This is a genomic window from Pseudomonas sp. TH41, assembly GCF_016650695.1.
Lineage (GTDB): Bacteria > Pseudomonadota > Gammaproteobacteria > Pseudomonadales > Pseudomonadaceae > Aquipseudomonas.
Window position 1 is genome coordinate 1 of sequence record NZ_JAEKFH010000003.1, and the last position, 327,500, is coordinate 327,500.

A 327,500-nucleotide genomic window follows, 5' to 3' on the forward strand; every position below is an offset into this window, starting at 1 on the left:
TCCAGTCATTATATTTGATATTGGCGGTTATTTTGCTCCCTATATCGATGAGATATCAGCCTCGCTGGGTGAACGGTTACTATTAGTACTCGAAGATACTGCCAATGGTCACAAAAAATATCAAGACACTCAATATTTTGCTAATAGAAGACGTTTTAAGTCGGTAGCATATGACTCCTATAAGATGGCAGAAAATGTAATGGTGGCAAACATTATGCTGGCGCATCTGCCTTCGTTCGTTACAGATTGGTCAAAATATAAACCTGCATTGGTTGTTGGTTACGGCAGAATTGGGCGCTCACTATGCTTTGGGCTAAGGGAGAGAGGAGTCACAAATATTGTAGTTATTGACTCAGACAAAGCACGTCTGTTTATGGCCGCCACTGAGGGCTTCGAGGCTTTAACTCATGCTGAGTTGGGCCTGTATGCTTGTTATTTTGAGTACTGTTTTTCTATGTCGGGGCAACATGGAGTTACCAAGAAAGTAGTCAGAGCGATGAATGATAATGGATATATTTCGGTCGTAACATCTTATGATGATGAGTTTGATCAGGAACTAATGGAATGTTTTGAGAGCGGTGATGGCTCATCTATTATGCTGGACGGAAAAAGAATTAATGTTGTAAATAAAGGAAGGCCAATTAATTTATCAAGCCATGCTGCGTTTGATGCGAGAAACTTATCTCTCCATTTTATTTTCGGAAAAATTCTCTCTGCTTTTTTAATCTCGTTAGGTTTGGATTTGTCCACTGATTGGGAGGACGAGGTATATCCAGACATTCTTGGTGAGATACGATAATACTTACATAGGGTAAGGAAATATGGAGATTGCTAGAATATCCGTTACGTTGATAGTCTCCAGGCTGGGCGAGATGATTGCGTCCCTCTTCTACTTTGCCTTTGTTGGGCATTTTATAGTTGATTCTCTGAGTCATGCTTCATTAGCCTGGGCTTTGGTTTCTTTTCTAACTGTTGTAGGGATTGGGTTTTTTTCAATATTGATGGTGAATGTGGCAGGTTCGACTGACTTAAATGCCAGCGGGGTTGCGCTTGATTTAAATGTCTCTTTCAGGTACGCATTTTTGTTTGGAGTATTTATTGCTGCTGGGGTGCTCCTATACGTTCTTAACACATGGAACTCCTCTGCTGCTAACGATAATTCTATAGGGCTTGAAGTACTACTGATATTTTCACTTTCCACCCCTGCTATTTACATACAAATAATTATATTCAATTTTTTTAATGCCATTAAACAAATAAAATATGAGCTCTTATACACGTGGACATTCAATGTGGCTGTTGTTGCAATGGGCGCTATTTTGGTCCTGACAGATATGGATTCGAATATTATTTATTTTGTGTCTGCATATGTTGTACTGAGGTGGCTTCTTGTTGTAGTAGCGTTCATTTTTTTTAGTCGAATAATCCACCGCTACATTTTCCGGTTTCGGTACTTACAGAGTATTCAGAGGGCAACGTACGCGGATTATTTTTATAAGGGACTTCCCTTGGCGCTATGCTTCGGCGGTGAAAGTCTTTTATTTTTTATTCTCTCGTTTGTTTCAAAAAGCTTGGGCGATGTAAGCCTCTCTGCTTATCAGGCATCCCTCCATTTTTTAAGCATCGTATACATGATTTCAATTGGAGTGGGGAATGCTGCCGGAATAATTGTAGCTCGCCACTATGTGCTAAAGGAATTTTCCTTGCTGAGAAAAACGTATTTTCAAGGATTGAAATTCGGATTTGTTATATTGACCCCTGTCTTGCTGGTTTGCTTTTTCTTCAATGAGAATGTATCGCTATTTTATACATCCGATGAAGCGATAAGGCGACTGATTGAAAGCAACATTCTGATCTCGATACCTTTTTTGGTTTTTGAATACGTTTATATTGTGACTCGGATGACATTAAGAAGCATGGAGGATGTTTGGGTACCAACACTCTTCACCATATCGTCTCTAAATATATTGGGAGTAGTTTTTTCTGTCTGCTTGCTTTCGTTTTATGAATATAGTGTTCGCTCTATATTTATTGCTCTTGTATTTTGTTCGTTTATTTTGATGCTGTTTTTGTTTTTTCGGCTGGGAACGATATTAGAAAAACATGGTACTCGCTAGCTTAGTACTGTGTCGTATGCCTATCGGTAGTCGGAGGCTAAACTTCTTATTATCGAATTTCTTGAACACTAGATGGAGAAATAAACATGGAAGGTTTAGCCATATCAATTAGCAATGCACATTATCTTGAACGGCAATCTCGCTTTGAATCGAATGCAAGAAGCTATCCACATAAATTTCCGATTGCGATCAAGTCAGCGCAAGGCGCGTGGGTAACCGATGTCGAAGGTAGGCAGTACCTCGATTGCCTGTCGGGTGCAGGAACATTAGCTCTCGGCCATAACCATTCGGCCGTCATCGGTGCTATACGAGATGCGCTCGACCACCAATTGCCGTTACACACACTCGACTTGACGACACCTATAAAGGACGCATTCTGCGAAACCGTGCTCAAGTTGCTTCCAGGTTCACCAGAGGACTGGCGACTGCAGTTCTGCGGTTCGACAGGCGCCGACGCCGTAGAGGCCGCGCTTAAGTTGGCGAAAATTGCTACGGGCCGTTCCGGCATCATAAGTTTCTGCGGCGCATACCACGGGATGACGCACGGAGCCTTGAGCGTGACCGGAAACCTCGGACCGAAAACATCCGTGGGCGGTCTGATGCCCGGGGTACAGTTCCTGCCCTACCCATATTCATATCGTTGTCCGCTTGGTATTGGCGGCGAAGCCGCTGTCATTGCCTTGGGCGTGTTAGTCGAGCGTTTCCTCGATGACGTCGAGAGCGGCGTCATCAAGCCGGCAGCAATCATCGTCGAGGCCATCCAAGGTGAAGGCGGCGTCATTCCTGCGCCAGTTCCATGGCTGGTAAAACTACGCGAGGTCACACGACGACACGGCATCATCCTGATACTTGACGAAGTGCAAGCGGGAATCGGACGTACCGGGCAATGGTTCGCTTTTGAACACGCGAAAATCGTTCCCGACATGATCGTGCTGTCGAAGGCGATAGGTGGTGGTCTTCCGTTATCGCTGGTGGCCTACCAGGCCGGGTACGACGTTTGGTCGCCGGGCGCACACGCCGGCACATTTCGAGGCAACCAACTTGCGATGGCTACCGGACAAGCAACGCTCGACATCATGGCTAAGACAGGCGTGCTCGACAACGTCCGTTCGGTCGGCGCTGCGCTGGAACACAGTCTCATGCACCTGCAGCGACGCTTCCCATGCATGGGTGACATTCGCGGCCGCGGTCTGATGCTTGGCATTGAAATCGTCGATACCGAACTATCCCCCGACTCACTTGGCAGTCATCCCGCCCATCCACGATTATCGCAAGCGCTACAACGAGCCTGCTTCGACAATCAATTGATTGCCGAGCGCGGCGGCCGGCACGGCGCGGTCCTGCGTCTTTTACCTCCGTTGACATTGACACATCAGGAAGGGGACATCGTGATCGAACGGCTGGAGGCGGCACTGGAAACGGCAACGCGTGCCGTGCAGGAGGCGACAGTCCATGCCTGAGTTGCCGACCAAAGGAATGACCACCGCCGATCAGCAGGGATCGGCAGCCTACAGTCTTCTGATGACAAAGGCTGTCGATACTGCGAGCAGATGGCTCGAAACAGGTACGTTGTTCGACGGAATGCGGCCCGATACGCTGCAAAGACAGTTGTCGAGTCTCGATATTTTTCCCGAACATGGCGTCGGCGACGAGCAAGCTCTAGCCGATGCTGCTGCGCATTTTCTTGACCATGCGCTACAGGTCCACCATCCACTCTGCGTCGCGCATTTGCACTGTCCGACAACGCTCGCTTCTCAAGTTGCCGAGGTGTTGATCAACGTAGCGAACCAGTCGATGGACTCCTGGGACCAGAGCCCATCTGCCACAGTCATCGAGCAGCATCTTGTCAGCGCACTTCGAGCACGTATTGGCTACTCGGCTAACGACGCTGGTGTGTTGACTAGCGGTGGTACGCAAAGCAATTTAATGGGCCTGATGCTTGCTCGTGATCGTCATGCCTTGGTTCACTTGGGTGTTAACGTCAAGGAGGATGGGCTTCCGGTCGACGCGCAGCGCATGGTCGTGATCTGTTCAAGCCAGGCGCATTTTTCGGTTCAGCAATCGATGTCCTTGCTCGGCCTGGGCAGGAGCGCTGCCATATCCGTGCCGTGCGACGATGAAGGCAGACTGGCCGCAGGCGACGTCGAGCGTACGCTGTCCAGACTAACAAGCGAATCGCAGGTGCCATTCGCAATCGTCGCTACCGCCGGTACGACGGATACAGGTGCAATCGACCCTATCGGTGCACTTGCCGATATCTCGCAGGCCCATGGACTGTGGCTCCACGTGGACGCCGCATGGGGTGGTGCGTTGCTCCTATCAAAAAAATATCGCGATCGTCTGCAAGGTCTTGAGCGTGCTGACTCGGTCACGCTCGACTTCCACAAACACTTTTTCCAAACCATCAGTTGCGGGGCATTCCTGCTTCGCGATGCGATGCATTTCGACCTGATGCGTACTCATGCGGAATATTTAAACCCAGTTGAGGATGATCGGGATGGCGTACCGAACTTGGTTGCAAAGTCCCTGCAAACAACTCGTCGATTTGACGCCCTGAAACTATGGATGAGTCTGCGCAGCCTCGGAACGACCCGATTTGCGGAGCTGATCGACCAAACAATTGATCTCGCTAGCGCAGTCGCCAAACGTATCGATACGTCACCATCATTCGAACTGGTCAGCCGCTCGCAACTGTCAAGCGTCTTGTTCCGGATCCACAGGCCCTTCTGCGCTGACGCAGATCGGGATGCGGTGCACAGTCATCTCGCGCAGACATTGCTTGATCGAGGCATTGCCAATCTTGGTGTCACCCGCCACGACGGTCTAATAGCATTGAAGATGACGTTATTGAACCCACGAACCACATTGGTAGATATCGATATGTTGCTCGCGACCATCGACTTGCTTACCGACGCCTATCTAGAAGAGCAGGCATGACAAATTCCGTGCGCGCAGACGCGGATGAAGGCCAATGACATTGTTGATGTCACGCCGGACGAAGTGCCACGGATCATGCAGGTCTATGGCGTGAAAACGTTGATTCATGGGCATACCCATCGCCCGGCCATTCACAAGTTGCAGATCGGCGAGCAAGCGGCCAGGCGCATTGTGTTGGGGGATTGGGATCGTCAAGGATGGGCGTTGCAGGTGGACGAGCAAGGGTTTGCGTTGGCGCCTTTTGATTTCGCCCCGCCACCGCAGTTGGCAGCACCCGCTAACTGACTACCCAACACCAAACCCTGTAGGAGCGAGCTTGCTCGCGATGGTGTGTCAGGCGACTCAATGTAGCTGACCCACCATCGCGAGCAAGCTCGCTCCTACAGGGGCTGTGTTTAGTGACCGGCCGCTTCCGGCCCGGCCTTCGCCGCAAACGGCGGTTTCGCCAGCCATACAATCAGTATCAGCCCCATAAACCCCCACCCCAGCAACGTGAAGTAATCCACGGTGGAGAGCATGTACGCCTGGCTGGTCAGCACATGATCCAGCTGGGCATACGCCGGATTCCCCGCTCCGCCCAGGGTGTTCAAGGCATCCCGGGTCGCCGGGTCAAAGGTGGTGATGCTTTCACTCAAATACGCATGATGTTGATCCGCCCGACGAATCCAGATCCACGTCGTCAGCGACGCCGCAAAACTACCGCCCAACGTCCGCAGGAACGTTGCCAGGCCTGCGCCGTCGGCGATCTGGCTCGGTGGTAAATCAGACATCAAAATACTCAGGGTCGGCATGAAGAACAGCGCCACGCCAATCCCCATAAACAGCTGCACCAGGGCGATGTGCTGGAAATCGACTTCGTTGGTAAACCCGGCACGCATGAAGCAACTCAAGCCGATGCAAAGGAACGCGCCGCCCGCCAGTAACCTCAGGTCGAACTTGTGGGCGTATTTGCCGACAAACGGCGACATCAACACCGGCAGAATCCCGATCGGCGCCACCGCCAGGCCGGCCCATGTCGCGGTGTAGCCCATCTGGGTTTGCAGCCATTGCGGCAGGATCAGGTTGATGCCGAAAAATCCGGCGTACCCCAACACCAACACCAGGGTGCCGATGCGGAAGTTGCGGTAAGCGAACAACCGCAGGTTCACCACCGGGTGTTTGTCGGTCATTTCCCAGATCACAAACACCGCCAGCGCAATCACTGAAATGGCCGCGCCAACGACGATGAAGCTCGACTCGAACCAGTCGAGGTCGTTGCCCTTGTCGAGGATCACCTGCAACGCGCCGACGCCAATGATCAGCGTAATCAACCCCACGTAATCCATCGGCTGGTAACTGGTCTCCACCGGCCGCGTCTTGAGCTGCGAACGCACCACCATCACCGCGAAAATCCCGATTGGGACGTTGATAAAGAAGATCCACGGCCAGCTATAGCTGTCGGTAATCCAGCCGCCAAGGATTGGGCCGGCAATCGGTGCCACCACCGTAACCATCGCCAGCAACGCCAGGGCCATGCCACGCCTGGCGGGCGGATAGACCGCGATCAACAGCGTCTGGGTCATCGGGTACAACGGGCCTGCCACCAGACCTTGCAAGACACGGAAGCCAATCAACTCCGGCATCGACGTGGAGATCCCGCAAAGAAACGAGGCCAGCACAAACAGAATCGTCGCCCAGAGGAACAGCTTGACCTCACCAAAGCGCCGGCTGAGCCAACCGGTCAGCGGCAGCGCGATGGCGTTGCTCACGGCGAACGAAGTAATCACCCAGGTGCCCTGCTCCGAACTCACGCCCAGGTTGCCGGAAATCGTCGGCAGCGCCACGTTGGCAATGGTGGTGTCGAGCACTTGCATGAAAGTCGCCAGCGACAGGCCAATGGTGCTGAGCACCAGGCTGGGCGGCGTGAAAGACGCGTTATTGCTCATCGCGAATCCTTTGGAACCTGATGGGTGCTGCGCCTGTTACAGACGCAGCGGACCTTGTGGGAGCGAGCCTTTGTGGTGAGGGGATTTATCCCCGTTCGGCTGCGAAGCAGACGTCAACTCATTAATGCGGTTGGACTTTGAAGTGCTAGGGCCGCTTCGCGACCCAACGGGGATAAATCCCCTCACCACAAAGGCTCGCTCCCACAGGGTCGGTGTGATGGCATCAGCGTTGAACGGTTTTACTGACCGCAGCGCTGTTGTCGTGGATCAACTGGGTGATCATGGCGTCAGCCTCGGCCAACTGACGGTCGTAGACGTTAGTGCTGAACGAGGCCTTTTGCGGCGGCTGTTGCGCCAGTACCGGGCCGCTCTGGTCGCGCAGGTTCACGTCGACCTGAGTCGACAGGCCGACCCGCAACGGGTGCTTGGCCAGTTCTTCGGCGTTGATGTGAATCCGCACGGGCACACGCTGGACGATCTTGATCCAGTTGCCGGTGGCGTTCTGCGCCGGCAACAGGGCAAACGCGCTGCCGGTACCGGCGCCGAGGCTGTCGATGGTGCCGCTGAATTTCACGTCGCTGCCATAGAGGTCGGCCTGGATGTCCACTGGCTGACCGATGCGCATGTCACGCAGCTGGGTTTCCTTGAAGTTGGCGTCGATCCACAGCTGATCCAGCGGAATCACCGCCATCAACGCGGTCCCCGGCTGAACACGCTGACCGAGCTGCACAGAGCGTTTGGCCACGTAACCGGTGACCGGCGCGATCAAGGTGCTGCGGGAATTGTTCAGGTACGCCTGACGCAGTTGCGCGGCGGCAGACATCACGTCCGGGTGCGACGAAACCACCGTGTCATCCACCAGGGCACTGGTGGTTTTCAGTTGCTGCTTGGCGTTGGCCAGGGCGTTTTGCGCCGAGGTCAGGTCGTCGCGGGCGTGGGACAGTTCTTCCTGGGAAATCGCCCCGCCAGCGGCAAGGTTTTTCCGACGATTGAAATTGTCCTGCGCCTTCTGCACTTCAGCCTGTTGAGCGTTGACCTGGGCTTTCATGCCGTCGACGTTGCTGTACAAACCGCGAACCTGACGAACGGTACGCGCCAGGTTGGCCTGGGCACTTTGCAGGCCGACTTCGGCGTCGTTCGGGTCGAAATTGATCAGCACCTGGCCTTCATGGACCAGGTCGCCATCGTCGGCGCCAATGCTGACCACGGTGCCGGTGACCAGCGGGGTGATTTCCACCACGTTGCCGTTCACGTAGGCGTCGTCGGTGCTTTCGTTCCAGCGACCATAGAATTCGTGATAGCCCCAGACGCCGACACCGGCGAGGATCACCACGATGGCCAGTACCACCAGCATGACTTTACGTTTACGCGGGTTGCTGGTGTCTTGAGCGTTGTCAGGCGCTTGATCAGTTGGAGCAGGAGTTGTTTCGGCAGTGGCCATGACAAATACCTTGAATTAGTGGGTCAGCGTGGCTGGGGTTGTTTTGGCGGTGGCCAGGGTCTCGCCCTGGAAGCCGCCACCCAACGCCTGCATCAGTTGGATCGACAGGTCGATCTGCTCGGCATTCAGGTTGGCCAACTGACGCTGGGCCTGGAGCAATTGCTGTTCGATGCTGAGCACGTCCAGGTAGTTACCGATGCCGGAACCGTACCGCTGGACCACGGTGTTGTAAGAATCCTGGGCGATGTCGGTGGCGTGCTGCTGAGCACCAATCTGCCGGCCGATATCGCGCAACTGGTTGATGGTGTCGCTGACATCACCCAGAGCTTTCACCAGGCTTTTGTTGTACTGCGCCACCGCGAGGTCGTAATCGGCGTCGCGGGAATCGAGGTTGGCGCGCAGGCGGCCACCGTCGAAAATCGGCACCGAGATCGTCGGCGCAATATTGAAGAAGCGACTGGCCGAACCGAACATCGCGTCCCCCAGTAAAGATTCGGCACCCGCCGCCGCACTAAGGTTCAGGTTGGGATAAAACTGTGTTTTGCCGGCGGCGATGTTTTTGCTCGCTGCCTCAACCCGCCAGCGTGCAGCCACCAGGTCTGGACGACGACCGAGCAATTCCGCCGGCAGCACCGATGGCAACGCCACGGCACTGGCCTGAAGGATTTTCGGGCGGGCGATTTCATTGCCACGATCCGGGCCTTTGCCGAGCAGCACGGCCAAGGTGATTTTGGCGCTTTGCAGGCGTTTCTCGGCGTCGATCAGATTGGCTTCGGACGTGGCTTCCAGGCTTTCGGTTTGCTGGAACTGGTACTGGCTGTCGATCCCGGAGCTCAGGCGACGCTGGCTCAGGTTGAGCATCTGCCGGGTCCGTTTGAGGTCGTCGCTCGCCAGGTCATAAACGATATGCGCCTGCCCCAAATCGTTGTAAGCACGAGCAACGTCGGCCGCCAGGGTCAACTGCGCGGCCTGTTGGTCGACTTCCGCTGCGCGGGCCTGGCCCAACGCGGCTTCCCAGACGTCACGCTGACCGCCCCAGAGATCAAAGTTGTAATTGAAACTGGCGCCGATGTTGCGCACGGTGGCGTAAGCATCACCTTGCCCGCGCGGGTCTTGATCCTTGGCCAGACGCGAACGGCTGACGCCGGCGCTGGCATCGAGCGTCGGCATCCGCGCGGCATCGGCGGCATAAGCGGCGGCGCTGGCCTGGTGAGCGCGGGCGTCAGCAATTTGCATGTCAGGGCTGTCGTGCAGGGCTTCGTGAATCAGACCGTCGAGCTGCGGGTCACCGAGGTTTTTCCACCAGTCGCTTTTCGGCCAGGCGGCGGGTGACAGGGTCACGCCGTTGAGGGATTGCCCGGCCTTGAGGTTTTTCGCATCGAGGCTGACGCCTTCGGTGGTCAGGCCGCTGTAGCTGGCGCAACCGGCCAGCGTCATGGCCGCCAGCACCAGGCTCAGGCCGGCACGCACGGTTTTACTGCTCATTTGTCACCTACCCGCAGCAGGGTGATCGAGTCACCGGCTGCCACCAAGATTTTTTTCAGGATCTGTTCCAGGGTGTCCAACTCTTGCGGCGTAATCGCCCCTGCCAGTTCATTCATGGCGTCGGCGCCGATGTGCGGCAAGCGGTCGGCGAGTTGCTGGCCTTCTTCAGTCAGCACCAACTGAACCTGACGGCGGTCCGCCTCGGAACGTTGCCGGGCGAGGAAACCTTTCTGTTCCAGACGATCGAGCATTCGGGTCATCGAGCCGCTGTCCAGCGACAGGTGCCGGCACAGCTCGGCCGGTGTATCGACGCCGAACTGGGCCATGATGATCAGCACTTTGAACTGCGCGGCGGTGATGCCGTGGGGTTCCATGTGCGTGTCGATGATCCGGTCCTTGAGCAATGCAGCGCGCCCGAGCAGGAGACCGAGATGGCAATTTTTGAATTCGTCTGGGGTGAAATGTTTCATCTGACCACCAATTAGCTGCCTAGGCAGAGAATGTATGACTAGATGTTACTGCCTAGGCAGCGAATGTCAACGGAATAGTTAGGTTGCTTTGTATTTAGGTGATTAGTGGCGGGAGGAAGTTGCTTCTGATCGACGAACGCAGCGCCCCGTTCGCGAGCAAGCCCGCTCCCACATTAGATTTGTGTACATCACAGATCCAATGTGGGAGCGGGCTTGCTCGCGAACGGGGCGACTCGGTGCTGGAAGGAGCGGGGACCTAAAAGTCCCGCTTATAGAAAATATCCAGCGAACTCGCCACGCCGCCCGCCGCTTCGAGGTAGACCTTCTTGCTCAGCTTGTAACGCAAGGCAATCGTGTTGGCCGGCTCAAACACCCCGACGCCATAACGCAAGCTCAGCCTCTCGGAGAGATTGCCGCTGGCCACCACACTGGTCGTGTTGCCACTGCCCTGGGTGTCGAGCTGGAAGTCCTGAATACCCAGGTTCTTGGCCAACCCGCTGGTCACCCCGGAGCTGCCCATCAAGCCCAACCCGAGCGCTGCCTGGGCGAGCATGTTGTTGTCTTCACCGCTACTGGCCAGCGGACGTCCCAGCACCAGATAGGACAACGCCTGTTCCTGGCTCATGGCCGGCTCGGAGAAGATCTGCGTGGTCGGCTGTTCGGCGCTGCCGCTCAGGCGAATGCCGGCGATGACGTCGTCGGTCTGGCGAATCGCTTCGATGTCCAGATAGGGCTGGTCGATGGGCCCGGCAAACAACAGCCGCGCCCGACGCACGGTCAGGCGCTGGCCGTAGGCCCGATAGCGCCCGTCGTTGAGCCAGAGTTCGCCGCGGGTGTCCATGTTGTCGCCGATGTGCACATGGCCTTGCAGGTTGGCAGTCAGGCCAAACCCGGCAAAGCTCAGTTTGTCGTCGCCGACCACCACGTCGATGTCCATCTTCATCGCCAGCGGCGGTTTACCCGCTTCGGTCTGTTGGCCGACGATCACCGTGTCACCGGAGACCTTGACTGTCGATGGCGGCAACTCGCGCACGGTAATTTCGCCCCTGGGCACCAGGACTTTGCCAGAAATGGCCAACTCGTCACCCTTCATCGAAATCTTCAGGTCCGGCGCCACTTCGAGCTTGGCGTAGGGCTCGACGGTGACGGGCAATTGCGAGCCTTTGAGCGTCAGATCCACCACCAACGCCTGCCCCCAGGCGATGTTACCGTTCAAACTGCCCTGCCCGGCCTTGCCGCTTTTCCAGCCGCCGTTCAATTGCACGGTTTCGCCAGCGATCACGGCTTGAAGCTGCAAGGCTTGAAGCTCGATTGGCAGTTCCGGCCCGGACACCTCACCGTCGCTGAGCAGCAGATTACCGTTGACCTGAGGTGCCATCAGCCCACCAGAGATCGTGCCGTTGCCATTCAAACGGCCCGTGAGTTTCTCGACCATCGGCACAAACGGCCGCGCCACCGACACGTCCAGTCCACTGAGACGGAACGAGCCGGTCAGCGGTTTGTTCTTCGGCAGCGGATTGATCTGCGCCTGCACCATCAACTCTCCGAGCTTGCCGCCGACGAAGTTGAGGTCCGTGTCGATACGTTTGGGCGTGAGTTTGCTGGTGAGCTTCAGCGTCTGGTACGGGAAGTCCAGCCACTGATCCTTTTCCTTCATGCGCAAGGTGCCGCCGCTGGCATCAATGCTGATCTGACCGTTCGGGCCGCTGGCGGGCAGGTCCAGCTGCACGTCGGCATTGAGATTGCCTTTCCAGGCAAAATCCTTCGGTAACCACTGCGCCAGGCTATCGATCGGGAATTGCTTGAGGTGGTATCGCAGCTTCGGCTCAGGTATCAAACGCTGGTCTTCACCGCACAGGCTGGCCGGGCCGGACATCCAGCAATGCGCGCCGAAGTTGATCTTGCCGTCTGCCAACCGCTCCAGTTTCGCCGGCCCTTGCAGCTTCCAGTCCTGACCACCGGCCTGGATATCGCCGCTGGCCAAGCGTCCACGCCAATTGCCTTTATCCAGACTGCCATCGAGACCGAGCGCCAGTTTCAGTTTCGGCCCTTGCAGGTCGAGGTTGAGTTTCTGGTTTTTGATATCGCCCTGACCGCTGGCCGTCAGTGTGCCCAGCGAGGTGTCGCCGGCCTCAATGCCACTGCCCTTAAGGTCGATTTTCGCCCGTTGCGTGCTGTCGAGAGTCGCGTCAAGGTTCAAGCTTTGCAGGCGATTGTCTGCGAACGCCAGTTGCGTGCCTTGCAAACCGAGCTTGCCTTGCGGCGCCTTGAGCGTGCCGGCGACATCCACGTGGCCATTGAGTTGACCGCGCAGTTGCGGCCAAAGCTGAGCCAGGCGCGGCAGCTTGATATCGATCTGGCCGGCGAGTTTCTGTTGCAGGCTGCCCTTGCCGGTGATGCTGTTGTCACCCAGACGAATCTGCAGCGCGTTGAGGTTCCATTGCTCGCCACCGCCATCGGCCTTCGCCTGAATCACCGCCGGCTGGCCACGCAGTTTGCCCTTCAAATCGAGATCAGCAGTCAGGCTGAATTTTTCATTTTTCATCTCGCCATGGCTGCGCAACGGGCCTGCGAGCGTCCCCGGCAACTCCGCGACCCAATACGCCGGGTTGATGGCGGACACGTCGAGCGCGGTGTCCCAGGCAATGCCATCAGCGAATTGCAGGTTCAGGTGCCCTTCGGCCTTACCGTGCCCGGCTTCGAGTTGAATTTGTTGCAGGTAGATTTTCGTCAGGTCGCCGCTGAACGGGCTGCTCAGGCTGAACGCCCCGGCCGGGCCATCCAGTGCGGCGTTGAAGCTACCGAGGTATTTTCCGTCGGTGTAGGAAATGTCGCCTTTAAAGCTGCGCAGCGCGACTTCCGGTTCGTCAATCAGCGGGTAGAGGCGGTGCCACGGGAAGTCCAGCCAGTCGATTTTTGCGTCGGCGCTCAGGCCTTTGCTCCAGTCCAGTTGGCCGGTGAGTTTGAGGCTTTGTTTGTCGCTGGCGGTCAGGTCGAGGGCGGCAATCTGTGCGCCCTTGGCGTCGACCTTGCCTTGCAGCCGCAGGGCGACCGGGCCAAGTTCTGCGGGCAATGTGGCGTTGCCGATGAGCTGGTAACCGTTTTTCAGGTCACCGTCGCCGGTGAGCTCAAGCTGATTGAGTTGCAGGGTGTCCGGTAAATCGGCGCTGGGCTTGAAGCCGTCGGCAGTGATCCGCGCCTTGGCCGGCAGATTGTCCACCAGCGGTTGCAGCTCGCCGGTCAGTTGGCCGTTCAAGTAACCGCTGCTGTCGGCTTTCAGGCGCAGGGTTTTCAGCAAGTCGCCATCAACCTTCAGGGCCAACGCCCACGGCTCAGCGCCCGGGGCCGGCAGGGTCAGTGTGCCTTCGACGTTGAGCGGCCAGTTGCCGCTGGGTTGCAGCAGGCCGGAGAGGTTCAGAGTCAGCGCGTCACGTTGCAGGTGCACGGCATCGATCCGCATACCTTGCTCGGTCCAGTGCGCCGCCAGTTGCAAGCCTTTGAGTTCTTCGCTGCCGTTGAACAGCAAGCTGCCGACCTTCACGTCCCCCAGCTCAACCGCCAAGGGCAATTTCAGGTCTGGCAGCGTCATCGGCCCAGAGCTTTTTCTTCCGTGCCGGGTGGAAATTGCAGGCTGACCAGATCAGCCTGCAATTGCTCAATGCACAGGGTCATGCGCGTCAGGCACAGCGGCGACCAGGCGAAAATCACTCGGGTCAGTTCAACCCGGCTGCTGTCTTGCTGCCACAACAGATGATCGGCGCTCCACTGCCCGCCCAATCGGCCCTGGAAATTCTCCACGGTCAAACCCGGCACGAAGCCCAGCACCCAACGACTGCCCACTGCCGTCCCCAAGACCGTGGACAGGGTCAGGACGACCAGCATCAGCAGCATCGGAATCGCCAGCAACGTTATTTTCAAACCACGATTCAAAGCTCAGGCCCCATGGAAAAGTGCAGTCGAATGCCGCCGTCATCGTCCAAGGCATGGGCCAGGTCGAGGCGAATCGGCCCCACCGGAGACACCCAGCGCACGCCAATGCCGACGCCGGTCTTGAGGTTCGGCAGTTCGAGTGTATTGAACGCGTTGCCCTGGTCGATGAAGGTCGCGACCCGCCATTTTTCGGCAATGGAATACTGATACTCGACGCTGCCGGCGATCATGTAGCGCCCCCCGATGCGATCGCCCTCGGAGTTTTCCGGGGACAGGCTCTGATAGTCGTAACCGCGCACGCTCTGATCGCCACCGGCGAAAAAGCGCAACGACGGCGGCACTGATTTGTAGCCGTTGGTGGCGCTGCCGCCGACCTGCACCCGACCGAGGAAACGGTGTTTGTCGAAGACCGTGGTCAAGCCTTTGACCAATGCCGTGCCGTAAACCAGGTTGTTGTCCGAGCCCAGCCCTTCCTTGGCCACTTTGGTCGCGAATTCGAGACGATAACCGTTATGCGGGTCGATGCGATTGTCGCTTTTGAGGTAGGAATAGCTGATGCCAGGCATCAGCAAATTGCTCAGGCCAGAATCATCGCCAAGGCGATATTCCTCGCGCTGCCATTTGAGCGACACCACGCGTTGCCAGCCGCTGGGCAACTGGCTGTGCCACTCGGGACCGAGGGTCAGCAGCTTGCTCAAGCTGTCCTTGTCGGCGATTTCTTCGTACTGATAGCCACCGGCGAAACGCAGCTTGTCGGTCAGGGGCGGATCCAGGGGGACGTCGTAGAAAACACCGACGTTTTGCCGTGGCGCCGAGACTTCCGTCTCCCAGCCATAACTATCACCTTGGGGATTGACCCAATGCCGGGTCCAGTTGGCCTTGATCCGGGGGCCGACGTCAGTGGAGTACCCCAGGCCGAGCCCCATGGTCCGCGGCTTGCGGGTTTCGAGCTTGACGTCCACCGGGATCACATCGTCCTTCGACGCCGTTGGCGCAGCGTCCACTCGCACCCCTTCGAAATAGCCGCTCGATTGCAGGGCCTGATTGAGTTCAGCGATCAATTCGGAGTCATAAGGCGCGCCCGCCTTGAACGGCACCATGCGCTGCAGCAGGTCTTCGTCGAATGGCGTATCGCCTTCAAACGTGACCTTGCCGAGGGAATAACGCGGACCGCTGTCGTAGATCAACTCGATATCGGCGACGCCGGCTCGCGGGTCGACCAATAATTTTTGACTGGTAAAGCGGCCGTTGAAAAAGCCATAGCGCGACGCCTGATTCTGGATCAGCCGCTTGGCGTCTTCGTACTGGCCATGGTTAAGCACCGCACCGGTTTTCAGCGCATCACTTTTGGGCACACGAAAGGATTTGAGGGAAGCGGCCGGCCCGTCAATGCGCACGGTGACGTTGCGCAAATGGATCGGTTCTCCTGGATCGATGGTGAGCACCAGGCGCGGCGTCTTGCCGCCCTTCACGTCCGTCTCGATCTGCGGCTGGTAATAGCCCAAGGCCTGGGCGGCCTTGCGTGCCTGTTCTTCGGCGCCACGACTGAAGCGCAACAAGGCTTTTTCGTCACGATCGCCGAGGCTGCCGATATAGCCCTCTATATTGGCTTTCAGTTCATCGTTGGACGGTTTGACCCGCACATCCAATTCACTTTGGGCCAGCGCTGCGCAGCTGAAAATCAGCATCAGCACGCCGCTGGTATTTCTTCCTGGAAACTTCATAGGCGCGGATGCTATCACGAGCTTGGGAGCGTGATAGAGCCTGGCGTGCGCGGAAAGTTCGACCTCTATGCCGTAGCGGTTTGCAGCACCTGAGGATTGGCATGGAAAAACACATGCTCGCGTATCGGTCCGATGGCGACCTCGCCGATTTCCTCATAGCCCTGACGCTTATAGAACTCCAGATAACGCGGATTCCCGGTGTCGAGGATGACGCCCTGAGAGTGTTCATCCACCGCACACCAGTTATGGACGGCTTGCAGCAGTTGCTCGCCGAAGTGCTTGCCCTGGAATTGCGGATGAATCCCCAGCAATGGCAGCACATGCACCGCATCGGACGGCACGCAGGCCGCCACGGCATCGTGATACTCGAGGTAGCGGCGGGTGCAGCGGAAACCGGTACTCAGCACCATGCGCAGGCGCCAGGCCCAACTTTCGGTGATGCCCAACCGACGTTGCGGCGGTGCGATCAGCGCGATACCGATCAACCGATCGTTGACCAGCAGGCCGATGGCCGGCAGGTCCTGAAGAAAGTGTTGTTTGACCAGTTCACGCACGGTGGCGCGGACCCGCTGTTCATAACCGGGGCGTTCGGCTTCGAACAAGTAGCCGAACGTCGGTTCGTGCCGGTAGGCCTGATAGAGCAGGGAGCGAGCTTCGCGGGAATAGCCGCTGTCGAGCATGTGAATATCGGCGATGGCGGTCGAGGTTTCAGGCATTACGGTTGATCTCCCCTGGGCGCAGCTCAAATGGCGGCGCTCTCATTGGTACGAGCCTATAAACATCCGCACAGTTCCTGGCTGATCCAAATCAGTGTGGATGCTTAAGCCGTCTTCGCGAGCAAGCCCGCTCCCACAAGGTATAGACCAGACTGAAGAAATTCGATGGGCTGTACAGCGAGCTAATGTGGGAGCGGGCTTGCTCGCGAAGAGGCCAGTACTGACGAAACAACACCTACAGACAAATGAGATTCACCTCACCCCAACACTGGCCCGATTCCTACAGGTCAGCTAGCATCGCCCTTTTGCCAGGACTGCCGACCATGAAGATCGTCTCCTTCAACATCAACGGGCTGCGCGCTCGCCCCCATCAGCTGGCGGCGCTGATCGAAAAGCACCAGCCAGACGTGATCGGCCTGCAGGAAACCAAGGTCCACGACGACCAATTCCCGTTGGCCGAGGTTCAGGCGCTGGGGTATCACGTGTATTTCCATGGGCAAAAAGGTCATTACGGCGTCGCCCTGCTCTCGCGCCAGGAGCCGATTGACCTGCACAAAGGTTTTGTTACGGATGAAGAAGACGCCCAGCGGCGCTTTATCTGGGGCACTTTCGCCGACGCCAATGGTGTGCCGGTGACCATCATGAACGGCTATTTCCCACAAGGCGAAAGCCGCGACCACCCCACCAAATTCCCGGCCAAGGAACGCTTCTACAACGATCTGCAGCACCTGCTGGAAAGCCAGTTCAGCAACGATCAGCCGTTGGTGGTGATGGGTGATGTGAATATTTCCCCGGAAGACTGCGACATCGGCATCGGCCCGGACAACATGAAGCGTTGGCTGAAAACCGGCAAGTGCAGTTTCCTTCCAGAGGAACGCGAGTGGATGGCTCGCTTGAAGAATTGGGGCCTGGTGGACAGCTTCCGTCACTTGAACCCGGAAGTGGCCGACCGTTTTAGCTGGTTCGACTACCGTAGCCGTGGCTTTGAGGACGAACCCAAGCGTGGGCTGCGAATCGACGTGATCATGGCATCCCATGGCCTGCTGCCGCGGGTGAAGGATGCGGGTGTGGATTACGAACTGCGCGGGATGGAAAAACCGTCGGATCACGCGCCGATCTGGCTTGAGTTGGCCTGATCCCTCGATTTCTGCACAAATCAACTGTGGGAGCGGGCTTGCTCGCGAAGGCGGACTGTCAGTCGACATTAATGTTGAATGACACACCGCTTTCGCGAGCAAGCTCGCTCCTACACTGTTGGTAACTGTCATCTTTCGGAAACCTTACTGACTTATTCTCCCGGCACTTCCTTTGGCTTATAAGGTGCCGGCATGACGCTGCGCGTGTTATTCCTGTTGATGCTGGGCGCCTGGCTGCCGATGACCGCTACGGCCGGCGGTCTACCGACGCCCGAACAGGGCCCGGCGCTGCGAATCCAGGGTTCCAACACCATCGGCGCGGCGTTGGGCCCGGCACTGGTCAAAGGCTTGTTGCGTGAACAGGGCCTGCTCAAGGTTCACAGCGAAACGCCGGAGACCGCCAACGAACTGCGCGTCGTCGGTGAAACGGTTGAGGGTCGCCGCGTCGTGGTGGACATCGCGGCTCATGGTTCCAGCACCGGATTCTCGGCGCTGAAAACCGGCACGGCCGATCTTGCTGCGTCGTCGCGTCCGATCAATGACAGCGAACTGGTAGGACTCAAGCCCTTGGGCGACTTGAAGAGTTCCGCTGCCGAGCAGGTCATCGCCATTGATGGGCTGGCGATCATCCTTCATCCACAAAACCCACTCAATCAACTCACCACTGAGCAATTGGCGCGCCTGTTCAGTGGCGAGACCAAGACCTGGGAAGAACTCGGCGGCACCGGTGGGCCGATTCATTTGTATGCGCGGGATGACCAATCCGGTACCTACGACACGTTTAAAGAGTTGGTCCTCAGCGGTCGTGGGAAAACCCTGAGCGGCGCCGCGAAACGCTTCGAATCCAGTGAACAATTGTCCGACGCGGTCAGTCTCGACCCCCAAGGTATCGGCTTCATCGGCCTGCCTTACGTGCGAGAGGCCAAAGCCGTCGCGATTGTCGATGGTCAATCCCAGGCCATGTTGCCGCTCAACAGCCTGATCGCCACGGAGGACTATCCGTTGTCGCGCCGACTGTTCTTTTACCTGCCGCCTAACGGGAAAAATCCCTGGGCCCAAGCGCTGGTGGCGTTTGCCCAGAGCAGCAAGGGCCAGGCCATCGTCGCGGCCAATGGTTTTATCGCACAGACCGTCCAGGCCATGACCGTCACGCCGAATGCGCTGATGCCCGAGGGCTATCAGGCGCTCAGTCGCCATGCCCAACGGCTGTCGGTGAATTTCCGGTTCGAGGAAGGCAGCGCGACCCTGGATAACAAGGCTCGGCAGGACCTGTCACGGGTACTCGACTATATAAAGCAGCGTGACAAAGCCAATCGGCAGGTGACACTGGTGGGGTTTGGCGATGCCAAGAGTGACCCGGCACGCGCTGATCTGTTGTCAAAACTGCGGGCGATGGCGGTGCGACGGGAACTGGTGAAAAGCGGTGTGGTGTTGCGCGAGATTCGCGGCTTTGGCGCCCAGATGCCGGTGGCAGCCAACAGCGCGGATGAGGGGCGGATCAAGAATCGGCGGGTTGAGGTGTGGGTTTACTGACGGCTTGACGGACTGTAGCAGCTGTCGAGCTTGCGAGGCTGCGTTCGGCGGCGCAGCCGTCGTGAAATCGGGCGGTGTGGTCTTTCAGGTAGACCGCGTGTGTCGGGTTTGCGACGGCTGCGCCGCCGAACGCAGCCTCGCAAGCTCGACAGCTGCTACACAGCGACTACACGGGGCGAATCAGCCGAGCAGTTTTTCCAGTTGCGCCGTGGTGTCCACCGCGCCCATTGTCTTGGCGGCATCCAGTGCCGAAACGCCATTGGCATCCTTGGCTTTCGGATCGGCGCCCTTGCTGATCAGGTAGTCGACGATTTCGACGCGGTTGAACATCGCCGCCATCATCAGCGCAGTGCGGCCGTCAAAGGACGAACCTTCCACTTGCGCACCGCCTTCGACCAACGCCTTGACGACCGCCAGGTCGCCCTTGAACGCCGCGCCGGCAATCGGGCTCTGACCGTTGTCGTTGCGGATTTCCGGGTCAGCCTTGTGCTCCAGCAGGACTTTCACGGTCTCGACATGACCGTGGTAGGCGGCCAGCATCAACAGCGTGTCGCCCTTGTGGTTGCGCAGGTTAGGCGGCAAGCCCTTGGTCAGCAGCGCAGCCATCATGGCCGCATCGCCCTCGCGCGCCTTGTTGAATACCTGTTCGGCAAATTCAGCGGCTTCTTCGGGGGTCATCTGGCGGCTTTGGTCTGACATTGAAGCACTCCACGTTCAGTTATTCGCAAAGCCGACAGTTTCCCGAGCAGCCCCGAGACTGTCACTTCTTTTTTCTCATGCACGACCATAGCCACATTCAATAACGGTACTTGCCGCCCTGAATCTGCGCCAGCAGCTGTTCGGTGACTCGCACGTAAGTGTCGGTGCCCGGCAGCCAGGCGTAGATCGGATCGTCACCGGTTTTGCCCGGATCGAAGGCTTCATCCTTGAGCCGGGTTTTCTGGTATTTGAACGTCCCGGTGGTCTCCATTTTCACTTTCACCCGCAGGAACAGTGGCACCGCATAGGCAGGCAATTGCTGGCGGGCAAACGCCAGCAGCTCGCTGAAATCCAGGGTCGCCAAGGATTCGGCCGGCGTGATCGCCGCCATCCCGGCACGTCCGTTGGTGTTCTGAATCTCGACACCGTAGGCCACGGCCTCGGAAATGGTCGGGTGTTTGAGCAGGGTGTTCTCGACTTCAGTGGTCGAGACGTTTTCGCCCTTCCAGCGGTAGGTGTCACCCAAACGATCGACGAACCGGGCATGACCAAAACCGATGTTGCGCAGCAAATCACCGGTATTGAAGTAACGGTCGCCCTTCTCGAAGACGTCGTGGAGCACCACGGTTTCAGTCTCCTGCGGATCGGTGTAACCGTCGAGTGGCGCCTTGTCGTCGATTTTCGCCAGCAACAGCCCCTCCTTGCCCTTGGCCACTTTGCGCATGAAACCTGTTGTGTCACGCGTCGGTGCGCCGCTGTCGTGGTCGTACGCCGCCAGCTCCCAGGACATCAGCGAAAAACCGACGGTGTTGTCGAAGTTGAGGATATTGGTGAAACCAATATTGCCGTCGCTGGCGGCGTACAGCTCACAGATGTGGTTCACGCCAAAACGTCTCTTGAACTCGCCCCACGCGCCCGGGCGCAGGCCGTTGCCGATCATTTTCGTCACGCCGTGTTGACGGTCGTTGGCGCTGGGGGGTTGATCCACCAGGTAGCGGCACAATTCGCCGACGTAGCCGAGGGTGGTCGCGCGGTAATGGCGCACGTCGCTCCAGAACTGACTGGCGCCGAACTTGCGGCGGATGGCAAACCCGGAGGCGCCGCTGATGGCCGAACCCCAGCACACGCAAAGCCCGGTGGCGTGATAGAGCGGCAACGTGCAATAGACGACATCCTCCGGGCGCATATCCAGCGCGATCATTCCGAAGCTCACGAAACTGCGCATCCAGCGACCGTGCTTGAACACACCTGCCTTGGGCAAACCGGTGGTGCCCGAGGTGTAGATATAGAAACAGGGGTCGTCGAAGAACACCTGCTGGCTGCTGGCGGGGTTATCGTCGCAACCGTCGGCGCAGGCGGTCATCAGGTTGATGAAACCGTTGGGCGCAATGCCCGGATGGTCATAGGTATTTTGATCGGCGACAAACCAGGTGCGCGTCGCCTCGATCGCCACTCGCTCGCGGATGGCTGAATACGCCGGGACCAGCTCTTCGCCCACAACAATCGCCGCCGGCACCACCAGGTTCAAGCTGTGAGCCAGGGCATCGCGCGTCTGCGCAGTGTTGAGCAAGGCGCTGATTGCGCCGACCTTGGCCACCGCCAGAATCGCTACCAACAGTTCCGGGCGGTTCTCGATGAAGACCGCCACCACATCGCCCTTGCCAATGCCTTGGGCAATCAGGTGATGGGCCATGCGATTGGCCCACTGGTTAACCTGTGAATACGTGAGCACCACCTCTCCCTGCAGCAAGGCCGGGCCATCGGGATTGCGCAAGGTTGCCTGCTCGAAGCTCCAGCCGAGACCACACGTTTGGGTCGGGTCCTTGACGTTCGCGACCTTCATGCCCTTCACCAATCGGGGAATGGCTTTGGCAATGGAAGGCAGCTTACGGAGCATCATGCCCCAGGTAATCGTGTCGCTCATTGATGCTCCCGTTGAATATTTTTATTGTCGGGCGGCGTTGAATGACCCCGAAAATACGTCAGCGGTTCTTGAGCTGTACACGCGGTTTTTGAAATGTTTTGTATCCGCGACCGATCCCCTGGACAGGGTGAGTATTGGCGAGGCAATTGGTTCCATCCAATTGTCGCCGACCACGCAAAATGCAGGATGCACGATGGCCATTCATGCAGATTGCACGAACGCGAAAAATGACAAAAAACTTAAAACATTGATTTACAACGACTTTATTAATTTCAAATGCTGGCACAAAGGCTGCAACTACCTCTCCATGCTTGCCAATCAAGTGCTAACGGAGCTGATAGACATGAGCCTGATCCAGGAAAAATTTTCGTCTTTGTTCTCCAACTTCGACGTGACCACCCAGGCGCGACCTGACGGTGGCATCTTGCTGACCTTGAGCAGCGCCGACGGTAAAGTGTTCAAACGCTCGATTTCCTACCAGCAATTGCATGCCGGTGACCAACTGTCGTGGGCGATTAGCGCCATTCGTCGCGACATTGCCGAACAGGCCAGTGAGCTGCCGAAAATCTCCATGCTGCAGAGCCAGCAACGGTTTGCCCTGCCGTCGTATCACTCGGCGTAAATCTGTGTAGGAGCGAACTTGCTCGCGAAGGACTTGAGAGCAACGCGTTTATTCAGAAAGAACGCGTTATCGTTAACGTCCCTCGCGAGCAAGCTCGCTCCTACAGATACAGGTCATGCACCGTAATTTGATGGATTGATCCGGGCAAAACTGTCCACGGTGACATGCCCCGCCAGTTCGCCACCCTCTCGGGCCAGCCCGCACGTCGCCATCCCGGCCACGCGCGCCGCGTCCAGCTCCTCGACGATGTCAGACAAAAACAGAATCTGCGACGCCTCAAGGCCAATGGCCTGGGTGATGCGCGCGTAAGACTGCGCTTCACGCTTGGGCCCGGACGTGGTGTCGAAATAGCCGCTGAACAGAGGTGATAAGTCACCCGCCTCCGAGCAACCGAAAATCAGCCGTTGGGCCTGAATCGAACCCGAGGAATAAACAAACAGCGTGTAGCCTTCCTGGTGCCAGCGTTTCAGCGCTTCAACGGCATCTGGATAAACATGACCCTTCAACTGGCCGGCGTGATAACCCTGTTCCCAGACCATGCCCTGCAACGCCTTGAGCGGCGTGGCTTTGCGATCTTCGGCGATCCAGCGCAAAAGAACCTCGATGACGCGCTCAACGTCGGCGTCCGGCTCATCACTGTCCCGGCGTACGGCGGCCAGTTGCTCGGCCACATCCGCGCGTGCGGCGTGCTGCCGAACGAACGCGGGAAGGTGTTTGGCGGCGTAGGGAAACAGCACGTCGAACACAAAACTCACCGCGCTGGTGGTGCCTTCAATGTCGGTGAGAATCGCTTTGATCGGCATCGGCTCAGTCCTCAAGACGCGGGAATTGGCTAGCGATGTCTTCGCCGGTGAAATTGGCCACCCAGCCGTCCGGGTTGTTGAACAGACGAATCGCGACGAAATGCGGATGCTCGCCCATGTCGAACCAGTGCTTGGTGCCGGCCGGCACCGAGATCAGGTCGTTCTTCTCACAGAGCACGGCGTAGACGTAATCGTCGATGTGCAGGGTGAACAAGCCACGACCCGCGACGAAAAATCGTACTTCGTCTTCGCCGTGGCGGTGTTCTTCGAGGAACTTGGCGCGCAGCTCGGCTTTTTGCGGGTGGTTGCTGTTCAGGCTGATCACATCGACCGTGATGTAACCGCGCTCGGTCATCAGTTTGTCGATCTGCTCCTGGTAGGCGCGAATCACTTCTTCCTGGCTGGCGCCCGGCTGAATCTTCGCAGCGGCTTGCCAGCGGTCGAAGCGCACGCCCTGCTCGGCCAGGGTCGACGCGATGTCTTCGAAATGGGTCAGCACCTTGTTCGGAATATCAGGGCTTGAGACGTGGTAAACGGACAGGCTGCTCATCAGGGCAACTCCTTAACGGTTCATGCTTTATGGTTAAAGAGCGAGCGCATCTTCAACTCGCACTCGAACAAAAATTCAAAGGCCTCGATCTGCCGCAAGGCATCGCTCATGCGCGCGCCCCAGGTGTAGAGGCCGTGGCCGCGAATCAGGTAGCCAACGCAATCGGGATGGGTTTCCAGCCAAGGCTGCACCTTGGCGGCGAGGCGCACAATGTCCTGATCGTTGTCGAAAATCGGCACGCGCACTCGGCACGCGTGGGTCGACACGCCGCTGAAGGCTTTTTGCAGTTCGTAGTCTTCGAACTCGATGAAGTCTTGCGGCGTCAGGCGCGACAGCACCGTGGCGTTCACCGAATGGGTGTGCAACACCGCGCCGATCTCCGGCTGCCAGCGGTAGAGCTGGGTGTGCAACAGGGTTTCGGCTGACGGCTTTTTGCCGGGCTCCAGGCTGTTGCCCGACAAGTCGGTGGCCAGCACATCATCCATGCGCAACTGGCCTTTATGCTTGCCGGAAACCGTCAGCAAGGCTTTGCTCGGAGACAGGCGCGTTGAGTAGTTGCTACTGGTGGCCGGCGACCAGCCGCGGCCGTACAGAAAACGCCCGGCATCGATGATTTCCTGGGCGAGGTGTTCACGGGTAAGGCTCATGGCCTGTCCTCTTGCAGTCGTGTTGCAATGATAACGGCAGCCGCCAGGGCTGCGAGGCTGGCAATACTAAAGGTCAATGTGGGCCCGAGGGCGTTCCAGCTGTAGCCGGAGTACAACGCGCCGAGTGCGCCGCCAGTGCCGGCGAGCGCGGCGTATAACGCCTGGCCTTGCCCTTGCTGGCGTGCGCCGAAGCTACGTTGCACGAACTGGATGGCAGCGGCGTGAAAACTGCCGAAGGTGGCGGCGTGCAGCACCTGGGCGAACAGCAGCACCCACAAAAATTCGGCGAACGAACCGAGCAACAGCCAACGCAGCGCCGCCAGCAGGAAACTCGCCAGCAGCACCCGACGCACGGAGAAGCGCGCGAGGATCCTGCTCATCGCCAAAAACATCAGGACTTCGGCAACCACGCCGACCGCCCAGAGCAAGCCGATCAACCCACGGCTGTAACCCAATCGTTCAAGGTGCAACGTCAGAAAGGTGTAATACGGTCCGTGACTCATCTGCATCAGCGCCACGCAACCATAGAACGCCAGGACGCCGGGGCTGCGCAATTGCTTGAGAAACCCCTCCCCCGCTACGCGATTGCCTTGGGCCGGCTGGGCATTGGGCACCCACAGGCTGCTGACCACAATACCGGCCATGATCAGTACCAGCGCCACCGGGTAGATATCGAGGCTGAGCCATTCGAATAACCGGCCCAGCACGACCACGGTAATGATGAAACCGATGGAGCCCCACAAGCGAATCTGACTGTAGCGCTGCGTCTGACCGTTCAAATGCGCCAACGTGATGACTTCGAACTGCGGCAACACGGCGTGCCAGAAAAAGGCGTGCAAGGCCATGACCATCGCCAGCCAGGCGTAGGTTTTGCTGACGAAAATCAGCGAGAACGTCAGCAATGTGCACACGGCACCGAACCGTACGATGGCCAGACGCCGGCCGGTGTAGTCGCCGAGCCAGCCCCAGATATTCGGCGCAACGCAGCGCATCAGCATCGGGATCGCCACCAGCTCGCCGATCCGCGCGCTGGAAAAGCCCAGGTGATCGAAGTACAGCGCCAGAAACGGTGCTGTCGAACCGAGCAAGGCGAAATAGAACAGATAGAAACTGGAGAGCCGCCAGTACGGGAGCGCCGCCACCGTCGTCAGACCGCAGCGGCTGTGCGGCGCTGTACGAAAACTGCCTGCGCGACGAGTTTTCGTACAGACCCTACGTCAGCCATTAAAGCTGACCCAGCACCGGGGTGCTCACCCGCACATCGGCGTTCTGCCCGCGATTGCGCAGCAAGTGATCCATCAACACGATGGCCATCATCGCTTCGGCAATCGGCGTGGCGCGGATGCCCACGCACGGGTCATGACGCCCCTTGGTAACGACTTCCACAGGGTTGCCATCAATGTCGATGGAACGGCCCGGCGTGGTGATGCTCGACGTCGGCTTCAGCGCCAGATGCGCAACAATCGGTTGGCCCGACGAGATACCGCCCAAAATGCCGCCAGCGTTGTTGCTGAGGAAACCTTCCGGGGTCATTTCATCGCGGTGTTCGGTGCCGCGCTGGGCAACGCTGGCGAAACCGGCGCCGATTTCTACGCCCTTGACCGCATTGATGCTCATCAGCGCATGGGCCAGCTCAGCGTCAAGACGGTCGAAAATCGGCTCGCCGAGGCCAGGCATCACGCCTTCAGCGACTACGGTAATTTTCGCACCGACCGAATCCTGGTCGCGGCGCAGCTGATCCATATAGGCTTCCAGCTCTGGCACCTTGTCTGGATCAGGGCTGAAGAAAGCGTTCTCTTCCACCGAATCCCAGGTTTTGAACGGGATTTCGATCGGGCCGAGCTGGCTCATGTAGCCACGGATGACAATGCCCTGGGTGGCCAGGTATTTCTTCGCAATCGCCCCGGCTGCCACGCGCATGGCGGTCTCCCGGGCCGAACTGCGACCGCCGCCGCGGTAATCGCGTTCGCCGTACTTGTGGTGATAGGTGTAATCGGCGTGGGCCGGGCGGAACAGATCCTTGATTGCCGAGTAGTCCTTGGACTTCTGGTCGGTGTTGCGGATCAACAGGCCGATGGGGCAACCCGTGGTGCGACCTTCAAACACGCCGGAGAGGATTTCGACTTCGTCGGCCTCCTGACGCTGGGTGGTGTGGCGACTGGTGCCGGGCTTGCGCCGATCCAGGTCGCGCTGCAGATCTTCCAGAGAGATCTCCAGCCCCGGCGGGCAGCCATCGACAATGGCGACCAACGCCGGACCATGGCTTTCGCCCGCGGTGGTGACAGTGAACAGCTTGCCGTAGGTATTGCCGGACATGCAGGACGCTCCGTGAAATGAACCTGAATACGTAATGCGCGCCAGTATACGCAGGCTACCCGACTAGTTCATCCTCGAACCTTATGGGTGCCCGCGAGTCCAAACCGGCATCTTGTTCATGATGGCGTGATGATGCTGCGAGTTCTAGCCTTGAGCCTTACCTTGTTTACCGGCTTTGTTCAGGCCACTGTCCTGCAACGGCCGATCACATTAGACACCGGCACCGGCGAGCTTTTCGGCTCGTTGTTGCTGCCCAAGTCCGACAAGCCTGTGCCGGTAGTCCTGATCATTTCCGGTTCCGGCCCTACGGACCGCGACGGAAACAACCCGGAGGGCGGACGCAACGACAGCCTCAAACGGCTGGCCTGGGTGCTGGCCAAACACAACATCGCCAGCGTGCGTTACGACAAACGCGGCGTGGCGGCGAGCCTTGCCGCCACCCCGGACGAACGCAATCTGTCAGTGGAGGCTTATGTCGCCGACGCCGAGGCGTGGGGTCAGAAACTCAAATCCGATCCGCGCTTTGGCCCGCTGATTCTGCTGGGTCACAGTGAAGGCGCCTTGATTGCCAGCCTCGCGGCGCCAAGCCTCGATGCCGCGGCAGTGATTTCGATGTCCGGCAGCGCCCGGCCGATCGATCAAGTGCTGCGCCAGCAACTGAGCAATCGCCTGCCGCCGCCGCTGATGCTGCGCAGCAATGAGTTGCTCGATAGCCTCAAGGCCGGTCGCACCGACGACAACGTACCGCCGCAATTGCAGGTAATTTTCCGCCCCAGCGTGCAACCGTACCTGATTTCGCTGTTCCGCCAGGACCCGGCAGCGGCGTTCGCCAAATTGAAAATGCCAGCGCTGATTATTCAGGGCAGCAATGACATTCAGGTCGGCGTCGGTGACGCGAGGATGCTCAAGGAAGCCAAACCGGACGCCGAATTGGCACTGATCGAAGGCATGAACCACGTCATGCGCATCGTGCCAAACGATATAAAACGACAGTTGGCGTCCTATAAAGATCCGCAATTGCCGCTGGCGGCGGAGCTGGGCACGCGAATTCTCGGGTTTATTGACGCTCTTCGCGCCAGTTAAGCGCTGCAGGGGGCGTTCTCAACTAGTTTTCACGCGTGAAAACTAGTTGAGAACGCCCCCTAGCCCTCCAGTCCTGAAAAAAACGGCCGATAAGTCTTTGTCGCCAGCGCTATGACTGGCGGCAACAGAGCTTGGACAGGATCTCGCCGTTATGACTGATACCCAGACTTCACCCGACACCACCGCTGAAAAAGACGCACCGCCAGCGGCCGAGCTGCCATGGGCGGACGTCCACGTCGAGCACCACAAGATGCTCCGTCTGGCACCGTTGCAGACCGACCGTAACACCGGTGGGCGCCCCTTGCGCTTTGTCGAGTTCGGTTACGCCGAACGCAACAGCAAGGAACACAGCCTGATGCGCATGAGCATTTCGCTGCCCGGCCAGCGCGTGCGTAAAGAACAGAATCATCTGGACGTGTGGGTCGATCACACCACCAAACGCGTGCATTTCGGGCCTGACAGCGGCTTGCAGATCGAACCGTTGAACCGTGGCATCGGCCGTTTCATGGCCGCTCGGGGCATTAGCTGGGCGAGAAAGCGATGGCCCGGCTATGCCGTCGACGGCACCGACCTCAATAATAAAGATGCGCTGAATGAAGACACCCGCCTGCGCCGCGACCACTTTCTAAAGGCGCATGGTTTTGAGGTGGTGTATGCCGATGTCCAGCATTTGAAGGGCAGCGTCAAAGAGGCGCAAGTCGGCGATCTGCTGGCTGAATGGAACACCGAAAAATTGCAGGTGGTGGAGATTCTCGAGGCGGCGCAGATGCTCCAGCAAGCCGAGCACAATCTGGCCGAGCAGGAAGTGAACCTGAAGAAACACGAAGAGAAAGTCAGCAAGTACAAGCGTGAAGACGCCGGCCTGCGCTTTACCATCACCTGCCTGGTGTCGTTTGCAGTGTTCCAGGCGGGGTTGTTGATCTGGATTGCTACGCACCGCTAACGGTTTTTGTAGGAGCGAGCTTGCTCCGGGCGGCGTTCCGACGATGGACCTGAAGGCGACGTGTTTATCCAGAAAACACGCGTTATCGTTAACATCCATCGCGAGCAAGCTCGCTCCTACAAGATAGGGTCAGACGCGAGAGGCGAACAGCGCCTGATGATCGCGGCACTGCTGCGCCGACAACATGAACACGCCGTGCCCGCCGCGCTCGAAATCGAGCCACGCAAAGTCGACCTCCGGGTACAACGACTTGACGTGCACCTGGCTGTTACCCACTTCAACGATCAGCAAGCCCTTCTCGGTCAAATGATCGGCCGCTTCGGCCAGCATGCGTCGTACCAGGTTCAAACCATCGTCACCACAGGCCAGGCCCAGCTCCGGCTCGTGCTGGTATTCGTCCGGCATGTCGGCAAAATCTTCGGCATCGACGTAAGGCGGGTTCGACACGATCAGGTCGAAACGCTGACCCGGCAAGCCGTCGAAACCATCGCCCTGCACGGTGTAAACCCGCTCATCGACGCCATGGCGCTCAATGTTCTGATTGGCCACTTCCAGCGCTTCGAATGACAGGTCGGCCAGCACCACTTCAGCGTTCTGGAACTCATAGGCGCAGGCGATACCAATGCAGCCCGATCCGGTGCACAGGTCGAGAATCCGCGCAGGCTCGGCGCCCAGCCACGGCTCGAAGCGCTTTTCGATCAGCTCGCCGATCGGCGAACGGGGGATCAATACACGCTCGTCGACGACGAACGACAGGCCACAGAACCACGCTTCACCCAACAAGTACGCGGTAGGAATGCGTTCTTCGATGCGACGCTTGAGCAGGCGTTGCAGTTTCACCAGCTCGTCTTCTTCCAGACTGCAGTCGAGATAACTGTCGGCAATTTCCCACGGCAAGTGCAAGGCACCCAACACCAGTTGACGGGCTTCGTCCCAGGCGTTGTCGGCCCCATGGCCGAAAAACAGATCCTCCCCATGGAAGCGGCTGACGGCCCAACGGATGTGGTCACGCAGGGTACGAAGTCGGGAAGTGATCACAGGGGTAAACTCCAAAAAAAACGACTGGCGATTCTACCAGCCAAACGGCGCCACGACGACGCGTGAAAAACACCGTCTCGGATGTAGGACTAATCTATTTATTTGGCTGCCTATTGAACAAAACGGGCATCTTGACAAGGCTGCAAGCCAGTAACGACGGCGCCTACGATGGTAGCGATTCACAGAAGCGCTCAGCCAGAGGACAATGTCGCAAAAGCCCCACCCGAAGGAGCCCCAGAATGTCCGTTCCAAAAACGATGTTTCAACTCAGCGGCCGCGGTTACGCTGCAGCCAATCTGAGCCATGCGACCCTTGTGATCATCGATGCCCAGAAAGAATACCTCAGTGGCCCTCTGGCCCTGAGCGGCATGGATGCTGCCGTCGCGAACATCAAGCAACTGTTGACCGCTGCCCGTGCCGCCGGTCGGCCGATCGTCCATGTGCGCCACCTCGGCACCGTCGGCGGGCTGTTCGATCCACAGGGCGAACGCGGTGAGTTCATCCCGGGCCTCGAACCACAAGACGACGAAACCATCATTGGCAAGCTGCTGCCGAGTGCTTTTCACGGCACCCAGCTTGAAAAACGCCTGCAGGACCTCGGCGCCCTTGACCTGATCGTCAGCGGCTTCATGAGCCATTCCAGCGTCAGCACCACGGTGCGCGCCGCGAAGAACCTGGGCTTTCGTTGCACCCTGGTGGAGGATGCCTGTGCCACCCGTGACCTGCCTTACAAGGGCGGAGTCCTGAGCGCCGAGCATGTTCAACACACCGAAATGGCGATCATGGCGGACAACTTCGCCACCCTCGCCCTGACCCGCGACCTGATCTGATCGACGGTTGATGAGCGGTTAATGCCGCCGCTCATCCGCAAAATCCTATCATTTGCTGTAATTGTCTTAGCCTCAGGAACATCCCGGTCAACTCCCGGTCGAAGGGCCGATACCCATTGAGGAAGGTCGGAATGAAGTTATCCGATGGTTTTGACGCTCGTCGCTTGCGGCCCAAAGGCCAACGCAACTGGCGTTTTCGTTTCGGCGCGGCGTTTGCTGCCCTGCTGGCGATGTGCGGCGTGTTGCTCGCAATGGCCGGTGCCGCCAGCCTGCTCGGTCACCCGCCCGCCTTGGGCGAGTTGAATGCCAGCCCGATCGGCTCGGCCGTGGTTCTGGCAATTGGACTGTTCGTGCTGTACATCGGCGTGTGGCTGTGGCGGCGTTGCCGTCGTCGTTCGCGCCAGTCGCGGGAGCTGAACATGTCCCCGCACCTGATGAAAAAACACGATTGAATTAAAGGCCCGCCAATTTGGCGGGCCTAATTGTTATGGATGACGCCTCGACTTGGGTAAACTGGCCGCCCTTCGCGGAGGCTGACATGCAAGACGACGATTTTTCCCTGTTCAAAAGTGCGATCCAAGGCGTCAAGCCGATCAAGCACGATCGCGCCGAGACCGGCAAACCCAAAGCTGACCGCGCCCAAATTGCCAAGCTGCGCCAAGCCGCCACCGTGCGTACCGATGCCACAACCGTTGACGGGCTGTCCGATCAGTTCGTGATCGACGTCGGTCCGGAAGACGAGCTGATGTGGGCGCGTGACGGCGTGCAGGAAAGTCAGATGCGCAAGCTCAAGATCGGACAGATTCCGTTCGAAGGCAGCCTCGACCTGCATGGCATGAGCGTGGAAAAGGCCCGGGAAACCCTTTGGGCATTCCTGGCCGAAGCGACCAAATTCGAAATCCGCTGCGTACGCGTCACCCACGGCAAAGCCGTGCGTCTGGACGGCAAGCGCCCGATGATCAAAAGCCACGTCAACACCTGGCTGCGCCAGCATTCACAGGTCCTTGGCTTCACCTCGTGCCAGGCGAAACACGGCGGCGCCGGCGCCGTTTATGTGATGCTCAAACGGACCATGATGGAAGGCCGCGACGAGTAATGCTGCCCGGCCGTGATTAAGCCTGGCAGTCCACTCCGGTTCTCCTGAACACTAAGACCGGTGGTATTCCTGACCTCCGCGATCACCACCATAGTAGCGACCATGATCATTTCCGTGACCACCATGGTCATGCCAATACGGCCAACAGCCACCGAGCAGCAAGGTGGCTGACATCAACAGAATTAACGCAGTCGTGCGTTTCATTTGATCTTCTCCGGACGGGCAAAGCCGACGCTGTATTCGTTTGATTACAGCTGAATTGAGAAGGTTCAAACCGTCCCGTTGCCTGGAACAGGCAATGGGACGCCGCACAGGGCTTGGCCGTGCTGACTGATTTAGGTATTCGCGCCCGTCGGCAATACAACTGCCGTCACACATACGCTACCATGTGCCCCATGTCGGGGATGAACCCTGCGTTTATTGCCACTCAGCTCGGTCATAGCGTTCAGATGTTGCTATCGACCTCCCCCGACGGATCAGCTCCAGCACTGATTGGAGCGAACCCGGGACGCTTGAAAAGAGCTTGATTGGTACAAAATTGGTACAGATAGAAACAGTACCCCTCTGAAACCCTTATGGAATCAGCCCCTGTGACACTGGAACAGAATTACACCGCGATTCTCGGCCAACTGGGCGAGGACGTCTCCCGCGAGGGCCTGCTCGACACGCCAAAGCGTGCCGCCAAAGCCATGCAGTACCTCTGCCGCGGTTATGAACAATCACTGGAAGAGGTCACCAACGGTGCCTTGTTCAGCTCCGACAACAGTGAAATGGTGCTGGTCAAGGACATCGAGTTGTATTCGTTGTGCGAACACCATTTGTTACCGTTCATTGGCAAGGCTCACGTTGCCTATATCCCGAGCGGCAAAGTGCTGGGGTTGTCGAAGGTCGCGAGAATCGTCGATATGTACGCCCGCCGTTTGCAGATCCAGGAAAACCTCAGCCGCCAGATCGCCGACGCGGTCCAGCAGGTCACCGGCGCCCTGGGCGTTGCGGTGGTGATCGAGGCCAAGCACATGTGCATGATGATGCGCGGCGTGGAGAAGCAGAATTCGACGATGATCACCTCAGTGATGCTCGGTGAGTTCCGCGAAAACGCGGCGACTCGCAGCGAGTTTCTTAGCCTGATCAAGTAATTCGCAACACGAAGAAAACCGGCACTCATCGCCGGTTTTTTTTCGTCCGCAAAAATCAGGTAAGCTGCGCGCCTTCTTTCGCCCCGTGAGGCTTATACCGTGTTCGTTAAAGCGCTTCGTGTCGGCCTTGGCCAACTGATCATCTTCATCGACTTCATCACCCGCCCGGGCAAGAAACAGCGCCCTGCCGCCGCTCAGGCTCAGGTCGAAACGGCCGCCAAGGACCTGACCCTGTATCAGTTTCACGCCTGCCCGTTCTGCGTGAAAACCCGCCGCACCCTGCGCCGCCTGAACGTTCCGGTGGCGTTGCGCGATGCGAAAAACAACCAACAGGATCGCCAGACCCTGCTGGAGCAAGGCGGCAAGATCAAAGTGCCGTGCCTGCGCATCGAAGAAAATGGCCAGACCACCTGGATGTATGAGTCCAAGGTGATCATTGATTATCTGGATAAGCGTTTCGCTGCAGCCTGATTTTCTTGTGGTGTTCTGACTGGCGCCTTCGCGAGCAGGCTCGCTCCCACAGTGGACAGTATTCCCCTGTGGGAGCGAGCTTGCTCGCGATGAGGCCGGCACAATCACCACAAATCTAATGAAATGGCTACCCCCGCCGCCCCCTGTGATCGCCCACTAAGCTTTCACCGGGGGCTCATCGGAGACTGATGCCATGACCAAAGTAGCTATTGCCGCCATCGACTTGGGAAAACACTCTTTTCATCTGCATGCACAAGATGATCGCGGTCATGAGCTTTGCCGCAAAAAATTCAATCGGGTGACGCTCATTCGGTACCTGGCCAACTTGGAATCCTGCACCGTCGTGATGGAGGCCTGCGGCGGCGCCCACTTCATGGCGCAGGAGGTCGCCAAGCTGGGGCATACGCCCAAGCTCATTGCACCTCATCTCGTGCGTCCGTATGTGAAAAGCAACAAAAACGACTTCGCTGATGCCGAGGCGATCTGCGAGGCGGCGACCCGGCCCACGATGCGTTTTGTGCCGCCAAAAACCCAAGCCCAACAGGCGCTGGCCATGTCCAACTCGCTCCGTGAGTCGTTCATTAAAGACCGCACTGCGACCGTCAATCGGATTCACGCAGCCCTTCTGGAGGTTGGTGTCAGCCTCGCAGCCGGCTTCAAAGCCATCAAAGAGCTTCCAGCGTTGCTTGAGGTGAGTTCATTTTCTGAACGCATCAAGAAAAATCTGATGGTGCTGCATGGGCACTTCAACTATCTGGATGGGCAGGTCAAGGCGCAGGACAAAGACATGGAATGCCAGGCCGCTGAAGATGATCTGGCAACGCGCTTGATGACCATGCCGTGCATCGGCCCGATCACCTCCACCGTCCTGGCTGCCGAGTTGGGCGATGGCAAACAGTTCAAATGTGGCCGAGGCTATGCGGCCTCGATCGGGTTGGTGCCCAAACAGCACTCCACGGGCGGCAAGACCGTTCTGCTGGGCATCAGCAAGCGTGGTGATCGAAACCAGAGACGCCTACTCATCCAGTGTGCCCGTGTTTATTTGATACAGCTGGAACGACAGAAAGGTGCTTTGGCGGACTGGGTCCGCCAGCTATTAGCGTCCCACCATCACTCCAATCTCGTGGTCTGTGCGTTGGCCAACAAGCTGGCAAGAATCGCCTGGGCGATTGCGGCACACCACACCGAATTCGATGCAGGGCCAAGCGTGATGAACGCCTGACCCTGCTGTCACCCAAGCACCACCCACCTGGTTTGCGATGCTGGATAACAGATGACGTGAACGGCCAACCGGCCTGACGACAACCCTGAGCTGCTACACGGCTGAAAGGCCGTCAATCTAATTAGGGTCGTTAGGCATCGATTCTCATCGAGGCGCGGGGCCACAACCCCACTCAGACGCCGGATAGATGAAAGCAAGCCAAACACGCATCAAAAACAGTATTGCAGAAAAGGGGGTAACCATAGATGTAGCAGCTGGCGAAGCCTGCGTTCGGCGGCGAAGCCGTCGTGAAACCTGTGCACGAGGTGTTTCTGATGCACCGCGTTGGCTGATTTCACGACGGCTTCGCCGCCGAACGCAGGCTTCGCCAGCTGCTATAGATCGCATTACGGCTTAACTGATCGGAGTTTATTTGTTTTTACCCTCCCCTCAAGCCGCTTCTGCCTGTTGCGCCTGACGCACGACAGCCGCCAATCGCATGAGCCCTTCGTCCAGCCGCGCCGGGTCGATGTGGCTGAAGTTCAGTCGCAGATGCCCCGGATGGTTGTCCGGCTCCGGGAAGAACGGTTCACCCGGCATGAACGCTACATCGGCTGCCAAGGCTGCGTTAAGCAACGTGCGGGTGTCCAGCGGCTGCTTGAGCGTCAGCCAGAAAAACAATCCGCCCTGAGGCACATTCCAATCCGCCAGATCGGAAAAATGCGTGTCCAGGGCTGACTGGAATGCATTGCGACGAACCCGATAGAAGTCGCGCAATTCGCTCAAATGATGTTGGTATTTCTCGGTGCCGATCCATTGCAGCGCCTGCCACTGGCCGACCCGATTGGTGTGCAGATCGGCCGATTGCTTGAGTTTCAGCAAGTGCGGGAACAAGTCCGGACTGGCAATCAGGTAACCGACTCGCAACCCCGGCAACAGCGTCTTCGACACGGTACCGGTGTAGATCCAGCTGGCTTTTTTCAAACGACTGACGATTGGCGTCGCGCTGCCGCCGTCGAATGACAGTTCGCGGTACGGCTCGTCTTCGACCAGGGTTACGCCGAACTCGTCGAGCAAGGCTGCCACGGCATCGCGCTTGGCGTCGCTATAGCGCACGGCCGAAGGGTTCTGAAACGTCGGGATGAGGTAGATGAACGCGGGTTTGTGTGTCTCCAGGCATTCACGCAATTGAGCCAGGCTCGGGCCGTCGGCTTCCAGCGGAACGCTGATGCAGGCCGCGCCGAACAGCTGGAATATCTGCAAGGCCGCCAGATAAGTCGGCGCTTCGAGCAGAATTTCGGTGCCTTTGTCGATGTAAAGCTTGGCTGTCAGATCGAGGGTTTGCTGGGAGCCACTGACCACCAGCACTTGGCTCGCCTCGCATGGCACACCCAGCGCCCGAGCCTCAGCGGCCAATACTTCCCGCAGCGCAGGCTCACCTTCGCTCATGCCGTATTGGCCGATGGACACCGGCATCTCATCCCATTCGACTTTCGCCAGCATGGCCTCGGCTGGCAAGCCGCCGGCGAACGACATCACTTCCGGACGCTGGGCCGCCGCGAGGATTTCACGGATCAAAGAACTTTTAAGACGCGAGACACGTTCCGAAAATGCCATGGGAGTCACCGGTAGCGAGGCCTGGGGAAAATAAGTCAAACTGGTTGACCGAAATTACGACAACTCGAACGGAAACGTCAACATGCTTGACCTTAAAAACCCTGGCACCCAGCAACACGCCATGGAAGCGTTTTTCTTCGGCTACCAGGCCTTCACCGCCAAGGCCGACGAAATGCTTGAGCGCCGAGGCTTGAGCCGGGTGCATCAACGTATCGTGTTTTTTATCGCCCGCTACCCAAGCCTGAGCGTCAAGGAATTGCTGGCGCTGCTCGGCGTGAGCAAGCAGGCGCTGAACATTCCGCTGCGTCAGTTGGTGGAAATGCATCTGGTGAACAGCGTCGCGTCGCAGACCGACAAGCGTAAGCGGTTGCTGGAACTGACCAACGACGGCGCGCGATTCGAACAGTCGCTGCGGCGTGAACAGGTGAAATTGCTGGAGCGGGTGTTTGCCGAGGCTGGGGAGGCGGCGGTGAATGGGTGGTTGACAGTGAATCTGGCGTTGGGGAAAAGCCAGGTGGCGGCTGACTGAGTATTTTGCCTGCCGGATTTGTATTGGCCTGTTCTGACCCCTTCGCGAGCAAGCCCGCTCCCACAGGTGGCCGAGTTCTCTTGGGAGAATACGGTCACCTGTGGGAGCGGGCTTGCTCGCGAAGGGGCCAGAACAGGCGATATATCCCTATTGCCAAACTTTTCGTCGACAAAACAAAAAACATTATTTGCATTATTTGTATACAAAAGCATAATCCACTTCGTGCGAGTTCCTGACCAACCGGTCAACAAATTCGCAAGTGCCTCAAAGGGCCGCTGCCACCCTCATGGGTCCGGCCCTGGAAATAACAATAAAACTCTTGAGGAGTACTCGCTGTGGAAAGCCGCAAATCCGAAGCCTCGACGCTGGAACTCTCGCCGCCATTACGCAATGGCTGGCTGGAGCGCATCTTCAAACTCAGCTTGCATGGCACCACGGTGAAGACCGAGCTGATTGCCGGTCTGACAACCTTCATCACCATGGCCTACATCATCTTCGTCAACCCGAACATCATGGCCGACGCCGGCATCGATCACGGTGCCGCGTTCGTCGCTACCTGCATCGCCGCGGCACTGGGTTGCCTGTTGATGGGCCTGTACGCCAACTGGCCAGTCGGCCTGGCGCCGGGCATGGGCTTGAACGCCTTCTTCACTTACACCGTGGTCGGCACCATGGGCTACAACTGGGAAACCGCCCTCGGCGCGGTGTTTGTCTCCGGCGTGTTGTTCATGATTCTGACCTTCTCCCGAATCCGCGAATGGCTGCTCAACAGCATTCCCGTCAGCTTGCGCCATGCCATGGGCGCCGGTGTCGGACTGTTTCTGGGGATCATCGGCCTGAAAACCGCCGGCATCATCGTCGCCAGCCCGGCGACGCTGATCAAGCTCGGCGCCCTGAGCGAACCTGCCCCGCTGCTGGCCGCCATCTGCTTCCTGATGATCGCCGTACTCAGCTACCACAAAGTCTTCGGCGCGATCCTCATCAGCATCATCACCGTGACACTGGCCGGTTGGGGCCTGGGCCTGGTGCATTACGGGGGCATCATGTCCGCCCCGCCAAGCCTGGCACCGACCTGGATGGCCATGAACATCGCCGGCGTGTTCAACGTCAGCATGATCAGCGTGGTGCTGGCCTTCCTCTTCGTGCACATGTTCGACACCGCCGGCACCTTGATGGGCGTCGCCCAGCGCGCCAACCTGGTGAACGCTGACGGCCGGATCGAGAACCTGTCCCGCGCCATGAAAGCCGACAGTGCTTCCAGCGTGTTCGGGGCGATGGTCGGTGTTCCGCCGGTCACCAGTTACGTAGAAAGTGCCGCGGGTGTAGCGGCGGGTGGTCGGACTGGTCTTACCGCCGTGACCGTTGGTGTGCTATTTATAGCCGCGATGTTCTTCGCCCCACTCGCTGGCATGATCCCCGCTTATGCCACCGCCGGTGCGCTGATTTATGTGGCGATGCTGATGATGAGCGGCATGGCTCACATCGAATGGGATGAAGCGACCGACAGCATTCCGGCGATCATCACCGCGATCATGATGCCGCTGACCTTCTCGGTTGCCGACGGCATCGCGCTGGGCTTTATCACTTACGTAGTGCTGAAGGCCGGTACCGGCAAGTACAAGGAAATTTCCGCCAGCCTGTGGGTGCTCTGCGCGATCTTCATCGCCAAGTTCGTTTTCTTGTAAGCGGCCATAGCTTCAACCAGCCTCACCCCATCGGGTGGGGCTTTTGCACATTTGGAGGAACGTGATGAGTCTGGAAACCTGGCTGCTGTTCAGCGGCGCTGCGCTAGTGGTGATCCTGATCCCTGGGCCATTGTCGTTGCTGATGATCAGCAACAGTCTCAATTACGGTTTACGCCGTTCTTACCCGGCGTTTCTGGGGGGCGTGACGGCCTCTATCTGTTTGTTGAGTGCTTCGGCGCTGGGTCTGGGCGCCCTGCTGCTCGCGTCGGAACAGCTGTTCAGCGCATTGAAAATTGTCGGCGCGCTGTACCTGTTCTACCTCGCCTGGCAGAGCTGGCAACAATCGCGTCAGCCATCCCGGGGCGCTGAAGTGCCTCAGGCTGCGCCGGTCCCCCGTTTTCGTGCACTGTTCGGTCGCGCATTCGTATTGGGCGCCAGCAACCCGAAAGACATCCTGTTCTTCGCTGCATTCCTGCCGCAGTTTTTGAGCGCCCAGCAACCCTTCTTGCCGCAATTGCTGGTGATGATTGCGACCTGGACCGTGCTGGACCTGTTGTGCAAGTTGGCCTATGGCCTCGGTGCCCATGGCGCGGCGCGGTATCTGCGCAGTGGCAAAGGCCAAAGCTGGTTTAACCGGATCAGTGCCGGGTTGTTCGGTGGCGCCGGAGCGGCCTCGTTATTGAGTGGTCATTAAGGCGTCGCCCACAAATCGGCACACAAGTTGCTCGGTTCCCGCATCCCCACGCTGGAACCGAGCATGCTCCACTCCCACCTCACTACCCTCAACGCCGTCTCGTTGGTGCTCAATGCCTTCAAGGCCGAAGGCTTGTCCAGCGAAGAGTTGTTAGCCGGCAGCGGTATCAGCGCGGCGGATTTAAGCCGGGCGGACACGCACATCACCACCAATCAAGAGATGCAGGTCTGCGCCAACGCGGTCGCCCTCAAGCGCGACATCGGCCTGGAACTGGGCCGTCGGATGCACGTTTCGTCATACGGCGTGCTCGGCTATGCGTTGCTCACGAGTGCCACCTTCGGTGACGCTTTACGGCTGGCAATGCGTTATCCGGCGCTGTTGGGAACACTTTTCGAGCTGAGCCTTGAAGACGACGGGGAGCGCGTCTGGTTCGTTGCCGCCGATTATCGGGAGAACCCGGCACTGGCGGCGTTCAACGCCGAGTTTTGTCTGGTGTCGCTGAAAGTCACCTGCGACGACCTGCTGGGGCATCCATTACCCCTGCTGGCCGCTCGCTTCGAACATGCCGCGCCCGACTACCAATCGACTTACGCCGAACACTTCAACTGCCCACTGCGCTTCGAGGCGCGGGACAACGCATTTGCCTTCGACCGATGCTGGCTCGATCAGCTGCTGCCGCTCGCCGACGTCATCACCCACCAGGCCATGGCCGAACGCTGCCGCAAACAGAACACTGAATTCACCGGGCGCCAGGCGTGGTTGGGGCGGATTCGCCAATTGCTCAGGGCTCAATTGAACGCAGCTCCCGGGCTCGAAGGTCTTGCGCAACAGATGAAGTGTTCGGCGCGGACCCTGCGCCGACACCTCAAGGACCTGGGTTGCAGCTATCAGGAGTTGCTCGACGAATTGCGCTTCGAGCAGGCCAAGCAAATGCTCTGCGAGGATCACCTGCCGATCTACCGGATCGCAGAGGCGCTGGGCTTCAGCGAGACTGCGAGTTTCCGCCATGCATTTGTAAGATGGAGCGGCGTGGCGCCGAGTCAGTTCCGCCCCTGAAGATCAAAAGATCGCAGCCTTCGGCAGCTCCTACACCGATCTCTGTAGGAGCTGCCGAAGGTTCGGGCCGCGTTCGGACGATCTTTTGATCTTCCGTACCATCAAGGGGCGATTTTCGGTCAAACCTTTTGGCCATATAAATCCCCTTTTGGCCTTTCCTGTCGTTCTCCGAAACGCCGCCCGCCGTAAGACTGTGTCCAACCGAAACAGCCTGCGGAGAACAAGAAATGCTGACGATCTACTCGGACGATCACCACCTGCACCACGGCCGTTGTGAATTGATGGACGGGCAACTGATGCCCTGCTTCGAAATGCCCTCGCGGGCCGACCACGTTCTACAACGCGTGCAACAGCGCAATCTCGGGCCGGTCGAAGCGCCACGGGATTTCGGCCTCGACCCGATTGCGCGCATCCACAGCCGCGACTACCTCGAATTCTTCAAAGGTGCCTGGGACCGCTGGACCGAGTTCGGTACCGACGGCGATTTGCTGCCCTACACCTGGCCGGCCCGCACCTTGCGTCGAATCATGCCCACCAGCCTGCATGGCCAGCTCGGCTATTACAGCTTCGACGGCGGTGCGCCGATCACGGCCGGAACCTGGCAAGCGGCGTACAGCGCAGCCCAAGTCGCACTGACCGCCCAAGCCGCTATCCAACGCGGCGCCCGCAGTGCCTTCGCCCTGTGCCGTCCACCGGGACATCACGCCGCCAGCGACTTGATGGGCGGCTATTGCTACCTCAACAACGCCGCCATCGCCGCTCAGGCATTCCTCGATCAGGGCCATAAAAAGGTCGCGATTCTCGACGTCGATTACCACCACGGCAACGGCACCCAATCGATTTTCTACGAGCGCAGCGACGTGCTCTTCGCCTCGATCCACGGCCATCCGGAAGCCGAGTTCCCGTTCTTCCTTGGCTATGAAGATGAGCCGGGTGAAGGCGCAGGCGAAGGCTTCAACTTCAACTACCCGTTGCCCGCCGGCAGCGGTTGGGACAGCTGGAGCGCGGCGCTGGAACTGGCGTGCAAAGAGATCGAGACATACGGCGCGGACATCGTCGTCGTGTCCCTGGGTGTCGATACGTTCAAAGACGATCCCATCTCCCAATTCAAACTCGACAGCCCGGATTACCTGGCGATGGGCGCGCGCATCGCCGGCCTCGGCAAACCGACGCTGTTCGTGATGGAAGGCGGTTACGCGGTGGAAGAAATCGGCATCAATGCCGTGAACGTTCTCGAAGGTTTTGAAAGCGCCCAATGAGGAATTAGAACAATGAACAGACTCAAGCGTTTTATCGCTCCTGCACTGTGCGCCGCGGTGCTCAGCGGTGTTGTCCACGCTGAAGAGCGAACGTTGCGTGTTTATAACTGGTTCGACTACATCACCCCCAAGGCGCTGGACGACTACAAGGCGCAGAACACCCAGACCAAACTGGTCTATGACATTTTCGACACCAACGAAGCGCTGGAGGCCAAGTTGCTGACCGGTAACTCCGGGTACGACGTCGTGGTGCCGTCCAACGTGTTCCTCGCCAAACAGATCGAGGCCGGCGTTTTCCAACCGCTGGATCGTAGCAAACTGCCGAACTGGAACCACCTCGATCCGAAGCTGATGAAGCTGATCGAAGCCAACGACCCAGGCAACAAATTTGCCGTGCCGTACATGTATGGCACCATCCTGATCGGCTTCAATCCGGACAAGGTCAAAGCGGCGCTGGGCGACAATGCACCGGTGGACAGCTGGGACCTGATCTTCAAGGAAGAGAACATCAGTAAGCTCAAGCAATGCGGCGTCGCCCTGCTCGACTCGCCGTCAGAGATCCTGCCGCTGGCCCTGCAACACCTCGGTCTGGACCCGAACAGCAAAAAGCCGGCGGACTACGACAAAGCTGAAGCGCTACTGATGAAGATCCGTCCCTACATCACCTACTTCCACTCGTCCAAGTACATGGCTGACATCGCCAATGGTGACATCTGCGTCGCCGTCGGTTACTCCGGCAGCTTCTCCCAGGCGGCCAACCGCGCCAAGGAAGCCAAGAACGGTGTGATCGTCGACATGCGCCTGCCGAAAGAAGGCGCGCCCATCTGGTTCGACATGCTCGCGATCCCTAAAGGCGCGAAAAACCCGGAAGACGGCTACACCTTCATCAACTACTTGCTGCAACCGCAGGTCATCGCGCCAGTCAGCGACTTCGTCGGCTACCCGAACCCTAACAAGGACGCCACCGAAATGGTCGACCCGGCGATTCGCAACAACCCTAACCTGTACCCGACCGAAACGGCCATGAGCACGCTCTATACCCTGCAACCGCTACCACGCGATGCCGAACGCGCGCGCACCCGAGCCTGGACCAAGATCAAGTCCGGCACCTGAAACATTGTTGATAGAGAAGACCCGCCAACGAGCGGGTCTTTTTTTGCCCGCGATAACTATCTACCACCGCTCGCCCTCAACGGCCCTTTACCTTGACTCGATACAACGCGGCCCAGCGGCCAGCTCCTCAGCAGCACAAAGGAAATGGTCATGCCCGATACCTCCTCTACCCGCTCCGAAGATGTATTGACCCAACTGGTCACTGGCCCCTCGCTCAGGGAGGTGGCGTCGAACGCACTGCGCACGGCGCTCGACGCCGCGTACCCAAGCCTTCATATCGATCCGACCCAGGCCATGGTCGTGACACCCACCTGGACCGTCACCGGGAGCCAGGTCACGCCCGGCATCCGCCGATCCGAGTCGCTGACCGACGTGTTGGTGCGGCTCACGCTGTCGGCGCAGACCGCGACCTACATTGATGGAGAACACTTCCTGACCCTGCAATCGGAGGTAGATCCGGCGATCCAGTTGCCCGTCAAGATCGATGCCATTTCCCGGTTGATCAATCAACTGATCCCTCTACTGTTTGTGTCTTATCAAGAGCAGCAACTGGATTACTGGAACCAGCAGGCAGAAGACCACACACCACGCTGGCATCAACTTTCGGGCTCACTGCGCAACCTCTGGGACATCGAGCAAGATTCAGGCTGGGACGAGGACCAAAAGGCAATGGCACAGGCCTTGTTCAACAGCCCGGATCAAACTGCCCGACACCGCGACGACGTCTACAAATCCAGAGCCTGCCTGATCGACATCGATAAGCCGGACCAGCATCTGTGGGTGCTCGACTTGGCGGTGCTGGTGGGTACGCTGGGCAAGCGCACCTTGGTGATCAGCCACTCGATCACAGAGGGCTTCAAGCATTACGACTCGCTGGAATCATTCGGTGAAACGCTGCCTACGCGCATGGCGTCAAAGTCGAGTCCGCGCATTTTGCAATGGCGTTTGTATGAACCCACTGGCAATTTTTTCGACCATCAAGCCTGTGCGCTGATCGCGCTCGAAATCGCTGCCATTGGCCAGCTTCAAGACACTATTACGACAGGTGGTCTCGCGCGTCGAGCCAGCACCGCCGCCAGAAACCGCAAGGAATTTGACGCAGAGCGCTTCAACCGGATCGAGCGCTTGCTGCCGGACTGGGTGCTCCGCGCTCAACCGGCGGACCTGACCCGCTACAGCCGACACTTGATGGACCTGGCCCTGCTTCGGGAGCAACACGCGGGTAAATCTTTTCTGGATGACATTCCATCGCTACCGGAATTTACGCTGCAAACATTGCAAGACCAGGTGTTAAAAGATCACCCGGAGGCGACGGACGCCAAGCTCGAAAATATTGAGCTCAGTATCACCAGTCCGGTGATCCTCGGTGCCATCGCTGTGCCGGGCAAAACCGAAACCGTCACGATGTCGCTGATCGATCTGGCCCTGCAGAATCTGATTGCCGTACCTTTGGGCAACAAGACCGTTCGCCGTACCGACGGCAGTACCGTTGAATCGTGGATGACCCCGAGCTATCTGGAAAAACTGGTCACCGAGGTCAACATCGGTGAAACCTATCCCACGCTGATCAAGCAAAAACTGCTCGGCGACACCAAAGAAACACAACGCCGGCAAGACCTGTTCGCCAGCCACCTGCGTATTCAGCTGCCGCTTCAGACGCTGCAGCACAAAATTCGTGGCGAGGCAGGCATCGACGATCAGGGGTACCGGTATGTGGTCGCGGCGATGCAGGAAAAGCCCGACGACCGTTTTGTGGACGGCCTGGAAATCATCATTCGTCCTCTCGCGTTTATTCCCGGGGGCCGCACAGACAACAAGGCCGACGAGGTGGCCAACATGTTCGTCATCAGCCCAAGTCTCGCCGACAAGGGGCCCTGCCTGCTCTTTCGCCCACTGCTTGATCCCCCGCTTTTGCAATATCCCCGCGAAACCAACCTGCTGTATGCGATCAAACATAACCAGACGCTTCGCCAGTCAGTGCTGGCCTGGTTGCCGGACGACATGCGCTTCAACTACTCACAGTACGTATTTCCCGGCCAGCTGCCTTCCGTCTGGACAATGTCGCAATGGTTGGTCGATCCAACGTCGGCACTCGGCATGATGGGGGCTGTCACGCTAGCGGCAGCGCCACTTGCGCAACCTTCACTGTCGACACTGTTCACCGCCAATGCCAACGCGATGATTACCCTGGCAGATCGGCAGTCGGTCTCCAACGCTCAAAGTCGTTGGGAGACCCTCAAGCACGGGGCCTGGATGCTATTCAACATTGCCCTGCCATTTCTGGGTAAAACGGCTGCCAGCGCAGCCTGGATATGGCAAATCATGAGCGACCTGGATGAAGCGAATGAAGCCAGTGAGAAAGGTGACAGTGACACGACGTGGACAGCATTGACCGACCTGTTCCTGTCTCTGGGCATGGTCCTGGCCCATTACGCGGCGACGCGTCACACAGCAAGCCGCGTCGTAGAAAAGGAGGCTTTTTTCACACCTGGGCAACAACCCACGCCAACGCCGACAATCACCGTGACCCGCTTACCCGATATCACCGCTCAACCGCTGCCAACGAATCACAGGACCCTCTTGTACACCCATGGCGCCCTTGCGCGAACGAGCCTGGGGACGTTGCTGGATGGGCTGGCCATTGCAAAACCTGACGGCCTGGCAAGCCCCTCGACCCAAGTCGGACCTCATCGTTTTTTGAGCCAGTTCAACAACAAATGGTATGCCCAGGTTGGCCAACGCTGGTTCGAAGTCATGGTTAACGACAATGAATTCGTGCAAATCATCGATAGCCGTCAGTCCCCAGCAAAGACCGGCCCCCTGCTGACCCATACCGCAACGGGAGAATGGATCGTCGATACACGCCTGAGGTTGCGCGGCGGAGGCCGCAGCCGAAAAGAGTTGGCGCAGGAAAATACGAGGCGCATAGACGAACTGCGAACGCAACTGGAGACCTTCGATACGAACAAAGAGGTGCTGAAGACAGCGCTCGAAACCGCAGAGAAAGAGGCGGTCCCCTCCGCACCGGGCGCTGATGATCCCAATGGTCGCCTATTGATCGAAACGCTGGAGAAACAGGTGGCCGTTTATAGCGTCTACATCGAACAGCTCAAAGCATTCAACGAGCGGGGTTCGATTACCAACTTCCGCGCCGTCCTGGTCAGTTGCCTGGACCAACAGCTCTTGCTGACGGAGAAGTGGTTCAACCGGCAAAATCCTGTGTTTGGCACCTACATGCGTCGCTCACTAGCCCTACTGGATGGAGAGCCGAATAAACTCACCCAAACACCACGCCAGACTCATCAACAGACCAGCGATCTGACCCAAGGGTTTATCGAAAGAATCGAGTTTGCCCAGGCCCGGATCGACGAGTTGAAACGCCTGGGCAGGGAGGCCGCCGAATCTGCCAGGGAATACACGGTAACGCTGCCGACTTTTGACCTGCAGGACCTGAAGCTGTTTCAGATCAGCCTCGCGCAGGAGCTCTGCCTGAGTGACTCTGGAACAGTCGCCACCGAGGCTGCCCGACAGGCGCTAGTAACCCTTGTCGAAGATGTGGGTCTGATCATCCAGTCATCACTGGACCTCGCCAAGGATGATTGCCTCCTGGCGCTACCCGAACGGATTGAAGGGTTCAGCGATCTGGTAGAGCAATTCGCAACCATCGACCAACGTATTCTCGACTTGCCCGACGAGTACCCCGGGGAGCTGGTGCAACCATCACTGGACCTGACGCGTCAGCGTATCGAAGCGTTCAATCAGCGCGCAGTGAATCAGCTGACGGGATTGCTGGAGGAACGCAAGATCCTCGAACCGGTTCCGGGGCCATCGCGACCAGCAATTGCCCCGCATCGCCTCATCAAAACGCGATTCAAGGGCGCGGTTGTCGGCAAGTCCCGAACGCGGGCGAACACCACCGACACCGATCTGGTCGACGTGACCTCCCCACTCACCGGGAAGATGATCGCTACGTTCCATGAGAAAACACCCGGTGTCTGGGTTGAACATGTGCCTGTCAAAACGGCTGTACCCGCTGTCAGTCCTCCAACACTGGCGGTCAGCCTGCAAAACGGTGAAACGTTACTGGCACAGTTGGAGCCATTCATCCGACGTACCGAGGCGCACTCAAAAGCCGATCGACGTATTCCGTTGGAAATCGAGGAGATGTTTCACCAGCAGGCCCGCCGAATGGAAGCGGCGGCGGAGGCTATCGAGCAAAACCTGACCGATAACAATGCCACCGAAGGCGGTCCGGGGTCGGCTGCCACCGTCACCAAAAAACTAAACGATGGGGCAACCGCGCTTTACAAAAAGGGCACTGATATTCGTATCAGCATGACCAAACGACAGCTGCCCACCGCGGGCCGGGTTGAGTGGCTGCACTCCAAGGGGCTGGTGACAATCCACCGGATGGGTAAACCACTACCGGAGCATCAGCGTTTGAAGGGACCGCGCAAGGACTATATGGATGAGTACGAGATTCGCGATCACGAAACTCGCAGAGTACTTTGGTATGCGCACTTTCATTACCCGGCGTCTGACAGCCCGAGAGCAGCCTTCTCTGCAGCGCACTTGAAGACCGTCGAACAACGCAGCTCAGGGGGAGCCTACGAAAAGCACGCCCGCTTGAACGCACTTCAGTCCATTGCCATTTATCGTGCTGAAATCAACCCCCGCCTGGCCAGTTCGTTGTTCTTTACGTAAAACCCAGGAGCCAAGGCGCCGCTTATGCACGCCAGATCTTTTCCAAACGCCCGAGTGCAGCACTGATCGCCGCCTCGGGCACCGCCGCAAAACCCAGGACCAGCCCTGCACGCTGGTCCACCGGTGTTTGCGAGTCCGCCAGCCAGTAAGTGCTTAAGGCGTTGATTTCGACATCGACGCTGGCCGCTTTTTCCACCAGCTCACGCTCGCGGGCCTGTGACTCGACTGCCACCGTCAGATGCAGCCCGGCCGCGACACTCGGCAGGCTACCAATACCGGGAATGTTCTGCGGCCAACCGGCTAACAACGTATTACGTCGGCTCAGTGCCGCACGGCGCATGCGGCGAATGTGGCGCTGGAAATGCCCGGCGGCCATGAACTCGGCCATTACCGCTTGAGTGCTCACCTCGGAATGCCGGACATCCACCGCCCGACGCTGAGAGAACGCCGCGACCAGCGCCGGCGGCAAAACCAGATACCCCAAACGCAGCGCCGGGAACGCGACTTTGCCAAAGGTCCCGACGTACAAAACCCGTCCCTGTCGATCCAGCGCGGCCAAGGGTGCCAGCGGCGCGCCGCTGTAACGGTATTCGCCATCGTAGTCGTCTTCGACGATCCAGCCTTGGGCGCGCTCGGCCCAGGCCAGCAATTCCAGGCGACGCGCCAGACTCATGACCACCCCCGTCGGGTACTGATGCGACGGTGTGACGTACGCCAGACGACAATCGCCCAACGCCGTCAACTCGGCACAGTCAATGCCCTCACTGTCCACCGCCACCCCCTGCAATCGCGCTCCTGCCACCGCAAACGCGTGACCGGCCGCCCGATACCCGGGATTTTCGATACCTACCACATCACCCGGTTCCACCAGCAACTGCGCACACAGGCTAATCCCCTGTTGCGCGCCACTGGTGATAACAATTTGCTCCGCCGTGCACTGCATGCCGCGAGAACTGCGCAAATACGCCGCGATCATTGCACGCAAGCGCGCATCCCCTTCCGGCGGGCCATAACACAGCTGCTGTAAATCGGGTTTGCGCCAGAACGCCGCGTTCAGCTTGGCCCACACCTCGAACGGGAAAAGATCGAATGCCGGAACGCCCACTCGAAAAGCCCGGGGCGGGCCACTCGGGGGCGTCGCCAAATGGTTCTTTTCAACCCGCTCCAAGGCACCGCTATAAACAACGGTGCTGGAGAGGACCACCGGTAACTCCGCCCCGGGCGTGGATGAGGCCGTGGCTACCCTTTTAGCGATTTTTTTCACCGGCAATGACGCCTGAGGTAATTGCGCCACATACGTCCCGTCGCCTACCCGCCCCTCGATAAACCCTTCGGCGTAGAGCTGATCGTAAGCTCGGACCACGCTGTTGCGTGAAATCGCCAACGCCGCTGCCAGATCCCGACTGGCCGGTAAACGCGTGCCACTGGCCAGCCGCCCGTCGAGCACGCGCACGCGCAAGGCCTGGTAGAGCTGACGACTCAGCCCCTGGCGACGGTCGAGCTCGATACCCGCCGGGTTGAATGATAAGGACAGAGGTTCGCTGGACATGGCATTGGACCTATGAAATTGGTCGGTAATGGCTCTTACAACAGACCAATAGCCTGCCTACGATGCAGGCATTCGCCAAGGAAAATTTCCATGTACACACCAAGCGCTTTTGCCATCGACGATTTGAATGAGCTGCACCAGCAGATACTCGGCACTCGCCTTGCGGTGTTGGTCACTCACGGGGAACAAGGCCTGCAAGCCAGTCATCTGCCCCTGCTGTTCAGCCCCGACCAAGGCCCGAATGGCACCCTCTACGGCCACTTCGCCCGGGCCAATCCACAGTGGAAGGAATTGCAAAATGGCGCTGAAGCGTTGGTGATATTTGCCGGCGCCGATGCATATGTCAGCCCGGGGTTTTACCCAAGCAAAGCCGAGCACGGCAAAGTCGTACCGACCTGGAACTACGTCGCCGTCCACGCCTACGGCACGGCAGAGGTGTTCACCGAGGCCGATCGCCTGCGCAATCTGGTCAGCGCGTTAACCGATCGTCATGAAGCCGGTCGTGTCCAACCGTGGAAAGTCGCCGATGCCCCCGCCGACTATATCGACGGCATGCTCAAAGCCATCGTCGGTTTTGCCTTGCCTGTCCAACGCCTGGAAGGCAAACGCAAGCTCAGCCAGAACCGCAGCACCGCAGACATCGCCGGTGTGCGCGAGGGGCTCGCCGCCAGCCCCGACGTGCACGACCAGGCCCTCGCCCACTTGATGCGTTAAGGAACGAACATGAGTCAGATCGACATCCGCCAGGTCACCGCCGACGATCACGCCGCATGGCTGCCGCTATGGCAAGCCTACCTGCGCTTCTACAACACCGAACTGCCCGAGGCAGTCACTCAAAGCACCTGGCAGCGCATGCTCGATCCGAACGAACTGACTCATTCGGCATTGGCGTGGGTCGATGGCAACGCGGTGGGCATGGTGAATTTCATCTACCATCGTTCGAACTGGAGCATCGAAAACTCCTGCTACCTGCAAGACTTGCTGGTAACGCCCGAAACCCGTGGCACCGGCGTTGGCCGGCAGCTGATCGAATTCGTTTACGCCACAGCCAAAGCCGACGGTTGCTGCAAGGTCCACTGGCTGACCCACGAAACCAACGCCACCGCGATCCAGCTCTACGAGCGCATTGCCGAACGTCCCGGTTTCATCCAGTTTCGCAAAGCCATTTAAGGTTCAAGGAGAACAGCATGTCGAATTCACTCGCGGACTGGAAAGGCGTCCCGGCGCCGACGGTTCAAACCATCGAAGGACGTTTCATCCGCCTGGAAAAACTCGACCCGGCGCGCCACGCCGACGGCTTGTGGAGCGCCCTGCAAGGCCCGGGGTCCGATCCAAAACTCTGGGACTATCTGCCTTACGGTCCCTTCCCGGAACGCAGCGCGTTCAACGATTGGCTGAACAATAATGCCGCCGCCAGTGATCCGTATTTCTTCAGCGTGATCGATCGTGCCAGCGGTGACGTGCAAGGCATCCTCAGTTTGATGTCGATCGTCCCGGCACAAGGCCGCATCGAAATCGGCCACGTGACGTTTGGCGCACCGATGCAGCGCTCGCCGAAAAGTACCGAGGCGATTTACCTGCTGGCGAAGGAGTCGTTTGCCCTGGGTTACCGGCGTCTCGAGTGGAAGTGCAACAACGGCAACGCCCGCTCCAAGTACGCGGCTGAACGCCTGGGGTTCAGTTTTGAAGGGGTGTTCCGCCAGCACATGGTGGTGAAAGGACAGAACCGCGACACGGCTTGGTATTCGATTCTGGATTCGGAATGGTCGGCGATTGGCGCGGGGTTTGAGCGGTGGTTGAGCGATGAGAACCAGACGGATTCGGGGCAGGTGAAAACGCTGGCTGAGTGCCGCGATTAACGACCCCGACAGTAAAAGATCGCAGCCTTCGGCAGCTCCTACAGGGGAATGCGCTCCCGTGTAGGAGCTGCCGAAGGCTGCGATCTTTTGATCTTTTGCACTGGAGATCAGCTGCAACAGAATGAATCTAAGGTTGATCGGACAATGACAGATGAATTTCTGAAATTGCGATAGCCGCCGTGTCTCGATTTCCTGTCAGAAAAAGCATCAGCCAGGATGGTTAAAAATAGTCATCCTAAAACGGTCGGCAATTTTCCACATAACGATCTGACACCCCTCTCAAGCTCGTCAGAAGCAGCTGACATCGGCACTCATAGCCTCCCTTTTAAAGTTTGGCCTCCTGTCAACAGAGGCCGAACTCGATGCCCGTTCAGCATAAATACCGACCACATCACCTGGCGTTAGCCATTGCGCTAACAGTGGGTAGCGTTGATTTTTCACTTGCCCAGCAGATCTCTGTCGAAGCGCCTTCGGCCGGAACGCCAGAGCAGCTCCTGGCTGTCCTTGACGCCTTCATCAACGATCCTGCCACCCTAAAGACCCCGATCAACAAAGCAGCGGACGGCATTAATCGAACATTCAGCGACTACGATGATCTGGTTACTGTCTCCGGCCGCGGAAGCCTTACTGGATTGGTTGACGGTGGCGGGGGCACCAATTTCCTGCAACTTGATACGGCCAGTGGTGGCACGTTAGGCGCGAGCCGCCGTTTTGAAGGCCTGGAGCTCAAACGAAGCACTTGGACTTTGAATGATTCCGGTGACTTCAACACCGGCGTCTTGGTGCGCTCCAAAGCAACGCTAATAAATGACGGAACCATTACAGGAGGAGCATTGGTTCAAGGTGCACTGGTCAACAACAACGTCATAGGCGGCGATGTGACCGTGCAATCAGGTGGCATCCTGACCAACCCAGGAAACATCAACGGCAACGTTTTTATCAACGAAAAAGGAGCATTTTCCGGCAAGGGCCGAGTCGCCAATCTGAATGTAAACGGGAGGTTCTCCGTCGACAAATTGCAAGGTGCCCCGCAGGTATCAGGTGACTTGAGAATGTCCAAAACTGCCGAACTGACCTACGAGGTCGATGCCGGCAGCAAAAGTGAAACGATATTGGTCAACGGAACCGCCAGCCTCGGCGGTGCCACCCTGAATATCCTCGCCGTACCGGGTGACTATCCGCTATTCAGCCAACACACCATCATTGCTGCCAATAAAATCGAAGGCGAATTTGGCAAGGTCATCAACAACCTCGCCTTTTTGACACCCAAACCCGAATACGAAGTAAAGACGGTCGATCTGATCTTCGTCCGTAACGACGTAACGCTCGAGAGTGTCGCAGTCAGTGATAACGGACGGGAAGTCGGCCAAAGCATTATTGAGGAGCCGAAGGACATACCGCACGAACGGGTCCCAGCTGACATTGCGCCTGCAATCGCTGAAGCCGTAAATCCACCTGCAAGCACCGACACTTCGGCTCCCGCCTTCACACCGACCGCCGAAACGTCTTCAACAGTTGCGACTCTACCCGCCACCGATACGCCCGTTACCGCCTCAACTCCACCCACAGCTACCAATCCCGTCGCCACCGTACAAAAGCCATCCAGCCCCACAAACGCTGCGGTCGCTGCCCTGCTCGGTAGCGACAAAATTACCGCGTCCCGTGCAATCGAACAGCTGGCCGGCAGCAACAACGCCAACCTTGCGAAGGCGACTCTGATCAGCGACAGGCCAATAAGCGCGACCATGCTCTCAGCCATGCGCCAGCTCGACAGCGCCAGCGGTTTCAACAACCCCGGTAATAGACGCAACGCACCACGCCTTGCCGCCGGCAGTGAAAACAACGGCAGAGTCTGGCTTCAAGCGCTGGGTCACGGCGGGACATTGGACCGCGATTACGACGCCCTGAAACACACGACCCAAGGTCTGGTGCTGGGTGCAGATTGGGGCATCGATGAGGAATGGCGTCTGGGTGTGATGGGCGGCAAGTCCGAGACTCGTCTGGATAGCCGTGGACTCGACGGTGATCTCGACAGCTGGCACTTGGGCGCCTACGTGCTGCGTCAGAATGGCCACATGTCGCTGCGCCTCGGTGCGACCTTCAGCAGTCACGACGGCAGTACCAAACGCCGGGTTGCCTTCAATGGTTTCAGCGACCGCCCCGAAGGTCATTACGATGCCAACACGCAGCAAGCATTCGCGGAAACGGGTTACAACCTCGGCCGCGCCAACGTCAGCATCGAGCCGTTTGCCAGCCTTGGTTACCAACGCTATCAGCGCGACGGCTACACGGAAAAAGGTGGCGCAGCCGCACTGAAAGTCCAAGGCCAAACCCAGACCAATCTCAACACCACATTCGGCCTGCGACTGGCGAAGCTCACCACTCTGGATAACGGCATGCAGTTGACGCCACGATTCAGTGCCGGCTGGAAACACACATTCGGCGAAGTCTTTACCGAAACCCGTCAACGTCTGGTCACTGGCGGCCGCAACTACACTGTTTCCGGTGCGCCGCTGGATCGCGACAGTCTGATGCTCGATGCAGGGCTGGATCTTGGGCTGTCGGCAAAACACACCGTGGGTGTCGGCCTCACTGGCGAAGCCGGTAGTGACGGTCGTAGTTACGGCGTGATGGGGCAGTGGCGGTTGGTGTTCTGATGATCCCAAACCGACCTTACTGACACGATGCAAAACCTGTGGGAGCGAGCCTGCTCGCGAATGCGGAGTGCCATCCAGCGTTCATATCGATTGACACACCGCATCGCGAGCAGGCTCGCTCCCACATTGATCCAGATTTATTCGGAAAACGATCACCAAACACTACAAAAAAAAAAAGGGGAGCACATGCCCCCCCGAGGTTTAAAGCGGTGTATCGAGGCTGTTCACTCAGCCTTCGATCTCGATCAGGATTTCGCCCGGGTTTACCCGGTCGCCCTTGGCCACGTGAATGGCGGTGACTTTGCCGGCGATGGCCGATTGAACTTCGGTTTCCATTTTCATCGCTTCGGTGATCAGCACGGCTTGGCCGGCCTTGACGGTGTCGCCTTCCTTGACCAGTACGTCGACGATGTTGCCCGGCATGGTGGTGCTGACGTGGCCCGGTGCAGTGGCTTGCTTGCGCTTGCTGCCGCCGCCGCTGACGAATTCGTTGAGTGGTTCGAACACCACTTCTTCCGGCATGCCGTCGATGGACAGGTAGAAGTGACGCTTGCCTTCGGCCTTGACGCCGACACCGGTGATGTCGACGCGGTAGGTTTCGCCGTGGACGTCGATGACGAACTCGGTCGGTACGCCTTCGCCACCGGCCGAGGTCACGCCGCCCGCTTCCGGAATCGGCAACAGCACTTCAGGCGTCAGGGTGCCGGCAGCGCGTTCCTCGAGGAACTTGCGGCCGATGTCCGGGAACATGGCGTAGGTCAGCACGTCTTCTTCGGACTTGGCCAGGTTGCCGATATCGGCACGCAACTTGGTCATTTCCGGCTTGAGCAAATCGGCTGGACGGACGTCGATCACTTCTTCGCTGCCGATGGCCTGACGACGCAACTGTTCGTTCACAGCGCCCGGTGCCTTGCCGTAGCCACCTTGCAGGTAGAGCTTCACTTCGTTGGTGATGGTCTTGTAGCGCTCGCCGGCCAGCACGTTGAAGAACGCCTGGGTACCGACGATCTGTGAGGTCGGCGTCACCAGCGGGGGGAAACCGAGGTCTTCACGAACGCGCGGGATTTCGGCCAGCACTTCGCTCATGCGGTTCAGCGCGCCCTGCTCTTTCAACTGGTTGGCCAGGTTGGAAATCATCCCGCCCGGTACCTGGTTGACTTGCACACGGGTGTCGACGGCGGTGAATTCGCTTTCGAACTGGTGATACTTTTTGCGCACGGCGTAGAAGTACAGGCCGATCTCTTGCAACAGTTCCAGGTTCAGGCCGGTGTCGAATTCGCTGCCTTTAAGGGCTGCAACCATCGACTCGGTGCCCGGGTGGCTGGTGCCCCAGGCGAAGCTGGAGATCGCAGTGTCGATATGGTCGGCACCGTTTTCGATGGCCTTGAGTTGGCACATGGCAGCCAGGCCAGCGGTGTCGTGCGAGTGAATGAACACTGGCAGCGACTGTTCGGATTTCAACGCCTTGACCAGTTCGCCGGTGGCGTACGGGGTCAGCAGGCCGGCCATGTCCTTGATCGCCACAGAATCGCAACCCATGGCTTCCATTTGCTTGGCTTGCGCCACGAAGGCCTCGATGGTGTGCACCGGGCTGGTGGTGTAAGCGATGGTGCCTTGAGCGTGTTTGCCCGCTGCTTTTACCGCCTCGATGGCCACCCGCAGGTTACGCACGTCGTTCATCGCATCGAAGATACGGAACACGTCGATGCCGTTGACCGCGGCCTTGGCGACGAAAGCTCTGACCACGTCGTCGCTGTAGTGGCGATAACCCAGCAGGTTCTGGCCACGCAGGAGCATTTGCAGGCGTGTGTTAGGCAGCGCCGCGCGCAGTTGGCGCAGACGCTCCCACGGGTCTTCTTTGAGGAAACGAACGCAGGCGTCGAATGTTGCGCCGCCCCAGACTTCCAGCGACCAGTAGCCGACTTTGTCGAGCTTGTCGCAGATCGGCAGCATGTCTTCGGTGCGCATGCGCGTGGCGAGCAGCGATTGGTGGGCGTCGCGCAGGATGGTGTCGGTTACATGAATCTTCTTGGACATTGTTTGATTCCTCACAGGCCTGCGTGGGCGGCGATGGCGGCAGCGATGGCCAGGGCCAGCTCTTCGGGTTTGCGCTTGATCGAGTAGTTGGTCAGTTCAGGGTGGCTTTCTACGAAGCTGGTGTTGAACTGGCCGCTACGGAATTCCGGGTTGCGCAGGATTTCCTGGTAGTACGCGGCGGTGGTCTTGACCCCTTGCAGACGCATGTCGTCGAGGGCACGCAAGCCACGGTCCATCGCCTCTTCCCAGGTCAACGCCCACACCACCAGTTTCAAGCACATCGAGTCGTAGAACGGCGGAATGGTGTAACCGGTATAGATCGCCGTGTCGGTACGCACACCGGGGCCGCCGGGCGCGTAGTAACGGGTGATCTTGCCGAAACTCGGCAGGAAATTGTTTTTCGGGTCTTCGGCGTTGATCCGGAATTGCAGCGCGAAACCGCGGTGCTGGATGTCTTCCTGCTTCACCGAGAGCGGCAGGCCCGAGGCAATGCGGATCTGCTCACGGACAATGTCGATGCCGGTAATTTCTTCGGTGATAGTGTGTTCCACCTGCACCCGGGTGTTCATCTCCATGAAGTACACCTCGCCCTCGGCGAGCAGGAACTCCACGGTGCCAGCATTCTCGTAACCCACGGCCTTGGCTGCACGCACCGACAGGTCGCCAATGTAGGCGCGCTGTTCCGGGGTCAGTTGCGGGCTCGGGGCGATTTCGATGAGCTTCTGGTTGCGGCGCTGGATTGAGCAGTCACGCTCGAACAGGTGCACCACGTTGCCAAAGCTGTCGCCAAGAATCTGCGCTTCGATATGCTTCGGATTGACGATGCATTTTTCCAGGAACACTTCCGCGGAACCGAAAGCCTTGGTGGCTTCGGAAATAACCCGAGGGAATGCTTGTTCAAGTTCTTCTCGGCTATCGCAGCGACGGATACCGCGGCCGCCACCACCGGAGGTGGCCTTGAGCATGACCGGATAACCGATGCGGTCGCCTTCAATCAAGGCTTCAGCGATGTCCGCGACGTTGCCTTCAGTGCCCGGCGTGACCGGTACGCCCGCCTTGATCATGCTACGGCGCGCTTCGGTCTTGTCGCCCATGCGGCGAATCACTTCAGCCGATGGACCGATGAACTTGATGCCGCGCTCTGCGCAGATATCCGCCAGTTCAGCGTTTTCCGAAAGGAAGCCGTAGCCGGGATGCAATGCATCGCAACCGGTTTCCACTGCCAGATTCACCAGCTTGCGCGCATTCAAGTAACCGGCCAGAGGCTCGGCACCGATGCTGTGGGCCTCATCCGCACGCTTCACATGCAGGGCATGACGGTCGGCGTCGGAATAGATCGCGACCGAGCGAATGCCCATCTCGGCGCAGGCTCGTACGATTCGTACGGCAATCTCACCACGGTTGGCGATCAGGATCTTTTTTATCACTTGGAGGTTCCCTTGAGCCGGTGGTACCCACGACCTGCTAGACCAGGTCGACGCGTGACCAAATGTTTCAATTCGGTCGCAACACCACACTAGCGCCCACAAGGGATTAACAAAAATGAATAATTATTGGGTTAGGCATAAGTAAAGACTTATAGTTGATTCATCAGCCTGCGGACAGAGTCTCTATAAAATGCGTAAGTCCTTGATGCGTATGACGTTGCGCCAATTGCAAATCTTTAACGAAGTCTGTGATTTACGGTCCTACAGCCGTGCGGCTGATGAAATGTCGCTCACACAACCTGCCGTGAGCCTACAGATTCGTCAACTTGAGGAGCTGATCGGTCAACCGTTATTCGACTACGTGGGCAAAAAGCTCTATATGACCGAGGCCGCCGAAGCCCTACAGCGGGCGAGCCGGGACATTTTCGGCCGCCTGGAAAACCTCGACATGCAACTCTCGGACATGCAGGGATCGCTGCAGGGCCAGCTGAAACTGGCGGTGGAATCCAGTGCCAAGTATTTCGTGCCGCACCTGTTTGCTGCGTTCAAGCGCCAGCATCCGGAAGTGAATCTGCATCTGACGGTAGTGAATCGCGGCCAAGTCATTCGGCGTCTGTCGGACAACCGCGATGACCTGGTAATCATGTCGATGGTGCCGCAGGACATGGGGTTGGAGTTTCTGCCCTTTCTCAATAATCCGATCGTTGCCGTGGCGCCACCCGACCATCCGCTGAGCCACATGGGGCCTTTGAGCTTGCAGGATCTCGAGCCTTACACGCTGCTGGTGCGCGAGCCCGGCTCTGGCACGCGACTGGCGTGCGAGGAGTATTTCAAAGAGAAACGCGTGCACTTCACGCAGACCCAGGAAGTCGCTTCGGCAGAAGCCCAGCGTGAATGCGTATTGGCGGGTCTGGGCCTGGCGCTGTTGACACGCCACGCCCTGAACCTTGAACTGGCGACCGGCGCCCTGATCGAGCTACCGGTCGAAGAATTGCCGCTGTATCGCAGCTGGTGTCTGGTGCAGGCCAAGGCTAAACGCCTGTCACCGGTGGCTCACGCATTCCTTGCGTTTATCCGCAGCGAACGCGTACAGATCAGCGTGCTGGTTGAGCGTTTCGACGGGAAGTTACCGGTGCTGCCTGCCAATAATTGAGTTCCAGTCCGTCAGGAAAATCGCCAATTTCGGCCAGAAGCTGGCGGCGTTCGCAGCGATCTTCAATGGCGCGGCGAAATTCCATGCGGCGCTGATCTTCCTGCTGACGACGGGTTTTGATAGCACTGTTGCGTTCTTCGTAGGGCTGGGCCATTTCTAGTCTCCCAAGGCGAGTGCGGGAGTTTCAAGATAGGCGCTGGGGATGACGGTTTGGCGGCTCGGACGTTACAGACTGATGAAGATTCAAAAGCAAAAATCGCAGGCTGCGCCAGCTCCTGTAGGAGCTGCCGAAGGCTGCGATCTTTTGATCTTTAATCGTCGAGCGCTTTCACCGACTTGGGCGACAACCGCAAGCTGCGCAGGCTGCGCTTGACGCTCTTGAGGTGATTGACCAGGCTCGGCCCGCGCGCCATGGCCACGCCCATAGCCAATACGTCGATTACCACCAGGTGAGCGATACGCGAGGTCAACGGCGTATAGATTTCGGTGTCTTCGTGCACATCGATCGCCAGATTGACGGTCGACAGCTCTGCCAGCGGTGTCTGGCTCGGGCACAACGTGATCAGCGATGCACCGCTCTCACGCACCAGGTTGGCCGTGATCAACAGGTCTTTGGAGCGCCCGGACTGGGAAATACAGATGGCCACGTCGGTCGGCTTCAGGGTTACCGCCGACATCGCCTGCATGTGCGGGTCGGAATACGCCGCCGCGGTCAGCAGCAAGCGGAAGAACTTGTGCTGGGCATCTGCCGCCACCGCACCCGATGCACCAAAGCCATAGAACTCGACGCGCTGGGCCTGGGACATGAGTGACACCGCTCGCTGCAGCTCCACCGGATCGAGCTTCTCGCGAACCTCCATCAGGGTGTGCAAGGTGGTGTCGAAAATTTTCAGGCTGTAGTCAGCGACCGAATCGTCTTCATGGATCGCAAACTGCCCGAAGCTCGCGCCAGCCGCCAGGCTTTGCGCCAGCTTCAGCTTTAAATCCTGAAACCCGGAACACCCGATGGCCCGGCAAAAACGCACGATGGTCGGCTCGCTGATGCCCACGCTGTGGGCCAGGTCGGCCATGGAACTGTGCATCACGGCTGCTGGGTCAAGCAATACATGGTCGGCAACCTTGAGTTCCGACTTGCGTAACAGGTGGCGCGACTGGGCGATGTGTTGCAGCAGATTCAAGGGGCTGGACTCTTTGTTATTGGCAAGCGCCGGGGATGTAGCACGCTTGTAGTTATACTACACGAATTGGCTTTTTGCCTGCTCATTACGTAACTGAATTGTCTTGTTGTCCCCTATTTTGGCGGGGCGAGTCCTATGTAGCAGCGGATTCAGCCTGTGGCCGTGAGGATTTTTTTGCAAAAAAAAGCCCGCAGCATGAGCGGGCGAAAGACCAAAGAAGCTTTATGCGCAGGATTTTTTGGGGGGAAAGTCCTAGCTTCCTCTGTAGGTCGAATAGCTATACGGCGAAATCAGTAATGGCACGTGGTAGTGATCCTGTTCGGCAGAGATACCAAAACGCAGCACCACCACATCCAGGAACGCAGGTTCCGGCAGCTGAACGCCACGGGCGCGGTAGTAATCGCCCGCATGAAACTGAACCTGATAAACCCCGGAGCGGTAGTCATCACCTTGCAGCAGCGGTGCATCGACACGGCCATCGCTGTTGGTTATCGCGCTGGCGACCAATTCCAGCTGCAAGCCTTCAACGCGGTACAACTCGACCTTGATCGAGCTGCCCGGGCAACCGTGTGCAGCGTCCAAAACATGAGTAGTCAAACGTCCCATTGATTCTGCGCGCCTGCCTGCATAAAGCAGTCAGACCTCGCGCCTCCCGAAGTCAGTTGAAAGGAGGCCGCACCGTTTCGAAGCACGAAACGCTACGGCGAGCGATTGATTAAGACATTTCTTTAAAAAATTGTACACAATAAAAACGACATTTTTACCGCAAACGCCGCCATTCGTAATTTAACCGCGAATCTGTAGCCCAATCATACGATCAGCGGCCCTCCTATCCATTAGCTGACCACACAGGCAGATTTCTTGCACGCCTCACTCCTGAAGCGGTAAAGATGACAGTTCATCAAAAATGCAAAAATTCAGGCTTACAAAGTGAATATAAAGTTGTATACAATCATCCCATCGCTGTGACGCCAGCCTGTCATCTCATCGCCAGGCCGCCACACAACCTGTCAACGAATAAGAAGGAAGACTGCAGTGAGCGCTGACTACCCACGCGACCTGATCGGTTACGGCAGTAACCCTCCTCACCCACACTGGCCGGGCAATGCCCGTATCGCCTTGTCCTTCGTACTCAATTACGAAGAAGGCGGCGAGCGCAACATCCTGCACGGCGATAAAGAGTCCGAAGCCTTCCTTTCGGAAATGGTCTCGGCACAGCCGCTGCAAGGCGCGCGCAACATGAGCATGGAATCGCTTTACGAGTATGGCAGCCGTGTCGGCGTCTGGCGGATTCTGAAACTGTTCAAGGAATTCGACATTCCGCTGACCGTCTTCGCCGTGGCCATGGCCGCCCAGCGCCACCCGGATGTGATCCGCGCGATGGTCGATGCCGGCCACGAGATTTGCAGCCACGGTTACCGTTGGATCGATTACCAGTACATGGACGAAGCGCAGGAGCGCGAGCACATGCTCGAAGCGATCCGCGTGCTCACTGAAATCACCGGCGAACGACCGCTGGGCTGGTACACCGGCCGCACCGGCCCGAACACCCGTCGACTGGTGATGGAGGAAGGCGGTTTCCTCTACGACTGCGACACCTACGACGACGACCTGCCCTACTGGGAACCGAACAACCCGACCGGCAAGCCGCATCTAGTGATCCCGTACACCCTGGACACCAACGACATGCGCTTCACCCAGGTCCAGGGTTTCAATAAGGGCGACGACTTCTTTGAATACCTCAAAGACGCATTTGACGTGCTCTATGCCGAAGGCGCTGAAGCACCGAAGATGTTGTCCATCGGCCTGCACTGCCGTTTGATCGGCCGTCCGGCGCGTCTGGCCTCGCTCAAGCGCTTTATCGAATACGCTAAAAGTCATGAACAGGTGTGGTTCAGCCGTCGCGTCGACATCGCTCGCCACTGGCACGAAACCCACTCGTACCCAGGGGCTGCGAAATGAGCCACTTCCAGACATTGAAGCCATCGACCCTCGGCCGCGAGCCGTTTGTCGCTACCTTCGCCGATATTTACGAACACTCGCCATGGGTGGCCGAAAAGGCCTTCGAGCTGGGCCAGGACGCGTCGATCGACCAGATCGAAACCCTGCACCAGCGCATGAGCGACATCCTGTTGAGCGCCGATCACGCCAGTCAGCTGGCCCTGATCAACGCTCACCCGGACCTGGCCGGCAAAGCCGCCGTCCAGGGCCAGCTGACCGAAGCCAGCACTAATGAACAGGCTGGCGCCGGTATTCACCAATGCACGGCCGAAGAGTTCCAGCGCTTCACCGAGCTGAACGACGCCTACAAAGCCAAGTTCAAGTTTCCCTTCATCATGGCGGTAAAAGGCAGCAACCGGCATCAGATCCTCGCGGCGTTCGAAATGCGCATTCACAACTCGGTCGACACCGAATTCAAATGCGCGCTGGCGGAGATCAACAAGATCGCCCTGTTCCGATTACTGACCCTATAGCGAGCTGCCCTTGTAAAAAGTACCCGGGTGTTAAAAACGCGACAGCACCCAGGGCAGCAAGCATCCCAAGCCAACTAATTAAAGGCAGACTAGAAGAATGAAAGCTTACGCCGTACCTTTCGAGAAGTTCGTCAACCTGGCCGACGCCCGCCTGGGCACCAAAATCATTTCGGTCACCGATGACTGGTTCGCAGACGCCAATCGTCTGTTCCAACCGACCCCGGCCGTATGGAAGGAGGGCGTGTTCGATGACAACGGCAAGTGGATGGACGGCTGGGAGTCGCGCCGCAAGCGCTTCGAAGGCTACGACAGCGCCGTGATCCGCCTGGGCGTACCGGGTTCGATCAAAGGCGTGGACATCGACACTTCATTCTTCACCGGCAACTTCCCGCCGTCGGCCTCCCTGGAAGCCTGCTTCCTGGCTTCCGGTGAGCCGGACGAAAACACCCAGTGGACTGAAGTGCTGTCAGCCGTCGAGCTGCAAGGCAACAGCCACCATTTCCACGAAATCAACAACGACCAGGCCTTTAGCCACCTGCGCTTCAACATCTACCCGGATGGTGGCGTGGCCCGTCTGCGCGTGTACGGCATTCCGTTCCGCGACTGGTCGGCTGTTGGCGACAACGAGCAAGTCGACCTGGCCGCAGCCCTGAATGGTGGCCGCGCCCTCGCCTGCTCCGACGAACACTTCGGTCGCATGAGCAACATCCTCAACCCGGGCCGTGGCATCAACATGGGCGACGGTTGGGAAACTGCTCGTCGTCGTACACCAGGCAATGACTGGGTCATCGTCGCGCTGGGTCATGCCGGCGAGATCGAGAAAGTCATCGTCGATACCCTGCACTTCAAGGGCAACTACCCGGACACTTGCTCGATCCAGGGCGCGTTCGTGAAGGGCGGTACCGACAGCCAGATCGAAACCCAATCGTTGTTCTGGCGCGAACTGCTGCCAGCGCAGAAACTGGAAATGCACGCCGAGCACACCTTCGCCGAGCAGATCAAGGCACTGGGCCCGATCACCCACATCCGCCTGAACGTGTTCCCGGATGGTGGTGTGAGCCGCCTGCGTGTATTGGGCAAGGTAGCGAAGTAATGCTGAGCCTGTAGGAGCGAGCTCGCTCGCGAAGGTCGTCAACGCTAACGCGTACTTTCAGGATAAACGCGTTGTCCCGGACACCATCGCGAGCAAGCTCGCTCCTACAAAGAACAACCAACACAGAACTCGGATAAGAAGACCAGCATGCGCACACTGACGATTGAACCGCTGACCAAAGAAGCCTTCGCCCCTTTCGGTGACGTTATCGAAACCGACGGCAGCGATCATTTCATGATCAACAACGGTTCGACCATGCGCTTCCACAAACTGGCGACGGTTGAAACCGCCACGCCAGAGGACAAGGCGATCATCAGCATCTTCCGCGCCGACGCGCAGGACATGCCGCTGACGGTCTGCATGCTGGAGCGTCACCCGCTGGGCAGCCAGGCTTTCATTCCGCTGCTCGGCAACCCCTTTCTGATCGTGGTCGCGCCACTTGGCGATGAACCTGTATCAGGCTTGGTCCGCGCCTTCGTCACCAACGGCAGGCAGGGCATTAATTACCATCGCGGCGTTTGGCACCATCCGGTGCTGACGATCGAAAAGCGGGATGACTTCCTGGTGGTTGATCGCAGTGGCACAGGCAATAACTGCGATGAGCATTTTTTCAAAGAGGATGAGCGTTTGATCCTCGCCCCCCACCAATAAGAGAAGGTCCGATCACTCGACAACAGAGTGACGGGCGAGAGGTAAAGACTGTGGAAGCACATCTGTTGGAATGGCTGAACCTGAGCGTGCGCTGGGTTCACATGATTACTGGCGTGGCCTGGATCGGTGCGTCGTTCTATTTCGTCTGGCTGGAAAACAACCTCAATCGGGTCAACCCGAAAAGTGGTCTGGCGGGCGATTTGTGGGCGATCCATGGCGGCGGTATCTACCACCTGGAAAAGTACAAACTGGCCCCACCGACCATGCCGGACAACCTGCACTGGTTCAAATGGGAAGCCTATTTCACCTGGATGTCAGGGATCGCGCTGCTGTGCGTGGTGTTTTACTCCAATCCGACGCTATACCTGCTGGCACCTGGCAGCAGCCTGACAGGCCCTGAAGGCGTCATGTTGGGCATCGGTTCGCTGTTCGTCGGCTGGTTCGTCTACTCCTTCCTCTGCGACTCGGCCCTGGGCAAACGCCCTGCCCTGCTAGGCGGAATCCTGTTCGTGCTGATCATCGGCGCGGCTTATGGCTTCAGCAAAGTGTTCAGCGGTCGGGGTGCGTACCTGCACGTCGGCGCGATCATCGGCACGATCATGGTCGGCAACGTGTTCCGCATCATCATGCCGGCCCAGCGTGCTCTGGTAGCGGCGATTGCCGAGAACCGCACGCCGGACCCAGCGCTGCCCGCCAAAGGCTTGCTGCGTTCGCGTCACAACAACTACTTCACCTTGCCGGTGCTGTTCATCATGATCAGCAACCACTTCCCGAGCACTTATGGCAGCCAGTACAACTGGCTGATCCTGGCCGGGATCGCGGTGTTGGCGGTGTTGGTACGTCACTACTTCAACACCCGTCACGACAGCCACAAGTTTGCCTGGACCCTGCCCGTGGCAGCCGTCGGCATGATCAGCCTGGCTTACGTGACTGGGCCGGCGCCGATGAACAGCGCGCCTGAAGTGGCCAAGGCGCCTGCCGCCATCGAGTACCAGCCGCTGCCGGAAACGGCCCTCGGTGGTGGTGCCAAGCCTGAAGTGGCTAAACCCGCGGCCCCTGCTGTCGCACCGACCCAAGCGTCGAATCAGGGCCCGGCGTTCGACAAGGTGCACAGCGTGATTCAGGAACGCTGCGCGGTGTGCCATTCGGCCAAACCGACCAGCCCGCTATTCAGTGCTGCACCGGCCGGCGTGATGTTTGACACCCCCGAGCAGATCCGCCAGAACGCCCCGCGCATTCAGGCTCAGGCTGTCACCAGCCAGATCATGCCACTGGGCAACATCACCCAGATGACCCAGCAGGAACGTGACCTGATCGGCGCGTGGATTGTTCAGGGTGCCCAGACCAACTAAGCAGTAAAGCATCGCGAGCAAGCTCGCTCCCACAGGGATTTACTCAATCCTGTGGGAGCTGGCTTGCCTGCGATTGGCCGCAACGCGGCCCACCTGATGCAAAAACAGCTGCCAGCAGCACTGCAGCTGTTCAATCACAAGAATAAAAAAGATCCGAGGTGTTGCATGTCCGAGCTATCCGAAGCGCGCATCCCCGACGCACCCGCCATTCAGCGTTTACCTCTTTTGCAATTGATCCTGGTCGGTCTGCAACATGTTTTGCTGATGTACGGCGGCGCCATCGCGGTGCCGCTGATCATCGGACAGGCCGCAGGCTTGAGTCGTGAAGAAATCGCCTTCTTGATCAACGCCGACCTGCTGGTGGCGGGGATCGCTACGGTCGTGCAATCGCTGGGCATCGGCCCGATGGGCATCCGCATGCCGGTGATGATGGGCGCCAGTTTCGCCGCCGTCGGCAGCATGGTCGCCATGGCCGGCATGCCGGGCATCGGTCTGCAAGGGATCTTCGGCGCCACCATCGCCGCTGGTTTTTTCGGCATGATCATCGCGCCGTTCATGTCCAAAGTCGTGCGCTTCTTCCCTCCGCTGGTCACCGGCACGGTCATCACCTCGATCGGTTTGTCGCTGTTCCCGGTGGCCGTTAACTGGGCGGGTGGCGGCGCGGGTGCTGCTCAATTCGGCTCCCCGATTTACCTGGCCATCGCCGCGTTGGTGCTGGCCACCATTCTGTTGGTCCATCGCTTCATGCGCGGTTTCTGGGTCAACATTTCCGTGTTGATCGGCATGTGCCTCGGCTATGTGATCTGTGGCTTGATTGGCATGGTCGACCTCAGTGGCATGGCTCAGGCGCCTTGGGTACAAATCGTCACCCCGCTGCATTTCGGCCTGCCGAAGTTTGAACTCGCACCGATTCTTTCGATGTGCCTGGTGGTGGTGATCATCTTCGTCGAGTCCACCGGGATGTTCCTCGCGCTGGGCAAAATCACCGGTCAGGAAGTCTGCCCGCGGATGCTGCGTCGCGGCTTGCTGTGTGATGCCGGCGCTTCGTTCTTCGCCGGTTTTTTCAACACCTTCACCCACTCCTCTTTCGCGCAGAACATCGGCCTAGTGCAGATGACCGGCGTGCGTTGCCGCTCGGTGACCATCGTCGCCGGCGGTTTGCTGGTGGTGCTGAGCCTGCTGCCGAAAGCGGCGTTCCTGGTCGCCTCGATACCGCCCGCCGTACTGGGCGGCGCGGCGATTGCGATGTTCGGCATGGTTGCAGCCACCGGCATCAAGATTCTTCAGGAAGCCGACATCGGTGACCGTCGCAACCAGTTGCTGGTGGCGGTGAGCATCGGCATGGGGCTGATTCCGGTGGTACGTCCGGAGTTTTTCGCATACTTGCCACTGTGGATGAGTCCGATCACTCACAGCGGAATTGCGATGGCGACGTTGAGTGCGTTGTCGCTGAACCTGCTGTTTAACATCCTCGGCGGCGCCGAACGCGCGGCCATTAACGACTGCCACGCCCACCCTCATTAACTGGTCCTTTGCAGGAGCGAGCTTGCTCGCGATGGACGCTAACGATAACGAGTGTTTCCTGGATAAACACGGCGCTCCATAGACCATCGCGAGCAAGCTCGCTCCTACAAAGGTCAGCGGCTGCCTGCACCTCAAACAATAAAACAACGGGGAGCAACAGATGATTCGGACACAGCCAAACATGCTTTTGGGCGGGGGTCTTTTGGCCGCCAGCCAGGCCATGGCCGGCGATTTATTGCTGTGGCAGACCAACAACCTGAGCACTGCCAGCCTGCCGGTGAAGGTGCACTTTTAAGATGGCCCGCAACCGTGCCACAAACCTGTCGTCGGTGCGCTGTTGCGGCGCACTTGAGACCTGGCCAAGTAGTCAGTATTCTCCGCGGCCGCCTGAATCCGCTTTAAAAAAAAGTCCGGATTTATTTTCTGACCAGTTAGCCAACTTATCCCGGCACTGGACAGTATCAAGGCATTCCACCCCCCCTCTCAATCGACTGTTTTTGAGCAGCCGAGCGGGAGTTTGTTTGCTTTTTGAAAGCCTTGGCTCAGCGTTTGCCAACCGCACCGACGCTGACCGAATGGATGATTTATTACCGCTACAGAAAAAGGCGCCACACCAGAGCGCCGACCTTAGAAAAATAACGTGGAACCACTTACTTTTTGGGAGCAACCGAATGAAACGTACGTGCACCAGCCTGATGCTCGCGGGATCGTTACTGGCCGGGGGCCAGGCGATGGCCGGCGACTTGCTGCAATGGCAGAACAACAGCCTGACCTACCTCTATGGCAAGGACTTTCAGGTCAATCCGACCATTCAGCAGACCGTCACCTTCGAACACGCCGACGCCTGGAAATATGGGGATAACTACCTGTTTGTCGACAAGATCTTCTACAACGGCAAGGCTGACAGCAGCGTCGGTTCGAACACCTACTATGGCGAGATCAGCCCGCGTTTGTCGTTCGGCAAGATCTTCGACCAGAAACTCGAGTTTGGCCCGGTCAAGGACGTGTTGCTGGCCATGACTTACGAGTTCGGTGAAGGCGATACCGAGTCCTACCTGATCGGTCCTGGTTTCGACCTGGCGATCCCGGGCTTCGACTACTTCCAGCTGAACTTCTACCAGCGTCACAGCGAAGGCGCCCGTCCGGGTGACAACATTTGGCAGATCACTCCGGTCTGGTCCTACACCATTCCTGTGGGCGATTCGAGCATCCTGATCGATGGCTTCATGGACTGGGTGGTCGACAATGACAAGAATTCCAAAGGCACTTACCACGCCAACCTGCACTTCAATCCTCAGATCAAATACGACTTGGGCAAAGCGCTGAACATCGGCGAGAAACAGCTGTATGTCGGTGTGGAGTACGACTACTGGAAAAACAAGTACGGCATCGAAGACAGCGAGTCCTTCAAGACCGATCAGAGCGCCACGAGCTTGCTGGTGAAGTTCCACTTCTGATTTAAAGTCAAAAGATCGCAGGCTTCGCCAGCTCCTACATTGGAATGCATATCCCTGTAGGAGCTGCCGAAGGCTGCGATCTTTGCTTCATGACAACCCCAGAAACCGACACAGTTCATCCTTCTTGGCCAACGCATCCCGCCGCCCAAGATCAATCAATTCGCCGCAATACCCCGCCTCGAACAGCAGATAACTCAGCACCCCCGCCCCGCTCGTCTTGGTCGCCCCCGGCCCGCGCAGAAACAGGCGCAGTGCCGCTGGCAATTCCTGCCGATGTCGCGCCGCAATCTCATCGATCGGCTGACTCGGTGAAATCACCAGCACGTCCACCGGCGCCACACCCAGCGCACGGGTCGGCGTGCCGTCGGGAAGAAGATGACTGAACTGATTCAGACGCTGCAGCAGTTCGATATCACTTTCCAGGCTGTCAATGAACGTACTGTTGAGCATGTGCGCGCCGATCTGCGCCAAGGTTGGCTGTTGACCGGTGTAGGCGCGTTGCAGCGGTTGTTGCGGGTCGACCCCGCGAGGGTTGCCGCTGACACCGACCACCAGCACTCGGCTGGCGCCCAGGTGCAGGGCCGGGCTGATGGGTGCCGACTGGCGCACCGCGCCGTCGCCGAAATATTCTTCGCCGATTTTTACCGGCGCGAATAACAGTGGAATGGCAGAACTGGCGAGCAAATGTTCGACGGACAATTGGGACGGGATGCCAATGCGCCGATGGCGCAACCAGGCATCAATGGTGCCACCGCCCTGATAAAACGTGACGGCCTGACCGGACTCGTAGCCGAATGCCGTGACCGCCACCGCCTGCAACTGCTTTTGCGCGATGGCGTCGGCGATGCCGGACATGTGCAGCTTGTTATTAAGCAACTCACGCAGCGGCGAGCTGTTGAGCAAGGCCACCGGAACCTGCGCGCCGATGCCGAGCAAGCTATGCCCGACAAAGCGGCTGGCCTGATGGATCACCCCCGGCCAGTCACTGCGCAACACCAGATGACTACGAAAGCCCTGCCAAAAGGCTGTCAGGCGCTCGATAGCGCTACGGAAGTCCATCGCCCCACTGGCGAGGCTGACGGCGTTGATCGCACCGGCAGACGTGCCGACGATCACCGGAAACGGATTGCTTGCACCGACCGGCAACAGCTCGGCAATCGCCGCCAGCACACCCACCTGATAGGCCGCCCGAGCCCCGCCACCGGAAAGAATCAACCCTGTAACCGGTTCAGCAGGACTCATCGCAACACTCCATGGTGCTTAAGGGGATCGACTATTTAACCGCGTTTTTTGTACAGCTTCGGCTCGCCCGGCGGACGGCTCTTGAAGCGGCGATGGGCCCAGAGGTATTGCTCCGGGCACTCACGCAAGACACCTTCGACCCACTGATTGATCCGCAGGCAATCGGCTTCTTCGGTCTCGCCGGGGAAATGATCGAGTGGTGCATGGATCACCAGACGATAACCGCTGCCATCTGCCAGGCGCTCCTGGGTGAACGGCACCACCAGCGCCTTGCCCAGTCGCGCAAATTTGCTGGTGGCGGTGACCGTTGCAGCCTGAATCCCGAAAAACGGCACGAAAATACTCTGCTTGGCGCCATAGTCCTGATCCGGTGCGTACCAGATCGCCCGACCGGCCCGCAGCAGTTTGAGCATCCCGCGCACGTCTTCGCGCTCCACGGCCAAGGAGTCGAGGTTATGCCGCTCGCGGCCACTTCGCTGAATGTAGTCGAACAGTGGATTCTTGTGCTCGCGGTACATGCCGTCGATGGTGTGCTGCTGGCCGAGCAACGCCGCGCCGATTTCCAGCGTGGTGAAATGCACCGCCATCAGAATCACGCCCTTGCCCGCTAGCTGGGCTTTTTTCAAATGCTCCAACCCTTCGACATGGGCCAGCTTCGCCAGACGCTGACGCGACCACCACCAGCTCATCGCCATTTCAAAGAAAGCGATGCCGGTGGAAGAAAAGTTTTCCTTGAGCAGACGTTTGCGCTCGGCCGCGGATTTTTCCGGGAAACACAGTTCGAGATTGCGCTTGGCAATGCGCCGTCGGTCGCCTGCCACTCGATACATCAATGCACCGAGGCCGCGACCGATAAACAGCAACGCCGGATACGGCAACTGAACAATCAGCCACAACAGCCCCAAGCCACACCATAGAGGCCAGAAACGTGGAGAAAGAAATGCTGTTCGAAAACGCGGGCGATCCATTAAAGCTTCCGTCAAGACAATGGCCGCGCATTCTACATCGTTCGACCCGGCTTGCGGCTCGCGGGCGTTCTCGTTATAAGTCTCGGCACTTTTAGTGACAAGTCGTTGTATGCCGACCATGAGCCAAACCGAACCGCTAGACCAAGATCCCGTGTTCCAGTTGAAGGGCAGCATGCTCGCCATTACGGTGCTGGAGCTGACCCGCAACGACCTCGAGAGCCTCGATCGGCAGCTGGCCGCCAAAGTCGCCCAGGCGCCTAATTTCTTCAGTAACGCACCGCTGGTGCTGGCCCTGGACAAACTCCCGGCCAGTGAAGGCGCCATCGACTTGCCGGGGCTGATGCGCGTCTGTCGCCAGCATGGCTTGCGCACCCTGGCGATCCGCGCCAGCCGCATTGAAGACATCGCCGCCGCCATTGCAGTCGACCTGCCCGTACTGCCGCCGTCCGGTGCCCGGGAACGCTCGCTTGACCCGCTCGAAGGTCAAGTGAAGAAAAAACCGGAAAAACCACCGGAGCCCACCGTCAAACCGACGAAAATCATCACGTCGCCAGTCCGTGGTGGCCAGCAGATTTATGCCCAGGGTTGCGATTTGGTGGTGATCTCGTCCGTCAGCCCGGGGGCGGAACTTCTCGCCGATGGCAACATCCATGTATACGGCCCCATGCGCGGTCGCGTATTGGCTGGGGTCAAAGGCGACACGAAAGCCAGGATTTTCTGTCAGCAAATGAGCGCTGAACTGGTCTCCATTGCAGGCCACTACAAGGTTTCTGAAGATTTGCGTCGCGACCCTTTATGGGGTGCCGGCGTGCAAGTCAGTCTGTCGGGCGATGTGTTGAACATCATTCGGCTTTAACGGATACTGCCGCATTTTCCAAGCATCTCTAAAACGTAGCGAAAACGGCTCAAACGAAGTAGGAAAAAGGCCAAAAGCAGTGTTTACCGGGGGTAAGCGCCGCCCAGGACCGGATTCCAGCCAAGGCTGTCCGACTGCAGTAGTTTTTCAAGAGATGTTTTTCAGGGGCTAAAAGTCCTTTTTCCTTAGGGGTGAAACACCTTGGCCAAGATTCTCGTGGTTACATCCGGCAAGGGTGGTGTGGGTAAGACCACCACCAGCGCCGCTATCGGTACCGGCCTCGCTCTGCGCGGTCACAAAACAGTTATCGTCGACTTCGACGTCGGTTTGCGTAACCTCGACCTGATCATGGGTTGCGAGCGCCGCGTGGTGTATGACTTCGTCAACGTGGTCAACGGCGAAGCCAACCTGCAGCAAGCCCTGATCAAAGACAAACGCCTGGAAAACCTCTACGTACTGGCCGCCAGTCAGACTCGCGATAAAGACGCGCTGACCGTGGAAGGCGTGGAAAAAGTGCTGATGGCACTGAAAGAAGATTTCGAATTCGTGGTGTGCGATTCGCCAGCGGGCATCGAGAAAGGCGCCCACCTAGCCATGTACTTCGCAGACGAAGCGATTGTCGTGACTAACCCGGAAGTGTCCTCGGTTCGTGACTCGGACCGCATGCTGGGCCTGCTGGCCAGCAAGTCGCGTCGCGCTGAAAAAGGCGAAGAACCGATCAAGGAACACCTGCTGCTGACCCGCTACAATCCGCAACGCGTCAGTGACGGTGAAATGCTCGGCGTCGAAGACGTCAAAGAAATTCTGGCCGTTACCCTGCTGGGTGTGATTCCGGAGTCCCAAGCGGTACTCAAGGCTTCCAACTCCGGCGTGCCAGTGATTCTCGACGATCAGAGCGACGCCGGTCAGGCGTACAGCGATGCGGTCGATCGTCTGCTGGGCAAAACCGTGGAGCATCGGTTTCTCGATGTAACGAAGAAAGGATTCTTTGAGCGTCTGTTTGGAGGCCGGTAATGAACATTTTTGACTTCTTTCGTGCTAACAAGAAGCCAAGTACCGCCTCGGTAGCGAAAGAGCGTCTACAGATCATCGTGGCGCATGAACGCGGCCAACGCAGTACCCCGGACTACCTGCCAGCCTTGCAGAAGGAACTGGTCGAGGTGATCCGCAAGTACGTCAATATCGGGTCCGATGACGTGCACGTCGCCCTGGAAAACCAGGGCAGCTGCTCGATTCTGGAACTCAATATCACCCTGCCAGATCGCTGAGTCGATCCGGCGGGAGCCACGGCGGTTCAGGCTTTCAGGCTTCATGTAGGAGCGAGCTTGCTCGCGATGGTGTATCAGACACATTGATGTCGACTGACACACCATCGCGAGCAAGCTCGCTCCTACAGGGGACAGCGAGGGCCTGAGCCGCCGTTGGCGTTTGTTACGAGGCTGTTTTAATGCCGCTGTCCAACATCCGCATCATCCATCAGGACGCCGCCGTACTGGTGGTCGACAAACCTACCCTGCTGCTCTCGGTCCCCGGTCGGGCCGATGACAACAAGGATTGCCTGATTACCCGTCTGCAAGAAAACGGCTATCCAGAAGCGCGAATCGTCCATCGACTGGATTGGGAAACCTCCGGCATCATTCTGTTGGCCCGCGACCCGGACACTCATCGCGAACTGTCGCGGCAATTTCACGACCGCGAAACCGAAAAAGCCTACACCGCGCTCTGCTGGGGCCAACCGGAACTGGACAGTGGCAGCATCGATCTGCCATTGCGCTACGACCCGCCGACCAAGCCGCGCCATGTGGTGGACCATGAATTTGGCAAACATGCCCTGACGTTCTGGCGTGTGCTGGAACGCTGCGGCGACTGGTGCCGTGTCGAACTGACGCCGATCACCGGCCGCTCCCATCAGTTGCGCGTGCACATGCTATCCATCGGCCACCCACTGCTGGGAGACGGGCTGTACGCCCACGAGCAGGCGCTGGCTGCCTGGCCAAGGCTGTGCCTGCATGCGAGCATGCTCAGTTTCACTCACCCCCAGAGCGGCGAACGCCTGCGCTTCGAGTGCCCTGCCCCGTTTTAAAGACCAATACAATCTAAAACTGTAGGAGCGAGCTTGCTCGCGATGGTGTGTCTGCTGCATTGATGTCAACTGACACACCATCGCGAGCAAGCTCGCTCCTACAGGGATCTTCCACAGCAGCCCGCCGCCAATTATGTGACCAATACGGTAAACTGGCGCCATTGCTGTCTGGAGCTACTTATGCGCGAAGAGTTGAACCAAGGCCTGATCGACTTCCTCAAGGCCTCCCCTACCCCGTTCCATGCCACTGCCAGCCTTGTCCAGCGCCTGGAAGCGGCTGGCTATCAGCGTCTCGACGAGCGCGAGCCATGGACGACCGAAGCCAACGGTCGTTACTACGTCACCCGTAACGATTCGTCGATTGTCGCGTTCAAGATGGGCCGTCATTCACCGTTGCACGGCGGCATTCGCCTGGTCGGCGCCCACACCGACAGCCCGTGCCTGCGAGTCAAACCCCAGCCGGAACTGCAACGCCAGGGCTTTTGGCAGCTGGGCGTCGAAGTCTATGGCGGCGCACTGCTCGCGCCGTGGTTCGACCGCGACCTGTCCCTGGCTGGCCGCGTAACCTTCCGCCGAGACGGCAAGGTCGAGAGCCAGCTGATCGATTTCAAGGCACCGATTGCCACCATCCCGAACCTGGCCATTCACCTCAATCGTGAAGCCAACATGGGGTGGGCGATCAACGCCCAGACCGAACTGCCGCCGATTCTTGCGCAATTTGCCGGTGACGAGCGCGTGGACTTCCGCGCCGTACTCACCGACCAACTCGCCCGGGAACACGGCCTGAACGCCGACGTCGTACTCGATTACGAGCTGAGCTTCTACGACACCCAAAGCGCAGCAATCATCGGCCTGCATGGCGATTTCATTGCAGGCGCACGCCTGGATAACCTGTTGTCGTGCTACGCCGGCCTGCAAGCCTTGCTGACCGCCGAAACCGACGAAACCTGCGTGCTGGTCGCCAACGACCACGAAGAAGTCGGCTCCTGCTCCGCTTGCGGTGCCGATGGTCCGATGCTTGAGCAGACACTGCGTCGCCTGCTGCCCGAAGGTGATGAATTCGTACGGACCATTCAGAAATCCCTGCTGGTCTCGGCCGACAACGCCCACGGCGTGCACCCGAACTACGCGGACAAACACGACGCCAACCACGGCCCGAAACTCAACGCCGGCCCGGTTATCAAGGTCAACAGTAACCAGCGCTACGCGACCAACAGCGAAACCGCCGGATTCTTCCGCCATCTGTGCATGGCCGAAGAAGTACCGGTTCAGAGCTTCGTCGTGCGCAGCGACATGGGCTGCGGCTCGACGATCGGCCCGATCACTGCCAGCCATCTGGGCGTGCGCACCGTGGACATCGGCCTGCCGACGTTCGCCATGCACTCGATCCGCGAGCTGTGCGGCAGCCATGACCTGGCGCACCTGGTCAAAGTGTTGAGCGCGTTTTACGCCTGCCGCGAATTGCCGTAACCCCGCATTACTCTGTAGGAGCGAGCTTGCTCGCGATGGACGTGAACGATGACGCGTGCTGCCTGAAAGAATGCGCCGCCTTCAATTCCATCGCGAGCAAGCTCGCTCCTACAGACAACACCCCAGGTGGCCCAAAAGCCACCTAGACTTTAACTACCCCTTTCGACAAGGCAGTCGCCATGATCTCGTTGTCCTCTTTTCACGCCATGCTGATCCCGATTCTTGCCGGGATGATCATGCTGGCAGTCGGCTTCAATTTTCGTGACAAAAACGCGGGGGTGTTCGCGATGTGGGTCGGCATGCTGACGATCCTCGCCACCGTGGTTTTCAAGATCCTCGCCAAACTCAACGAATAAATCCTCACCCCCGGCTCGCATTGATTTTGGCGGGCTCGTACACTCGGTCGATCTGCCCATCCCAAGGTTGACCGCCTAGTGTTCGCTCGTCTTTTCACCCTGCCGTGTTTTCTCCTTGCCTGCCTAATGACGCTGCTGCCGATGGCGCCTGCCCAGGCCGTCGGTTTGCCGAGCCTGCTCAACAGCTCGGCGAAAACCCAGCCAGAGGCGCAAGCGCCCTTGGGGCAATCGCTGGACGACGTGATCAAGTCGCTGGAGAACGATCAGCAACGAACCCAGTTGCTGACGGACCTGAAGAAGTTGCGCGACGCCACTAAAAAGGCCCAGCCGACCGTCGAAGAAGGCGTGCTTGGCTTGATCGGTGGCACCCTGGCCAATTTCGAAAAGCAGTTTTCCGGGGCCGACAGCCCACTCAATCGCTGGTCCGAAGAGCTCGGCCTGGCCGAGGATGAGCTGAAGGCGCTGGTGCTGCCGGCCAATGAATGGCTGCCAATCATTTTAGCCTTCGCCATGATTTTAATGGTCTGGAGTCTGCTGGCCGCCGCGCTGATCTGGCTCGGCCACCGGGTGCGCATGCGTTTCGGCCTGACCGAAGAACTACCGCAGCACCCCAAGGCCCTCGACATGTTGCGCTTCGCCCTGCGCAAACTCGGGCCATGGCTGATTGCCTTGGTGATAACGGTCTATATGAGCTACGCCCTGCCCTCTTCATTGGGTAAAAGCCTGGCCATGGTGCTGGCCTATGCATTGGTGGTCGGCACCTGTTTTTCAGCGATCTGCGTGATCGCCTTTTCCGTGCTCGACGGCCCGCACCGCCACCGCGCCTTGTATATCCTGCGGCACCAGGCTTTTCGGCCGCTGTGGCTGATCGGCAGTTTCGCCGCCTTCGGTGAAGCCCTGAGCGATCCGAAGCTGGTCGACAGCCTCGGCACCCACCTGGCGCACACCGCATCGACGCTCGCCAACGTGCTGGCGGCGCTCTCGACCGGGTTGTTCATCCTGCGGTTCCGGCGCCCGATTGCGCACCTGATCCGCAATCAGCCGCTGTCGCGCCGCCTCACTCGCCGGGCTTTGAGCGACACAATCGACATTCTCGGGACCTTCTGGTATTTGCCGGCGCTGGTACTGGTGGGCATTTCGCTGTTCGCTACCTTCGTCTCCGCCGGCGACACCAGCACCGCGCTGCGTCAGTCGCTGATCTGCACCGTGTTGCTGGTGTTGTGCATGGTCATCAACGGACTGGTCCGCCGCCATGCCCTCAAACCGCAACGCGGCGTGAAGCGTCATGCGTTGTATTCGGATCGCCTGAAGAGCTTCTTTTACACCCTTGCCCATCTACTCGTCTGGCTGGCGTTCATCGAACTCGGCCTGCGGGTCTGGGGCATGTCGCTGATTCGCTTTACCGAAGGCGAAGGCCATGAAGTCAGCGTCAAACTGTTCAGCCTCGGCGGCACGCTGATTTTTGCCTGGCTGATCTGGATTCTCAGTGACACCGCCGTGCACCACGCGCTCACCCGCTCGCGCAAAGGCCTGGCCAATGCTCGCGCGCAGACGATGATGCCGCTGATCCGCAACGTGTTGTTCGTGGCCATTTTCATCATTGCGCTGATCGTCGCTCTGGCGAACATGGGCATGAACGTTACGCCACTGCTGGCGGGTGCCGGCGTGATCGGCCTGGCCATCGGTTTCGGCGCGCAGTCGCTGGTTGCCGACCTGATCACCGGGCTGTTCATCATCATCGAAGACTCGCTGGCCATCGACGACTATGTGGATGTCGGCGGTCACCTGGGCACTGTCGAGGGCCTGACCATTCGTACCGTACGCCTGCGGGACATCGATGGCATCGTCCACACCATCCCGTTCAGCGAAATCAAAAGCATCAAGAACTACTCCCGCGAATTCGGCTACGCCATCTTCCGGGTAGCGGTGCCCTCCAACATGGACATCGACAACGCGATCAAACTGATGCGCGAAGTCGGGCAGAAGATGCGCACCGACCCGCTGCAACGTCGCAACATCTGGTCGCCGCTGGAGATTCAAGGTGTGGAAAGTTTCGAGTCTGGCAATGCGATTCTTCGCGCTCGCTTCAAGACCGCGCCGATCAAGCAATGGGAGGTTTCCCGGGCGTTTAACCTGTCGCTCAAACGGCATCTGGATGAAGCTGGACTGGACCTGGCGACACCGCGCATGAGCGTGCATGTGGTTACGGCGGGGGGCGGGCCGGTAACGGAATAACCCTCCCGACGAATACCTGACAGAGCCTCAGGACTCGATCCGATGTAGCAGCTGCCGAGCCTGCGAGGCTGCGTTCGGCTGCGCAGCAGTCGTAAAACCGGACACTTCAGTCTTCCAGACGAACTGCGGCAACAGGTTTGGCGACTGCTGCGCAGCCGAACGCAGCCTCGCAGGCTCGGCAGCTGCTACAACAGGCAAAAAAAATCCCCGAACCAGTCGGGGATTTTTTATGTTCGATCAATCAGCCCGGGGGCGGATTAATCTTCGCGGTAGCGACGCAGCTTCAACTGCTTACCGGCAACGCGAGTGTCTTTCAGCTTGGTCAGCAGACGCTCCAGACCATCTTCCGGCAGCTCGACGAGGCTGAAGCTGTCACGCACCTGGATGCGACCGATAGCTTCACGAGCCAAGCCACCTTCGTTGAGGATGGCGCCCAGCAGGTTTTTGGCAGCGATACCGTCACGCGCACCCAGCGCGGTACGGCAACGAGCACGTCCTTCAGCCAATGGAACCGGAGCACGACGCTCACGATCACCACGGTCCGGACGATCACCGGTACGCTCTGGACGATCGCTACGATCGCCACGCGGTGCGTTGTTCGGCACCAGTGGACGTTCTTTCTCGATCGCGGCCAGGGTCAGCGCCTGAGCGTTGGTCGCCTTGCGCAGCAGCGCAGCGGCCAGTGCACGCGGAGTGCAACCGATGTCGACGGTCAGGCGATCGAGCAGATCACCGTGAGTCGATTCGGCATCAGCCACCAGTGGCGACAGGCTGTTGGTCAGTTTCTTGATGCGGGCATCGAGAACAGCCTGAGCGTCCGGAAGGCGAACTTCGGCCACTTTCTGACCGGTTACACGCTCGATCACTTGCAGCATGCGGCGCTCACGTGGAGTCACCAGCAACAGCGCACGACCTTCGCGACCCGCACGGCCGGTACGGCCGATACGGTGAACGTAGGACTCTGGGTCGTACGGCATGTCAACGTTGAAAACGTGAGTGATGCGCGGAACGTCCAGACCACGAGCAGCAACGTCGGTCGCCACAACGATGTCCAGACGGCCATCCTTGAGGGATTCGATGACGCGTTCGCGTTGGTTCTGAGCAATGTCACCGTTCAGCGCAGCGGCTTTGTAGCCTTTGGCTTCCAGGGCACTGGCCAGGTCCAGGGTCGCTTGCTTGGTACGTACGAACATGATCAGGGCGTCGAAATCTTCGACTTCCAGCAGGCTCAATACAGCCGAGGTCTTCTGGTCAGCGTGAACCAACAGGTGAGCCTGTTCGATCGCGGTAACGGTCTGAGTCTTGGTCTGGATCTTCACGTGCTGTGGATCACGCAGGTGACGCTCAGCGATAGCACGGATCGACTGCGGCAAGGTGGCCGAGAACAATACGGTCTGACGGGTTGGAGGCAAGGCCTTGAAGATAACTTCGAGGTCGTCCATGAAACCCAGCTTGAGCATTTCATCAGCTTCGTCGAGAACCAGATGGTTCACGGTAGACAGCACTTTTTCGTCACGGCGCAAGTGGTCGCACAGACGGCCCGGCGTGGCGACAACGATCTGTGCGCCATTACGGATTGCTTTCAGTTGTGGACCCATAGGGGCGCCGCCGTAAACGGCCACAACGGTAACGCCTGGCATTTGCTTGGCGTAGGTTTCGAAAGCGGTTGCTACTTGCAGCGCCAACTCACGGGTTGGCGCCAGGATCAGGGCTTGCGGCTCGCGCTTGGCAGGATCGATGCGATGCAGGATCGGCAGGGCGAACGCGGCGGTTTTACCCGTACCGGTTTGCGCCTGACCAATCATGTCGTGGCCGGCCATGATGATCGGGATCGATTGCTGCTGAATAGCCGAAGGTTCTTCGTAGCCAGTCGCGATGACGGCTGCAAGAATATTCGGATTAAGATTAAAAGCGGCGAAGCCGCCGGTTTCCTGGGTCATGGGTCTGCCTCTAAGTGCATCCGCAAAGACCCATGCTCCAAAGCTGCGCATGCCGTGTAAGACTCAAGAGTCGCCCTGGCTGCTTTGTCGGCGGGGATTTGCGAAAACGAATGAATGAAAAAGATTCGTCAAGGGAGAGTCCGCTGTGCGGACGTGCAGCCGAAGCTGACTTCGGGGAATTGCGCTACCTAAACGCGGCCCGGTTAAAGGCCGGCGCGCACTATACCGGAATTAGCCCAAAAAGGGAGCATTATTTGTCGGAAAACTGACGGATACACCGTTATGTCACAGGCTTTGCGGATAATCGTGCAACGGTCTATTTTTCAAAGGCCCGGCCCTGCTGGCGATGGCGCTAAAACGGTTCACCCTTGTGACGCAGACCTGCCCCCTTCCCGCCCGAGGAATTGCTCCATGAATCAGCCCAGCTCCAGTCGAGTCAGCCGCGAACGGCACGGTCATGTCCTGTTGATCGGCCTGGATCGGGTGGCCAAGCGCAACGCCTTCGACCTCGACCTGCTCAACGAGCTCAGCCTGGCCTACGGCGAGTTCGAGGCGGACAGCGAGGCACGCGTCGCGGTGGTATTTGGCCATGGCGAGCATTTCACCGCCGGGCTCGATCTGATCAACGCCAGTGCGGCCCTGGCCGAAGGCTGGCAAGCACCGCCCGGTGGTTGTGATCCGTGGGGGGTGTTTGCCGGTCCCAGGGTCAGCAAACCGGTGATTGTGGCCGCGCAAGGCTACTGCCTGACCATCGGGATCGAATTGATGCTGGCGGCGGATATCAACCTGTGCGCCAGCAACACGCGATTCGCCCAGAAGGAGGTGCAGCGCGGCATCTTCCCGTTCGGCGGCGCCACGTTACGCCTTCATCAAGTGGCCGGTTGGGGTAATGCCATGCGCTGGCTGCTGACCGGAGACGAGTTTGACGCCCATGACGCGTTGCACCTGGGGTTGGTGCAGGAAGTCATGGCCAGTGAGGATTTGCTGCCCCGGGCGATTGAATTGGCTGAGCGGATTGCCCGTCAGGCGCCGCTGGGGGTTCAGGCGACGTTGATGTCGGCGCGACAGGCTCGGTATGAAGGGGAAACAGCGGCGGCGCAGGGGTTGCCACCGCTGGTGAAGAAGTTGTTGGCGAGTGAGGATGCCAAGGAAGGTGTGCGGTCGATGGTGGAGAAGCGACCGGGCGTCTTCAAAGGTTGTTGAAGCCATTTGGCATAACACTCACCCTGTAGGAGCTGCCGAAGGCTGCGATCTTTTGATTTTCGCCTTTAAAAGCAAAATCAAAAGATCGCAGCCTTCGGCAGCTCCTACAGGTGCCATCAAGTCGCCGGGCGAATGGCTTTGATCAACGACTGCAACGAATACCCCAATCGCGGTGCCAGCCCTTCGGCCCGGGCGATCAAGCCGTTCATGTCCAGCTCCTGATCCAGCTCCGACGGCACGATCAGAATCACGTTGCCCTCCTTCACCGGCAATTCCCAATAGTGCCGGTGATAAAGCCCGCGCAATAACGCCGCGCCCAAGGGTTTGCCATCATCTGTTGCCCACTGATTGATCACCAGCCAGCCACCCGGATTCAAGCGTTTCTGACAGTTTTCCAGAAAGTTCCAGGCCAAATGCCCGACGCCCGGTCCGACATCGGTATAGAGGTCGACGAAAATCAGGTCGGCCGGCTCGGCGGTATCAAGCAGCTCCAGCGCATCGCCGACACGGATATACAGCCGCGGATCGTCATCCAGCCCCAGGTATTCGATGGCCAGGCGCGGTACGTCAGGGCGCAATTCAATGGCCTCGACATCCTCCAACGGCAGGAACTTGAGGCACGCCTGGGTCAGCGTACCGGCACCGAGTCCAAGGAACAGCGCGCTCTCCGGCTGCTCGTGGCACAACGCGCCGATCAGCATCGCGCGGGTGTAATCGTATTCGAGCCAGCTGGGGTCAGCGGTGAACACGCAGCTCTGTTCGATGGCATCACCAAACTCGAGAAACCGGTAATCGGCCACTTCCAGCACGCGAATCACGCCGAACTCATCCTGCACCTCGGCGAGCAGATGCTCGACGCGCTCCTCAGTCATTTCATCTCCTGATTGATACCGGGCCAACAACGTAATTAACGGCAGCGCAATATAACCACTGATGCCGCTGCAAAGGCGCGATTGTCCGCGAAGCGACGGGAACAGGTCACGCACTAATTTGCTGATAACATGAGTGTCCGAGCGTAAAACAACCGAGACCGTGATGAGCCAACCCTGGAGCCCTGACAGCTGGCGCGCCCTGCCGATCCAGCAGCAACCCCTCTACCCCGATGCGGCGCATTTGCTGCAGGTCGAACAAACCTTGGCCAGCTATCCGCCGCTGGTGTTTGCCGGTGAAGCGCGGGAATTGCGTCGTCAGTTCGCCGAAGTGACCCAGGGCCGCGCGTTTCTGTTGCAGGGTGGCGACTGCGCCGAAAGCTTTGCCGAGTTCTCTGCCGCGAAAATCCGCGACACCTTTAAAGTCCTGCTGCAAATGGCGATTGTCATGACCTTCGCCGCCGGGTGCCCGGTGGTCAAGGTCGGGCGCATGGCCGGGCAGTTCGCCAAGCCGCGCTCGTCCAACGACGAAACCATCGATGGCGTGACCCTGCCGGCCTACCGTGGCGACATCGTCAATGGCATCGGTTTCGACGAAAAAAGCCGGGTGCCGGACCCGGAGCGCCTGCTCCAGTCCTATCACCAGTCCACCGCCACCCTGAACCTGTTGCGCGCTTTTGCCCAAGGCGGTTTTGCCGACCTGCATCAGGTGCATAAGTGGAACCTGGACTTCATCGCCAACTCGGCGCTGGCGGAAAAGTACAGCCACCTCGCCGACCGCATTGATGAAACCCTGGCTTTCATGCGCGCCTGCGGTATGGACAGCTCGCCGCAATTGCGCGAGACCAGTTTCTTCACCGCCCACGAAGCGTTGCTTTTGAATTATGAAGAAGCCTTTGTACGTCGCGACAGCCTGACCAACGATTACTATGACTGCTCAGCGCACATGCTGTGGATCGGCGACCGCACCCGTCAGCTCGACGGTGCTCACGTCGAATTCTTGCGCGGCGTGAACAACCCGATCGGCGTCAAGGTCGGACCGAGCATGAACCCTGAGGATCTGATTCGTCTGATCGACGTGCTCAACCCGGACAACGATCCGGGCCGTCTGAACCTGATTGCGCGGATGGGCGCGAACAAGGTCGGTGATCATTTGCCGGCGCTGATCCGCGCGGTGCAGCGTGAAGGCAAGCAGGTGCTCTGGAGTTCCGATCCGATGCACGGCAACACCATCAAGGCCAGCAGCGGCTACAAGACCCGCGACTTCGCGCAGATCCTTGGCGAGGTGAAACAGTTCTTCCAGGTTCATGAAGCGGAAGGCAGCTACGCCGGCGGGATCCATATCGAAATGACCGGGCAGAACGTCACCGAGTGCATTGGTGGGGCGCGACCGATTACTGAAGACGGGTTGTCGGACCGGTATCACACCCATTGTGATCCGCGGATGAATGCCGACCAGTCACTGGAATTGGCGTTTTTGATTGCCGAGACCTTGAAGCAGGTCCGGCGCTAATCGCATCGCTCCCTTCCCGGCCGTCATCACGTTTGCTTGGGCGAAGTGGAACGAGACAGCCAAGGCGCGAACACGCGCGTCGCCATCGGCATGAACAGGTACACCACCGAGACAACGATAGTCAGCGTGATCAGGAAAGTGGCGACCACGTAACTGGACAGGAAAGCGTTGAGCTGCAGCAACGGGCCCCAAATCAGCGGCACCAGCAAGGTGTGCGGCAGAATCACCAGGAGCGTCACCACGGCCTGCTTCCAGCGAGGTGGTGGCGTGGCAGCGTCGGCCTGTGGGGCGAACCAGAACTCGTTGACCGGGTTGACCTCGGTCTGATCGCCGTCCGCGAGCATCGGCACCGCTTCGTTGACCAGTTCCTGCCGCTGCGGTGAGTCGAGCCAGCGCTGCATCGCCTCGGTCGAGCAAAAACGCAACACGCAGGTGTACATGTCGAGCCCGGCGTTTTTACCGCGCATCACGTCCACACCCAAGTGCCCTTCTTGTTGTCCTGCGATCCTGACAATGTTGCGTAGCCAGGCCTCGTAGGGCACTTCAAAACCTGCCCTGACCCGATGCTTGATGACCAGGGTCACGACTTCCTCGAAACGATTGGATTCAGGCATAACGCAACGCTCCCGCGAATAAGACATAGAGCGCCAGCCGTCCCGGCCCGGCGATGATCAGCCCACGTTCCTGCGTGGGGTTTGCGTATTCGGCGCTATTCAACGCTAGCATCTCGCAGTGTTGTTCATCATGGCGGCCGGTGCCATTGTGGTTGTGCTGTTGCTGGAATTTTTGAAGATCAAAGGATCGCAGGCTGCGCCAGCTCCTACAGTTGTGCGCGTTCCCCTGTAGGAGCTGGCGCAGCCTGCGATCTTTTGATTTTCTCCACCAATACGCGGTCCCATTTACTGAACACTTTCACAACAGGTAGCCAATATGCCCCTACCCCAAACCATGACCCTGATTGAAATCACCGAGCCCGGCGGTCCCGAAGTTTTAAAGCCGCGTCAGGAGCCGGTGCCCACCGCAGGCGCTGGCGAAGTGCTGATCCGCGTGCATGCCGCCGGGGTCAATCGCCCCGATGTGATTCAACGCGCCGGCAAGTACCCGATGAAACCGGGCATGAGCCCTATCCCCGGGCTGGAAGTGGCCGGTGAAGTGGTGGCCATCGGCGCAGGCGTCAGTGAGTTCATCGTTGGCGATCACGTTTGCGCACTGACCAACGGCGGCGGTTACGCGCAATATTGCGTCGCCCCGGCCAGCCAGACGTTGCCGGTTCCTGAGGGGATGGGCTGGGTGCACGCGGCAGCGATCCCGGAAACCTTCTTCACGGTATGGGCCAATCTGTTCGACATGGGCGGCGCGAGCAAGGGCCAGCGTGCACTGATTCACGGCGGCACCAGCGGCATCGGCACCACCGCGTTGATGCTGTGCCGCGAATTCGGCGTCAAGGCCTTCGCCACGGCGGGCAGTGAGGAAAAGTGTGCGGCGATCCGCAAATTGGGCGCGGAGGCGATCAACTATCGCGATCAGGACTTCGTTCAGGTCATCCAGGAAAAAACCGCCGGCAAGGGTGTCAATGTCATCCTCGACATCATGGGCGGCTCGTACCTGAATCAGAATATCGCGGCGTTAGGCATGGAAGGTCGACTGGTGATGCTGGGCTTTCTCGGCGGCGCACGTGCCAACGATGTCGACCTGCTGGGGATCATGAGCAAACGCGCGATCATTACCGGTTCACTGTTACGCCCACGCACCCAAGGAGAAAAAGCCTCGATCGCCGAACAGCTGCGCGAGTATGTCTGGCCGGTGCTCGCTGCCGGGCGTTGCCAGCCGATGATCGACAAGGTCTATCCGTACACCGAGGCGGCGCAGGCTCATGCGCGGATGGAGGCAGGTGATCACATCGGCAAGATAGTGTTGCAGGTGATTTGAAGCAACGCTAAACCCTTGTAGGAGCGAGCTTGCTCGCGATGGTGTGTCAGCTACATCGTCGTCAACTGACACACTATCGCGAGCAGGCTCGCTCCCACAGGGGCAGGTGTACGACTGTCGAATTTGTTCCCGCCCCGGGCGCGCTTCTGTTAAAACCCGTTCTTTCTGTCTGTACCGGTGGACCATCCAATGCCCGCTTCCCTTCTCACTCGTCTGCGCCAACGCTGGCTGGCGCTACTGTGCATGACCGCGCTGATCGTCGGTCTGCCCGTGAGTTGTGGAGTACTCAAGCAAAAAGAGCGCGAGTTGCTGTTCCGCATCGAGCCGGGTACGGCTGGCTGGTATCGCGGCTTGCCACAGGACGTGCAGGAATTCGACATCACGCCCGCCGGCTTCAAGGCCGGGCAAAACCTGCATGCCTGGTGGTGGCCGGCTGCGCGCCGCGATGCACCGTCGATCCTGTACCTGCACGGCGTGCGCTGGAACCTGACCGGCCAGGCGTTTCGCATCGAGCAATTGCGCGCCATGGGTTATTCGGTGCTGGCCATTGACTACCGCGGGTTTGGCCAGAGCAAAGGCGATCTGCCCTCGGAAGCCAGTGTCTACGAAGACGCTCACGCCGCGTGGGAACGCTTCACAGCCATGCAACCGGACGCCAACAAGCGCCTGATCTATGGCCACTCCCTGGGTGGTGCGGTGGCCATCGACCTGGCGGCTGACCTGGCCGCACAGGCGAAAAAGGACCATGTCGCGGTGCCGGTGCGCGGCCTGGTGATCGAGTCCACCTTCACTTCGCTGGGCGATGCCGTGGCCCAAGTGGCCGACACCAACCTGCCCGTGAAATGGCTGCCGGTGCGCTGGCTGCTGTCGCAAAAATTCGACTCCATCGACAAGATCGTCGACATCGACATGCCGCTGCTGGTGGTGCATGGCCTGGATGACCCGTTCATGCCCTCGCGGTTCAGCCAGCAGTTGTTCAATGCCGCCAGCGAACCCAAACGCCTGTTACTGGTGCCTGGCGGTACGCACAACAACAGCATGAGCCTGGGTGGAACCCAGTATCGCCAGGCAATCGAAAGCTTGATGAAGGCAAAACCACCTCAGATAGCCGGGCCTAGCGGTAACCCCGGGCTTGCAGGTTGAACAACTGCGCATAGCGCCCTCCCGCTGCGACCAGACTGTCGTGGTCACCGCGTTCCAGAATCGCCCCCTGATCGAGCACGATGATGTGATCGGCATTACGCACGCTGGAAAACCGGTGGGAAATCAGTAACGTCATCCGGCCTTCAGTGTGCTGGCTGAAATGCTCGAACACCGCCGCTTCCGCCGCCGGGTCGAGCGCCGAGGTCGGCTCATCGAGAATCAGGATATTGGCGTTGCGGCGCATGTAGGCGCGGGACAAGGCGATTTTCTGCCATTGCCCGCCAGACAGCTCCTGCCCACCGGCGAACCAGCGTCCCAATTGCGTGGCATAACCTCGATCCAGGCGTTCGATGAACGGCGCAGCCATGCCCTCCACCGCGGCTTCCTGCCAGCGCAGTTCATCGTTGAATGCCAAGGTGTCGCCCACCCCAATGTTCTCGCCGACCGAGAATTGGTAGCGGATGTAATCCTGAAAAATCACGCCGATGCGCTGCCGTAAAGCCTCTTCCTCCCACGCCTGCAAATCGCTGCCATCCAGCAGGATGCGGCCCTGATCGGGGCGATACAGCCGAGTCAGCAATTTGATGAGTGTGGTCTTGCCCGAGCCGTTCTCCCCCACCAACGCAACACTGTGTCCCGGGACCAGGTGCAGATCGATGCCCGTAAGCGCAACGCGGCTCGCGCCCGGATAACTGAAACCAACGTTTTCGAAACGCAAACCGTCGCCAGGCACCGCGCCCACGGTCAGATGTCCACTGTCGGCAACCACCGGTTCAGCCAGGTATTCATAGAGGCTGGACAGATAGAGACCATCTTCATAAAGACCGCTGATGGCACTCAGGCTGCTGCTCACCGCCGTCTGCCCCTGTTTGAACAGCACCAGATACATGGTCATCTGGCCCAGGCTGATGTTGCCGTGAACGGTATCAACCACAACCCAGGCATAGGCCAGATAGAACGCCCCCGTACCTAACAGACCGAGAACAAATCCCCAGCCATCACGACGCAATGTCAGTCGGCGATCTTCGGCGTAGAGACGGGCGAACGTCTCGCGATAACGCTTCAACAGCAGCGGCGCGAAGCCGAACAGTTTGACCTCTTTGATGTAACCCTCATGGGACAGCAGCGTCTCGATGTAACTCTGCTGCCGACTCTCCGGTGCGCGCCGGGTGAACAACCGAAACGCATCCCCGGAAAAATGCGCTTCGGCAAAAAACACCGGCAACGCGCCGACCACCAACAGCACCAGCGCCCAAGGTGAAAAGTGCACCAGCAACACGCCGAAGCTGATCAAAACGATCAGATTCTGGATCAACCCCAGCGACTTCATCACCAGCGCCAACGGCCGGGTCGACGCCTCGCGCCGCACCCGGACCAGCTTGTCGTAGAACTCTGAATTCTCGAACTGCACCAGCGACAAGGTCTGGGCTTTCTCCAGAATCATCGTGTTGACCTTCTGCCCCAGCTGCACCCGCAACAGCGATTGCTGGACCGACAGCGCACGCTGGGTCCCGGACAGCATGGCAAGCACACCCGCCTCGAATAACACGTAACGCACAACCGGCCACAACGGCGCACTGCCCTGCTGCGCGTGCAACTGCATGGCGAAAACCACCGCATCGACGATGCGCTGACCCAGCCACGCCGCCAGCGCTGGGAGTACACCGGCGATCAGCGTCGCCAGGACCAGGCCTAGAAACAATCCGCGAGAGGTTCCCCAGACCAGCAGCAAGGCGCGCCGGGCCTGATCGAGCAATGACGAGAAGCGGGTAAGGACAGCGGGCATATTTATTTGTTGCGCCGACGCGGTCTCTCAGACTCTCTTCTTGGAGGAGGAGGAGGAGCGAATGGAAACTCCAACCCGAGGGGTGGCGGACCACCATTCTCCCAGTCCTCCATTAACCGCCTGAGCTCAGGCGGCATTTCGTTCGGCGCTTTGCATGTCATGGGATCACCCTATCGTTTTTGCGAATTCGACCAATTGAACTTTTGAAACATCAATGACAACAACTCCAACCCTGCTAGTTAACGATTTACCTTCGTTATCAATCCAATGAGGGAATTCAAGTACAAACTGCCCTTTTTCAGGCTCCGATGGCCATGCGGTCGGCCAACCAAACAGTCGCTTTCCATCAATTAAATTCAAGATGACAAATCCACGTCTCGATGAAAAAGCACCGTACCACTCACAGGGGAATGAGTTTTGCCTGGTGATTTTCAGCCTCCTGAGCAAGGAGTGAAGCTTGTCATTACTCGCGACGTGATAGGAGAGAAACCCCAGAACCACCGCAATCATTGCAGACCATAAGGTCTCCGATTTCTTGTCCCACAAGCCGACCGAAAAAAAATGCTCTCCCGTTAAAAGCAACAACGCCCCCAAACCGACTACAAGCGACTGAATCACAAAAGTAAAAATAAGCGCCTGAACGATCTGTCCAAATGTGTCTGGCCGTTTGAAGGCTGTGAGGGAGTAAAAAATCCAGGCCGCTAAAAACCCCGGAATCAAATATTGAAGCAACGGAATTACTTCCTTGACCAAATCATCCATGCCGTTTCCAATCCATTGAAAGCTTCAACCCGGAACAAACAAATACCTCACCTCCACGGCTTATGTCATCCGTTGATGCATCGCCGTCGTCACAAGAGATTTCAAGATTAAACGTAGGGAATTTTCGTGGGGATTTCAGCGAAAAATCCGACAGGAACTCAATCGCAATCCCACGTTTTACTCCTGAAACCGCGCCCGATACTTCCCCGGGCTCTCCCCCGTCCACTTCTTGAACGCCCGATGAAACGCACTCGGTTCCTGAAACCCCAGCTGCTCGGCAATGTCGCTGATGCTCGCCCGACTCTCGCGCAGTTGCTCAAACGCAACGCCCCGCCGTACTTCGTCCTTGATCTCCTGATACGAACAACCTTCACGTTCCAGTTTTCGGCGAAAGGTGCTGGGGCTCAGGTGCTGTTCCAGGGCGAAGGCCTGCAAGGTCGGCCATTCGCTGTAGTGGCTGCGACGCAGGCGCTGATGGACCTGCGATGCCAGACCATGCTGGTTGCGGAAGCGGATCACCAGCCATTGAGGGGCGGTGCGCAAAAACACTTTCAGCGACGCCAGGTCCTGAACCACCGGCAGGCGCAGGTAGTGACTGGCGAATTCGATTTCGGTGTGCTCGGCGCCAAACGTCAGGTTGGGTCCCCAGAGTAAACGGTCATCGCTGAGCGGCACGCGTTCATGCCGAAAATCCGCGCGATCGATGGGGATTCGCCGGCCGCCCAGCCAGCACAGCAAACTGATCATCAACACCAGAAACGTCTCTTCGCCGAACCGGCTGGCGTCGTTGTTCTGTGCGTGGGTTTCCAGGCTGATCACTGCACGTTTGCCGCGCACGGTCAGCGTGCCGCGAAAATCCCGCAGGAACAGGGCAAAGTTGGCCAGGCATTGGCGCATGGCTTTGTGCAGATCAGGCTCCTGAATCAGCGCCCGGCAGATCAGGGCAAAACTGCCGGGCGGCATGCCATGGGAGTCGAGCCCGAAGAACTCGTCATTCAGTTCGCGGATCTGAATCAACCACAGCGCGGCAAATGCGCTGGCCGGTACGCGCGCGGTGGGCTGCGCGATCAACGCCGGGTCGATGCCTGCCTGCTCAAGCGCAGCCCGCAGACGCTGAGGATTTTCCCCCTGCCCATGGATCATTGCCTGCACGAAGTAGGCGGCCACCGAATCCTTTTCCCGCATGTGAACGTTTCTCTCCTCATCACCTGAAATGGCAAAAAACACCAGAGCCGTTGAACAGTTTCGGCATAGGACAACCGCCCAGTCAGCTCTAGACTCGCGGCCAATAGTACGCCTTCGTCCGTTGCGGCGGCCAAGGTATCGCAGGGTTTGACCGGAAGGACGGGAACATGAATCTGCAAAACATTGGCGTGATCGGCGCGGGCACCATGGGTAATGGCATTGCGCAAGTGTGCGCCCTGGCCGGCTTCAACGTGACCCTGCTCGACATCTCCGAGAGTGCCTTGCAAAAAGCGGTCGCGACCGTCGGCAAAAACCTCGATCGGCAGGTCGCCAAGGAAACACTGACGCAAGAGCAAAAGCTCGCGGCCCTGGACAAGATTCGCACCAGCACCGACTACAGCGCCCTGCAGAGCGTGCAACTGGTGATCGAAGCCGCGACCGAAAACCTCGACTTGAAACTGCGGGTGCTGCAACAGATCGCCACGCAGGTCAGCGCTGAGTGCGTGATCGCCTCCAACACGTCATCGCTGTCGATCACCCAGCTGGCTGCCAGTGTCAGCCAGCCTGAGCGTTTCATCGGCCTGCACTTCTTCAACCCGGTGCCGGTGATGGGCCTGATCGAAGTGATTCGCGGCCTGCAAACCAGCGACGCCACCCACGCCCTGGCGCTGGACATGGCAACCACGCTCGGCAAAACCGCGATCACCGCCGGCAACCGCCCGGGTTTTGTGGTGAACAGGATTCTGGTGCCGATGATCAACGAAGCGATCTTTGTGTTTCAGGAAGGCCTGGCCAGCGCCGAAGACATCGACGCCGGCATGCGCCTGGGCTGCAATCAGCCTATCGGCCCGTTGGCCCTGGCGGACCTGATCGGCCTGGACACCTTGCTGTCGATTATGGAAGCCTTCCATGACGGCTTCAACGACAGCAAATACCGCCCGGCGCCACTGCTCAAGGAAATGGTCGCCGCCGGTTACCTGGGACGCAAAACGGGGCGCGGCTTCCATGCCTATGCCTGAGCGTTGCACACGTTTCGCCGAATACCGGGACAAAGTGCTGGAATTATTCGCCAGCAAGGGCTTCGGGCAGGTCGGCATGCGTGAGCTCGCGACGTGCCTGGGGCTCGCCCCAGGCTCGCTGTATCACCATTACCCCAGCAAGCAGCACTTGCTGCTCGACCTGATCGAGGAGTTCTACGAAGAGCTGCTGGCAACCCTCGGGCGCATCGAACAAAAGGCTCCGGCGAAACGCGACAGACTCAACAGCCTGATCCGCGCGCATTTGAATCTGCATCAGGAAATGCCCTGGCATTTTCGTCTGGTGGAACGTGACAGCGGCTGCCTGAATGAAGAGCAACAGGAACGGGTCCAGCAGTTGCGCGAGCAGTACGAACGCAAGGTGCTCCAAATGCTGGGCGTGCGCCCCCGCATCAGTGAGCAGCGTTTGTTGGCCACTGGCCACGCCATTGCCTCCCTGCTCAACAGCGCTCCCGGTTGGTTGGCGCAACATTCGCTGGATGAACACGAGCGCGATGAACTGCTGGAAAGTCTGGTGAGTGGCGCCATCGAGCGCTTGCTGGCGCCGCGACGCGCGCTGGAAGCAATAAGCCTTGCCCACCCTATAGAAAAATCATCTAAAAAAACGCCGACACCTGCCGCGATTTAGCGCTTTGCTACCCGGGTCAACACTCATCGGAATTCACTGACGAACCCGACGTCAAACCGGTGTGTACCCTCAATGACCGGGAGCGCAACCATGAAAATCAATCCCTACCTCATTTTCAACGGCGACTGCAAAGCCGCCTTCACGTTCTACGCCCAAAGCCTGCCAGGCAAGATCGAAGTCATGATGACCTTCGGCGAAAGCCCTGCTCGCGAGCACCTCCCCGCGGACCTCCACAACCTGATCATCCACACCCGCCTGCTGGTGGGCGACCAGGCGATCATGGGCTCGGACACCACACCCGATCGCCCCACTGACGACATGAGCGGCTGTTCGATTTCGCTGAATGTCGACAGCATTGCCGAGGCTGAACGAGTCTTCGCGGCATTGTCGGAGGACGGCAACGTGCAAATGCCCCTGGAAGCGACCTTTTGGGCCGCGCGCTTCGGAATGCTGGTCGATCGGTTTGGTGTGTCGTGGATGGTGAATTGCGAGAAAGATCAGTGAAACTGACTTTTTCAACGGGTTAAAAAGCCCAACCCCAACAGGTTGGGCTTTCTGGCAACTCCCGGACCGTCTGCTAATGTCAACAAGCCAGCCCGAAGAGCAGCGGATTTTCAGGAGGAAGCGCACCATGCCTGCCCATGACGTGCCTTGGTCCACCCGTTTCAAACTATCAATGTTGGCGGGGGGCCTCACTGCCGCCTTGCTCGCGCTCAGTGGTTGCGCGACTGTCGATGCGCAGACCACCGCCTATGTTGGCGTCGAGCATCCCGCACCAACGCTGGCCAGCGAGGTGACGGTGCTGCGCACCGAACCCCTTCGCCCCCATGTGCGCTTGGGTGAAGTGCTGATCGACGCCAGCGTTGACCCCGCGCCGCCCATCACCCAGGTCGAAGAAAAACTGCGGGAAGAGTCGGCCAAGCTTGGCGGCGATGCGGTGGTGGTGGTCTACGACCATATCCAACCGGTGGCCGCTTATGTCACCGGGCCGCTGTGGAGTCGCGACATCGAAACCATCCAGGGCCGGAAACTCAAAGGGATTGTGATCAAGTATCGGTGACGTCCAAACCACAGCGTGATTTTAATTCCGGGCTGCTGTCATCGGATGATTGAAAACACAGGGGTCTGATCGGAAGTAAGGGCAAGCCGATTCATGTCGATAACGCCAGCGTCTGCCAGGCAGCCCTCAGCCTTCGATAACCGACGCGAGCGGTAACCAGACGCACACTTCGAATCCCTCCCGTCGACCTGTTGCAGGGGATACCAATTTCATTCTCGCGTTGACCCCCTGCACAATGGTTTTGGCAATCGCCAACCCCAATCCCGAGCCGCTGACTTCACTGTGACCGCGCACAAAGCGCTCGGTCAGGTGCTGCAACACCGACTCCGGCACCGCCGGGCCGCCATTGACTACCCGCAGTTGTGCCTGTTCGGTGAGGCTGACTTCGATCGGTTGCTCCGTTGAGCCGTACTTCAACGCGTTCTCAATCAGGTTACGCAACAAGATGCCGAAGGCGTCCGGGTCAATGGTCGAGTACACGCTGACCGGCCTTGGCAGCTGCAACTCAATGCGCTGCCCGCTGCGTTGGTTCCACTCATTGACCCCATGGGCCAGCAACGGAATCAGGTCCTGAGGCGTTTCGGACAACAGTCCACCGCCCTCGGCCTTAGCCAGCTGCATGAGCTTTTCCGAAAGCCGTGCCAGCTCGCGCAACGCATTTTCGATCTTCGCCGCACGCACTCGCAACGGGCCTTCGGGCGCCTCGTGGTGCAACCGCTGGATCTGCGCCAAAGTCGCGGCTAGTGGCGTGCGCAGTTCATGGGCGCAGTTGGCGGTAAAGCTGCGTTCTGCCTCAAGGGCCTTGCGCAAGCGCTCCAGCAGGTGGTTGACCGCCTCGGCCAACGGATCGATTTCTGCCGGCAGACGCGCCACCTTGATCGGCGACAGATCACCCACACCACGCGTCTCAACAGCACGACGATAAGCCAAAATACTGCGCAGGCTGATACGCACAAATAACCAGGTGCCTAACAGGCTGATGGGAATCAGCGCCAACAACGGCAATAACAAGGCAAACAAGGCTTCCCGCGCTGCCTCACGTCGATGGTCAAGCGGCTCGGCGATCTCGATGAACAGCGTCTCACGCAACGCACTGGCACCATACAGACGGTATTTTTCGGAGGTGGAAAAACCTTCAGTCGGTTGTTGATTGAAGATCTTCGGGTTGGCGTCGTGGGACTGCATCAGGATCTTGCCCTTGGCATCGCGCACCAGGTACGACAGGTATTCCTTGTGCGTTTTCAGGGTAGCGACGTGTTGTGCCTCACGGGGTTCTTCCCGGTTGCTGATTTCCAGCACGGCCAGAGGCAGGATGCGTTGTGCAGTCTCCTCCAGCGCGCTGTCGAACGCCTCGTTCAATTCATGTTGCACCACCAGCCAGGCGCCAACGGTCGCACCCAGCCAGAGTAAGGTCATGCCCAGGGTTAACCCCAGGCCGAGACGTTTTTGCAGGCTGAAAGACAGCGTCATATGGACATCAATCGGTAGCCCATGCCGCGCACGGTTTCAATCAGGTCACGCCCCAGTTTTTTACGCAGGCGACTGATGTAGACCTCAATGGTGTTGCTCTCGATTTCGGCGCCGAAAGCGTACAGCCGCTCTTCGAGCTGTGACTTCGACAGTAGCGCGCTGGGGCGCTGGACAAACGCTTCGAACAGCGCCCACTCACGGGCTGTCAGGTCCACGGTGGCGCCGGCACGCTGCACCGTGCGAGCGTTCATGTCGATCTGCAATTCGCCAAGTTTGATCTGCGGGTTGGGGTTGCCGCTGTAGCGTCGGGCCACCGCCGCCACACGGGCCGAGAGCTCGAACAGGTCGAACGGTTTGACCAGGTAGTCGTCGGCTCCGGCATTGAGGCCGGCGATGCGATCGGAGATCTGATCCTGCGCGGTCAGGATGATCACCGGGGTCACCTCTCCGGCGGAACGCTGCTCACGCAAAAAATCCAGTCCGCGACCGTCCGGTAGCATCAGGTCAAGCAGAATCAGGTCGTAAGGCGTGGTGCGCACGCTATTACGCGCATGGTCCAGGCGCTGCACCCAATCCACGGCGTGGCCGTCATCGGCGATCTGTTCGCGCACCGCCTCGCCCAACGCTGGTGCGTCCTCGACCAATAAAACCCGCATCTGGCACCTCCTGTGATGGTTGTTGTGCAGCACCTTAATCGACTTACCTGACGTGAATCTGAAGATTCAGCTGGTTGTCAGGAATGCACCTTAGGGTATGCCACAGACGCCGCCCCGGCGGGAGACAGATCATGAAATCAGGTTTTATTGCCAGTACCGCGCTGTTGAGCCTTGTGCTCAGCGGCTATGCCTTGGCCGATAACCACTGCAACGAGCCGGTCAGCGACTGGCAACCGCGGGAAACCTTGCGTCAACAGGTGGAGCAGCAATACGGCTGAAGCGTGCAACGGATCAAGGTCGATGACGGCTGTTACGAGCTCAAGGGACTGGACCGTAAAGGCAATGCAATCGAAGCCAGTTACTCGCCGGCATCGCTGCGCCTGCACACCCTGCAGATCCGTTTCCGGGACGATGGCGATGCCAGGGATTACCTCGCCAGCCCGACCACCGAATGACACCGGCCAACGGCTGATGATTTTTACTGAGTTTCAGGTTGCTGTCAGCAAGCAGGTCCAGGCTCTCGACCTAACGATCAAAAGGACACCCCACATGAAAAAAATCATCGCAGCAACCTGCCTCGTCGGCGCCATTGCCCTGCCGGGGCTGGCCCAGGCCCGTGAAGTGACCTTGACCACCCAGCTCAAAGACTACAGCGGCAATGATGCCTACCTGGCGATCTACGTCACCGACGCCACCGGCCAATACCAGAAAACCCTCTGGGTGGCTGGCAAGAAGGCCAAGTACTACAAGCACCTGGCCGACTGGGCCCGTGGCAGCGGGATGAACCCGAGCGAGTTTGACGGGGTCAGCGGCGCCAGTGTCGGTAGCGGACGCACACTCAAAATCAGCGTCGAGCTGGCGGACACGCTGATCGATGCCGGGTATCAGATCCGCATCGACAGCGCCGTCGAGGATAAACGTGACGCCCGTGCTGATGTGAACGTACCCCTGACGTCCAAAGGCGCAGGCAAGCCGGCGGCCGGCAGCGCTTACGTCGAGTCCTTTACTTACGATCTGTAGCACCCGCTATTTTCTGGAGGCTGAACATGCTTCGTCAGTTCCATTCACTGCCCGGCCTGATCGCTGCCCTGTTGGTCATGCTCTTGTCCATCAGCGGTGCGGTATTGTCCGTCGATCCGGCTCTGGAACGCTTGCACAGCACCCCCACCACAGCCGGACAACTCAACGTCGGCCAGTTGGCCGGGCGCGTTGCCAATCACTTCCCGGGTGTGGAGCAGATCCAGCGCACAGCGTCCGGGACGGTCATCGTCTACTACAACCAGAACGGTCAGGCCGGCGCCGAAAAGGTCGACCCGCTGACCGGCCAGGGTCTCACACCTTACGAGCCGTCCGCCTTTTCACGCTGGATGAAAGACCTGCACCGCTCGCTGTTCCTTGGCACACCGGGCCATGGCGTGTCAGGCGTCGGCGCACTGTTCATGCTGTTGCTGTCGGTGTCCGGCGCGCTGTTGCTGGCCCGGCGCCTGGGCGGCTGGCGCAACCTGCAGCGGCCACTGCGCGGCAACTTCAGCCAGCGCTGGCATGCGGAAGTCGGGCGACTGGCTTTGCTCGGGCTGCTGCTGTCGGCACTGACCGGGCTCTACATGTCCGCCAGCACCTTCGGTTTTATCGCCGACGGCAGTCAGAGTGAACCGGCCTTCCCCACTCATGTCAGCGCCGGTCCGGCCTCGCCGGTGGCAAACCTGCAAGCCTTGCAGGCCACCGACCTCAATGACCTGCGCGAGCTGGTTTACCCAAGCCCCGGCAACCCGCAAGACGTGTTTTCCCTGCGCACCGCTCAAGGCGACGGCTACGTGGACCCGGTCAGCGGCGCCTTACTGTCCTATCAACCTCACGACTCGATGCGCAACCTCTACGAGTGGATCTACCAGCTGCACACCGGTGCAGGCCTCTGGTGGCTGGGTCTGCCGCTCGGACTCTGCGCCCTGTGCGTGCCTTTGATGAGCGTGACCGGCATCCTGCTGTGGTGGCGCCGCCGCAAGGCCGGCCCAAACATCCGCCACAATAGTCCTGCCCGATCCGCCGACAGCGTGATTCTGGTGGGCAGTGAAAACAACAGCACTTGGGGCTTTGCGAAAGCCTTGCATGACGCCTTGCATCAGGCCGGTCATCAGGTGCATAGCGCTTCAATGAATGAGTGGACAGGCGATTACCGCAACGCCGAGCGCGTGTTCATTCTGACCGCGACTCACGGTGACGGTGATGCACCGGCTTCGGCTTCGCAGTTCCTGGATCGGCTGACAAAAGTCGGCCTGAAACCTGGCCAGTCGTTCGCCGTGCTGGGCTTTGGTGACCGGCAGTTCCCGCAGTTCTGTCAGTTCGCCCATCAGGTACAGGAGGCCATATCGCAGGCCGGTGGCTCAGCGTTACTGGGGCTGGAAACCGTCAACCGCCAGTCCTCTCAGGAATTTGCTCGCTGGGGCCATGCATTGGGCGACGTGCTGGGGCAGGAACTGATGCTGGCCCATACCCCGCAGCGACCACAGACTCATCAAGTGGCGTTGACCGAATGCATCGTCTACGGCGAACAGGTCAATGCGCCAACCCGCGTCCTACGCTTTGAAGCGCCGAGCACGCTGCCAGGATTTGAGGCCGGTGACCTGCTTGGGATTCTGCCCCCGGGCAGCCCGGTCCCACGTTTCTACTCGCTGGCCAGCCGTTCGGAAGACGGCGTGTTGGAGATCTGTGTACGTAAACACGACGGTGGCGTGTGTTCGCAATTCCTGCATGACCTGCACATCGGCGCGTCGATCGAAGTCTTTATCCAGCCCAATCCGCAATTTCGTCCGGCGTCGGGCACACACCCGGTGATCCTGATCGGTGCCGGTACTGGCATTGGTCCGCTGGCCGGGTTTATCCGCAACAACAAGGCCCGGCACCCGATGCACCTGTATTGGGGCGGGCGCCATCCGGCCTCTGATTTTCTCTATGAACCGGACCTCAACCGTTACTTGGCGGACCGACGCCTCACCGCATTGCGCGCCGCGTTCTCCCAGGCTCAGGACCGCAGCTACGTCCAGGACCGGCTGATCCACGATGCCCTGGCCTTGCGTCGCTTGATTGAAAAAGGCGCTCAGGTTCTGGTGTGTGGCAGTCGGGAAATGGCCAAAGGCGTAATGCACGCCCTGGATGAAGTACTCGCCCCTCTCGACCTGAGTGTGCTGATGCTCAAGACACAAGGACGCTACCGTGAAGATGTCTACTGACCTGCAACGCTACAGCCTGAATGGCGAGACCATGGGAACCCGTTACACCGCCCTGTTCTATGCCGAGGCCGGGATCGATACCGACGAAATCAGCCACAGCCTGGCGTGCGCCGTGGGCCGGGTGGACCAGCAAATGTCGACATGGAAACCCGACTCTGACCTCAACCGCCTCAATGCCGCCCCGGAGCAGGAATGGCTGACAGTGCCCGAGGAATTGACCACGGTTTTGTCCGCCGCATTACGGGTCAGTCAGCAATCCAACGGCGCCTTCGACATCGCCATCGGCGACCTGGTGGATGCCTGGGGTTTCGGCCCCGGCGAACAGACGATCACCGCACAGGCACTCGGCACTCTGCCGCCGCGCGACCGATTGCCTGCCAGCGCGGCGTTGATGGTGGACCCGCAACGCCATCAGGTGCGCAAACGCGCGCCGCTGAACCTCAACCTGAACGGTATCGCCAAGGGTTTTGGCGTCGACGAGCTGGCCCGATGCCTGGACGGTTTTGGCATCACCCGCTATCTGGTCGGCATCGACGGCGAGATGCGTGCCCGTGGCGTCAAACCGGATGCACAACCCTGGGTCGTGGCCATTGAAAAACCCTGCCGGGGCGCACGTGAAGTCATGGGTGTAATGGAACTCAGCGATGCCGCCATCGCTACGTCCGGCGACTATCGGCACTGGGTCGATGTGATGGGTCAGTCCTATGCTCACACCATGAATCCGGCCACCGGTGCCCCGCTACGCAACCCGCTCGCGGCCGTCACTGTGGTCGCGGCCTCGTGCATGCTCGCCGATGCCTGGGCCACGGCGCTGATGGTATTGGGCGAAACCGAAGGCCCACGCCTGGCACAGGAACGCGGGATGGATGCGTTGTTCGTGCAGCGTGACGGTGAACAGTTCAAGGAAATATCCATTGTCGGCGGTCAGTTGCAGGCGCAGATTGAAACGCGCTAACGCCGATTGCCAGGCAATGTGAAACGTTGAACCGCCTAATGACAGTGAGTCCCGTTAAACAATGAAATTCATGCACAGGCACACCGAGTCCCACCGAAGCGATCGTATCGGCTGGCTCCGCGCCGCCGTCCTGGGGGCCAATGACGGGATCGTCTCCACCGCCAGCCTGATCATCGGCGTCGCCGCAGCCAACGCCAGCCACACGACCCTCCTGGTCACCGCAATGGCGGGGCTGATGGCCGGTGCCATGTCCATGGCCGCCGGCGAATACATCTCCGTACACTCCCAAGCCGATACCGAGCAGGCAGACCTGTCCCGCGAACGTGCAGAACTGGCAAGCCACCCGAAAGCCGAACGCCTCGAACTCGCCACCATCTACATGCATCGTGGCGTAACTCCCGAACTGGCCCATCAGGTGGCCGATCAATTGATGGCCCATGACGCGCTGGGCTCTCACGCCCGGGACGAACTGGGCATCAGCGAAACCCTCACCGCCAAACCCTTGCAGGCCGCCCTGGCCTCCGCCGCCAGTTTTGTGGGGGGCGCCGTATTGCCTCTGGCAGTGACGTTTGTCGCACCGGAGCACAGCGTCGTGCCCTGGATTTCAGGCATGTCATTGGTGTTTCTCGGGACACTGGGCGCCATCGCCGCCAGGGCCGGCGGGGCCAAGGTCATCACCGGCGCCTGGCGAGTGACATTCTGGGGCGCTCTGGCCATGGGGATTACCGCATTGGTCGGGCACTTGTTTGGTGCCGTGGTCTGATTCACGTATTGCGAAGCGAGAGCCAGAACAGGCCCTCGCTGTTTGCAGTCAATTTCAGCGCTTGAGTTTGCGCTTGTTGCGGTATTGGTCGATGACCACCGCGACCACGATGATCAAGACCTTGATGATGTCCTGGAGGTAGGCATCGACCCCGACGAACGTGAACCCGCTGGCCATCACCCCAAGGAGCAGTGCGCCGATGACCGTGCGGGTGATGCGCCCCACTCCGCTCGCCAGTCCCGCCAGCAACCCGGCGATGCTGTAGACGATTATCAGATGGCGCTTGACGTTAATACCGGACGTGCGCGCCGCCTGCATGTTGCCGCCTATGGCGTAGGTGTACGCCGAGTGTGGATCATGATCACGTAACTCCCTCGATTGACTGAAAGCTGATCCTCCAATCCATCTGAAATCAACTCTAGATGCTTCTGCAAAAGTACGCGCCAGCCCAGCCCGAACATTACCTCCTTCCCCCCGGCATGCTCTCCATACCGAACATGCGGCTGCAGCAAATCACCTGCGTCGGCGGATCTGTCTCATCCGGCTCCAGGTAAAGCTTTATCTGGCGTCCAACGCCCAAGACCTCAGAGACGTCGGTATTGCGTAGCACCCAATCGCGCTTGTGCGCGGGATTTACTGGCTGTCTATCCCGGTATGGGTTGGTGGAGAACCCGTCCGCTATAGCTTGATCATTTTGTGGCACCTAAATGAACAGCATTACACCCCCCAAGCGAGGGGTTTTTTATGAGGCCAATCACGAACCTAAAACTAAATAATGTTTACTTATATTTGGGAATGATTATTATTACTGAGTACTCAACCCAAAGGACTTGCGTTAGTGATACGAACCTCTCCGGTGTTTTCCCGGTTACAAGAAGGGAAAAACGTCTACGGCCTGCTCAACTCCCTACCTTCACCGATGCTCTGCGAAATGCTCGCGTTTGCGGGCTACGACTTCGTGATTCTCGATCTTGAGCACTTACTGCGCTCCGAGGAAGACATCATGCATTGTGTTCGCGCTTGTGAGGCCGCTGGCATTTCGCCTTGGCTGCGCATACCGCAAGTGGACGAAAAACTGATCGGTCGGGTACTGGATGCTGGCATCGAAGCCATTGTCCTTTCACGCACCGAAAGCGCTGCGCAAGTTCAGCGCGCCATTGAAGCGGCCTTCTTTCCACCCATGGGAAAACGCGGAATAACCGGCGGACGTATTACCGGATTCGGTCGCCTGCCATTACCCGAATACATCGATCTGGCCAATCGTCAGACCCCCATTGTTCCCATGATCGAAAGCGCCGCCGGGGTCGACGCTCTCAGCGAGATCCTGCAACTACCGGGGGTCGGCATGATCATGGAAGGCGCACTGGATCTGTCGCTCGATCTCGGTCTGGGACCCGACCCGCTCAATGCTCAAGTCTGGCAATCGCTGCAATACATGGCCGATGCCTGCCTCACTGCCGGAATACCTTTCTGCGCAAACCCCCGCACGGCTGAACAGAACGCGCTGTGGCGCGCTCGCGGTATCAGAAGCTTTCTGGCCGGTGAAGATCGGGGCTTGCTGCATAACGCATTGAAAGCCCACCTGCATTCTCTCCAACAGTAAAAAATGAGCCTACGTAGCCCAGATGAAAACAACAAAATCCCTGCACTTTTCACTCAGCCTTATCACACTGGGCATCTGCCACGGTGCCATGGCTGCCGATCAACCCGCCGATTTGTCCACCGGACCTGCCAGTGACATGGAACTGGCACCCATGGTGATTCAGGGTGACGTTCTCGGGACGGCCAGCGATCAGGAGGTGCGGACCTATGCCGGCAGTCGCAGCGTTGTGGACTCCAGCGAACTGAGCAAAGCCAGCGTCCGCGGTGTGGACGACGCGCTGCAACGGGTACCGGGCATCAAGATCTTTGACGAAACCGGCACCGGCGCCTTGCCACAGATTTCGGTGCGCGGGCTGTACGAGAGTCGTAGCGGCCGGGTTCAAGCGTTGTCGGATGGCATTCCACTAGCACTGGCGCCGTACGGCCAGACAGGTCTGTCGCTGTTTCCAGTGACCATGGCCACGGTCGACCGTATTGATGTCGTGCGGGGGGGCGCGGCGGTGCAATACGGTCCGAACAACGTGGGCGGGGTGATTAACTTCATCAGCAAGCCGATTCCGCGCGAGTGGGAAACCACGCTGCAGGAGAAGTTGACATTCAACGCTGGCGGGCGCCAGTTGTGGGACAACTATGTGGGCACCGGCGGCTACCTGACCGACAACTTCGGCCTGCAACTGGACCTCAATACCCTGGGTGGCGAATACGGTCGCGAGCACTCCGACACCGATGTGCAGAACTACCGTCTGCGCGGCCAGTGGAACATCGATGACGATCGCGACCTGAGCTTCGGTATCCAGCGCTACAAGGCCGACATGGACCTGGCCGGAGCGCTCAGCGTGCGGGATTACAAGGATGATCCGCGGCAATCGACGCGTCCGCTGGACCGCTTCGAGGGCGACACCAATCGCGTCTGGGGCACCTACACCCAGCGCCTGGGCGCCATGGGGCCGTTCGACTCAGTAGAGTTCAGCTGGACCAACTTCGCCCATGACAGCTACCGCAACTTCGTGGTCGGCCTGCCGTTCACCCCGGACGGTACGGCGGTGACCAAACAGGACGGCCCTCGCGACTTTAAAGTCTGGGGCACGGAGCCGCGCATCAGCGCCACCATCGATGGCGACACTGTCGGCCAGACCTGGTTGCTGGGCGCCCGTTATGTCAGCGAAGACATCGACTACAAGGTCAACCGCCAGAGCCTCGCTACCGGCAAGACGGCGCCGTTCCGGGACTGGAAGTTCGACGATGACGCCCGCGCGTTCTACCTCAGCAACGCCATCAGCCTGCTCGATCATCGCCTGACCATCACCCCCGGCGTGCGCTACGAAAACGCCCACATGGATTACAGTGACGGCATCACCGGGTTCTCGCGCGAGAACAAATCCGAAGAATGGCTGCCGGGCCTGACCGTAGGTTATCAAGCGACCGACACCTGGTTCGTCTACGCCGACGCCCAGAAGTCCCTGCGTCCACCGCAAGTCACGCAGATCGTCAAGGAAGGCGATGTAGGCGCCGAACTGGCGTGGAACTACGAGACCGGTGTGCGCTATACCCCGTGGGACGGCCTGCGCGTCGACTTCGATCTGTACCGCATCGATTTCGACGACCAGATCGTCTACAACGCTACGACCGACCGTTTCGACAACCTCGGCAGCACGCGTCATCAGGGTTTCGAGACCGAGATTTTCTGGACGCCTGAAGCCATGCGTGATCTGGACCTGCACGCCAGCTACGCCTACCTCGATGCCAAGCAACGCAACGGCACGTTCAAGGACAACGAGGTGCCTTTCGCTTCGCGCAATCAGTTCACGGTTGACGGTCGTTACCGTTTCGCCGAGCACTGGACCTACAACCTCGACGGCTTGTACGTCAGTAGCGCGTACACCGATGCCGCCAACTCCGGCGATGAAGACGCCACTGCCAGCGTGGGCAAACTGCCTGCTTACTGGCTCTGGAACACCGCCCTCGAGCGTGAGTTCAAGCTGGCAGACAAGAGCGTCCTGACCGCGTCTGCGGGCATCAGCAACCTGTTCAACCGCGAGTACTACTTCCGCGGTATCGACACCAGTCCATGGGGTCGTCAACCCGCGCCCCAGCGCTCGCTCACCCTAGGCCTCAACTACCGCTTCTAAACCGCGCACTTGCGCCCCTGTAAACCAGTTGCCCGATCCTCCGGGACGGGCAACTGCTGCCCCCAGGGGGCTGCCATGCAACGTCCATTCATCATCCTTGCTCATGTCGCCCACCCTGCCATTCTCGAGGGCTTCCTGCCTGCCGCGCACAAACGCGGATTGCCGATCATGGTCATCACCGACCACGCTCAGGAACACCGGCGTTTGCTCGCCACCTCGAACATTTCGCCGGAACAGTTGCAGGTCATCGAATGTGATGTGTTCAATCCGCTAGCGGTCATCGAGACACTCAACGGTCAGGGCTTGCGCCCCGTCGCCGTGTTCTCCAACAGCGATCACCTGCAGACCGCGACAGCGATGGTGGCCGAGGCCTTCGAATGCCCTGGCAAGGACTGGCGGCTGTGCTATGCGGCGAAGAACAAGGCGGCCATGCGCGAGCGCATGCAACGTCTAGGTCTGCCCGGGCCATGGTTCCAGGTGCTCACATCGAACGCCAAACTGCCGACCGATGCGCCGTGGCCAGTGGTCGCCAAGCCTCGTGAAGGCGTCGCCAGCCTGGACGTCAGACTGTGCCACAACGCCGCCGATTTGACCGCTTACTGCGAGCAGTTCTGGCAGCAGCAACCGGATCGGGCGCTGTTGCTGGAGGCGTACATGGAAGGTCCGTTGTTCACCCTCGAAACCCTGGGCGACGGACGCAACCTGCAAGCCATCGGAGGCTTCGACGTCACCCTTTCACCGCCGCCGCATTTCGTAGAAATCGCCGCGCGCTGGAATGGACAGCTCAGCCGCGCCCAGCGTGCCGCCGCGCTGGCTCAAGTAGCCGCCTTTGGGGTCAATTTCGGTGTCTGCCACAGCGAATTCATTCTGACCGCTGAAGGCCCGGTACTGGTTGAGATCAACTATCGCAGTATCGGCGATGGTCGCGAGTTCCTGCTTGATCGGCTGCTGCCGCAGGGTTGGTTTGACCGCATCGTCGCTTTGCATTTGGGAGACAACCTGATCGACGCGCAACCGGCGCATGCCGTAGCCACCGTTCATTACCTTGTGGCCGACCGCTCCGGGCGTCTGGATCAGGCCAGCGCCAGCTTCAGCGTCGAACGTGAGGGCCATTGGTGCGATTACCGTGCACTGCACAATACCGGTGACACCCTGACCATCAGCCATTCCAACAAGGATTACGTCGGCGTACTGCGGCTGATCGCGCCGGATGACGCGAGCCTCGAAGCGCAACTGAATTCGACCCTGAACGACCTGAAGTGGGTGGTGGCATGAGCCTGCACCCGGAGGACGCGGATCAGGCGTTCATTACCCGACGCATCATCGATTGCTGCCTGCGCGAGGACATCCGTGGGATCGTCAGCAAAGGGCTGTTGGGTCGGTTGCCGGAAGAACTTGGCCAACACTTGCACCATCAGCCCGACGCCAGCTGGCTGCGAATCGCCCATCTGGGCGCCGACGAACTATGGCTGCCGGTGGTCAGGGCGTATCCGTTGCAGGACTGGATCGGTACGGGCGACGCCTGGATCAAGGTGTCGCCGCACAGCCACGGCGAGGTTCAACGCGGCTACCGGCTCTGGCTGGACCATCTGAGCCACGGTCTGGACGAAGAAAGTCTGACGCTGTTCGCGTCGTATCTGAAAGAAGCGGATTGCGCGACCGAACATCGGACCCTGTGCAATCAGGCGTATCACCAACATGCGCCCGCGCTGAGCGACGTGACTGACCTGAAGGACTGGTCACGGAGGCTGCTGAAGATCGATCAACTGGCGAGCTACCTGGATCACCCGTTCTATCCAACGGCGCGGGCCAAAAGCGGCTTCGATGCCGCCGCGCTCAAAGGCTACGCGCCGGAGTTTGCGCCGCGCTTCGAACTTAACTGGCTGGCGATTCCCAACAACGCCCTGACCCTGACCAGTCCGCAGCCGCCGCACTGGCCGGACTTCGAGGAAGTCGGCTTGTCACCGACCTTGCAAAACAGCCATTCATTACTGCCAGTGCACCCACTGACCTGGGGCGAGCTGGAGCAATACGGCCTGCCTGAAGGCACGCTCAAGGCTCCATATACCGCCATGCAGGTCGAGCCTACGCTGTCCGTGCGCACGGTGGCCTGCATCAATCAACCTCTGTGGCACATCAAACTGCCGTTGTTGGTCAGCACGCTCGGTGCGCGTAATTTGCGCCTGATCAAACCCAGCACCCTATACGACGGTCACTGGTTCCAGACCACCCTGCTGGCCTTGACCGAACGCGATCCGGCACTGGCGTCACGTTATCTGCACGTCGACGAAAAACACGGTGGCCATGCCGCCGAGAGTCGTCATCTGGCCTATATCGTGCGCCGTTACCCGACGGGGCTGGAGAACATCACACTGGTACCTGTCGCCGCGTTGGCCAGCCCGCTTGCCGATGGGCGCCTGTTCCTCGAACAACTGGCCGAGCGTTTCTACGCAGGTTCGTTGCAACACTGGCTGGACGATTATCTCGATCTGCTGCTGCAGGTCCATCTGCGACTGTGGCTGCAGTACGGCATCGCGCTGGAGGCCAACCAGCAGAACGCCGTATTGATGTTCGAACAAGGTCAGCCATTGCGCCTGCTGATGAAGGACAACGACGCCGCCCGCCTCTGGCCTCAGCGCTTCGCCACTGCCTGCCCGGATCTGGCTGATCTGCCGGCAGCCTTGCAGGATGAGCGCATTCGCGTCGACAGCAGCCAACCGCTGGCCGAGATGTTCTGCACCATCACCTTGCAGCTGAACATCGTGGCGATCCTGGAAGCGATAGCAACCGCAGGCCTGGCCCCTCGGTCCAGCCTGTACGGCACACTGCGTCAGCGTCTGATGACCTGTTTGCAACAACTCGAAGCCGAAGGCATCGACTGTCACGACGCGCGCCGATGGCTACTCGACAACCCGAAACTGCCGGTGAAATACCTGCTCAGCGCCGGCAGCCTGTTCAGCAAGGCGCATTCCGGTGCCAGCGACATCAACAAGTTCTATGGCTACAGCGCAGCGAACTTCCTGCTGGAGGATGCTCCATGCAACGGCGTCTGATCACCAGTGTCTTGCTGGGGCACTATCTGTCGGCCTTCACGGCGCTGGGTATTCCGTTGTACCTGCCGCGCATCCTCGCCGACCTCGCACCTGACACACCAGGCTGGGCCATCGGTGTGCTGTTCGTACTGCCGACACTCTGCACCGCACTGGCGGCGCCGATCTGGGGACGCTGGGCCGATCGCAACGGCTGTCGCCTGTCATTGCTGCGCGCCCATGCCGGCCTGTTCGCGGGCTTTCTGCTGGCAGGCTTCAGCCCCAATCTGCCGGTGTTCGTTCTGGCGCTGATCATCCAGGGCACCTTCGGCGGCGCGATGGCGGCGTCCAATGCCTACCTGTCGACGCAGTTCAAGGAGGGCGATCTGTCCCGCGCCCTGAACTGGACGCAGTATTCGGCACGGCTAGCGATGATCAGCGGTCCGATTCTGTTGGGGTTGCTGACCTCCCAAGGCTTGGGGTTAAGCCTGTATCGCTATCTGGCCTGGTTACCGCTGCTGGCCTTCGTGCTCATCCTGCCGCTGCCCAAGGACGCCCCCAAACATGCCTTGGCCACCAAAAAAGCCGAGGCATTGGGCGAACTGCCTGAAGACATGCTGCGATTGATGACGGTGCAGTTTTTGTTCAGCTTTGCGATGGTCGTCACCTTTCCCTACTTCGTGCCCTTCGGCGAGCAACTGAACATTGGCAACGATGCCTTGATCGGCGTGCTCTACAGCCTGCCGCATCTGGTTTATCTGCTGGCCCTGCCCTGGGTGCAGAAGCATCAGGGCAACCTGCTATTGCCGGGACTGGCGCTGCTGGCAATCAGTAACGCGCTGCAGTTTTGGAGCGTACAGGCTGAGCCGCTGTTCGCTCTGCGTCTGCTCAGCGGAGCCGGCATGTTGCTCAGTTTTGTCGGGTTGCACCGCTGCCTGAGCCAGCGCAGCCGCAAAGGCAGCGCCGGTCGCCTGTTCGGCTGGTTTGACTCCAGTGGCAAATGGGCCGGCACCGCTGCCGGTGTGACTGCCGCTCTGGTCAGTCAGACCTGCGGCATCGCGTCCCCCTTTCTCGTTGCGTGCCTGGCAGCCATGGCGGCCATGGTGCTCGCGCGCCCTCTAATGATGACTTCCCGGGAGATTCCGGCATGACGCTCGCTCTGAATACCGCATCGCAGAACACCGTATCCCTGCATGACCATGCCCTTGATGGCGAAGCCCAGCGGCATGCCATCGAGTGCCTGCTCAACTGCTATTTGCGCGAATACGCATCGCCGCGCAACGAAGTGAACCTGAACTATCAAGCACAGGATCTGCCGATGAGCCTGCGTCAGGCCAATAGCCGTTGCATCAGCATTCGCCTGCCCAGTGGCAGGTTGGTGGTACGCATCGACCGCGCCAGCCTTCTGGGTCGCTGCCACTACATCAGCGCCCCCTATTTCAAAGGCAACAACCAGAGCTGGCGACCGTTGAACGCCCCCGAACTGGCACGCCTGCTCTGTACCCCACTGAGTGGTGCCGAGCGCGTCGGCGAGATGCTGCAACAGGTCGCCAACAGCCTGCAGATCACCCGCACCTTTCTGCGTCATTCACGCCCGGCCAACGAAGCAGCCGACAGCCTGCTGGCGTCCGAGCAATACCAGCTTTGGGGCCACGCCCTGCATCCGACGCCGAAAAGTCGCGAGGGTATTTCCCATGACGATTTGCTGGCCTGCTCGCCGGAAGTCGGGGCGCGCTTTCAGTTGCACTGGTTCAAGGTCGATCCGACGCTGATTCGTCATCAAGGCGAGGATCCGCGCAGTACGCTGCGCCAACTGTCGGGGCGCGACGACGCCTATCCGTGCCATCCCTGGGAAGTCGCCCGCGTGCTTGCCGACCCGCTGGTACAGCGTGCGCAACAACAGGGTTTGATCGAATACCTCGGCCCCCTGGGTCAAGCCATGTACCCGACGTCGTCGGTGCGCACGCTCTACCATCCGCAGATGGCCTATTTCATGAAGTTCTCGATGCACGTGCGCCTGACCAACTGCGTGCGCAAGAACGCCTGGTATGAACTGGACAGCGCCGTCGCCCTCACTCGTTTGCTCCGCCCCGTCATAAGCGAGTTGGCGACGCAACAACCGGGTTTCATGTTGATGCCCGAGCCCAGTGCCACCAGCCTGGACCTCAGCGCCCTGGGTACGCTGGAGGAGGCTCGCGAAGTCACCGAATGCTTCGGTATCGTTTACCGGGAAAACCTTCCTGTCGCCGACCGCGAGCGCTATCAGCCGCAAGTGGCAATGGCGCTGTTTACCTGGGATCAACAAGGTCGCAGTGTCTGCCGCCCACAGGTACAGCGCTACGCCGACAATACTGGCTTGACCATTGAGGAAGCCACGCTGAACTGGCTGGATGCCTATGCCGGTCAGATGCTCGGCGGCGTGCTGTATTGCCTTTTCCGTCAGGGCGTGGCGCTGGAGCCGCATTTGCAGAACACGGTCATCGGCTTCGCTGAAAACGGACTGCCCCGCCAGGTCTGGATTCGCGATCTGGAAGGCACCAAGCTGGTCCCTGAAATCTGGCCCGCCGAACGGCTGAGTGCGCTGGATGAACGCACCCGCAGCTCGGTGTACTACAGCGCGCAAAAGGCCTGGCAACGAGTGGGTTACTGCGCACTGGTGAACAATCTCGGCGAAGCGATCTTCCATCTGGCCAACGGCAGCGGCCCGCTGGAACAACAGTTGTGGGGGCGAATCGGCGACCTGCTGCTCGCGCAATCCACGCGTCTGGGCCATCCGACAGAACTGCGTGAGCTGTGCGCTGGCGCGCCCTTCCCAAGCAAGGAAAACTTCATGACGCGCCTGATGATGCGCGCCGACCGCGAGGCCGGTTACACCTTACTGCCCAGCCCACTGGCGATTATTGAACAGAGGAAACACGCATGAGTCTTCCTGTCGCCGTCACCCGACGCATCGAGCAGCTCAAGACTGAACACGACGCGCCTTTGTGCGCCTATGTTTACGACCTGCCTGCCCTTGAACGGCACGTAAAGGCGATGCGTGAGGTATTGCCCGAAAACTGCGAATTGTTCTACGCCGCCAAGGCCAATCCGGAAGCCCTGGTGCTGAAAACCCTGGCGCCGTGGGTGGACGGTTTCGAGGCTGCCTCGGGTGGCGAACTGACGTGGCTGCATGAGCAGTGCCCCGACCAGCCGCTGATCTTTGGTGGCCCCGGCAAGCTCGATCGTGAACTGGACATCGCCCTGCAGTATCGGATTTCGGCGTTTCACGTGGAGAGCGTGACCGAGCTGCGCAGTCTGGCACGCATCGCCCGCGAACGCGGTGAGCGGGCTCCGGTGATGCTGCGGCTGAATCTGAAGCTGGCCCGGACCCCACAGAGCCGATTGGTCATGGGCGGAAAACCCACGCCGTTCGGTCTGGATGAAGAAGGTCTCGCAAGCGCCCTGCAATTGCTGCGCGAAGAGCCGTCTCTGGAGCTCAAGGGACTGCACTTTCACCTGCTGTCGCACCAGCTGGATGTCGACGCGCACCTTGAACTGATTCGCAGCTACTTCCTGACCTTCCGCCAGCTGTGCGCCGACCACGACCTGCAACTGCCGCTATTGAATGTCGGCGGAGGAATGGGCATCAACTATCAGGACGCGGCGCAGTCGTTCGACTGGCCACGGTTTTGTCAGGGCCTGAAGGGGTTGATCGATGAGTACGACATGGACGCGACCCGCATACGTTTCGAGATCGGCCGCTTCATCAGCGCTGCATGTGGCTACTACGTCATGCAGGTGCTGGACATCAAAAGCAGCCACGGCGAGTTCTTTGCCATCGGACGCGGCGGTACTCATCACTTCCGCACGCCTGCTGCTCAAGGCCACGACCATCCGTTCACGGTACTGCGAGGTTCTCAGCCGGCACAGATCAGCGATCAGTCCGTCACGCTGGTGGGCCAGTTGTGTACGCCAAAGGACGTTCTTGCCAGACAACAACCGGTGGCGCAGCTAGCGATTGGTGACCTGCTAGTGTTCACCCTCGCGGGCGCCTATGCCTGGAACATCTCGCACCAGAACTTCCTGATGCACGAACCGCCGTTGAAGGTTTTTATCGAGGGCTGATTCCACGCTATTGGCAGCCTCTGTGCTGCCATTCCCGTATCTGACCACTACATTCTCAACGTTTTGCTCAGGCGTATTTGCTGTCGTGACTGTGGCAAACGAACGGAGGCGGTCAGCTGGCTGGACCGCTACACTCGCCTGACACGGCGCTTGGCCGAGGCTGTAACTCAAGCCTGTGAAAGCCTTCCCACGCTGCACTTGGCTCAAATGTTCGGGCTGCATTAGGACACCGTCCGGTTGCTGGAGCGCCAAGCTAGAGAAGTGCGAGCGCTGTCGCTAACCAGTACAAAAGCCGGAAAGGATGGGCAGTAAATTGCTGTCCAGTGGTGGTCTGGGTGATTACGCCGCAGAGTTTCTGAAGAACTATTTTCAGACATGAAAAAGCCCCACCTTTCCAAATCGGGCTCAGTCATTGAAATCAAATGAAAGTCAGAGCTTCTGAAACGATAAGACCTCTCAATCTCACCTCAGCCCCCAAAAATCCAGTCGCCGTTCAGTCCGAACTTTTTCGTGACATCCCTCCTTGTTGCATTTAGTATCAAAAAAGTGATGGTGTCATATAGCCATCAATCAGGATTCAATCCTGCACTCCGTGGAAAAGGACTTCGCTTGAACAAGATCACCCTCTTTGCGCCGGCCACTCTTCCCTCTGGCCCGCCAAATGCTGCACGCGGATTAAAAAATTTCGCCGAAACTTGTTCATTTATATCCTTCCCTGCGGCACTCACCCATTGATAAACGCTGGAGACCTTTAACCGAGGTTTCCACGTGACCTCGTCCCCAATACGGACTTCCCGAACGCATTTCGTTTTGCCTGGCTGCTGATTTTTTTATCAGCATTTCGGTGCAACAGCGTTGTGTACAACAGCATTGAAATGGACTTGAGATGACCAACGCATTTCGCTTCACGACGCTTGCCAGTGCATTGCTGCTGGCTGCCGGGTGCTCTACTGCCCAACTCGATCAACTGGGCAAAACCTACGGCACGGCGATCCTGTGTGGTGCCGGACTGGTTGCCGGAGGCGCAGCGGGTTACGCCGTCAATGGCAAGAAAGGCGCACTCATTGGTGCTGCCGCGGGCACAGCAGTAGGTTGCTACGCCGGGTCGGTCTGGCAAAGCCGGATGCAAGAGCTGGATCGCATCGCCAAAGAGGAAAACCTGAAGATCCATTCAGAACAACTTCAGACCGCGTCGGCCACCCCCAGTGCAGCGCCAGTGGATGCCGGTATCGTGACGCAAATCGAAGACTCCGGCATGTTTGACACCGGCTCCGACCAGCTCACCGTCAGTGGCCAGCGAAGCATCGCCAAAGTGGCGGCGGCCTATGCCAATGTCGATCCTAAAGCGGCGAACACTCGGCGTTTACTGGTGGTCGGCCATACCGATGCTACAGGCAGCAGCGCCACTAATCAGAAGCTGTCAGAACGCCGTGCGCGCACCGTTGGCAAAGTCTTGATGGCCGCAGGTATTCCTTCGACCTCGATTTTCTACCAGGGCGCAGGCGCTTCGCGGCCACTTGCCGACAACAGCACCTTCGAAGGTCGGACCGAGAACCGTCGGGTTGAAATCGCGGAGCTGACCTCCCAGGAGATGTTGGTGATGCGCGTCAAGGCCGAGCAATCGAACGCCAAATACCTGGCCCACGGCGCGTCCACAGCCAAGCCGGTGACCAAGCCCGCCGCACCCGCGGTGGCGACAAATTCGGCCTCACCTACCCCTGCACCCGCCACCCCAGTGGAGAACACCAGCACCAAAAACAGTAACGGCGCGAAACCAGCAGTGGACTTTGGTGGCGTGCCAACCGCCAGCATGCATTGGAACCTGGGCCAGAACATCACCCCGAAAACCGGGGGCTTCAGCTTTATCAACACGGCGAATGCCAGCGAAATTCCCGTTGGCAGTTGCCAGGACGACATGCCGCGAGAAAGCGGCGAAGTCATGAGCCTGGCCACTGACAAACCGCTCGATGGCGTGAAAACCCACGACTACCTACCGGGCTACAACAACCGGGTCTGGGCCAATACCGTCAACGGAAATCTAGTCACCATCTCCCCGGTTTCCATCCTTCGCGAGGGCGCCGAAGTCGGTAAACAACCCTTCATTCAAGTGGTGAAGGGTTATGGCGAAGGCAACCGCAAGCCGCTACCGAAAATGAACGCTGTCGCCAACACCTACGAAGGCGAGAAAGAAGTGCTGTACCGCGTATTCATCAGCGAGCCCAAGGCGCCCGTGGCCTGCATGGACGTTGTTTTCAGCAAGGGCAATGCAACCGCAGAGCGCGGCGCGCTGTTCTACCCCGTCGGCGAGCAGAGTTACACCGTCGCCTACGCCCCTGTCAGCACTCAGTAGTAGATAAACGGAGAAATCGAACGTGCAAGAATCCGCGATGGCTGCATTCAAAGCCTTTATGGCTGCAAACGAGATGGCAATAATCAGCGTCACCGCCCTCTTCGTCCTACTATGCCTGCTGAAGTTTTACTGGGATAAAATCGGCTACTTCACCATGCGTATCTGGCACGGTATGCCGCTGATCGGCACGGTATCGCGCTCGGCCAGCAAAGAACCCACCATTCGCCCAGATGGATGGACCAACTCCGAGTACGACCTGTGCAACGACTACTACGAAGCGTACGGCCAGGTCGACAAGAGCCCGGAGTTCTTTCGCCAGTGCCAGGATTATCTGAAAAAGATCGGCGAAGCCGGCCGCAAACCACGTCCGGCCTGGGTGTTTATCCTGGCCGCCGTCCTGTTGGTGGTCGAAGCGGTCGGCTTTGGTTACGTGCTGTCGGGGTGGTTGAGCCTCGACGCGTCAGCCAGTGACAAACGCTATCAGGCAATCGGCGTGGCCATTCTGCTGGCCGTCATTTCCTGCGGTTTTGCCGAGGCGGCCGGTCACGCTATCCATCACAACAGCCTGATCAAGAAGGCCCGTGCCTGGTGGCGTGGCGACGCGTCCGATTCGCGTTCGAACCACCTCAAGCAAATCGACTCTATCAACATCGAAGACAGCTTCAGTGACAGCAACGACAAGGACTACAATCGCATCCTGTCGCGCATCGCCACCTCAGTCGACGTCACGCCCAAGTACCTGTTGATCGGTGCCTTTGTCGGAATCATCATGATTATGTCGGTCGCCGCATTCGTGGTTCGCGCCAAGACCCTCGACAGCATTCAGGACGAGATGGTCAATTCGCTGCGCGCCGAAAGCGTACACAGCACTGGCTCAACCAAAGCCAGCCCGTTTGAACTGCCGGACGAATCCAAAGCGGTCAACAACTCCGCCGACAACAAGACCATTGACGACAAAATGCAGGCGATCCGAGAAGCATCGCTGACCACTTACCTGATCCTTTCTGTCATCTACATCGCCATCCAGTGCATCACCTGCTGGCTCGCGAGCATCTTTGGTTTCGCGGGTGTCCACTCGCGTCGCGCCTACGACTACACCCACAAATTCAACAGCGCGGACGAAATGGTTCGCTGGATGGAACGCGAGCGCACCAAAATCTCCGGCCATGCAGACCATAAGTTGAGCATGCTGCAGCAGAAACTAGCCACCCGTCTGACCAACAATGCCGAGCACCTCAATGCGATGAAAGGCTCGGCCATTCAAAAGCGCGACTTCAATGCGTATGTGATGGTGCGTCGTACCGCGGAGAAAGCGCTGAAACATGGTCAAGAGCGCATCAACGCGACGCCAGCGCCAGCGGTTGAAGCGGCACTGGTGGTCCCCAGTGCTCAACCCGTCCCGGCCTTGCAAGCAGCCATTGTTGCGGTGTCCGAACCTGTGGCATCGGCACCCGTGGCGGTATTGGCAGACATCGATGCCAACACTTTCCACGACCTCACGAGCGTTACCGATGAGCAATTGCCAACCCTGGCAAAGGCCCTGAAGCACGACGAAGCCACGCTCAAGAGTATTCGCGAACAACAGCAGTTGCTGAAGCAGTTGGGCATTTTCAAGGTCGGTGGAGTCAGCGCATGAAGGCCCTCAAGGCACTGATGCTCGCGACCCTGGTGATGCCTTGCATCGCCTTGGCCAACGAGCGTAATGACCTGCAAAGCTGCTACGAAACCGCCCAGTTGTCCGAACTCAAGCCTGCCTCGTCAGGCCGTGAACTCATTGTCGTGGTCGACGAAACCGTGCCCGTTCCGGAAGACATCCAGAAGCAGGCCTGGGGTCAGATCACCCGCTTCGTGCAACCCGGTGACAACGTCAAGCTTTACAGCTTCTCGGCGTTCCTGCCGGGCGAATACCTGCGTTTGATCTACGCCGGCAAACTCGACAAAAACGCCGGAGAAGACGCCCGCGACGACGCCAGCGCACGCAAACTACGCTCTCTGGACCAGTGCCTCGCCCGTCAGCCGCAAGACTTCGAAACCGGTTTCGGCAAACTGTTCGTGAAAAGCCTGCGTGACGCCCGTCAAGACATCCCGAGAAGCGAAATCATGAACGCTTTGCGCAAAATCGGCGACGACATCAAGACCGCCGAGAACACCCACGACCACGTAGTGTTCCTGATCAGCGACATGCTGGAAAACAGTGACTACACCAGTTTTTACGCCAAAAATCAGATCAAGAACCTGGTGGTTGCCGACGAGCTGAAAAAAGCCCAAGCCCACAACCTGTTCGCCGACCTGTCCGGCGCTCGCATCTACGTCACAGGCGCCGGCCTGATCACCGATGGCATCAAACAAAGCTATCGCTCAGGCAAGACCATGGACGCGCTGAATGAGTTCTGGGCTGGCTACTTCAGCCATTCCAATGCATCGTTGGCAGGCTTCGGCACGCCGAGCCTGGGTGGAGATTTGAAGTAAATCGGGGGCCGCATACAGGCGAGCAACCTGAAACACCGAAACCCACAAATGACAAAGCCCAACCTCAAGAGGTTGGGCTTTGTCATTGAATAATATGGTCGGGACGGAGTGATTCGAACACTCGACCCATAGCACCCCATCTCCTTTTTCATACTTCTTGAAAGCTTCCAAAATTTTACTCTGGATTTTTCTAAGTTAGTATTTACTTAAGCTCCAGCGGCGTTTTGCTCTACGAGAGTCCAGTAACGTCCATCAAGAGCCGACGTTTTTGTGGGGGTAAAAGTAGGGGGAGTCCGTTTTATGGCCAAAATTACCATCAAAGAACTCGAGTCGCTGACCGCCAATGATGCCGGCCGGATCCTCAGGGAGGAAACGCGCCTGGAATCTGTTGGGCGATCGACTCAGTACTGAGTTGTCCTCAACCTACGAGCCCCCACCGACCGAATGGATGATGTTTTTTCCAGACTACGCCGCGACTGGATCCCTGCTGCCTTCATAGATCAGATTCTTCAATATAGAATCGCCCATAGTTTCGCAGATATCGCCAAACGATTGCTTCGTATCGACTCAGGCCAGTCATGACCGGCAGAAATCGGCCAGAAGCGCTCATTGATGATTAACTATTCTCCCCCCAGAAGTAATCTGTGCCCATGTCTGTTTCTGGGCGGAGCCATCGTTTCAAATTGAAATTGCCAACATACGTTATTCATTTTTCACTTGGCGGTCGCTGATGTTAATTCCCCAAGCGTGGGAACTCTCCCTTCAGAATCAGGCAAACCAAGAGAGAACTTGACCGGAAAACGGACCGCGACCGCGCCCTCTTCTGCAAACTCACGAAGGGTGCCGCGTGATTGTACGTGGACGTCGCAAAATAGCTCACGGGCTTCGAGTACCGGTGAGAATGGCAAATCAAAGTCGGCGAGGTACTGGCGCCACTCAGCAAGGGGTCGGGTCCGGAAGATCTGTTTGAGCAGTTGATTGACCTCTTGCTTGCAAGCCAAACGTCCCATCCTCGTTGAAAATCGTACGTCCTTGAGCAGGGGAAATACCTCACCGAGGCAATCACACAAATTTATCCAGAACTTGTTTTCGAGAATGCCTAACGCGATGTAACGGCCATCCTGAGTTTCGAAAATATCGTTCTCCGGCATCACCATGGGCGACATCACGGGGTTCTTTTCAAAGTTCCTGGCCAACCACGCAGTTGGGGCCGTCCAGGAAAGAATGCTGTCGTGAATCGATACGTCCAGGTGCTGACCGACACCATTTTGCCGTGCACTCATGATCGCGACCACCAGCGACAGTGCTGCATAACTGGAAGCGGCATAGTCCGACACGCGCACGCCTGGTCGAGCCACCTTGCTCTCGACCTGTGTCGGCGCTGCCCAGTAGCCGGCCAGTGCGAGGTAATTCAGGTCGTGCCCCGCATTGTCCGCATAAGGACCGGTTTGACCGAAGCCGGAAATGGAACACATGACTATCGCCGGATTGACCTTGACCAGGTCATCAAAACCCAACCCAAAGCTTTTCATCACACCGGGACGGAACCCTTCGACCACGGCGTCGCAGTCACGAACCAGTTCAAGGAAAGCTTCCCGGTCTGCACTGTCACGCAGATCAAGCGCCACAGAACGTTTGTCACGATTGAATTGGGCAAATACTGCACTGCCCAACTCACGGGACGGGTCACCGCTACCACGCCGTTCCACCTTGATCACATCGGCGCCCAGTTGCAGCAGTAACGAAGTTGCATGCGGACCAGGCAACAACTGACTGGCATCAATGATTTTCACGTCTTTGAGGCAGGACCATTCTGGCTTCATATCTTTTCCTTATAGTGACGACAACAGCACTGCCATCAATGCGGTCAGTGCTATCAATGAAACGTGAATACTCAACAGTAAAATGCTTACAGGTCTTGCCACCAAGTCGGCCGACGTCAATGCGGCCAAATGGCTGGCGTAGCGACGCGGTTGGCCATGCGCAATGAACACGGCAAGTAAAATCGCCTGTAAAGAAATCAACAGTGTCAGCGCCGGGTGATGCAACAGGCCGCGCATCGACAGTGCAGCCACCAGAAAAAATGCGAGCTGCGTTCGACGCCAGGCAAGCGCAGTGCGTTCCGCCTGCAGGCCCGCATCCATCAAGCACGCCCGCAGAACAGCAAAAACACAACGACTGTCACTGCAGCGCAGCCTAGCGAAAGAATGGGAATCAACGATGGAATTGGCAGTTCAACTCCGTTGCGTAATGCGCGCTCGACACCGGCCCAGCGCCAGAATGCCCAAACACTGACCAGCAGACTCAGGCTCAACAGCAGGATCACCAACAGCACCTTGCCGCTCTCGGTCAGCACCGAAGAGGCAAACGCTTCGATGGCAACACCACCGGCCAGCAACGCCAATGCCGTCCGGATCCAGGCAAGAAAGGTACGCTCGTTAGCCAACGTGAACCGCGGATCGGGCGTTTGCCCCTCAGCGGTAAAGTAACGATTGAGGCTGAACCTGGAATTGAAAATCTTCACTCAGCGCGCCCTTATAGAAATGCGTTTTTTAAATGCAGCATCGTGGAGTTAAAGCTCATGTCGGCGCGCGCAGCAGCAAGTTGTCATTGTGATCATTGACTGAACTTACAAAATCCAAACGCAGGAATGAGTAGTATCACCTCCTCTGTTTGGTGATACTAAGGAGCCGCTTTTTTCTAGACAAATATCAACTTTCAATACATGCCATAACGCATTGGCATGGCCAGAGAATTGTCAATGACGCTGAAACAGCTCCGTTATCTGATCGCTATTGCCGAAGCAGGCAGTTTCTCGGGTGCTGCTCGACAGGCGTACATCGCCCAGCCCGCACTGAGCCGGCAGATCAGCTTGCTCGAAGAAGAGTTGGAGGTGCAGTTACTGGAGCGTTTGCACGATGGCATCAACCTCACCGACGCAGGTCGACGTCTATTCGAAATCGCACGCTCGGTGGTGCAGACCGTCGATTCGGTCAAGGATGAGTTGGAGTCGACTAAAGGCAATCCAAAGGGGCGTGTGGCTATTGCCATACCTGTCACTGCATCGGCGCTGCTACTGCCGCTGATTATCACCCGTGCCGGTGAAAAGTTTCCGGGCATCGAATTAACTGTACGCGATGGCCTGAGTCAGGAAGGCGGCGAAGCGATCGAACTGGGCAAGGTTGATTTCGGCGTGGTGCCCAACGCCGAGGAGCTGGAGCACGTGCACGCCGATCCGGTGTTCACCGAAGAGCTTTATTGGTTGGGTCAATTGGCTGTGCCCAATCACAGTGAAGTCATCACCTTGGTCGAGGCGGCCGCCAGCGCCCTGGTGATGGCCCCGCGCAGCAGCTCGCATTTGCGCCGCCGGGCGGAACAGGCCGCGATGCAGGCCGGAGTGGAACTCAATGTGGTCTACGAACAGCAGACCGCTCAAGGACTCAGCAGTCTGGTGCGCAGCGGTCTGGCGGCAACCATCTGCAACTGGCCTGCGGTCGAGGAAGGGACACTGCAATGCGCGCGAAGGATTGTCGAGCCATGCCTGCAACGCACCATTACCATCGCCCACTCGACCCACAAACCCCTGTCCTTCGCAGCCTCCTGCATGCGCGATCTGGTCCGATCGATCCTCGTCGAAACCGTGCAATCGGGTCGCTGGAAAGGCGAGTTGATCGAACGGCAATTACCTCACGAAGAAGCTTGATCCGCTCAAGCACGCACGGCGACAGCAGGCATCCCATGATGTAATTGAGCACGCGAGCGCTGCGGGTTCATCATGTACAGCCCGCTCAAACCGGCGATGACCAGAATGGCCCCGCAGACCAGAAAACCGTGGGCATAACCCTCGCCGTTGATGCCCGTCGCACCCTGTACGAGAAAGCCGGTGACGACAGGCGCTGCAAGCCCTGCGAGTGATCCACAGGCGTTACCAATGGCCAGCATGCTGCCGCGCTGCCCGCTGGGTACGACCTCGGCCAGCATCGCCGGGCCGATCGAATACATCACAAGCGCCAGGCCACCACTGAACGTCAGACAGGCCATTCGCTCAACCACCGACAGCCCGGGCAACACCAGTGCGGCAGCCAGCAGCCCGCTCAGGATCAGGCACAGTGACACGAACATGCCACGTGCAACACGCGACGGCAGACCACGACGCAACAGACGCTGGGACCACCACGCCATGATCAGACTCAGGGGCGTGGTCACCAGCACGAAAGCGCCGAACATCTTTCCCGCGCTCAACGAGGCCATGCCCAACCCTTTCTCCAAATAGGCCGGAACCCAGGTCAAGGTCAGCGCCAGCGACCAGTTGGCCGCGAAGTGGCCGACGTAGTTGCCCAACACTGTCGGATCCCTCAGCAACCGACGATACGGTATGTGACCTGTATCCGGCTGCGCAGCATTCACATGGACCCTGTCCATTTGTCCTTCGCGACCAAACCGAAACCAGACGATGCACCAGATCAGACCGACCAGGACCAGCACCGCAAAGTTAGTGCGCCAGCCGTAATGCAAACTGATCCAGGGAATCAGCAGACCGGCCACCAGCAAACCCATGGCGCTGCCTGAATGCAGCAATGCCACCGGCAGACTGCGTTTGTTATCAGGGAACCACTTGTACAACGCATGAGTGGCCACCGGTGATGCCGGGCCTTCCCCAATTCCGAGCAACACCCGGCAAGCAATGATCGCCCACAGTGAGGTGGCAAACAGCATAGGCAGTTGAATCAGTGCCCAAAACAACCCCATGCCCAGCAGCAAGATACGCGTTGGCTTGCGGTTGGCAACAAAGCCACCGACCACGGCTGAAATCGAAAACAGCCAGTGCAACGCGCCTGCGACAAAACCGAACTGCGTCGGGGACAGCTCCAGTTCCTGCATCATCGGCACCGCGACCAGGCCGATAACTACCTTGTCGAGAAAATTAACCAACATCATCACGGCGAGCAGAACTGCAATCGTCCAGGCAGCCCTTGGCCGGTAGGCTGATTCAACACTAAGCATGGAGTACCCCTGATTATTGTTATAAGTGAGTCGCCTGCCCGGAGGCAGGCGTTGCGGATTATGCTTAGTCGGGCATCAAAATACCCTTGGCGATGGTGTTGCGCTGGATCTCGCTGGTACCGGTGAGAATTCGCATCATCCGGGTGGCGCGGAACAACCATTCCACCGGGTTGCCCCGGATCAAACCGGCACCGCCATGAACCTGAACGGCACGGTCGACGATGCGAAACGCGGTTTCCGAGGCGAACACTTTACACATCGGCGCTTGAACCTTGATATCACCGCCCGCATCGTTCAACGCCGCAGTGGCGTACATCATGCTGCGTGCGGCCAGCAACTCGGTGGCCATGTCGGCGATCATATGGTTGACCGCCTGAAACATGGCTATCGGCTTGCCGAACTGAGTCCGCGTACGCGCATAGTCGATTGACAGATTCAACGCCAACCCCGCCATCCCCAACATGGTCGGGCAATGCAGCAGACGGTTGAGGGTAATGCGCCCCATCGCCAGCTTGAAACCGGCCCCTTCTTCACCGATGCGGTTTTCCACCGGCACCTTGACGTCGCAAAGCTCAATGTTGCCGTGGCTGCCTGCGCCAGACATGACCTGATAGTCCGAATCGATTTTCACGCCAGGCGCCTTGAGGTCAACGAAGAAGGCAGAAATACCTGCCGCGCCCTGCCCCGGCCCGGTGACCGCCAGCAACACGGCAATATCGGCGTAAGGAGCACCGGAGATGTAGCGTTTGGCGCCGTTGAGTACGTAGTGATCACCATTGAGCCGAGCGCTGGTTTTGATGGCGCTGGCGTCCGAACCGGCCTCGGCTTCAGTGAGGGCGAAGCACACGGCTTTTTCCGCACGACACACAGGCTGCAAGAACTTCTCAACCTGCACATCTCTGGCCACACGAAACAGATGGCCGATACGCGGCGGCCCGCTCAACTCGCCCAGCACATGAGGGGCGAGCATTGAACCGGTCAGAATGGCCGACTCCTTGACCGCGCACAGGTCGACCACACTCAACCCTGCACCGCCAAGAGGCTCGGGTAACATGACATTGTAAAAACCGAGTTCGCAGGAGCGTTTCCAGACATCGGCGAGGATGGCCTTGGGATAGGCTTCCCCCCATTGCAGTTGCTCTTTCTTTTCCAGCGGGATGATTTCGTCACGGATGAAGGTACCCATGTCACTGATGATGCGCTTGGCTTTTTCGCTTGGTTCGATCATGTCTAATTCTCTTCGGTGGTTTCAGATCTTGCGATCGCTGTTCTTCCAGTACTCGTCACGAACCAGGCGGCGTACTACCTTGCCGTTGGGGTTCTTCGGCAACTCGTCGATGAAATCGACACTGCGTGGTTTCTTGAATCCGGCAAGGTGTTGGGCGCAGTACTCAATGATCTGCTCCTGGTCCAGACTTGCTCCGGGCTTGAGCACCACAACGGCCTTTATCGCCTCGCCCCACTGTGGGTCTGGTACGCCGACGACAGCGGCTTCGAAAATCTGTGGAAGGCTGTACAACACTTGCTCGACTTCAGTGGGGTAAACGTTGAAACCGCCGGAAATGATCATTTCCTTTTTGCGGTCGACGATAAACACGTAACCCAGTTCATCGACCGTGGCCAAATCGCCAGTCAGGTAGAAGCCGTCGCGCATGACTTCTGCCGTCAACTCCGGCGCCTGCCAATAGCCCTTCATGATGTCGGCGCCCTTGACCACGATCTCGCCGATCTCACCGGGTTTGATGTCTTCGAATTGCGCGTCGACTACTCGTAGATCGGTTTCGAAATAACAGCGTCCGCAAGAAGCAAGCCGCCGAACATCGCCGGCCTTGACGAGATGGTCTTGCTCGGTCAGCACGGTCACCAACGAGCAGGTTTCCCCCGCGCCATAGCCTTGCGCCAGAATCGGCCCGAACACCTCGATGGCTCGCTGAACCAGCGCCGGAGCCATCGGCGCAGCGCCGTACATCACCAGGCGCAGGCTGCTGAGGTCGAAGCGCTCCACATTCGCGAAATTCACCAAGCGGTTGACCATCGCTGGCACCAGGAACAAGCGCGTCACCCGCTCTTGCTCAATGGTGCGCAGTAACAACTCGTCGTCGTAACGTTCGATCAACAAGTTGCAGGCACCGACCGCCAGCAACGGCATGATCTGCATTCCGCTGGCATGGGTAATCGGCCCGACGTGGGCCATGACGTCATCAGAACCCGCACCGCGAACCGGGCTGGCCAGGCTCTTGCGCACCAGCGCCTTGCGGTTGCCAAACGTCAGCATCGCGGCCTTCAGCACGCCCGAACTACCGGAGGTGTAATGCAGCACGGCCAGTTGATCGTCGTCCGGATCAGTGTGTACCGGGGTCTCTGCACCCATCTCCAGTACGGCATCATAGGAAACATCGCCACCGGTCTCGGCCAACGCGATCACCCATTTCAAATGCGGTAGCGCTTGCCGGTACGAAGCCAGCGCACTGGCGAAATGGCTTGTGGTAACGACCGCCTCACTGTGCGAGTCATTGAGAACGCTGATGACTTCCTCAGGGGACAACCGAGCGTTGATCGGCACTTTGACCATTGCGTTTTTATAGAAAGCAACTTCCGCTTCGACCAGTTCAGCACGGTTCATTGCCAATATCGCAACATGCGCGCCCTGCTTGAGGCCCAGCTTCAATAATCCCGATGCCAGGCGATTGGTGCGTGCCTCCAGTTGCGCATAAGTCAGCCGTTGCCGTGTATCGATAACGGCCAGATTATCGGGCCAATAACGCGCACTTCGGCTCAGTATCTTTGCGAGGTTCACTTTTAATTATTCTCCGAAGTAGATCGAGGGCGACCGATCTTACAAGCGGAGAAAAAATGCTCGCCAATACCACTGTTTGATGAGCACCCATAACAAAACGGGATAGGGCTGAGCGCAAAATTCCGTGCAGCCACGTGCAAAAGTCGCTACAGCCACTTCGCCATATTGCTTGGCGTCGCCTCCTCCCTGAACAGGTCGATCAACCGGCAGCAGACCGGGGACAGATAGCCTCCGGTGCGGGTAACCAGCCCTATCCGACGATTGAACTCAAGGCCATCGACCACCAGATTCAGCGGTTCCAACCCGGCCGAACGGGTCATCTGCCCGCACCGCGATATCGTCAGAATGTTGGTACCGTTGATCAACTGAAACAGGGCCTCACTGCTGAAGTCAGCCTCGATGCGCAGCAACGGAGGCGCCAGTCCATGTCGGTGAAAGGCATCTTCCAGCGATTGCCGGATAACGATATGGCTTTCCGGCAGCAGCCACTCCTCACCCTGTAAGTCGCTCAAATCCAGGCGAGGCCTTGCCAGCAATGGGTGGCCTGTATCAGCCACGACAGCGAGACGATCTTCGTACAAATATTCTGTGGCGAACTCAGGCGTGACGCCGGGTAACGGCATCACCACCACATCGATCTCGCCGCTGCGCAATGCGTCCAGCAACTCCTGGGCCAGGCGGCGACGCAGACGCAAGCGGGCGGCCGGGCGTTCGCGCAACAGACGGCGGCAACTGGCGACCAGCAGACCATCGGGAAGCGATGGCGAGTACCCCAATCGCACGGCGCCCTGTTCGCCCGTTCGAATGCTGCGCATCTCTGCCAGTGCATCGTCGTAGTCGCGGCGCAGACGCTTGGCTCGTGTCAGAAATTGCACACCCGCCTGGGTCACCCGCATGCCTGTGGAGGTTCGTTCGAAAAGCATGACCCCCAACAAGGTTTCAACCCGGCGCACGGCTTTGGTGAGCGAAGGTTGGGTGAGGCCCAGCATATCGGCGGCCTTACCGATGGTGCCGCATTGCTCGACAGCGATCACATACTCAAGGTCACGTACGTCCATGGCATTCCTGTTGGTTATGTATCTATAGCTAGTGATGCATTGCGCTTATGTATATCCCGCTCTCAGACTGGAATCAATGTCCAGCCCGTTTGATCCAGTCGACGCTGGCAACACCTTGGCGACCCAAGCCATCAGGAGATAACAAAAAAAATGTGCGTCACGAAAAATGAAAAAAACGTTGCAGCAAAACTGGCAGCAAAGTCCTTTAGATTACTTCCCGTCCTGTTGTTGGCTGCGATCAGCGGGCAGGCCGTTGCCGCTGTAACCACCACCGATCCAATTCAGTTGGGCGTGATGCAGGGTTTTCCACCGGCGATGGATAAGCGCGTGAACAAACTCAACGCTTTTGAAATGCCCAATTTGCGCTGGGCGCTGCGTAATGCGCGATCAATGTCGCCTACCACCGGCATCGACCGGGGTCCAACCGCCCTGCCGCTGATCCCTGGCAATCGGCTCGCCCTGGATGAGCTGAATTTCAAGGTGGGAGACGCATCGCTGACCTTGCCGGAATATCTACAGCAGACTTACACCGATGGTTTCATTGTCCTGCAACGCGGCAAGGTGGTGTACGAGCGCTACCTGGATTCATTCAGCCCTCGGCAGTCGCACATCTGGGCATCAATGACCAAGTCAGTGACGGGGTTGCTTGCCGCGAGCCTCATCGCAGAAGGCAAGATGGACCCGACGGCCCGACTGGCGAGCTATGTGCCCGAGCTGACCGGCACGCCGTTCGGCGAAGCCACCGTGCAACAGAATCTCGACATGCAGGTTCGCGCCATCTACCCGGTCAATCTGCCACCCGATCTGGGGCTGTTTGCGGCGGCCGGCATCCTGCCTCGCCGAGAGGGCATGCCCGACAATATCTATGATTTTCTGAAAGTGGCGACACGCCCACAGAAATCTGCCGACACGGACATCTGGTTCTATCAGAACGGTTCGCCTGAAGCGGTCGCCTGGGCCATGCGCAGAATCACCGGGAAAAGTTGGTCGACGCTGGTTTCGGAACGCATCTGGTCCCGTATTGCAGAGGACGATGCCTACGCTCAGGTGGATCAATTGGGTACCGAAATGGCCAGTGGAGGCATGAGCAGTACCCTGCATGACGTCGCTCGATTTGCCGAAGCCGTCCGTCAAGCCGCCGCTGCACGACAGGCCGACGACCCGTTTGCGCAGGCCGTTCAACTGGCGTTGAAGCCCAATGCCAACCAGGCCCTAATCGAAGGCAATCCGAACGCCAAGGAGCGAGCGGGCTATTCCTACAGGAATTACTGGTATCAGAAAAACGACGGTGACGGCTCCGTCGAGGCGGCCGGTCGCTTTGGCCAGCGGATCTATATCAACCCCAAACGAGAACTGGTGATCGTCAAGATGTCCTCCGCACCGGACATGGCGCCCAGGGCTACCAGTGCGAACGCCACCGCACATATCGCAGCGCCAAAAGTTGATAGCGTCACGGCCTTCAACAGCATGGTGAGCGCCCTGCTCCCAGCCCTCAAGTAACGATCCATGCCGGCCCTCTCGGGCTGGCCTGACCCCCGGTTTTACAACTCAACGGTACCCGGCGTCCCCGCGCCAGGTGTGCCGACGGGCTTCCTATAACAATAATTAAGAGGCAGACCTCATGGGCTCTCCATCAAGCGGCGGCATTGCGCGGCTCCATCGCCGGCAACTCACCGGCCTGTTCCTGACACCTCTGGCCTGTGCCCTGTGCAACTACGCCAGCGCTGCCGACTTCACCTGGGGTGAAGTCAGTGGCCGTTACAATGGCAGCCTCAGCCTGGGTGGTGTGTGGAGCGCCGAGAAACCCAATGCCGATAACATATTCCAGGGTAACGCCAACGCCATCGGTTACGGTAAATCCGGTGAGTTCAACCCCAGCGGCGGTCGTACGGGCGATGACGGGCGGCTGAACTTTCGCAAGCGCAACCTGGTGTCCTCACCCGTCACCCTGCTGGGTGAAATGGAACTTAACTGGCAAAACTACGGCGCCTTCATTCGCGGCAAGGCCTGGTACGACTACACCCTGAACAACCGTGAAGTCGACTTCGGGCACTCTTCCAACGGTTACCAACCCAACAGCAAGCTCGATGATAGTCACTTTGACGAACTCGCCAAGTTTCAGGGGGTGGCGTTGCTGGATGCTTACGTGTTCGGTGATTTCACCATTGCCGAGCATCCCTTGAATGCCCGGGTGGGCAACCAGGTGATCAACTGGGGCGAAGGCCTGTACTTCCAGAACGGCATCAACGCGATCAATCCCGTCGACGTCGCTGCCTTGCGTCGACCCGGATCGCAGGTCAAGGAAGCGTTGCTGCCGGTGCCGATGCTGTATGGCAACTTCGGCCTGACGGACAGCCTGAGTCTCGAAGCGTTCTATCAACTGCAATGGCGGCGCACGGTGCTGGAAGGTTGCGGCACCTACTTTTCAAGCAACGACTTTCTTCCAGATGGTTGTTTCGGTGTACCTCGTGGCGGAGCGAACGATCCAGCGAGTTTTGCCAACGACCAGATCATCCGCCGTACCGGTGACAACGAACCCTCCGACAACGGTCAGTTCGGTTTCGCGTTGCGTTACTTCGCTGATCAGCTCGACACCGAATTCGGCGCCTACGCGATGAACATCCATTCACGCACTCCCTACACCAGCATCACCACGGACCTGCGCCCTGGTCCAGGAGCTGGCTGGATCGCAGGCCGGCAAGACACCAACGGCACCTACTTCGCCGACTTCCCGGAAGACATCCGTATCTTCGGCTTGAGCTTCTCCAGCAACCTGTGGGGGACGTCAGTCTTTGGCGAATACAGCTTCCGACCCAACCAGCCGGTGCAACTGGCCAACGGCGATCTGATCCCAGCCTTTGCCGGCAACCCGGTGCAATTAGGCCAAGCGATCGGCCAGAACATCACCCTTGGTGAGGATGCCATCAACGCCGCACCTGGATCGGTCTACAACGGCTACGACCGGCGCAAGATCTCGCAGCTTTCGCTGGGGTTCCTCAAGTCGCTGCCCCAGGTGCTGGGCGCCGATAACCTCAACCTGATTGGCGAGGCGGGTATGAAGTACATGCACGACCTGCCCGACCTGAATGACCGCCGATATGCCAAGGGGGACCTGTATGGCTCCGACCTGGCCAATGGCAACACGATCGGCTGCGCCCTCGGGTCTCCAAGCAAATACCAGAATCGAGGCTGTTCCACAGACGGGTACACCAGCAAATTCTCCTGGGGCTATCGCCTGCGCGCTCAACTCAGCTATCCGGCGCTGCTGGCCGGGATCAACGTCTCGCCGTTCGTGGCCTTCGGTCAGGACGTCAAGGGTTGGTCCTACGACGGCGTCTTTTCCGAAGGCCGCCTGCTCGGGTCGGTCGGGACAAAATTCGACTACCTGCAGGACTACTCGGCCGAGCTCTCCTGGTCGGCCAGTGGCAACTCGCCCTTCGCCAGCACCGACAGGGATTTTGTTTCTCTCAGCCTGCGAATGGGCTTCTGATTGATGAGGTACTCCATGAACACCACTTTGTTTCACGCCACCGTACTGGGCACTCTCCTGAGTTTGGGCAATGGTTGTGTCCTGGCCAACGTAGACGCCAGCGAAGTCGCCCGCCTGGGCCAGGATCTGACGCCCACCGGCGGACAAAAAGCTGCAAACGCCAACGGTAGCATTCCGGCCTGGACCGGTGGGCTGACCCAGCCACCGCCGGGGTTCCAGGCCGGCCAGGGTTATGTCGACCCTTACACCAGTGAAAAACCGTTGTACAGCATCACCCAGACCAACAAGGCGCAGTACGCTCAAGTGCTCACTCCCGGCTACCAGGCCATGCTGGAGAAGTACCCTGACTTCAAAATGCTCGTTTACCCCACCCACCGCACCGCTGCCTTGCCGCAAACCGAGTACGCAGAGATAGTCCGAGAGGCCCCGAAGATCTCACTGGCTGACGGTGGTAATGGTCTGATCGGCTATGAGAAGAGCAGCGTGCCTTTCCCCATTCCTCACTCGGGTATCGAGGTATTGTTCAATCACTTCGTTCGGTACCGCACCGGTGGCTACGAATACTTCCCCACGGAAATGGTGGTGCAGAGCAATGGCAACTTCACCCCGATCCGTCGTGACGTAAAAGTGATGATGGCCTCGGCCATGGGCAATCCCGAGCCAAACCGTTTGTACTACTACCTGGGCAAGGTCATCTCGCCCGAGAGCGTTGCGGGCGGACAGACGCTGATCCACGAACCCATTGACCAGACCCAGGAACCACGCCTGGCATGGAGTTACAACCCGGGCCAGCGCCGCGTGTTGCGCGCGCCCGAAGCAGCCTATGACTCCCCGGTCGGCACCTCGGAAGGTTTGCGCACTTACGACGCCATCGACATGTACAACGGTGCACCAAATAAATACGAGTGGAAGCTGATCGGAAAGAAAGAAATGTTGGTGCCTTACAACACCTACAAGCTGGCCGATCGCTCACTCAAGTACAACCAGATCATCCAGCCCAATCACCTCAATCAGGACCTGCTGCGCTACGAGATGCATCGCGTCTGGGTGGTAGAAGCGACCCTCAAGCCTGGAGAGCGACACATCTACGCCAAGCGCGTGTTTTACGTCGACGAGGACAGCTGGAGCATTCTTGCTGCCGACCTGTACGACGGTCGCGGTGATCTGTGGCGCATGCAGGAAGCCCATACGTTGCAGCGTTATGACGTGCTCTCGAGCCTTCAACTGAGCGACGTTGCCTACGACCTGCAGGCTCGCCGCTATGTGGTGTACGGACTGGAGAACGAAGAGCGCAACACCCAGTTCGGCATCAGCGCCAAGATTGCCGATTTCAGCCCGGCGGCATTGCGACGGTCAGGTCACTGAGTTGCCTGCCCCATGACATCGGGGTGGTCATGTACCACCCCAGTTATTCCTCCCGAGACATCTGCCATGAAAATCCCCACCCGCTCGACGTTGGGTCTGCTCGTCGGGTTGACTACCGCCGCGCTATCGACCTCCCCCTTTGCCGCGCCAATGGCCGATCGCCTGGAGCGCGCCTCCCGGGTATTAGCGAGCGCCAGCCAGGCGCCACTCACCGCCATCCAGCGCCTGGGCGAACGTCTGGTGATGGTGGGAGCAGACGGCCACATTCTCCTGCGTGAGCCAGACGGCCAACTGCAACAGGCCAAGGTGCCGGTGGACGTATTGCTCACCGCTGTACATTTTGTCGACGATCTCCAGGGCTGGGCCGTGGGTCATGACGGTGTGGTGTTGCACAGCAGCGATGGCGGAAAGTCCTGGGTCAAACAACTCGATGGCAGGACCATCAATGCCCTGATGCTCAAGTGGGCCGAGGCCGAGGTGGCCCGCCTGGAAAACGCTGTCGGCACCGATAACACTGACAACGAGGCACAGCTACTGGCCCTGGATAACGCCCGTTTCGCCCTCGACGACATCAATGCCGGTGCCGCCGCCGGCCCTTCACGGCCGCTGCTGGATGTCTGGTTTCGCAACGCTCAGGAAGGCTGGGTCGTCGGCGCCTATGGCATGGTTTTGCATACCCTCGACGGCGGTCAGCGCTGGGATTATCTGCCAGACCTGGACAACCCGGAGCGCCTGCATCTCAACACCGTTCTGGGGCTGGTCAACGGTGATCTGTTGATTGCTGGCGAAGGTGGACGCCTGTACCGGCAAGTCAACAGTCAATGGTTGCCGGCCCAACAACTGACACCCGCTTCGCTCTACAAACTCATGCAACTGCGTGATGGGCAAATCCTGGCCATGGGCTTTGGCGCCAGCCTGTTCTCCAGCCGCGACCAGGGTCAGCACTGGCAGGCCATCCCGTTGCCCATCAAGGCCAGCCTCTATGGCGGCGAACAACTGGCCGACGGCAGCTTGTGGCTGACCGGGCAAGCAGGTCTGCTGCTGCACAGTACCGATCTGCGGCAGTTCAGCGTCCGTCAGAGTGCTGTCAAAGGCGCCTGGCTTGGCGCTGTCCCCTTGGGCAGCAAACAGTTGGCCCTGGTCGGCAACAATGGCCTGCGCGTGCTTGCCACAGACGAACTGAAGGAACTGCGTTGATGAATTCCCGCTTGAACCTCGACCCACCTCCTCATCAGCTGGAAAACGCCGAACCACGAATGCTGGATTTCATCGAACGAACGCTATTCCATAATCGTCTGGCAGTCCTGGTGTTCTTCCTCGTTGCTTCCTTGTTCCTGGGTTACAAAGCCCTGGCGCTGCGCCCGGACGCCAGCTTCTCCCGGATGATTCCTAGCAGTCATCCCTTTATCCAGAACTATCTGCAGTACGAGGACGTACTTCGGCCACAGAGCAACGTATTGCGCGTGCTGGTGGAAAATCCCAAGGGGGAGATCCTCGATCCGGCGTTCATGGAAACACTGCGCGAGGTCAACGACAGGATTTTCTATCTGCCTGGTGTCGACCGGGGAAAGCTCAAGTCGTTGTGGACCCCTAACGCGTTGTGGAGCGAGGTGAATACTGAGGGTGTACGCGCCGGCCGAGTGATCCCCGACACCTACAACGCGAGTACCGAGTCGTTGTCCCAGGTACGGCAGAACATCCTGCGTGCCAACATGCTGGGCAGCTTTGTGGCGAACGACTGGCGCTCGACGATCATCCGCGTGCCTCTGCTCGACAACGACCCGCAAACCGGAAAGCCCCTGGATTACGGGGCTTTCAGCGAGGCGTTGGACAAGCAGGTGCGTGAACACTTTAGCGCGCAAGGCGTGACCATTCGGGTGATCGGGTTTGCCCAGATTGTCGGTGACCTGCTGGCCGCAGCCAGCGATATTGCGCTGTTTTTCGCCATCACCGTCGGGTTGATCAGCGTACTGCTGTACTTCTATTGCCGCTGCTGGCGCAGTACCGTCGTCACGGTACTGACCTGCCTGTTGACCGTGATCTGCCAGCTCGGCCTGCTCAGGCTACTGGGTTACGGCCTGGACCCGTATTCAATCCTGGTGCCCTTCCTGATCTATGCCATTGGCATCAGCCATGCCGTGCAGAACATCAATCTGATGATGAGTGAAATGGGCAATGGTTGCGGTGCGCTACAAGCATCGAGACGTACTTTTCGCACCCTGTTCATTCCGGGCAGCACCGCGCTGCTGGCCGATGCAGTCGGTTTCATCACCCTGCTGGTGATCGACATCGGCGTAATTCAACAGTTGGCCGTGACCGCCAGCATTGGCGTATTCGTGGCAATCTTCACCAAGATGTTCCTGCTACCGGTGCTGATGTCCTATGTCGGCATAAGCCCTCGTGGCCTGCGTCAACAGCATGAACGCCGCGACTCCAGCTGGCCGATCTTCCGCAGACTCTCGGGCGTAACGCGTAAACCGGTTGCTATCGCTCTAATTCTTGCGAGCCTGGTGTTACTGGGCCTTGGTTACCATGCGCGCCAGGGCCTGCAAATCGGTGACCTGGATGCCGGCGCACCGGAATTCCGCCCGCAAGCTCGATACAATCAGGACAACGCCTACCTGCTCTCCCACTACAGCACCAGCACCGATGTCTACGTACTGATCTTCAAGACACCACCTGAGCAATGTTCGCGCTTCGCCGCGGCCGACCTGGCCAACCAGTTGGAACGGCGTTTGCTCGAAGTGAGAGGGGTCGAGTCTGTGCAGTCGTTGTACGGCACCATGCGCTTCAACATCGTTGCGCGTAATGAAGGCAATCCGAAATGGGCCGAGTTCTCCCGTGACCAGTACGTGATGAACAATGCCCGCTCCGGGGTAGCCGCAGAACTGGTGGACCCGAACTGCAACATCGCGCCCATCAGCCTGTACCTGGCCGACCACAAGGCGCAAACCCTGAGTCGTGTCAGTGAAGCCGTCGAACGGTTCAACAGCGAGTACGACACCGGCGACGTCAAGATCCTCCAGGCAGCCGGGAACGCCGGGATCGAGGCCGCCACCAACCAGGTGATCAAACACTCGGAAAAGCTGATGTTGCTCCTGGTGTTCGTGATTATTTCGCTGGTGGTGCTTTGCGAGTTCAAGTCGATCAAGGTCACTATCGCTCTCATGGCACCGCTGTATTTGTCGACCGTGCTGTGCGAGGCGGTGATGGCGCAAATGGGCCTGGGCGTGAAAATCGCCACCCTGCCAGTGATCGCACTCGGTGTCGGTATCGGTGTTGACTACGGCATCTACCTGTACAGCCGAATGGAAGGTTTTCTGCACCAGGGGCTGACCATGCGTGCTGCTTATTTCGAAACGCTGAAAACCACCGGAACTTCGGTTGCATTTACCGGCGTAACCCTGGCAATTGGGGTCTCCACCTGGGCCTTCTCTGAATTGAAGTTCCAGGCTGATATGGGGCTTCTGCTGGTGCTGCTGTTCATCTGGAACATGATCGGGGCGCTGATCCTGATGCCAGCGTTGATCGCGGTTCTGATGCCATCGAGGTCAGACACGTCCGGCAAAGTCGTATAGAGCGGCCCGGCAGCGAGAGATCAAGATTTGACGGCAAATCCTACGCCGCACGGGCGCGACCATGATGCAGGCGTTGGGTGTCAGTCTGGACGTTATCGATCGCTGCCAAAACCATGTGCTGGCTGGCTCTCGGGTGAGGCGCCACTACCTGCATCACGATTATGCCGAAGAGAAGAAATGCGCCTGGAACCTGTTGGGCGATCGACTCAGTGCTGTCTTGTCCTCGACCTACGAGCATCCACCGGCTGAGTCGACGATGACTTTTCCAGCCTACTCTGCCACTGGATCACTGCCGGCTCCATAGGTCAGGCTCATAGTTTCATAGATATCGCTGAGCGCTTGCTTCAGGTCGACTCCGGCTCGTCGTGATCGGCAGAAATCGGCAGAAATCGGCAGAAATCGGCAGAAATCGGCCAAGAGTACCCCGTGTAGCAGCTGTCAGGACTGCATAGTCGAACATCCAATGTTGGTCTATGGCAACCACGAACGAGGCCAAGTGCATACTCGTCCTCGCCTCATCCTGTGCGCACGCAAGCGCACGGCGGGTGCCCCATGCTCTCTCCCTCGCACTCTGATTACAGGGCAACTGGCGTATTCAAAGCATACACCCAAGCAAGGCAGCGTTCTGCTGGAGCACCGGCAGGCATTGATCGCGTAATTCCTGAAGGGTCAAACGTGCGGTAAATGTGCTGACACTCATGGCGGCGACCACTTTACCTTGGGCATTTCTCACCGGCACCGCCATTGAACGCATCCCCAACTCGAGCTCTTCATCGGTAAAAGCAAACCCTTCGATCCGTGCCTGCTCGATCCTGTCCATGATCACTTTCGGGTCGACGATCATGTGAGCCGTGGTCGGCGACGGAGGATGAGTCAGGTGGCTGCGGATTTCTTCGTCGCTCAACCCCGCCAACAAGACCTGCCCCGTTGCCGAGCCATAGGCCGGTAGACGTGCACCAAGGCGTACGCCGGTAGTCACGACTTTTGCTGTCTCGGCACGGGCGACGAATACCGACCAGCCATCTTCGAATACTGCCAAGGAAATCGATTCCCCGAGCGCTTCACGGGCCGATGCCAAATATGGCTGGGCCAGTTGCGGTAGCGGCGCTGCATCCAGATACGCCGCACCGAGTCGCAAGAACCTAGGCGTGGGCCTGAAGTGCTTGCCGTCATGGGTCAGATACCCCAGATCCACCAGCGTGAGCAGGCATCGGCGGGCAGCGGCACGGGTGGTATCGGTCAGTGCCGCCGCGTCCGATACCGTCAATTGCGAGTGCTCCAAACCAAACACTTCGATGATTGCCAGGCCCTTTGCCAGGCCCGACATACCTTCTGGCGCGCGCACAGCTATGCCATCAGCGGACGTATTTTTCTTGACAACCATAATTGTCCAACGCTCTAATTGTTCGAGAAATGAAACAATGTTCGCTATTCGAACAAAAATAAAACCTCATGTCAACCATGTGCTTGTCGGAAAGAACATTTTTCTGCAGCCATGAGGACCTGATCCGGGAGAAAAAATGAACATCATTACTGATCGAGTACCTGAAAACCCGCTGTGGCCTGATGGATTGACCCGTGTGCCCTACTGGGCTTTTCAGAGCGCTGCTGTGTACAAGGATGAACAGACGCGGCTGTTCCAGGGGCCTCACTGGAATTATCTTTGCCTCGAGGCTGAGATTCCCGAGCCCGGCGACTTTAAGACCAGTTTCATTGGCGAGACCTCGATTGTCGTGACCCGCGACAGCGACGGCGAACTCTACGCCTTCGAGAATCGCTGCGCGCATCGTGGCGCCCTCCTTGCCCTGGAGGACAGTGGTAAAGCCAAAGACTTCACCTGCGTGTATCACGCCTGGAGTTACAACCTGCAAGGCGATCTGACCGGCATCGCTTTCAAGGATGGCATCAAGGGCAATGGCGGCATGGCGCCTTCGTTCTGCATGGAACAACACGGCCCGCGCAAGCTGCGCGTAGCGACTGTCCACGGCCTGGTGTTCGGCAGCTTCAGCGATGACGTGCCCGATATAGAAGAGTACCTGGGGGAGGAAATCCTCAGCCGTATTGAGCGCGTTCTGGGCGGACGCAAGCCAGTGGTTCTGGGCCGCTTCACCCAGATGCTGCCCAACAACTGGAAGTTGTACATCGAGAACGTCAAAGACTCGTACCACGCCAGTATCCTGCATCTGTTTTTCACCACCTTCGAGATCAACCGCCTGTCTCAACGCGGCGCGATCATCGTCGATGAGAGCGGCGGACATCACGTCAGCTACTCGGCCATCGACCGTGAAGCCGAACGTCAGGCCGAGCGCGATGCCTCCTATGCAGAACAAAGCATCCGCTCCGACAGCGCCTATCAGTTGCAGGATCCCTCTTTGCTCGAAGGCTTCAGTGAAGTCGGTGATGACGTCACGCTGCAAATCCTGTCGATCTTCCCCTGCTTCGTACTGCAACAGATCCAGAATTCGGTCGCTGTCCGCCAAGTGCTGCCACGGGGCGTGGAAACGACTCAGCTCAACTGGACCTACCTGGGCTTTGAAGACGACACGCCCGAACAACGACTGACGCGTCTGAAGCAGGCCAACCTTGTCGGTCCCGCTGGCTATATCTCCATGGAAGATGGTTGCGTAGGCGGCTTTGTCCAGCGTGGCATCGCTGGCGCCTCCAATCACAGCGCGGTGCTGGAAATGGGCGGGACTGACGCCGAATCGAGTGATAGCCGGATTACGGAAGCGTCTATCCGCGGTTTCTGGAAGGCCTATCGCGCAGCCATGGATCTATGAAGAGGGAATCATTCGTGACACATAATATTTTTGCACTGATCAGCCAGACTCAAGCCCTATATGCCCGCTGCATCGATGAAGGCCCGCTAGAAGCATGGCCGGAGTTTTTCCTGGAGAAGTGCCTGTATACCGTTACTACCGCCGATAACTACCGACAAGGATTGCCCGCTGGCATGATTTGGGCCGACAACCGCGGAATGTTGATTGACCGGGTATCCGCCTTGCGCGATGCCAATATCTACGAGCGGCACAGCTACCGCCATATGCTCAATCAGCCAGTGATCATGGAATGCAACGGCAACCTGGTGCGCAGCGAGACTGCATTCCTGGTGCTGCGCATCATGCGCGACGGCACGACCGAGAACTTCGTCTCCGGCCGCTATATCGATTGCTACCGGGTCGAAGGCGAAACAGCCATGTTGGCTGAACGAACCGTGGTGTGCGACAGCTCACGCATCGACACGCTGCTGGCGCTGCCGCTATGAGGCTGCCGGCATCGCGAATCCTCTTGAGCATCGGCGACCCCAACGGCATCGGCCCGGAAGTCGCTGTCAAAGCCGTCGCGGCTCTGCAGAACGAACCCGAGTTGAATCCGGTCATTGTCGGCGATCGGTTTGTCGTCGAAGCCTATGCGCAGGACGTTGGCCTACGAGTCAAAGAGACTGACGGCACCGCACCGGCAGAAGCGGGAGTGATCCACATGCTGCCCGTACATAGTCTGGCATCCGAGGCTTTCGTGCCTGGGCAAGTGAATGCCTCGGCAGGTGCTGCCACGGTGGATTATTTGTCTGCCGCAGTGGTGGGTCTGAGCCTGGGCCGGGCACGCGGCATTGTCGCGTGCCCGCATTCCGAGACGGCGATCAATGCCGCCGGCATCGATTTTTCCGGTTACCCAAACCTGCTGGCCAAACTGGTAGGCGTCGAGTCCGACCGTGTGTTTCTGATGCTGATCGGTGCGGGGATGCGGATCGTCCACGTCACCTTGCACGAGCGCCTGGCCGATTCACTGGCCAGGCTGACGCCCGAGCTGGTGGTGGCCGCAGGTCATGCAGCAGTTTCTGCACTCCACGCGCTGGGCATCAATGCTCCGCGCATTGGCGTCTTCGGCATCAATCCCCATGCGGGTGAAAACGGCCTCTTCGGTCGGGATGATCAGCAGATAACTGTTCCGGCCGTCGAGCGCCTGCGGCAGGCAGGTATCGATGCCCATGGGCCGGTCGGCGCCGATCTGATGCTCGGCCAAAATGGCTATGACGCCTTTATTGCCATGTATCACGACCAGGGTCACATCCCGATCAAACTGCTGGCCGGGCGAACCGCTTCGGCGCTGTCCATCGGTGCCGGCCTGATCTTTTCCAGCGTGGGCCACGGCTCGGCATTCGATATCGCCGGTAAAAACCTCGCTGATCCCGAAGCGGTGATCCGCGCGTTGCGCCTGGTAGGTGGCGCGGCTCTTTCCAGCCAGGAGGTTTTGGCATGACGTTCGACGTAACAGTCTCTGGATCGGACATTGTCTTTCCCTGCGAGCCCGACGAGACAGTGCTGGATGCTGCCGAGCGGGCGGGGTTTTCGATCCCCTACTCCTGCCGCAAGGGCGTGTGCTCGACCTGCGAAGGCGGCTTGATCGCCGGGGAATTGCAAGTGCGCGGACAAGGGATCGCACGCGGGCCTGCCACGGGGGTGCTGCTGTGTCAGGCGCGTCCGTGCTCGTCGGTGGAAATCGCCCCCAAACGCATCGTTCAACGCGCGGCGCCGGTGCGTAAGGTCATTACCACCAAGGTCCATCGCCTCACCCGCCCCAACGCCGATGTCGTGGTTCTGCACCTACGCTTCCCTTCGGGTGTGCGTGCCAAATTCCAGGCCGGTCAATACCTGAAAGTGTTGATGGAGGATGGTGACAGCCGTAACTACTCCATGGCCAATGCGCCCCATGAGAGCGATGGCGTGCAACTGCATATTCGCCATGTTCCCGGAGGGCGCTTTTCCGAGGGCGTGCTGGCAGGATTGGAAAAAGGAGACACGCTCAACGTCGAGCTGCCCTATGGCGAATTCTCACTGGACGAAGAGGTCGACCATCCGGTCATCCTGCTGGGCACCGGTACGGGCATGGCGCCGCTCAAGTCCATCATCGAAGACCAGATCAAACGCGGTGGCTCAAGACCCATGCACCTGTTCTGGGGGGCACGCAACAGCGACGACCTGTACCTCGGCGACCTGCCGGCACTATGGTCCAGGCGCCTGCCCGGGTTCAGCTTCACCCCGGTGCTTTCCGAGCCCGAGCCAGGCTGGTCCGGCCGTACCGGTTGGGTGCACCGCGCAGTTCTCGAGGATTACCCCGACCTGGGTGCCTATCAAGTGTATGCGTGCGGTAATCCGATCATGACAACCGCGGCGCTCAATGACCTGACTGCCGAAGGCCAGTTGTCGCCTGACGCATTCTTCTGCGACGCCTTCGTACCCTCTGGAGAGATCCAGCCGCCTTCATAGGCGGCTTTTTCTCCGCCTGCGTGTGCACGCAATAAAAACAACAAGGCCAAAATGGCCATGAGGAAAAACCATGTTGCCCGAATCAAAGCCCTTGCAGCTTCCGCAGTTCGTGGATGAACGACCCGTGAGTCCGTTTCAGTACGTGGTCATCATTCTGTGCGGTCTTGTCATGTTCCTCGATGGGTTCGATACCCAGGCCATTAGTTACATGGCGCCTTATATAGCCAGTGAATGGAATCTGCCCAGGCAGATGCTGGGACCGATATTTTCTTCGTCGCTCGCTGGTTTGATGATTGGCTATCTGGTGCTTACCCCACTGTCCGAACGCTTTGGACATAAGAAAGCAATCATAGTCAGCACCATTGTCTTCAGCCTTTGCACCTTGGCATCGGTATGGGCCAACAACGTGACCGAGCTGATGATCCTGCGCTTTATCACGGGGGTCGGCCTGGGTGCCGCAGCCCCAAGCGCGATCGCCATGACCGGCGAATACAGCCCCAAACGCTTTCGTGCAACCTTTGTTCTGGCTATTTACTGCGGTTTTTCCCTCGGGTTCATCGCGGCTGGCCTGGCGGCGAACTGGTTCATCCCCCACTTCGGCTGGCGCTCGATGTTCTGGATCGGAGCCCTGGCGCCCTTGATGCTGATACCCGTACTGATTCGTTTCCTGCCGGAATCCATGGTGTTCATGATCCAGCGCAAGGTAGCAGCCGAGCGAATCCTGAAAATTTTCCGAAAAATAGACCCAACCATTGCACGACAGGAGAAGCCGACATTCATCGTCGACGCTCTCGAGCAAGGGCAAGGGCAACGTGGAGCACTCGCCAGTCTGTTCACCCGTGATCGGGTATTGGGCACCGTACTGTTATGGCTGGTGTTCGCGATTAACCTGGGGGAGTTCTACGCCTTGCAAAGCTGGTTGCCATCAATCATGACGGGGCTCAACTACCCAATGAGCACCGTGGTGATGGCTACCACACTGACCACCGTGGGCGGTATCGCGGCTGCGTTCATTACCGGCCCCTCCATGGACCGGTTGGGCGCCTACAAAACCCTGGGCATTCTTTATCTCGTCGGATTCGTGTGCGTGGCATTGACCGGTCTGGCGTTCAAAAGCCCGCTGTGGATGCTGTTGATCGCCAACTTCCTCGCAGGCTGCTGCATCAGCGGCGGGCAAAAAAGCCTCATCGCCCTGGCGGCGGTTTTCTACCCGGCGCCGATACGTTCGACCGGAGTCGGTTGGGCATCGGACGGATCGGCGGGATTACTGGCCCCATCGTGGTCGGCGCAGCCTTGGGTATGGGCTGGTCACCCTCGGCAGTTTTCTATGCCATGGCCGTGCCGATGTTGATCGCCGGGTTACTCGTCCTGTTTCTCGGTCGACGATACGGCGGCAGCACGCTTTAAAACACGAACGGTACTACTCGACAACTTCAATGAAAGCTCACCAAGGGATGAATAAGGATTTACGTCCCTTGAAAACAACCCACTCTTTATTCAACGCAAACGCAGAGCACTTCTTTCCAAAGCATCGAAACGTTTAATCCGGAACAACATCGACGCGAATTCAACTTCATGTTGAGGCATCCCCGCGCGTGTCTACCTGCCCCATGAACAATAAAAAACAGGAGTCATCTGATGTTCAGCACAACACTGAAGCGTTACTCGTTCCACTTGCCGATCATTATGGCCCTCGGCCAAACGGTTCTGTCGACCGCTCAGGCCCAAGAGATTCAGTCCACGCCTCCCTCGCCCCTTGAGATATCCCGCCCTTTGCGTCCGGGACCGGCGCGCTGGGTGGAGGATTATCGCTTTCTCGATAACCCGGCAAAACGCACGGACCCGTTCGATGCATTGCGTTTTCAGCGCCTGTCAGACTCTGCCTGGCTGCAGACCGGAGCGGAACTGCGTTATCGCGCCGATGCGGCGGACCAACCGGTGTTCGGCCTGCGCGGAGTAAAGGACGACTCTTATTTAATGCAACGTGCGCAAGTACATGTCGACCTGCACTTATTCGACGACAGCCTGCGCACCTTTATCCAATTACAAAATACTCGGACATGGGGTAAGGACTTGCCCAGCCCTTCCGATCAGAGCCGTAATGAAATACAACAGGCCTTTATCGACGGAAATCTTCATTACCAGAGCGGCACATTGACAACGCGGGTCGGTCGGCAGGAGATGGCTTACGGTAATCAGGTACTGGTGACCTATCGCGAAATCCCCAACATACGGCAGTCGTTTGATGGTGTGCGCCTGAGCTGGATTGCAAAGGATGGTTACAAGATGGACGCGTTCGCCACCAGACCCGTGGTTAGCAGAGACAATGGCTCGTTCAACGACCCAAGTAATCATCAGCAAAAGTTCTACGGGCTCTATGGCACCCTGCCCCTGTCCAGCGTGTTGAAAGCCGATCTGTACGCCTTTGGCCTGGAAACAGAGCAGCGCAAGCTCGACGGTTTTACCGGAGAGGACAATCGCTACACCTTCGGCACGCGGTTGTTCGGCACATGGAATAAATTCGACTGGAGCTGGGATCTGATGAAGCAGGTGGGCCATATGGCCAGCGCCGACATCGATGCCTGGGCGGTTTCCAGCGACAGCGGTTATACCTTTGCGGGTCCCTGGAAAGCGCGTCTGGGTTTGCGTGTCGATGCCGCGAGCGGTGATAAGGATGGCGATCACAAGGCCGGTACTTTCGACCCATTGTTTCCCAAGAACGCCTTCTACGGACAGGCCAGCCTGACAACGTTGTCGAACATCATTCTGGTAGGCCCGACACTCAGGTTCTCTCCCTTCAACAAGTTCCGTTTCGAACCGGGCATATTTGCTGCCTGGCGAGAAAGCAACGATGACGGCGTCTATTTGCCAGGCATGACCACAGTCCCCGGAACAACCACCAGCAGTGGAAAACGCTTGGGCACCCTGTATCAGGCCAACGCCAATTGGACGCCGACCGCTAACGTTTCCGTTGATCTCGACTATTTGTTCTACGACATCGGTTCGGCGATCGAAAGCGCCGGCGGCAACAACTCGCAAATACTGGTGCTGCGCTCCACGTTTCGCTTTTAGGCGTCAAGAACATCCGGCAGGAACGCTGCTCGGCAATTCATTAAATTTGACGTCGACAAAGACGTTGACTGCGCGCACCAGATTGATATCGGTGAATCGTCGAGGCTTTCCGACAGTAAGGTGCTTGGCCTCGATATTCACCTTGAATACAAGTGTTTTAATTCATCACCCTAAAATCCATCTGATACGGTTTTTTTTCGATCACCTGAGCCTTTTTCGTCAACCAACAGTCTATAAAGTGCATGCCCGATGTTCTTTCAAACAACAAAAAGCAGCCAACTAGCTTTGGCTCTTGGGCACACTGACGCGCCCAAGAATTTAGACCATCCCAGGATCAACAATAGAACCCTGTTTATCAGAAAGAAATGGGACAAATAACTATTCACTTGATTTGGAGATGGCCGCTGTGCGAAAGCTTGGCTTGGGCTTCCTGGTAACTGGCGTTTTGGGGCAACTATCAGCACTACTATGGACCTACATGTCTACAGGACCCATTTGTCAAAATAACGTCGACAATTCATACATCCAGCAAAAAGTGACAAAGTTCGAACAACTCATCGATGACACCGCTAATAAAGTTGTGACAGAGCTCAGTACAAAACATTCCGACGGGCTCACGCCCCTTGCGAAAAACGGATCCCACATACCCGATTCAACGGAGGCTGACGCCGTACAGTTTTTGGTCGAAAAGCCAGACGAAACTCCAGTACTTACGCTGCCTTCATTGCCCGCACAGGCACACAAATGGACGATTATTCTCAGCGGTCTGATCACTGTTACCGGCCTGCTCTTGGCCGTATTCGCCCGCAAAAAAACCATTGATCCGCAATGGCACGTCTTTCACACCGTGCCAGGCTCGCTAATCACGCTGGAACGCCCGTGTTTGACGTGCGGCGGCTTCATTTCCCACACTGTAAAACCCGCTTCAGCCACGCCTTCATCCGGCTTGTGGGTGATCGAAATAGCGTTGAACACACCCAACCGTCATCGCGCCACAAAAGCCATTAAGCAGCTGGAGTTGCCGGTAGCGCGTAAAGAAAACAACTTTGTCGTCATCGGCCCGTATAAACAGAAGCAGGACGCGGCTCGAGTCGTGAAAGAGTTGAGTGAAAGTCATGGCGTTAGAGGATGGATGATGGCGGGAAATTGACATAGCCCGATTTAGCACTGGGCCGACCTCGAACAAACGGCTACTTATTTATGACACAAGAGCGCATTCATGATCGCAAAAGAACTTAGGGCCGAACTCGCCCTGAAGAAATTCCTGGCCGCCAACTTATGGATCCAACTTGAACTCAGCGAGCTGAACTACAGCCTCGCTGAAAACTGCGGGCTTTCGCCAGAAGAATATCGCCTTAAATTTCTGCAAGAAGCATTTGAAGCAGAAGCGGACGCTCACGACTGCGATTGCTGGGACTTCACTCTGCAGTGGGTAGCCGACACTAAGGAAGAACTTGAGTTGATGCGCGAAGAACGCATGAAAGAGATTTATGACTTTCTGGACGATTAGCAGACTCTACAACTTTCGTAGCCTGCACAGGCCGCCAGCTTTCAAGATGAAAGACTAACTTTATCAGCAGGAGGGTTGCCCAATACCCCCCGCCCTCCTCTCGGTTCAAACCGCCGCATAACAATCCACTACACGCCGATATTGGCTGGGAGAAGCTCCGATGTGTTGACGGAAAAACCGTGTGAAATGACCTTGCTCGGAGAACCCGAGGTTCTCCGACAACAGGCCCAACGTCCCACTGCGCTCACGCTCAAGCCAGGCAAAAGCCCGGCGCATGCGCGCGTCGTTAAGCAACAAGGTCGGCGTCATGCCGGTATCTTTCTTGAATAGCGCAAAGAAGTGCGCCCGAGACAGACCACAAGCCCGCGCAGCATTGTCGATCGGGTTCGGATCATCGAGGTGCTCAAGCAACCAGGCGGTGCCACGGCGCACGCGCGCGTCCCGGAACTCAGCTGAGTTCGGCGCACCCAGTAGCGACAAATGCCGCCAGCTGGAAAAGTCCTCGATCAGTTCGATCAGGAAGTCGAACAGCATGAATTCCATGCGTTCTTTCGGCACGATCCCGCAGCCATGCGCTTCGGCGACCAGGATGTCGGCCAAGGTGCGATTACGACTCGACAGCTCGATGCACGACTGGGCAAAAAAGTCCGGCCGACCGCTGAGCGCCAGCGACTGCTGGGCAGTGGCCAGCCAGGCGGGCTCGATGTAGAGCGCCAGGATTACGGTGGCACCGGCACCCGGCTGCGGATCGTAGAAATGCGGCTCCCAAGCGTTGACCAATACCGCCGTGCGATCGCTGAGCGGAACCCGCCGACCGTTGACGCTGAAGTAAGTGTCTTCGCCGGACACTTTGACCAGCACATGGCATTCGGAATGGGTGTGGGTGACCAGTGAACGATCCATATTCAGCAAGGCGACCCGGCCAAACCTGCCGTGGAAAACCCGTTGGGCAATCGACATCAGATTCCTCCGCTCGCTTGAAGCGATATTGTTACCGACCACAATGAAGGATCATCGCGGCGTCTATCTGTTTCTGAACCCCGGCGATCACTCAATGTTTCAGCAGCACTTGGCTGGCCACTATCGCGCGCGAATGACCGAGCGTCTACCTCGACTTTCGCAGCCCCCACGCTCATCGGATAAACCGCCTTACAAGGCATGGCGTTCTTTCCCGTGATAAACGCGCAGGATATCGGCCACCACCGCCAGAGCGATTTCCGCCGGGGCCTTGCTGCCCAGATTGAGGCCGATGGGCATGTGCAAACGGGCAATCTGTTCATCTGTCAGACCACCGATGCGCTTGAGCCGCTCGGCGCGCTTGGCCGAGGTTGCCTGAGACCCCATGGCGCCGATGTAAAACGCCGGAGTGTGCACCGCTTCCATCAGCGCCAGATCATCGATTCGCGGATCGTGAGTCAGCGCCACCACCGCGGTCGCCGCATGGCAACCACCGGCGGCGATGAACATCGAGGGCAGCAAGCGTTGCATCTCCACGCCTTCGAGCTGGACATGCAGCATCTCTTCCCGGGGGTCGCAGGCGATGACTTCGCAGCCGATGGCGCGAGCGAAACTGGCGCAGACTTCCGCGACCGGCGACAGCCCGGCCAGAATCAGTCGCAACGCAGGGCCAACACTGATGCGCACCGTCTCGTCGACGACTTGCACCCGCTCGGTGCCGTGTCCGGTGTCTGCGTCCAGGCGCAAGGCACCACTGCTCAGCTCGACGTGACGCAGCAGACGGCGCTGACCCAGTAACGCCGCTTGCAGACTCTCCAGGTGCGCGATCCATTCGAGACTGGCAGCGCGGTGCTCGACCAGCACGGTCAGCACGCCGCCACAGGGCAATCGTAGACGGTGGCGTTGTTCGACGCTGTCGCCATAACTGACGATCTGTGCCGGTTCGCGTAATTCACCGCGCGCCAGACTTTCGAGAAACTCCTCTTCGACGCAGCCACCCGACAGCGAGCCGACGTGTTCGCCCGTGCCATTGGCCACCAGCATCGCACCCGGCGCACGCGGCGCCGAGCCATAGGTGGAGAGCACCGTGCACAGCCACTGGGCCTGCCCGGTGCGAGCCCATTGCAGTGCCTGGTCGATCACCTGAACATCGAGATGACGCATGTTTTCTGTACCTCAAGCAAAGCGTGGTGCTGCATGCAGGGTTACGTTTACGGTAACCTGCGAGCAATCTTGTTCAATCGTTGATTCAACATGTCGCCACAACAATTTTTGCAACTTGGGCCGCTGCGCCTGGAATATCGCCAACTGCCTCCGTCTGACTCATCGCGACCGACGCTTGTGCTGTTGCACGAAGGCCTCGGCAGCGCCGACCAATGGAAAGACTTCCCCCTGCGCCTGGCCCAGGCCAGCGGTTACGGTGTGGTCACTTACAGCCGTCAGGGTTACGGGCAATCGAGCCCGGTAACCCTGCCGCGTCCGCTGAACTACCTGAGCAGCGACGGCCCTCGTGAACTGCGGCAATTGCTCGATGCCTTGCAACTGCCGCAAGTGGTCTTGCTCGGTCACAGTGATGGCGCATCCATCGTCCTCGCCTATGCCGCTGCCAACGATCCACGCGTGTTGGGCAGCATTGCACTGGCGCCTCACGTGATTGTCGAGACCGAGAGCCTCGATGGCATTCGCCATACCACTGAAGTTTGGCATCAGGGCGAATTGCGCGAACGCCTGGCACGCCACCATGGGGCCAATGTCGACGGCGCTTTTCACGGTTGGAGCGACAGCTGGTTGCACCCGGACTTTTCCTTGGACGATCTCGAAGCGCAGTTGGCTTATATCGAAAGGCCGCTGCTGGTCATTCAGGGTCGCGAAGACCACTACGCCACGCCCGAGCAACTGGTGGTCATCCAGCGACAGGTGCCTGGGCCGTGCCGCTGTGTGTTGCTGGATAACTGCCGGCACTTTCCCCAGACCGAAGCGACCGAGCGGACCTTGCAGCTAATCTGCGAATTCCTGGAGCGCCTCCCCGCCTTTATTTGAAATTGCCTTGGGTTTCCGGAATCACCACGCTACCGATCAGGTAGATCACCGACAGAACGGCGGCGAAAATCGCCAGCACCATGGGGATCTGCGCCGGGCTGCTGCTGACCAGGGACACAAAGGTCGGCATGGTTCCGCCGAGGGCGAAACCGATGTTCCAGGACAACCCGGTGCCGCTGGCTCGCAGCTCGGTGGCAAAGCGTTCATTGAGGAAGATCAGAATCGGCGCGATGATCGCCCCGCCCATGAAGCCTATGCCCACGCAATACAGCGCAGTGCGGGTCAGCGAACCCGGTTCGGCGACACCAAGGAACATCATGGGCAGGCTCACCAGGTTGATCACACCCAGCAGCATGAAGGTCTTCTTGCGACCGATCAGGTCACTCAGGTAACCGAAGGCCAATGCTCCGACAATTGTTGCCACCGACCCGTACATGAGCATCTGCGAAGTCTGCGTATGGGGCACTTTAGCGACCACGTTGAGCAATGTCGGCAGATAACCGCAGGCCAGGTAATACGTGGCACCGCCTCCGAACGTAATCAGCAGATTGACCATCATCACGCCGCGGTACTCGCGACCAAACAGACGCTTGAGTGGCGACACGACCACTATTGCCGGCCCCTTGGTTTTGCGGGCTTGTTGCAGTTGCTGCCAGACCGGGGTTTCTTCCAGGTAACGGAACATCACCAGACCGAAAAACGTGCTGAGCAGGCCGCAGAAGAACATGAAGCGCCAGCCCCAGACGTCAAATTCTTCCCCGGGAAAGATCTCCGACAACACCAGATAAGTGACTGACGCCAACAGCGCGCCCATGCCGGCGCCAGCCCCACCGATCAACCCGGACATCAATCCGCGATAGCGCGGCGAGATGGATTCGGTGCCGATGGTGTGAGTGGAGGCGACGATGCCGCCAACGAAAACGCCCTGAATCACCCGCAATACCAAAAACAGTATCGGGGCCAACACCCCGACCTGGTGAATGGTCGGCAACGCGCCAAACAGTGCCGTAGAAATACCGACGCCGACCATCGACACCATCAACGCACGCTTGCGGCCGTGTTTATCGGCATACGCGCCGAAGATCGCCGAGCCCAGCGGACGCACCAGCAAGGCCACGGCGAACGAAGCATACACGGCGGCCAGCGAGAGTGTCGGGGTGTCCGAGGGGAAGAACATGCGGCCGATGATCGGCGCCACATAGAGCAGAATGAACAGGTCAAACAAATCCAGCGCCCAGCCGAATGTCGAGGCAAATGCCGCAAGCAAGGCCTTGCCCGGTGGAATCTGCGGTGTATCGATAGCGGCGCTGGTTGGTGATGCAGTTATTGTTGTTGTCGTGGTCATGGTTGCCTCACACAAACGGTGAATCGAAACGTTCTGCATCCCGGTGCGCGGGTTGCGGGTAATCAGCGGACAGCGGTGATATATGTGCCCTATCAGTTGCATTGAAGGGGCGGCAGGCCCTGCTCCGTAGGGGCGCACGCCGTTACCGACATGCTCCCGGGCCTGCTCGCCGGTACGCATTTACTCGCCGGTGAACACTGCCGCACGCTTGCTGTGAAACGCTTCGACACCTTCCTTGAAGTCCTTGGAGCTACGCAGACGGCTGTAGCAGTGACCTTCCATTTCGATCGCGACGGTCAGCGGCGCATCTTCGTTGTCGTTGATCAGTTTTTTCGCCGTGCGCTGAGCCAGCGGCGAGAAGCGCCGCAGTTCATCGACCAACGCATCGACGGTGCTTTCCAGTTCGGTATCCGGCACGACCTCGGTAGCGATACCCCAGGCATAGGCCTGGTCGCCCGTGATACGTTTAGCGCGCATCACCATGTGCTTGGTGCGGGTGATGCCGATAATTTTCTGCAGGCGTGCGGAGCCACCCGAGCCCGGGATCTGACCCAGGTTCTGCTCAGGCAAGGCGTAGCGAGTGGTTTGCGAAGCAATGCGGAAATCGCAGGCCAGGGACAGTTCGAAACCGACGCCGAAGGTGTAACCACGGTTGGCAACGATCACCGGTTTTTCGCAACGTGCCGGTGCCGCGACGTTCCAGGCCAGCTTCGAAACGTGTTCCGGCGACGCTTCGAGGAAGCCCTTGATGTCGCCGCCGCTGGAGAAGTGTTCACCCACCGAGCGCAGCACGATGACGCGCACATCTTTGTGTGCATCGAGGGCTTCGAAGACCAGGCGCAGTTGATCGCGCTGCCCCATGGAAATGACGTTCAACGGTGCTCGGTTGAGGATGATGTCAGCGCGCTCGCGGGACACATCGACTTCAACCTGGAAGCCATCGAACTGAGTGTCGAGAAATTGCTGGATCGCTTGTTGTTGCATGGGACTGTCCTCTGGATGATTAGCTGATGGCCTTCAAGGCCTGTTCCTGAAATTGGGCCAGCAGCACGCGCCGCAGCACCTTGCCAACTGGAGATTTGGGAATCTGATCGATGAACTGGTAGCGCCGTGGCCGCTTGAATTTGGCCAGGCCCGAAGCGATGCAATGGGCATCGAGGTCGCATTCCGAGACCTCGGCGCGCAGCTTGATAAACGCTGCAATGATCTTGCCCCACTGCTCGTCAGGCAGACCGACCACCACCACTTCTTCCACTGCCGGGTGCAGAGAGAGCATGTTTTCGATTTCCGCCGGGCTGACGTTTTCGCCGCCGGTGATGATCAAGTCATCGACACGACCCGTGACGAACAGATCGCCTTCCAGATCGAAGTAGCCGATGTCACCGGTGAAATACCATCCGTCACGCAACGCCTTGGCGGTTGCTTCGGGGCGGTTCAGGTAGCCTTCGAACGCCTCGTCACTCGCCAGGTCGGCGATGATCTGGCCCTCCTCCAATGGGTTGACCTGCACGTCCACCGTTTCAGCATCGATCGGCACCACGCGCACTCGCTGGTTCATTGCACTGCGCCCTGACGAACCGGGTTTGCGGTTGGCTTGCTGGTCGATGGTGAAGGTGTAAATCTCCGAGCTGCCGTAATGATTGACGAACAATTGCGGCTGGAACGCCTGCTCGACGCGACGCATCAAGCCGTCGCTCATCGGCGCGCCGGCAAAGCCGATTTTCTCCACACTGGCTACTCGCTCTCGGGCAAAGGCCGGGTGTTCGATGAGCATGTGGTAGAGCGTCGGCACCAGGTACAGGTTGCTGACCTTTTCCCGCTCGATGGCCTGAAGCGTGGCTTCCACATCGAACTTCGGCACACAGACGAAATGCCCGTCGATCAGCGCCATGGACAGCAACGAACGCACGCCCATGGTGTGGTAAAGCGGCATGACACCCAGCGTGCACTCGCTCTGGCGGTAGAGGTTTTGCGCTACGTGGGCAACCGCCGCGGCGCGTTCGCAACGGTGCCGACGGGGCACGCCCTTGGGCTTGCTGGTGGTTCCGGAGGTGTATAGCAGCAGTGAAAAGTCTTCGGCGTCTGCCTGAAAAATGATTTCGGAGGGGGTCTGTGAACACAGTTCCTCAAAACTCAGGTCGGTGTCGGCGGCACGGATACCGACGGCGATCCGTGGCAGCCTTGTGGCGGCGCTGCAACCGGCCACCGCGGCCACGGTCGCGTCGTCGTAAGCCAGTGCGCGGATTTGCGCATCTTCGATGCAGTAGCCCAGCTCATCGGCAGTCGAACGCCAGTTCAACGGGGTCATGACGACGCCCGCAAACTGACAGGCCCAATGCAGGGTCGCCATCTGCCAGCGGTTTTGCATCGCTACCAGCAGTCGATCGCCGCGTTGCAGCCCAAGGCATTGCAAGCCCCAAGCGGCGCTCTGGATATCGACGAACCAGTCTTCATAGGTTTTCTTCAACGCACCGTCACTGACCGCCACGGCGTGCGGTCTGCGTTCAACGGCAGCGAGGAAGCTGCGTCCGAGATCGAACATTATTGTTATACCCCTTTGTTCGTTTGGCGCTGGGCAGCTACTTCGAGCACGGCCTGGACGATGCCGGTGTAGCCCGTGCAGCGACATAGATGCCCCGAAAGCATGTCGCGTACCTGGGTCTCGTCCGGGTTGGGTACCCGTTCGAGGAAATCCACGCAGGACATGAGAATGCCCGCAGTGCAAAAGCCGCACTGCAAGGCGTGATGACGGCGAAAGGCTTGTTGCAGGTCGCTCAGTGTGTCGTCGTCGGCCAGGGACTCGACGGTCTCGATACACCGCTCGTGCCCCTGTACCGCGAGCATCAGGCAGGAACGCATGGCGACCCCGTCCACCAGCACCGTGCAGGCACCGCAGACACCGTGTTCGCAACCGACATGGACACCGGTGGCACCGAGGTCGTGGCGCAGGAAGTCGCAGAGTTGGGTCCGCGGTTCGGCCAGCGCTTCGCGGGAGCGGCCATTGAGTTCCAGGCGAATTGCAAAGGTTTGTTCGGCGTTTACACGCATGTTCAGGCTCCTTCGATCAGCTGATGACCCAGCTCGCGAATCAGTTGGCGGCGATAGGCAGCGCTGGCCTGCACGTCGTCTTGTGCATCGAGCGACCAGGCGGTTTGATTGAGCGCGTCTGGTAACGCCGCACCACGAGGCAGGCTGCGACGTTGCGGACGGTCGGCGACCCCGCCGATGCCAAGTTCGACCTGGTCCGTGCCGATGGCCGCGGCCAGGGAGACAATTGCAAAGTCGCCGTGGCGCATGGCGATTTCACGGAAGCGATAGGTGATGCCTTCGCGCTTGAGCGGAAAACGCACCTCGACGACCAGTTCATCTGCACGCTTGTCGGTGGTGAGAATGCCTTGGAAGAAGTCGGTAGCCTTAACGATGCGCTTGCCTTTTTTCGACTCGAGAACGATCTCGCCGCCCAGCGTCACCAGGCACAGCGGCAACTCGGCGCTGGGGTCGGCGTGAGCCACCGAACCGCAGACTGTGCCGCGATTACGCGTCTGGAAGTGACCGATCCAGGGCATCGCCAGTGCCAATAAAGGCACCTCGTCCATCAGGGTCGAACGCGCCAGCAACTGCGCCTGTCGTACCCCGGCACCTACCGCCAGGCAATCCTTGCGCAGTTCGATATAGGCCAGCTCAGCCACATGATTAATATCGATCAGCAACTTGGGTTGAGCCAGGCGCATGTTCAGCACCGCCATCAGCGATTGGCCACCGGCGATGATGCGAGCTTCCTGGCCGTACTCGGCGAGCAACTCAACCACCTGACGACGGGTGTCAGCCCGAACGTAATCGAAAGCAGCCGGTTTCATTGAGCACCTCCCTTACCAAACAGCGCGCCAAGCGAGGCACGCAATCGCGTCCACCAGCCGGTGGAGATGGCTTGGCCGCTGATCCGTTGCGACAGGCGAGTAAATATTTGTCCGATGATCACTTTCGAGGCCCCTTGCAACATTCGGCCGCCGACCGCCGCGACTTTGCCGCTGACCGCCACCTGGTATTGGTATTCCAGACGTGTGTGGCCATTTTCCAGTTCGACGAAACGCACCTTGGCCTGACCCTGGGCCGAACCCATCGAGCTGCTGCCGGAACCGGACAGACGCAATGAATGCGGCGGGTCCAGATCACTCAGGGCAACCTTGGCCTCGAAGCGCGCACGGATCATGCCGACGCCGACGGTGACGTCTGCGCGGTAACGGTTTTCGCCTTCAAGCACGAGGTCGTGGCAACCGGGAATGATCGCCGCCAGCGTCTGCGGGTCGAGCAAGGTATCGAAGACCTGTTGCGGCGAAGCAGGAATCACCACCGAGTCGTTGGCCCGCAGTGCCGGTCCACCGGCAGGTGCTGCGTCCAGGTTTTCATCGGGCTCCATACCGGCGGGCCGTGGCGGCTCGTCGATCCCGATCAGCGTGCGTACTTTCGATGGTGTCAGAGGCAGACGGATGTCCGAGCGACCGAGGGCGTCGGCCACCGCGTTGGCGATGCATACCGGCGTGCTCATATTGTTGCCCTCGCCCACACCCTTGGCGCCCAGTGGGGTGAATGGCGATGGCGTTTCCATGTGCAGGATCACCGGTTCGATCACTTCCGGTGCGGTCGGCACCAGATAATCGGCGAAGGTCCCGGAGAGGAAGCTGCCGTCCTCGCCATAGGCGAATTCTTCCATCAGCGCCGCGCCGAGGCCCTGGGTGAAGCCACCACGAATCTGTCCATCGACCAGCGCCGGGTTGAGCAGGCGGCCGGCGTCATGGCAGGTGACATAACGATCGATGTGGATCTCGCCGGTCATGCGGTCGATTTCCAGACCACAGATGTCGAAGACAAAGCCGTAGCACAGCGAGCTATTGACCTGATCCTGGTCGTCCGGTGCCACCAATTGCGGCGGGCTCCAGAAGGCGGTTTCGCGTAGACCGCCACTTTCACCTTCCGGCAGCAGGCCCGGCGACCAGTGGGTCGCACCAGCAATCCGATGGAATGGCGCCACCGCCCCGCCATTGACCACAAAAATCTTGCCACCAGCGAAACGAATATCTTCGGGGCTGGCCTGCAATTGCTCGGCGGCAATCGCGGCGAGGCGATCGCGGATCTTCAGCGCCGCCTTGTAGACGGCACCGGCCACAGCACCGGCAAAGCGGCTGGAATAGTTGCCAGAGGCAATCGACCAAGCGTCCTTCTGGGTATCCAGCTCGACGTTAACCACGATGGATTCCAGCGCAACCCCAAGCACTTCGGCGACGACCTGAGCGACAGTGGTTTGATGGCCCTGCCCTTGCGGTGCCGAGGACACGTGCACACTGACGTCACCCAACGGGCCGACGTTGATGGTTGCAGTTGCGACAGCGCCGTTTTTCGGACCGGCCTTGCGCCGCTCTTCGGGTGTCATCGCGGTTGTGATGTATCCCATGTTGGAAATCGATGGTTCGATGACTGCGGCATAACCAATGCCATAGATTCGGCCTTCGGCACGCGCCTGATCACGACGTTTGAGCAACTCGTCGAGTCCACCGTCAGCCGCCGCCAAGGCAATGCCTGCCTGGTAATTGCCGGAATCTAGCAACGCACCGGCGGCCGCGCGATAAGGGAAGGCATCGGCCGGCACCAGGTTGCGGCGGATCACGTCCAACGGATCAAGCTTCAACTGCACGGCGATGTGTTGCAGCAGCCGCTCAAGGGCGAAATACACCTGCGGGCCACCAAAACCACGGTTCAGACCGGAAGGGGTTTTGTTGGTCAGCACCACTCGGTTGCGCACTTGCAAATTGCGGATCGCGTAGGCACCCGTCAGGTTGCCGTGCATGCGGTAGAAAGTCGCCGGTTCGGGCGCTCTCAGGTAGGCACCACAATCGTCGATCTGGTCATAACGCAAAGCGGTGATGCGGCCATCTGCTTCTACCGCCGCTTCAATTTCGGTCACCCGATTGGTCGCCGAAGAGGCCCCCTGAAGATGTTCCAGACGGTCCTCGACCCACTTCACCGGTGCACCGACCTTGCGTGACGCCAGGCCCATCATCACCACGTAAGGGAAAACCCCTTGCTTGATGCCAAAGCTGCCGCCGGAATCTTTCGGTGTGCGCAAACGCAAGCGGTTGCCTGGCACATTCAGTGCCCGGGCCATGACCGTGTGCAACGCATAGGGACCCTGGAAATTGGCCAGCACGTCATAAATGCCGGTGGCGCGCTCGTACTGAGCCAGCACCACATAGCATTCAATGGGTGTGCAGGAACTGCGCGGAAACTTCACTTTGAGCGAGACCTTGTGCGGCGCCTGCTCGAAGGCCTGCTCCGGCTCGCCATAACGAAAGCGCCGTTCGTTGACCACGTTGCTGCCGACAGCTTCGTGCAGGATCGGCGCCTGTTCGGCGCTGGCCAGTTCGGGATCGATGATCGGGAGCAGCGGCTCGTATTCAACGCGCACACCCTCGATGGCGTCCTCGGCCAGATAGCGGCTTTCAGCGATCACCACGGCCACCGGCTCTCCGACGTAACGCACCTTGTCCACGGCGACGCACCAGTGCTCCATTGGCTGACGTACACCCACCGGGAACGGCAGCGCCCAGCGTTTGACGTCTTCGCCGACCAGCACGCCGTGCACGCCTTTCATCAGCAGCGCACTGGAAAAGTCCACCGAGGTGATCCGCGCATGAGCGTGGGGTGAACGGATGATCGCCGCATGTAGCGTACCCGGAGGGATCGCAGCGTCATCGGCATAGCAGCCGAGGCCGCGCAACAATGCAGCGTCCTCGACACGGGTCTGACGGGCGCCGATGTGGCCGGTCTGGCTTTCGGTAGCAGGTTGGAAACTAGTCATTTTTTTCGCGGCTCTTGTTGTTATGCAGCGCGATAGCGTTAGAGCCGAGTGTGTGAGAAAGGCGCAGGGAGCGCCTTGCCTGGGGAGAGGGAGTTCTGCGTTGGGGTCTGAAAATTTGCCTTAGCGTCTGATTTTCAGGACTGGGACCAGACAGAATTGCCGGTCAGGGATGGGACGCGGGATGGCTCAGGAAAGCTTCGATTTCTGCATAGGGCATCGGTTTGGCAAAGTAATACCCCTGAAAAATATCGCAACGACTGCCCTTCAGGAAATCCACCTGCGACGCAGTTTCCACGCCTTCGGCGACCACCGTCAGGCTGAGGTGATGGGCCATGGAAATAATGCCTTGGGTGATCGCTGCATCGTGATGGTCGGTGGTGATTTCCTGGATGAACGAGCGGTCAATCTTGATCTTGTCGATGGGCAACCGCTTGAGGTAGCTGAGGCTGGAAAAACCGGTGCCGAAATCATCAAGAGCAATGCGCACCCCCAACGCCTTGAGCCGGTGCAACGTGTCGATCGCCTGTTCAGCGTTATGCAACAGAAGCGACTCGGTGATCTCCAGCTCCAACTGCTCACCACTGAGACCATGTTTCTCCAGGGTGGCTTGGACACACTGGACGAAATTGCCACGCTGAAAATGCATCGGCGAAATATTCACGGCCACCGAAATGCCCGTGATGCCCTGCTCGCCTAGCTGGCGCAGCTGCGCGCAGGCCGTATCGAGTACCCAAAGGCTCAGCGGGATGATCTGACCACTGTCTTCTGCCACCGGCACAAACACCGCTGGTGAGATAAATCCTTTTTCCGGATGCTCCCAGCGCAGCAACGCTTCGATCCCGACTACCCGACACGTGTGCGCTTCTATCTGCGGTTGATAATGCAACTTGAACGACTGTGTTTCGATAGCCTTTTGCAGGTCATTGCGCAGGCTCGCGTGCTCGCAAACGCGCTGATTAAGATCGCTGGTGTACCATTGAAAGTTGTTGCGCCCTTGCTGCTTGGCTTTGTACATGGCCATGTCAGCCTGCTGGATTAGCTGCATCGGCTGCTCGATGTGACCATCGCTCAGGGTGATGCCGACACTTGCACTCACGTGCAGGTCAATGCCCTGGATGCAGTAGGGTCTGGCAATGCTGGCCATCAATCGCTCCGTCACCGGTACAACGTCCTCATCACGCAGCAGGTCCGGCAGCAGCACGATGAATTCGTCACCGCCCATGCGCACGATGGTGTCACCGGGACGAACCTGCTGGGTCATACGCTGCGCCACCTCAATCAGCACCTGATCGCCGAAGTAGTGCCCGATCGAATCGTTGATGGATTTGAATCCATCCAGATCAATGCACATCACCGCCAGACGACGCTTACGCCGACGACTGATGTGACAATCCAGAATAAGCCGGTCTTCAAGCGAAACACGGTTAAGCAAACCGGTCAGCCGGTCATGGCTGGCGTTGAAGCTCAATTGGCGCTCGAAATGCTTCTGCTCGCTGATGTCTCGGGCAATGCCAAATACCCCGACGATCTCTCCGTTGACCATGATCGGCAGGTTAGAGATGTCCATGGTCAACAGTTTTTCACTCTCGTCGCGAACCCGCGCCTCGAAGCGCTGAGGCGCTCCGGCGCGGGCTGCGGAAAAATGCTGACTGACCCGTTCCAGGTCTTCTTCGAGCACCAGATGGGAAAAGTGATGACCAATGAAATTGGTTGCAGTGTGCGGTTTCAGCTTCAGGCCTGCTGGATTCACACTCTGGATGTTGCCGACCAGATCGAGGGCGAACACCGGGTTGGGGTTGTAGGTGAACAATGAACGAAAACGTTGTTCGCTTTCCTCCAGACGTTGGCCGTCGCGCTCATGGCGGATCGCAATGACTGCCAGTTGGGCTGCAAAGGCCAGTCGTTGAATCTGCGCCTCGTCCGGCGCATGAGCGCGATTCTGGTACAGGGCAAATGTACCCAACACGTTTCCTTGATGGGAGAGCAAAGGCACCGACCAGCAGGAACGCAGGTTATGCCCCAACGCCAGGCTGCGGAAACGCTCCCAGTTTGGGTCCCGAGCGATGTCTTCGGTGACCACTAGCTCGCGCCGGAACGCTGCGGTGCCGCAGGTTCCTTCCTGTGGACCAATGGCCATTCCATGAATCGCCTCGCTGTACTCGGCCGGCAGGCCGGGCGCCGCGCCGCTCAGCAAGTGTCTGCCCTCGGCATCAGTGAGCAGGATAGAGCAGAAGGTTTCGGGGGCCTGTGCGTCGAGCATCTGGCAAATGGCGCAGAGTATGTCGCCGAGATGATGATCGGTCGCGATCATACCGAGAATGTCACGTTGCGACTCGGGGAGTGTCTTGCTGTGAAAGCTAGGACGAGTATTCATGGTGGTTCCTGAAGACTCTCGAGGTCGTCCGGTCTTCAGAGAGCCTGAAATAGTGGGCGGCCGATCACTGTCCACTAGTGCGTCGGGCGCGCACTTTATAAAGTACCGATCCAGCCAAAAAAAGGCTCAGATTCACAATAAAAAACAGCATCAGATTGACACCGTTTGGCAGATGTCGCTTTCCTCGAGTCGCGGCAAAATTTCTCGGCCAACTTCATCCGGCGCAAGCTCAAGTGAATCGGGCTCCGGTGAATGGTCGGGATGTTCGGCCATTTCGATGTGACTTCAGCTCACTCGGAAAGCAGTGAGAATTCCACTCAGAGCCAGTCGTTTTGTAGGGGTAAAAGCCCCTGAAAATAAAAAGGGGTCGCGAGATAAAATCTCGCAACCCCTTGAATTATATGGTCGGGACGGAGTGATTCGAACACTCGACCCCTAGCACCCCATGCTAGTGCGCTACCGGACTGCGCTACGCCCCGACTAGGCGTGAAACCTGTTCCTCTCCTCGAGGAACGCTCAAGAATATATCGCAAGCTTTTGAAAACTGGAAGTATTTAAAAGCAGGAATTTATTTCTTGAGCACAACCAGCACGTCTTCCAATTCAGCGATCATCTGCCGAATCATTTGCTTGTATTGGGTGGTGTCGTCTTTGGCTTCATCGCCGGACAAACGCAAGCGTGCGCCGCCGATGGTGAACCCCTGATCGTAAAGAAGCGCGCGGATCTGCCGGATCATCAGCACGTCTTGTCGCTGATAATACCGGCGGTTTCCGCGGCGTTTCACGGGGTTGAGTTGAGGAAACTCCTGCTCCCAGTAGCGCAGCACGTGCGGTTTTACCGCACACAGCTCGCTGACTTCACCGATGGTGAAGTAGCGTTTGCCTGGGATGACGGGTAGCTCGTCGTTATGACTTGGTTCCAGCATAAGCCTCAACTCGGGCCTTCAACTTCTGCCCTGGACGAAAGGTGACCACACGGCGAGCCGTGATCGGGATTTCTTCACCCGTTTTCGGATTGCGGCCAGGCCGCTGGCGTTTGTCCCGAAGGTCGAAATTGCCGAAACCGGACAATTTGACTTGTTCGTTGTCTTCAAGAGCGTGCCTGATTTCTTCAAAAAACAGTTCGACCAATTCCTTGGCCTCCCGTTTATTCAGGCCCAGCTCTTCATACAGACGTTCCGCCATCTCAGCTTTCGTCAGAGCCCCCATACGTCACTTCCTTAACGTGGCGTTCAACCTTTGTTCGAGCGAGGTGAGGATGTTTTGCGTCGTGGTATTCACCTCATCGTCATTAAGAGTGCGCGATGGATGCTGCCAGGTCAAGCCAACTGCAAGGCTTTTTCTATGCGGATCAATACCTTTACCCTGATACACGTCAAATAGCCTGAGGTCTGTCAGCCACTCGCCTGCATTTTCACGGATTACGTCCAGTACGGCACTGGCTGCAACGCCTGTATCGGCCAGCAGGGCCAGGTCACGACGCACTTCAGGAAAGCGCGATAACTCCTGGAATTTAGGCATTTTGCCCAACGCCACTTCGGACAGAACCAGCTCGAAAACGAAGACCGGACGGTCGAGACCGAGGGTTTTCGATAATTCAGGGTGGATTGCGCCGACGAAACCGACCAAGCGGCCTTCACGCTCGATGCGTGCGGTTTGACCCGGGTGCAACGCAGGGTGTTTGCCGGGCACAAACGTGAACGAATCCAGTGCACCGGCGAAGCCCAGCACCGCTTCCACGTCGGCTTTGACGTCGAAGAAATCCACGACATCGCGACCTTGCGCCCAACCTTCCGGCAGGCGGCTACCGCAAACAACGCCCGCCATCATCGGCTCTTGCTTCAGGCCTTCCAACTGACCGACGAAGCGCAGGCCGCTTTCGAACAGACGGACGCGATCCTGTTGACGGTTCAGGTTGTGCTGAAGTGCCTTCACCAGACCCGGCCACAAGGACGAGCGCATAGCCGCCATGTCGTTCGAAATCGGGTTGGCCAGTAGCAGCGGTTCAACACCAGGATTAAACAACTCGAATTGTTTCGGATCGATGAAGCTGTAGGTGATCGCTTCCTGGTAACCACGAGCCACCAGCAGACGACGCAGTTCAGGCAGATCGCTACGGGCTTCAGCCTTGGCTTGTGGCGCCAGACGGGCTTGTGGGTAGCGAACTGGCAGACGGTTGTAACCGTATAGACGGGCCAGTTCTTCGATCAGGTCGACTTCCAGACTGATATCAAAGCGGTGGCTTGGCACTTCGACGCGCCATTGCCCTGCCCCGTCGGCAGAAACGGACAGACCCAACGCGTTGAGCAGACGCTCGACTTCGGCCGAATCCATTTCCATACCCAACATCTGGGTAATGCGCTGCGCCCGCAGAGTGACCGGCGCGATCTTTGGCAGATGCTGTTCGCTGACGGTTTCGATGATCGGGCCGGCTTCGCCGCCAGTGATCTCCAGCAGCAGGCCAGTGGCGCGTTCCATGGCTTCGCGGGCCAGTTGCCAGTCAACGCCACGCTCGTAGCGATGCGAAGCGTCGGTGTGCAGGCCATAGGAACGCGCCTTGCCCGCAACGGCGATCTGATCGAAGAACGCGCTTTCAAGGAAAATATCGCGAGTGGTCGCGGTGTTGACGCCGCTGTGCTCGCCCCCCATGACGCCGGCAATTGCCAAGGCGCGGGTGTGGTCGGCAATCACTAGCGTATCGCTACGCAGGCTGACTTCCTGGCCGTCGAGCAGAACCAGCTTCTCGCCTTCTTCGGCCATGCGCACGCGGATGCCGCCATTAATTTCGGCGAGATCGAAAGCGTGCAGCGGTTGACCCAGCTCTAGCATCACGTAGTTGGTGATGTCGACAGCCGCGTCGATGCTGCGCACGTCAGCACGACGCAGGCGCTCGACCATCCACAGCGGCGTAGGTTTGGACAGGTCGACGTTACGGATCACACGACCCAGGTAACGCGGGCAAGCGGCTGGCGCCAGCACTTCAATCGAACGCACTTCGTCGTGCGCCGCTGGAACGGTAGCAACGACCGGACGGGTGACTTCGGCGGCGTACAGCGCGCCGACTTCGCGAGCCAGACCGGCTAGGGACAGGCAGTCGCCGCGGTTCGGGGTCAGGTCGACTTCGATGCTCGCGTCGTCCAGGTTCAGGTATTCGCGAATGTCCTGACCAACCGGCGCATCGGCCGGCAGCTCCATCAGGCCATCGTTGCCTTCACCGACTTGCAGCTCGACTTGCGAGCACAGCATGCCGTTGGACTCAACGCCACGCAGCTTGGCTTTCTTGATTTTGAAGTCGCCTGGAAGCTCGGCACCGATCATGGCGAACGGGATCTTCAGGCCCGGGCGCACGTTAGGCGCGCCGCATACCACCTGGAAGGTCTCCGAGCCATTGCTGACCTGGCACACACGCAGCTTGTCAGCGTCCGGGTGCTGCTCGGTGCTCAGCACCTCGCCCACGACCACACCACTGAATTCACCGGCGGCCGGCGTAACGCTATCGACCTCAAGACCGGCCATCGACAGACGAGCAACCAGCTCGTCGCGACTTACCTGCGGGCTTACCCAGCCACGCAGCCATTGTTCACTGAATTTCATCCTGCTCTCCTAAGAATTCGTTACGACTAGCGAAATTGCGCGAGGAACCGCAAGTCGTTGTCGAAGAACAGACGCAAGTCGTTCACGCCGTAACGCAGCATGGCCAGACGCTCAACGCCCATGCCGAAGGCAAAGCCCGAAAACTCTTCCGGGTCGATCCCGGACATACGCAGCACGTTAGGGTGAACCATGCCGCAGCCCATGACTTCCAGCCAGCCAGTCTGTTTGCAGACGCGGCAGCCTTTACCGCTGCACATCACGCATTCCATATCGACTTCGGCGGATGGCTCGGTGAACGGGAAGTACGAAGGACGAAAACGCACGGCCAGTTCTTTTTCGAAGAACACCCGCAGGAACTCTTCGATAGTCCCTTTCAGGTCGGCGAAATTGATGTCGCGATCAACCAGCAGGCCTTCGACCTGGTGGAACATCGGCGAGTGGGTAATATCGGAGTCGCTACGGTACACACGGCCTGGGCAGACGATGCGGATCGGCGGCTGTTTCGATTCCATGGTGCGGACCTGTACCGGCGAGGTATGGGTGCGCAGCAGCATGTTCGCATTGAAATAGAAGGTGTCATGCATCGACCGGGCCGGGTGGTGGCCTGGGATGTTGAGCGCTTCGAAGTTGTGGTAATCGTCTTCGACCTCAGGGCCTTCGGCAATGCCGTAGCCGATGTGGGTGAAGAACTGTTCGATACGTTCCAGAGTACGAGTAACCGGATGCAGACCACCCGAGGTCTGGCCACGGCCAGGCAGGGTCACGTCAATGGACTCGGCAGACAGTTTGGCGGCCAGGTCGGCCTCTTCAAACAGCGCCTTGCGGGCATTGAGAACCTCTGTGACACGCTCCTTGGCAACGTTGATCAGCGCACCGACTTGCGGTCGCTCTTCTGCCGGCAAATTCCCCAGGGTCTTCATCACCTGAGTCAATTCACCCTTTTTGCCAAGGTAGTGAACCCGGATTTGCTCCAGGGCATTGATATCTTCAGCGCTTTGCACAGCCTCTAGTGCTTGAGAGACGAGCGCATCCAGGTTTTCCATGTACAGACTCCAGATACAAAATAGGGGAAGAGCTTGAAGGCTCTTCCCCTATTTATGACGTTTAACACCTGGCCCCACAGAGATGAGGCCGGGTGACTGTCGGGGGTACTTAAGCCAAGGTGGCTTTAGCTTTCTCGACAATCGCAGCAAACGCCGCTTTTTCGTTCACTGCCAGATCAGCCAGAACCTTACGGTCGATCTCGATGGACGCTTTTTTCAGGCCGGCGATGAAACGGCTGTAGGACAGGCCGTTGATACGTGCACCAGCGTTGATACGAGCGATCCACAGAGCGCGGAACTGACGTTTTTTCTGACGACGGTCACGGTAGGCGTATTGGCCTGCCTTGATTACCGCTTGCTTGGCAACACGGAATACGCGCGAGCGAGCGCCGTAGTAGCCTTTAGCAAGTTTCAGAATTTTTTTGTGACGTTTACGGGCAATGACGCCACGCTTTACACGAGCCATGAGTTACTTCCTCTATTCTTGACTAAATTAACGAAGGCGCAGCATGCGCTCGACTTTTGCCACGTCACACGGTGCCAGCAAGCTGCTACCGCGCAGTTGACGCTTACGCTTGGTCGACATTTTAGTCAGGATGTGGCTCTTGAAAGCGTGCTTGTGCTTGATACCGTTAGCAGTTTTCAGAAACCGCTTAGCAGCACCACTTTTAGTTTTCATTTTTGGCATGTTCGGATACTCCGCATTCAGTTGATAAACATAATCAGAAGGCCTGCCGTGCCCTATTGATTACTTCTTCTTTTTCGGGGCGATGACCATGATCAGTTGGCGTCCTTCCATCTTAGGATGCTGTTCGACCGAACCGTACTCGAGCAAGTCACCTTCAACTCGCTTGAGGAGTTCCATCCCCAGCTCCTGGTGGGCCATCTCACGGCCGCGGAATCGCAAGGATACCTTGGCCCTGTCCCCATCACTCAGGAAACGTACCAGGTTGCGCAGTTTTACCTGGTAATCCCCTTCCTCCGTCCCTGGACGAAACTTGATTTCTTTAACCTGGATCTGCTTCTGGTTTTTCTTGGCCGCGGCAATCTGCTTCTTCTTTTCGAAGATCGATTTGCCGTAGTCCATCAGTTTGCAAACAGGGGGTACTGCATCGGCGGAAATCTCCACCAGATCCAGTTTGGCCTCTTCAGCCTTAAGAAGCGCGTCTTCAATTGACACAATCCCAAGCTGTTCACCTTCAGCCCCAATTAACCGAACCTCGCGTGCCGAGATATTCTCGTTGATCGGGGCCTTCGGTGCAGCTCGTTTATCTTGTCTCATTTCACGCTTAATAGTAATTACTCCGAATCTGGGCGACCACGCCGGGAAACCGCTTGAGCGAGGAACTCGGCGAACTGGGCGACGGGCATCGAGCCCAGGTCAGCACCTTCACGAGTACGCACAGCGACAGTCTGCATCTCGACTTCCCGATCTCCGATAACCAAGAGATAAGGAACCTTGAGCAAAGTATGCTCGCGGATTTTAAAGCCGATCTTTTCATTTCTCAAGTCAGACTTGGCACGAAATCCGCTTTCGTTGAGGGTTTTTTCAACCTCGGCGGCGAAATCAGCCTGTTTATCAGTGATATTCATGATCACTGCCTGGGTCGGAGCCAGCCACGCAGGGAATGCACCCTCGTAGTGCTCGATCAGGATTCCGACGAAACGCTCGAAGGATCCAAGGATCGCCCGGTGCAACATTACCGGGTGCTTGCGACTGTTGTCTTCGGAGACGTATTCGGCTCCCAGACGGACAGGCAGGTTAAAATCGAGCTGAAGGGTACCACACTGCCAGACGCGGCCAAGGCAATCTTTCAGCGAGAACTCGATCTTCGGACCGTAGAACGCACCCTCGCCCGGCTGCAAATCGTACGGCAGGCCAGCGCTATCAAGGGCTGCAGCCAAAGCAGCTTCGGCGCGATCCCACAGCTCGTCGGAACCGACGCGTTTTTCCGGACGAGTGGACAGCTTCATCTCGACGTCTTTAAAGCCGAAGTCGGCATAAACGTCCATGGTCAGCTTGATAAACGCAGCGGATTCGGCCTGCATCTGCTCTTCGGTGCAGAAGATGTGGGCGTCGTCTTGGGTAAATGCCCGCACGCGCATGATGCCGTGCAATGCGCCCGATGGCTCGTTACGGTGGCAAGCACCGAACTCGGCCAGACGCATCGGCAGTTCGCGGTAGCTCTTCAGGCCTTGATTGAATACCTGCACGTGGCAAGGGCAGTTCATCGGCTTGATGGCGTAGTCGCGGTTTTCCGACTGGGTGGTGAACATGTTGTCGGCGTAGTTGGCCCAGTGCCCGGATTTCTCCCACAGGCTGCGGTCAACGACCTGCGGAGTCTTGATCTCCAGATAGCCGTTGTCGCGCTGAACCTTGCGCATGTACTGCTCGAGCACCTGGTACAGGGTCCAGCCGTTCGGGTGCCAGAACACCATGCCCGGCGACTCTTCCTGGGTGTGGAACAGGCCCAGACGCTTGCCGATCTTGCGGTGATCGCGCTTTTCAGCTTCTTCGATGCGCTGGATGTATGCCGCCAGCTGCTTCTTGTCGGCCCATGCGGTGCCATAAACGCGCTGCAACTGCTCGTTTTTGGCATCGCCACGCCAATAGGCGCCGGACAACTTGGTCAGTTTGAAGGATTTCAGGAACCGAGTGTTCGGCACGTGCGGACCACGGCACATGTCGACGTATTCTTCGTGATAGTACAGGCCCATGGCCTGCTCGTTCGGCATGTCTTCGACCAGGCGCAACTTGTAGTCTTCGCCGCGAGCCTTGAACACTTCGATCACTTCGGCACGCGGAGTGACTTTCTTGATCACGTCGTAATCTTTTTCGATCAGCTGTTGCATGCGCTGTTCAATGGCCGCCAGGTCGTCCGGAGTAAAAGGACGTTCGAAGGCGATGTCGTAATAGAAGCCTTCATCGATGACCGGACCAATGACCATTTTGGCGGTCGGGTACAGCTGCTTGACCGCATGGCCAACCAGGTGGGCGCAAGAGTGGCGAATGATCTCCAGCCCCTCTTCATCCTTTGGCGTAATGATTTGCAGCGTGGAATCGCTGTCGATGATGTCGCTGGCGTCGACCAGCTTGCCATTGACCTTGCCGGCCACGGTGGCTTTGGCCAGACCGGCACCAATGGATGCGGCGACCTCGGCTACGGAAACCGGGTGATCGAATGAACGTTGACTGCCGTCGGGAAGAGTAATAGTTGGCATGGCGCCTCCTCTCCTAGTGGTGACCCCTACCAAAGGTCACGTGGGTTGGGATGAGCCAGTACAAGATCCGGTCCAGGCCATTCAATAACGAACGCCTGCCTTACAGCGGCAGGAGCCTTGCGGCCAACCGGAAAACCGAACCAGAGTGACTGGGATTCAAATCAGGGTTATTCGTGCGTCTGCCGCTACCGGGACTGAAGGTCATCCGGAGCCTGCAAACACCCGAGCGAGGCATGCTAGCACAGATGAACGGTCGTCGACGCACCTGCGCTTTATGCTGGGGTAAATCAGCTATTTTTATGCCAGAGTGCTGAACTTGAACCCTGCTTCATCGCTCAGATAACAATACATTGACCCACAAGGAGCATCCCAGCATGCGTCTGAATCGTTTGTTCGCAGTAGTCGCCCCTATCGTTCTGCTGCTGCCACTGGCCGCACACGCTGAATGGCCAAAGGGTGAGCGCGAGAAGTACATGGCTCAATGCGTTCCTGCAGCCGCGCAACAGATCGGCGAAGCAGCGGCCAAAGCCCACTGCGCTTGCGGTGCCGACGCGATCAAATCGTACCCGGCCAGCGACCTTCAGTCATTGATGAGCGGCACTGCCAGTGATGCGCTGAAACAAAAAGCGCTCAGCCAAATCTCATCGTGCAAAGCCGCTCCCAACACGAAAAAATAAGCCCTACCGGATGCTTTGAAGGCCCTCCAAGCCGATGAAAAGCCTCCGAAAACCGCTTTGTCGTACAATTTATGCAGGTTTTACAGCTTTTTTTATCGTCTTTACTTTCGGCTGAAAGCGTTATAAAACGGGGCTTTCAGCCACATCAAGCAACAAAGAAAGTGTGACTGCAGGGCAAACAGCACGTCCGGGGGGCTCCCAAAGCGAACATTTCGACTATGATACCCCGGTGTGCCCAGTTGGCCTGAGCAGCACAGTACTACTGAAAATATATGTTTCTTGGAGATACACCATGTCTAATCGCCAAACCGGCACCGTTAAATGGTTCAACGATGAAAAAGGCTTCGGCTTCATCACTCCTCAAGGTGGCGGTGACGACCTGTTCGTACACTTCAAAGCTATCGAAAGCGACGGTTTCAAAAGCCTGAAAGAAGGCCAAACCGTTTCCTTCGTGGCTGAGAAAGGCCAAAAGGGTATGCAAGCTGCTCAAGTTCGCCCAGAGTAATTTCCAGGCGCACTAAAAAAACCCCGTCCATGTGACGGGGTTTTTTATGGGTGAAACAAAAGCCTGGAGTCAGCCGCAGTTAACGCGGGTGACAACCCGATTGGCATCGGTGTTCAAATTCAGGCGATCGGAGCGGTACTCCAGGGTCACCATGTCGGTTGGCATCAGGAACCGCGCGTTCTGCGCACCTGCACGGGTACGCGCCTGCTCCAGCAGTTCTGGCGAAGCGGCTTTGCCAATGGTGAATTCAGCTGCCTTTGCCTCACAACGGCTGTGGCCAGTGTCAGTCGTCGTAACAGGGTCTGTTGCCGATTCAGAAGTCGTACTGCTGCAACCGGCCAGCAGAGTGACGGCGAACAAAGTACCCAATGACGCGAGCTTCCAAGGCATGAAGCCTCCTTTTTCCGATAGTTAAGCTGAGATCTTGCGACCACCCATCCGGTGTTTGGTTTCAAGGTGAATGCCATCACCCTGCCCTCGATCCGGACAAGCGGCGAGTTTGCCTGAGCATCGCCTGCCGTTCATCACTCAATCGTGACTGAATATGAACAACACTCAATAGACGTCGATGTAGTCGAACGGCGGATTCGGCCAGTTCTCTTTCAGTGCGTTGAAGATCTGCATGACCCAGACCTCATCGCTGGCCGCGACCAATCCTACATAACCGGAACCCTTGGCCCACGTCTCCAGACGAAACAGCAGCCCATTGATATCGGTCCCTCCGACGATGCCTGATGATATATAGGCAATGCCGCCCTTGGTCACCCGCAATTGGGTGTGCTCATCGTCGCTGGCGGAGGCCAGCAACTGACGCACCGCCTCAAGCGTTAAACCGTCAGGAGCGTTCAAATCGATCTGCACAGCGCGATCCTTGATAAATCGTTAAAGTCCAAGTGTCGCATAGCCCTCCCTTCATGCCTAAGTCGGAGTGCCAAACATCGCGCAAAATGGTTAACTCGACATTCAGACTTTCCCGACCGCACGAGCGCCATCATGACCACCGTAAGCATCGACGCCAACATCACAGTCAAGTGGTCACAGGGCCACAGTTCTTACAGCCCGGGCAGCCCGGAAGAGTTGGCAATCATCGGTATCGATCTATTGGTCAAGGAACTGGGAACCGAAGCTGCTCAGACATTCATCAAACAGATATTCGAGAAATATCCGCCCGAGCTCAAAGGTGCAGCGGATACCGAGAGAGAGTAAAACCCGCAGGCTGGCACCTGCGGGCTGGCAGATTACTTCAGACGAGCCAGACGCTGGGTCAACAAATCAAAGAAACCCTGGGCGTCGCCGCTTTCAACCCAGAAGGCATTTTTGGGTGCCTTCAGTCCGTCATACCAGTCGACAATGGTTTGACCAAAGGTCGGGCCTTCGCGGCTATCAACCACTACGTTGACCGAGCGACCGCTGAACAGCTCCGGTTTCAGCAGATAAGCGATGACCGTGGCGTCATGCACAGGCCCACCCGCAAGCCCGTAGTGCTCCATGTCGCCCTTGATGTATTCATTGAGAATATCGCCCACCAGCTTGCTGGCATTGTTGTTCAGTGCGGCAATTTGCTTCAGGCGCATCTCGCTGGTAAGGATCTTGTGGGTCACGTCCAACGGCAGGTAGGTCAGCTTCACACCACTTTTGAGCACCACTTCTGCTGCCTGCGGGTCAGCGAACATGTTGAACTCGGCCACGGGGGTGATGTTGCCACCGTTGAAGTGCGCGCCCCCCATGACGACCACTTCCTTGATGCCCTGAACGATTTCAGGCTCCTGGATGAGCGCGAGGGCCAGGTTGGTCTGTGGCCCCAGCATGGCGATAGTGATGCTGTGAGGCTTGGCCGCTTTCAAGGTATCGATCAGGTAATTGACCGCATTCCCCTTGGCCAGGCCCTTCTTGGGTTCGTGGACGGCGACGCCCGACAAACCTTCCTTGCCATGAATGTCCTCGGCATAGATGGGCGTGCGCATCAGCGGCTTCGGTGCGCCCGCATAAACCGGTACCTCTTCGCGCCCTGCCCACTCGCGAGCCAGTCGCGCATTACGCGAGGTTTTGTCCAGGCGAACATTGCCGGCGACGGTGGTCAGCGCGCGAATATTCAGTTCTTCGGGCGATGCCAGGGCGAATAGCAAGGCAACCACGTCGTCGGCACCTGGGTCAGTGTCGATGATCAAGTCGATTCTTTCCGCCGCTTGGGCGCTTGTTGCAGTAATCAGGGACAAAAGCAGCAGGCTCCGGAGCAGGTGGTGCAATTTCTGAGCATAGCGGTACATGGCGCACTCCTTGTGCGTGAAATAGCAGAGAGACAACAGAGCGTTAAAACGTTACCCCGGCCACTAGCACAATGTTGCAATACGGCTGGCATTCGCCGGTACGAATAATCGCCCGAGCCTGTCGGCTGAGGACTTTGAATTGCTCATGGCTCAGCAGCTCACGCTGCCCCAGCACGCCTTCGGCATCCAACTCATCCAGCGTCGTCAACGCCGGCGGTTTTTTGTCCAGGATCTCCCGGGCGAGCACATGGCTTTCAACCTGCATTTCGCTGAGTACGACTTTCAAGGTGCTGACGAAATCGGGAATGCCGTGAGTCAGGGCCAGGTCAATCAATTCAACGCCTGGCGGCACGGGCAGACCGGCATCGCCGATCACCACATTGTCGCCATGACCAAGGGATGCGATCAGCCGCGACAGGGCAATGTTAAGCAAAGGTGTCTTTTTCATGGTGCTTTAAAGGCCTGTACGTCGGACAAGGTGGGAATCGAGGGTTGCGCGCCAGCACGGGTGACCGACAGCGCGGCGGCGATCTGGCCGAAACGGATTGCCTCGGCCTCGCTTTCACCGGCCGCCAGGGCCGCGGCAAAACCACCGACAAAGGTGTCGCCTGCTGCCGTGGTATCGACAGCCTTCACCGTCGGCGCGGGGAAATGCTCGAAGTTTTTGCCGTTGGCAAACAGCAACCCTTGGGCGCCGAGGGTAATGATGACCTTGGAGGCACCCATACCGATCAACCGAGTCGCGGCAGTTTCGGCGGTTTCCAGAGAGTCCACTGGCAATCCGCTCAGGGCCGCGGCTTCGCTTTCGTTAGGAATCAGGTAATCGATGGACGCATACCAATCCGGCGGCAACGGACGACTGGCCGGTGCCGGATTGAGGATCACGATCTTGCCCAGTGCACGGCCACGCGCGAGCGCATAGCCAACGGTGGCATCCGGCACTTCCTGCTGACAGATCATCACGTCCGCGGCCTGCAATACCGAGTCAAAACGGTCGATGACCTCTGACGTCAGCGCACCGTTGGCACCGGCGACGATCACGATTGCGTTCTGGCTGTTGTCATCGACCACGATCAACGCCACGCCGCTTGAGCCTTCAACAATGCTGACCGCCTGACAATCGATCTGCTCGGCCAATAGCGCCCCCCGCAGTTCTTCTCCGTAGGCATCGCTGCCTACGCAACCGACCATCGACACCTGCGCTCCCAACCTTGCGGCGGCGACCGCCTGATTCGCGCCCTTGCCTCCGTGGACCGTCGCAAACGACTCGCCGATCAGCGTTTCACCACCACGCGGCAACCTTGGCGCGCGAGTCACCAGGTCCATGTTAATGCTGCCTACCACCACTACTTTTGCTGGCATACATCCCTACTCATCAATTTTGTTTCAACGGTGCTTTTGGTTTAGCGACTTTCTCTTTTCAACGGAACTGGGCGAACATGCCGGCCAGAGGCGCAGTCGACTCTCGCAGGACAATACTGGGCGTCACAATCCGTTGGTCGGTGGCCATATCCGGTGTGGCGATCCGTCGTAACAGGACTGCCGCCGCCATCTCCCCCAGTTGCAGGATCGATTGGCCAACAGTGGTCAGCGCCGGATAGACATAACGGCTCATCTGGATATCGTCGAAGCCGATCACCGACAGCTCTGTCGGCACACGAATATTGCGCTCGGCGGCGGCCCGCAGCACGCCGATACCGATCATGTCGTTGCCGGCAAAAATGGCACTGGGCGGGTTCTTTTCCAGCAGGATGGCAGCGGCGCTATAACCGCCGGTACTGGTAAAGTCGCTTTCCAGCATGCGCTCGCGTGGCACTTCGACACCCGCCTCCTTCAAGGCTCGGCAATAACCGGCCAGTCGCATCTGCGCCACGCTGGTACTTGCCGGACCGCCAATGGTGGCGATATCCCGATGCCCCAACTCCAGAAGGTGGCGGGTCGCCAGATAAGCGCCATATTCGTGATCGATTCGCACCAGGTCAGCATTCACGCCGTCCAGTCCACGGTCGACGATGACCATCGGCGTGCGCACGCCAGCCAGGCCTTCTGCCAACCCTGCGTCGCCACCGGCCGATGCGACGATCAGCCCGTCGATACGCTTCTCAAGCAACACGCGCAGATAGCTGCGTTGCTTGTCCGGGTTGTCGTCGGAGTTGCAGAGGATCACGCAATAGCCGTGACGCTCGCAGTAATCCTCGATGCCGCGAGCCAGCTCGGCGAAGTACGGGTTGAGGCTGTTTGGCACCAGCAAGCCAATGGTGGCGGTGGTTTTGGCTTTTAACGAGCGGGCTACGGCGCTGGGCACGTAGTCGAGGCTTTTGATGGCTGCTTCGACCTTGATCCGCACTTCTTCACTGACCGGCCGGGTCTTGTTCACCACGTGGGAAACCGTGGTATAGGAAATTCCCGCGAGGGCCGCTACATCCTTGATCGTTGCCATGACTCAGGTCCGCCGGCTTGCGCGCTGACTGCGATAAGTATCAAGCACCACCGCCACCACGATCACCGCACCGGTGATGATGCGTTTGGTCGGTTCGGTCGCGCCGATCTGCGCCAGACCGGCTGCCAATACGGAAATGATCAAGACGCCGAAGAAGGTGCTGATGACCGAACCACGCCCCCCCATCAGACTCGTGCCACCAATCACCACAGCGGCGATCACTTGCAGCTCCAGACCAGAACCGGCATTCGGATCCGCCGCTTCCAGGCGAGAAATTTGAAACAGCGCAGCAATACCGGCCAGCAAGCCCATCAGACTGAACACCAGGATCTTGTAGGGCTTTGGATTGATCCCCGCCAGGCGCACCGCCTCTTCGTTGGTGCCAATCCCGATCAGGTAGCGACCGAACACCGTCCGGGTCAATACGGCCTGGGCAATGAAGATGATCAGCAAGGCAATAATGAACGAGGGTGAAATGCCGAACGCTATCGGGTTGGACAGCCATGCGAAGGCATCACCGATATAGGCCGTGCGTGAACCGGTCATCTGATACGCCACGCCGCGAGCCATTTCCAGCACGCCGAGGGACACGATGAATGAGGGGATCCGCCACGCCACCGTGATCGAACCGGTAAGGGTGCCGGCCAATGCCGCGATGGCCATGCCTAGCAGCGCTGCGGGCAATACGCTCCAACCCCAGCCAAGAATCGCCACGCTGACCGTCGACGCCGCGAGCGCCAATACCGAACCCACCGACAGGTCGATACCGCCAATGATCAACACGAACGTCATACCGACCGCCAGGACCATCAAATCCGGAATCTGGTTGGCCAGGGTGCTGAAGGTGTCGTAAGACAGGAAATGGCTGCTCAGGACCGAGAACAGCGCGACCATCGCCAGCAAGGCACCGGCCAGGCCCAGATAGGTGCCGAGGCCGTAAAAATTGCCACTTCGTTTGCCAGCAAGCGTTGCGGTTTTCATGGGAGATCCCTAGGCGCTGCTTCGTTGAGCAACGCATCACGTTTTTGGTAGCCGGCGAAAGCGGCAGCAAGCAAATCATCCTGTGTCCAGCTGTCGCGCTCGAAGGTGTCGATCAAGCGCCCTGCCGACAGCACGCCGATCCGGTCGCAGATCAACATCAGTTCACGCAAGTCGCTGGACACCACCACCAGCGCTTTGCCCTGACGGGTTAGCTCACCGAGCAGTGCATAGATGTCGAACTTGGCGCCAACGTCGATGCCGCGGGTCGGCTCGTCGAACAGCAGCACCGAGCAATCGCGCTCCAGCCAGCGACCGATCACGACTTTCTGCTGGTTGCCACCGGACAGTTCCGACACACGTTGCGTCGGACTGGAACTGCGGATGTGCATGGCGTCGATCTGACGCTGAGCCAGGGCCATCTCGTCAGCGTTGTTGACGAAGCCACCACTGGATATCACCGGCATGTTGCCCAACGCAATGTTGGCGCTGATCGATTGGCTCAACAGCAAGCCTTCACCCTTGCGGTCTTCGGTGATCAGGGCGATGCCATGACTGACCGCGTCGGCTGGCGAGCGAATACTCACCACTTGGGCCGGCGAACCCAGCGCAACCGTGCCGCTGTCTGCTACATCGGCGCCGAAAATCAGGCGCAGCAACTCGGTGCGCCCTGCTCCGATCAAACCGGAAATCCCGAAAATCTCGCCGGCGCACACTTCGAAAGATACATCGCGGACCTTGTCGGAGCGGGTCAGTCCTTTGACAGTCAACGCCGGAGCGCCGATCTTGCGCGGGCCCATGTCGATGTGTTCGCCGAGCTCGCGACCGACCATCAATGTAACCAGTTGCTCACTGTTGTAATTGGCCATCGGCTCGACGCAGACCAGGCGGCCGTCGCGCAGCACTGCAATGCGTTGAGCGACCCGCGCGAGTTCTTCGAGACGATGGGAAATATAGATAATCGAGACGCCGCGAGCTTGCAGGCGAGTGATCTGCTCGAACAACATCTCGACTTCACGGGCCGTCAGCATCGCGGTGGGTTCGTCGAGGATCAGCACATGGCAATCGCCGATCAGGTTGCGGGCGATTTCAACCATTTGCTGGTGACCGATGCCCAGCTCGCCGACCAGGGTATCCGGGTCGATCGCGTCGAGCCCGACCTGAGCCATGGCCTCGATCGCGGCCTTGCGCAGTTGCTTGCGGCTGATCCAGCCACCCTTGCTCGGCAGATTGTCGAGAAACAGGTTTTCCGCCACCGACAGGGTCGGCAACAGGTTAAGTTCTTGCATGACCATGCGGATGCCCAGGTCTTCAGCCTGAGTCCGGCTGCCGGGGCGGTAATCCTGCCCCTGAAACTGCATGTGGCCGGTGGTCGGCGAGACCAGACCGCCAATGATTTTCGACAGCGTGCTTTTGCCGGCACCGTTCTCACCGGTCAGCGCGAGCACTTCACCGCGCATGAGCGTCAGGTCGATGCCGGTCAGGACCGGTTGGGCGTAGGTCTTACCGATACCGCTGACCGAGAGGACAGCGTTCGGGGCGGAAACTGACATAAAAAACTCTCCATGCGCTCGCCCGGACGGGCGAGCACCTTGTTTCGCCAGAAGGACTACTTGGTCACCAGCTCTACTGGAGTTTCGATTACGCCGTTGATGCCGCTGTCGACCTTCTCACCTTTGATGATTTTCAGCGCAGTTTCGATGCCGAACACGGCTTGCCTGGCTGCAAACTGGTCAGCGGTGGCCAGAACGCGGCCATCCTTGAGCATCGGCTTGATGGCGTTGATGTTGTCGTAACCGACCACTTGCACCTTGCCCGCCTTGCCCGCCGCACGCACGGCAGACACGACCCCGACGGCCATGCTGTCGTTGCCGGCCAACAGGGCCTTGATGTTCGGGTATTCGCTCAGCATCGAAGCGGCGACTTTATTACCCTTGTCGATTTCCCAGTCGCCAGACTGTACGGACACGACCTTGATCTGCGCAGCCTCCATCGCATCCTTGAAGCCAGCGGTGCGGGCCTGTGCGTTGGTGGTGGTGGAAACGCCTTCGATAATGCCGACTTCATCCCCGGCCTTCAGCTGCTTGGCCAAGTAGTCGCCCACCAGACGCGCGCCTTTGCGGTTATCCGGGCCTACGAACGGGACACTGATGTTTTTGCTTTTGACGACACCAGGGTCTAGTTGGTTATCAATGTTGATCACGGTGATGCCGGCATCGACGGCTTTCTTGATCACCGGCACCATGGCCTTGGAATCAGCCGGGGCGATGACCAGCGCATTGACCTTGGACACGATCATCTGCTCGACGATACGGATCTGGTTGGCGGTGTCTGTTTCGTCCTTGATGCCGTTGGAAATCAGTTCGAATTGGTCGGAGTGGTCTTTCTGGTAAGCCTTGGCGCCATCTTCCATGGTCAGGAAGAATTCGTTGGCCAGCGATTTCATGACCAGCGCGACTTTAGGCTTTTCAGGCGTATCGGCGAAGGCCGAAGAGACAGGCAACGCGGCGGATGCGGCAGCCAGCATAGCGACAGCGAGAAGACGTCCAGCGAATGGCAGCTTCATGGGTTCACTCCGTTCTTATGATTATTGTGAGCAACGCTTGCACTGGCATCGGCTTCAACGGGTCGTCGATGGATTTAGCCACCGGCAGAGCCTCGCAAACGTTTGCGTCGACCGAACTATGCGAACCCGGCCGATATTTGTCAACGACCGGAAAATTCCGTTTTGCACTTCAATGAGCAAAAAGAAGGCATTACGCGGTGGTACTGATAAGGCCGCCAGAATGGGAAGCCTTGGCTAATTCCTTGACCAGACTGCCTGTTACTTGTGCCAGCGCGGCGCTGGTATCGGCGATTTTCGCCTGGATTGACATCACAGCGGTGGTCTTGGCTTCCGGTGTCGGATAAGAGGTGGCCTGCGCCGCTGCGAGTTGCTGTTGTTGCTCGCGAAGTTGCTGTTGAAGCTCTTTCATACGCTTGAGCAGCATCTGCACCGCGATACTTTGATTACTACTTTTCTCGGATGCCGCGGCGTCTTGAGCGCCGCCACCCGCCTTGACCCGGTTATCGCCACTCCCTTCCTTGCCCGGCAAAGGCGTCCCTGTCTCCGATGTCCCGTCATTCAGGGTGCCGACAGTCGCTGCCGATTTACCACCGATCATGATTGCAGCCGCATTAGGAAAACCGACGGTGAACGACATGTGAACTCCCTTAAAAAAATATCCTTTAGGGAAGCATCGACCTGTGCGCGGATTTCTTTAGCACGGATTTACGATCTTGCAAGACGACTAGTTCAACAGGAGTTGTAGTCCTTTTCGGAGAGCCGAACACAAAAGCCATAGATATTCGGAAACCCGGACAACAACCTGTTTAAAGCGCCTCCGACGTAACGCAAATAGTTTATATAAATCATTAGGTTAGATTATTTTTTCAATACAAGACATGACTGGTACAGATCCTGCACTTTCTCACTCACCCCAAGCGTTCAGATCGTCCTGGGGCGTATCTAGATGAACCTGCATCAGCACCGTCTGACTACTAGAGAGAAAAATAATGACATCTGCTTTCAAGACCTTCGTTCCGGGCGCTTTAGCCCTGCTGCTCCTTCTGCCTACCGCCCTTCAAGCAAAAGAAGTCGAAACTAAACAAAAACTGGCGAACGTGGTGATCCTGGCCACCGGTGGCACCATCGCCGGCGCGGGCGCCAGCGCCGCCAACAGTGCGACCTACCAAGCGGCGAAAGTCGGCATCGACCAATTGATCGCCGGCGTTCCGGAACTGAGTCAATTGGCTAACGTTCGCGGCGAACAGGTTATGCAGATTGCGTCCGAAAGCATCACCAACGACAACCTGCTGCAGCTGGGTCGTCGTGTGGCTGAACTGGCCGACAGCGAAGACGTCGACGGTATCGTCATTACTCACGGCACCGACACTCTGGAAGAAACCGCCTACTTCCTGAACCTGGTGGAAAAAACCGACAAGCCGATCATCGTCGTGGGCTCGATGCGCCCAGGCACCGCAATGTCGGCTGACGGCATGCTGAACCTGTACAACGCCGTGGCCGTGGCCAGCAGCAAAGATGCACGCGGCAAAGGCGTGCTGGTGACCATGAACGATGAAATCCAGTCGGGTCGTGATGTCAGCAAAATGATCAACATCAAGACCGAAGCATTTAAAAGTGCCTGGGGCCCGCTCGGCATGGTGGTCGAAGGCAAATCCTACTGGTTCCGCCTGCCAGCCAAGCGTCACACCATGGATTCGGAATTCGACATCAAGAACATCAAGAGCTTGCCAGACGTCGAAATCGCCTACTCCTACGGCAATGTCAGCGACACCGCCTATAAAGCCCTGGCGCAGTCGGGCGCCAAAGCCATCATCCACGCCGGCACCGGCAATGGCTCGGTCTCTTCGCGGGTCGTTCCAGCCCTGCAAGCCCTGCGCAAAGATGGCGTGCAAATCATTCGTTCTTCCCACGTCAACGCCGGTGGTTTCGTCCTGCGTAACGCCGAACAGCCTGACGATAAATACGACTGGGTCGTCGCGCATGACCTGAACCCACAGAAGGCTCGCATCCTGGCGATGGTCGCTCTGACCAAGACCAACGACAGTAAAGAGCTGCAACGGATGTTCTGGGAATACTGATTCGCCCTCGCCCCGGTCGACTCCGGCCGGGCTCCGCTGTGACCACTCGCCAGCCTTGGTGAGTGGTTCGTGCCTTTCACCTGACAAACAAACTCCCTTCTTCCTACATCAAACGGAAAAAACCGCTGTCAGAGGATTTTCTTGGATTTTAAGCAGTTGCGAAAATGCCTACAGTTAAATACTGTATGCACGTACAGTTTAATAAGGAAAATCCCGTGGCCTCCACCTCTGTCTCTGCTGGCTCCTATGAGCGCATGGGCATGCGCGTTCAGAAAATCATCAATTCCCCCACCGCTCAGAAAGCCAAAGCCGCACTGATCTTCCGTCTGCCTGACGAGCCTGTGGATGAGTGGGAACAGTTGCTCGAAGAAATCGATGAGAACGACAACGTCACCCTCGCCTATCGCGACGATGGCGGTGTGCAGATTTTCTGGGTTGTGCCGAAGGAAGATTGAGTCAATGAGTGCCCGCAGTTTTGCTTTGCTCTTTCTGTTTTTCGCCATGGGCGCACAGGCCGATGCCCCACGCACCTTCAACGAAGCCAAGAAAGTCGCCTGGAAGCTGTATGCGCCGCAATCCACCGAGTTTTACTGCGGGTGCAAATACACCGGCAACAAGGTGAACCTGTCGGCCTGTGGCTATGTGCCGCGCAAAAATGCCAAGCGTGCATCCCGCATTGAGTGGGAACACATTGTCCCGGCCTGGCAGATCGGCCATCAGCGTCAATGCTGGCAAGCAGGCGGGCGCAAGAACTGCACGCGCTACGACCCGGTTTATCAAAAGGCCGAGGCCGATCTGCATAACCTGGTGCCGAGCATCGGTGAGGTGAATGGCGATCGCAATAACTTCAGTTTCGGTTGGCTGCCGGTGCAGTCGGGTCAATATGGCTCATGCCTGACCCAGGTCGACTTCAAGGCGAAGAAGGTCATGCCCCGCCCCTCCATTCGCGGCATGATCGCCCGGACTTACTTCTACATGAGCAAGCAGTACGGCTTGAGCTTGTCGAAACAGGACCGCCAACTGTACGAAGCGTGGAACAAGACCTATCCGGTACAAGCCTGGGAGCGTCAGCGTAACCAGAGCGTGGCGTGCGTCATGGGACGCGGCAACGATTTTGTCGGCCCGGTGGACATGAAAGCCTGCGGCTGAGCGCTCGCTGAGAACACAAAGGCCTCGGGCGTGATACCCGAGGCCTTTGTTCGTTTCGAATCGCCGATTGTGTGGTGGCGCCAGCGCCCAGCAGATTGAATAACTTCCGAACAATGCCGCGACGGTTACTGGGCAGCGGGATGCTCAAGGACCAGCAATTGAATGTTCTGTTTCTTCGCCCGAACGAGCGCCGCGTCGACCTCTGCCTGTTTGGCCTCGGCCTCGGCTTTCGAATTGAATGGCCCGATCAGGATACGAGCCTTGCCATTTTCCATCACAACGTTGGAAACAAAGCTGTGTTCGATCAACCAGCCGCTCAGGTCGCTGACAGCCTGTGTGGTTTCGCCTCGCACTTCCAGGTCCCATTGCGGCCCGGTTATTGCTGCCGCCGATATGGAAACGACCGCCGGTTTCGGCTTTTGAGCGTCTACACTTTTGCCCTCACCGCATCCCGCCAACGCCAGTACCGCGATTACCAAGACCATTTTGCGCACAACGCGTCCCTCTGAATGCTTAAAGCAGCGATTTTAACATTCATGAATACTTCCCGAGTGCCGCAAAATGGGCTCAAAACAACGAGAATGATGGTTGCGGCCTCTGTATAGTTACGCCTTGGGAATTAATGCAGCATCTGCGCGTCAGAAAGAGGCACCCAAACCGTGAGACTTCGCACTAATCTATACATACCACCGACCTCTGCACTGTTCGAATCAGGTGCCCTACAAAGCAATCAAGGAGAAGACCATGCTGATACTCACCCGCAAAGTCGGTGAAAGCATAAACATAGGTGACGATATTACGATCACCATTCTGGGCGTTAGCGGCCAACAAGTCAGGATTGGCATCAACGCTCCGAAAGACGTTGCGGTGCACCGCGAAGAAATTTATCAGCGTATTCAGGCCGGCCTGACCGCTCCGGACAAGCCACAAACGCCCTGAATCCTGATGCAGTCAGTAGCCAGCCCGTTCACTTTAGAACCACGGCTGGCTAAAGATTCAAGCCCCGTTTCGCCCTGCATTTCTGTATTTCTCTCTGCTTAGAGAGGTCACGACCTTCTCTGTGATGCCGTCGGTTTCCCGAAGCCGATACTACCGACAAGCCTCAGGTGATAACGGTCAGACGTTTGCGGTTAACGCCGAGGAAAAGACCGATCCGTTTCGGCTAACCAAACGCCACTCCCCGCGCCATGCCCGTGGCCGCCACCACCATTAGCAACACCAGCAACGCTTCGGCATGACTGATCCGCGCGAACTGCTTCGCACGGCTGGTATCTATAGCCGCGCCCCGCCCCAGTGCAATCCGCCATTTGATCAGCGTCACCATCGGTGCAACTTCAAGCAGCAGGATGCAGACGAACAGCGCCATCTTCAGATGGAACAGTGGCTGATGAAGATAGTAATCAGCGCCCTTTTCGTACCCACCAAAAGCGCGCATCCCACCTGTGATCAGCAGAATGACTGCAGAGATCCCCCACAGGTTATCCGCGATCAATACGCTGCGAGCCTCCCCCGTTCCGGCTGCCAGGCGCCGAAACGCCGTACCGCGAGTGACCACGGCCCAAAAACCCAGGGCAAATGCCAACAGGTGAACCGCCGCAAGAAACCAGTGAACCAGCATCGAGATACTCCTGTCAGGACGAAGTTGAGTCAGCCTGTCAGTAGTAGTCCATGAAATGAAGGCTTGCATCGCGAAGGGACAACGTTACGCACCGTCTAGACTCCACACCAGTGCTGAAGGCTCCTCAAAGCACTAGCCCCCAACTGCAGTCACTCCACGCAACCAACCTGAGTACACAAGATCATGTGTGAATCATGTGATTCAAACCCTCTTCAACACGCGAGTGGTCGTCGTAGATTCCTCCGGCTTGCCGGACTGGGCGCCGGCGCGCTGCTACTGACCAGTGCGCTGCCCGACAACATTATCCAGGCGGCAGAAGAAACGGCCGCGCCCCCGAAACCCCAAAACTCAATCAGCCCTGAAATGGCCCTTAAAAGGCTTATGGAGGGGAATGAACGGTATGTTACCGGCGCCTCCAAGACACACGACTTCAAGGCTGAGCGAGAAGCCCTGGTCTCCGGGCAGAACCCGTTCGTGGCGGTACTGAGCTGTTCGGACTCTCGCATCGCCCCCGAGTACGCTTTTGACACGGCTCGTGGCGATCTTTTCGCCATACGCGTCGCTGGCAACTTCGTCACCGATGAGGGGCTGGCCAGCCTCGAATACGGTGTCGCAGTGCTCGGGGCCCCCCTGATCCTCGTACTCGGTCATGAGAGTTGCGGCGCCATCAGCGCAGGAATAAAGGCTGTCAAAGATCACACCGTTTTCCCTGGCCACATCCCAAAACTGACTGACGCACTGAAGCCAGCGATCGAAAAAGTGCTTCATGAGCCAGGGAGCCTCATGGACAACGCGACCGCGCAAAATGTCAAAGACTCGGTCAAGCGCCTTAAAAATGCCTCACCGCTGCTGACGGATGCGCTCGGCAAAGGCACATTGAACATAGTGGGCGGCGTGTATCGCCTGGCTACCGGCAAAGTAGAACTGATTGCCTGACTCAGGAGATCGCTTCATCAGGAAGTGCGGCATCGCTGCCGAGCCACTAATGCAAAGAGCCCAGCGCGATGGCTGGGCTCTGGTTATTTTCTGTTTGCCATCATCTTGTCGGCGAGGGTTTTGGCCCGCTCAATCAACAGGTTCTGCCTGTCTTCATGAGTTGAGCCTCCCACAACGGGCGCCGTCAGGTTGCTTTCCGCAATCAACGCAGCGCAGAAGTACTGATCCCAAACAGCTATGTCCTCAGTTGACGGCTTGTTCATTTGATTGGCGATCATATGCGGCTCCTTTTTGATGAGGTAGCGCTGCCAGTTTACGCCCGAATTGCAGTAATCGTTTGCTTGAGCGAACGACCGGATATGAATCACTCACTGCCCCGCCGAAAAGGATCGCTCCATCACTGAAGCCTGGGAAATAGCCGCATAAAAAGTCAGTCGCTCAGACACTCGTGACGCAAGTCGGCCAGGCGGTCAATTGCGTCCAACCATCGCTTATACTGGAGCACCCACTCGGGGCCACACGCCGTACCGCGACGCAGCATATCGCTCACGACACTGTACGCTTCCCGATACTCTGCCTGCGCCTCTTGGGACTGTCTTAACAACTCTTCAATATTTTTAATGAAGCGGTCTCCTGACTCGGCAGCCTCCACCGCCCGACGCAAACTGCGCAAGACAATAGGAATAGGAATTCGCCCAACTGAAGCCTTGCATCCAATGCGCCGGTAAAGAGCCTCAGCCAGGCGAACGAAGCGATGATACCGGCGCAAATTTTTCCGATGTGTAAGTGGTTTCCTTAGACCCATTAGGAAATCTACCTACTCCAAGGTATAGGATTGAAATGCCACGTTTCGCGAGCCGATGCAGATGCCCATCTGAAACGGTCGCAAAGAATGATTCGTCAATGAAAACTGTTGGTTGGCCATCGCCAGACGCAGTGCCGGTTTTTTCCATTCCAGCGACATGCTTTTCACGAAGTGCTCACATTATGGAGCGCAGATTAAACAGACAAAAGGATTTGACCCCATACAGAGAGCCCGCCGAGCGCGGGCTTTTTGTTGTCAGCCATTCCCGCTGCCAAGCTCCCCACTCCCTCGAATGGAATCGAGCAGGTGAGCGCTCCACCTTTCACGAGATCCGTGCTTTGGGGGCATGGCTGTATGACCAGCAGAAATTCCCACAGGAATACATTCAGACTGATGGGGCATGCGGACGAGAGAATGACGAAGCACTAGTAAGGCGTTGCCCTATAGACAGCGGATTCCCGGGGGCTTATTTTCGCTCACCGGCAGGGACGCATCACAACCACTCACGCCCAGGGCAACCGAATGGTGCGTTATCTAGCCTTCATCGTCATAGCTATAATCATTGCGACTCTTGGTCTGGCGCTGTATGGCTGGTATCGCCACCTTCGAGACGACGATGACATTTTTTAGCGTGCACTCTATTTGTTTGCAGCCATAACTTTCGTCTGACAACCCTATCGACTTAACTTCGCGCACACGCCTAGCCATCCCCAGCGTCCTGAGGAATTTCATCCGAGAAAGGTAGGCTTTCGGCATTCACATTGCCCGGTGTGAACGAAGCCTATATTTGGTGAACGTTCTGCAGGAATCCGTTTGTCCTGATCGGCGCGGACTTGGGCGGCGGCCGCGTTACTGATGGCGGTTAGGTCTGCCTGATGCGTGCCGACCTGTTCGGCCAGCTGCTTACCGTAGCGCCAGTCCTGCACCTTCCATACTCCGCCGGCGGTGATCAGCAACAGTGCCAGCACGCCGGCCAGTGCCGCCTACAATGCGCCGGGAGTCATGGCACATCCTTGAAGAAAACGTGCTGGCCTGGCTTCAGCGTCTGCTTGGCACCTTTTACCCAGTCCGGAGCCTTCGGCATGGTGGTCGCGTAGTAATGCGTGGCGCCGCTGGCGGGGTCTGGTGCTTTGCCGGTCATCACCAGGTCAGCGGCGATCTGCGCTTGAGCAAACTCGCGAAACGGAATGAGCTTGACGCCACTTAGGTAGGTGAAGTTCGGATCGGTCTTGTTCCAGCAACTGAACTGGTACGGCTTCTGGCGCACGCCGGCATAGCCCTCCCCCCACCACGATTTGGCATTGCCGTCATTCACCCGGTTGCGGATGGTCCAGGCCACGGCAATCTGGCCCGCCAGACTTTCACCGCGGGCCTCACCCCATAGCGTGCGAGCGAGGATGTCGCGGTCTTTATCGGTTTCAGTCATTGCTTTTCTCCGTGCACAAAAAAGCCGGCTTGTTTGCCGGCGCTCGGGAGGATCTGCAGCAACTGCTGCGCGGTGATGGGCATGCTTTTCTCCAGGCATGAAAACGCCGGCACCGGCGCTAGGGATGCACGGGCCGAACGCAAGAAAAGGAAATAATTGTCTGAGGCCGATTATTTTGGTCACAAGCGCTCTGGTAGAGTGCTCGCAGCTCGGCGTAGGGGTACGCCAGGCCGTATCAATAAACGAAACTTACGGAGCGAAACATGGACGTGCGCAAGCATCTTCTTATGCTGGCCATTGGCGTATCCGCCAGCCTGAATGCTTTCTCGGCAGAAAAAACGATCGAAGTGCCGGCGGATGACGAATCAAACTACTCAATTGTCTCTGTCGAAATTTCAGGCCCCGAGAGAATAGCCGTCATCAAAAAAGCGTCGCGCTATTCCGTGGCTTACACCCGATCTGATTATGACTGCGTCCGAATGACCAGCCACATCCTTGCTTCGGGCTCTACCCTTGAAAGCCTTTCAATCTCAAATCCAGACAAATATGTAGTTCCCATGAGTAGAGGGAGAGCCATGCAATATATAGGCCCTGCCGTATGCCAGTATGAGGCAACGCCAAGCTAGTCAGCACCAGGGACTCCAAGCGCTATGGCGACGCCGAAGCGCTTGGCCAGCGGGCCGGTGTCGTACTCAGCGAGGACGCAAAAACGCCGGCTTTGCGGCAGGCGTTCGGGAGGATCTGCAGCAGCTGCTGCGAGGTGATCCGCATGCTTTTCTCCAGGCAAAAATAAACCCGCTAATGGCGGGTGCGGCGTGCAGCTGTCGCGTATTACATAAAGTCGGCGGCGCGAGCCTCGGGGTCAGCAGCGATTACAGGGACAGCGGGCACAACTGGCCACCCAGGAGCAGCCGGCCAGGTCGGCTGCTTCTTGACCTTGCCCAGGGCGAACTTGTAGGCCTTCCACGCGGGACGATTCGAAGGCCTACGAGGACGTGCCCGCCGGCGAGCGCCCCACTTTCCATGAGATCCGCGCACTCGGCGCCTGGCTGTACGAGCAGCAGGGTTTTACACAGGAATACATACAGGGCTTGATGGGCCATGCCGATGTGAAGATGACCGAGCACTACCAGGCAGGGCACGGCGATGATGCGGTGGTGTACATGAAGGTGAAAGCCGACCTGAAGGTGTAGCGCGGTGGTCGTTTGCCCAAAATATTCCCAAAGTTTGCCCAAACACCAGTGTCTAGTCCTGAAATAGGTTTACACCTGTTTCACCCCAACGCCCGATGCATCGCATCGGGCGTTTTGTATTTCAACGACAGGTGCGGACGCTCGCGGTTGTAGATCGATACCGACTCGCTCACCATTTTCTTCGCCTGCGTTAAATCCTGTGGTCGCTGGAGCAAAAGCTCCGTTTTCAATATCCCGTTGACCCGCTCTGCCAGGGCGTTTTGATAACAGTCGTAGCCGTCCGTCATCGAACACCTGATGCCGTGTTTTGCGTGCAGTTCCTGGTACATTCCCGAGCAATACTGGCTGCCTCTGTCCGAGTGATGAACCAGTGGCTGCTCCGTTCGACGGTGCTTCACCGCCCGGCGCAGCGCCTGCGCGACCGACTCGGTGTGCAGGCTTTCATGGACGTGATAGCCCACGATCTTTCGCGAAAAAGCATCCGTCACAAGGCTCAGATAGGCCACGCCTTCCTGAGTGGGCAGATAGGTGATGTCAGCCACCCAGACCTGTTCCGGGCCGCTGGGAACAACCTGTTCAGGCCCCGGTTTGAGCAGGTTCGGATGGCGTCGAAAGCGATGATGACTGTCGGTTGTCTTGTGATACGCCCGCTTACGGGCTACCAATAAACGCCGTTCGCGCAGAATCGAAAACAGGCGATCTCGCCCTACTTGCAGCTCAAGCAGTGGCTGACATTGCAGCAGGTAATGCAGCTTTCTAGTGCCCAACCGCGGCTGCCGCAGGCGCTTTTGCTGAACGAAATCGGCAACTTTCTGATCCAGAATCAGACGAGCAGCATCGGCGCGATTGCGTTTGTAGTAAGCCTGTCGGCTTATCCCCATGAACTGGCAAGCCCTGCTGATGCTCAGGTTTTGGATTCGTTTTTGCGCGAGGACTTGCCGGGACGCTTTTTTACGACAGAGAGACCGTAGTCATTTTTCAAGACGTCCACGACGGCCTCGAAAAACTGCGCTTTCTGATTGGACAGCGCCAACTGCTCTTCAAGCTCTTTGATGCGCTGCTCTGGCGTTAATGGTCGGTTTTTGTCGGGCATAGACCCCATCCTCGGCGAGCCAATGTAGGTGCCGGGGCTCCAATCTTGACGACCGTGCTTGCGTAACCATGTCAGAACGGTCGTTTTGCCTTGAATCCCGTAGCGCTCCTGAGCCTCTTTATAACTCAGCTCGCCTTTTTCGACCTGGTCGACGACCGACAATTTAAAGGTCAGCGTGTAGTCTCGCTGACTACGCCTTTTTGCGGATTCCATTACGTCCTCCTGAAAAACAGATCAGAAGGTGTAAACCTTATTCAGGACGGGACACAGACAACAAAAAAGGGCCCACCTTTCGGTGAGCCCTTCTAGACCGCCCAGCAGAGCGGATTTTGTTTGGTAGGCGCGATTGGACTCGAACCAACGACCCCCACCATGTCAAGAGCCACCATGCTAAGCGCTGAGCCACGTAGCTCAAGGCCCTAAGAGAACGCCCATTCACATTATGAGGCGTCAACAATGGCTAATATCCGTTCCCTACCGTCAGGAAACTGGAACGCTCAGGTACGCTTGAAAGGGAAACCTGCCCAGTCTAAAACCTTCCCCACTCAAGCACTGGCCCAAGCATGGGCTGACCAGCTTGAAGCCGTCACCAAGGAACACCAAACCCATACGATTTACACCTTGGGCATGACCTACTGTGAAACCTTGCTCAAGGGTAAGGGTAGCTATGACCATGCAATCAAGATCGTTGACCAGCTCTTTGCTGCGTTCCCTCAGTCAATCCATGACATCACCCCTCAGCTAGTCAATGACTTCAAGCTGAAGCGTCTACAGACGGTCAAGCCTGCTACCTGTCGCATACAGCTAGCGTTCATGTCCCGTTTCTTCAGGTTCGCTAAACGTGGCCTGCTAATCGACATACCCAATCCTGTAAGTGACATAGCCCTACCCAAGCCAGACAAGTCGAGCGACAAGGTAATCAGTGCAGGCGAGCTAAGACAGTTGCTGAACAAGCTCTCCCCCACCATGGAGCTTATCGTAGAGCTTGCCTATGAAACGGCTATGAGACGCTCAGAAATACTCAAGCTCACGACTCACTGTCTTCACCTGGATGAACGTATTGCGGATGTGATTGATGGGAAGAATGGCACTAGGTCTGTGCCCCTAACCATCAGAGCCATAGAGTTACTGAAAGAGGCTCAGCGTTTGGCATTAGCAGATCGGGCACACAAGGGAAGACTGTTTACTGTAACGCCTCATAGCGTCTCTCAGGCGGTCAGGTTAGCAAGGAACAAAGCCGGCTTGGACAATAGCGTTAGGCTTCACCAACTCAGACATACACGTATTACCAACGTGGCTAAGAAAGGGTTCAACAACGCACAGATTATGATTGTCTCAGGACACAGGGATACAAGGTCTGTAGCTAGATACTCTCACTTGAACGCTAAGGATGTACTTCATCTGATTGATTAAAGGCCCTGCAAGCTCACAGGAGCGACGACAAGCAGCCTATCCCGCCGACATAGCCACGTAGTCCTGTAGCCCCCTCACAGGGGCTTATAGCGATAGTGAGTAATGGAATGATGACTACTGAGAGTTACCCTTAGAAAATAATTTGCAAGGTGCTTGTCCCCTTTTCTCTCAATAATAAGTATATACATATAACGATGGTAACTATTTTCAACCCACGCTGTAGTCTTTTCTCTCAAAAATAAGTATATACATAGTAAGGTGTTGATTTTCTACCTAGTTAAACTTTACCTCCTGAGTCAATGAGGGGTAGGACTATGTTTAACCAAAAGAAAGAAGCACCACTTCCCCCAAGAACAACCGAGTATAAAACATGAGCATCACGCTAGAAGAAATTGTAGCTGTACAGCATCAAGCATTAAACACCCTACCCCGCAAGATCATCTATCTAATGATCCGTAACAGTGAAGATGATACAGGTTGGGCCACCATATCTAGAGGTGCATTTTCTGGAGCGACCACACTATCACGCCGTAGCGTTGACTACGTGATCAAACACTTGATGAGTGTCGGCCTAATTGAACGTCAAAAATCAGCAAACAACACCAACGCCGTATATCAATATCGCGTTATCGAAGCCTAAGGAATTAATATGAAATCCATTACAATGAGTGATGTACACGAACTTGCTAAACGCACAGGCAACTCCCCTCAAGCCGTCCTGACCGAGCTATTCGCAGAAGGCTACCAGATTGTAGAAGAAGCACCTCAACCTAGAGGCAACCCGCTCACCTCATCTAAAGACGCGCTGGCACTTTGGAAAGCATCCAAGCAAAAAGTAGCTGACGAGCTTTATAAGGGTGACCCTCTAGTTCGACAAATGATGGATGTAGAAAGTGCTTATAACGGGTTTGGAACTCAACCTCATAAGAGCGTTCTCGTACGCGATGAAGCTGGAAACATCACAGGCACTACCAAATCAATGCTCACTGGTGCAACGCAGTCAGAGCAAGCTGAACTGATGGCTGCAATTCGCGCCAAATATAATCAAGGAGAGTAATTCATGAAAAACATAGAAATGACACAATCAGAACTGAGAGCTTTAGAGGAGCGTCGCTCATCGCTAGGTGCTATTGATTGTAGTATTGAAAAGAAGAACAAACTCATCACAGGAATCAGAGACTATAAGGGGAGTGAATACGGCATGAGTCAGTATGGCTTGTATCAGGTGCTATCCGTTCATGGTTGTACCTCACTTCCTGTAGAGCTTGAGGGCACCTTCACAGACCCAAGACAAATCACACGAACAATAGATACTTTAATCACAGAAGGGAAACTGATTGAACCCAAGTGAGCCAAAGGTTATTTACGTAGCAGAAGCTACACCGGGTACAGGCAAAACAGAACAGTTCATCAGAGAGCTAGACTCCGCACCTTACAAACGCTATCTCTATGCTGTACCTACCAAGGTGCTTTCAAAGGATGTTGTTAAGCGTATTCAGGCAATCGGCATCAATCACATCTACGTAATCAATAGTGACACTCACAAGCACGTCACTAACACAGTAGAATGCACACTCCTAGAAGACGACCCTAAAGTTCTTATCATTACGCATAAGACATTACTAGACCTTGACCCTTGCTACCTGCAAGACTGGATTGTGGTTATTGATGAGGTGCCATCGGTCGCTAATAATCTCACCAGAGATATTGGAGACCATGCGTATACTAACTTTCTTGAAAAGTTCATTGATATTGATAGTGACTCAACCAAAGCATCTATCAAGCCTGAAATGAAAAGAGAGGCTAGGAGCACATACGCAGATGTAATTGAAGACAAAGGCATGGCTACCATTACTACGTGTCTAGGTGCGCTAATCAGAGGGAGGGCTGATGTATTTATCAAAACCTTCTTCAACAAGAAAGAGAACAAATGGAAGTGGCAAGTCAGGGTCATTGATTACTTTGACTTGAGCGGTATCTATGAGCACGCCCTAGAAACACACATTCTCGGAGCTAACGTAACAGGAACCCTCGCCTATCAACACGCCCTAACCAAGGGCTACACCATTGCAGCGTCTAAGCTGACCCCAGAATACAGACGCTATAAGTTCCCTAGCTACATTTACCCATTGATTGGGGGCAGCAAGGTTAGCAAGACCATGCTCCTTACGCTCCCTGATGGTGTGGTAGCTGAGGAATGGAATGATCGAGTGTACGGGCATAGCCTGCTACGTGACGCTATAGAATTCGTTCAGGGGGAACCTATCCTTGTCCAGGTTCATGAATGGTGTAAGTATCCTTTCGAGGATCACCCTAACGTAATACGCATTCCATTTGATGCTAGGGGATTGAATGGATATTCAGACGTACACCACACACTGTCTCTGATTCATGGCAACCCTAATCCTATTGATGACCAGAACAATTCTGAGATGCTTGAGAAAATGGCCATATCATCATCAGTAGGTAAGCAAGCCTTACGCAATGAGCGCTACAGAGAACTGATATTCCAAGCTGCTACACGCAGTAGTATCAGAACTTTTAATAACGACAGGCCTACTGTTCACTTTGTACCCACAGAGGAATCTGGGCTACACCTAGCGTTCGATCTTAGGGGGTGTCACCACATCCTCAAGGATCTTACTAGACCAGCACCAAGCACGCACTCAAGAAGCAAGCTAGAGGACAACATTCTAATAGCTAAGGAACTATCAACTGATGGCTTATCTGCAAGAAAGATAGCTAGCCAGATGGGTGTAAGCAATAGAACTGTGAGCTTGTGGCTAAAGCAGACTGTGTAATTTTCCTTAAAGATACTCTAAGGGATTTTACACACCCTTACTAATTAACACTGAAGATCAAAAGCAACGTCGGCATAGCCGACAAGAGCACGCATTAAAGAGAGAATCAAAAGCAGAGCACCTCCTAGTATTCCGCTCTTGATCTTTCTTATTTGCGTATGCCACTCCGTGGCGTGCTCTTGCTCTTGCTTTTGTCACGCAGTGAAGTAAGCCAACCCCACCAATGAATAACAAGAATGCCCTATACAGATACCATTAAGAAAGCATCAGCTACCTAGACCGTGACCTACCTCTTAACCCTCCTACTATGCCTTCAATACTCCCAGCTACTAATCTTACAGATAATGCAGAACTACAGCATTCTAGCCATAGCCCTAAATATAATCTGCTACTCGATCACCCAGATAATTACAATCCAACACACCTACAAGAGAACACCATGAACCTAACAGATAAAGACAAGACCGAATACATTGAGACAAACTCACATTGCAACCTAGCCAAACGGTTAGGCGTATCCATGCTTACCCTAGATACTTACGCCGAGGAACAAGGATGGAAAGAGGAACACCGCATCTACTGGCATGACAAGTCCATTGAGATTCTAAAACAGGAACTCGTCAATGGAAACATTAGCGCAGTGAAGGAGATGCTTAAGGTAACAGGTGGCGTAAGACCTGTAGGGCGTCCACGCAAATCCGAAGTTGAGCGTGAAGTTGCAATTGGCAAGCGGATTGATGAAGAATACCAGTCAGATGTAAAAAGAATGAAGCTTGTAGACAGCAAATCAGGATAATTATTTATTAAGGCAGGCAAGACGCATTGGTTTTTGACGCCAACATTCAAACTAACGATACTTTCTAACTAGATATATTCTAAGTAGTGACATAATAAAAAATCGAACAATCACAGCTACCACAACGAAGATCACAGCGCCCATAACCTTGCCTTTGAATACAGCTATACACACCGCAGCAACCAAGACAGACACCATAAGCACGTTACATATCAAACCTATGGGATGATAGGACGCAGATGCTTTTATGACTGAGGCCAAGCGTGCCTGATCACTGTCCACTGCATGCACCATCCGTTTCTTGAACATAGCTAGGGCATAATGAGCGTTCCGCTCAGTTTCTAGGAGACTCCTAGATGCCCCTCAGGGGTGCTCAATGCGTTACCACATTGGCCGTTCTTCACAGGGGCTAGCGCCTGCTGTGCCTGATAGTTCAGCTACCAGAAACCTGCCCTCCTAACCACGCCAGAAGGGGTAAGCACTCCACCTCTGAGGGTGGCACCTCTGCCTGTTTACTAACCACCGGCTCGGTCTTCTGAGCGTTCACATCACCACTACACCATCGAAGGTTCGTTATGACGCTACTAACGTTGAAGCGTCTCACTCTCTGAGACGTACTGCTCAGCATCTGCTAGGCCCGTTTGCCTAATAGACTTATAGCGTAAAGCAACTACAATATCAAGCAAGGGAAAGAGAGTTTAGACACGCTATTATCCAGCCTGGAGCATCTCAGTGGACAACCCGACGCCTCAAGACCTGTCTCAATATATTCAAACTTTGAAACAAATGAAGGATCTATGTACAAATAGCTCCCAATGGGTTCCTCTATGGTCAGCGATAGTAGGCGGATTGATCGCATGGATACCCATTGCAATTGGAGCATTTTGGAGAGGTCGTTCCACTCGTAAATCAGTAGAAATTGCACTGCTTGCTGAGATCGCAAACATAGCAATAATGATAAGAAAAAGAAATTTTGTTATTCAACTTAAAGAAATACGCGACACACTCACCGAAATGAACAAGCAAATTGCCAACACTCACAATGATAGCGAGACACTACCCAACGTCGCCACCCAGACATTTATAGTTACAGTATCAACTGACTACTACAGAATCTACAAAGCAAACCTAGATAAACTAGGCGTTATCAACGGTAAAAAATTACTTAAAATAGTAAGCTTCTATAGCCTTCTTGAGTCAATAATGCTGGACGTAAAACCAGAAGGAAACCTTGGAAAAAGAGGCTCTGTCGAAGACTACACCGAAGTAATCATTTTTCTTGAAGACGCTTTAAAGTTAGCTGATGAACTCAGCGCACAGAAAACCTGAGTTTTCCCTAGAAATCCATTAGCGACATTGCATATATAAGCACCCCACCCCTACCCCCTGCCCCACCCCTGTTAAAGAAACGCGTACAGAATCCCTACAGCATCGCTCATGGCGTGCAGGATTCAACACATAGCGCTGGGGTGGAGAGCGTGGCCGATAGGCGTCTATCGCCTCACAGCAGGCACGTAGCTCAGTTGGTTAGAAAGCCTGCCCTTGTGAGGTACGAACAACGGGCAAGGGAGTGAGCTTGCGAACGTACCACCACCTAGACAAGAAAGTGCTCAGGCCATACGTATCAATAGGTTAGGGAGAGCCGTTCACAATTCTGAGTGTGAACAGAGGCAGGCATGAATCCACGTTCACATTGCCTTGTGTGAACGAAGCCTATAATTTGTGAACGTTTTCTTAGGCAAAGAAAAAGGGGAACCCTTTCGGATTCCCCTTCACACCGCCCAGCAGAGCGGATTTTGTTTGGTAGGCGCGATTGGACTCGAACCAACGACCCCCACCATGTCAAGGTGGTGCTCTAACCAACTGAGCTACGTGCCTGCTGTGAGGCGGCATTCTACGGAATTCCGGAGGGGTGTCAACACCTTTTTTCGAGCTAAGCCTATGAATATGCAAAATATTTAATTTCGCAGCGGCAAAGAAGATTTTCCGGTGGCTGGCGGTCGATTTTTAACTCGGGTAGGATCGACGCACTCGTAAAATATATTAAACAGAGGCAGCAGGATGGCGAACACACCTTACCCAGAGTCCTATTACGCCGCATCGGCCAATGCGGTTCCGCCGCGCCCGGCCTTGCTGGATGACGTAGAGACTGATGTCTGTGTGATCGGCGCCGGCTACACCGGTCTGTCCTCTGCCCTGTTTCTGCTGGAAAACGGTTTTCGGGTGACGGTCCTGGAAGCGGCCAAGGTAGGTTTTGGTGCGTCGGGGCGCAATGGCGGCCAGATCGTCAATAGCTATAGCCGTGATATCGATGTGATCGAACGCAGTGTCGGTCCAAAGCAGGCTCAGCTGCTGGGGCAGATGGCGTTCGAGGGTGGGCGGATCATTCGTGAACGGGTTGCCAAATATAATATCCAGTGCGACTTAAAGGACGGCGGCGTGTTCGCCGCCATCACCGCCAAGCAGATGGGCCATCTGGAATCGCAAAAACGCCTGTGGGAGCGTTTTGGTCACACGCAACTTGAGCTGATGGATCAACGTCGTATCCGTGAAGTGGTGGGCTGCGATCAATACGTCGGGGGCATGCTCGACATGAGCGGCGGCCATATTCATCCGCTGAACCTGGTGCTCGGTGAAGCGGCGGCCGTGGAGTTGTTGGGCGGCACTGTCTATGAGCAGTCGCCGGCGGTGCGTATCGAACGGGGTGCGAACCCGGTAGTGCACACGCCACAAGGCAAGGTCAGGGCCAAGTTCATCATCGTTGCCGGCAACGCCTACCTGGGTAATCTGGTGCCGGAGCTGGCCGCCAAGTCGATGCCGTGCGGGACTCAGGTGATTGCTACCGAGCCGTTGGGGGAGGCGCTGGCGAAAAGCTTGCTGCCGCAGGATTACTGCGTCGAAGACTGCAATTACCTGCTCGACTACTACCGTCTGACCGGCGACAAGCGTCTGATTTTCGGCGGTGGTGTGGTGTATGGCGCGCGGGATCCAGCGAACATCGAGGCGATCATTCGACCGAAAATGCTCAAGGCCTTCCCACAGCTCAAGGACGTGAAAATCGACTACGCCTGGACCGGCAATTTCCTGCTGACACTGTCGCGTCTTCCGCAGGTCGGACGGCTGGGCGACAACATCTACTATTCCCAGGGTTGCAGTGGCCACGGCGTGACCTACACGCACCTGGCGGGCAAGGTGCTGGCTGAAGCGTTGCGTGGCCAGGCCGAGCGTTTCGACGCCTTTGCCGACCTGCCCCACTACCCGTTCCCGGGCGGACAACTGCTGCGGACACCGTTTGCCGCGTTGGGCGCCTGGTACTACGGGTTGCGGGACAAGCTCGGGTTTTGACCGGCAGACGCATATCAGCTCGGGAAGATAAATACAGTCAGTTAAAAGATCGCAGCCTTCGGCAGCTCCTACAGGGGTACGCATTCTCTGTAGGAGCTGCCGAAGGCTGCGATCTTTTGATTTTAAAGCCGATCCCGCGCAATGCCGCTGCGGATTCGCAGGATGTCGGCGAGTACGGCAAGGGCGATTTCAGCAGGCGTCTTGCTGCCCAGGTTCAAACCGATGGGCGCATGAATCCGCGCCAGCTCGGCATCACCCAAACCACCAATTCTACGCAGCCGCTCGAAACGCTTCTGTGAGGTCTGCATCGACCCCATCACACCGATGTAAAACGCATCGGTGCGCACCGCTTCCATCATCGCCAGGTCATCGATGCGCGGATCGTGGGTCAACGCCACCACCGCCGTGTCGCTGTGGCAGCCACCGTCAGCAATGAACACCGAGGGCAGTTGACGACGAATCTCGACATTTTCCAGCACCACGTCTTCCAGTACCTCGTCGCGGGGATCGCAAAGAATCACTTCGAAACCCAGCCCGACGGCAAACTCTGCACACGCCTGAGCGACCGAGGAATACCCGGCCAGCAACAGGCGCTGGGCCGCACCGATCCGCACGCGCACCCGATCGATCTCACGCTCGATGCGCATGCCTTGCTCGCGGTCAGCGAACAGACTACGTACGCCGCTGGCCAGATCGATTTCCCGGATCAAGCGACGCTGCCCCAACAGTGCCGACTCCAGTTCTCGCAGGTGAGCTTGAACCTCGCAATCGGAATCAAGCTTCTCCACCAATACATCGAGCACGCCGCCACAGGGCAGGCTTACCCGTGAACGCGGATCGTCGCCCTCTCCGTAACGAACCACGCTGACCGCATCGAGAAATGCGCCCTCGGCGACACGCTCGAGAAAATCTTCCTCGACGCAGCCGCCGGACAGCGAACCGATCCATTGTCCGTCAGCATTCACCGCCAGCAACGAACCCGGCGCACGCGGCGCCGAGCCATAAGTGGCGAGCACCGTGCACAGCCAGATGCGCTGACCAGCCACCGACCATTGCAGCGCCCGTCGCACGACTTGCAGATCGAGATGCTGCATGTCAGTGCGCCTTGTGCTCGAGCGGCGGTGCATCGGCCCGCACTGTCTGCACATCGTTTACCGCCAGATCACCCGACTGACCACCCCACGTCTGACGCAGGTAATTGAGCAGATCAGTGAGTTGCTCGTGGCTGAGCTTTTCGGCAAACCCCGGCATCGGTTGCAGGTGTTCGAACCCGGCAAACTTCTGCTCACCGATACCGTCGTCGATCACCCGCACCAGGTTGCGCGGATCGTCCAGGCGTAGAGTGGTGTTGCCGCGCATGGCCACGGCAATGTGCGGCTTGCCTTCGCCATCGACCGCATGGCAACCGGCGCAGACGTTCAGGTATTCCTGACGGCCGCGCTGGGCGCTGGCGCTGAGCGTGTCCAATGGCACGTCATTCAGGAGCTTCGCCGCTGGCGGTTGATCGCCAAGCAGGAACGTCGCCATCGCCGCCAAGTCCGGATCATTGAGGCCTTGAGTGCTGTTGTGGAACACCGGGAACATCTCATTGAACATCGTGCCTTGGGCGCTCATGCCGTGCTTGAGGAACGAACTCAAGTCCTGATGATTCCAGCCGCGAGCGGCCAGGTCATTGGCCAGCAGGCTTGGCGCCAGATAGCCATTGAGCAGGCCACCGGTCAGGCGCTTGTCCTGCTGCATCGCACCCGGCAAACCACGGGGGGTGTGGCATTCACCACAGTGACCGAGCACGTCGACCAGGTACTGGCCGCGCTTGAAAGCTTCGCTTTTGCCTTCGGTCGGCGCGAGTTTCACGTCTTTGCCGTAGAGCATGTTCCAGCCCATCAGGCCCAGGCGCACGTTGAACGGAAAGCTCAGGTGGGTGATCGGGGCCGCACGCTCGATCGGCTCGACGGTTTTCAGGTACGCATGAATCGCGTCCGAGTCTTCACGGGGCATCAGGTGATACGAGGTGTAGGGCATCGCCGGATACAGACTCGCGCCATCGCGGCGTTTACCTTCGGTGAGCGCGGCGAAGAATTCGTTATCGCTGTACAGGCCAATGCCGTGCTCTTTGCTCGGGGTGATGTTGGTGCCGTAAATCGTCCCGAACGGCGAGACAATCGGCAGGCCGCCCGCATACGGTGCGCCACCCGGTGCGGTGTGGCACGCCATGCAGTCAGCGGCGCGAGCGAGGTATTCGCCGCGTTTGACCTGATCGTCTGCGTGAGCCATTAACACCGGCGCAGCCAGACCAACCGCCAATGCCAGGCGGGAAAGTAGATGCTTCATGCTTAACCCTCCTTGACCAGGCCGAGATCGGTCAGCACGTTGCGCGTGGCGCTGTAATAGCGGACGTAGCCAGTGCAGCGGCAGATATGGTGACCGAGGCTGTCCTCAATGACTTTCTCCAGCTGGCTTTTTACAATCGGCTGACGCTGAAGTTTTTCCACCAGCACCGTCGCGGCATTCACAAACCCCGGCGCACAGTAGCTGCACTGGAACGCGAACTCATCGACGAAGCGTTGCTGGATCGGGTTCAATTGGGTGACCTTGCCCTGGTCATCGCGGGTCGCGTGACCTTCGATGGTCCGCACTTTCTTGCCTTCGAAGTAATGCGCGCCAGTGATGCAGGTGCGCACTTCTTCACTGGTGCCGTCCGGATTGTCGACGATCACCACGCACGCGTGGCAGATGCCCTGACCGCATCCCAGGCGCGAGCCGGTGAGATTTTTGTACTCGTGCAGGTAGTCGATCATCGGCAGATCATCAGGGATGTCCACTGGGCCGACGGATTGACCGTTGAGGGTCAGTTGAAGCGGACGGTTAGCCATTGAGGGCCTCCTTGATGCGTGCAGACGTGATAGGCAGGTCGCGGACCCGTTTGCCGATGGCATGCGCCACGGCGTTACCGATGGCACCCACCACCGGGATCATCACCACTTCAGCAATGCCCTTCGATGGATCGCTCGGCGACAGTGGCGGCAAAATCTCGGCCGTCTGCTTCCAGACCGCAACGTGTCGCGCCATGGGCAGGCGATATCGGTTGAAGTTCCAGTCACCCTCCCCCGGCCCGCCTTCGTACAACGGCATCTCTTCCATCAGCGCATGGCCGATGCCCATTGCAATCCCACCTTCTAGCTGCCCCTTGACCAGCTCTTCCACCAGCACCCGACCGCACTCAACCCACGAGTGGTGATTGAGGACCTGAACTTCGGCCGAACCTTTGTTCACTTTCAGTTCCACCAACGTCGCCACCGGGCTGTAGTACGTCACTGCCGCGTTGTTCAGCTGGGTGTCGGGGTAATGCACGTTCTGCCGATCCAGCAGATGGAAACCGGCGCTGTTCATCTGCGCCTTTTTCACGCTCGGAGCGCCGTCGCCGTACTTGACTGCCAGACCGTCGAGCGGCAAACGCTCACGCACGCCGTCGATGCTGAACTCGGCCTCGGCCCAGCTCCAGCGGTTGAAACCGTGGACGGTCGCGCCGGTGACCAGACCGCGCTCGTGAGCGTGTTTGGCCAGCTGTTCGAAGCTCAACGGCTGCATGCCGTTGGCGGTGAGTTTGCCGTCGACCCAATGCGCGTCTTCGCGACGCACTACGTACGGGTTGGCTTGGCCGCCGTACGGGCCCTGGCCCCAGATCTGCAACGCCGCCGGCCACAAGCCGTGGTTGAACAGTACACGCGCCGCTTCACGGGTGGCGTGGCTGAAGTAATACGCGGAGTTGGTCGCTGACGACGCCGAGGCCAATTTGCCAACCCAGCGCGGGTTGCGCAGCAAGTTGTCCTGCTCGGCCTGACTCATGATGTACGGGTTGCCGCCGCTGATGAGTTGCAACTCTTTCCATTCAGTCTGGCCGGTCTTCACTTCAGTCGCCGGAACGCCAAGGAAATCGGCCACGACCAAGGCTTGCGAGGTCGACATACCGGTGCCGAGTTCGATACCAATGTGGCGCAGGGTAATGTGCCCTTCCGCGGTGAATTCGATGCTTGCCATCGGTGCTTCGGAGCCGGTACCGAAGTCTTTCTGGCAAATGGCGAAACCCACGCCGTACCAGTTATCCGGGTCTTCGGCCTCGCGCTGCTGTTTGATCGCGTCGCGATTTTTCCAGACGTCATGCGCGGCGGCCTTGTCGAGAATCTCGTGCAGGCGCAACGCACCCGCCGGCACTGCCCCCTGAGTGTTTTTCATGCCCGAGACCATGGCGTTTTTCTTGCGCAAATCGATGGCATCGATGCCGAGACGACCGGCAATTTCATCCACCATCATCTCGGTGGAAGCCATGCTTTGCAGGGTGCCGTAACCGCGCATCGAACCCGCTTCAACAGCGCGGGAATGATAGGCCGTGACCTGCAAATCGTTCTGCGGCATGTAGTAGATCGACTGCGCCGCCGTGGCGCCAACCGCCGCCACCGACGGGCTGTAGTTGACTCGTCCACCGCCGTCGACGCTCATCTCGGCGCGGAAAATCTTGAAACTGTGATCGGTCTTGTCCACTGCCAGTTGGTAGCGGATGTCGAACGAGTGACGTTTGATACCGCTCTGAAATTGTTCATAGCGATCGTTGGCCAAACGCACCGGCACACCGGCGCCGTACAACGCCGCGAGGGCGGCGTAGTAGACGAAAATGTTGTGGTCTTTGGAACCGTAACCCACGGTGTAGCCAGGGTGCATGTTCAAGTTGGCCAGGCCGAAACGCGACGGCGCGATCATCTTCGCGGTTTCGGTCGCCGCTTCCAGTGGGCACTGAGTCGCCACCACGAAATGCAGGGTTTTGGTCGCTGGATCGTACCAGCCGTTGCCGTTGTCCGGCTCCATGGCGGCCGGTTCAATGGACGGGGTTTTATAGCGCTCGTCGAACACCAGCCAGTTGTCTGGCGGCGCGTCGATCTGCTGCTTCATGCGTTCGGCGTAAAACAGCCCGCGCTCGGTCAGATTACCGTGCAGGTTCGGCTGGGAATTCCATACCGGACGGCGGTTGCGCAGCATCGGGAACAGGATCGAATCCTTGAGACTGGCGAACTCATCTTCGTCCGCCGAGGTCGCACCGCCGACCCGCACGTAGCGGAAGCTGCCATAGGGATCGCCTTCGTAGAACGGCACTTGGGCGCCGTAACGAATCGCTTTGTCATTGAATTTGAGTTTGGCCTTGGCCTGACGGAAGCGCTCGAAATCATTCCAGATCAGGATCGCCACCGGGTGACCGATGAACATCGGCACCTTGCCTTCCGGCAGCAGCGGATCAGGCGCGTGCTCTTCCGGAAAGACGATGCCGTCCTTGTCCAGGTCGGCGGCGGTGACGATGCGGTCGGGTTGCAACTCGGCACCAAGCCACGACAGGTCATAGCCTGCGTAGATGCGGTCGGCCTTGATAGTTTTCAGCAGCATGGCGTGGCCTTGCTGCTGGGGCCAGCCCGGCATGTCCTTGGCGCGGATGTCGCGGGCAAAGACCTTGCTGCCGCAGACCTTCGACAAGGCATCGTTGCGCGAGCGCGCCTTGCCGTTGTTACCAAGCCACTGCTCGGACGGCACGGTCACGCTGTTTTCCATCAAGGCGGCCAGCGCCTGGGTGCTAAGCGGTGTAAGCGTCACGCTCACACCCGCCACCAGCCCGCCCTGCAGGAATGAGCGCCGGGATATATCACGGTTGGACATGGATCATCCTCTGGGCGGTTATGGGACCGCCCTTCTGATTATGTACTGGAAATCTCGAGTCTTGCAGAAACCCTTTTTGACGATGCAAAGGGCTGTATTGACAGTGCAAAGCTGACCGAAAGGTTAACTTTAAAGGTTTATGCGCTCGCCGCAAACAACCCGCTGCAAAAAACTGACTAAAGAATCAATTTATTGCAGTTTTTCTGTTTATCGAGCGTATCGCGGCGGCATTGAGTGCACCCATACGCATGCGGTGTTGCTTATGTTGCCTTCGCAACCGAGAGTAATTCAGTGACAGGAAAGGAGGAAAAGCCAAATTTCAGACACAAAAAACCCCGGTCTTTCGACCAGGGTCTTTGCTATCGACTCGAATAAGCCAGTGGCTTTCTTCGTAGCTCCAAGGCGTTCAGTGGGCCTTGAGGCAGATATGGCGCAGCGGACGGGACTCGAACCCGCGACCCCCGGCGTGACAGGCCGGTATTCTAACCGACTGAACTACCGCTGCGTATCGCTTTGAGCTGACGCTCAATTAACTCGTCTGATTGAAAGCTCCGAGACTTTTCAATCTCTCTTTCAATCTCGAATCAGGGCAAACCTGACTCGGTAAATATGGCGCAGCGGACGGGACTCGAACCCGCGACCCCCGGCGTGACAGGCCGGTATTCTAACCGACTGAACTACCGCTGCGCGTCGGTGGAGGCTTTTAAGGGCTTCCATCTTGCTTTCACAAGACTCTCGGAAGTGGTGGGTGATGACGGGATCGAACCGCCGACATTCTGCTTGTAAGGCAGACGCTCTCCCAGCTGAGCTAATCACCCGTTTGCATCTCCGAGGCCGCGAAATTTACGCAGGTAGCGAACCTAAGTCAATAGCAGGATTGAAGTTTTTCTGAAAAAGACAAAATCGTGTCATTCCAGACAACTGCCAGACCGCTTTCGCGAGCAGGCTCGCCCCCACATTAGAAATGCATCCTGCCTGAAGACCCGCAAACTACTGTGGGAGCGAGCCTGCTCGCGATGAGGCCGGCACATTCAACATCAATCCATTGAAGCCAGTGTCTCAGTGCTATTCGCTGTAAATCATCTTCTTGGTCATGCCGCCATCGACCACAAACTCCTGGCCCGTGACGAACCCGGCGTTCTTCGACAGCAACCACGCGACCATCGCTGCAACGTCCTCGACCGTCCCTACCCTGCCCGCCGGATGCTGGGCATGGTCAGCCTCGGTGAGCGGTTCGGCACGCCGTACAGCAGGGTCCCGCGCATCGATCCAGCCAGGGCTGACCGCATTCACCCGAATTTCCGGTCCCAGGCTGATCGCCAAGGCATGAGTCAGGGCCAACAGACCGCCCTTGCTCGCCGCATAGGCCTCTGTGTCCGGTTCCGACTGCCCGGCGCGGGTCGAGACCAGATTGACGATCGCCCCGCTGTGAGCCCGCAGGTACGGCGCACAGTGCTTGGCCAAGAGCATCGGCCCACTTAGGTTCACCGCCAGCACCCGATTCCAGTACGCCAGGTCGAGGCTTTCCAGGGTGATGTTGTGCGGATCGGCCACTGCAGCGTTGCACACCAGCGCATCCAGACGCCCGAACTGCCCCAGCACCTCGGCGACACCCAACGCCACCTGCCCTTCATTGGACACATCCATGGCGATGAACCAGGCGTTGTCGCCGAGCACCTTCGCCACCTTCGAACCGCGCACGCGGTCCAGGTCCGTCAGCACCACCTGCCAGCCTTCACAGATCAGCCAGGCCGCAATCCCCAGACCAATGCCCCGCGCAGCACCGGTTACCAGTGCGACACGGCCATTGGTGCCGGTGCTCGGCGTGGACAACTCGATCACAAGGCCGCCAAGCCACGCGCCAGATCGGCTTGCAGGTCTGCCACATCTTCCAGACCGACCGCGACGCGGATCAAGCTGTCACGAATGCCCGCCGCTTCACGCTCTTGCGGCGCCAGACGACCGTGGGAGGTGGTGCTCGGGTGCGTGATGGTGGTCTTGGTGTCCCCCAGGTTGGCGGTGATGGAAATCAGACGCGTCGCATCGATAAAGCGCCAGGCGCCCTCTTTGCCGCCCTTGACCTCGAAACTCACGACCGCACCGAAGCCCTTCTGCTGACGTCGAGCCAGTTCGTGCTGCGGATGGCTCTTGAGACCGGCGTAATGGACTTTCTCGATGCCGTCCTGTTGTTCCAGCCATTCGGCCAGTTGCTGGGCGTTGGCGCAATGCGCCTTCATGCGCAGGCCCAGGGTTTCGAGGCCCTTGAGGAAGATCCAGGCATTGAAAGGGCTGAGGGTCGGCCCGGCGGTACGCAGGAACCCGACCACTTCTTTCATTTGCTCGCTGCGACCGGCCACTATGCCGCCCATGCAACGGCCCTGGCCGTCGATGAACTTGGTTGCCGAGTGCACGACGACGTCCGCACCCAGTTTCAGTGGCTGCTGCAACGCAGGCGTGCAGAAGCAGTTGTCGACCACCAGCATCGCGCCTTTGGCGTGAGCGATTTCCGACAACGCGGTGATGTCCACCAACTCGGCCAATGGATTGGATGGCGACTCGACGAACAGCAATTTGGTGTTGGACTTGATGGCCGCATCCCAGCCGGACAAATCCGCCAGGGGCACGTAATCGACCTCGACGCCGAAGCGCTTGAAGTATTTCTCGAACAGGCTGATGGTCGAGCCGAACACGCTGCGCGATACCAATACGTGATCGCCAGCACTGCACAGGCTCATCACCACGGCCATGATTGCAGCCATGCCGGTGGCCGTGGCGACAGCTTGCTCGGCGCCTTCCAGCGCGGCAATGCGCTCTTCGAACGCGCGCACGGTCGGGTTGGTGTAACGCGAATAAACGTTGCCCGGCACTTCGCCAGCAAAGCGCGCCGCCGCATCGGCAGCGGTACGGAATACATAGCTGGAGGTGAAGAACATCGGATCACCGTGTTCACCTTCCGGTGTACGGTGCTGACCGGCGCGTACGGCCAGGGTATCGAACGCTACGCCGTCGAGGTCGCTGTCCAGCCGACCGGCATCCCAATCCTGACTCATGCCGCCACTCCTTGATTCATTACTCTAATAAAGACATGCACCATCTGTAGGAGCGAGCTTGCTCGCGAAGAACTCAAGGGCGGCACACTGCTTCAGGGCAGCCGCGTTATCGTTGACGTCCATCGCGAGCAAGCTCGCTCCTACAGTGGCCAGCCGCGAGGTTGTTCGTTACTCAATTGTTATACAGATCAATGATCGCGCTGACTGCTTGCGTCTTGACCTTGGAGGCATCGTTACGGGCCTGCTCGATCTTGTTCAGGTAAGCCTCGTCGACGTCACCGGTGACGTAATGGCCGTCGAACACCGCGCAATCGAACTTGTCGATCTTGATCTTGCCGCCACCGACCGCTTCGATCAAGTCAGGCAGGTCCTGATAGATCAGCCAGTCAGCGCCGATCAGATCCGCCACGTCCTGAGTCGAACGGTTATGAGCGATCAGTTCGTGGGCGCTCGGCATGTCGATGCCGTAGACGTTCGGGTAGCGGACGGCCGGTGCGGCGGAGCAGAAGTAGACATTTTTGGCGCCGGCTTCACGGGCCATCTGGATGATCTGCTTGCACGTCGTACCGCGAACGATCGAGTCGTCCACCAGCATCACGTTCTTGCCGCGGAATTCCAGCTCAATGGCGTTGAGCTTCTGGCGTACGGATTTTTTCCGGGCAGCCTGCCCCGGCATAATGAAGGTCCGGCCGATGTAGCGGTTCTTCACGAAGCCTTCGCGGAACTTGACGCCCAAGTGGTTCGCCAGCTCCAGGGCCGCGGTGCGGCTGGTGTCCGGAATCGGGATGACCACGTCGATGTCGTGCTCTGGACGCTCGCGCAGGATTTTCTCGGCGAGCTTCTCGCCCATGCGCAGACGGGCCTTGTAGACCGATACGCCGTCGATGATCGAGTCCGGACGCGCCAGGTAGACGTGCTCGAAGATGCACGGGGTCAGGGACGGGTTGGTTGCGCACTGACGGGTGTGCAGCTTGCCCTCTTCAGTGATGTAGACCGCTTCGCCCGGTGCCAGGTCGCGAATCAGGGTGAAACCGAGCACGTCCAGGGAAACGCTTTCGGAGGCGATCATGTACTCGACGCCTTCGTCGGTGTGACGCTGGCCGAAGACGATCGGGCGGATGCCGTGCGGATCGCGGAAACCAACGATGCCGTAACCGGTCACCATCGCGACGACCGCGTAACCACCGACGCAGCGGTTGTGCACGTCGGTGACGGCCGCGAATACGTCTTCTTCGGTTGGCTGCAACTTGCCACGCTGGGCCAGCTCGTGCGCGAACACGTTGAGCAGCACTTCCGAATCGGAGTTGGTGTTGACGTGGCGCAGGTCAGATTCGTAAATCTCCTTCGCCAGCTGTTCAACGTTGGTCAGGTTACCGTTATGCGCCAGGGTGATGCCATAAGGCGAGTTGACGTAAAACGGTTGAGCTTCGGCCGAGGTCGAACTGCCCGCGGTCGGATAACGCACATGGCCAATGCCCATGTGCCCGACCAGGCGCTGCATGTGACGCTGATGGAACACGTCACGTACCAGGCCATTGTCCTTGCGCAGGAATAACCGGCCATCATGGCTGGTGACAATACCGGCAGCGTCCTGGCCGCGGTGCTGGAGGACGGTTAGCGCGTCATACAGCGCCTGATTGACGTTCGACTTACCGACGATACCGACGATGCCACACATGCGACGCAACCCCTACTTAATGGATCTGAACTGAACACAACTTACTGAGGTGTTTTGACCATCGGCAAGAGGTGCTCCTTGAACGGTATCTCAGCGGGTACGCTGATACCGCTGGCAAGCCACTGACTGCTCCACCCAAGGATCAGGTTTTTGGACCAGTCTGCAACCAATAGAAATTTTGGCACGAGCTGTGACTGTTGCCACCACCCGTCCTGCTGTACCGGCCCCAGGCTCAACAGCCCGACGGCCACGACCACCAGCAGCACGCCACGCGCGGCGCCGAAGGCCATGCCGAGGAATCGATCGGTCCCGGATAGCCCGGTGACGCGTACCAACTCGCCGATAAGATAATTGATCATTGCGCCCACGATTAAGGTGGCGACAAACATGATGGCACAGCCCGTGATCACACGAGCCGATGGCGTTTGGATGTATCCGCCGAGGTACTCGGACAATGAACCACCGAACATCCAGGCGACAACTCCTGCGATGATCCAGGTCACCAGCGATAGTGCTTCCTTGACGAAGCCGCGGCTCAAACTGATCAATGCGGAGATGGCGACGATTGCAACGATCGCCCAGTCAACCCAGGTAAATGGCACAGTGCAGCCTACAGACGGATAAGGCGGCGCATTTTAGCAGAGCCCATGCTTATCGGTAAGCTGCGATTGTCAGTGCATTTCAAATAGAGGCAATAGCATACGCCCCTGTAGCAGCTGGCGCAGCCTGCGTCCGGCGGAGCAGCAGCCGTAAAATCAGGCAAATCGGTGTATCAGGTACACCAGGCAAGCTGGCATTACGACTGCTTCGCAGCCGGACGCAGCCTCGCAGGCTCGGCAGCTGCTACAAAGTTCGCGGTGCTTGTTAACCGCGCTCCGGCTGGAAACGCACCACAAACCCCTTGAGGTTCTGTTGGCGGCTCAACAGGTCACGCAGGCGATCGGCTTCTGCACGCTCGATCAGCGGCCCGACAAACACCCGATTTTTGCCATCTGCGGTGCGGATGTAGGCGTTGTAACCCTGGCTGCGCAAGGTTTTCTGCAGACTTTCTGCACTTTCACGACTCGACAGGCTGGCCAGCTGCACCGACCAGCTGACCGACAGGCCATTGGCATCGACGCGACTTTGCGTGGTGTCCGGCTTGCCCGGTGCGGCCGTGATGGGCTGGGCAGGCGGTGTGGCAGACTTGGCGACCGGAGGCGGTGTGGATGACTTGGCGACCGGAGGCGGCGTGACCGCTTTGGCGACAGGCACACTCGGTGCAATCGGCGTCAACGGCGCTTCTTGCTGAGCGATCTCGTCATCACTCGGCACCGGCTCTTGGGGCAACGCCTGCGGCTCAGGCACTACCACCGGCTCGACCTGGACTTGCGGCACCGAAGGCGCTTGCGGCGCAGCCGGGGCGTCGACGATCACCTGACGCTGTTCATCCTGGCGGGAAAACAGCATGGGCAGGAAAATCACCGCCAGCGCCACCAGAACCAGGGCGCCGACCATGCGCTGCTTGTATGCCTTATCCAGCAATGCCATTTGCCGCTTCCTCCGTGGAGCGCCGAGCCAGCCAATCGAGGGCCTCGGCGACACAATAAAATGATCCGAACAACAGAATCTCGTCGTCGCTCGTCGCCAGCGCGCACTGCCCTTCCAAAGCAGCAGCGACGCTGTCATAAGATGTGACCGACGCGCCAAGAGACTGCAACGCAGCCTGCAAGTCGGCGACCGGGCGCGCTCGCGGTGAATCCAGCGGCGCGACGGCCCAATGCTGGACACTAGCACTCAATTCACCGACAACACCATCGAGATCCTTGTCCGCCAGCAAGCCGAACACCGCCAGTCGCTTGCCTGCGGGCGGGCGACTGGCCAGACGGCGCGCCAAGTACTCTGCCGCATGCGGGTTATGCCCCACATCCAGCAACAGGTTAAGACGCTTGCCCTGCCAGTCGAACTGACGGCGATCAAGACGACCCACCACCCGTGTCGCTTTCAGGGCATCAATAATCTGCGCATCCACCCAAGGCAAACCGAGCAACAGATAAGCCTGCAGCGCCAGCGCAGCGTTTTCCATGGGCAGATCGAGCAACGGCAGATCATGCAACTCGACCACACGCCCTTGAGCGTCCAGACCGCGCCATTGCCAGTCGTGATCGGTCACACCGAGATCAAAGTCGCGCCCACGCAGGAAAAACGGGCAGGCCAGCTCGCGCGCTTTATCCAGCAGAGGTTGCGGAGGATTCAGGTCACCACAGAGCGCAGGCGCGCCCTGGCGGAAGATGCCGGCTTTCTCAAAAGCCACGGATTCACGGGTATTGCCCAGATAGTCCGCATGATCGACGCCAATACTGGTGACCAGCGCCATGTCGGCGTCCACCACGTTTACCGTGTCCAGACGTCCACCCAGCCCGACTTCCAGCACCACCGCATCAAGCCCTGCCTGTTCAAACAGCCAGAACGCCGCCAGGGTGCCCATTTCGAAGTACGTCAGGGAAGTGTCGCCACGCCCTGCCTCAACCGCTGCAAAGGCTTCGCACAGCTCGGCGTCAGTGGCTTCGACGCCATTGACCTGCACCCGCTCGTTGTAACGCAGCAGGTGCGGAGAATTGTAGACACCGACGCTCAGGCCCTGCGCCCGCAGCAACGAAGCCACGAATGCACAGGTAGAGCCTTTGCCGTTGGTACCGGTGACCGTGATCACCCGAGGCGCCGGCTTGCCCAGTCCCATGCGGGACGCTACCTGTTGCGAGCGCTCCAGCCCCATGTCGATGGCTGAAGGGTGCAACTGCTCAAGGTAGGCGAGCCACTCGCCAAGGGTGCGTTGGGTCATAGGTTGGCAGGTACCGGTGGCACTACGATGGGTTCGATTGGCGCGGCAACGAATTTCGGCGTCGGCAGGCCCATCATTTGTGCCAGCAGGTTGCCCAGACGCGGACGCAGTTCCTGACGGTGAATGATCATGTCGATTGCGCCGTGTTCCAGCAGGAACTCGCTGCGCTGGAAGCCTTCTGGCAGTTTTTCGCGCACGGTTTGCTCGATCACGCGCGGACCGGCGAAGCCGATCAGGGCTTTCGGCTCACCGACAATCACATCGCCCAGCATCGCCAGACTGGCGGAAACACCGCCGTACACCGGATCGGTCAGCACGGAGATGAACGGAATGCCTTCTTCACGCAGACGCGCCAGCACCGCGGAGGTCTTGGCCATTTGCATCAGGGAGATCAGGGCTTCCTGCATCCGCGCACCACCGGAGGCGGCGAAGCAGATCATCGGGCATTTGTTTTCCAGGGCGTAGTTGGCGGCGCGAACAAAACGCTCCCCAACGATGGCGCCCATCGAACCACCCATGAAGGAGAATTCGAAGGCCGAAACCACAACCGGCATGCCCAGCAAGGTACCGCTCATGGAGATCAGCGCGTCTTTTTCGCCCGTCTGCTTCTGGGCAGCGGTCAGGCGATCCTTGTACTTCTTGCCGTCGCGGAATTTCAGACGGTCAACCGGCTCCAGGTCCGCGCCCAGTTCGGCACGGCCGTCGGCGTCGAGGAAGATGTCGATGCGCGCGCGTGCGCCGATACGCATGTGGTGGTTGCACTTGGGGCAAACGTCCAGGGTTTTTTCCAGCTCTGGACGATACAGCACAGCCTCGCAAGACGGGCATTTGTGCCACAAACCTTCAGGCACCGAGCTCTTCTTGACCTCGGAACGCATGATCGAAGGGATCAGTTTGTCTACTAACCAGTTGCTCATGCTTTCTTTCTCCAGTACCGGCGGCCCGAACGCTTTGGTTCGCAGCCCCGCGTATGCCCTTGAGCTAAATTCATGTGTGCGGCGATGATTGATGGGTTGCCACGGTCAGCGCGAGACTTGACCTGCGTGCAACCCAACCATCCTAAGCCCTGCCTGCTTTGTGCAAGTGCAGTTATGGACGGCGGCAGTCTGCCAGCCGTCACATCAACGTCTGGATCAAAAGATCGCAGCCTCGTTTCACTCGACAGCTCCTACAACCGCTTTAATGAACGCCTGAATCTTTGCGTGATCCTTGATCCCTTTGCTCGCTTCTACCCCTCCACTGACGTCCACGGCATAAGGCCGAACCCGTGCAATCGCCTCGGCGACGTTATCGGCGTTCAGGCCGCCGGCGAGGATAATCGGTTTGCTCAACCCTTGCGGTATCAGTGACCAGTCGAAAGCTTCGCCAGTTCCGCCCGGCACGCCTTCAACATAAGCATCCAGCAGAATGCCGCTGGCGCTTGGAAAGGTATCGCACGCCGCCGCAATGTCATCCCCGGCCTTGACCCGCAGGGCCTTGATGTATGGCCGATGCCAGCCTTCGCACTCGGCGGCGCTTTCATCACCGTGAAATTGCAACAGGTCCAGCGGCACGGCGTCGAGGATTTCGCCCAACTCACAGCGACTGGCATTGACGAACAAACCCACGGTGGTCACGAAGGGCGGCAAGGCCTGAATGATTGCCCTCGCCTGCTGAAACGTCACCGCCCGCGGGCTTTTGGCGTAAAACACAAAACCAATGGCATCGGCCCCCGCCTCGACCGCCGCCAACGCATCCTCTATGCGGGTAATCCCGCAAATCTTGCTGCGAACGGCTGACATGTCAATAGAACCTCAAGGCAAATCCGGGGAAGTGCCGGATGGTAACAAAAGCGTTCGAAGGCGTCAGCCGTCAAGTTCCGTGAAACCGGTCAGGAAGTGTGGGCCGATGTAACGCTCGGGCAATTCGAACTCATCGCGGTACTCGACCTGCACCAGATACAGGCCGAACGGATGCGCCGTCACCCCGCCAGAACGGCGAATGCGACTTTCCAGCACTTCTTTCATCCACTCCACCGGACGCTCGCCGGCGCCGATAGTCATCAACACACCCGCAATGTTGCGCACCATATGGTGCAGGAACGCGCTGGCGCGGATGTCCAGTACGATCATCTTGCCGTGGCGCGTGACGCGCAGGTGATGCAGCTCCTTGATTGGCGATTTGGCCTGGCATTGGCCGGCGCGGAAAGCGCTGAAGTCGTGGGTGCCGACCAGGTACTGGGCAGCCTCGGCCATGCGCTCGACGTCCAGCGGCCGGTGGTTCCAGGTGATTTCTTCGTTCAGGTGCGCGGGACGGATCTGATCGTTGTAGATCACGTAGCGATAACGCCGCGCAATGGCCTTGAACCGCGCATGAAAATGCGCCGGCATGACCTTGGCCCAACTGACGCTCACGTCGTGGGGCAAGTTGATATTGGCACCCATGACCCAGGCTTTCATCGAACGCTCGACCTGCGTGTCGAAATGCACCACCTGTCCGCAAGCATGCACGCCGGCGTCAGTGCGCCCGGCGCAGAGCAGCGACACAGGTGAGTCGGCGACTTTGGACAGAGCCTTTTCCAGGGTTTCCTGGACCGTGAGCACGCCGGAGGCCTGGCGCTGCCAGCCGCGATAACGCGAACCTTTGTATTCAACGCCCAACGCGATCCGGAAAAAGCCGTCGGCCGCCTGTTCGGCGGCCGGGTTATCTATATTTGCCAAGGAGTGACAGCCTGCTGATGTACGCAAAGGCGGGCATTATAAGGCCGCCGGACGGGGATGCCAGTGGTGGTTGGTTGAAGATCAAAAGATCGCAGCCTTCGTCAGCTCCTACCGAGATCGGCGTAGGAGCTGCCGAAGGCTGCGATCTTTTGATCTTCAACCAAACACCATCGCATCCCCACACAAACAAAAACGGCAGCCTTGATGGGCTGCCGTTTTGTTTACGCCGTGTCGATGACTCAAGCCAGACGCGAAAGCATTTCCCTGGCTTCGCTCTTCTGGCCGGCATCGCCTTCAGACACCACCTCATTGAGGATATCCCGAGCGCCATCGTTATCGCCCATGTCGATGTAGGCCTGGGCCAGATCGAGTTTTGTAGCGACTTCGTCAGTGCCGGAAAGGAAATCGAATTCCGGTTCGTCGCCCGCGGAGGCCAAAGCGTCTTCCGCGGTGAAGGTCGGCTCGCCAATGCTGGAAGACAACTTTTCAAGCTCGGCGTTGACATCATGCAGCTCAGCAGCGAAGGCGTCCGGCGCGTCGAGAGTGTCCATGTCGTCGGCCAGCGACAGGTCGAAGTCGCCCGGCAGGTCCAGATCGTCCGGCACTGCAGGGACAACTGGCGCTTTAGCGGCAGGCGTGTCCTTGAGGTCATCATCCAGGTTCAGCAGGAAATCGTCTTCGGCCAAGGTCGCTAGAGAGGCATCGCCACCGAGGTCCATATCCAGATCGAAGTCCGACAGGTCATCAAGGTTTTCCTTGATTTCGGTGTGCTGCTGCAACACCGACTCGAAGCTCAAATCGTCGTCTTGCGGGAAGTCGCCCAGCTCGGCAGCCGTTTCTGGCTCGGGTTCCGGCGCAACCACCGCAGGCGAGGCGACTTCCAGATCATCCAGACTCAGATCAAAGGCGCTGTCAAAATCGTCGTCGGCCAAGGCCGGTTCCGGCGCTTGCGGCTCGTCCAGCAACAAGTCCTTAACGTATTGCGCGTCCAGTTCGGCCGCGACGGCGGCGGCAGCGATGCCACCGGCAGCCACGAGAACCATGGCCGGGAAGCGGCTTTTCAGCTGTTCGACTTGAGCATAGTTGTCACCATTGGCGACCAATTGGCGCTCCTGGGCGACGAACGCATCGCGATCGCCCTGCTGACCGTAGACTTCCATCAGTTTCAGGCGCAGATCACTGCGTTGCGGCTCTTGCTTGATGCCTTCCTCAAGCAACGCCGCCGCCTGATTCAATCGACCGGCGGCAATGTGCGACTGAGCCTTGCCCAGTACGCCATCATCACGCTCGGCAGCAGGCGATACCAATGGCGCGGCAATCGGCGGCGTAACCACGACCGGTGCAATCACCGGAGCGCGTACGGGGGCGGGCGCTGGCGCGGGTGTCGGCACGGGCGTTGGTGTCGGTGCGGTCGCGAGTTTCACGCTCGGCGGTGGAACTTCCAGACCTTCGAAGCTGCTCTCCGGCAGGTCCTGCTCAACGGAAAACTCCTGCTCCTCAGACAAAGCCCGGGCCATGCGCAGATGCTTCTCGGCTTCTTGCTGGGCTTTGCGGCGACGGGCCAGCAACAGCAACAACAGCAACAGAATCACCGCACCGCCACCCGCCAGCCCCAGCAGGTACGGATTGGTCAGCAGGTCGTTGTATTGTTGCTCGTCGGACGCAACCGGTGCCGGTTCGATTGGCTTCTCGACCGGCGCTGGCGTGGCCTCAGGCGCAGTTGCGGCAGCGGCTGGCGTTGCCGGGGCAACCTCTGCAGGCGTTGTCGCAGGGCCGGCCACCAGTTCGGCCGATATCGGCGCCGGTGGCTGGGCAGTCGCAGCGGGTGCAGTGGCGCTCCCTTCTGCCTGCAACTTGGCCAATTGATTGTTCTTCAGTTCGATCAGACGTTGCAGCTTGTCCATCTGACTTTGCAGATCGGTCATGCGGCTTTTCAGTTCGGCATTGTCACGACGGGTCGTGTCGAGGCTTTCCTTGGTGACGGCCAGCTTGCTGCTCAGGTTCTTGGCATCGCCTGCGGCGCCCTTGCCAGAGCCCTTGCCAGTGCCGGCAGAGACCAGGCTCAGCGTGTCCTTGGCTGTTTTCGAAGAAGGGCCTTCACCGCGCGCGCGCTTGGTGGCGTCGAGTTGCTGCTGGCCGGTGCCAGGCTTCGCGACGTAACGACGCCCCTGACGCCACGCCGTATTCTGCGCGGCCACTTCAGCGATGGCTTTGGGTTGCGGCAGGCTGGTGCTCTGTGTCTGATCCGGTAGGCGCAGCACCTGACCGGTTTTCAGCCGGTTGATGTTGCCGCCGATAAAGGCATCCGGGTTCAGTGCCTGAATGGCCAGCATGGTTTGTTGAACCGAGCCACCATTGCGCACCTTCGCGGCGATTTCCCACAGGGTATCGCGCGGCGCCGTGGTGTGTTGGGTCGGTTGGGTCGCACCGGTGACTGGCGCCGTGACGGTTTGAGTCGGCGCAGGTTGCGCGGCCGCATCTACGGTTTGCGGCGAGAATTTGGACGGATCAAGCAGCACGCTGTAATCGCGCAGCAGGCGACCGTTGGGCCACATCACCTGAACCAGGAATTTCACCATCGGCTCGGAGAGGGGTTTGCTGGACGTCACACGCAGGATGCTTTTGCCGCTGGCGTTGAGCACCGGCGTAAAGGTCAGGTCATTGAGAAACGCCTGGCGATCGACACCGGCCTTGGCGAAATCATCGGGCGAAGCCAGGCTCGGCACCACTTCGGCAGCGGTGAGGTCCTTGACGTCGAGCAACTCGATTTCCGCCACCAGAGGCTGGTTCAGCGTCGACTTCAGGGTCAGTTCCCCGAGCCCGAGTGCATGCGCCATACCGGAGGACAGCGCCGAGGCGGCCGCAATTGCTAACACCAGTTTGCGAACTTGAACCATAGCCTCATCCTTTGTTTGAACATTCCTCGGCCAGCGAGAAGGAGTTGATAGCCGCTGCCGTAAGGCATTGCGCGCGGCGGCGAAGGGTCGTCACGCGCGATCATTTCATTCATGCCACGCGAAGCCACCAGGATGGCTCGCCTTCAGCAATCCGGCGGAGCATAGCGCTCGGCTAGATCCATAAGACAAATTGTTGCCAAGTATCTTTTACACAAGGTCTTTTATCAACAATTCAGCCACCTGCACAGCATTGAGCGCCGCGCCCTTGCGTACGTTATCTGACGTCAGCCACAAATTAAGTTCCGACAGGTCGTCGATACCCTGGCGAACCCGACCGACGTACACCACATCCTGCCCTACCGCGTCGCCTACCGCCGTCGGGTAATCGCCGGCTTCCACCAGCTCGATACCCGGTGCGTCCTCCAGGGCCGCGTTGACTTTCGCCAGGTCGACATCGCGCGCTGATTGCAAGGTCACGCTAAAGCTATCGCCAAAAAACACCGGGGCTTGAATGCAAGTCACGGAAATCTTTAATGAAGGCAACGCCATGACCTGACGCAGCTCGCGCACCAGGCGTTTTTCCAACAGCGTATGGCCTTGGTCATCAGGTTTGCCGACTTGCGCCAGCAGGTTGAAGGCCATCTGCCGATCGAAAAAAGTCGGCTCCAGTGGACGCACGTTCAGCAGCTCGGCGGTTTGCCGCGCCAGTTCGGTCACGGCTTCGCGCCCCTGGGCAGAGACCGCCAGACTGGCGGTCAAGTTGATGCGCTGCAGGTCGAGCAAACCGAGCAACGGCGCCAGCACCACCGCCAGTGTGGTGGCCGACGGGCTTGGGCTGCTGACCTGAAAAGGCTTTTTCAGACCGGCCAACACCTGCGCATTGGCTTCAGGTACCACTTGCGGTGCTTGATCGGCCGGCAAGGCGCCAGACAGATCGATCAGCGAGCATCCGGCCGCCGTGGCACGCGAGGCAAAACTCAGGGTCACCGCCGGGCCGGCCGCAAAGAAAACCAGCTGGACTTTGCTGAAATCGAACTCATCGACTTCCCGCACACGCACGTTCTTGCCGCGAAACGGTACCGAATGCCCGGCCGATTCGCTGCTGGCCAGCAGGTGCAGGTTGGCGACCGGGAAGTTGCGCTCTTCAAGAATCTGCACGAGCGTTTCGCCGACAGTACCGGTGGCGCCGATCACGGCAATATCAAAGGACTGGCTCATGGTTCTACCTCTGGCGAAACGGGGGGAGCGGCACTTTACCGGGTGGTGGGCATGCAGGCAATTCTGCCGGGGATATGTGCTGCCCATACCGGCCCCTTCGCGGGCAAGCCCGCTCCCACAGGTTTCATGGTGTACCCAAACCTTGTGCTCGACACCGAATACTGTGGGAGCGGGCTTGCCCGCGAAGGGGCCGGTATGGGCAACCGATCAAAATCAGGTTGCCAGAATAAAAAAACCCGCACCTCTTTCAAGGCGCGGGTTTTTTCATTGCATCAATCGATCAACGCTCAAGCAGAATCCGCAGCATGCGACGCAGCGGTTCGGCCGCGCCCCACAGCAGTTGATCGCCGACGGTGAACGCACCGACGTACTGCGTGCCCATATTCAGCTTGCGCAAACGGCCAACCGGTACGTTCAGGGTGCCGGTGACTTTCGTCGGGCTCAGTTCCTGAATGCTGACTTCACGCTGGTTCGGCACCAGTTTGACCCAAGGGTTGTGCTGGCTGATCAGCCCTTCGATATCGGCGATCGGCACGTCTTTATTCAGTTTGATGGTCAGCGCCTGGCTGTGGCAGCGCATCGCGCCGATGCGCACGCAAATACCATCGACCGGGATCGGGCTCTTGAAACGACCGAGGATCTTGTTGGTCTCGGCCTGGGCTTTCCACTCTTCACGGCTTTGACCGTTCGGCAGTTCCTTGTCGATCCACGGGATCAGGCTGCCAGCCAGCGGTACGCCGAAGTTTTCGGTCGGGTACGCGTCGCTGCGCATGGCTTCGGCGACACGGCGGTCGATGTCGAGGATGGCGCTGGCCGGGTCGGCCAGTTGATCCGCGACAGCCGCGTGGGTCGCGCCCATCTGCTTGATCAGTTCACGCATGTTCTGCGCGCCGGCACCGGAAGCTGCCTGATACGTCATGGCGCTCATCCACTCCACCAGACCGGCTTCAAACAGACCGCCCAGGCCCATCAGCATCAGGCTGACGGTGCAGTTGCCGCCGATGTAGTTCTTGGTGCCCGCGTCGAGCTGCTGGTCGATGACCTTGCGGTTCACCGGATCCAGCACGATCACCGCGTCATCCTGCATGCGCAGGCTGGAAGCGGCGTCGATCCAGTAACCCTGCCAGCCGGCTTCGCGCAGCTTCGGGAAGACTTCGCTGGTGTAGTCGCCACCCTGGCAGGTCAGAATCACGTCGAGGGTTTTCAGCTCTTCAATGCTGTAAGCGTCCTTGAGCGGAGCAATGTCCTTGCCCACGGACGGGCCTTGGCCACCGACATTGGAAGTGGTGAAAAACACCGGCTCGATAAGATCGAAATCCTGCTCTTCCAGCATCCGCTGCATGAGCACGGAACCGACCATACCGCGCCAACCGATCAGACCTACACGTTTCATCGCAACTACACCTTCTTGAAAAGTGGGCCGCTGCCTTCGAAGTTGAAAGTGGCAGCGGGCCCGAGAGATTACAGATTCCGCAGCGCGGCGACTACTGCGTCACCCATTTCCTGCGTACCGACTTTAGTGCAACCGGCCGACCAGATGTCACCCGTGCGCAGGCCCTGATCCAGCACCAGGCTCACGGCTTTCTCGATCGCATCCGCCGCATCCTGCAGATTGAAGCTGTAACGCAACATCATCGACACCGACAAAATGGTCGCCAGCGGGTTGGCAATGCCTTTGCCCGCGATGTCCGGCGCCGAACCGTGGCACGGCTCGTACATGCCTTTGTTGTTGGTATCCAGGGATGCCGACGGCAGCATGCCGATGGAACCGGTGAGCATCGACGCCTGGTCGGAAAGAATGTCACCAAACATGTTGTCGGTCACGATCACGTCGAACTGCTTCGGTGCGCGCACCAGTTGCATCGCGGCGTTGTCGACGTACATGTGGCTCAGTTCGACTTCCGGGTAATCCTTGGCCACTTCCTCGACGATTTCACGCCACAGCTGGCTGGACGCCAGGACGTTGGCCTTGTCCACCGAGCACAGCTTCTTGCCACGCACCATCGCCATGTCGAAACCGACACGGGCGATGCGGCGGATTTCGCTTTCGCTGTACGGCAGGGTGTCGTAGGACTGACGCTCGCCGTTTTCCAGGGTGCGGGTGCCGCGTGGCGCGCCGAAGTAAATGCCGCCGGTCAGTTCGCGAACGATCAGAATGTCCAGGCCGGCAACGATTTCCGGTTTCAGGCTCGAAGCCTCGGCCAGTTGCGGGTACAGGATCGCCGGACGCAGGTTGCCGAACAGGCCCAGTTGCGCACGAATCTTCAGCAGACCGCGCTCAGGGCGAATGTCACGCTCGATGGCGTCCCATTTCGGGCCGCCCACGGCGCCCAGCAGCACAGCGTCGGCTGCGCGGGCACGGTCCAGGGTTTCGTCAGCCAGTGGCACGCCGTGCTTGTCGATGGCTGCGCCGCCGATGACGTCGTGGCTCAGTTCAAAACCCAGGCTGTACTTATCGCTGGCCAGCTCCAGCACCTTGACCGCTTCGGCCATGATTTCCGGGCCAATACCGTCACCTGGGAGAATCAGAATCTGCTTGCTCATGCTTTCCTCATGTCATCAGTCGGTGCGCCCGTGAGCACACCCGGAAAAATTCTATCGTTCAGCGCTTATCGTTCAGCCATCAGCACCAGCACATCTGTACTGAATGAACCATCGGCCTCAATCTCAAAATAGTCACGTACTTCATTGCCCATCGACTGCTGCAACTCGAGGATTGCCGCGCGCATCACCTGGGGTGTGCGCATGCGCTCGACCCAGGAGTTGTACTCCAGACGCAGCCGTTGACGCGTGGTGCTGCGCGTGTGCAACCCCGCTTCGCTGACCTGACGCAACCACTCGCCGGCGGAATAATCGCGCACATGGCTGGTGTCGCGCAGCACCTCGACGCTTTGCAGGTAAGTGTCGAACAACGGACTGCCCGGTGACAACACGTCAATGAACGCCGCCACGCCGCCCGGTTTCAGCACCCGACGAACTTCGCGCAGGGCCAGGCCGAGATCGCTCCAATGGTGCGCCGAATAACGGCTAAAGACGAAATCGAACTCGCCATCGGCAAATGGCAGGCGCTCGGCGGCACCGAGTACGGTGGACACATTGCTTAAGCCACGATCCACAGCGGCACCGGCGACCACGTCAAGCATCTGCTGGGACAGGTCGTAAGCCACGACTTCCTTGACCAGCGAGGCCACGTGAAAACTCACATGACCGGCGCCGCACCCCAGGTCCAGCACTCGGGCATCGCCCTGCCCTGCCAGTTCGGCTTGTAGCAGCGCAAATTCGGTGCCTTGAGCGTGAACGGCGCTGCTCAGGTAGGCCGCGGCCTGTTCACCGAATTGCTTTTGGACTACCTGGCTGTGCTGGGGGGTGCTGGTCATGGGACTTCCTTTTTGGGGGTGAGTCTTGCGGTGTTTATTCGGGCCTCTTCGCGAGCAGGCTCGCTCCCACAGGGGATCGCATTTCAAATGTGGGAGCGAGCCTGCTCGCGAAGGCGTCATCAGCCTTACGCAGAATTATGCGTCGCGAAACAACCACGGCTGGCTCGCGCGATGCTTGGCCTCAAACGTCGCAATCGCCTCGTGGTCCTGCAAGGTCAGGCCAATATCGTCCAGACCGTTGAGCAGGCAATGCTTGCGGAACGCGTCGATTTCGAAGCTCAACACCTTGCCATCCGGACTGGTCACGGTCTGGGCTTGCAGATCGACCTGCAACTGATAGCCAGGCGTAGCTTCAACCTGCTGGAACAACTCATCCACTTCAGCGTCGCTCAAGATGATCGGCAGCAAGCCGTTCTTGAAGCTGTTGTTGAAGAAGATGTCGGCGTAGCTCGGCGCGATGATGCTGCGGAAACCATATTCTTCAAGCGCCCATGGCGCGTGCTCGCGGCTGGAGCCGCAACCGAAGTTTTCACGGGCCAACAATACGCTGGCACCTTGGTAACGCTCCGCGTTAAGGACGAAATCCTTGTTCAGCGGACGCTTGGAATTGTCCTGGTACGGCTGCCCCACATCCAGATAGCGCCATTCATCGAACAGGTTCGGGCCAAAACCCGTGCGCTTGATCGATTTCAAGAATTGCTTCGGGATGATCTGGTCGGTGTCGACGTTGGCACGATCCAAAGGCGCGACAAGACCAGTGTGCTGGGTAAAAGCTTTCATGCTGCGCTCCTTTAGATCAATTCACGGACGTCGACGAAACGACCGTTCACAGCGGCGGCGGCGGCCATGGCCGGACTGACGAGGTGGGTACGGCCACCGGCGCCCTGACGGCCTTCGAAGTTACGGTTGGAGGTCGATGCACAATGCTCGCCCGACTCCAAACGGTCCGGGTTCATCGCCAGGCACATTGAGCAACCGGGTTCACGCCATTCGAAACCGGCGTCGAGGAAAATCTTGTCCAGGCCTTCGGATTCCGCCTGAGCCTTCACCAGACCCGAACCCGGCACCACGATGGCCTGCTTGATGGTCGATGCCACTTTGCGGCCCTTGGCGATGACAGCTGCAGCGCGCAGGTCTTCGATCCGCGAGTTGGTGCAGGAACCGATGAACACGCGGTCCAGCTGAATGTCGGTGATCGCCTGATTGGCGGTCAAACCCATGTACTTCAAGGCGCGTTCGATGGAGCCGCGTTTAACCAGGTCCATCTCCTGAGCCGGATCCGGCACGTTCTGGTCGACAGCCAACACCATCTCCGGTGACGTGCCCCAGCTGACTTGCGGTTTGATCTGGGTCGCGTCGAGTTCGACGATGGTGTCGAATTTGGCGTCCTTATCGGTCACCAGGTCTTTCCAGGCTTCGACGGCCAAGTCCCATTCCGCGCCCTTCGGAGCAAATGGACGACCCTTCACGTAGGCCACGGTTTTTTCGTCTGCAGCCACCAGGCCTACGCGAGCGCCAGCCTCGATGGACATGTTGCAGATGGTCATGCGGCCTTCAACGGACAAATCGCGAATCGCGCTACCGGCGAATTCGATGGCATGACCGTTACCGCCGGCGGTGCCGATTTTGCCGATGACCGCGAGGACGATGTCCTTGGCGGTCACGCCGAACGGCAGTTTGCCTTCGACGGAGACCAACATATTCTTCATTTTCTTGGCAACCAGGCACTGAGTGGCGAGCACGTGCTCGACCTCGGAAGTGCCGATACCGTGAGCCAGAGCACCGAACGCGCCGTGGGTCGAGGTATGGGAGTCGCCGCAGACCACGGTCATGCCCGGCAAAGTCGCGCCCTGCTCCGGGCCGATGACGTGAACGATGCCTTGACGCACATCATTCATCTTGAATTCGACAATGCCATATTCATCGCAGTTATCGTCGAGGGTCTGAACCTGCAAACGCGAGACCTCGTCGGCAATGGCTGCGATGCCGCCCTTGCGTTCCGGGGTAGTCGGTACGTTGTGGTCCGGGGTTGCGATGTTGGCATCGATGCGCCAAGGCTTGCGCCCTGCCAGGCGCAAGCCTTCAAAGGCTTGCGGCGAAGTCACTTCGTGGATGATGTGACGATCGATGTAGATCAGCGCAGAGCCATCGTCGCGCTGTTTAACCAAATGCGAATCCCAGAGCTTGTCGTAGAGCGTTTTGCCGGCCATCAGACGGTTTCCTCATCAGCTTGTTTCTATGCCCCGGGTTTTGGAAATTCAATAACCCCTTGGCTTGTGAGGTCGATCCTAGGGGGTTACATTAAATAACTCAAATTCATATTTTTCATGCTTTGGATAACCAACTGGAATACAACAATGGACCTGGCCAACCTCAACGCTTTTATCGCGATTGCCGAGACCGGGAGCTTTTCCGGCGCGGGCGAACGGCTGCACCTGACCCAGCCCGCGATCAGTAAACGTATCGCCGGGCTCGAGCAGCAATTGAAGGTGCGACTGTTTGACCGATTGGGCCGCGAAGTGAGCCTGACAGAGGCTGGCCGCGCCTTGCTGCCGCGGGCCTATCAGATTCTGAATGTGCTGGATGACACCCGTCGGGCCCTGACCAATCTCACCGGCGAAGTGACTGGCCGCCTGACCCTGGCCACCAGTCACCACATCGGCCTGCATCGCTTGCCGCCCTTATTACGGGAGTTCACCCGACGTTACCCACAGGTAGCGCTGGATATTCAGTTCCTCGATTCGGAAGTGGCCTACGAAGAAATCCTCCATGGCCGCGCCGAACTGGCGGTGATTACCCTGGCGCCGGAGCCCCATACGCTGGTCAAGGCCACGCCGGTGTGGGACGACCCGCTGGACTTCGTGGTCGCCCCCGAGCATTCGCTGATCAGCAACGGTGCGGTCAGCCTGGCAGATATCGCCCTGCACCCGGCAGTGTTCCCCGGCGGCAACACCTTCACTCATCACATCGTCCAGCGCCTGTTCGAGGCTCAGGGCCTGACGCCGAACATCGCCATGAGTACGAATTATTTGGAAACCATCAAAATGATGGTCTCGATCGGCCTGGCCTGGAGCGTCTTGCCGCGCACCATGCTTGACGATCAGGTTGCGCGAATACCTTTGCCGGGCATACAACTCACTCGCCAGCTAGGCTATATCCTGCACACAGAACGGACACTGTCGAACGCGGCACGGGCCTTTATGGCCCTGCTGGATGCACAAATCGATCTGCCAGGGAAACAAGGCTAAGGTGTGCTACTTCTTATAGAGCCGCGAAACCCTGTGCCTAACGCCCCTTTCTGCCCAAGGCTTGCCAATGCCGAAATCTGTTGATCGTATTCCGCCGATGCCGCATATACAGGCGCTTGACCCGAAACGGTCCGAGCAAAGCTGGGAAAGCGCGCCGCAATTGCTGGCAGCCCTCAACGGCGCACGTTTGGGCGCGTGGTACTGGGACATCGAACGTGGGCAGATCAGCTGGTCCCGGGGCACCCAGGCATTGTTCGGTTTCGATCCCCGGCAACCCTTGCCGGCCGATCTGGAATACCTGGATTTGGTGCCCCCGGAGGATCGGGCAAAGACCGTTCGCGCCTTCCACGCCGTGATCGCCGGCGCGCCGCTGGAACAGGCGATGCACCACCGTATCCGTTGGCCCGACGGCAGCCTGCACTGGCTGGAGATCAACGGCAGCCTGCTGCCGGACAAACACGGTCGGCCCAGAATGATCGGCGTGATCCGCGAAATCACCCACCAGCGCCAGCGCGAACAAGCACTGAGCAGCTCGGAAAAACGCTTCGCGACATTGTTTCACCTGTGCCCGAATATGGTGCTGCTGACCCGCCAGGATGATGGCCTGATCACCGAGGCCAACCAGTATTTCGAAAGCCTGTTCGGCTGGCCGGTGCAGAATGCCATTGGTCGTACCACCCTTGAACTGGGCCTGTGGGTACACCCGGATCAACGGGAAAAACTGGTCAAGGCCACCAAGGCCAAAGGCGAATTGATCAGCATGGAGGTGCAGTTCCGCGCCAGCAATGGCCAGATTCACGACGGCATCCTCAGTGCGCAAAAGGTCGAGCTCGAGGGCCAGCCTTATCTGCTGAGTACCTTCCTCGATACCACCGAAAGCAAAGCCGCCGAGCAAGCCCTCAAAGACAGCCAGGAACGTCTCGACCTGGCCCTGGATTCAGCACAACTCGGCACCTGGGACTGGCACATTCCCAGCGGTATGCTTTACGGCTCGGCCCGCGCCGCCCAGCTGCACGGGCTGGAAGCCATACCTTTCCATGAATCTTTCGAAGAGTTTTTCGAAGGCGTCCCCGGCGAAGAACGCGACACCATGCGCGACGCCTACCGCAGCCTGCGCGAGGGCCCGGCCGGCAACTATCAGCTGACCTACCGCGTGCAGCTGCCGGACGGCAGTACCTGCTATCTGGAAAGCCGCGCCCGCCTCTATCGCGATGAAAACGGCGTCCCGCTGCGCATGGCGGGCACCCTCCTTGACATCACCGATCAGGTAGAACGCGAAGAGCGACTGGTGGCATCAGAAGAGAAGTTCGCGACGCTGTTCCAGGTCAGTCCGGACCCGATCTGCGTGACCCGTCAGGACTCGGGCCAGTTCATCGAGATCAATTCCAGTTTCACGCAAACGTTCGGCTGGAGCGCCGCCGACGTGATTGGCCATAGCGCCGATGAAATCGGCCTGTGGGATGCCTCGGCGAAAAGCCTGCAACGGATCGAGCAGGTCATCCGCGAACAGGGCCTCAATAACGTGGCGATCCAGGTCCAGCACAAAGACGGACAGTCCCTGACCTGCGTGATTTCGAGCCGTCAGATCAGCGTCGGCGATCAACCGTGCATCGTCACCACCTTGCGCGACATCACCCAACAGCAACGCTCCGAAGCGGCGCTCAAGGCCAGCGAAGAGAAGTTCGCCAAGGCGTTCCACTCCAGCCCTGACGCGATCACCATCACCGAGCGCGACACCGGGCGTTATCTGGAGGTCAACGACGGCTTCTGCCGCCTGACGGGCTACCGCGCCGATGAAGTGATCGGCCGCACCGTGTATCAAGTCGGTATCTGGGCCGAAGAGAAACAACGCTCGGCGCTGCTGTCCGAGCTACAGATCAAGGGCCGGGTGCATCATCAGGAAATGCTCGGGCGCAATAAACGCGGCGAGTTGCTGACCGTCGAAGTCTCGGTGGAACCCATTACCCTGAATGAAACAGCTTGCCTGCTGCTGACCGCACGAGACGTCAGCCTGCTGAAAAACGCCGAGGCACAGATCCGTCACCTGGCCTACCACGACCCACTGACCAATCTGCCCAACCGCGCACTCCTGATGGATCGCCTGAGCCAGCAGATCGCCCTGCTCAAGCGCCACAACCTGCGCGGGGCTTTGCTGTTTCTCGATCTCGATCACTTCAAGCACATCAATGATTCGCTGGGTCATCCGGTGGGCGATACCGTACTGAAAATCATCACCGCGCGGCTCGAGGCCAGCGTGCGCATGGAAGACACCGTGGCGCGACTGGGCGGCGATGAGTTCGTCGTGCTCCTGAGTGGCCTGGAAGGCTCGCGCCACGAAGTCAGCGAACAGGTTCGGGAACTGGCGGACACCTTGCGCGAACTGCTGTCCGAACCGATGTTCCTCGACGGGCAACGCCTGCAAGTGACACCGAGCATCGGCATCGCGCTGATTCCCGACCATGGATCCACGCCCACCGACCTGCTCAAACGCGCCGATATCGCCCTCTATCGGGCCAAGGATTCGGGTCGCAACACCACGCAGATGTACCACAACACCATGCAGAAGGCCGCCAGCGAACGCCTGCGCATGGAAACCGACCTGCGCCTGGCGCTTTCACGGGGCGAATTTCGCGTGCATTACCAACCTCAGGTGGATGCCCGCACCAACCGCATCGTCGGCGCCGAAGCACTGGTGCGCTGGAACCATCCGCAGCTCGGCGAACAATCGCCTACTGAGTTCATCAAGGTGCTGGAAGACAGCGGGCTGATTCTCGAGGTCGGCACCTGGATCGTCGATGAAGCCTGCGAAGCCTTCAAACTGTTGATGACCCGGGGGTTGATAGACCCGCTCGACTTCAGCCTGTGCGTCAACATCAGCCCACGACAGTTCCGCCAGAACGACTTCGTCGAACGCATCGAACACAGCCTCGTCAGCCATGGCCTGCCCTGCTCGTTGCTGAAACTGGAAATCACCGAAGGCATCGTCATCCAGAACCTGGATGACACCATCGGCAAAATGCGCCGGCTGAAAAAACTCGGTGTGAGCTTTGCCATGGACGACTTCGGCACCGGTTATTCCTCACTGACTTACCTCAAACGCCTGCCGGTCGACACGTTGAAAATCGATCAGTCGTTTATCCGTGACGCCACCACCGACCCGAACGATGCGGAGATCATCCGCGCCATCGTCGCCATGGCTCTCAGCCTGGAATTGAAAGTGATCGCCGAAGGCGTTGAGACGCCAGAGCAGCTTGAGTTTTTGCAGGGACTGGGCTGCCATTTTTACCAGGGGTATTTGCACAGTCGGCCGCTGCCGGTGGAGGAGTTTTTGAAACTCCTTAAATAACACAGCCCCTTGTAGGAGCGAGCTTGCTCGCGATGGACTCAAGAGCGGCGCGTTTATTCATAAAACACGCGTTATCGTTAACGTCCATCGCGAGCGAGCTCGCTCCTACGGAGGGCAAGGGGCACAAAAAAAGGGCGCCAGTGGCGCCCTTTTTTACTGCTCTGCCTTAATGCTGCAGAGCCGGTTTCTGCGTCCCGTTGATCGGGATGCGTTTGGCTTTCGCCTCTTCTGGAACAACCCGCAGCAGGTCGATACTCAACAGACCGTTGCGCAGGTCGGCGGCCTTGATCTCGATGTGATCGGCCAGGCGGAACGACAGTTTGAACGCGCGCTGGGCGATGCCTTGATGCAGGAAGGTCACGCCTTCAGTCGCGTCGCGTTTGCCGCCACTGATGGTCAGCACGCCCTTCTCGACTTGCAGGTCCAGGTCTTCTTCCTGGAAGCCCGCCGCCGCCACGACGATGCGGTATTGATCATCACCGTGCTTTTCGACGTTGTAAGGTGGGTAGGTGCTGCCTGGCTCATTACGCAGGGCGGTTTCGAACAGGTCGTTAAAACGGTCGAAGCCTACGGAGGAACGGAACAGTGGGGCCAGGGAAAATGCAGTACTCATGGTTCAAATCTCCTGAAAACAATCAGCAAGGTTTTTTGTCTCCGCGACCCGAATTCGGCATCGCGTAATCCTTAGATAGGGACCGCTGATTACTTTTCAAGAGATTACTTTCAGATTTTTTCAGGCCGCTTCAGATACCTGCAGACCCAGTAAATGCGAGACATGATCCAGTTCGGTTTCACGGCGCAGCACCGTGAACAGCTCTACCGCTTCGGGATAATTGCGGGTCAGCATTGCCAGCCACTGCTTTAGGCGACCCGGCGACTGACGTGGCGTCATCTGCGCCTTGGCTTGCAGCCAGAAGTCCTGAATCAGCGGCAGCAGTTCGGCCCAGGTCATCTCGACGACCTCCTCACCGGCCCGCGCCGCCACGATTTGCCGCGCCAGGTCCGGACGCGAGACAAGACCGCGACCCAGCATGATGTCTTCCACGCCGCTGATTTCGCGGCAACGGCGCCAGTCTTCGACGCTCCAGATGTCGCCATTGGCGAACACCGGTACCTTGACCACGTCCTGCACCCGCGGAATCCATTCCCAATGGGCTGGTGGCTTGTAGCCGTCAGTCTTGGTTCGTGCATGCACGACGATGTGCGCAGCGCCGCCTTCGGCCAGGGCCGTGGCGCACACCAGCGCACCGTCCGGGCTGTCGAAACCCAGACGCATCTTGGCGGTGACGGGAATGTGCGCCGGAACGGCGCGACGGACATGCTCGACAATCTGGTTCAGCAGCTCAGGCTCTTTGAGCAGCACGGCGCCACCACGGGACTTGTTCACGGTTTTGGCCGGGCAACCGAAGTTCAGATCGATCACTTCGGAGCCCAATTCGCAAGCGAGCGCGGCATTTTCCGCCAGGCACACCGGGTCGGAGCCGAGCAGCTGTACCCGCAGCGGTACGCCGGATGCTGTGCGCGCACCGTTCAGCAATTCAGGACCGAACTTGTGGAAATAGGCAGGCGTGAGCAGTTGGTCGTTGATCCGGATGAACTCGGTCACGCACCAATCGATACCGCCCACACGGGTCAGCACGTCCCGCAGGATGTTGTCGACCAACCCCTCCATGGGTGCCAAAGCAATTTGCATGAAAAACACACTCGACGAAAAACGTGCGGCAGTTTACTGGATTGCGCGGAAAATCGCAGATCCCTTGTAGGAGCGAGCTTGCTCGCGAAAAGCTGGCGAACGCCGCGGAACGTCAGGATTGCCACGTTATCGTTGACGACCATCGCGAGCAAGCTCGCTCCTACATCAGATTTGGGTTGTATCCAACATGTGCAACGCCGGGCCATAGCCTTCGATAAACTCCGCCGGCATGCGCTTGGGTTTGCCGGTGGACAGTTCGATGCAGACGAAGGTGGTTTGTGCACGCAACAACGTGGTGTTGTCGCTCGGGCGCTTCAACTGGAAATGTCGGGTCATTTTCAGGCGCTGGTCCCAGTCGACGATCCAGGTCGCCAATTGCAGCTCGTCGCCTTCATACGCGGCAGCCAGGTAATCGATCTCGTGCCGTACCACCGCCATCGCCCGATCCAGCCGACGATATTCGACCAGGTCCAGACCCAGCCGTTGCGAGTGGCGCCAGGCGCAGCGTTCGAGCCAGGTTACATACACCGCGTTATTCGCGTGCCCCAGCCCGTCGATGTCCTCGGCGCCTACTTCCAGATCAATGATAAATGGCGTTGCCCGATCCCAGCCCATGCCCCACTCCCGGTCAGATAAATTCGACCGGGGCAGTGTAACGGATGCTCAGGCCGATTGGCGCGATTGCAGGCTGCGGCCGGCCAGCAGTGATAGCACGCCATCAATCACTCGAGGGTCGGCGAGCACCCGCTGATGACCACCCTCTTCCAGGCGCAACAGGCGACTGTCGAACCAGGATTCGTGGATCAGCTGGGACTCCTTGACCGAAACATAGCTGTCATCTTCGGCATGGACGATCAGCCCCGGCATGTCGAGTTGATAGTGCGCGACGTCCAGCGTCGCGGCGCGCATGCCGACGTCTTTCTCAACCTGACGAATGAACGCCGAACGGGCTTTCGGCGGCAGCCGCACATGGTGGGCGAAACCGCGCAGCACGCCGAGAATCCGTGCCGGGGCGGCGATTGTCACCAGGGTTTCGGTGCGCAAGCCCAGCTGGACCGCGAGCATGGCACTGGCGCCCCCCATGGAGTGGCCGATGACTGCTTGCAGCGGCGGCAACTCGGCGGCGGCCTCAAGCATGGCGCGGGCGAACAGCACCACATTGGCCTCGTGGCCAGGAGAATGGCCATGAGCCGGCCCGTCCAGCGCAACCACGGTGTAACCGGCATCGACCAGCGCGGTGATGAGACTGGCAAATTGCGTCGGCCGACCTTCCCAACCGTGCATCAGCAACACCGCCGGGCCTTGCCCCCAGCGCAACGCCGAGAGGCCGAAGCGCAAAGTGATTCGTTCGGACCTCGCCAGCAGTGGCAATTCCCAGTCACGCGGTGGCAGTTCCCGCGGTGTCATGAATGCCAGTCGCATTTTGCTCGCGACCAATGTCGGTGCAAACCAGCCTAAGGTGCCATTAACGCCACGAACCCACTTCAACGTGCTCATCGCTCTTACTCCTCAGGCCATGGCCTTCAGGTCATAGCACCGCCGATTTGGCGGCACGCAGCAATCGATCGGACAAATCTCCTGGCCCCAGCGCCCGTGCCAGAGCCAGACCACCGACCATCAAGGCCATGTCGGCCAAGGCTTTGTCGGTGTCTTCCGGGCTGGCCGCCAACTGCGCGACCATCAACTCCACATGCTCATTCAATGCCACCCGAAACTCGTCCGGCAGACGACCCAACTCGCCGACAGACGCCGGGATCGGGCACGCTGATTCAGAGGAGTCACGGTGTTTGCGCGAGAGATAGAACGCAGCGACGAGGGCGCGACGCTCTTCGCCGGTCAACTCGGCATCCATGTCGGCGATCGAGCCACGACGTCGATCCAGCAGTTGCTTGAAGGCTTCCAGCATCATCGCGTCCTTACTTTCGAAGTGCGCATAGAAGCCGCCGACGGTCAGGCCGGCTGCGCCCATCACTTCGCCCACGCTCGGTTCGGCCGGGCCGCGCTGGATCAGTGCTGCACTGGCAGCCTTGAGGATGCGTTCACGGGTTTGAGCTTTTTTATCGTTCATCGTTGCCTCCGAATATTACGACTAGAATATTATTCTCATAATAATTTTTCGCAAGTCGTGGATGTGACCGCTGGTCTGAAGAACAGTTTGAAAGAATTGGGGGATTTGGCCAAACGCCAGACAAACAAAAGGGCCATTCAATAATTGAATGACCCTTATAAAATCCCGCAGAGCGGGTAATCGTGGCGTCCCCTAGGGGACTCGAACCCCTGTTACCGCCGTGAAAGGGCGGTGTCCTAGGCCACTAGACGAAGGGGACGCAAAACCTTCTATACAACTGATCAGTGCTGAGAGCTGATCGATTCAAGGCCGGTGTGGCCAGACCTTGAACTGTAAAATTGGTGGAGCTAGACGGGATCGAACCGTCGACCTCTTGCATGCCATGCAAGCGCTCTCCCAGCTGAGCTATAGCCCCAGATTTTTCGCCTCGCGGCGGAGCGACATCTTGCAACATCGCTTCTGTAAAACTGGCGTCCCCTAGGGGACTCGAACCCCTGTTACCGCCGTGAAAGGGCGGTGTCCTAGGCCACTAGACGAAGGGGACGCAAACCCTTCTATACAACTGATCAACGCTTAGTGTTGATCGCTTCAAGACCGGTGTGGCCAGGTCTTGAAGTGTAAATTGGTGGAGCTAGACGGGATCGAACCGTCGACCTCTTGCATGCCATGCAAGCGCTCTCCCAGCTGAGCTATAGCCCCTCATCGCTGAGGACGGGGCGAATCTTAATGGCGCATCGGAAGGCTGTCAAACTTATTTTTAACAATTTCCGAAGTTTTTTGCCGACTTAACAATCACTTACCGCCCTCCCCCGTAAATTCGGGGTTACGCCGAAGGCAAAGATCAAAAGATCGCAGCCTTCGGCAGCTCCTACAGGGGAATGCATTTCAAATGTAGGAGCTGGCGTAGCCTGCGATCTTTTCGGAATCAGGCGATGTTGCCCAGGAGTTTTTCCCACTCCTTGTTTTCCTTCTTCGACACACCACCCAGCAGGTCGATGGCCTGGCGCAGACGGAAACGGGTCAGGTCCGGACCGAGGATTTCCATTGCGTCGAGCACCGACACCGAGCTGGCCTGGCCAGTGATCGCCGCAAACATCAACGGCATGGCGTCACGGAGTTTCAGTTCCAGGGACTCGACCACCGCCTGAATCGTCGCAGTGATGCTGTCCTTCTCCCATTGACGCAGGCTTTCGAGCTTCCACAGGATCAACTGCATCAACTGACGAACCTGATCGCCCGACAGTTTCTTCGATTCAAACAGCTTGGCATCCGGGTTCACGCCACCGGCGAAGAAGAATCCGGCCAGCGGTGCAACCTGGCTGAAGGTTTCAACACGGCCCTGTACGTGCGGTGCGATCTTCATCATGTACTCAGGGTTCAGCGCCCAGGTCTGCAAGCGAGAGGCGAACTCTTCCACCGGCAAGTCACGCAGCCATTGGCCGTTGAGCCACGACAGCTTCTCGATGTCGAAAATCGGCCCGCCGAGGGAGACACGGCTCAGGTCGAAGTTATCGACCATTTCCTGCAGTGAAAACTTCTCACGCTCGTCCGGCATCGACCAGCCCATGCGACCCAGGTAGTTGAGCATCGCTTCCGGCATGAAACCCATGCGCTCATAGAACGTCACCGAGGTCGGGTTCTTGCGCTTGGACAGCTTGCTCTTGTCCGGGTTACGCAGCAGCGGCATGTAGCACAGTTCCGGTTGTTCCCAGCCGAAGTACTCGTAAAGCAGGATCAGTTTCGGTGCCGATGGCAGCCACTCTTCACCGCGCAATACGTGGGTGATGCCCATCAAGTGGTCATCGACCACGTTGGCCAGGAAGTATGTCGGCAGGCCGTCGGTCTTCATCAGCACTTGCATGTCCATGCGATCCCACGGGATCTCGACGTCGCCACGCAGCATGTCAGGCACCACACAAACACCTTCGCTCGGCACTTTCATGCGGATGACGTGCGGCTCGCCAGCGGCAAGACGACGATCAACTTCTTCTTTCGACAGCAGCAGCGCACGACCGTCGTAACGTGGGGTTTCGCCGCGAGCCATTTGCTCGGCGCGCATCTGGTCGAGTTCTTCGGCAGTACAGAAGCATGGGAACGCGTGGCCCATTTCTACTAGCTGCTGGCAGTACTTCTGATAGATGTCGCCGCGCTCGCTTTGACGGTAAGGACCGTGCGGGCCGCCGACGTCCGGGCCTTCGCTCCAGTCGATACCCAACCAGCGCAAGGCGTCGAAAATCTGCTGTTCGGACTCGCGGGTCGAACGCAATTGGTCGGTGTCTTCAATCCGCAGGATGAACTCACCGCCATGCTGCTTGGCAAAGCAGTAGTTGAACAAAGCGATGTAAGCGGTACCTACGTGGGGATCCCCGGTAGGCGATGGCGCGATGCGAGTGCGGACGGTGGTCATGGCAAGTCTCGAAATGAAGATAAAACAAAGGGCGAATGGTAACAGGCGATGCCCGCCCGGCTCCAGTGAACAGGGCATTTAAGCCAAGGTTGCGTCTACAACGCACGTATGCGGCGGTGAATGGCCGAATATCAGCCGATGGCATTTACCGTTTATCGGCTGTATGCCAGATTCGCCTGCTGATAACTTCCTTACACTTTCTCGACTACAGTTTGCCCCATGCCTGCCCAACTCAAGCGTCGCCTGTTTAGTTTCTTATTGATCGTCCTGCTGATTGCCGGGGGCTTTTTTGCCCAGTGGTTCTTCAAGGGACGGTTTTATGAAAGCACTGACAATGCCTATGTCCAGGGCGAGATCACCCGTGTGTCGAGTCAGTTGGGGGCGCGCATCGAACAGGTGCTGGTGCAGGACAACCAGCACGTCGAGAAAGGCCAGCTGCTGATCAAGCTCGAAGGCGACGACTTCCATCTCGCCGTCGACCGCGCCAACGCCACCCTCGCGACGCGTCAGGCCGAACGCCTGCAAGCCCAGAGTAAACTGACCCAGCAAGCCAGCCTGATCGCCGCCAGCGATGCGCAAGTGGCCTCCAGCCAGGCCAGCCTCGGCCGCTCGCAGATCGACTTGTCCCGCGCGCAAACCCTGCGCAAACCCGGTTACGTCTCGGAAGAGCGAGTCACCACCCTCTCCGCCGACAATCACATTGCCCGCTCACAAGTGACCAAGGCCCAGGCGGACGCGCAAAGTCAGCGCCAGCAAGTCAATGCCCTGAGCGCCGAGATCAAGCGTCTCGACGCCATGATCGCCACCGCGAAAACCGACCTGGCCCAGGCTGAACTGAACCTTACCCGCAGCGAAATCCACGCCCCCATCAGCGGCCTGATCGGCCAGCGCGCCGCCCGCGAAGGCCAATACGTGCAGGCCGGCGCCTATCTGATGTCGATCGTTCCGGACCAGGACATCTGGATTCAGGCCAATTTCAAGGAAACCCAAATCGGCCGCATGCAGCCCGGCCAGAAAGCCGAGCTGACCTTTGACGCCTACAGCAACACGCCGATCAACGCGCGGGTCGACAGCCTGTTCGCCGCTTCAGGTGCGCAGTTCAGCCTCTTGCCGCCGGACAATGCCACCGGCAACTTCACCAAAGTCGTACAAAGAATTCCGGTAAAACTGACCTTCGCCGCGGACAATCCGCTGCACGGCAAGATCCGTCCGGGCATGTCGGTCACCGCGAAAGTGAACATCAAAGACGCCCCTGACGATGGCCGGTGATCAACTGATCCGCCCGGTCGGCGAGCCGACTCGGCGGGACTGGATTGCGGTGATGAGTGTGATGCTCGGCGCATTCATGGCGGTGCTCGACATCCAGATCACCAACTCTTCGCTCAAGGACATTCAGGGCGCGCTGTCAGCGACACTGGAAGAAGGTTCGTGGATTTCCACGTCTTATCTGGTCGCGGAAATCATCATGATTCCGCTGACGGCATGGCTGGTCCAGTTGCTTTCGGCGCGACGCTTGGCGGTATGGGTGTCGCTGGGGTTTCTCGCGGCCTCCCTGCTCTGCTCCATGGCGTGGAGCCTGGAGAGCATGATTGTCTTCCGTGCCTTGCAGGGCTTCACCGGCGGCGCACTTATTCCGCTGGCGTTCACGCTGACGCTGATCAAACTCCCCGAGCACCATCGCGCCAAGGGCATGGCGATGTTTGCCATGACCGCGACGTTTGCGCCCTCCATCGGCCCGACCCTCGGCGGCTGGCTGACGGAAAACTGGGGCTGGGAATACATCTTCTACATCAACGTGCCGCCCGGCCTGATCATGATCGCGGGCCTGATGTATGGCCTGGAGAAGAAAGAAGCGCACTGGGAGTTGCTGAAAAGCACCGACTACATGGGCATTCTCACCCTGGGCGTGGGCCTCGGCTGTTTGCAGGTGTTCCTGGAGGAAGGCCATCGCAAGGACTGGCTGGAGTCGAACCTGATCGTGACCTTGGGCAGCATTGCGCTGATCAGCCTCATCACCTTTGTGATCGTGCAGTTTTCCAAGCCCAATCCGCTGATCAATCTCGGGATCCTGGGCAATCGCAACTTCGGCTTATCGAGCATTTCCAGTGTCGGGATGGGGGTCGGGCTGTACGGCTCGATCTATCTGTTGCCGCTGTACCTCGCGCAGATCCAGAACTACAACGCCCTGCAGATCGGCGAAGTGATTATGTGGATGGGCGTGCCACAGCTGTTTCTGATACCGCTGGTGCCGAAGCTGATGAAGGTCGTTTCGCCGAAATGGCTGTGCACGCTGGGCTTCGGGCTGTTCGGGCTGGCCAGTTTTTCTTCGGGGGTGCTGAACCCGGACTTCGCCGGGCCGCAGTTCAATCAGATCCAGCTCGTCCGGGCGCTGGGCCAGCCGCTGATCATGGTGACCATCTCGCTGATCGCCACGGCGTACATCCTGCCGCAGGACGCGGGGTCGGCGTCGAGCCTGTTCAACATCCTGCGTAACCTGGGGGGCGCAATTGGCATCGCCCTCCTCGCCACGTTACTGGATGCGCGGACCAAGACCTACTTTGATTATTTGCGCGAATCCATCGTGCCGGGCAACCCGCAAGTGGCCGAGAGGATGGCGTCGTTGACGGATCGATTAGGTAGTGAGACGGCGGCGCTGGGCAAGCTCAGTGAGATTGCGCATCAGCAAGCGTCGATCATGGCGTACAACGACGCGTTTCATTTTGTCGGGATTGCGTTGGGGATCAGCATGATTGCGGTGTTGTTGACCAGGAAGTTGCCGGCGGGGTTGAAGGCTGGCGAAGCGCATTGAGACCGGCGCAGTACCTGTAGGAGCGAGCTCGCTCGCGAAAAACCCGAGAGCCCCAAGGGGTGTCAGGTTTGACGCGTTATCGTTGAAGACCATCGCGAGCAAGCTCGCTCCTACACAGCGATCAACCGCTCCCGCAGCTTGGTGATCTCATCACGCATCTGCGCCGCCGCCTCGAACTCCAGATCACGCGCCAACGAGTACATCTTCTCTTCCAGCGCCTTGATGCGCTTGGCGACTTCCCCCGGTGAGCGCAGTTCGGCCTCGTATCTGGCGTTTTCCTCGGCCGCCTTGGCCATGCCCTTGCGCTTCTTGCTGCGCGAGCCCGGCACAGTAGCGCCTTCCATGATGTCGGCGACATCCTTGAACACACCCTTGGGCGTAATGCCATTGGCCAGGTTGAACGCGATCTGCTTGTCGCGACGACGCTCGGTTTCGCCAATCGCCCGCTCCATGGAACCGGTAATGCGATCCGCATACAGAATCGCCCGACCATTTAGGTTGCGCGCCGCGCGGCCGATGGTCTGGATCAGCGAGCGCTCGGAACGCAGGAAGCCTTCCTTGTCCGCATCGAGAATCGCCACCAAGGACACTTCCGGCATGTCCAGGCCTTCACGCAGCAGGTTGATCCCTACCAGCACATCAAAAGTGCCCAGACGCAAATCACGGATGATTTCGACCCGCTCGACCGTGTCGATGTCCGAGTGCAGGTAACGCACGCGCACGCCGTGGTCGGCCAGGTAATCGGTCAAATCTTCGGACATACGCTTGGTCAGCGTGGTCACCAGCACCCGCTCTTCCAGCGCCACGCGCTTGCCGATTTCCGAGAGCAAATCGTCGACCTGAGTCAGTGCTGGACGAATTTCGATTTGCGGGTCCACCAGACCCGTCGGGCGCACCAGTTGCTCGACGACGCGACCGGCGTGTTCCGCCTCGTAATTGCCCGGCGTGGCCGAGACAAAAATCGTCTGCGGGCTGATGTTTTCGAACTCGTCGAACCGCATTGGCCGGTTATCCAGCGCGGACGGCAGACGGAAGCCGTACTCCACCAGCGTTTCTTTACGCGAGCGGTCGCCCTTATACATGGCGCCGACCTGCGGCACGCTGACATGAGATTCGTCGATCACCAGCAAGGCGTCCGCCGGCAGGTAGTCGAACAAGGTGGGCGGCGCCTCACCGGACGCACGGCCGGACAGATAGCGCGAGTAGTTTTCGATGCCGTTGCAGTAGCCCAGTTCGAGAATCATCTCCAGGTCGAAACGGGTGCGTTGCTCCAGGCGCTGAGCCTCAACCAGTTTATTGTTGGAGCGCAAGTATTCCAGGCGCTCCTGCAACTCGACCTTGATCCCTTCGATGGCACCCAGCAGGGTTTCCCGTGGCGTCACGTAGTGGCTTTTCGGATAGAAGGTGAAGCGCGGTAGCTTGCGGATCACCTCGCCGGTCAACGGATCGAAGGCGGACAGGCTCTCGACTTCGTCATCGAACAGTTCAATGCGGATCGCTTCAAAATCGGATTCCGCCGGGTGGATATCAATCACATCACCGCGCACGCGGAAGGTCGCACGGGCGAAATCCATGTCGTTACGGGTGTATTGCAAATCGGCGAGACGGCGCAGTAAAGCTCGCTGGTCGAGTTTGTCGCCGCGATCCACGTGCAGCACCATCTTCAAATAGGTTTCCGGGCTGCCCAAACCGTAGATGCACGACACCGTGGTGACGATGATTGCGTCCTTGCGCTCCAGCAACGCTTTAGTCGCGGACAGACGCATCTGCTCGATGTGGTCGTTGATCGAGGCATCTTTCTCGATGAACGTGTCCGAGGACGGCACGTAGGCCTCGGGCTGGTAGTAGTCGTAGTAGGAAACGAAGTATTCAACGGCGTTGTTCGGGAAGAACGCCTTGAATTCGCCATACAACTGCGCAGCCAGCGTCTTGTTCGGCGCCAGCACCAGGGTCGGACGCTGCACTTGGGCGATCACGTTGGCGATGCTGAAGGTCTTGCCCGAGCCGGTCACACCGAGCAACGTCTGGTGCGCCAGCCCGGCTTCGATACCCTCGACCATCAGGCGGATGGCTTCCGGCTGATCGCCGGCGGGCTCGAAGCGGGTGACTAGCTGGAATTCAGACATGAACTACCTCTGGATCGCGCCGGCCTGGTCAAACCGGACAGGAACGAGAAAGACCGCAAACGACCGACGTCGCCCGAGGAAAAAACTGGATTGTGCTCAATGTGGAGCCGATTGCTGTCGCTTTCAAGGCAAACGTCCTACATCGCGTAAAGACTTCGACGCTGCCAATCGACTAACGGTCGAAAAATAATCGGAAAAACTTACTGTAAAAGCGGAATCGTCTGTCGCCATCAATCGCGGATGACCTCTATACTAGCTCCCCGTTTGTGCACCGCTCTAGTGCATTCGGCTGGAGCGCGACACGTCCCTCCACACTCCATTCAGAGCCGCCGCAAAAATGAGCCTGTTCTCCGCTGTCGAAATGGCACCACGCGATCCAATCCTGGGCCTCAACGAAGCATTCAACGCCGATACCCGTACCAACAAGGTCAACCTGGGGGTCGGTGTTTACTGCAACGAGGAGGGGCGAATTCCTCTCTTGCGCGCCGTTGTCGAAGCCGAGACGATTCGCGCCGCTCAACACGTGTCCCGTGGCTACTTGCCGATCGACGGCATCGCCGCCTATGACCAGGCGGTGCAAAAGCTGTTGTTCGGTAATGACTCGCCGCTGATCGCCGCAGGCCGGGTTATCACGACCCAAGCCGTTGGCGGTACTGGCGCTCTGAAAATCGGTGCCGATTTCCTCAAGCAATTGCTGCCAGACGCCGTCGTAGCGATCAGCAACCCAAGCTGGGAAAACCACCGCGCGCTGTTCGAAACCGCCGGCTTCCCGGTGCAGAACTACCGTTACTACGATGCCGCGACCCACGACGTAAACCGTGCCGGCCTGCTGGAAGACCTGAATGCCCTGCCTAACGGCTCGATCGTTGTGCTGCACGCTTGCTGCCACAACCCGACCGGCGTGGACTTGAGCCCGGCGGACTGGAAAAACGTTCTGGAAGTCGTTAAGGCCAAAGGTCACGTGCCGTTCCTCGACATGGCCTACCAGGGCTTTGGCGACGGCATCGACGAAGACGCCGCTGCGGTACGTCTGTTCGCAGAATCGGGCTTGACCTTCTTCGTCTCCAGCTCGTTCTCCAAATCCTTCTCGCTGTACGGCGAGCGCGTTGGCGCCCTGTCGATCGTCAGCGAATCGAAAGAAGAAAGCGCGCGCGTGCTGTCGCAGGTCAAACGCGTGATCCGCACCAACTACTCCAACCCGCCAACCCACGGTGCAAGCATCGTCGCCGCGGTGCTCAACAGCCCGGAACTGCGCGCCCAGTGGGAAGAAGAACTGGCCGAAATGCGCTTGCGTATTCGTGGCATGCGCATCCAGATGGTGGACCTGCTGGCGAAAAACGCTCCACAGCGCGACTTCAGCTTCGTCGGTCGCCAGCGCGGCATGTTCTCCTACTCCGGCCTGACGGTTGAGCAAGTGACCCGTCTGCGCAACGAGTTCGGCATCTACGCCCTGGACACTGGCCGCATCTGCGTGGCTGCGCTGAACCAGAGCAACATTGATGCCGTGACCCAGGCCATCGTTCAGGTGATCTGAGTCTCGCACGACACGAAAAACGGGAAGCCTTTGGGCTTCCCGTTTTTTATTTGTCTCAGATAATTCTCAACCCGACAATCAAGCCCTCTAGACTGCACACATCTACCTGTAGGAGCGAGCTTGCTCGCGATGGACGTTAACGATGACGCGCACTATCTGGATGTGATCACCGCCCTCAAGTTTTTCGCGAGCAAGCTCGCTCCTACAGGTTGTGTGTACATCCGAGATTTCTTACGAGAACCCACATGAAAAACGATGACCTACGCGCCGACCGCGATGAGCTGGACCATTTCGTGCCCCGCACACCGGCCAAACGCGGTAACAACCTGGTGCTGCAAGTGGCGGCGGGCGTGTTTCTGGGTGGCCTGGCCTTGTGGCTGGTGCAACTGGGCGCAACGATGTTGTACGCCAAACTGATGCTCGGCACGGTGACGTTCGGCGGCTAAGCCAGTTCGGTCGCACGCTGGCTGGCTGCGTCGTCATAGGCGACATACAGCGATTCAGCCACCTGGCTCTTGATCGCCTTGGTGCTTTCAAGACCGAGGACAAAACCTTCGGCCTTACCGCCCGCGCGGTTCAATTCGTCAGCGGTACTGGCCTGAGTGATGGCGTCGAACAGTTTCTCGGCGTGCGGGCCGACACCCTTGGGCAGACTGATCTGTGCGATGCTCATGCGAACACCCCGTTGTGGTGAGGTGTGAAAACTGGGTGATTCATGGCGCGTACCTTTTCGGCGAATGGCCGGCAGCGCGTGTAACCACTTCCGGGCGGCCATGGTAGACCTCTGAGGCGATTCTGGTAACCGCCAATGGCCGATAAACCACCGTCCGTCATCGCGAATCCGTCAAGTTACCAACTGGTGCTTGACTTCTCTTTTTGAATCAGTAACATACACGCCATTCCGCGATAGCTCAGTTGGTAGAGCAAGTGACTGTTAATCACTGGGTCCCTGGTTCGAGTCCAGGTCGTGGAGCCAGACAGAAGTAGCGAAAAGCCCCTGAATCGAAAGGTTCAGGGGCTTTTTTGTGGCTGTTTGTAGGAGCGAGCTTGCTCGCGATAGACGCTAACGATAACGCGTGTTTTCTGATTAAACGCGTCACTGTTGAGCCCATCGCGAGCAAGCTCGCTCCTACGGCGCTTTTTTACTCAGACATGCTCACTACTTTTCGCAAGCAGCGTCCGCGGCTCTCCATGCCCATGATCCACCTCCACCACCGGAATTTCCTTTCCGTCGCAGTCATGCAGTTTGCCTTCGCTGAAGTAATCCCCTTCGCGCAACGCTGCCAAATCCTGATATCGCAGAACCCGCTCAGTACCCGCCGCGAACACCGACTGCTGATCGGAGTTGCCGGCAGTGAGGTGGTTGAACGTCAGGTTCAGCACGATGGCCATGATCGCCGAGGAACTGATGCCCGAGTGGAAGATCGTCGCAAACCAGCTGGGGAAGTGGTCGTAGAAGTTCGGCGCGGCAATCGGAATCATACCGAAACCGATGGAGGTGGCGACGATGATCAGATTGACGTTGTTACGGTAGTCGACCTTGGACAGCGTACGGATACCACTGGCCGCCACGGTGCCAAACAACACGATACCGGCGCCGCCCAGTACAGAGGTCGGTACGGCGGCAATGACTCGGCCCATGAAGGGCAGCAGGCCGAGGATCACCAGGAATACGCCCCCGGTCGCCACCACAAAGCGGCTCTTGATGCCGGTCACCGCCACCAGCCCGACGTTCTGGGCGAATGCGCTTTGGGTGAAGGAGCCAAAAATCGGCGCGATCATGCTCGACAGCATGTCGGCGCGCAGACCGTTGCCCAAGCGCTTGGAGTCCACTTTGGTGCCGATGATTTCACCGACTGCGAGGATGTCGGCCGAGGTTTCCACCAACGTCACCATGACCACGATGCACATCGACAGGATCGCGGCGAAGTGGAAGGTCGGCATGCCAAAGTGGAACGGCGTGGGGAAGCCGAACATCGGGCCTTGGGTGACGGACGAAAAGTCCGCCATGCCGAGGAACACCGCAATCACCGTACCAATGACCATCGCTAGCAGGATCGACAACCGGGAGATGGTCGCGCTGCCGATCTTGCTGAGGAGCAAAACCAACACCAGCGTCAGTGCCGCCAGACCGATGTTCGACATGCTGCCGAAATCCGCCGCGTGGCTGTTGCCGCCCATGGCCCAGCGTGCGGCCACCGGCATCAGCGTCAGGCCGATGGTGGTGATCACGATACCCGTGACCAGCGGCGGGAAGAACTTGGTAATGCGCGAGAACACCGGCGTGATCAGCAAACCGATCAAGGACGCCGCAATCACCGCCCCCAGAATCGACTGAAACCCGCCTTCCCCACCACTGCTGACAATCGCCACCATGGTCGCGACGCCAGAGAAAGACACGCCCTGCACCAGCGGCAACTGACAACCGAAAAACGGTAACCCAAGGGTCTGGAGTAACGTCGCCAAGCCCCCCGCAAACAATGAAGCAGCAATCAACAAACCGATGTCCGCGGGAGAGAGCCCCGCCGCCTGACCGATGATCAAAGGCACCGCGACGATGCCGCCGTACATGGTCAGAACATGTTGCAGGCCGTAAGCCATATTCGCGCCGATCCCAAGATTTTCATCCTCGGGCCGTTGGTGTGAAACATGGGGCGTTTTCATGTTTGGGGGTTCCCTGGTTTTTGTTATGCGCACACTGTATGCAAGACATAGGACAAATGTCTATAGAGTTGTATACAACTCATCAGTCGGATTATGGACATGTATCCACCCGATCCCCGATCTGTGCGGTCGCCCTCCAAAAATTTTGAAATACATCCTTCCGCTGCCTTTCCCCTCGCCCGCTAGTCTTCGGAGTTCCAAGCGACCGCCGGCACGGACGCCTCTCGCCTATACATATAAAGTATGCATAATGAAGCCATTCGAAATTCAGTATCACAAGGCAAAGAGCGCAGCTAACAAATTAAAGCATCAAGGCATCAGCCTCGCGGAAACGGAGGCCGTGTTTTACGACGAGAGAGCCCTCTCGTTGCAAGACAACCATCACGATGAGCAGCGGTGGATCATCATGGGGCTGGATGCCAAAGGTCGTTTGTTGGTCGTTGCGTACACCTATCGCGATCCGAATTTCGTTCGAATCATTTCGGCACGCGTCGCTACCAAAAACGAGCCGCGTCGATATATGGAGGCTTGATCAATGAAAGACGAATACGACTTCAGTAACGCCAAGCGCGGAGCGGTTGCTTCCAGTAAAGGAAAAACCCGAATCACCATCATGCTCGATGATGTCGTCCTGGAAGCTGCTCGCGCCGTGGCCGAGAACGAGGGGTTTGGTTACCAGACAGTGATCAACAACACCTTGCGCCACGCCTTGCTCGGCGATGGGGGTAAAGGCAAGGCATCTACCCCGTACACCGCTGTTGCGAATGCCGGTCATTTCAAAGAAGGGATAACCGCCTCCGAGCTGAAGAGCCTGGAGAAAAAATTGTCAGAGGTCCTCAATGAAATTCATCGCGTGCTGGAGCCTTGAGTGACCCAAGGCTCCAGCAACCGCCCAAGCACCTGCTTCAACTTCAGGTGCTCGGGCACCCGAATCCCGAACTCGCTCTCCAGCAACCCAACCAATTCATCAACATCTGCCACTTGCCTTCGCTCGCTCTCACTGCCCAGACGATGAATCGCGAAACTGCCATTGTTCAGCGTGCGCCGCCAGCCCTCCCCCGTGCGGGCCACCATCAGTTGTTTAACGAAGGAAGATTCTGGATGAGTTGAGACGTACCAGTTGCCGACGGTGTAATCGATGTCTTCCTGGCGTTGCAGATCGAAGAGGTACATCGCCCGCCATTCGCCGGCGACGTTGGCGCGAAGGGTATAGCCATCAGCATGTTGCTCGATGCGATAGTGCTCGTGCGGGGTGAACTGTTCGGTCGGTGTATCAAGCAGCAGCGGCGCGGTAGGGACCATGCCGCCAAAGCCGACGTCGGTGATGTAGCGCACGCCATCCAGAATCACCAGGCTCAAGCGGTGAGTACGAGCAGTCCATGCGCCTTCAGGCTGGCCCATCACCACACGACCGCTAATGCCTCGAGCATCGAAACCCAGCGCCTGAAGCAAGGCCAGAAACAGATTATTGAGTTCGTAGCAGTACCCACCGCGCCCCTCGTACAGGACTTTTTGCTCGATGGACGGCAAGTCGATGAGTACAGGTTCGCCCGACAAGGTAGTGAGGTTTTCGAAGGGGAAGGTGCCAGTGTGGCGTAGCTGAAGTTGACGCAGGGTTTCCAGCGTCGGTGTGGGGGGCGCGTTGAAACCCAGGCGTTGTAAATACAGGCTCAGATTCGTCAGGCGTGGCTCGCTCATTGCTCGGTCCTTTTGCATGGGGCCGCGGATCACTCCGCTGATGGGCGCCATGTATAAGGGAAAAAGCGCTTCGACCGACAATTGATTTAGCCAATCGCCCCCCACGTAAACTTCAACGACGCTTGCGCGAGCCTAGCCGAATCCATGTCGGTGCGTGGTCGCTGGCGTGTGGTTCGTTACGAACCCAGGCATCGACGCCGGCTTCATGCAGATAAGGGCTCAACGCCGGGTTGAGCAACAGATGATCGATGCGCAGCCCCGAGTTTTTCTGCCAGTGCTGTCGGAAATAATCCCAGAAGGTATAGAGGCGATCCTCCGGATACAGATGACGCAAGGAATCGGTCCACCCCTGGTAGAGCAGCCGCTGGTAACACTCGCGGCTCTCTGGCTGCAGCAGTGCATCCTTCAGCCAGGAGCGCGGGTTGTAGATGTCCAGGTCGGTGGGGACCACGTTATAGTCGCCGGCCAGCACGACCGGATGCTTGCTGCCCTGAAGCGCCTGCGCGTAGCTGATCAACCGTTCGAACCACGCCAGCTTGTAGTCGAACTTCGGCCCCGGCTGCGGATTGCCATTGGGCAGGTATAGGCAGCCCACCAGAATTCCGTGCACGGCCGCCTCCAGATACCGGCTGTGGGTGTCATTGTCATCACCCGGCAGCCCCCGACGAGTTTCCAGCGGCTGCGCATCCCGCGCCAGAATCGCCACGCCGTTCCACGATGGCTGACCTTGCCAGATCGCGCCGTAACCCGCCGCCTCCAGCTCCGCAGCGGGAAAGGCGCTGTCGATCGACTTGAGTTCCTGCAAACAGGCAATGTCCGGTTTTTCCCTCTCCAGCCAGGCCAGCAAATTCGGCAGCCGAGCGCGCAGGCCGTTAACGTTGAAGGTGGCGACTCGCAAATTTTTCATCGGCCAAGCGAATCAATTGGCCGCCGACAGGGTGTCGACCTGGATCTTGGGTGATGTCTTCATGTCCATCACCGGCTCGACTTTCACGTTGACTGGCACAGATTTTTTGCCCATCTGCGACAACGGCGTCACTGTGTAGCCCGCCTGAATCTTCTGCACTGCCGCGTAGTCCGCAGTCCTGCTGGACCGGGCCCTACCGATGACCCAGACGAAGGACGCAGGCGCTGGCAACTGACTCAATCCGGCAGGCACGGTCCCGGCCCAGCCCGGTGGCGTCACCAAAAACGGCCCTGCCTGCTTGCCGGTGGTGCGCCAGCCCGGAGAGGCAAACACGTTGTTCCACATGTCCAGCATCGGCAGCAAATAGAAGCGCGCCCCGGTGCCCGGCGCGGCGATGACCAGTGGTTCTTGGGTAAGGTCCAGCCAGGCAATGGAGTACAGCGAGTCAAGGTTCGAATGCATCGCCCCTTTGAGACCTGCCGATGAAGACACTGGCACATTCACAAACATGTTCGCCGGGCCCTGAGTGACTTGAGGCACTATTTTTGATTGGGCGTGACTGGCCAATGGAAAAATGGCGGAGGCTGCGATGGTTAGAGCAACGGCTGTCAATGCTTGAGTAATCAACATTTTGGCGATCGTCCGTGCTGAGGGAAGATCTGCCGGACTCGGCAGAGCTAACGGAACTCTAGACGATCATTTCAAGCTGTTCTGACAGCCGGACAGCCGGCTGGCCGGGGTGTTGCATGAGTGAAACACTCTTGAGTATCTCAGCGATCCGATCGCGCCAGCGCTTCGACGCCGCCCTCCAGCGACAGTACCGCCGAACGGTTTCGCCCCGAATGCTTGGCCCGATACAACGCCGCGTCGGCGCGCTGGATGAACACTTCAATGCTGTCACGCCCGGTCGGCACAAACGAATAACAACCCAGGCTGACGGTCAAGTAGCCGATGGGCGAACCGCTGTGAGTGATGTTTTTGTCCATGACGCTACGACGGATCTGTTCGGCAATCGCCAGTGCGCCGTGGATGTCGGTGTCGGGCAGCAACACCGCGAACTCTTCACCGCCATAACGCACGGCCAGATCAGCCTTGCGCTGGCAGCAACTTTTCAGCGCCCGCGCCACTTCGGCCAGACAGTGGTCCCCGGCCACATGGCCGTAGGTGTCGTTGTAGCGTTTGAAGAAATCGATATCGAGCATGATCAGGCTCAGCGGGCTTGATTGTCGGGCGCCGCGGCCAAACTCGATGTCCAGCGCCCGCTCGAACAGTCGACGATTGGCCAGACCGGTGAGGCTGTCGTGGGTGGCAATCAGCTCCAGCGCTTCCTGGGCCTTACGCAAATCCGCCTCGATCCGCTCACCATCACGCACCTGATGAATGAACACCCAGCCAAACAACCCCACACCAAGGATCACCAATGCAACGATGACGATGGATTGAAACGCCGTGGCGTACCACTCCTTGAGAATGGCGTCCCTGGAAGCTGCCGCGGCCACCACCAGCGGGTAGGCACTTAGCTGGCGGTAACCATACATCCGGACGACACCGTCCACCACCGAGCTGAACATTGCGCTGCCAGAGGGCGCCCGGGGCAGGAGTGTCTGAAAGATTTCGCTCTTCGCCGCCGACGCGCCAATCAACGATTCCACAAAAGGACGGCGCGCCAGCAGCGTTCCGTCGGTCAATGCGACAAACATCGTACCCTTGTCATCGATATTGAAGCTTTTGAAGAACTGATCGAAGTACGACATTTTGATCCCGGCCATCAAGACGCCCTGGAAGTTGCCGTTCTTGTCGTTCAACCGTTTGGACAGCGGAATGATCCACTCACCATTCTTTCGGCTGCGGATCGCCGGCCCGATATGTACCACTGACGCCACGTTCTGCTGGTGAAACTTGAAGTATTCGCGATCCGCGACACCTGTGCCGCGAGGCGGATCCTCAAATGAGGTCACGACCCACTGCCCCTGTTTGTCGAACAGAAAAATCCCGTGCAACTGCTCCAGCGCCAGAACCCGCCGCGCAAAGGTTTTTTGCAATCGCGGCTTTTGTGCGGCGGCATAACCATCGGCTTGTATCCACTCCGCCAGACCGGTCAGCACCAGATCGGCTTTCATGAAGGTGTCTTCGGCCTGCTGCGCCATGGCCCGGGTCAGGTTTGAGGACGCCACTTGCGCCGCCTCCAGGTCCTGGCGGCGCGACTGTTCCAGGTGCAGGTACAGCAAACCACAGAGGCACAGGCACACCGTCACGATAAACAGTACCGACGCCTTGAGCAGGGGTAGCCGTTTCAACGTGCCGCCGGGGGCATGGTGCGGGTCGTAAAGGGGGATAGGCAAAAGCTCGTCCTGAAAGGGTAAGGCATGGGCAACAGCCCAAAACCCTTATTTTTTGTGAGCTTAGTCTACGGGGTGATGAGGGGCAAATGTCCGTTAGCGGCACGTTTCAGGTGATACCGATCGTCGCAGGCCTCGGCGATACCCGCCCCGGCGACGATCACGCAGTGGTTTTTCAAGAGGTACGAAACCCACCCTCACGGTATGAGTTTCAGGTGCGCGTTGACCCTCCCGTTTTTTGTACCAGGCGCTATCGCGAAGGTGGAACCCGAATATCCCCCGCCCGACACTGGGTCTTCACCCCTTTCCCGCAGGCTGCAAACTCCAGGTCCTTACTCATGCACACCCTAACTTCCGACAGTGTCGGTCCATTGCAAATCACCGCGATGCCATCCGCAGGAAGCCCGGGGTTGCTTTGGCGGAACATCTGCATGATTTCACTGGCTTGGAAGTAGTACGAATCGCCGAAGGGCTGCAGTTTTTGCGGAATTCTGACCGCGCCGACGGCCGTGTCGGCGGCCTCCAGATAGCTCATGGCATCCAGTCCGCTGCAGGTGCCGTGTTTGGCCCATTCGTGCTCGAGCAGCTTGCGGGTCGGAAACAATGTCAGCCCCTTCGCTCGCTCCACGGCAGACAAATCCACCCTGGGCGGACACGATTGCGGCCAGCCACCCTTGATGTATTGCGGCCAGAGGCCGTGGAGCACGAAGCCATAACCTTTGCCGGAGCATTGGGCGTCGCCTTCGTGGGTCAGGCAGTACGTGGGCGACCAGGACAGCGTCAACAGGTAGTAATCGAACACGCCTGCCACGGATTCGGGCCTGGCGTTTTTTGAATCTCGAGCGGTGCTCAAGTTAATGCTGCCGAGCGTGATCAAGATCAGCACGGTCACGGCATAAATTTTCTTCATCTTCCCACTCCCTGGGATGGATTATCGGGTGAAGTCCCTGGCCGGTACTTTGGCATAGCCATGATCGCTCTCACACCACAACAATGAATCGAAATGATTAAGGCTGAGACGATATTGGCTAAAACGTGTTTTTCCCCGTGACCACGGCGGAAGTTTGCCCTCGCCGCCAATCCAGAACGGGCGATTGAGGAGGCAGATTCAATCCCCGCAGGACCTCGGTATCGTACCCATAGACGTCGGGTTTAAACACCACTCGACCCTCACTACTGAGGTCGACCGTCCAGTACGCCAGCAGCACCGGCACCTTGACCGGGAGCCTTATATTTTCTGTCTTGCCATTGGCTAGCTGCTTTTGAATCCCGGCGCTGTCCCAATGAACCGGGTCATTGAACAACAGCTCAACCAACTGCAGCGGATTTTCCACCCGAATGCAGCCTGAACTGGTTGCGCGTACCGATTTGGCAAACAATTCGCGATGCGGCGTGTCGTGGAGGTAAATCGAATACTGGTTGGGAAACCGGATAGCCACCTGACCCAGCGAACTGTCGGTCCCGGCGTCCTGGCGCAGGGTGATGCCACGCGGGTTATTCCAGTCGATGGTCGATGGATCAACCACAGCGCCGTCCTTGCCAATCGCCCGAATGCGGTTGGCTTCAAGGTAACCCGGATTTTTCAGGATCTTGGGCAGCACATCCTCTTTGAGAATCGTTGGGGGCACGGTCCAGGTCGGGTTAAACGTGATGTACGTAATCTCTGACTGAAATATCGGTGTATTGCGGAATGGTTTACCAACCTGCACCCGAGAACGCCAGATCGGTTTGCCATCGCGATACATTGCGACCTTGTACCCGGCGACATCCACGATGACGAACGTACCCTGAAGTTTATAAAGCAGCCAACGCGCCCGCTCCATGTTCACCCGCACCTGATCGATGCGCGCGTCAACGGGCACATTCAGCGCCGCCAGCGTCGTGGCCCCGGCCATACCGTCCGCCCCAAGGTATTGCTCGGTTTGATACTTTTTCACCGCCGCCGTGACGGCAGCGTCGTAGTTCGTCCCGCGCACCCATCGCGGGTCCAGAAAACCACCCGCCACCAACCGCGCCCGCAATTGCGCGACAGCAGGTTCGTCCATACCCGGCTTGAGTGAATGATCTTGCGCAATCTTCGGCCAGCCACCCGAGGCCCGAATCTTGCGCAGTTGCGCCAGGCCCTGACGCAAACCGAGGTAGACCGCCTCTTGTGGCGGTGCCTGAGCAAAAGCGCTGGCGACATCGTGGGCGTCGAGGGCGGCGAAGAAGTGATTGAAGTCGTCCCGGGGATCGACATCCGACGGGTCGAAATTCCAGTGGATATCCAGCCGCGAAGGATCGACCTTGCCCCGCCGCAACTGCAGCAGTGCGGTGACAAAGGTGTGAGTCGCCGCAATATCAAATGCCGCCCGTTGCTCGGGTGTTGGCGCCGTGGCCTGCATTGATGCTCGAGATCTTGCCAGCTCATCACCCCGGAAGTCCGCGGGGTTCAAGCCGTCGGCCTGGGTTGCGTTCAGACTGATCAACAACTGGCTGACATCACTGTCATTCGTCCAGGCCGCGCGATAGCCACGATGACTATAAAAATCCATGACCACCCGGCTGACATCCACCCGCTTATGCCGCGGTGACGTGAGCAGTGGTGGAAAAGCGCTGCGAAGCGGCTCGAGCGTGGCCTCAATCAACTGAGCGACGTTGTCGTCGGGTGCCGCACTGATCACGCTGCTCGGCGCAAATGTCGGCTCGATCGGCGAAGTTTCGGCGACCGCTGCACCGCTGATCAGAAAGCCCATAAAAATCACGCGGCTTATGACAAATAACCCTGTTAATTGCACCATGGATAATCCTTAATCTCCGCATTCAACGCCTGGCAAACGTACTGCTAGACTCGAAACTATCATGATGAGACATCTATATGGCGCGAGATCGCTTTGGCTTTCTATTCACGGCCCTGTTGCTGACGATAACGTCAGTACCGGCAGCCTACGCCGATTCGCTTGCCACCGCGCTCGCCAAAACAGCTCCCGACGCCGATGCCAAGGTGATTGCCCTGGCTGTACGCGCTACACAATGTACCCAGGTCCAGGGTGCAATCCCTGCCCAACGACTGGCAGTGATTGATTATTCCCTGCCGTCCACCGAGCCGCGGCTGTGGGTGTTCGACCTGAAGAAGCGTAAGTTGCTGTTTCACGAACTGGTTGCCCACGGTCGTAACAGCGGCGAAAACATGGCCGTCAACTTCTCCAATCAAAACGAAAGCTTCGCCACCAGCCTCGGTTTGTATCGCACCCAGTCGAGCTATGTCGGCCAGAACGGCTATTCCTTGCGCATGGAAGGTCTTGAACCGGGTTTCAACGACAATGCGTTTGACCGGGCGATCGTCATACATGGCGCACCCTATGTCAGCCCGGTCCTGGCGCGGGCCAATGGCCGTATTGGCAGAAGCCTCGGCTGCCCCGCTGTAAGGCCGGCCATTGCCCGTCGACTGATTGACTCGATGAAGGATGGGCAGTTGTTGTTTTCCTACTACCCGGATCAGCGCTGGTTGAAATCGTCTGCCTATATCAATTGCAGTGGGGCCACCATGGCGACGGCGTCCAAGCCCAATGCTCGCCGTTGAATACCGCGTGAACCTGTCAAAACTATAATCCCGGGCGGGGTCTTCTGAAAGGGACTTGTGTACTGAGGGCCTAAACGAAAGTGATCCACTGTAGGAGCGAGCTTGCTCGCGATAGTCTCTGGAGCGTCGCGTTTAGCCAGTAAATACGCGTTATCGTTTACGACTATCGCGAGCAAGCTCGCTCCTACAAACGGCAGTAGCCCGTACGCGGTTATAATCCGCCCGCTCGCCAGACTTCGAGACCGGTATGACCGCTATCCACATCAAGTACCCTTCATTGATCCTGAAAGCCGGCCCGCGTGCCTTCGCGCGCATCCGTGAGCACGGTTTGAGCGCCGCCGATGTGGGCACGCTACCGGGCGCCGCCGGTGGCCCCAAGGCCTTGGGAATTCAAGGTCTGGACCTGGCGCTGTTCGGTGAATGGCTACCGGCGGCGCCTCGGGAGCGCTCGCTGATTGGCGCATCGGTGGGCTCCTGGCGCTTCGCCAGCGCCTGCCTGCCAGATGCCGCCGAAGGCATTCGCCGTCTCGGCCATCTGTACACCGAGCAAGACTTCGCCAAAGGCGTGACCCTTGCACAGGTCAGCCAGAGCTCGCAGCGCATGCTCGATGATTTGCTCGACGGCCGCGACGCCTCGATCCTCGACAACGCCCACTACCGCCTGAACATCATGGTGGTCAAAAGCCACGGCCTACTGGCGCACGATCATCGCGGCCGGCTGGGGCTGGGTTTGTCATCGGTGATCGCCGACAACCTGCGCGGCCGGGCGCGGCTGTCGCGGCACTTCGAACGACTGATCATCCACGACCCGCGCCGGGCCCCGCCGGTCAATGCACTTAACGACTTCCCGTCGCGCTTCGTCGCACTGAATGCCGGCAACCTGCGCCAGGCCTTGCTCGCTTCGGGCTCGATACCGATGGTGATGGAAGGCGTGCGTGATTTGCCGGGCGCTGGCGCGGGGACGTTCCGCGATGGCGGTCTGCTGGACTATCACCTCGATCTGCCCTACAGCGGCAACGACATCGTCCTCTATCCGCACTTCACCGACCGGGTCATTCCCGGCTGGTTCGACAAAACCCTGCCGTGGCGCCGAGCCTGCCCGGCGCGCTTGCAAGATGTGCTGCTGCTGGCGCCGTCGAAGGAATACCTGTCGCGCCTGCCCTTCGGCAAGCTGCCGGATCGCAACGATTTCAAGCGCTTCATGGGCGACGCCCCGAGCCGGCGGACATACTGGCGCGCGGCGATGGACGAAAGCCGTCGCCTGGGTGACGAGTTCCTGGAACTGGCCACCACTAATCGCCTCGGCGAGCACTTGCTGACCCTTTAGTCAGTGTTTTCCCGCACGCCCAAACGCAAACTGTTAAACTCGCCGTCTGCCCACATCGCTGCGGCGATCGCCACCTGACAGAGCTGAAAAAACTGTGGAAATCTTCAAAGAATTTACCTTCGAATCCGCCCACCGCTTGCCCCACGTACCGGACGGCCACAAGTGCGGCCGCCTGCACGGTCACTCGTTCAAAGTGGCGATCCACCTCAGTGGCGACCTCGATCCGCACACGGGCTGGATCCGTGACTTCTCTGAAATCAAGGCGATCTTCAAACCGCTTTACGAGCGTCTGGATCACAATTACCTGAACGACATTCCCGGCCTGGAAAACCCGACCAGTGAAGTGCTGGCCAAATTCATCTGGAAGGAATTGAAGCCTCTGCTGCCGGAGCTCAGTGCGATTCGTATCCACGAAACCTGCACCAGCGGCTGTATCTACCACGGCGAGTAATCAGATCTAAAAGACAATACAAAACCACTGTGAGAGCGAGCCTGCTCGCGATGACGGCGGCACATTCAGCATCGAGGTGACTGAACGGCCGCTATCGTCGGAACGCCGCCCGGAGCAAGCTCGCTCCCACAATGGATTCGTTTCGTCAGCAAACATTCGAACAGCCTTCAGGGCTGTTTTTTTATGCCTATGCTTCTTGGTTCGCACACGCCAAGAGGACGCCCCCATGACTGAATGGCCACTGGCTCAGACCTACCGCTTCAACGGGCACTCCGTTCGCTACGCCGTACGTGGCGACGGCCCGCCACTGGTGTTCGTGCACGGTACGCCGTTTTCTTCCTATGTCTGGCACCGGATTGCGCCGCACTTCATCTCCACGCACCGAGTGCATTACTTCGACCTGCTGGGTTATGGCCAGTCCGAGAAAATCGAGGGCGATGTATCGTTGGGTGTGCAGAACGATCTGTTGGCGCACTTGCTCGATCACTGGGGACTGGAACGGCCGGATGTCGTGGCCCACGACTTTGGTGGCGCCACCGCCCTGCGCACTCACCTGCTGAACGGCAAGGATTACCGCAGCCTGACGCTGATCGATCCGGTGGCGCTGACGCCATGGGGGTCGCCGTTTGTGCAGCATGTGCGCCAGCATGAAGCCGCGTTCAGCGGACTGCCTGATTACATTCAGCGAGCGATTGTGCCGGCCTACATTCGCGGGGCGATCAAGCGTGAAATCCCGAACGACGAACTCGCGCCTTATGTGCAGCCGTGGCTCGGCGATCCGGGGCAAGCGGCGTTCTATCGACAGATTGCGCAGATGGATGAGCGCTACACGCGAGAGGCTGAAGGGTTGTACCCGGCGGTTCGGTGTCCGGTGCAGATTCTGTGGGGGGAGGACGATCAATGGATTCCCATTGAGCGTGGCCGCGCGCTGCATCAGCTGATGCCTGGATCGCAGTTTCATCCGATTCCGAATGCCGGGCATCTGGTACAGGAAGATGCACCCGAAGCCATCGTCGCGGCGCTGCTGCGATTTTTACCGCAACACAACTCCCCTTGAAGTCACCAACATCCCTTGTGGGAGCGAGACCGGCTTGCCGGCGAAGGTGGTGTCACAGTCAACATATTCGTTGAATGCCAAGCAGCTTTCGTCGGAACGCCGCCCGGAGCAAGCTCGCTCCTACAATTGAACTGTGCTGACCAATGCTGCTGGCGGTAATTGCCGCTGCCGCGCTAACGTAAGGTATTAACGACACGACTCTTTCAAAGGACTCACCTCATGCACATCATCAACGCCCGCCTGCGCAACCTGGAAGGCCTGCATGAGTTGCACCTGGAAAACGGCCTGATCAGCAATATCGCCCGACAGACGGAAGCGCCCACCCTGGGGCCCGACGACCTGGACGCGGGCGGCAATTTGGTGGTGCCGCCGTTCGTCGAACCGCACATCCACCTCGATGCCACCCTCACCGCGGGCGAACCGCGCTGGAACATGAGCGGCACGCTGTTCGAAGGCATCGAATGCTGGGGCGAGCGCAAGGCGACCATCACCCTGGAAGACACCAAGACCCGCGCCAATAAAACCATCCAGGCCCTCGCCGCCCACGGCATCCAGCATGTGCGCACCCACGTCGATGTCACCGACCCGACATTGACCGCACTCAAGGCGATGCTCGAAGTACGCGAGGAAAGCCGTCACCTGATCGACCTGCAAATCGTCGCGTTCCCGCAGGAAGGCATCGAGTCGTACCGCAACGGTCGAGAACTGATGGAAGAAGCCATTCGCATGGGCGCGGATGTGGTCGGCGGCATTCCGCATTTCGAGAACACCCGCGACCAGGGCGTCAGCTCGGTAAAGTTCCTGATGGACCTGGCCGAGCGCACCGGTTGCCTGGTGGACGTGCATTGCGATGAAACCGATGACCCGCACTCACGCTTCCTTGAAGTACTGGCCGAAGAAGCGCGCAGCCGCGATATGGGCTCGCGCGTGACGGCCAGCCACACCACGGCGATGGGCTCTTACGACAACGCCTACTGCGCCAAACTGTTTCGCCTGCTCGGGCAGTCGGGGATCAGTTTTGTCTCTTGTCCCACAGAAAGCATTCACCTGCAGGGGCGCTTCGATAACTTCCCGAAACGCCGTGGCGTAACGCGGGTCAACGAGTTGCTCGAGGCGGGGATGAATGTGTGTTTCGGCCAGGATTCAATTGTCGACCCGTGGTATCCGCTGGGTAACGGCAACATCCTGCGGGTACTCGAAGCGGGTCTGCACATCTGCCACATGCTCGGTTACCGCAACCTGCAAAGCGCGCTGGACCTGGTGACCGACAACAGCGCCAAAGCGATGGCCCTGGGGGATCGGTATGGACTGGAACGCGGACGACCGGCGAATTTGCTGATTCTGTCGGCGGAAAGTGATTACGAGGTGATCCGCAGCCAGGGGTTGCCGCTGTATTCGGTTCGCGATGGCAAGGTATTGATGAAGCGGGAAATGCCGGTGGTGGAGTTTTTCGGTGATCCGGGCTGATTTTTTCGTTGCCTGGGTTGGCCTCTTCGCGAGCAAGCCCGCTCCCACAGGGGATTTTGTGTACGACACAGATCTAATGTGGGAGCGGGCTTGCTCGCGAAGACGATCGAGTAATCAACGAATCAATCGAGCCGTACCAAACAGACTGACCCGACTCAACTCACCGTCTGTTTCTTCCAGCAAAATCGGCGCAGTCCCGCCGGGCATGACGACTTTCACTTCACCCGCTGCCACCCACCCCACGCGCCACGCCGCGCAAGCCACTGCACTGGCGCTGGTGCCCGACGACGCCGTCGGCCCTTCGCCACGCTCGAACACCCGGGCAACGACGCGCCCCTCGGACTCAAGCATCGCCCATTGCAAATTAACCCCGGCAGGACACGGCTTACCCGCCCCGGTGGGCATGGCATAAGCGATACGCGTCAGCCCTTCGGACAATCCCGGTTGGCGCATCTGTTCATTGCTCGGCAAGGCACCGGCGTCATCCACCAGTGTCACGCAATGCGGATTGCCGACCCGCGCGAACTGGCTTCGCGACCACGCGGCATTGAGTGATGACAACGGTTGCACATGACTGAGTTCACGTCCGTTGAATGCCACGCTCTCAACCCCTTCAGCGCTGACCGCTCCCGGCCCGAACGACGGTTTGCCCAAGTCCAGCCAGAACCCCTGCACGCCTTCGACCTGTGCCGGGTTCACCGATGTCTCCCCCGGTGAAAGCACATCGGCCTTGTCGTGATGAACCCTGAGCAGGCACGCCCCGCTCCTCGGCAAAAGCCCCCGGTCGCTGAGGGCCTGGGAAAAAATCGTCAACCCATTGCCACTGCGCTCGGCCAAGGTGCCATCGGTGTTTACAATCAACAGATCAAAAGGCGGGGACGACTGGAACGGTCCGACCAGCAAACCATCGCTGCGATGGTCCTTGCTGCCGGGGGGTTGTGAGCCGGGCGCCCAGGCACAGCAATCCTCGATGGCTGCCGACGCCCATGCTTCGCGGGTTTGTGCGGCGTGACTGGCCTGCTCCGGGACATCAATTCCGTTGCGGCGCAATTCGTCAGGCGCCACAACCATGTAGATATTGCCTCGTGCATCGTACATCCGCGCCATGGCGCCCTCCCGGCTGCAATGATTGGTCGGGCTCAACATATCGCGAAACACGGCCTGGCTGTGCAAGGATGTCAGCCTGACGGACCACGAAATCCTACGGACACTGATGAAACCCACACGGGTTGGTCACTGTCCCTTGGAGACGCGACGTTTTTTGCCAAGGATTGATATGAGCAACCTCAACACCTCAACCACCTTCGTTCCCGGGCGCCTGGAACAGATGTCCACGCGCATCGCCTTTTTCATCGCCGGTCTGGGTATCGCCGCGTGGGCGCCACTGGTGCCTTACGTCAAGGCGCGGGCCGGGCTGGATGAAGGAACCCTCGGGTTGCTGTTGTTGTGCCTGGGGGTGGGTTCGATCCTGGCCATGCCGCTGGCCGGGATTCTATCGACGCGTTTCGGTTGTCGACGGGTGACAACTGGCGGGACGTTGTTGATCTGCGCGGCCCTGCCCCTGCTGGCGACGGTGTCGTCAGTGCCGGCGTTGATCGCCACCTTGTTCATGTTTGGCGCTGGGCTCGGCACGGTGGATTCGACGGTGAATCTGCAAGCGGTGATCGTCGAGCGGGCCAGTGGCAAGCACATGATGTCGGGGTTTCATGGACTGTTCAGCCTCGGTGGAATCGTCGGCGCAGCGGGGGTCAGCGCCCTGCTCGGCTTCGGTTTTTCGCCGTTGGGGGCGATGGTGGTGGTCATCGCGTGCCTGGTGGCGGCGCTACTCAAGGCGGCACCACATCTGTTGCCTTATGGCAGTGAAAGCGCCGGTCCGGCATTTGCCGTGCCCCACGGGATCGTGCTGTTTATCGGCGGAATGTGTTTCATCGTGTTCCTGGCCGAAGGCGCGGCGCTCGACTGGAGCGCGGTGTTCCTGGCGCAGGAGCGCGGGATCGACACGGCGTATGCAGGGTTGGGTTATGCGGCATTTGCGCTGACCATGACGGTCGGGCGGTTGACCGGTGACACGATCGTCCGACGCCTGGGCTCTACGCGGGTCATTGTGTTCGGCGGGCTGACGGCCGCGGCGGGCCTGGCGCTGGCGACATTCGCACCGAGCTGGGAGGCCGCGTTGGTCGGCTATGCCCTCCTGGGCGCGGGTTGTTCGAACATTGTGCCGGTGCTGTACACGGCCGTGGGCAAACAGACGGTCATGCCCGAGCACATTGCCGTGCCGGCAATTACTACTTTGGGGTATGCGGGGATTCTTGCCGGGCCTGCGGTGATCGGGTTTATCGCCCACGGCAGCAGTTTGAGCTTTGCCTTCGGCTTGATGGCGCTGTTGCTGGTGGCCGTGGCCATCGGCGGGAAGGTCTTGAAGGTTTAAACGCTTCGCGGGCACAACGAAGAACCCCTGTGGAGCGAGCCTGCTCGCGAAAGCTGTGTGTCAGGCAACACCGTTATCGACTGGGAAGCAGCCTTCGCGAGCAGGCTCGCTCCCACATTGGATTGGTGTCGTGCGCAGATGTTGTGTGCAGATCAAATCATCGGATCCCAACGCTGGGACCAATCACTGTCATCAGCGACAACCTTCTTCAATAATTCGATCGCCAATTGCAATTCCACAGACGATCGATTACGGGAATACACCAGGTAAGTAGGGTAATTGAATTCCGGGGCCGAACTGACTCGCTCCAGGATCCCGCTTTCAATATAGGATTGCACAACCCGAGTCCGAAAATACCCCGCCCCGCCGTTATCCAATATGTATTGCAGTGCCACCGGCCCCAGATTAAATGAGAGCGCCGCTCGAGCATTTTCGGGGAGCGCCGCATCGTGGGCCTGTCGAAACGCCTCTCCCCAATCGATATAAACATACGGTGCAGGTTTGCTGACCAGGCGCACAAGCACTAATTTCTCTTCAAGAATTTGCTCGACCTGCAAACCGGGCCAATAGACCGGCTGATAAACCAGTACTGCATCCAACAGCCCTAGTTCCAGTTGATGCAGCAATGCCACCCCATCTCTTATTTCCGTCTTGATCGCATGCGACGGTATGTTTTTTTGTATTTCGCTCACCCAGTTCAGCATGAGCGGGTTACATAGACTGACCTCCCCGCCGATATGAAGTATTTTATGAAAACCTTCCGGCAAGGGTAAATCTCTAACGGCAGCCTCCCAGGTTTGCACCAGCTGATTGGCATAGACGACAAACGCTTCTCCGTCCGCAGTCAGTCTTGCCCCTGTTCTATTTCGAACAAACAACTTGCTGTTCAAACTATGTTCCAGCTTTTTAACTCGAGCGGTAATCGCGGTTTGTGTGACATGTAATCTGTCCGCTGCAGCGATAAGGCTGCCACACCTGACTATCTCTAAAAATGTTTTAGCCAGTTCAATATCCATCTGCGTTGATTACCGTAAAAAGAGGCAGTGTAATAAGACGTCTTCATGAATGGCAAAGGGGTGGCCGCACGCCCTCGTCGCTTTCATTGGCTTTCCCCCCTGTAGGAGCGAGCTTGCTCGCGATGGTGTGTCAGTCGACATCTATGCAGCTGACACACCATCGCGAGCAAGCTCGCTCCTACATGGGGGGGCATTCATTGGCTGACCACAATCTTCCCGATCATCTGCGGATGCAGCACACAAAAATACTCATACTCTCCCGGCGTGTTGAACACCCAGGAAAAACTGTCATGGGTATCCAGCGCCCCCGAGCGAAACACCTTGTGGGTTTCCGCCACGGTGTGCGGGATCTGGTCGTCGTTCACCCAGGTCACTTTGGTACCCACGGCCACGGTCAACTCCTTGGGCCCGAACATGAACTCCTTGATATCGATTTTCACGTCTTGAGCCCACACGGGCATCGACAGCATCAGACAGGCCACGGCCAACAATTGCTTTTTCATCCGAGCACCCTCCCCTAGACCAGTGTCGAATCGATCAGCGCCAGCGGATGATCACCCTGTGTCGCTCGCACATCGGTGATCCCCAAATAATTGCGCAGTTGATCCGCCGCCACCGTCATTGGCCCCGGTGCCGGCGCCGTACCCGGTGCAGGTTGTGGATAAGCGGTGCCGCGGGCGGTGTGGAAGGTGATATTGCCTTCAACCTTCTGGATGACCTGATGGATATGCCCGTTCAACACCGTCACCGAACCGTACTTACGCAGCATGGCAATCGCCTGGTCGCCATCCTCGGTGCCCCAGCCCCAGGGCTGATAAATCGTCCACAACGGAATATGGGTATACACCACGATGGGCGTGCTGCTCGTCACGGCGCGCAAGTCATCGGCGAGCCATGCCAGTTGGTCGGCGCCAAGGGTCGCTTCGTGGCCCGCCTGGAAGTTGAAGACATTGACCAGCGCGATGAAATGTACGCCGTGGTCATTGAAGCTGTACCAGCCATTGCCTTTGGTGCCCTTGCCGTAACGTTCCAGGTAGAGCTTGCCGCCGCCTTCGTCGAGGGTGTCGTGCTCGCCCGGCACATAGTGAACGGTGGACGGCAGGCCTTTGAGCAGCTGTGCGGCGGTGTCGAACTCCTCGGGTTTGGACAGGTGGGTGATATCGCCGGTATGCAGGATCAGCGACGGCGGTTTAGGCAGCGCGATGACCTTGTCGATGGCCACCTGCAAGGTCTTCAGCGGTTCCGGGTTGGCGTCTTTGTTGAAGCCGATGTGCGAGTCGCTGATCTGCACGAAGTGGAACGTGCTGGCCAGTGCTTTGGGGTCGGAGACGTTGCCCATCTCATCCAGTGCAAAGGCCCGGGGAATACCGCCGCTCAGGGCCCAGATCACCCCCGCCCCGGCCCACGCCGAGCATTTGAGGAGCGTTCGGCGGTCAGGGTTCAGCGGGCCGTCGGTACGTCGTTGCTGTTTTGAATGAATGTCCATCGGTCTTCCCTCGCTGGCGAACTACAGTGATGTAGCTGACACGAGATACAACCGGCCAGGACGGGGTTTTATTCCACCTCGACATTAAATCGCCCGTAGCAGCTGCCGAGGCACGAGGCTGCGTTGCGTGTCCGCAGAACCGCCCTCCGGGGGCCGGCCTTCGGGGGCCGCTGCGCAGCCCAACGCAGCCTCGTGCCTCGGCAGCTGCTACGGGGATTTGGGCCGCTCTTTGGAAAATAATTTTTTTCAGGGAATAAAAGACCACGCAGCACGGTTATAGGGGTGGGACAGTGCGGGAACCACTATGAAGCGATTTGAGGAATTGTTTGCGCCCCACCTGGACGCCGCCTACAACCTCGCGCGCTGGCTCACTGGCAACGACAGCGCCGCGCGCGATGTCGTGCAGGAAAGCGCCCTGCGAGCCTTCAGATTTTCACACCGCTTCGCCGACGGCAACGCCAAGGCCTGGTTTCTGACCATCGTGCGTAACGAAAGCTACACCTGGCTCAAGGCCTCGGCCGGACACCATTGGGTCGCTATCGGCGACGAACTTAGCGAAAACGATGGGGCGCTGAGCCACAGCCAGACCCCGGAACTGCTGGCCATTCACACGGAAAATGCGGCACTGATCCAGCAAGCCCTGTGTGCCCTGCCGCCGGCGTTTCGTGAGGTGATTGTTCTGAAAGAACTCGAAGACATGCCCTACAAGGACATCGCCCTGGTGGTCGACATTCCCATCGGCACCGTCATGTCGAGACTGGCCCGGGCTCGCGCCATGCTCAAGCTCGAACTACTGAAGTTGTACGATCATGAATGAACTCGATTGCACGGTTTGCCAGACGCTGATGCATGGCTATCTGGACAAGGAACTTGACCCTCCGACGGCTGCGACGGTGGCCGGGCATTTGGCCGAGTGCGCCGAATGCGCGCGGTTGCTTGATCAGACGAAGCTGCTGATGCTCAGTGTGAAGCGCCACGCGCCGTATTACGCGGCGCCGGCGTCGTTGACTGCCAGTGTGTTCGCCCCTGATGCCCCACCGCCCCGCACATTTGAACGTTGGCGAAAATGGTTCGCACCGGCCTTTTCAGCGGCGGCGCTGGGCTTGGCGGTGGTGCTTTATGTGGCAACACCTGCCAGCGAGCAGCCGTTGATGGACGAGGCAGTCTCCAGCCATGTCCGCTCGTTGATGGGTGAGCATTTGAACGATGTGGTTTCGTCCGACCGCCACACCGTGAAGCCTTGGTTCACCGGCAAACTCGACTTCTCGCCGCCGGTATTCGATTACTCGACACAAGGGTTTCCACTGTTGGGTGGGCGCTTGGATTATCTGCAGCATCAGACCACGGCGGCCCTGAGTTATGGACGGGCCAAGCACATTATCAATGTGTTTATCTTGCCCACGCAGGAGGCGGATAAGCCGCGACAGAGCCAGACGATTCGTGGCTTTAACGTGGTGTCCTGGCAAGCGAATCACATGCGGTTTGTGCTGGTTTCCGATCTGGAGAAAAGTGAGCTGGAGGCGTTCAGCCAGTTGCTCAAGAACGGCGGGTGAACGAAAGGCGAAGACTGAAAAAACTGTAGGAGCGAGCTTGCTCGCGATGGTGTGTCAGCTACATTGATGTCGACTGACACACCTTCGCGAGCAAGCTCGCTCCTACAGGGTTCGTGGTCAACCCTTGGCTCAGTGTTTGCGCAACCACTCGATAAACAGCGCAAACAGCTCCGACTGTGAACCGATATCCAGCTTCAGATAAAGATTCTTGCGGTGCATGCGCACCGTTTCCGGCGAAATACTCAACTGGCTGGCCGTGGACTTCACGGAGTGCCCCCTGAGCACCATGTGCGCCACTTCCCGCTCGCGTTCGGTCAACAAGTCGCAGCCAAATTGCTCGAAAGCCGACTGCACCCGGTGCTTGAGATCATCGCGCAAGCCTTGATCGTTACTGCTCTGCAACTCGGTACTGCGCGGCATGCCACGCTGACTGAACTCGCTGATAAATTCGCGCACCAGCGGTTCGACGGCGCGCAGCAGGTTGAGCTGTTCGACCCGCAGACATTCACCACCGAACCCCTGAAAGAGGCTGACGGAAATCTTCGTGTCGTTGCCCGTATCGACGATGTAGTAGCTGTCTTCCGAACAGCCCGCATTCAGGTAGTAAGTCTTGTAATAGTCACTGTCGAAAAAGTTGTCCGGCGCAATTTCCTCCAGGTGATAGAACCCTTGCGCCAACCCTTGCTCCACCGCCAGACAGAACGGGTCTAGCAAATAGCCCCCGGAAAAATAACGTTCAAGGATCGAGACCTGATACTCCTGTGCGATACCGCGCTGATGCAACAACTGTGGCGCACGGTCCTTGCGCTCCAGGCTGATCATCATCGATTCGATGGACACCAGTTGCGCCAACGCTGACGCCAGGTATTGCAGTGCGTCAGGCTCGTCGATATGGGCGAATGCCTCGCGCATTCCCCCATGCCATTTGTGCAGTGCCCCGAAGGGCAATGCGATCAGCGTATCGTCGTTTGGTTTGCTCATGCCCCGCAGTCTAGCGGGTGAGCCGGCACCGGGTAAAAGCCTGTCTGGCGAACTCATTGCCCGAAATACTGACCGTTCGCCTGAAGCTCGGCCGCCACTTCAAGAATGCACACCCGCAGGATCTCGACGATTTCATCGACCTGGGCGCAAGAGAGAATCAGCGGCGGCGACATGACATTGAGGTGCATGATCGGCCGCACCAACAATCCTCGGGACTGCGCACGTGAATGAATCATCTCGCCGATATTGATTTCATCGGCAAATAACGCCTTGGTGCGTTTGTCGGCGACGAACTCCACGCAGGCCATGAACTTCTGGCAGCGCACATCGCCCACCAGCGGCAAATCGCTGAGTGTCGCCAATCGCTCTTCCAGATAAGCGCCGACAACGTCGACATGTTCCAACAGGTTTTCCCGCTCGATGATCTCGATGTTTTTCAGTGCCGCCGTGCAGCACACCGGATGACCGCTGTAAGTGAAACCGTGGGTAAAGCAGCGACCCTTGCCCGGTTCGGCGATGACTTTCCAGATACGGTCGGAAAAGATGCAAGCGCCCAGCGGCAAATAAGCGGACGTCAGGCCTTTGGCCGTGGTGATGATATCGGGCTGAACATCGAACACGTCGTAGGACGCGAAGAACTTGCCCAAGCGGCCGAACGATGTCACCACTTCATCGGCGACAAACAGAATGTCGTAGCGCTGGCAGACTTCCCACATGCGTTTCAGGTAACCCTTGGGCGGAATAATCACCCCGCCCGACCCCATGATCGGCTCGGCAAAGAAGCCCGCGACCTTGTCCGCACCAATGGACAGAATCTTGTCCTCGAACTCGTTGATCAGAAACTCCAGAAACTGCGCCTCGTCCATGCCGTCCGGTGCGCGGTAGGGATTGGGATTGGAGACGTGGTGAATCTTGTCGTTGGCGTAATCGAATTCAGGGACACGGTCGGCGGCCTTGTTGCCGATCGACATCGTCAGCGTCGTGGAGCCGTGATAGGCGTTAAAACGGGCGATGACGTGCTTCTTTTCCGGCTTGCCGCGGCAGTTCTGATAGTACTGAATCAATCGGTACGCGGTGTCCACGGCGGTAGAACCGCCGGTGGTGAGGAACACATGATCGAGATCCCCCGGTGCCAGGCTGGCGAGCTTCTCGCACAACTGGATCGAGACGTTGTTGGACATGTCGGAAAACGGATTCGAATAGGCCAGTTGCCTCACCTGATCGGCAATCGCCAGGGCCATTTCTTCGCGGCCCAAACCGATGTTCGTGCACCACATGCCGCCGACTGCATCGAGAAAACGGTTGCCCTGAGCGTCGTAAATATAGGCGCCATCACCGGCCACAATGTTCAGGGAGCCCTGCTCGGCATGTTCGTCGAACATGTGATAGCCGTGCATGTAGTGGGCTTTATCGGCCTTGACCAGTCGGGACTCATCAGCGGCGGACAATACTTGCTTAGTTGGAGTAGCCATACAAAAACCTCAAACCGAATAGTTGAACGATCAGATCCCGCTCTTCACCGTGCTCCAGACGCGCGTGATGGCGCGCATGTCTTTCGCGTCCTGGGTCTTTTGCGGAAACAGCCGTTGACGTATTTCGTCATCGGGGTAAATCGCCGGATTGTTTCGCACACTGGCATTGAGCAACGGCGTGGCCGCCGCGTTGCTGTTAGCGTAATTGATGTAATCACTGACGTCGGCCATCACCTGTGGCTGCATCAGGTACTCAAGAAACTTATGGGCATTGGAGACGTGCGGTGCATCGGCCGGAATGTACATATTGTCAAACCAGATCAATGAACCTTCCTTGGGAATGAAATAGGCCAGATTGATCTTCAGCTTGGCTTCTTCGGCGCGGGCCATAGCGGTCGCATAGTCGCCGGACCAGGTCATGGCCATGCACACATCGCCATTGGGCAGACTGGTGAGGTAGTTCACCGAATCGAATTTCCTGATGTACGGCCGCACGGATAACAACAAATCTTGCGCGGCTTTCAGATCGGCCGGCGCAGCACTTCTTGGGTCACGCCCCAGGTACATCAGCGCCAGGGGAATCACTTCCGTAGGGGCATCGAGCAGGGTGACGCCGCAGTCGGCGAAGCGCGAAACGATTTTCGGATCGAAGATCATCGCCAGCGAACCAATCGGCGCGTCCGGCATGCGCTCCCTGATCTTGTCGACGTTGTAAGTGATGCCGTTACTGCCCCAGGTATAAGGCGCCGAGTACTTCGTTCCGGCGTCATAGCCCTGCAAGTCTTGCAGGACTTTCGGGTCAAGGTTGCTCCAGCCGGGCAGCAACTTTTTATCCAGCGGCTGGAATACCTTGGCCTGGATCAGCGGTGGCGCAAGGGAGGCATTCAATACGACCAGGTCATAACCGGAGTGGCCGGTGAGCAATTTCGCCTGGACCGTTTCATAAGCATCAAAGGTGTCATAAATCACTTTGATGCCGCTGGCCTTCTCGAAGTCCGAAATGGTTTTTTCGCCAATATAGTCCGCCCAGTTATACAACCGCAGCGTATTGGCATCATTGACTTCGGCGCCATGGACGCTGACTGACAGAGGGACAAGGAACACACTGAAAATCAACTTGAATGCCTTGCGCATAGCAAATTCACCTTATCAAGCAGGTTCCGTTCTGGATGACCGGATGAATCCACTATCGAGCGATTCGGCAAACGGCACCATACCCCGAAAGGGTGTGTGCGCCGGTTTACCTGTGCCGGTGTGGCGCAACATGGCAAAAAGCAGCAGTTTGGTTGACTCGTTTTGTCATAGCAGCGGCGCAGGTCAGGCGCTTAAAGTGCCTTACGCAACGAATACGCAGAGGCACTCAATGACCGACCTCATCAAACAACAACGTAACGACGGCGTGCTGACGCTCACGTTTGACCGCCCCGACAAGCTCAACGCGCTGAATAACAGCATGTACACGCAGCTTGGCGACCTGTTGCTGGCGGCGGACGAAGATGACGACATCGGCGCGATTATCTTCACCGGTGGCACCGCATGCTTTACCAGCGGCAATGACCTGGCGGACTTTCTCCAGCATCCGCCCACCCATCTGGACAGCCCGGTGTTTCGCCTGATGGGTATCGTCACCCACCTGAAAAAGCCGATGATCGCAGCCGTTTGCGGGGCGGCCATCGGGATTGGCACCACGTTGCTGTTGCATTGCGATCAGGTGCTGGTCACGCAAAACGCCAAGCTGCGCATGCCGTTCGTGAACCTGGGCCTGTGCCCGGAATTCGGCGCGAGCCTGTTGTTGCCTCGCCTGCTCGGCCATGCCCGTGCGGCGCGTTTACTGCTATGGGGCGACAGCCTCGACGGTACCGCCGCGGTCGCGTGTGGGTTGGCTAATGAAGTGTTCGACGACGGGCAGCAGTGTCTGGAGGCCGCGCAGAGCATGGCCCGGCGACTGCTGTCGATGTCTCAGGATTCCCTGCGCCAGACCCGGCAATTGCTCAAACAACCGTTGATGGCAGAACTGCAAGCCACCCTCCGCCAGGAAAACCTGTTGTTCATCGACCGTTTGAACAGCCCTGAAGCGCAGACGGCGTTGAACGCCATACTTAATCGCAGTACAGAAAAGAACCCATCCAAAGGAAAGTCGTCATGAACACCCCAGAAGTTTTTGTAGTCAGCGCCGCACGTACCGCCATCGGCACCTTCGGTGGTTCACTCAAAGACGTTCCCCCGGCCGATCTGGCGACCACGGCTGTGAAGGCTGCCTTGCAACGCTCCGGCGTGGACCCGGCGCAAATCGGTCACCTGGTGATGGGCAACGTGATCCCGACCGACACCCGTGACGCGTACATTTCCCGCGTTGCCGCCATCAACGCCGGCATCCCGAAAGAGACACCGGCCTACAACGTCAACCGCCTCTGCGGATCTGGCCTGCAAGCCATTATCAGCGCGGCCCAGACCTTGATGCTGGGCGACGCCGAGATCGCGATCGGCGCCGGTGCCGAGTCCATGAGCCGCGGCCCGTACCTGCTGCCTTCGGCACGTTGGGGTGCGCGCATGGGCAACGTCCAGGCCATCGACTACATGCTGGGCATCCTGCATGACCCGTTCCATGGCATCCACATGGGCATCACCGCCGAGAACGTCGCCGAGCGCAACGGCATCACCCGCGAAATGCAGGACGCCCTCGCCCTCGAAGATCAGAAGCGCGCGGCGTTCGCGATTGCCAACGGTTACTTCAGCGAGCAAATCGTCGGCGTCGAAATCCGTGATCGCAAGGAAACCAAGCTGTTCTGCGTCGATGAACATCCTCGCGCCACCTCCCTGGAACAGCTGGCGCAGATGAAGCCGGCGTTCAAGAAGGACGGCTCGGTCACGGCCGGCAACGCTTCGGGTCTGAACGACGGCGCTGCTGCGCTGGTCATGGCGACCGGCAGCGCGGTTCAGGTCAACAACCTGCGGCCACTCGCCCGTCTTGTCAGTTATGCGCATGCCGGCGTCGAACCGGAACTGATGGGCCTGGGTCCGATTCCTGCCACGCGCCTGGCGCTGAAGCGCGCCGGCCTGACAGTGGCTGACCTGGACGTGATCGAAGCCAACATCGCCTTCGCCGCCCAGGCCTGTGCGGTCAGCCAGGAACTGGATCTGGACCCGGCCAAGGTCAACCCGAACGGCTCGGGCATTTCCCTGGGGCACCCGGTGGGCGCGACGGGGGCGATCATTGCTACCAAAGCTATCCACGAATTGCACCGGATTAATGGTCGGTATGCGTTGGTGACTATGTGCATTGGTGGTGGTCAGGGGATTGCGGCGATTTTTGAGCGGGTTTGAGGGGTTGATCGATTGGGGGCATATCCGTTTTTGCGGTAGCGGCTGCTTAGGGTTCCGCCCTTACGGCGGGTCACTTTGAAAAGCGCAAAGTAACCAAACGCTCATGCCCCTTTCGTTCGGTGCCTCAAGATCAAAAGCTGCAGGCGAGCTAACGCTCGGCCTGTTGAGTGATGAGAAGCAAAAGCCGTACGCCGATCTGCTTTATGTGGGAGCGAGCTTGCTCGCGATGGACTTGAGAGCAACGCGTTTATTCAGGAAGAACGCGTTATCGTTAACGTCCTTCGCGAGCAAGCTCTCTCCTACATGGATTTTCGCCGGCACGGGACTGGTGTACGCCGCCGATCTATTGTGGGAGCGAGCCTGCTCGCGATGGCGGCGTGTCAGTCAACATCAATGGAGGATGCTAGTCCACCATCGTCAGAACGCCGCCCGGAGCAAGCTCGCTCCCAGAGGTTTTGTACCTTTCATTAGCCGAATGGCGCCCTTTTTTCTACGCTGAAACCTGCCTCTGCAATCGTCGTCCGACGACATCCATCAAATCACAGCCATTCGTTCTTCCTTGGGAGTGTCCCGGCGGGGTGCGGGGGCCGTTGACCCTACCGGGAAGCTCAAATTCTGGCTGTGGGAAGCTTCCGAAATGATCGTCTCCGATTTCCGTTTGTGTCATTTCTTTGCCCCCTGTAGGAGCTGCCGCAGGCTGCGATCTTTTGATTTTGATTGTAAAAAGCAAAGTCAAAAGATCGCAGCCTTCGGCAGCTCCTACAGGGGGTTCGCTTGATGATTTCCCCGCGCAACTGGTCGCAATCCATCAACCTCCCCGCTGCCCCTCGCCCTAGATTAACGCCCAGAACACGTCGCCGTGCCGTGCGGCCAGTCACTGTGGAGATCGCCTCATGCAAAACTTCCAAACCCGCAAACAGCAAAGCCCCGTCGAGGGTTGGGACCATCAGGACCCGGAAGAAGCGTTCACCCTGCCCTCGCGCTATTTCTTCGACGAGACCCTGTTCAAGGCCGAGCGCGACAACATTTTCATGCACGCCTGGCATGTGGCCGGGCACGTCAGCGAGTTCGCCGAACCGGGTCAGTACGTGGTGACGGATCTGTTTGATCAGAGTGTGGTGGTGGCGAAGAACCGTCAGGGCCAGATCCATGCCTTCCACAACGTTTGCCAGCATCGCGGCAATCGCCTGCTCGAAGCGCGTCGTGGCACCACCGGCGGGGTGGTGCGCTGTGCCTATCACTCGTGGTGCTACGAAATGGACGGCAGCCTGCGCAGCGCGCCGCGTTGCGAGAAGATGAAGAACTTCGAGTTGCAGCAGTTCAATATTCCACAGATTCGCACCGAGGAACTGGGCGGGTTCATTTACTTCAACCTCGACCCGAACGCGCCGTCACTGCGGGACTTGTTCCCCGGGGCCGATGAAGAAATGCGTCGGGTGTTTCCCGACCTTGAGAACATGCGCCTGATCGAGGAACAGGACGTGATCGTGCCCGCTAACTGGAAAGTGATCATGGACAACTCCATCGAGGGTTATCACTTCAAGTTGTCCGGACCGTGCCATATCGACCTCGCCAGGCTGATCGACTTCAAGGGCTATCAGTTGAGCAAACGCGACAACTGGTGGACTTACATCGCGCCGGCCAATCTGTCGGTGACCGAGGCCTACGGTGTGCCGCTCAAGCCAGAAGTGAACCCAAACGAATGCTTCTTCAACATTGGCATGTGGCCGAACAACACCTTCTATACCTTCCCGTTTTCCGAGTTTTTGGGCTCGTTCATCATGATCCCGCTGGACGCCGAGCGCTCGCTGCTGCGCTTCGGGTATTACTCCAACAATGCGGAAACCGCTGCGGTCACCGAGTCGTGCATGAAGTGGATGAATGAAGACCTGGGGCCGGAAGACATTGCGCTGAATATCTCGGTGCAGAAAGGCCTGCATTCCCTGGGTTACGACCAGGGCCGTTACATGATCGATGCCCAGCGCAGTAATGAAAGTGAGCATCTGGTGCATCACTTTCATCGGCTGGTGTTCAACGGGATTCATGGGCCGTCCGCGATCTGAACCCTTCAGTCAAACGCGACCCAAGGTGGGAGCGGGCTTGCTCGCGAAGACGGTGTGTCAGGCAACACAAATGTCGACTGGCACTCCGTCTTCGCGAGCAAGCCCGCTCCCACAGGTTCGTGTGTCATGGACCTTTCATTGATGGAGTACACCGAACCATGGCCGAGCATGAGTTTGACTACCTGATTGTGGGCGCAGGGTCCGCCGGCTGCGTGTTGGCCAACCGCTTGGGCGAAGATCCAGCGGTGCGGATTCTGATGCTGGAAGCCGGGCCGGCGGACAAGAGCTGGACTATCGATATGCCGTCCGCGGTGGGAATTGTGGTCGGCGGCTCGCGCTACAACTGGTGCTATACCTCCGAGCCGGAACCGTACCTGGACGGTCGGCGGATCGGCACACCACGCGGCCGGACGCTGGGCGGTTCGTCGTCGATCAACGGCATGGTCTATATCCGTGGCCATGCGCTGGATTACGACGGTTGGGCTGAGCAGGGTTGTGACGGCTGGAGTTATCAGGCGGTATTGCCGTACTTCAAGCGAGCACAAACCCATGCCGACGGCGCGGACGCTTACCGAGGGGCGACCGGGCACTTACACGTCACCCCGGGCGATACGCAAACCCCGTTGTGCGCAGCGTTTCTGGCGGCCGGCGCCGAGGCCGGGTATGGCTTGAGCAGCGACTTGAATGGCTATCGCCAGGAGGCCTTTGGGCCGGTGGATCGCACCACGCGCGACGGACGTCGCTGGAGCACTTCGCGGGGTTATCTGAGCGAGGCGCTGGCGCGGGGCAATGTCCGCGTGGCGACCGATGCGCTGGCATTGCGCATTCTGTTCGATGACCATCGCGCCATCGGGATCGAGTACGAGCAAAACGGCGAAACGCTTCAGGCCCATGCACGGCGCGAAGTGTTGCTGACGGCTGGCGCGATCAATTCACCGCAACTGCTGTTGCTGTCCGGCATCGGCCCGGCAGCAGAGTTACGGGACCTGGGGATCACGGTGAAACATGACTTGCCCGGTGTTGGCCGTCGCCTTAACGATCACCCGGACACGGTCGTGCAGTACCTGTGCAAGAAACCGGTGTCGCTGTATCCATGGACGACGGCGCCCGGCAAATGGTGGATCGGTGCGCGTTGGTTCGCCACCCACGATGGCTTGGCGGCGAGCAATCACTTCGAAGCCGGGGCCTTCATTCGCTCGCGGGCGGGCGTTGAACACCCGGATCTGCAACTGACGTTCATGCCGCTGGCGGTGAAGCCCGGCAGCGTCGACCTGGTGCCGGGCCACGCGTTTCAGGTGCATATCGACCTGATGCGCCCCACCAGCCTGGGCAGCGTGACCCTGCGCAGCGCCGACCCTCGACAGCCGCCGCGCATCCTGTTCAATTACCTGAAGACCGAGCAGGATCGGGCCGACATGCGCGCCGGTGCGCGGTGGGTGCGCGAGATCATCGAGCAACCGGCCATGGCCGCGTTCAAAGGTGACGAGTTGGTGCCCGGCCTCCATGCCCAAAGCGACGAGGCGCTGGACGCTTGGGCCAGACAGGTCACGGAAACCGGCTACCATGCCAGCGGCACCTGCAAGATGGGGCCGATTGACGACGTCGAAGCGGTGGTCGATGCGCAATTGCGCGTGCATGGCTTCGATGGCTTGCGCGTGGTGGATGCCTCGATCATGCCGCAGATCGTCAGCGGCAACACCAACGCGCCAACGGTGATGATCGCGGAAAAAGCCAGTGACATGATTCGTGGCAGGCCACCGCTGCCCAGCAGTGATGTGCCGGTGTGGATTCATCCGCAGTGGCAGACGCGGCAACGATAGAGATGACTTATGAGTAATCAACCGTCTGACAGTGCTCCGCCCGTGCAAACCCGCTTCACCTGGCGGCGTGGTGAAGTCGCGCCGCTGCGGGTGGCGGTGCTGCTGTTGCCGTCGTTTTCCAACTTCGGCCTGGCGGCGGTGCTCGAACCGTTGGCCATTGCCAATTGGCTGACCCAACGCCCGTTGTTCCAGTGGTCGCTGCTGTCCCTGGACGGCGAACCGGTGCAGGCCAGTAATGGCCTGATGACCGTGGCCAACGACAGTCTGCGCACCGATCAGGGTTTTGATGTGTGCCTGGTGATTGCCAGTTTCGATGTGCATAAACACAGTCGGAACCTGGCGCTCAAGAGCTGGCTGCGCAAGCAGGCGTTGTTCGGCGCCGTGTTGGCGGGCGTGGAAACCGGCACGGAATTGCTCGCAGCGGCCGGTGTACTCGACGGCTATGAAGCCGCGGTGCATTGGGACAATCTGCAGGGCTTTCAGGAGAGCTATCCGCGCGTTCATGCCAAGCCGCAGCTCTACACGCTTGAGCGTCAGCGCATGACCTGCGCCGGCGCGACGACCACGCTGGACATGCTGCTCGGCTGGATCGACCACACCATCGACAGCGAGTTGGCGCGGGAAATCGGCATGCACCTGCTGATGGGCCACGTGCGCGCGCCAGCGGACCATCAACTCGACGGCGGCCTGACCCATACCGGGATGTACGGCAGCAAGATTCGCCGTGCCGTGCAACTGATGGAGAAAGCGCTGGAGGAGCCGCTCGATTGCGAAGTGATTGCCGGTCAGGTCGGTTTATCGCGGCGACAACTGGAGCGCCAATTCAAGCATCAAACCGGCCTGTCGCCGCTCAAGTACTACATCACCCTGCGTCTGGCCAGGGCCCACAGTTTGCTGCAACAGACGCGCCTCAGCGTCGCCCAGGTGGCGGCCTGCTCCGGGTTCGGTTCGCTGGAGCACTTTTCCCGCACCTACCGCGCCCGTTTCGGTTGCCCGCCCAGCGAGGATCGCAGCCAGATCTGGAGCGCCCCGGTGATGCGCCAGCCGCTGCGCAAAGCGCATCGGCCGGCCGAGGCGGATTGATCTCATCGCCGATAACCCGCCTCCTCCTCGTCCAGAATCCCCATCAGCGCATTGAAATGCTTGTCGGCAAAGCCCGGATAATCGAGCCATTGCCGGCAGGTCTTGCGGGCGATCTCGTCACTGACAATGCGCAACTCGCGGCCTGTGGACAGCGCGGTGATGTAGGTCTCGCAGGCACGCTCGAAGTAGTACAGATCATCGAACGCCTGGGCGATGGTTGGCGCCGCGACCAACAGACCGTGGTTGCCCATCAACAGAATCGGTTTATCGCCCAGCAGGTGGCTGACACGTTCAGCCTCGTCCCCCAGCCCCATGCCGTCGAACCCGTCATCGATGGCCACCCGCTCGAAAAACCTCATCGAATTTTGCTCGAGGGGCGGCAGCCGCGAATCCGCCAGGCAGGCCAGCGCCGTCGCGTATCGGGAGTGGGTATGAAGAATGCAACGGGCGTGCGGCTGATTGCGGTGCAAGGCGCTGTGCAAGGCCCACGCGGTGATGTCCGGCGCGTCCGGGCGGTCGAGGCTGGCGGGATCATCGGCATTCACCAGCAGCAGGTCGCTGGCCTTGATCCGCGAGAAATGCGTGCCGTAAGGGTTGATCAGAAACTCCCGACCGTCGCCGGATACCGCCACGCTGAAGTGATTGGCGATGGACTCGTGCAGGTTCAACCGCGCGGCCCAGCGAAAGGCGCAGGCCAGGCGGACTCTCAGTTGTTCGACAGCTTGGCTCATGGCGTCCCCCAGGGTTCGTTATCGATTGTCTGGCAGTGTAGAGAGACGCCTTGTGCGCACTTGACGGGAAACGACATTGGCTGCCGTTATCCAGCGGCACGGCGACGGCGCAGTGCCGGAGAACGATCAACCAGTGGATTTTCTATCGGTCGACGCCAGTAGCAACGCCACCGCGCCACACAGCATCAATGTTTCACCCAGCGCTTGTCCCCAGGCTGCCAACATCAACCCACCGCCAATCAACAGGTAGTACAGCAATCCAAACAGCGCGCCAGCCGTTCCCAGCCGATCGCCATAGTTCACCAGTGCCGAGCCGAGGATATTCGGGATTGCCATGCCGAACGCCAGCACCACCAGCAACATCGCCAGTACAAATACGGCGCTTTCTTCAAGCAGCAAGACGCCGCTGGCCCCCACCAAGGTCAGCGCCGCCGCCACCTGAATCAGTTGCGAACCACTTACGCCTCGTTGCAGCAGTCGCTTGTTGAGCCACGCGCCGAGGCCGGAGCCAAGGGCCAGAATCACGCCGCTGTAGCCGAACAGCTGCGCACTCAGGCCCAGGCGTTGAAACATGAAGGGGCCGAGGCTGTAGTAGCTGAACAGGGCAATGTTGAACAACGCCACCAACAGCGTCGAATACCAGATATCGCGGTCACGCAGCATTCGCCACAGCGTCTCGAACAGCGGGGGCGTCTTGACAGGCTGCGGCCTGGTTTCCGGCAAGGTCAGCAGGCACCACAGCCATAACGCCGAGGACAACAGAAAAAGACATCCCAACACCCCTCGATAACCGAAGGCCTGCACCAAACTCGCGCCAGTGAACAGGCCGATGGCCGGACTGGCCGCCAGTGCGATGCCCATGACTGAAAACACCTGCGCCAGTTCCGCGCCCTTGAAGCGGTCGCGCAACAGCGTTTGTGTAACGACCGAACCGACCGCCGCACCGAACGCGGCCAGCGCCTGGGCCATCAGCAGCGCATCGAACGTACGGGCATTCAGCGCCAGGATCGAAGCCCCCGTGTACAACGCCAGACCGGCGAGCATCGAGGGTCGTCGGCCAATCCGGTCGCACATCCGGCCCCACACCACCACGCCAAACGCGAAGGCCAGGAAATACACGGAAAGGATTTGCGCAGCCTCTTGCGAGCCGATGGCAAACGCTAGACCGATGTCCACCAGTGCAGGGCTGTAAAGGGTTTGAGCGATCTGGGGAAACATCAGCAAGGCGATGGCCAACATCGTTAAATTTTTCGAATTCATCACACCTTCTCTTTTCAAGAAAAACTGCCGAGCAGCTTAAGAAGTCGTGACTGACGTATTATCTGAATCCCGCCAATTAATCGTTGAAATCGGACAAACCATGGCCTGGCTCGACGCCCACGCACCCTTCGATCCCGACAGCTATCAGGCGTCGGTTATCGGTATTGCTGCGACCCTTGGCAATCACGACTCCGGCGTGCATCAACATCAACGCGGACAACTGCTGTTCACCCGCCAAGGCTGCACGCGCATTACGCTGGCGCAACAGCTATGCCTGCTGCCGCCCTCCCGCGCCGCTTGGATTCCACCGGGAGTCGCCCATCGCGCAGTGATGCAACACAGCGTCGACTACCGGTCGATTTACCTGCTACCCGAGTTGTGCGCCGAGCTGCCGCACCATGTCTGTGTGATTGCAGTCAGCCCGTTGCTGCGAGCCGTGCTGGAGGCAATCGCCCACTCCGACTTCGGCACCGATTGGCAGCAGGGCCGGTTTGTTCATTTACTGGGTCTGTGCCTGAGCGAAATTCGCGACGCCGCGCACCAACCGATGCTCTTGCCATTACCTCACGACAAACGCCTGGCACCGCTCCTCTCCACTGTCGAGCACTTGCCGCCGGAGCTTCAGGTTCTGGAAGCGCAAGTCGGCGCCAGCGGCCGAACCATTGGGCGAATCTTCCAGCGTGAAACCGGCATGAGTTATCAGCAATGGCGCCAACAGTGGCGGCTGATGCGCGCCATCGAGCTGCTGTCGACGGGGCGAAACATCGGCTACAGCACGTTCGAGCTGGGTTTTTCCAGCGACAGCGCATTCATCGCCTTCTTTAAGGACATGACCGGTTTTACGCCCGGCACGTGGCTCAAATAATTACCTGACGGCCGGCAACAAAAATCATTTGCCATCAAATATTACACGCGTCATATTACAGACGTAATAAACACCCGTTGCCACAGGTATTCATCCATGACCAGCATGCCCAGCCTTGAATCCGACCTCGCCGTCCCGGTGAGTACACCCAAGCCTCCCCTGCTCAAACGGTTGATCCTGCTGATTGCGCTCATTGCGGCCTTGGTGTTCGCCGGGCTGTACGCCACCCACTGGTGGACCGCCGGCCGCTTCATCGAAGAAACCGACGACGCCTACATTGGTGGCGACGTGACGGTGATCGGGCCGAAGGTGGCGGGTTATATCGAAGAAGTGCTGGTCACTGATAACCAGCAAGTGAAGGCCGGCGATGTGTTGATTCGTCTCGATTCCCGCGACTACCGCGCCAACCTGGCCAAGGCTGAAGGTGCGGTGGCCGCTGAAGAGGCATTGCTCGCCAACCTCGACGCCACCGAGCAATTGCAACAGGCCGTCATCGGCCAGGCTCGCGCCGGCATCGATGCCGCCGGTGCCGAAACCTCCCGCTCCCGGGATGACGATGCTCGCTACAAAAAACTGGTGGGCAGCAACGCCGTCTCGGTGGAAAGCGCCCAACGGGCCAACGCCACCTTCAAGACCGCCCAGGCCCAAAGTGCCCGCGCTCAGGCGGAACTGCTGGCGTCGCAGCGGCAACTGAATGTGATCGCCACCCAGAAACAGCAAGCCCGCGCAGCTTTGATACAGGCAAAGGCCGAACGTGACCTGGCGCAATTGAACGTGAGCTATACCGAACTGAAGGCGCCTGTGGACGGCGTGATCGGCAATCGCCGGGCGCGGGTCGGCGCTTACGCGCAGGCCGGGTCGCAGTTGCTGTCGGTGGTGCCGTCCAGCGGTTTGTGGGTCGATGCCAACTTCAAAGAAGATCAACTGGCGCGCATGACACCGGGCCAACGGGTGATCGTTCATGCCGACGTGCTCTCGGGACAGGAATTCCACGGTCATCTGGACAGTCTGGCCCCGGCCAGTGGTTCGCAGTTCAGCGTATTGCCACCGGAAAACGCCACCGGCAACTTCACTAAAATCGTGCAGCGGGTGCCAGTGCGCATCCTGCTCGACCCGGCCGATGGTGTGCTCGGTCATTTGCGTCCGGGCCTGTCAGTAACCGCTGAAGTGGATACGCGCAAGGCGCCTGAAACACCAGCCGTGGCCAGCGCGCCATGAACCGCGCCATCGCCGTTCCCGCCCAGCCGTTCAATGCCGCCGACATGGCAACGGCGACCAAGGTATTTGCCTTCGCCTCGATGTGCATCGGCATGTTCATTGCGCTGCTGGATATCCAGATCGTTTCCGCCTCGTTGCGCGACATTGGCGGCGGGCTCTCGGCGGGCACCGATGAAACGGCGTGGGTGCAGACCAGCTACCTGATTGCTGAAATCATCGTGATCCCATTGTCTGGCTGGCTGTCCCGCGTGTTCTCGACGCGCTGGTTGTTCTGCGCTTCGGCGGTGGGTTTCACCTTGGCCAGCCTCCTGTGCGGCGCAGCCTGGAACATCCAGAGCATGATCACCTTTCGCGCGCTGCAAGGCTTTATCGGCGGTTCGATGATCCCGATGGTGTTCACCACGGCGTTCGTTTTCTTCACCGGCAAACAGCGGGTAATTGCTGCCGCAACCATTGGTGCGGTGGCTTCGCTGGCACCCACCCTCGGTCCGGTGATCGGCGGGTGGATCACCGATATTTCCTCTTGGCACTGGCTGTTCTACATCAACCTGGTACCGGGGATTTTCGTCGCGGTGGCGGTGCCGATGCTGGTGAAAATCGACCAGCCTGAACTCTCTCTGCTCAAAGGTGCCGATTACTTGAGCATGCTGTTCATGGCACTGTTTCTCGGCTGCCTGGAATACACCCTGGAAGAAGGCCCGCGCTGGAACTGGTTCAGCGACCACACGATCCTGACCACGGCATGGATCAGCGGCCTCGCCGGTCTGGCCTTCATCGGCCGAACCCTGCACGTGGCCAACCCGGTCGTCGATTTGCGCGCCTTGAAAGATCGCAACTTCGCCCTCGGCTGCTTCTTTTCATTCGTCACCGGGATCGGCCTGTTCGCCACGATTTACCTGACGCCGCTGTTTCTCGGTCGGGTGCGTGGCTATGGCGCATTGGACATTGGCCTGGCGGTTTTTTCTACCGGGGTGTTCCAGATCATGGCCATTCCGCTGTACGCCTTTCTGGCCAACCGCGTCGATCTGCGCTGGATCATGATGACCGGCCTGGGGCTGTTTGCCCTGTCGATGTGGGATTTCAGCCCGATCACCCATGACTGGGGGGCAAAAGAACTGCTGTTGCCGCAAGCCTTTCGCGGAATTGCCCAGCAACTGGCGGTGCCGCCAGCGGTGACGCTGACGCTCGGCGGACTGGCGCCCGCGCGGCTCAAACATGCTTCGGGGTTGTTCAACTTGATGCGCAACCTGGGCGGCGCCATCGGCATCGCTGCGTGCGCGACCATTCTCAACGACCGGACCAACCTGCACTTCACGCGGTTGGCGGAGAACCTCAACAGCACCAACGAAGCCCTTAACCAGTGGCTGTCCCAGGTCGGCAACAACTTCGCCGCTCTGGGCCAGAGCGGCGATGTCGGGGTGACCGCCAGCCTGCATCAGCTCTGGCTGCTGACCTACCGCGAAGCCCAGACGCAAACCTATGGCGACGCGTTCCTGATGATCATGGTCTGCTTCATCATCGCCACGGCGATGGTGCCCCTGATGCGCAAGGTGCGACCACCGGCCGCGCCGAGTGCCGATGGCCATTGAGGCTCGCCATTATTCCTCTATCAAGGATTCATTGTTTGTCGTTGACCAATAACTAGCGAAGTTAATACCTGAAATGGCATTGTACATAACATGTTGAACACGCCCCGCCGGAAATATTTTCTGATTGTCTTCATTGACAATCCAGCTACGGCTGGGCTCTCTGTGCATAACACTCACTGTACATCCAAGTACAAGAGGTAATTGCACATGACTCGCTTCAGCCACGACATCTCCGCGAAGCTCACGCAGATAGAGCACCTCACCTTCTTTGGACTTCACCATGACAGAGACATAAACCGAAGAAAAATACTCATGAGGACTGACAGCAGAAAAACTGATGTCAATTTTCCCGGTCGGAAGATTAATCCTTACATACCCTACGGTTCGTCCGGCGTTGCCTTGGAAGTGCCACGTAAACTTGCTACCCAAGGCTAGACCATTAACCTTGGGGCGAGAGAACTCAACAGCACGATAACGCTCAAATAACTCACTACGAACGGGTTCGGTGAATGTATTGATCGCGCGACGCATGTCATATTTCAATGGATACTCATCATGCAGCACAAGATGAGGGGATTTTTCGAAAATCGCTGCACACTTATCAATTTCAGCTTTTAAATTTTCACCTGCATCAGTAACCAGACTAATATTCACCAGCCCCTGATCAGTCACTTTCAACCGATTGACCTGAGCAGTTGTATCAATCAACGACGCAAAACTGTTTGCTACGTCCAAACGCGAAGGTTCTTTATGCAGTATTTCGACAATGAAATCCTTAGCGATTGCAACTCCACTGGAAAACAGCTCAGTCACATCACCCAGTATGCTTCGAAAAAAAACAATGTGATCCTGCGCATTTTTTATTGTAACTTCCGCATAAACCTGACCAGCATAATAGCTATGCGGGGCAGTACTTAGCACATCTATAAATAAATTCCCATTGGACACTTTCACATCAAGCCTACAAAAAACACCATTCAAACCACGAAGATACACAACATTATCTGCCAATGCACTTGCAACTCTTTTTTCGTAAACACACCTAAAAACATTAGTATTATCTTTGACAGCCACATAATAATTAACGGGAAGATACCCATTCTCTTCAGCATACGGTAATTGCACGACATACATCCCTACAGGCAAACCACGAACCGTCACTAATGGACTGGTAACTTTCACAACCCGGACTGCTCCCGCCCCATCTCTTAACAAAAAATGTTTACCAAGACCATTATAAAGGCCAGTAAAATGGAACGTCACATCTCCCGTTAAACCAGTTTTGGCTAGTTGCGCACAACTGACCAAATCCAAAGTACTTCTTAATCCCAACAACTCCCTAACCCGCGTGAGATCGCTCTCAGGAACCAGTAAATACAAAGGGTAAAATGCGTTGGCATTACTATAAGCATTTTCCATGACCTGCCGTGCAGTCAGCGACGCTTTTGTAAACTCCATAAACGCAGAAACATCGACATTGGCGACATCAATAGTGACACGACTCAGAAAATCCATTGTCGGAAGATCTACAACTCGAAAGCCTGGCTCATTACTAACTCGACGATAGCGCTTATGAAATTCGATAATAGATCGGTCACCAGCACGCGCAAAGATCAACAGTAAAAAATATAAAGTTAATCCTAAATCCTTGCCAACGGTCCCATTATCAAATCCCGCCCTGACTAGCCTATAGGTTGTTTCCTCGCCACCACTATATAACCAACCAAGTTGATAAACCTCCTCCCCCAACACCTTGCTTTGGTAACTTGCCGCAAACAAATTATTCCAGACTTCGCTCAGATTAATCGTACTATTGTCTCTGAACGAACCTTCATAACCATGACCAATCTCATGAATACTCCCCCAATTAGTACCTTTGATATCCAGCCAGAATTCTGCAACCGAATCTGAGGTTACCGCAGTCGCTCCCCATCCATAATAAGCAGCGCCAGCCCCCGACTTGTCAGCCTTCATAAAATAACGATTGGGTATGTTTTTATCGGTTGGCACCGTTGAATTGAATGAAAGCCCGGCAAGGTAATTGAAGTGCTCGAAAATACCAGCGTAATAATCAGTCAGACTTTCCAGCCCAGACACCTGATGCAACGCTTTCAACGCGGCTTTATCTTTAGCCGGAATCAGGATTTTCGCGTAAGTTGAATCAAACAGCGCGTATTCAGCATCCAACGAATCCCAGGCATTAAAAAATAAATAAGCATTTCCCCCCGCTTTATAAATAGGCAGAATTTTCCAATCGCCCTCTATTTCCACTTCGATACCAATACGCTCACGCGCATGTTCGGTATAAGGCGTTGTAAAAAAAGGGACGGAAGAAACGTTCGAAATCAGTTCTCGCCAAGCAGTGGTGACCTCCTGCTGAATTTCTGTTTTCGAATCGTTGTTCAACAGCTGCAGTATTGACCCCATTCCCGATGCAGGGAAAGACTGACGAAATCGAATCTTCACGCCTGCCGACAGAACAGCGCCAAGGGCATAACGATCATGAAAGATACCTTTGCCCATGCCCGAATTCATCAACCAGTCAGGTCTCTCAAGACTGTAAAAAGTGTGAACAAGGGAGGTGTGCTGTTCTTTGTCAGCCATTTCAATAACTCCGGCACTAATGATTGAAGTACCGGAGAGCTTAGGGTTAGCAAATACCCCCCTGTAACTGTCATAAGTACCAGTCCGCTAGACTATTTACTTATAAGTCGGTCCGAATTGATCAACATCTGCCAAGAGGCGGCGATGGTGCCCTTGATGCGAAAAGTGCAACCACCGGCCGCGCCGTCAGCGGACGCTCACTGATCAGGCTTGAGGCATTTTGCGAAAACCAATCGCCAGACGGTTCCAGGCGTTGATGGTGGTGATGGCCACGGTCAGGTCGATCATTTCCTTGGGGCTGAACTGAGCGATGGCAAATTCGTAGTCTTCGTCCGGCGCATGAGTCTGGCTCACCAGCGTCATGGATTCGGTCCAGGCCAGGGCGGCGCGTTCACGGTCGGTAAAGAACGGGGCTTCACGCCACGCCGTCACAGCGAACAGGCGACGCGGGGTTTCCCCGCCCTTGATGGCATCGGCAGTGTGCATGTCGATGCAGAAGGCGCAGCCGTTAATTTGCGACGCGCGCAGCTTGACCAGTTCGATGATGGTTTTTTCCAGCGGCAGCTTCGAGACAGCAGTTTCCAGGGCAATCATGGCTTTGAGAGCGTCTGGGGAAGCGGTGTAGAAATCGATACGAGGTTTCATGGTGTGTTCCAGGGCAAGTGGGTGTGCAGATAAGGTAGCCTCACGACTGACCTGCACAAATAGCCAATATTTCAGAAGTCGAGGAGGCCAATGGGAGAGCGGCCATCCACCGAAAACCGCTAAGCCCTGTTACGCAACCACTGCAGAAACCCCTTTTTCTCCACCACCTTCGGCACTTCCTGCATCAACGTCTGCGCCTTGTTCAAGCGGAAATCCAGCAACGCCTTCATCGCTTCGCCGATGTCATGCCGCGCATCCAGGCAGGGTCTTAGGTAGTCTTTTTCGATTCGGTACAGGCTGCAAGAGGTCTTGGCGCTGAAGTCCGCCGGCAGCGCCGTCTCCGACAATATCCCGCCCTCGCCGATCACCTCACCCGGCCCCATGCGCGCGGTTTCTAACTTGACGCCGCCACGGCTCAGCGTGACCGACACCACGCCCGATTCGATGATGAATAAATGATCGCTGACCTCCCCCGCCGGCAAGATCATTTCACCCGCGCGAAATTGTTGCAGGGTCATGTGCTGGCTGAAGGTTTCTTTCTCTTCCTGACGCAGCGTCGAGAAGATGGCCGAGCTTTCCAGCAACGCCCGTGGCCGTGACAGGCCACCCGGCGCAGTGGGTTCGACGCTCGACAACAGGCTCACACCGGACGCCTGCAAATGCCGGAACGCCAGGTCGAACAGCTGATTACGGACCATGCGTTTCTGATCCATCGAGACCACGAAGCCACTGATTTCGTACTCCACGCCCTCAGCGCTGGAGCCTTTCAGGGCGACGCACGGTGCCGGTTTGGCCAACAGGTATCGACAACCCTCCATCGCCCGTTCCAGCGCATCGATCACCGTTTGCGGGCGCGCGTGCGGGCTCAATTGCAGGCTGATCGACACGCCGAAAATATCGCTCGGCCGGCTGAAGTTGATGATCTTGGCCTTGGCCGCCAACGAGTTGGGAATCACCGCCATGCTGCCCTGGGAGGTTTGCAGGCGTGTGGCGCGCCAGTCGATGTCGGTGACCCGGCCTTCGGTGCCGTCGATGGAGATCCAGTCATCCAGTAGATAGGGTTTGGTGGTATTGAGGACGATCCCCGAGAACACGTCGCTGAGGGTACTTTGCAACGCCAGGCCGACGATGATCGCCAGGGCGCCGGAGGTCGCCAGCACGCCTTTGACCGGCAGATCGAGCACATAAGCCAGGGCGGCGATGATCGCAATCAGGAAAATCACCGCACCGAGCAAATCCTGCAACAATCGCCCGGTGTGCCCGACCCGCTGCATCATCACAGCGCCGATCAGCACCGTCAGTGTTCGCGCGCCGAACAGCCACCAGCCAATCTGCAAACCGGTGGCGGCCAGGTGCAACGGCACATTGTCGGCCCACGGTGCCGTCTCCAGCGGGTTCAGGCCTTCATTGAACAGCAGAATACTGAACAACGAAAAAATCAGCAGCCGTACGAGCAGTTTCCAGTTGCTGCCATTAGCACTGATCAAGCGCCATAACCCAAGATCGATCAGGATCAGGATCAATGCACAGACCAATGGATGATCGGTAAGCAGTGACAGCATCGAGCAACTCCAGCAAGGTTCCATAAGGCAAACATCGCACGAACTGTAGGAGCTGGCGAAGCCTGCGATCTTTTGGCGATCTAGAAAGATCAAAAGATCGCAGCCTTCGGCAGCTCCTACAAGGGGCGATGTGCGTCGGGGTTACTTGCTGTTGGTCAGGGCGTTGTAGCTGGTAAACAGGTTGCGGTAGTCCGGGATGTGGTTGGAGAACAGGGTGCCCAGGCCTTCCACATCGTTGCGCCAGTCGCGATGCAGCTCACACGCCAGGCCGAACCAGGTCATCAATTGCGCGCCGGAGGACGACATGCGGTCCCAGGCCGATTGACGGGTCAGCTCGTTGAAGGTGCCGGAAGCGTCAGTCACCACGAACACGTCGAAGCCTTCGGCCAGTGCCGACAGCGCCGGGAATGCCACGCACACTTCGGTCACGACGCCAGCGATGATCAGTTGTTTTTTGCCAGTGGCCTTGATCGCCTTGACGAAGTCTTCGTTGTCCCAGGCGTTGATCTGGCCCGGACGGGCGATGTACGGCGCATCCGGAAACAGCGCCTTGAGCTCAGGCATCAGCGGGCCGTTGGGGCCGGTTTCGAAACTGGTGGTGAGGATGGTCGGCAGCTTGAAGTACTTGGCCAGGTCAGCCAGCGCCAGCACGTTATTCTTGAAACGATCCGGTTCGATATCGCGTACCAGCGACAGCAGGCCCGCTTGATGATCCACCAACAGAACGGCGGCGTTATCCTTGTCGAGACGTTTGTAAGAGGTAGTCATGGGAGTAATCCTCGTTTTTTATCGATGCCGAACGAGCCGGCGTGAGTGAAACCTGACATTTCGTTAAACCGCGGCCAAGCAAGCGTAGTCACCCAAGCCCGGCACGCCACCGCATTACAACAATGAGTTCAACCGCTCATCTGGCCGAAGCGGCCGGACTGGAAGTCGGCGAACGCCTGATGGATCTCTTGCTCGCTGTTCATCACGAACGGGCCGTGGCCGACAATCGGTTCGTCGATCGGCTCGCCGCTGAGCAGCAACACCACGGCGTCGCTATTGGCTTCAAGACTGAGCTGATGGCCGTCACGCTCGAACAGCGCCAACTGCCCTTCGCGCACCAGTTCCACGCCGTTGACCTGAACCGTGCCACGCAAGACGACCAGTGCCGTGTTACGACCTTCATGCAGATCCAGGGTCAGCAACTTGCCGCCATTGAGGCGCAGATCCCAGACGTCAATCGGGGTAAACGTGCGCGCCGGGCCGGTATGGCCGTCAAACTCACCGGCGATCAAACGCAGGCTGCCGGCCATGTCCTTGAGTGCAATGCTCGGGATGTCGCCCTCGACAATCGTCTGGTAACCGGCGTCGGCCATTTTGTCCTTGGCGGGAAGGTTGACCCACAGCTGCACCATTTCCAGGGTGCCGCCGCTTTTGGCGAAGCCTTGCGAGTGAAACTCTTCATGCAGGATCCCCGAGGCGGCGGTCATCCATTGCACGTCACCCGGGCCGATCTTGCCGCCGCTGCCGGTGGAGTCGCGGTGTTCCAGTTCGCCCTTGTAAACGATAGTCACGGTTTCGAAACCACGGTGCGGATGCTGACCAACGCCACGACGCTCGGTGGTCGGGGTGAATTCAGCAGGACCGGCGTGATCGAGCAACAGAAACGGGCTGATGTGCTTGCCCAGGTTGTCGTAGGAAAACAGCGTGCGAACCGGAAAACCGTCGCCGACCCAATGGGTCCGTGGACTGGTGTAGATGCCGATGATGCTTTTCATGCTTGCCTCCAAATCAGGTGTTTGACGCGATGGACAAAGCTTAAAACCGAACCCTTTGGTGCGCTAGACTGCAAAAAACAGTCATAGCGTTCTATTTGGAGAACGATGATGGAAGACCTCAACACCCTCTACTACTTCACGCAAGTGGTGGAGCACGGGGGTTTCGCCGCCGCCGGGCGAGCGCTGGACATGCCCAAATCGAAGCTGAGCCGGCGCATCGCCGAGCTCGAAGAGCGTCTTGGCGTGCGCCTGCTGCACCGCACCAGCCGGCAGTGTTCACTGACGGAAATCGGCCAGGCTTATTACCAGCGTTGCCTGGCCATGCGGGTGGAAGCTGAAAGCGCCGCCGAACTGATCGAACGCAACCGCTCCGAGCCCCAGGGGCTGGTCCGGATCAGTTGCCCGACGGCGCTGCTGAACACCTGGGTCGGGCCGATGTTGACCCGCTATATGCTCAAGTACCCGTTGGTGGAGATGTTCATTGAAAGCACCAACCGCCGGGTCGACCTGATCCACGAGGGTTTCGACATCGCCCTGCGGGTGCGCTTTCCGCCACTGGAAAACACCGACATGGTAATGAAGGTGCTGGGCAACAGCACCCAGTGCCTGGTGGGCAGTCCTGCGTTTGTGCCACAGCTGTCATCACCGCCCTCCCCGGCCGATCTCAGCGGTTTGCCGAGCGTGCACTGGGGCGCGGCGCAGCGTGAATATCAGTGGGAATTGTTCGGCGCGGACGGTGCCAGCGCGGTGATTCGACACGCGCCGCGAATGGTCACCGATGACCTGTTGGCGTTGCGTCATGCCGTGCTCGCCGGAATCGGCATCGCGCACCTGCCCAGCGTGGTGGTGCGCGATGACATTAATGCCGGACGCCTGGTGGAACTGGTGCCAGGCTGGGCACCGAAATGCGGAATCGTCCACGCGATCTTCCCCTCGCGCCGTGGGTTGCTGCCGTCAGTGCGAGCGTTGATCGACTTTTTGGGTGAGGAGTTCAGCCATGCCGATATTGCTTGAGGTCCGGGGGTAAGGCTTTGAACCGAGTCGCGGCCTTCGCGAGCAAGCCCGCTCCCACAGGGGATCTATGGTGTACGCAAATCCAATGTGGGAGCGGGCTTGCTCGCGAAGGCGCCAGATCAAACACCACAAATCCTTCTGCCGACCGCGATTCATGACTTGCGGTAAACAGTGCTTTGCCGCCCCAGCGGTTTTTCTCAAGGATGCAGACGCGGATACTCCTGCCCATTCCCACTGCACCCTGGAGTCATCAATGTCTGTTCCCGCCTTCGGTCTCGGTACTTTTCGCTTGCAAGGCCAGGTGGTCATCGATTCGGTGAGCACTGGCCTGGAGCTGGGCTACCGGGTCATCGATACCGCGCAGATCTATGAGAACGAAGCCGAGGTCGGCGAGGCCATCGTTGCCAGCGGCATTGCCCGCGAAGACCTGTTCATCACCAGCAAAATCTGGGTCGCCAACTTCGCCAAGGACCGCCTGATCGACAGCCTCAAAGAGAGCCTGCGCAAATTGCAGACCGACTACCTGGACCTGACCCTGATTCACTGGCCGTCTCCGGAAGATCAGGTGCCGGTCGAAGCATTCATGGGTGCCCTGCTCGAAGCCAAGCGACTGGGGCTGACCCGGCAAATCGGCGTGTCCAACTTCACCATTGACCTGATGAAACAGGCAATAGCCGCCGTCGGTGCCGAGCACATCGCTACCCTCCAGATCGAACTGCACCCGTACCTGCAAAATCGCAAAGTTGTCGAGTTCGCGCAGCGCCACGGCATCCAGATCACTTCGTACATGACACTGGCTTACGGCGAAGTGCTGAAAGACCCGGTGATCCAGCAAATCGCCAATCGCCTGCAGGCGACGCCAGCGCAAGTCACCCTGGCCTGGGCCATGCAATTGGGTTACGCCGTGATTCCTTCGTCGACCAAACGCGCCAACCTCGCCAGCAACCTGCAAGCCTGCGCGTTGACGTTGAGCGACGCCGACATGGCGTTGATCGCCGGCCTTGATCGCGGCCAGCGGTTGACCAGCCCCAAAGGTATCGCCCCGAACTGGGACTGAAGGTCAGCCCTGCGCAAGACTTTGGTCCAGGCGCGTCATGGCGTGTTGCAAGTGATCGACGGCTTCGTCGATCAACGCCGCGCGGCCCTCGCGGCAAGCACGTTCCAGCTGCTCGCAACACTCAATCAGATTGAGCGCCCGAACCATGCGCGCGCCGCCCTTGATGCGGTGCGCCAGGTCTTGCAGGTCACGACGATTGGCACCGGCGTGTGCGACGAGCAGTTGCTGGCGATCCTCCCGGTTCGTCACCGCCAGGTCGCGCAACAACTCATTGATCAGCGTTCGGTCCGTGCCCACGTATTGCTCCAGACCGCTCAAATCGATCTCGGCATTTGAGGGCGCTTCACCCTTCCCTGCCGATTCACTCACAAACTTCGACGCCAACCAGCCGCTCAGATCCGCCAGCCGGATCGGTTTGAACAGGCAATCGTCCATCCCCGCCTCCAGGCAGCGGATCTTTTCCTCGGGCTGTGCATTGGCGGTAAACCCCAGGATCAATGTCGGCGGTGATCCATCGAAGTGCTCGGCATCGCGGATCGCACCCGCCAGTTCATAACCACTGAGCACCGGCATGTTGCAGTCAGTGATGACCAAATCGCACACCTGATCACGCCACAGCGCCAAACCGCGCGCGCCGTCCTCAGCCTCCAGCACACGATGCCCCAGATAACTCAATTGTCGTGAGAGCAACAATCGATTGGCCGGGTAATCGTCGACCACCAGAATCGTCAGCGACCGAGTGGGGCGTTGCTTTGCGCTGTCGATGCACGCGGTGAAGGGCAATGGTTGCAACGCCACCAGATCGAGGCTGATGTGTACCTGGGTGCCCTGCCCCAAAACGCTGTCGAGCTGCAACCGGCCGCCCATCATTTCGCAGAGAGACCGGCTGATCACCAGCCCCAGGCCGGAACCATTGCGAGCAGACTGCTGGCCGGTGTCGGCTTGCACGAACGGACTGAACAGTCGCTGCTGATCAACCACGCTGATACCGACGCCGCTGTCGGCAATGGATACGCTGACGACCAGATGACCCGATAAACCGGGGGCTACCCGCAGCGTCAGGCTCACCTCACCGTCACGGGTGAACTTGATCGCATTGCTCAACAGATTGGACAGCACCTGCTTGAATCGTGTGGAATCGATCAACACGTCGCAGTCGCTGAGTTCGTCCAGTTCGACCCGCCATTGCAGATGCTTCTGCCGAGCCAGACCTTCGAAAACCCGACTCACCGACTCGACCAGCGTCCGCAGATTGGCGCGCTCGGGTGTCAGCGATAAATGCCCGGCTTCGATACGCGCGATGTCGAGGATGTCGCCGATCAACGCCAGCAACTGCTGCCCGGCATTCGAGGCCACCTCGATGGCGGAACGGTCGGTGACGCCCTCTTCCGCGCGCTTGAGTGCCAATTCGAGCATGCCCAGCAGGGCGTTCATCGGCGTGCGGATCTCATGGCTCATGATCGCCAGAAACGTCGTCTTCGCGCGGTTGGCCTCGTCGGCGGCGTCCTTGGCCTCCTGCAATTGCCTGAGCCACTGCTGGCGCTGGTGAATCTGCCGACGTTGCCAGGCGATCCAGCTCAACGCCAGTAGCAGCAAGGCAGCCGCGGCGGCGAATGCCTGGAGAATCCCCTGGCGATGCCGCAGCCAATAACTGTCATCCACCACCACATCATTGCTCCAGCGGGCCACCAGCTCATCCATCTCCTGGGGCGAAATGCTCAGCAACGCCTTGTTCAGAATCGAGTGCAATTCCAGCGCGCCGGGGGTGGTGGCCAGGGCGATACGCGCCGGTTCATCGCCCACGGTACTGGTGATTCGCAGGCGGTCGCGGTAATGCCGGGCAATCAGGTAATGCGTCATGAACAATGAGCTGAGCGCGGCATCGGCCTGCCCCTTCATCACCCATTCCAGGCCCTGACCGAGACTGTCCACCTCCACGATCCGCACAGTCGGCGCCCGCGTCTGAATGAACTCGCGCATCGGGTGGCTGTGATAGATCGCCAAACGTTTACCGGCCAGATCGTCCAGGGTCTTCGGGCTGCCGGGAGCGTTGGCGCTCACCAGCACAAACGGATTGCTCAGGTAGGCGCGGGTAAAGCGCATCTGCGCTTCGTCTTCGAGACTGGGGATGATCGCCGGCACGACATCGATCTCACCGACCTTGAGGCGCTGAATCTGCTGTTCCAGGGAATTGCCCCGTTGCACCTCGAAGTTCAAACCGCTGCGCTGGCTGATCAGGTTCAGCAACTGCGCCGTCAGCCCGCTGAACCGGCCTTGGGCATCATAAAAACTCAGCGGCGCAAAGTTCTCGACGGCGCCGACGATCACGCGCGGATGCCGATCCAGCCAGCGCTGTTCACTGGCGCTCAGACTCACCCGCTGCTGGCCCGCCATCGTCGCCCGGCCGGCACTCCAGCGCTGCTCGATGGCCAGGCGCTGGTCCATGGGAATCGCCGCCAAGGCCAAGTCGAGCATGTGCTTCAGGCGTGTATTACCCGAGGCCAGGGCAAAGCCGAACGGATTGGCGTCCAGGCCGGATGGCCCCACCAGATGAACGTTGTTGAGGTAGTTATTGTTGATCAGGTAGTTGGCGCTGATCAGGTCCCCGAGGTACACGTCATCCTGCCCGAACGCCACGGCCCCGAGCGCTTCCAGCGTTGAGGCGTAGCGCTGCAGGCTGGCGTCGGGATAAAAGGCTTCGACGGTCGTCGCCGGCAGATAGTCATCGACCATGGCGATGCGTTTACCCGCCAGATCGACGGGCATCTGTTCGTCCTGTCGGGTGACCAGCATCGGCTGATCTTCAGCGTAAGCACTGGATCGGCTCAATTCAGGATCGGCCGCCTCGAAGTTGTTGGACGTGCCAAGCAGGTCGACCTCGTTGCGCTTGAGTGCCGCCATGACCGCATCGCGCGTGCGGTAGCGAAGCACCTCGATCCTGACGTGCAGCAGCTCTGCCACCAGCGCGGCATAGTCGGCGGTGATGCCTTCCAGCTCATCACGGTTACGCGTGATCTCGAACGGCGGATAGTCCGCCCCCGATACCCCGAGGCGCAAGACCTGCTTGCCACGCAGCCATTGCCAGTCTTTTTCATCCAGTTGGACCTGATAGCCCGCCACCGAAGAACGTCCCAGCAAGTGCAGTTGCAACTGCAACGGTTCGTCAGCGATCGCAACCGAGGGTCCCACTGCCCAAAACAGCCATAGAGCCCACAAACAATTACGCATGGTCAGGCTCACTCAGATCAGGTGATTGCGCTTGGCGAAATCCCGTAGGTGCACGGATGAATCCACGTTGAGCTTTTCTATTAATCGGGTTTTATAAGTGCTGACGGTCTTGTGGCTCAGGTGCAAGACCTCGGCAATGGCTTTGTTATTGATGCCCCGGGCCAGGTGCTGAAAGATCGTCAGTTCGCGGTCGGAGAGCGTGTCGATCATCTGTTTTTCGCTGCGTTGCAATGCGCTCAGCGCCACCGACGCCGAGGGCAACTGGACGAAATAGCTATAACCGGCCATGACCGCATGCACGGCTTTGTGCAAATGCTCCAGGTCGTTGGTCTTGGAAACGAACGCCGAGGCACCGGCGCGCATGCACCGATCCTGATAGAACATCGCCTCCTGAGACGTGAACACCAGGACTCGGCACGCCACGCCACCGGTTTGAATCCGTGTCAGCACATCGAGCCCGTCGAGTGAGGGCATGACCAGGTCCAGCACCACCAGGTTCGGCTTTTGTTCACGAACCATCGGCAACACCTCGTTGCCGCTGGAGGCCTCGTGAATCCGTTTAAACCCCTCCTGTTTAAGCAATATTTTGACCGCAGCGCGAACCACCGGATGATCGTCCGCTATCAACGCTGACTTCATGGCAACTCCCTGTGCAAAGGCACGACAATCGGGCAATGAAAGCGCCCGGGTTGGACGCAGCGGCTGCGCTGAGACTGTTGCATGAAAATCCGCCTGCAACTACCTGACAGAAGTGACAGTACCGATGAACGGTAGTTGAGGATCGATCAGCGTCATCTGCCGCTGAATGGACGATAGATCAGGCAGCGGCGCATGGCTTATTTGAACCGTCTGTTGAACACAGGCGGGGATGGGCGACAACGTCACCGACTGGCCGTTGTAGATCATCGCGTGACGAACCTGGCGGTTATCGCGCAAGTAATCCGGCAGGTTTAACGCCCCCGCCGCCATCACGGCATTGATGACCACCAGATCGAATGGCTCGCTGGCGTATTCGATCAGGGTCAATAACTCTTCCAGACTGTGCACCGGCGCTATCCGGTAGAAGCCCAGTTGATTGAACAGGCGCTCAATCTTCATGCGGTAAAAATGCTGCTCGTCGGCGATCAGGATACGTAAGGTTTTGTTCGACAACGTGCCCCCCAGAAGGGTGTCAGATTCGTGAGGGCGCAAGGCTACGGAAGACCCGCCAGGCTTTATGTAGGACTTTTCCTAAAAACCCTGACGCATCCTCCACCAACTGAGGCGATCTACGGTACTTCTGTAGGAGCTGCCGCAGGCTGCGATCTGTTGATCTTGGTCTTTAAAAAACCAAGTCAAAAGATCGCAGCCTGCGGCAGCTCCTACAGTTGGCTGCGATCTTTTGATCTGGCCTTTAAAAAACAAAGTCAAAAGATCGCAGCCTGCGGCAGCTCCTACAGTTGGGGTGCAATCCACAGCGTGGGAATGACCATTGGCACGGTTTATTGCCAGCCAAACCGACGGATATAAAACCCTTTCACCGCTTGGGTCAGCCCCATGTACGCCAGCAGAATCATCGGCAGGAATACAAAGTACAGCGACGGCAGCGCCTGCAGTTTGAAGTAGTGCGCCAACGGTCCCATCGGCAGGAAGATGCCCACGGCCATGATGAGTGCGGTCATCACCATCAACGGCATGGCCGCACGGCTTTGCAGGAACGGGATCTTCGGCGTGCGGATCATGTGCACGATCAGCGTCTGGGTCAGCAGCCCGACCACGAACCAGCCGGACTGGAACAGGGTTTGATGGTCCGGGGTGTTGGCATCGAAGACGTACCACATCAAGGCGAACGTCGTGATATCGAAGATCGAACTGATCGGCCCGAAGAACAGCATGAAACGCCCGACGTCCGCTGGCTGCCAGCGTTGGGGTTTTTTCAGCATGTCTTCATCAACGTTATCGAACGGGATAGCGATCTGTGAAATGTCGTAGAGCAGGTTCTGCACCAGCAGGTGCATTGGCAGCATCGGCAGGAACGGGATGAACGCACTGGCCACCAGCACCGAGAACACATTGCCGAAGTTCGAGCTGGCAGTCATTTTTATGTACTTGAGCATGTTGGCGAAGGTCCGGCGACCTTCCAGCACACCCTCCTCCAGCACCATCAGGCTTTTCTCCAGGAGGATGATGTCGGCCGCCTCCTTGGCAATGTCCACGGCGCTGTCCACCGAAATACCGATGTCGGCAGTACGCAGCGCGGGCGCGTCGTTAATGCCGTCGCCCATGAAGCCGACCACATGGCCGTTGCCTTTAAGCAGACGGACGATACGTTCCTTGTGCGACGGCGTCAGCTTGGCGAAGACGTTAGTGGTCTCCACCGCCACCGCCAGTTCGGCGTCTGTCATGCGCTCGACGTCGTTGCCCATCAGCAGGCCTTGCTGATCCAGACCGACTTCACGGCAGATCTTCGCGGTCACCAATTCGTTGTCGCCGGTCAGCACTTTTACCGACACGCCATGCGCCGCCAATGCCTTGAGGGCGGGCGCGGTGCTCTCTTTGGGTGGATCAAGGAAGGCCACGTAACCGATCAGCGTCAATTCCTGCTCGTCCGTCAGGCTGTACGTGTCGCGTCCCTCAATCATCGACCGCGCGGCCACGGCAACAACCCGCAGACCTTCGGCGTTGAACGTGGCCGTGACCTGGCGAATCCGCGCCAGCAAGTCATCGGTCAGCGCTTCGTCGACTTCGCCATGGCGCACTCGCGTGCAGACCGCCAGCACTTCTTCCACCGCCCCCTTGCAGATCAACAGGTGTGGCTGGTCACGCTCGGCCACCACCACCGACATCCGCCGACGGGTGAAGTCGAATGGAATCTCGTCGACCTTGCGAAACGCCGTGCCGACTTTCAGCTCGCGGTGGATTTCCACATGTTCGAGCACCGCCACATCCAGCAGGTTCTTCAGGCCGGTCTGGTAGTAGCTATTGAGGTAAGCCATTTCGAGCACGTCATCGGAGTCATTGCCCCAGACGTCGACGTTGCGCGCCAGGAAGATTTTGTCCTGGGTCAGGGTGCCGGTCTTGTCGGTGCACAGCACGTCCATGGCGCCGAAGTTCTGGATCGCGTCGAGGCGTTTGACGATGACTTTTTTGCGCGACAGAAACACCGCGCCCTTGGCCAGGGTCGAGGTGACGATCATCGGCAGCATTTCCGGGGTCAGGCCCACGGCAATCGACAGCGCGAACAGCAGCGCTTGGGTCCAGTCACCCTTGGTGAAACCATTGATGAACAGCACCAGTGGCGCCATCACGAACATGAAGCGGATCAGCAGCCAGCTGACTTTGTTGACCCCGGTTTGAAACGAAGTCGGTACGCGGTCGGTGGCACCGACTCGCTGTGCCAGCGCACCAAAGTAGGTGCTGTTACCCGTGGTGAGAATCACCGCCATCGCCGTACCGGACACCACGTTGGTGCCCATGAACAGGATGTTGTCCAGGTCGAGTGGGTTGCTGGTGTCACTGTCTTGCTGACGGGGAAATTTTTCCACCGGCATCGATTCACCGGTCATGGCGGCCTGGCTGACGAACAGGTCTTTGGCGCTGAGCACCCGGCAATCGGCAGGAATCATGTCGCCGGCCGAAAGCACGATCAGGTCGCCCGGCACGAGTTGCTTGATCGGCAGTTCGGTGCGCGGTTCATCCCGGCGCAGCACCGTGGCCGTGTTGCTCACCATCGCCTTGAGCGCGTCGGCGGCCTGGTTGGATTTGGTTTCCTGCCAGAACCGCAGCAACGTCGACAGCACCACCATCGAAAAAATCACAATGGCGGCTTTCATGTCTTCGGTCAGCCAGGAGATGACCGCGAGCAAGGTCAGCAGCAGGTTGAACGGGTTTTTGTAGCAGTGCCACAAGTGAGTCCACCAGGGCAGCGGTTGTTCGTGCTCGACTTCATTGAGGCCGAATTGCGCGCGCAATTCATCGGCTTCGAGTTCGCTCAAGCCGTCGGTATGGGTGCTCAGGTTCTCCAGCAGTTGGCCGATGTCGCTGTTGGCGGCGCCCACCAGGGTTTGCGCCAGGGTGGGCGGCACTTCCCGGCTGACCGTGGTGTCGGTGAAATTTTCCAGCAGCGCCAATCGACGAAAGTGCCGGGCGATGTGGCGGGTGCGCAGGAATCCGGCGAAGAATTCTTTGAGCGGGTTCAGGTTCATGGCAGCTCCCCCAGGGTCAGCCGGGAAACCGTCGAGCAGGCGTGTCGATGCGCCGCGATGACGACAAACAGTCGAACATCACGCACGGTTCAGCGTCGATGAGAGGACGTCGGGAATCGGGCCAGGACTGGCCGTGATCGGGATGCCGCTGCTCGCTTTACGGCGAGACAACGACACAACAGGTTGCGCGTTATCGGGCCGGGAAGGTGCCGGTTATTGAAGCCGGCCGACTACTGTCACTCGAACAAGTACCCACTGTGGGTCTCCGCTATTGATGAAAACGCGCGAAGCTTACGCCCCGATTTATGGAGAGTAAACGAAGGAACGGCGTGTGGATGGGGAATGTCAGGGTTCTTCAGGCAGGGTTCAGGAATCAGGCGTTTGGGTGTTCTTGAGGGCCCCATCGCGAGCAGGCTCGCTTGTACATGGACCGGGAGTGTAGGAGCGAGCTTGCTCGCGATGGACTTGAGAGCAACGCGTTTATTCAGGAAGAACTCGTTATCGTTAACGTCCTTCGCGAGCAGGCTCGCTCCCACATTAGTCCTGTGAATGCAGTTCCATTGTGGGAGCGAGCCTGCTCGCGAAGAGGCCGCCACAGTCATCTTGTCGGTCCACACAAATGAACTCTCTGCGGCTCAAACCGGTCAGCTGATTAGGCCCTCGCTTCAAGACTTGTTCGGCACCATGCTGTTCATCGACGGCGGCATGAGCCTCTATCCGGAGTTTCGCGGCAATGGCTGATCATCATCCCGAACGACAAAGCGCCATCGACGCCCACGGCATCATCGGCGACATGCGCAGTGCGGCACTGGTCAATGACAAGGGCAGCGTGGATTTTTTCTGCTGGCCGGAATTCGACAGTCCTTCGATTTTTTGCTCGCTGCTGGACACCCCCGAGGCCGGCATTTTCCAACTCGCTCCCGACTTGCCAGACGCCCGTCGCGAACAGATTTACCTGCCGGACACCAACGTGCTGCAAACCCGCTGGCTCAGTGAGCGCGCGGTGGTCGAGTTCACTGACCTGCTGCCCATCGGCGACAGTGAGGACGACTTGCCGATATTGATGCGCCGGGTACGGGTGGTCAGCGGTCAAGCGACGTTTCACCTGCGTTGTGCCGTGCGCCATGACTACGCTCGCGCCAAGACCCGCGCGCGGATGGATAAAAAAGACGTGGTTTTCGAGGCGGCTGATCAGCCGTCCATGCGCCTGTCTTCAGATCAGGCTTTGCGGATTGACGGCCATGCAGCGGTCGCCGAATTCACCCTCGAACAGGACCAGAGCGCCCAATTCCTGCTCGGCGGTGTCGACGACCCGCGCTTCCAGGAAGGCGCCGCCGCGCTGTGCCTGGAACGCACGCTGAAGTTCTGGCGCGACTGGATCGGCCAGTCCAACTACCGCGGACGCTGGCGGGAAATGGTCAACCGCTCGGCGCTCGCGATGAAGCTGCTGACGTCGCGCAAACACGGCGCGATCCTCGCCGCCGCGACCTTCGGCCTGCCGGAAACACCCGGCGGTGTGCGCAACTGGGACTACCGCTACACCTGGATCCGCGATGCGTCGTTCACCGTCTACGCCTTCATGCGCCTGGGTTTCGTCCAGGAAGCCAACGATTACATGCGCTGGCTGCGCGGCCGGGTCAGCGATTGCCACGGCCAGTCCATGAAGCTCAACATTCTCTATGCCATCGACGGCCGCCAGAAACTGCCGGAAACCAATCTCTCGCACCTGTCCGGGCATGGCGGCGCAACCCCGGTGCGGATCGGCAATCAGGCTTACGATCAGGTTCAACTCGACATCTTCGGCGAACTGTTGGACGCGGTGTACCTGGTCAACAAGTACGGCGAAGCCATCTCCCATGAAGGCTGGAAACACACCATTGAAGTGGTCGATCAGGTCTGCGAAACCTGGCAGCAAGAGGACGTAGGCATCTGGGAAATGCGCGGTGAGCAGCATCACTTCCTGCACTCGCGGCTGATGTGCTGGGTCGCCGTGGACCGGGCCATTCGCCTCGCCTCCAAACGCTCGCTGCCCGCCCCGTTCGCCCGCTGGGACCAGACCCGTCAGGCGATCTACGCCGATATCTGGGAGAATTTCTGGAACGAAGAACGCGGGCATTTCGTTCAGTACAAGGGCGGCAACGCCCTCGACGGTTCGATGCTGCTGATGCCGCTGGTGCGCTTTGTCAGCGCCAAGGACCCCCGCTGGCTCTCAACCCTCGACGCCATCGAAAAAAACCTGGTGCGCGACGGCATGGTTTACCGCTACCACAACGATGACGTCCATATCGATGGCCTCGAAGGCACCGAAGGGGCGTTTGCCGCGTGCTCCTTCTGGTATGTCGAATGTCTGGCCCGGGCAGGTCGGGTGGAAAAGGCCCACCTGGAATTTGAACAGTTGCTGAGGTACGCCAACCCGCTCGGGTTGTATGCCGAAGAGTTCGACAGCCATGCACGACATCTGGGCAATACCCCACAAGCGCTGACGCACCTGGCGCTGATCAGTGCGGCGTGTTTTCTGGATCGAAGATTGAGTGGCGAGAAGAGTTTCTGGCAGCCTTGAGACCGAGTTGCCTATATCGCGAGCAAGCTCGCTCCCACATTGGGTTTTTGGCATGAACACTATTGTGTGAGCAACACCAAACCTGTGGGAGCGAGCTTGCTCCGGGCGGCGATCCGACGATGGGGCCATCAGCCAACCCTAAGACTGACAGGCAGGACTGGATCTGATTGAGCGCTGACCGAAAACCGTTCGCGGTAGGCTTGTGGTGTCACGCCCATGGCTCGCAGAAAACTGCGCCGAAGGGTCTCTTCGCTGCCAAAGCCGCATTGCACTGCAACGCGCTTGATCGACACGCCCGTGTCGCTGAGCAACCGTCGGGCCGTCTCGACCCGAATCAGCTCAATGGCCCGGGCCGGCGTTTGCCCGGTGTCGGCGCGATAGTGACGAACGAAGCTGCGCTCGCTCATGCCCGCCTGTAATGCCAAGGTCGGAATGCCTAAATCCATGGTGAGATTTTCGCTGATCCAGGCGTGAAGTTCGTCAAAACGGTTACCTTCCTTCTGCAAGGACAAAGTCACGCTGAATTGCGATTGCCCACCCGGACGTTTGAGAAATACCACCAGTTGTCGGGCAACGTCCAACGCCAGGGTGCGACCGAGATCTTCCTCGACCATCGCCAGCGCCAGATCAATACCCGCAGTGACCCCGGCCGACGTCCACACCGGCCCATCGTTGATAAAAATCGGATTGGGTTCCACCTGCAACAGCGGATGCTTCTGCGCCAATTGCTCGCAACGGGTCCAGTGGGTGACCACCCGACGGCCATCGAGCCAGCCACTGGCCGCCAGCAAAAACGCCCCGGTGCATACCGATGACACTCGCCGGCATCCCGTCGCATGCTCACGCACCCAAGCCACCAGCGGGGCGTCTTCCGCTGCGGCGTAAACGCCCCAGCCGCCGGCTATGATCAAGGTATCGCTTGCCTGGTCGGGCAATGGCTCGGCTAACAACGCCAACCCCGCCGAGGACATGACCGCCCCGCCACCGCTGGCGATCACTGACGGCGCATAGGGCGGCGGCAATCCTTGCTGGCGAGCAATGTCGTTAGCTGAAGCGAACACTTGCAACGGCCCGGTGACATCGAGCAATTGCACGTTGGCAAACGCGAGCACATGAATGGATTTTGGCATGATTGGCGTAATTCGTGGGGTAATTGGCGTATACGCCAAATCCTACGAGCCTACAGTCAAGCCGTCCACCCACTTCATGAGAAAAGATGCCATGACGTTGCAGATCGGTTTTCTGTTGTTTCCACAGGTTCAGCAACTGGACCTGACTGGCCCCTACGACGTGCTGGCCTCGCTGCCAGACGTGAAGGTGCATTTGATCTGGAAGGATTTGGTGCCCGTCACTTCAAGCACGGGACTGATACTGAAACCGACCATTACCTTCGACGATTGCCCGGCGCTGGATGTGATCTGTATTCCAGGCGGCAGCGGCGTCGGGCCGTTGATGGAGGATAAGGAGACACTGGCTTTCATCAAGGCTCAGGCCGCCAATGCACGTTATGTCACGTCGGTCTGCACCGGGGCGCTAGTGCTCGGCGCGGCGGGCCTGCTGAAAGGTAAACGCGCCACCACTCACTGGGCTTATCACGAATTGCTGAAGCCACTGGGGGCGATTGCGGTCAAGGATCGGGTGGTGCGTGACGGCAATCTGTTGACCGGGGGCGGGATTACCGCAGGGATCGATTTTGCCCTGACGTTGGCCGCCGAATTGTTCGATGAGGACACGGCGCAGCTGCTGCAGTTGCAATTGGAATACGCCCCGGCGCCACCGTTTGCGTCGGGCAGCCCGGAAACCGCGCCAGCGTCGGTCCTGGATGAAGCCAATCGGCGTTCAGCGCAGTCGTTGCAGCAGCGGACGTTGATTACTGAACGGGTGGCCGCAACACTCGAACTGTAGAAGATCAATGTGGGAGCGAGCCTGCTCGCGAAGGACGTTAACGATAACGCGTTCGTCCTGAATGAACGCGTTGCTTTCAGAGTCCTTCGCGAGCAAGCTCGCTCCTACAGCAGGCAAAAAAAAACCCGCCAGAGGCGGGTTTTTCCCAAGACCATTGTCGACTCCCTGTCGGTAGCGAATCCTTGCTGATGGTCGATCGTCCGTGATCCTGAAGCGCTTCCTGTGCTTCAGTTGATGGGGCTAGATTACGCATCGGATCCAATCCGCAATAGGCGACATAGTTACCACGGCGTGTAAGACATTCGCCATAGCAGCCCTTCCGAAAACCCTTAGACGCCGCTTCAGCCGCCCTGATGCTCGCGTGCCTTGGCGCTGATTTTCAGAAACTCTTCAATATTGCTCATCTGCTCATCCCAACCGCGGCTGTCCATGCGGAACGCCTTGAGTCGGCGCGCTTGGGGAACGTGATCGAAACCGGACTCGGTCACCTTCAGCAAGGTGCCGTTATCCATGTCTTCGAGCTCGAACAACACCAAGGTGGTGGGTTCCTGTGAGTAGTCAACGTCGGGCTCAACCGCGTACGGGTGCCAGCGAAACGAAAATACCCGCTCCGGCTCAACCCGCTCCACCCGCACATTCCACAGCAAGTGCTCATAACCGGGATACGTAATTTGCCCTTGAGTCCATTCACCGGCGACAAAACGCTTGCCTTCCAGTGCCACGCCAAACCACTGCCCAAACGCTTCGGCATTGGCCAGCACCCGCCAGACTTGCGCGCGCGGCGCTTTGAGCAGGATTTTCCTTTCGATGCGATCTGATGCTGGGTTCATATGTCACCTCCTGTAATGAACAGTAGGCCTGTAAGACCACAAGACCCACCCTAAAGTTGTATCAATTGGGTGTCGCGATCAACCCTGTCTGAAATATTCGGCTGCATTTGCGCGTATAAGTTCTGGCTTGAAGGCGTGGGGCCGCGGCTCTTGGCTAAACTGCACGTCAACTTTTCCTGCCAGAGCGAGAATCCCATGCCCCCACGCTTTCTTCTGGCGCTGACACCTTTGCTGTTCACCGCCTGGGCCCATGCCGTGGACTGCGACAGCGCCGCCGATCAGAGCACGATGAATCAATGCGCGGCGCAGCAGGGCAAGGCGGCCGATAAGGAGTTGAATGCGCACTACCAGCAGATCACCGCGCGTTTGAAGGATAGTCCCAACAGTAAGAAGCTGATGGTCAGCGCGCAGCGAGCGTGGGTGGCGTTTCGGGATGCCGAGTGCAAGTTTTCGGCGTCGGCGGTAGAGGGTGGGAGTGTGTATCCGCTGATTTACAGCAATTGCATCACTGAATTGACCAAGGCGCGGGTGGAGACTTTCAAGAACTATTTGAAGTGTCAGGAGGGGGATTTGAGTTGCCCGGTGCCTGGGGTTTGATCCTTGGGGATTGGCAAAGCGAAAAGATCGCAGCCTTCGGCAGCTCCTACATCGATCGCGTAGACCTGTAGGAGCTGGCGAAGCCTGCGATCTTTTGATCTGCTTTCGAGCCTTACCGAACTGGCAAAGCAAAAGATCGCAGCCTTCGTCAGCTCCTACATCGATCGCGTAGACCTGTAGGAGCTGGCGAAGTCTGCGATCTTTTGATCTGCTTTCGAGCCTTACCGAACTGGCAAAGCAAAAGATCGCAGCCTTCGGCAGCTCCTACATCGATCGCGTAGACCTGTAGGAGCTGGCGAAGCCTGCGATCTTTTGATCTGCTTTCGAGCCTTACCGAACTGGCAAAGCAAAAGATCGCAGCCTTCGTCAGCTCCTACATCGATCGCGTAGACCTGTAGGAGCTGGCGAAGCCTGCGATCTTTTGATCTGCTTTCGAGCCTTACCGAACTGGCAAAGCGAAAAGATCGCAGCCTTCGGCAGCTCCTACATCGATCGCGAAGACCTGTAGGAGCTGGCGAAGTCTGCGATCTTTTGATCTGCTTTCGAGCCTTACCGAACTGGCAAAGCGAAAGATCGCAGCCTTCGGCAGCTCCTACATCGATCGCGAAAACCTGTAGGAGCTGGCGAAGCCTGCGATCTTTTGATCTGCTTTCGAGCCTTACCGAACAAACACCTGTGCCGTGGTAATCGCCATATCCCCACCCGGCATTTTGATGCTGCCAATCTGTTTCAGGCTGTCGGCATCAAAAACCGCCACATCGTTAAACGTTCCGGCCAGGTAGATCTTGCTACCGTCCTTGTTAAACGAAATGCAGTAGTAGGAATGATCCAGCGTCGCCGCCTGCAGCATCTTCTTCTGTTTAATGTCGTACTTGGCCAGGCGATTGAGCACGCCGAACATCAAGTTCGGATCCTTGGGTGAACGCATGCCGCTGAAGTAGATTTCCGTCAGAGGGCCGAAGTCAGTGGTTTCGGTCTTGCCGGTTTTCAGGTCGATGCTGAACAGCCCATAGAGGTATTCGGCGGTCAACGGGTCCTGCTTCTTGTCCTTGAATTTGGCCGCGGTGTAGAGCAGCGAGAAATCATGGCGATAGGTCTGCTGGTTCCAGACGTAAAGCACGTCCGGTGCACTGTAGTTCGGGCGTTTCCAGTGACGACTGGGGATCAACACGTCGAACTTGCCGGTTTTCACATCGACCTTGTAGACATCCGCCCCCGCCACATACAACGTGCCGTCGTCACCGCTCTGCATAATGGTCAGCTGCCGGGGTGCCGGGAAACTGCGCACGGGTTTGGCATCCATGCCGGCGTCGGTGGCGTACACATCCAGCCGAGGCTGCTGCACTTCGTAGTGATCGTTGAACATCAACGTCGGGTTGGCGATGGCGAACAGTTCCTTGGCGTCATGGCTGAGGGTGAAGGCGAACATCGACTTCGCTTTCTCCCCCGGTTTCTGCGTGATGCTGGCGTGGAACACCTGCTTGCAGCTGTCCAGCTCGACGCCGTAGATATCCGCGTAGTGATTGTTGAGCACGTAAGCGGTTTTACGGTCCGGCGACAACTGGACGGTGCCAGGACCGAAAGCGTCCGGCATCTTGCAGGTCTTGAACAGGGTGTCGGTCGCCAGGTCGATGACGTTCAGGTTGTTCGGGTAATTGGTGGTCAACATGTACTCGTGACCGTCTTGCAGTGCTGTATTTTCATCGGCCAGTACCGTGAGCGAAAACGTGCTCAGGACGGCGAACGCGGCCAGGCCGCAGGCTTTGATGCTAGGCATGCTGGAATCCTTTTATCTGACCGATCATTTGTCTTTTGGAAAGACAGTACCGAGGTTGCGCCAGTTCTCGTTGGACGCCTGGGCATCCTTGTTCCAGTCCGGGTAGGTGCTCATCATGTCGGGCACCTGCGCCGGCCACCAGCAAGGGTCGGAGCAACCGTAAAGGTCCGCCTCCATCGGCTGGCACAGCGACGACACACCGCCAAACGCATCGATCTCCCACCCCGGGTCGGTGGTTGAGGCGCAGCCGGCGACAGAGCTCATCGCCACCACTTCTTCAATACGGTTTTCGGCCGCGGCTTCATCGAGTTTCAACGCTTTGTTATTGATTGCCTTGAGATGTTTCATATCAGTGAGCCTTGCGCGGAGTGATGTAGCTGCTGATAAACGCAGGGTTGTGGGCCATGATCCGGGTGTAGACCTCGATGCCGAAATCGACCCAGTCACGCATCAGTTCGCAGTAGTGATAGGTCGGGTGGGTCGGGTCGCCGTAACGGGCGTAGCTCTCGTGGTAGCAGCCGCCGGAGCAAAGGTTGCGGATCTGGCAGTCCTCGCAACCGGTGTTCGTACGGTCCAGGCGCTGGGACAGGAAGTCGTTCAACTCCACCTGTTTCACACCACTGTGGACGTTGCCGAAGGTCGGCAGCGACGAACCGGTGAAGCGGTGGCACAGGTTCAGTTCGCCTTTGTGATCCACCGCCAGCATCTTCAGGCCCGCGCCGCACGGCAGGGCTTTTTTGTGGCCTTCGTGAATGTCGGTGATCAACTGGTGCAGGTTGGAAAAACCGATGTTGCGGTGCTCCAGCGCGGCTTCCAGATAACGCCGGCCGAGTTTCTTCATATTGGCGAAGACTTCGATCAGCTCGTCGCTGGACAGGTTGAAGGTGCTGATGTCACCGGAGGTCACCGGGGCAAAGCCGACTTCGGCAAAACCCAGTTCGTTGAACAGGTGATCCCAGATGGTTTCGACGTCGGTGACGCCGGTGGTGAGGGTCACCCGCGCGCCCACCGGACGGCTGTTGTAGCGCGACAGCAGCATCTCGGCCTTGCGTCGCACCACGTCATACGTGCCCTGCCCGCCCACGGTGATGCGGTTGCGGTCGTGCACGGTTTTCGGCCCGTCGATGCTGACGGAGAGCCCGAAGCGATGGGCATTCAGGTAGTCCACGGTTTCTTCGGTGAGCAACGTGGCGTTGGTGGTCATGACGAACTCGACGAACTTGCCGGCCTCGCGGAAACGCTTCTCGCAATAGTCGACCATGTACTCGATCAGCTTGCGATTGCTCAGCGGTTCGCCACCGAAGAACACCACGGTGAAACGCTCTTCGTCCGGGGATTCGCGCAGCAGCATTTCCACCGAGGCGACCGCCGTTTCGACGTCCATTTTCTTGCCGGCCGACGGCTTGTCGAGGTCTTCCTTGTAGCAGTAGGTGCAGCTCAGATTGCAGCCGGTGTTGACGTTGAGCACCACGGTGTTGATCGCGGTGCGCTCGACCCGTTTGGTGCCGATGTCGGGAGTCAGCGGCGAACCGTCGCTGACCAGTTCCAGGGCCATCAGCTCACGCAGGGTCTCGGTGATTTCTTCGCCGTTGAAGCGTGCGGCCAAGCGCTGGATCAGGTCGTCCGACGAACAGCCGGGACCGCGCAAGGTATCGATGATGGTGCCCGTCAGCTCATCGCTGGCAAACAGCGAACTGCTGGGAATGTGAAACAGCATGCGGTCGGCATCGACGTGCACTTCGTGCAGGTTCCGTTCGACCAGATTCAAAATAACGCCCATTGCAACCTCCTGTGCAAACCCCGCCTGGCGGGGCCTGCGGTCATTCCGAAAAGTGTCTGAAGCCTTTTTGGATCAGCCAACTTATGGAATGGGTGGATTGTTCCAGCGTTGCACGGTGACGATCATGTGGCCTTCGCCGGTCAGGGATTTCCCTGCGTCGTCGACGGCGGCGATCACCTTGAGGTTGCCGGCATTGTTGGTGGACATTTTGCGTTGCGGGTTCGGCCCGGCATCGCCCGGAGTGAACACGCCGCTGTCAGCCTGCATGGTGCCGGCGAACTTGACGTCTTCGTCTGCCTTGGCGCGATCGTCGAAGGCCTCGACCTTCCATTGCGCCGGGAACACACCGATGCGATACGGTTTGCCGTCAGCGCCTTTGCCCCAGGCTTCAGCGTCGAAACGACCCTGGACCTTCGGCGTCGAGCCGCCCCCCTCGCCGATCCGTGCCACCGAGAACTCTGGTACGACTTTGACTTGGTCGATGCTGTTGTAGACCGACAGGGTCGGGCCTTTCAACGAGCCGAGGGTCACCGCACGCAGACCCGGTTGGGCATTGGGCGCTGCCTTGAGTTTGACGCGCATGCGTTCAGGGCTTTGCTCCAGCACTTCGACCACGTCCACGCCTTTGCCAAAGTTCGGTTTGCCGGCAAGACCGCTGCCGATCAAGGTCACTTCAGTTTCGGCGCCAGCCTTCAGGTAACCCGGTTGCACCGCCAGCAAGCGACTGCTGCCCTGCTTGGCCGCGACGAAGTCCAGACCACGCTCGTCGTGGTCGGCCTCGAACATCCGGCCTTGCATGGCGTTGCCTTGGGCGGCGAACACTTGACGCATCGTCACGCCGTCGATAGTCACGTTGCCGCGCCATTCGTAACCGGTGTAGAGAATGGCGCTGCCATCGCCGTTGAACGGGCTGCCATCGGCGTACTGACCTTTGACGTTGACCTTGAAGGTGTCGTCGCCATCGGCGCTGACGCTCATCACCCCGGCCACTTCACCTTTACCCGGCAAGTGGCCGCTAAAGCTCCAGTCGCCAACCAGCGTCTCGGCTTTCGGTGCCGTGCTCAGCCATTTTTTCCAGGCCGGGTTGTCCAGTGGATAACGCTTGGCCAACAGCGGCACCATGTCCTTGCGGGCAATGTCGAACCAGTCACGGTCGCGGGCCAGGGCCTGGTATTCCAGCGACGGCCATTGGCCGAGGTGGAAGTTCACCAGGCGCTCCCATTCCTCGACCGGACGGCGTTGCAGGGCAATTCGCGCACCGGAGTGACAGCGGCCACACATCTGGCTGGTCTGGTCGTCGAACTTCTCGACGGTATTGAGCCGTCGTTCCAGCGCATAACGCACGCCGTCGGTTTCGCTCGGCGCCAGACCCTGGGTATCGGCCAGGTACTTGACCAGCGTGCGACGGTCGTCATCGCTGATCTGCAAACCGTGCATGGTCTGCATCCGGGCGATGCTCATCAGCCAGCCTTCCGGGGTCTTGCGCTGGTGGCTGATACGGCTCAGGGCGTTATTGGCTTCAGGGGTGTGACAGCCCTGACAGGTTTCCTTGAGGATGGTCTGGGCGTCACGGGCTGCCAGGCTGTAAGGCGAATGCAGCGCCACACACGCGGCCACGGCCAGCAGACTGGCGCTCAGGCCTGATCGGAGTCTTCTCTTCATCAACGTCGAACCTCGCACGGTGCTTTCTTATTTTTGTGGCTTATCGTTTTCATGGTTTCTGCCGCCGGCGGCGAACCGCTGACGGAGGCAAGAGAAACGTCTGCGATGAGCAATACACGGAGCGTGCCAGCTTAGCGATTACCTTTTTTATCAAGCAGTTGCGTGAAGCTGACGGCGGTTGGCCATGCCTGATCGAGGTGGCCTGCGTCTAATATCGCGACAGGTGTTGCAGTCTGAGACAAGCATAGATGCCCTGGCGGGAACAGTTCATCGCCCGACGATTGACGGGGTTTGGTTGCAGGTGCGAAATGATTGTTCACCGATTGCCAAGCAGGGGACAAAAAATGGCAAGCCTCACTGTCCTGGCGGGGGACTTTCTTCAGGGTGATGGAGAGTACAGAGACGGCGTTTTCACCCTCAGAACGTCACTGCATCCGTGGCCCGGCATTAACCTTGCGCTCTCTTCGATCGAGCGTATCGAAGTGGCCAATGAGGAATCGATCAACAACATCAAGGACGCCATCGGCTTTGGCGTGGCCGGCGCGATGCTGCTGGGCCCTATCGGCGCAATCGCCGGCTTCATGCTGGCCGGAAAGGAAACCGAAGTGACCTTTCTGGCAACGTTCAAGGACGGAAAAAGGCTTCTGGCCGCCGCTGATAGCAACGCGTTTGAAGAAATTTCCCGCAAGTTTCACTCATGAGACCATGGGCACATGCCGCACCGCCGACGCGGTGTGGCGTGCCGCTGTCTTAGATGTAGAACGTCGGGTGAATGGCTTTGTGCGCACTGATTTCCTGTTGCATCTCCGCCACAAGTGTCGCAATCGCGTGGGGACTGTCCAGCGTCCACATGGGAACGTGAGTTGCGACCAGGTCCACTTGGCCGGTCATGCAATCACAGACCCGAATGGTCAGGGATTGGTCGGCATCCATGCTGCACGTGCACACGGAGGGCAGAAAACTGTGCTCAATGATGTTTTGAATTTCCAGGGTTGAAAGGAACATCGCTACCTCCCTCACGCTAGATGTGTTGCCGGGAAAATGCTCCGTCATTTCACCCACCCAGCCTGAAAATTCTAATCCTCAATGCGGGGTGCCTCAAGGTCGCAAACCGGTTGCTCGTCGTCTCAGCCGCTGTCGCGATTTGCGACAAACCAAAGGCTGTCATTATCCCGCTGCGTCACGCAGAACCCTGTCGACAAAGGGCTTGCCAGCGCTTCCCGGTACTTGGCACAGCCATTGCGAAAGCCCTGTTCTCACGAACAACAAGAGGCCTCGCCATGACGCTCCCTTATCTGCTCCCTGCCACCTCGGCGTTCATCCAACGCGCCCCGCGCATGCTTATCGGCGGCGACTGGGTCGAGGCCGCCGACGGCCAGACCATGCCCTTGCACAACCCGGCCACCGGCGAAGTGCTATGCGTGGTGCCGCGGGCCACGCCCGAAGACGTCGACCGTGCGGTACTCGCCGCCCGTCAGGCGTTCGATGATTCCGCCTGGAGCCGCACCCGCCCACGGGAGCGGCAGAACCTGCTGTGGAAACTGGCCGAGCTGATGGAGCGCGATGCCGAACTGCTCGCGCAGCTGGAATGCCTGAACAACGGTAAAAGCGCGGCGGTGGCCCAAGTCATGGACGTGCAGCTGTCCATCGACTTCCTGCGCTACATGGCCGGCTGGGCGACCAAGATCGAAGGTTCCAGCGTCGAGGTCTCGTTACCGTTGATGCCCAACGATCAGTTCCACAGCTTCATCCGTCGCGAGGCCGTAGGCGTGGTCGGCGCCATCGTCGCCTGGAACTTCCCGCTGCTGCTGGCCTGCTGGAAACTCGGTCCGGCGTTAGCCACCGGCTGCACCGTTGTATTGAAGCCGGCGGACGAAACACCGCTGACTGCGCTGAAACTCGCCGAACTGGTGTTGGAAGCCGGTTACCCCGAGGGTGTGTTCAACGTCGTCACCGGCACCGGCATCACCGCCGGTTCGGCCCTGACCCACAATCCGCTGGTGGACAAGCTGACCTTCACCGGCTCCACCGCCGTGGGTAAGCAGATCGGCAAGATCGCCATGGATTCCATGACCCGGGTCACCCTGGAACTGGGGGGCAAATCCCCGACCATCGTCATGGCCGATGCCGACTTGAAGACCGCCGCAGCCGGTGCCGCCAGTGCGATTTTCTTCAATCAGGGCCAGGTGTGCTGCGCCGGGTCGCGGCTGTATGTGCAGCGCAAGCATTTCGACAATGTGGTGGCGGACATCGCCGATATCGCCAATGCCATGAAGCTGGGTAACGGGCTGGACCCGAGTGTCGAGATGGGACCGCTGATCTCCGCACGTCAACAGGAACGGGTTTACGGGTACATCGAAAAGGGACGGGAAAGCGGCGCGACGATTGCCTGCGGCGGCGAGCAGTTCGGGCCGGGGTTTTTCGTCAAACCGACGGTGATTGTCGATGTCGACCAGAAGCACTCACTGGTGCAGGAAGAAATCTTCGGCCCGGTGCTGGTGGCGATTCCGTTCGATGACGAAGCCGATGCGTTACGCATGGCCAATGACAGTCCTTATGGCCTCGGGGCGAGTATCTGGTCGAATGATCTGGCGGCGGTGCACCGGATGATTCCGCGAATCAAGTCGGGCTCGGTGTGGGTCAACTGCCACAGTGCGCTGGACCCGGCGCTGCCGTTTGGCGGGTACAAAATGTCGGGGGTTGGACGTGAGATGGGGTATGCGGCGATTGAGCATTACACCGAGTTGAAGTCGGTGTTGATTAAGCTCTGATCTGCGGCGTTCTTCAGGCCGCCTTCGCGAGCAAGCCCGCTCCCACAGTGGTTCTGTGTCGTTCACAGAACCACTGTGGGAGCGGGCTTGCTCGCGAAGAGGCCGGTCCAGTCACGACAAATGTCAGGGTTTGAACCCCTGAGCCAATAACCAACTCCGAACCACCCGCCCCTGCTCCACCGTCAATCCGGCCAACGCCTGATCCGCAGACTCGGTACGCAACCGCCGCACCAACGGCGCCAGCTCAACCCCTTGCACATGCCAGATCCCCAGCGGCTGATCCGCCGTAATCACCACTTCGGCTTCATCGACAAAACCATCCTTCAGCACCGGAGCTCGCTCAATCCTCAACGCTTCAAAATCCGCTTCGGCATGGGCAACCACTGCATCCGGCCACTGCCGCCGCGCCTGCCAGAACGGCTGCCCCAACCAACGCTGCTCGTCCGCGTAAAAATCCCGCCCGATCCGCGCAAATCGTAAAAACAACTGCTCCACTCGCTGCTGATGAAACCGCTGCGCCAGCGCTGCTCGCTCGGGTTTTCGCAACAACGTGTTGATCACCGTCGGTGCCTGCAACGCCGAGGACAGCGACTGAAATATCCCGTTGCCCGACAACGGATCCACTGCCATCGCCGCATCGCCGACCCGAATCCAGTGTTCGCCACATACCTGTGGGCACAGAATCGCGGTGCTGCTGCGTGCGTGCAGCTGTAGGTCCACCTCAGGCTCAGCACCGAAAAAAGCCCGCGCCAACGCCGAGCCTTGGCGCCGCTGTGTACAGTAATCCAGCAGCTGCGCCTTGCCCGGCAATTGCGCGCTCGCCACGTCCACCGTCCATTGCCAATAACACTGGCCGTCGGCCCGCCGCGCCATCCACGCCCAACCGTCCTCCAGACTTTCTACGGCACTGGCCGTGTCGCCCGGTGCACCTTGCCAGCGATTCAACAGGCTCACTGTCTCTGGCCCACGCCGGCCTTTGCCGAGCGCAGGCGCCTGACGCCCGCGCGCCTCAACCAGAAAGTCTGCCAGCAGGGCTTCACGTCCTTCGATCTCGACCTGATGCCCCGCCGCTGAGGTCTGAACGCTCAGCACTCGACCTTCGATCAACTCAACGCCGGCCCGTCGTAAATCCTCGCGCAGACCTCGGTCAAAGCTCGGACGATCCAATAGAAATTCAATATTTTGCGCATGCTGTTGGCCGTTCCACGACACCTGTCGCTGAGACGGCAGTGCCGCGTCGGCCAACGCTTGATGCAACCCCGCGCCGCGCAATGCGTCCAGCACCCTGACAGACACGCCCTCCAGCGCGGCAAACCGGCGCCACTCGCTGACCAGCGTCACCGGATAACCAAGTCGTCGCAAACCCAAGGCAACCGCCGCGCCTGCAGGCCCTGCGCCCAGAATCAAGATCATCGCCCAACGCGCCGTTCGGGGCCGCGATAACGGGCGTTCTCCCGCAGCCATTCGATGACCTGTTGATTGCTGGCGTCGGGCTGCTCAACCAGGAAGCGTGCGATGTGCCCACTCAACGCGGCGCACCCCAGGCTGGCGCCGGACTGCCCCGGATACGTGCCATGCACACACGCTGCGAAATCCGCCTGAGCGCTGTTAAGCCACGACCATTCGTGTTCGGCACAACGGGCGTCGCCGGTCACTCGCAGCACCTGTGGATAATTCGCCGGGAACACGCCCTCGCCTTGCGCCGGGCTGGAGGCACAGAGCAAAACACCCCGCGCCACCGCCGCCGCGCAGGCCTCCCGCAACAGGCTACGATCCTGACGCAAGCCGAGGCTCAGATTGATCAGCCGCACGTCCTGCGCGACCAGCCAGTCAATCGCCGTGGCGATCTGCAACGCGCTGGTGACGCCACGCTGATCGAACACCTGAGCCACGCAAAACACCGCTGAAGGTGCCCGCCGACCGATCGCCTCGATCACCGCGCTGCCGTGGCCCAGCGGATCATCGCTTAACTCGTTTTCGGCCAGCCCGTCTTCCAGCAACGAAAACCGCCGCCCGGCCACGATCTGCACCCGTTGCGCCGCCGAGTGACCGCTGTCCACCACGCCAATCCGCAGCTCAGGCTTCATGCAGCACCGTTCTCGACGTGAGCACGCCGTCCAGCAATTCAAAACGCAGATCGGCGTCGGCCAGGGTCGAGGGGCGATGGCTGATGAGGATTCGTGTGCGCCCGGCAAACAGTCGGTCAATGGCCTCGATCACTTCGCGTTCGGTGGCTTCATCCACCGCCGAGGTCGCTTCGTCCAGGACCAGGATCAAGGGGTCCTGCAACAGTGCCCTAGCGATGGCAATACGCTGTTTTTGCCCGCCGGACAATTGTTGACCACGCTCGCCCAACGGGCTGTCGAGGCCTTCAGGCAAGGACGCGATCAGGCTGTCGAGTTGCGCCAGCCGCGCCACTTCGGCAATCGCTTCGCGGCTGGCGTCCGGCACGGCGTAGGCGAGGTTATCGGCGAGGCTGCCGCGAAACAAAACGATGTCCTGACTGACCACGGCAATCCGTCGACGCAACTGGAACAGGTCCAGTTCACGCAAGTCGACCTCCCCCAGCAACACACGCCCGGACTGCGGATCATGGTGCCGTTGCAGAAGGTCGATCAGGGTCGATTTACCGACCCCGGAGCCGCCGCTGAGGGCGACTTTCAAGCCATAGGGAATTCGCGCTTCGATGCCGCGCAGCGTTGTCGGGCGACCGGGATGGCTGAAGTGCACATCGTCAAATCGCAAGTCGCCGGAGGCCGGCATCGGCTGCGGTGTGACGGGCGTGAGAACGGTCGGCGCTTCGCCGCGCAATTCCATCACGCGCCCGAGGCTGACGGTCATCCGCTGAATCGCGACATAGAGGCCGAGCAAGCTCTGAACCGGCCCGACCGCCATGCCCAAATAGGTGGAAAACGCGATCAACGCACCCAGTTGCCAAGTCCCCTGCACCACCCAGTAACCGCCGATCAAGAAAGCGCAGGCCCGGGACAACGAGGTCAGCGTACCGGGCACAGCCTGGGTGAAAAATTCGGTGACTTGCAGGCGCAGCAACTGGCTCATGTAGCCCTGCCCCAATGTCTCCAGCCGCCGCGATTCACGTTGTTGCTGGCCGGCGGACTGAATGAATTTCATCACCGGCAGCGTCTCGACCATGAACGAAGACATGTCCGCCGAACGCTCGCGCAACTGCCGCACATCGCGCTCGACCTTGCGTCGCATCCAGCGCAGCCAGAGCACATCGAGGGGAATCAGCACCAGCGCCAGCAGCGAGAGCTTCCACGACAGGGTCAGCAACATGGCCACCGCGCAGACCAGCCCGATCACGCTTGATACTGCCGAGAATAGTGAGTCCACGGCAAAGCGCTGGATCTCCGCAACGTCGCCATCGAGGCGCGACATCAGGTCACCGATCCGGCGCTGACCGTAGAAGCTCGGCGACAACGTCTGCAAATGCCGGTAGAGGTCGTCGCGCAGGGCAAACAGAATTCGCCCGGAAAGCCGCGTATGCAGGTAACGATTGATCCCCGACAACCCGGTACCAAGCAACCCGGCAATGATCATCAGTGCGGCCATCAGCACCAGCTTCGGAAAGTTGCGCGCCAGTAGCCCATCGTCGATCAACAACTTGGTCAGCCACGGTTGCACCAGCACCAGCAACGACGCGCAGACCGATAAACCCAGCAACCCGGCAATCGCCAGGCGATGGGGCCGCACAAAGCTGTAGAGCCAACGCAATGCCGACTGTAGGGCCTCGGGGTTTTGGCTGTCGATCAGCCGAACGATCAAGCGCTGCATCACGAACGCAACTGTTTGAGCTTGCGATAGAGGGTCGCGCGACTGATGCCCAAGGCGTCGGCGGCGGCCGAGACGTTGCCCTGATGGCTGTCCAGGGACTGGCGAATCAGCTCAAGCTCGTTTTCGCGAATGCTGCCCGACTGGGGACGTTCGCTGGCGGTCAATTCGTCGAGCATGCTGTCGGGCAAGTGGTCGAGGGTGAGCACGGTTTCACCCGGCTCGCGCATGGCCAGTGCGGTACGCAGCACCATTTCCAGTTGGCGGATGTTGCCCGGCCAGTGATAACCGGCGAGCAAGCGGTTCAAATCGTCATGCAAGACCACCGTCGGCGCGTTGAGTTTGCTCAGCAGACGGCCGACCAGACCACTGAAATCCTCGCGTTCACGCAGGGCCGGGAGCATTACGCTGATGCCGTTGACCCGGTAAAACAGGTCCTCACGGAAGTGCTTTTCTTCCACCAGGCGCTTGAGGTCACGGTGAGTGGCGCAGATCAATGCGACGTCGATGTCTTGCTCCTCGCCAGCGCCCAGCGGTGCGACCTTACGATCCTGCAGCACCCGCAACAAACGGGCCTGCAAGGCCAGCGGCATGTCACCGATCTCATCAAGAAACAAGGTGCCGCCGTGGGCCTGTTGCAGGCGCCCAATCATGCCGCCGCGACGGGAGCCGGTGAAGGCGCCTTCGCGATAGCCGAACAGTTCGGACTCGATCAGGCCTTCGGGGATCGCCGCGCAATTCACTGCAACGAAAGGTTTGTCGCAGCGGGTGCCGGCCATGTGCAGGGCGCGGGCGATGACTTCCTTGCCCGTGCCGGTCTCACCGAGCAGCAACACTGGCAGCTCATTGGCCAGACCCTGCCGGGCCATGCGCAAGGCCCGGGCATAACGGACATTGCTGCCTGCCAGGGTGTCCAGATCGGGGTGTGGTTTGGCGGTTTTGGCGGTGCTGCGCGCAGGGCTGCTGACGTTGATCGAACGTTGCGGTGCACGCAGGGTCTTGTAGAAAAATTCGCCTTTGGCGGTTTGCAGGCTGCCGACACCGTCCTGATGCAGACGCGCCAACAATTGCAGACCATCGACGCCGAGAAACTCTTCGCAGCGTCGACCGATCAACGCCGAACGCTCGGCGTGAAGCAACTGGCAGGCCTGGGCGCTGACCGCGAGGATCTGCCCGCCCAGGCTCACGGCCAACAGACCTTGCCATGGCGATTCGAGGTATTGACGACGGCTGTGGAACGCCAGGACGATCTGGTCCGGGAAACTGGCGTTGAACACTCGGCTTTCGATCTGGCTGACGGCCATCGCCAGCAATGCGGTGCTGTCGTGGACACGGCCCAGCGGGCCTTCGCGAGTCAGGTCGAGCACGCCGAGGATGTCGCCCTGCGGGCAATGAATGGGCACCGAGGTGCAGGAAAAATCAGTCAGGCGATCGAGGTAATGTTCACCACAATCGATCATCGTTGGCCGGGCTTCGACCAGCGCGGTGCCGAGGGCATTGGTGCCGCGAGCCGCTTCGCTCCAGCAGGCGCCGAGGGTGATGTCTTGCAGGCCGCTGCCTTTGAGGCGATCGGCACGGCCTTCGACGGCGAGGATGGTCGCGTCGGAGTTGGCCAGGATGATCAGCCCTTCCTTGCCTTGGCGCGCAGCCAGGTAGTCGATGGCCGGCATCGCGGCGTCGATCAACAACCGATTGCTCGCCAGCAGCACATCGAGGCTGGCGCTTGATTCCAGCGCCAGCTCGAATTTGCCGTTGAAATGCACGCCATGGCTGAGGCTGCGCCGCCACGACGCATCGATTTCCGCGCGCAGTACACCATCGGGGACTTCGCCCTCGAGATGGAGTTTTTCCCGGGCCAGCCGGGCTTCACGGTGCAGTTGGGGTGGAGTTGTTTTTATTAGCGTCATCAAGCGCTCCGGATCGGTCCGCCCTGCGCTTTTTTAAGTTCAGCGCCCTGCCGCAATCTTTACGTTAACGTAAGGGCAATGGCAAGTGCCTTACGGCGCTTGTGTTTCATCTGTTGCACCGCGTTATCGTTCATCGCGGGCAAGCCCGCTCCCACAGGGTAGACCGAAAGCTTGTGGTCAAACCCGGCCAATGTGGGAGCGAGCCTGCTCGCGATGGCGATCTACCAGACACCAATGATCTCAGAGCTGCCACACCTCGGAATTCACAAAAAACGCCCGGGCATTATCCTCCAGGCTCTCCAGGTGATACCCCCCCTCCTGCACAATCAGACACGGCAGCCCAAGGCTGCGAATCCGCTCCCCAAGCAGCGCAAACCCTTCTCGGGTCACCGCCACTTTGCTCTGCGGGTCCAGTTCGAAAATATCGAAGCCCAAGGACAGCACCAACACATCGGCAGCGAAATCCTTCACCGTCGCCAACGCCACGTCCAATTGACCGAGGAAGTCTGCCTCACTCGCGCCGTGGTTCATCGGCAAGTTCAGGTTAAACCCCTCTCCCGCCCCGACACCACGCTCATCAGCGAACCCGGCAACCGCCGGATAGAAATTGGTCGGATCGCCATGCACCGAGACGTACAGCACATCATCGCGGTCGTAGAAAATCTCCTGAATGCCTTGCCCATGGTGCATGTCGGTATCGAGCACCGCGACGCGTTCGAAACCGCCGCGCAAAACCTGAGCCGCCACTGCCGCATTGTTCACGTAACAGAAACCACCCGCCGCTTCGGCCCGGGCGTGATGTCCCGGTGGACGGCACAAGGCATATGCGGCCGGCGCACCATCCAGCAACGCTTGGGCTCCGGCAACCGCGCTTTGCGCCGACCAATAGGCCGAACGCCAGGTCTGCTCGCCCACCGGGCAACTGCCATCCGCGAGATAACGGGCGGCCTGGGCGAGGATTCCACGCAGGGCATTGGGCTCGCGGACAAAAATGTTCGACATCACCTCGTCGCCCCAATCCTCGGGAATTTCCTTCCAGCGCAGATGAGCTTCCTGAAGGAACGTCAGATAGGGCGCGCCGTGGACCGCCAGCAACGGATCGAGCCCGGCATCGGCCGGTTGTTCAACAGTAAAGCCCAAAGCGTGCGACGCCTGGACCAATCGCTGAGCGCGCTCCGGCACTTCCTGTGGTGTGCGCATCTGCCCACGGGAGTAGTAGCTGCGTGGATGGTGAAGCAATTGTTCGGGATGGAAAAAACTGCGCATGGGGTTAATACCTGTCAGTTAACGTAAACCCTGAAACTGTAGGAGCGAGCTTGCTCGCGATGGTGTGTCAGCTACATTGGTGGTGACTGACACTCCATCGCGAGCAAGCTCGCTCCTACAGGAATTGCGATTATTCGGCGTTGCCGGCGCGAGACAGCACGGCATTGAGCAACACATCAGTACCCTGGCGCACGTCTTCGGGCAGCACATCTTCGGCTTCGTTATGGCTCAACCCGCCGACGCAAGGGATGAACACCATCGCCGTCGGGCAGAACCGCGCCAGATGAATCGCGTCGTGGCCGGCGCCGCTGACAATCGATTGTTGAGCGTAGCCCAGCGCGTCCACTGCCTGCTGCACCGCCGCCACGCAGTCGGCGTCGAACGGCGTCGCCGGGCTGATCCAGTGCGGGGTGATCGTCAGCTTCAATGCTCGACCGTCGGCAATGACCTGGAGTCGCGCACGCACTTGCTGCTCCATCGCCTCGATGGCTTCGTCGCGGTGATGACGCAGGTCGACGGTGAAATTCACCAGGCCCGGAATCGTGTTGCGCGAGGATTTGTTGATGCTCAACTCGCCCACGGTGGTCAGGCCTTCGGGGGCGAAATCGCTGGCCAATTCTTCGATCGCCTGGATCATTCGCGCCACGCCGTACAGGGCGTCCTTGCGCAGCGGCATCGGCGTGGTGCCAGCGTGAGCGGCCATGCCTTCGACCCGCACATCAAGCCAGCGAATCGCCTGACCGCCACTGACCACGCCGATGCTTTTGGCATTGTCCTCAAGGATCGGACCTTGCTCGATGTGCGCTTCAAAGTACGCGTCCACCGCGCCGCCCAACGGACGCTCGCCGGCATAACCGGTGCGCTGCAACGCCTCGGCAACGCTGATGCCATTGACGTCACGCACCGCCAACGCGGCGTCCAGTTCCATGATCCCGGTGAACACCGCCGAACCGAACATGGCCGGGGTGAAGCGCGCGCCTTCTTCGTTGGTCCATACCGCCACTTCCAGTGGTTTGCGGGTCTGGATGCCGAGGTCGTTGAGGCAACGCACCACTTCCAGACCGGCAAGCACGCCATACACACCGTCGAAACGCCCGCCTTCGGGCTGTGTGTCGAGGTGGCTGCCCATCATCACCGGCGCGGCATCGGAGTCGGTGCCAGGGCGGCGGGCGAACAGGTTGCCGATGGCATCCACGCTCAGGGTCATGCCGGCTTCGCGGCACCAATGGGAAAACAGTTCACGACCGGCCTTGTCTTCATCGCTCAGGGCCAGGCGGCAGCTGCCGCCACGCGCAGTGGCGCCGATTTCGGCCATGGCCATCAAACTCGCCCACAGGCGTTCACCATTAATCTTCAACATGCGTCACTCCTGGAAAAGCTGGATTAAGCGTTGGCCAATTCGATGCGTTCAGCACAGGCATGGCGACGGGAAAGGGACAGGACACAGATCAGTGAAGTCGCGGCGATGAGGCTGTAGAACACCGCCAGCGGCCACCATTGGCCGACAAATTCATGCGCCAGTAACGTGCCGATCAGCGGCGTCAGACCACCGGCCAGCGCACCGCAAATCTGGTACGCCAGCGAGATCGCGGTGTAGCGCACGTGGGTTTCGAACATGCCGCTGACGTAACCGGCGATCACCGCGTAGAACGACGCCATGCACACCACCGCCAGGGCAATACCGAGAATGATCAGCGGCGCCTGGGCCGAGCTGACCAGCACGAACATCGGGTATGGAGAAGCCATGGCCAACAACGACACCAGACAGAGGAATCGCGTGGCGCCCATTTTCTCGGCGACCCACGCTGCCAAGGGTTGAATGCAGAACTGAATGATCGCCACCACAAACAGGCACTCAAGGATCAGCGAGCGCGGTAGTTCGAGTTGCTGGGTGGTGTAGGCGATCATGAAAGTGTTGGTGAAATACACCCCGGCGATCCCGAGGGTGTTGGCGCCAATGCACAGCAACAGCGGACGCCACGCGGTGCGCAGGACTTCCATCACCGGTGCCTGTTCCTTGCGTGTGCTTCTGCGGGCCCGTTCGCGGCTGGCGAGGAACTCCGGCGATTCATTCACACCCAGTCGAATCGCCAGGCCCACCAGCAGCAACAGCGAGCTGGCGAGGAACGGCAGACGCCAGCCCCAGCTCATCAGGTCCGCTTCCGGCAAACGGGTGACCGCGCTGAAAGCCAGCAGCGACAGGATCAAACCGGCCGGACTGCCGAGTTGCGCAAAGGACGCGAAGAAATTGCGTCGGCCTTTCGGTGCGTGCTCTCCCGCCATCAACACCGCCCCGCCCCACTCACCACCGACGGCGATACCCTGGACGATGCGCAGCAGGATCAACAGTAACGGCGCCGCAACACCGATTTGTCCGTAGGTTGGCAGCAATCCGATGCAGACCGTGACCACGCCCATCATCAACAAGGTGATGATCAACGACTTCTTGCGGCCGATCCGGTCGCCGACATGGCCGAAAATAATCCCGCCCAACGGCCGCGCAAAGAAACCCACTGCGAAGGTGCCGAAAGCGGCCATGGTGCTGAACAGTTTGTCGTCAGAGGGGAAGAACAGCGCGCCGAATACCAGCGCGGCGGCGGTCGCGTAAATGTAAAAGTCGTACCACTCGATCATGGTGCCGATGAAGGCTGCGGCTGCCGCACGGCGCGGCTGGGGCGAAGCTTGAGGCTTCATGGGTCGGGCTCCTTGATTTGTTTTTTTGGCAGGAGAGAAACGGCAAATTCAAGGCACTCTGGCGGCGCCTGTCTGGGGTTGATTTATCGTCCCGGGGCTATGATTAGTCAATTTTCTATTTATTATGCGAAGTATTACGACTGCTTATAATCGAGAAACGCCATGGCCGAACGCGACGTGCAACGCCTGCTCAATGACCGCCTGGACTGGAACCTGCTGCGTACGTTTCGGGTGATCGGCCAGGAACTGAGCATCAGCCGCGCCGCGGCCCGCCTGCACCTGACACAACCCGCGGTGAGCCAGGCGCTGAAGCGTCTGGAGGAGCAACTGGGTCGACAACTGATCGCCCGTCGCGGACCACGGTTTGCCCTGACCGAAGTCGGCGAGCAGATCTTTGAACTGGCCGGGGAAATCTATGGGCAGATGTCCCAGGTCAGCAGCGTGCTGGAGCAACCGGCCGACGAAGTGATCGGTAAGGTTCGATTGCTGATCATCAGCCGGATCTTCTCCGAGCGCTTCGATGACTTCCTCGCCGACTTCCATCGGCAGCATCCGCGCGTGGACCTGGAAGTCGACGTCATGCTCAGTTCCGACATCGTCAGCGCCTTGCAGGAAAAGACCGCAACCCTCGGCCTGAGCCTCAATCGCCGCCCGCAACCGCGCCTGGAACAACGGCTGTTCCTGCGGCAGCGCTATGCGTTTTTCTGCGGCAAGCACCATGCGATGTTCGGCCAACAGAACGTCGCCGAAGGGGATTTGCAGCGAGAGAATTTCGTCAGTTTCACCAGCGACCAGATTGGCGGCATGCTCTCGCCGTTGACGATTTTTCGTGATCAGCAAGGCTTCAGCGGGCGGATCGTCGCTTCGTCACCGAGCCTGGAGGAAGTCCGGCGACTGGTGATCGCCGGGTTCGGTATCGGTTGTTTGCCCGAGCACGTGGTGGCGGCGGACGTCGACGCCGGATTGCTCTGGCGCCTGCCGCCCCACGAAGGGATTGCCGATGTGGACATTCATTTGCTGTGGAACCGCGAGCAGCGCATGAGCCGGGCCGAGACGATCTTTCTTGAAAGCCTGCAACAACGACTGACGGATTGAGTGCCCGGCACCGATCGATGGCTGATCAGAATAGCGGCAGGCTGTAGCTGACCACCAAGCGGTTCTGATCCGCGTCGCGCGACGCTTCGCTGCGCGACATGCCGTTGCGCCAACCCAGGGCAACGTTTTTCAACGGTCCGCTCTGGATCACGTAATCGACACTCAGGTCCCGCTCCCATTCCTCTTGCTCAGGCCCGGCCGTCGTCCGAATCCCTTTACCCGACAGGTACATTGTCGAGGCCTTGAGCCCCGGTACGCCGAGGGCGGCAAAATCGTACGTGTATTGGGCGAAACTGGTGCGCTCTCCAGCGCGGGTAAAGTTCTGGATGTAACGGTCGGTCAACAAGTAGACGCTTGCGCCCCCAGCCCCCTTATCCGGTAAACCACCCTGGTTAAGCTGCACGAAGCCGCTGTCGCTGGACACCTGCTGATAACCGGCCATCAACGCGTGAGCGCCAATGCCCCAGGTGAACGCCAGGCTCCAGGTGTTGTTGTCGATCTTGCCGTCGCCATTCTGCGTATAACCACTGGTGCGGTAGCCGCTGGCCCGTCCGGCGGCCGAGTCATTGGCACCGTCGGCGGTGGTCTTGAAGTAGCGCAGATCGGTTTTTAGCGCGCCGAACTCTCCCAGTTTCAAGTTGTGAACCAGACCGGCGAAATGCTGTTGGTAGTAGTCCTCGAGATTGGCGTAGTAGTACTGCGCCAGAAGCGCATCGGTGACCTTGTAATCGGCACCGGCAAAATTGAACGCGTTGCTTTCCCGGGTGCCGCCGGCCACGGCGAGGCCTGTGCTGTCGCTGGAACCGCGCCCCGTGGCGTGTTCGAGATGGCCACCGGTCAGGGTCAGATGCTCAAAATCATTGGAGACAATCTGCCCACCCTCGAATGTTTGCGGCAGCAGCCGGCCATCGTTGGCCAGCAGGATCGGCAACTTCGGTGTCAGGGTGCCGTAACGCATTTCAGTCTGGGCAACGCGCATTTTCGCGGTTGCACCGAAACGCGCCCATTGCTCGGCGGCCCCCTTGCCATCGTCGGGGATCATTGAACTGCCCACGTGGCGACCATCACCGCTGTCCAGGCGAACACCCAGCAGGCCTAACGCATCGACACCAAAGCCGACCGTGCCATCGGTGAACCCGGACTGATAGTTGAGCATGAATCCCTGCGCCCATTCTTCGGTTCGGGAAGGGTTCGAAGCGCCATCGCGATTGTCGTTATTGAAGTAAAAGTTACGCATCCCGAGGGTCGCATTACTGTCTTTAATAAAGTCCGCCATGCTCAACGGACTGAACAGCGCACTGCCGATCGCAATCATTGCCAACGGTTGTTTGTTCATTGATTTTGAAGTTCCTGAGCAGCCAGCTTTTGCGCTGGCTACCGGTCATTAAGAGAGTTTGATGCTCAAGACACTGGCCACCGGCTCGCCCGCCATTAACCGGGTCAGCAGTTGCGGTTCTGCCCGGTCCGATGCCAGCGCGCGCTCGATGACGCTTTGCGCGATGGCCGGATCGAGGAACAACACACCGTTGTCATCCGCCAGCACCAGATCCCCCGGACGCACCGTGACGCCGGCACAGTGAATCGGCTGATTGATCAGGCTGGCGCCATGGCCATGCAGCTTGGTGGTCAGCAGGCTGGTGCCGCGGGCGAAGACCGGTAACCCGGCTTCACGCAGTTCGAGCAAGTCGGTCACTGCACCGTCCACCACAATGCCCACCGCACCTGCGCAGCGCGCCGCGCAACTGGTGACAGCGCCCACGGGGGCGTGTTGCCAGTCACCGCCGGTGTCGATCACCAGCACATCGCCGGGCTGGATGAGCGCCAGGGCCTGGTTGACCGCAATAGCGTCGGCGCCCACCAGTTTCAGGGTCAGCGCGCGGCCGACCAGCTTCACATTGGGCACCATGGCTCGCAGTTGCGAATCGGCAAACCCCTCCTCCAGAAAATGCCCGAGGGTTGGAAAGCTCACCGCGTTGAGCTGCTCGATCAGCCGGGACTCATCCATGCTGCGGCTCCTTCGCAATCAACTCGGCCACACAATCGATCTCCAGCGAAACACCCCAGAGCGCCACACACACCGTGGTGCGTGCCGGTGGCGCATGGCCGAGGAACTCGCGATACACCGCATTGAACGGCTCCAGTTGCGCGGGGTCGGTGAGGTACGCGTTGACCTTGATCACGTGGCTGAAGTCAGACCCGGCTTCAATCAGGATCGCCTCCAGGTTGCGCAAGGTTTGTCGCACTTGTTCGGTGAAATGGGCCGGTTGGTCATCGAGGCCGCCCTGGGCCGGGATCTGCCCGGCGGTAAACACCAGGTGGCCACTGACCACCGCTTGAGAGTACGGGCCGACCGGGCCGATAAAGCCCGGGGCTGATTGAATTCTGCGCATGTAGTTGAACTCCTTTAATCAGGCGGCAGCCGATTTGACCGGTTTGCCGAGGGCTGGCTCATCGGCCGGCACTGCCGCCGGGACGTCACTGATGTCTCGCTTGAAGGTCTCGGTCAGCAACAACAGCGACACCAACGAAATCAACGCCGCGCCGATCATGTACCAGGCCACCGAAGAGCCTTTGCCGGTCGCCGCCAACAATGCTGTGGTGACGATGGGCGTCGCCGCACTGCCGAGCAGGCCGGACAACATGTAGCTGATGGACAGTCCCGAATAACGCACCCGGGTGCCGAACAGTTCGGCGAGAAACGTCGCAATCGGTCCGTAGTTAGCGGCGAACGCGGTCATCAATAGCAAGTAAGCGAAGATCACCAGCGACAGCTCTTTGGTGTCCATCAACCAGAACATCGGGAACGCCACCAACGCTTCGGCCACGATGCCGGCGACGATGATCGGCTTGCGTCCGTAGCGGTCCGACAGTGCGCCGAACACCGGCAACATGACGATGCACCAGGCACAGGACAGCAACACCACGCCGAGCATCACGCTGCGGCTGAACCCGAGATTCTGCGTACCGTAAGTCAGGCCGAATGCAACGATGATGTTGAACGACGCCCCGGTCGACATGGTGGCGATCCCGCCCAGCACCACTTGTTTCCAGTACTTGCGAAACACTTCCGCCAGCGGCATTTTCACCTGCACCTCGGCTTCCTTGACCTTGTTGAAGGCCGGGGTTTCAGCGATGTTCAAGCGGATGTACAAGCCCACGGCGATCAGCAGCACGCTGGCGAGGAACGGAATCCGCCAGCCCCAGGCCAACAGGTCTTCAGGGGACAGCCACGCTGCAATCACCAGGAACGCCAGGTTGGCAATCATGGTCCCGGCCGGAACGCCGATCTGCACCCATGAACCGTACAAGCCGCGCTTGTTGGCCGGCGCATGTTCCACCGCCATCAACACCGCCCCGCCCCACTCGCCACCCAGCGCCAGGCCTTGAATCACTCTTAGCAATAACAACAGGATCGGCGCCCAGATACCAATGGTCGCGTAGTTGGGCAATAAACCGATGGCGAACGTGGCCGCGCCCATGGTCAACAGCGAAATCAACAACATCGACTTGCGACCCAGGCGGTCACCAAAATGACCAAACAATGCCGCGCCGACGATACGGGCCAGATACGCCGAAGCGAATGTACCGAAGGCCAACAACGTACCAATCAAAGGCACGAAGTCCGGAAAAAACACTTTGTTAAACACCAGTGCCGAAGCCGTGGCGAAAACAAACAAGTCGTACCATTCCACCGTGGTGCCAATCACACTGGCCACCGCCACTTTTTTCATACTAATTGCAACTTCCGGAGGTGCGCCGGACTTTTCTACAGACGATAGATCGCTCATCACTGTCTCCAGGAATTCTTCAAGAACTCGTTATTTAATTGTTTTAACTGGCAGTAAAACGTTCGAAGTGGGGATTATTGTTATATCTCGCCCAACTAATCAGGCGAGTTTGCAAGGCACTTTCTTATTAATAACCCAGGGTTCGGTCGGCGCAATTCAATAGCGGTTCGCCGGCATTTAATCGACGAAAGTTTTCCGCTACTTGTTCGGCAATACAATCGTGGGAGGCTGCGGAAGCCATGTGCGGTGTGATCGTAACGCCGGGCATTGTCCAGAGGCGGTGCTCGACCGGCAGTGGTTCTTGTTCGAAAACATCCAGTAAAGCGCCGCGCAATTTTCCTCGGGCCAGCGCTTGTTCCAGATCGTCGATATTGAGATGCCCGCCTCGACCACAATTGACAATGGCGGCGCCATTGGCGAGGTGCTCAAAGGTCGCACTGCCGAGAATGCCCCGGGTTTCACTGGTCAGGGGCAACAGGTTGATCAGCAACTCCAGACCGTCGAGAAACGGGTTCAGTTTTTCCGAACCGGCGAAGGTCTGCACGCCTGGCAAATCCTTGCTGCGGCGAGCCCAGCCACGAACGTCGTAACCGGCCGCGGCCAGATCGAGGGCAATGGCACTGCCCAACGACCCGAGGCCCATGACCCCCACCTTGAACTGCCCCGCCGCCCGTTGCAGCGGTCGCTCCCAACGCTGTTCCTGTTGCTGCACCAGCACGTGATCGAAGCCGCGGTGAAAGTGAATCACCGCCCAGCGCACGTACTCGGTCATGCCTTGGCGGTGGCCAGGGTCGACGACGCGGCACACGGGCAGGTCCGGGCACGACGGGTCGTGATCCAAGTGATCGATACCGGCCGCCACCGAGTGAATGACTTGCAGGTTCGGCAACGCGGCGAGGCTGCCCGGTAACGGAAACCAGCACGCGGCAATCTGCGCATTCGCGGCCTGCGGATCATCGGCCAACACGGTGGTGAGTTGCGGCGCGCTGCGGGCAAACGCAGCTTGCAGTTGCTTGAGCAACAGGGTGTCACGGGACAGCAGAACCACGGTGTTCATGACAGATAGGACTCACGCTGGGATTCGATCAGGGTCAGGGCGGCCTCCCAGGCCAGGTCGATGATGTTGTCCTGCTCATCACGGTCAAACTGCTCGGCGGTGTGCGCACAGACTTCCGGCGACGGATAATGCAGCGCAGTACCGCCGGCCAGCGCCGCAACCTGCGCCTGACAGGCACGCTCCAGAAAGTGAATCTCCTGGAACGCCTGGGCCACGCTGGAACCACCGACCAACAGTCCATGGTTGCGCAGAATCATCGCCCGGTGTGGCCCGAGGTCGGCAATCAAACGCTCGCGCTCATCCAGCGACAGGGCGATGCCTTCATAAGTGTGATACGCCAGCTTGCCGTAGAACTTCAGCGCGTGCTGACTGATCGGCAGCAGGCCTTGCTTCTGTGCGGCGACCGCCATGCCGGCGGCGGTGTGGGTGTGGATGACGCAATTCAGGTCCGGGCGGGCCATGTGGATTGCCGAGTGAATGACAAAGCCTGCGGCGTTGACCCGGTGACCTTCGTAGGCCGGATCGACCACTCGCCCTTCTTGATCGATGCGCACCAGGTCCGAGGCGCGCATGCGGTCGAAAATCACCCCGTAGCGGTTGATCAGAAAGTGATGCTCTGGCCCTGGAATCCGCAGGGTGATGTGTGTGTCGATCAAGTCGGTCATGCGAAAATGCGCGACCAGTCGATACAGCGCAGCCAGTTCGCAACGGGCTTGCCATTCAACCGGGCCGATGTGTTCAGGTTTACTCACGAATACACCTCTTTAGCAGCGTGGGTGACGACCGGGTTGGCGCGCAGACGCGCCAGGCCGCAAACACCGATCAAGGACAGCGCCGACAGCAAGGTGAAGAACACCGCCAGCGGCAACCATTGTCCGGAAAACTTGCTCGCCAGCAGTGTGCCGATCAGCGGCGTGGTGCCGCCGGCCAGGGCGCAACTCAACTGGTAGGCGATGGAAATGCCCGAGTAGCGCAGATGCACCGGGAACGCCTGGGTCATGTAGCCGGCGATCACCGCGTACAGCGCCGAGAGGATCACCACTGCCAGGGCGATGCCGACGGTCATCAGCACAATGTTCTGCGTCCCCACCAGCAGGAACATCGGGTATGGGGTGACCATGCACAGCAGTGCGACGATTTTGAGAAAGCGGCCTTCGCCCATACGCTCGGCGAGCAATGCGGAGAGCGGTTGCGAGAGCAACTGAATGACGGTTACCAAAAACAGGCAATCGAGAATCGTCGAACGAGCGATGCCCTGGTACTGGGTGACGTAAGTAATCATGAAGGTGTTGGTAAAAAAGAACCCGGCCGAGCCGATGGTCACGGCCGCCGCGGCGAACAGGATCTGCCGCCAGCACGTGCGGATGACGTCTTTCACCGGGTACTTGGCTGTTTCGTTGTTGTCCCGCGCCTTGGCGAATTCCGGCGACTCGTGAACGCCGGAGCGGATCATCAGGCCGACCATCATCAGCACGCCGCTGGCCAGAAACGGCAGACGCCAGCCCCAGGCGAGGAAGTCTTCCGGCTCAAGGGCCGTCACCAGACGAAAGGCGATCAACGCCAGCAGCAAACCGGCCGGGCTGCCGAGTTGGGCAAAGGACGCGTAGAAGGTTTTGCGCTTGGCCGGTGCGTGCTCGCTGGCCATCAGCACCGCCCCGCCCCACTCGCCACCGACCGAAATACCCTGGATCAGTCGCAGCGCGATCAGGCCGATCGGTGCCCAGATGCCGGCACTGGCGTAACTCGGTAACAGACCAATGCCGGCGGTAGCCAGGCCCATCAAGGCCATGGTCACCAGCAACATCTTCTTGCGACCCAGTCGATCACCCAGATGACCGAACACCATGCCGGCCATGGGACGGGCGATGAAGCCGACGGCAAAACTGCCGAAGGCTGCCAGGGTGCTCATCACCGGGTCGCTGCTGGGAAAGAACACTTGCCCAAGCACCAGCGCCGCCGCCGTGGCGTAAATGTAAAAGTCGTAGAACTCGATGGTCGTGCCAATGAAGGCTGCGGCCGCGGCTCGTCGCGGTTGAGGGGTAGTGTGCATGCAAGGACCCTGTGTATTTATAGTTTTGGGCAGGTGCTGAAGGCTGTTTACGGTTGCACTCTGTGGCGCTTGTGGGCTTTATCGCTTCCGTGGCAGGATTAGTCAATTTTCAAATTCTTATCTTTACTATTAGCCAGGCTACTACATAGGAACTTTATGTCCTCCAGCTCCAACCCTTGGGTCGGTCGCCGCTTTCTGAATGACCGCCTCGACTGGAACCTGCTGCGCACTTATCTGGTGATCGGTCAGGAAGGCAGCATGAGTCGCGCCGCTGCGCGCCTGCATATCACGCAGTCGGCGGTCAGTCAGGCGCTGAAAAGGCTGGAAGAACAGTTGGAATGTGTGTTGATTGCCCGTAGCGGACGGCGATTTGATCTGACGGAAACCGGGGAAGAAGTCCTGCGCATTGCGGCCGATATCTACGGTGACATTTCCCGTTTGGGCACGGTGGTGGAGAGTCGCCACGACGACGTGGTAGGCAAGATTCGCATCCTCACCGTCAGCGGCGTACAGGCGCGGCACTACGATGAATTCCTTGCCGACTTCCATGAAACCCACCCGAAAATCGAGCTGGAAGTCGAAGTGATGGGCAGCTCGAACATCATCAGCTCGCTGCTGCAAAAGACGGCGACCATTGGCGTTGGTTTGTGTCGTTTACCGCAGCCGCGACTGGAGCAACGCGTTCTGTTTCGCGAGACCTATGCATACTTTTGCGGCCAGCGTCATCGACTGTTCGGACAAAAGAATCTGACCCTGCAACAGCTCGCCGCAGAGAACTTCGTCAGCTTCACCAGTGACCAACTTGGCGGCAACCTTTCGCCGCTGACACTGTTTCGCGATCAACAAGGGTTCACCGGCAAGATTGTCGCTTCATCGACGAGCTTCGAAGAAATTTACCGCTTGATCTGCGCAGGGTATGGCATTGGCTGCCTGCCGACCCACTTGGTGCGGCGGGATGTCGAGCAAGGATTGCTCTGGCGTTTGCCGCCGGAAGACGGGGTGGTGGATTTCGATATCCAGCTGTTGTGGAATCGCGAGCAGAAGATGAGCCAGGCGGAAACCGTGTTCCTCGAAAGCTTCCAGCACATGCTCAGTATTCGTGAGCCTGTGCTGTGAAGCCTTGATCACTTAAACATGAGGATCGCCAGGCGGCTTACTCGGCGTGGCGTATTGCGGCTTCAGGTGACCGTCCTGATCAAGTAACCAGGCGTCCATGATCTGCCGCACCACGGGACCGGCGACGCGACCACCGGCCTCGCCGTTTTCAATCATCACCGAGATGACGATCTTCGGATGCTCAGCCGGGGCGAACCCGACAAACAACGCGTTGTCACGGTTACGCTCCAGGGTTTTCGCCCGGTTGTAGCGCTCACCCTGCTTGATTGCCACCACTTGCGCGGTACCACTCTTACCGGCGATACGGTATTGAGCGCCTATCGCCGCCGCCCGGGCGATCCCGCGAGCGTCATGCATCACCATCTGCATGCCGTGGTTGACCTGTTCCCAGTCATGCGGATTCTTGAGCAGGATGTTCGGCATCGGATGCTCGTCCACCGGTGCGACGCCGTCCACGGTTTTGGCCAGGTGCGGTCGATTCCAAACGCCCTTATTGGCGATCAGTGCTGTTGCCTGGGCCAACTGCAGCGGTGTGACCTGCATATAGCCCTGGCCGATGCCAAGGATCACCGTCTCGCCGGGGAACCATGCCTGACGGCGCGTGGCGCGCTTCCAGGCCTGGGAAGGCATCAGACCGGCAGACTCTTCAAACATGTCCAGCGAGACCTTCTCTCCGAGGCCGAACATCGCCATGTAATCGTGCAAGCGATCGATACCCAGCTTGTGGGCGAGATCATAGAAGTACGTGTCATTGGAGCGCATGATCGCCGCGTCCATGTCTACCCAACCGTCGCCACTGTGGTTCCAGTTGCGGTATTTGTGATCGTAGTCCGGGAGTTGGTAATAACCCGGGTCGAAGACGCGGGTCTGCGGGGTGACCACGCCAGCGTCCAGGCCAGCAATGGCCACCTCCGGCTTGATGGTCGAACCCGGTGCGTAGAGACCACGCAGGACGCGGTTGAACAGCGGCCGATCGATGGAGTCGTGCAGCGCCGCGTATTCCTTGAAGCTGATACCGGTGACGAACAGGTTCGGGTCGAAGCTCGGTTTGCTGACCATGGCCAACACTTCACCGGTCGACGGATCGAGCGCAACCACCGAGCCACGGCGATCACCTAGAGCATCTTCGGCGGCTTCTTGAAGTTTGACATCGAGGCTAAGCACGATGTTTTTGCCAGGGATCGGATCGGTGTGCTTGAGCACCCGCAGCACGCGGCCTTGGGCGTTGGTTTCGACTTCTTCGTAACCGACCTGGCCATGCAACTCGGACTCGTAGAATTTCTCGATACCGGTCTTGCCGATGGATTGGGTGCCACGGTATTCCACCGTATCCAGGGCTTTGGATTCTTTCTCGTTGATACGACCGACGTAGCCGATCGAATGCGCAAAATGCGCGCCCATCGGGTAGTGGCGAACAAATTGTGGCTCAACATCGATTCCCGGTAGACGGAACTCATTGACTGCCAATACCGCGATCTGCTCTTCGGTGAGCTCATAGAACAAGGTCACCGGCACGAACGGATGCCGCGCCTGCTTCATCGCCTTGTCGAACAGGGTGCGGTCGTCAGCCGGCAAGTGCAGGAGGTTGACCACCTCATCCAGTTCTTCTTTGACATCGGTTGCGCGTTCACGGGTGATGGTCAGGTTGAAGCTGGGGCGGTTATCCGCCAGAACCACGCCGTTGCGGTCATAGATCAGCCCTCGGGTGGGGGTGATCGGCAGGACATGGACGCGATTGTTTTCGGAGATCGTGGAGTGGTAATCAAACTCCACCACTTGCAGCACATACATGCGCACCACCAGTGCACAGGAAATCGCAACGACGAACAAGGCGCAGGCTATTAGTCGCTTGTTGACCAAGCGCTTCTCATTCTCGTGGTCCTTGATGGGTATTGGTTCAGGCATTTCTGCAGCAGCTCTATGACTATAAAAGGGGGCGTCGATCCGTCAGCCTGAAATCAGTCCATAAAAAAACGAGCTGCACCATACCAAAAACTACACGATCGCTTTAGTGCGATTTCCTATAAGGGCTGTCCTTGAGGGCCAAAACGATGGTCGGTTTTTTATGACTCGTGCGTTGTACTCAAGAGCTATATCTCATTCATGCATTTTTCTTGCTGGTTGATCGACGTAATCGGAACACCAAATGCGCCAGTGAAACGTCGATCGGATATGCCCCCGGTCTGATTTTTCTCATAGAAGCCATTGGCCTCTATGGATGAGCTACCCTAGCTAAACCGTATTTTTTCCCAGGAGAAAGTCATGCCGCGATTGGTTAAACCGTCGGATTATGTACTCCAGGCTGTGATGGATAAAAAAGTTTATATCCTTCCATGGGAACGACGACTTTGCCCGGGCAATCCTACGGATGAACCCGAGCAGGGGGCTCTGCTCTACAACAAATACATTCTGAATTTCATACATGGTGTAACACCGCGACCACCTGGCGAACGGGTGATCGAAATTGCGCAATGGTGTCTGGCAATGGCCGGAGAGCCTGCCAGAGCCCTGGCTGACGATTTGTCCGCGGCCTATCTGAGTCGATACAGTTTTTTGCTCGCTGAATTGTCAAAATATGATGATGAATCGAAAGAATTCCGGGGGCATTTGGCGCTTTGGTCTGACGAGATCAAAAAACTGCCAGCCAACCTGGTGATGGCTTTGCGCGCTCGGGCGGCAGGCCTCTTGATACGCTGACGCCCGGGTGCCGTCCCACTTTCCTGCGGGCAAAAAAAAACCCCTACCTGCATACGCAGATAGGGGTTTCGGAATTTAATCTTGACGATGACCTACTCTCACATGGGGAAACCCCACACTACCATCGGCGATGCATCGTTTCACTGCTGAGTTCGGGATGGGATCAGGTGGTTCCAATGCTCTATGGTCGTCAAGAAATTCGGGAGCCAGGTCGTTTTCTCTTGCGAGATCACGCTCCAGCGAATGGGTATGTGATAGATCTCGGTGTTTGTGAACAGCTCGAACTTTCGGTTCGTTTCGTCTTCACACACCGCAATCTGGCCTTTCGACGCAAATTGCTTGGGTGTTATATGGTCAAGCCTCACGGGCAATTAGTATTGGTTAGCTCAACGCCTCACAGCGCTTACACACCCAACCTATCAACGTCGTAGTCTTCGACGGCCCTTCAGGGGACTCAAGGTCCCAGTGAGATCTCATCTTGAGGCTAGTTTCCCGCTTAGATGCTTTCAGCGGTTATCTATTCCGAACATAGCTACCCGGCAATGCCACTGGCGTGACAACCGGAACACCAGAGGTTCGTCCACTCCGGTCCTCTCGTACTAGGAGCAGCCCCTCTCAAATCTCAAACGTCCACGGCAGATAGGGACCGAACTGTCTCACGACGTTCTAAACCCAGCTCGCGTACCACTTTAAATGGCGAACAGCCATACCCTTGGGACCGGCTTCAGCCCCAGGATGTGATGAGCCGACATCGAGGTGCCAAACACCGCCGTCGATATGAACTCTTGGGCGGTATCAGCCTGTTATCCCCGGAGTACCTTTTATCCGTTGAGCGATGGCCCTTCCATACAGAACCACCGGATCACTAAGACCTACTTTCGTACCTGCTCGACGTGTCTGTCTCGCAGTCAAGCGCGCTTTTGCCTTTATACTCTACGACCGATTTCCGACCGGTCTGAGCGCACCTTCGTACTCCTCCGTTACTCTTTAGGAGGAGACCGCCCCAGTCAAACTACCCACCATACACTGTCCTCGATCCGGATAACGGACCTGAGTTAGAACCTCAAAGTTGCCAGGGTGGTATTTCAAGGTTGGCTCCACGCGAACTGGCGTCCACGCTTCAAAGCCTCCCACCTATCCTACACAAGCAAATTCAAAGTCCAGTGCAAAGCTATAGTAAAGGTTCACGGGGTCTTTCCGTCTAGCCGCGGATACACTGCATCTTCACAGCGATTTCAATTTCACTGAGTCTCGGGTGGAGACAGCGCCGCCATCGTTACGCCATTCGTGCAGGTCGGAACTTACCCGACAAGGAATTTCGCTACCTTAGGACCGTTATAGTTACGGCCGCCGTTTACCGGGGCTTCGATCAAGAGCTTCGCGTTAGCTAACCCCATCAATTAACCTTCCGGCACCGGGCAGGCGTCACACCCTATACGTCCACTTTCGTGTTTGCAGAGTGCTGTGTTTTTAATAAACAGTCGCAGCGGCCTGGTATCTTCGACCGGCATGGGCTTACGCAGTAAATGCTTCACCCTCACCGGCGCACCTTCTCCCGAAGTTACGGTGCCATTTTGCCTAGTTCCTTCACCCGAGTTCTCTCAAGCGCCTTGGTATTCTCTACCCAACCACCTGTGTCGGTTTGGGGTACGGTTCCTGGTTACCTGAAGCTTAGAAGCTTTTCTTGGAAGCATGGCATCAACCACTTCGTCACCCAAAGGGTAACTCGTCATCAGCTCTCGGCCTTAGACTCCCGGATTTACCTAAGAGTCCAGCCTACCACCTTAAACTTGGACAACCAACGCCAAGCTGGCCTAGCCTTCTCCGTCCCTCCATCGCAATAACCAGAAGTACAGGAATATTAACCTGTTTTCCATCGACTACGCTTTTCAGCCTCGCCTTAGGGACCGACTAACCCTGCGTCGATTAACGTTGCGCAGGAAACCTTGGTCTTTCGGCGTGGGTGTTTTTCACACCCATTGTCGTTACTCATGTCAGCATTCGCACTTCTGATACCTCCAGCAAGCTTCTCAACTCACCTTCACAGGCTTACAGAACGCTCCTCTACCGCATCACCTAAGTGATACCCGTAGCTTCGGTGTATGGTTTGAGCCCCGTTACATCTTCCGCGCAGGCCGACTCGACTAGTGAGCTATTACGCTTTCTTTAAAGGGTGGCTGCTTCTAAGCCAACCTCCTAGCTGTCTAAGCCTTCCCACATCGTTTCCCACTTAACCATAACTTTGGGACCTTAGCTGACGGTCTGGGTTGTTTCCCTTTTCACGACGGACGTTAGCACCCGCCGTGTGTCTCCCATGCTCGGCACTTGTAGGTATTCGGAGTTTGCATCGGTTTGGTAAGTCGGGATGACCCCCTAGCCGAAACAGTGCTCTACCCCCTACAGTGATACATGAGGCGCTACCTAAATAGCTTTCGAGGAGAACCAGCTATCTCCGAGCTTGATTAGCCTTTCACTCCGATCCACAGGTCATCCGCTAACTTTTCAACGGTAGTCGGTTCGGTCCTCCAGTTAGTGTTACCCAACCTTCAACCTGCCCATGGATAGATCGCCCGGTTTCGGGTCTATTCCCAGCGACTAGACGCCCTATTAAGACTCGCTTTCGCTACGCCTCCCCTATTCGGTTAAGCTCGCCACTGAAAATAAGTCGCTGACCCATTATACAAAAGGTACGCAGTCACCCAACAAAGTGGGCTCCCACTGCTTGTACGCATACGGTTTCAGGATCTATTTCACTCCCCTCTCCGGGGTTCTTTTCGCCTTTCCCTCACGGTACTAGTTCACTATCGGTCAGTCAGTAGTATTTAGCCTTGGAGGATGGTCCCCCCATATTCAGACAAAGTTTCTCGTGCTCCGTCCTACTCGATTTCATGACTAAGAGATTTTCGCGTACAGGGCTATCACCCACTATGGCCGCACTTTCCAGAGCGTTCCGCTAATCTCAAAGCCACTTAAGGGCTAGTCCCCGTTCGCTCGCCACTACTAAGGGAATCTCGGTTGATTTCTTTTCCTCAGGGTACTTAGATGTTTCAGTTCCCCTGGTTCGCTTCTTAAGCCTATGTATTCAGCTTAAGATACCTAACTTATGTTAGGTGGGTTCCCCCATTCAGACATCTCCGGATCAAAGTCTGTTTGCCGACTCCCCGAAGCTTTTCGCAGGCTACCACGTCTTTCATCGCCTCTGACTGCCAAGGCATCCACCGTATGCGCTTCTTCACTTGACCATATAACCCCAAGCAATCTGGTTATACTGTGAAGACGACATTCGCCGAAAATTCGCAATTACTCACAAATTTTACCTTAGCCTGATCCGTTACCAGTGAAAGTAACGTTCAGTCTATCTTTCTATCACATACCCAAATTTTTAAAGAACGATCTAATCTTAAAGATCAGAAATCAACATTCACCATCGTCACGATGGAATGCTCATTTCTAAGCTTTACAAGTCAGAAGCAGTTAGTGGTGGAGCCAAACGGGATCGAACCGTTGACCTCCTGCGTGCAAGGCAGGCGCTCTCCCAGCTGAGCTATGGCCCCGT

The 327,500-nt window shown here is 58.4% G+C and carries 276 protein-coding genes, 11 tRNA genes, 2 rRNA genes and 12 pseudogenes; 137 read left to right on the forward strand and 164 right to left on the reverse strand.

The annotated features are described in order from the left end of the window. The 5 genes and pseudogenes from JFU37_RS02755 to JFU37_RS02775 all read left to right on the forward strand — a co-directional run. Positions 1 to 799 (forward strand): NAD-binding protein (locus JFU37_RS02755; RefSeq protein ID WP_201112663.1); only part of this gene is annotated, 799 nt, incomplete at its 5' end. Positions 800 to 872: 73 nt separating this feature from the next. After that, entirely contained in the window at positions 873 to 2,117 is a 1,245-nt protein-coding gene (locus JFU37_RS02760) for an MATE family efflux transporter (protein ID WP_242485711.1), read from the forward strand. An 86-nt stretch (positions 2,118 to 2,203) separates the two neighbouring features. Beyond that, the gene (locus tag JFU37_RS02765) at positions 2,204 to 3,577 is read left to right on the forward strand and encodes a diaminobutyrate--2-oxoglutarate transaminase family protein (protein ID WP_201112668.1); all 1,374 of its coding nucleotides are present in this window, start codon (positions 2,204 to 2,206) and stop codon (positions 3,575 to 3,577) included. Continuing rightward, complete coding sequence (locus JFU37_RS02770; protein WP_446738742.1) at positions 3,570 to 5,054, forward strand: pyridoxal phosphate-dependent decarboxylase family protein; 1,485 nt, start codon at positions 3,570 to 3,572, stop codon at positions 5,052 to 5,054. Before JFU37_RS02765 ends, JFU37_RS02770 begins: the two co-directional genes overlap by 8 nt. A gap of 12 nt (positions 5,055 to 5,066) precedes the next feature. After that, positions 5,067 to 5,339, forward strand: a pseudogene (locus tag JFU37_RS02775) (UDP-2,3-diacylglucosamine diphosphatase); the annotation flags it as partial. A gap of 110 nt (positions 5,340 to 5,449) precedes the next feature. On the opposite strand, the gene JFU37_RS02780 reads toward JFU37_RS02775, so the two are convergent. From JFU37_RS02780 to JFU37_RS02810, 7 genes and pseudogenes are all read right to left on the reverse strand, one after another. Further along, positions 5,450 to 6,979: a DHA2 family efflux MFS transporter permease subunit gene (locus JFU37_RS02780; RefSeq protein WP_201112669.1), complete on the reverse strand. Its 1,530-nt coding sequence runs from the start codon at positions 6,977 to 6,979 to the stop codon at positions 5,450 to 5,452. Between the two features lie 223 nt (positions 6,980 to 7,202). Continuing rightward, the gene (locus tag JFU37_RS02785; protein WP_201112671.1) at positions 7,203 to 8,420 is read right to left on the reverse strand and encodes an HlyD family secretion protein; all 1,218 of its coding nucleotides are present in this window, start codon (positions 8,418 to 8,420) and stop codon (positions 7,203 to 7,205) included. A gap of 15 nt (positions 8,421 to 8,435) precedes the next feature. Then, on the reverse strand, positions 8,436 to 9,905 hold the full coding sequence (locus JFU37_RS02790) for an efflux transporter outer membrane subunit (protein ID WP_201112673.1): 1,470 nt from the start codon (positions 9,903 to 9,905) through the stop codon (positions 8,436 to 8,438). After that, entirely contained in the window at positions 9,902 to 10,375 is a 474-nt protein-coding gene (locus JFU37_RS02795) for a MarR family winged helix-turn-helix transcriptional regulator (protein WP_201112675.1), read from the reverse strand. The genes JFU37_RS02790 and JFU37_RS02795 overlap by 4 nt, the downstream gene beginning before the upstream one ends. A 256-nt stretch (positions 10,376 to 10,631) precedes the next feature. Continuing rightward, positions 10,632 to 14,305: pseudogene (locus JFU37_RS02800) on the reverse strand (translocation/assembly module TamB domain-containing protein). Beyond that, the gene (locus tag JFU37_RS02805; protein ID WP_201112677.1) at positions 14,302 to 16,029 is read right to left on the reverse strand and encodes an autotransporter assembly complex protein TamA; all 1,728 of its coding nucleotides are present in this window, start codon (positions 16,027 to 16,029) and stop codon (positions 14,302 to 14,304) included. The pseudogene JFU37_RS02800 and the gene JFU37_RS02805 overlap by 4 nt, the downstream one beginning before the upstream one ends. A 65-nt stretch (positions 16,030 to 16,094) precedes the next feature. Continuing rightward, positions 16,095 to 16,745, reverse strand: a complete 651-nt coding sequence (locus JFU37_RS02810) for a GNAT family N-acetyltransferase (RefSeq protein ID WP_201112679.1) — start codon at positions 16,743 to 16,745, stop codon at positions 16,095 to 16,097. Positions 16,746 to 17,068: 323 nt separating this feature from the next. Here JFU37_RS02810 and xthA point away from each other — a divergent pair, with 323 nt between their 5' ends. Both xthA and JFU37_RS02820 read left to right on the forward strand, forming a co-directional pair. Beyond that, positions 17,069 to 17,881 carry an exodeoxyribonuclease III gene (gene xthA / locus JFU37_RS02815; RefSeq protein WP_201112681.1) on the forward strand — a complete coding sequence of 271 codons (813 nt, stop codon included), beginning with the start codon at positions 17,069 to 17,071 and terminating at the stop codon, positions 17,879 to 17,881. A gap of 192 nt (positions 17,882 to 18,073) precedes the next feature. After that, positions 18,074 to 19,414: a substrate-binding domain-containing protein gene (locus tag JFU37_RS02820; RefSeq protein WP_201112683.1), complete on the forward strand. Its 1,341-nt coding sequence runs from the start codon at positions 18,074 to 18,076 to the stop codon at positions 19,412 to 19,414. 180 nt (positions 19,415 to 19,594) lie between these two features. On the opposite strand, the gene JFU37_RS02825 is transcribed toward JFU37_RS02820, so the two are convergent. Together JFU37_RS02825 and JFU37_RS02830 are read right to left on the reverse strand one after the other, a co-directional pair. Continuing rightward, entirely contained in the window at positions 19,595 to 20,113 is a 519-nt protein-coding gene (locus JFU37_RS02825; protein WP_201112685.1) for an ankyrin repeat domain-containing protein, read from the reverse strand. A gap of 97 nt (positions 20,114 to 20,210) precedes the next feature. Next, positions 20,211 to 22,037: a long-chain-acyl-CoA synthetase gene (locus tag JFU37_RS02830; RefSeq protein WP_201112687.1), complete on the reverse strand. Its 1,827-nt coding sequence runs from the start codon at positions 22,035 to 22,037 to the stop codon at positions 20,211 to 20,213. A gap of 343 nt (positions 22,038 to 22,380) precedes the next feature. Here JFU37_RS02830 and JFU37_RS31105 point away from each other — a divergent pair, with 343 nt between their 5' ends. Further along, a complete protein-coding gene (locus JFU37_RS31105; RefSeq protein ID WP_201116382.1) occupies positions 22,381 to 22,659 on the forward strand; it encodes a DUF3509 domain-containing protein in 279 nt (92 codons plus the stop codon). A 113-nt stretch (positions 22,660 to 22,772) separates the two neighbouring features. Here JFU37_RS31105 and mtnC read toward each other — a convergent pair whose 3' ends face one another. From mtnC to aroC, 5 genes are all read right to left on the reverse strand, one after another. Next, on the reverse strand, positions 22,773 to 23,462 hold the full coding sequence (gene mtnC, locus JFU37_RS02840; RefSeq protein ID WP_201112689.1) for an acireductone synthase: 690 nt from the start codon (positions 23,460 to 23,462) through the stop codon (positions 22,773 to 22,775). A gap of 4 nt (positions 23,463 to 23,466) precedes the next feature. After that, on the reverse strand, positions 23,467 to 24,012 hold the full coding sequence (locus JFU37_RS02845) for a 1,2-dihydroxy-3-keto-5-methylthiopentene dioxygenase (RefSeq protein ID WP_201112690.1): 546 nt from the start codon (positions 24,010 to 24,012) through the stop codon (positions 23,467 to 23,469). Positions 24,013 to 24,032: 20 nt separating this feature from the next. Next, positions 24,033 to 24,659, reverse strand: coding sequence for a methylthioribulose 1-phosphate dehydratase (locus tag JFU37_RS02850; RefSeq protein WP_201112692.1), 627 nt, complete (start codon positions 24,657 to 24,659; stop codon positions 24,033 to 24,035). Then, positions 24,656 to 25,801, reverse strand: a complete 1,146-nt coding sequence (locus JFU37_RS02855; RefSeq protein WP_201112694.1) for an MFS transporter — start codon at positions 25,799 to 25,801, stop codon at positions 24,656 to 24,658. The genes JFU37_RS02850 and JFU37_RS02855 overlap by 4 nt, the downstream gene beginning before the upstream one ends. Before the next feature lie 82 nt (positions 25,802 to 25,883). Further along, the gene (aroC, locus tag JFU37_RS02860) at positions 25,884 to 26,975 is read right to left on the reverse strand and encodes a chorismate synthase (RefSeq protein ID WP_201112696.1); all 1,092 of its coding nucleotides are present in this window, start codon (positions 26,973 to 26,975) and stop codon (positions 25,884 to 25,886) included. Positions 26,976 to 27,104: 129 nt separating this feature from the next. Between aroC and JFU37_RS02865 the strand changes: the two genes are divergently transcribed. Then, entirely contained in the window at positions 27,105 to 28,058 is a 954-nt protein-coding gene (locus JFU37_RS02865; protein ID WP_201112698.1) for an alpha/beta hydrolase, read from the forward strand. A gap of 151 nt (positions 28,059 to 28,209) precedes the next feature. Further along, positions 28,210 to 29,001: a hypothetical protein gene (locus tag JFU37_RS02870; RefSeq protein ID WP_201112700.1), complete on the forward strand. Its 792-nt coding sequence runs from the start codon at positions 28,210 to 28,212 to the stop codon at positions 28,999 to 29,001. Between the two features lie 129 nt (positions 29,002 to 29,130). Here JFU37_RS02870 and prmB read toward each other — a convergent pair whose 3' ends face one another. Continuing rightward, on the reverse strand, positions 29,131 to 30,039 hold the full coding sequence (prmB, locus tag JFU37_RS02875) for a 50S ribosomal protein L3 N(5)-glutamine methyltransferase (RefSeq protein ID WP_201112702.1): 909 nt from the start codon (positions 30,037 to 30,039) through the stop codon (positions 29,131 to 29,133). A gap of 239 nt (positions 30,040 to 30,278) precedes the next feature. On the opposite strand from prmB, the gene JFU37_RS02880 reads away from it, so the two are divergent. From JFU37_RS02880 to JFU37_RS02890, 3 genes are all read left to right on the forward strand, one after another. Further along, a complete protein-coding gene (locus tag JFU37_RS02880; RefSeq protein WP_201112704.1) occupies positions 30,279 to 30,869 on the forward strand; it encodes a cysteine hydrolase family protein in 591 nt (196 codons plus the stop codon). 131 nt (positions 30,870 to 31,000) lie between these two features. Further along, positions 31,001 to 31,321 (forward strand): hypothetical protein, encoded by a 321-nt coding sequence (locus tag JFU37_RS02885; protein ID WP_201112712.1) that lies wholly within the window; start codon positions 31,001 to 31,003, stop codon positions 31,319 to 31,321. 86 nt (positions 31,322 to 31,407) lie between these two features. After that, a complete protein-coding gene (locus tag JFU37_RS02890; protein WP_008146127.1) occupies positions 31,408 to 31,965 on the forward strand; it encodes a Smr/MutS family protein in 558 nt (185 codons plus the stop codon). Positions 31,966 to 32,016: 51 nt separating this feature from the next. On the opposite strand, the gene JFU37_RS02895 is transcribed toward JFU37_RS02890, so the two are convergent. Next, positions 32,017 to 32,169, reverse strand: a complete 153-nt coding sequence (locus tag JFU37_RS02895) for a hypothetical protein (RefSeq protein ID WP_201112714.1) — start codon at positions 32,167 to 32,169, stop codon at positions 32,017 to 32,019. A gap of 113 nt (positions 32,170 to 32,282) precedes the next feature. On the opposite strand from JFU37_RS02895, the pseudogene JFU37_RS30555 reads away from it, so the two are divergent. The 4 genes and pseudogenes from JFU37_RS30555 to JFU37_RS02910 all read left to right on the forward strand — a co-directional run. Continuing rightward, a pseudogene (locus tag JFU37_RS30555) lies at positions 32,283 to 32,533 on the forward strand (site-specific integrase); the annotation flags it as partial. Positions 32,534 to 32,555: 22 nt separating this feature from the next. Then, complete coding sequence (gene folE, locus JFU37_RS02900; RefSeq protein ID WP_201116383.1) at positions 32,556 to 33,101, forward strand: GTP cyclohydrolase I FolE; 546 nt, start codon at positions 32,556 to 32,558, stop codon at positions 33,099 to 33,101. A gap of 99 nt (positions 33,102 to 33,200) precedes the next feature. Beyond that, complete coding sequence (locus JFU37_RS02905) at positions 33,201 to 33,572, forward strand: glutathione S-transferase N-terminal domain-containing protein (RefSeq protein ID WP_201112716.1); 372 nt, start codon at positions 33,201 to 33,203, stop codon at positions 33,570 to 33,572. 193 nt (positions 33,573 to 33,765) lie between these two features. Beyond that, positions 33,766 to 34,794 carry an IS110 family transposase gene (locus tag JFU37_RS02910; RefSeq protein ID WP_201112718.1) on the forward strand — a complete coding sequence of 343 codons (1,029 nt, stop codon included), beginning with the start codon at positions 33,766 to 33,768 and terminating at the stop codon, positions 34,792 to 34,794. A 429-nt stretch (positions 34,795 to 35,223) separates the two neighbouring features. Here JFU37_RS02910 and JFU37_RS02915 read toward each other — a convergent pair whose 3' ends face one another. Beyond that, on the reverse strand, positions 35,224 to 36,390 hold the full coding sequence (locus JFU37_RS02915) for an aminotransferase-like domain-containing protein (protein WP_201112720.1): 1,167 nt from the start codon (positions 36,388 to 36,390) through the stop codon (positions 35,224 to 35,226). Positions 36,391 to 36,472: 82 nt separating this feature from the next. On the opposite strand from JFU37_RS02915, the gene JFU37_RS02920 reads away from it, so the two are divergent. From JFU37_RS02920 to JFU37_RS02950, 7 genes are all read left to right on the forward strand, one after another. After that, positions 36,473 to 36,919, forward strand: a complete 447-nt coding sequence (locus JFU37_RS02920) for a MarR family winged helix-turn-helix transcriptional regulator (RefSeq protein WP_201112722.1) — start codon at positions 36,473 to 36,475, stop codon at positions 36,917 to 36,919. 335 nt (positions 36,920 to 37,254) lie between these two features. Continuing rightward, a complete protein-coding gene (locus JFU37_RS02925) occupies positions 37,255 to 38,604 on the forward strand; it encodes an NCS2 family permease (protein WP_201112724.1) in 1,350 nt (449 codons plus the stop codon). A 64-nt stretch (positions 38,605 to 38,668) separates the two neighbouring features. Next, positions 38,669 to 39,298, forward strand: coding sequence for a LysE family translocator (locus JFU37_RS02930; protein WP_201112727.1), 630 nt, complete (start codon positions 38,669 to 38,671; stop codon positions 39,296 to 39,298). A 63-nt stretch (positions 39,299 to 39,361) separates the two neighbouring features. Then, the gene (locus JFU37_RS02935) at positions 39,362 to 40,354 is read left to right on the forward strand and encodes an AraC family transcriptional regulator (protein ID WP_201112729.1); all 993 of its coding nucleotides are present in this window, start codon (positions 39,362 to 39,364) and stop codon (positions 40,352 to 40,354) included. Between the two features lie 227 nt (positions 40,355 to 40,581). Then, the gene (locus tag JFU37_RS02940) at positions 40,582 to 41,613 is read left to right on the forward strand and encodes a histone deacetylase family protein (RefSeq protein WP_201112731.1); all 1,032 of its coding nucleotides are present in this window, start codon (positions 40,582 to 40,584) and stop codon (positions 41,611 to 41,613) included. A gap of 12 nt (positions 41,614 to 41,625) precedes the next feature. Continuing rightward, entirely contained in the window at positions 41,626 to 42,726 is a 1,101-nt protein-coding gene (locus JFU37_RS02945) for a polyamine ABC transporter substrate-binding protein (RefSeq protein WP_201112733.1), read from the forward strand. A gap of 150 nt (positions 42,727 to 42,876) precedes the next feature. Then, positions 42,877 to 47,430 (forward strand): dermonecrotic toxin domain-containing protein, encoded by a 4,554-nt coding sequence (locus JFU37_RS02950; protein WP_201112734.1) that lies wholly within the window; start codon positions 42,877 to 42,879, stop codon positions 47,428 to 47,430. A gap of 22 nt (positions 47,431 to 47,452) precedes the next feature. On the opposite strand, the gene pdxR is transcribed toward JFU37_RS02950, so the two are convergent. After that, positions 47,453 to 48,979, reverse strand: coding sequence for a MocR-like pyridoxine biosynthesis transcription factor PdxR (gene pdxR / locus JFU37_RS02955; RefSeq protein ID WP_201112736.1), 1,527 nt, complete (start codon positions 48,977 to 48,979; stop codon positions 47,453 to 47,455). Between the two features lie 90 nt (positions 48,980 to 49,069). On the opposite strand from pdxR, the gene JFU37_RS02960 reads away from it, so the two are divergent. The 4 genes from JFU37_RS02960 (at position 49,070) to JFU37_RS02975 (ending at position 53,495) form a co-directional block, all read left to right on the forward strand. Beyond that, positions 49,070 to 49,693 carry an FMN-binding negative transcriptional regulator gene (locus tag JFU37_RS02960; protein WP_201112738.1) on the forward strand — a complete coding sequence of 208 codons (624 nt, stop codon included), beginning with the start codon at positions 49,070 to 49,072 and terminating at the stop codon, positions 49,691 to 49,693. 9 nt (positions 49,694 to 49,702) lie between these two features. After that, positions 49,703 to 50,149, forward strand: coding sequence for a GNAT family N-acetyltransferase (locus JFU37_RS02965; RefSeq protein WP_201112740.1), 447 nt, complete (start codon positions 49,703 to 49,705; stop codon positions 50,147 to 50,149). Between the two features lie 17 nt (positions 50,150 to 50,166). Then, positions 50,167 to 50,838 (forward strand): GNAT family N-acetyltransferase, encoded by a 672-nt coding sequence (locus JFU37_RS02970; RefSeq protein WP_201112742.1) that lies wholly within the window; start codon positions 50,167 to 50,169, stop codon positions 50,836 to 50,838. A 362-nt stretch (positions 50,839 to 51,200) separates the two neighbouring features. Further along, positions 51,201 to 53,495, forward strand: coding sequence for an autotransporter family protein (locus JFU37_RS02975; RefSeq protein ID WP_201112744.1), 2,295 nt, complete (start codon positions 51,201 to 51,203; stop codon positions 53,493 to 53,495). Positions 53,496 to 53,723: 228 nt separating this feature from the next. On the opposite strand, the gene oadA is transcribed toward JFU37_RS02975, so the two are convergent. Both oadA and JFU37_RS02985 read right to left on the reverse strand, forming a co-directional pair. Further along, complete coding sequence (oadA, locus tag JFU37_RS02980) at positions 53,724 to 55,532, reverse strand: sodium-extruding oxaloacetate decarboxylase subunit alpha (protein WP_201112746.1); 1,809 nt, start codon at positions 55,530 to 55,532, stop codon at positions 53,724 to 53,726. An 11-nt stretch (positions 55,533 to 55,543) separates the two neighbouring features. Continuing rightward, positions 55,544 to 56,959 carry an acetyl-CoA carboxylase biotin carboxylase subunit gene (locus JFU37_RS02985; protein WP_008156643.1) on the reverse strand — a complete coding sequence of 472 codons (1,416 nt, stop codon included), beginning with the start codon at positions 56,957 to 56,959 and terminating at the stop codon, positions 55,544 to 55,546. Between the two features lie 190 nt (positions 56,960 to 57,149). Here JFU37_RS02985 and JFU37_RS02990 point away from each other — a divergent pair, with 190 nt between their 5' ends. Beyond that, positions 57,150 to 58,112, forward strand: a complete 963-nt coding sequence (locus tag JFU37_RS02990) for a LysR family transcriptional regulator (RefSeq protein ID WP_201112748.1) — start codon at positions 57,150 to 57,152, stop codon at positions 58,110 to 58,112. Here JFU37_RS02990 and JFU37_RS02995 read toward each other — a convergent pair. The 3 genes from JFU37_RS02995 to uraH form a co-directional block, all read right to left on the reverse strand. Beyond that, a complete protein-coding gene (locus tag JFU37_RS02995) occupies positions 58,054 to 58,266 on the reverse strand; it encodes a PA3496 family putative envelope integrity protein (RefSeq protein WP_201112750.1) in 213 nt (70 codons plus the stop codon). The two genes, JFU37_RS02990 and JFU37_RS02995, sit on opposite strands and share 59 nt — an antisense overlap. Positions 58,267 to 58,423: 157 nt before the next feature. Then, positions 58,424 to 59,290: a transcriptional regulator HexR gene (hexR, locus tag JFU37_RS03000; RefSeq protein WP_008027445.1), complete on the reverse strand. Its 867-nt coding sequence runs from the start codon at positions 59,288 to 59,290 to the stop codon at positions 58,424 to 58,426. A 252-nt stretch (positions 59,291 to 59,542) separates the two neighbouring features. After that, positions 59,543 to 59,896 (reverse strand): hydroxyisourate hydrolase, encoded by a 354-nt coding sequence (uraH, locus tag JFU37_RS03005; protein ID WP_201112759.1) that lies wholly within the window; start codon positions 59,894 to 59,896, stop codon positions 59,543 to 59,545. Between the two features lie 429 nt (positions 59,897 to 60,325). On the opposite strand from uraH, the gene puuE reads away from it, so the two are divergent. From puuE to JFU37_RS03040, 8 genes and pseudogenes are all read left to right on the forward strand, one after another. Next, positions 60,326 to 61,252 carry an allantoinase PuuE gene (gene puuE, locus JFU37_RS03010; RefSeq protein ID WP_201112761.1) on the forward strand — a complete coding sequence of 309 codons (927 nt, stop codon included), beginning with the start codon at positions 60,326 to 60,328 and terminating at the stop codon, positions 61,250 to 61,252. Continuing rightward, positions 61,249 to 61,764, forward strand: a complete 516-nt coding sequence (uraD, locus tag JFU37_RS03015) for a 2-oxo-4-hydroxy-4-carboxy-5-ureidoimidazoline decarboxylase (RefSeq protein WP_201112763.1) — start codon at positions 61,249 to 61,251, stop codon at positions 61,762 to 61,764. Before puuE ends, uraD begins: the two co-directional genes overlap by 4 nt. A 97-nt stretch (positions 61,765 to 61,861) precedes the next feature. Then, a complete protein-coding gene (gene alc, locus JFU37_RS03020) occupies positions 61,862 to 62,857 on the forward strand; it encodes an allantoicase (RefSeq protein ID WP_201112765.1) in 996 nt (331 codons plus the stop codon). Between the two features lie 147 nt (positions 62,858 to 63,004). Further along, positions 63,005 to 63,508: an ureidoglycolate lyase gene (locus tag JFU37_RS03025; RefSeq protein WP_007898831.1), complete on the forward strand. Its 504-nt coding sequence runs from the start codon at positions 63,005 to 63,007 to the stop codon at positions 63,506 to 63,508. Positions 63,509 to 63,558: 50 nt separating this feature from the next. After that, positions 63,559 to 64,860 carry a urate hydroxylase PuuD gene (locus JFU37_RS03030; RefSeq protein ID WP_201112767.1) on the forward strand — a complete coding sequence of 434 codons (1,302 nt, stop codon included), beginning with the start codon at positions 63,559 to 63,561 and terminating at the stop codon, positions 64,858 to 64,860. Between the two features lie 165 nt (positions 64,861 to 65,025). Beyond that, on the forward strand, positions 65,026 to 66,384 hold the full coding sequence (locus JFU37_RS03035; RefSeq protein ID WP_201112769.1) for a nucleobase:cation symporter-2 family protein: 1,359 nt from the start codon (positions 65,026 to 65,028) through the stop codon (positions 66,382 to 66,384). Between the two features lie 160 nt (positions 66,385 to 66,544). Then, positions 66,545 to 66,646: pseudogene (locus JFU37_RS31015) on the forward strand (outer membrane protein OmpK); the annotation flags it as partial. A gap of 409 nt (positions 66,647 to 67,055) precedes the next feature. Next, complete coding sequence (locus JFU37_RS03040) at positions 67,056 to 67,841, forward strand: outer membrane protein OmpK (protein WP_201112771.1); 786 nt, start codon at positions 67,056 to 67,058, stop codon at positions 67,839 to 67,841. Between the two features lie 87 nt (positions 67,842 to 67,928). On the opposite strand, the gene JFU37_RS03045 is transcribed toward JFU37_RS03040, so the two are convergent. Next, positions 67,929 to 69,083 (reverse strand): patatin-like phospholipase family protein, encoded by a 1,155-nt coding sequence (locus JFU37_RS03045; RefSeq protein WP_201112773.1) that lies wholly within the window; start codon positions 69,081 to 69,083, stop codon positions 67,929 to 67,931. Positions 69,084 to 69,118: 35 nt separating this feature from the next. Further along, positions 69,119 to 70,051: a lipid A biosynthesis lauroyl acyltransferase gene (locus JFU37_RS03050; RefSeq protein ID WP_201112775.1), complete on the reverse strand. Its 933-nt coding sequence runs from the start codon at positions 70,049 to 70,051 to the stop codon at positions 69,119 to 69,121. A gap of 118 nt (positions 70,052 to 70,169) precedes the next feature. On the opposite strand from JFU37_RS03050, the gene minC reads away from it, so the two are divergent. The 7 genes from minC (at position 70,170) to JFU37_RS03085 (ending at position 77,051) form a co-directional block, all read left to right on the forward strand. Beyond that, complete coding sequence (gene minC / locus JFU37_RS03055; RefSeq protein ID WP_201112777.1) at positions 70,170 to 70,907, forward strand: septum site-determining protein MinC; 738 nt, start codon at positions 70,170 to 70,172, stop codon at positions 70,905 to 70,907. A gap of 201 nt (positions 70,908 to 71,108) precedes the next feature. Continuing rightward, positions 71,109 to 71,921 carry a septum site-determining protein MinD gene (gene minD, locus JFU37_RS03060; protein WP_201112779.1) on the forward strand — a complete coding sequence of 271 codons (813 nt, stop codon included), beginning with the start codon at positions 71,109 to 71,111 and terminating at the stop codon, positions 71,919 to 71,921. After that, the gene (minE, locus tag JFU37_RS03065; protein ID WP_007944431.1) at positions 71,921 to 72,175 is read left to right on the forward strand and encodes a cell division topological specificity factor MinE; all 255 of its coding nucleotides are present in this window, start codon (positions 71,921 to 71,923) and stop codon (positions 72,173 to 72,175) included. Before minD ends, minE begins: the two co-directional genes overlap by 1 nt. Positions 72,176 to 72,354: 179 nt before the next feature. Next, complete coding sequence (locus tag JFU37_RS03070; RefSeq protein WP_028941050.1) at positions 72,355 to 72,990, forward strand: RluA family pseudouridine synthase; 636 nt, start codon at positions 72,355 to 72,357, stop codon at positions 72,988 to 72,990. 180 nt (positions 72,991 to 73,170) lie between these two features. Continuing rightward, positions 73,171 to 74,460, forward strand: coding sequence for a M18 family aminopeptidase (locus tag JFU37_RS03075; protein WP_201112781.1), 1,290 nt, complete (start codon positions 73,171 to 73,173; stop codon positions 74,458 to 74,460). Between the two features lie 179 nt (positions 74,461 to 74,639). After that, positions 74,640 to 74,816, forward strand: coding sequence for a hypothetical protein (locus JFU37_RS03080; protein WP_201112783.1), 177 nt, complete (start codon positions 74,640 to 74,642; stop codon positions 74,814 to 74,816). A gap of 78 nt (positions 74,817 to 74,894) precedes the next feature. After that, a complete protein-coding gene (locus tag JFU37_RS03085) occupies positions 74,895 to 77,051 on the forward strand; it encodes a mechanosensitive ion channel domain-containing protein (RefSeq protein WP_201112785.1) in 2,157 nt (718 codons plus the stop codon). Between the two features lie 257 nt (positions 77,052 to 77,308). Here JFU37_RS03085 and JFU37_RS03090 read toward each other — a convergent pair whose 3' ends face one another. Further along, positions 77,309 to 78,991: a DEAD/DEAH box helicase gene (locus JFU37_RS03090; protein ID WP_201112787.1), complete on the reverse strand. Its 1,683-nt coding sequence runs from the start codon at positions 78,989 to 78,991 to the stop codon at positions 77,309 to 77,311. A gap of 411 nt (positions 78,992 to 79,402) precedes the next feature. On the opposite strand from JFU37_RS03090, the gene JFU37_RS03095 reads away from it, so the two are divergent. Then, positions 79,403 to 80,194, forward strand: a complete 792-nt coding sequence (locus JFU37_RS03095; RefSeq protein WP_201112789.1) for a crotonase/enoyl-CoA hydratase family protein — start codon at positions 79,403 to 79,405, stop codon at positions 80,192 to 80,194. A 116-nt stretch (positions 80,195 to 80,310) separates the two neighbouring features. Here the strand turns inward: JFU37_RS03095 and JFU37_RS03100 are convergent, their stop codons facing one another. Further along, positions 80,311 to 81,066, reverse strand: a complete 756-nt coding sequence (locus JFU37_RS03100; protein ID WP_201112791.1) for a spermidine synthase — start codon at positions 81,064 to 81,066, stop codon at positions 80,311 to 80,313. 163 nt (positions 81,067 to 81,229) lie between these two features. Between JFU37_RS03100 and JFU37_RS03105 the strand changes: the two genes are divergently transcribed. Next, entirely contained in the window at positions 81,230 to 82,576 is a 1,347-nt protein-coding gene (locus JFU37_RS03105; RefSeq protein ID WP_201112793.1) for a class II 3-deoxy-7-phosphoheptulonate synthase, read from the forward strand. Between the two features lie 26 nt (positions 82,577 to 82,602). Here the strand turns inward: JFU37_RS03105 and JFU37_RS03110 are convergent, their stop codons facing one another. Beyond that, positions 82,603 to 83,190, reverse strand: coding sequence for an antibiotic biosynthesis monooxygenase (locus JFU37_RS03110; protein ID WP_201112795.1), 588 nt, complete (start codon positions 83,188 to 83,190; stop codon positions 82,603 to 82,605). Positions 83,191 to 83,506: 316 nt separating this feature from the next. Here JFU37_RS03110 and JFU37_RS03115 point away from each other — a divergent pair, with 316 nt between their 5' ends. Next, positions 83,507 to 84,505 carry an NAD(P)H-quinone oxidoreductase gene (locus tag JFU37_RS03115; RefSeq protein ID WP_201112797.1) on the forward strand — a complete coding sequence of 333 codons (999 nt, stop codon included), beginning with the start codon at positions 83,507 to 83,509 and terminating at the stop codon, positions 84,503 to 84,505. Between the two features lie 189 nt (positions 84,506 to 84,694). Continuing rightward, positions 84,695 to 85,648: an alpha/beta hydrolase gene (locus JFU37_RS03120; protein WP_201112799.1), complete on the forward strand. Its 954-nt coding sequence runs from the start codon at positions 84,695 to 84,697 to the stop codon at positions 85,646 to 85,648. On the opposite strand, the gene JFU37_RS03125 is transcribed toward JFU37_RS03120, so the two are convergent. The 3 genes from JFU37_RS03125 to JFU37_RS03135 form a co-directional block, all read right to left on the reverse strand. After that, on the reverse strand, positions 85,620 to 87,434 hold the full coding sequence (locus JFU37_RS03125; RefSeq protein WP_201112801.1) for an ABC transporter ATP-binding protein: 1,815 nt from the start codon (positions 87,432 to 87,434) through the stop codon (positions 85,620 to 85,622). The two genes, JFU37_RS03120 and JFU37_RS03125, sit on opposite strands and share 29 nt — an antisense overlap. 165 nt (positions 87,435 to 87,599) lie before the next feature. Then, positions 87,600 to 88,196, reverse strand: coding sequence for a DUF6338 family protein (locus tag JFU37_RS03130; RefSeq protein ID WP_201112803.1), 597 nt, complete (start codon positions 88,194 to 88,196; stop codon positions 87,600 to 87,602). 177 nt (positions 88,197 to 88,373) lie between these two features. Beyond that, positions 88,374 to 89,381: an AraC family transcriptional regulator gene (locus tag JFU37_RS03135; protein WP_201112805.1), complete on the reverse strand. Its 1,008-nt coding sequence runs from the start codon at positions 89,379 to 89,381 to the stop codon at positions 88,374 to 88,376. Between the two features lie 167 nt (positions 89,382 to 89,548). Between JFU37_RS03135 and JFU37_RS03140 the strand changes: the two genes are divergently transcribed. The 4 genes from JFU37_RS03140 (at position 89,549) to JFU37_RS03155 (ending at position 92,106) form a co-directional block, all read left to right on the forward strand. Further along, the gene (locus tag JFU37_RS03140; protein WP_201112807.1) at positions 89,549 to 90,400 is read left to right on the forward strand and encodes a 3-hydroxybutyryl-CoA dehydrogenase; all 852 of its coding nucleotides are present in this window, start codon (positions 89,549 to 89,551) and stop codon (positions 90,398 to 90,400) included. After that, a complete protein-coding gene (locus JFU37_RS03145) occupies positions 90,387 to 91,046 on the forward strand; it encodes a TetR/AcrR family transcriptional regulator (RefSeq protein WP_201112809.1) in 660 nt (219 codons plus the stop codon). Before JFU37_RS03140 ends, JFU37_RS03145 begins: the two co-directional genes overlap by 14 nt. Before the next feature lie 90 nt (positions 91,047 to 91,136). After that, complete coding sequence (locus JFU37_RS03150; RefSeq protein WP_201112811.1) at positions 91,137 to 91,550, forward strand: VOC family protein; 414 nt, start codon at positions 91,137 to 91,139, stop codon at positions 91,548 to 91,550. 127 nt (positions 91,551 to 91,677) lie between these two features. Continuing rightward, on the forward strand, positions 91,678 to 92,106 hold the full coding sequence (locus JFU37_RS03155) for a hypothetical protein (RefSeq protein ID WP_201112813.1): 429 nt from the start codon (positions 91,678 to 91,680) through the stop codon (positions 92,104 to 92,106). Between the two features lie 126 nt (positions 92,107 to 92,232). On the opposite strand, the gene JFU37_RS03160 is transcribed toward JFU37_RS03155, so the two are convergent. Together JFU37_RS03160 and JFU37_RS03165 are read right to left on the reverse strand one after the other, a co-directional pair. Beyond that, entirely contained in the window at positions 92,233 to 93,576 is a 1,344-nt protein-coding gene (locus tag JFU37_RS03160; protein ID WP_201112815.1) for a sensor histidine kinase, read from the reverse strand. Beyond that, on the reverse strand, positions 93,573 to 94,232 hold the full coding sequence (locus JFU37_RS03165) for a response regulator transcription factor (protein WP_201112817.1): 660 nt from the start codon (positions 94,230 to 94,232) through the stop codon (positions 93,573 to 93,575). Before JFU37_RS03165 ends, JFU37_RS03160 begins: the two co-directional genes overlap by 4 nt. A gap of 131 nt (positions 94,233 to 94,363) precedes the next feature. On the opposite strand from JFU37_RS03165, the pseudogene JFU37_RS03170 reads away from it, so the two are divergent. The 5 genes and pseudogenes from JFU37_RS03170 to JFU37_RS03190 all read left to right on the forward strand — a co-directional run bounded on the left by JFU37_RS03170 (position 94,364) and on the right by JFU37_RS03190 (position 99,177). After that, positions 94,364 to 94,687: pseudogene (locus tag JFU37_RS03170) on the forward strand (PepSY domain-containing protein). Between the two features lie 94 nt (positions 94,688 to 94,781). Next, a complete protein-coding gene (locus tag JFU37_RS03175; protein ID WP_201112819.1) occupies positions 94,782 to 95,252 on the forward strand; it encodes a DUF2271 domain-containing protein in 471 nt (156 codons plus the stop codon). A 26-nt stretch (positions 95,253 to 95,278) separates the two neighbouring features. Next, a complete protein-coding gene (locus JFU37_RS03180) occupies positions 95,279 to 97,459 on the forward strand; it encodes a PepSY domain-containing protein (protein WP_201112821.1) in 2,181 nt (726 codons plus the stop codon). Continuing rightward, complete coding sequence (locus JFU37_RS03185) at positions 97,449 to 98,414, forward strand: FAD:protein FMN transferase (protein ID WP_201116385.1); 966 nt, start codon at positions 97,449 to 97,451, stop codon at positions 98,412 to 98,414. Before JFU37_RS03180 ends, JFU37_RS03185 begins: the two co-directional genes overlap by 11 nt. Positions 98,415 to 98,475: 61 nt before the next feature. Next, on the forward strand, positions 98,476 to 99,177 hold the full coding sequence (locus tag JFU37_RS03190; RefSeq protein ID WP_201112823.1) for a VIT1/CCC1 transporter family protein: 702 nt from the start codon (positions 98,476 to 98,478) through the stop codon (positions 99,175 to 99,177). A gap of 54 nt (positions 99,178 to 99,231) precedes the next feature. Here the strand turns inward: JFU37_RS03190 and JFU37_RS03195 are convergent. Together JFU37_RS03195 and JFU37_RS30560 are read right to left on the reverse strand one after the other, a co-directional pair. Continuing rightward, positions 99,232 to 99,528: pseudogene (locus JFU37_RS03195) on the reverse strand (ABC transporter permease subunit); the annotation flags it as partial. 139 nt (positions 99,529 to 99,667) lie between these two features. Further along, positions 99,668 to 99,799, reverse strand: a pseudogene (locus tag JFU37_RS30560) (DNA polymerase V subunit UmuC); the annotation flags it as partial. A gap of 216 nt (positions 99,800 to 100,015) precedes the next feature. On the opposite strand from JFU37_RS30560, the gene JFU37_RS03200 reads away from it, so the two are divergent. The 11 genes and pseudogenes from JFU37_RS03200 to JFU37_RS03245 all read left to right on the forward strand — a co-directional run bounded on the left by JFU37_RS03200 (position 100,016) and on the right by JFU37_RS03245 (position 114,860). Further along, a complete protein-coding gene (locus tag JFU37_RS03200; protein WP_201112825.1) occupies positions 100,016 to 100,780 on the forward strand; it encodes an aldolase/citrate lyase family protein in 765 nt (254 codons plus the stop codon). 22 nt (positions 100,781 to 100,802) lie between these two features. Beyond that, positions 100,803 to 102,908, forward strand: a complete 2,106-nt coding sequence (locus JFU37_RS03205; RefSeq protein WP_201112827.1) for a TonB-dependent receptor family protein — start codon at positions 100,803 to 100,805, stop codon at positions 102,906 to 102,908. Positions 102,909 to 102,983: 75 nt separating this feature from the next. Further along, positions 102,984 to 104,183 carry an ATP-grasp domain-containing protein gene (locus JFU37_RS03210; RefSeq protein ID WP_201112829.1) on the forward strand — a complete coding sequence of 400 codons (1,200 nt, stop codon included), beginning with the start codon at positions 102,984 to 102,986 and terminating at the stop codon, positions 104,181 to 104,183. Continuing rightward, positions 104,180 to 105,961, forward strand: a complete 1,782-nt coding sequence (locus JFU37_RS03215) for an IucA/IucC family protein (protein WP_201112830.1) — start codon at positions 104,180 to 104,182, stop codon at positions 105,959 to 105,961. The genes JFU37_RS03210 and JFU37_RS03215 overlap by 4 nt, the downstream gene beginning before the upstream one ends. Beyond that, positions 105,946 to 107,088, forward strand: a complete 1,143-nt coding sequence (locus JFU37_RS03220; protein ID WP_201112832.1) for an MFS transporter — start codon at positions 105,946 to 105,948, stop codon at positions 107,086 to 107,088. The genes JFU37_RS03215 and JFU37_RS03220 overlap by 16 nt, the downstream gene beginning before the upstream one ends. Then, positions 107,085 to 108,860 carry an IucA/IucC family protein gene (locus tag JFU37_RS03225; RefSeq protein WP_201112835.1) on the forward strand — a complete coding sequence of 592 codons (1,776 nt, stop codon included), beginning with the start codon at positions 107,085 to 107,087 and terminating at the stop codon, positions 108,858 to 108,860. Before JFU37_RS03220 ends, JFU37_RS03225 begins: the two co-directional genes overlap by 4 nt. Beyond that, entirely contained in the window at positions 108,857 to 110,041 is a 1,185-nt protein-coding gene (locus JFU37_RS03230) for a type III PLP-dependent enzyme (RefSeq protein ID WP_201112837.1), read from the forward strand. The genes JFU37_RS03225 and JFU37_RS03230 overlap by 4 nt, the downstream gene beginning before the upstream one ends. A 54-nt stretch (positions 110,042 to 110,095) precedes the next feature. Next, positions 110,096 to 110,263: pseudogene (locus JFU37_RS31205) on the forward strand (ISL3 family transposase); the annotation flags it as partial. 664 nt (positions 110,264 to 110,927) lie between these two features. Then, positions 110,928 to 112,391, forward strand: a complete 1,464-nt coding sequence (locus JFU37_RS03235; RefSeq protein WP_201112839.1) for an OmpA family protein — start codon at positions 110,928 to 110,930, stop codon at positions 112,389 to 112,391. A gap of 37 nt (positions 112,392 to 112,428) precedes the next feature. Further along, on the forward strand, positions 112,429 to 114,027 hold the full coding sequence (locus tag JFU37_RS03240) for a hypothetical protein (RefSeq protein ID WP_201112841.1): 1,599 nt from the start codon (positions 112,429 to 112,431) through the stop codon (positions 114,025 to 114,027). Then, positions 114,024 to 114,860 carry a hypothetical protein gene (locus JFU37_RS03245; RefSeq protein ID WP_201112843.1) on the forward strand — a complete coding sequence of 279 codons (837 nt, stop codon included), beginning with the start codon at positions 114,024 to 114,026 and terminating at the stop codon, positions 114,858 to 114,860. Before JFU37_RS03240 ends, JFU37_RS03245 begins: the two co-directional genes overlap by 4 nt. Before the next feature lie 713 nt (positions 114,861 to 115,573). Here JFU37_RS03245 and JFU37_RS03250 read toward each other — a convergent pair. From JFU37_RS03250 to JFU37_RS03260, 3 genes are read right to left on the reverse strand one after another with little or no spacing between them, the layout of a single operon-like run. Further along, positions 115,574 to 116,683 (reverse strand): CaiB/BaiF CoA transferase family protein, encoded by a 1,110-nt coding sequence (locus JFU37_RS03250; protein ID WP_201112845.1) that lies wholly within the window; start codon positions 116,681 to 116,683, stop codon positions 115,574 to 115,576. A gap of 9 nt (positions 116,684 to 116,692) precedes the next feature. Beyond that, positions 116,693 to 117,004 (reverse strand): DUF202 domain-containing protein, encoded by a 312-nt coding sequence (locus tag JFU37_RS03255; protein WP_201112847.1) that lies wholly within the window; start codon positions 117,002 to 117,004, stop codon positions 116,693 to 116,695. Next, a complete protein-coding gene (locus JFU37_RS03260; protein ID WP_342214907.1) occupies positions 117,004 to 117,384 on the reverse strand; it encodes a YidH family protein in 381 nt (126 codons plus the stop codon). The genes JFU37_RS03255 and JFU37_RS03260 overlap by 1 nt, the downstream gene beginning before the upstream one ends. 237 nt (positions 117,385 to 117,621) lie before the next feature. Between JFU37_RS03260 and JFU37_RS03265 the strand changes: the two genes are divergently transcribed. Next, positions 117,622 to 118,563 carry a LysR family transcriptional regulator gene (locus JFU37_RS03265; protein ID WP_201112848.1) on the forward strand — a complete coding sequence of 314 codons (942 nt, stop codon included), beginning with the start codon at positions 117,622 to 117,624 and terminating at the stop codon, positions 118,561 to 118,563. Between the two features lie 5 nt (positions 118,564 to 118,568). Here JFU37_RS03265 and JFU37_RS03270 read toward each other — a convergent pair whose 3' ends face one another. From JFU37_RS03270 to JFU37_RS03285, 4 genes are all read right to left on the reverse strand, one after another. After that, a complete protein-coding gene (locus JFU37_RS03270; protein ID WP_201112850.1) occupies positions 118,569 to 119,864 on the reverse strand; it encodes an MFS transporter in 1,296 nt (431 codons plus the stop codon). 64 nt (positions 119,865 to 119,928) lie between these two features. Next, a complete protein-coding gene (locus JFU37_RS03275; RefSeq protein ID WP_201112852.1) occupies positions 119,929 to 121,092 on the reverse strand; it encodes an acyl-CoA dehydrogenase family protein in 1,164 nt (387 codons plus the stop codon). Positions 121,093 to 121,113: 21 nt separating this feature from the next. Further along, positions 121,114 to 122,661: an AMP-binding protein gene (locus JFU37_RS03280; RefSeq protein ID WP_201112854.1), complete on the reverse strand. Its 1,548-nt coding sequence runs from the start codon at positions 122,659 to 122,661 to the stop codon at positions 121,114 to 121,116. 146 nt (positions 122,662 to 122,807) lie between these two features. Beyond that, a complete protein-coding gene (locus tag JFU37_RS03285) occupies positions 122,808 to 123,719 on the reverse strand; it encodes a LysR family transcriptional regulator (protein ID WP_201112856.1) in 912 nt (303 codons plus the stop codon). Positions 123,720 to 123,869: 150 nt separating this feature from the next. Between JFU37_RS03285 and JFU37_RS03290 the strand changes: the two genes are divergently transcribed. The 6 genes and pseudogenes from JFU37_RS03290 to JFU37_RS30565 form a co-directional block, all read left to right on the forward strand. Continuing rightward, positions 123,870 to 125,219: a serine hydrolase domain-containing protein gene (locus JFU37_RS03290; protein ID WP_201112858.1), complete on the forward strand. Its 1,350-nt coding sequence runs from the start codon at positions 123,870 to 123,872 to the stop codon at positions 125,217 to 125,219. A gap of 121 nt (positions 125,220 to 125,340) precedes the next feature. Then, complete coding sequence (locus JFU37_RS03295) at positions 125,341 to 127,209, forward strand: DUF1302 domain-containing protein (protein ID WP_201112860.1); 1,869 nt, start codon at positions 125,341 to 125,343, stop codon at positions 127,207 to 127,209. 15 nt (positions 127,210 to 127,224) lie between these two features. Then, positions 127,225 to 128,574 carry a DUF1329 domain-containing protein gene (locus JFU37_RS03300; protein WP_201112862.1) on the forward strand — a complete coding sequence of 450 codons (1,350 nt, stop codon included), beginning with the start codon at positions 127,225 to 127,227 and terminating at the stop codon, positions 128,572 to 128,574. A gap of 66 nt (positions 128,575 to 128,640) precedes the next feature. Further along, positions 128,641 to 129,771 (forward strand): hypothetical protein, encoded by a 1,131-nt coding sequence (locus JFU37_RS03305; RefSeq protein ID WP_201112864.1) that lies wholly within the window; start codon positions 128,641 to 128,643, stop codon positions 129,769 to 129,771. Next, on the forward strand, positions 129,771 to 132,152 hold the full coding sequence (locus tag JFU37_RS03310) for an efflux RND transporter permease subunit (protein WP_201112866.1): 2,382 nt from the start codon (positions 129,771 to 129,773) through the stop codon (positions 132,150 to 132,152). The genes JFU37_RS03305 and JFU37_RS03310 overlap by 1 nt, the downstream gene beginning before the upstream one ends. A 40-nt stretch (positions 132,153 to 132,192) precedes the next feature. After that, positions 132,193 to 132,456: pseudogene (locus JFU37_RS30565) on the forward strand (site-specific integrase); the annotation flags it as partial. Positions 132,457 to 132,747: 291 nt separating this feature from the next. On the opposite strand, the gene JFU37_RS03315 reads toward JFU37_RS30565, so the two are convergent. Further along, positions 132,748 to 133,497, reverse strand: a complete 750-nt coding sequence (locus JFU37_RS03315) for an IclR family transcriptional regulator domain-containing protein (RefSeq protein WP_342214908.1) — start codon at positions 133,495 to 133,497, stop codon at positions 132,748 to 132,750. Between the two features lie 175 nt (positions 133,498 to 133,672). On the opposite strand from JFU37_RS03315, the gene JFU37_RS03320 reads away from it, so the two are divergent. The 8 genes from JFU37_RS03320 to JFU37_RS03355 all read left to right on the forward strand — a co-directional run bounded on the left by JFU37_RS03320 (position 133,673) and on the right by JFU37_RS03355 (position 142,001). Further along, positions 133,673 to 134,932 carry an aromatic ring-hydroxylating dioxygenase subunit alpha gene (locus JFU37_RS03320; RefSeq protein ID WP_201112877.1) on the forward strand — a complete coding sequence of 420 codons (1,260 nt, stop codon included), beginning with the start codon at positions 133,673 to 133,675 and terminating at the stop codon, positions 134,930 to 134,932. A 14-nt stretch (positions 134,933 to 134,946) separates the two neighbouring features. Beyond that, positions 134,947 to 135,417, forward strand: a complete 471-nt coding sequence (locus tag JFU37_RS03325) for an aromatic-ring-hydroxylating dioxygenase subunit beta (RefSeq protein WP_342214909.1) — start codon at positions 134,947 to 134,949, stop codon at positions 135,415 to 135,417. Further along, positions 135,414 to 136,412, forward strand: a complete 999-nt coding sequence (locus JFU37_RS03330; RefSeq protein WP_201112881.1) for a PdxA family dehydrogenase — start codon at positions 135,414 to 135,416, stop codon at positions 136,410 to 136,412. The genes JFU37_RS03325 and JFU37_RS03330 overlap by 4 nt, the downstream gene beginning before the upstream one ends. Next, complete coding sequence (locus JFU37_RS03335) at positions 136,409 to 137,419, forward strand: 2Fe-2S iron-sulfur cluster-binding protein (RefSeq protein WP_201112890.1); 1,011 nt, start codon at positions 136,409 to 136,411, stop codon at positions 137,417 to 137,419. Before JFU37_RS03330 ends, JFU37_RS03335 begins: the two co-directional genes overlap by 4 nt. Before the next feature lie 70 nt (positions 137,420 to 137,489). Next, the gene (locus JFU37_RS03340; protein ID WP_242485713.1) at positions 137,490 to 138,770 is read left to right on the forward strand and encodes an MFS transporter; all 1,281 of its coding nucleotides are present in this window, start codon (positions 137,490 to 137,492) and stop codon (positions 138,768 to 138,770) included. 287 nt (positions 138,771 to 139,057) lie between these two features. Then, positions 139,058 to 140,491 carry an alginate export family protein gene (locus JFU37_RS03345; RefSeq protein ID WP_201112892.1) on the forward strand — a complete coding sequence of 478 codons (1,434 nt, stop codon included), beginning with the start codon at positions 139,058 to 139,060 and terminating at the stop codon, positions 140,489 to 140,491. A 406-nt stretch (positions 140,492 to 140,897) separates the two neighbouring features. After that, a complete protein-coding gene (locus JFU37_RS03350) occupies positions 140,898 to 141,641 on the forward strand; it encodes an SPOR domain-containing protein (RefSeq protein ID WP_201116390.1) in 744 nt (247 codons plus the stop codon). Between the two features lie 69 nt (positions 141,642 to 141,710). Further along, positions 141,711 to 142,001, forward strand: coding sequence for a DUF6388 family protein (locus JFU37_RS03355; protein WP_201112894.1), 291 nt, complete (start codon positions 141,711 to 141,713; stop codon positions 141,999 to 142,001). 105 nt (positions 142,002 to 142,106) lie between these two features. Here JFU37_RS03355 and JFU37_RS03360 read toward each other — a convergent pair whose 3' ends face one another. Then, entirely contained in the window at positions 142,107 to 142,961 is an 855-nt protein-coding gene (locus JFU37_RS03360) for a helix-turn-helix transcriptional regulator (RefSeq protein ID WP_201112896.1), read from the reverse strand. A 189-nt stretch (positions 142,962 to 143,150) separates the two neighbouring features. Continuing rightward, positions 143,151 to 144,122, reverse strand: a complete 972-nt coding sequence (locus tag JFU37_RS03365) for an XdhC family protein (protein WP_201112898.1) — start codon at positions 144,120 to 144,122, stop codon at positions 143,151 to 143,153. Positions 144,123 to 144,212: 90 nt separating this feature from the next. Here JFU37_RS03365 and JFU37_RS03370 point away from each other — a divergent pair, with 90 nt between their 5' ends. Then, positions 144,213 to 144,998 (forward strand): alpha/beta fold hydrolase, encoded by a 786-nt coding sequence (locus tag JFU37_RS03370; RefSeq protein ID WP_201112900.1) that lies wholly within the window; start codon positions 144,213 to 144,215, stop codon positions 144,996 to 144,998. On the opposite strand, the gene JFU37_RS03375 is transcribed toward JFU37_RS03370, so the two are convergent. From JFU37_RS03375 to thrS, 16 genes are all read right to left on the reverse strand, one after another. Beyond that, the gene (locus tag JFU37_RS03375) at positions 144,991 to 146,343 is read right to left on the reverse strand and encodes an MFS transporter (protein WP_201116392.1); all 1,353 of its coding nucleotides are present in this window, start codon (positions 146,341 to 146,343) and stop codon (positions 144,991 to 144,993) included. The genes JFU37_RS03370 and JFU37_RS03375 overlap by 8 nt on opposite strands. 180 nt (positions 146,344 to 146,523) lie before the next feature. Further along, positions 146,524 to 147,327: an enoyl-CoA hydratase/isomerase family protein gene (locus JFU37_RS03380; protein ID WP_201112902.1), complete on the reverse strand. Its 804-nt coding sequence runs from the start codon at positions 147,325 to 147,327 to the stop codon at positions 146,524 to 146,526. A 19-nt stretch (positions 147,328 to 147,346) separates the two neighbouring features. After that, on the reverse strand, positions 147,347 to 148,885 hold the full coding sequence (locus JFU37_RS03385) for an AMP-binding protein (protein ID WP_201112904.1): 1,539 nt from the start codon (positions 148,883 to 148,885) through the stop codon (positions 147,347 to 147,349). 5 nt (positions 148,886 to 148,890) lie between these two features. Next, the gene (locus JFU37_RS03390; protein ID WP_201112906.1) at positions 148,891 to 149,391 is read right to left on the reverse strand and encodes a (2Fe-2S)-binding protein; all 501 of its coding nucleotides are present in this window, start codon (positions 149,389 to 149,391) and stop codon (positions 148,891 to 148,893) included. A 2-nt stretch (positions 149,392 to 149,393) separates the two neighbouring features. After that, positions 149,394 to 150,200, reverse strand: a complete 807-nt coding sequence (locus tag JFU37_RS03395; protein ID WP_201112907.1) for an FAD binding domain-containing protein — start codon at positions 150,198 to 150,200, stop codon at positions 149,394 to 149,396. Next, positions 150,197 to 153,196, reverse strand: coding sequence for a xanthine dehydrogenase family protein molybdopterin-binding subunit (locus JFU37_RS03400; protein ID WP_201112917.1), 3,000 nt, complete (start codon positions 153,194 to 153,196; stop codon positions 150,197 to 150,199). Before JFU37_RS03400 ends, JFU37_RS03395 begins: the two co-directional genes overlap by 4 nt. 163 nt (positions 153,197 to 153,359) lie before the next feature. Continuing rightward, positions 153,360 to 155,570, reverse strand: a complete 2,211-nt coding sequence (locus tag JFU37_RS03405; RefSeq protein WP_201112919.1) for a putative bifunctional diguanylate cyclase/phosphodiesterase — start codon at positions 155,568 to 155,570, stop codon at positions 153,360 to 153,362. Positions 155,571 to 155,972: 402 nt separating this feature from the next. Then, positions 155,973 to 156,049 (reverse strand) — tRNA-Pro (locus JFU37_RS03410). A gap of 89 nt (positions 156,050 to 156,138) precedes the next feature. Further along, positions 156,139 to 156,495 (reverse strand): MerR family transcriptional regulator, encoded by a 357-nt coding sequence (locus tag JFU37_RS03415; RefSeq protein WP_003179985.1) that lies wholly within the window; start codon positions 156,493 to 156,495, stop codon positions 156,139 to 156,141. Further along, positions 156,476 to 156,778 (reverse strand): integration host factor subunit alpha, encoded by a 303-nt coding sequence (gene ihfA / locus JFU37_RS03420; RefSeq protein ID WP_002553164.1) that lies wholly within the window; start codon positions 156,776 to 156,778, stop codon positions 156,476 to 156,478. Before ihfA ends, JFU37_RS03415 begins: the two co-directional genes overlap by 20 nt. 3 nt (positions 156,779 to 156,781) lie before the next feature. After that, complete coding sequence (gene pheT / locus JFU37_RS03425; RefSeq protein ID WP_201112921.1) at positions 156,782 to 159,163, reverse strand: phenylalanine--tRNA ligase subunit beta; 2,382 nt, start codon at positions 159,161 to 159,163, stop codon at positions 156,782 to 156,784. 26 nt (positions 159,164 to 159,189) lie between these two features. Further along, positions 159,190 to 160,206 (reverse strand): phenylalanine--tRNA ligase subunit alpha, encoded by a 1,017-nt coding sequence (gene pheS, locus JFU37_RS03430; protein WP_007905876.1) that lies wholly within the window; start codon positions 160,204 to 160,206, stop codon positions 159,190 to 159,192. Between the two features lie 109 nt (positions 160,207 to 160,315). Further along, positions 160,316 to 160,672, reverse strand: a complete 357-nt coding sequence (gene rplT, locus JFU37_RS03435) for a 50S ribosomal protein L20 (RefSeq protein WP_007905879.1) — start codon at positions 160,670 to 160,672, stop codon at positions 160,316 to 160,318. Positions 160,673 to 160,699: 27 nt separating this feature from the next. Beyond that, the gene (rpmI, locus tag JFU37_RS03440; protein ID WP_008145659.1) at positions 160,700 to 160,894 is read right to left on the reverse strand and encodes a 50S ribosomal protein L35; all 195 of its coding nucleotides are present in this window, start codon (positions 160,892 to 160,894) and stop codon (positions 160,700 to 160,702) included. A 60-nt stretch (positions 160,895 to 160,954) separates the two neighbouring features. Continuing rightward, complete coding sequence (gene infC / locus JFU37_RS03445; protein ID WP_169857083.1) at positions 160,955 to 161,506, reverse strand: translation initiation factor IF-3; 552 nt, start codon at positions 161,504 to 161,506, stop codon at positions 160,955 to 160,957. Next, complete coding sequence (gene thrS, locus JFU37_RS03450) at positions 161,506 to 163,428, reverse strand: threonine--tRNA ligase (protein ID WP_010455934.1); 1,923 nt, start codon at positions 163,426 to 163,428, stop codon at positions 161,506 to 161,508. The genes infC and thrS overlap by 1 nt, the downstream gene beginning before the upstream one ends. Before the next feature lie 374 nt (positions 163,429 to 163,802). Here thrS and JFU37_RS03455 point away from each other — a divergent pair, with 374 nt between their 5' ends. Both JFU37_RS03455 and JFU37_RS03460 read left to right on the forward strand, forming a co-directional pair. Next, the gene (locus JFU37_RS03455) at positions 163,803 to 164,105 is read left to right on the forward strand and encodes a hypothetical protein (protein ID WP_201112923.1); all 303 of its coding nucleotides are present in this window, start codon (positions 163,803 to 163,805) and stop codon (positions 164,103 to 164,105) included. Positions 164,106 to 164,397: 292 nt separating this feature from the next. Beyond that, the gene (locus JFU37_RS03460; RefSeq protein WP_003179963.1) at positions 164,398 to 164,610 is read left to right on the forward strand and encodes a cold-shock protein; all 213 of its coding nucleotides are present in this window, start codon (positions 164,398 to 164,400) and stop codon (positions 164,608 to 164,610) included. A 69-nt stretch (positions 164,611 to 164,679) separates the two neighbouring features. Here the strand turns inward: JFU37_RS03460 and JFU37_RS03465 are convergent, their stop codons facing one another. After that, entirely contained in the window at positions 164,680 to 165,000 is a 321-nt protein-coding gene (locus JFU37_RS03465) for an I78 family peptidase inhibitor (protein ID WP_201112925.1), read from the reverse strand. A 165-nt stretch (positions 165,001 to 165,165) separates the two neighbouring features. Then, entirely contained in the window at positions 165,166 to 165,471 is a 306-nt protein-coding gene (locus JFU37_RS03470) for a hypothetical protein (RefSeq protein WP_201112927.1), read from the reverse strand. Positions 165,472 to 165,603: 132 nt separating this feature from the next. On the opposite strand from JFU37_RS03470, the gene JFU37_RS03475 reads away from it, so the two are divergent. After that, positions 165,604 to 165,816 carry a hypothetical protein gene (locus JFU37_RS03475; protein WP_201112929.1) on the forward strand — a complete coding sequence of 71 codons (213 nt, stop codon included), beginning with the start codon at positions 165,604 to 165,606 and terminating at the stop codon, positions 165,814 to 165,816. Between the two features lie 32 nt (positions 165,817 to 165,848). On the opposite strand, the gene JFU37_RS03480 is transcribed toward JFU37_RS03475, so the two are convergent. The 8 genes from JFU37_RS03480 to JFU37_RS03515 form a co-directional block, all read right to left on the reverse strand. After that, positions 165,849 to 166,877 carry a nucleoside hydrolase gene (locus JFU37_RS03480; RefSeq protein ID WP_201112931.1) on the reverse strand — a complete coding sequence of 343 codons (1,029 nt, stop codon included), beginning with the start codon at positions 166,875 to 166,877 and terminating at the stop codon, positions 165,849 to 165,851. 43 nt (positions 166,878 to 166,920) lie between these two features. After that, a complete protein-coding gene (gene rbsD / locus JFU37_RS03485) occupies positions 166,921 to 167,325 on the reverse strand; it encodes a D-ribose pyranase (RefSeq protein WP_201112935.1) in 405 nt (134 codons plus the stop codon). After that, positions 167,322 to 168,239: a ribokinase gene (gene rbsK / locus JFU37_RS03490; RefSeq protein ID WP_201112939.1), complete on the reverse strand. Its 918-nt coding sequence runs from the start codon at positions 168,237 to 168,239 to the stop codon at positions 167,322 to 167,324. Before rbsK ends, rbsD begins: the two co-directional genes overlap by 4 nt. Positions 168,240 to 168,297: 58 nt before the next feature. Beyond that, positions 168,298 to 169,317, reverse strand: coding sequence for a LacI family DNA-binding transcriptional regulator (locus JFU37_RS03495; RefSeq protein WP_201112942.1), 1,020 nt, complete (start codon positions 169,315 to 169,317; stop codon positions 168,298 to 168,300). A 3-nt stretch (positions 169,318 to 169,320) separates the two neighbouring features. Beyond that, positions 169,321 to 170,298 (reverse strand): ABC transporter permease, encoded by a 978-nt coding sequence (locus JFU37_RS03500; RefSeq protein ID WP_201112944.1) that lies wholly within the window; start codon positions 170,296 to 170,298, stop codon positions 169,321 to 169,323. Next, positions 170,295 to 171,848, reverse strand: a complete 1,554-nt coding sequence (locus JFU37_RS03505; RefSeq protein WP_201112945.1) for a sugar ABC transporter ATP-binding protein — start codon at positions 171,846 to 171,848, stop codon at positions 170,295 to 170,297. The genes JFU37_RS03500 and JFU37_RS03505 overlap by 4 nt, the downstream gene beginning before the upstream one ends. 56 nt (positions 171,849 to 171,904) lie before the next feature. After that, positions 171,905 to 172,861, reverse strand: coding sequence for a sugar ABC transporter substrate-binding protein (locus JFU37_RS03510; RefSeq protein WP_201112946.1), 957 nt, complete (start codon positions 172,859 to 172,861; stop codon positions 171,905 to 171,907). A gap of 190 nt (positions 172,862 to 173,051) precedes the next feature. Next, positions 173,052 to 173,498 carry a hypothetical protein gene (locus JFU37_RS03515; RefSeq protein WP_201112948.1) on the reverse strand — a complete coding sequence of 149 codons (447 nt, stop codon included), beginning with the start codon at positions 173,496 to 173,498 and terminating at the stop codon, positions 173,052 to 173,054. Positions 173,499 to 173,850: 352 nt separating this feature from the next. Between JFU37_RS03515 and JFU37_RS03520 the strand changes: the two genes are divergently transcribed. The 3 genes from JFU37_RS03520 to JFU37_RS03530 all read left to right on the forward strand — a co-directional run bounded on the left by JFU37_RS03520 (position 173,851) and on the right by JFU37_RS03530 (position 176,088). Next, the gene (locus JFU37_RS03520) at positions 173,851 to 174,939 is read left to right on the forward strand and encodes an asparaginase (RefSeq protein ID WP_201112949.1); all 1,089 of its coding nucleotides are present in this window, start codon (positions 173,851 to 173,853) and stop codon (positions 174,937 to 174,939) included. A gap of 164 nt (positions 174,940 to 175,103) precedes the next feature. Further along, positions 175,104 to 175,394 (forward strand): DUF1654 domain-containing protein, encoded by a 291-nt coding sequence (locus JFU37_RS03525; protein ID WP_201112951.1) that lies wholly within the window; start codon positions 175,104 to 175,106, stop codon positions 175,392 to 175,394. Positions 175,395 to 175,398: 4 nt separating this feature from the next. Continuing rightward, complete coding sequence (locus JFU37_RS03530) at positions 175,399 to 176,088, forward strand: endonuclease (RefSeq protein ID WP_201112955.1); 690 nt, start codon at positions 175,399 to 175,401, stop codon at positions 176,086 to 176,088. Between the two features lie 125 nt (positions 176,089 to 176,213). Here JFU37_RS03530 and JFU37_RS03535 read toward each other — a convergent pair whose 3' ends face one another. Then, positions 176,214 to 176,582 (reverse strand): SPOR domain-containing protein, encoded by a 369-nt coding sequence (locus JFU37_RS03535; RefSeq protein ID WP_201112957.1) that lies wholly within the window; start codon positions 176,580 to 176,582, stop codon positions 176,214 to 176,216. Positions 176,583 to 176,832: 250 nt separating this feature from the next. On the opposite strand from JFU37_RS03535, the gene csrA reads away from it, so the two are divergent. Continuing rightward, positions 176,833 to 177,027 carry a carbon storage regulator CsrA gene (gene csrA, locus JFU37_RS03540; protein WP_007938114.1) on the forward strand — a complete coding sequence of 65 codons (195 nt, stop codon included), beginning with the start codon at positions 176,833 to 176,835 and terminating at the stop codon, positions 177,025 to 177,027. A gap of 223 nt (positions 177,028 to 177,250) precedes the next feature. Here csrA and JFU37_RS03545 read toward each other — a convergent pair whose 3' ends face one another. Beyond that, positions 177,251 to 177,706, reverse strand: coding sequence for a DUF2214 family protein (locus tag JFU37_RS03545; protein WP_201112959.1), 456 nt, complete (start codon positions 177,704 to 177,706; stop codon positions 177,251 to 177,253). Between the two features lie 183 nt (positions 177,707 to 177,889). Here JFU37_RS03545 and JFU37_RS03550 point away from each other — a divergent pair, with 183 nt between their 5' ends. Further along, positions 177,890 to 178,642: a carbonic anhydrase gene (locus JFU37_RS03550; protein ID WP_201112961.1), complete on the forward strand. Its 753-nt coding sequence runs from the start codon at positions 177,890 to 177,892 to the stop codon at positions 178,640 to 178,642. Between the two features lie 83 nt (positions 178,643 to 178,725). Here the strand turns inward: JFU37_RS03550 and JFU37_RS03555 are convergent, their stop codons facing one another. From JFU37_RS03555 to JFU37_RS03565, 3 genes are all read right to left on the reverse strand, one after another. Beyond that, positions 178,726 to 178,920 (reverse strand): hypothetical protein, encoded by a 195-nt coding sequence (locus JFU37_RS03555; RefSeq protein ID WP_201112963.1) that lies wholly within the window; start codon positions 178,918 to 178,920, stop codon positions 178,726 to 178,728. 1,255 nt (positions 178,921 to 180,175) lie between these two features. Beyond that, positions 180,176 to 180,415 carry a hypothetical protein gene (locus JFU37_RS03560; RefSeq protein ID WP_201112964.1) on the reverse strand — a complete coding sequence of 80 codons (240 nt, stop codon included), beginning with the start codon at positions 180,413 to 180,415 and terminating at the stop codon, positions 180,176 to 180,178. A gap of 32 nt (positions 180,416 to 180,447) precedes the next feature. Next, the gene (locus JFU37_RS03565) at positions 180,448 to 180,873 is read right to left on the reverse strand and encodes a cell wall hydrolase (RefSeq protein WP_201112966.1); all 426 of its coding nucleotides are present in this window, start codon (positions 180,871 to 180,873) and stop codon (positions 180,448 to 180,450) included. 263 nt (positions 180,874 to 181,136) lie between these two features. On the opposite strand from JFU37_RS03565, the gene JFU37_RS03570 reads away from it, so the two are divergent. Next, a complete protein-coding gene (locus JFU37_RS03570; RefSeq protein ID WP_201112968.1) occupies positions 181,137 to 181,499 on the forward strand; it encodes a hypothetical protein in 363 nt (120 codons plus the stop codon). A gap of 46 nt (positions 181,500 to 181,545) precedes the next feature. On the opposite strand, the pseudogene JFU37_RS30575 reads toward JFU37_RS03570, so the two are convergent. After that, positions 181,546 to 181,644 (reverse strand): annotated as a pseudogene (locus tag JFU37_RS30575) (glycoside hydrolase family 19 protein); the annotation flags it as partial. A 224-nt stretch (positions 181,645 to 181,868) separates the two neighbouring features. Between JFU37_RS30575 and JFU37_RS30580 the strand changes: the two are divergent. Continuing rightward, positions 181,869 to 182,066, forward strand: coding sequence for a tyrosine-type recombinase/integrase (locus JFU37_RS30580; RefSeq protein ID WP_342214910.1), 198 nt, complete (start codon positions 181,869 to 181,871; stop codon positions 182,064 to 182,066). Positions 182,067 to 182,118: 52 nt separating this feature from the next. On the opposite strand, the pseudogene JFU37_RS03580 reads toward JFU37_RS30580, so the two are convergent. Beyond that, positions 182,119 to 183,372, reverse strand: a pseudogene (locus JFU37_RS03580) (IS3 family transposase). A 243-nt stretch (positions 183,373 to 183,615) separates the two neighbouring features. On the opposite strand from JFU37_RS03580, the gene JFU37_RS03585 reads away from it, so the two are divergent. From JFU37_RS03585 to JFU37_RS03615, 7 genes are all read left to right on the forward strand, one after another. Continuing rightward, complete coding sequence (locus tag JFU37_RS03585) at positions 183,616 to 184,572, forward strand: tyrosine-type recombinase/integrase (protein ID WP_201112970.1); 957 nt, start codon at positions 183,616 to 183,618, stop codon at positions 184,570 to 184,572. A gap of 370 nt (positions 184,573 to 184,942) precedes the next feature. Next, a complete protein-coding gene (locus JFU37_RS03590) occupies positions 184,943 to 185,212 on the forward strand; it encodes a hypothetical protein (protein WP_201116523.1) in 270 nt (89 codons plus the stop codon). A gap of 9 nt (positions 185,213 to 185,221) precedes the next feature. Then, a complete protein-coding gene (locus JFU37_RS03595; RefSeq protein ID WP_201112972.1) occupies positions 185,222 to 185,629 on the forward strand; it encodes a hypothetical protein in 408 nt (135 codons plus the stop codon). A gap of 3 nt (positions 185,630 to 185,632) precedes the next feature. After that, a complete protein-coding gene (locus tag JFU37_RS03600) occupies positions 185,633 to 185,923 on the forward strand; it encodes a hypothetical protein (protein ID WP_201112974.1) in 291 nt (96 codons plus the stop codon). Then, the gene (locus JFU37_RS03605; protein ID WP_201112976.1) at positions 185,910 to 187,373 is read left to right on the forward strand and encodes a DEAD/DEAH box helicase family protein; all 1,464 of its coding nucleotides are present in this window, start codon (positions 185,910 to 185,912) and stop codon (positions 187,371 to 187,373) included. Before JFU37_RS03600 ends, JFU37_RS03605 begins: the two co-directional genes overlap by 14 nt. 439 nt (positions 187,374 to 187,812) lie before the next feature. Then, positions 187,813 to 188,169: a hypothetical protein gene (locus JFU37_RS03610; RefSeq protein WP_201112978.1), complete on the forward strand. Its 357-nt coding sequence runs from the start codon at positions 187,813 to 187,815 to the stop codon at positions 188,167 to 188,169. A gap of 732 nt (positions 188,170 to 188,901) precedes the next feature. After that, positions 188,902 to 189,498 carry a hypothetical protein gene (locus JFU37_RS03615; RefSeq protein WP_201112980.1) on the forward strand — a complete coding sequence of 199 codons (597 nt, stop codon included), beginning with the start codon at positions 188,902 to 188,904 and terminating at the stop codon, positions 189,496 to 189,498. 472 nt (positions 189,499 to 189,970) lie between these two features. Here the strand turns inward: JFU37_RS03615 and JFU37_RS03620 are convergent. Beyond that, positions 189,971 to 190,047 (reverse strand) — tRNA-Val (locus JFU37_RS03620). Positions 190,048 to 190,230: 183 nt separating this feature from the next. Between JFU37_RS03620 and JFU37_RS03625 the strand changes: the two genes are divergently transcribed. Beyond that, positions 190,231 to 191,514: an NAD(P)/FAD-dependent oxidoreductase gene (locus tag JFU37_RS03625; protein WP_201112982.1), complete on the forward strand. Its 1,284-nt coding sequence runs from the start codon at positions 190,231 to 190,233 to the stop codon at positions 191,512 to 191,514. A gap of 122 nt (positions 191,515 to 191,636) precedes the next feature. Here JFU37_RS03625 and JFU37_RS03630 read toward each other — a convergent pair whose 3' ends face one another. The 23 genes from JFU37_RS03630 to leuC all read right to left on the reverse strand — a co-directional run bounded on the left by JFU37_RS03630 (position 191,637) and on the right by leuC (position 217,161). Further along, positions 191,637 to 192,608 carry an XdhC family protein gene (locus JFU37_RS03630; protein ID WP_201112984.1) on the reverse strand — a complete coding sequence of 324 codons (972 nt, stop codon included), beginning with the start codon at positions 192,606 to 192,608 and terminating at the stop codon, positions 191,637 to 191,639. 1 nt (position 192,609) lies between these two features. After that, positions 192,610 to 193,845, reverse strand: coding sequence for a c-type cytochrome (locus tag JFU37_RS03635; protein ID WP_201112986.1), 1,236 nt, complete (start codon positions 193,843 to 193,845; stop codon positions 192,610 to 192,612). Positions 193,846 to 193,847: 2 nt separating this feature from the next. Continuing rightward, positions 193,848 to 194,387, reverse strand: a complete 540-nt coding sequence (locus JFU37_RS03640) for a (2Fe-2S)-binding protein (protein ID WP_201112988.1) — start codon at positions 194,385 to 194,387, stop codon at positions 193,848 to 193,850. Further along, positions 194,380 to 197,211 carry a xanthine dehydrogenase family protein molybdopterin-binding subunit gene (locus JFU37_RS03645; RefSeq protein WP_201112990.1) on the reverse strand — a complete coding sequence of 944 codons (2,832 nt, stop codon included), beginning with the start codon at positions 197,209 to 197,211 and terminating at the stop codon, positions 194,380 to 194,382. The genes JFU37_RS03640 and JFU37_RS03645 overlap by 8 nt, the downstream gene beginning before the upstream one ends. Positions 197,212 to 197,639: 428 nt before the next feature. Beyond that, positions 197,640 to 197,716 (reverse strand) — tRNA-Asp (locus JFU37_RS03650). A gap of 105 nt (positions 197,717 to 197,821) precedes the next feature. Continuing rightward, a tRNA-Asp gene (locus JFU37_RS03655) sits at positions 197,822 to 197,898 on the reverse strand. A gap of 55 nt (positions 197,899 to 197,953) precedes the next feature. Then, positions 197,954 to 198,029 (reverse strand) — tRNA-Val (locus tag JFU37_RS03660). Positions 198,030 to 198,276: 247 nt separating this feature from the next. Then, a complete protein-coding gene (locus tag JFU37_RS03665; RefSeq protein WP_201112992.1) occupies positions 198,277 to 199,053 on the reverse strand; it encodes an SDR family oxidoreductase in 777 nt (258 codons plus the stop codon). Continuing rightward, positions 199,050 to 200,261 (reverse strand): O-succinylhomoserine sulfhydrylase, encoded by a 1,212-nt coding sequence (locus JFU37_RS03670; RefSeq protein ID WP_201112994.1) that lies wholly within the window; start codon positions 200,259 to 200,261, stop codon positions 199,050 to 199,052. The genes JFU37_RS03665 and JFU37_RS03670 overlap by 4 nt, the downstream gene beginning before the upstream one ends. A 172-nt stretch (positions 200,262 to 200,433) precedes the next feature. Then, positions 200,434 to 201,939, reverse strand: coding sequence for an amidophosphoribosyltransferase (gene purF, locus JFU37_RS03675; RefSeq protein ID WP_201112996.1), 1,506 nt, complete (start codon positions 201,937 to 201,939; stop codon positions 200,434 to 200,436). 41 nt (positions 201,940 to 201,980) lie between these two features. Next, on the reverse strand, positions 201,981 to 202,541 hold the full coding sequence (locus tag JFU37_RS03680; RefSeq protein ID WP_201112998.1) for a CvpA family protein: 561 nt from the start codon (positions 202,539 to 202,541) through the stop codon (positions 201,981 to 201,983). A gap of 262 nt (positions 202,542 to 202,803) precedes the next feature. Further along, a complete protein-coding gene (locus tag JFU37_RS03685) occupies positions 202,804 to 203,469 on the reverse strand; it encodes an SPOR domain-containing protein (RefSeq protein ID WP_201113000.1) in 666 nt (221 codons plus the stop codon). Then, positions 203,453 to 204,760 (reverse strand): bifunctional tetrahydrofolate synthase/dihydrofolate synthase, encoded by a 1,308-nt coding sequence (gene folC / locus JFU37_RS03690; protein ID WP_201113002.1) that lies wholly within the window; start codon positions 204,758 to 204,760, stop codon positions 203,453 to 203,455. The genes JFU37_RS03685 and folC overlap by 17 nt, the downstream gene beginning before the upstream one ends. Continuing rightward, entirely contained in the window at positions 204,757 to 205,677 is a 921-nt protein-coding gene (accD, locus tag JFU37_RS03695; protein WP_201113004.1) for an acetyl-CoA carboxylase, carboxyltransferase subunit beta, read from the reverse strand. The genes folC and accD overlap by 4 nt, the downstream gene beginning before the upstream one ends. Positions 205,678 to 205,914: 237 nt before the next feature. Beyond that, a complete protein-coding gene (locus tag JFU37_RS03700) occupies positions 205,915 to 206,541 on the reverse strand; it encodes a phosphoribosylanthranilate isomerase (RefSeq protein ID WP_201113006.1) in 627 nt (208 codons plus the stop codon). A 63-nt stretch (positions 206,542 to 206,604) separates the two neighbouring features. Beyond that, positions 206,605 to 207,459 carry a tRNA pseudouridine(38-40) synthase TruA gene (gene truA / locus JFU37_RS03705; protein WP_201113008.1) on the reverse strand — a complete coding sequence of 285 codons (855 nt, stop codon included), beginning with the start codon at positions 207,457 to 207,459 and terminating at the stop codon, positions 206,605 to 206,607. 239 nt (positions 207,460 to 207,698) lie between these two features. After that, entirely contained in the window at positions 207,699 to 210,356 is a 2,658-nt protein-coding gene (locus JFU37_RS03710) for a FimV family protein (protein WP_201113010.1), read from the reverse strand. 207 nt (positions 210,357 to 210,563) lie between these two features. Beyond that, on the reverse strand, positions 210,564 to 211,574 hold the full coding sequence (locus JFU37_RS03715; protein WP_201113011.1) for an aspartate-semialdehyde dehydrogenase: 1,011 nt from the start codon (positions 211,572 to 211,574) through the stop codon (positions 210,564 to 210,566). 280 nt (positions 211,575 to 211,854) lie between these two features. Then, positions 211,855 to 212,967: an aspartate-semialdehyde dehydrogenase gene (gene asd, locus JFU37_RS03720; protein ID WP_201113013.1), complete on the reverse strand. Its 1,113-nt coding sequence runs from the start codon at positions 212,965 to 212,967 to the stop codon at positions 211,855 to 211,857. A 68-nt stretch (positions 212,968 to 213,035) separates the two neighbouring features. Further along, positions 213,036 to 214,118, reverse strand: a complete 1,083-nt coding sequence (leuB, locus tag JFU37_RS03725; protein ID WP_201113015.1) for a 3-isopropylmalate dehydrogenase — start codon at positions 214,116 to 214,118, stop codon at positions 213,036 to 213,038. A gap of 65 nt (positions 214,119 to 214,183) precedes the next feature. Continuing rightward, entirely contained in the window at positions 214,184 to 214,951 is a 768-nt protein-coding gene (locus JFU37_RS03730) for a class I SAM-dependent methyltransferase (RefSeq protein ID WP_201113017.1), read from the reverse strand. Positions 214,952 to 215,086: 135 nt separating this feature from the next. Further along, complete coding sequence (gene leuD, locus JFU37_RS03735) at positions 215,087 to 215,731, reverse strand: 3-isopropylmalate dehydratase small subunit (protein ID WP_201113019.1); 645 nt, start codon at positions 215,729 to 215,731, stop codon at positions 215,087 to 215,089. A gap of 11 nt (positions 215,732 to 215,742) precedes the next feature. After that, positions 215,743 to 217,161 carry a 3-isopropylmalate dehydratase large subunit gene (gene leuC, locus JFU37_RS03740; RefSeq protein ID WP_201113021.1) on the reverse strand — a complete coding sequence of 473 codons (1,419 nt, stop codon included), beginning with the start codon at positions 217,159 to 217,161 and terminating at the stop codon, positions 215,743 to 215,745. A gap of 147 nt (positions 217,162 to 217,308) precedes the next feature. On the opposite strand from leuC, the gene JFU37_RS03745 reads away from it, so the two are divergent. Next, positions 217,309 to 218,199, forward strand: coding sequence for a LysR family transcriptional regulator (locus JFU37_RS03745; protein ID WP_201113023.1), 891 nt, complete (start codon positions 217,309 to 217,311; stop codon positions 218,197 to 218,199). Between the two features lie 67 nt (positions 218,200 to 218,266). Next, positions 218,267 to 221,545, forward strand: a complete 3,279-nt coding sequence (locus JFU37_RS03750; RefSeq protein ID WP_201113031.1) for a PAS domain S-box protein — start codon at positions 218,267 to 218,269, stop codon at positions 221,543 to 221,545. Between the two features lie 166 nt (positions 221,546 to 221,711). Here the strand turns inward: JFU37_RS03750 and JFU37_RS03755 are convergent, their stop codons facing one another. From JFU37_RS03755 to gltX, 10 genes are all read right to left on the reverse strand, one after another. Further along, a complete protein-coding gene (locus JFU37_RS03755) occupies positions 221,712 to 222,158 on the reverse strand; it encodes an Hsp20 family protein (protein WP_157711684.1) in 447 nt (148 codons plus the stop codon). Between the two features lie 120 nt (positions 222,159 to 222,278). Then, positions 222,279 to 223,238, reverse strand: a complete 960-nt coding sequence (locus tag JFU37_RS03760) for a tRNA dihydrouridine synthase (RefSeq protein ID WP_201113033.1) — start codon at positions 223,236 to 223,238, stop codon at positions 222,279 to 222,281. A 165-nt stretch (positions 223,239 to 223,403) separates the two neighbouring features. Then, positions 223,404 to 223,853, reverse strand: coding sequence for an acyl-CoA thioesterase (locus tag JFU37_RS03765; RefSeq protein ID WP_201113035.1), 450 nt, complete (start codon positions 223,851 to 223,853; stop codon positions 223,404 to 223,406). A 48-nt stretch (positions 223,854 to 223,901) separates the two neighbouring features. Then, positions 223,902 to 224,735 (reverse strand): alpha/beta fold hydrolase, encoded by an 834-nt coding sequence (locus JFU37_RS03770; RefSeq protein WP_201113037.1) that lies wholly within the window; start codon positions 224,733 to 224,735, stop codon positions 223,902 to 223,904. 31 nt (positions 224,736 to 224,766) lie between these two features. Continuing rightward, complete coding sequence (locus tag JFU37_RS03775) at positions 224,767 to 225,306, reverse strand: TetR/AcrR family transcriptional regulator (RefSeq protein ID WP_201113039.1); 540 nt, start codon at positions 225,304 to 225,306, stop codon at positions 224,767 to 224,769. 183 nt (positions 225,307 to 225,489) lie between these two features. Next, a tRNA-Glu gene (locus JFU37_RS03780) sits at positions 225,490 to 225,565 on the reverse strand. A gap of 80 nt (positions 225,566 to 225,645) precedes the next feature. Beyond that, positions 225,646 to 225,721 (reverse strand) — tRNA-Ala (locus JFU37_RS03785). A 53-nt stretch (positions 225,722 to 225,774) separates the two neighbouring features. Next, positions 225,775 to 225,850, reverse strand: a tRNA-Glu gene (locus tag JFU37_RS03790). A gap of 79 nt (positions 225,851 to 225,929) precedes the next feature. Next, positions 225,930 to 226,005 (reverse strand) — tRNA-Ala (locus tag JFU37_RS03795). 226 nt (positions 226,006 to 226,231) lie between these two features. Beyond that, entirely contained in the window at positions 226,232 to 227,713 is a 1,482-nt protein-coding gene (gene gltX, locus JFU37_RS03800; protein ID WP_140679650.1) for a glutamate--tRNA ligase, read from the reverse strand. A 219-nt stretch (positions 227,714 to 227,932) separates the two neighbouring features. On the opposite strand from gltX, the gene JFU37_RS03805 reads away from it, so the two are divergent. Then, the gene (locus JFU37_RS03805; RefSeq protein ID WP_201113041.1) at positions 227,933 to 228,982 is read left to right on the forward strand and encodes an HlyD family secretion protein; all 1,050 of its coding nucleotides are present in this window, start codon (positions 227,933 to 227,935) and stop codon (positions 228,980 to 228,982) included. Between the two features lie 49 nt (positions 228,983 to 229,031). Further along, a complete protein-coding gene (locus tag JFU37_RS03810) occupies positions 229,032 to 230,522 on the forward strand; it encodes a DHA2 family efflux MFS transporter permease subunit (RefSeq protein WP_201116394.1) in 1,491 nt (496 codons plus the stop codon). 110 nt (positions 230,523 to 230,632) lie between these two features. On the opposite strand, the gene uvrB is transcribed toward JFU37_RS03810, so the two are convergent. Beyond that, on the reverse strand, positions 230,633 to 232,648 hold the full coding sequence (uvrB, locus tag JFU37_RS03815; protein WP_201113043.1) for an excinuclease ABC subunit UvrB: 2,016 nt from the start codon (positions 232,646 to 232,648) through the stop codon (positions 230,633 to 230,635). A 337-nt stretch (positions 232,649 to 232,985) separates the two neighbouring features. On the opposite strand from uvrB, the gene JFU37_RS03820 reads away from it, so the two are divergent. After that, positions 232,986 to 234,182 (forward strand): amino acid aminotransferase, encoded by a 1,197-nt coding sequence (locus tag JFU37_RS03820; RefSeq protein WP_201113045.1) that lies wholly within the window; start codon positions 232,986 to 232,988, stop codon positions 234,180 to 234,182. 245 nt (positions 234,183 to 234,427) lie between these two features. Then, entirely contained in the window at positions 234,428 to 234,628 is a 201-nt protein-coding gene (locus tag JFU37_RS03825; protein ID WP_201113047.1) for a hypothetical protein, read from the forward strand. Here JFU37_RS03825 and JFU37_RS03830 read toward each other — a convergent pair. Further along, positions 234,625 to 234,855: a hypothetical protein gene (locus JFU37_RS03830; protein WP_008007186.1), complete on the reverse strand. Its 231-nt coding sequence runs from the start codon at positions 234,853 to 234,855 to the stop codon at positions 234,625 to 234,627. The two genes, JFU37_RS03825 and JFU37_RS03830, sit on opposite strands and share 4 nt — an antisense overlap. Positions 234,856 to 235,082: 227 nt before the next feature. On the opposite strand from JFU37_RS03830, the gene JFU37_RS03835 reads away from it, so the two are divergent. After that, positions 235,083 to 235,158 (forward strand) — tRNA-Asn (locus JFU37_RS03835). Positions 235,159 to 235,328: 170 nt separating this feature from the next. Here the strand turns inward: JFU37_RS03835 and JFU37_RS03840 are convergent. Then, the gene (locus tag JFU37_RS03840) at positions 235,329 to 236,846 is read right to left on the reverse strand and encodes a nucleobase:cation symporter-2 family protein (protein WP_201113049.1); all 1,518 of its coding nucleotides are present in this window, start codon (positions 236,844 to 236,846) and stop codon (positions 235,329 to 235,331) included. A gap of 250 nt (positions 236,847 to 237,096) precedes the next feature. Here JFU37_RS03840 and JFU37_RS03845 point away from each other — a divergent pair, with 250 nt between their 5' ends. Continuing rightward, positions 237,097 to 237,378, forward strand: coding sequence for a BrnT family toxin (locus JFU37_RS03845; protein ID WP_201113051.1), 282 nt, complete (start codon positions 237,097 to 237,099; stop codon positions 237,376 to 237,378). Between the two features lie 3 nt (positions 237,379 to 237,381). After that, positions 237,382 to 237,714, forward strand: coding sequence for a BrnA antitoxin family protein (locus tag JFU37_RS03850; RefSeq protein ID WP_201113053.1), 333 nt, complete (start codon positions 237,382 to 237,384; stop codon positions 237,712 to 237,714). On the opposite strand, the gene JFU37_RS03855 is transcribed toward JFU37_RS03850, so the two are convergent. The 6 genes and pseudogenes from JFU37_RS03855 to JFU37_RS03880 all read right to left on the reverse strand — a co-directional run bounded on the left by JFU37_RS03855 (position 237,693) and on the right by JFU37_RS03880 (position 244,570). After that, on the reverse strand, positions 237,693 to 238,544 hold the full coding sequence (locus tag JFU37_RS03855; RefSeq protein ID WP_201113055.1) for an arylamine N-acetyltransferase family protein: 852 nt from the start codon (positions 238,542 to 238,544) through the stop codon (positions 237,693 to 237,695). The two genes, JFU37_RS03850 and JFU37_RS03855, sit on opposite strands and share 22 nt — an antisense overlap. 112 nt (positions 238,545 to 238,656) lie before the next feature. Further along, positions 238,657 to 239,451: an exodeoxyribonuclease III gene (locus JFU37_RS03860; RefSeq protein ID WP_201113057.1), complete on the reverse strand. Its 795-nt coding sequence runs from the start codon at positions 239,449 to 239,451 to the stop codon at positions 238,657 to 238,659. Between the two features lie 15 nt (positions 239,452 to 239,466). After that, a pseudogene (locus JFU37_RS03865) lies at positions 239,467 to 240,081 on the reverse strand (DUF1254 domain-containing protein); the annotation flags it as partial. A 140-nt stretch (positions 240,082 to 240,221) separates the two neighbouring features. Then, positions 240,222 to 241,793, reverse strand: coding sequence for a sensor domain-containing diguanylate cyclase (locus JFU37_RS03870; protein ID WP_201113067.1), 1,572 nt, complete (start codon positions 241,791 to 241,793; stop codon positions 240,222 to 240,224). Positions 241,794 to 242,040: 247 nt separating this feature from the next. Continuing rightward, complete coding sequence (locus JFU37_RS03875) at positions 242,041 to 242,700, reverse strand: ribonuclease T2 family protein (protein ID WP_201113069.1); 660 nt, start codon at positions 242,698 to 242,700, stop codon at positions 242,041 to 242,043. A gap of 118 nt (positions 242,701 to 242,818) precedes the next feature. Further along, positions 242,819 to 244,570, reverse strand: coding sequence for a L,D-transpeptidase family protein (locus JFU37_RS03880; protein WP_201113071.1), 1,752 nt, complete (start codon positions 244,568 to 244,570; stop codon positions 242,819 to 242,821). 77 nt (positions 244,571 to 244,647) lie between these two features. On the opposite strand from JFU37_RS03880, the gene JFU37_RS03885 reads away from it, so the two are divergent. The 5 genes from JFU37_RS03885 (at position 244,648) to codA (ending at position 249,654) form a co-directional block, all read left to right on the forward strand. Beyond that, complete coding sequence (locus JFU37_RS03885; RefSeq protein WP_201113073.1) at positions 244,648 to 245,352, forward strand: murein L,D-transpeptidase catalytic domain family protein; 705 nt, start codon at positions 244,648 to 244,650, stop codon at positions 245,350 to 245,352. Between the two features lie 247 nt (positions 245,353 to 245,599). Then, a complete protein-coding gene (locus JFU37_RS03890; RefSeq protein ID WP_201113075.1) occupies positions 245,600 to 246,679 on the forward strand; it encodes a patatin-like phospholipase family protein in 1,080 nt (359 codons plus the stop codon). Between the two features lie 94 nt (positions 246,680 to 246,773). Beyond that, entirely contained in the window at positions 246,774 to 247,130 is a 357-nt protein-coding gene (gene queD / locus JFU37_RS03895) for a 6-carboxytetrahydropterin synthase QueD (RefSeq protein WP_059405420.1), read from the forward strand. A gap of 226 nt (positions 247,131 to 247,356) precedes the next feature. Continuing rightward, on the forward strand, positions 247,357 to 248,187 hold the full coding sequence (locus JFU37_RS03900) for an alpha/beta fold hydrolase (RefSeq protein WP_201113077.1): 831 nt from the start codon (positions 247,357 to 247,359) through the stop codon (positions 248,185 to 248,187). A gap of 219 nt (positions 248,188 to 248,406) precedes the next feature. After that, the gene (codA, locus tag JFU37_RS03905; protein WP_201113079.1) at positions 248,407 to 249,654 is read left to right on the forward strand and encodes a cytosine deaminase; all 1,248 of its coding nucleotides are present in this window, start codon (positions 248,407 to 248,409) and stop codon (positions 249,652 to 249,654) included. Positions 249,655 to 249,768: 114 nt separating this feature from the next. Here codA and JFU37_RS03910 read toward each other — a convergent pair whose 3' ends face one another. After that, a complete protein-coding gene (locus JFU37_RS03910; RefSeq protein WP_201113081.1) occupies positions 249,769 to 250,761 on the reverse strand; it encodes a diaminopimelate epimerase in 993 nt (330 codons plus the stop codon). Between the two features lie 169 nt (positions 250,762 to 250,930). Between JFU37_RS03910 and JFU37_RS03915 the strand changes: the two genes are divergently transcribed. Next, complete coding sequence (locus tag JFU37_RS03915) at positions 250,931 to 252,082, forward strand: MFS transporter (protein WP_201113083.1); 1,152 nt, start codon at positions 250,931 to 250,933, stop codon at positions 252,080 to 252,082. Positions 252,083 to 252,234: 152 nt separating this feature from the next. On the opposite strand, the gene JFU37_RS03920 is transcribed toward JFU37_RS03915, so the two are convergent. The 3 genes from JFU37_RS03920 to JFU37_RS03930 form a co-directional block, all read right to left on the reverse strand. Next, a complete protein-coding gene (locus JFU37_RS03920; protein ID WP_201113085.1) occupies positions 252,235 to 253,098 on the reverse strand; it encodes a LysR family transcriptional regulator in 864 nt (287 codons plus the stop codon). A 194-nt stretch (positions 253,099 to 253,292) separates the two neighbouring features. Continuing rightward, positions 253,293 to 253,601 (reverse strand): cupredoxin domain-containing protein, encoded by a 309-nt coding sequence (locus JFU37_RS03925; protein ID WP_201113087.1) that lies wholly within the window; start codon positions 253,599 to 253,601, stop codon positions 253,293 to 253,295. A 14-nt stretch (positions 253,602 to 253,615) separates the two neighbouring features. After that, positions 253,616 to 254,584 (reverse strand): metallophosphoesterase family protein, encoded by a 969-nt coding sequence (locus JFU37_RS03930; RefSeq protein WP_201113089.1) that lies wholly within the window; start codon positions 254,582 to 254,584, stop codon positions 253,616 to 253,618. 304 nt (positions 254,585 to 254,888) lie between these two features. On the opposite strand from JFU37_RS03930, the gene JFU37_RS03935 reads away from it, so the two are divergent. Both JFU37_RS03935 and JFU37_RS03940 read left to right on the forward strand, forming a co-directional pair. Further along, positions 254,889 to 255,401 carry a sigma-70 family RNA polymerase sigma factor gene (locus tag JFU37_RS03935; RefSeq protein WP_201113091.1) on the forward strand — a complete coding sequence of 171 codons (513 nt, stop codon included), beginning with the start codon at positions 254,889 to 254,891 and terminating at the stop codon, positions 255,399 to 255,401. Beyond that, positions 255,394 to 256,137, forward strand: coding sequence for an anti-sigma factor family protein (locus JFU37_RS03940; RefSeq protein ID WP_201113093.1), 744 nt, complete (start codon positions 255,394 to 255,396; stop codon positions 256,135 to 256,137). Before JFU37_RS03935 ends, JFU37_RS03940 begins: the two co-directional genes overlap by 8 nt. A 129-nt stretch (positions 256,138 to 256,266) precedes the next feature. Here JFU37_RS03940 and JFU37_RS03945 read toward each other — a convergent pair whose 3' ends face one another. The 3 genes from JFU37_RS03945 to JFU37_RS03955 are packed head-to-tail and all read right to left on the reverse strand — an operon-like array spanning position 256,267 to position 259,724. Further along, a complete protein-coding gene (locus tag JFU37_RS03945) occupies positions 256,267 to 257,175 on the reverse strand; it encodes a LuxR C-terminal-related transcriptional regulator (RefSeq protein WP_201113095.1) in 909 nt (302 codons plus the stop codon). Then, a complete protein-coding gene (locus tag JFU37_RS03950; RefSeq protein WP_201113097.1) occupies positions 257,172 to 258,590 on the reverse strand; it encodes an aminotransferase in 1,419 nt (472 codons plus the stop codon). Before JFU37_RS03950 ends, JFU37_RS03945 begins: the two co-directional genes overlap by 4 nt. A 30-nt stretch (positions 258,591 to 258,620) precedes the next feature. Then, on the reverse strand, positions 258,621 to 259,724 hold the full coding sequence (locus JFU37_RS03955) for a polyamine ABC transporter substrate-binding protein (RefSeq protein ID WP_201113099.1): 1,104 nt from the start codon (positions 259,722 to 259,724) through the stop codon (positions 258,621 to 258,623). A gap of 229 nt (positions 259,725 to 259,953) precedes the next feature. On the opposite strand from JFU37_RS03955, the gene JFU37_RS03960 reads away from it, so the two are divergent. From JFU37_RS03960 to JFU37_RS03980, 5 genes are all read left to right on the forward strand, one after another. Beyond that, positions 259,954 to 260,736, forward strand: a complete 783-nt coding sequence (locus tag JFU37_RS03960) for an enoyl-CoA hydratase (RefSeq protein ID WP_201113101.1) — start codon at positions 259,954 to 259,956, stop codon at positions 260,734 to 260,736. Further along, the gene (locus tag JFU37_RS03965; protein WP_201113103.1) at positions 260,733 to 261,914 is read left to right on the forward strand and encodes an acetyl-CoA C-acyltransferase family protein; all 1,182 of its coding nucleotides are present in this window, start codon (positions 260,733 to 260,735) and stop codon (positions 261,912 to 261,914) included. Before JFU37_RS03960 ends, JFU37_RS03965 begins: the two co-directional genes overlap by 4 nt. 893 nt (positions 261,915 to 262,807) lie before the next feature. Further along, the gene (locus tag JFU37_RS03970; RefSeq protein WP_201113105.1) at positions 262,808 to 263,977 is read left to right on the forward strand and encodes an aromatic ring-hydroxylating oxygenase subunit alpha; all 1,170 of its coding nucleotides are present in this window, start codon (positions 262,808 to 262,810) and stop codon (positions 263,975 to 263,977) included. A 158-nt stretch (positions 263,978 to 264,135) separates the two neighbouring features. Next, positions 264,136 to 265,797, forward strand: coding sequence for a choline dehydrogenase (locus tag JFU37_RS03975; protein ID WP_201113107.1), 1,662 nt, complete (start codon positions 264,136 to 264,138; stop codon positions 265,795 to 265,797). 9 nt (positions 265,798 to 265,806) lie between these two features. Then, on the forward strand, positions 265,807 to 266,880 hold the full coding sequence (locus JFU37_RS03980; protein WP_201113109.1) for a GlxA family transcriptional regulator: 1,074 nt from the start codon (positions 265,807 to 265,809) through the stop codon (positions 266,878 to 266,880). Positions 266,881 to 266,882: 2 nt separating this feature from the next. Here the strand turns inward: JFU37_RS03980 and JFU37_RS03985 are convergent, their stop codons facing one another. Both JFU37_RS03985 and JFU37_RS03990 read right to left on the reverse strand, forming a co-directional pair. Beyond that, positions 266,883 to 267,611: a class II aldolase and adducin N-terminal domain-containing protein gene (locus JFU37_RS03985; RefSeq protein ID WP_201113111.1), complete on the reverse strand. Its 729-nt coding sequence runs from the start codon at positions 267,609 to 267,611 to the stop codon at positions 266,883 to 266,885. Between the two features lie 126 nt (positions 267,612 to 267,737). Further along, on the reverse strand, positions 267,738 to 268,871 hold the full coding sequence (locus tag JFU37_RS03990) for an MFS transporter (RefSeq protein WP_201113113.1): 1,134 nt from the start codon (positions 268,869 to 268,871) through the stop codon (positions 267,738 to 267,740). Between the two features lie 100 nt (positions 268,872 to 268,971). On the opposite strand from JFU37_RS03990, the gene JFU37_RS03995 reads away from it, so the two are divergent. The 3 genes from JFU37_RS03995 to JFU37_RS04005 all read left to right on the forward strand — a co-directional run bounded on the left by JFU37_RS03995 (position 268,972) and on the right by JFU37_RS04005 (position 272,543). Then, positions 268,972 to 269,736 (forward strand): AraC family transcriptional regulator, encoded by a 765-nt coding sequence (locus tag JFU37_RS03995; RefSeq protein WP_201113115.1) that lies wholly within the window; start codon positions 268,972 to 268,974, stop codon positions 269,734 to 269,736. A 96-nt stretch (positions 269,737 to 269,832) separates the two neighbouring features. Next, positions 269,833 to 270,954, forward strand: a complete 1,122-nt coding sequence (locus JFU37_RS04000) for an HlyD family secretion protein (protein ID WP_201113117.1) — start codon at positions 269,833 to 269,835, stop codon at positions 270,952 to 270,954. Then, complete coding sequence (locus JFU37_RS04005; protein WP_201113119.1) at positions 270,951 to 272,543, forward strand: DHA2 family efflux MFS transporter permease subunit; 1,593 nt, start codon at positions 270,951 to 270,953, stop codon at positions 272,541 to 272,543. The genes JFU37_RS04000 and JFU37_RS04005 overlap by 4 nt, the downstream gene beginning before the upstream one ends. A 9-nt stretch (positions 272,544 to 272,552) precedes the next feature. On the opposite strand, the gene JFU37_RS04010 is transcribed toward JFU37_RS04005, so the two are convergent. From JFU37_RS04010 to JFU37_RS04030, 5 genes are all read right to left on the reverse strand, one after another. Continuing rightward, the gene (locus JFU37_RS04010) at positions 272,553 to 275,147 is read right to left on the reverse strand and encodes a putative mucin/carbohydrate-binding domain-containing protein (protein ID WP_201113121.1); all 2,595 of its coding nucleotides are present in this window, start codon (positions 275,145 to 275,147) and stop codon (positions 272,553 to 272,555) included. A gap of 204 nt (positions 275,148 to 275,351) precedes the next feature. After that, positions 275,352 to 275,792 carry a carboxymuconolactone decarboxylase family protein gene (locus JFU37_RS04015; RefSeq protein ID WP_201113123.1) on the reverse strand — a complete coding sequence of 147 codons (441 nt, stop codon included), beginning with the start codon at positions 275,790 to 275,792 and terminating at the stop codon, positions 275,352 to 275,354. A 119-nt stretch (positions 275,793 to 275,911) separates the two neighbouring features. Continuing rightward, positions 275,912 to 277,354: a mechanosensitive ion channel domain-containing protein gene (locus tag JFU37_RS04020; protein WP_201113131.1), complete on the reverse strand. Its 1,443-nt coding sequence runs from the start codon at positions 277,352 to 277,354 to the stop codon at positions 275,912 to 275,914. Between the two features lie 141 nt (positions 277,355 to 277,495). Further along, positions 277,496 to 278,122 (reverse strand): isochorismate family cysteine hydrolase YcaC, encoded by a 627-nt coding sequence (gene ycaC, locus JFU37_RS04025; protein WP_201113133.1) that lies wholly within the window; start codon positions 278,120 to 278,122, stop codon positions 277,496 to 277,498. A gap of 128 nt (positions 278,123 to 278,250) precedes the next feature. Then, positions 278,251 to 279,117: a pirin family protein gene (locus tag JFU37_RS04030; RefSeq protein WP_201113135.1), complete on the reverse strand. Its 867-nt coding sequence runs from the start codon at positions 279,115 to 279,117 to the stop codon at positions 278,251 to 278,253. A gap of 108 nt (positions 279,118 to 279,225) precedes the next feature. Between JFU37_RS04030 and JFU37_RS04035 the strand changes: the two genes are divergently transcribed. Next, the gene (locus JFU37_RS04035; protein WP_201113137.1) at positions 279,226 to 280,131 is read left to right on the forward strand and encodes a LysR substrate-binding domain-containing protein; all 906 of its coding nucleotides are present in this window, start codon (positions 279,226 to 279,228) and stop codon (positions 280,129 to 280,131) included. A gap of 253 nt (positions 280,132 to 280,384) precedes the next feature. Next, complete coding sequence (gene dkgB, locus JFU37_RS04040) at positions 280,385 to 281,188, forward strand: 2,5-didehydrogluconate reductase DkgB (protein ID WP_201113139.1); 804 nt, start codon at positions 280,385 to 280,387, stop codon at positions 281,186 to 281,188. A 3-nt stretch (positions 281,189 to 281,191) separates the two neighbouring features. Here dkgB and JFU37_RS04045 read toward each other — a convergent pair whose 3' ends face one another. The 4 genes from JFU37_RS04045 to mgtA form a co-directional block, all read right to left on the reverse strand. Next, positions 281,192 to 284,416, reverse strand: a complete 3,225-nt coding sequence (locus JFU37_RS04045; protein WP_201113141.1) for a transporter substrate-binding domain-containing protein — start codon at positions 284,414 to 284,416, stop codon at positions 281,192 to 281,194. A gap of 12 nt (positions 284,417 to 284,428) precedes the next feature. Further along, positions 284,429 to 285,055 (reverse strand): response regulator transcription factor, encoded by a 627-nt coding sequence (locus JFU37_RS04050; RefSeq protein ID WP_201113143.1) that lies wholly within the window; start codon positions 285,053 to 285,055, stop codon positions 284,429 to 284,431. 99 nt (positions 285,056 to 285,154) lie between these two features. After that, positions 285,155 to 285,568: a response regulator gene (locus JFU37_RS04055; protein ID WP_201113146.1), complete on the reverse strand. Its 414-nt coding sequence runs from the start codon at positions 285,566 to 285,568 to the stop codon at positions 285,155 to 285,157. Between the two features lie 329 nt (positions 285,569 to 285,897). After that, the gene (gene mgtA / locus JFU37_RS04060) at positions 285,898 to 288,600 is read right to left on the reverse strand and encodes a magnesium-translocating P-type ATPase (protein WP_201113161.1); all 2,703 of its coding nucleotides are present in this window, start codon (positions 288,598 to 288,600) and stop codon (positions 285,898 to 285,900) included. Between the two features lie 733 nt (positions 288,601 to 289,333). Between mgtA and JFU37_RS04065 the strand changes: the two genes are divergently transcribed. Further along, a complete protein-coding gene (locus tag JFU37_RS04065) occupies positions 289,334 to 291,160 on the forward strand; it encodes a glycoside hydrolase family 15 protein (RefSeq protein ID WP_201113163.1) in 1,827 nt (608 codons plus the stop codon). A 128-nt stretch (positions 291,161 to 291,288) separates the two neighbouring features. Here the strand turns inward: JFU37_RS04065 and JFU37_RS04070 are convergent, their stop codons facing one another. Then, a complete protein-coding gene (locus JFU37_RS04070; protein WP_201113164.1) occupies positions 291,289 to 292,290 on the reverse strand; it encodes a GlxA family transcriptional regulator in 1,002 nt (333 codons plus the stop codon). 91 nt (positions 292,291 to 292,381) lie between these two features. On the opposite strand from JFU37_RS04070, the gene inhA reads away from it, so the two are divergent. Then, a complete protein-coding gene (gene inhA, locus JFU37_RS04075) occupies positions 292,382 to 293,065 on the forward strand; it encodes an isonitrile hydratase (RefSeq protein ID WP_201116396.1) in 684 nt (227 codons plus the stop codon). 341 nt (positions 293,066 to 293,406) lie between these two features. Here inhA and JFU37_RS04080 read toward each other — a convergent pair whose 3' ends face one another. After that, positions 293,407 to 293,895 (reverse strand): SRPBCC family protein, encoded by a 489-nt coding sequence (locus tag JFU37_RS04080; RefSeq protein ID WP_201113167.1) that lies wholly within the window; start codon positions 293,893 to 293,895, stop codon positions 293,407 to 293,409. Between the two features lie 195 nt (positions 293,896 to 294,090). On the opposite strand from JFU37_RS04080, the gene JFU37_RS04085 reads away from it, so the two are divergent. Continuing rightward, complete coding sequence (locus JFU37_RS04085; RefSeq protein WP_201113169.1) at positions 294,091 to 294,492, forward strand: lysozyme inhibitor LprI family protein; 402 nt, start codon at positions 294,091 to 294,093, stop codon at positions 294,490 to 294,492. Between the two features lie 658 nt (positions 294,493 to 295,150). On the opposite strand, the gene peaD is transcribed toward JFU37_RS04085, so the two are convergent. The 4 genes from peaD to peaA form a co-directional block, all read right to left on the reverse strand. Further along, positions 295,151 to 296,269, reverse strand: coding sequence for a quinohemoprotein amine dehydrogenase subunit beta (peaD, locus tag JFU37_RS04090; protein ID WP_201113171.1), 1,119 nt, complete (start codon positions 296,267 to 296,269; stop codon positions 295,151 to 295,153). Positions 296,270 to 296,293: 24 nt separating this feature from the next. Then, positions 296,294 to 296,617 carry a quinohemoprotein amine dehydrogenase subunit gamma gene (gene qhpC / locus JFU37_RS04095; RefSeq protein WP_008145336.1) on the reverse strand — a complete coding sequence of 108 codons (324 nt, stop codon included), beginning with the start codon at positions 296,615 to 296,617 and terminating at the stop codon, positions 296,294 to 296,296. Between the two features lies 1 nt (position 296,618). After that, entirely contained in the window at positions 296,619 to 298,049 is a 1,431-nt protein-coding gene (gene peaB / locus JFU37_RS04100; RefSeq protein ID WP_201113179.1) for a quinohemoprotein amine dehydrogenase maturation protein, read from the reverse strand. 81 nt (positions 298,050 to 298,130) lie between these two features. Continuing rightward, on the reverse strand, positions 298,131 to 299,711 hold the full coding sequence (gene peaA / locus JFU37_RS04105) for a quinohemoprotein amine dehydrogenase subunit alpha (RefSeq protein ID WP_201113188.1): 1,581 nt from the start codon (positions 299,709 to 299,711) through the stop codon (positions 298,131 to 298,133). Positions 299,712 to 300,055: 344 nt separating this feature from the next. On the opposite strand from peaA, the gene JFU37_RS04110 reads away from it, so the two are divergent. Then, a complete protein-coding gene (locus JFU37_RS04110; RefSeq protein ID WP_201113190.1) occupies positions 300,056 to 300,412 on the forward strand; it encodes a hypothetical protein in 357 nt (118 codons plus the stop codon). A 49-nt stretch (positions 300,413 to 300,461) separates the two neighbouring features. Here the strand turns inward: JFU37_RS04110 and JFU37_RS04115 are convergent, their stop codons facing one another. Further along, a complete protein-coding gene (locus tag JFU37_RS04115) occupies positions 300,462 to 300,716 on the reverse strand; it encodes a DUF1652 domain-containing protein (RefSeq protein WP_201113192.1) in 255 nt (84 codons plus the stop codon). A 275-nt stretch (positions 300,717 to 300,991) separates the two neighbouring features. On the opposite strand from JFU37_RS04115, the gene JFU37_RS04120 reads away from it, so the two are divergent. Beyond that, positions 300,992 to 302,482, forward strand: coding sequence for an aldehyde dehydrogenase family protein (locus JFU37_RS04120; protein WP_201113194.1), 1,491 nt, complete (start codon positions 300,992 to 300,994; stop codon positions 302,480 to 302,482). A gap of 123 nt (positions 302,483 to 302,605) precedes the next feature. Here JFU37_RS04120 and qhpG read toward each other — a convergent pair whose 3' ends face one another. The 7 genes from qhpG to JFU37_RS04155 form a co-directional block, all read right to left on the reverse strand. Continuing rightward, positions 302,606 to 303,895, reverse strand: coding sequence for a flavin-dependent monooxygenase QhpG (gene qhpG, locus JFU37_RS04125; RefSeq protein WP_201113196.1), 1,290 nt, complete (start codon positions 303,893 to 303,895; stop codon positions 302,606 to 302,608). Then, the gene (qhpE, locus tag JFU37_RS04130; protein WP_201113198.1) at positions 303,892 to 304,569 is read right to left on the reverse strand and encodes a subtilisin-like serine protease QhpE; all 678 of its coding nucleotides are present in this window, start codon (positions 304,567 to 304,569) and stop codon (positions 303,892 to 303,894) included. Before qhpE ends, qhpG begins: the two co-directional genes overlap by 4 nt. Next, positions 304,559 to 306,277: an ABC transporter ATP-binding protein gene (locus JFU37_RS04135; RefSeq protein ID WP_201113200.1), complete on the reverse strand. Its 1,719-nt coding sequence runs from the start codon at positions 306,275 to 306,277 to the stop codon at positions 304,559 to 304,561. The genes qhpE and JFU37_RS04135 overlap by 11 nt, the downstream gene beginning before the upstream one ends. Next, positions 306,277 to 308,181, reverse strand: coding sequence for a sigma-54-dependent Fis family transcriptional regulator (locus JFU37_RS04140; RefSeq protein WP_201113202.1), 1,905 nt, complete (start codon positions 308,179 to 308,181; stop codon positions 306,277 to 306,279). Before JFU37_RS04140 ends, JFU37_RS04135 begins: the two co-directional genes overlap by 1 nt. Before the next feature lie 240 nt (positions 308,182 to 308,421). Beyond that, the gene (locus JFU37_RS04145; protein ID WP_201113204.1) at positions 308,422 to 309,447 is read right to left on the reverse strand and encodes a histone deacetylase family protein; all 1,026 of its coding nucleotides are present in this window, start codon (positions 309,445 to 309,447) and stop codon (positions 308,422 to 308,424) included. Positions 309,448 to 309,577: 130 nt separating this feature from the next. Continuing rightward, entirely contained in the window at positions 309,578 to 310,807 is a 1,230-nt protein-coding gene (locus tag JFU37_RS04150) for a Zn-dependent hydrolase (protein WP_201113206.1), read from the reverse strand. A gap of 23 nt (positions 310,808 to 310,830) precedes the next feature. Beyond that, entirely contained in the window at positions 310,831 to 312,141 is a 1,311-nt protein-coding gene (locus JFU37_RS04155) for an MFS transporter (protein WP_201113208.1), read from the reverse strand. Positions 312,142 to 312,303: 162 nt separating this feature from the next. On the opposite strand from JFU37_RS04155, the gene JFU37_RS04160 reads away from it, so the two are divergent. After that, positions 312,304 to 313,236, forward strand: coding sequence for a LysR family transcriptional regulator (locus JFU37_RS04160; RefSeq protein ID WP_201113210.1), 933 nt, complete (start codon positions 312,304 to 312,306; stop codon positions 313,234 to 313,236). A gap of 25 nt (positions 313,237 to 313,261) precedes the next feature. On the opposite strand, the gene JFU37_RS04165 is transcribed toward JFU37_RS04160, so the two are convergent. From JFU37_RS04165 to JFU37_RS04195, 7 genes are all read right to left on the reverse strand, one after another. Next, positions 313,262 to 314,572 carry an OprD family porin gene (locus JFU37_RS04165; RefSeq protein ID WP_201113212.1) on the reverse strand — a complete coding sequence of 437 codons (1,311 nt, stop codon included), beginning with the start codon at positions 314,570 to 314,572 and terminating at the stop codon, positions 313,262 to 313,264. Between the two features lie 48 nt (positions 314,573 to 314,620). Further along, positions 314,621 to 315,241, reverse strand: coding sequence for an RraA family protein (locus JFU37_RS04170; protein WP_201113214.1), 621 nt, complete (start codon positions 315,239 to 315,241; stop codon positions 314,621 to 314,623). Next, entirely contained in the window at positions 315,234 to 315,626 is a 393-nt protein-coding gene (locus JFU37_RS04175; RefSeq protein ID WP_201113216.1) for a RidA family protein, read from the reverse strand. Before JFU37_RS04175 ends, JFU37_RS04170 begins: the two co-directional genes overlap by 8 nt. 18 nt (positions 315,627 to 315,644) lie before the next feature. Beyond that, entirely contained in the window at positions 315,645 to 317,024 is a 1,380-nt protein-coding gene (locus tag JFU37_RS04180; RefSeq protein WP_201113218.1) for an MFS transporter, read from the reverse strand. A 127-nt stretch (positions 317,025 to 317,151) separates the two neighbouring features. Then, a complete protein-coding gene (locus JFU37_RS04185; RefSeq protein WP_201113220.1) occupies positions 317,152 to 318,081 on the reverse strand; it encodes a 2-hydroxyacid dehydrogenase in 930 nt (309 codons plus the stop codon). After that, entirely contained in the window at positions 318,078 to 318,833 is a 756-nt protein-coding gene (locus JFU37_RS04190; RefSeq protein WP_201113222.1) for a class II aldolase/adducin family protein, read from the reverse strand. Before JFU37_RS04190 ends, JFU37_RS04185 begins: the two co-directional genes overlap by 4 nt. Continuing rightward, positions 318,830 to 320,131 carry an MFS transporter gene (locus JFU37_RS04195; RefSeq protein WP_201113224.1) on the reverse strand — a complete coding sequence of 434 codons (1,302 nt, stop codon included), beginning with the start codon at positions 320,129 to 320,131 and terminating at the stop codon, positions 318,830 to 318,832. Before JFU37_RS04195 ends, JFU37_RS04190 begins: the two co-directional genes overlap by 4 nt. A 156-nt stretch (positions 320,132 to 320,287) precedes the next feature. Between JFU37_RS04195 and JFU37_RS04200 the strand changes: the two genes are divergently transcribed. After that, the gene (locus JFU37_RS04200) at positions 320,288 to 321,247 is read left to right on the forward strand and encodes a LysR family transcriptional regulator (RefSeq protein ID WP_201113226.1); all 960 of its coding nucleotides are present in this window, start codon (positions 320,288 to 320,290) and stop codon (positions 321,245 to 321,247) included. Positions 321,248 to 321,259: 12 nt separating this feature from the next. Here the strand turns inward: JFU37_RS04200 and mrdA are convergent, their stop codons facing one another. Continuing rightward, positions 321,260 to 323,152, reverse strand: a complete 1,893-nt coding sequence (mrdA, locus tag JFU37_RS04205; RefSeq protein WP_201113228.1) for a penicillin-binding protein 2 — start codon at positions 323,150 to 323,152, stop codon at positions 321,260 to 321,262. A gap of 357 nt (positions 323,153 to 323,509) precedes the next feature. Between mrdA and JFU37_RS04210 the strand changes: the two genes are divergently transcribed. Beyond that, positions 323,510 to 323,944: a hypothetical protein gene (locus JFU37_RS04210; protein ID WP_201113230.1), complete on the forward strand. Its 435-nt coding sequence runs from the start codon at positions 323,510 to 323,512 to the stop codon at positions 323,942 to 323,944. Positions 323,945 to 324,023: 79 nt separating this feature from the next. Here JFU37_RS04210 and rrf read toward each other — a convergent pair. The 3 genes from rrf to JFU37_RS04225 all read right to left on the reverse strand — a co-directional run bounded on the left by rrf (position 324,024) and on the right by JFU37_RS04225 (position 327,498). Further along, positions 324,024 to 324,139: ribosomal RNA gene (rrf, locus tag JFU37_RS04215) — 5S ribosomal RNA — on the reverse strand. A gap of 155 nt (positions 324,140 to 324,294) precedes the next feature. Beyond that, positions 324,295 to 327,186: ribosomal RNA gene (locus JFU37_RS04220) — 23S ribosomal RNA — on the reverse strand. Between the two features lie 236 nt (positions 327,187 to 327,422). Beyond that, positions 327,423 to 327,498 (reverse strand) — tRNA-Ala (locus tag JFU37_RS04225). Between the last annotated feature and the right edge of the window lie 2 nt (positions 327,499 to 327,500).

Excerpts from the sequence above, each read along its gene's own strand:
- JFU37_RS03525 (WP_201112951.1), top strand. The coding sequence starts at position 175,104 with ATGCCTACAGTTAAATACTGTATGCACGTACAGTTTAATAAGGAAAAT.
- JFU37_RS04050 (WP_201113143.1), bottom strand. The coding sequence starts at position 285,055 with ATGAAGTCAGCGTTGATAGCGGACGATCATCCGGTGGTTCGCGCTGCG.
- JFU37_RS03985 (WP_201113111.1), bottom strand. The coding sequence starts at position 267,611 with ATGAGCCAAGCTGTCGAACAACTGAGAGTCCGCCTGGCCTGCGCCTTT.
- JFU37_RS03570 (WP_201112968.1), top strand. The coding sequence starts at position 181,137 with ATGGACGTGCGCAAGCATCTTCTTATGCTGGCCATTGGCGTATCCGCC.
- JFU37_RS03950 (WP_201113097.1), bottom strand. The coding sequence starts at position 258,590 with ATGGCTACTCCAACTAAGCAAGTATTGTCCGCCGCTGATGAGTCCCGA.
- JFU37_RS02805 (WP_201112677.1), bottom strand. The coding sequence starts at position 16,029 with ATGAAGTTTCCAGGAAGAAATACCAGCGGCGTGCTGATGCTGATTTTC.
- JFU37_RS03290 (WP_201112858.1), top strand. The coding sequence starts at position 123,870 with ATGTGCGTCACGAAAAATGAAAAAAACGTTGCAGCAAAACTGGCAGCA.
- JFU37_RS03925 (WP_201113087.1), bottom strand. The coding sequence starts at position 253,601 with ATGAAAAAGCAATTGTTGGCCGTGGCCTGTCTGATGCTGTCGATGCCC.
- JFU37_RS03860 (WP_201113057.1), bottom strand. The coding sequence starts at position 239,451 with ATGAAAAATTTGCGAGTCGCCACCTTCAACGTTAACGGCCTGCGCGCT.
- peaB (WP_201113179.1), bottom strand. The coding sequence starts at position 298,049 with ATGGGCGTTATTTTGAATCTGGTCGAACGGAACCTGCACGAAGTGCAC.
- JFU37_RS04155 (WP_201113208.1), bottom strand. The coding sequence starts at position 312,141 with ATGAAGCCTCAAGCTTCGCCCCAGCCGCGCCGTGCGGCAGCCGCAGCC.
- JFU37_RS03370 (WP_201112900.1), top strand. The coding sequence starts at position 144,213 with ATGTCGCCACAACAATTTTTGCAACTTGGGCCGCTGCGCCTGGAATAT.
- codA (WP_201113079.1), top strand. The coding sequence starts at position 248,407 with ATGCACATCATCAACGCCCGCCTGCGCAACCTGGAAGGCCTGCATGAG.
- JFU37_RS03105 (WP_201112793.1), top strand. The coding sequence starts at position 81,230 with ATGAGCCAACCCTGGAGCCCTGACAGCTGGCGCGCCCTGCCGATCCAG.
- JFU37_RS31105 (WP_201116382.1), top strand. The coding sequence starts at position 22,381 with ATGAGCCTGATCCAGGAAAAATTTTCGTCTTTGTTCTCCAACTTCGAC.
- JFU37_RS03310 (WP_201112866.1), top strand. The coding sequence starts at position 129,771 with ATGAATTCCCGCTTGAACCTCGACCCACCTCCTCATCAGCTGGAAAAC.
- JFU37_RS03845 (WP_201113051.1), top strand. The coding sequence starts at position 237,097 with ATGAAGCCATTCGAAATTCAGTATCACAAGGCAAAGAGCGCAGCTAAC.
- JFU37_RS02965 (WP_201112740.1), top strand. The coding sequence starts at position 49,703 with ATGAGTCAGATCGACATCCGCCAGGTCACCGCCGACGATCACGCCGCA.
- JFU37_RS03715 (WP_201113011.1), bottom strand. The coding sequence starts at position 211,574 with ATGAGCCAGTCCTTTGATATTGCCGTGATCGGCGCCACCGGTACTGTC.
- JFU37_RS03110 (WP_201112795.1), bottom strand. The coding sequence starts at position 83,190 with ATGCCTGAATCCAATCGTTTCGAGGAAGTCGTGACCCTGGTCATCAAG.
- JFU37_RS03760 (WP_201113033.1), bottom strand. The coding sequence starts at position 223,238 with ATGCAAATTGCTTTGGCACCCATGGAGGGGTTGGTCGACAACATCCTG.
- oadA (WP_201112746.1), bottom strand. The coding sequence starts at position 55,532 with ATGTCCAAGAAGATTCATGTAACCGACACCATCCTGCGCGACGCCCAC.
- JFU37_RS03840 (WP_201113049.1), bottom strand. The coding sequence starts at position 236,846 with ATGAAAACGCCCCATGTTTCACACCAACGGCCCGAGGATGAAAATCTT.
- JFU37_RS03610 (WP_201112978.1), top strand. The coding sequence starts at position 187,813 with ATGAACCTAACAGATAAAGACAAGACCGAATACATTGAGACAAACTCA.
- qhpE (WP_201113198.1), bottom strand. The coding sequence starts at position 304,569 with ATGAAGCCTGAGCTGCGGATTGGCGTGGTGGACAGCGGTCACTCGGCG.
- JFU37_RS04015 (WP_201113123.1), bottom strand. The coding sequence starts at position 275,792 with ATGAAACCTCGTATCGATTTCTACACCGCTTCCCCAGACGCTCTCAAA.
- ycaC (WP_201113133.1), bottom strand. The coding sequence starts at position 278,122 with ATGACTACCTCTTACAAACGTCTCGACAAGGATAACGCCGCCGTTCTG.
- JFU37_RS03355 (WP_201112894.1), top strand. The coding sequence starts at position 141,711 with ATGATCGCAAAAGAACTTAGGGCCGAACTCGCCCTGAAGAAATTCCTG.
- JFU37_RS03270 (WP_201112850.1), bottom strand. The coding sequence starts at position 119,864 with ATGCTTAGTGTTGAATCAGCCTACCGGCCAAGGGCTGCCTGGACGATT.
- asd (WP_201113013.1), bottom strand. The coding sequence starts at position 212,967 with ATGAAACGTGTAGGTCTGATCGGTTGGCGCGGTATGGTCGGTTCCGTG.
- JFU37_RS03210 (WP_201112829.1), top strand. The coding sequence starts at position 102,984 with ATGCAACGTCCATTCATCATCCTTGCTCATGTCGCCCACCCTGCCATT.
- JFU37_RS04035 (WP_201113137.1), top strand. The coding sequence starts at position 279,226 with ATGGAAGACCTCAACACCCTCTACTACTTCACGCAAGTGGTGGAGCAC.
- JFU37_RS03910 (WP_201113081.1), bottom strand. The coding sequence starts at position 250,761 with ATGGCGCGGATGTACGATGCACGAGGCAATATCTACATGGTTGTGGCG.
- JFU37_RS02825 (WP_201112685.1), bottom strand. The coding sequence starts at position 20,113 with ATGTCAGACCAAAGCCGCCAGATGACCCCCGAAGAAGCCGCTGAATTT.
- JFU37_RS03685 (WP_201113000.1), bottom strand. The coding sequence starts at position 203,469 with ATGGCATTGCTGGATAAGGCATACAAGCAGCGCATGGTCGGCGCCCTG.
- JFU37_RS04160 (WP_201113210.1), top strand. The coding sequence starts at position 312,304 with ATGGCCGAACGCGACGTGCAACGCCTGCTCAATGACCGCCTGGACTGG.
- JFU37_RS03975 (WP_201113107.1), top strand. The coding sequence starts at position 264,136 with ATGGCCGAGCATGAGTTTGACTACCTGATTGTGGGCGCAGGGTCCGCC.
- JFU37_RS04140 (WP_201113202.1), bottom strand. The coding sequence starts at position 308,181 with ATGACGCTAATAAAAACAACTCCACCCCAACTGCACCGTGAAGCCCGG.
- JFU37_RS03710 (WP_201113010.1), bottom strand. The coding sequence starts at position 210,356 with ATGGTTCAAGTTCGCAAACTGGTGTTAGCAATTGCGGCCGCCTCGGCG.
- JFU37_RS02810 (WP_201112679.1), bottom strand. The coding sequence starts at position 16,745 with ATGCCTGAAACCTCGACCGCCATCGCCGATATTCACATGCTCGACAGC.
- JFU37_RS03130 (WP_201112803.1), bottom strand. The coding sequence starts at position 88,196 with ATGGATGATTTGGTCAAGGAAGTAATTCCGTTGCTTCAATATTTGATT.
- JFU37_RS03805 (WP_201113041.1), top strand. The coding sequence starts at position 227,933 with ATGCCTGCCCAACTCAAGCGTCGCCTGTTTAGTTTCTTATTGATCGTC.
- JFU37_RS03630 (WP_201112984.1), bottom strand. The coding sequence starts at position 192,608 with ATGCAGCATCTCGATCTGCAAGTCGTGCGACGGGCGCTGCAATGGTCG.
- JFU37_RS02845 (WP_201112690.1), bottom strand. The coding sequence starts at position 24,012 with ATGAGCAGCCTGTCCGTTTACCACGTCTCAAGCCCTGATATTCCGAAC.
- JFU37_RS03945 (WP_201113095.1), bottom strand. The coding sequence starts at position 257,175 with ATGAGTTCGCCAGACAGGCTTTTACCCGGTGCCGGCTCACCCGCTAGA.
- JFU37_RS04120 (WP_201113194.1), top strand. The coding sequence starts at position 300,992 with ATGACGCTCCCTTATCTGCTCCCTGCCACCTCGGCGTTCATCCAACGC.
- JFU37_RS03640 (WP_201112988.1), bottom strand. The coding sequence starts at position 194,387 with ATGGCTAACCGTCCGCTTCAACTGACCCTCAACGGTCAATCCGTCGGC.
- JFU37_RS03965 (WP_201113103.1), top strand. The coding sequence starts at position 260,733 with ATGAACACCCCAGAAGTTTTTGTAGTCAGCGCCGCACGTACCGCCATC.
- JFU37_RS03770 (WP_201113037.1), bottom strand. The coding sequence starts at position 224,735 with ATGAGCACGTTGAAGTGGGTTCGTGGCGTTAATGGCACCTTAGGCTGG.
- JFU37_RS02940 (WP_201112731.1), top strand. The coding sequence starts at position 40,582 with ATGCTGACGATCTACTCGGACGATCACCACCTGCACCACGGCCGTTGT.
- JFU37_RS03300 (WP_201112862.1), top strand. The coding sequence starts at position 127,225 with ATGAACACCACTTTGTTTCACGCCACCGTACTGGGCACTCTCCTGAGT.
- JFU37_RS03155 (WP_201112813.1), top strand. The coding sequence starts at position 91,678 with ATGCCTGCCCATGACGTGCCTTGGTCCACCCGTTTCAAACTATCAATG.
- JFU37_RS04010 (WP_201113121.1), bottom strand. The coding sequence starts at position 275,147 with ATGGCTGACAAAGAACAGCACACCTCCCTTGTTCACACTTTTTACAGT.
- JFU37_RS02790 (WP_201112673.1), bottom strand. The coding sequence starts at position 9,905 with ATGAGCAGTAAAACCGTGCGTGCCGGCCTGAGCCTGGTGCTGGCGGCC.
- JFU37_RS02930 (WP_201112727.1), top strand. The coding sequence starts at position 38,669 with ATGAGTCTGGAAACCTGGCTGCTGTTCAGCGGCGCTGCGCTAGTGGTG.
- JFU37_RS04200 (WP_201113226.1), top strand. The coding sequence starts at position 320,288 with ATGTCCTCCAGCTCCAACCCTTGGGTCGGTCGCCGCTTTCTGAATGAC.
- JFU37_RS04115 (WP_201113192.1), bottom strand. The coding sequence starts at position 300,716 with ATGTTCCTTTCAACCCTGGAAATTCAAAACATCATTGAGCACAGTTTT.
- JFU37_RS03700 (WP_201113006.1), bottom strand. The coding sequence starts at position 206,541 with ATGTCAGCCGTTCGCAGCAAGATTTGCGGGATTACCCGCATAGAGGAT.
- JFU37_RS02935 (WP_201112729.1), top strand. The coding sequence starts at position 39,362 with ATGCTCCACTCCCACCTCACTACCCTCAACGCCGTCTCGTTGGTGCTC.
- JFU37_RS03520 (WP_201112949.1), top strand. The coding sequence starts at position 173,851 with ATGACATCTGCTTTCAAGACCTTCGTTCCGGGCGCTTTAGCCCTGCTG.
- JFU37_RS02870 (WP_201112700.1), top strand. The coding sequence starts at position 28,210 with ATGACTGATACCCAGACTTCACCCGACACCACCGCTGAAAAAGACGCA.
- JFU37_RS03175 (WP_201112819.1), top strand. The coding sequence starts at position 94,782 with ATGAAAAAAATCATCGCAGCAACCTGCCTCGTCGGCGCCATTGCCCTG.
- JFU37_RS02970 (WP_201112742.1), top strand. The coding sequence starts at position 50,167 with ATGTCGAATTCACTCGCGGACTGGAAAGGCGTCCCGGCGCCGACGGTT.
- leuD (WP_201113019.1), bottom strand. The coding sequence starts at position 215,731 with ATGAAAGCTTTTACCCAGCACACTGGTCTTGTCGCGCCTTTGGATCGT.
- JFU37_RS03395 (WP_201112907.1), bottom strand. The coding sequence starts at position 150,200 with ATGAAACCGGCTGCTTTCGATTACGTTCGGGCTGACACCCGTCGTCAG.
- JFU37_RS02770 (WP_446738742.1), top strand. The coding sequence starts at position 3,570 with ATGCCTGAGTTGCCGACCAAAGGAATGACCACCGCCGATCAGCAGGGA.
- JFU37_RS03880 (WP_201113071.1), bottom strand. The coding sequence starts at position 244,570 with ATGGTGCAATTAACAGGGTTATTTGTCATAAGCCGCGTGATTTTTATG.
- pdxR (WP_201112736.1), bottom strand. The coding sequence starts at position 48,979 with ATGTCCAGCGAACCTCTGTCCTTATCATTCAACCCGGCGGGTATCGAG.
- folC (WP_201113002.1), bottom strand. The coding sequence starts at position 204,760 with ATGACCCAACGCACCCTTGGCGAGTGGCTCGCCTACCTTGAGCAGTTG.
- JFU37_RS02975 (WP_201112744.1), top strand. The coding sequence starts at position 51,201 with ATGCCCGTTCAGCATAAATACCGACCACATCACCTGGCGTTAGCCATT.
- JFU37_RS03960 (WP_201113101.1), top strand. The coding sequence starts at position 259,954 with ATGACCGACCTCATCAAACAACAACGTAACGACGGCGTGCTGACGCTC.
- JFU37_RS03995 (WP_201113115.1), top strand. The coding sequence starts at position 268,972 with ATGGCCTGGCTCGACGCCCACGCACCCTTCGATCCCGACAGCTATCAG.
- mrdA (WP_201113228.1), bottom strand. The coding sequence starts at position 323,152 with ATGCCTGAACCAATACCCATCAAGGACCACGAGAATGAGAAGCGCTTG.
- minC (WP_201112777.1), top strand. The coding sequence starts at position 70,170 with ATGAGCCAAACCGAACCGCTAGACCAAGATCCCGTGTTCCAGTTGAAG.
- JFU37_RS03165 (WP_201112817.1), bottom strand. The coding sequence starts at position 94,232 with ATGCGGGTTTTATTGGTCGAGGACGCACCAGCGTTGGGCGAGGCGGTG.
- JFU37_RS03240 (WP_201112841.1), top strand. The coding sequence starts at position 112,429 with ATGGCTGCATTCAAAGCCTTTATGGCTGCAAACGAGATGGCAATAATC.
- JFU37_RS03330 (WP_201112881.1), top strand. The coding sequence starts at position 135,414 with ATGAGGCTGCCGGCATCGCGAATCCTCTTGAGCATCGGCGACCCCAAC.
- JFU37_RS03765 (WP_201113035.1), bottom strand. The coding sequence starts at position 223,853 with ATGGGCTGGGATCGGGCAACGCCATTTATCATTGATCTGGAAGTAGGC.
- JFU37_RS02880 (WP_201112704.1), top strand. The coding sequence starts at position 30,279 with ATGTCCGTTCCAAAAACGATGTTTCAACTCAGCGGCCGCGGTTACGCT.
- JFU37_RS03120 (WP_201112799.1), top strand. The coding sequence starts at position 84,695 with ATGCCCGCTTCCCTTCTCACTCGTCTGCGCCAACGCTGGCTGGCGCTA.
- JFU37_RS03285 (WP_201112856.1), bottom strand. The coding sequence starts at position 123,719 with ATGGACGTACGTGACCTTGAGTATGTGATCGCTGTCGAGCAATGCGGC.
- JFU37_RS04070 (WP_201113164.1), bottom strand. The coding sequence starts at position 292,290 with ATGCCAAAATCCATTCATGTGCTCGCGTTTGCCAACGTGCAATTGCTC.
- JFU37_RS04030 (WP_201113135.1), bottom strand. The coding sequence starts at position 279,117 with ATGAAAAGCATCATCGGCATCTACACCAGTCCACGGACCCATTGGGTC.
- JFU37_RS03375 (WP_201116392.1), bottom strand. The coding sequence starts at position 146,343 with ATGACCACGACAACAACAATAACTGCATCACCAACCAGCGCCGCTATC.
- JFU37_RS03955 (WP_201113099.1), bottom strand. The coding sequence starts at position 259,724 with ATGCGCAAGGCATTCAAGTTGATTTTCAGTGTGTTCCTTGTCCCTCTG.
- JFU37_RS02765 (WP_201112668.1), top strand. The coding sequence starts at position 2,204 with ATGGAAGGTTTAGCCATATCAATTAGCAATGCACATTATCTTGAACGG.
- JFU37_RS03365 (WP_201112898.1), bottom strand. The coding sequence starts at position 144,122 with ATGCGTCATCTCGATGTTCAGGTGATCGACCAGGCACTGCAATGGGCT.
- JFU37_RS03830 (WP_008007186.1), bottom strand. The coding sequence starts at position 234,855 with ATGAGCATCGCACAGATCAGTCTGCCCAAGGGTGTCGGCCCGCACGCC.
- JFU37_RS02945 (WP_201112733.1), top strand. The coding sequence starts at position 41,626 with ATGAACAGACTCAAGCGTTTTATCGCTCCTGCACTGTGCGCCGCGGTG.
- JFU37_RS03215 (WP_201112830.1), top strand. The coding sequence starts at position 104,180 with ATGAGCCTGCACCCGGAGGACGCGGATCAGGCGTTCATTACCCGACGC.
- aroC (WP_201112696.1), bottom strand. The coding sequence starts at position 26,975 with ATGTCCGGCAATACCTACGGCAAGCTGTTCACTGTCACCACCGCGGGC.
- JFU37_RS03875 (WP_201113069.1), bottom strand. The coding sequence starts at position 242,700 with ATGAAGAAAATTTATGCCGTGACCGTGCTGATCTTGATCACGCTCGGC.
- rpmI (WP_008145659.1), bottom strand. The coding sequence starts at position 160,894 with ATGCCAAAAATGAAAACTAAAAGTGGTGCTGCTAAGCGGTTTCTGAAA.
- JFU37_RS03565 (WP_201112966.1), bottom strand. The coding sequence starts at position 180,873 with ATGACTGAAACCGATAAAGACCGCGACATCCTCGCTCGCACGCTATGG.
- JFU37_RS03115 (WP_201112797.1), top strand. The coding sequence starts at position 83,507 with ATGCCCCTACCCCAAACCATGACCCTGATTGAAATCACCGAGCCCGGC.
- JFU37_RS03595 (WP_201112972.1), top strand. The coding sequence starts at position 185,222 with ATGAAATCCATTACAATGAGTGATGTACACGAACTTGCTAAACGCACA.
- JFU37_RS04180 (WP_201113218.1), bottom strand. The coding sequence starts at position 317,024 with ATGAGCGATCTATCGTCTGTAGAAAAGTCCGGCGCACCTCCGGAAGTT.
- JFU37_RS03495 (WP_201112942.1), bottom strand. The coding sequence starts at position 169,317 with ATGGCAACGATCAAGGATGTAGCGGCCCTCGCGGGAATTTCCTATACC.
- JFU37_RS02920 (WP_201112722.1), top strand. The coding sequence starts at position 36,473 with ATGCTTGACCTTAAAAACCCTGGCACCCAGCAACACGCCATGGAAGCG.
- JFU37_RS02990 (WP_201112748.1), top strand. The coding sequence starts at position 57,150 with ATGCGTAAGTCCTTGATGCGTATGACGTTGCGCCAATTGCAAATCTTT.
- JFU37_RS04145 (WP_201113204.1), bottom strand. The coding sequence starts at position 309,447 with ATGCGCAGTTTTTTCCATCCCGAACAATTGCTTCACCATCCACGCAGC.
- JFU37_RS03625 (WP_201112982.1), top strand. The coding sequence starts at position 190,231 with ATGGCGAACACACCTTACCCAGAGTCCTATTACGCCGCATCGGCCAAT.
- JFU37_RS04150 (WP_201113206.1), bottom strand. The coding sequence starts at position 310,807 with ATGTTGAAGATTAATGGTGAACGCCTGTGGGCGAGTTTGATGGCCATG.
- JFU37_RS03730 (WP_201113017.1), bottom strand. The coding sequence starts at position 214,951 with ATGACCAGCACCCCCCAGCACAGCCAGGTAGTCCAAAAGCAATTCGGT.
- JFU37_RS03460 (WP_003179963.1), top strand. The coding sequence starts at position 164,398 with ATGTCTAATCGCCAAACCGGCACCGTTAAATGGTTCAACGATGAAAAA.
- rbsK (WP_201112939.1), bottom strand. The coding sequence starts at position 168,239 with ATGCCAGCAAAAGTAGTGGTGGTAGGCAGCATTAACATGGACCTGGTG.
- JFU37_RS03225 (WP_201112835.1), top strand. The coding sequence starts at position 107,085 with ATGACGCTCGCTCTGAATACCGCATCGCAGAACACCGTATCCCTGCAT.
- JFU37_RS03160 (WP_201112815.1), bottom strand. The coding sequence starts at position 93,576 with ATGACGCTGTCTTTCAGCCTGCAAAAACGTCTCGGCCTGGGGTTAACC.
- JFU37_RS03750 (WP_201113031.1), top strand. The coding sequence starts at position 218,267 with ATGCCGAAATCTGTTGATCGTATTCCGCCGATGCCGCATATACAGGCG.
- JFU37_RS03205 (WP_201112827.1), top strand. The coding sequence starts at position 100,803 with ATGAAAACAACAAAATCCCTGCACTTTTCACTCAGCCTTATCACACTG.
- pheT (WP_201112921.1), bottom strand. The coding sequence starts at position 159,163 with ATGAAATTCAGTGAACAATGGCTGCGTGGCTGGGTAAGCCCGCAGGTA.
- JFU37_RS03530 (WP_201112955.1), top strand. The coding sequence starts at position 175,399 with ATGAGTGCCCGCAGTTTTGCTTTGCTCTTTCTGTTTTTCGCCATGGGC.
- JFU37_RS03920 (WP_201113085.1), bottom strand. The coding sequence starts at position 253,098 with ATGGATATTGAACTGGCTAAAACATTTTTAGAGATAGTCAGGTGTGGC.
- JFU37_RS02995 (WP_201112750.1), bottom strand. The coding sequence starts at position 58,266 with ATGGCCCAGCCCTACGAAGAACGCAACAGTGCTATCAAAACCCGTCGT.
- JFU37_RS02830 (WP_201112687.1), bottom strand. The coding sequence starts at position 22,037 with ATGAGCGACACGATTACCTGGGGCATGATGCTCCGTAAGCTGCCTTCC.
- JFU37_RS03970 (WP_201113105.1), top strand. The coding sequence starts at position 262,808 with ATGCAAAACTTCCAAACCCGCAAACAGCAAAGCCCCGTCGAGGGTTGG.
- JFU37_RS03390 (WP_201112906.1), bottom strand. The coding sequence starts at position 149,391 with ATGCGTGTAAACGCCGAACAAACCTTTGCAATTCGCCTGGAACTCAAT.
- JFU37_RS03930 (WP_201113089.1), bottom strand. The coding sequence starts at position 254,584 with ATGGACATTCATTCAAAACAGCAACGACGTACCGACGGCCCGCTGAAC.
- JFU37_RS03935 (WP_201113091.1), top strand. The coding sequence starts at position 254,889 with ATGAAGCGATTTGAGGAATTGTTTGCGCCCCACCTGGACGCCGCCTAC.
- inhA (WP_201116396.1), top strand. The coding sequence starts at position 292,382 with ATGACGTTGCAGATCGGTTTTCTGTTGTTTCCACAGGTTCAGCAACTG.
- JFU37_RS03095 (WP_201112789.1), top strand. The coding sequence starts at position 79,403 with ATGAATCAGCCCAGCTCCAGTCGAGTCAGCCGCGAACGGCACGGTCAT.
- JFU37_RS03755 (WP_157711684.1), bottom strand. The coding sequence starts at position 222,158 with ATGAGTACTGCATTTTCCCTGGCCCCACTGTTCCGTTCCTCCGTAGGC.
- JFU37_RS03405 (WP_201112919.1), bottom strand. The coding sequence starts at position 155,570 with ATGAATACTCGTCCTAGCTTTCACAGCAAGACACTCCCCGAGTCGCAA.
- JFU37_RS03465 (WP_201112925.1), bottom strand. The coding sequence starts at position 165,000 with ATGCCTTGGAAGCTCGCGTCATTGGGTACTTTGTTCGCCGTCACTCTG.
- JFU37_RS03040 (WP_201112771.1), top strand. The coding sequence starts at position 67,056 with ATGAAACGTACGTGCACCAGCCTGATGCTCGCGGGATCGTTACTGGCC.
- leuB (WP_201113015.1), bottom strand. The coding sequence starts at position 214,118 with ATGAGCAAGCAGATTCTGATTCTCCCAGGTGACGGTATTGGCCCGGAA.
- xthA (WP_201112681.1), top strand. The coding sequence starts at position 17,069 with ATGAAGATCGTCTCCTTCAACATCAACGGGCTGCGCGCTCGCCCCCAT.
- JFU37_RS03275 (WP_201112852.1), bottom strand. The coding sequence starts at position 121,092 with ATGATCGAACCAAGCGAAAAAGCCAAGCGCATCATCAGTGACATGGGT.
- JFU37_RS03940 (WP_201113093.1), top strand. The coding sequence starts at position 255,394 with ATGAATGAACTCGATTGCACGGTTTGCCAGACGCTGATGCATGGCTAT.
- JFU37_RS03150 (WP_201112811.1), top strand. The coding sequence starts at position 91,137 with ATGAAAATCAATCCCTACCTCATTTTCAACGGCGACTGCAAAGCCGCC.
- JFU37_RS03915 (WP_201113083.1), top strand. The coding sequence starts at position 250,931 with ATGAGCAACCTCAACACCTCAACCACCTTCGTTCCCGGGCGCCTGGAA.
- qhpG (WP_201113196.1), bottom strand. The coding sequence starts at position 303,895 with ATGATCTTGATTCTGGGCGCAGGGCCTGCAGGCGCGGCGGTTGCCTTG.
- purF (WP_201112996.1), bottom strand. The coding sequence starts at position 201,939 with ATGTGTGGCATCGTCGGTATCGTCGGTAAGTCGAACGTCAATCAGGCG.
- JFU37_RS03090 (WP_201112787.1), bottom strand. The coding sequence starts at position 78,991 with ATGACCCAGGAAACCGGCGGCTTCGCCGCTTTTAATCTTAATCCGAAT.
- JFU37_RS03670 (WP_201112994.1), bottom strand. The coding sequence starts at position 200,261 with ATGAGTCAGGATTGGGATGCCGGTCGGCTGGACAGCGACCTCGACGGC.
- JFU37_RS04085 (WP_201113169.1), top strand. The coding sequence starts at position 294,091 with ATGCCCCCACGCTTTCTTCTGGCGCTGACACCTTTGCTGTTCACCGCC.
- JFU37_RS03245 (WP_201112843.1), top strand. The coding sequence starts at position 114,024 with ATGAAGGCCCTCAAGGCACTGATGCTCGCGACCCTGGTGATGCCTTGC.
- JFU37_RS03500 (WP_201112944.1), bottom strand. The coding sequence starts at position 170,298 with ATGAAAACCGCAACGCTTGCTGGCAAACGAAGTGGCAATTTTTACGGC.
- JFU37_RS03775 (WP_201113039.1), bottom strand. The coding sequence starts at position 225,306 with ATGAACGATAAAAAAGCTCAAACCCGTGAACGCATCCTCAAGGCTGCC.
- JFU37_RS03990 (WP_201113113.1), bottom strand. The coding sequence starts at position 268,871 with ATGAATTCGAAAAATTTAACGATGTTGGCCATCGCCTTGCTGATGTTT.
- JFU37_RS04165 (WP_201113212.1), bottom strand. The coding sequence starts at position 314,572 with ATGAACAAACAACCGTTGGCAATGATTGCGATCGGCAGTGCGCTGTTC.
- JFU37_RS04005 (WP_201113119.1), top strand. The coding sequence starts at position 270,951 with ATGAACCGCGCCATCGCCGTTCCCGCCCAGCCGTTCAATGCCGCCGAC.
- accD (WP_201113004.1), bottom strand. The coding sequence starts at position 205,677 with ATGAGCAACTGGTTAGTAGACAAACTGATCCCTTCGATCATGCGTTCC.
- JFU37_RS02785 (WP_201112671.1), bottom strand. The coding sequence starts at position 8,420 with ATGGCCACTGCCGAAACAACTCCTGCTCCAACTGATCAAGCGCCTGAC.
- JFU37_RS03050 (WP_201112775.1), bottom strand. The coding sequence starts at position 70,051 with ATGGATCGCCCGCGTTTTCGAACAGCATTTCTTTCTCCACGTTTCTGG.
- JFU37_RS03255 (WP_201112847.1), bottom strand. The coding sequence starts at position 117,004 with ATGGATGCGGGCCTGCAGGCGGAACGCACTGCGCTTGCCTGGCGTCGA.
- JFU37_RS03415 (WP_003179985.1), bottom strand. The coding sequence starts at position 156,495 with ATGCTGGAACCAAGTCATAACGACGAGCTACCCGTCATCCCAGGCAAA.
- JFU37_RS03265 (WP_201112848.1), top strand. The coding sequence starts at position 117,622 with ATGACGCTGAAACAGCTCCGTTATCTGATCGCTATTGCCGAAGCAGGC.
- JFU37_RS03335 (WP_201112890.1), top strand. The coding sequence starts at position 136,409 with ATGACGTTCGACGTAACAGTCTCTGGATCGGACATTGTCTTTCCCTGC.
- JFU37_RS04210 (WP_201113230.1), top strand. The coding sequence starts at position 323,510 with ATGCCGCGATTGGTTAAACCGTCGGATTATGTACTCCAGGCTGTGATG.
- JFU37_RS03820 (WP_201113045.1), top strand. The coding sequence starts at position 232,986 with ATGAGCCTGTTCTCCGCTGTCGAAATGGCACCACGCGATCCAATCCTG.
- JFU37_RS04195 (WP_201113224.1), bottom strand. The coding sequence starts at position 320,131 with ATGCACACTACCCCTCAACCGCGACGAGCCGCGGCCGCAGCCTTCATT.
- JFU37_RS03360 (WP_201112896.1), bottom strand. The coding sequence starts at position 142,961 with ATGTCGATTGCCCAACGGGTTTTCCACGGCAGGTTTGGCCGGGTCGCC.
- JFU37_RS02780 (WP_201112669.1), bottom strand. The coding sequence starts at position 6,979 with ATGAGCAATAACGCGTCTTTCACGCCGCCCAGCCTGGTGCTCAGCACC.
- JFU37_RS04000 (WP_201113117.1), top strand. The coding sequence starts at position 269,833 with ATGACCAGCATGCCCAGCCTTGAATCCGACCTCGCCGTCCCGGTGAGT.
- JFU37_RS03645 (WP_201112990.1), bottom strand. The coding sequence starts at position 197,211 with ATGTCCAACCGTGATATATCCCGGCGCTCATTCCTGCAGGGCGGGCTG.
- JFU37_RS03635 (WP_201112986.1), bottom strand. The coding sequence starts at position 193,845 with ATGAAGCATCTACTTTCCCGCCTGGCATTGGCGGTTGGTCTGGCTGCG.
- JFU37_RS03045 (WP_201112773.1), bottom strand. The coding sequence starts at position 69,083 with ATGAGTCCTGCTGAACCGGTTACAGGGTTGATTCTTTCCGGTGGCGGG.
- JFU37_RS03235 (WP_201112839.1), top strand. The coding sequence starts at position 110,928 with ATGACCAACGCATTTCGCTTCACGACGCTTGCCAGTGCATTGCTGCTG.
- JFU37_RS03140 (WP_201112807.1), top strand. The coding sequence starts at position 89,549 with ATGAATCTGCAAAACATTGGCGTGATCGGCGCGGGCACCATGGGTAAT.
- JFU37_RS03515 (WP_201112948.1), bottom strand. The coding sequence starts at position 173,498 with ATGTCGTTCACCGTCGGTTTTCCTAATGCGGCTGCAATCATGATCGGT.
- JFU37_RS02795 (WP_201112675.1), bottom strand. The coding sequence starts at position 10,375 with ATGAAACATTTCACCCCAGACGAATTCAAAAATTGCCATCTCGGTCTC.
- JFU37_RS03180 (WP_201112821.1), top strand. The coding sequence starts at position 95,279 with ATGCTTCGTCAGTTCCATTCACTGCCCGGCCTGATCGCTGCCCTGTTG.
- JFU37_RS02760 (WP_242485711.1), top strand. The coding sequence starts at position 873 with ATGATTGCGTCCCTCTTCTACTTTGCCTTTGTTGGGCATTTTATAGTT.
- peaA (WP_201113188.1), bottom strand. The coding sequence starts at position 299,711 with ATGAAGAGAAGACTCCGATCAGGCCTGAGCGCCAGTCTGCTGGCCGTG.
- JFU37_RS04080 (WP_201113167.1), bottom strand. The coding sequence starts at position 293,895 with ATGAACCCAGCATCAGATCGCATCGAAAGGAAAATCCTGCTCAAAGCG.
- JFU37_RS02820 (WP_201112683.1), top strand. The coding sequence starts at position 18,074 with ATGACGCTGCGCGTGTTATTCCTGTTGATGCTGGGCGCCTGGCTGCCG.
- gltX (WP_140679650.1), bottom strand. The coding sequence starts at position 227,713 with ATGACCACCGTCCGCACTCGCATCGCGCCATCGCCTACCGGGGATCCC.
- JFU37_RS03825 (WP_201113047.1), top strand. The coding sequence starts at position 234,428 with ATGAAAAACGATGACCTACGCGCCGACCGCGATGAGCTGGACCATTTC.
- uraD (WP_201112763.1), top strand. The coding sequence starts at position 61,249 with ATGAGCCACTTCCAGACATTGAAGCCATCGACCCTCGGCCGCGAGCCG.
- JFU37_RS02960 (WP_201112738.1), top strand. The coding sequence starts at position 49,070 with ATGTACACACCAAGCGCTTTTGCCATCGACGATTTGAATGAGCTGCAC.
- rbsD (WP_201112935.1), bottom strand. The coding sequence starts at position 167,325 with ATGAAAAAGACACCTTTGCTTAACATTGCCCTGTCGCGGCTGATCGCA.
- JFU37_RS02915 (WP_201112720.1), bottom strand. The coding sequence starts at position 36,390 with ATGGCATTTTCGGAACGTGTCTCGCGTCTTAAAAGTTCTTTGATCCGT.
- JFU37_RS03025 (WP_007898831.1), top strand. The coding sequence starts at position 63,005 with ATGCGCACACTGACGATTGAACCGCTGACCAAAGAAGCCTTCGCCCCT.
- rplT (WP_007905879.1), bottom strand. The coding sequence starts at position 160,672 with ATGGCTCGTGTAAAGCGTGGCGTCATTGCCCGTAAACGTCACAAAAAA.
- ihfA (WP_002553164.1), bottom strand. The coding sequence starts at position 156,778 with ATGGGGGCTCTGACGAAAGCTGAGATGGCGGAACGTCTGTATGAAGAG.
- JFU37_RS03600 (WP_201112974.1), top strand. The coding sequence starts at position 185,633 with ATGAAAAACATAGAAATGACACAATCAGAACTGAGAGCTTTAGAGGAG.
- JFU37_RS03385 (WP_201112904.1), bottom strand. The coding sequence starts at position 148,885 with ATGTTCGATCTCGGACGCAGCTTCCTCGCTGCCGTTGAACGCAGACCG.
- JFU37_RS03220 (WP_201112832.1), top strand. The coding sequence starts at position 105,946 with ATGCAACGGCGTCTGATCACCAGTGTCTTGCTGGGGCACTATCTGTCG.
- JFU37_RS03545 (WP_201112959.1), bottom strand. The coding sequence starts at position 177,706 with ATGCTGGTTCACTGGTTTCTTGCGGCGGTTCACCTGTTGGCATTTGCC.
- JFU37_RS03080 (WP_201112783.1), top strand. The coding sequence starts at position 74,640 with ATGATCTCGTTGTCCTCTTTTCACGCCATGCTGATCCCGATTCTTGCC.
- JFU37_RS03745 (WP_201113023.1), top strand. The coding sequence starts at position 217,309 with ATGGACCTGGCCAACCTCAACGCTTTTATCGCGATTGCCGAGACCGGG.
- JFU37_RS03125 (WP_201112801.1), bottom strand. The coding sequence starts at position 87,434 with ATGCCCGCTGTCCTTACCCGCTTCTCGTCATTGCTCGATCAGGCCCGG.
- JFU37_RS02885 (WP_201112712.1), top strand. The coding sequence starts at position 31,001 with ATGAAGTTATCCGATGGTTTTGACGCTCGTCGCTTGCGGCCCAAAGGC.
- pheS (WP_007905876.1), bottom strand. The coding sequence starts at position 160,206 with ATGGAAAACCTGGATGCGCTCGTCTCTCAAGCACTAGAGGCTGTGCAA.
- JFU37_RS04185 (WP_201113220.1), bottom strand. The coding sequence starts at position 318,081 with ATGAACACCGTGGTTCTGCTGTCCCGTGACACCCTGTTGCTCAAGCAA.
- JFU37_RS02895 (WP_201112714.1), bottom strand. The coding sequence starts at position 32,169 with ATGAAACGCACGACTGCGTTAATTCTGTTGATGTCAGCCACCTTGCTG.
- JFU37_RS03885 (WP_201113073.1), top strand. The coding sequence starts at position 244,648 with ATGGCGCGAGATCGCTTTGGCTTTCTATTCACGGCCCTGTTGCTGACG.
- JFU37_RS03900 (WP_201113077.1), top strand. The coding sequence starts at position 247,357 with ATGACTGAATGGCCACTGGCTCAGACCTACCGCTTCAACGGGCACTCC.
- peaD (WP_201113171.1), bottom strand. The coding sequence starts at position 296,269 with ATGCCTAGCATCAAAGCCTGCGGCCTGGCCGCGTTCGCCGTCCTGAGC.
- JFU37_RS02950 (WP_201112734.1), top strand. The coding sequence starts at position 42,877 with ATGCCCGATACCTCCTCTACCCGCTCCGAAGATGTATTGACCCAACTG.
- JFU37_RS03135 (WP_201112805.1), bottom strand. The coding sequence starts at position 89,381 with ATGCGGGAAAAGGATTCGGTGGCCGCCTACTTCGTGCAGGCAATGATC.
- JFU37_RS03305 (WP_201112864.1), top strand. The coding sequence starts at position 128,641 with ATGAAAATCCCCACCCGCTCGACGTTGGGTCTGCTCGTCGGGTTGACT.
- uvrB (WP_201113043.1), bottom strand. The coding sequence starts at position 232,648 with ATGTCTGAATTCCAGCTAGTCACCCGCTTCGAGCCCGCCGGCGATCAG.
- uraH (WP_201112759.1), bottom strand. The coding sequence starts at position 59,896 with ATGGGACGTTTGACTACTCATGTTTTGGACGCTGCACACGGTTGCCCG.
- JFU37_RS03855 (WP_201113055.1), bottom strand. The coding sequence starts at position 238,544 with ATGAGCGAGCCACGCCTGACGAATCTGAGCCTGTATTTACAACGCCTG.
- JFU37_RS03480 (WP_201112931.1), bottom strand. The coding sequence starts at position 166,877 with ATGTACCGCTATGCTCAGAAATTGCACCACCTGCTCCGGAGCCTGCTG.
- JFU37_RS02850 (WP_201112692.1), bottom strand. The coding sequence starts at position 24,659 with ATGAGCCTTACCCGTGAACACCTCGCCCAGGAAATCATCGATGCCGGG.
- JFU37_RS03250 (WP_201112845.1), bottom strand. The coding sequence starts at position 116,683 with ATGAAGCCAGAATGGTCCTGCCTCAAAGACGTGAAAATCATTGATGCC.
- JFU37_RS03850 (WP_201113053.1), top strand. The coding sequence starts at position 237,382 with ATGAAAGACGAATACGACTTCAGTAACGCCAAGCGCGGAGCGGTTGCT.
- JFU37_RS02910 (WP_201112718.1), top strand. The coding sequence starts at position 33,766 with ATGACCAAAGTAGCTATTGCCGCCATCGACTTGGGAAAACACTCTTTT.
- JFU37_RS03345 (WP_201112892.1), top strand. The coding sequence starts at position 139,058 with ATGTTCAGCACAACACTGAAGCGTTACTCGTTCCACTTGCCGATCATT.
- JFU37_RS03380 (WP_201112902.1), bottom strand. The coding sequence starts at position 147,327 with ATGCAACAACAAGCGATCCAGCAATTTCTCGACACTCAGTTCGATGGC.
- JFU37_RS04110 (WP_201113190.1), top strand. The coding sequence starts at position 300,056 with ATGGCAAGCCTCACTGTCCTGGCGGGGGACTTTCTTCAGGGTGATGGA.
- JFU37_RS03340 (WP_242485713.1), top strand. The coding sequence starts at position 137,490 with ATGTTGCCCGAATCAAAGCCCTTGCAGCTTCCGCAGTTCGTGGATGAA.
- minE (WP_007944431.1), top strand. The coding sequence starts at position 71,921 with ATGAACATTTTTGACTTCTTTCGTGCTAACAAGAAGCCAAGTACCGCC.
- JFU37_RS03070 (WP_028941050.1), top strand. The coding sequence starts at position 72,355 with ATGCCGCTGTCCAACATCCGCATCATCCATCAGGACGCCGCCGTACTG.
- JFU37_RS03230 (WP_201112837.1), top strand. The coding sequence starts at position 108,857 with ATGAGTCTTCCTGTCGCCGTCACCCGACGCATCGAGCAGCTCAAGACT.
- alc (WP_201112765.1), top strand. The coding sequence starts at position 61,862 with ATGAAAGCTTACGCCGTACCTTTCGAGAAGTTCGTCAACCTGGCCGAC.
- JFU37_RS04135 (WP_201113200.1), bottom strand. The coding sequence starts at position 306,277 with ATGCAGCGCTTGATCGTTCGGCTGATCGACAGCCAAAACCCCGAGGCC.
- JFU37_RS04045 (WP_201113141.1), bottom strand. The coding sequence starts at position 284,416 with ATGCGTAATTGTTTGTGGGCTCTATGGCTGTTTTGGGCAGTGGGACCC.
- JFU37_RS03075 (WP_201112781.1), top strand. The coding sequence starts at position 73,171 with ATGCGCGAAGAGTTGAACCAAGGCCTGATCGACTTCCTCAAGGCCTCC.
- dkgB (WP_201113139.1), top strand. The coding sequence starts at position 280,385 with ATGTCTGTTCCCGCCTTCGGTCTCGGTACTTTTCGCTTGCAAGGCCAG.
- JFU37_RS03185 (WP_201116385.1), top strand. The coding sequence starts at position 97,449 with ATGTCTACTGACCTGCAACGCTACAGCCTGAATGGCGAGACCATGGGA.
- JFU37_RS03585 (WP_201112970.1), top strand. The coding sequence starts at position 183,616 with ATGGCTAATATCCGTTCCCTACCGTCAGGAAACTGGAACGCTCAGGTA.
- JFU37_RS02890 (WP_008146127.1), top strand. The coding sequence starts at position 31,408 with ATGCAAGACGACGATTTTTCCCTGTTCAAAAGTGCGATCCAAGGCGTC.
- JFU37_RS03505 (WP_201112945.1), bottom strand. The coding sequence starts at position 171,848 with ATGTCAGTTTCCGCCCCGAACGCTGTCCTCTCGGTCAGCGGTATCGGT.
- JFU37_RS03455 (WP_201112923.1), top strand. The coding sequence starts at position 163,803 with ATGCGTCTGAATCGTTTGTTCGCAGTAGTCGCCCCTATCGTTCTGCTG.
- mgtA (WP_201113161.1), bottom strand. The coding sequence starts at position 288,600 with ATGAACCTGAACCCGCTCAAAGAATTCTTCGCCGGATTCCTGCGCACC.
- JFU37_RS03400 (WP_201112917.1), bottom strand. The coding sequence starts at position 153,196 with ATGACTAGTTTCCAACCTGCTACCGAAAGCCAGACCGGCCACATCGGC.
- mtnC (WP_201112689.1), bottom strand. The coding sequence starts at position 23,462 with ATGCCGATCAAAGCGATTCTCACCGACATTGAAGGCACCACCAGCGCG.
- JFU37_RS03980 (WP_201113109.1), top strand. The coding sequence starts at position 265,807 with ATGAGTAATCAACCGTCTGACAGTGCTCCGCCCGTGCAAACCCGCTTC.
- JFU37_RS03145 (WP_201112809.1), top strand. The coding sequence starts at position 90,387 with ATGCCTATGCCTGAGCGTTGCACACGTTTCGCCGAATACCGGGACAAA.
- JFU37_RS03320 (WP_201112877.1), top strand. The coding sequence starts at position 133,673 with ATGAACATCATTACTGATCGAGTACCTGAAAACCCGCTGTGGCCTGAT.
- JFU37_RS03550 (WP_201112961.1), top strand. The coding sequence starts at position 177,890 with ATGTGTGAATCATGTGATTCAAACCCTCTTCAACACGCGAGTGGTCGT.
- JFU37_RS04175 (WP_201113216.1), bottom strand. The coding sequence starts at position 315,626 with ATGCGCAGAATTCAATCAGCCCCGGGCTTTATCGGCCCGGTCGGCCCG.
- JFU37_RS04170 (WP_201113214.1), bottom strand. The coding sequence starts at position 315,241 with ATGGATGAGTCCCGGCTGATCGAGCAGCTCAACGCGGTGAGCTTTCCA.
- JFU37_RS04020 (WP_201113131.1), bottom strand. The coding sequence starts at position 277,354 with ATGCTGTCACTGCTTACCGATCATCCATTGGTCTGTGCATTGATCCTG.
- csrA (WP_007938114.1), top strand. The coding sequence starts at position 176,833 with ATGCTGATACTCACCCGCAAAGTCGGTGAAAGCATAAACATAGGTGAC.
- JFU37_RS03555 (WP_201112963.1), bottom strand. The coding sequence starts at position 178,920 with ATGATCGCCAATCAAATGAACAAGCCGTCAACTGAGGACATAGCTGTT.
- JFU37_RS03100 (WP_201112791.1), bottom strand. The coding sequence starts at position 81,066 with ATGACTGAGGAGCGCGTCGAGCATCTGCTCGCCGAGGTGCAGGATGAG.
- JFU37_RS03510 (WP_201112946.1), bottom strand. The coding sequence starts at position 172,861 with ATGAAGCTGCCATTCGCTGGACGTCTTCTCGCTGTCGCTATGCTGGCT.
- JFU37_RS03035 (WP_201112769.1), top strand. The coding sequence starts at position 65,026 with ATGTCCGAGCTATCCGAAGCGCGCATCCCCGACGCACCCGCCATTCAG.
- JFU37_RS04065 (WP_201113163.1), top strand. The coding sequence starts at position 289,334 with ATGGCTGATCATCATCCCGAACGACAAAGCGCCATCGACGCCCACGGC.
- JFU37_RS03190 (WP_201112823.1), top strand. The coding sequence starts at position 98,476 with ATGAAATTCATGCACAGGCACACCGAGTCCCACCGAAGCGATCGTATC.
- JFU37_RS03590 (WP_201116523.1), top strand. The coding sequence starts at position 184,943 with ATGAGCATCACGCTAGAAGAAATTGTAGCTGTACAGCATCAAGCATTA.
- qhpC (WP_008145336.1), bottom strand. The coding sequence starts at position 296,617 with ATGAAACATCTCAAGGCAATCAATAACAAAGCGTTGAAACTCGATGAA.
- thrS (WP_010455934.1), bottom strand. The coding sequence starts at position 163,428 with ATGCCAACTATTACTCTTCCCGACGGCAGTCAACGTTCATTCGATCAC.
- JFU37_RS03295 (WP_201112860.1), top strand. The coding sequence starts at position 125,341 with ATGGGCTCTCCATCAAGCGGCGGCATTGCGCGGCTCCATCGCCGGCAA.
- leuC (WP_201113021.1), bottom strand. The coding sequence starts at position 217,161 with ATGGCCGGCAAAACGCTCTACGACAAGCTCTGGGATTCGCATTTGGTT.
- JFU37_RS03890 (WP_201113075.1), top strand. The coding sequence starts at position 245,600 with ATGACCGCTATCCACATCAAGTACCCTTCATTGATCCTGAAAGCCGGC.
- JFU37_RS03475 (WP_201112929.1), top strand. The coding sequence starts at position 165,604 with ATGACCACCGTAAGCATCGACGCCAACATCACAGTCAAGTGGTCACAG.
- JFU37_RS02865 (WP_201112698.1), top strand. The coding sequence starts at position 27,105 with ATGATGCTGCGAGTTCTAGCCTTGAGCCTTACCTTGTTTACCGGCTTT.